This window comes from Enterococcus sp. DIV1368d, from assembly GCF_050542975.1.
GTDB lineage: Bacteria > Bacillota > Bacilli > Lactobacillales > Enterococcaceae > Enterococcus_D > Enterococcus_D casseliflavus.
In genome coordinates, this window is the sequence record NZ_CP172939.1 from 3,165,511 (window position 1) to 3,547,500 (window position 381,990).

The 381,990-nt window shown below is 43.6% G+C and carries 337 protein-coding genes, 35 tRNA genes, 3 rRNA genes, 1 other RNA gene, 1 pseudogene, 3 riboswitches and 1 other annotated feature (2 of these 381 cut by a window edge); of the genes and pseudogenes, 99 read left to right on the plus strand and 278 right to left on the minus strand.

What is annotated here, in order from left to right:
• The 7 genes in view from IGJ44_RS14875 to IGJ44_RS14905 are tightly spaced (at most 15 nt apart) and all read left to right on the plus strand, a layout consistent with a single transcriptional unit that may run on beyond the window.
• Positions 1–65 carry the 3' end of a BglG family transcription antiterminator gene (locus tag IGJ44_RS14875; protein WP_074536137.1) on the plus strand. The gene continues 1,879 nt to the left of window position 1, outside the view, so the window shows 65 of its 1,944 coding nt (coding positions 1,880–1,944); its start codon lies beyond the left edge, outside the window; its stop codon occupies positions 63–65.
• Positions 66–67: 2 nt separating this feature from the next.
• Positions 68–523, plus strand: a complete 456-nt coding sequence (locus IGJ44_RS14880; RefSeq protein ID WP_005233600.1) for a PTS sugar transporter subunit IIA — start codon at positions 68–70, stop codon at positions 521–523.
• A gap of 15 nt (positions 524–538) precedes the next feature.
• Complete coding sequence (locus tag IGJ44_RS14885) at positions 539–1,876, plus strand: PTS galactitol transporter subunit IIC (RefSeq protein ID WP_074536139.1); 1,338 nt, start codon at positions 539–541, stop codon at positions 1,874–1,876.
• 15 nt (positions 1,877–1,891) lie between these two features.
• Complete coding sequence (locus tag IGJ44_RS14890; protein ID WP_015510443.1) at positions 1,892–2,176, plus strand: PTS sugar transporter subunit IIB; 285 nt, start codon at positions 1,892–1,894, stop codon at positions 2,174–2,176.
• A 12-nt stretch (positions 2,177–2,188) separates the two neighbouring features.
• Positions 2,189–3,037, plus strand: coding sequence for a class II fructose-bisphosphate aldolase (locus tag IGJ44_RS14895; RefSeq protein WP_074536141.1), 849 nt, complete (start codon positions 2,189–2,191; stop codon positions 3,035–3,037).
• Positions 3,037–3,729, plus strand: a complete 693-nt coding sequence (locus IGJ44_RS14900; protein ID WP_015510444.1) for a triose-phosphate isomerase — start codon at positions 3,037–3,039, stop codon at positions 3,727–3,729. The genes IGJ44_RS14895 and IGJ44_RS14900 overlap by 1 nt, the downstream gene beginning before the upstream one ends.
• Before the next feature lie 4 nt (positions 3,730–3,733).
• Complete coding sequence (locus tag IGJ44_RS14905; protein WP_005227898.1) at positions 3,734–4,249, plus strand: YjbQ family protein; 516 nt, start codon at positions 3,734–3,736, stop codon at positions 4,247–4,249.
• A 102-nt stretch (positions 4,250–4,351) separates the two neighbouring features.
• On the opposite strand, the gene IGJ44_RS14910 is transcribed toward IGJ44_RS14905, so the two are convergent.
• Positions 4,352–4,424, minus strand: a tRNA-Thr gene (locus IGJ44_RS14910).
• A gap of 126 nt (positions 4,425–4,550) precedes the next feature.
• On the opposite strand from IGJ44_RS14910, the gene IGJ44_RS14915 reads away from it, so the two are divergent.
• A complete protein-coding gene (locus IGJ44_RS14915; RefSeq protein ID WP_005227896.1) occupies positions 4,551–4,787 on the plus strand; it encodes a hypothetical protein in 237 nt (78 codons plus the stop codon).
• A 174-nt stretch (positions 4,788–4,961) separates the two neighbouring features.
• Here the strand turns inward: IGJ44_RS14915 and upp are convergent, their stop codons facing one another.
• From upp to IGJ44_RS14960, 9 genes are all read right to left on the minus strand, one after another.
• Positions 4,962–5,591: a uracil phosphoribosyltransferase gene (gene upp, locus IGJ44_RS14920; RefSeq protein ID WP_005227894.1), complete on the minus strand. Its 630-nt coding sequence runs from the start codon at positions 5,589–5,591 to the stop codon at positions 4,962–4,964.
• 248 nt (positions 5,592–5,839) lie between these two features.
• Positions 5,840–7,084, minus strand: a complete 1,245-nt coding sequence (gene glyA / locus IGJ44_RS14925; protein ID WP_005227890.1) for a serine hydroxymethyltransferase — start codon at positions 7,082–7,084, stop codon at positions 5,840–5,842.
• Between the two features lie 81 nt (positions 7,085–7,165).
• Positions 7,166–8,194, minus strand: coding sequence for an L-threonylcarbamoyladenylate synthase (locus IGJ44_RS14930; RefSeq protein WP_349707984.1), 1,029 nt, complete (start codon positions 8,192–8,194; stop codon positions 7,166–7,168).
• 176 nt (positions 8,195–8,370) lie between these two features.
• On the minus strand, positions 8,371–9,228 hold the full coding sequence (prmC, locus tag IGJ44_RS14935) for a peptide chain release factor N(5)-glutamine methyltransferase (RefSeq protein ID WP_167827308.1): 858 nt from the start codon (positions 9,226–9,228) through the stop codon (positions 8,371–8,373).
• Positions 9,221–10,294, minus strand: a complete 1,074-nt coding sequence (gene prfA, locus IGJ44_RS14940) for a peptide chain release factor 1 (protein WP_005227884.1) — start codon at positions 10,292–10,294, stop codon at positions 9,221–9,223. The genes prmC and prfA overlap by 8 nt, the downstream gene beginning before the upstream one ends.
• A gap of 3 nt (positions 10,295–10,297) precedes the next feature.
• The gene (locus IGJ44_RS14945) at positions 10,298–10,882 is read right to left on the minus strand and encodes a thymidine kinase (RefSeq protein WP_005227882.1); all 585 of its coding nucleotides are present in this window, start codon (positions 10,880–10,882) and stop codon (positions 10,298–10,300) included.
• 136 nt (positions 10,883–11,018) lie between these two features.
• Positions 11,019–11,600 carry a GNAT family N-acetyltransferase gene (locus IGJ44_RS14950; RefSeq protein ID WP_430605906.1) on the minus strand — a complete coding sequence of 194 codons (582 nt, stop codon included), beginning with the start codon at positions 11,598–11,600 and terminating at the stop codon, positions 11,019–11,021.
• 100 nt (positions 11,601–11,700) lie between these two features.
• Positions 11,701–12,090 (minus strand): GNAT family N-acetyltransferase, encoded by a 390-nt coding sequence (locus IGJ44_RS14955; protein WP_254777455.1) that lies wholly within the window; start codon positions 12,088–12,090, stop codon positions 11,701–11,703.
• 2 nt (positions 12,091–12,092) lie between these two features.
• Positions 12,093–12,614 (minus strand): AAA family ATPase, encoded by a 522-nt coding sequence (locus tag IGJ44_RS14960; protein ID WP_074536147.1) that lies wholly within the window; start codon positions 12,612–12,614, stop codon positions 12,093–12,095.
• Positions 12,615–12,706: 92 nt separating this feature from the next.
• Between IGJ44_RS14960 and msrA the strand changes: the two genes are divergently transcribed.
• Positions 12,707–13,225: a peptide-methionine (S)-S-oxide reductase MsrA gene (gene msrA / locus IGJ44_RS14965; protein WP_074536149.1), complete on the plus strand. Its 519-nt coding sequence runs from the start codon at positions 12,707–12,709 to the stop codon at positions 13,223–13,225.
• A gap of 162 nt (positions 13,226–13,387) precedes the next feature.
• Positions 13,388–14,452, plus strand: a complete 1,065-nt coding sequence (locus tag IGJ44_RS14970) for an iron-containing alcohol dehydrogenase family protein (RefSeq protein WP_074536151.1) — start codon at positions 13,388–13,390, stop codon at positions 14,450–14,452.
• Positions 14,453–14,602: 150 nt separating this feature from the next.
• Here the strand turns inward: IGJ44_RS14970 and IGJ44_RS14975 are convergent, their stop codons facing one another.
• Positions 14,603–15,397, minus strand: a complete 795-nt coding sequence (locus tag IGJ44_RS14975; protein WP_325837316.1) for an HAD family hydrolase — start codon at positions 15,395–15,397, stop codon at positions 14,603–14,605.
• Between the two features lie 311 nt (positions 15,398–15,708).
• Between IGJ44_RS14975 and IGJ44_RS14980 the strand changes: the two genes are divergently transcribed.
• The 7 genes from IGJ44_RS14980 to IGJ44_RS15010 all read left to right on the plus strand — a co-directional run bounded on the left by IGJ44_RS14980 (position 15,709) and on the right by IGJ44_RS15010 (position 23,773).
• A complete protein-coding gene (locus IGJ44_RS14980) occupies positions 15,709–17,166 on the plus strand; it encodes a TrkH family potassium uptake protein (protein WP_223597487.1) in 1,458 nt (485 codons plus the stop codon).
• A gap of 198 nt (positions 17,167–17,364) precedes the next feature.
• Positions 17,365–18,714 carry a Mur ligase family protein gene (locus tag IGJ44_RS14985; protein ID WP_005227862.1) on the plus strand — a complete coding sequence of 450 codons (1,350 nt, stop codon included), beginning with the start codon at positions 17,365–17,367 and terminating at the stop codon, positions 18,712–18,714.
• Positions 18,707–19,378, plus strand: coding sequence for a type 1 glutamine amidotransferase (locus IGJ44_RS14990; RefSeq protein WP_430605909.1), 672 nt, complete (start codon positions 18,707–18,709; stop codon positions 19,376–19,378). The genes IGJ44_RS14985 and IGJ44_RS14990 overlap by 8 nt, the downstream gene beginning before the upstream one ends.
• Positions 19,379–19,565: 187 nt before the next feature.
• Positions 19,566–21,158, plus strand: a complete 1,593-nt coding sequence (locus tag IGJ44_RS14995) for an alpha-glucoside-specific PTS transporter subunit IIBC (RefSeq protein WP_074536156.1) — start codon at positions 19,566–19,568, stop codon at positions 21,156–21,158.
• A 13-nt stretch (positions 21,159–21,171) separates the two neighbouring features.
• Entirely contained in the window at positions 21,172–22,503 is a 1,332-nt protein-coding gene (locus IGJ44_RS15000) for a 6-phospho-alpha-glucosidase (protein ID WP_008379332.1), read from the plus strand.
• A 63-nt stretch (positions 22,504–22,566) separates the two neighbouring features.
• Positions 22,567–23,340 (plus strand): MurR/RpiR family transcriptional regulator, encoded by a 774-nt coding sequence (locus tag IGJ44_RS15005; RefSeq protein ID WP_005227853.1) that lies wholly within the window; start codon positions 22,567–22,569, stop codon positions 23,338–23,340.
• Positions 23,333–23,773, plus strand: a complete 441-nt coding sequence (locus IGJ44_RS15010) for a hypothetical protein (RefSeq protein WP_005227852.1) — start codon at positions 23,333–23,335, stop codon at positions 23,771–23,773. The genes IGJ44_RS15005 and IGJ44_RS15010 overlap by 8 nt, the downstream gene beginning before the upstream one ends.
• Before the next feature lie 56 nt (positions 23,774–23,829).
• On the opposite strand, the gene IGJ44_RS15015 is transcribed toward IGJ44_RS15010, so the two are convergent.
• Positions 23,830–24,660 carry an endonuclease/exonuclease/phosphatase family protein gene (locus tag IGJ44_RS15015; protein WP_167827309.1) on the minus strand — a complete coding sequence of 277 codons (831 nt, stop codon included), beginning with the start codon at positions 24,658–24,660 and terminating at the stop codon, positions 23,830–23,832.
• A gap of 93 nt (positions 24,661–24,753) precedes the next feature.
• Positions 24,754–26,928 carry a PTS transporter subunit IIBC gene (locus IGJ44_RS15020; protein ID WP_167827310.1) on the minus strand — a complete coding sequence of 725 codons (2,175 nt, stop codon included), beginning with the start codon at positions 26,926–26,928 and terminating at the stop codon, positions 24,754–24,756.
• A 251-nt stretch (positions 26,929–27,179) separates the two neighbouring features.
• On the opposite strand from IGJ44_RS15020, the gene IGJ44_RS15025 reads away from it, so the two are divergent.
• Both IGJ44_RS15025 and IGJ44_RS15030 read left to right on the plus strand, forming a co-directional pair.
• Complete coding sequence (locus IGJ44_RS15025; protein ID WP_167827311.1) at positions 27,180–29,444, plus strand: glycoside hydrolase family 65 protein; 2,265 nt, start codon at positions 27,180–27,182, stop codon at positions 29,442–29,444.
• 107 nt (positions 29,445–29,551) lie between these two features.
• Positions 29,552–30,571: a LacI family DNA-binding transcriptional regulator gene (locus IGJ44_RS15030; protein WP_005227844.1), complete on the plus strand. Its 1,020-nt coding sequence runs from the start codon at positions 29,552–29,554 to the stop codon at positions 30,569–30,571.
• 78 nt (positions 30,572–30,649) lie between these two features.
• Here the strand turns inward: IGJ44_RS15030 and IGJ44_RS15035 are convergent, their stop codons facing one another.
• Both IGJ44_RS15035 and IGJ44_RS15040 read right to left on the minus strand, forming a co-directional pair.
• Positions 30,650–31,615, minus strand: coding sequence for a ribose-phosphate diphosphokinase (locus IGJ44_RS15035; RefSeq protein WP_153883724.1), 966 nt, complete (start codon positions 31,613–31,615; stop codon positions 30,650–30,652).
• Positions 31,616–31,686: 71 nt separating this feature from the next.
• A complete protein-coding gene (locus tag IGJ44_RS15040; protein ID WP_005233534.1) occupies positions 31,687–32,226 on the minus strand; it encodes a C39 family peptidase in 540 nt (179 codons plus the stop codon).
• Between the two features lie 140 nt (positions 32,227–32,366).
• Between IGJ44_RS15040 and IGJ44_RS15045 the strand changes: the two genes are divergently transcribed.
• Positions 32,367–34,259: a M13 family metallopeptidase gene (locus IGJ44_RS15045; RefSeq protein ID WP_430605911.1), complete on the plus strand. Its 1,893-nt coding sequence runs from the start codon at positions 32,367–32,369 to the stop codon at positions 34,257–34,259.
• Between the two features lie 63 nt (positions 34,260–34,322).
• Here IGJ44_RS15045 and IGJ44_RS15050 read toward each other — a convergent pair whose 3' ends face one another.
• The 3 genes from IGJ44_RS15050 to IGJ44_RS15060 all read right to left on the minus strand — a co-directional run bounded on the left by IGJ44_RS15050 (position 34,323) and on the right by IGJ44_RS15060 (position 36,320).
• Positions 34,323–34,910 carry a hypothetical protein gene (locus IGJ44_RS15050; RefSeq protein ID WP_167827314.1) on the minus strand — a complete coding sequence of 196 codons (588 nt, stop codon included), beginning with the start codon at positions 34,908–34,910 and terminating at the stop codon, positions 34,323–34,325.
• A gap of 109 nt (positions 34,911–35,019) precedes the next feature.
• On the minus strand, positions 35,020–35,628 hold the full coding sequence (locus IGJ44_RS15055) for a hypothetical protein (RefSeq protein WP_167827315.1): 609 nt from the start codon (positions 35,626–35,628) through the stop codon (positions 35,020–35,022).
• A gap of 137 nt (positions 35,629–35,765) precedes the next feature.
• Complete coding sequence (locus IGJ44_RS15060) at positions 35,766–36,320, minus strand: hypothetical protein (protein ID WP_228077330.1); 555 nt, start codon at positions 36,318–36,320, stop codon at positions 35,766–35,768.
• Positions 36,321–37,190: 870 nt separating this feature from the next.
• On the opposite strand from IGJ44_RS15060, the gene IGJ44_RS15065 reads away from it, so the two are divergent.
• Positions 37,191–38,222: a hypothetical protein gene (locus IGJ44_RS15065; protein ID WP_240934943.1), complete on the plus strand. Its 1,032-nt coding sequence runs from the start codon at positions 37,191–37,193 to the stop codon at positions 38,220–38,222.
• 100 nt (positions 38,223–38,322) lie between these two features.
• Here the strand turns inward: IGJ44_RS15065 and IGJ44_RS15070 are convergent, their stop codons facing one another.
• From IGJ44_RS15070 to IGJ44_RS15080, 3 genes are read right to left on the minus strand one after another with little or no spacing between them, the layout of a single operon-like run.
• Positions 38,323–38,622 carry a hypothetical protein gene (locus tag IGJ44_RS15070; RefSeq protein WP_005227832.1) on the minus strand — a complete coding sequence of 100 codons (300 nt, stop codon included), beginning with the start codon at positions 38,620–38,622 and terminating at the stop codon, positions 38,323–38,325.
• The gene (locus IGJ44_RS15075; RefSeq protein WP_123834449.1) at positions 38,623–39,186 is read right to left on the minus strand and encodes a cysteine hydrolase family protein; all 564 of its coding nucleotides are present in this window, start codon (positions 39,184–39,186) and stop codon (positions 38,623–38,625) included.
• 43 nt (positions 39,187–39,229) lie between these two features.
• Positions 39,230–39,925 (minus strand): 5'-methylthioadenosine/adenosylhomocysteine nucleosidase, encoded by a 696-nt coding sequence (locus tag IGJ44_RS15080; RefSeq protein WP_081117805.1) that lies wholly within the window; start codon positions 39,923–39,925, stop codon positions 39,230–39,232.
• A gap of 151 nt (positions 39,926–40,076) precedes the next feature.
• Between IGJ44_RS15080 and IGJ44_RS15085 the strand changes: the two genes are divergently transcribed.
• Positions 40,077–40,679: a class I SAM-dependent methyltransferase gene (locus IGJ44_RS15085; protein ID WP_123834447.1), complete on the plus strand. Its 603-nt coding sequence runs from the start codon at positions 40,077–40,079 to the stop codon at positions 40,677–40,679.
• A gap of 58 nt (positions 40,680–40,737) precedes the next feature.
• Here IGJ44_RS15085 and macP read toward each other — a convergent pair whose 3' ends face one another.
• Together macP and IGJ44_RS15095 are read right to left on the minus strand one after the other, a co-directional pair.
• Positions 40,738–41,034: a cell wall synthase accessory phosphoprotein MacP gene (macP, locus tag IGJ44_RS15090; protein ID WP_005227820.1), complete on the minus strand. Its 297-nt coding sequence runs from the start codon at positions 41,032–41,034 to the stop codon at positions 40,738–40,740.
• Positions 41,027–41,605 (minus strand): NUDIX hydrolase, encoded by a 579-nt coding sequence (locus IGJ44_RS15095; RefSeq protein WP_005227818.1) that lies wholly within the window; start codon positions 41,603–41,605, stop codon positions 41,027–41,029. The genes macP and IGJ44_RS15095 overlap by 8 nt, the downstream gene beginning before the upstream one ends.
• Positions 41,606–41,823: 218 nt before the next feature.
• On the opposite strand from IGJ44_RS15095, the gene IGJ44_RS15100 reads away from it, so the two are divergent.
• Entirely contained in the window at positions 41,824–42,465 is a 642-nt protein-coding gene (locus IGJ44_RS15100) for a 5-bromo-4-chloroindolyl phosphate hydrolysis family protein (RefSeq protein ID WP_010749055.1), read from the plus strand.
• 97 nt (positions 42,466–42,562) lie between these two features.
• A complete protein-coding gene (locus IGJ44_RS15105; RefSeq protein ID WP_060792554.1) occupies positions 42,563–43,756 on the plus strand; it encodes a toxic anion resistance protein in 1,194 nt (397 codons plus the stop codon).
• A gap of 102 nt (positions 43,757–43,858) precedes the next feature.
• On the opposite strand, the gene IGJ44_RS15110 is transcribed toward IGJ44_RS15105, so the two are convergent.
• The 31 genes from IGJ44_RS15110 to IGJ44_RS15260 form a co-directional block, all read right to left on the minus strand.
• Entirely contained in the window at positions 43,859–44,776 is a 918-nt protein-coding gene (locus IGJ44_RS15110) for a D-ribose ABC transporter substrate-binding protein (RefSeq protein WP_016609995.1), read from the minus strand.
• Between the two features lie 18 nt (positions 44,777–44,794).
• Complete coding sequence (locus IGJ44_RS15115) at positions 44,795–45,748, minus strand: ABC transporter permease (protein WP_086337773.1); 954 nt, start codon at positions 45,746–45,748, stop codon at positions 44,795–44,797.
• Position 45,749: 1 nt separating this feature from the next.
• Positions 45,750–47,234, minus strand: a complete 1,485-nt coding sequence (locus IGJ44_RS15120) for a sugar ABC transporter ATP-binding protein (protein WP_060792555.1) — start codon at positions 47,232–47,234, stop codon at positions 45,750–45,752.
• Positions 47,235–47,253: 19 nt separating this feature from the next.
• Positions 47,254–47,649 carry a D-ribose pyranase gene (rbsD, locus tag IGJ44_RS15125; protein ID WP_167827316.1) on the minus strand — a complete coding sequence of 132 codons (396 nt, stop codon included), beginning with the start codon at positions 47,647–47,649 and terminating at the stop codon, positions 47,254–47,256.
• The gene (rbsK, locus tag IGJ44_RS15130; RefSeq protein ID WP_167827317.1) at positions 47,624–48,529 is read right to left on the minus strand and encodes a ribokinase; all 906 of its coding nucleotides are present in this window, start codon (positions 48,527–48,529) and stop codon (positions 47,624–47,626) included. Before rbsK ends, rbsD begins: the two co-directional genes overlap by 26 nt.
• The gene (locus IGJ44_RS15135; protein ID WP_167827318.1) at positions 48,522–49,508 is read right to left on the minus strand and encodes a LacI family DNA-binding transcriptional regulator; all 987 of its coding nucleotides are present in this window, start codon (positions 49,506–49,508) and stop codon (positions 48,522–48,524) included. Before IGJ44_RS15135 ends, rbsK begins: the two co-directional genes overlap by 8 nt.
• A 227-nt stretch (positions 49,509–49,735) precedes the next feature.
• On the minus strand, positions 49,736–51,067 hold the full coding sequence (locus IGJ44_RS15140) for a sensor histidine kinase (protein WP_167827319.1): 1,332 nt from the start codon (positions 51,065–51,067) through the stop codon (positions 49,736–49,738).
• Positions 51,061–51,747 carry a response regulator transcription factor gene (locus tag IGJ44_RS15145; protein WP_074934044.1) on the minus strand — a complete coding sequence of 229 codons (687 nt, stop codon included), beginning with the start codon at positions 51,745–51,747 and terminating at the stop codon, positions 51,061–51,063. The genes IGJ44_RS15140 and IGJ44_RS15145 overlap by 7 nt, the downstream gene beginning before the upstream one ends.
• A gap of 74 nt (positions 51,748–51,821) precedes the next feature.
• Positions 51,822–51,980, minus strand: a complete 159-nt coding sequence (locus tag IGJ44_RS15150) for a hypothetical protein (protein WP_005233508.1) — start codon at positions 51,978–51,980, stop codon at positions 51,822–51,824.
• 41 nt (positions 51,981–52,021) lie between these two features.
• On the minus strand, positions 52,022–53,335 hold the full coding sequence (locus IGJ44_RS15155; protein ID WP_430605915.1) for a PASTA domain-containing protein: 1,314 nt from the start codon (positions 53,333–53,335) through the stop codon (positions 52,022–52,024).
• Positions 53,328–54,002: an ABC transporter ATP-binding protein gene (locus tag IGJ44_RS15160; protein ID WP_016609985.1), complete on the minus strand. Its 675-nt coding sequence runs from the start codon at positions 54,000–54,002 to the stop codon at positions 53,328–53,330. Before IGJ44_RS15160 ends, IGJ44_RS15155 begins: the two co-directional genes overlap by 8 nt.
• A 12-nt stretch (positions 54,003–54,014) precedes the next feature.
• Positions 54,015–55,469: an ABC transporter permease gene (locus tag IGJ44_RS15165; protein WP_167827327.1), complete on the minus strand. Its 1,455-nt coding sequence runs from the start codon at positions 55,467–55,469 to the stop codon at positions 54,015–54,017.
• A 273-nt stretch (positions 55,470–55,742) separates the two neighbouring features.
• The gene (locus tag IGJ44_RS15170) at positions 55,743–57,128 is read right to left on the minus strand and encodes an APC family permease (RefSeq protein ID WP_081116932.1); all 1,386 of its coding nucleotides are present in this window, start codon (positions 57,126–57,128) and stop codon (positions 55,743–55,745) included.
• A 23-nt stretch (positions 57,129–57,151) separates the two neighbouring features.
• On the minus strand, positions 57,152–58,018 hold the full coding sequence (locus IGJ44_RS15175) for a GRP family sugar transporter (RefSeq protein ID WP_077452324.1): 867 nt from the start codon (positions 58,016–58,018) through the stop codon (positions 57,152–57,154).
• Between the two features lie 114 nt (positions 58,019–58,132).
• A complete protein-coding gene (sapS, locus tag IGJ44_RS15180) occupies positions 58,133–59,170 on the minus strand; it encodes a two-component system sensor histidine kinase SapS (protein WP_010749047.1) in 1,038 nt (345 codons plus the stop codon).
• Positions 59,167–59,841, minus strand: coding sequence for a two-component system response regulator SapR (gene sapR / locus IGJ44_RS15185; protein WP_005227794.1), 675 nt, complete (start codon positions 59,839–59,841; stop codon positions 59,167–59,169). The genes sapS and sapR overlap by 4 nt, the downstream gene beginning before the upstream one ends.
• Before the next feature lie 159 nt (positions 59,842–60,000).
• Positions 60,001–60,204, minus strand: a complete 204-nt coding sequence (locus tag IGJ44_RS15190) for a hypothetical protein (RefSeq protein WP_005227790.1) — start codon at positions 60,202–60,204, stop codon at positions 60,001–60,003.
• A gap of 19 nt (positions 60,205–60,223) precedes the next feature.
• On the minus strand, positions 60,224–61,729 hold the full coding sequence (locus IGJ44_RS15195; RefSeq protein ID WP_167827320.1) for a phosphomannomutase/phosphoglucomutase: 1,506 nt from the start codon (positions 61,727–61,729) through the stop codon (positions 60,224–60,226).
• Between the two features lie 103 nt (positions 61,730–61,832).
• On the minus strand, positions 61,833–62,327 hold the full coding sequence (locus IGJ44_RS15200; RefSeq protein ID WP_015510466.1) for a methylated-DNA--[protein]-cysteine S-methyltransferase: 495 nt from the start codon (positions 62,325–62,327) through the stop codon (positions 61,833–61,835).
• Between the two features lie 201 nt (positions 62,328–62,528).
• Entirely contained in the window at positions 62,529–64,451 is a 1,923-nt protein-coding gene (locus tag IGJ44_RS15205; protein ID WP_005227782.1) for an ABC transporter ATP-binding protein, read from the minus strand.
• Entirely contained in the window at positions 64,390–66,129 is a 1,740-nt protein-coding gene (locus IGJ44_RS15210; protein WP_074536174.1) for an ABC transporter ATP-binding protein, read from the minus strand. Before IGJ44_RS15210 ends, IGJ44_RS15205 begins: the two co-directional genes overlap by 62 nt.
• A 189-nt stretch (positions 66,130–66,318) precedes the next feature.
• Entirely contained in the window at positions 66,319–67,869 is a 1,551-nt protein-coding gene (locus IGJ44_RS15215; RefSeq protein WP_074536175.1) for a PASTA domain-containing protein, read from the minus strand.
• Positions 67,862–68,536, minus strand: coding sequence for an ABC transporter ATP-binding protein (locus tag IGJ44_RS15220; protein ID WP_005227776.1), 675 nt, complete (start codon positions 68,534–68,536; stop codon positions 67,862–67,864). The genes IGJ44_RS15215 and IGJ44_RS15220 overlap by 8 nt, the downstream gene beginning before the upstream one ends.
• A 12-nt stretch (positions 68,537–68,548) precedes the next feature.
• Entirely contained in the window at positions 68,549–70,090 is a 1,542-nt protein-coding gene (locus IGJ44_RS15225) for an FtsX-like permease family protein (RefSeq protein WP_081343880.1), read from the minus strand.
• A 312-nt stretch (positions 70,091–70,402) separates the two neighbouring features.
• Complete coding sequence (dtd, locus tag IGJ44_RS15230; RefSeq protein ID WP_005227772.1) at positions 70,403–70,849, minus strand: D-aminoacyl-tRNA deacylase; 447 nt, start codon at positions 70,847–70,849, stop codon at positions 70,403–70,405.
• A gap of 6 nt (positions 70,850–70,855) precedes the next feature.
• Entirely contained in the window at positions 70,856–73,066 is a 2,211-nt protein-coding gene (locus IGJ44_RS15235; protein ID WP_005227770.1) for a RelA/SpoT family protein, read from the minus strand.
• 187 nt (positions 73,067–73,253) lie between these two features.
• Positions 73,254–73,919 carry a hypothetical protein gene (locus tag IGJ44_RS15240; protein WP_005227769.1) on the minus strand — a complete coding sequence of 222 codons (666 nt, stop codon included), beginning with the start codon at positions 73,917–73,919 and terminating at the stop codon, positions 73,254–73,256.
• Positions 73,920–73,923: 4 nt separating this feature from the next.
• On the minus strand, positions 73,924–74,679 hold the full coding sequence (locus IGJ44_RS15245) for a 16S rRNA (uracil(1498)-N(3))-methyltransferase (protein WP_430605918.1): 756 nt from the start codon (positions 74,677–74,679) through the stop codon (positions 73,924–73,926).
• Between the two features lies 1 nt (position 74,680).
• A complete protein-coding gene (prmA, locus tag IGJ44_RS15250) occupies positions 74,681–75,628 on the minus strand; it encodes a 50S ribosomal protein L11 methyltransferase (RefSeq protein ID WP_074536177.1) in 948 nt (315 codons plus the stop codon).
• A gap of 11 nt (positions 75,629–75,639) precedes the next feature.
• Complete coding sequence (locus IGJ44_RS15255) at positions 75,640–76,128, minus strand: DUF3013 family protein (protein WP_005227763.1); 489 nt, start codon at positions 76,126–76,128, stop codon at positions 75,640–75,642.
• Positions 76,129–76,144: 16 nt separating this feature from the next.
• The gene (locus tag IGJ44_RS15260; RefSeq protein ID WP_010749036.1) at positions 76,145–76,765 is read right to left on the minus strand and encodes a DNA-3-methyladenine glycosylase; all 621 of its coding nucleotides are present in this window, start codon (positions 76,763–76,765) and stop codon (positions 76,145–76,147) included.
• 216 nt (positions 76,766–76,981) lie between these two features.
• Here IGJ44_RS15260 and IGJ44_RS15265 point away from each other — a divergent pair, with 216 nt between their 5' ends.
• From IGJ44_RS15265 to IGJ44_RS15280, 4 genes are all read left to right on the plus strand, one after another.
• Entirely contained in the window at positions 76,982–78,259 is a 1,278-nt protein-coding gene (locus tag IGJ44_RS15265) for a replication-associated recombination protein A (protein WP_074536179.1), read from the plus strand.
• Between the two features lie 85 nt (positions 78,260–78,344).
• Positions 78,345–78,539: non-coding RNA, 6S RNA (gene ssrS, locus IGJ44_RS15270), on the plus strand.
• 167 nt (positions 78,540–78,706) lie between these two features.
• Positions 78,707–78,997 (plus strand): hypothetical protein, encoded by a 291-nt coding sequence (locus IGJ44_RS15275; protein ID WP_010749034.1) that lies wholly within the window; start codon positions 78,707–78,709, stop codon positions 78,995–78,997.
• A gap of 64 nt (positions 78,998–79,061) precedes the next feature.
• Complete coding sequence (locus tag IGJ44_RS15280; protein ID WP_074536181.1) at positions 79,062–79,541, plus strand: universal stress protein; 480 nt, start codon at positions 79,062–79,064, stop codon at positions 79,539–79,541.
• Positions 79,542–79,826: 285 nt separating this feature from the next.
• On the opposite strand, the gene IGJ44_RS15285 is transcribed toward IGJ44_RS15280, so the two are convergent.
• Positions 79,827–81,407, minus strand: a complete 1,581-nt coding sequence (locus tag IGJ44_RS15285) for an ABC transporter (RefSeq protein WP_074536184.1) — start codon at positions 81,405–81,407, stop codon at positions 79,827–79,829.
• On the minus strand, positions 81,408–82,163 hold the full coding sequence (locus IGJ44_RS15290) for an ABC transporter ATP-binding protein (protein ID WP_074536186.1): 756 nt from the start codon (positions 82,161–82,163) through the stop codon (positions 81,408–81,410).
• Positions 82,164–82,433: 270 nt separating this feature from the next.
• Here IGJ44_RS15290 and IGJ44_RS15295 point away from each other — a divergent pair, with 270 nt between their 5' ends.
• Complete coding sequence (locus IGJ44_RS15295; protein ID WP_167827322.1) at positions 82,434–84,434, plus strand: KUP/HAK/KT family potassium transporter; 2,001 nt, start codon at positions 82,434–82,436, stop codon at positions 84,432–84,434.
• A gap of 313 nt (positions 84,435–84,747) precedes the next feature.
• Positions 84,748–86,331, plus strand: a complete 1,584-nt coding sequence (abc-f, locus tag IGJ44_RS15300; protein WP_074536188.1) for a ribosomal protection-like ABC-F family protein — start codon at positions 84,748–84,750, stop codon at positions 86,329–86,331.
• A gap of 95 nt (positions 86,332–86,426) precedes the next feature.
• Here the strand turns inward: abc-f and IGJ44_RS15305 are convergent, their stop codons facing one another.
• From IGJ44_RS15305 to IGJ44_RS15375, 15 genes are all read right to left on the minus strand, one after another.
• Positions 86,427–87,887 (minus strand): peptide MFS transporter, encoded by a 1,461-nt coding sequence (locus IGJ44_RS15305; protein ID WP_005227746.1) that lies wholly within the window; start codon positions 87,885–87,887, stop codon positions 86,427–86,429.
• A gap of 358 nt (positions 87,888–88,245) precedes the next feature.
• The gene (locus IGJ44_RS15310; protein ID WP_005233419.1) at positions 88,246–89,430 is read right to left on the minus strand and encodes an acetate/propionate family kinase; all 1,185 of its coding nucleotides are present in this window, start codon (positions 89,428–89,430) and stop codon (positions 88,246–88,248) included.
• A 24-nt stretch (positions 89,431–89,454) separates the two neighbouring features.
• Positions 89,455–90,459 carry a class I SAM-dependent methyltransferase gene (locus IGJ44_RS15315; protein WP_074536190.1) on the minus strand — a complete coding sequence of 335 codons (1,005 nt, stop codon included), beginning with the start codon at positions 90,457–90,459 and terminating at the stop codon, positions 89,455–89,457.
• 167 nt (positions 90,460–90,626) lie between these two features.
• Complete coding sequence (gene comGG / locus IGJ44_RS15320; protein ID WP_240934946.1) at positions 90,627–90,998, minus strand: competence type IV pilus minor pilin ComGG; 372 nt, start codon at positions 90,996–90,998, stop codon at positions 90,627–90,629.
• On the minus strand, positions 90,961–91,386 hold the full coding sequence (comGF, locus tag IGJ44_RS15325) for a competence type IV pilus minor pilin ComGF (RefSeq protein ID WP_005227741.1): 426 nt from the start codon (positions 91,384–91,386) through the stop codon (positions 90,961–90,963). Before comGF ends, comGG begins: the two co-directional genes overlap by 38 nt.
• A complete protein-coding gene (locus IGJ44_RS15330) occupies positions 91,376–91,690 on the minus strand; it encodes a hypothetical protein (RefSeq protein ID WP_015510481.1) in 315 nt (104 codons plus the stop codon). The genes comGF and IGJ44_RS15330 overlap by 11 nt, the downstream gene beginning before the upstream one ends.
• On the minus strand, positions 91,671–92,144 hold the full coding sequence (gene comGD / locus IGJ44_RS15335) for a competence type IV pilus minor pilin ComGD (protein WP_034857584.1): 474 nt from the start codon (positions 92,142–92,144) through the stop codon (positions 91,671–91,673). Before comGD ends, IGJ44_RS15330 begins: the two co-directional genes overlap by 20 nt.
• A complete protein-coding gene (gene comGC / locus IGJ44_RS15340; protein ID WP_074536192.1) occupies positions 92,119–92,424 on the minus strand; it encodes a competence type IV pilus major pilin ComGC in 306 nt (101 codons plus the stop codon). Before comGC ends, comGD begins: the two co-directional genes overlap by 26 nt.
• Entirely contained in the window at positions 92,421–93,449 is a 1,029-nt protein-coding gene (gene comGB, locus IGJ44_RS15345) for a competence type IV pilus assembly protein ComGB (protein WP_430605925.1), read from the minus strand. Before comGB ends, comGC begins: the two co-directional genes overlap by 4 nt.
• Positions 93,403–94,365 (minus strand): competence type IV pilus ATPase ComGA, encoded by a 963-nt coding sequence (gene comGA, locus IGJ44_RS15350; RefSeq protein ID WP_005227732.1) that lies wholly within the window; start codon positions 94,363–94,365, stop codon positions 93,403–93,405. Before comGA ends, comGB begins: the two co-directional genes overlap by 47 nt.
• A gap of 88 nt (positions 94,366–94,453) precedes the next feature.
• A complete protein-coding gene (gene trmB, locus IGJ44_RS15355; RefSeq protein ID WP_015510485.1) occupies positions 94,454–95,110 on the minus strand; it encodes a tRNA (guanosine(46)-N7)-methyltransferase TrmB in 657 nt (218 codons plus the stop codon).
• 57 nt (positions 95,111–95,167) lie between these two features.
• Positions 95,168–95,947 (minus strand): phosphotransferase family protein, encoded by a 780-nt coding sequence (locus IGJ44_RS15360; protein WP_005227730.1) that lies wholly within the window; start codon positions 95,945–95,947, stop codon positions 95,168–95,170.
• A 104-nt stretch (positions 95,948–96,051) separates the two neighbouring features.
• A complete protein-coding gene (locus IGJ44_RS15365) occupies positions 96,052–97,263 on the minus strand; it encodes an ABC transporter permease (protein WP_005227729.1) in 1,212 nt (403 codons plus the stop codon).
• Entirely contained in the window at positions 97,260–97,994 is a 735-nt protein-coding gene (locus IGJ44_RS15370) for an ABC transporter ATP-binding protein (protein ID WP_005227728.1), read from the minus strand. The genes IGJ44_RS15365 and IGJ44_RS15370 overlap by 4 nt, the downstream gene beginning before the upstream one ends.
• 78 nt (positions 97,995–98,072) lie before the next feature.
• Positions 98,073–98,552 (minus strand): hypothetical protein, encoded by a 480-nt coding sequence (locus IGJ44_RS15375; RefSeq protein WP_074536196.1) that lies wholly within the window; start codon positions 98,550–98,552, stop codon positions 98,073–98,075.
• Positions 98,553–98,764: 212 nt separating this feature from the next.
• Between IGJ44_RS15375 and IGJ44_RS15380 the strand changes: the two genes are divergently transcribed.
• From IGJ44_RS15380 to IGJ44_RS15390, 3 genes are all read left to right on the plus strand, one after another.
• Positions 98,765–99,190, plus strand: coding sequence for an HIT family protein (locus IGJ44_RS15380; RefSeq protein ID WP_005227719.1), 426 nt, complete (start codon positions 98,765–98,767; stop codon positions 99,188–99,190).
• The gene (locus IGJ44_RS15385) at positions 99,191–99,565 is read left to right on the plus strand and encodes a YtxH domain-containing protein (RefSeq protein ID WP_074536200.1); all 375 of its coding nucleotides are present in this window, start codon (positions 99,191–99,193) and stop codon (positions 99,563–99,565) included.
• Positions 99,566–99,680: 115 nt separating this feature from the next.
• On the plus strand, positions 99,681–100,715 hold the full coding sequence (locus IGJ44_RS15390) for a peptidylprolyl isomerase (protein ID WP_074536202.1): 1,035 nt from the start codon (positions 99,681–99,683) through the stop codon (positions 100,713–100,715).
• A 170-nt stretch (positions 100,716–100,885) separates the two neighbouring features.
• Here IGJ44_RS15390 and IGJ44_RS15395 read toward each other — a convergent pair whose 3' ends face one another.
• The 5 genes from IGJ44_RS15395 to IGJ44_RS15415 form a co-directional block, all read right to left on the minus strand.
• The gene (locus IGJ44_RS15395; RefSeq protein ID WP_026008117.1) at positions 100,886–101,830 is read right to left on the minus strand and encodes a 3'-5' exoribonuclease YhaM family protein; all 945 of its coding nucleotides are present in this window, start codon (positions 101,828–101,830) and stop codon (positions 100,886–100,888) included.
• A gap of 16 nt (positions 101,831–101,846) precedes the next feature.
• Positions 101,847–104,522: an AAA family ATPase gene (locus tag IGJ44_RS15400; protein WP_074536204.1), complete on the minus strand. Its 2,676-nt coding sequence runs from the start codon at positions 104,520–104,522 to the stop codon at positions 101,847–101,849.
• The gene (locus IGJ44_RS15405; protein ID WP_233619068.1) at positions 104,519–105,709 is read right to left on the minus strand and encodes a metallophosphoesterase family protein; all 1,191 of its coding nucleotides are present in this window, start codon (positions 105,707–105,709) and stop codon (positions 104,519–104,521) included. The genes IGJ44_RS15400 and IGJ44_RS15405 overlap by 4 nt, the downstream gene beginning before the upstream one ends.
• A 193-nt stretch (positions 105,710–105,902) precedes the next feature.
• Positions 105,903–106,244 (minus strand): YlbF family regulator, encoded by a 342-nt coding sequence (locus IGJ44_RS15410; RefSeq protein WP_005227708.1) that lies wholly within the window; start codon positions 106,242–106,244, stop codon positions 105,903–105,905.
• Positions 106,245–106,314: 70 nt separating this feature from the next.
• A complete protein-coding gene (locus IGJ44_RS15415) occupies positions 106,315–108,477 on the minus strand; it encodes a PBP1A family penicillin-binding protein (protein ID WP_005227705.1) in 2,163 nt (720 codons plus the stop codon).
• A 191-nt stretch (positions 108,478–108,668) separates the two neighbouring features.
• Here IGJ44_RS15415 and IGJ44_RS15420 point away from each other — a divergent pair, with 191 nt between their 5' ends.
• On the plus strand, positions 108,669–109,523 hold the full coding sequence (locus IGJ44_RS15420) for an RluA family pseudouridine synthase (RefSeq protein ID WP_167827324.1): 855 nt from the start codon (positions 108,669–108,671) through the stop codon (positions 109,521–109,523).
• 94 nt (positions 109,524–109,617) lie between these two features.
• On the opposite strand, the gene IGJ44_RS15425 is transcribed toward IGJ44_RS15420, so the two are convergent.
• The 3 genes from IGJ44_RS15425 to IGJ44_RS15435 all read right to left on the minus strand — a co-directional run bounded on the left by IGJ44_RS15425 (position 109,618) and on the right by IGJ44_RS15435 (position 113,272).
• Complete coding sequence (locus tag IGJ44_RS15425; protein WP_074536210.1) at positions 109,618–110,640, minus strand: M23 family metallopeptidase; 1,023 nt, start codon at positions 110,638–110,640, stop codon at positions 109,618–109,620.
• Between the two features lie 196 nt (positions 110,641–110,836).
• On the minus strand, positions 110,837–111,556 hold the full coding sequence (locus tag IGJ44_RS15430) for a pseudouridine synthase (RefSeq protein WP_074536212.1): 720 nt from the start codon (positions 111,554–111,556) through the stop codon (positions 110,837–110,839).
• A gap of 69 nt (positions 111,557–111,625) precedes the next feature.
• The gene (locus tag IGJ44_RS15435) at positions 111,626–113,272 is read right to left on the minus strand and encodes a putative polysaccharide biosynthesis protein (RefSeq protein WP_015510492.1); all 1,647 of its coding nucleotides are present in this window, start codon (positions 113,270–113,272) and stop codon (positions 111,626–111,628) included.
• 199 nt (positions 113,273–113,471) lie between these two features.
• Between IGJ44_RS15435 and murE the strand changes: the two genes are divergently transcribed.
• On the plus strand, positions 113,472–114,992 hold the full coding sequence (murE, locus tag IGJ44_RS15440; protein WP_005227684.1) for a UDP-N-acetylmuramyl-tripeptide synthetase: 1,521 nt from the start codon (positions 113,472–113,474) through the stop codon (positions 114,990–114,992).
• Between the two features lie 72 nt (positions 114,993–115,064).
• On the opposite strand, the gene IGJ44_RS15445 is transcribed toward murE, so the two are convergent.
• Positions 115,065–115,364, minus strand: a complete 300-nt coding sequence (locus tag IGJ44_RS15445) for a DUF5960 family protein (RefSeq protein ID WP_005227682.1) — start codon at positions 115,362–115,364, stop codon at positions 115,065–115,067.
• Positions 115,365–115,584: 220 nt separating this feature from the next.
• Here IGJ44_RS15445 and IGJ44_RS15450 point away from each other — a divergent pair, with 220 nt between their 5' ends.
• Positions 115,585–115,815 (plus strand): hypothetical protein, encoded by a 231-nt coding sequence (locus IGJ44_RS15450; protein ID WP_005227680.1) that lies wholly within the window; start codon positions 115,585–115,587, stop codon positions 115,813–115,815.
• A 105-nt stretch (positions 115,816–115,920) separates the two neighbouring features.
• Here the strand turns inward: IGJ44_RS15450 and leuS are convergent, their stop codons facing one another.
• Together leuS and IGJ44_RS15460 are read right to left on the minus strand one after the other, a co-directional pair.
• On the minus strand, positions 115,921–118,335 hold the full coding sequence (gene leuS, locus IGJ44_RS15455) for a leucine--tRNA ligase (protein WP_010749009.1): 2,415 nt from the start codon (positions 118,333–118,335) through the stop codon (positions 115,921–115,923).
• An 87-nt stretch (positions 118,336–118,422) separates the two neighbouring features.
• Positions 118,423–118,642, minus strand: a binding site (T-box leader).
• Between the two features lie 42 nt (positions 118,643–118,684).
• Positions 118,685–120,382, minus strand: a complete 1,698-nt coding sequence (locus tag IGJ44_RS15460; RefSeq protein WP_074536214.1) for a LysM peptidoglycan-binding domain-containing protein — start codon at positions 120,380–120,382, stop codon at positions 118,685–118,687.
• Positions 120,383–120,682: 300 nt separating this feature from the next.
• On the opposite strand from IGJ44_RS15460, the gene IGJ44_RS15465 reads away from it, so the two are divergent.
• The 3 genes from IGJ44_RS15465 to IGJ44_RS15475 are packed head-to-tail and all read left to right on the plus strand — an operon-like array spanning position 120,683 to position 122,884.
• Positions 120,683–121,333 carry a phosphatase PAP2 family protein gene (locus tag IGJ44_RS15465; RefSeq protein ID WP_005227675.1) on the plus strand — a complete coding sequence of 217 codons (651 nt, stop codon included), beginning with the start codon at positions 120,683–120,685 and terminating at the stop codon, positions 121,331–121,333.
• A 14-nt stretch (positions 121,334–121,347) separates the two neighbouring features.
• Positions 121,348–122,331 carry a TIGR01212 family radical SAM protein gene (locus IGJ44_RS15470; RefSeq protein WP_005227674.1) on the plus strand — a complete coding sequence of 328 codons (984 nt, stop codon included), beginning with the start codon at positions 121,348–121,350 and terminating at the stop codon, positions 122,329–122,331.
• Positions 122,306–122,884: a tRNA (mnm(5)s(2)U34)-methyltransferase gene (locus tag IGJ44_RS15475; protein ID WP_034869022.1), complete on the plus strand. Its 579-nt coding sequence runs from the start codon at positions 122,306–122,308 to the stop codon at positions 122,882–122,884. The genes IGJ44_RS15470 and IGJ44_RS15475 overlap by 26 nt, the downstream gene beginning before the upstream one ends.
• A 24-nt stretch (positions 122,885–122,908) precedes the next feature.
• On the opposite strand, the gene IGJ44_RS15480 is transcribed toward IGJ44_RS15475, so the two are convergent.
• The 44 genes from IGJ44_RS15480 to pth all read right to left on the minus strand — a co-directional run bounded on the left by IGJ44_RS15480 (position 122,909) and on the right by pth (position 149,551).
• Complete coding sequence (locus IGJ44_RS15480; protein ID WP_005227672.1) at positions 122,909–123,688, minus strand: alpha/beta hydrolase; 780 nt, start codon at positions 123,686–123,688, stop codon at positions 122,909–122,911.
• A 22-nt stretch (positions 123,689–123,710) separates the two neighbouring features.
• Positions 123,711–125,168: an MDR family MFS transporter gene (locus tag IGJ44_RS15485; protein WP_074536216.1), complete on the minus strand. Its 1,458-nt coding sequence runs from the start codon at positions 125,166–125,168 to the stop codon at positions 123,711–123,713.
• A gap of 66 nt (positions 125,169–125,234) precedes the next feature.
• Positions 125,235–126,419, minus strand: a complete 1,185-nt coding sequence (metK, locus tag IGJ44_RS15490) for a methionine adenosyltransferase (RefSeq protein WP_005233362.1) — start codon at positions 126,417–126,419, stop codon at positions 125,235–125,237.
• A riboswitch (SMK box riboswitch) is annotated at positions 126,417–126,498 on the minus strand. (Overlaps the previous gene by 3 nt.)
• 91 nt (positions 126,499–126,589) lie before the next feature.
• A tRNA-Glu gene (locus IGJ44_RS15495) sits at positions 126,590–126,661 on the minus strand.
• 15 nt (positions 126,662–126,676) lie between these two features.
• A tRNA-Ile gene (locus IGJ44_RS15500) sits at positions 126,677–126,750 on the minus strand.
• A 16-nt stretch (positions 126,751–126,766) separates the two neighbouring features.
• Positions 126,767–126,837 (minus strand) — tRNA-Gly (locus IGJ44_RS15505).
• Positions 126,838–126,844: 7 nt separating this feature from the next.
• Positions 126,845–126,917, minus strand: a tRNA-Phe gene (locus IGJ44_RS15510).
• Between the two features lie 8 nt (positions 126,918–126,925).
• Positions 126,926–126,999: transfer RNA gene (locus IGJ44_RS15515), tRNA-Asp, on the minus strand.
• A 39-nt stretch (positions 127,000–127,038) separates the two neighbouring features.
• Positions 127,039–127,112, minus strand: a tRNA-Met gene (locus IGJ44_RS15520).
• A gap of 66 nt (positions 127,113–127,178) precedes the next feature.
• Positions 127,179–127,268, minus strand: a tRNA-Ser gene (locus tag IGJ44_RS15525).
• Between the two features lie 12 nt (positions 127,269–127,280).
• Positions 127,281–127,352, minus strand: a tRNA-Glu gene (locus IGJ44_RS15530).
• Positions 127,353–127,361: 9 nt separating this feature from the next.
• Positions 127,362–127,449 (minus strand) — tRNA-Ser (locus tag IGJ44_RS15535).
• Positions 127,450–127,470: 21 nt separating this feature from the next.
• A tRNA-Ile gene (locus IGJ44_RS15540) sits at positions 127,471–127,544 on the minus strand.
• Positions 127,545–127,561: 17 nt separating this feature from the next.
• A tRNA-Gly gene (locus IGJ44_RS15545) sits at positions 127,562–127,632 on the minus strand.
• A gap of 1 nt (position 127,633) precedes the next feature.
• Positions 127,634–127,710: transfer RNA gene (locus tag IGJ44_RS15550), tRNA-Asp, on the minus strand.
• A 38-nt stretch (positions 127,711–127,748) separates the two neighbouring features.
• A tRNA-Met gene (locus IGJ44_RS15555) sits at positions 127,749–127,822 on the minus strand.
• Positions 127,823–127,888: 66 nt separating this feature from the next.
• Positions 127,889–127,978: transfer RNA gene (locus IGJ44_RS15560), tRNA-Ser, on the minus strand.
• Between the two features lie 26 nt (positions 127,979–128,004).
• A tRNA-Ile gene (locus IGJ44_RS15565) sits at positions 128,005–128,078 on the minus strand.
• Between the two features lie 13 nt (positions 128,079–128,091).
• A tRNA-Met gene (locus IGJ44_RS15570) sits at positions 128,092–128,165 on the minus strand.
• Positions 128,166–128,193: 28 nt separating this feature from the next.
• A tRNA-Ala gene (locus IGJ44_RS15575) sits at positions 128,194–128,266 on the minus strand.
• 13 nt (positions 128,267–128,279) lie between these two features.
• Positions 128,280–128,353 (minus strand) — tRNA-Pro (locus tag IGJ44_RS15580).
• Between the two features lie 11 nt (positions 128,354–128,364).
• Positions 128,365–128,438 (minus strand) — tRNA-Arg (locus IGJ44_RS15585).
• An 11-nt stretch (positions 128,439–128,449) separates the two neighbouring features.
• A tRNA-Leu gene (locus IGJ44_RS15590) sits at positions 128,450–128,535 on the minus strand.
• Between the two features lie 18 nt (positions 128,536–128,553).
• A tRNA-Gly gene (locus IGJ44_RS15595) sits at positions 128,554–128,625 on the minus strand.
• A gap of 10 nt (positions 128,626–128,635) precedes the next feature.
• Positions 128,636–128,708 (minus strand) — tRNA-Thr (locus IGJ44_RS15600).
• Positions 128,709–128,715: 7 nt separating this feature from the next.
• A tRNA-Leu gene (locus tag IGJ44_RS15605) sits at positions 128,716–128,797 on the minus strand.
• 14 nt (positions 128,798–128,811) lie between these two features.
• Positions 128,812–128,884, minus strand: a tRNA-Lys gene (locus tag IGJ44_RS15610).
• Between the two features lie 3 nt (positions 128,885–128,887).
• A tRNA-Val gene (locus IGJ44_RS15615) sits at positions 128,888–128,960 on the minus strand.
• A gap of 16 nt (positions 128,961–128,976) precedes the next feature.
• Positions 128,977–129,092, minus strand: a 5S ribosomal RNA gene (gene rrf, locus IGJ44_RS15620).
• A gap of 80 nt (positions 129,093–129,172) precedes the next feature.
• A 23S ribosomal RNA gene (locus tag IGJ44_RS15625) occupies positions 129,173–132,087 on the minus strand.
• Between the two features lie 179 nt (positions 132,088–132,266).
• Positions 132,267–132,339: transfer RNA gene (locus IGJ44_RS15630), tRNA-Ala, on the minus strand.
• Positions 132,340–132,415: 76 nt separating this feature from the next.
• A 16S ribosomal RNA gene (locus IGJ44_RS15635) occupies positions 132,416–133,974 on the minus strand.
• Together the 16S, 23S and 5S rRNA genes with 26 tRNA genes alongside form the textbook arrangement of a ribosomal RNA operon.
• Positions 133,975–134,636: 662 nt before the next feature.
• Positions 134,637–136,130 (minus strand): lysine--tRNA ligase, encoded by a 1,494-nt coding sequence (gene lysS, locus IGJ44_RS15640; protein WP_430605935.1) that lies wholly within the window; start codon positions 136,128–136,130, stop codon positions 134,637–134,639.
• A 96-nt stretch (positions 136,131–136,226) separates the two neighbouring features.
• On the minus strand, positions 136,227–137,240 hold the full coding sequence (dusB, locus tag IGJ44_RS15645; protein WP_005230757.1) for a tRNA dihydrouridine synthase DusB: 1,014 nt from the start codon (positions 137,238–137,240) through the stop codon (positions 136,227–136,229).
• Complete coding sequence (gene hslO, locus IGJ44_RS15650; protein WP_430605936.1) at positions 137,241–138,122, minus strand: Hsp33 family molecular chaperone HslO; 882 nt, start codon at positions 138,120–138,122, stop codon at positions 137,241–137,243.
• 142 nt (positions 138,123–138,264) lie between these two features.
• Positions 138,265–140,373: an ATP-dependent zinc metalloprotease FtsH gene (gene ftsH / locus IGJ44_RS15655; protein ID WP_010749000.1), complete on the minus strand. Its 2,109-nt coding sequence runs from the start codon at positions 140,371–140,373 to the stop codon at positions 138,265–138,267.
• Positions 140,374–140,446: 73 nt separating this feature from the next.
• Positions 140,447–140,992: a hypoxanthine phosphoribosyltransferase gene (gene hpt, locus IGJ44_RS15660; RefSeq protein WP_005230750.1), complete on the minus strand. Its 546-nt coding sequence runs from the start codon at positions 140,990–140,992 to the stop codon at positions 140,447–140,449.
• Between the two features lie 19 nt (positions 140,993–141,011).
• Positions 141,012–142,412 carry a tRNA lysidine(34) synthetase TilS gene (gene tilS, locus IGJ44_RS15665; protein ID WP_074536493.1) on the minus strand — a complete coding sequence of 467 codons (1,401 nt, stop codon included), beginning with the start codon at positions 142,410–142,412 and terminating at the stop codon, positions 141,012–141,014.
• A 100-nt stretch (positions 142,413–142,512) separates the two neighbouring features.
• Positions 142,513–142,956, minus strand: a complete 444-nt coding sequence (locus IGJ44_RS15670) for a S1 domain-containing RNA-binding protein (protein ID WP_010748998.1) — start codon at positions 142,954–142,956, stop codon at positions 142,513–142,515.
• Between the two features lie 74 nt (positions 142,957–143,030).
• Positions 143,031–143,477, minus strand: a complete 447-nt coding sequence (locus tag IGJ44_RS15675) for an FtsB family cell division protein (protein WP_074536492.1) — start codon at positions 143,475–143,477, stop codon at positions 143,031–143,033.
• Positions 143,478–143,560: 83 nt separating this feature from the next.
• Positions 143,561–143,827, minus strand: a complete 267-nt coding sequence (locus IGJ44_RS15680) for an RNA-binding S4 domain-containing protein (RefSeq protein ID WP_005230745.1) — start codon at positions 143,825–143,827, stop codon at positions 143,561–143,563.
• Complete coding sequence (locus IGJ44_RS15685) at positions 143,814–145,445, minus strand: polysaccharide biosynthesis protein (protein WP_074536491.1); 1,632 nt, start codon at positions 145,443–145,445, stop codon at positions 143,814–143,816. Before IGJ44_RS15685 ends, IGJ44_RS15680 begins: the two co-directional genes overlap by 14 nt.
• A 15-nt stretch (positions 145,446–145,460) precedes the next feature.
• Positions 145,461–148,979 (minus strand): transcription-repair coupling factor, encoded by a 3,519-nt coding sequence (mfd, locus tag IGJ44_RS15690; RefSeq protein ID WP_010748996.1) that lies wholly within the window; start codon positions 148,977–148,979, stop codon positions 145,461–145,463.
• An 11-nt stretch (positions 148,980–148,990) separates the two neighbouring features.
• Positions 148,991–149,551, minus strand: a complete 561-nt coding sequence (gene pth, locus IGJ44_RS15695) for an aminoacyl-tRNA hydrolase (protein WP_015510502.1) — start codon at positions 149,549–149,551, stop codon at positions 148,991–148,993.
• 355 nt (positions 149,552–149,906) lie between these two features.
• Between pth and IGJ44_RS15700 the strand changes: the two genes are divergently transcribed.
• From IGJ44_RS15700 to IGJ44_RS15710, 3 genes are all read left to right on the plus strand, one after another.
• On the plus strand, positions 149,907–150,890 hold the full coding sequence (locus IGJ44_RS15700; RefSeq protein ID WP_005230720.1) for an L-lactate dehydrogenase: 984 nt from the start codon (positions 149,907–149,909) through the stop codon (positions 150,888–150,890).
• 284 nt (positions 150,891–151,174) lie between these two features.
• Complete coding sequence (locus tag IGJ44_RS15705; RefSeq protein ID WP_074536490.1) at positions 151,175–152,572, plus strand: L,D-transpeptidase family protein; 1,398 nt, start codon at positions 151,175–151,177, stop codon at positions 152,570–152,572.
• 155 nt (positions 152,573–152,727) lie between these two features.
• Positions 152,728–153,027, plus strand: a complete 300-nt coding sequence (locus IGJ44_RS15710; protein WP_010748994.1) for a hypothetical protein — start codon at positions 152,728–152,730, stop codon at positions 153,025–153,027.
• A 62-nt stretch (positions 153,028–153,089) separates the two neighbouring features.
• Here the strand turns inward: IGJ44_RS15710 and IGJ44_RS15715 are convergent, their stop codons facing one another.
• Positions 153,090–153,458, minus strand: a complete 369-nt coding sequence (locus IGJ44_RS15715) for a winged helix-turn-helix transcriptional regulator (RefSeq protein ID WP_016608452.1) — start codon at positions 153,456–153,458, stop codon at positions 153,090–153,092.
• A 97-nt stretch (positions 153,459–153,555) separates the two neighbouring features.
• On the opposite strand from IGJ44_RS15715, the gene IGJ44_RS15720 reads away from it, so the two are divergent.
• The 3 genes from IGJ44_RS15720 to IGJ44_RS15730 all read left to right on the plus strand — a co-directional run bounded on the left by IGJ44_RS15720 (position 153,556) and on the right by IGJ44_RS15730 (position 155,446).
• Positions 153,556–154,434 (plus strand): aldo/keto reductase, encoded by an 879-nt coding sequence (locus IGJ44_RS15720; RefSeq protein ID WP_420911907.1) that lies wholly within the window; start codon positions 153,556–153,558, stop codon positions 154,432–154,434.
• Positions 154,435–154,500: 66 nt separating this feature from the next.
• Positions 154,501–154,956 (plus strand): VOC family protein, encoded by a 456-nt coding sequence (locus IGJ44_RS15725; protein ID WP_074536497.1) that lies wholly within the window; start codon positions 154,501–154,503, stop codon positions 154,954–154,956.
• Between the two features lie 160 nt (positions 154,957–155,116).
• Positions 155,117–155,446, plus strand: a complete 330-nt coding sequence (locus IGJ44_RS15730; protein WP_016608455.1) for an SdpI family protein — start codon at positions 155,117–155,119, stop codon at positions 155,444–155,446.
• A gap of 33 nt (positions 155,447–155,479) precedes the next feature.
• Here the strand turns inward: IGJ44_RS15730 and IGJ44_RS15735 are convergent, their stop codons facing one another.
• From IGJ44_RS15735 to arcA, 8 genes are all read right to left on the minus strand, one after another.
• Positions 155,480–156,175 carry a YoaK family protein gene (locus IGJ44_RS15735; RefSeq protein WP_074536488.1) on the minus strand — a complete coding sequence of 232 codons (696 nt, stop codon included), beginning with the start codon at positions 156,173–156,175 and terminating at the stop codon, positions 155,480–155,482.
• A 63-nt stretch (positions 156,176–156,238) separates the two neighbouring features.
• The gene (locus IGJ44_RS15740) at positions 156,239–156,754 is read right to left on the minus strand and encodes a VanZ family protein (RefSeq protein WP_074536487.1); all 516 of its coding nucleotides are present in this window, start codon (positions 156,752–156,754) and stop codon (positions 156,239–156,241) included.
• A 214-nt stretch (positions 156,755–156,968) separates the two neighbouring features.
• Positions 156,969–157,475, minus strand: a complete 507-nt coding sequence (locus IGJ44_RS15745; RefSeq protein WP_005230706.1) for an arginine repressor — start codon at positions 157,473–157,475, stop codon at positions 156,969–156,971.
• A 77-nt stretch (positions 157,476–157,552) separates the two neighbouring features.
• Positions 157,553–159,004, minus strand: a complete 1,452-nt coding sequence (locus IGJ44_RS15750; protein ID WP_010748979.1) for a YfcC family protein — start codon at positions 159,002–159,004, stop codon at positions 157,553–157,555.
• 63 nt (positions 159,005–159,067) lie between these two features.
• Complete coding sequence (locus tag IGJ44_RS15755) at positions 159,068–159,757, minus strand: Crp/Fnr family transcriptional regulator (protein ID WP_005230704.1); 690 nt, start codon at positions 159,755–159,757, stop codon at positions 159,068–159,070.
• A gap of 41 nt (positions 159,758–159,798) precedes the next feature.
• A complete protein-coding gene (gene arcC, locus IGJ44_RS15760) occupies positions 159,799–160,734 on the minus strand; it encodes a carbamate kinase (protein ID WP_005230702.1) in 936 nt (311 codons plus the stop codon).
• 17 nt (positions 160,735–160,751) lie between these two features.
• Positions 160,752–161,771, minus strand: a complete 1,020-nt coding sequence (gene argF, locus IGJ44_RS15765) for an ornithine carbamoyltransferase (protein ID WP_005230693.1) — start codon at positions 161,769–161,771, stop codon at positions 160,752–160,754.
• A gap of 19 nt (positions 161,772–161,790) precedes the next feature.
• The gene (arcA, locus tag IGJ44_RS15770) at positions 161,791–163,014 is read right to left on the minus strand and encodes an arginine deiminase (RefSeq protein WP_430605939.1); all 1,224 of its coding nucleotides are present in this window, start codon (positions 163,012–163,014) and stop codon (positions 161,791–161,793) included.
• A gap of 399 nt (positions 163,015–163,413) precedes the next feature.
• On the opposite strand from arcA, the gene IGJ44_RS15775 reads away from it, so the two are divergent.
• A complete protein-coding gene (locus IGJ44_RS15775; protein ID WP_074536486.1) occupies positions 163,414–165,219 on the plus strand; it encodes a M3 family oligoendopeptidase in 1,806 nt (601 codons plus the stop codon).
• 47 nt (positions 165,220–165,266) lie between these two features.
• Here IGJ44_RS15775 and IGJ44_RS15780 read toward each other — a convergent pair whose 3' ends face one another.
• The 9 genes from IGJ44_RS15780 to IGJ44_RS15820 all read right to left on the minus strand — a co-directional run bounded on the left by IGJ44_RS15780 (position 165,267) and on the right by IGJ44_RS15820 (position 173,001).
• Positions 165,267–165,734: a TspO/MBR family protein gene (locus tag IGJ44_RS15780; RefSeq protein WP_010748985.1), complete on the minus strand. Its 468-nt coding sequence runs from the start codon at positions 165,732–165,734 to the stop codon at positions 165,267–165,269.
• A 126-nt stretch (positions 165,735–165,860) separates the two neighbouring features.
• Positions 165,861–167,216, minus strand: coding sequence for a PTS cellobiose transporter subunit IIC (gene celB / locus IGJ44_RS15785; RefSeq protein WP_015510511.1), 1,356 nt, complete (start codon positions 167,214–167,216; stop codon positions 165,861–165,863).
• A 7-nt stretch (positions 167,217–167,223) separates the two neighbouring features.
• Positions 167,224–167,727, minus strand: coding sequence for a hypothetical protein (locus IGJ44_RS15790; RefSeq protein WP_074536485.1), 504 nt, complete (start codon positions 167,725–167,727; stop codon positions 167,224–167,226).
• Positions 167,728–167,742: 15 nt separating this feature from the next.
• Positions 167,743–168,057, minus strand: coding sequence for a PTS cellobiose transporter subunit IIA (locus tag IGJ44_RS15795; RefSeq protein WP_074536484.1), 315 nt, complete (start codon positions 168,055–168,057; stop codon positions 167,743–167,745).
• Positions 168,058–168,079: 22 nt separating this feature from the next.
• Positions 168,080–170,104 carry a BglG family transcription antiterminator gene (locus IGJ44_RS15800; RefSeq protein ID WP_074536483.1) on the minus strand — a complete coding sequence of 675 codons (2,025 nt, stop codon included), beginning with the start codon at positions 170,102–170,104 and terminating at the stop codon, positions 168,080–168,082.
• 64 nt (positions 170,105–170,168) lie between these two features.
• Positions 170,169–170,486, minus strand: coding sequence for a PTS cellobiose transporter subunit IIB (locus IGJ44_RS15805; RefSeq protein WP_008380187.1), 318 nt, complete (start codon positions 170,484–170,486; stop codon positions 170,169–170,171).
• Between the two features lie 287 nt (positions 170,487–170,773).
• Complete coding sequence (locus IGJ44_RS15810) at positions 170,774–171,613, minus strand: glycosyltransferase family 8 protein (protein ID WP_074536482.1); 840 nt, start codon at positions 171,611–171,613, stop codon at positions 170,774–170,776.
• A gap of 224 nt (positions 171,614–171,837) precedes the next feature.
• On the minus strand, positions 171,838–172,359 hold the full coding sequence (locus IGJ44_RS15815) for an NADPH-dependent FMN reductase (RefSeq protein ID WP_005233313.1): 522 nt from the start codon (positions 172,357–172,359) through the stop codon (positions 171,838–171,840).
• Between the two features lie 36 nt (positions 172,360–172,395).
• On the minus strand, positions 172,396–173,001 hold the full coding sequence (locus tag IGJ44_RS15820) for an NADPH-dependent FMN reductase (protein WP_074536481.1): 606 nt from the start codon (positions 172,999–173,001) through the stop codon (positions 172,396–172,398).
• Between the two features lie 201 nt (positions 173,002–173,202).
• On the opposite strand from IGJ44_RS15820, the gene IGJ44_RS15825 reads away from it, so the two are divergent.
• The gene (locus IGJ44_RS15825; RefSeq protein WP_430605943.1) at positions 173,203–174,057 is read left to right on the plus strand and encodes a MarR family transcriptional regulator; all 855 of its coding nucleotides are present in this window, start codon (positions 173,203–173,205) and stop codon (positions 174,055–174,057) included.
• Positions 174,058–174,116: 59 nt separating this feature from the next.
• Positions 174,117–175,868, plus strand: a complete 1,752-nt coding sequence (locus tag IGJ44_RS15830; RefSeq protein WP_016608470.1) for an ABC transporter ATP-binding protein — start codon at positions 174,117–174,119, stop codon at positions 175,866–175,868.
• 42 nt (positions 175,869–175,910) lie between these two features.
• Here IGJ44_RS15830 and IGJ44_RS15835 read toward each other — a convergent pair whose 3' ends face one another.
• Positions 175,911–176,276, minus strand: a complete 366-nt coding sequence (locus tag IGJ44_RS15835; protein ID WP_074536479.1) for a hypothetical protein — start codon at positions 176,274–176,276, stop codon at positions 175,911–175,913.
• A 163-nt stretch (positions 176,277–176,439) separates the two neighbouring features.
• Here IGJ44_RS15835 and IGJ44_RS15840 point away from each other — a divergent pair, with 163 nt between their 5' ends.
• Both IGJ44_RS15840 and IGJ44_RS15845 read left to right on the plus strand, forming a co-directional pair.
• Complete coding sequence (locus IGJ44_RS15840; RefSeq protein ID WP_005230670.1) at positions 176,440–176,772, plus strand: helix-turn-helix domain-containing protein; 333 nt, start codon at positions 176,440–176,442, stop codon at positions 176,770–176,772.
• A gap of 5 nt (positions 176,773–176,777) precedes the next feature.
• Positions 176,778–177,254, plus strand: coding sequence for an ImmA/IrrE family metallo-endopeptidase (locus IGJ44_RS15845; RefSeq protein WP_074536478.1), 477 nt, complete (start codon positions 176,778–176,780; stop codon positions 177,252–177,254).
• Positions 177,255–177,323: 69 nt separating this feature from the next.
• On the opposite strand, the gene IGJ44_RS15850 is transcribed toward IGJ44_RS15845, so the two are convergent.
• The 5 genes from IGJ44_RS15850 to IGJ44_RS15870 form a co-directional block, all read right to left on the minus strand.
• Positions 177,324–178,136 carry a metallophosphoesterase family protein gene (locus IGJ44_RS15850; RefSeq protein ID WP_010748973.1) on the minus strand — a complete coding sequence of 271 codons (813 nt, stop codon included), beginning with the start codon at positions 178,134–178,136 and terminating at the stop codon, positions 177,324–177,326.
• Between the two features lie 4 nt (positions 178,137–178,140).
• The gene (gene phnE, locus IGJ44_RS15855; protein WP_010748972.1) at positions 178,141–178,923 is read right to left on the minus strand and encodes a phosphonate ABC transporter, permease protein PhnE; all 783 of its coding nucleotides are present in this window, start codon (positions 178,921–178,923) and stop codon (positions 178,141–178,143) included.
• Complete coding sequence (gene phnE / locus IGJ44_RS15860; protein ID WP_010748971.1) at positions 178,920–179,699, minus strand: phosphonate ABC transporter, permease protein PhnE; 780 nt, start codon at positions 179,697–179,699, stop codon at positions 178,920–178,922. Before phnE (IGJ44_RS15860) ends, phnE (IGJ44_RS15855) begins: the two co-directional genes overlap by 4 nt.
• On the minus strand, positions 179,671–180,462 hold the full coding sequence (gene phnC / locus IGJ44_RS15865; RefSeq protein WP_010748970.1) for a phosphonate ABC transporter ATP-binding protein: 792 nt from the start codon (positions 180,460–180,462) through the stop codon (positions 179,671–179,673). Before phnC ends, phnE (IGJ44_RS15860) begins: the two co-directional genes overlap by 29 nt.
• 160 nt (positions 180,463–180,622) lie before the next feature.
• Positions 180,623–181,555 carry a phosphate/phosphite/phosphonate ABC transporter substrate-binding protein gene (locus IGJ44_RS15870; protein WP_005230658.1) on the minus strand — a complete coding sequence of 311 codons (933 nt, stop codon included), beginning with the start codon at positions 181,553–181,555 and terminating at the stop codon, positions 180,623–180,625.
• Between the two features lie 196 nt (positions 181,556–181,751).
• On the opposite strand from IGJ44_RS15870, the gene IGJ44_RS15875 reads away from it, so the two are divergent.
• A complete protein-coding gene (locus IGJ44_RS15875) occupies positions 181,752–182,423 on the plus strand; it encodes a cyclic nucleotide-binding domain-containing protein (protein ID WP_005230657.1) in 672 nt (223 codons plus the stop codon).
• A gap of 187 nt (positions 182,424–182,610) precedes the next feature.
• Here the strand turns inward: IGJ44_RS15875 and IGJ44_RS15880 are convergent, their stop codons facing one another.
• The 8 genes from IGJ44_RS15880 to IGJ44_RS15915 form a co-directional block, all read right to left on the minus strand.
• Entirely contained in the window at positions 182,611–184,482 is a 1,872-nt protein-coding gene (locus IGJ44_RS15880; RefSeq protein WP_074536477.1) for a beta-glucoside-specific PTS transporter subunit IIABC, read from the minus strand.
• Between the two features lie 137 nt (positions 184,483–184,619).
• Complete coding sequence (gene licT, locus IGJ44_RS15885; protein ID WP_074536476.1) at positions 184,620–185,462, minus strand: BglG family transcription antiterminator LicT; 843 nt, start codon at positions 185,460–185,462, stop codon at positions 184,620–184,622.
• Between the two features lie 278 nt (positions 185,463–185,740).
• Positions 185,741–186,646 carry an EamA family transporter RarD gene (gene rarD / locus IGJ44_RS15890; RefSeq protein ID WP_074536475.1) on the minus strand — a complete coding sequence of 302 codons (906 nt, stop codon included), beginning with the start codon at positions 186,644–186,646 and terminating at the stop codon, positions 185,741–185,743.
• A gap of 156 nt (positions 186,647–186,802) precedes the next feature.
• The gene (locus tag IGJ44_RS15895; protein ID WP_430605951.1) at positions 186,803–188,239 is read right to left on the minus strand and encodes an MDR family MFS transporter; all 1,437 of its coding nucleotides are present in this window, start codon (positions 188,237–188,239) and stop codon (positions 186,803–186,805) included.
• On the minus strand, positions 188,236–188,676 hold the full coding sequence (locus tag IGJ44_RS15900) for a MarR family winged helix-turn-helix transcriptional regulator (protein ID WP_005230651.1): 441 nt from the start codon (positions 188,674–188,676) through the stop codon (positions 188,236–188,238). Before IGJ44_RS15900 ends, IGJ44_RS15895 begins: the two co-directional genes overlap by 4 nt.
• A 150-nt stretch (positions 188,677–188,826) precedes the next feature.
• The gene (locus IGJ44_RS15905; RefSeq protein ID WP_005230648.1) at positions 188,827–189,813 is read right to left on the minus strand and encodes a tRNA dihydrouridine synthase; all 987 of its coding nucleotides are present in this window, start codon (positions 189,811–189,813) and stop codon (positions 188,827–188,829) included.
• A 135-nt stretch (positions 189,814–189,948) separates the two neighbouring features.
• Positions 189,949–190,473, minus strand: a complete 525-nt coding sequence (locus tag IGJ44_RS15910; protein ID WP_074536474.1) for an SWIM zinc finger family protein — start codon at positions 190,471–190,473, stop codon at positions 189,949–189,951.
• 61 nt (positions 190,474–190,534) lie between these two features.
• Complete coding sequence (locus IGJ44_RS15915) at positions 190,535–191,095, minus strand: TIGR00730 family Rossman fold protein (RefSeq protein ID WP_074536473.1); 561 nt, start codon at positions 191,093–191,095, stop codon at positions 190,535–190,537.
• Between the two features lie 86 nt (positions 191,096–191,181).
• Between IGJ44_RS15915 and IGJ44_RS15920 the strand changes: the two genes are divergently transcribed.
• On the plus strand, positions 191,182–191,523 hold the full coding sequence (locus IGJ44_RS15920) for a MazG nucleotide pyrophosphohydrolase domain-containing protein (RefSeq protein ID WP_015510530.1): 342 nt from the start codon (positions 191,182–191,184) through the stop codon (positions 191,521–191,523).
• Positions 191,524–191,672: 149 nt separating this feature from the next.
• On the opposite strand, the gene IGJ44_RS15925 is transcribed toward IGJ44_RS15920, so the two are convergent.
• The 9 genes from IGJ44_RS15925 to IGJ44_RS15965 form a co-directional block, all read right to left on the minus strand.
• On the minus strand, positions 191,673–192,686 hold the full coding sequence (locus IGJ44_RS15925) for an ABC transporter substrate-binding protein (protein ID WP_074536472.1): 1,014 nt from the start codon (positions 192,684–192,686) through the stop codon (positions 191,673–191,675).
• Entirely contained in the window at positions 192,679–193,461 is a 783-nt protein-coding gene (locus IGJ44_RS15930; RefSeq protein WP_010748955.1) for an ABC transporter ATP-binding protein, read from the minus strand. Before IGJ44_RS15930 ends, IGJ44_RS15925 begins: the two co-directional genes overlap by 8 nt.
• Before the next feature lie 4 nt (positions 193,462–193,465).
• Complete coding sequence (locus IGJ44_RS15935; protein ID WP_074536471.1) at positions 193,466–194,539, minus strand: FecCD family ABC transporter permease; 1,074 nt, start codon at positions 194,537–194,539, stop codon at positions 193,466–193,468.
• Between the two features lie 473 nt (positions 194,540–195,012).
• Complete coding sequence (gene ribH / locus IGJ44_RS15940) at positions 195,013–195,486, minus strand: 6,7-dimethyl-8-ribityllumazine synthase (protein WP_005230622.1); 474 nt, start codon at positions 195,484–195,486, stop codon at positions 195,013–195,015.
• Positions 195,487–195,507: 21 nt separating this feature from the next.
• Positions 195,508–196,683: a bifunctional 3,4-dihydroxy-2-butanone-4-phosphate synthase/GTP cyclohydrolase II gene (locus tag IGJ44_RS15945; protein WP_074536470.1), complete on the minus strand. Its 1,176-nt coding sequence runs from the start codon at positions 196,681–196,683 to the stop codon at positions 195,508–195,510.
• Between the two features lie 13 nt (positions 196,684–196,696).
• Positions 196,697–197,284, minus strand: coding sequence for a riboflavin synthase (locus IGJ44_RS15950; RefSeq protein ID WP_005230617.1), 588 nt, complete (start codon positions 197,282–197,284; stop codon positions 196,697–196,699).
• On the minus strand, positions 197,269–198,345 hold the full coding sequence (gene ribD / locus IGJ44_RS15955) for a bifunctional diaminohydroxyphosphoribosylaminopyrimidine deaminase/5-amino-6-(5-phosphoribosylamino)uracil reductase RibD (RefSeq protein ID WP_005230615.1): 1,077 nt from the start codon (positions 198,343–198,345) through the stop codon (positions 197,269–197,271). The genes IGJ44_RS15950 and ribD overlap by 16 nt, the downstream gene beginning before the upstream one ends.
• 112 nt (positions 198,346–198,457) lie before the next feature.
• A riboswitch (FMN riboswitch) is annotated at positions 198,458–198,596 on the minus strand.
• A gap of 193 nt (positions 198,597–198,789) precedes the next feature.
• The gene (locus IGJ44_RS15960) at positions 198,790–201,438 is read right to left on the minus strand and encodes an HAD-IC family P-type ATPase (protein WP_074536469.1); all 2,649 of its coding nucleotides are present in this window, start codon (positions 201,436–201,438) and stop codon (positions 198,790–198,792) included.
• A 342-nt stretch (positions 201,439–201,780) separates the two neighbouring features.
• A complete protein-coding gene (locus IGJ44_RS15965) occupies positions 201,781–202,416 on the minus strand; it encodes an NAD(P)H-binding protein (RefSeq protein ID WP_430605961.1) in 636 nt (211 codons plus the stop codon).
• Between the two features lie 599 nt (positions 202,417–203,015).
• Between IGJ44_RS15965 and IGJ44_RS15970 the strand changes: the two genes are divergently transcribed.
• The 4 genes from IGJ44_RS15970 to IGJ44_RS15985 all read left to right on the plus strand — a co-directional run bounded on the left by IGJ44_RS15970 (position 203,016) and on the right by IGJ44_RS15985 (position 208,210).
• Positions 203,016–204,017 (plus strand): bile acid:sodium symporter family protein, encoded by a 1,002-nt coding sequence (locus tag IGJ44_RS15970; RefSeq protein ID WP_074536467.1) that lies wholly within the window; start codon positions 203,016–203,018, stop codon positions 204,015–204,017.
• The gene (locus IGJ44_RS15975) at positions 203,953–205,053 is read left to right on the plus strand and encodes an iron-containing alcohol dehydrogenase family protein (protein ID WP_074536466.1); all 1,101 of its coding nucleotides are present in this window, start codon (positions 203,953–203,955) and stop codon (positions 205,051–205,053) included. The genes IGJ44_RS15970 and IGJ44_RS15975 overlap by 65 nt, the downstream gene beginning before the upstream one ends.
• A gap of 171 nt (positions 205,054–205,224) precedes the next feature.
• Positions 205,225–207,108 (plus strand): glycosyltransferase family 2 protein, encoded by a 1,884-nt coding sequence (locus IGJ44_RS15980; protein ID WP_074536495.1) that lies wholly within the window; start codon positions 205,225–205,227, stop codon positions 207,106–207,108.
• Between the two features lie 352 nt (positions 207,109–207,460).
• Positions 207,461–208,210 (plus strand): SagB/ThcOx family dehydrogenase, encoded by a 750-nt coding sequence (locus tag IGJ44_RS15985; protein WP_074536465.1) that lies wholly within the window; start codon positions 207,461–207,463, stop codon positions 208,208–208,210.
• A gap of 135 nt (positions 208,211–208,345) precedes the next feature.
• Here IGJ44_RS15985 and IGJ44_RS15990 read toward each other — a convergent pair whose 3' ends face one another.
• Positions 208,346–208,783: a MerR family transcriptional regulator gene (locus IGJ44_RS15990; protein WP_005230594.1), complete on the minus strand. Its 438-nt coding sequence runs from the start codon at positions 208,781–208,783 to the stop codon at positions 208,346–208,348.
• Between the two features lie 165 nt (positions 208,784–208,948).
• Between IGJ44_RS15990 and IGJ44_RS15995 the strand changes: the two genes are divergently transcribed.
• A complete protein-coding gene (locus tag IGJ44_RS15995) occupies positions 208,949–209,689 on the plus strand; it encodes an SDR family oxidoreductase (protein WP_074536464.1) in 741 nt (246 codons plus the stop codon).
• Between the two features lie 369 nt (positions 209,690–210,058).
• A complete protein-coding gene (locus IGJ44_RS16000; RefSeq protein WP_008380254.1) occupies positions 210,059–210,265 on the plus strand; it encodes a hypothetical protein in 207 nt (68 codons plus the stop codon).
• 65 nt (positions 210,266–210,330) lie between these two features.
• On the opposite strand, the gene IGJ44_RS16005 is transcribed toward IGJ44_RS16000, so the two are convergent.
• The 8 genes from IGJ44_RS16005 to IGJ44_RS16040 all read right to left on the minus strand — a co-directional run bounded on the left by IGJ44_RS16005 (position 210,331) and on the right by IGJ44_RS16040 (position 219,171).
• Positions 210,331–211,647 carry an MATE family efflux transporter gene (locus IGJ44_RS16005; RefSeq protein ID WP_074536462.1) on the minus strand — a complete coding sequence of 439 codons (1,317 nt, stop codon included), beginning with the start codon at positions 211,645–211,647 and terminating at the stop codon, positions 210,331–210,333.
• 495 nt (positions 211,648–212,142) lie between these two features.
• Positions 212,143–213,606 carry a glycoside hydrolase family 1 protein gene (locus IGJ44_RS16010; RefSeq protein ID WP_074536461.1) on the minus strand — a complete coding sequence of 488 codons (1,464 nt, stop codon included), beginning with the start codon at positions 213,604–213,606 and terminating at the stop codon, positions 212,143–212,145.
• A 17-nt stretch (positions 213,607–213,623) separates the two neighbouring features.
• Positions 213,624–215,492: a beta-glucoside-specific PTS transporter subunit IIABC gene (locus IGJ44_RS16015; protein WP_005230589.1), complete on the minus strand. Its 1,869-nt coding sequence runs from the start codon at positions 215,490–215,492 to the stop codon at positions 213,624–213,626.
• 5 nt (positions 215,493–215,497) lie between these two features.
• On the minus strand, positions 215,498–216,340 hold the full coding sequence (locus IGJ44_RS16020) for a PRD domain-containing protein (RefSeq protein ID WP_005230588.1): 843 nt from the start codon (positions 216,338–216,340) through the stop codon (positions 215,498–215,500).
• A 306-nt stretch (positions 216,341–216,646) separates the two neighbouring features.
• Positions 216,647–216,907: a metal-sensitive transcriptional regulator gene (locus IGJ44_RS16025; protein ID WP_005230585.1), complete on the minus strand. Its 261-nt coding sequence runs from the start codon at positions 216,905–216,907 to the stop codon at positions 216,647–216,649.
• Complete coding sequence (locus tag IGJ44_RS16030; protein WP_074536460.1) at positions 216,904–217,203, minus strand: rhodanese-like domain-containing protein; 300 nt, start codon at positions 217,201–217,203, stop codon at positions 216,904–216,906. Before IGJ44_RS16030 ends, IGJ44_RS16025 begins: the two co-directional genes overlap by 4 nt.
• On the minus strand, positions 217,196–218,854 hold the full coding sequence (locus IGJ44_RS16035; protein WP_074536459.1) for an FAD-dependent oxidoreductase: 1,659 nt from the start codon (positions 218,852–218,854) through the stop codon (positions 217,196–217,198). The genes IGJ44_RS16030 and IGJ44_RS16035 overlap by 8 nt, the downstream gene beginning before the upstream one ends.
• A 2-nt stretch (positions 218,855–218,856) precedes the next feature.
• Positions 218,857–219,171, minus strand: coding sequence for a rhodanese-like domain-containing protein (locus tag IGJ44_RS16040; protein ID WP_010748940.1), 315 nt, complete (start codon positions 219,169–219,171; stop codon positions 218,857–218,859).
• A 425-nt stretch (positions 219,172–219,596) separates the two neighbouring features.
• On the opposite strand from IGJ44_RS16040, the gene IGJ44_RS16045 reads away from it, so the two are divergent.
• The 4 genes from IGJ44_RS16045 (at position 219,597) to IGJ44_RS16060 (ending at position 223,273) form a co-directional block, all read left to right on the plus strand.
• Entirely contained in the window at positions 219,597–220,070 is a 474-nt protein-coding gene (locus tag IGJ44_RS16045) for a DUF3955 domain-containing protein (protein WP_074536458.1), read from the plus strand.
• Between the two features lie 362 nt (positions 220,071–220,432).
• A complete protein-coding gene (locus IGJ44_RS16050) occupies positions 220,433–220,798 on the plus strand; it encodes a DUF2512 family protein (RefSeq protein WP_010748938.1) in 366 nt (121 codons plus the stop codon).
• 243 nt (positions 220,799–221,041) lie between these two features.
• Positions 221,042–222,463, plus strand: coding sequence for a cryptochrome/photolyase family protein (locus IGJ44_RS16055; protein ID WP_167827240.1), 1,422 nt, complete (start codon positions 221,042–221,044; stop codon positions 222,461–222,463).
• A gap of 411 nt (positions 222,464–222,874) precedes the next feature.
• A complete protein-coding gene (locus IGJ44_RS16060; protein WP_167827241.1) occupies positions 222,875–223,273 on the plus strand; it encodes a DUF1093 domain-containing protein in 399 nt (132 codons plus the stop codon).
• Positions 223,274–223,566: 293 nt separating this feature from the next.
• Here the strand turns inward: IGJ44_RS16060 and IGJ44_RS16065 are convergent, their stop codons facing one another.
• The 5 genes from IGJ44_RS16065 to IGJ44_RS16085 all read right to left on the minus strand — a co-directional run bounded on the left by IGJ44_RS16065 (position 223,567) and on the right by IGJ44_RS16085 (position 230,699).
• Positions 223,567–225,015 carry a helix-turn-helix domain-containing protein gene (locus IGJ44_RS16065; RefSeq protein ID WP_128487656.1) on the minus strand — a complete coding sequence of 483 codons (1,449 nt, stop codon included), beginning with the start codon at positions 225,013–225,015 and terminating at the stop codon, positions 223,567–223,569.
• Between the two features lie 537 nt (positions 225,016–225,552).
• The gene (locus tag IGJ44_RS16070) at positions 225,553–226,947 is read right to left on the minus strand and encodes a glutamate decarboxylase (RefSeq protein ID WP_074934182.1); all 1,395 of its coding nucleotides are present in this window, start codon (positions 226,945–226,947) and stop codon (positions 225,553–225,555) included.
• A 29-nt stretch (positions 226,948–226,976) separates the two neighbouring features.
• Entirely contained in the window at positions 226,977–228,386 is a 1,410-nt protein-coding gene (locus IGJ44_RS16075; protein ID WP_010748933.1) for an amino acid permease, read from the minus strand.
• 25 nt (positions 228,387–228,411) lie between these two features.
• Entirely contained in the window at positions 228,412–229,053 is a 642-nt protein-coding gene (locus tag IGJ44_RS16080) for a hypothetical protein (RefSeq protein ID WP_005230557.1), read from the minus strand.
• A 1,193-nt stretch (positions 229,054–230,246) separates the two neighbouring features.
• Positions 230,247–230,699, minus strand: coding sequence for a GNAT family N-acetyltransferase (locus tag IGJ44_RS16085; RefSeq protein WP_074536453.1), 453 nt, complete (start codon positions 230,697–230,699; stop codon positions 230,247–230,249).
• Positions 230,700–231,108: 409 nt separating this feature from the next.
• Between IGJ44_RS16085 and IGJ44_RS16090 the strand changes: the two genes are divergently transcribed.
• Together IGJ44_RS16090 and IGJ44_RS16095 are read left to right on the plus strand one after the other, a co-directional pair.
• Positions 231,109–231,528 (plus strand): MerR family transcriptional regulator, encoded by a 420-nt coding sequence (locus IGJ44_RS16090; protein WP_015510553.1) that lies wholly within the window; start codon positions 231,109–231,111, stop codon positions 231,526–231,528.
• Between the two features lie 75 nt (positions 231,529–231,603).
• A complete protein-coding gene (locus IGJ44_RS16095; RefSeq protein ID WP_240934911.1) occupies positions 231,604–232,470 on the plus strand; it encodes an aldo/keto reductase in 867 nt (288 codons plus the stop codon).
• A 362-nt stretch (positions 232,471–232,832) separates the two neighbouring features.
• Here the strand turns inward: IGJ44_RS16095 and IGJ44_RS16100 are convergent, their stop codons facing one another.
• From IGJ44_RS16100 to IGJ44_RS16110, 3 genes are read right to left on the minus strand one after another with little or no spacing between them, the layout of a single operon-like run.
• Positions 232,833–233,087 carry a CPBP family glutamic-type intramembrane protease gene (locus tag IGJ44_RS16100; protein WP_240934913.1) on the minus strand — a complete coding sequence of 85 codons (255 nt, stop codon included), beginning with the start codon at positions 233,085–233,087 and terminating at the stop codon, positions 232,833–232,835.
• A gap of 3 nt (positions 233,088–233,090) precedes the next feature.
• Positions 233,091–233,447 (minus strand): hypothetical protein, encoded by a 357-nt coding sequence (locus IGJ44_RS16105; protein WP_240934915.1) that lies wholly within the window; start codon positions 233,445–233,447, stop codon positions 233,091–233,093.
• A 54-nt stretch (positions 233,448–233,501) separates the two neighbouring features.
• Complete coding sequence (locus tag IGJ44_RS16110) at positions 233,502–233,750, minus strand: hypothetical protein (RefSeq protein WP_015510558.1); 249 nt, start codon at positions 233,748–233,750, stop codon at positions 233,502–233,504.
• Positions 233,751–233,925: 175 nt separating this feature from the next.
• Here IGJ44_RS16110 and IGJ44_RS16115 point away from each other — a divergent pair, with 175 nt between their 5' ends.
• Together IGJ44_RS16115 and IGJ44_RS16120 are read left to right on the plus strand one after the other, a co-directional pair.
• Positions 233,926–234,510, plus strand: coding sequence for a TetR/AcrR family transcriptional regulator (locus tag IGJ44_RS16115; RefSeq protein WP_074536451.1), 585 nt, complete (start codon positions 233,926–233,928; stop codon positions 234,508–234,510).
• Between the two features lie 56 nt (positions 234,511–234,566).
• Positions 234,567–236,381 carry an alpha/beta fold hydrolase gene (locus tag IGJ44_RS16120; protein ID WP_074536450.1) on the plus strand — a complete coding sequence of 605 codons (1,815 nt, stop codon included), beginning with the start codon at positions 234,567–234,569 and terminating at the stop codon, positions 236,379–236,381.
• Positions 236,382–237,171: 790 nt separating this feature from the next.
• Here the strand turns inward: IGJ44_RS16120 and IGJ44_RS16125 are convergent.
• Complete coding sequence (locus IGJ44_RS16125; protein WP_139152392.1) at positions 237,172–240,036, minus strand: bacterial Ig-like domain-containing protein; 2,865 nt, start codon at positions 240,034–240,036, stop codon at positions 237,172–237,174.
• Positions 240,037–240,449: 413 nt separating this feature from the next.
• Between IGJ44_RS16125 and IGJ44_RS16130 the strand changes: the two genes are divergently transcribed.
• Positions 240,450–241,199, plus strand: coding sequence for a helix-turn-helix domain-containing protein (locus tag IGJ44_RS16130; RefSeq protein ID WP_217634956.1), 750 nt, complete (start codon positions 240,450–240,452; stop codon positions 241,197–241,199).
• A gap of 1,083 nt (positions 241,200–242,282) precedes the next feature.
• Here IGJ44_RS16130 and IGJ44_RS16135 read toward each other — a convergent pair.
• The 12 genes and pseudogenes from IGJ44_RS16135 to IGJ44_RS16190 form a co-directional block, all read right to left on the minus strand.
• On the minus strand, positions 242,283–245,507 hold the full coding sequence (locus tag IGJ44_RS16135; protein WP_275853667.1) for a bacterial Ig-like domain-containing protein: 3,225 nt from the start codon (positions 245,505–245,507) through the stop codon (positions 242,283–242,285).
• A 1,008-nt stretch (positions 245,508–246,515) separates the two neighbouring features.
• Positions 246,516–246,809 carry a hypothetical protein gene (locus IGJ44_RS16140; protein ID WP_074536226.1) on the minus strand — a complete coding sequence of 98 codons (294 nt, stop codon included), beginning with the start codon at positions 246,807–246,809 and terminating at the stop codon, positions 246,516–246,518.
• A gap of 171 nt (positions 246,810–246,980) precedes the next feature.
• On the minus strand, positions 246,981–247,187 hold the full coding sequence (locus IGJ44_RS16145; RefSeq protein ID WP_005230526.1) for a hypothetical protein: 207 nt from the start codon (positions 247,185–247,187) through the stop codon (positions 246,981–246,983).
• A 131-nt stretch (positions 247,188–247,318) separates the two neighbouring features.
• A complete protein-coding gene (locus IGJ44_RS16150; protein WP_010748922.1) occupies positions 247,319–247,780 on the minus strand; it encodes a helix-turn-helix domain-containing protein in 462 nt (153 codons plus the stop codon).
• 388 nt (positions 247,781–248,168) lie between these two features.
• The gene (locus IGJ44_RS16155) at positions 248,169–248,879 is read right to left on the minus strand and encodes a B3/B4 domain-containing protein (protein ID WP_010748921.1); all 711 of its coding nucleotides are present in this window, start codon (positions 248,877–248,879) and stop codon (positions 248,169–248,171) included.
• Between the two features lie 186 nt (positions 248,880–249,065).
• Positions 249,066–249,518 carry a MarR family winged helix-turn-helix transcriptional regulator gene (locus IGJ44_RS16160; protein ID WP_010748920.1) on the minus strand — a complete coding sequence of 151 codons (453 nt, stop codon included), beginning with the start codon at positions 249,516–249,518 and terminating at the stop codon, positions 249,066–249,068.
• 265 nt (positions 249,519–249,783) lie between these two features.
• Positions 249,784–249,915 (minus strand): annotated as a pseudogene (locus IGJ44_RS16165) (mobilization/cell filamentation-like protein); the annotation flags it as partial.
• Positions 249,916–250,096: 181 nt separating this feature from the next.
• Positions 250,097–250,780 carry an ABC transporter ATP-binding protein gene (locus tag IGJ44_RS16170; protein WP_010748918.1) on the minus strand — a complete coding sequence of 228 codons (684 nt, stop codon included), beginning with the start codon at positions 250,778–250,780 and terminating at the stop codon, positions 250,097–250,099.
• Positions 250,773–252,035 (minus strand): hypothetical protein, encoded by a 1,263-nt coding sequence (locus IGJ44_RS16175; protein ID WP_074536228.1) that lies wholly within the window; start codon positions 252,033–252,035, stop codon positions 250,773–250,775. The genes IGJ44_RS16170 and IGJ44_RS16175 overlap by 8 nt, the downstream gene beginning before the upstream one ends.
• Positions 252,025–252,993, minus strand: a complete 969-nt coding sequence (locus IGJ44_RS16180; protein WP_010748916.1) for an ABC transporter permease — start codon at positions 252,991–252,993, stop codon at positions 252,025–252,027. Before IGJ44_RS16180 ends, IGJ44_RS16175 begins: the two co-directional genes overlap by 11 nt.
• 129 nt (positions 252,994–253,122) lie before the next feature.
• Positions 253,123–253,551 (minus strand): hypothetical protein, encoded by a 429-nt coding sequence (locus IGJ44_RS16185; RefSeq protein WP_074536230.1) that lies wholly within the window; start codon positions 253,549–253,551, stop codon positions 253,123–253,125.
• A 550-nt stretch (positions 253,552–254,101) separates the two neighbouring features.
• On the minus strand, positions 254,102–254,998 hold the full coding sequence (locus IGJ44_RS16190; protein ID WP_430605970.1) for a LysR family transcriptional regulator: 897 nt from the start codon (positions 254,996–254,998) through the stop codon (positions 254,102–254,104).
• A 116-nt stretch (positions 254,999–255,114) separates the two neighbouring features.
• Here IGJ44_RS16190 and IGJ44_RS16195 point away from each other — a divergent pair, with 116 nt between their 5' ends.
• Together IGJ44_RS16195 and IGJ44_RS16200 are read left to right on the plus strand one after the other, a co-directional pair.
• On the plus strand, positions 255,115–256,776 hold the full coding sequence (locus tag IGJ44_RS16195; RefSeq protein WP_276526192.1) for a malolactic enzyme: 1,662 nt from the start codon (positions 255,115–255,117) through the stop codon (positions 256,774–256,776).
• Between the two features lie 13 nt (positions 256,777–256,789).
• On the plus strand, positions 256,790–258,070 hold the full coding sequence (locus IGJ44_RS16200) for a 2-hydroxycarboxylate transporter family protein (RefSeq protein WP_005230514.1): 1,281 nt from the start codon (positions 256,790–256,792) through the stop codon (positions 258,068–258,070).
• A gap of 179 nt (positions 258,071–258,249) precedes the next feature.
• On the opposite strand, the gene IGJ44_RS16205 is transcribed toward IGJ44_RS16200, so the two are convergent.
• Entirely contained in the window at positions 258,250–259,632 is a 1,383-nt protein-coding gene (locus IGJ44_RS16205) for a lytic polysaccharide monooxygenase (protein WP_074536235.1), read from the minus strand.
• Between the two features lie 277 nt (positions 259,633–259,909).
• Complete coding sequence (locus IGJ44_RS16210; RefSeq protein ID WP_074536237.1) at positions 259,910–261,433, minus strand: flavocytochrome c; 1,524 nt, start codon at positions 261,431–261,433, stop codon at positions 259,910–259,912.
• Positions 261,434–261,911: 478 nt separating this feature from the next.
• Here IGJ44_RS16210 and IGJ44_RS16215 point away from each other — a divergent pair, with 478 nt between their 5' ends.
• Complete coding sequence (locus tag IGJ44_RS16215) at positions 261,912–262,331, plus strand: phosphate-starvation-inducible PsiE family protein (RefSeq protein WP_008381850.1); 420 nt, start codon at positions 261,912–261,914, stop codon at positions 262,329–262,331.
• Positions 262,332–262,346: 15 nt separating this feature from the next.
• On the opposite strand, the gene IGJ44_RS16220 is transcribed toward IGJ44_RS16215, so the two are convergent.
• Positions 262,347–264,152: an ATP-binding protein gene (locus tag IGJ44_RS16220; protein WP_430605974.1), complete on the minus strand. Its 1,806-nt coding sequence runs from the start codon at positions 264,150–264,152 to the stop codon at positions 262,347–262,349.
• Positions 264,153–264,205: 53 nt separating this feature from the next.
• Between IGJ44_RS16220 and IGJ44_RS16225 the strand changes: the two genes are divergently transcribed.
• The gene (locus IGJ44_RS16225; protein ID WP_008381846.1) at positions 264,206–264,922 is read left to right on the plus strand and encodes a response regulator transcription factor; all 717 of its coding nucleotides are present in this window, start codon (positions 264,206–264,208) and stop codon (positions 264,920–264,922) included.
• On the opposite strand, the gene citG is transcribed toward IGJ44_RS16225, so the two are convergent.
• The 3 genes from citG to IGJ44_RS16240 form a co-directional block, all read right to left on the minus strand.
• A complete protein-coding gene (citG, locus tag IGJ44_RS16230; RefSeq protein ID WP_430605976.1) occupies positions 264,899–265,762 on the minus strand; it encodes a triphosphoribosyl-dephospho-CoA synthase CitG in 864 nt (287 codons plus the stop codon). The genes IGJ44_RS16225 and citG overlap by 24 nt on opposite strands.
• Positions 265,755–266,450, minus strand: a complete 696-nt coding sequence (locus IGJ44_RS16235) for a GntR family transcriptional regulator (protein ID WP_167827244.1) — start codon at positions 266,448–266,450, stop codon at positions 265,755–265,757. Before IGJ44_RS16235 ends, citG begins: the two co-directional genes overlap by 8 nt.
• Positions 266,451–266,566: 116 nt before the next feature.
• Complete coding sequence (locus IGJ44_RS16240; RefSeq protein WP_167827245.1) at positions 266,567–267,913, minus strand: CitMHS family transporter; 1,347 nt, start codon at positions 267,911–267,913, stop codon at positions 266,567–266,569.
• A gap of 431 nt (positions 267,914–268,344) precedes the next feature.
• On the opposite strand from IGJ44_RS16240, the gene IGJ44_RS16245 reads away from it, so the two are divergent.
• Genes IGJ44_RS16245 through IGJ44_RS16290 form a run of 10 tightly spaced genes read left to right on the plus strand, consistent with a single transcriptional unit; the run spans position 268,345 to position 276,067 of the window.
• Positions 268,345–268,683 carry a hypothetical protein gene (locus tag IGJ44_RS16245; protein WP_240934922.1) on the plus strand — a complete coding sequence of 113 codons (339 nt, stop codon included), beginning with the start codon at positions 268,345–268,347 and terminating at the stop codon, positions 268,681–268,683.
• A gap of 19 nt (positions 268,684–268,702) precedes the next feature.
• Positions 268,703–269,116: an acetyl-CoA carboxylase biotin carboxyl carrier protein subunit gene (locus IGJ44_RS16250; RefSeq protein ID WP_074536244.1), complete on the plus strand. Its 414-nt coding sequence runs from the start codon at positions 268,703–268,705 to the stop codon at positions 269,114–269,116.
• A 23-nt stretch (positions 269,117–269,139) separates the two neighbouring features.
• Positions 269,140–270,255 (plus strand): sodium ion-translocating decarboxylase subunit beta, encoded by a 1,116-nt coding sequence (locus IGJ44_RS16255; protein ID WP_005230469.1) that lies wholly within the window; start codon positions 269,140–269,142, stop codon positions 270,253–270,255.
• Between the two features lie 24 nt (positions 270,256–270,279).
• Complete coding sequence (locus tag IGJ44_RS16260) at positions 270,280–270,405, plus strand: OadG-related small transporter subunit (protein WP_008381833.1); 126 nt, start codon at positions 270,280–270,282, stop codon at positions 270,403–270,405.
• 12 nt (positions 270,406–270,417) lie between these two features.
• Complete coding sequence (citC, locus tag IGJ44_RS16265) at positions 270,418–271,413, plus strand: [citrate (pro-3S)-lyase] ligase (RefSeq protein WP_074536246.1); 996 nt, start codon at positions 270,418–270,420, stop codon at positions 271,411–271,413.
• A gap of 12 nt (positions 271,414–271,425) precedes the next feature.
• Entirely contained in the window at positions 271,426–271,734 is a 309-nt protein-coding gene (gene citD, locus IGJ44_RS16270; RefSeq protein ID WP_074536248.1) for a citrate lyase acyl carrier protein, read from the plus strand.
• The gene (gene citE / locus IGJ44_RS16275; protein WP_074536250.1) at positions 271,722–272,609 is read left to right on the plus strand and encodes a citrate (pro-3S)-lyase subunit beta; all 888 of its coding nucleotides are present in this window, start codon (positions 271,722–271,724) and stop codon (positions 272,607–272,609) included. The genes citD and citE overlap by 13 nt, the downstream gene beginning before the upstream one ends.
• Positions 272,610–272,611: 2 nt before the next feature.
• Positions 272,612–274,144 carry a citrate lyase subunit alpha gene (gene citF / locus IGJ44_RS16280; protein ID WP_074536251.1) on the plus strand — a complete coding sequence of 511 codons (1,533 nt, stop codon included), beginning with the start codon at positions 272,612–272,614 and terminating at the stop codon, positions 274,142–274,144.
• Entirely contained in the window at positions 274,125–274,679 is a 555-nt protein-coding gene (gene citX / locus IGJ44_RS16285) for a citrate lyase holo-[acyl-carrier protein] synthase (RefSeq protein WP_050759624.1), read from the plus strand. Before citF ends, citX begins: the two co-directional genes overlap by 20 nt.
• Entirely contained in the window at positions 274,676–276,067 is a 1,392-nt protein-coding gene (locus tag IGJ44_RS16290; RefSeq protein ID WP_074536253.1) for an oxaloacetate decarboxylase subunit alpha, read from the plus strand. Before citX ends, IGJ44_RS16290 begins: the two co-directional genes overlap by 4 nt.
• A gap of 243 nt (positions 276,068–276,310) precedes the next feature.
• Here IGJ44_RS16290 and IGJ44_RS16295 read toward each other — a convergent pair whose 3' ends face one another.
• The 3 genes from IGJ44_RS16295 to IGJ44_RS16305 form a co-directional block, all read right to left on the minus strand.
• Positions 276,311–278,818 (minus strand): YfhO family protein, encoded by a 2,508-nt coding sequence (locus IGJ44_RS16295; protein WP_167827246.1) that lies wholly within the window; start codon positions 278,816–278,818, stop codon positions 276,311–276,313.
• A gap of 97 nt (positions 278,819–278,915) precedes the next feature.
• The gene (locus IGJ44_RS16300) at positions 278,916–281,126 is read right to left on the minus strand and encodes an isopeptide-forming domain-containing fimbrial protein (RefSeq protein WP_074536264.1); all 2,211 of its coding nucleotides are present in this window, start codon (positions 281,124–281,126) and stop codon (positions 278,916–278,918) included.
• A gap of 12 nt (positions 281,127–281,138) precedes the next feature.
• On the minus strand, positions 281,139–281,351 hold the full coding sequence (locus tag IGJ44_RS16305) for a hypothetical protein (RefSeq protein ID WP_074536266.1): 213 nt from the start codon (positions 281,349–281,351) through the stop codon (positions 281,139–281,141).
• Between the two features lie 508 nt (positions 281,352–281,859).
• Between IGJ44_RS16305 and IGJ44_RS16310 the strand changes: the two genes are divergently transcribed.
• Entirely contained in the window at positions 281,860–282,399 is a 540-nt protein-coding gene (locus IGJ44_RS16310; RefSeq protein WP_074536268.1) for a DUF1697 domain-containing protein, read from the plus strand.
• Positions 282,400–282,831: 432 nt separating this feature from the next.
• Here IGJ44_RS16310 and IGJ44_RS16315 read toward each other — a convergent pair whose 3' ends face one another.
• The 11 genes from IGJ44_RS16315 to IGJ44_RS16365 all read right to left on the minus strand — a co-directional run bounded on the left by IGJ44_RS16315 (position 282,832) and on the right by IGJ44_RS16365 (position 295,927).
• On the minus strand, positions 282,832–283,701 hold the full coding sequence (locus IGJ44_RS16315) for an ROK family protein (RefSeq protein ID WP_074536269.1): 870 nt from the start codon (positions 283,699–283,701) through the stop codon (positions 282,832–282,834).
• A 51-nt stretch (positions 283,702–283,752) separates the two neighbouring features.
• Positions 283,753–284,745: a LacI family DNA-binding transcriptional regulator gene (locus IGJ44_RS16320; protein ID WP_015510589.1), complete on the minus strand. Its 993-nt coding sequence runs from the start codon at positions 284,743–284,745 to the stop codon at positions 283,753–283,755.
• A 176-nt stretch (positions 284,746–284,921) separates the two neighbouring features.
• Positions 284,922–286,406, minus strand: coding sequence for a glycoside hydrolase family 32 protein (locus tag IGJ44_RS16325; protein WP_034869507.1), 1,485 nt, complete (start codon positions 286,404–286,406; stop codon positions 284,922–284,924).
• Positions 286,407–288,014: an ABC transporter substrate-binding protein gene (locus IGJ44_RS16330; protein WP_002323465.1), complete on the minus strand. Its 1,608-nt coding sequence runs from the start codon at positions 288,012–288,014 to the stop codon at positions 286,407–286,409.
• Between the two features lie 48 nt (positions 288,015–288,062).
• Complete coding sequence (locus IGJ44_RS16335; RefSeq protein ID WP_167827247.1) at positions 288,063–288,947, minus strand: carbohydrate ABC transporter permease; 885 nt, start codon at positions 288,945–288,947, stop codon at positions 288,063–288,065.
• A gap of 15 nt (positions 288,948–288,962) precedes the next feature.
• Complete coding sequence (locus IGJ44_RS16340; protein WP_005233042.1) at positions 288,963–289,955, minus strand: ABC transporter permease; 993 nt, start codon at positions 289,953–289,955, stop codon at positions 288,963–288,965.
• Positions 289,956–290,883: 928 nt separating this feature from the next.
• A complete protein-coding gene (locus tag IGJ44_RS16345) occupies positions 290,884–292,194 on the minus strand; it encodes an alpha-glucosidase/alpha-galactosidase (protein WP_167827248.1) in 1,311 nt (436 codons plus the stop codon).
• A gap of 70 nt (positions 292,195–292,264) precedes the next feature.
• Complete coding sequence (locus IGJ44_RS16350) at positions 292,265–292,876, minus strand: DUF624 domain-containing protein (protein ID WP_142968616.1); 612 nt, start codon at positions 292,874–292,876, stop codon at positions 292,265–292,267.
• Between the two features lie 21 nt (positions 292,877–292,897).
• Positions 292,898–293,731: a carbohydrate ABC transporter permease gene (locus tag IGJ44_RS16355; protein WP_167827249.1), complete on the minus strand. Its 834-nt coding sequence runs from the start codon at positions 293,729–293,731 to the stop codon at positions 292,898–292,900.
• Positions 293,721–294,590 (minus strand): carbohydrate ABC transporter permease, encoded by an 870-nt coding sequence (locus tag IGJ44_RS16360; protein ID WP_016608577.1) that lies wholly within the window; start codon positions 294,588–294,590, stop codon positions 293,721–293,723. Before IGJ44_RS16360 ends, IGJ44_RS16355 begins: the two co-directional genes overlap by 11 nt.
• 29 nt (positions 294,591–294,619) lie before the next feature.
• Positions 294,620–295,927: an extracellular solute-binding protein gene (locus IGJ44_RS16365; protein ID WP_167827250.1), complete on the minus strand. Its 1,308-nt coding sequence runs from the start codon at positions 295,925–295,927 to the stop codon at positions 294,620–294,622.
• Between the two features lie 251 nt (positions 295,928–296,178).
• On the opposite strand from IGJ44_RS16365, the gene IGJ44_RS16370 reads away from it, so the two are divergent.
• On the plus strand, positions 296,179–296,397 hold the full coding sequence (locus IGJ44_RS16370) for a helix-turn-helix domain-containing protein (protein WP_167827251.1): 219 nt from the start codon (positions 296,179–296,181) through the stop codon (positions 296,395–296,397).
• Positions 296,398–296,474: 77 nt separating this feature from the next.
• Positions 296,475–296,702 (plus strand): helix-turn-helix domain-containing protein, encoded by a 228-nt coding sequence (locus IGJ44_RS16375; protein WP_016608579.1) that lies wholly within the window; start codon positions 296,475–296,477, stop codon positions 296,700–296,702.
• 488 nt (positions 296,703–297,190) lie between these two features.
• On the opposite strand, the gene IGJ44_RS16380 is transcribed toward IGJ44_RS16375, so the two are convergent.
• A complete protein-coding gene (locus IGJ44_RS16380; RefSeq protein WP_240934923.1) occupies positions 297,191–298,501 on the minus strand; it encodes a DNA cytosine methyltransferase in 1,311 nt (436 codons plus the stop codon).
• A 137-nt stretch (positions 298,502–298,638) separates the two neighbouring features.
• Here IGJ44_RS16380 and IGJ44_RS16385 point away from each other — a divergent pair, with 137 nt between their 5' ends.
• Complete coding sequence (locus IGJ44_RS16385) at positions 298,639–299,619, plus strand: HaeIII family restriction endonuclease (RefSeq protein WP_167827253.1); 981 nt, start codon at positions 298,639–298,641, stop codon at positions 299,617–299,619.
• A 611-nt stretch (positions 299,620–300,230) separates the two neighbouring features.
• On the opposite strand, the gene IGJ44_RS16390 is transcribed toward IGJ44_RS16385, so the two are convergent.
• Entirely contained in the window at positions 300,231–302,099 is a 1,869-nt protein-coding gene (locus IGJ44_RS16390) for a GmrSD restriction endonuclease domain-containing protein (RefSeq protein WP_016608584.1), read from the minus strand.
• Between the two features lie 850 nt (positions 302,100–302,949).
• Between IGJ44_RS16390 and IGJ44_RS16395 the strand changes: the two genes are divergently transcribed.
• Positions 302,950–303,702: a helix-turn-helix domain-containing protein gene (locus tag IGJ44_RS16395; RefSeq protein ID WP_167827254.1), complete on the plus strand. Its 753-nt coding sequence runs from the start codon at positions 302,950–302,952 to the stop codon at positions 303,700–303,702.
• A 193-nt stretch (positions 303,703–303,895) separates the two neighbouring features.
• Here IGJ44_RS16395 and rpsI read toward each other — a convergent pair whose 3' ends face one another.
• Both rpsI and rplM read right to left on the minus strand, forming a co-directional pair.
• Positions 303,896–304,288 (minus strand): 30S ribosomal protein S9, encoded by a 393-nt coding sequence (rpsI, locus tag IGJ44_RS16400; RefSeq protein WP_003128901.1) that lies wholly within the window; start codon positions 304,286–304,288, stop codon positions 303,896–303,898.
• Between the two features lie 15 nt (positions 304,289–304,303).
• Entirely contained in the window at positions 304,304–304,750 is a 447-nt protein-coding gene (rplM, locus tag IGJ44_RS16405; RefSeq protein ID WP_301280258.1) for a 50S ribosomal protein L13, read from the minus strand.
• Between the two features lie 406 nt (positions 304,751–305,156).
• Here rplM and IGJ44_RS16410 point away from each other — a divergent pair, with 406 nt between their 5' ends.
• Together IGJ44_RS16410 and argH are read left to right on the plus strand one after the other, a co-directional pair.
• Entirely contained in the window at positions 305,157–306,371 is a 1,215-nt protein-coding gene (locus IGJ44_RS16410) for an argininosuccinate synthase (protein WP_167827255.1), read from the plus strand.
• 54 nt (positions 306,372–306,425) lie between these two features.
• Positions 306,426–307,805, plus strand: coding sequence for an argininosuccinate lyase (argH, locus tag IGJ44_RS16415; protein WP_167827256.1), 1,380 nt, complete (start codon positions 306,426–306,428; stop codon positions 307,803–307,805).
• A 40-nt stretch (positions 307,806–307,845) separates the two neighbouring features.
• Here argH and IGJ44_RS16420 read toward each other — a convergent pair whose 3' ends face one another.
• On the minus strand, positions 307,846–308,334 hold the full coding sequence (locus IGJ44_RS16420) for a Dps family protein (protein WP_005230382.1): 489 nt from the start codon (positions 308,332–308,334) through the stop codon (positions 307,846–307,848).
• Between the two features lie 125 nt (positions 308,335–308,459).
• Between IGJ44_RS16420 and IGJ44_RS16425 the strand changes: the two genes are divergently transcribed.
• Positions 308,460–309,131, plus strand: a complete 672-nt coding sequence (locus IGJ44_RS16425; protein ID WP_074536293.1) for a prepilin peptidase — start codon at positions 308,460–308,462, stop codon at positions 309,129–309,131.
• 81 nt (positions 309,132–309,212) lie between these two features.
• Here the strand turns inward: IGJ44_RS16425 and IGJ44_RS16430 are convergent, their stop codons facing one another.
• Positions 309,213–315,737 (minus strand): Spy0128 family protein, encoded by a 6,525-nt coding sequence (locus IGJ44_RS16430; RefSeq protein ID WP_167827257.1) that lies wholly within the window; start codon positions 315,735–315,737, stop codon positions 309,213–309,215.
• Positions 315,738–316,032: 295 nt separating this feature from the next.
• On the opposite strand from IGJ44_RS16430, the gene IGJ44_RS16435 reads away from it, so the two are divergent.
• Positions 316,033–317,451, plus strand: a complete 1,419-nt coding sequence (locus tag IGJ44_RS16435; protein WP_074536295.1) for a helix-turn-helix domain-containing protein — start codon at positions 316,033–316,035, stop codon at positions 317,449–317,451.
• Positions 317,452–317,663: 212 nt separating this feature from the next.
• Here the strand turns inward: IGJ44_RS16435 and rpoC are convergent, their stop codons facing one another.
• Positions 317,664–321,314, minus strand: coding sequence for a DNA-directed RNA polymerase subunit beta' (gene rpoC / locus IGJ44_RS16440; RefSeq protein WP_034871965.1), 3,651 nt, complete (start codon positions 321,312–321,314; stop codon positions 317,664–317,666).
• Positions 321,315–321,401: 87 nt separating this feature from the next.
• Entirely contained in the window at positions 321,402–325,019 is a 3,618-nt protein-coding gene (gene rpoB, locus IGJ44_RS16445) for a DNA-directed RNA polymerase subunit beta (protein ID WP_008381746.1), read from the minus strand.
• A 433-nt stretch (positions 325,020–325,452) separates the two neighbouring features.
• Here rpoB and IGJ44_RS16450 point away from each other — a divergent pair, with 433 nt between their 5' ends.
• The gene (locus IGJ44_RS16450; protein WP_167827258.1) at positions 325,453–326,415 is read left to right on the plus strand and encodes a biotin--[acetyl-CoA-carboxylase] ligase; all 963 of its coding nucleotides are present in this window, start codon (positions 325,453–325,455) and stop codon (positions 326,413–326,415) included.
• A gap of 324 nt (positions 326,416–326,739) precedes the next feature.
• Here IGJ44_RS16450 and menA read toward each other — a convergent pair whose 3' ends face one another.
• The 3 genes from menA to pplA form a co-directional block, all read right to left on the minus strand.
• The gene (gene menA, locus IGJ44_RS16455) at positions 326,740–327,693 is read right to left on the minus strand and encodes a 1,4-dihydroxy-2-naphthoate polyprenyltransferase (RefSeq protein WP_015510612.1); all 954 of its coding nucleotides are present in this window, start codon (positions 327,691–327,693) and stop codon (positions 326,740–326,742) included.
• Between the two features lie 12 nt (positions 327,694–327,705).
• Positions 327,706–328,782, minus strand: a complete 1,077-nt coding sequence (locus IGJ44_RS16460) for an FAD:protein FMN transferase (protein WP_005230331.1) — start codon at positions 328,780–328,782, stop codon at positions 327,706–327,708.
• A 264-nt stretch (positions 328,783–329,046) separates the two neighbouring features.
• On the minus strand, positions 329,047–329,985 hold the full coding sequence (gene pplA / locus IGJ44_RS16465; RefSeq protein WP_016608361.1) for an extracellular electron transfer flavoprotein PplA: 939 nt from the start codon (positions 329,983–329,985) through the stop codon (positions 329,047–329,049).
• Between the two features lie 270 nt (positions 329,986–330,255).
• Here pplA and IGJ44_RS16470 point away from each other — a divergent pair, with 270 nt between their 5' ends.
• The 4 genes from IGJ44_RS16470 (at position 330,256) to IGJ44_RS16485 (ending at position 334,379) form a co-directional block, all read left to right on the plus strand.
• Complete coding sequence (locus IGJ44_RS16470) at positions 330,256–332,196, plus strand: NAD(P)/FAD-dependent oxidoreductase (RefSeq protein ID WP_005230327.1); 1,941 nt, start codon at positions 330,256–330,258, stop codon at positions 332,194–332,196.
• A 206-nt stretch (positions 332,197–332,402) separates the two neighbouring features.
• Positions 332,403–332,810 carry a NusG domain II-containing protein gene (locus IGJ44_RS16475; RefSeq protein ID WP_010748871.1) on the plus strand — a complete coding sequence of 136 codons (408 nt, stop codon included), beginning with the start codon at positions 332,403–332,405 and terminating at the stop codon, positions 332,808–332,810.
• Positions 332,811–332,820: 10 nt separating this feature from the next.
• Entirely contained in the window at positions 332,821–333,381 is a 561-nt protein-coding gene (locus tag IGJ44_RS16480) for a Gx transporter family protein (RefSeq protein ID WP_005232987.1), read from the plus strand.
• A gap of 11 nt (positions 333,382–333,392) precedes the next feature.
• On the plus strand, positions 333,393–334,379 hold the full coding sequence (locus IGJ44_RS16485; protein ID WP_010748870.1) for a polyprenyl synthetase family protein: 987 nt from the start codon (positions 333,393–333,395) through the stop codon (positions 334,377–334,379).
• A 164-nt stretch (positions 334,380–334,543) separates the two neighbouring features.
• Here IGJ44_RS16485 and gor read toward each other — a convergent pair whose 3' ends face one another.
• The 18 genes from gor to IGJ44_RS16575 all read right to left on the minus strand — a co-directional run bounded on the left by gor (position 334,544) and on the right by IGJ44_RS16575 (position 354,604).
• Complete coding sequence (gor, locus tag IGJ44_RS16490) at positions 334,544–335,890, minus strand: glutathione-disulfide reductase (RefSeq protein WP_167827260.1); 1,347 nt, start codon at positions 335,888–335,890, stop codon at positions 334,544–334,546.
• 93 nt (positions 335,891–335,983) lie between these two features.
• Positions 335,984–337,225 (minus strand): peptidase U32 family protein, encoded by a 1,242-nt coding sequence (locus IGJ44_RS16495; RefSeq protein WP_008381725.1) that lies wholly within the window; start codon positions 337,223–337,225, stop codon positions 335,984–335,986.
• 13 nt (positions 337,226–337,238) lie between these two features.
• Entirely contained in the window at positions 337,239–338,159 is a 921-nt protein-coding gene (locus IGJ44_RS16500; protein WP_167827261.1) for a peptidase U32 family protein, read from the minus strand.
• A gap of 269 nt (positions 338,160–338,428) precedes the next feature.
• Complete coding sequence (locus IGJ44_RS16505; RefSeq protein WP_010748867.1) at positions 338,429–340,909, minus strand: ATP-dependent Clp protease ATP-binding subunit; 2,481 nt, start codon at positions 340,907–340,909, stop codon at positions 338,429–338,431.
• 5 nt (positions 340,910–340,914) lie between these two features.
• Positions 340,915–341,382, minus strand: a complete 468-nt coding sequence (locus IGJ44_RS16510) for a CtsR family transcriptional regulator (protein ID WP_005230319.1) — start codon at positions 341,380–341,382, stop codon at positions 340,915–340,917.
• A 224-nt stretch (positions 341,383–341,606) separates the two neighbouring features.
• The gene (gene pknB / locus IGJ44_RS16515) at positions 341,607–343,604 is read right to left on the minus strand and encodes a Stk1 family PASTA domain-containing Ser/Thr kinase (RefSeq protein WP_074536309.1); all 1,998 of its coding nucleotides are present in this window, start codon (positions 343,602–343,604) and stop codon (positions 341,607–341,609) included.
• A complete protein-coding gene (locus tag IGJ44_RS16520) occupies positions 343,601–344,341 on the minus strand; it encodes a Stp1/IreP family PP2C-type Ser/Thr phosphatase (RefSeq protein ID WP_074536310.1) in 741 nt (246 codons plus the stop codon). The genes pknB and IGJ44_RS16520 overlap by 4 nt, the downstream gene beginning before the upstream one ends.
• A 14-nt stretch (positions 344,342–344,355) precedes the next feature.
• Positions 344,356–345,714 carry a 16S rRNA (cytosine(967)-C(5))-methyltransferase RsmB gene (gene rsmB / locus IGJ44_RS16525; RefSeq protein ID WP_015510616.1) on the minus strand — a complete coding sequence of 453 codons (1,359 nt, stop codon included), beginning with the start codon at positions 345,712–345,714 and terminating at the stop codon, positions 344,356–344,358.
• Positions 345,704–346,657, minus strand: coding sequence for a methionyl-tRNA formyltransferase (gene fmt / locus IGJ44_RS16530; protein ID WP_074536311.1), 954 nt, complete (start codon positions 346,655–346,657; stop codon positions 345,704–345,706). The genes rsmB and fmt overlap by 11 nt, the downstream gene beginning before the upstream one ends.
• Entirely contained in the window at positions 346,650–347,141 is a 492-nt protein-coding gene (gene def / locus IGJ44_RS16535) for a peptide deformylase (RefSeq protein WP_005230314.1), read from the minus strand. Before def ends, fmt begins: the two co-directional genes overlap by 8 nt.
• A 10-nt stretch (positions 347,142–347,151) precedes the next feature.
• Positions 347,152–349,554 (minus strand): primosomal protein N', encoded by a 2,403-nt coding sequence (gene priA, locus IGJ44_RS16540; protein WP_074536313.1) that lies wholly within the window; start codon positions 349,552–349,554, stop codon positions 347,152–347,154.
• A gap of 128 nt (positions 349,555–349,682) precedes the next feature.
• Positions 349,683–349,988: a DNA-directed RNA polymerase subunit omega gene (rpoZ, locus tag IGJ44_RS16545; RefSeq protein WP_005232977.1), complete on the minus strand. Its 306-nt coding sequence runs from the start codon at positions 349,986–349,988 to the stop codon at positions 349,683–349,685.
• Positions 349,989–349,993: 5 nt separating this feature from the next.
• Complete coding sequence (gmk, locus tag IGJ44_RS16550) at positions 349,994–350,608, minus strand: guanylate kinase (protein WP_005230308.1); 615 nt, start codon at positions 350,606–350,608, stop codon at positions 349,994–349,996.
• Positions 350,609–350,732: 124 nt separating this feature from the next.
• The gene (locus tag IGJ44_RS16555) at positions 350,733–351,014 is read right to left on the minus strand and encodes a hypothetical protein (protein ID WP_005230307.1); all 282 of its coding nucleotides are present in this window, start codon (positions 351,012–351,014) and stop codon (positions 350,733–350,735) included.
• A 13-nt stretch (positions 351,015–351,027) separates the two neighbouring features.
• A complete protein-coding gene (locus IGJ44_RS16560) occupies positions 351,028–351,912 on the minus strand; it encodes a YicC/YloC family endoribonuclease (protein WP_074536314.1) in 885 nt (294 codons plus the stop codon).
• 27 nt (positions 351,913–351,939) lie between these two features.
• On the minus strand, positions 351,940–352,155 hold the full coding sequence (locus tag IGJ44_RS16565; protein WP_430605982.1) for a YdbC family protein: 216 nt from the start codon (positions 352,153–352,155) through the stop codon (positions 351,940–351,942).
• On the minus strand, positions 352,148–353,812 hold the full coding sequence (locus IGJ44_RS16570; RefSeq protein WP_074536315.1) for a patatin-like phospholipase family protein: 1,665 nt from the start codon (positions 353,810–353,812) through the stop codon (positions 352,148–352,150). The genes IGJ44_RS16565 and IGJ44_RS16570 overlap by 8 nt, the downstream gene beginning before the upstream one ends.
• A gap of 75 nt (positions 353,813–353,887) precedes the next feature.
• Positions 353,888–354,604, minus strand: a complete 717-nt coding sequence (locus tag IGJ44_RS16575; protein WP_167827262.1) for a class A sortase — start codon at positions 354,602–354,604, stop codon at positions 353,888–353,890.
• Positions 354,605–354,835: 231 nt separating this feature from the next.
• Between IGJ44_RS16575 and IGJ44_RS16580 the strand changes: the two genes are divergently transcribed.
• Positions 354,836–355,624 carry a hypothetical protein gene (locus tag IGJ44_RS16580; RefSeq protein ID WP_005230281.1) on the plus strand — a complete coding sequence of 263 codons (789 nt, stop codon included), beginning with the start codon at positions 354,836–354,838 and terminating at the stop codon, positions 355,622–355,624.
• 55 nt (positions 355,625–355,679) lie between these two features.
• Here the strand turns inward: IGJ44_RS16580 and thiT are convergent, their stop codons facing one another.
• From thiT to IGJ44_RS16615, 7 genes are all read right to left on the minus strand, one after another.
• Positions 355,680–356,252 carry an energy-coupled thiamine transporter ThiT gene (gene thiT / locus IGJ44_RS16585; protein ID WP_015510621.1) on the minus strand — a complete coding sequence of 191 codons (573 nt, stop codon included), beginning with the start codon at positions 356,250–356,252 and terminating at the stop codon, positions 355,680–355,682.
• 52 nt (positions 356,253–356,304) lie between these two features.
• Positions 356,305–356,406: riboswitch (TPP riboswitch) on the minus strand.
• Between the two features lie 181 nt (positions 356,407–356,587).
• Positions 356,588–357,562: a ribose-phosphate diphosphokinase gene (locus IGJ44_RS16590; RefSeq protein ID WP_005230276.1), complete on the minus strand. Its 975-nt coding sequence runs from the start codon at positions 357,560–357,562 to the stop codon at positions 356,588–356,590.
• A gap of 115 nt (positions 357,563–357,677) precedes the next feature.
• Complete coding sequence (glmU, locus tag IGJ44_RS16595) at positions 357,678–359,051, minus strand: bifunctional UDP-N-acetylglucosamine diphosphorylase/glucosamine-1-phosphate N-acetyltransferase GlmU (RefSeq protein WP_074536319.1); 1,374 nt, start codon at positions 359,049–359,051, stop codon at positions 357,678–357,680.
• 179 nt (positions 359,052–359,230) lie between these two features.
• Positions 359,231–360,055, minus strand: a complete 825-nt coding sequence (purR, locus tag IGJ44_RS16600; RefSeq protein WP_005230273.1) for a pur operon repressor — start codon at positions 360,053–360,055, stop codon at positions 359,231–359,233.
• Positions 360,056–360,206: 151 nt separating this feature from the next.
• A complete protein-coding gene (locus IGJ44_RS16605; RefSeq protein WP_005230272.1) occupies positions 360,207–361,037 on the minus strand; it encodes a metal ABC transporter permease in 831 nt (276 codons plus the stop codon).
• On the minus strand, positions 361,010–361,690 hold the full coding sequence (locus IGJ44_RS16610; protein ID WP_005232967.1) for a metal ABC transporter ATP-binding protein: 681 nt from the start codon (positions 361,688–361,690) through the stop codon (positions 361,010–361,012). Before IGJ44_RS16610 ends, IGJ44_RS16605 begins: the two co-directional genes overlap by 28 nt.
• A 12-nt stretch (positions 361,691–361,702) precedes the next feature.
• A complete protein-coding gene (locus IGJ44_RS16615) occupies positions 361,703–362,662 on the minus strand; it encodes a metal ABC transporter substrate-binding protein (protein WP_074536321.1) in 960 nt (319 codons plus the stop codon).
• Positions 362,663–362,967: 305 nt separating this feature from the next.
• On the opposite strand from IGJ44_RS16615, the gene IGJ44_RS16620 reads away from it, so the two are divergent.
• Positions 362,968–363,147: a hypothetical protein gene (locus IGJ44_RS16620; RefSeq protein ID WP_005230269.1), complete on the plus strand. Its 180-nt coding sequence runs from the start codon at positions 362,968–362,970 to the stop codon at positions 363,145–363,147.
• Between the two features lie 181 nt (positions 363,148–363,328).
• Here the strand turns inward: IGJ44_RS16620 and ispE are convergent, their stop codons facing one another.
• A complete protein-coding gene (ispE, locus tag IGJ44_RS16625; protein WP_034858541.1) occupies positions 363,329–364,180 on the minus strand; it encodes a 4-(cytidine 5'-diphospho)-2-C-methyl-D-erythritol kinase in 852 nt (283 codons plus the stop codon).
• Positions 364,181–364,354: 174 nt separating this feature from the next.
• Here ispE and IGJ44_RS16630 point away from each other — a divergent pair, with 174 nt between their 5' ends.
• Complete coding sequence (locus IGJ44_RS16630) at positions 364,355–364,762, plus strand: Hsp20/alpha crystallin family protein (RefSeq protein ID WP_010748856.1); 408 nt, start codon at positions 364,355–364,357, stop codon at positions 364,760–364,762.
• 55 nt (positions 364,763–364,817) lie between these two features.
• Here IGJ44_RS16630 and IGJ44_RS16635 read toward each other — a convergent pair whose 3' ends face one another.
• The 3 genes from IGJ44_RS16635 to IGJ44_RS16645 form a co-directional block, all read right to left on the minus strand.
• Entirely contained in the window at positions 364,818–365,573 is a 756-nt protein-coding gene (locus IGJ44_RS16635; protein WP_005230266.1) for a DUF6681 family protein, read from the minus strand.
• An 8-nt stretch (positions 365,574–365,581) separates the two neighbouring features.
• Positions 365,582–366,016 (minus strand): hypothetical protein, encoded by a 435-nt coding sequence (locus IGJ44_RS16640; RefSeq protein WP_074536322.1) that lies wholly within the window; start codon positions 366,014–366,016, stop codon positions 365,582–365,584.
• 181 nt (positions 366,017–366,197) lie between these two features.
• Positions 366,198–366,749 (minus strand): hypothetical protein, encoded by a 552-nt coding sequence (locus IGJ44_RS16645; protein WP_074536324.1) that lies wholly within the window; start codon positions 366,747–366,749, stop codon positions 366,198–366,200.
• A 124-nt stretch (positions 366,750–366,873) separates the two neighbouring features.
• Here IGJ44_RS16645 and IGJ44_RS16650 point away from each other — a divergent pair, with 124 nt between their 5' ends.
• A complete protein-coding gene (locus IGJ44_RS16650) occupies positions 366,874–367,386 on the plus strand; it encodes a type 1 glutamine amidotransferase domain-containing protein (RefSeq protein WP_010748853.1) in 513 nt (170 codons plus the stop codon).
• 135 nt (positions 367,387–367,521) lie between these two features.
• Here IGJ44_RS16650 and IGJ44_RS16655 read toward each other — a convergent pair whose 3' ends face one another.
• From IGJ44_RS16655 to IGJ44_RS16755, 21 genes are all read right to left on the minus strand, one after another.
• Positions 367,522–367,821 carry a hypothetical protein gene (locus IGJ44_RS16655; protein WP_074536325.1) on the minus strand — a complete coding sequence of 100 codons (300 nt, stop codon included), beginning with the start codon at positions 367,819–367,821 and terminating at the stop codon, positions 367,522–367,524.
• Positions 367,822–367,996: 175 nt separating this feature from the next.
• Positions 367,997–369,145 carry a mannitol-1-phosphate 5-dehydrogenase gene (locus IGJ44_RS16660; protein ID WP_010748851.1) on the minus strand — a complete coding sequence of 383 codons (1,149 nt, stop codon included), beginning with the start codon at positions 369,143–369,145 and terminating at the stop codon, positions 367,997–367,999.
• 22 nt (positions 369,146–369,167) lie between these two features.
• On the minus strand, positions 369,168–369,605 hold the full coding sequence (locus IGJ44_RS16665; protein WP_005230254.1) for a PTS sugar transporter subunit IIA: 438 nt from the start codon (positions 369,603–369,605) through the stop codon (positions 369,168–369,170).
• A 15-nt stretch (positions 369,606–369,620) separates the two neighbouring features.
• Entirely contained in the window at positions 369,621–371,393 is a 1,773-nt protein-coding gene (locus IGJ44_RS16670; RefSeq protein ID WP_074536328.1) for a PTS mannitol transporter subunit IICBA, read from the minus strand.
• Between the two features lie 314 nt (positions 371,394–371,707).
• Positions 371,708–372,142 carry a PTS sugar transporter subunit IIA gene (locus IGJ44_RS16675; RefSeq protein WP_016612038.1) on the minus strand — a complete coding sequence of 145 codons (435 nt, stop codon included), beginning with the start codon at positions 372,140–372,142 and terminating at the stop codon, positions 371,708–371,710.
• 12 nt (positions 372,143–372,154) lie between these two features.
• A complete protein-coding gene (locus IGJ44_RS16680) occupies positions 372,155–374,185 on the minus strand; it encodes a BglG family transcription antiterminator (protein ID WP_167827264.1) in 2,031 nt (676 codons plus the stop codon).
• Positions 374,166–375,914, minus strand: a complete 1,749-nt coding sequence (locus IGJ44_RS16685; RefSeq protein WP_167827265.1) for a PTS sugar transporter — start codon at positions 375,912–375,914, stop codon at positions 374,166–374,168. The genes IGJ44_RS16680 and IGJ44_RS16685 overlap by 20 nt, the downstream gene beginning before the upstream one ends.
• 69 nt (positions 375,915–375,983) lie before the next feature.
• A complete protein-coding gene (locus IGJ44_RS16690; RefSeq protein WP_008381675.1) occupies positions 375,984–377,345 on the minus strand; it encodes an NlpC/P60 family protein in 1,362 nt (453 codons plus the stop codon).
• A gap of 185 nt (positions 377,346–377,530) precedes the next feature.
• Complete coding sequence (mreD, locus tag IGJ44_RS16695) at positions 377,531–378,040, minus strand: rod shape-determining protein MreD (RefSeq protein WP_005232950.1); 510 nt, start codon at positions 378,038–378,040, stop codon at positions 377,531–377,533.
• A 2-nt stretch (positions 378,041–378,042) separates the two neighbouring features.
• Positions 378,043–378,900, minus strand: a complete 858-nt coding sequence (gene mreC, locus IGJ44_RS16700; RefSeq protein WP_010748844.1) for a rod shape-determining protein MreC — start codon at positions 378,898–378,900, stop codon at positions 378,043–378,045.
• Positions 378,901–379,042: 142 nt separating this feature from the next.
• The gene (locus IGJ44_RS16705; RefSeq protein WP_081117068.1) at positions 379,043–379,675 is read right to left on the minus strand and encodes a thiamine diphosphokinase; all 633 of its coding nucleotides are present in this window, start codon (positions 379,673–379,675) and stop codon (positions 379,043–379,045) included.
• Entirely contained in the window at positions 379,676–380,329 is a 654-nt protein-coding gene (rpe, locus tag IGJ44_RS16710) for a ribulose-phosphate 3-epimerase (protein WP_015510634.1), read from the minus strand. It lies immediately after the preceding gene.
• Between the two features lie 9 nt (positions 380,330–380,338).
• Entirely contained in the window at positions 380,339–381,223 is an 885-nt protein-coding gene (rsgA, locus tag IGJ44_RS16715; RefSeq protein WP_016608316.1) for a ribosome small subunit-dependent GTPase A, read from the minus strand.
• A 103-nt stretch (positions 381,224–381,326) separates the two neighbouring features.
• A tRNA-Pro gene (locus IGJ44_RS16720) sits at positions 381,327–381,400 on the minus strand.
• A gap of 30 nt (positions 381,401–381,430) precedes the next feature.
• Positions 381,431–381,504: transfer RNA gene (locus IGJ44_RS16725), tRNA-Arg, on the minus strand.
• Positions 381,505–381,515: 11 nt separating this feature from the next.
• Positions 381,516–381,601, minus strand: a tRNA-Leu gene (locus IGJ44_RS16730).
• 18 nt (positions 381,602–381,619) lie between these two features.
• Positions 381,620–381,691 (minus strand) — tRNA-Gly (locus tag IGJ44_RS16735).
• Positions 381,692–381,701: 10 nt separating this feature from the next.
• Positions 381,702–381,774: transfer RNA gene (locus IGJ44_RS16740), tRNA-Thr, on the minus strand.
• 7 nt (positions 381,775–381,781) lie between these two features.
• A tRNA-Leu gene (locus IGJ44_RS16745) sits at positions 381,782–381,863 on the minus strand.
• Positions 381,864–381,877: 14 nt separating this feature from the next.
• Positions 381,878–381,950: transfer RNA gene (locus tag IGJ44_RS16750), tRNA-Lys, on the minus strand.
• 3 nt (positions 381,951–381,953) lie between these two features.
• Positions 381,954–381,990 (minus strand) — tRNA-Val (locus tag IGJ44_RS16755); it runs 36 nt beyond the window's last position.

Consider the following 381,990-nt stretch of genomic DNA (forward strand, 5'->3'; position numbering starts at 1 on the left):
AATGGATCGTTAATAGTCAAACGCAAGAAGAACTGTATCAAAGATTGTTAAGAGGAGGAAATTGATCATGTTTTTTGATCACCAAATCGTGTTACTTGAAAAAGATTCTAAAACAAAAGAGGAAGCTTTTCGACTATTAGCAGACGAACTCATCAAAACTCATTGTGTAAATGATCAGTTCTATCAAAATATCGTACAGCGAGAAGAAACCTTTCCTACAGGTTTAAAAATTAACGGCATTGGGGTAGCGATCCCACACACGGACAGCAAATTTGTTTTACGATCCCAAGTCGCTTTTATGTCACTTGCCTCTCCCCTTTCATTTATTGAAATGGGTTCACAAGAAAAGAAAATCGATGTATCCCTGTTGTTCATGCTTGCACTGAAGGAACCACATGAGCAATTGGGTATGCTGCAAAATCTTATCTCTATGTTTCAAACACCCGGGGTTTTGGAAGCCCTATCCTCAGTAACGACTAAAGAAGCGTATCTTTCGATTATTGAAAAAAATGGACTGCAATAAAAAGGAGGAACAATTATGTTAAATGCATTACAGTGGTTCGTTGATCTAGGTTCAATCGTTGTTTTGCCGATTTTAATTTTTATTTTTGGAATAATTTTGGGGACAAAACCTAGCAAAGCCTTTACTTCAGCCTTAACTGTTGGTGTTGGGTTTGTTGGATTGAATTTGGTGATTGACCTTCTAAGCAGCAGTTTGGGTCCCGCAGCACAGCATATGGTTGAACGTTTAGGATTAAATTTGACAACGATTGATGTCGGATGGCCTGCCGCAGCGGCAATTTCTTACGGGACGATTTTAGGAAGTCTTGCGATTCCGATTGGTGTGGTCCTAAATGTTCTACTCATCATTTTAGGGCTGACTAAAGTATTGAATGTAGATATTTGGAATATTTGGCACGCAGCCTTCATCTCTTCTCTGATTTATGCCCTCACTGGAGATTTTGCAATGGGAATCGCGGCGACCGTCATCTATTTGATGATGATTCTTTTAATGGGAGATATTTTAGGTCCGATCATTAATAAGTTCTACGGATTTCCTAATATTACTTTTCCTCATGGTACCGCCGCACCAGGATTCATCTTTGCACTACCGATGAATTGGCTCTTTGATCGTATTCCAGGACTAAAAGATTGGAAAGCAGATCCAGAAACCATTCAGAAAAAATTTGGTGTCTTTGGCGACTCTACTGTTATGGGCTTTTTGATTGGTCTTATCATGGGAATACTTGCCGGATATGACACAGCAGGGGTCGGCCAATTAGCCGTCCAAACAGGCGCTGTGATGGTTTTGATGCCCAAAATGGTGGCTTTACTGATGGAAGGTCTAACGCCTATTTCTGAATCTGCAAATGAATTCGTCAAAAAACGGTTTCCTGGAAGAGAGCTTTACATCGGTATGGATGCAGCATTATCGGTTGGTCATCCAGCTGTCCTTTCTTCCTCATTGCTTTTAGTTCCGATCACTATTTTGTTAGCCGTAGTTCTACCTGGCAATACGACCTTGCCTTTTGGTGATTTAGCAACTATTCCCTTTCTGATTTGCTTGATGGCTGCTGTTTTTGGAGGAAACATCATTCGAACAGTAATTGCTGGAACGATTTATATGGTAAGCATTCTATATATTACTTCGTGGGCAGCACCGCTTGTCACTACTGCTGCTCGATCCGCAAACTTTGATCTACAAGGAAACTCTATGATCACTGCTATGGCTGAAGGTGGTTTATGGACCACATTCCTTTATGTCGGCTTAACCAAAATATTAAGCTGGGGCGGTTTAGCCATAATTGGCATCTCTGTTTTGTTTGGATTGATTTATGTAAATAAAATTCGTCCCAAGAAACAAACATCGAAATAATAGGAGGAAATGATAATGAAAAAATTACTGATTATGTGTGGTACAGGTGTTGCAACTTCAACAATTGTAACAAATAAAGTAAAAGAATGGCTGAAAGAAAAAGGATTAACTGATCAAGTGAAACTGTATCAATCCAAAGTGGCAGATGAGATGAATAAAATTGATAACTATGACATCGTGGTGAGTACAACGGTTGTTCCAGACTCAATCAAAGATCGTGTAATTATGGGGCTACCGCTCTTAACAGGGATTGGTACAGAAGAGATGTACGCGGAAATCGAAAAGAAAATCAAAGAGTAAGGAGAATGCCCTATGTTGGTCACAACAAAAGAACTATTCGCACATGCAGAAAAACACAACTATGCATTACCCGCAGCAAATTTTTTCGACTTAACTAGTGCAAGAACATACGCGGAAACTGCTGAAAGTTTGAACAAACCTTTGATATTGGCCTTCGCTCAATCCCATATGAACATGTTGACTTTAGAAGAGGCTGCCATGATTGGAAAATTTTTAGCAAAAAAAAGCACTACACCTATCGCTCTGCACCTAGATCACGGTACCGATGAAGAGGTCATCAAAAGAGCCATTCATTTAGGTTTTACTTCCGTAATGATCGACGCTTCTGAGGAGTCATTCGAAGAAAATGTCCGTCGGTCAAAGGAGATCGCCGATTACGCTCATAAAAATGGTGTCGTTGTTGAAGCGGAAATCGGGCACGTTGGGTCGGAAAACAGTCTGGAATCAGCCCTAAATAGTCAATCTATTTACACAGAACCTTCTGAGGCTGTTGCATTTGCCAAATTAACCGGTGTTGATTCGTTGGCAGTTTCTATTGGCACCTCTCACGGACATTATCAAGGGATACCCAAAATAAATTTTGACGTTTTAAATGAAATACACCATGCCGTCAATGTTCCTCTTGTTCTGCATGGCGGATCCTCTTCTGGCGATGAAAACCTTGAAAAATGTGCCTTAGAAGGTATCCGTAAAATAAATATTTTTACGGACTTCGTCACTGCTGCTATGAATGAAATTCACAAAAATCAACCAAATGACTATTTCGATCTACTTCACTCAGCAAGCAATGGAATGTCCAAGACACTCGAGCACTATTTTAAAGTCTTTCATGCCAAATCTTATCGTGAAGGAGAAAGCTAATGAAAAAAAGAACTTTAAGAACGCCATTCTTTGTCGTCAATCCCAAAGCCTATCTTTATGGAAAACAAGCATTGGCATTGGCAAAAGCTGCTGATGAGTTGTCGTCTTTATATGACATCGACATTCTATTTACTGTGCAGCAAGCAGACGTTTCTCTAATTAAACAAGCAACAACACATTTATTCATCACTGTTCAACATTTAGACGGAATCGAAATCGGTCGAGGAATGGGTTATGTTTTACCCGAAGCAGTGGCAGAAGCCGGTGCTGAAGCTACCTTTTTAAACCATGCTGAACACCCCATGACATTGCAAGAACTGACTAAAGCGATGCAACGCTCAAATGAATTGGGAATTTTAACAATTGTTTGTGCGAATTCATTGACTGAAGCAAGAGCCGCAGCTTCCCTAAAACCCGATGTGATGGTTTGCGAGCCAACAGAACTAATTGGAACAGGACAAACCAGTGATCTTCAATACATGACGGAAACAAATCGTGTTGTTCGTGAAATTGATCCAGAAATCCTAATTCTGCAGGCAGCTGGTATATCTAGTGCTGTCGATGTTGAAAAAGCTTTGTCGTCAGGGGCTGATGGCACTGGTGGGACAAGCGGCATTGTGCAAGCAGAAGATCCAGTTCAAACCCTTACAGAAATGATCAAACAAGCGGTGAAGTATAAAAAGGAGGATTAACACTGTGAAATTTTTAAAAGAGCAACTGACGTTAACTTCTAACGGGAATCGAGTGTCTTACCACAACATCACAGAAGAAGTGAAAACGATGGTTGAAAAAAGTGGAATTTCAAATGGAATCTGTCTCGTACAGTCTCCTCATACGACCTGTTCGGTTATCTTTGAAGAATACATGCATGATACAGACTTTAACGGAGATGAATTTCTTCAAGTTGATTTAAACCGAATTCTCGATAAGATTATTCCTCGTGAGTTATCAGAAAATACCGATTACCGTTATCCTGGACCAAAGCATTTAGAATTTTTGATGAGTCTGGACGATCCAAACTACCCAACAGATCCAGCAACGATTTTAAACGGCGATGCACATATTCGCTCGAGTTTTTTCGGTGCAAGCGAAAGCTTTATTTTAAGTAACGGCAAGCTAGAGATCGGTTCCGTAGGCTATATCTATTTTGTTGATTTCGATCAAAATCGTGTGCGAAATAGGACATGCCATGTAATGCTAATGGGCGAATAAAAACAGTTACCGGGTAAACCAGAAAAAATTGAGATTACTTATCGCATGCAAAAGAAAAACCATGAATCCTCTAAAAGAAGATTCATGGTTTTTCATTTCTTATGCCAGCTGCAGGATTCGAACCTGTGACCTACGCGTTACGAGTGCGTTGCTCTACCAACTGAGCTAAGCTGGCGTTGTATGGCACAAAGAAAATTATATGCAAAAACGGTTGTTTTGTAAAGAGGTCTGCTGAAAAAAATCTACTTACTGAAATTTTCCGAAAATTGTGATATAATAGAAGTATCAAGGAGGTTTTTACATGGCAACATTTGGTAAATTCGAAACAACAATTGTCCCGTCACAAGAAGGTTCAACGTTTGAGGTCGCTACTCCTGTCATGTTCACGTTCCATGGGAAGAAACAAACTGGTACCATCACAAAGCAGTTGAAAAACTCTGCGGTGGTCGAGCTGAACGAAACCCCAGAAAACCAGAAATTAGTTTCGCAAAGTAATGGTGTATTGATCATCAATTACAAACAATTAACCAAACTATAACCCGTTTAATGCAAGGAGAAAATCAGTTGATTTTCTCCTTTTTTCATTGTCTGATTTTATGAAAAGCTAAAAAAAGCCATGGATAACCGATCAAACCGTTTTGGCTGTCGATCTTCTTCCATGGCATCATTGACGAGGCAAAACTTCAGTTGCCTTTGTCTTATTTGTATTGATTTATTTTGTACCGAATAGACGGTCACCGGCATCGCCCAAACCAGGAACGATATAGCCGTGTTCATTTAGGCGTTCATCAAGATTTGCAGTATAGATGTCAACATCTGGATGGGCATCTTGCAATGCTTTCACGCCTTCTGGTGCAGCAACTAAGCAGACGAATTTCATGTTTGAAGCGCCGCGTTTTTTCAGTGCGTCGATCGCCATGATCGCTGAACCGCCCGTAGCTAACATTGGGTCAACGATAAATAATTGACGTTCATCGATATCTTCAGGTAATTTTACGAAGTATTCGTGTGGTTCTAGCGTTTCTTCATCACGGTACATCCCGATATGACCAACTTTTGCGGCTGGGATCAATTCAAGGATACCATCAACCATGCCTAGACCTGCACGCAGGATCGGAATGATCGCTACCTTTTTACCAGATAGTGTTTTTTGTGTTGATTCTTCAATTGGTGTTTCAATCACTAGATCTTCAAGCGGCATGTCGCGAGACACTTCATACGCCATCAACATTGCGATTTCATTAACAACTTCACGGAAAACCTTTGTTCCACAGTTCTTGTCGCGGATCATTGTTAATTTGTGTTGGATCAGCGGGTGATCGATTACTTGAAATTTACCCATTTAAAAAAATCTCCTTTGGTTTTTCTCTTATTTTAAAGCAAATCGGCTCTTGTTACAACCATCTGCCACAGGCAATACTGCTTTTCCTCAAAAAAAGGATTGTGTTAGAAGGAAGGAGACAAGACGGCATGAAACACGCCTCTGCGTTCATTCTAGCCCCTTTTTCACTTTCGGTGATCAAAGAGCTGTAGCGCAGGAAAAACGCGTGAGACGTCTTGTCTGACCTTAACTTCTGTCACAGTCCCCTTTTATTTATTTTTATAAAGTGGATAGTTGTCCGTCAATTCTTTGACTTGCGCCGTGACTTCTGCCAAAACGGCTTCATCATTTGGTTTTTCTAAAACTTTGACGATCAATTTCGCCACTTCGACACAATCTTCTTCTTTAAAGCCGCGACTAGTGATCGCTGGTGTCCCCACGCGAATTCCACTCGTTTTGAAAGGACTTAATGATTCGAAAGGAATCGAGTTTTTATTGACGGTGATATTGACTTGATCCAGCAAAGCTTCTGCTTCTTTGCCGTTCAAATCAAAGCCGCGCACATCGATCAATAATAGGTGATTGTCTGTTGCACCAGAGACCAAGCGGGCTTGTGGTGCTTGGTTGAAGACTTTCGCCATTGCTTGTGCATTGCGGATGACTTGCTCAGAGTACTCTTTGAACGACTCATCTTGTGCTTCTTTAAAAGCAACAGCTTTCGCTGCGATCACGTGCTCTAATGGGCCGCCTTGGATACCAGGGAAAACGGCACTATTGATTTTTTTCGCTAAGTCTTCATCATTTGTTAAAATCAAGCCGCCTCGAGGGCCGCGTAATGTTTTATGGGTCGTAGAAGTCGTGATGTCCGCATAAGGAACTGGGTTTGGATGAAGACCAGCCGCCACTAAACCAGCGATATGCGCCATATCCACCATCAATTTTGCGCCGACTTCATCAGCGATTTCACGGAACTTCGCAAAATCGATCGTACGTGAGTAAGCACTGGCACCGGCAACGATCAGTTTCGGTTGATGCTTACGCGCCAAAATACGAACGACATTGTAGTCGATGACTTCTGTTGCAGGATCAACACCATAACTAACAAAATTATAGGTCTTGCCGCTGAAATTCACTGGTGAGCCATGAGTCAAATGACCGCCTGCGGAAAGATCCATCCCTAATACTGTATCGCCTGTTTCGATCAACGCTAAATAAGCTGCTGTGTTGGCTTGAGAACCAGAATGCGGTTGAACATTGGCATATGCCGCACCGAAAATACTTTTCGCCCGTTCAATTGCTAAGTTTTCTACCACATCAACAAATTCACAACCGCCATAGTAACGACGACCTGGATAACCCTCAGCGTATTTATTTGTCAAAATACTACCTTGCGCAGCCATTACACCTTCTGAAACGATATTTTCAGACGCAATCAATTCCAAATTGTTTTGTTGACGATTCGTTTCTTTTTCGATCGCTTGCCACAATTCGGGATCAAACGTTTGATAATCCATGCTTACAACACCCCTTTACCTTAATGGTAGCATTGTATCACATTTCTTCATAAGCTACCTATAATGAATTCTGGTTTTTTGCTAATTTTCTTGAAAGAAACTTTGATTTGCAGCTTTTTTCAATCGATTCATATAAGCAGCCCCTAAGCCGCTTTCTGGAAACGTGGGTGCAAATAAGACATCTAACTCAGCAATCGATTCATCTAACGCCCGTAAACCAGCAAACAGCCCTTTTGTCGCGGCTTCCACACTGTCATCAAAAAATAAATAGATGGCTGCAGCTTCAAAGCGGACTTGCTCGGCGATCGTTGGTCCAGCTAAAACCCCTACCTTAAACTGCTGTTCTTTTGCCCAAGCCATGGCTGCCGGCCAATCTTGGTCATTGACCATCAGAACGTTGGTATTCGGTGCATAGTGCTTGTATTTCATGCCCGGCGCTTTGGGCACTTCACTTTCTGTTACTAAGTGCTGATCGACGAGGACTTTTGTTTGTAAAACTGCTTCAAGCTGTTCTTTAGAGATCGCACCAGGACGTAAGATGATCGGCGGCGCCGTTGGGTCACTCAAATCTAAGACCGTTGATTCGACACCGATCTGCGTCACCCCATCATCCAAGATGCCAGCGATTTTGCCTGCCAGATCATGCTGAACATGTGCAGCTGATGTTGGGCTTGGTTTACCAGATGTATTCGCGCTAGGACCAACCAATGGCTGCTGGGCTTGTTTGATCAACGCTAACGTCTTGGTATTGTTTGGCATCCGAAAAGCCGCTGTGGATAAGCCGCCAGTAACAATGCTAGGTAAACTGTCTTTTTTGATCGAAAAGATCAAGGTTAAGGGCCCAGGCCAGAAAGTTTCCATCAATTTATCAGCAAAAGGATGCTTGTTATCCACAAACGGTTCCAACTGCTCTGGCTCGGCAATATGAACGATCAAAGGGTTGTCACTAGGTCGCCCTTTGACTTGATATACTTGCGCAACAGCCGTGGGCAAAAGCGCGCTAGCCCCTAGTCCATAGACGGTTTCCGTCGGGAACGCCACCAATCCGCCCTCAGCTAAAATAGCTGCGGCTTCGTTCAACTGTGTTTGATCAAAAATTTTTGTTTCCACAATTTATCCACATCCTTTTTTGAGAAGTTTCCACACTTATCAACATTTTCTCGTTTCTTTTCCACATTTTGTGGATAAGTCGTTTGTCAAGTGTGGATAACCCTGTTTATAACTCGGTTTATTTAGAAGTCGTTCATTTCATAAGGTTTTTGCAATTTTTCTGTAGCAAAAAAAATTTATTTATCCACATCTTGTGGATGACTGACGAACACCATCCGGTCTTGACCCGCCAGATCTTTTACTACGGTGACTTCTTTGTTGGGAAAAGCGGCTGCAAAAAGCTGTTGAACAGCTAACCCTTGCTGAAAGCCGATTTCTAGCGCCATTTGCCCGTTAGGCGCCAAACAATTCGGTGCTTGCTGTGCCAATTGCTTATAGATCGCCAATCCTTGTTCTTGAGCAAAAAGCGCCATTTTAGGCTCTTTTTCTCTTACGCTGATATCCATCAGCGGCCACTCTTCAGCGCTGATATACGGCGGGTTGGAAACGATCAGATCCCATTGCTGATCTGCCACGGGTTCTAAGGTATCTCCTTGGAAAAAGCGGATCTCTGCGTCTAAGGTTGCCGCATTTTTTTTAGCAACGGCTAATGCCTCTGCTGAAAGATCCAAGGCACTTACGGCCCACTGGGGACGTGCTAATTTCAAGGCAATGGCGATTGCTCCAGTACCTGTGCCGATGTCTACGACTCGCAGCGGCTGATCTGCTGGTAATTTTGCCAAACACTTTTCCACCAGCTCTTCGGTTTCTGGACGCGGGATCAAGGTTGCAGGGGTCACTTTTAAGCGATGCCCATAAAATTCTTCATACCCTAATAAATATTGCGGTGGTTCATGCTGCAACAGCTGTTCAAGATCTGCTGCGATCTGTGCCTCATCTTCCCTTAAGATGGGTTGGTCCATCTGCAGCAGCCAATCGAGTTGCTGCCAGTTTTTTCGCTGTAAAAACAGGTATTGGATCGCATACCCGTCCAGCCCTTTCGTTTCTAAAAAAGAAGAAGCCCGTGAAAGGACTTCTCGATAGGTTTTAGCCATTTTGCATCTCATCTAATTTTGATGTTTGATCGTAAACGATCAGTGCATCAACAATTTCATCGAGTTTTCCAGCTAAAATTTGATCCAATTTTTGAATAGTCAACCCGATACGGTGATCTGTTACGCGGTTTTGCGGGAAGTTATAGGTGCGAATCCGTTCAGAACGATCGCCGGTACCCACTGCTGATTTACGGTTTGCATCGTATTCACTTTGTGCTTCTTGCTGCATTTGGTCATAGACCCGTGCCCGCAAGACTTTCATCGCTTTCTCACGGTTTTTCAGCTGTGAACGCTCATCTTGCATCGCAACAGCGATCCCTGTTGGCAAGTGCGTCAGACGAACAGCAGAAGCTGTTTTGTTGACGTGCTGACCACCAGCACCAGAGGCATGGTAAATATCGGTCCGAATATCTTTGTCTGCGATATCGATTTCGACTTCTTCAGCTTCGGGCATAACCACGACCGTTGCCGTAGACGTATGGATTCGGCCTTGTGATTCGGTAGACGGTACCCGCTGCACTCGGTGGGCGCCGCTCTCATATTTCAATTTTGAAAAGACGTTGTCGCCAGTGATCATCATGATGACTTCTTTGTACCCACCGATCCCAGTGACGTTGGCATCCATGACTTCGACTTTCCAGCCTTGGTTTTCCGCATATTTTTGATACATATTGAAAAGATCGCCAGCAAATAAGGCTGCTTCATCGCCGCCTGCTGCACCACGGATCTCCATGATGATGTTTTTGTCATCATTCGGATCTTTTGGCAATAACAAGATTTTGATGCGTTCTTCTAAAACATCTTTTTCTTTTTTCAAGTCAGAGAGTTCTTCTTTGGCCATCTCTGCCATTTCCGCATCAAGGTTTTCCCCAAGCATTTCTTCGGTATCCTTGATTCCCTCAACAACTTCTTTGTAACGACGGTAGACTTCCACCGTTTCCCGTGTATTGGCTTCCTCTTTTGAAAGCTGCATGAAGCGTTTGGTGTCAGAGATCACGGCTGGATCACTTAGTAATTCGCCTAATTCTTCGTAGCGGTCTTCGATTGCTTGTAACTGATCGTACATTGATTATTCTCCTTCTTTTTTCATTCCCGGGTGAAAGTAATGTTTGCGGCAAACAGGATAATACGCTTCGTTACCGCCGATTTGTACTTGGTCGCCCTCGTAAACGGGTTTTCCGTCGATATAGTGCAAGTTCATGGTTGCTTTTTTATGACAGAACCAGCAGATGGTTTTCATCTCTTCGATTTTATCTGCGTAAAGCAGCAAGTATTTTGAGCCTTCAAATAATTCATTGCGGAAATCATTTTTCAAACCAAAGGCCATCACAGGGATTCCTAGCTCATCCACGATTTTGGTGAAAGCCAGCACGTGATGCTTCTTTAGGAACTGTGCTTCGTCGATCAAAATACAATAAGGTTTATAACCGAGGTCTTTGATCAAATGGAACAGATCCGTTTCATCAAAAATCGGGATCGCGTCTCGTTCTAAGCCGATGCGGCTCGAAACATTTCCCACACCGCTTCTGGTGTCCAATCCACTTGTCATGATCACGACTGGTTTGTCTTGTTCTTCATAGTTGTGAGCAACTTTCAATATCTCGATCGTTTTCCCACTATTCATTGCGCCATATTTAAAAAAAAGCTGTGCCATCTCGCCCATCCTTCCTCATACTCCTTTGGTATTATACTTGAAAAAGGAGAATTTTTACAGACTTAAATTCGACACCTGCCGCCTTTTACGCAAGAGTTTTACGAAAAATTAACGGATTTTTTGCCGCCGCCATCTCTTACTCGTTTCTGGCTTTTTGAGCAACTTCTGCCAATACTTGACAAGCCAGCGAATATTCTGGATTTTCATTCCCATTGATATCCGTTGCAATGATCACAAAACCAAGCTGCTGATACAGCGTGATTGCTGCGTGGCTCCAGGTTTGCGTATGAAGATACATCGGTTCGTTGGCTGCCTCCAAGACAGAAACGACTTGCGTGACCAAGCCGCGAGCGATCCCTTGACGTTGAGCTTGCGGCATTACTGCTACCCAATGGACTAGTGGAACCGGTGTGCCGTCTTGCTTGGCTTTTTTCCAAGCGGTAGCCGTACCGACCGGTGTACCTGATTGATCAAGGGCAAAAAACATTCGTTGGCCTAGCTGTGCTTGCTCGGGCATAAATTCCTTTTCAAAATACGCCAATGCCTCTGCCTCATTGTCAAACTCTCCGACGGATGTTTCAATCCGTGCCCAGTGCCTTTCGTCTCCTGCTTGGTAGCTGCGTAATGAATAGTTATCGGATTGAACAGGCTGGATCGGTGTCCTTTTGTGCGCTCGTTTCATCCAGATTTCTGCATATGGAATTGATTTATCTAACATTGGTTGTGCCTCTCTTTCATTGTTTTTTTCCTTGTTCAAAGGTTTATTTGAGAATCAATTTGGAGTCAATCATGTAATTTCTTTACTAGAAAAATTTCTGTTAGCTGATTTTGCGTATGGGCGATTCTCCCAATTTCATCATAGCCCAATCGCTGATAAAAATCTGGCGCTTGAAAATCAAAGGTTGCCGTCTGACAATTTTCACAGCTAATGCTTTCAACTGCTGTTCAAGAGCAGTAAGAATCTGCTTACCATACCCTTTCCCCCGCTCGGATGCTTTGACCCACAGGGTGTCAAGATAACCGATGTGATACATCGAGGCATAGGCAATGCCACCAGCAATCACCATCCCCTCTTTTTTGATTACACAACTGAAGCTCTGATAGGTTTCTGTTTGCGTAAATGGTTTTTGGTGCTTTGTATACGCTGTTAACGCTGATTCTAAAGCAGCCAATTCTTGCTCGTTTCCTTGTTCAATGACTAGCGCCACAGTCAATCCCGCCTTCTTATTTCTTCATAGTCAGCCATGATATGATTGACCGTTTCTGCTATCGTTTGCCCTTCTTTAATCAGCCTTTCCTTTAAAGACTCCTGCGGGAAAAGCAAGTCACGCTCAAGCCACCATTCACGCATGTTCTCCTCGGAAAAATGGTCTCGCTGCATTCGGGTCTGATGTCTTTTGACCGTTTCCTCAAAAGAAAGATCAAAATAATAAACGAGATTACTTTCGGGAAAGAGTTGAATCAGAAAGTCGAGAAAGTCTTGGTATTTTTCACGAGAATAAATTCCTTCAACAAGTACCAATGGCACTTTCCCCTTCGCATACAAGACGGCTTCTTTCATCAAACCGATTGCTAAATTATTGGGGCTATCTTTGACACAAAAAATTTCTCTGCGAAAAACATCTTGTGAAATCAACACTGCTTTCTCACCGAAAATGTGTTGAACAGCTCTGGCAATAGTGGTTTTGCCGCTGCCAGAATTACCTCGAAGTAAAATCAAAATACTTTCCATGCAAACTTCCTTTCTTCATTGCCCTGTTTTCTAAGCATATCTCTTGTTTTTCTCTACTAGAAGCATACCATAGAAGCAAAGGAGGAATACCTATGAAAGATACGGCAATTTTTGCTGGCGGTTGTTTTTGGTGCATGGTGAAACCTTTTGACTCGCAGCCAGGCATCCTCAAAGTGGTTTCTGGCTTTACTGGCGGCCATGTGCCTAACCCAACCTACCAACAAGTAACGACAGGAACCACCGGTCACACCGAAGCAGTTGAGATCACCTTTGATCCTGAGGTCATCTCTTATGAAGAATTGGTTGCCATCTATTGGCAGCAGACAGACCCCACGGATGCGTTTGGTCAGTTTGCCGACCGTGGTGATTCCTATCGTCCAGTGATTTTTTACAATAGTGAAGAACAAAAAGCGATTGCGGAAAAATCAAAGGCGCAGTTGCAAGCTAGCGGCCGCTTTGACCGTCCGATCGTAACGAAGATCGAACCAGCAGAACCTTTTTATCCTGCAGAAGACTATCATCAAGATTTTTACAAAAAAAATGCAGCCCATTACAATGCTTATAGCGAAGGCTCCGGTCGAGCTGGCTTTATTCGCCAAAACTGGTCCTAACATTTTTGGAGCATGCCTCCCGATTCATCATTAACAGCCGATTTGCTCTCAAGGCAGATCGGCTGTTTTCTGTTTCTTTTGCCAAAAGGAAATTGACAGTCAGGGCATTTTCGCGATACACTGATTAGAAAATTCTGACGATTATAAAGGAGTGTTTGTTTGATGTTAGCCAATGAAGTCCGTCCAGGTCCTAATCGGTATATTACTGGCGATGGGGTCTTAGCTGATTTGCCAGAGTATTTAAGTGAGTTCCAAGAAGTTGCCGTGATCACTGGGGAGCAGTCATTCGATGTGTTTTCAGCCTATTACCCCCATTCATTTGACTACCCGATCTACCGCTACGATGGATCATCGAGTTATGAAAATGCACAAGCCTTAGCTGAGGCGATCCAGCAAGCGGATGCCGTAGTGGCAATCGGCGGCGGCAAGGTCGCTGATACAGCAAAAATCACCGCCCAAATCCTTGGCGCAGAATTGATCGTGATCCCTACATTGGTTTCTAACTGTGCACCCTTTACCCCTGTGATCGTCGCCTATTACCCTGATCATACGATTTGTAAAATCGACTATGCCAAAAAAGGTGCCTACATGACGATCGTCGACACCCGTTTTTTACTAGCCACACCCGTTGATTACTTTATCGCTGGGATCGCTGATACGTTAGCCAAATATTATGAAATGGAAGCCATCGTCCGCAACATGGCAGAAGACGACAAGACTGCCTTAGTACGGCTAGGTTTCCAAAGTGCTCTTTTGATCAAAAACTTGCTGATTGCCGATGCGATCCAAGCCGTCAAAGACTTAGAAGTCGGGCAGCTGACCCCCGCCTTTGCCCGCATCACCGATGCGATCATTGCTTTGGCAGGCGAAGTTGGCGGTTTTGCAGTCGAATTTGGCCGCACATCTGGTGCGCATGCGCTGCACGACGGCTTGTCTTATTTGAGTGAGACCCATACCGTCTTGCACGGCAACAAAGTCGCCTACTGCATTTGGGTCCAGCTTGCCTATACCAATGATTTTGATGTGATTGAAGAATTACGGCCATTTTACGAAGCTTTGCACTTGCCAATGAAGCTGAAGGATCTCCACGTGACACGCCTTGATCGGGATTACTTCGCCTCGGTTCTGGCCTATGCTGTCAAAGAAGAAGAAACCTTTATTTTGATCGATCCTGCGATCACACCCGAAAAAGTCTATCAGGCGATCGAAGCGGTGGAGGCGCTGTAAACCGTACACATTGCTAAACAACTTTATATCAAAAAAACTGTTTCCCTAATACATTTCGGAAACAGTTTTTTTATTTGATCAAACAGACACGCAGTAGCGATCCTGGCTGCGCATATTCTTAGCGGGCGACAGCAACTGGCGCATTGCCCATCACTGCACGACTTCACCCAGCAGCCCGTTTTCTAAGCAGTAATGATAAATGCCTTCCTCGGCTACGTGACCGATCACTTCATCGGCGATTGCTTTTAACTCATCCGAAGCATTGGCCATTGCGAGACCCCAGCCGACTGCCTCCAGCATCTCAATGTCATTGTTGCCATCGCCAAAGGCAATGGCTTCAGATTTATCCAAGCCATAGTAAGCCAGCATTTTGGCAATGCCGCTTCCTTTCCCACTGCTGGCTGGAATAATATCGACTGCGCGATCCCACCAGGCGGTGATTTTCGCCTCCGTGGTATTTGCCATCACTTTGGCGTAGTCTTCTTTCCCTGAGCCTAGCATCACTTGAAAAATGTCTTGCTGTTGGATCACCTCATCAAAATCTTCTGCCACGATCACTTCTTGGTGGGCAAAGGAAAAATACTCAACTAAATCAGCATCTTTGCCATTGGCAACCGTTCGGTCCTTCGTAGCGATCGCTACTGGACGCTTGAGTGCCGTCGCATTTTCAATGATTTGCTGAACATCTTTTTTAGGAATGGGGTTTTGGTGGATCCCCTCGGCTTGATTAAAACAATACGATCCGTTAAAGGTCAAAAACGCATCGAAGGTTACGCCTTCAAATTGCGGCAACGCGATGGGACTTCTGCCAGTCGCAATGCACAACAGGATTCCTTGCTTCTTCAAGGCTTTTAATGTGGCTAACATTCTTTCAGAGATTTGCTTTTTGCTCATATCGATCAGTGTGCCATCAACATCGAAAAAAATAATTTTTACGTCTTTCATGATACTCCCCATTTCCGTCTCGATTGTCAAAAAATTTGATGCGCTTTTTTGTCCGCTTTCTCGCTATTGTTCCATGCGGATCGTCGCTGCTATCTTTTTCTTCTTTTATCTTCTCATAAATTGCCAGCATTTTCTTCTGAAATCGTGAAATCCTTACTGATTTGCTTCGAGTTTTTAAGTTTCTTAAGCAATCAAGCTGCCGCAAGAACCACAGCCTGATCGTGTCCTCTAACCCAACGATACTTTCCAAAAGCTTTTCCTTGCACAATTTCTGCTCCCATGAATTCTATCCTGCTTTCTTTCAAATCTACTTGGTTCTTTGGTATACTGGGGATAGTTTATTTAGTGAGGGGTTTTTTGTAATGAACTTTACCCGCTTTGCCCGCTTGACGCAGCGCAGGAGCAAGACGTTTATTTCCCAGAACGTGTCTTCAATCCAAGTGATTGTTTTTTATTATATCGTGATGACGGTGGTCTCTTTGGGGCTTTTTTCACTCCCCTTCTTTCGAGAACCCGGCTCTCATGTCGCGTTTATCGATCTGTTCTTTATGGCGGTCAGCACGGTCAGTGTCACTGGGCTGACTACTTTTCCGATCAATGACGTGTTTAACGACCACGGGGTCATCTTATTGGAAGTCCTCTTTCAAGTCGGCGGTTTAGGGATCATGATGATCTCGACCTTTTTTGCGATCGTCTCACGGCGCAAAATCAGTTTAAAGCAGCGCCAGTTGATCATGACGGATATGAATCAGCCAAAGCTTAGTGGGATCGTTCGGATGATTCGAACGACGTTTACAATCATCTTGCTTTGTCAGGTGGTAGCAGGCACGATCTTTGCTGTTTATTTTCATCTTTACGGCTATTATGACAATTGGCGAGATGCGATCTTTTATGGATTTTATCAAGCGATCTCTGCTGTGACCAACTCAGGGTTTGATGTGACGGGCAATTCCATCTTGCCGTTTTCCCATGATTATTTCTTCCTGACGTGTATCATGATTTTGATTTTTATCGGGGGGATCGGATTTCCAGTAATTATGGACTTTCGGGAATGGGTCCTTTTTAAAATGAAAAAACAACGCCGCCGCTTGCCGTTTCGCTTTTCATTATTCACAAAAATTGCTGTTTTGGCTTTCGTGATCCTCTTTGTCGGCGGTACATTAGCGATCTTTTTCCTTGAGAAAGATTATTTGTTCAAAGATTACAGCTTTAGCGGTATGTGGATGAACAGCATGTTTTATTCCATGACAACGCGGAATGCTGGCCTGCAGATCCATGACTTAGGCAACTTTCAAACCACGACGTTGATCGTTTTCTCCTTGCTGATGTTTATTGGTTGTAGTCCCAGCTCTGTTGGCGGGGGGATTCGGACGACGACCATTGCCATCATTGGGCTGTACCTCTATGCCTTCTTGAAAAGTGAGGACAATATCAATATCTTCGGTCGCCGCATCGATCAAGATGACGTCCGCAAATCAGTGGTAGTCTTCATGCTTTCGATGGGTATGTGCTTCTTTTGTGTCTTATTCTTGACCGCCATCGAGGATATCCCTTTGATCGCCATCATTGTTGAAGTTTCCTCGGCATTTGGAACCACAGGGCTTTCTTTAGGAATCACGGGCGATTTATCAACCATCGGCAAACTCGTGATTGCTCTTTTGATGTTTATCGGCCGTGTCGGTATGCTGTACACCTTGATGTTATTCGTACCAAAAGAAACACGTGACTTAGGCTACGAGTACCCAACGGAAAAAATCATTATCGGTTAAAGCAGCAGCAAACCTGGCAGAAGGTTTGCTGTTTTGCTTTTCAAGCCTTTGATCATCGCAAGTAAAAGAGCCATTTATCAGAATGGTCTTTGCAGAAATTTAAAGAATCGCAAAAGCAATTTAACCTTTTTCTTGGTATATGGTATGATAAATTGAATTTGCACAATGAAAGCATTCGCTCTAATGGAGGGTTACATTATGGGAATACGAAGTCATCTGGCTGTTTCAGTCGGTAAGACCTCTCAATGGGTATTAAAGAACTTTTTCAAAGGCGGCTCAAGCCTGCCTGGTAAATTAGCATTAAAAGTTGATCCACATATATTAGATCATTTGGCGAAAGATTACCAAGTCGTCGTGATCACAGGCACCAACGGCAAAACATTGACGACTGCCTTGACTGTCAATATTTTGCGCCAAGAATTTGATGAAGTATTGACGAACCCCACCGGCGCCAATATGGTCCAAGGGATCGTTTCAACCTTTCTATCAGCACGCCCTAAAAAAGGCAAAAAATTTGCGGTTTTAGAAATCGATGAAGCCAGTCTCAGCAAAGTAACGAAGTACATCAAACCGGAATTGTTCGTTTTCACTAATATTTTCCGCGATCAAATGGACCGTTATGGCGAGATCTATACGACCTATAAAATGATCGTTGAAGGTGCCGCAAACTCACCAGAAGCTACGATCCTCTGCAATGGGGATTCGCCACTGTTCAATTCGGTAGCAACTGTCAATCCGCGGAAATACTATGGATTTGATCATTTGCCAGATGAAGAGCAGATGGCCCATTACAATACGGATGGCGTGTTATGTCCTGAGTGTCATCACATTTTACACTATAAAATGATCACCTATGCCAATCTTGGAAAATACTACTGCCCAAATTGCGGCTTCCATCGACCAGAATTGGATTATAAACTGACGGAAATGACCGCAATGGACAACACCTCTGCTGATTTTGTGATCGATGGCAATGACTATCGCATCGAAGTTGGTGGGATGTACAATGTCTACAATGCGCTGGCGGCAACTGCGGTTGCGGAATATTATGGCGTAGCACCTGCAAAAATCAAATCTGGTTTGGCCTATGACGAAAAAGTCTTTGGTCGTCAAGAAGTGATCCGCATTGGGGACAAAGAATGTACGTTAGTCTTAGTTAAAAACCCTGTTGGTTTGAACCAAGTCATCGATATGATCGGCCTGTCGCCCTATCCTTTCTCGCTAGTCAGCTTGTTGAATGCCAACTACGCAGATGGGATCGACGTCAGCTGGATTTGGGATGGCGACCATGAAGCGTTTGCCGATATGGGGATTCCTCAAGTGATCGCTGGTGGTGATCGTCACAAAGATATGGCGTTGCGGCTAAAAGTTGCGGGGATCCCTGAAGAAAAAATCATTGAAACCCCTGAACTTGATGACGTCATCAAGCAAATTGCAGACTTACCAACAGAAAAAGTCTATATTTTAGCGACTTACACTGCAGTCTTGCAGCTACGCAAAAAGCTTGCGGAAAAAGGCTATATCAAAGGAGGAATGAGTCGTGACTAAGTATCAACTGAATGTTGCCCACTTGTATGGAAATCTTTTGAATACTTATGGCGACAACGGCAATCTCTTGATGCTGCGCTACGTGGCCGAAAAACTAGGCGTGACCTTCAACGCAGAAGTCGTCAGCATTCACGAGCCCTTCGATCCTGAAAAATATGATCTCGTCTTCTTCGGTGGCGGACAAGATTTTGAACAAGTGATCGTTTCACAAGATATCCAATCAAAAAAAGAAGCCCTGACCAGCTATATCGAAAATGATGGCGTCATGCTGGCGATCTGCGGCGGCTATCAATTACTGGGTCATTACTACATCGGTGCCAACGACGAGAAAATCAATGGGATCGGTGCCTTGGATCATTACACCTTAAGCCAAGAAAACAATCGGTTCATCGGTGACATCGTGATCCACAATGAAGAATTCGATGAGACCTATTATGGCTTTGAAAACCATAATGGCCGTACTTTCTTAGGTAAAGGGGAAAAACCATTGGGGAAAGTCATCCAAGGACAAGGAAACAATGGCGAAGACCAAACCGAAGGCGTGGTTTACCGCAATGTGTTCGGCTCTTACTTCCACGGACCGCTCCTTGCAAGAAATGAGCATTTGGCAGAGCGCTTGATCCGCACCGCCCTTGCCAATCGTTATGGCAACGTCGAAATTTAAATACACGTACGTAGCAAACAAACCTGTTTTTCGCAGGTTTGTTTTTTTATGGGAAATTTCCCCGCAGTTGCCACTTTTTCTCTTTGTTTGCTTCTACGTTCCTATGCTTCCTCGCTTTATTGTAACCGCTATCTTTCTTTTCTATACTGAGATTGTAGTAAAAATTGAAAGGAGATGTTAAGAAATTATGATGGAAAAAGTTCAGCGGTTTGGCGGTGCGATGTTTACCCCGGTCCTCTTGTTTTCCTTTTCAGGGATCATGGTCGCGCTGTGTATTATTTTTAAAAATCCGATGCTTGTGGGGAGCATCGCCACTGAAGGCTCTACTTGGTACAACATTTGGACGATCATTGAAAACGGAGCGTGGACGGTCTTCAACCAAATGGAATTATTATTTGTCATTGGATTACCGATCGGTCTCGCAAAAAAAGCCAATGCGCGAGCGGCAATGGAAGCCTTTGTCGTCTATATTACTTGTAATTATTTTATTTCTGGCATGATCGAGTACTTTGGTCACTTCTTCGGTGTCAACTTTGCAGCTGATCCCGGCGGTGAGAGTGGCTTGAAAATGATCGCTGGCATCAAAACATTAGATACTGGTATTATCGGAGCAATTTTTATTTCGGCGATCGTCGTCTATCTTCACAACAAGTTTTTCGATACGAAGCTGCCTGATTTTCTCGGAATCTTCCAAGGCTCTTCCTTTGTCGTGATCCTCGGTTTCTTTTTAATGCTGCCAGTTGCTTTTTTGATCGCATTGATTTGGCCGAAAGTCCAAGCTGGCATTGGGTCCATGCAAGGGTTTCTAGCAAGTGCTGGGGTCTTTGGGGTCTGGCTCTATACTTTCTTAGAGCGAATATTGATTCCCACAGGTCTCCATCATTTCGTGTATACCCCCTTTGTTTTTGGTCCCGCTGTCGTCGAAGAAGGAATCTCCAAATACTGGATGGCACATTTACAAGAATTTGCCCAATCCACCAGACCATTGAAAGAGCTTTTCCCTGAAGGGGGCTTTGCTTTACATGGCAATTCTAAGATCTTTGCTGCACCAGGGATCGCTGCTGCTTTTTATTTCACAGCCAAGCCTGAGAACAAAAAGAAGGTCTTAGCGATTTTGATCCCTGCCACTTTAACTGCCGTTTTAGCTGGTATCACTGAGCCATTGGAATTCACCTTCCTCTTTATCTCACCACCCCTCTTTGCGGTGCACGCTGTTTTAGCAGCGACCATGGCGGCAACGATGTTTGCCTTCGGGGTCGTTGGTGATATGGGGGGCGGCTTGATTGATCTGTTGGCGAAGGTCTGGATTCCGCTATTTCAAAATCATCGCAGTATGATCTTCACGCAGCTGGTGATCGGGTTAGCCTTTACTGCCCTTTATTTCCTTGTTTTCCGCTTCTTGATCCTCAAATTTAAGTTAGCCACACCAGGACGGGAAGAAAACAATAGCGAAGTCAAACTGTACACCAAAAAAGATTACAAAGAAAAACAAGCCAACACTGGTACGCCAGTGATTGCTGGTGCCAATCGCTACACCGAACAAGCCGCAGTCTACTTAGAAGGGTTTGGCGGTCGCGATAATATTGATAAAGTCACTAATTGTGCCACTCGCCTAAGAATCACCGTCAAAGATCAAGACCAAGTGCTGCCAGATGACATCTTTAAAGGCGCTGGTGCCCATGGTGTTGTTCGCAACGGCAACGCCTTCCAAGTGATCGTTGGTCTGGATGTGCCACAAGTGAGAGAACAATTCGAAAAATTATTAGCTGTATCAGACTAAGGAGGAAACAAAAATGAAAAAATTTTCAATCGTGATCGCCGGAGGCGGCAGTACCTTTACCCCAGGAATCGTCTTGATGCTTTTGGAACACTTGGATCGTTTCCCGATTCGCCAAATCAAGTTTTACGACAATTTGGAAGAACGACAAGAAAAAGTTGCACAAGCTTGCGAGATTTTATTAAAAGAACGCGCACCAGAAATCAGCTTTTTAGCAACCACTGATCCCGAAACCGCATTTCAGGATGTCGATTTTGTGATGGCGCATATCCGAGTTGGCTTGTATGCGATGCGCGAAAAGGATGAAAAAATCCCTTTGAAATATGGTGTGGTCGGCCAAGAAACTTGTGGTCCTGGCGGGATCGCTTATGGGATGCGTTCTATCGGCGGTGTATTGGAGTTAGTCGATTACATGGAAAAATATTCCCCTGATGCATGGATGTTGAATTATTCCAATCCTGCAGCGATCGTCGCAGAAGCGACTCGTAAATTGCGCCCTGATGCCAAGATCATTAATATTTGTGATATGCCAGTGGGAATCGAAGAACGGATGGCGCAAGCGATCGGTTTAGCTTCTCGCAAAGAGTTGGTGGTTCGCTATTATGGCTTGAATCACTTTGGCTGGTGGACAGATATACGAGACAAAGCTGGCAATGATTTGCTGCCGCAGATCCAGGCGCATGTGGCAAAATACGGCTATTCATTGCCAGAAGAAATCGAAGCGAGCCAACATGCTGATGCCAGCTGGATGCACACCTTTGCCAAAGCAAAAGAAGTGTACGAAGTTGATCCCTCCACTTTGCCAAATACCTACTTGAAATATTACTTTTTCCCTCAAGATGAAGTGGCGCACACCAACCCATCTTTTACACGGGCAAATGAAGTCATGGCTGGCCGCGAAAAACACGTCTTTGGTGAATGCCAACGCATCGTAGAAAACCAGACAGCGACTGACACCACGCTTGAAGTGGATGAACACGCCAGCTACATCGTGGACCTTGCACGAGCGATTGCTTATAACACGCAAGAACGGATGCTGTTGATCGTGCCTAACGAAGGAGCGATCGTCAACTTTGATGAGCAGGCAATGGTGGAAGTGCCTTGTATCGTCGGCAGTAACGGGGCAGAACCAATCACACAAGGCAAGATCCCTCGCTTCCAAAAAGGATTGATGGAGCAACAAGTCGCCGTAGAAAAATTAGTCGTGGAGGCTTGGGCAGAGGGTTCTTACCAGAAATTATGGCAAGCACTGATTCTTTCAAAAGTGGTTCCAAATGCCCGTGTAGCCAAAGAATTACTCGATGAATTGATTGAAGCAAATCAAGCCTTTTGGCCAGAATTACACTAGCCAGCGTTCTTCGCCTCCCCTCCTGGCTTTTCAGCTATACTTAATCAATAAGGAGGGGTTTTTGTGAAATTACAGTATTTGATTCAACAGCACCAATCAGAGTTAAGTGAACTTGATCGTGGCATTCTGAACTATATTCTTTCCAACGGCGACACCGTTCTATCTATGGGGATCGTCGAGCTATCCGAGCAGGTTCACGTCTCCAAGTCTTCTATTTTACGGTTGACGAAAAAACTTGGTTTTTCTGGCTATTCCGAGTTCAAATATTTTCTACGGCATCAGCAAGAACAGGCAACAACGATTTCGCAACAAAAAACGATTTTTGAAAAGCAACAAGAGGATATTTTCGCCACCCTCAACTATTTAAAAACGGTAGACTTAGCTGCCCTCAACCGCTTGTTTGACCGCAGCAAAACCATCTACTGCTACCCAACTGGTTTTTCCCAAAAGAAAGCACTGGAGGAGTTTTCCAAAATGATGCTTTCTATGGAAAAACGAGTGATCGTATTGCCGAACAAAACGGAATTTGATATGGTCATGCCGATGATCACTGCCGAAGACTGTGTGATCATCGCCTCACTGAGCGGCGAAACAGAAAACGTCAAAGAGAATCTGACGACGTTTGCGATTCGTCAGATTCCCGTTTTGACATTGAGTGCGCCAGGAGATAATTATTTTGCTCGCCATTCAACGTTTCACCTGACCTATTATTGCGATTTTTTTCAAATCGGTCGCAAGAAAATCCCTAGCCAGTCTTTGATTGGACTAAGCTGCTTGATTGATTATTTGATCCGTTCCTACGGACTATTCACTTTACAGGAGGGCAACCATGACTAAACGAAAATGGGCGTTTCCATTGATTTTACTGAGTTATTGGCTTTTGATCGCCGGTGCTTACTATCTTTATCTTTCCTTGACTGCCTTCAACCATGGGATGACCTTTGCCCAGTACCTCAGCTCACAACCGTTAGCCGCTTTAGGGGTCTTGTTAAGTAGTCTCCTTTTGCTGCAAGGGGCTTGCCTGTACTTTATTCAACGGTTTTCCATGAGTAAAAAAGGCCTTTTGGGTCAATATTTATTCCTGATATTCTTCCAGCAGTTGCTGACAGCGAATGTAATCGGCGCAGGACTCGTCTTTTTTACAAGAAGAAGTCTTTCAAGTCAGGAGGAAAACGCAACCTGGGGCGAAAAGAGTTTTACCTATGGGGCATTAGCATTCATTCTTTTATTGAGTTTATTCTTTTTCCTCCTTGTTCGATCAGCGATTTAACTTCCCCAAAAAGAAAAGCAGTGCCAGTTGGCACTGCTTTTTTGCTGTCGCTTCTGCTAGTTTGGATCTGTTTTTGAAGCAAAAACCACTTTGATTCCAAAGTGATCGCTGACGATCGGAGTACGCGTTCCGTCAAAAACGACTTCATATTCCGTTGCTTGCAGGTCATTGGATGCAAAAACATAATCGATCCGCAATGCTTCTCGATTGTCTTGCCAACCATCAATGGCTTTAACGACAGAGGCTTCACCGATCGTTTCGGTAGCCGTTAAAAAGCTGTCTTGCAGCTGTAAGGAGCTGTCAAGGACGAGTTGATGACCAGAACTGGCCGCATCGTTGTTGAAATCTCCTAGGATCAATAAGGTATCTGCCCGTTCTGCTAAAAATGCTTCTGTCTGTTGCCACTCGTAGGCAAATTTACCGTCTTGCCACCAAGAAAAATGACAGCTAACGACTTGTACGATCTGTCCATCGGCTTCAGTCACGCCGCTCAGGTTTTTGCGTGTGGTATGATCCCAGACATCCGTGGCTTGTGAAGCAAGGTATTCTTTGGCAATGATGGGCTGTTTGGACAATAAGGCATTGCCTTCGTGGTAAATGTCATAGCCTACGTGACTGTAGGTCCATGACCAGTAGTAATCACAGTCTAACAGTTGCAGTTCTTCCACTAGGCGTAAAGCAAAATTGTCCTCCTTGATTTCCACCAGCGTATCTGTGGGGCAATATAGCCCATCAGGAACGATGGTTTGAGCAGCGATCGTTTGGTTGACTTCTTGCAAGGCGATGATGTCATAGTCGCCTGTTGCAATCTCTTGTGCGATCATCTTGCATTTTTCGAGCTGATTTTCTTCTAACCAGCTATGGGTGTTCAATGTTAATACCTTCATTAATAAGGCTCCTTCTCTCGGTTTGCTTGTACGATTCCTTTAAAAAATAAAAGAGAGCGGGTCAACAAAAGAGTCGACCCGCTTGTCATTTTATTATAGTTTTACGATTCCAACAACTGCGGCTGCTTGTTGCTTGCCGATTTTGGTCAATTCAAAGGAATCGATTTGATCGCTGTTGGTCAACACTACAACGATGGTGGTGTCTTTGCCAGCAGCACTTACTGCAGCGAGATCCATCTCCGCTAACTTGTCACCCACCGCCACTTGTTGTCCTTCAGTGACAGCTACCGTAAAGGGGGCACCGTTTAAGTCAACGGTATCTAAGCCCATGTGAACCAATACTTCGATGCCTTCATCAGAAAGCAAGCCAATCGCATGTTTCGTTGGGAAGATGTTGGTGACTTTCCCGCTGATTGGTGCGACAACTGTCGTCTGCTCTGGACGCACGCCATAACCGTCACCCATCATTTTTTCCGCAAATACTTGGTCTTTGACAGAGGTGATCGGCATCACTTCTCCAGTGGCAACGGCAGCTAGTTCAGCTGTCACGCCTTGGCTTTGGTGGGTAGTGGTTTCTACTGGTGCTTGACTAGCCGTCGGTTCGGGAATCGTGACACCAGAATCTAAGATATCTTGAATGTCTGATTTCAAGACATCTGCTTTCGGTCCATAGACTGCTTGCACGCCGTTGTCTTTTACGATCAAGCCTAAAGCCCCTGCGGCTTTCCATGCTTTTTCATCGCCGACTGCTTCTCGATTTTTCACAGAGACCCGTAAACGGGTCATACATGCATCAACGTCGGCGATATTTTCACGGCCGCCTAATAAATGAATGATTTTCACGACTTGCGAATCTGGGTTCAAATTGCCATCCGCCGAAGCTGTTGCTGGCGCATCGCTGGCTCCTTCTGTTTCGTAGTTGCCGTTTCTACCTGGTGTTGCAAAGTTGAATTTTTTGATCAAGAAGTTGGCCAAGAAATACATCCCAACACCAAAGACGATGGTCACTAACACAAAGTTGATCAAATCTTGTCCTAAGCCGGCATTGATCGCCATTGGGGTACGGGTCAACAACTCGATATTCCCAAAAGAGTGGACCCGTAAGTTGACGATATCCGCCATCGCAAACGCAGCCCCTTGTACGACTGCATAAACGATGTAAAGCGGTACGGCAGCAAACATAAACATGAACTCCAACGGTTCCGTTACCCCTGTCAAGAAGACAGCGATAGCAGCTGATAAATACATAGAGGTATATTTGTGCCGTTTGTCCGCATCGACATTGCGATACATGGCATAAGACAAGCCCATCAAGATCCCAGATGAACCAATCATTTGTCCAACTTTAAAGCGGGCAGGAACAAAGTTTTCCAATAAAAATTGATATTGTGACGTATCGCCAGCATTGCGCATGTTCACTAGATCCGTTGCCCAAGCAAGCCATAATGGGTCTTGTCCAAAGACTTGGGTGCCGGCTTGTGCGCCAGAAAGAATCGTGTAAGTTCCACCTAATTCGGTGTAATTGATCGGGATCGTCAACATGTGATGCAGCCCGAATGGTAAGAGCAGCCGCTCCAAGGTTCCAAACAAGAACGGTGCTAAAACGGGCGCACTTTCTTGTGATTGCGCGATCCATAAACCGAAGTTGTTGATGCCTGCCTGAATGTAGGGCCAAACGATCGATAACACTAATGCGACGACTACTGAACGGGCGATCACTACGAAAGGTACGAAGCGTTTGCCGTTAAAGAAGGAAAGCGCATCCGGTAATTTGCGGAAATTATAGTATTTGTTGTAAGCTGTTGCTCCCACAAAACCGGCGATGATCCCAACAAAGACACCCATGTTCAAAGCAGGTGCTTCTAATACACTAGTAAAGAAGCCGTCGATCATGATCTTCGTCCCAAACAACGTATGGGTAAAGGCGCCTTCTTCGGTTAACATCGCGCTCGTCACGCCAAAGATCGAACCAGTGATCCGATTGATCAAAATAAAGGCGATCCCAGCAGCAAATGCCCCACCAGCTCGCTCTTTAGCCCAACTACCACCAATAGCTAATGCAAATAATAAATGCAGGTTACCAATAATTGCCCAACCAATGTTTTCAATGACGCCTCCTGTAGTGATCAAAAATGCCCAGTCGGCATTGATCATTGGGATCGTTTTCCCAATACTGATCATCAAACCAGCGGCTGGCATAACAGCGACAACCACCATTAGCGCTTTTCCGAATTTTTGCCAAAATTCGAAGCTCAATAATTTTTTCATCTTCCTTCTTCCTTCCCTGAATCGATTTACGCAATCGGTTTCTTAATGAGTTCATTCTAACGGAGAAAAAAGATTTTGTAAACCCAGAAATATCAAAAGGGATTCTATTCGCTTTTTCACCTTTATATAACTGAATCTCTCTTTCTCGATGTTTCCTTACAGGAAATTCTTTAAACGCAACAACTTTCACTTGACGATGCAATCGTTTGCGCTTATGATAGAGATATCAAAAAGATTCTGGAGGGACTTTCATGAAAAAAATCCAACGATTGTTCGAGATCGATCCATGGAAAATCGCGACATCTACCTTAGATAAAGAAAATCGTCGACTGCAAGAGTCGCTAACAAGTATCGGGAATGGCTACATGGGAATGCGCGGCAACTTTGAAGAACAATACAGCGGCGATCATCACTTAGGTACTTATATCGCTGGTGTCTGGTACCCAGACAAAACCCGTGTCGGCTGGTGGAAAAACGGCTACCCTGATTATTTTGGCAAAGTGATCAACGCGGTCAACTTTATTGCAATGGACCTATTTGTCAATGACCAATTAGTCGACTTAGCAAAAATCAGCCCAAGTGATTTCCGTTTAGAACTAGACATGGAAACCGGGATTTTACGCCGCAACTTTACCATCACTTTGGCTGGCGCCACCGTAAAATTCTCTTTTGAACGCTTCTTGAGCATCGTAAAACGTGAACTTGCCCTCATTAAGATGGACGCTGAGATCATTGAAGGCGACGCTGAGATCAAAGTCGTTTCTAAACTAGATAACAACGTCCATAACGAAGACAGCAACTACGACGAACGTTTCTGGGAAGAATTGGCTCATGGCCAAACCGAAACCTTCCATTACTTGACCACTCGGACCGTAGAAAATAATTTTGACATTGAACGCTTTACTGTCACTTCTGCTATGCGTCATAGCCAAACACCGATCGATTCCGTAAAAAGCGAGCTTTGCGTTGCTGATACCTTTGCCTTTTCTGGAACAGCCGGTGACACCTTCTCATTGATCAAAGAAGTCTTGATCGTTACGAGTCGTGATGTTCCCGCTCATGATCATCCAGCAAAAGTCACCGAATTAGGCACTTTATACAAAGCAGATTATGATGCGTTGCGTGCAGAACAAGTTGCTGCTTGGAAAGCCCGCTGGGATTTAGCTGATGTGATCATTGAAGGCGATGCTGCGGCGCAACAAGGGATTCGTTTCAACCTGTTCCAATTGTTTTCAACCTATTATGGCGAAGACGAGCGCTTGAACATTGGACCGAAAGGCTTTACTGGTGAAAAATATGGCGGTGCGACTTACTGGGATACCGAAGCCTATGCAGTTCCATTGTATTTGGCATTAGCAAAACCAGAAGTGACCCGTAACTTGTTGAAATACCGTCACAACCAATTGCCGCAAGCCCATATCAATGCGCAAAAACAAGGCTTAGCAGGTGCCCTTTACCCAATGGTGACCTTCACTGGGATCGAATGCCACAATGAGTGGGAGATCACTTTCGAAGAAATCCACCGAAACGGTGCCATCGCTTATGCCATCTACAACTATACGAATTATACTGGCGATACAAGTTACCTGAAAAAAGAAGGATTAGAAGTGTTAAGCGCGATTTCACGTTTCTGGGCAGATCGTGTCCACTATTCAAAACGCCAGCAAAAATACATGATCCATGGCGTTACAGGACCAAACGAATACGAAAACAATATCAATAACAACTGGTACACCAATAAAATGGCTACTTGGGTCTTAGCTTATACCTTAGCCAGCTATGAAACCTTCAAAGACGAAGCGACTGTCACGATCTCTGACGAAGAACAAGCCAAATGGCAAGACATCATCGACAATATGTACTTCCCAGAAGACCAAGAGCTTGGTGTGTTCGTCCAGCATGATACCTTCTTAGACAAAGACTTGATGCCCGTTTCCGATCTTGATCCAAAACATTTGCCGTTAAACCAAAATTGGTCGTGGGATCATATCTTGCGCTCTTGCTTTATCAAACAAGCCGATGTTTTGCAAGGTATCTACTTCTTCGGCGATCAATTCAGCAAAGAAGAAAAACAACGGAACTTTGATTTCTATGAGCCGATGACAGTGCATGAATCTTCCCTTTCTCCAAGTATCCATGCGATTTTAGCAGCGGAATTAGGCATGGAAGAAAAAGCGTTGGAAATGTATGAGCGGACTGCTCGTCTTGATTTGGACAATTACAACAATGATACCGATGATGGCTTGCACATCACTTCTATGACCGGCAGCTGGTTAGCGATCGTTCAAGGTTTTGCTCAAATGAAAACTGATCACGATCACTTAGGGTTTGCGCCATTCTTACCTAAAACTTGGAGCCGCTACGCCTTCCACATCAACTATCGTGGACGTCTGCTCTTTGTTTCCGTCAATGAGTCAACGGTGACTTTGAAGAAAATCAGCGGTGAGGCATTGCCAATCAAGTTGTATGGCAAAGACTATGTTTTAGAAGACGAAATCAGTACAGCGATCAACTAAACAAGCCTTCTGAAAGAAGAAATGTCTGCATTTCTTCTTTCTTTTGATTGGCTCTACCCTTGTGCCGACACTTTGTGATACTATAAGCTAAAAAAGGAGGGAAATCAGTGAGCATTACGGTCAAAGATGTCGCCAAAAAGGCTGGCGTCGCTACATCCACGGTTTCTCGTGTCGTAAACGATCATCCCAGCATTTCTGAAGATACCAAGAAGAAAGTGCGCAAAGTAATGGCAGAAATGGGCTATGTCCCCAATCTTGCGGCTCGAAATCTCGGCAAACAGATATCCAGTGCCATCGGCGTGATCTTGCCGCCTCTTGATTCGAAAGAACGACTAGGAAACCCCTTTTATTTAGAAACGATCGAAGCCATCAATGAAGAGGCCCGCCATCATCAAATGACGGTTGCCGTTGCCTCCGCCCGTGACTTTGCTACATTACTAAAAAACGTGGAACGGATGCACCTGCAAAAACAAGTAGATGGCTTTATCTTGGTCTATTCCGATGAAAAAGACCCCATCATCGACTATCTGGTCGAAAAAGAAGTCCCTTTTACCTTGATTGGTCAACCATACAGCAATGAAGACAAAATCGTTTTTGTCGATAATGACAACCAGTTGTTAGGCAAGCAAGCAACTGAGCATCTGATCGCCCAAGGGCATACGAAGATATTATTTGCTACCAATACGACCCATGAAAACCTGTATTTCGAGCGTTTCTTCGGCTACCAAAAAGCCATGATGCTGGCAAATCTCCCCTTTTATCCAGCATTGACCTTTGAAAAAGCGGAAGATTACGTCACGTTTGAAGAAACGATCAAAGAATCCCAAGCAACAGCCATCGTCGTGATCGATGATCTGTTCGCTGTGCGGATCATTCAATTAGCAACGATGTATGGCTACAAAGTCCCCGACGACTTATCCATCATCAGTTTCAACAATTCGATCTTTGCTACTTTGACCCATCCGTATTTGACTAGTATCGATATCAACGTGTTGTCCTTAGGAAAAATCGCTACCGAACGGCTGATGGCGCAATTGAATCATGAAGATTCAAACGGCGTACAGCTGGTCGTACCACATAAGCTGATCAAACGAGAAACGGTCTTAAACCGCAACCAGTTGAACTGATCCGCTGGGTCTGATCCACTTCCCCTTACATGCAAAAGCACCCGCTGTCCCTAAGGATAGCGGGTGCTTTTCATATTTTTATTTATACTCTTTGCTTTCCAGGCGGAACAATGGACTCATTGGTGTATTTTCGTGGATACGGCGAACGGCTTCCCCCATCAATTCAGCACAAGAAATGTAGTGCAGTTTTTGCGGATGGCGTTCTTCGCTAGTCCAGCAAGAATCGGTGACACAAATACTTTCAATCGCTGATTGATCCAAAATTTCTTTAGCAGGCGGTGAAAGCAAGGCGTGAGAGACACAAGCATACACTTCGCTGGCACCAGCTTCCTTCAACAAGTCTGCCGCTTTTGCCAATGTATGGCCGGTATTTAAAATGTCATCAACCAAAATACATTTTTTCCCAACGACATCACCGATCACATAGCCGCCATCGGCTTCATCTTGATCGACGATCGCGATCGCTGTATCTAAGTATTCTGCCAAACTACGGGTCCGTTGGACACCGCTGTTTTTTGGTGAAACCACGACATAGTCGTCACCCGTCATTTTTTGTTCGCGATAGTAATGGGCAAACAATGGGATCGTAAAGAGATTATCCACTGGGATGTCGAAAAATCCTTGAACTTGGACGGCATGCAGATCAAGCGTCAAGATTCGAGAAGCCCCTGCTTCCACCAGCATATTGGCAATCAATTTTGCAGTGATCGGCTCATGCGGGTTGGCGGTTCGGTCTTGCCGTGCATATGCGTAATAAGGCAAAACGACATTGATGGTCTTCGCACTAGCCCGTTTCATCGCATCGATCATGATCAATAGCTCTAAATAGTGATCATTGACGGGTTCATTCGTCGATTGAATGATATAAATATGGTCGCCCCGCACACTTTCTTCGATATTGATGGCAATCTCTCCATCACTAAACTGTGTCACTTTTGACTTCCCTAGTTCTGTACCGAAAACTTTCGCAATGTTTTCTGCTAATGGTAAATTTCCATTTAAACTAAAAATTTTCAACGAACTATCTTTATAACTTTCGCCCATGATTGCCTCCAATGAATGTGGTTGTTTTCTTCTATTCTAGCACAAAGTGACTGTTTTTTTAACCGTCTCGTTCAAGGAAGTGTGACGGTACCGTTTACCCAACTGGCGGGAATCACTTTTTTGTAGTTGCCCCAGTTGTCATGAACTTTAAAATAGCGTTCTCCGCTGGCGGTTTCAGCGTAGGCGTAAGCCACGACCCAATGATTGCCATACGTGCTGCCTAAAGGCTTCAAAATACCGATGATCACCGGTTTGCCTTCATCGATTCGTTTGCACGCTCGATGCCAGCCGCCAACAACAGTCGCACGTCCGCGGTAAGGCAATTGGAATTGATCGAAAAACCGAGTCAATCCATGACTGACTTGCCAAGCGATCGTCGGCAACCCATGAGGCTGAATCAGCACCCGCAGCATTTCCGTCACTACTGTCAGATCTCGCTGTTTTTTTCTACGAAACGCTTTCGGGATGATCGTTTCATCGATGTAATCTTGATAGTAGGCCAAAAAGACGGCTGCCGCATAGGTGCCGCATAAATACCCTGAAGGAGTGACCCACTGCTTATACGGACGAAACCGCTCTTCGGCGATCCCTTTCCACTCTACTTGTTCCATCTCGTTCACCTGCCTTTTTTCTTATTATACCTTAGATTCTCCTCCTACTTGGATCAAAACCCTTTTTCGTCTAGAAAACTTTTCTTTGCGTCCTTACAGATTTTGTTTCATAATAGTAGAAAGCGAGAGGAGCGAAAGACATGACAACCTTGTTAAAAGATGATTTTTATGACTATGTAAATGGCGAGTGGCTGGAGACCGCTGTTATTCCAGCAGATAAACCCGCTACGGGTGGATTCCAAGATCTCGTTGACGGAATCGATTCCTTAATGATCGCAGAATTTGAAAATATGGCACACGATCCCCATGCTACGCCAAAAGGCCGCATGAAGGATGCTGTGGCTTTTTACCGCTTAGCCAGCGATTTTGCCCAACGAGAGGCAGCTGGCGCTACTGAAGCAAATGCACTATTAGCAAAAATCGAAGCGTTGCGTTCTTATGAGGAATTGAATCAGCAACTGGCAAGTTTCGTTTTAGAGGGCATTGCCTTGCCTTTCCAACTAGATGTCGATGCAGACATGAAAAATGCGCAAATGAATACTTTGTCTGTCTATCCGCCTGCTACTATTTTGCCGGATAAAACCTATTACACAGAAAATCCCCAAGCAAGCAAAATGCTGCAAGTCTACTTTGAGATGGCCGTCAACGTTTTAGTTGCTTATGGAAAAGACCAAGCAGAAGCGGAATCGTTGGTAGAGCAAGCGATCGCTTTTGATAAATTGATCGCCCCTCATGTGCGCAGTGCGGAAGAAAGTGCGGATTATAGCAAAAATTACAATCCTCGCTCCTTGGAAGAATTTGCAAAGCAAGCCAGCAAGATCGATTTTAGACAACTCTTGACAGCCCTTTTACCAGGTACACCAGAAGAGCTGATCGTAACGGAACCCGCTTACTTTGAAGCCTTTGACATTATTGTTTCTGATAGCCATTTTGAACTCTTGAAAGGCTGGATGATCGTCAACCAAAGCTTGCGCTATACTAGCTATCTGAGTGAAGAATTGCGTCAGTTAGGCGGAACCTACAGTCGCTACTTATCAGGGATCGATGAAGCGGCTCCCCAACAAAAAGCGGCTTATTACTTAACGATGGGTCATTTTAGTCAAGTGATCGGTGATTATTATGGACGCAAGTACTTTGGGGAAACGGCGAAAAAAGACGTCAAACACATGGTGGAAACAATGATTGCTGTCTACCAAGATCGTTTGCGCAACAACACGTGGTTAAGTGAAGAAACTCGCCAAAAAGCGATCATCAAATTGAATCGTTTAGGCATCCATGTCGGGTACCCTGATCAAGTTCCTGCTATTTATGACCAATTGCATACCGATGAAGAGAAAAGTCTGCTGGCAAATGCCCTGCATTTCAATCGTTTGTTCCGAGAAGATGCCTTCAAAAAATGGCAGCAGCCCGTGGATCGCGAGGAATGGGAAATGTCCGCCGCTACCGTGAATGCCTACTATCACCCATTTAAAAACGTGATCGTTTTCCCAGCGGCAATCTTACAAGCGCCCTTTTATAGTTTGGAGCAATCCACCAGCGCAAATTATGGGGGGATCGGCGCGGTCATTGCTCATGAGATCTCCCACGCCTTTGACAACAACGGGGCAAAATTTGATGAATATGGTAATTTAAACAATTGGTGGACAGAAGAAGATTTGGCACACTTTGAACGCTTAGCTCAAGCGATGATCGACGAGTTTGATGGCCTGCCCTTTGCCGGCGGTACCGTAAATGGAACGTTGACTGTTTCTGAAAACATCGCCGATGCAGGCGGACTAAGCTGTGCGCTAGAAGCAGCGCAAAAAGAAAGCGATGTTTCTTTAGCAGACTTCTTCACCAATTGGGCGAAGATCTGGCGTACAAAAGCCAAAGAACAATACCAACAGCTCTTACTGTCGATCGATGTCCACGGACCAGCGAAACTACGTGCCAATATCCAAGTTCAAAACATCGATGAATTCTATACAACCTTTGATATCAAACCTGGTGACCCTATGTATCGTGCACCAGAAGATCGTGTGCAGATCTGGTAAACAATAGCGTAAGAAAAAGACAAACCATAGATAGCTAGGGTTTGTCTTTTTGCTATGGATTTTTTAGAAGTGATAGATGAACGAGACAACTAACGAAAGAACCCCCAGAAGAACACGAATGATACCTATGCCTACAAAAAAACAAACCAAGACATAGAACATCTTGCATTTTTTATCTTCGTAATAAAAGGCTTGATAATAGTTGAAAGCCAATACACACCGCAACAAAACATAGAACATCATAAAAAAATGAAGAAAGTAGAGTCGCTCCAAATGATACGCAATTTGCTCTAATGGTAATTTTCGAGAGATGCTCCTAGTCAAAGGATCAGCAGTGAAAATTAAGATTAAAAAACCAGGCAAGAAGAAAAAAAAGAATTCAATGCCGGCGATATGTTTTTTGTGTTTCGGAACCAACTTATGACAATTTGAACTGGAGGTTCTCTCAAAAGCTAGAAGAAGCACACAAAAGCTCACAGTCGATAAACCGACAGCAACGAATTCCGTTTTTCCATGAATTGTCAAAGGCCAAATTGGGGAGCTATGATATTTTTCAAAAATCATTGCGGCACCCAGAATAACATAATCAATAAGGGAATAGATCTTCCCTTTTCGCTGATAACTATCAAGGAGTTGATATCTTTTTTTCAAAACATTAAAAACCTCCTCACAATTTAAATGAAGCAATCCAGTAACAAACTTATTCAATTGAAAGACAATCTTTTAATCACCTAAAGCTTATCTTTTGCTAATGGATTTTTTAGAAGTGATAGATGAACGAGACAACTAACGAAAGAACCCCTAGAAGAACACGAGTGATAATTATGCCTACGAAAAAACAAAGCAAGACATAGTACATCCTGCATTTTCTATCTTCATAATAAAAGGCTTGATAATAATCGAATGCCAATACACACCGCAGTAAAACATAGAACATCATAAAAAAATGAAGAAAGTAGAGCCGTTCCAGATGATAGGTGATTTTCTCTACCGGTATCGTTCGCGATAGTAAACCAATCAAGGGATCGGCAGTGAAAATCAAGATAAAAAAACCAACCAAGAAGAAGAAAACGTGCTCAATTCCAGCGATATGCTTTTTGTATTCAGGAACAAGCTCATGACGGTTTAAACTTGAAGTTGTATTCCAGGCTAGCAAAAGTATCATTGCGGTTACAGCTGTCAACCCAATCGCGCGAATATCTGAATTTCCAAGAGTTCTTATAGGTCTAATCGGTAATCTACGAGGCCAAATTTGGGAGCTATGATATGCTTCAAGTAATATTGCAGTCCCCATAATTATATGATCAATGATGGAATAGATCTTCCCTTTTCGCTGATAACTATCAAGGGGTTGATATCTTTTTTTCAATACATTAAAAACCTCCTCACAATTTAAATGAAGCAATCCTGTAACAAACTTATTCAATTGAAAGACAATCTTTTAATCAGCTGAGGCTTGTCTTTTGCTAATGGATTCTTTTAGAAGGGGTGAATAAATGAGACAAATTAAGTAAGAGCTGCACGAAGAATACGAATGACACCTACGCCCACGAAAAAACAAAGCAAGACATAATACATCCTGCATTTTTTATCTTCATAATAAAAGGCTTGATAATAATCGAATGCCAATACACACCGCAACAAAACATAGAACATCATAAAAAAATGAAGAAAGTAGAGCCGTTCCAGATGGTAGGTGATTTTCTCTACCGGTATCGTTCGCGATAGTAAACCAATCAAGGGATCGGCAGTGAAAATCAAGATAAAAAAACCAACCAAGAAGAAGAAAAAGTGCTCAATTCCAGCGATATGCTTTTTGTATTCAGGAACAAGCTCATGACGGTTTAAACTTAAAGTTGTCTCCCAAGCTAGCAAAAACACCATTGCGCTCACAGCCGACAACCCAATCCCACGAATATCTGATCTCCCACGAATTATAGGTCTAATTGGGGAGCTATGATATGTTTCAAATAATATTGCAGCCCCCATAATTATATGATCAATGATGGAATAGATTTTTCCTTTTCGCTTGTATAACGTCACTTGATCCGTTTTCCCCAATACAAAGCCCCCTATGCTATTCATAACTGAGTATATTTTTGAAAAAACTTTTCCTACGGCACTGAGGTATGGACGTAAACTCCGAAGACACTATTTGCGAAATAAAAAGTTTATGGACATGATCCACATATAGAAGAGTGCACCTCCTACTAGAAATAAAAAGCTGTATACATAAATATAGCCCATGTAGCATTTTCTTTTTTTGTAATAAAAGGCTTGATAGTAATCAAAAGCGAATAAACACCGTATCAAAGCGAACAGTAACATACGTAGATTGAGAAAATACAATCGATCTAAGTGATACATAATCTGTTCCAAAGGTAATTGGTTTCGAAAAAGCAAATGATTAATTAAGCTTTCTGATCTGAATAAAAGCAAAATAAAAGAGACGAGTAAGCCGAGAAAAAAACTGATTTCTATACTATGTTTTTTTTCTTTAGGAATGTTTTTATGCGCATTCAACAAATAGGTCTTATAAAGAGAGTAGGACATTAATACGCTAAATAAGCCACCTACCATATACTCGTTCGTCCCCGGAATATGTAAATACTTAGGAATCGTAAGCGGAAAAGAATGATATGCACTAAAACAAAGGGCTGAGGTGATCACTAGATAATCAATCAAAGCATACAATTTTCCTTTAGTTGTATCATCGTCGAATATCTTGAATTTTTTCACTTCCCTCCTCTTTTAGCAAGCAAGGTTATCTACTTAGGGATACCTTCAAAAATTAAGGCGAAATAACTAATCCTACTTTTTTTAAACAAATTAATCAAATTTAAATAAAATAATTCATTTCTGTCTTTTTATATGATAAATTTAACTTGTATAACACGTGTTGTCAAACTTTAATTATGAGGAGGAATTGAAATGAAGCAAAAATTGAAGCAAAAATATTCAGTTATATTGTTACTTGTCGTTTTACTGAGTGGTTTTTTCTCACCAATCACGGCATATGCTGTCAGTGAGAGTGGCAATTTTGCAGATGTTCCTGATGACCATTACGAAAAAGCGAATCTATTGGTCGCCCTTGAAGAAGAGCTAGTAGAAATCGGTTTATCTTTGGAAATTCTTGCTAATACGAGTATCGATTTTGAAAATTTACAGTACCAGTCACTAATGCCAACAGAGGAGCGTTCAGAAAGAAATTTACCAGCTGTTACGCCGGTCGTTCCTTTTGAGTTTCCTAAAGTCAAACAATTTGCCACTAGAATTTACGGGAACAATCCCACCAATGATCAACTTATGCACACATTTATGCTTTATTATTTTGATGTGCATGATTATGAGCGCAATGCTGGGCTGGTGGGTGACAGACTTCCCCTTCGTTACTACCCTGAATATTACACCTTCAATGACACCAATGCTTACAATGCCTTTCTTAGAACCACTATGGGAACCAAGTACTTGAATTTTGCGTTATCATCTTATAATGCGGTAACTAGTCTTAAAGATTATTTTTCAAATCTAGATATCTACAACTTTAAAAATCATGTCTCTAACGTAAAAAAATCCATTGCGGGATATAAGAACGCTGATGAATTGAAGTCTATTGCCGAGGACCTCTTTGAATATTTCACTGAAGAAAAATCTTCATTAGAATCCATAAACTCCCCAGAAAAATTCATGGAAGAAATTTCCAAGATGATCGATACACAAGAAACCATTGATCAAGCTTCGAAAAAGGCTTTAAAAGGGATGTATGACACCGTTTTAGACTCTGTCTTTCTTTTACTCCTGGGTGCAAACCCAATTGGGATAGCGGGAATTGCTACCATGTATGTTACCGCTATGGCGACAATGTACGTATCTATTATTGATCTTGCTGCCATCAATACTTTAGCGGGTACACGAAACAGCCGGCTAAACTTTAGACAGCTTAATAATTGGGGTATGTGGTAGCAAATAAAAATCAATTTGTTACATAACCCACCCATTAATATATAAAGAAGGAGCCTTCGGAAATCAATTGATTTTCGAAGGCTCCTTCTTCTATCGTTGTTTATTTCTGTAAAGCTTTTTTCATCATACTGATCACAGAATCGAATTGGGAATGCTCATTGACGACTTGATCGGCTTTTTGCCGATTGGGGCGGTCTTTTAGAAAGTCGAAGATTTGGTTTTCATTCTGGATGCCTAATTTAGCCATAAACTCATCCAAGTTCTGAAAATCCGTATACTTTTGTAAGAAGTCATTGTTCAACAACGCCTTCACATCAAGATCCCCTTTTTGATACGCTTGATAAAGGCTAGTCAGTTCACTGAAACTGAAATTTGCTTTTAATTGATCCATCCATCCCATTTATGCTTCCTCCTTCGCAGAAATGATTTTCGCACCAAGGGTATTTTCAAAATGGCGTAGTGCCCATTCATGTCCGACCGCGTCAAAGCTGGCAACGGTATTTGCATCGATCACCAGTTTGTAGCCTAAATTATAGGCATCCACTGCTGTATGCAAGACACAGATGTCGGTACAAACACCGGTCAGGTACAATTCCGTGATCCCTCTTTCCCGCAGTCGGATGTCCAAGTCGGTACCGCTAAAGGCTGAGTAATGGCGCTTGTCGATCCAATAGACATTTGGCGCTTCCTGATAGTTTTCATAAAGCGGGGCTAAACGACCATAAAGATGTCGCCCCGCACTGCCCGCAAGATTGTGAGGTGGGAACAAGCGGTTTTCAGGATGATAGTTGTCTGTTTCCTCATGACGATCGATGGCAAAAACGACAAATTCACCGGCTTCGATAAAGGCTTGCGTCCGAGCCACTAAGGCAGCTTCAATCGCTTGCCCAGCAGCACCCGTGGTCAATCGTCCCTCATCTGCAACAAAATCAAACGTATAATCAATGGATAGTAATGCTCTCATGCTTCCTTCCTCCTCTTACGAATCGGCTCTCTTGTTTTTTAAGTTACTTTAATGTTTCAACGAATGCCAAGACCATTTCAGCGGAACGCTTGCCAGCTTCTAAGATAAACTCATCAAAAGAGACGGTTGCTGCGTGGTCGGCGGTGTCGCTGATCGCGCGCACGATCAAGAAAGGAATATTGAATTGCTGCGCGGTCTGTGCGATCGCGGCTCCTTCCATCTCACAAGCCAAGGCATCTGGAAAATGTCCTAAAATCTCCTGTACTTTTTGCGGGTCATTGATAAAACTATCGCCGGTAACGATAAGTCCCTTTTTCACGGTATGATGGGTCGCTTCTGCGGCTTTCGTCATCTCACTGATCAAATAGCGGCTGGCTTCATAATACAAAGGCATCCCACCAGGCAGCTGGCCATATTCATAACCAAAGCCCGTCACATCGACATCAAAATAGGCCACTTTATCTGAAATCACTAAATCCCCTACTTGTAAGCCGGCACCGATCCCACCAGCTGATCCAGTATTGATCACCATATTGACCCCGTATTGTTGGATCAATAAACTAGTGGTGATCGATGCCAGAACTTTGCCGATACCTGAACGAACGACGATCACTTCATGATTGCCGATACTTCCTGAAATAAATAGTGCGCCGCCGCGTTCCCAAGAAAGCGGTGAAATCAACTGTTCCCGCAACGCCTTGATTTCTTCCTCCATTGCACCAATAATACCAATTTTCATGTGTTTGCCTCCTGCTTCTCGTTTATTTTTCACCCTTTAAAATGAAAAACAACAGAAATTCCCACGTATCTACTGACGTGTTTTTCTCCTTTCATGATAAACTAGTTTTGACGAAACGAACAGTTTTTTGTCATTATAAAAGGAGGCACTTATGTCTGAAATTTTCAACGCCATGGCAGCAAAATACGATACCCCTGAACGGATCGCGTTAGCACAATTAGTCACCCAAACCCTTGAACCTTATTTTAAAGACAACCAGCACCACACTCTGATCGATATCGGCGGCGGTACCGGCCTAGTAAGTCTGCCCTTAGCAGCTTATATCCAGCACTTAGCCATCTGGGATACTGCCCCTAACATGATCGAGGTTTCTGAAAAAAAAATCAACCAACTGCAGCTGGCCAATGCTTCTGCAACTGTCCACGATCTGCTGCAAGAATCCTTACAAGCAAAAGCAGACGCTGTGCTGCTATCCCTCGTCTTGCTGCATATTCCTGACACAGCCGCTATGATAGAAAAACTATACGCCTTGCTGCAGCCAGGAGGAACCCTTTATCTAGTGGATTTCCTCAAAAATCCCGCCGTATCTCACCCGCTGGTTCATAATGGGTTTGATCCTTCCGCATTGACTCAACTGGCAGAGACGACTGGGTTTACTGCCACTTCCTTTACCGTTTTTCATGAAGCGGATCATTTGTTCATGAATCAGCCAGCGGCCATGTTTTTAGCTATTTTGAAAAAGCCGACCGAATAACAAAAAAAGCCGCACTTGCAGAAGATGCAGGGGCGGCTTTTTCTTAGTACTAGAAGAATCACAACAAAAAGATCGCCAAACCAACGACGACTAACAATAAAGTGACGATCACAATGGCTTTCATTAAAAAACGGTTCAGATCCCGAGATTTCTGGTTCTCACCGGCACGGGTCTTCGTGATTTCTTTGTTTTTCTTGCGCACTTTTCGGTAGTGGTTATCAATTTGTTTTTCTTTTTGTTTCCATTCTTTCTTGCTTTGCTTTTCTACGATTTGCTGATTGCGTTCAGCTGCCGCTTGTTCTTCTTCGCGTCTGCGTCGAAGCTCACTGCGGGTGATCAATGGTTCTTTAGGCAAGTCCGTTCCTCCGTTTCAATTCCAGCAACTCCCAAAATTGGATCGCAAACACGGTCTTCGCATCACAGATCGTTCCATCAGCGATAGCGGCTTGTGCTTGCTCTAAGGTCAATTCATAGACTTCCAGCACTTCATCTTCGTCTTGCGGTAAGGGATTTGTCACTTTTTCCAGCTCTTTGGCATAATAGACATGCAAGAGCTCATTAGCAAAGCCTGGTGAAAGGTACATAGAAGAAACGTGCTCCAGCGTTTTTGCACGATAGCCAGTCTCTTCTTCTAATTCCCGGGCGCCAGTCAAATCTGGACGAGCGCCTTCTCCTGGATCGATTTTTCCTGCTGGTATTTCTAAAATCACTCGCTCTAACGGTTTTCTGAATTGGCGAACAAACAGCATTTTGTTCTCACTTGTCAAGGCGATCACGGCAACACCACCAGGGTGAAAGACTAGTTCGCGTTTACTGGTCCCGCCATTTGGCAAGGAGACATCATCAACGACCACATCAATGATCTTGCCATGAAAAATTTCATTCCGTTGGATCGTTTTTTCTTCAAAATCTTTAAATTCTAACATCTATCGACACCTAACTTTCCTCATACGTCTTATCTATCAAACACTTTAGCATAATTTAGAAAAAATATCTTCTTAAGAAATAGCAAGAAAGCTTATGAATTTACTAAAAATCGGAAAATCCACCCCAAGTCTGATATTTTTCTTTTAGTGAACATGCTAAAATAAAGATGTCGAATAACCCAATCTACTTGTCCAAGAGATTTTTAGGAGGAGGAAAAATGAAAAAAAACATCTGGCTGATCGTTGGTGCGATCGTCCTCATCAGTATTATTTTTAACGTAGTAGGCGATTCATTTGCGAGCCTATTATTAATCGTCGGTGCAATTTTAGTCTACGTCGGTATTAGAGGGCGTAAAGTTCCAGCAGCCGATCCACAAGTTTTGCCTTCTTTAACGAGAGAACGAGAAGCCCATTACTTGAAAAGCGGAATGACTGCTCGTGAGATCGAATTGTTCCGTGAAACGATGAATCAGACGAAACACCAAATCGATAAATACCAAAAAAATATCACTAGCAATAACAAGTTAAAAGCCATTGACTTGCGTCACGATGCCTTGCGTGCCTCAAAAGCTCTTTTCAAAGAACTCGTGAAAGAACCGACCAAACTGCCTTTGGCAAGTCATTTCCTTTATACACACTTGCCCAACATGGTCGATTTGACCGATAAGTTCATTGAAATCAATAGCCATGAGATCAAAAGTCGTGAGACCTATGATAAAATCGAGGAAAGCACCCAAATCATCGAGCAAATGGCTTCCTTGATCGCCAAAGACTACTCCCAATTTGTAGCAGACGATCTTGATGACATGGATGTTGAGTTATCCATTGCCAAACAAAGCATAAAACGAGATAATGAATAGGGATAGATTCTGATTGGCAACAAGAAAAGAATCTAAAAAAAAATCTAGCCCAGGCTAGATTTTTTTCGAAAGCAGACAATTATTAGGAGGAGTTATTATGAGTGAAACACCAAATCAAGCAAAACCCGTAACGGATACGCTTGACGATTTATTGAACAACCCATTTTCAACCCCTGTCGACACTTTGACCACCACTCAACAAGCGGAAATCAGTCAGCTGAAAGAACAGCAAACGGCACCGCGTTTGATTGATAAATTACCGCCAGAGCGTCAAGCACAGGCCCAAGAATTAGCCAGCAAAATCGATGCGACCGACCAGCAAGCGGTCATCACCTATGGTGCAGCTGCCCAAACCAAACTTGGAGAGTTTTCCCAATCCATGTTGAACCATGTCCAAGCAGCTGATATCGGCCCTGTGGGCGACTCATTGACGGAGTTGATGTATCGCTTGCAAGAAGCCAATCCAGACGAACTGCGTGCAGGGGAAGGCAACTTATTCAAGCGGATGTTTGGTAAAGTAAAACAATCCATTTTTGAAATCACCGCTAAATACCAAAAAATCGGTGCCCAAATCGACAAGATCGCCGTCAAATTGGATAAAGAAAAAGACGGTTTGCTAAAAGACAACATGATGTTGGAACAGTTGTATCAAAAGAACAAAGATTACTTCGATGCATTGAACATCTACATTGCCGCTGGCGAGTTGAAGATGCAAGAATTGCAAACCAAAATTATTCCTGAAGCCATGAAAAAAGCAGAAGAAACGAATGATCAAATGGACGTACAGATCGCCAACGATTACACGCAATTTCTTGATCGTTTAGACAAACGAACTCATGACTTGCGCTTGGCACGTCAAATCACGATCCAACAGGCACCGCAAATTCGCCTGATCCAAAACACGAACCAAGCGTTAGCAGAAAAAATCCAAGCTTCTGTCAATACAGCGATCCCACTATGGAAAAACCAAGTGGTCATTGCCTTGACTTTATTGCGTCAAAAAGATGCAGTTACGGCACAACGCCAAGTTTCTGAGACCACCAATGATCTATTGAAGAAAAACTCAGAAATGTTGAAAGTTTCTGCTATTGAAACAGCGAAAGAAAACGAGCGCGGCATCGTCGATATCGAAACATTGCAAAAAACACAAAACGACCTTGTGGAAACGATCCAAGAAACATTACGGATCCAAAAAGAAGGAAAAGAAAAACGTCGTGCTGCCGAAGTGGAATTGGGTCATCTAGAAGAAGACTTGAAAGACCGCTTATTGGATTTAACCAGCAACAAGTAAACGAAACGCCACGTATTAAAGAAAGCCCCTCTTTGGTGACCTAAATGGTCAGCCAAAGAGGGGCTTTCTATGTTGAAAGTAGGAAATGCATTGAGCGTCTACCTATTTTTTCACCAACTCTAATGGTGAATCGATTTGTTCAGCGACTGTTTTTCCTTGGAAATGGTCAAACGCTGCCTGCAATGCAAGGCGGCCCATTTCTTCTGGTTTTTGAGCGATCGTTGCCGTCATTCTACCTTCTTCGATGGCTTTGAGTCCGTCTTCAGTACCGTCAAACCCGACAATCACTACGCCTTCTCGGTTTCCCATCGCTTCGGCTGCCCCTAAAGCCATTTCATCGTTTTGAGCAAAGACGCCTTGAATGTCATTGTTGGCTTGGAGGATATTTTCCATAACCGTTAATCCTTCTGCTCGATTGAAGTTTGCGGATTGCTTTTCAACAACATCCAGTTTGTCTTTAGCATAATCATCAAAGCCTTTTCCTCGCTCTCTGGTTGCAGAAGCGCCAGGGACGCCTTCAAGTTCTACCACTTTTGCGTTTTCCCCTAATTGTTCGAGAATAAATTCTGCTGCCATTTTTCCACCTTCTTCGTTATTGGAGGCAACCGTCGTCAAAAGCGTTCCTCCATCGCTACTACGGTCGATGGCAATAACTGGGATGTTGGCATTATTAGCGGCTTCAACAGCTGGGACGATAGCAGCAGAATCAACGGGATTGATCAAAAGCACATCCACGCCTTGTTGGATCAAATCATCAATATCATTGCTTTGCTTGGCAGTATCATCTTGGGCATCAACAAAGCGTACATCGGTGTCATTTTCCTCAGCCAGTTGATTGATCCCCTCTTGCATGGAAACAAAAAACGGGTTATTGAGGGTGGAGATCGATACACCAACTGTCAATTCTGAAGCTGCTTTTTCCTCACTTTGTGTCTCACTACTGCCGCCGTTGTCCAATGTTGCCGCTCCACATCCAGAAAGTACCAATAAGCCTGCTGCCAATAAAAACATTTTTTTCATAATAGATCCTCCTATTTTTTATTTCCTTTTCCGATCCAGTAACACTGCAATTACGATCACGATCCCTTTAACGATTTGTTGATAAAAACTTGAGACACCCAATAGATTTAGACCATTGTTCAACGTACCAATGATCAATGCCCCGATCAACGTGCCAAAAATTCTGCCTCTTCCACCAGATAAGCTCGTACCACCTAAAACGACTGCTGCAATCGCATCCATCTCATAGGCTTGCCCTGCTGTTGGTTGCGCAGAATTCAGCCTAGAAGTGATGATCATGCCACTGATTGAAGCCATCAATCCAGAGATCGAATAAATGATCAGTTTTATCTTATCGATTTTCACCCCAGCAATAAAAGCGGCCTTTTCATTGCCACCGATGGCATAGGTTTTTCGTCCGAAGGCGGTGCGATGAAGCAACAAGAACAAAAGAAAGAACACGAGAAACATCAATACGACTGGAAAAGGAATCCCGAAAAGATACCCACGACCAATAAAGCTGAATAGAAAGCTGTCACCTAGTCCAGTGATTGGATTTCCATTGGTGTACACTAAGGTAGCGCCCCGATAGATCGTCATCGTTGCTAAGGTTGCGATAAACGGTGCCATTTTTCCTTTTGAAATCAGTAGTCCATTCAACGCACCAAGGATCGCTCCACTTAGTAACCCAATCAAAATAGCGACTAAAGGTGACACCCCGTTGGCCATCATTCCTGCTGTCAAGGCACTGGAAAGTGCCAAGGTGGACCCTACAGACAAATCAATGCCCCCAGTCAAAATGACAAAGGTCATTCCGAATGCAATAAAGCCATTCGCTGCGACTTGCCGCAAAAGATTCAACAAATTACTGGGTGATAAAAAGCTTGGATTTAAGGCAGTGACAGCAGCCACTAGAGCAATCAAAGCGAGTAAAGGTCCCAATTTACTAATTGATTCCGAGAGTTGTTTTGTTTTCATACCACTTTTTTCCATATTAGTTTCCTCCTGTCGCATACGTCATGATCTTCTCTTGTGTGGCTTCTTGCCGAGAGAGTTCCCCTGATATTTTTCCTTCGTGTAAAACAATGATGCGATCGCTGACACCTAGCACTTCTGGTAGATCACTAGAAACCATCAAAATCGCAATACCACGTTCCGCTAACTCATTCATCAGCTGATAAATCTCTCGTTTGGCACCTACGTCTACTCCGCGTGTCGGTTCATCTAAAATCAATACTTTTGGTCCGACACCGATCCACTTCGCCAAAACCACTTTTTGCTGATTTCCACCAGAAAGCTCGCTGGCTAAATTCTGGGCACTCATCGTTTTGATGCGTAAGCGCTCGATCATTAACGCAACGAAACTGGCTTCAGTCTTGCTATCGACCATGCCTGTTTTGACAAAATTATCAATGCTGGGCAAACTGATATTATCGGTCAGGGAAAAGTCTAAGACCAAGCCTTCCGTTTTCCGATTTTCTGTTAGAAAGCCAAAGCCATTGGCGATTGCCTTTGAAGGCGAAGAGTTTTTCACTTCTTGCCCTTCGACGATTAAGGTACCGCTTTCAATTTCATCTAAACCAAATATTCCTCGCATGACTTCTGTGCGTCCAGCACCCATTAAACCTGAGAACCCAAGGATCTCACCTGCTCTGACTTGAAAATTGATGCCTTGGTAAACTTTAGAAGCTGCTGTTAAATTTTTTACTTCAAAAACGACTTCACCGATCTGCGCTTGTTTTTCTGGATAATAATCAGCTAACTCTCTACCGACCATTTTCTTCACGACCTCATCCATCGTTGTATCCTGCGTCTTTTTCGTATCGATCGATAGACCATCCCGCATCACAGTGATCTTGTCACTTATTTTGAAAATCTCCTCCATTCGGTGAGAGATATAAACGATCGCTACGCCGTTTTCTTTCAAGCGACGAATGATTTGAAACAAATTATTAATTTCCTTATCCGACAAGGCAGCAGTCGGTTCATCCATGATCAACACCTTGGCATCAGTCATCAGCGCTTTCGTGATCTCGATCATTTGCTGTTGCCCGACTGAAAGTTCATCCACTTCTTTTTGAAGGGGGATCTGAATCCCTAATTGTTCAAAGACTGCCTGCGCTTTGCTTGCCATTTTCTTCGTATCTAGTAGCCCAAAGGTGGTTTTCAATTCCCGATTCAAGAATAAGTTATCCAATACAGTCATCTGTTCCCAGTTATTCATTTCTTGATGGATAAAGCTCACACCGGCTTGTTCGGCTTCCTTCGGATCGGCGTAGTTCGTTTCTTTGCCATCGATCAAAATCGTCCCTGCATCTTTGGCATGTAACCCAGTTAAAATGTTCATCAACGTTGACTTGCCTGCCCCATTTTCTCCCATTAGGGCATGGATTTCTCCAGGGTACAATGTTAGTGAGACATCTCTTAACACTTGATTCTTCCCAAAGGATTTCTCAATATTGCTCATCTCGACTTGCACATGATTTCCTCCTGTCTCTTTAGAAGATAACGGCTGCTTGTAAAATAATGTTTGAATAGGGTGTCGCTTCCCCTGTTCGAATAATGGCTTTGCTTTCCTTTGTTTCTTCTTTGAATGCCTCATGTGGAACAAAACGAATCGGAACATTCGGGAACGTTTTTTGAATCAATTGCCACTGCTCCGCATTCTCCGTTTTTATTTCCTCTGCTAAAACGATCGCCTCGACTGCCATCTCTTGTTGCATTACTAATAACACCTCTTCAAAACTCGGACTACCTAGTTTTAATGCCAGATCGATTTTTTTCACCCCTGTGGGTACTGGCAACCCCAAGTCCCCGATCGTAAGCTGATCGGTGTGGCCTAAATCCGCCAATACTTTGTCGATCTCACTATTTAATGCCCCATGCTTCTTCATACAATGGACTCTCCTTCATTTCCTTTAATGTAGGCATTCCGCCTTGAGCACCATATCCTTTGACGGAGATTGCTGCTGCTAAGTTGGCAAAGGCAATGGCGTTTTCTAAGGGAACACTTGCTAAAATCCCTACTGCTAATGCACCATTGAAGGTATCACCAGCTCCCGTAGTATCGACCGCAGCAACTGGAAAGGCAGGAACTAAGACCTCCGACTTCCCATTATGGAAAATCGCTCCTTTGGCACCTAGGGTAACGATCAATCGATTAGGGTAGGCTGCTAAAACGTCAGTAAGCTTTTGGTTGGGGAAAAGCAACTTAAACTCATGTTCATTAGGGGTCAGATACCCCACCTTAGATAACATACGCGGATTGAGCTTTCTCGCAGGTGCTGGATTATATAAAACAGGGATTTTTGCTTCCCAACACCAGTCGATGATGGCTTCATTGGCTTCTTGGGGAATCTCGTTTTGCAAAATCACTAAATCAGCCTCTGTGATGTTTCCTTTTATTTCGGAAAAGCGAGCTAAATCAAGCGCATTATTGGCACCGGGTATGACAATGATGCTATTGTCATTTTCATGCAAAATGATATGCGCGGCACCAGATGGAAAATGTGTAACGGGTTCCACATTCTCCGTAGAAACGCCATTCACGTTTAAGTTTTCGACGATTTCATTTCCGAAACGATCGGTTCCTACATGGCCTAGCATTGCTACTTCTGCGCCTAAACGGCTAGCGGCGATGGCTTGGTTTGCTCCTTTGCCGCCAAAATTCGTGTCAAATTTTTCCCCAAAAACCGTTTCTCCTTGATTGGGTTTCACCTTCGTAGTGACTACAAAATCTGTTGCCATACTACCAATGACGATGATCTTATTCAATTGGCGTTCCTCCATTTCTTACTGTCTCTCTTTCTTCTAAATGAACAGGAAGGATGATTTTTTTCTGTTCAATAAATTGATCGTTGATCAATGCAAAGAGCATTTCTGCTCCTTTGTAACCTACTTGATAAGCAGGCTGATGGATCGTCGTCAAGCGTGGCACCACCAATTTACTGATGGGAATATCGTCATAGCCGATCACTTGAAGTTGTTCTGGGATCTTTACGCCATGATGATAAGCCTCTTGCATGATGGCAATCGCATGGGTATCGCTTGGGGCAATCACACTATCGACAGTGGGATGTTCTAAAAAAACTTGTTTCGCTGTCAAGGTCGCATCCTCTAAGAGAAAGGATGTGGATTTCACTAGTGCATAAGGAACTTGTGCTTTTTTCAATGTGTATTCAACACTCAATAAACGATCCCGAGCACGGGTGACAGATTCAGGCCCAGCAATCACGACTACCTTTTTGGGGTCACCTTTTAAGATCGCTTCAGCAGCAAGTTCGCCGCCTTGAAGGTCATCCGAATAAACCCCATATTCGACATCTTGATCGATCCGATCCAAGACGACCGTCGGAATATTGCTTTGGGTACGATTTTTATTTTCGACAGCGGAAAGAATCCCCGCCACATTGTTTTGCTCAAACGCACGTAAATATTCATTGGCTTTCTCATTGTCTTCTTGAATGTTGCCAAGGATGACTTGATAGCCTTTTTTTTGTAGAAAGTCTTCGACGCCTTTGGCTACTAGCGGAAAAAACGGGTTGGATATATCAGGAAGTAGCAAACCAATCAATTTTGACTTTTTCTGATACAGTGAACGTGCGACTTCATTGGGGGAATAATTCAATTCATTGATCGCCTGATGGATTTTCTCACGGGCTTTTTCGCTCACATAGCCAGTCCCATTCATGGCTCTTGAAACTGTCGCCACGGAAAGTCCAGCTAAATTGGCGACATCTTTAATTGTTGTCATGTTGCTCCCCTCCTGTGTAACCGATTACACACCTATCATAGCCGAACTTTGCGAAAATTGCAAGGAGAAATAAAAAAACTTTTTCCCTTGGTGTCCCCTTCTCCTAAAAATGCGTTTTGCTGCATAAATAGCCGCATTTCGAGAAAGCGAGACTTTCTCGAAATGCGGCAAAAGATTTGATGAGCACAGCGACATATCTTTTATTTCCTAACAGTAAAGCTCATTTTTCAATGAAATGAAACTTCAAAGTGATTGACGCCGTCTTGATCCACCGTCAAACTGATTTGTGCCTGCAGCATTTCTGTGATGGCTTTGGCGATGGCTAAACCTAACCCATAGCCACCGTCTTGATGGTTGCGAGAAGGATCCCCGCGGTAGAAGCGATCAAAGACATAGGGAATTTTTTCTTCTGGGATCGGGCAACCACGGTTGGACACTTGCAGCACCGTTTTTCGTTGGCGTTCAACGAGAGCCACTGTGACGGTTTCTCCAGTAGGTGTATATTTCAAGGCATTGTCTACCAAAATCATGGTCAATTGCCGTAAGGCTTGCTCATTGCTTTCAAGGCGCACCTGTTTAGCGATCTGTTCCTGATAGTGGATCCCTTTTTCCAGCGCAATGGCCTCCATGCTTTGATAAACACTTTGCACGACTTGGCTGGCATCGATTACCGAACGCACGACTTCTTGCTCGGCACTTTCGAATTTGGTCAACATCAATAAGCTATTCACTAGCTCATCCATCCGTTCGGAACCTAACTGGATGTTTTCCAGCCATTTCATTTGGCTTTCCAAGGTTTCTTCTGGACTGCCAGCTAATACCTCAGCATTGACTTGAATGATCGCCAATGGTGTTTTCAACTCATGGGAAGCGTTAGAAACAAACTCTTTTTGTTTGCGCCAAGCCAGCTCAACTGGTCGTAAGGCTCGATTGGCGACATAAAAGCTAGCGATATAAATACTGACTAAGGCTAAGACCCCGATGAGCAAAAGCGTGGTTCTTAAGTTGCTTAGACTAGTTTTGTAGTCGGTGACGTCAAAGAACAGCACTTGATAAAATGGCTCGTAATTATTGATACTAGTGGAATATTCCCCCGTCGAATCATGATTGATCGAATAATGACTAAAGGAAGTCACCAAAAAGAGCGCATACCGCCAATTTCGGCCATTCACCTTCACTTCGTTAGGGATCTCCCCTTGTTTCGCCGCTGCATCGACCAATGCTTCATAAAGCTCGTTTTGATCGACGCTCTCATCAATACTTTGAATCACGACATCCATTTGATCCACGTCGACTAGAGCGATTTCTCTGAACTCACTGGTACTATTCGTGATGGTCAACATCATTGGATACTCAGGTTCTGTCAGTGATTGCCGTACTTCCTCCTCATCCATAGGTACCGCAGCTAAGGTGTTGGCTTCTTGCGAGATCAATGATTGGATCTCGTTTTCAATTTGGGTGGCATTCAAAATATAGATAAAGGTAAAGGCACCTAAGACAATGATTGAAATCAACGCCATATTGAACCACAGCATTTTATTCCGTAATTTTTTTAACATGGCGGCTCCTTGCTCTGCAAAATATACCCCGCATTGCGGATCGTGCGAATGCCGATATCCGCTTCAAGCAGCGTCAGTTTTTTCCGCAGCAAAGACACATAGATCTCAACGCGGTTTTCTTCCACATCGGGATCAAAGCCCCAAATCTTATTGATGATGGTTTCTTTTGATAAAATCACTTTAGGTCTGGATAAAAATAGCTCCATCAGTTTCATTTCTTTGGGTGACAGCACCACTTGATTGGTCGTCGTAGCCAACTGCAGCTCATTACGCGCCAAGACCACATTGCCAAATGCTAACTGGTCTTCTTGATAATCCAAGTCTTTTCTTCTGCCTAGCGAACGAATCCGTGCCAGCAGCTCTTTCATTTGAAAGGGTTTCGTCAAGTAATCATCTGCCCCTGCATCCAAGCCGAGCACTTTGTCATCAACTTCGCTTTTGGCCGTCAACATAATGATCGGCGTGCGAATATTTTGCTTGCGTAACGTCTTTAGTAATGTGATCCCATCGATTTTTGGCAGCATGATATCCAAAACGAGAAGGTCATACACCCCACTTGCTGCGTAGTCCAACCCAGTCTCGCCATCATACGCCAAATCAACGGAATAATGCTGTTTTTTCAATAAGCTGGCAACCGCTTCTGCGATCGATGGCTCATCTTCTACGAATAAGATCCGCATCGGTCAGTCCCCCTTTTACACTCATCATTTCTTTTTTCAATCACTTTTCGGTCAGCACAATCATTCCTGTAGGATCATTCCAATTGTTCTCCAATAAACCGTTCTGTTGAAACGATCCGCACGTGTTCACTGGATTGATGAATCCACATGTGTAGCAACAATGCTACCATACCGCTTAACAAAAAGACAAACAGCTTTTTCCTAAGGTCTTGAAAATTCTCTTGATGACGCATGGGTTTCCTCCTTTTTGCAGGTCATCGATAAATCCGCTCGGCTATTCTGGATCAGTAGCCGCTGGGGCTGTCTGATTGCCTAAGCTGATATCGAAAGTGATCGTATCTTCTAACGGTAAAAACTGATTGAACTTGCTCATCCCCACGATTGTCCCGTAGGGTTCTGCTGAATTGACATAACGGACTTGATAGCTGATGTTCGCCCCTTTTGAACGGAATTCATCAAAGAAGAGTTTTTGCAGATCCCCTTCAAGGAGCTCGCTTCGACGGTAATCTTTGATATACGGTTGACCTGCTGAATAGACGACTTCAATGCCTTGGTCATCTTTGCTGGTTAAAACGGTCCCGGCGGTCTCACTTTGCGAGATCAATTGTCCGTAAGGCAGACTCTGAGTAAACTGCATCCGCATCCGCACAGTGACCCCCTCAACAGCGGCCTGGGCATCATCTGGTAAAATCGTTGAAAAGTCTGGTACGGTGACCCCTTTCCCTAGAGAAATCGTTACTTGAAACGCATCCCGTTTCGCGATTTTTTCTTTTGGTGCCACGCTTTGTTCAATGACTTTGCCTTCTTCCACAGTATCCGAAGCCTGTTCTTTGATTTCAAGCTCCAGCTCATGGGCTTTCCCCCATGTTTCTACCTCTGCACGGGTTTTATCACGAAAGTCTGGTACTTCAATATCTTTTTCAAAGGTTTCTTCGCCTTTGGAATAAAAGACTCGTCCGACATCTCGACGATGATAGTTTTCTTGCGAGACTTCTTTATTAGTAAATTCTACTCGAATCGGTGCTTTTTCCTCGATCTCATCGTGGTATTCATCGACGATCGTCAAATTGCTGGCTTGATTTTTTTCGATCCACTCTGCTGCCTCGTCCCTCGTCATTTCCATAAAGTCTGGCAATGCCAATTTCTCTTCTGGATCTGGGCCTTGGCTCACCGTTAGATGCAGGGTGCTTCTTTTTCTGACTCGACTTCTGGCGGCTTCTTCTTGGGCGATCACTTGATTGGCTGGGGCTTCATCATAGGCAGGCGTCACATCGATCGCAAGATCATGTTCCGCCGCCCATTCCCTGACTTCAGAGATCTCTTTGTCCACAAAGTTATCCAGTCGAACGTACGCCAATTGGAAAAATAAAAAGCCGCTGAGTAGAAGTAGTCCGAGTAGCACACCCAGCCCCATCAGTCGTTTTTTCCGCCGTTTCTTTTTGAAGGAGGGATCGTATTCGATCCCCTCTTCTAAAGAAGCTGAACCTTTTTCTTTGCGGGAAGCCCGGGAAGAAGGTGCTTTAGCTGTAGCTGATTCCTTGTCGGGCTCTTTCGGTTCTTCTTCAAACTTCGATAAAAAATCACTCATAGGCCGTCAACTCACCTTTTTTCAAATAAAATGTCTGATCCGACTGCTTGGCAATTTCAGTCGAATGGGTCACTACGATGATGCACTTGTTGTGTAAAGTAGCTAAATCTTTAAAAATATCCACGATTTCTTGCTCCATGCCTTCATCCAAATTTCCCGTCGGCTCATCAGCTAAAATGATATCAACATTGGTCGCCAAGGCACGAGCGATGGCGACCCGCTGTTGTTCCCCACCGGAGAGCTGATTGACGAAACGATCGGCTTTCGTGGAGGTGATTCCGATATAATCCAGCAAGCGATACGCAATTTGATCGTGTTGATCGGGGAGCTTGTTGTCTGAGATCGCCATCGAAACAAGGACATTTTCTAATGCCGTCAAATAAGGGATCAAGTTGTAACTTTGAAAAATCAAACTGATCTTGTTGCGGCGATACTCTTCATAGCCGATCGTTTTGATATTTTTTCCTTCAAAAAATACTTCCCCATCGGTTGGTTGATCCAATGCACTGATCAAGGAAAGAAAGGTGGTCTTTCCAGAGCCTGATTTCCCTAAAATCGTGTAAAATTTACCTTTTTCAAAGGAGATATTGGTTTTATCTAAAATCTTCCGACGATTCTCACCATCTTGGTAGTAATACGTCATCTCTTTGGTTTCTAAAATTGCCATGTTCTTCGCTCCTTACAGCATGATTTTTTTCGGATTCAAACGTAAAATATACAACAGCGGCACCACTGCCGAAAGCAAGATCGTCAAGATCCCGGTCGCTAAAAAGGCAATGATATAAGACAGGGTGTATTGAACGCGAAACGCTTCGTTGATCGTTGCTTGATCGATTTTCGGTACACCCACAAAGAATTGCTCCACCCCTGCTTGATTTGCCTCTAGCATACTGCTGGCTAACAAAGATTCAGAAACCATCTTGCCCAGCATATTCCCTGTGACCAAGGAGATCAACATTGCACTGACACCAATCAACAGGAGTTCGAGCACGATCTGTGCAAACACGTATTTCCGTCGTTCTCCTAACGAAAGGTAGATACCTAACTCATATTTACGATCGCGGGTAAACAGCACAATGATCAAGGAGATAATAATCAAGGAAGCAATCACCGCAATCACTACGACATATGATGAAATCTGTGATAAGCGATTCATGCTGGTCCCCACACGGTCATACTCATCCGTAGAGGCATTGACCTTATAGCCATTTGGCAAGAGCGGTGTCACCTCTTGTTTGAATTGCTCTGCATCTTCTGGTTGGTTCAAAATGAATTGTGGAGTGAAGAACTCCTCATCAGAACCGAAATCTGTCGCTGGAAACGCCGCTTGCTGTCCCGCACGTTCCTCTTCAACAATCGTTTTCACAGCATCATTGGGCATATAGATACGATTGAAAGGCCGATCATCAAATGCAAACGAGCTGACCATGCCATCTTGTCCTTGATCGTTCGCTTTTTCTAAGCTGGTATTTTTAAAGATCCCGATGATTTCAATTGGGTAATCATTGCCTTTTTGCTTCTCAGGGTCCATCCCTGCCGAATAATCAACAAACTGTCCATCTAAGACCATAGTGTCTCCCACGGTCAAGCCGTTTTCCTGAGCAAGCTCTTCAGAAATCAAGCCGACACGTTTTCCCGTACGCTGCTCCTCTTCGTTAAAGAAGCGACCTTGCGTTAAATTCACCGTATCCTCTTCAAAATCTAACGGCTGTAGGAGATTGGTTCCTGTTAAATAGACCGCAGAAGGCATGCCCCCAACGATCATGACATTCTCATCTTCCTCTTGTGGGCTGAAACTATAGGGTTTGAAGTTTTCAACAGCAATCACTGTTTCTCGTAAATAATCGTACTGCTTGACTTCGGAGCGTTCACCGATCTGCTTGATCAGCTCTTCTGACAGCGGCTGAATCTCCTCCATTCTTGCGCCGCTATCACTATTTGCCATCAACGCTTCATAATCGATCTCAATCGTTGCCAGTGAGCCTAATTGGTTTTTGATCTGCTTTTCGACATTTTGAGTCGATTGATTGACCGCAATTGCGCCAGCGATCACATTTCCTAATATCAGAATAACAGCAAACAATATCGCAGATTTCCCTCGCTTTCTCGTCACACTCAGCCATGCTCGTTTCATATAATTCACTTGCCAACATCCTCTCTTTTTTTCTCTAACAAAAGCATACTGGATGAACCTTTAGTGAATCTGTCATTTGCAAATTTTTTCAAAAAAAGCAGAATCGTAGGGAACGTTTGATAAAAAAGACTGTTGTTTCAATGATCGACTCAAGCAATCATCGGAATGTGAATGACAAAAGAACATACCTCCCAAAAGATTTCTTTGGGAGGCTTTGCTATAGTTAACAAAAAAAGACAAAGACCACACCTGGGTCTTTGCCTTTTCACAATCCTATTCGTCAATTTTCTCATTTAATTCGCTGTTACGATAGCCATATACAAAATAGATCGCGATTCCGATCACTAAGGAGATCCCAAAAACGATCCAGGTCGCCGTTTGCAGACGGGTCATCAAGAAGAGACAGCTGGCAACGGACAACAAAGGCAATAACGGTACCAGGGGTACTTTAAATTCACCTTTAGCAGGTGGCCCCATCATCTTCCGCAGCTTGATGATCCCTAAGGACATTAAGATCATATAAGACAATGCCGCAATGTTGGTCAATTCTGCCAAGATATTCAACGGGAAAGCTGCCGCAAAGAAGAAAGCAAAAACACCAGCGATGTAGGTCGCTTTCTTTGGTGTTTTATGCTTAGGATCTATGGCTTGCATGGCTTTTGGCAATAACCCATCTTTACTGATGGCATATAACAGACGCGCCAAAGAGTACATCATAGCGATCGTCACTGTTAATAAGGTCAAGATCGCCCCTACGGAAATGATTGATCCGACCACTCCATGACCGACATAACGCATCGCAAAAGCCACCGGATCATTGACTCCTAATTCAGCAAACGGCACGATTCCCGTCATGATCAGTGTGACAATGATATAAAGGACTGTTGCGATAGCAATGGACCCAATGATCCCCCGAGGGACATTTTTCTTTGCATCTTCAACTTCTTCCGCCGCCATTGCGACGGCATCAAAGCCAAGAAAAGCAAAGAAGACTAACGCTGCACCATTAAAGACGCCTGAAAAACCAAAGGGCATAAAGGGCTGCCAGTTGTCTGGTTCCACGAAAAAGGCACCAAAGACGATAAACAAGAGGATCACGCCGAATTTCACCCATACCATGGCATTATTCAAACGCAACGCTTTTTTCGCTTCTTGGCTGACCCATAAGGTTACAAAAATAATGACTAAACCAGCAATCAGATCAATGTAGGTCCCCTTGCTTGGATCATAACCGCCCGTCAAAGCGGTTGGTAAATGGATATCCGCACTGGCCAAGAAGCCTTGCACATAGCCTGACCAGCCAGATGCCACCGAAGAAACGGCCAATAAGAACTCGCAAATCAAAAACCAGCCTGCCAGCCACGCGGTAAATTCACCAAAAACGACATACAGATACGAATAGGCGCCCCCTAAAACAGGGATCCGAGAAGCAAATTCCGCAAAAGAAAGCCCTGATAACACAACAACGATACCAGCTACAACAAAGGAAAGAATCAATGCCGGTCCGGCATACTCAGCAGAAGCAGTCCCTGTAACAACAAAGATACCTGTGCCGATAATGGCGCCGATCCCCAACATAATCAAATCTTTTAACTTCAACTCTTTTTTTAAATTCGTCACACTTTCCCGTTGTATGACTTTTTTTCGAAATAAATCCATAACTCCTCCTCAAAAATATAAGTTTATGTTGCTTTCATATACCCCAGCAAAACACCACCGATAATCACCAGCAGACAACCAATCACCACATAACGCAGTTCTTTCTTGGTTTTCTTTTCGCCGAGAATAAAAATCCCGCCTAGCGTTGAAATGATGATCCCCATCTGCGACAATGAGAAGCCCACCGCGAGTCCGACTTGCTGAACCGTGATCAGCATGCAGACATTGCCGATGCCCCATAACAACCCTGACAAAGTATTTTTCCCTACAAAACGGTCGACCTTCGTCTTTCGTAAAGCAAATAGGCTGGCACCGATCAGCATTCCGATACTTTGCGGCAAAATGATCGCTAGCGGATCCAATCCTGCCCAAGTAATCAAAATCGTATAGGCGCCGTAACCGATCGTTGATGAGATCAATGCCCGAAATCCTTTAGGAAAATCAAGCATCTTGCTGCCAGCTTCTACCGGACTTTCGCCATCTTGACGAGCGGTCAGATACGCCCCGATCACCAACAAGATCAATGCGCTAACACCTAGTGCATAATCGCGGGTCTGTGTCCATTCTGCAAAAAACAATGCACCTGCGACTGTATTTAAAATCAGCTGCATGCCGGTTGAAAGCGGCAGTCCAACAGACACACCTAAATATTTCATGCCATGGAATTGACCGTTTTGACCGACGGACCAAAAAAGACCAGACAAAAGACCGATCAAAATCACCTTTCCATCAATCACTGGCATCGTCACAAAAAATACGACCAGCGAAAAGAAAAAGGCACCAATCGTCATTCCTAGCGTTTGCTGGTTCGCATCCCCGCCAAGTTTGGCACTTACTAAACCAATGCTGCCCCACGCAAACATTGGTACTAATGCAACGAGTATCTCCATTTCATTCATCCTTACCATTCAATTTTAAACACAGGCTTTAGTGTATCAGTGAAAACGTTCTAGGGACAAGTGATTTTTGTCAAAAAACACAAAAAGATACTCGAAAAAAACAGATTAGCGTTTTTCCTCATAATAACTCAACAACGGAAAGAACAGCGTCATCGTGGTTCCTTTTCCAACTGTCGACGAAGCCGTTAGCTCGATGCCTAATTCCTTCGCTAAACTTTTCGCTAAAAAGAGCCCCAATCCCGTCGAGTGGGTGTCCGTTTGGCGCCCATTTTCGCCCGTAAAGCCTTTATCAAAGATGCGCCGCATGTCTTCTTTAGGAATGCCGATCCCACTATCTTGCAAGTGGAGATAGGTCCCTTGGGCATCTTTTTCGATCCGAATCGTCAGCTGCCCATTTTGTGGTGTGTACTTCACGGCATTGCTGACCAGCTGTCGAAAGATAAAGCCGAGCCATTTTTCATCGGTCAACACTTGCTGATCCTCGCCTTCAACGGCATAGTGCAGGTTCTTTTGGATAAAATAATTGGCCTGACTGCGTAAAACTGGCTGGATGACGGCTTTCAATGAAATTTCTTGGACCAGATAATCTTTTGAAAAGCTGTCTAAGCGGGCGACGTATAAGACTTGCTCGACGTATTCGTTCATGCGGTTCAATTCATTTTCTAGTAAGATGAATTTTTCATCGGGAATATCAAATTCGATCGAATGCAAAAGCAATCGTGATGCAGCTAAAGGGACTTTGATCTCATGGACCCACGAATCGATGTATTCCTTTTGTTCTTCTTGATTGCTGACGACTTGCTGCATCAATTCTTGGTGCTCTCGGATCAACTGATTGATGTAGGATTCGATCCGTTCTTCTTCCGCCGAGCGTGCTCCTTGCAAGTAGTTTTGCAGCAAGCTGTCTCCAGGCTTGGGGGTGATTTTTTGCCAAAAACGCCGCTTAGATAAGTAGCTGACTGCTAAAAAGAACACCATCAAGACACTTTGCATCAAAAAGAGATAGCCGACTGTGCCCCAATCCATCGGGGAATGAGGAGTCAGCCAAAAAACTAAGACCGTCAACACGAAAAAGACTAGCCAACCGATAAACAGCAGCCAACGATCTTTCAAAAAACTGCGCAAAACTCGCCACTTTGTCATGGTACGATATACCCTTGACCAACCTTGGTCTCAATGTAGCCGTTCATCCCCGCTTGTTCGATTTTTCGTCGCAAACGATTGATATTGACCGTCAAGGTATTGTCGTCTACAAATCGCTCGTCATCCCATAAGGCCCGCAAGAGTTTTTCCCGACTTAAAATCTTGCCGTGATTTTTCATCAAAATATACAGCAGGCGGTATTCGTTTTTGCTAAGATCGATGCTTTCGCCATTGATATACATGCTGCTGTTGTCGATATTGAGGGTCAAACCGTTATGCACTAACGTTTCACTGCTACTTTCTACATAGTTGTAGGAACGGCGCAGCAGCGCATTGATTTTTGCAATCAGAACGTCGATCTCAAAAGGTTTTGTCACAAAATCGTCCGCTCCCATATTCATGGCCATGATCATATCCATATTGGTGTTGCGGCTAGAAATAAAAATGATTGGTACTTTGGAAGCTTCGCGGATTTTTTGACACCAATAGTAGCCATCAAAAACCGGCAAGTTGATATCCAGTAAAATCAGTTGGGGCTCTTGTTCTTCAAAGTCAGTCAACACTTGATGGAAATCCGTCGTGCCAAAGGTCTCAAACTGCCATTTTTCTAGTTCTTCGATAATCAGTTGGCGAATCACCGCTTCATCTTCTACTACCATTATTTTTGCCATATCCGTGAATTCCCTCACTTTGTGTAATTTTCTCCTCTTTACTTTATCAAATATCAAAAACGAATGCGAACATTAATCGCCGTTTTTAGCAAACCCTAAAAAACCTCTTCACTGTCCTGAGGAATCAGTGAAGAGGCAAACAAAAAACGGACGACTAGGTTACTCGATGATCTCAACAGTCTCAATTAGTAGTTTTCCGATAAACAATAAAATCCCATCGAAAAAAAGCACACTCATGTTGACACCTAATAGCATTGATAACCGTTCAACGACATCGATTTTTGGTCGTTTGTTCAAATAACGAAACAAGAAAAAATTCACACCATACGTCACTGCCATGATCAGCAGCATCAAGATCACCATTTTAGTTCCCTGCTTTTCTTCAAATTTTTGGTTGCTGTGCTAAAAACTGTGTCAGTTTACTTTGATCGATGGCTTCATACTGCGATAGGAAGCGACCGATTGCTTGAACGACTGCCGGTAGATGACCCGCTTCATCATTTTCGATCTGCAGCACCAGCAGTGGTTCGTGCAAGCTCATTCGCAGCAAGAACCAGCCTTGGCCATAGGGCGCTGTCAAGTTGATGCGAATGCCTTCCTCATTTTCTGGATCGATCTGCCAGCCTGGCAGCAAATGATCGGCTAAATCCGCGATCACTTGGCGACCATAGTCTTGATAGTCGGCTTTTTGGATCGCAAAGCGCAATTCTTGGGTCTCGGCGGGTTGTTGCAACGCCGCGATCAGCTCATCCAGTGTCGTGCCTTGCTGTTGCAATTGTGGCAGCATCATCAAGAGCTTGGCGATCACGTACGCCCCGTCATCTAAAAATAAATTTTCTTTAAACGCGGCATGCCCGCTGGTTTCGATGGCTAACTGTGTGTCCAGTCCTGCTTCATTCAATTCAATCGCTTTGTTGATCACATTGCGGTAGCCAGAAATATAGCGTACTTGCTGCCCTCCCAGTGCTTCGATAAAGGTTTTTAAATGATTAGAGGTTGGTGAATTAGTGACGATACGCGTGCCAGGGTGTTCCGCTAAGATGATCTTGCTTAATACAGCAATCATATTGTTGCGGTTCAAGGGCTCACCGCTTTTGGTCACGACAGCCGAGCGGTCGACATCGGTATCGAAAATAATGCCTAGATCGGCTTGTTCTCGTAAGACGGCTTCACGAATACTTGCCATCGCCTCTTTATTGTCTGGATTAGGGATATGATTGGGAAAATGCCCATCCGGTTCTAAAAATTGCGAGCCATTCGTATCTGCCCCTAGCGGCAGCAACACTTTTTCAGCAAAAAAGCCGCCGGCACCATTGCCTGCATCAACAATGATCTTTAATCCAGCCAAGGGTTTTTCCTCATTGGTTCCCATCCCTTGGCGAATTTTTTGCAGTAGATCTTGGGCATAAGGCGTCAGCAGGTCTTTTTGCTGATAGCTTCCTTTTTCCGCTGCCTCATGAACGGTAGTGTGGGTCAAAATATAGTGGATATCCATTTTTTCGGCACCGCCTTGGCGGCTGAAAATTTTTATTCCATTAAAGTAATAAGGCAAATGACTCGCTGTCAGCATCACACCAGCATCACAGTCGAAATCCGCAAACTGTGTGCTCATAAACATGGCTGGTGTCGTTGCCAAGCCACAATCGATCACTGCCACGCCTTCTTGCTGCAGCTGTGCCATCAACACTTCTTGCAGTGCTTCGCCACTCAAGCGACTGTCACGACCGACTGCCACGCGAAAAGGTCCGCTGCCCTTTGTTTCCAACCAGTTGCGCAAGCCCGAAGCAACTTGCCGAACCGCTTGCTCCGTCAGCGTCACCTGTTCTTTTTCTGTTGCGATCGCAATCCCTCGAATATCAGAACCATTTTGCAAATCAACGATGTTCATTTCCTCCACCCCTTCTTGTAACCGGAATCAATTTTATTATACCAGAGAAAAAAGGAAATGAAATTGCTTTTTAGTATTTTTTACTATAAATAGTTTACTTTCCTTATTCTTTAAACGGAATCCCTTCCAGTTGCAGTAGTCGGCGTTTGGTTGCTAACCCGCCCCGATACCCCGTCAAGCGGCCGTTTTTTCCTAACACCCGATGACAAGGAACCACGATCATCATTGGGTTACGCCCCACTGCGTTGGCGACAGCTCGGACAGCGGTCGGACGTTGAATGCGCAGCGCCAAGTCACTATACGTAGTGGTTTGCCCATAAGGAATTTGGGTCAGTGCTTGCCAAACGGTTTGTTGAAACGGTGTCCCGACAAAATCAAACGCAAAAGTAAATGTCACTGGTTCCCCTGCAAAATACGCTTGCAGCTGCGCTTCAATTACTGGGTCAAGGTCAGCTGTACTACTGATTTCAGCCAATGGAAAGAACTTGAGTAATTCATGATGATCCTGCTGCCGACCAAAATAAACTAACCCTTTTTCCGATTGGACCACTTCATACCACTCATCATCTAAAACGATCTTTGCCAATGCTAGTTTCATGTTTTCACCTCATGGAATCCATTTTTCGCAGCACAACTGCTGACGTGCTGCCGCCGTTGTGCGGATGTCTCAGTGACAGTATACCATTTTTTCGAGCTGCGCAAAAAAACCGACTGGCTTACTGCCAATCGGTCGTTGCAAACAAGGGAAAAATAGGTAGATCGCCAGTCGCTGCAGCTTCAAGCCGTAGCCATGGCAGGATCAATCCAATTCGATTTTTCCAGTATAGAGCTGATAATAGGTGCCTTTTTCCGCCAATAGCGTTTCATGAGTCCCCCGCTCAATGATACGGCCATGATCCATCACCATGATGGCATCGGAGTTTTGGATCGTAGACAATCGATGAGCAATCACAAACACGGTCCGTCCAGACATCAAACGGTCCATCCCTGATTGGACGATCCGCTCTGTACGGGTATCGATGCTTGAGGTGGCTTCGTCTAAGATCATCACTGGCGGATCAGCGATCGCTGCCCGCGCAATTGCCAACAGCTGACGTTGCCCTTGGGAAAGCCCTTCGCCATCGCCCGTGATCACGGTGTCGTATTTTTCTGGCAAGTGGTTGATAAACATGTCGGCATTGGCTAATTTCGCAGCTGCCAGCACTTCTTCATCACTAGCATCCAGTTTTCCGAAGCGAATATTCTCGCGAATCGTTCCAGTAAACAAATGGGTGTCTTGCAACACGATCCCTAAGGAGCGGCGCAGGGATTCAAGATGGATTTTTTCAATATTGATGCCATCATAACGAATCTTCCCGTCTTGGATGTTGTAGAACCGATTGATCAAATTGGTGATCGTTGTCTTACCAGCACCTGTGGCACCAACAAAAGCAACTTTTTGCCCAGGCTCTGCATACAGATTGATATCATGTAAGACCAGTTGATTGTCGACATAGCCGAAATCAACATCTTCAAATCGCACGTCTCCCGTCACTTCCGTATAGGTAATGGTCCCATCCTCGTGGGGATGTTTCCACGCCCACGTGCCTGTTCGTTCTTTGGTTTCAACTAGCTGACCTTGCGACCATTTGGCATTGACCAGTGTGACGTAGCCATGATCGATTTCTGGCGTTTCATCTAATAGATGGAAGATCCGCTCGGCACCAGCTAACGCCATGATCACAAAATTGATTTGTTGTGACACCTGGCTGATAGGACCATTTAATGAACGGCTCAGCTGCAAGAAAGAAGCGATCATCCCGACCGTTAGGCCAGAAACACCATTGATGGCAAACAGGCCCCCAATGATGGCGATCAAGACATATTGGACATTCAGTAAGTTCATCATGATCGGCATCAAGGTATTGGCATTGACATTGGCTTTAGTGGCACTTTCTTGTAGTTGGTCATTTAAGGCATCAAATTCTTCCATGACGATTTTTTCATGATTGAAGATCTTGACGACTTTTTGCCCGTGCATCATTTCTTCGATATACCCGTTGACAGCGCCTAAATCTCGTTGCTGTGCGCCAAAGAAGCGGCCGCTGCGGCGAGAAATGATGCGGATCACATTCAGCATCAAAATAATCGACAGCATCACGAACAAAGTCAATGGGACACTGATGGAGAACATAGCGATAAAGACAGAACAAAAGGTTACCGCCGCCATCATCAAGTTGGGAATACTTTGGGAGATCATTTGGCGCAACGTATCCGTATCGTTGGTAAAGTGACTCATGATGTCGCCATCTGAGCGGGCATCAAAGTAACCGACGGGTAGAGACTGCATATGCGTAAACATTTGGTCACGGATTTTTTTCTGCGTCCCCTCACTGATCTTGACCATCATAAAGTTATAGATCAGTGCGGCCAAGATCCCAATCAGGTAGATGATCGCCATTTGAACGATCGCCCGAAACAAACCGCCAAAATCAGGATTGGCTTGCCCTAAAAGCGGTGTGATATGATCGTCGATCACGACTTGTAAAAACAACGAACCGCGAACGTTGGCAAAGGCACTTAATAAGATCATAACAACGACGAATAGGAGTTGTCCTTTGTAGTCGCCAAACATCGTCCGCAATAAGCGTTTCAATGTGCGCTTGGGATTTGCTGCTTGTCTATTCTTCACCTTCACCAAATCCTTTCTGCTGCGAATGGTACACTTCTTGATAGATGGCATTGTTTGCCAATAATTCTTCATGGGTACCGATGCCGTTGATTTTGCCATCATCCATTACGATGATCCGATCTGCATCTTCGATCGAATTGATCCGTTGGGAAATAATGATCGTCGTCGTTCCAGGGATTTCTCGTTTCAAGCCTTCACGAATACTGCGGTCGGTTTTGGTATCGACGGCACTGGTAGAATCATCGAGGATCAAGATTTTCGGTTTCTTCAACAAGGCACGAGCAATCGTCAACCGTTGTTTTTGTCCACCAGAAACATTGTTTCCTCCTTGTGAGATCTGCGTTTCATATTTATCAGGAAATTCTTGAATGAAGGGATCGGCTTGTGCGATCGTTGCCACGCGCTGGATCTTTTCATCCGACGCCTCTTCATTGCCCCAACGTAAATTGTCGTTGATGGTGCCGCTGAAAAGGACATTGTTTTGCAAGACCATACTTACTTGGTCCCGCAATGCTTCTAAATCATAGTCGCGAACATCATGACCGCCGACGATGACACGCCCTTCAATCACATCATATAAGCGCGGGATCAGCTGGACGAGGGTGGATTTTCCGCTCCCGGTCCCGCCAATGACTCCAATGACTTCCCCGGATTCGATACGCAGATTTGCATCCGTCAGCGCCAGCTTGTTTTTGTCATTGGCGTAACTAAAGCCGACATTCTCAAAAACGATGGAGCCGTCTTTGATCTCTTTGACTGGATCGGCGGGATTTTTCAAGTCACTTTCTTCATCTAATACTTCTACGACCCGTTCGGCAGACGTTCGTGCGATCAAAATCTGCACGAAAGCCATCGACATCATCATCAAGCTCATCAAAATCTGCATCGTGTAGTTGAACATGCTGACTAACTCACCAGTGGTCAGGCTACTTTGTTCCACGATCAGCTGGGCACCAAACCATGACAGGAGCAGCATACACGTATAGACAGAAAATTGCATCAATGGCATGTTGAAAGAGACGATTCGTTGCGCAAGCGTGAAATTCCGATAAACATCGGTGGACACTTCGCCAAACAGTTCTTCTTGCTGTTCTTCCCGGACATACGATTTCACGACGCGAACCCCTTGTAAATTTTCTTGCACCACATTATTCAGGCGGTCATAAATGCGGAATACTTTTAAAAACAGCGGGTGGGCAAAACGTATAACTAAAGCCAGACCAATCGCTAAGATCGGTAAAACAACCAGATAGATCGTCATAAGTTCTGGACTGATGGTGCTAACCATTGCAAGTGAAAAAATCAGAACTAACGGACTACGGACCAGAATACGAATAATCATTTGGTAAGCATTTTGGACGTTGGTCACGTCAGTGGTCAAGCGGGTGATCAAACTGGAGGAAGAAAAGCGGTCAATGTTTGAAAAGGAAAAATCTTGGATTCGGCGAAACAGATTGTGCCGCAGGTTGCGGGCAAAACCAGCCGAAGCGATCGCTGCCGTTCGTCCGCCAAGCGTTCCTAAAAGTAATGCGATCAAGGAACATAAAAAAAGCAAGCCGCCATCTCTTAGAATCACACCGGCGTCTCCTTTTTCGATCCCTTGGTCGATCATCATGGCCATGATCAGGGGCATAATGACATCTAAGGCAACCTCTCCTGCTACATACACAGGGGTCAGCAAGCTGTCCTTCTTATAGCTGCCAACATTCGCGAGTAATTTTTTTATCATTTGTTTCGTCCCTTCTATAGATGGCACTGCGGAGCCATTTTTTATCGTTACCATCAAGTTTACTTTATCGACCCAGCGATTTCAAGCGGCTCGCTTGTGTTTTTTTTACAATTAGTAAGTAAAAAGCACCCTTCCAAAAAGAAGGGTGCTTGCTTTTTTGATGCGGTTTGAAAAAGCACTTAGTAAGGATTATTCGGTAGCGTTTGAACCAGCGGTACTGATCGGTTCATCGACATCGTCACCGCCATCATCTGCCGGCGGTGTTTGGGTACTGCCTTGCAGATTGCCGCGGCTGATCCCGATGGTGATCCACGTTTCTAGGGGAATAAACTCGCCGTAGCGGCTCATTTCAACAACGGTTCCTTTTGGTTCCGCCGAATCGACATAGTAGATTTCGTAATAGACGTTGGCGCCTTTTGATTTGTATTCATCAAAGAATAGTTTTGGCAAGTCGCCTTCCGTTGCTTGGAAACGGATGTCTTTTAAATATGGTCGGCCTAATGAGTAGACGACTTTGACGGTTGGCAAAGTATCGCTTTCGCTGTATTCTTTGCCTGCTTCTTCCGACTGGCTCAAGAAACTACCATACGCCACTTGATCGGAATAGACTGTGCTGACTTGCAGCGGGATTTTCGATTCTAGTCCTTGGGCTTCTTCGATCGTGTATTGTGAAAAATCTGGAACGGTCAATGCTTGGCCTTTTGAGACCTTCACCACAAATTCATCTTTTTTCGCGAGTTTGCTGCCTTTGACTGGTTCTTGTGAAACCACCAGATCCAGGGCGACACTGTCAGAAAAGACGGTTTCTTCTTTGTATTTCAAGTCATTCTTTTTCGCCCATTCAGAAGCTTCACTCTTGGCTTTGCCCGTAAAATCAGGTACTTCAATATTCTTTTCAAAGACCTCTTTCCCTTTTGAATAATAGACACTCAAACGGTCTTTGCGTTTGTATTCCGCCAAATCAAGCTCTTTGTTGACCGCCTCTTGTTTAATAAAGGCTTCTGCTGCTACGTTGTCGTCAAATTGTTCGATCAAAGAGAGGTTCTCGGCTTTATTGCTGGCGATCCATTCTTTTGCTTCGGTCACTTGCATCGCTGAAAAATCTGGCAGCTCTAAGCGTTCTTCAGGATCAGGCCCGAGACTCGCCGTCAGTGTCAATGTGGCACCCTTCTTGATCTTTTTGTCAGGGTCAACACTTTGGTCGATCACTTGGTTGACGTCTTTGTCAAAATCATATTCTTGCTCCACTTTGATAGCGACGCCTTCTTCCATGCCCCACGTCCGCGCTTCTGACAGATCTTGGGCAGTGAAATCTGGCACCTTCACATGGGTCATTTGATAGTAGACGATCCCAATCACGGCAACCGCCAAGGCGGTCAGTAGGGCAATCAGCAAGATTTTTTTCTGCTTACGCTTTTTGTAGGTCGGATCAAATTCCGTTTCTTCTTTCCCAAACCGGCTGACTGGTTCCTTTGATGCTACCTTCTCCGTCGAAGAACTCGCCGCTTTTGCTTCAGTCGTCTGTGTTTGTTGACGGGCTGCCGAACGACTCAGTGGCTCACTAGCGGTCGACTCTTCTGATTGGTGAACCGGAGTCGGCTCTGCTGGTTTGCCCGCTTGCTCCGCGCCACTTGCGTTTTGATCTACGACAGGTTCGCTGGTTTTTTTCTCGCGATCAGGCGTGGGTTTCTTTTTGCCATCATAGTTGTCCGGGCTAAAATTTGATAAAAAATCACTCATGTTTGCTCAACACACCTTTACGTAAATACAAGACTTCATCCGCTTGTTGAGCGATCTCGTTGGCGTGGGTCACGACGATCACACATTTGTTGTGGACGTGTGCCAGCTCTTTAAAGATATCGATGATTTCTTGTTCCATTTCTTCATCCAAATTCCCGGTTGGTTCGTCCGCTAAAATGATATCGACATTGGTGGCTAACGCCCGGGCGATCGCTACCCGTTGTTGTTCCCCACCAGATAATTGATTGACGAGACGATCGGCTTTTTCTTTAGTGATGCCTATATAATCCAGCAAATTGTACGCCACTTCTCGTTGATTGTCTGGTAGCTGATTTTTCGTGATCGCCATCGGCACTAAGACATTTTCGACTGCACTCAAATAGGGAATCAGATTATAGCTTTGGAAAATGATACTGATGTCGTCGCGGCGATAATTCTCATGCCCGATTTTTTCGATATCGGTGCCTTCATAAAGTACTTGACCGCTTTTCGGACTATCCAACGCACTGATCAAGGATAAAAACGTCGTTTTTCCCGAACCAGATTGTCCTAAGATGGCATAGAAAGTCCCTTTTTCAAAAGAAACAGAGGTCTCTTTCAGTATATAGCGGCGCTGATCGCCGTCTTGGTAATAGTAATCGACTGCTTTCGTTTCTAATAAAGTCATCGTTGGTTCCTCCTACATCATGATTTTCTTTGGATTCAAGCGTAAAATATACAATAGCGGTAAAATCGCTGAGAGTAAGACAGTTCCTAGACCTAACAGCAGATACGTGATGATGTAGCCGGCTGAGAAGGATACTTGATAAGCATTTTTGATATCCATGTAATCAATATTAGCTGCTATCATACTGCCATAATAAACACCGCCCATCTCATTTTGATTGCTCATCCAATCGTTTTGCATCAAGGTATTTGAAACGGCACCACCTAATAAGTTCCCGGTCACTAAGGACAATAGCAGTGCGGCTAAACTAACCAGCAAGACTTCAATCACGATCTGACCAATGACTTTCCCACGACTTTCCCCCAAGGAAAGATAGATGCCTAATTCTTGTTTCCGATCTCGTAAGAAAAGCAAGACCACTAAGGAAATGATAAAGATGGTAGCGATCGATGCAATGATCACGATGTAATTTGCGATCACTCCTAAACGAGTAAAACCACCGGCGATCTGCTCGTATTGATCCGTATTGGCAACGACGCGGTAATATTGGGGCAATAACGCACCAGCTTCTTGTTTAAAGGCTTCGACGTCATCCGTTGAATTTAGGACAAAGATCGGTTGATAAAAGTTATCTGCATCTTCATCGATTGTTTCACCCCAAACCTTCTCTGCTTGAATCTTAGTGTAATCGAGGACTAGATTATTACTAGCATAAAACGTATTGATTTGATCCATCACTTGCCATATCGTATCGGAGTTTTGACTACCACTTTGATCCGATGAATCATTTTGATTGCTCTGATCTTTTTTAACTACCGAAAAAATTCCAGCGATCGTCACAGGATAATCAAAGCTGGCACTGTTGCTGTCATCACTAGTTTCTTCTGTGCCATCGTTTTCTTCGTCATCCACGATCTCGCTTCCACCGCCCATCATGATATCTGTCCGGATATCCCAAACCAACTGATCACCAACGCTCAAGTTATTCAGTTCAGCAACTTCTTTACTGATCAATACCGCATTCGTCAGTTCATTTAAATCTTTTTCCGTTAGGCCTTCGCCTTCATCGAGACGAATCAACCCTTCTTGCATATCTATTGGCTGTGTCAAATTGCCGCCTTTCAATGTGAAATATTGACCGCCCATCTGTATTGAACCATCTTCTGGTACATACGCTTTCAGTTCTTTCGTTTCTAAACTGCCCATCATTTGATAGTCATATTGTTTGACATAGCTTAACTGACCGATTTGCTTATAAACATCCAGCGCTGGTGGTTTCGGATAAAAATCCTCTTGAGACCGTTCTTCCTCCGAAACATCCGCATGGTCTTTATCAAAACCTTCCCAATCCATTTCCACCGTAGCTACGTTCCCCATTTTGCGTTTCGTCTCTCGCTCCACGTTGGCAGTGGATTGTTGAATTGCTACAGCACCAGCGATCACATTGCCTAGAATAAATAGAACTAAAAATAAAATAAATGATTTCCCTTTTCTTCTGGTGATACTTTTTAATGCACGCTGCCAAAAGTTCATTGTTATTTCCTCCAGTGACATTATTTTTAAACAATTATTCCATACTTCTCCTTCAAGAACAATCGCAATAAAGGGTCGTTTTTCGAATTCGAAATATTAAAAAACGAATACAAACGATATTTCCATTTAAAAACCCTTATAAAAGAACAAGAAAAAGATGTTAAATAACAAATAAAAGAATGGGATTTTTGCTAACAGTTTTGTAAGATTTCCCGATTTCAACTTAAATTTTACTTAAATTCCATCAAAAATGCTTGGCGCTTTCGAGAGTATAAAAAAACGAAGGAATTCTCTCACTCTTTCCCAGCGAGAAAATCCTTCGTTTTGTATCACTTATTTTTCTTTCGTATCGATCACAATCGTCACCGGGCCATCATTGACCAAGGCGACTTGCATATCTGCACCAAATTTTCCAGTAGCAACAGTGATCCCTTCGGCTTTTAAGCCTTCATTAAAAGCTTCGTAAAGCGGGATCGCAATACTTGGCGGTGCCGCTTGAATGAAGCTGGGGCGATTGCCTTTCTTGGTCTCCCCATAGAGGGTGAACTGTGAAATACTCAAGACGGCGCCATTTATACTTTCCAGTGACCGATTCATTTTACCTTCTTCGTCTTCAAAAACCCGCAGATTTTTGATTTTTCTTACGAGATAAGCCACATCGTCGCCTGTATCCTCATGGGTGATCCCCAATAAAACCATAAACCCTTGTTGGATCGCACCGACGATATTCTCCTCAATCGACACACTTGCTTGACTGACTCGCTGGATCACTGCCCGCATTCTTTCTCATCCCTTCGTACGTCTGACGCTGTAAACATCTGGAATCTGTTTGATCTTATCAACGATCGATTTCAAATGAGTCAAATTCTGAATCGCCACCGTGATGCGGATCGTTGCCATTTTGTCTTTGTTGGTTTTGGCTTCGACACTCACTAAGCGCTTCGTGACAGTGTTGACTGTCTGTAAGACATCATTGAGCAACCCAGAACGATCATAGCCGTAGATCTCAAGATCGGCATCGTATTCTTTGTTGATGTCGGTGGCATCTTCCCACTCAACATCGATCAAACGGTTCGCGGCGTCTTTGTTTTGAACATTGGGACAATCGCTACGGTGGATCGAGATTCCTCGACCTTTGGTAATGTAGCCGACGATCGAATCTCCAGGGACCGGATTGCAGCAGCGGGAGATACGGATCAACAAGTTATCGACCCCTTCAATGACAATGCCGCCTTCGTGACGAACCTTCATTTTTTCTGGTTCTTTTTTCGTCGGTTGATTGATCATCTCTTGGACTTGCTGCTTTTGCTTCTCGATTTGTTTCTCGCGCCGTTCTTCTTCGGTCAAACGGTTGGCTAAAGTCGTGGGACTAACTTCCCCATAGCCGACAGAGGCAAATAGATCATCTTCTGTTTGGTAGTTGAACCGTTCGCAAGCTTCCGCCATTTTGCTTTTCGTCAAAAATTCTTTTGGCACAAAGCCCATATCTTGTAAGGTACGAACCACTGCCTCATGCCCTTTGATGATGTTTTCATCACGATCTTGGGCTTTAAAAAATCGTTTGATTTTGTTCTTCGCTTTGCTGGTAGCCACTAGTTTGACCCAGTCGCGGCTTGGACCAAAGGAATTTGGTGAGGTCAAGATCTCGATAATGTCCCCATTTTTTAGCTTGTAGTCCAATTGGACCATCTTGCCGTTGACCTTGGCGCCGGTGGTTTTGTTACCGATGTCGGTATGGATGCTATAGGCAAAATCCAGGGGACTGGAGCCTTGAGGCAACTCCGTCACATCACCTTTTGGCGTAAATACATAGACTTTGTCGCTGAAAATATCGCCTTTGACACCTTCCATAAATTCAGAAGCATCATAGCTTTCATCTTGTAGTTCCAAGATTTCTCGGAACCAGCCAACTTGTTGGGTCATCTTGTCGGCTCTGACTTTTTCGGTCTTGCCTTCTTTATAGGCCCAGTGCGCAGCAACCCCAAATTCAGCGATCTCATGCATTTCATGGGTCCGAATTTGGATCTCGACAGGATTGCCTTTGGGACCAATGACCGTCGTATGCAGCGATTGGTACATGTTGGCTTTTGGCATCGCGATATAATCCTTGAACCGTCCAGGCATTGGTTTCCATTTTGTATGGATCGTTCCCAAAACCGCATAACAATCTTTGATGGAGTCAACGATCACTCGGATCGCCAACAAATCATAGATTTCATTGAACTGTTTCTTTTGGTCTTTCATCTTGCGATAGATCGAGTAAATATGCTTTGGTCGGCCATAGATCTCAGCATAGATATCTAGTTCCTCGGTGGCGATCCGAATCTCTTCTACGGTTTCAGAAACGTAGGATTCCCGTTCTTCTCGCTTTGTCTGCATCAAATGCACGATTCGGTAATATTGCTGTGGATTCAAATAACGCAAAGAAATATCTTCTAATTCCCATTTGATGCGGCTGATCCCTAAACGATGAGCCAATGGGGCATAGATTTCCATCGTTTCTTGGGCGATGCGGCGCTGTTTGTCTTCCCGCAGATGTTTCAACGTGCGCATATTATGTAAACGGTCAGCCAGTTTGACCATGATGACCCGTAAATCTTGCGCCATGGCGATCAACATTTTTCGATGATTTTCTGCTAATTGTTCTTCATGAGATTTGTACTTGATCTTACCCAGCTTGGTCACGCCATCCACTAGCATCGCTACATCTGCACCGAATTCTTCTTTCAGATCGGCTAACGTCACATCGGTATCTTCGACGACATCATGCAAAAAACCAGTTGCAACGGTATGAGGATCCATCTGCAATTCTGCCAAGATCCCCGCAACTTGGATTGGATGAATAATGTAAGGCTCGCCGGATTTACGGAATTGTTCTTTATGGGCTTCTGTCGCGTAATCTAATGCTTTTTGGACAAAGGCAACATGCTCTTCACTCATATAATGAGCGACCAATTTGATGACATTGGGCCCGGTCAATATAACTTCTTTTGCCATTCATTCCGCCTCCTGCTTTTCTTTTTTGTGCTATCAAAAAGGCAGACAGAAGTCGCTGTTAACGTTTCGTCACGCACCCAAAGCCTTGCGGACAAACGTTCTAAGCATGGGACTCCTGTCTAACCTGCAGTTCTTATTTAGTAGTATTATTATACAAATTTTTCAGCTATTTTTCAATCGCTGTTGTTCAAAGCACATCGGGCGACGGCTGGTCCTTAAGCAATTCTTCAAAAACATGATACGAGAGCCCGATTTTCTCAGCGCCAGCAGCCTGTAGTGATTGCAGCGCTTGTTCATCTACTGTGTCAGGATTGATCTGGATCGACAGTTGACTGCCGCCATCTAAGGAAAACAAGCTCACGTCATGCAATGCTTCTGCTAGTGGTTGTTTTTGCCCTAACACAATCTTTGGCCAAGCTTCTTCTTTCAAGCGTTGTGCTACTTGGATCTTCGTCAATTCATTCATGATCTCGGTTTGCACAGCTAAGCGGATCTCTCCTCCTGTCAAGGTCAAGGAGCGGATCGTTTCAGTCAGCTCCGCAAAGCCACGATCATTTTCCATGAAGGAAGAAGCTGGCAGCCAGACTTCCAAAAAATCGGCGCCTTCCATAAACGCCCGACCAATTTCAAACGCCACCTTTGCCAGTGTTCCTTGGGCAAGGGGGTAATCGATCACTGCGCCGATTTGTAGGGAAGAGCCTTGTGCCAAGATTTTCGCTCGCCGAATGGCACTAGGCAAAACGACGACTTCCTTTAAGGTCGTCTTATATTGATTGATAAAATCCTTCAAGACCCAGTCGGTCAGATCGGCCGTCAACAAACGGACACTGATTGCTTCTTGGTTCTTATTCATCAACTCACATCCTCTTTAATTCCGTTAGCACACTGACAGCACTTAAAAAATAAAACGGTGCTGTTTCTGTTCGTAAAATTCGAGGGCCTAACCCGCATAATTTGGCGTTGTTTTGCTGGGCTTCTTCGATTTCGGAGGGGGTCAGACCGCCTTCTGGACCAAAGATCGCTAAAACTTTGCTGCCAACAGGCAATGCGGTGATCACTTGCAGCAGCATCGCTGCTTCTCCTTGTTTGGCTGATTCTTCATAAGCCACTAGGACCGCATCATACTGACTGAGGCTTTGCCAAAATGCTTTGGCGTTATCCAGCAGCGTGATGGCTGGTGCGATCTGCCGTTGGGATTGCTCCGCCGCTTCTTGGGCGATTTTTTGCAGCCGCTGCTGCTTTTTCTGTAATTTCTTTTGATCCCATTTCACGACCGAAGTTTGCGCAGGAAAACCGATAAAGGCTGCCGCCCCCAGTTCCGTTCCTTTTTGAACGATCAAGTCCAGCTTGTCGCCTTTCGGGTAGCCGCTAGCGATCGTGACCTGCAGCGGCAATTCCTTGTCCTGCTGTTCTTTTTCGACTTCCTCTAAGTACACCGTTTCTTCATCGGCTTCTTTGATCTTGGCAATGATCGCCAAATGATCCTCAAAGACTAAACCGACTTTTGCCCCGGGAGTCATGCGCATCACTCGGATCATATGGTGGAAGGGTTCTCCCGAAACGGCAAACACCGCTTTTGCTTCATAAGGATCCTGTAAAAAATATCGCTGCATCTTACTCTACCTCTGGTTTTTTAAAGGCGATCGCATACCAGTCTTTTTGATTGAACAATTGATCGATCTCAAAGCCTTGTGCGATCATGGCATCGATCACTAATTGTTTTTTCGTCTCAATGATCCCAGAAACGATCAAGGTCCCTTCTTGCTTCAATAGACGCCACGCATCAGGGATCATCAATAAAATGATGTCCGCTAAAATATTAGCAACGATAAGATCAGCAGGGACCGTCACTCCTTGCAAGAGATCATTGGCCTGCACGGTCACATCGTGAGCAATAGGGTTCATCGCCATATTTTCTTGGGCGGACCTCACAGCGACTTCATCTAGATCATAAGCGAACACGTCTTTGGCACCTAAATATTTACTGGCGATACTCAACACGCCTGAGCCCGTCCCGACATCTAAGACGGTTTCACCGCCTCGCAAGTAGACTTCTAGGGCTTGTAATGTCAAGCGTGTCGTAGGATGCGTGCCGGTTCCAAAAGCCATCCCCGGATCAAGGGTGATGATCTTTTCCTCTTCTTGCAGCGGTTGATAGTTTTCCCAGCTCGGCACGATCGTCAGATAGCGGGAGATACGGACTGGATGGTAATATTTTTTCCAGGCCGTCGCCCATGCTTCTTCCACGACCTCGCTCGTTGTGATGGTGTTTTTGCCGATCGCCAAACCATATTCTGGCAGACGGTCGATGGCTGCTTTGATCGTCGGCAGCACTTCTGGTAAAAAGATCGTCTCTGGGAAATAGGCACTGACTTGGGCGCCTTCATCTAAGGTCGTATAGGTTTCTTTATCCAAAATTTCGCCATACGCATCGCTTTTAAAATTTTCGATATCTAAAACGTCCTCGATCGCTACCCCACTTGCTCCGTGTTCCATTAAAATATTGGCGACTGCTTCCACTGCTTCGCTAGCTGTCGCTACGGTTACTTCATTCCATTTCATGTTCGTTCTCCTTAGTAACTAGGGTACGGGATCATGGTTTCCCCAGCTCCCGCTTGATAGTTCGTCATTTTCTCCACAAATTCTTCTTCGTTGAATCGCAATTCAAAGATCGCTTCTTCACTGTCATCGTTCAAGAAATCAAGCAGATCGCTTTGGCCTTCTTCTAAAATTTCTTGAATGTAATCAACCAATCCGTCTAACAAGGCTTTTTGGATCCCTTTTTTCCCTGCATAAGGGATCGTCGCTAAATAATCTTCTTCATCAAACGTTGATTTTTGTGGATCATACAGCAAAATCCCATCTTCAAATTCAATGATCGCTTCTTCTGATGCCACACCTTGTGCATCGTCGATCTGCACGTGGTGAGGATTTTCAGCAAACAAGCGCAGCACCAATTCGATCGTATGATTTTTGGCATCCCAATCGATCGCCACATCATAGTCGGTGATTTTTTTCGTTAATCGCTGATCTAAGTAAGTCAATATCGTTTCTTTCGCCATCACTATTCCTTCTTTCTTAACACCATCCATGGTCTTGCTGAACAGCGGTTTTTCGTATATTTGTCAAATACGGATTGCCAGCCACCGCAAAACGAAGCGGCATCTGGGTCCATTCCCCTTTATTTGGGATACCAATCCGAGGCAATGCCAAAATTTCTTTTGGGGTACGTCGGCGCTCAGGAACCAAATGCAGTGGGCTTGTAAAAATCGATTCTCCATAAAGCTCAGCGGGGATCTGCAGTGCCTGTACCAGTTTCCCGGGGCCGTTGGCTACATCCGGTCCTGTTTTTTGTCGTTGTTGCTCCATCAAAGCGATCCCATCCACCGGTTCTAGCCCGCGAATCATGATTCCTTGCGGGATGCCTTTTGGCTGCGTAATAAAGTTGACGATTCGATGCGTATGCATCGTATATAAATAAATCGTACCTGGCTCCTGATACATCGCCCGAACCCTTGGTGTGTTTCGCATGCCCACACTATGAGCCGCCAGATCATCGGGACCTAGATACGCTTCACAATCCACGATATACCCACCTACTGTTCCTTCTGGGGTCTCATGTTCCAAATACATTCCTAATAAGGCACGTGCGATGGTCGTTGTCGGCTGTGTCGCAAAAAGTGCCATTAATTCATCCATTCTCATCACCCTCTTTATTCTACACAATTCTCGGCGAACTTACTATCTTTGACTACAGAGTTACGACGATCTCAACGATTTCTTTTCAACGAAACTGATTTTTGCTGACTGAGTGGAAAATAAGCGCCCTTTTGTTTCTGCAAAGACGCAAATCAGCTTGTTTATGAGAATATACGTTCTTATGTTATACTTACAGGAAAAGGAGAGGATCGTTTTATGCAGCAGCCACTTGCTTATCGAATGCGGCCACGGAACTTAGATGAAGTCGTCGGACAGCAGCATTTGGTTGGCCCGGGGAAAATCATTCGCCGAATGGTCGAAGCCAAAATGCTTTCTTCGATGATCCTATACGGACCGCCGGGAACCGGAAAAACCAGCATTGCCAGTGCGATCGCCGGCTCGACACGCTATGCGTTTCGCATGCTGAACGCCGCCACAGATACAAAAAAAGACCTGCAGATCGTGGCAGAGGAAGCCAAAATGAGCGGTACTGTCATTTTACTGCTTGATGAAGTCCATCGACTAGACAAGACAAAACAAGACTTTTTACTGCCCCATTTAGAAAGCGGCAAGATCATTATGATCGGTGCCACGACGGAAAATCCCTACATTACGATCAATCCAGCGATTCGCAGTCGGACACAGATTTTTGAAGTCAAACCGCTCCAAGAAGAAGACATTTTGACCGCCATTGATCAAGCCTTAGCAGATGAAACTCGCGGACTTGGATCAGAAACCATCGTATTGACCGATGATGCCCGCTTGCATCTCTCGCGAGCGACCAACGGTGATTTACGAAGTGCGCTAAACGGCTTAGAGCTCGCTGCTCGTTCCACCCCAAAAGGACCAGACGGCATTATTCATTTGACCTTAGCGATCATCGAAGAGTGCGTCCAGCGTAAAGCATTGACCCACGATAAAGATGGGGATGCGCACTATGATGTGATCTCTGCTTTTCAAAAATCGATTCGCGGCAGCGATGTGGATGGTGCGCTGCATTACTTAGGTCGTTTAGTAGAGGCAGGCGATCTGGCGATCATTTGTCGGCGCTTGATGGTCATCGGCTATGAAGACATTGGTTTAGCTAACCCAGCAGCCGCTGCTCGAACCGTCAATGCTGTGTTAGCCGCTGAACGTTTGGGCTTGCCAGAAGCTCGGATTCCGTTAGCCGATACAGTGGTCGATCTATGTCTGTCACCAAAATCCAACTCTGCTTACATGGCATTGGATGCAGCGATCGCAGATATTCGCAGCGGTAAAGCTGGCGGTGTCCCAGATCATTTACGAGACAGTCATTACAAGGGTGCCCAAAGCTTGAATCGGGGTGTCGGCTATCAATACCCACATAATTTTGATGATGCCTGGGTCGATCAGCAATACTTACCTGATAAGCTGAAAAATACTCATTATTACCAACCAAAAGCCACTGGTAAATATGAGCAAGCCTTAGGTCAACGGTACCAACAGTTGCAGCAGCGAAAGAAAAAAAACTAGGTACTTAAAAAAAATAGCGACTTTTTGGTATCGTTTTCAAACAACTTTATTGCACCTTCGTCATTCCTATGCTACTATAAGGGTGGGAATTCTGTGATGTACGAGTTGTCCCTTTTGTGTGTTGACCGAACATTTTTATTGATATCTTGGGATCCGTCTTGTGTCAATGCTGGTAACATGCCTTTTCCTTTGGTAGTTCGAAGCTTAGACCGTGGAACCCACCTGCTAGAATTTGCGGGATCAATACTATGGGAAAAAGAACGGCATCAACGGATATTACCCATTCTTTTTAGAATGTGCCATCTGTTTTTAACAGATGGCTTTTTTGCGTTTTCTAACCGATAGCAACAGTGAAACGTCCTTGCCTGACATCAGAGTAAGGGTGGCTTTTGCTATTCTTTCTAGGGTTCGCTATACTAAACTTATCAACTTAGGACAGGATGGCGTATGTTTATGATTCTTCTATTATTTACGATCGTGGCACTCGTATTATTCGGCACCAGTTATTTGCTTTATGCCAAACAAGCGATTTTTTTCACTTTGATCCCTACCACCGAGGCGAATAAGGTCTTCTTAAAAACCTATAGTCTCATTCATTTCCTTTTAGGCGTGGTGGCATTGGTTGTGGGCTTTGTCGATAAGGAGCTGATTGCCTTGTTTTATTTGGCTTTATTGCTGCTCTCTTCCGCATCTTTCAGCATCTTGTTGGCACAAAAAATGAAAAAAAAGAAAGATTAGGTTTTCTTTTTCCAGAAAAAAGCATTACAATAAAAGTAGAAGATAACAGATGGGAGTGTTTCTTATGTTACAACAATATCAACGAATCATGGTAGCCGTCGATGGGTCTAGCGAGTCAGAATTAGCCTTCAAAAAAGCCGTGAACGTGGCACAGCGGAATGATTCTGAATTGGTTTTAGCACATGTGATCGACACTCGTGCCTTTCAAACCGTTTCTTCTTTTGACGGCATGCTTGCTGAACAAGCAACCGAAATGGCCAAACAAACCTTGAAAGACTATGAGGATTGTGCCCGCAAGCATCAAGTAACTGCGGTCAAAACGGTGATCGAATACGGCTCGCCAAAACCGATCATTGCCAAACAATTGCCAGAAGATCACGACATCGATTTGATTATGATCGGTGCCACTGGTTTAAATGCCGTGGAACGAATCTTTATCGGTTCCGTTTCTGAGTATGTCATTCGCCATGCCGGCTGTGATGTGTTAGTTGTACGGACAGACCTAGAAAACAAAGTCCCAGCAAAAGACCACACGAAAGCTTAATAGTGAGACGACCTGCCGCTGCTTGGCAGGTTTTTTTTGTACAAAAAAAACCGTGACAAAAGCAAAAGAGGCAACGAGCGCTCAGGTCTCATTGGTCTTTTTGACTTTGGTCACAGCTCTTTGACAAGTCGGTTATCCAAACTTGTACAGCAAAAAATGAAAGCAAAGTAATAGGTACTCCTATCTAACCATGTTTCCGCTTGATTGTAAATAGTTTTTCTGAATTTTCTGAATAAATAGTTAATTTACCCATCCTTAAATAAAAAAAGCAAAGCGTCGCTTCCCTTAGGAAAAACGACGCCAAAATCTATGGTGATAATGGGCTATCCAAAGGACGCTGGTCAAGAGGATCACAAAGAAAACCGGACCATTCAATAACCAAAAATCAACCGAAGTCGCAGCAAAGCCGTAAAGGATGATAACAATGATGGAAAGAAACAGCGTTGCGATCGTTCCAATGGCTAACCCAAGACTCCCCGCCCCTCTCGTAAACAATTGACTGATGTTGGTCCAATCCAAAAGCAGCAGCCGATAATCACGAGCAAAATATTTCAAGCACAAAAGAAAACTGCTCCAAAGTGCCCCGATTAGAAAAGAGACAGCCAAAATCAGCGGCATTTTGAACAGAAGGACTGCTGCCAGCACGATGACTGCCGTTAAGCTCAGCTGCAAAACGACCCCAAAGCGGAATTTTTCCCGCAAGTAGCGCTTCATCGATAGCGGCAAGGAGCGGACAAACAAGAAATTCTCCTGATCCAGTGAGATCAAATTACTGATAAAAGAAGTCGGGTTGACCATCAATGCTGCCAAGGCGATCCCCGCCACAAAAACGACACCGATAAACCGCTCATCCAATTCACTTAACTGAATCGCTCCTGTAAACACAAAGGACACTAAGAAAATAATGGGCATCAGCAACGAAGAAGAAAAGACTTGCATGATCAAATTCGGATCTCGGATCAACTGCGAATTGTAATTAAACAACAGCTGGCCCAAGCCTTGATTGGGTTTATGCTTCCGACGAACACTCCCTTGGTTGGGCGCCGCGGCTGCCACTTGCTCATAAAACTTCGGCAAGATCAATCGATAGAGGGCAAAAAGCAACACGCCTGCTGTGGCGATGATCCCTAGCAAGCTAAGCAAACCAGTCGTTTGAAACGGTGCCACCATCACATAATAAAAGGGCAATAAAAAGCTGATCGCTCCCCGATCTACCACGTCTGTCTCATAAGTATTCACCTGATTCATCATTAAGACCCCGATCACAACAACCAGCATCGTCACGCCTAGCAATAAACTAGTGACCAATTTTTTATGCTTCAAGAAAAACTTGGTGCGCGTCAGGCTGAAGACGATCAAGCTGCAAATGCTGAAGATCAAGACTAAAAACAAGCCGAACAGCAAGAACGCCCATAAGATCGTCAGCAAGAAAAAGACATTTGCCCGAATCCCTGTCAGGAGAAATAAGACCAACAGAGGAAAAATAAACGGCGCAACGGTGAGAAATACCACCACGATCTTTGCCAAAAAAATTTCACTCTGTCGAAAGGGCAGCGGCAAATACGCTGGCAGATCTTGACTCTCGAAAAAGACATTGTAAATGGACGAAATCCCTTGGGAAAAGCCTAAGATCCCGAACAAAGCGACATAAGCGGTAAAAAAGCCTGGCATCTGACTAAAATCCAATGTGATCATCGTCAACCCATAGACTAGCAGAAACACTACCCCAGAAAGCGCATATTGAAACAACAAATAACTGGTCAAGGTCGAACCAGCCTTGCCTTTTTTGCGGGCTTTGTCTGTCAATTGGGGATTGGCATACCGCAAATTAACGGAGGTCATCGTCAGAAATTGTTGTTTTCGCATCTACGCTTCCTCCGCTTCTGCAAGAATCGCTTCTTCTTGACTTCTCCCAGTCATTTGCAGATAGATCGTTTCCAAAGAAAGCGACGGATGCTGTGCCAGCAAATCTGCCACTGAGCCATTGTACAGCAGCTCACCTTTTTTCAAAATCGCCAATTGATCGCACAACTGCTGGGCGGTGTCCAAGACGTGGGTGGAAAAAATCACGGTCTTGCCCTTGGCAGCGTGCTGTTTCATCATTTCTTTTAAATCATACGCCGCTTGGGGATCTAAGCCTTGTAATGGTTCATCCAAGATCCAAATGTCTGGATCGGGGATCAATGCCCCAATCAGCAGCGTTTTTTGCCGCATTCCATGGGAAAAGCTGGCGATGGTCTCTTCTTCATGAGACAGCATATCAAACAAGCGCCCTAATTTTTGCAAACGCTCGGCCTTTTCCCCTGCTGGCACCTCATACGCGGCGGCAATCAAGTCCCAATACTCCCCTGCCGTTAGCTGTAAAAACAAATCTGGCGTGTCCGGTACATAAGCAATTTGTTTTTTTATCGCTTCGCGATGTTCCACGAGGGATTGGCCATCAAAATAGATTTCCCCACTCGTCGGTTGCAAAATACTCACTAAGCTTTTGATCGTGGTCGACTTCCCTGCTCCGTTGTGTCCCAGAAAGCCAAAGATCTCCCCTTGACGGATCGTCAGGGAAAGATCAGACAACGCTTTTTTTGGTCCATACTGTTTCGTCAGATTCTTGATCTCAATCATTTTCCTGCCTCCTTATTCCATACCTATTGTTATCTTACGCTGAAAAGCAGGAAATGAAAAATGTTTATTGCCATTTTTAACAAATCAATTGACAGGAGCTGCAAAAACAAAGATAATAAGAGCACTTTAGGGGAGTAGCACATGGATCGTTCCATGATCTTAGATCAACAGCAAGCGGGAATCCGCTGGTTTAAGATGTTTCTTGCAAGACCTAAGTGGCAAGGGGCCGCTTAGGTCTTTTTGCAGTTTAAAATGGAGGGAAAACAGTCAATGAGTTCAAGTAAAATGAAAAAAGTGACCGCCGGCGGACTTTTAGTCGCCATGGGGGTGGTCTACGGTGATATCGGTACGAGCCCGCTTTACGTAATGAAAGCCTTGGTGGAGGACAATGGCGGACTACGCACCTTAACACCCGATTTTATCTTAGGCAGCGTCTCGCTCGTCTTTTGGACGCTAACGCTGCTAACGACGATCAAGTACGTCTTGATCGCATTAAACGCGGATAATCATGGAGAAGGCGGGATATTCTCCCTTTATACTCTCGTTCGTAAAAACAGCCGCTATTTTATTATTCCAGCAATCATCGGGGGCGCAGCCCTGCTAGCAGATGGCGTGTTGACGCCAGCCGTGACGGTGACCACTGCCATCGAAGGATTACGGGGGATTCCAGTCTTTTTTGATCGCTTCGGCAATGATCAATCGATCATCGTCGGCATCACCTTAGCAATCTTATTGGTCCTCTTTGCCCTGCAGCGCTTTGGGACTGAGTTTGTCGGCAAAGCCTTCGGACCGATCATGCTAGGCTGGTTCACCTTCTTAGGCATCGTCGGTGTGATGAACTTTGCTGGTGACCTTTCGGTGATTCGCGCCCTTGATCCCCGTTATGCAATCAATCTGCTCTTTAGTCCCGATAACAGCGCCGGTCTCTTTATTCTCGGCAATATCTTTTTGGCAACGACTGGTGCGGAAGCCCTCTACTCAGACTTAGGTCACGTGGGCAAGAAAAACATTTATGCCAGCTGGCCCTATATCAAAATCTGCTTGATGCTGAATTACTTTGGTCAAGCTGCGTGGTTGCTGCAAGTCTATCAAAACCCGACTTATCAAGAAATCGAAAACTTGAATCCATTCTTCCAAGCATTGCCGCAAGGGTGGACAGTCTTTGGCGTCAGCTTTGCCACCCTCGCTGCCATCATTGCTTCGCAAGCCCTGCTGTCTGGCTCCTTTACCTTGGTTTCTGAAGCCATCAAGTTGAAACTATTGCCGCGGATGCAAATCATCTATCCGGGGGCGTCTATCGGGCAAATGTACATTCCTGCCTTGAACACCTTGCTGTGGATCGCCTGTTCTGGCGTGGTCTTGTTCTTCCAGACCTCTACTCGGATGGAAGCTGCTTATGGATTGGCCATTACGGTAACGATGTTGATGACCACTATTTTGCTGTATTTCTACTTGCATCAAAACAAGAAGACCCGTTTCTTGGCACCGTTCATCACGCTCTTTTTTGCAGCGATCGAGGGGATTTTCTTTATCTCCAGTGCGACCAAATTTTTCCATGGCGGTTACGTTGCCATCTTGTTAGCCAGCGTGATCATCGGCGTGATGCTGATTTGGGAATGGGGCAATCGTATTCAAGAAAATGCTGCCGAAGAAGTTGCACTTTCTACCTACATCCCTCAATTGAAACAGTTGCGGGAAGATGATTCTTTGCCGTTATCTCAGACGAACGTCGTCTTCATGGTTCCTAAGCTGCAAGACGATCAGATCGGTCAGCAGTTCATCTATTCCATTTTAGACAAACGGCCAAAACGTGCCAAAGTGTATTGGTTCGTCAATGTGGAAGTCACCGATGAACCCTATACGAAAAAATATGAAGTTTCGATGGCAGATACCGATTTTATCGTTAAACTAAAGCTTTATCTCGGCTTTCGGGTGCCGCAAGAAGTCAATCTCTACATTCGCCAAATCATTCAAGAATTAATGAAAGATGGTCGCTTGCCGCTGCAGCCGCAACGCTACTCCTTAACGCCTGGACGCAATGTGGGCGATTTCCAATTCGTGATGATCGAAGAAGAGCTGTCGAATGCAACTGCATTAAGCAAATGGCAGAAGCAAGTCATGCAGACGAAGCTTTTTATCAAACGCCATACCATTTCACCTGAACGCTGGTTCGGCTTAGAATACAGTGATGTGGTTCATGAGACCGTTCCATTGGTCATCGGTCAGATGAAAGAAAGCTCCCTGACAGAATTACGCATCGAGGAACGCTAAGAAACCGCCAGTACTGGTTGAACTTTCTGATACTTTCAGGTACACTGAAAAGACAAAGACACAAAGGAGGGAAAACTACCATGATGCGCATGACTAAAATAACAAGTAATGAAAATTACCAACGATACCATATCGCATTTAGCCATGCAATTGGTTTTACAGTTGCTGTTGACGGGACGAGTCTGTCCAAAACAGTTACATTTACGTAAAATCAATGGCCATCTCAAGGTATTTTTCTCAAGAAAATCTGAGTTTAAATAACACTGGCCATGGATATCCATGGCCTTTTTGAGTGGTCTCAAGGAGAGAGATCATGATCATACAAGCAATTGCTATTAAAAAAACCATCGGCGGGAATCCGTTATTTGAGGAGTTAGCCTGCCAAATCGAAGCTGGAGAAAAAATTGCCTTAGTCGGCATCAACGGAACGGGCAAATCAACCTTTTTACAAATCTTGACTGGCAGTGAAGGCGTCGATAGCGGCGTTATCAGCCGCCAAAAAGGCTTGAGGATCGGGACGGTCGAGCAAGAGCTGACAGTTTCTGAAGCAACCGTTACCCACTACCTGCTCCATTCTGCTGCTACCATTCAAGAACTCAAGCAGCAAATGAGCCATTACGAAGCCTTGATGGCAGAACCCGATACTGATTTAGAGAAGTGTCTGATCCGTTATGGCGAGCTGCAGCAGCGCTTTGAAGAGCTGGGCGGCTATGGATTGGAAGACCGAATTTCCGCGATCTTACAAGGCTTAGGAATTCCCCATCGACAGAACACACGCTTAACAGAGCTTAGCGGCGGTGAACGGGTCAAAGTCGCTTTAGCCAAAGTGTTAGTTGCCGATGCTGACCTGCTGTTACTGGATGAACCAACCAATCACTTGGATCTTTCAAGTATCCGCTGGTTGGAAAATTATTTGCAGAATACGAAAAAAGCGGTTCTAGTCGTTTCTCACGATCGGCACTTTCTCGATCAAGTCACCACCAAGACCTGGGAACTAGAAGAAGGCGCCTTGGTTGAGTATCCTGGGAACTACAGCCGGTTTCGTGTCTTGAAAGAAGCTCGCTTGGCGGAGCTGACCAAAAATTACGAACTGCAGCAGAAAGAAGTCCAGCGGCTGAAAGTCATGATTCGTCGGTTTCGTCAGTGGGCCCATGAAGGAGACAATGAATCCTTCTTCAAAAAAGCCAAAGAATTGGAACGCCGCCTAGCGAAACTAACGCTGGTCAAACCGCCAGCGCCCCCGAAAAATCGGCTGCAAGGCTTGGCAAATGGCGGAAAATCAGGCAAAGAGGTGTTCATCGTTCATGATTTGCACCAGCAATATGCCGATCAGCTCCTATTCAAAGACAGTAGTTTTGCAATCTACCGTGGGGAGCATCTAGCCATCATCGGCGACAATGGTACCGGAAAATCAACCTTACTCAAATTACTTCTCGGTGAGGAGCTTCCTAGCGGCGGCACCATCAAGCGCGGCAGCAGCTTACAAATCGGCTATTTGCCCCAACAGCTGCAGTTTGCCGATCCTGAGAGCCGCTTGTTGGCCTACGTACAGACGTTGACAGGAAACGAAGAGGCTGCTCGTCGGCAATTGGCCAAAAGCGGGTTTTATCAAAGTGATGTGGCCAAACGAATCAAAGATTTGTCTGGTGGTGAAAAAATCCGTTTGGCGTTACTGAAACTCTTTTTAGAAAAAATCAACGTCCTGATTTTGGATGAACCAACCAATCACCTCGACAGCTATGCCCGAGAAGAAATTGAAGAAATGCTGCAAGATTATCAAGGGACCCTGTTGGCGGTCAGCCATGACCGCTACTTTTTACAGCAGCACTTCCAAGAAGCCCTGGTCATTGCACAGCAGCAGATCACGCGCCAGTCCCTGAGCCCCTTGATTGACTAAGAGATTGATTCGCAACAAAAAAACTTGATTTTCCTACGATATGCATGGGTTGTTCAATCCATGCATAGGCGGAAAATCAAGTTTTTATTTTTTGATCAATGAATGTTGCCGATCAAGTTGCGGATCGGTTTTCTAGCTAAATACAAGATGATACCGACAACAACGGCTACTCCGCCGACGATGCCATAGTACATCCCTTCTGTTTGCGGTGTGTAGAACCGAGCGATTTGCGCATTGATGGCTTGTGAAGAAGCGTCTGCTAACAACCAAATCGCCAAGGTTTGTGCTTCGAAGGCTTTCGGCGCTAGTTTGGTCGTCACCGACAAGCCCACCGGTGAAAGACACATTTCCCCTGCAATCATAATGAAGAAGCTCAATACCAACCATAATGGGCTGACCCGTTCTTCTACTCCAAACAAGAGGCTTGGCAGCATTAGCAATAGAAAGGACAAACCGGCTAAGACTAAACCGATGGCAAACTTCACTTCTGTCCGTGGCTGACGAGAGCCTAGTTTGGTCCACAACCAGACAAAGACAGGTGTCAATAAGACGACAAAAAGTGGATTTAAGGTTTGATACAAACTTGCTGGAATATTGATGCCGAATAACGTTGATTGCGTACGGTCAGCGGCAAACAATGCCAAGATCGATGAGCCTTGTTCTTCCAATGACCAAAAGACGATCGCTGACAAAAACAGCGGAATGTAGGCCAACACTTTTTTCTTTTCATCTGGTGTGACATCTTTCGAACGGAGCATTTTGGTAAAGTAGTAGATCGGTAAGAAAATACCTAAAACACTGATAAAGTTGATGAAGAAATCCACCGTCAGATGGCCAGTTGCAGCTGCTGCGCCAAACAACACTGCCAATGCGAGAAGAACCAGAACGACTGCTCGGAAGAAGGTTTTCTTTTCGGCTGCCGATAAGGGATTCGTTGGCGCGATCGCTACACTTTTCAACGTGGTTTTTCCTTGCACATAATACTGCACCAAACCGATGAACATCCCGATGGCAGCAATCGAAAAGCCTAAGTGGTAGTTGACCTCTTGTCCTAAGATCCCGACGATGATCGGTGCTAACAAGCCGCCAATATTGATCCCCATATAGAAAATCGAGAAACCAGCATCCCGACGGATATCGTCTTTGCTGTATAAATGCCCCACCATACCCGACACGTTAGATTTCAAGAGTCCGGTTCCGATGACGATCAGCATCATGGACACAAACAACGCTGGAATCCCTAAAGGTGTTGCCAAAACGATGTGTCCTAACATGATCAAGATCCCACCATAAAAGACGGATTTATTTGATCCTAACAGACGGTCCGAGATCCAACCGCCAACAATACTTGACATATACACTAAGGAACCGTAAATCGACATGATCGCCACAGCCGTTCCTTTTGGCAACCCTAAGCCGCCGTTGGCAACTGCATCGTACATGAAGTACACCAAAATCGCCCGCATACCATAATAACTGAATCGTTCCCACATTTCCGTGAAGAATAAAGTTGACAGCCCTCGCGGCTGACCTAAGAATGTTTTTTCTTTTTCCATATGTAATGGCCCCTTATAAAAATTAATGAAAATAAAATAGCGGAATTTTTCTGAAAATTCACAAATGCCAGTTTATTCCCATTTGGCAACTTTTACAAGGGTATTTCCCTGAGAACATCTTGTAAAAAAGGTGGGAAATTTAAATTCAAATGAAAGCAAAATGAGAAGCCCTCCACCTAGGTGCAGTATGAGCCAATTTCCATATGTATAATTATTAAATTTTCTGTTTAAAAAATTAGAAAATGGTCTTCACCAATTTTTCTCTCTAGCCCCATTTTGCGGACTTTCCTACAAAAAAAACACATGCAAGCATTTCTCTTGCATGTGTTTCAGCTTCTATTCTAAGGAAGGTTTTCGCTTAGCCGCGTAAACGTTCCACATCGCGAGCGATCATTAATTCCTCATCTGTTGGGATCAAAAGTACTTTGACTTTTGACTCTTCAGTTGAGATCACTAATTCTTCGCCGCGTTTTGCATTTTGATCGGCATCTAATTCGCAACCAAACCAAGTCATGCCTTTGATAACTTCGCTGCGGACGTGGGCATCATTTTCACCGATACCAGCAGTAAAGACGATCGCATCGACACCGTTCATGGTTGTGACATAGCCACCGATGTATTTACGGATGCGGTCAGTAAAGACGTCATAAGCAACTTTGACTTCTTCTTTGTCGTAGTTTGCTTCTAGATCACGCATGTCGCTGGAAATACCAGTTAAGCCTAATAAACCAGATTTTTTGTTTAAAACATCCACCATTTCATCGATATTCAAATCTAATTTTTCCATTAAGTAAGGCAAAACAGCAGGATCGATGTCACCTGAACGTGTGCCCATCGTTACACCAGCTAATGGCGTGAAGCCCATTGATGTATCTACTGATTTTCCGCCGTCAACCGCAGTGATCGACGCACCGTTCCCTAGATGGCAAGTGATGATTTTTAATTCTTCGATTGGTTTACCTAACATTTCTGCTGCACGCTCAGAAACATAACGGTGGCTTGTACCGTGGAAGCCGTATTTACGTACTTTAAATTCGTTATAGTACTCTAATGGCAAGCTGTATAGGTAATTGTGTTTTGGCATCGTTGCATGGAAAGAAGTATCAAAAACAGCGACACTGATGATTTCTGGCAAGATTTTTTTGAAAGCAGTGATCCCCATCAAGTTTGCTGGGTTGTGTAATGGCGCAAATTCAGCCAATGCTTGGATGCGTTCCATCACTTCGTCTGTGATCACAACTGAATCAGGGAAATCTTCTCCGCCGTGAACGACGCGGTGACCGACGCCAGTGATTTCATCATAGGCACCTAAAATGTTTAATTCGATCAGTTGATCCAATAACATTTTTACAGCTACTTCGTGATCGTTGATGTCGATGATTTGTTCGAATTTTTGATCTTCCCCATATTTGATGGTAAAGATAGAATCTTTCAAACCGATTCGTTCAACGATTCCTTTAGCGACAACTGTTTCCTCTGGCATTTGATATAATTGCCATTTTAAACTTGAACTTCCAGCATTGATTGCGATTGTTTTTGACATGATGATCTCCTTATCCGAATTATATTACAGATTTGCTGCTTTCCAAGCCGCAAATTGTTCAAAAAGTTTTGTGATGTTCTTTGGTTCTTTCAGTGAGGCTAGCTTGACCAGCAAGACTTCGTCTGCTTGTTTGCTTGTCCCTCCATGGTTTTGTAAAAGCAAAATACTTTTACGTGAATGTTCATTTTTAAAGAGTTCTTCAGGAAGCTGAATCATTCCTTGCAAATAAACCTTTTCTTTCAGCCATTTTTTCAAAAATTCACTCTGTTCCGTTTCCAAGAAGTTGCTTGGTACTAAGAACAAACCGTAACCGCCAGCTTTGACATAGTTCATCGCTTGTTCCATCAACAAATGATGGGCGTAACTGTGCCCTTCTGGAGCCGCCGTAATGAAGCTGCGGGCTTTGTCATCTTGTGGGTAATAGCCCACCGGTAGATCGCTGATCGCCAGATCCATCGGTTCGATCAAAAGCTCTTGCAAGCCATCTTGATGGAACAAATGCAAGGGCGCTTTGGTCCATTCGCCAGTCGCAGCTGCGATCGCCAACAAGGTTTCGTCAATATCCACACCGGTTCCTTCTACTGGACGCTTCGCTAATTGCAGATTCAGCAAGACTGTCAATAAGAGATTCCCCATGCCTACCGATAAATCAAGAAGTTTCACTGGTTGGTCGGCACTACTCAACTGCTCGATCAAATAGACGAATAAAAACCCAAGACTATCTGGTGTCAGTTGGTGATTGGCCTGCAGGCGCTCCGTTTGGCTGCCTTTCAACAAAGCCAACTGCGCAAGCTTGCGTTTTTCTTCTGCCGATAGTTCCATTGCTCGAATTTCTTGATAGATGGTTTCTAAACGAGCAGCAGTTGCTTCATCTGGTACCCCATCGATCACGCGAACTTGGTATTGATCAACAAAATTTTCGATCGTCTCTACGTAAGCATCAAAAAAAGACGTTTCCAATGCGTTTTGAAGCAGTTGGATCGCTTCAACGGTCAAATGAAAAGACGTTTCCATTTTTTCTGCGGACATCTTGCACCTCTTTTCAAAACTATAACAACATATATACCTGTTTAATTTTAGCCGATTCATCCAAAATAATCAATCGCTTTCGTTTAGAATAATTTGTGAAGCTGTAAACATTCTTTTTCTATTTCTGTATGAAAAAGGATGGTCGAAACAACCATCCTTTTCCTGTACTATTCTTCTTGGTCATCTGTGTCTATTTCAGGCTCTTCTTCGGGTAACAAAAAGGCAAATGTAAAGCGGCGGCTTTTGACATGGCACTCGATCTGTAAGAGTTGTCCTTGCCGTTCATAGGTCAACTTTCCTACATTATAAAGTCGTGACCCTTGATCTGCCAATTCGTTTTGCAAGAATTCCGCATGAAACAGTTCGCTCATGATGCGGGCTTCATAGGTTTCAATGGTTTTTGTATAAAAAAGGGCTGTTGTGCGGCTGTTTTCTAACACTAGCAATAACATCAAGCTCAACAGCTGCACAAACAACAATGCTGTGAGTAAAATACCGCCTTTATGCCGCCTCTTGTGTGTGAATTTTCCATTGTCCAATTTTCTGCTCTCCATTCTCAAAGGAAACGGTAAAGCGGATCGCTGCGCCAATTTTCTCAAAAGACACATCCGTTACTTCTGTCAATAGTGGTTGATACCCATTGTTGTCCCGCTTTCGCAGCACGCGATTGATGCGATCGATGGTGACCGAATTGTTTTGACTACTTCGCAAATACAGTGTGGTCTCACTGACCGATAGATAGGTACAGGTACTTAATTCCCGTTCCAGCTGAAACAAAAACACATGCCATTCTTGATCTTTGCGAGCCATGATCTGCTGATTGACGGGTGCGAGGTGCTTGACGATCCCGCTGATCAGCAATAAGCAGATCGCCAATACCCATAAAGACAACAGACACTCCAACAAAGTAAAGCCTTTACTCTTCATACACGATCTCCCAGAGCTGTTCACAGCTTTGGATGCGTGCCTGTTGATGCTGCGCTGCTTGCCAAAAGCGAACTTGATAGACTGCCTGACGCTGCGTCGTGTAGGTAATGGTTGACGCATCAAAAGAGTGGTTCTGGACTTCTTCATACAGCACCCGCAGCATTTGGGCTTTTTCTTGCAATGCCGCACTTTGCGTCAGTGAAGCGGTCTGCATTGCTAAAAACAGTAACACACAAGTTGCCAACACCCCAAAGCCAATCAGGCTTTCTGCTAAGATGAACCCACTATTCAACGATTTTTTCATAACGGCCACTCCCAAATAAAAACTTATAGCTGATGGTTTGCTTTTTCTCCTGCCAATAGAAAATGATCCTTCGCAGACTGCTGTTGTTGCCGGATTGACTACTAAAAAGAATATCGGGAAACGCCTGCATCGCTAGTTGAGGAGGAACGTCGATCTTGGTGACTGGCTCAGTTGCAGCGCCGTAAAATGAAACAGTTGGTGTTGGCTCTGCTTGATAGATTGCTCGGGTTTGTGTGTTATCGATGATGGCCGATTGCTGCAAGGTATAGAGTCCTTTTTCTAAGCGAGCACAAAAGCCGAAAACTTCCGCAGATCGTTGATAGTACTCGATGGCCACGACGGGGAAAAAGAGAAAGAGACTACTGACCAAGAGTACCAAGAGACTTTCCATCAAGGTAAACCCAGAAAATCCCCTAGTGCCATTGTTCTCACTTTCCCTGCTCATAAATCGCATATTGTTCCTCAGATACATACCCTTCTGCAATCAATTCTTCTTTCGAAGGCACCCGATCTTCATTTAGACGAAAGAGTTCGATCTGGGTTTCCACTACTTTCACGATCGCCGCATTTCCTTTCTCATCAATGATTCCTCTTTGATTGGCAAGATTTGGGACAAACAACAAAACCAAAATACTGATCACTAATAAAACGACTAGCATTTCAACCAATGTAAAGCCTTTTTTGACACGCCAAATCCCCCGCTTGCGAGGAGATACTACTTTCTTTTCTATCATTCGATCACTCCTTGGATATTTCCATAGATTGGTAAAAACATAGCGGCATAGATCCCAACGATCATTAAAGCAACCAACAAAAAAATCAGAGGCTGAACCCAGTGAATGGCTTTTTCGATTCGTTGAAACAAGCGTTCCATCAATAATTGACTGTATAAAAAAAGCTCTTCTCCTAACTTTCCTCGTACTTCTCCTTGAAAGACGATCAAAGAAAATTCGGGTGTGAGAAACGAGAAATGACGAAGTTTTTCTGGGAGTTCGCCCCCAAGTGTCAAGGTCACTCGCAGTTCTCGTGCTAATTCTTGGATCAAGGTAGCTTTATTGGTGTGCTCCATACACTCGATGATCTGTTGGATATCTAACCCTTGCTGAAACAACTTGCCCCATTCCAATGCGAAAAAACTCGTGTGATAACTCGTGTACAATGCTCCGAACAATGGCAGGTGGCTGAAAAACACAGCTTTTTGCAAGGCAGTGCGGCGGGCAAACACCCAGCGGCTGATCACAAAAATCAGCACACTTAACAACAAGAAGAGGATAAGTACTGCTGGTGCCCAAGTGATGGCGCGAATGCCCCAATGACCTTCGTCGATCATGCCAGAGGCTAGCAATTGGGGCAATAAAAAGCGGTGCATCCCAAAAAGCGCAGCTAGTAAAAAGACCAGTAACAAAAGCGGATAGGCAGCTACTTTGTACAGCAGCTGTTTTTGCTTGTTGACCAATTTATGGTAGTCGACCATCCGCCGCAAGGTCGCCGTGAGATCCCCATGCCTTTCTGCTAAATGAAGCTGACTTTTTTCAGTAGCCGATAACGACAACGGCGCTACCGCTGCTGCAAAGCTTTGCCCTTGGGCGAGATGGACAATTAGCTGTTCGATCACAGGTTCAGAAAACTGGCGGCTGCGCAGCAGCACTTGGAGGCTTTCTTGTAGGGAAAAGCCACTCTCCAATAACACCGTGAAGGTGACTAAGAGGGCTTCAGTTGCACGGCGTGGTAGCTGGAGCTTCTTTTTCATAAACTTCATCGCTGATCCACCCACTTTCTTTCACTTGTTTTAATACCTGCTGCCACTGTTTTTCCACTTGCCCCTCATAAAAGTGATATGCCAGCAATCCATGAGGTTCATTCGCTTCATTTGGCAACAATCGCTGATAAATGATCCCTTGCAGCGCATGTGCCAGACGATCGTCTGTCCCGAGCAATTCCAGCAGCCGCGTCTTGGTTTCTGCTACACCTCGGGCATGGATCGTGGCAAATACTCGGTGACCTGTCAGAGCGGCTCGTACAGCGGCTTGCGCCGTTTCTTTGTTACGAATCTCGCCAATCAAAAGCAGGTCTGGACGATGCCGCAAGGACAAGCGAATCAATTCATCATAGTCTTGTTCGATCTTCAAATTGGTTTGCAGCTGTAAAAAGCGCGGCTCCTCAATCTCCACAGGATCTTCGATGGTAATGATTTGCCCCTTGGTTGCCCGAGCTAATTGATACATGAGGGTCGATTTCCCTGAGCCAGTGGGGCCAGAAAACAAATACAGCCCTCTTTGTTTGGTTGCCTGTTGGATCTGCTGGACGTCTTCTGCAAAAAAATAGCGCAGATGCTCCTGAGTCAAAGGATAAAGAAACCGCATCACGAGACTTTCACGCCCTTGGTAATCACCGACTGTGGAGATGCGCAGCCGCTGCAGCTGATCGCCTAACGGATAACTGACTGCTCCTAACTGAGCTTTGCGTCGTTCTCCCACCTCCATTCCTCCTAAAAATTTGAAGCGAGTGATCAGCTGCTGGGCTTCTTCGTTGGTCAGTACTTGATAGGTCTTTCTGAGATAGCTTTTACTGAAAATCACCTCCATCTGTGTACCGCTCGGCAAAATGGCCAGATCCTGCATGCGTTCTTGTCTGCCATAATGAATCAACTCATCTGAGAATGCTTGAATATCCACGACTTATCCCTCCTAAAAAGAAATACGCAAGCCTTTTGAGAATAGAAAAAAAAGACGAAGCAAATTTGCTTCGTCTTTCGTCACTTCTTTATTCCTGCGGGTCTTTTGCCACAAATTGGGCTTCCACCCGATAGATTCGCTGCCCGCGGCTTGAGAATTTTTCTTCATATTCCGTCATGATATTGTTCTCAAAGGTACTGTTATGCAGGTCCAACCAAACTTGTTTGATGATCATGCCATATTGAGAAAAGCTCGCTAAGGAATACTCAAACAATCCTTGGTTGTCCGTTTTGAAATGGATTTCGCCATTAGGTCGTAAAATTTGCTCGTCCACCGCTAAAAAGGCTTTAGAAGTCAAACGGCGCTTCTCATGCTTCTTCTTAGGCCATGGATCAGAAAAATTCAAATAGATCTGGTCTACTTCATTGTCTTCAAAATAGTTGGTCAAAGCCGAACCATCCACATGCAGCAGCTGCAAGTTTGGGATCTCCTGCTCGATCATTTTATCCAATGCGATCGAAACGACACTGATCTGCATCTCTACCCCAATATAATTGATTTCGGGATGAGCTTTCGCCATTTCCGTAATAAATTGACCTTTTCCCATGCCGATCTCGATGTGTAGCGGATGATCATTGCCAAAGCGTTCATGCCAACGCCCTTTCCATTCGGTAGGCTCTGCAACGACGTATTGTGGATGAGCTTCAATCAGCTCTTTTGCACCTGCACGTTTTCTTACTCTCATGTTTCTTCCTTTCCGAAAAAACAAGATGGAACCAAATTGCCTCGCTCCATCTTCTCTTCATTCACTATAAATTCGTTTTAATTGTAAAATCTCTGCATTCATGGCTTTGTAATCGCCCCGCAGATAATATTTTTTGACCTCTTGCAGCATACTCAACAATGCATACCAATAAATTTTTTCGATCACTTCGCTGCTGCTATGGATACCGTAGCGCACCAGCCAATGGGACCAGCTGGATAGCGGCACATAGTGACCTAAAATAGTCCCGATATCGATTGCTGGATCTGCAAACATCACGGAATCCCAATCGACTAAATACAAATAGTTTTGACAAACCAGCCAATTTCGATAATTGACATCGCCATGGACGACCGCGGCTTTTTGCTCGTCAAAAGCTGGAATATTGGCTTTTAAATACTCGGTGACCAAATGAATAAAACGGTTTTGAGCCACCGCAGAAGGCAGCTGATCTTGATAATCCATCAGCATTTGTTCAGGCGATCTGACTTGTCCGCCGATTTTGCTTAGCATCTGTGCCAGCGTTTTTGAATGATGCAAGTGATACAACACATCAATGACGTCATTTCTTTGGCCGATCTCATCGGGATCTAAGACCCGTCCATCCAGCCATTCTTGTGCGGAGAGCGTATCCCCATTTCCCGTCCGTTTCGTCCAGACGAGTTTGGGTGCAATGCCCTCTTTAGAGAGTGCCGCAAGCATCGGGGTCGTATTTCGTTTGATAAAGACTTTGTCGTTGTCCTTGAGCCCGATATAGGCTTTCCCGGTGTCGCCTTTGATCGGCCGCATACGCCAATCTTGATCCAAGCGAATATCCATCCTAGCTTCTCTCCTTATTTCGCAGTACCTCTTATTCTAGCTTCCTAAAGGGTTGCCGTCAAGCGCATATGCGTTCGCTTTTTGTAAGAGAGGTTTCCTGAGGATCAGGCGTGCATTTTCTTTAATCGCCCTGGCAAGTAGATGCCTAAAAAAAGACCCGCAAAGAGGAAGAAGCCCACAAAAGCGATGCCCCCTTGCCAAACAACGGGCAAGCGCCAGCAACAGATCACGCCGAAAAAAACAGTCGTCACAAGCAAAAGTGACCCGATAATTTTTTTGATTGCTGCGGCTTTTTGTTTTTCTGGCACGGGATACAAATGGGTCAAAACCATGTATTGAAATTCATTGATCAAAGGGATCAGTTGGAAACCGATCAGATAAAGAAACAAGCAGCCAATCAGCAGACTGATCCAAAGCTCATCGACAAAGAATAAGACGAAGCCACCAATCAAGGATAAACGAACATAAAGACCGCCGTATTGCCCACCACGAATCACTCGGCGCAAGTAAAGATAAAGATACGTATTGCTTTGGGCTGGTTTGATCTTTGCCAGCAACCAGTCGAGGTATTTGCGCCGTTTGGCTTCCGTCGTGATTTGGGGAACATCTGTAAACAAGTTGATAAACCGATAGATCCGTAATAAGCGTGATTGCTCAGCTTGGATCATATAGTCCCAATCCAAGAGCTGACGATTAGATTTCACGCCAAAGAGGAACCAGATTGCTTGGAGGATGCTGATCACCAACCCTAGCCAAGGTGCTACATAAATACTGGCAAGTGTGGCAGCTAACGCACTGGCGAACCAGATTCCTCGCTGCTGTTTGACTTGCTGATGTGTTTCTTGATACAACCGAATCCGCTGCAGTGAAAGATCCCCCAGTTTTAACAGCCACATCATTCCTAAAAAGAAGGGAAAGGAAGCAAATGTACTGTTTGCTGTGACCACGACTAAAGGCATCGTTGCTCCTACGGCTAAAAATAAGACCCCAAAGGGCAGCCAGAGGGAATAACGCAGGGCTTGACTGAGGTAACTTCTCATTTGCCCTTCTTTGGCTAACAGAAAAATCAAATCTGCCGGTTTCGTCAGTGTCGCTAAGCGTCCCAGCGGTAAAACGAAGAGCCAAACAGCGACCACGATGATGCCGCCTAATGGAAACGGCCGCGGCAATGTTTTTAGCAATTCTGAATAATACAGCCCCAGACCTCCCACTAAGAAGGTGCTGATCAAAGCAAAATGATCATTGAAGACATAGCGCAAATAGCGTGTCATCTGTTTTTGATGCCGCTGTAAGCGTTGCGAGAAAAACTGCTTCATGCTTGACTCTCCTTTGTCAGTGCGAGGTACAGATCATCAAGGGAGGCTTCTGGTGCTTGAAATTGGCTTCTTAGCTGCGCCAATGTCCCTTGTGCGCGGATCTCACCGTTATGCAGTAGGATGAATTTGTCACAATACTTCTCTGCGGTTGCTAAAATGTGGGTGGACATCAAAATTGATGCCCCGGTTTGTTTCATCTCATTCATCAGTTCCAATAACGCATTGATCGCTAAAGGATCTAATCCTAGAAAAGGTTCATCAATGATGTAGACGCTTGGCTCAATCAAAAAGGCACACAGCACCATGACTTTTTGTTTCATCCCTTTTGAGAAGTTTGCTGGGAACCAATCGAGTTTGTTTTCTAAGCGAAAGGTTTTTAACAAACGCTCCGCTCGCTTCATGGCTTCTTCTTGCGGAAGATCATAGGCCATCGCTGTCACTTCAATGTGCTCTCTTAAGGTCAATTCTTCATATAAAGATGGGGTTTCGGGAATATACCCGATTTGTTTGCGGTATTGCTCTGGGTTCTCCTTCAAGGTCAAGCCGTCGATCGTGATCGTCCCGCTGTGAGGTTGCAGTAACCCGATGATTTCTTTGATCGTCGTACTCTTCCCCGCCCCATTCAAGCCAATCAGACCAACGAGCTCACCATCGCCGATCGTAAAATCAATATTTTTTAAGACTGGCAGCTGGTTATAACCGCCTGTCACATTTGCTACTTGTAAAGTCATTCTTTTCCTCCGATTCGCCTAATTACGGCTTTCTGTCAACGTAGGCTCTTTTTTTCAATCCGCTAGCAAAACCGTTGCTTATTTTTCTTTATTCGTGACTTGTAAGATAAATTCGTTTTCTCCCACTGTAATGGTTTCTTGCGGCAATTCTTGGCTGCCAAAGCGTTCTTGCCACAGTTGTGCATCACTCGCTGGAAAAATGACCATTTGGATCGCACCGGCGGCAAGACGGGTGGTAAAGGCTTGAACAGCAGCAGGTTCAGCATAGGAAACCAGACTGATCCTCAACTCTTCTTTTTGATACCCTTGGTCGATCGCCCAGGTCTCAACGGCTGTCTCTAATTCACTTTGGACCGTAGGGTCCATCACTGTTTCAGTGACGATGGCGGCATTGACTACTTCTTCTTTTGGGCGCGTTAGCGAATAGGTGATCGAACCTGCGAACACCACAAAAAGCGTGATCGCAATCAACCATTCTTTATAGGCATAAGCCAAGTAGCGGAGCTTCGCTGAAGTCGTTGTTTTTTTCTGTAAGGTTTCTTTGATGATTGGTTTCATAGGTTCCTTCTTTCCAATTGATTTCTGATATTAAGTCTAGGGTTGTTGGAATCTAAATGCAAGCGTTTCTCGCTCGCTTTTCGCATTTCTTTAAAAAAGCGCCTTTGTTGAAGGAACAGTTGCCTTGTTCCGACTTTTTCAAAGAGGAAACCAGACGAAAAAAAGCAAAATATGGTAAAGTAGAGGTAATAGATCAAGGAGGTTTTTTTACAATGGAAAATTGTATTTTTTGTAAAATCAACAATCGTGAGATCCCTAGCTACAAAGTCTACGAGGATGAGCAAGTTTATGCCTTTTTAGATATTTCCCAAGTCACCCCTGGTCATACATTGGTGATTCCCAAAACCCATGTGACGGATATTTTTGAGTACGATGAAACGTTGGCAGCAGCGGTTTTTGCCCGCATCCCTAAGATTGCTCGGGCGATCGAAAAAGCATTCCCTGAGATCGAAGGCTTAAATATCATCAACAACAATAAAGAATTGGCGTACCAATCGGTCTTCCATTCCCATGTCCATTTGATTCCTCGTTACAGCAAAGACGATGATTTCAAGATCCATTTTGGCAATCACGCAGACAATTACACGGGGGAAGAACTAGCGGCAATCGCCGAAAAAATTGGAAAGCAGGTGGACTAAATGATCGGCAATTTTCTTAAAGGACTATTATTCGGGTCCATCGCCGGCGGCTTAGGCGGTTTGCTTTTTGCACCGAAAAGCGGCAATGAAACCCGTGAAGAATTGATTCGCTATTTAGATGACACGACAGAAGCGACCTTAGAATTCAATGACAGCGTCAAACAGCTAAAAGATGCCGTAATGGTGACCCGCAAAACGATCGACGAAACGATCCCTGTTGTTACGGAGTCTTTCACGAAAGATTTGGAAGCCTTCAAATTCCAAGCCCAACCGCGCCTTGCTCGGATCAAGACCCAAATGGAGCAATTGAATCAACACATCACGACGATTCAAGCCCAAAGCGCAGAGGATAACAAACAAATCGAAAATTTGTAGTTTTTATGAATTTTGTTTGAAACATCCACTGTTTTCTTCCCAACCATTTCTAGAAGTGGTATAGTAGGTGCAGTGATTATTATGAATCTTTTTAGAATTAGGAGTGCTTAAACGAATGAAGAAAAAATTACTTTTAGTAGCAGTCAGTGCAATGAGTCTTTTTGCATTAGCGGCTTGTGGAAACTCAAGTGAGGAAATCGCAACAATGAAGGGCGGTAAAATCACTGTTCAAGATTTTTATGACAAAGCAAAAACAAGTTCAGAAAACCAACAAGCGTTGCGTCAAATGATCGTCTTAAAAGTCTTTAATGAAAAATACGGCGATGACGTGACTGAAGAAATGATCGACGAACAATTCAACAACGTGGCTGAACAATACGGCGGTAGTGATTCTTTTGAATCAACCTTGACTGCTTCTGGTTATACGGTGAAATCTTACCGTGCAGAATTGAAAGAACAGCTTTCTTTAACAGAAGGGTTAAAAGCCAACATGGATATTACTGATGAAGAAATGAAAACTGCTTGGGATTCTTTCCACCCAGAAGTAGAAGCACAAATCATCAAAGTAGCAAGTGAAGATGATGCCAAAGATGTCTTAGAAGAAGCGAAAAAAGATGATGCTGACTTTGGCGAAATCGCTAAAGAAAAATCAACGGATGCGGCAACAAAAGAAGATGGCGGAACGATCAAATTTGATTCAACGTCAACTGCTGTGCCAAACGAAGTGAAAACAGCCGCTTTTGATTTAAAAGATGGTGAAATCTCTGAAGTGATCTCTGCAACCAACACGTCGACTTATACGACGGAATACTATATCGTGAAAATGGTGAAAAACCAAGACAAAGGCAACGATATGGATAAATACAAAGATGAATTGACGGAAATTGCTCAAAACACGTTGTTGAATGATTCAACCTTTGTGGCAGCAACGATCGGTCAAGAATTGCAAGCAGCCAACGTGAAAATGAAAGACTCTGACTTAGCAGACTTGCTTTCTGATTACATCACAGCTGCCGAAACAGAAGATTCAACTGCTGACTCTTCTGCAACGGATGCAACAGACAGCTCTGCAGCAGATTCTTCTGCTACTGAGGCAACCGATGATTCTACTGCAACAAGTGAAAGTGCTACAGATTCTTCTGCTGAATAAACAAAAAAAAGAAGTGCCGTCATAGCGGTGCTTCTTTTTTTGTGCCGATTAGATTTCTATCTACGATCCAACTGCTTTTCCAGCAGCTAAAAAAGCCACGCTAAGCAAGCCTAGCGTGGTTTTTATTCTTTCTATCATTCACTTTGATCGATCAAGCTGCAACATCACTGCTACACTTCTTTCGGTACATAAAAACTCCGATTGTCCATGCCAAAAATTCGGTCTGTGTATTGACCAGGTTCTGTCAGGCGGATCGAGGTCAGCATCATTTGCATGGAAGCATCCAAATTATCGATCTGATGGAGGATCTCCGCTTCCATTATGCGGGGCCGAACAGGTGACCCATATTCTAATAAACCATGGTGGGCTAAGACCATATGCCGCAAAACAACGATGTCTTCTTGTTTGTCATCAAATTTCAAAGCAATACAGGCTTGCGTGATTTCTTCATCCACTAAGACCAAATGCCCTACTAGATTCCCCGCTAAGGTATATTCTGTCGTCATGGGACCTGTCAACTCGATCACTTTTCCTAAATCATGTAAAATAATGCCCGCATACAGCAGTGACGCATTTAATTCAGGGTATTCTTTGACGATCGCTTTTCCTAAGCGCAGCATAGTTGTCGTATGATACGCCAATCCACTGGCGAAGGCATGGTGATTGCGCTTCGCAGCTGGAAAATCAAAGAATTCCTTTTTATACTTGTTCAACAAGAAACGGACGATGCGATTCCAGTGAGGATTTGTGATCTCAAACAAGGTTTGACTGATTTCTTCTTCCATCTCTTCTTTTCGCAAGGGCGCTTTTTCCATGTATTGGCTTGGTTCGTGGGGTTCTTCCGGCTTCGCTAAACGCAAATGCATGATTTTGACTTGCGGATTGCCTTGGTAAACTTCTCGTTTCCCATCTAGTAGTACCACTTTCCCGGGTTCAAAACGGGCGATTTCTTCATCTGATGCATCCCAAAACTTTCCATCGATCGTGCCAGATGTATCCTGAAACGTGAAGGCAATAAACTTTTTGCCGTTTTTCGCGATCCGTACATCGGCATTTTTGATCAGTAAGAAAAGTTGAAACGTTTCATCAACAGTTAATTCACGAATTTTTTTCATGGGCTTATTTGGCCGATCAGCCAAATCTTTCACTTCCTTTACTCAGATCCTGGATAGGCTGCTGGTACTTCTGATAATAGCTTACCATTTCTTGGTCAGAAGACAAACAAATTACTTGATAACTTTGTCCAAACTCTTTTAATAGTGCTGCGAAGCGTTCCTTACGAACACTGTCATAATGCAACCAACCATCATCAATAATGATCGGGCACAACGGGTGATTTTTTTGCAGCGCTAGATAACCGAAACGTAACGCCATGATCAACTGATCCTTCGTTCCTGTGGACAAGTCAATGATCGAAAAGGTCTCGCTGGCATTTGCCGCTACTAACAGACCATTTTCCAGAAGAATCTTTTGATAACGTCCGTTTGAAAGCTGTTCAAAATAAGTCGAAGCGGCTGACAATAGCTGCGGCAATTGCTGTTCTGACAATTCAGTCGTGACATCCGTCAAAATTGAAGCCGCCAACTGACGACTGCCCCATGCCACAGCGAGTTCTTCAATGACCGCCTTCAGCTCACTTTCTTCTTGATAAAGCTGATTCAAGGTGCCGTTTTTTTGACTGGCTGCTGCTTCTAATTCCAAGCGCTGTTTGTGCTCCGTCAACTGCTGCATTTGTGCCTGAAGCTGTGTTTGCTGCTGCTTGATCTGGTCTTTTTGCTGCAGCAATTCTGCTTGTGTGACTGGTTTGGGATAGATCGGTGTTAACATCCCCGCCAATTCTTCTGCTCGCTGCTGCGTGCGCTGCGCTGCTTCCCATTGCTTCAACCAGAGGCTGATTTCTGCAGGGTGATCTAACCCTTGCTGCTGCAAGAGCGCACTGGCTTGGGCAAACAGCTGGTCGCGTTCGTTGCGGGTACGGGTCAATTGTTGGGCCAGTAACGTGCTAGGTTGTTGCAACCGCGAAAGCTTGATCGTTTGCATCTCTTCATGAAACTTCTGCAACATCGCCGCTTTTTCTAACAAGGTTTTGTTTTGCAGCGGCAGCCACTCCGCATACGGGCGGAATTGCTCCTCAAAGGGGGCCAATTCTTCCGTGACCGCTTGCCGTTCTTGATAGGCTTGCTTGCGCTGCTGCGAGTAGGCTTGATAGCTAGCAACATCTTCATCATAGGCCAATAGATACGACTGCCAGTTTTCCACCGGCAAATCACCAAAAAAGGGTGTCAACGCTTGGTGGGCACGGCTGATCTGCTGTTGCTTTTGCTGCTGTTCATTTTCCAGCTGTGCCAACTCTTCGCCCAGTAGATCCAACTGCATGAGGACCGTCTGCCATTCTTGCTTGATGCCTTGCTGCTTGTTTGGTGCTGCTTTCATCAGCGGCAAAATACTGCCGGTGATCGCTGCGATCCCCGCACCTAATGCAAGCCAGCGCCACGGACTTGGCAAAAAGATACCGATCACTGCGACTAGCCCACCGACGATCCCTAGCGGCCATAGTGGGCGAGAAACGGGCTTGCGGCCAATCAATTGAGGATGCTGCTGTTCTAAGCGGGCCGCGGTGTCTTGCAAAGGTTGCGCTTTTTCTTCTAAATGCCTCATGCGCTTTTCGAGCTCTTCTAACTGCACACGTTCTTGCAGTAAACGTGTGGTTTGTTCATGGATCGAAGCCGTTACTAGCGGCGGCGATTCTCTGCTCCACTGGCGCTTTTCAATCAAGCGATTCAACTCTGTGATGGCGACAGTTTCTTGTTGATTGGCTGCTGCTTCACGATCTGCCAAACGCGCCATCGTCACTTGCTGCTGCAGCAAGTGATTGATCTGATGCTCGTGATCAAGGTAAAAGAAATACTTGTCTGATTCTTTTCCTTGCTCCAACTGATCTAATTCGGCTTCTTTTTTGCGAATTTCTTCCGTCAGCTGCTGATACTGCTGATAAAACTGTTTGATGGCTTGGACTTGCTGAGGATCGGCTAGCGTATCTGCTGGTGCCATTTGCTGCCACTCTTCATAAAGGCCCCAGTGACTCAGCTGTTGCTGATTTTCCTGATAAGCGTCATTCAATGCTTGATACTGGTGCCGCAAGTCTTGGATCTGTTCTTGCAGCTGGGCGATCTGCTGATACTGCTGTTGGATGCGGCTTTCTTCGCTTTCTTTTTCCGCAATCGTTTTTTGCAGTTTTTCTAATTGTTTTAACGCTTGATTCAAAGGCAGCTTTTGCCCTCGTGGCTTGTATTGCTGCTGATTGATGGTTTCATATTGCGCCACTTGCTGCAGCATTTTTTGACTGCCGCTGATCCCTAGAGAAATCAACGCTTGGTGCAGCTCATTTTCTTCTAGCTTATCGATCTGGGTCAATTGCTCTTGCTGAAAAGTAAAGACATCGAAGAACAATGCTCGATTGAGGGGCTGCAGGTGTTGTGCCAGCCATTGCTCATCGACCGTCTGGCCAGCGACATGGACTTTGGCACGACCACGGTCCACTTGCCGATAGCGTTCCACGATCACTTCGCCGAAGGGTTCCAGCGCCAACCATAACTTGCCACCGTAAGCAGCACCGTTTTTGGGGGTATAGTCTTTTTTCTTGGCTGTCTTTTTCGGAAAGCCAAACAAAATGGCGGCAATAAATTGATACAACGTCGATTTTCCGATCTCGTTGTGCCCAAAGAGCAGCTGATTTTGCGGATGAAAGGCAAAGCTTTGTTCATGGTATTTCCCAAAACCGGTAATCTCTGCTTTTAAAATTCTCATGACTGCTCCTCCCATTGAAAGTCGTCTTTCAACAATTGCTTGGCTTGCTGCAAGACTTCTTCTTGAAATGATTCATGGGTGATCCCCCGCTGGATCAGCGGATGCTGCAATAGATCCGACAGTCGGTCCGCAAACATCTCTGGTGACTCATACATCGCTAAAAACTGCAGCATATAATCTTCTGATACCGCCAATGCGATCTTGTCTTCATTGGCTTGCTCGACTTCAAGGGCATAGATCACTTGCAGCGGCTCTGTTTGTGCCAACCGTTCATTGAGGTAGGTCAGCCATTCATTTTTTTCCGCAGCTGGAAACCAATCTGGCGGCAGCTGCTGCACATCGGTCAACACCAGATGCAGCAAGCGCGAACGAGGGCTTTTTAAGCGCTCAATGATCGCTGGCAATACGGCATTCGAGGCAGTCACATCCGCTAAGGAGACCACTTGCTTTTGCCAAGCGATCTCTGCGATCTCCAAGCGCTCGATCGTTGGTCCCTGCGGTGATAAGTCTGCCAAAATCACCCCAGTCGCCTGTTCTTTCTTGGTCTTTCCTTGAGGTGTGCCGGGATAGAGAATCGGTGGCTGCTCTGAGAGCGTCTTAGGTACATGGATGTGCCCCAAGCCCCAATAATCATAGCCTTTTTGCTTCATTTCACTGATTGAAAAGGGGGCATACCGTTCACCAGCTTGGTCCCCGTGGTAAAGCCCAATATGGTAATCCACCGCTGCTCTTGCAGGAAATTCTGTTACTTTATTTTCAGTGATCCAAGGATGTTGGTAGCTAAATCCACTGATTGCATAGGTTTCACCGTTTTTCGTTGTTCCTTGAACCGTTTGAACTTCTTCTGATGAAAAGAGAATGACGTTTTCTGGAAAAGCAAACCAATACCGTTGCGGATCATAATAATCATGGTTGCCGAAAATCATATAGACAGGGATCTGTGCTTCCCCTAGTCGTTGCAGTTGGGCAAAAAAGTCATGCTGCACTTTTAGACTCGGCCGTGCTTGATGGAATGTATCCCCAGCCAGCAAAACAAAATCGACCGCTTTTTCTAAGGCAACATCCACCAAATTACGGATGATTTTTTGATTGATGGCAGGGAGTTGGGTCTTCACTTTTTCAGATAACAAATGAACCCCTTCAAATGACCGGTCGATATGCAGGTCTGCACTATGTAAAAATCGCATTTCTTTCTCCCTCCTTAATGCTTCTATCATAACATTTCTCAGGCATTTCGTCAGCAAAATACGAAAATTTGTTCGCCTTTCTCATAAAAAAAACCAAAGAAGCGATTTTGAAACTTCTTTGGAAAAGGCTCTTGCAGTTGCAGCCGATTGCTCTGAAGATTCACTTGCTTCTTTGGTCTTTGTTTGTTGGCGATTACGCTTCGTATAGATCTCTTACAGGACCCATGATGATGCGGTTCAAGTCATTGGCTACTAAGCTGAAGGCTTGCTCTTTTTGCATCAAGTCAGAAACAATGCCGTCTTGTTGAATTTTTTGCGATAATTCTTGGGCTTTTTGCGCTTCTTCTTCTGTCATTTCTTCGCCAGCCATCATTTTTTGTTGCAGGCTTTGTTGCAACTCTTGAAACTCTTTGAATAACGCATACGCTTCTTCATTTGCTTTCAAGCGGTCGAAAGAACCTTTCAAATCTTGAAACTGTTCTGACTCGCGTAATTCACGTTCTAATTGGTTTGCTGTATCATAAATATTTGCCATTTTGACGCCTCCTCTTTTTTTCTAGTATACCATTCTTCTCAGGTTCTAGACTAGCAGTTGCCTAATTCCTTTAATTTCCGCTGATGGAATTCCATAAGCCGCCAAACAGTTCTTTCGTTCCTTCTTTGATCTTGCTGCCGAATTCCTTCATGCCTTCTTTGGCGCTTTCGGCAAAGTCATCGATGGTTTTCTGCCAATCATTGCCATTTTGTGACGTACTGCTCTCAGGATCTGGTACTTCATCGGCCGCCATCAGTTTTCCGCCTGTCCAATAAGCGTCTGCAACTTGGAATTGGGTGCCTTGACTATAAGGCAGTAAGCTTTCGGCCTCTGCTTTGAATATTTTCCCAACGACTTGCCCACTGGTTCCTGTTAAGTAATGATCTTCACTCACATGCTCAAATCCTAACCAAGTTGAAAGAACCATATCAGGAGTATAGCCGACGATCCATTGGTCATTGACCTTAGAAGCATCAAAGTTGGTCTCTGTCGTACCCGTCTTACCGGCGATCGTAAAGCCGTACGGACTGGCACTAACACCCGTCCCGTTAGAGAAGGTGCCCAGCATCATGCTCGTCATTTTATCAGCGGTCTCTTTAGAAATCACCCGTTTGCCTTGCACAGACGTATTGTCAACGATCACGGCACCAGTAGAATCAACGATTTTGGTGATCAAATGCGGTTTGTAGTAATACCCGCCATTTGCGAAAACGCCATACGCTGCTGCCATCGTCATTGGAGATTCCCCTTTTTCCAAACCACCTAATGCTAAGCCATAATATTTGTCGGATTCGGTCAAGGAAAGTCCAAACTCTTGTGCTTTGCTGTACCCACGATCTAAGCCGATCTCATGCAACAGCCAAACTGCTGGCAGATTCAGGCTTTGGGCGAGGGCTTGATACATGACTGCTTCGCCAGCATAGGTCCCATCAAAGTTTTGAGCATCATAAAAATCGAGGGGCTCGTCTTTCAGGATACTATCGGGTTCAAACCCAGCTTCTAGGGCAGGGGCGAAGACGCTGATCGGTTTGATCGTGGAGCCTGGTGAACGTTTCATTTGCGTGGCAAAATTAAAGCCTCTAAAGACGTGCTCGCCACGACGACCCACCACCGCTTGCACCCCACCGGTATTCGGATCAAGTGCGACAGAGCCTGATTGCACCATCGTGCCATCAGCGGCATTTTCAGGGAACAAGGCATCGTTTTTATAGGCAGCTTCCATTTGCGCTTGGTAGTTTTGATCCAGTGCTGTATAGATCTTGTAGCCGCGATTCATGACATCATCGGCGTCCAACCCATAGGATTCAGCTTCATCGATGACCGCATCGAAATAATAAGGATACTTATAGCCAGATTCTGAATTGCCAAATCCATCATACAGTAAATTGGCTAAGGCAACTTGTGATTCTTGGTCAGCAACGGACTGGTCCAACTTGCCGTTATCCACCATCAAACTCAAGACGGTATCGCGACGGTTCGTGGCGTTTTCCAGATTGTCGATCGGGTTATAGATCGAAGGACCTTTGAGCATCCCCACCAACGTCGCAGCTTCTCCCACGCTTAGTTCAGAAGCATTGACACCGAAATATTTTAGCGAGGCATCTTGAATGCCCCAAACCCCGTTACCGAAATAGGAACTGTTCAAATACATTTCCAAAATCTCATCTTTGGAATATTTCTTCTCGATCTCGATCGCTAAGAAAAGCTCCTTGGCTTTTCGACTAAAGGTTTGATCCAAGGACAGATAGGCATTTTTGGCAAGCTGCTGGGTGATGGTACTTCCCCCACCGCCTTCGGCACTGCGGTTGACCAGCATGCGCAGGGCTGCCCGAGCGATCCCCTTGATATCAAACCCGTGGTGATTATAGAAGTTGCGGTCTTCGGTTGAGATCAAGGCGTTGACCACATCACTGGAGATGGCATCAAGAGAAACGTACGTGCCTTTTTGCGAGTACAACTGCCCTGCTTCATCACCATTGGCATCAAAAATCACCGTCGATTCTTTCAGACCTGACTCTAATTCACTGACTTTCGTATTTTTGGCAATATAAAATAAATACCCGCTCATGATTAAGATAGCAACTAAACTAAGTAAAATAAAAATTTTATTTACGTGGTATTTTTTCCAAACCCGCTTGCGCCATTGATGAAATTGCTGCAAATACGGTTTTAACCAGCGCCAAAAGGTCAGCCAACCGGTCTTTATTTTGTGAAGGATGTGTTTCCAATCCATTACTTCACGCTCCTTTGGTTAAGTGTAGCATAAATGACTTTCTTTGTTATACGGCTCTAGACGTAATTTCATTCGAAAAGAATGCTTTATTATTCTAGCATTGAATGCTCTGTTTTTTATTGTTTTTTTTATAAGAAAAGCTTAAAGATGCTATAATAGTCGATAGCGAACAGCAAAGAAAGGACGTTTTTATGGAATACACCATGACTTTACCCGAAAATCACCCGCCCATGCCGCTTCGCGAGTTGTTGGAACAAGAGTGGCTCGTCCCACGAAAAGTGCGCCATTTTCTGCGCACACGGAAAAATGTTACCGTCAATCAGCAGCCCGCGATGTTTCATCAAGAAGTTCGTGGCGGCGATCAAATCACTTTGATCATTGAAGACAGTGATTACAGCTATCAGCCGATCCAGTTAGGCCAAGCAGACAAAGTCGACGTACTTTTTGAAGATGAGCACTTATTGGTGCTGAACAAGCCTGCGGGGGTCAAGACGCACCCCAATCAGCCATTAGAAGCAGATACCCTATTGAATGATGCAGCTGCTTACCTTGCGCCGAAACAGCAGCAGCCTTATGTGGTCCATCGTCTAGACAAAGAAACCAGCGGTGTCGTTTTATTCGCAAAAAATCCTTTGGTGTTGCCGATCTTGGGTCGAATGTTGGAAAACAAACAGATTTTCCGCCGCTATCAAGCCACAGTTTGGGGTAAACTTACGCAAGATCAAACGATCGCCAAAAAAATCGGTCGTGACCGTCACGATCGTCGCAAGCGAATCATTGACCCCCGCAACGGTCAGTCAGCCGTCACCCATGTAACCATCGCCCACACCCAACAAAAGACGACCGATGTGTATTGTGTGTTAGATACGGGGAGGACCCACCAAATTCGCGTCCACCTTGCCAGTATCTGTCATCCAGTCGTCGGTGACACGCTTTACCAAAACAAACCAGCGCCGCGTTTGCTGCTGCATGGCTATGAATTGCATCTGGAGCATCCCTTTACCAAAGAACAGTTAGTGATCATCGCTCAACCGGGCTTGTGGTAAACAAAAAAAGCATGACGACTTGAGGAACCCCTCTTGTCAGTCATGCTTTTTGGTTTCAGATGTTTTTTTCAATGTTTCTACTCGGTGCTTCGGCTTATAGCGGTAAGTAAGCTGCTGGATCAACGAAATCTGACCACAACGTCTTACTCAATCCAAAGTGCAAATGGACGCCAGTCGAGTTTCCAGTCGTCCCCATCGTACCGACTTGCTCGCCGACTGCAACGGTTGCCCCCTTCGAGACACTGATAGTTGTTAAGTGAAAATAATACGAGTAAAAGCCGTTATCATGAGCCAAAATCACGTAATTCCCCGTGCTTGGACCATAACCAGCATCTTCTACCTGTCCATCACGAGCGGCGACGATCTTCTCCCCCGCTTGACCTGTGAAGTCGATCCCGTCATGCTGCGTCCCTGAAAAACCAGTCGGGTCTGCTCGAGTACCAAAACCGCTGGAGATCGACACGGAGCCAGTGATTGGCAGTGAAAATTCACTGGCTGCCGCTTTCTCCGCTGCTTCTTTGGCTTTTTGTTTCGCTTCTTCAGCTGCTTTTGCTTCTTGCTCCACTTTTTCTTGTAGGTCTTGCACTTGGGCTTGCGTCTGCTGCAGCTGCTCTTGTTGGGACTGCAATTCTTTTTTGGCTGTTGCTAATTGTTCTTCGCTATGTACTAATTGGGCTTGCGTCAAGGTTTGGTACGAAGTGATTCGTTGTTGTTCGGCTTCTTTTTCCGCCAATTGTTGGTTCACTTCCCGTAAAGCCGCTTGTTGTTCACTAAACTTGCGTAGTTGTTGGATCGTGGCTTGTGGTCCGTCGACTACCAGGCTGCTTGGCGCTTGGCTTTCTTGATGCTGGGCTTTTTGGTCATTCAGAGCAGCGATCTGCGTTTGAACTTCCTGGCTTTCTTGTGCTAATTGGGTTAATTCTTCCTGATAATCCGCTAATTGACTTTCCAGCGCTGTGACTTTCTGTTGGCTAGTGGTGACTTCCTCTTCATACGTGGCAAGTTCTGCAGTCAAAACCGTCAGTTCCTCAGTGCTCTTCGTTTCAGCAGCATAACTGACAGCTGGCTGGAAAAGCGGCAACGTAAGGGCGAGCAATAAAAAAATCTTTTTCTTCAATGAGGCAACTCCTTCTTTTTTTTAGTAGCTTGGCTACTTTAACATGCTTATTCATGAAAAAAAAGAGGGTTTTTCCAACAGTTTAAAGTCTATTGTTGCAAATTTTCATGTAAATTACCTATAAAACGGGCTTTTTTTACAAATATTGCAGCCAAATAACAACTTTCATAAGAATTTCTTTAGCTCGCCAACCGCCTTATCCTCGCTCTTGCAGCTTCGCCAATTCCTCAGACGTTAATTCCCGATACTCGCCTAATGCCAAATCATCTGGCAGGGACAGGCCTCCCATGCGAATCCGTTTCAAATAAACGACTTCTTTTCCTACTGCATGGACCATCCGTTTGACTTGATGAAACTTGCCTTCATGGAGGATCAGTTTGATTTCGCTGCGCGTTTCTTCTTCATCGACGTTGAGGATCTGCAGTTCAGCCGGCAAGGTCCACTCGCCGTCTAATTTGATGCCTTTGGCAAAGGTTTTTTGATCCTCCGCTGTCATGATTCCCTCGACTTGGGCATAATATTCTTTTTCCACATGCTTCTTAGGCGACAATAATTGATGCGCCAATCCGCCATCGTTCGTAATCAGCAAAAAGCCTTCGGTGTCTTTATCCAACCGTCCTACTGGAAACAAATCTTCGCGAAACGCTTCTTCAGAAAACAAATCTAAGACCGTCTCTTCATAGGAATCGACAGTTGCCGAAATCACGCCGGCGGGTTTATTCAGCAAATAATAAAACTGGCTTTGATAGACGATGGGTTCCCCCTCAAAACAAACGGTATCTTGTGTTTCTAGTACTTGCGCTTTGTCACTCTTGATGACTTGTCCATTGACGGTCACGAGACCTTTTTTGATCAACTGTTTCACTTCTTTGCGGGAGCCATAACCCATATCCGCTAAAAACTTGTCTAAACGCATCGGTTTCTTCCTTTCATATAAAACAGCCGCCAAGGTCTCGCAAAGGAGGCTCAGCGGCTGCTTCTAGTTTTATTTGATGTGTAATTTCTGGCGTAAACGAACCATTGATGAGCCGAGTAATTTTTCAGCTAAACGCAATTTCAGCGCAATGTAGATGTATACACTGCCGCCGACTCCTGCTACTAGCAAGCTCAAGATAAAGGCTTGGACTTTTCTTTCAGAGCTCAAGACAAGCCCAAAGAGTTGGCGAGCGATCAACGCTGCGATCACCATAATGATCGTCATCGCCCCAATCAATAATGTCCGTCGCAACGTTAAGTTTACATTGAAATGGCCTTTGCGAATCATTTTGCGAATATTTAACCAGCAGACGATCCCTAAGGCAATCGTGGTAGAAACCAATGGACCGTAGACTTGGAACAAACGAATCGCTGGATACTGCAAGATCACTTTCACCAGTAATCCTACAAAGAAGAAAACAACCGCTTCTTTGTTGTGGTACATCCCTTGCAGCATACTCGAACTAAGCATAAACAAGCCCAAGACCAGACCAGACAGACAGGCAGCGACTAAGACGCTCGCCCCTAACGCATCTGGACGATAAAACAAGGTGTATAGAGGATAAGACAGTACGATCATCCCAAAAGTCGCTGGAAACATTACAAAGGAATACAATTGCAAGTTGTTGCTGATCAATTTGGCTAAGTTCTTTTTGTCTTTTTTGGCGACTGCTTCACTGATCAAAGGCAGTCCCGTTGAAGCCATGGAAGTAGCTAATCCGATAACCACCATCGTCAGCTTATCAGGGTTGCTGCCGAAAATCGCCATTAGTTCTAAGAGCTGATCATTTGAAAATTCGGTAAAACTGCTCATCATTCGAACAAAGGTGTACTGATCCACCAATTTTAAAATCGTGATCCCTGAGCCTACGATAATAAAAGGGATCGCTTCTTTGATGGTCGCTAAAACCAATTCTTTGGTTTGCAGCACCGTTTCTTCTTTGCTCATATCGACTAAAACATCCATTCGCACCCGCTGCTTTTGGAAGTAATAGCCTAATACCAAAATGCTGGCTAAGACACCGATAAAGGCGGCAAAGGTCGATTGCGTCACGGCTGCCGTGTATTCGCCTTCGATGACCCGCATAATGATGAAGGTCGCCAAAAGCATATAACAGACACGAGCGATTTGTTCAACGACTTGCGAGATCGCAAAAGGTTTCATGTCTTGGTTTCCTTGGAAATACCCTCGCATGACACTCATACAAGGAAAAACCAATAAAGCAATACTCAATGAGCGCATCGCAGGAATCAATTCTGCGCCTCCGCCTGAAGCCGTTGCCAACCATGGGGCTGCCAAATACATGATTCCAGCGGTCACCACGCCAAAACCTGCCATCAATTGAAACGCTCTTAAAAAGAGCTTCTGGCTCGTGCGGTATTCTTGGCGAGAATTGTAAAAAGAAATCTGTTTGGCAATTGCTGAAGGGATCCCCGCAGTGGAGATCATTAAAAATAAGGCGTAAACATTATAGCCCATTCCAAACAACGCATTTGCTTTATCCGCATTTGCGCCCATCCAATAATACCAGGGTAAAATGTAAATGGCGCCAAGCAAACGTGAGCCGATATTTCCCATCGTCATCCAAGCAGATCCTTGAGCCATTTTTTCTTGTGTAGTTAATTCTTTTGACACTGAACGCATGTGTTTATCCATCGCCATTATCTCCAACTTTCTACAAACATATCCCTTCCATTTTAATTCGAAAAAGGGTTGGTCGCAATCTATTTTTGCAACATCTTAAAGTTTCTTCAAAATAAGGAGAAAAAAAAGAAAACTTTTCCCTCCCAAACGGCGGTTTTTAGGAGTTATGCTATAATAAGAGAAATCTTTAGAGGAATGAAGGAGAACAACGATGCAAAAGGAACTCATTACCGTGCCACAGATCCGCAAGCTCTTATTGCAGGAAAACCTATTGAAAGAAATCATCACCCCCACTGATTGGGTTTATACCGTGCCGCAAGAAATGACTGATCTTGCCTTTACCTCATTAAGCTACGACTCGCGAACAGCCGATGCGGCGACGCTTTTTTTCTGTAAAGGGGCTTCTTTTAAAGAAAGCTACCTGGCTGCCGCCATTGACCAAGGGATTCAGTGCTACATTTCAGAAACGCCCTATGACAACTTTGCAACTTATGGAATCATCGTCACCGACATTCGAGAAACGATGGCAGTGATCGCTCAAGCGTTTTATGGCCATCCTCAAGAACAGTTGGTGACCATCGGCATCACGGGAACAAAAGGCAAAACCAGCTGCGCCTATTTTGCTCGGGCGATTTTAGCAGAATCGACGGGTCAAAAAGTAGCATTCTTTTCATCTGAGGAAAACTCAGTCGACGGAAAAACCTTTAATGAAGCAGTGTTGACGACCCCCGAAACACTGGATCTTTATAAGATGATGGCCGAGGCTGTCGCAAACGGCATGACCCATCTTGTGATGGAGGTTTCTTCCCAAGCCTATAAAACCAAACGGGTCGCCGGTATTACCTTTGATATTGGCGCGTTCTTGAATATTTCGCCTGATCACATTGGACCAGTGGAACATCCAACTTATGATGATTACCTTTACTGCAAACGGGAACTGATCCGCAACAGCAAACAGATGATTTTAAATCGCCAAAGCGATCACTACCACTTGCTGCGAGAAACTTGTGAAGTCCATCAAGTTCCTTATATCACCTACGGACGTTCAGACGCCGATTATGTCGTCCAAGAAGGGGCAGATCTAAAAGGCTTTGCGCTGTCAGCTGCTTCTGATGTCTTGCAAGTCTCTGGTGAATATCAACTGGGGATCTTAGGTTCTTTCAACCATGAGAACGCCGCAGCGGCGATTTTAGCTGCCTGCTTAGCGGGTGCCTCTCGTGAAGACGCTCAGAAAGTCCTGCCGACAGTGATCATCCCTGGACGAATGATCGTTTTAGAAAAAGAAAATGGCGCAGTCATGATCGTTGACTATGCCCACAATTACCTTAGCTTCCAATCATTAAGTGAACTTGCCCGCCAATTGCGCCCAGAAGGCCGCCTGCTTTTTGTCACTGGCAGTGCTGGCGGCAAAGCCCAATCTCGCCGAGCAGATATGGGACGAGCGCTAGGAGAATATGCGGACAAAGTCTACCTGACCAGCGATGATCCTGATTTTGAAGAAGCATCCGCAATCGCAAAAGAAATCGCAGCTGCGATCACCAATCCTGAAGTTGCCATCATTCATGAGATGGATCGGGCTCAAGCCGTCAAATCAGCGATTGCTGATGCAGACAGTAAGGATATCGTGATTATTGCGGGCAAAGGCGCCGAACAATACTTGAAAGTCGCTGGAAAAAAAGTCCCTTACATCGGTGACTTGACCTTAGCGCAGCAGCAAGCCAAACACCAATAGCAACAAGTTGCCTCAACAAAAAAACTTTCAGATGATTTAACAGATCATCTGAAAGTTTTTTTTTCTGCGTGACTAAGGTTGTTCGTCTTCGTAAGTCTCATAGACATAGGGTGCGCCATCATAACGGAATTCTGTTGAAATGGCGGCGTCAAGGTCTTCGGTAAACATTCGTTTGCTGAAAGGAAACAAAAAGACTTGCCCTTCTTTGGCATCTTCGGCTGCTAAACGGTAAAACAGCTCTTCTTCTGTTAATTGTTGATTCAACTGTTCCAAGACATCGGCAGTGACTGCCTCTTCCTCATAGCCAGGTTTGGCAATCCGTGCATAATCTTCAAAAAAAGCCGACTGGCCTTCAAATGATTGATACTCCATGTAAGTCCCCTCTTTCTTTTCTCTTACTTTATTATACGAGAGTCCGTGAGGATCAGCGAATAATATGATCGGTCTTCAGGGGAATTTTTACTCTTCTGGTGCTTAAATATGTCAGAAACATTTCAAGTGTATTACGAATCAATTATTTGACAAAATCAGATTGAACACGCATCCAAATTTTGTATAATGATACATAGAGACTATAAAAGGGGCAAATGTAATGAACAACGCAAAGAAAAAAATTTTCGTCGGTACTGGTGCTGCAATTGGTTTTGTCGCAATCGTTGCTATGATGGCTCAGTTCATGATTTCCAATCATCTATTTGGCGGAAGTGATGCTTCATCAGAAATTTTCACTCGCGCTACGTATCCAAACGGCTTTCTACTAGTGATCTTGATTCCATTGGTCGCAACAGCCGCTTTGTTCTATGGGATCATTCGCAAAAAATAACAAAAAAGTGTTGCTGAGAACCACTCAGTAACACTTTTTTTCTTTGTCGTCACCAAAAAGCTGCCTAACAGACCCTCGATCTGCTAGGCAGCTATTTTTTAGCGTTTAGTTTGCAACGATATTGACCAATTTGTTCGGTACGACGATCACTTTACGGATCGTTTTTCCTTGGAGCTGTTCTTGGACAAGTTCGTTTTCTTGCGCCAATTGTTCAAGCACTGCTTTTTCGGCATCCGCTGGCACCATTGCTTTGGCGCGAACTTTGCCGTTGACTTGAAAGACGACTTCGATCTCGTCTTCCACTAGGGCACTTTCGTCATAGGTTGGCCATGGCACATAAGAGATCCCATGGTCATTCCCGAGGATCGACCATAGCTCTTCCCCGATATGCGGTGCGATCGGAGCCAATAGCTGCACAAATCCTTCGACATATTCGTAAGGCAAAGCATCGGCTTTGTACGCTTCATTGACAAAGACCATCAATTGGGAAATCGCCGTATTGAAGTGCAGCTGCTCAAAATCTTCCGTCACTTTCTTAACGGTTTGATGGTAAACTTTCGACAATTTGCCATCGTTGAATGTCGTGATGCGGTCACGCATTTTGCCATTTTCATCGACGATCAAGCGCCACACACGATCCAAGAATTTACGACTGCCTTCAAGACCATTCTCATTCCAAGCGATCGATGCATCCAATGGTCCCATAAACATTTCATATAGACGCAAAGTATCCGCACCGTATTGATTGATGACATCATCTGGATTAACGACGTTGCCGCGGGATTTTGACATTTTTTCATTGTTTTCCCCAAGGATCATCCCTTGGTTGAACAATTTTTCAAATGGTTCTTTCGTTGGCACGACACCGATATCATACAAGAATTTATGCCAGAAGCGAGCATAAAGCAAGTGCAAGACAGCGTGCTCTGCGCCACCGATATAAATATCGACTGGCATCCAGCGTTTCAATTTGTCGTAGTCTGCCAAAACAGACTTATTATGAGGATCGATAAAGCGCAAGAAATACCATGAGCTTCCAGCCCATTGCGGCATCGTATTGGTTTCACGACGTCCTTTTTTCCCGGTTTCAGGGTCGGTGACATTGACCCAATCTGTGACATTGGCTAATGGCGATTCACCAGTACCGCTTGGTTTGATATTGTCGGTTTTTGGCAAACGCAACGGCAGCTGATCTTCAGGAAGCGTCGTAGTCGTACCATCTTCCCAATGGATGATTGGGATTGGCTCTCCCCAATACCGTTGGCGAGAGAACAACCAATCGCGAAGACGATAGCTGACTTCTTTTTTCCCAACGTGGTTTTCTTCCAACCATGCGACCATTTTTTCGATGGCTGTCTCTTTGTCTAGCCCATCCAAAAAGTCTGAATTGATATGCAGTCCATCTTCGGTATAGGCAGATTCTTCCACGTTGCCCCCTGCCAATACAGGAATGATCTCTAAGCCAAATGTTTTGGCAAATTCGTGGTCACGTTCGTCATGGGCAGGAACCGCCATGATCGCACCTGTTCCATAAGAAGCCAAAACATAATCGGCGATCCAAATCGGGATCTCTTTACCATTCACGGGATTGATGGCATAGGCACCTGTGAAGACACCAGTTTTTTCTTTGGCCAAATCTGTTCGGTTCAAATCAGATTTTTTCGACGCTTCTTCTACATAGGCATCAATGGCTGCTTTTTGTTCTGGTGTAGTGATTTGGGCCACTAGCTCATGTTCTGGCGCCAATACGGCGTAGGTCGCACCAAACAAGGTATCTGGGCGAGTCGTAAAGACGGTAAAGTCTTTTTCCATCCCTGCCACTTTAAACGTAACGTTGGCTCCGACCGAACGTCCGATCCAATTGCGCTGCATTTCTTTGATGCTTTCTGGCCAATCAACTTCTTCTAAATCGTCCAACAAACGATCAGCATACGCTGTGATTTTCAGCATCCATTGGCGCATCGGTTTGCGGATCACATCGTAGCCGCCCCGTTCGCTTTTGCCGTCAATGACTTCTTCATTGGCGATCACGGTCCCAAGCTCTGGTACCCAGTTTACTGGAACTTCGGCTTCATAAGCTAACCCTTTTTCATAAAGCTTGGTAAAGATCCATTGCGTCCACTTGTAGTACTCGGGATCTGTCGTATTGATTTCACGATTCCAGTCATAGCTGAATCCTAGCGCATTGATTTGACGGCGGAAGGTCTCAATATTTTTCTTCGTGAATTCCGCTGGATCATTTCCAGTGTCTAATGCATATTGTTCGGCAGGCAGACCAAAGGCATCCCAGCCCATTGGGTGCAGTACATTGTACCCTTGGCTGCGTTTGAAGCGGCTCAAGATATCCGTAGCTGTATAGCCTTCTGGATGTCCGACATGTAATCCTTGTCCAGATGGATATGGGAACATATCTAGCGCATAAAATTTTGGTTTGTCCGGCTCATCATGGGTGTTGAATTCATTTTTCTTTGCCCAATATTTTTGCCATTTTTTTTCGATTTCTTTGTGATTGTAATTCACGATGGACTCCTCCTAAAAAATTGGTGTTTTGCTCGTCAAATCAACCAGCAAAACTTAAAAAAAGTCCTATAAAAATCGCTATGATTTTTATAGGACGTTATCAACGTGGTACCACCTAAGTTTATCTGCTCCTCAAAAAAGCAGACCTCGATGTTTTAACGGCCATCGCCGTATCTGCCTAGCCAAATCAGGTTCAGTCAGATATCACTCGAAGACGAGTTCGAAAGGTGTGCTGTGCATTTCCACCAACCATGCACTCTCTAAAAGTCCCACCGTACTTCTACTATTCCTTCTCAAACGTGAAAGTTTCTTTGCACTTATCCTAACAAAAATCATTAGGAATAGCAATCTATTTTACCCTAACTGTTTGTCCTGGGTAAATAAAGTTATTTTGAATATTGTTCCATTGGATAAATTGATCCGTCGTGATGCCGAACTTATCTGCGATCCCCCAAACAGAATCCCCCGATGCGACCTTGTAGGTACCATTTGTCGCTGAAGTGCTGGTAGTAGCTGCCGTGCCGCCTTGCTTGACGACCACCTTTTGTCCTGGATAGATAAAATCATTTTTGATGTTGTTCCAGCTGCGGAATTGGTCCATCGAAATCCCGTGTTTATTGGCAACTGACCAGACTGAATCACCAGAAGCCACCGTATAGGTGTTGCCTGCAGCACTGCTGCTGGTTTGGCTGCTGACGGTCGTGCTCGTCGTTGTACTTGTACGGGTAGAACTACCGCTGACAACCACCTTTTGACCTGGATAAACATAGTCATTTTTAATATTGTTCAAGCTGCGGAACTGATCCATCGAGATGCCATGCTTGTTAGCGATCGACCAGACTGAATCGCCAGCTGCCACCGTGTAGGTGCCGCCACTGCTTTGGCTAGCCGTTGATGCCGTGCTGACGGTCGTAGTACTGCTGGTATTCGTAGACGAACCACCGCTAACGACAACTTTTTGCCCTGGATAGACAAAATCATTTTTGATGTTGTTCAAACTGCGAAATTGATCCATCGAAATGCCATGCTTATTGGCGATCGACCAAACGGAATCACCAGAAACTACGGTGTAGGTATTGCCTGATGTAGTTGCTGAAGCATTGCGATTGACGATCGATACCGTTGAAGTTGCCGAAGTACTTTGGGCGCTGCCGTTGACTTTCAAGGTTTGTCCTGGATAAACAAAATCGTTTTTGATATTGTTCAAACTGCGCAACTGATCCATGGAGATGCCATGTTTGTTGGCGATCGACCAGACCGAATCGCCCGAAGTGACTGTATAGGTTTGACTGCCGCTCGTGCTGACAGCTGATGTCGTGGTCGTCGTACTCGTTGAAGCACTGGCTGTGGCGCCTCCACCGGCATTGCCAGAAGCTGGCGTGTCATATTTCGTTAACCCAAATTGCTGGATCACGGCATTCAGTGAAGAGGCATAGTTTGGTGCAGTCGCATAACGGCCTGCTAGCCATGCGGTTGCATCAAGATATGAAGTCGTATTGCTTTTCCAAGCGCCAGAATAATACGCGACACCGCTTTGTAAAGAAGTTGAGCGTAAAGTACGTGCGTTATCTTCAAATGATTGCGTGTAAGATGGGTAACGCTTAAAGGGTTCATTCATAGTCAACCATTGGTTGTTCAAATATTCTAAGGTACTCATATAAACGGTTTGACCGTTATAGCTGCCTTTGATTCCGAATAGATTGTAATTCGGTGCTTTTGATAAGCTGCTTCGGCCCCAACCACTTTCTAAAATGGCTTGCGCGATCATCACAGAAGCATATAGATCGTTGGCGTTTGCCACAGGTTGGGCGTACGTAGCGATTTCAGCAATAAACGCGGAAGTATTCGGCGCGGCAAAATTGCTAGTAGAAACTTGGGCGATCGAGGTCTCTACGGCTTCTGCTTGAACCGATGACACCAATGGAGCTACAACAGAGCAAGCAGTCAGTGTTGTTCCTAAAACAACTGCACTTTTTTTGATCACTCGATACTTATCGCCCGATTGGTCTGCTTGACGATGTACTTTTCTTGATTGACTCGTGTTCATGTCCGTTATTCCTCCGTTTTTTCCTTATAGTGAACGTAGGTTTAGTATACAATTTCTTAAGAATTTATAAAAGGTATTTGAGCCGATTTCAGAAACTGTAAACTCTTTGTAATCAAACGAACATTTATTGCAATGAAGCAATTGGCCTGCTCCCGATAAACGTATCGCTTGCTCAGACGAGTAACACCTTGCTCGTTCCGCGCTTTTTCCGACTTGTGATAAATGCTATAATACCTTCTAGATGTCTCTTTGACTTAATGACAATAATTGACAGAAATTCTCTAGAAACGAGGCTTATCCATGCATAAAAAACTTTATTTTCAATTTGCGGGCAGTTGCTTTTTACTGCTGTTCGTTTTTCTCGGCTATGTCGTGAAATTTTACCCTACTTGGTTGGTCTCCTTTGACGAAACCTTGACTCGCATCATCCGCAGCGGCTACCCGTTTTGGACACCGTTTTTTCTATGGGTCACAAAATTTGCGAATCCTACCACGATCATCTTGCTCTTTCTCGCTGTTTTAGCTGTCTTAGTGATCAACAAGTATTATGCTGAAGCTATATGGCTCAGTATTGGTACCATCGGGATTGCTGGGCTCTTTAATCCATTGATCAAACTGGTCTTTTTACGGGAGCGCCCAACTCTTGAACACTTAGTCACGGAATCAAGTTTCAGTTTCCCCAGTGGACACTCGACGGGCAGTATGATTTTTTATGGAACCTTGCTCTTCTTGGTCCCAGTTTTCTTCAAGCAGCCTTTTTGGCAATGGGGCATCCGCCTTTTGCTGGGCCTTTTGATTGGCTGCATCGGCATCAGCCGTATTTATGTTGGTGTGCATTTTCCCAGTGATGTGTTAGGCGGTTTTTGTGTTGGCCTGTCTTGGCTGCTGTTGACCTATCCGTACTACTTGCAAAAACGCTTTGTCTGGCGCTTCACGCGTAAACAATTATAAAAGAAGGTAAAAAAATGAATCCATTTCCTTATGCAGAAGATAAAAACAAACGATACCATTCGTGGAACTTTGCTTTGCGGCAAGAATTTGGCGAAAAAATCTTTAAAGTCCCCATCGATGCGGGCTTCGACTGCCCCAATCGTGACGGCACCGTTGCCAAAGGCGGCTGTACATTTTGCAGTGTGTCCGGTTCTGGCGATATGATCGTAGCTCCTGAAGCCCCACTGCCAGAGCAGTTTGAAAAAGAGATCGCCATGATGCACAAAAAGTGGCCGCAAGTGGACAAATACATTGTCTATTTTCAAAACTTTACGAACACCCACGCACCGGTGGCAGTGATCCGCGAACGCTTCGAGCAAGTGCTGACACTACCTGGTGTTGTCGGGATCTCCGTTGGGACCCGACCAGACTGCTTACCAGAAGATGTCGTTGACTATCTAGCAGAGCTCAATCAACGCTTTTATTTATGGGTCGAATTAGGACTGCAAACGACGTTTGAAACCACGAGCAATGCCATCAACCGCGCCCATGATTATCAAACTTACTTAGACGGCGTCGCCAGCCTGCGCAAACACAATATTCGTGTCTGTACCCATTTGATCAATGGCCTGCCAGGCGAGACGATCGAGATGATGCAAGAAAATGTCCGCCGCACCATTCAAGATTCTGATATCCAAGGCATCAAACTGCACCTGCTGCATTTGATGCGCAATACTCGGATGCTGCGGGATTATCATGAAGGACGTTTGCAATTGATGCGGCGCGATACCTATGTGTCATTGATCTGCGATCAGTTAGAAATGATCCCCCCAGAGATCATCATTCATCGCCTGACAGGCGATGCACCATGGGATTCTCTGGTAGGTCCAATGTGGAGTTTGAAAAAATGGGAAGTCTTGAATGAGATCGATCAAGAAATGCTGCGCCGCAACTCCTATCAAGGAAAATTCAACGTGCGAAAGGAGCCTGTCAATGCTGCCGACCGCCATGCGCTATAGCCACACCCTTTTAAAAGAAGTTCTGCAGCCGGGACAAACCGCTGTTGATGCCACGATGGGCAACGGCTTCGACACGGAATTATTGGCTTCCTTAGTTGGCCCGACTGGTCAGGTGTTTGCTTTTGATATTCAAGAACAAGCCCTGCAAGCTACCAAAAAGCGTTTGGCTGAAAAAGAGCTGTTGGCACAAGTCCAGCTGATCCATCAAGGCCATGAGACGTTGGCAGAGGTTGTGAGTGGTCCGGTTCACGCCGCCATTTTCAATTTAGGCTACTTGCCGCAAGGGGACAAAGCGATCATCACGCTGCCTGATACAACGAAAACGGCTTTAGAAGCTTTACTGACACGTTTAGCCCCGAAAGGTAGAATCATCCTCGTCTGCTATTATGGACACGCTGGCGGCGAAGCAGAGCTGAAAGAAGTACACTCCTTTTGTCAGCAGCTGCCGCAAGAGAAGTTCAATGTCCTTTCCTATCAATTTATCAATCAGCGCAACCAACCGCCGATCTTATTTTGTATCGAACGAAAAAACCATCAGTCCTCGGCACGTTAAGGTGTCGATCGACTGATGGTTTTTTTATTCACTAAAAAGCCATTGCAGGACTCGTTGGATCCATTGATCCCAGAAATTCCAATCATGATCCCCAGTTCCCGATTCAAACGTTACGGCTAGTTTGCGCTTTTGCAGCTTATCCACCGCATATTCACTTGCCGGATACAGCTGATCCTCGGTTCCGCAGCTAATAAAAAAGCGCGGCGCTGTGCTTGGATCGATGGTCTCAATCAGATGGATCAAATCATTTTCTGACCCTTTGAATTGCTCTAATGGTCCAAAAATTCCTTCCCAATAAGCTTGGCTTCGCAGCTGCAGCAAGGAATCCATGCTTTCAGCCAGCGCTAATGCCCCAGACAAAGACGCTACCGCCGCAAACTGGTCAGGCTTTCTCAGCCCGAGTTTTACTGCCCCATAGCCCCCCATCGAAAGCCCAGCCGCAAAAGTTTTTTCTCGTTTTTGCGTCAGCTGAGGAAACAGCTCATGGCAAATCTGTGGTAATTCTTCGGCGATAAAAGTCCAATACTTCATCTCATAGGTCGTATCGGTATACCAACCCAGATCAGTAGACGGCATGATGACCGCTAGTTGATACTCTGCGGCATACCGCTCGATCGACGTCCGTCGCTGCCAGACACTATGATTTCCGTTCATCCCATGCAACAAATAAAGCACCGGGAGATCTGTGCCCGTTGATTGGCTTTGCGTGCCGATTTTTTTCTTGGTACTTTGAGGCAAGATCACATCGATCATTACCTCCATTTCAAGAACATTTGAATAGATATTTGCTTGTAAAAAAGCCATACAATCACCTGCGATCCTTTTTTTATATTGTACCAGATTCTCGCGAAATCGTGCGGGTCAAACCAATCGCTAGCACAATAAGTAGAACACCGATCCCAAAAACCCAGTGTAGACCGCTATAAAGAATCTCCCGTAATTGCTCTAATAATGCGGTTGGCAGCTGGCGCGCAGCGGCTGGATCTACTAGCTGATTCATGACACTGCTATCATTGACTTGTGCCTGTGCTAAGCCTACGCTATTACTGGTGTTTAAAACGATACCGAAGACCGCTACCATGATGGTTTGCCCGATCGTTCGCAACAGGGTATTGAAAGAAGTCGCCACGCCGACTTGTGTGGGGCCAACGCTGGTTTGGGCAGTAACCGTACAAACCACCATCGTTGCCCCTAACCCGACGCCCGTAATAGAAGAAATCACCAAGAACAACCAGAATGAGGTCTGTGCCGGTGTCAAAAACAGCCACAAAGCACCGGTAGCCGTGATCAACAAGCTAACCGTCAAGACCCAGCTGACACTGTGCTGTGTCAACCAACGGCTGGCTAAGAAGGAACCAATCATCCATAAAATCGACAACGGTGCCAACACAAGCCCGCCAATCCCCGCACTCATGCCTAAGACCCCTTGCATCCACATTGGGATATAAACATCGATCCCCATCAAGAAGCCGCTAGCCAAAGCTGCTACGATATTGACCACCACAAATAATTTTGAGTGAAACAGCTTCAGATCAATAATCGGATCTGCTGCTTTTTTCTCCACCCGAATGAAGCCGATAAACGTAAGGACAGAAAAAACGAATAGCCCGATGACAGGCAGACTCACACCATAATCTCCCAGCAACTGGAAGCCTAGCAAGAGGCCTACTAGCGTCAACATCAACAAGAGACTGCCTGCATAATCAATGTTGACTGCAGCAAAGGCCTTTTTTTCTTCATGAAAATAAAACCAAATCAAAGCAATCAGCCCTAATCCGATGGGCACGTTGATAAAAAAGATCCAATGCCACCCAATCGTATCTACGATCAATCCACCAGCTAAAGGACCAACAACACTGGCGATCCCCCAAGCCGTACTATTGAGCCCTAAGACTTTCGCCCGCTTTTCAACGGGATACAGGTCCGCAATGATCGTTAGGGCAACGGGCATCATGGCCCCTGCGCCTAATCCTTGCAACGCTCTGGCAATGATCAACGTCAACATCGTGTTGGCCATCCCACAAAACGCCGACCCGATAATAAACAGCAACGTCCCAAATAAAAAGACTGGTTTGCGGCCGATATTATCGGCAAACTTGCCGTAGATCGGGGTCAACATCGCACTGGTCAAAAGATAGATCGAGAAGACCCAGTTCATGATCTCGATCCCTTTCAATGAACTGACGATGGTAGGCATCGCTGTCGTAATGATCGTTCCTTCGATCGCGGTCATAAACGTTGCGACAAAGACCGCAATGGTGACTAATTTTACATTGGTTCGCATATAACTCCTCCTTTTACTCCAAAAAAAAGAACCTCTATTGATAGTCATCAATAGAGGTCGCCTCTTTTAATCCTTCACACTTGCCAAAAGTGCCGCCACCTTGTCGGTGCGTTCCCATGGCAAATCGATATCTGTACGACCGAAATGTCCGTAAGCGGCAGTCTGACGATAAATCGGACGGCGCAAATCTAACATTTCAATAATTCCTGCTGGTCGCAAATCAAAGTTTTCCCGTACCGCTTGGATCAAGCGCTCGTTGCTGACGGTTCCTGTACCAAAAGTGTTGATGCTGATCGAAACGGGCTGTGCCACACCGATCGCATAGGCTAATTGTACTTCCACTTTTTTGGCTAGCTTTGCTGCTACGATGTTTTTGGCAATGTAGCGAGCCGCATAGCTGGCTGAACGGTCAACTTTGGTTGCGTCTTTTCCAGAAAACGCACCGCCGCCATGACGTGCATAGCCGCCATAAGTATCAACGATGATTTTTCTGCCAGTCAAACCGGCATCCCCTTGAGGACCGCCGATCACAAAACGACCAGTAGGATTGATATAATATTTTGTCTGCTCGTCTAAAAGATCGGCAGGGATCACTTCTTTGATCACTTTTTCGATGACATCACGGTGGATCGTTTCATTATCAGCCGCATCATCATGCTGGGTACTAATAACGACGGTGTCCACTCTTTGTGGTTGATCGTTATCATCATATTCAACGGTTACTTGTGATTTTGCATCTGGACGCAAGTAGCTTAGTTCGTTGTTTTTACGCAACTCTGCTAAGCGACGTACCAGCCGATGGCTCAACGCGATCGGTAAAGGCATCAATTCAGGTGTTTCATCAACAGCAAAACCAAACATCAAGCCTTGGTCGCCGGCACCGATATCTTCTTTATCCGTTTCTCCACGACTTTCTAAAGCATCGTCAACGCCTTGAGCGATATCTGGTGATTGCTCATCGATCGCTACCAAAACAGCAACCGTATCGCCGTCAAAGCCGAATTTTGCTCGTGTATAGCCGATTTCTTTGATGGTTTCTCGGACGACTTTTTGAATATCTACATAAGCAGAAGTAGAAATTTCTCCAAAGACTAAAACCAATCCGGTAGTAACTGACGTTTCGCAAGCGACCCGTGCCATTGGATCTTCGGCAAGCAACGCATCTAAGATGGCATCACTGATTTGGTCGGCTACTTTGTCTGGGTGTCCTTCTGAAACGGACTCTGATGTAAATAAGTGTTTCTCTGTCATTTTTGTATTCCCCCTAATATATGTTTCGGTTACAAGGCATCTTCGCAGCTGCGAATCCTTTCGGGAACTTGCAACGGACTGATTATAACAAATTTTGACTGCTCATGCTTGAGAAAATGATAAAAAGATCATTTTTGGGCAATAAAAAAACACTCTCAAGAGTGTTTGCATGATCCGTACGGGATTCGAACCCGTGTTACCGCCGTGAAAGGGCGGTGTCTTAACCGCTTGACCAACGGACCAGTTTAAAAATGTAATGGGCCTAAATGGACTCGAACCATCGACCTCACGCTTATCAGGCGTGCGCTCTAACCAGCTGAGCTATAGGCCCCAAATAAAAAATGCAAAGCGGGTGACGAGAATCGAACTCGCGACAACAGCTTGGAAGGCTGTAGTTTTACCACTAAACTACACCCGCATTCCTATGGCGCGGGACAGAATCGAACTGCCGACACATGGAGCTTCAATCCATTGCTCTACCAACTGAGCTACCGAGCCAAAAACAACGGTCTGGACGGGACTCGAACCCGCGACCTCCTGCGTGACAGGCAGGCATTCTAACCAACTGAACTACCAAACCAGAAGCTTTGTATTGCTGCTTTGCCGTTAAACAAAGCAATTGCGGGAGCAGGATTTGAACCTACGACCTTCGGGTTATGAGCCCGACGAGCTACCAGACTGCTCCATCCCGCGATAAGTAATTACTTTTCAGTAATTAAAAGACTGTGATTCTTTTGCTCGCAACAAAAGAGACAGTTAAGGAGGATAAGGGATTCGAACCCTTGCACGGTTTTACCCGCCTGACGGTTTTCAAGACCGTTCCCTTCAGCCGGACTTGGGTAATCCTCCAAAAGTAACAAATGATCCGTACGGGATTCGAACCCGTGTTACCGCCGTGAAAGGGCGGTGTCTTAACCACTTGACCAACGGACCAATAAAAAACGGAGAAGGAGGGATTTGAACCCTCGCGCCGGTTTCCCGACCTACACCCTTAGCAGGGGCGCCTCTTCAGCCACTTGAGTACTTCCCCAAATGTATGACTACATTTTGATGGGCCTAAATGGACTCGAACCATCGACCTCACGCTTATCAGGCGTGCGCTCTAACCAGCTGAGCTATAGGCCCCAAAAAATAAAAGCTAAAGCGGGTGACGAGAATCGAACTCGCGACAACAGCTTGGAAGGCTGTGGTTTTACCACTAAACTACACCCGCATGGCGGTCTGGACGGGACTCGAACCCGCGACCTCCTGCGTGACAGGCAGGCATTCTAACCAACTGAACTACCAAACCATATTTAGCTTTTATTGCGCTTTTGAAAACAAAAGCAATTGCGGGAGCAGGATTTGAACCTACGACCTTCGGGTTATGAGCCCGACGAGCTACCAGACTGCTCCATCCCGCGATAAGTAATTACTTTACAGTAATTAAAAGACTGTGATTCTTTTGCTCGCAACAAAAGAGACAGTTAAGGAGGATAAGGGATTCGAACCCTTGCACGGTTTTACCCGCCTGACGGTTTTCAAGACCGTTCCCTTCAGCCGGACTTGGGTAATCCTCCATAATAAAACAGATACAATGCCACAATGGACCTTGTAGGACTCGAACCTACGACCGGACGGTTATGAGCCGTCTGCTCTAACCAACTGAGCTAAAGGTCCAGGCTCTTAAAAATCGCGGCGGAGGGGATCGAACCCCCGACCTCCCGGGTATGAACCGGACGCTCTAGCCAGCTGAGCTACACCGCGTAAAAAAGAATCATTTATTCAAATGATATGGAGCCTAGCGGGATCGAACCGCTGACCTCCTGCGTGCAAAGCAGGCGCTCTCCCAGCTGAGCTAAGGCCCCTTTTGAAAAAGTATCGGGAAGACAGGATTCGAACCTGCGACCCCTTGGTCCCAAACCAAGTGCTCTACCAAGCTGAGCTACTTCCCGTTATTAAAAAGCGCGCCCAAGAGGAGTCGAACCCCTAACCTTTTGATCCGTAGTCAAACACTCTATCCAATTGAGCTATGGGCGCATATTATGAAATGCCGAGGACCGGAATCGAACCGGTACGGTGATCACTCACCGCAGGATTTTAAGTCCTGTGCGTCTGCCAGTTCCGCCACCCCGGCTGAAAATTGCTAAGGCAAAGCGGAAAACGGGGTTCGAACCCGCGACCCCCACCTTGGCAAGGTGGTGCTCTACCACTGAGCTATTTCCGCGTATTCCTGATGCCGGCTAAAGGACTTGAACCCTCGACCCTCTGATTACAAATCAGATGCTCTACCAACTGAGCTAAGCCGGCAATGAAGTGCGGGTGAAGGGACTTGAACCCCCACGCCCGAAGGCGCTAGATCCTAAATCTAGTGCGTCTGCCAATTCCGCCACACCCGCATAGGTTATTACTATGAGTCGTACAGGGCTCGAACCTGTGACCCTCTGATTAAAAGTCAGATGCTCTACCAACTGAGCTAACGACTCATATGGGGGTTAACGGGATCGAACCGCTGACCCTCTGCTTGTAAGGCAGATGCTCTCCCAGCTGAGCTAAACCCCCATAAGGTAAAAAAAACGCGTGGCGACGTCCTACTCTCACAAAGGGAAACCCTTCACTACAATCGGCGCTAAGAAGCTTAACTTCTGTGTTCGGCATGGTTACAGGTGTATCCTTCTTGCTATCGCCACCACACTATTCAATTGAGTAAGTTTTGCTCACTCAAAACTGGATCGAAGAATCAAAACTCTACGAGTTTACGTGCTTTTTTCTTTTTGGTTAAGTCCTCGATCGATTAGTATCAGTCCGCTCCAACCATCACTGGCCTTCCACTTCTGACCTATCTACCTGATCATCTCTCAGGGATCTTACTTTCTTAAAGAAATGGGAAATCTCATCTTGAGGTGGGCTTCACACTTAGATGCTTTCAGCGTTTATCCCTTCCCTACATAGCTACCCAGCGATGCCTCTGGCGAGACAACTGGTACACCAGCGGTAAGTCCATCCCGGTCCTCTCGTACTAAGGACAGCTCCTCTCAAATTTCCAACGCCCGCGACGGATAGGGACCGAACTGTCTCACGACGTTCTGAACCCAGCTCGCGTGCCGCTTTAATGGGCGAACAGCCCAACCCTTGGGACCGACTACAGCCCCAGGATGCGACGAGCCGACATCGAGGTGCCAAACCTCCCCGTCGATGTGGACTCTTGGGGGAGATAAGCCTGTTATCCCCAGGGTAGCTTTTATCCGTTGAGCGATGGCCCTTCCATGCGGAACCACCGGATCACTAAGCCCGACTTTCGTCCCTGCTCGAGTTGTAGCTCTCGCAGTCAAGCTCCCTTCTGCCTTTACACTCTTCGAATGATTTCCAACCATTCTGAGGGAACCTTTGGGCGCCTCCGTTACCTTTTAGGAGGCGACCGCCCCAGTCAAACTGCCCATCTGACACTGTCTCCCAGCCCGATAAGGGCTGCGGGTTAGAGTGGCCATAACGCAAGGGTAGTATCCCACCATTGCCTCCATCGAAACTGGCGTCCCGATCTCTACGGCTCCTACCTATCCTGTACATGCGGTACAGACACTCAATATCAAACTACAGTAAAGCTCCATGGGGTCTTTCCGTCCTGTCGCGGGTAACCTGCATCTTCACAGGTACTAAAATTTCACCGAGTCTCTCGTTGAGACAGTGCCCAAATCGTTACGCCTTTCGTGCGGGTCGGAACTTACCCGACAAGGAATTTCGCTACCTTAGGACCGTTATAGTTACGGCCGCCGTTTACTGGGGCTTCAATTCGTACCTTCGCTTACGCTAAGCACTCCTCTTAACCTTCCAGCACCGGGCAGGCGTCAGCCCCTATACGTCATCTTTCGATTTTGCAGAGACCTGTGTTTTTGATAAACAGTCGCTTGGGCCTATTCACTGCGGCTGCTCGTTAGAGCAGCACCCCTTCTCCCGAAGTTACGGGGTCATTTTGCCGAGTTCCTTAACGAGAGTTCTCTCGCTCACCTTAGGATTCTCTCCTCGACTACCTGTGTCGGTTTGCGGTACGGGCCGTTGTTTTCTCACTAGAAGCTTTTCTTGGCAGTGTGACATCAGAAGCTTCGGTACTATTATTTCCCTCCTCATCACAGCTTGTCCGTATAGGTAGAAGCATTTGACTCCTACCAAGACTTACTGCTTGAACAGACATATCCATCAGTCTGCACTTCTTAGCCTCCTGCGTCCCTCCATTGCTCAAACAAAAACAACGGGTACAGGAATATCAACCTGTTGTCCATCGCCTACGCCTGTCGGCCTCGGCTTAGGTCCCGACTAACCCTGGGCGGACGAGCCTTCCCCAGGAAACCTTAGTCATTCGGTGGACAGGATTCTCACCTGTCTTTCGCTACTCATACCGGCATTCTCACTTCTAAGCGCTCCAGCAGTCCTCACGATCTGCCTTCAACGCCCTTAGAACGCTCTCCTACCAATGCACCTAATGGTGCACTCCACAGCTTCGGTAAACTATTTAGCCCCGGTACATTTTCGGCGCAGGGTCACTCGACTAGTGAGCTATTACGCACTCTTTAAATGGTGGCTGCTTCTAAGCCAACATCCTAGTTGTCTGTGCAACCCCACATCCTTTTCCACTTAATAGTTATTTGGGGACCTTAGCTGGTGGTCTGGGCTGTTTCCCTTTCGACTATGGATCTTATCACTCACAGTCTGACTCCCGGATATGAATGAATGGCATTCGGAGTTTATCTGAATTCGGTAACCCGAGATGGGCCCCTAGTCCAAACAGTGCTCTACCTCCATCATTCTCAATTCCGAGGCTAGCCCTAAAGCTATTTCGGAGAGAACCAGCTATCTCCAAGTTCGTTTGGAATTTCTCCGCTACCCACACCTCATCCCCGCACTTTTCAACGTACGTGGGTTCGGTCCTCCAGTGCGTTTTACCGCACCTTCAACCTGGACATGGGTAGATCACATGGTTTCGGGTCTACGACAACATACTCATTCGCCCTATTCAGACTCGCTTTCGCTACGGCTCCGTCTCTTCAACTTAACCTCGCATGCTATCGTAACTCGCCGGTTCATTCTACAAAAGGCACGCTATCACCCATTAACGGGCTCTAACTTGTTGTAGGCACACGGTTTCAGGATCTATTTCACTCCCCTTCCGGGGTGCTTTTCACCTTTCCCTCACGGTACTGGTTCACTATCGGTCACTAGGGAGTATTTAGCCTTGGGAGATGGTCCTCCCGGATTCCGACGGAATTCCTCGTGTTCCGCCGTACTCAGGATCCTCCTAGGTGTTATCCAAATTTCGCCTACGGGGTTTTTACCCTCTTTGACATACTTTTCCAAGTATTTCGACTATCTGAATAGACTACCATATCGGAGTCCTACAACCCCAACAAGCAAGCTTGTTGGTTTGGGCTTTTCCCGTTTCGCTCGCCGCTACTCAGGGAATCGAATTTTCTTTCTCTTCCTGCAGGTACTTAGATGTTTCAGTTCTCTGCGTCTACCTCGACTGCGCTATGTATTCACGCAGACGTAACATCCTATAAAAGATGCTGGGTTCCCCCATTCGGAAATCTCTGGATCATAGCTTACTTACAGCTCCCCAAAGCATATCGGTGTTAGTCCCGTCCTTCATCGGCTCCTAGTGCCAAGGCATCCACCGTGCGCCCTTATTCACTTAACCTTTGACCTTACGGTCGGTTTTGAGTACTTCTTCTAGCGATAGAAGGTTGCTCAAGAAAATAAGCGTTGAACTTATTAAAAAACTCTTTTAACATTTCAACTCGGTGTGTGTTACTTGTTTTGATTATTTCTTCGATATCCAGTTTTCAATGAACAAAGTTTAACGACCATTGTCGTTAATGGAGCCTAGCGGGATCGAACCGCTGACCTCCTGCGTGCAAAGCAGGCGCTCTCCCAGCTGAGCTAAGGCCCCGGGTATTTACTTGAGAGTAGACCTCTCAAAACTGAACAAAGGCAAACGATGTGTAGTCTTCCGAAATATTCCTTAGAAAGGAGGTGATCCAGCCGCACCTTCCGATACGGCTACCTTGTTACGACTTCACCCCAATCATCTATCCCACCTTAGGCGGCTGGCTCCAAAAGGTTACCTCACCGACTTCGGGTGTTACAAACTCTCGTGGTGTGACGGGCGGTGTGTACAAGGCCCGGGAACGTATTCACCGCGGCGTGCTGATCCGCGATTACTAGCGATTCCGGCTTCATGTAGGCGAGTTGCAGCCTACAATCCGAACTGAGAGAAGCTTTAAGAGATTAGCTTAGCCTCGCGACTTCGCAACTCGTTGTACTTCCCATTGTAGCACGTGTGTAGCCCAGGTCATAAGGGGCATGATGATTTGACGTCATCCCCACCTTCCTCCGGTTTGTCACCGGCAGTCTCGCTAGAGTGCCCAACTTAATGATGGCAACTAACAATAAGGGTTGCGCTCGTTGCGGGACTTAACCCAACATCTCACGACACGAGCTGACGACAACCATGCACCACCTGTCACTTTGCCCCCGAAGGGGAAGCTCTATCTCTAGAGTGGTCAAAGGATGTCAAGACCTGGTAAGGTTCTTCGCGTTGCTTCGAATTAAACCACATGCTCCACCGCTTGTGCGGGCCCCCGTCAATTCCTTTGAGTTTCAACCTTGCGGTCGTACTCCCCAGGCGGAGTGCTTAATGCGTTTGCTGCAGCACTGAAGGGCGGAAACCCTCCAACACTTAGCACTCATCGTTTACGGCGTGGACTACCAGGGTATCTAATCCTGTTCGCTCCCCACGCTTTCGAGCCTCAGCGTCAGTTACAGACCAGAGAGCCGCCTTCGCCACTGGTGTTCCTCCATATATCTACGCATTTCACCGCTACACATGGAATTCCACTCTCCTCTTCTGCACTCAAGTCTCCCAGTTTCCAATGACCCTCCCCGGTTGAGCCGGGGGCTTTCACATCAGACTTAAGAAACCGCCTGCGCTCGCTTTACGCCCAATAAATCCGGACAACGCTTGCCACCTACGTATTACCGCGGCTGCTGGCACGTAGTTAGCCGTGGCTTTCTGGTTAGATACCGTCAAGGGATGAACATTTTACTCTCATCCTTGTTCTTCTCTAACAACAGAGTTTTACGATCCGAAAACCTTCTTCACTCACGCGGCGTTGCTCGGTCAGACTTTCGTCCATTGCCGAAGATTCCCTACTGCTGCCTCCCGTAGGAGTCTGGGCCGTGTCTCAGTCCCAGTGTGGCCGATCACCCTCTCAGGTCGGCTATGCATCGTTGCCTTGGTGAGCCGTTACCTCACCAACTAGCTAATGCACCGCGGGTCCATCCATCAGTGACGCAAAAGCGCCTTTCAACTTTCTTCCATGCGGAAAATAGTGTTATACGGTATTAGCACCTGTTTCCAAGTGTTATCCCCTTCTGATGGGCAGGTTACCCACGTGTTACTCACCCGTTCGCCACTCTTTTTCTTTCGGTGGAGCAAGCTCCGGTGAAAGAAAAAGCGTTCGACTTGCATGTATTAGGCACGCCGCCAGCGTTCGTCCTGAGCCAGGATCAAACTCTCATAATGATTTGTTTGAATGACCATACGGTCATTAAGCTCATAAAAATTAACTTTGCTAGCTATTGCTTGCATGTATTTGTTTCAATAAATTGAAACGTCCTACACATTGGTTCGTTTGCTTGCTTTGTTCAGTTTTCAAAGGTCTACCGTGCTGTGTTAGCAACTTTTATATCATATCAGAGCGACATTTGATTGTCAACTCTTTTTTAAAAGTTTTTTTTCGCTCGTTGTTTTTCAACTTCGTAGCGGCTGTCTCAGCGACTTTATTAGATTAACAAATGATTTGTTATTTGTCAACAACTTTTTTTAATTAATTTTGTTGATGTATCAACATCAATTAACTGTTTTAAAATTGCGACTTCGTTATAATATCATCTGTCGAGCTATGCGTCAACTACTTTTTTCAATTCTTTTTAGGAATTCATTTAGTCATTTGGCACATGTAATAATATACCAACTAAATCCCTTGCGGTCAATCATTTTCTATGGCTTTTTTCAATTTTTAAAAACCCGTCTAATCGCATTGGATCCAGCTTTTATCGTTCGCATTTAATCCGTTTTCTGGCAACTATCGTGGCGTTTTCCCCTCTAATTCCTCGCTGTTTTTCTCCCTGATCCAGCAGACAAGAAAAAAAGCCGCCCATCTCTTGCGAGTGGACGGAGTTTTTTTATCTCATTGTCGGGAATAATAAAACGTCGCGAATCGATTGCGCATCTGTCAACAGCATCACTAAGCGATCGATCCCGATCCCTAATCCACCAGTTGGCGGCATACCGTATTCAAGTGCTTCTAAGAAATCTTCATCCACCCCATGGGCTTCATCATTTCCTGCTTCGCGCTCTTTTTCTTGCCCTTCAAAACGTTCTCTTTGATCGATTGGATCATTTAGTTCCGTGAAGGCATTCGCAAATTCACGACCAACGATAAATAATTCAAAGCGGTCGGTAAAGCGTTCATCTTCTGGATTCTTTTTCGCTAATGGCGAAACTTCCACTGGATGACCGAAGACAAAGGTTGGCTGCTGTAACGTTTCTTCAACAAATGTCTCAAAGAATTCATTGATGATATGACCAACAGTCATGGCATCATTGATTTCAACATGATGTTCTTTCGCTAAGCTGCGGGCTTCTTCAACGGACATTGGTTGCCAGAAATCAACACCTGTTTGATTTTTGATTGCATCGACCATATGGATTCGTGCAAAGTCGCTAGCTAGATCGACTTCTTGCCCATCGTATTGGATCGTTGCCGTGTGCAAGACTTTTTCAGCAGCATTACGGATAATGCCTTCGGTCAGATCCATCACATCTTTGAAATCTGTATATGCAGTATACGCTTCTAACATCGTAAACTCAGGATTATGGGTCGTATCGATCCCTTCATTTCGGAAAACGCGGCCGATCTCATAGACTTTTTCCATGCCACCCACGATCAATCGTTTTAAGTGAAGCTCAAGAGCGATCCGTAAATACAGATCCATGTCTAAGGCATTGTGGTGGGTAATGAAGGGACGAGCCGCTGCACCACCTGCTTGATTATGCAATACTGGCGTTTCGACTTCGATATACCCATGACCGTCAAGGTAACGACGAATTTCGCTGATGATTTGGCTTCGTTTCATGAAACGATCAAAGCTTTCTTTATTACTGATCAAATCCAAGTAACGTTGACGGTAGCGTTGTTCTACGTTCGTCAAGCCATGGTATTTGTCAGGCAATGGACGCAATGCTTTTGATAAGATCACGATTTCTTTGGCTTTGATGGTCACTTCACCGGTATCGGTCTTCATGATTTCACCAGATACGCCGAAGAAATCACCTAAGTCTGCGTGTTTGAATACTTCGTAAGGTTCATCCCCTACTTGGTCTTTACGTACATATATTTGAATACGGCCTTCGCGGTCTTGTAAATGCGCAAAACCAGCCTTACCTTTTCCACGTTTTGTAACGATTCTTCCTGCAATGCTTGCTGAAAGATTCATTTCGGCTAATTCTTCTTTGATTCTTTGATCAAATAACTCATGTAACTCGGCAGAATTATGGGTGCGTTCGAATCGCTTGCCAAAAGGATCAATGCCTTCTTCCCGTAGTTTTTCCATCTTTTCACGGCGAACCAACATTTGATCATTCAATTCTTCTTGTGTTTGTCGTTCCTCTGTCACGAGTTTTCCTCCATTCTTAACTTGGGTTTCCTTCTTATAATGCCAATGATGACACAAAAAATCAAGCCGAACTTTCGAATCGACTTGATTTGTTTCTTATTCCTTAAGAGTTGCTAGCGGCTGTTTTTCGGTCTTTTCCACAAATGCATCTAATAAATCAAAAATCGTCTGCTTATCTTCCGCTTGGTTGATAGCTGCCTTCACTTTGGCTGCCCGCGAAATACCTTTTAAGTAGTACGCAGCATGTTGACGAAATTCTCGCGAAGCGATTTTTTCCCCTTTTAGATCAGCCAAACGTTCTAAATGAAGTTTCGCTGTCGAAATTTTTTCTCGCGGTGTTGGTTCTGGCAATAACTCGCCTGTCTCCAAGTATTGCTTGGTGCGGTGGATCATCCATGGATTGCCTAACGCTGCCCGTCCGATCATCACTGCATCTGCACCGACTTCTTCCAACATTCGCTTGGCATCTTCAGGGGTTTTGACATCACCGTTGCCCATAAAGGGAATCGTGATACTTTGCTTCACTTGTTTCAACACGTCCCAATCTGCCGATCCTTCATACATCTGTACACGGGTTCTGCCATGCATACCGATCGCTGCGGCACCCGCTGCTTCTGCGGCTTGGGCATTTTCAACCGCAAAGACGTGCTGCTCATCCCAACCGATCCGCATTTTGACGGTAACGGGCTTGTCGATCGCACTGGAAACAGCATGGACCATTTCATAAACCTTGTCGGGATCTAAAAGCCACTTCGCACCAGCTTCTGCTTTGATGATTTTGTTTACAGGACACCCCATGTTGATATCAATGATATCGGCAGTTGTGTTTTCTGCGACAAATTGCGCTGCTTCTACTAAGGATGCTTTATTCCCACCAAAAATCTGAATACTAAGAGGATGCTCGGTCTCGTCAATAAATAGCATCTCAAGGGTCTTCTTGTTCCGCAGTTGAATCCCTCGATCGCTGATCATCTCACAGACGACTAAACCCGCACCAAATTCTTTGACTGTCACACGAAACGCAGAATTGGTGATCCCTGCCATTGGCGCAACGACGACGCGGTTAGGAATCTCAACCGAGCCGATCTGCCATGTCTGTCTATCTTTCACTTACGCTTCCGCCTCTTTCTTCAATGTCGCCAATTCCGTTTCATCAAAATGATACTTGTTGCCACAAAACGAGCAGACTGCCTCTGCCCCGTGGTCTTCATCGATCATCGCTTGGATCTCATCAGCCCCCAAGGTAATGATCGCCGTCGCAAATTTTTCTTTCGTGCAATCACAATGGAACTGGACGGGCATTTTTTCTAGTACTTCGATCGTCGTATCTGGCAACAATGTCGCTAAGATCTCTTCTGGTGATTGTCCTTCATCGATCAAGGTTGATACTCGAGGCAATTCTCCCAAACGTTTTTCGATGGCATCAATGATCTCTTCATTAGCACCAGGCATGATCTGCAGCATAAACCCACCGGCTGCCCGAATCGAATCATCGGTTTCTACTAATACACTCAGACCAACAGCAGAAGGAATCTGTTCTGACACTGCTAAATAATAAGTAAAGTCTTCCCCAAGCTCCCCAGAGACGATCGGTATTTGTCCAGAGAAGGGTTCTTTTAGCCCTAAGTCTTTGATCACGGTAAAAATCCCTTGGTCACCCACTGCGCCCCGAACATCCAATTTTCCTTGAGGGTTCAACGGCAGACTGATCTGCGGATTTTTTATGTATCCTTTTACGTCCCCACGGCCATTGCTGTCTACGACGATTGCCCCAGCAGGACCATTTCCTTGAATTTTGACGGTCAATTTGTCTTCCCCTTTTAAGGTACTGCCTAATAACAAACTTCCCACCATCGCTCGCCCTAAAGCAGCGGATGCAGTATTCCATGTTTCATGGCGTCGTTGTGCTTCGGCGATCGTTTCTGTTGCCGATACGGCGTATGCTCGGACGAAGCCGTCATATGCTAGTGCTTTTACTAAATAATCCTTCATCTTGATTCTCCTTTTTATTCATTAATGAATCATACTAGGAAGCGCCGCTTTTTTCAACTGAATGTGTTTGAATTTAAGGAAAGTCTTCTTAAATAGAAACAAAAAGGCACCGAGTTTCCTCGGTGCCTTGATACGTCTTATTTTAGGCGTTATCATCTTTGTTTTCTTGATCAGTCGGTTGGCTTTCGCTATTGCGGCGAACATCTTCCAATTGTTGATCAAAATCGTTTGATGGTGCATCTTCGCTGTGTTTTTCTGCAGCTTGCTTCTCTGCATCTTTTTCTTCCAGCGCACGTTTCGCTTCTTCAAACGTTTGGGCTTTTTCGCTAGGATACTCAGAGCTTTCGGTTCCTTCAGGCATTTTGCCTTCTTCAAACAAGGATTTGATTGCTTTGGCATCTAATGTTTCATGTTCAAGCAGTTTTTCAGCGATCAATTTGTGCTGCGCACGGTGTTCTTCAATGATTTCATGGGCTTTTTGATGGGCATCCATTAAAATCTTGCGAACTTCTTGATCGATTTCAAAGGCAACTTGTTCAGAGTAAGCTTTTGTTTGACCATAATCACGACCGACAAAGACTTGATGGTTTCCTTCATATTGAACTGGACCTAATTTGTCGCTCATTCCATATTCTGTCACCATGCTTCTTGCAAGCGCAGTTGCTTGTTCAAAGTCATTAGAAGCACCCGTTGATTGTACCCCGAAGATGATTTCTTCAGCCGTACGTCCACCAAGCAACCCAACGATTTGCTCAAACATATCTTCTTTGGTCATCAAGAATTGATCTTCTTTCGGCAAGGCGATCATGTAACCACCCGCACGTCCCCGAGGAATGATCGTTACTTTGTGTACCACACGGGCACGACTCAAGACTAAACCAACAATGGTATGTCCTGCTTCATGGTAAGCAACCATTTCACGTTCGCGTTTGTTGATGACCCGATCTTTCTTCGCAGGACCAGCGATCACGCGGTCTTCTGCTTCATCGATATCTGAAGCATCGATTTTTTTCTTGTTACGACGAGCAGCAACTAAGGCCGCTTCGTTCAAGACGTTTTCCAGATCCGCACCGGCAAAGCCTGGTGTTTGTTGGGCAACGACTTTCAAATCAACATCATCTGATAATGGTTTGTTGCGGGCATGGACACGGAGGATCGCTTCACGACCTTTCACGTCTGGACGACCAACCAAAATCTGACGGTCAAAACGACCTGGACGCAGCAACGCTGGATCTAGAACATCCGAACGGTTCGTTGCGGCAATGACGATCACGCCTTCATTCCCATCAAAACCATCCATCTCAACCAATAATTGGTTCAATGTTTGTTCCCGTTCATCATGCCCGCCACCCATACCGGCACCACGTTGGCGACCGACGGCATCGATTTCATCGATAAAGATGATGGCTGGTGCATTTTTCTTCGCTGTTTCAAATAAGTCACGCACCCGGCTTGCACCGACACCGACAAACATTTCAACGAAATCTGAACCAGAGATCGAGTAAAACGGTACGCCAGCTTCACCAGCAACGGCTTTGGCTAGTAATGTTTTCCCGGTTCCTGGAGGCCCCTCAAGTAAGACACCTGCTGGGATACGAGCACCTAATTCAACGAAACGTCGAGGATCTTTCAAGAATTCCACGACTTCGACAAGCTCTTGTTTTTCTTCTTCTGCACCGGCTACGTCTGAAAAACGTACGCGATTGGCTTTTTTATCCGCTTCTTTGGCTTTTGATTTGCCAAAGTTCATCACACGGCCGCCACCGCCACCGCCGCCACCTTGTTGGCTCATCATCATGTAGAAGAAGAAAATGATGATCACAAGTGGTAAGAAGCTAACCAAAAGCGATAACCAAATGCCGCTGTTGGATTCTTCTTCGATCGTGGTTTTGACCCCTTCTGCCGAGGCCAAACTGGTGACTTCGCTTAGTGTGGAATCATTCGGTAAAATGATCGTTGAAAAGCGGGTCGAACTCGCCTGTGTATTACCTAAAACAGACAAGCTGTTGTCATTGCTGACGGTTTGTTCTTCATTGTATTCACCCACGATTCGATACACACCGTTAGCGGGTTGAACAGTAAACTGTTTGATCTTCCCGTCTTTCAGCTGCTCTGTAAACGTGGAGTACTCGATCGTTGGGGTCTGCTGATTGCCATTTCCAAAAATGAAATATACGACCATGACCATCGCCAACAAGACAAGTACATAATATAAGGTATTTTTTACCATACCGTTATTTTTCTTATTCATGCGTACCTCCCTGGCTATTTTGTTTTATCAATCCTGACCATTTAATTGTATCACAATTGATTTAGAACAGTCACTAATTTGACTGATAAACACTAGGTTTTAAGACGCCAACGTAAGGTAAGTTTCGATATTGCTCTGCATAGTCCAGTCCATATCCAACAACAAACTCATTTGGCACATCGAAGCCGACATAATCTGCATCGATCTCAACGACACGACCTTCTGGCTTATCTAATAACGTTACGATTTTCACTGATTTCGCTTTACGGTATTTGAATAGATCCACCAGATAAGCCAATGTGCGACCGCTGTCAATGATGTCTTCAACGATCAAGAGATCACGGCCCTCAACATTTGTATCTAAATCTTTGATGATCTTGACTTCCCCAGATGAAATCATGGCATTGCCATAACTTGAGACATCCATGAAGTCTAACTCCAAGTAACAATCCATCTCACGAACGATGTCTGCCATGAAAGGAACGGCACCTTTCAGCACACCTACGACTAGAGGATTTTTATCCGCATAAGCCGCCGTTAATTCTTGACCAAGTTCCACACAACGATTTTTGATTTCGTCACGGGAAATCAAAATTTTCTCAATATCTTTATCTAGCATAAAGTTCTCCTTCCAACTCTTACTCCTGGTATTTATAAAGAAGTATGTAGTGTATTTTATCAGTTTCTGGCGCAATACTCAAATAGGAAAATGTATGAGGTAGTAAGGCAATCACCTCTTTTTCAAGGTTTGTGACGACCCAACTTTTTTCTCGCACTTCATTAGGAATTTTTGAATCGATAAAAAAACGACTGATCTTTTTGGTCAGACCACGCGCCAAGCGGATTCGGTCTCCCGGCTGGCGCTTACGCACCACCAGCTCAGAGGAATAGTTTAGCGGTAAATCTTGGGAAAACTCTGACCAATTTGTGATTTTTTTGGGAATATGCTGTTCATTTATCGGGAAATACCCAATCCATTCCTTTTCAGAAAGATAGATCCCCTCCCCTAAAACCAGTCGCTGACTGACTTCTGTCAACGGCGCTGCAGGCTTTTGGGGAACAGTAACAGGTTCCAATAACAATTGGTCATAACTGCGCCGCAGCTGCCACTGTTTGTGCAACGCCAATTGCCATTGCCCTTTCTTTTCATCCAGCAAACGCAATACCTGCGGCAGCTGTTTTTGATTGAGGGGCTGCTTCGTAAAAGCCTCTGCTTGCTGTAAAAAACCCGCATAGAAAAAATAGCGTTGCGCTGGCGAAAATGTCGGCAGCTGCTGCAGATCGATCACTAAGCGAGCAGCTTGCTGTTGAACGAACGCAGACAACCATTGCTGCTGCTCTTGTTGGATCAGCTGATTGGCGAACTGTACTTCTTCAGAAAGCTGTTGAAAATGCGGCAGCAGCTGCGGATTTTCCACTTTTAAGGCTGGCACTACTTGCTGGCGTAGTCGGTTTCGCAAATACAGCGGTTCGTGATTGCTTTCGTCTTCAAAGTAGGGAATCTGCTGTGCTTGCGCATAGTCGTAAATCGCTGCCTTGCTGACAGTAAGCAGTGGACGCAACAAGATCCCTGTGTGAAAAGGCTGCTGCTGTTTCATCCCGCCAGCCGATCGCAAGCGACCTTCTCGCATCATCTTCATCAACATCGTTTCTACTTGGTCATCACTGTGGTGAGCAGTCAGCAAAACATCATAGCCTTCTTGAGACATGACGTCGGCAAAAAATGTATAGCGAAAGTTTCGAGCGCTAGCTTCTACGCCGGTTTCTGGCGGATTTTCCCAGCACCGTTCATAAAAAGGAATACCGCGTTCTTGGCAGTACTGCCGTAAAAAAGCCGCTTCCTTGGCAGATGCTGGACGCAATTGATGGTTCACATGTGCCACACCAAAACATGGCTCTTTTTGCATTTCAGGAAACAACTGACAAAAGCTCTGCAACAAGACCATCGAATCGACGCCCGTCGATACCGCCAGCAAAAAGCGGCGTTTTTTTTCAGGATCGATGGCAGTGAGTTGCCCTCGAACGGTTTGAATGACCATCGTTTGACCTCCTTCTCATTTGGTAATCCCACAAGAAAGAAAGCTGAAACAAAACGAACCAACAGTTTTGTTCCAGCTTTTTCCAACTTGCTATTCATGTTTAGTTACGGCGTCCGCCGCGGCCACCGCGTTTTCCTTCTGTATTTCGACGTAATGACGAAAGACGATCATCACTATCTTTTAGAAAAGAACTCATCAATGAATCGAAGTCTTGTTTATTTACATTCGTATTTTGATTGCGTGAAAAAGATTTTTTCGGATTTGGTCGATTGAATTCTTTTTTCGGGTATTCACGTTTTTCTTCCGGTTTATCTTCTGCTTTGCGGATCGATAGGCCGATTTTTCCATCGTTGCCGATTGCCGTAACAAGTACTGTCACTTCATCCCCAACAGACAACACGTCGTGAATGTCTTTGACGAATCCGTTTGATACTTCACTGATATGCACCAAACCAGTTTTCCCTTCACCAAGATCAATGAACGCACCAAAATTTGTAATACCAGACACTTTGCCCTTTAGTTTCGCTCCAACTTCGATTGACATATAAAAAATGTTCCTCCTAATTTTTACCCATTTAAAATAATTCAAACTACTGCGCTGAGTAGGTATGACATTGCTTAATCTTGTGACTCTGTGGATGATGATTCTTGTCCGCTTTGCGAAGAACGCTCATTGGTGTTTTGAGAATCCGTCCCGTCTGGCAAGACTGGATAGATTTTTTCGCCATCTTTTGAGTAGAAGAATCGGCTGCGGGCCAATTTTGCCACATACTCATCGTCTTGCAACAAGGCAACGTCTCGCTCCAGTGAAGCCACCTTTTGTTCTGCCTCTTTTTGTTCGGCGACTGTTTCCGTCTTATATTCCTTTAGCTTTTGCAGGCGCATTTGATCGTTGAACATTTGAATCCCTACGATCGCAAATATCGCTAATGCCGCCACGAAAAACGCCACCAGCCGACGTCGGCGAAACACGACTTGCCGCCGCTCTTTTTCAAACTTGGCAAATTGCTCTTTCGCATAATCGGTCTGCAATAGTTCTATTTTTTTATTTGATTCTTTTGCCACCTGAACTCGCTCCCGTCGCTGTCTTTGTTTTTTACATTATACCAACATCCGCAAAGCTTGTCTAACTGAAAATGCCGTAAAAATCAAGCATTTTCTGAGATTCTTTCCTCTGAAACGATCTCATACATTTTTGCAGCGTCTTCTTTTTTCGTCGATTCATGCAATTCATTGACTTTTACTTCCAAGACCTTATTCCCGAATTGAATGCGCATGGTATCGCCTACTTTGACGTCACTGCTTGACTTGGCTAATTTGCCGTTGATCTGAATGCGTCCCTTGTCTGCCACTTCTTTGGCCACAGAGCGACGCTTGATGATGCGGGAGATTTTAAGAAATTTATCTAATCTCATGTTTTTCACCTCTTCTTAATAGTTTCTTTCCAAATGGAACTAACAGCCATTCGCGAATCGTTAACAATTTGATTTTGATCGCTGCCCCGATAAAGGCTGCGCCTCCCAGACCGACACCGCCTAGGCAAAAAAGCAGTGCCTGTAGTCGATGGGTCAAAGGACCATTCAATAAGATCGCAACGAAGCTATAATATAAGAATAGCACGCTTGCCATGATCCCTAAACAAATAAATAGTTTTTTTCCATAATTTCCTTCATGCCAAAAGTGATTGATGCTGCTTTGTGCTCGACGCTGTTCGGAAACCACAAAACAGTATAAGGTCGCGCCCAACCCCAACAGTGTACTGATACTCGCTCCTGCAGTCCCATACGAAGCAGTCAGCGGCCACATCGATAGACATTTGATCAAAAGACCGATCCCCGCAGCCAGCAAGCCGAAGGTATAGGTATTGCGACTTTGTTGAATGCTTTGATAGGCTTGGATCGTCGCCATCAGAGCGATAGAAAAGACAAACAATACCAGCGCCGCATTGCCAGAACCGTCTTTGAATAAGGCAAAGTTAATATAAGGCAGCAAAATCGCTAAGCCCACGGCGGAAGCCGAAGCAATCCCGATCGTCAGGCGCAAATACATTTTTGCCGACTTTTCAAACAGCTGCTGATTTTTTACCGTCAAATACTTGGTCAACGTTGGCAAAAACGTCGAGCTTAACGCCATCGCCACCACAAGACCTAGTTGGACGAGGGGTTGTCCGCGATCATAGATCCCTTTTGAAATTCGGGCTGCTTGTGCCGTCAGCCCCCCCGCTTCTAGCGCATTGGTCAATAAAAACGAATCCGCTAACTGGAACAAGATCAAATAGCCGCTATAAATCGTCAACAGACCGCCTTCTAAGAAGAACCGTTTCTTCAACGAGGCGGATAAACCAGCGGGATTTTCTCCTGTACTGGTGACTGGTTTATGCCATAGCGATAGGCGTTTGCCGTTGATTTGTCGGCTATAATAACTTAAGATCCACCACGCCGCAAGGCCCCCGACTAAGGCACCCATCATGGCGACAGTCCCCGTTTGATAAATCGTCCAGCCCAATTGCTGGAAAGCTGCCGCAGCACCTAAAATCACACCAACTCTAAGCAGCTGCTCTACGACTTGGGAAACTGCTGTCGGCACCATTTGCAAATTTCCCTGAAACATTCCTCGATAAAAGGTCAAAGGCGGGACAAATAAGAAGGTAAAAGAAACGACTCGAATCAAGCCCGCCAGTTGGTGGTCCCCCATCACTTGTGCGATCGGACCAGCAAATAAAAAGGTCACCGCCCATAAACCGATCGCAGACCAAAGCACGAAAGGCGTCAACGCTTGCAGCCGTTCCTTGCTTTTCAAAGGATCGGGTTCTTCAGCGACGATGCGGGAGATAAACTGTGGCAACCCTGACAACGCTAACGTCATCGCCAATCCATAAATCGGATAGACTTGTTGATACACATAAAACCCTTCGTCCCCTACCAGGTTCTGAAAAGGGACCCGATAAACGGCACTTAAGATTTTTGCGATAAAGGAAGCGATCGTTAAAATAAACGCCCCTTCCATCGTACGCTTCAATTGTGATTTCGGCATCCCTCTGGTTCCTTTCTAGCCTTGGCTGGCGTATTTTTGTTCCCGTAACGCTTTGACAAAATCTTGGATTTCTAATAGCCAGGTGCTTTCCTTCATCACTGGCGGAATCTGTAATTTGATGGTCATTTGCTCATGATCAACACCCATCGTGGCTTTTAATTTAGTAGCTTTCAATGCTTCAAACAGCTGCTCCACCGAATAATTTTTCGTGCCGACTTTACTCAAAATAAACGACACCGTCTGCTGCTGCTTACGGATAGTTTCTAACAAGGCACGATCGCCGTTCATCTTGATCTCGCCCACCGTTAAGAGATGCGCCACTTCTACAGGGTATTCACCGAAACGGTCTAACAGATCATCTTGAAGTTCATCAACTGCTTCTTGGGATTCCAGCTCACGAATTCGTTTGTAGATCTCGATTTTTTGCCGTTCGTCTTCAATATACGAAGTCGGTAAGTAGGCATCGATCCCCAGATCGATCTCGACGGTCGTTTTTTCTGTTTGGGTATTTTTCCCTTGTTTCCGAGTGACTGCTTCAGACAGCATTTGCGAGTACATGTCAAACCCGACTGCATCGATAAAGCCGTGCTGCTGCGCCCCCAATAGATTACCCGCTCCACGAATCGAAAGATCTCGCATCGCGATTTTGAAACCTGACCCCAACTCGGTAAAGTCCTTAATGGCTTGCAGCCGTTTTTCACTGACTTCATTCAACACTTTTTGCTGTTCGTACATGAAATACGCATAGGCGACCCGATTGCTCCGACCGACACGGCCGCGCAGCTGATACAACGTCGAAAGCCCCATGTAATCGGCATTTTCCACAAACAACGTATTGGCATTGGGAATATCCACACCGGTTTCAATGATCGTCGTCGTCACCAACACATCGTATTGCCCTTCAATAAAGTCAAACAGGGTATTTTCCAATTGAATCTCGGTCATTTGCCCGTGGGCATACGCGATTCGTGCGTCTGGCACTAACGCCTGCAGTTCTTCGACTTTTCGCTCGATCGTATCGACACGATTATAGAGATAAAACACTTGACCTCCCCGTGCCATCTCCCGTTGGATCGCTTCTCGCACTGCTCCTGGATTCATCTCCATCACATAGGTTTGGATCGGGTAACGATTTTCTGGTGGTGTTTCGATCACAGATAGGTCCCGTACCCCCAGCATCGACATATGCAATGTTCGTGGGATCGGCGTTGCCGTCAACGTCAACACATCGACTTGCGAACGCAGTTGTTTCAAGCGCTCTTTGTGTTTGACCCCAAACCGTTGTTCTTCATCGATCACCAACAAGCCCAAATCAGCAAACTCGACATCTTTTGACAATAATCGGTGGGTCCCCACCAAAATATCGACTTGCCCTTTGCGCACTTGCTCGATCGTTTCATTCTGCTGTTTTTTCGTCCGAAAACGACTCAGTACCCCAACATTGACGGGGAATCCTTCAAAACGATCGACCATCGTTTCATAGTGCTGCTGCGCCAAGATCGTTGTCGGTACTAAGAAAGCCACTTGTTTGCTTTCTTTGATCGCTTTAAAAGCAGCCCGCAGCGCCACTTCTGTTTTCCCAAAACCAACATCCCCGACTAACAAACGGTCCATCGGCTTTTCTTTTTCCATATCCCGCTTGATCTCTGCCGTGCTGCGCAGCTGATCATCGGTTTCCGAATACGGAAAGGCATCTTCAAACTCTTTTTGATAGGCATCGTCTGGTTGAAAGGCATAGCCTTTTTCTGATTCGCGTTTGGCATACAATAAAATCAAATCATCTGCAATGTCTTCAATTTTAGCCGTCACTTTGCGCTTGGTCTTCGCCCACTCGCTGCCACCTAATTTATTGATTTTCGGTGTTTTCGATTCGGAAGCCACATATTTTTGAATCAAATTCAATTGGGTGACTGGAATAAAGAGCTTGTCTTCGTTTTGGTACAAGATCGTCATGTAATCTTGGTGGACGCCATCGACTTCTAAGGTTTCCATGCCGATGTACTTCCCAATCCCATGATTCGCATGGACGACATAATCGCCCGCTTTTAACTCATTGTAGCTTTTGAGCCGTTCCGCATTGGTGACATTTTGCCTGCGGGCTCTTTTTTTGTTCATCTTTTGGAAAATTTCTTTTTCCGTAACCACCACTAGCTTGTCTTGCGGCATTTCAAAGCCGCTTTGCAAACGTTCCACCACGATTTGGGTGCGTCCTGTAAACAGGCGGTCTTGTTGCGTCTGCACGGCATAGATATCATGATCTCGCAGATCTTGCTCTAACTTCTTGGCCCGCTCTTGGTCACTGACCAGAAAAATCACCGTCTGCTGCTGCTTCTCCCAGCGATCGATTTCAACTTTCAAGAGACCCATTTGGCTGAAAAACTGCTGCATCGGCCGGTATTGGAATTGATGGATCGCTTGGAAGCGAATGTTCCCCATTCCTTTTTGGAATAAAGAAAAGAAGCTGGTCACAAAGGTTTCTTTTTGCAGCAGCTGATGGACATCGATCCCGAATTGCTGTTCAGAAAAGACCCGCAGCTCCGCTAATTTTTGGGTATGCCACTCCGCCTCTTCCCGTTCGATCTCACGATTGGTCTCCATGATCCGAGCATAATCATCGATCATCAAAAAGGCATCTTCAGAAAAATAATCTAAGACACTCGTTTGCTGACGATACAGTAAATCCGTGTAATAACGGGCACTTTCACCAGGAATCCCCGCTTGCCATTGAGAAGCCAACTGGCCAAAATAATCTTCTAAAAAGGCGCGATCGGTTGCTTCTTTGGTGACTGCCAACCGTTTGTTCAATAATTCTTGCAGCTGCTTTTGCCCCGCAGCTAAATCTTCCGCTGAGAAAACCAATTCGGTAGTGGGTAAAATAGCCACTTGCTGCAGCGTTTCCACTGAGCGTTGCGTTTCCACGTTGAAAGAACGCATCGAGTCGATTTCTACATCGAATAACTCGATCCGTACGGGATATTCGGCGTTTAATGGATAAATATCGAGGATGCTCCCACGAATACTGAATTCGCCAGGTTTGCCAATCATTGACTGACGTTCGTAACCCATCAAGATCAATTGTTGCGGCAAACGCTCTAAATCGATCTCATCGCCGATCTGCCATTGAAATTGATTGGCTAACCAGGTTTTCTTTTCAGGCAAATACTTTCGCAAAGCCGCCACCGGCAACACATAGATCCCCGTTTTCCCTTGAGAAACAGCATTCAGCGCTGCCACGCGTTCTTCTCTGGCTTCTGGTGAAGAAAAAGCCATTTCGGCTGACAACACTTCATCCACTGGAAAAACGTAGACATCTTCCGTCACATTGCGCAGATCTTCGGCTAGTTGATTTGTATAATAGAGATTAGGTGTCACGACGATCACTTGTTTTTGAAATGCCTGATACACACCAGTGATCGCTAATGTTTTTGCCGATCCAGCTAGACCGGTCAGTAATTGCCGGGGGGCTTGTTCACGTAAACCTGTATGCCAAGCCGCCACTGTCGGCACTTTATTTATTAATTCAATTAAATCCATCTCGGCCCTCCTTAGTTAAATCGATTCATTGTGGCAAGAAAGTCGCCGTTGGTCAAGTAATCACTACTTGCCTCGACCGCTTTATCAATACTTTGTAAAACGATGGGCAGATCGTCTTTTGCAAAAGGACTCAGGACATGATTGACCACGGTTTGTCCTGGACGTGGACGATCGATCCCGATTTTGATACGGTCAAAGACTGTTGAATCCAAATGAGCGATCAAACTCTTGATTCCATTGTGGCCACCTGCACTGCCTTTTTGGCGCAAACGAATTTTCCCTAACGCTAAATCGAGGTCATCATAGACCACCACTAGTTCTTCTTGGTAGATGCCAAAATAGGTCATCAACGGGCCTACCGCACGACCGGATTCATTCATGAAGGTTTGTGGTTTGACCAAAAGGATTTTTTCACCCTTCAAGAAAAACTCTGCCACCTCTGCTTCAAAAGCCGACTTTTTAAAGGTTGCTTGGTACTTTTGTGCCAACGCATCCACTACCATAAAGCCAACATTATGTTTGGTTTTTTCATATTTTTTGCCAGGATTTCCCAAGCCTACAATCATTTTCATTTTTTATTTACGCTCCATTATTTCTAGTTTCAAGCTGATTCTTCATCTATTTTATCGGTTTTCTTATCCAAACACAAAATACTGGGCACACAAATGCGCCCAGTTCTTTTGCTTAGGTAATTATAACACGAAATGGACTGTTATGGTGGCACCCTCTTGCTCAGTTTTTATCTTTCTTAACGAATCTTAATAAAACCTTGATATATCTCCTTTTTGACGTAATAACAAAGAAAGCATTTACAATTGAAACAGCGATATTTTGTGTAATATTGTTGTGCAAATCACATGACAAACATACTTGAAAATGGTAGGATGATAGCGAGTAAAACAATTATGCGGAAGGAATGATACACAGATGACTGCAAAAACGAACAAAAAAGATCACCAAAAGGTAATTCTTGTTGGAGACGGTGCGGTTGGTTCTAGTTACGCGTTTGCGCTGGTGACCCAAAACATTGCGCAAGAAGTCGGAATCATTGATATAAATACAGCAAAAACAGAAGGCGACGCAATTGACTTGTCCCATGCTTTGGCATTTACTTCCCCTAAAAAAATCTATGCCGCTTCTTATGAAGATGCACATGATGCTGATTTAGTCGTTATTACTGCTGGTGCGCCTCAAAAACCAGGCGAAACCCGTTTAGACTTAGTTCATAAAAACTTGAAAATCAACCGTGAAGTAGTTACCCAAATCGTTGATTCAGGCTTTAACGGAATTTTCTTAGTTGCAGCAAACCCAGTCGATATTTTGACTTATTCTACTTGGAAATTCTCAGGCTTCCCGAAAGAACGCGTTATCGGTTCAGGTACCTCATTAGACTCTGCCCGTTTCCGTCAAGCATTGGCTGAATTGGTCGATGTCGATGCCCGTAACGTCCATGCCTATATCTTAGGGGAACACGGCGATTCAGAATTCCCTGTTTGGTCTCATGCCAACGTAGCTGGCCTACAAATCTATGAATGGGTCAAAAACAACCCAGACATCGATGAAGAAGCAATGGTCAACATTTTCTTCAGTGTTCGTGATGCAGCCTACACCATCATCGAGAAAAAAGGTGCGACCTTCTACGGGATCGCGGTAGCCTTAGCACGGATCACTCGTGCGATCTTAGACGATGAAAATGCTGTTCTCCCATTATCTGTGTACATGAACGGCGAATACGGCTTAAACGACTTGTACATCGGTGCGCCTGCAGTCATCAATGCCCAAGGGATTCAAAAAGTAATTGAGATCCCATTAACAGATGGTGAAAAAGACCGGATGGCCGCTTCGGCAAAACAATTAAAAGATATTCTTGATGAAGCTTTTGCAAAATTAGATGCGGAAGACAATCAATAATTTCTTTTCCCTCGTGTTAAATAGTCAATTTTAGTTAGTCAATTATGCGACTGAACGAATCCTCCAGCTCACTCTTTTTCAGAATCCTTTGATCAAGATGGCTTGCTGCCGATTCGTTCAGTTTTTTTATCGTAAGAAATGCGTTTCTACAGCTTGCCTAAAGATAGTTTAAGAATTTTCTATTTTTCATGGAAGTTTCATTTGCCATATTCGCTTTCCCGTGGGAATATGGTATGATTTAAGCGTTATTATCTATTATGCCATTAGAAAAAAGGAGTAGTTGAATGACTCGTTCAAACAAACATACTGACGCCAAGAATAATACGAAGAAAATTGTTCTGATCGTTGTGGCTGCTTTACTCGTCGTGATCGCTGGCGGCTATACCTACCGAAGTACATATTATGCAAACCGTTTTCTACCAAAGACTGAAATCGATGGGATCGACATCAGCAACAAAACCGTTGCCGAGGCCAACGACCTGCTGCATGATCGCTATTCACAAGAAGACTTTACCATCAAAGATGGTGATAGCGAATGGAAAACAGTCAACCTTGCTCAATTTGGTTTGCAGACGGATTTCACCGATGAGCTGCAATCTTTAAAAGATGAACAAAATCAGTGGAGCTGGGGAATGGCTTACGTTTCGGCTGCCGAAGAAAAGAAGCTAGACAATCTCTCAGTAGACCAAGACACCTTGACTAGCGAGACCAACACGATCCAAAAAGAACTCGAAACCTTAAATGAAGATCGTACCAAATCGGCTGATGCCACGTTGGAAAAAGGCGAAGACGGCTTTTCTATCAAACCAGAAGTTGACGGCGATGCCATCGATGTTGACAAAGCAGTGGCAGACTTGCAAGAAGCCATCGTCAGCGGCGAAAAGGAATTGAATCTCGTTGATTATGTCACAAAACCAAGTGTGACCGCCGATGATCCAGACTTAACGAAAGAAATGGATTCGTTGAATAAAATCGCCAAAGTAACCGGCAATTATACGATCAACGGAAATACGTTTCAAATCCCAAGAGAAACGATCATGGATTGGCTCTCTTATAAAGACGGCAACACAACGATCGACGAAGACAAAGTACGAAGCTATGTCACATCGATCGGCGAACAATACAATACTAGCACCAATTCTTCGACCTTCCAAAGTACCAAGCAAGGTGAAGTGACAGTCCCAGCTGGTACTCTTAGCTGGACGATCCAAACCGATGCGGAAACAGAAGCATTGATCGAGGCGTTAAAAGCAGGCGAAGACTTCACCCGCACACCGATCGCTCAAGGAAGCACCGATGCAGGCAGCCCGCTGTTTGGCAACACCTATATCGAAGTTGATCTAAAAAACCAACATATGTGGTATTACAAAGATGGCGAGTTAGTGTTGGATACGAAAATTATCTCTGGGAAACCAGCCACACCAACACCAACTGGCGTCTTCTATGTCTGGAACAAAGAAGAAGATGCAACCTTGACTGGTGAAGATTATGCGTCCCCTGTTGATTACTGGATGCCCATCGATTGGACCGGTGTCGGTATCCATGATTCTGATTGGCAGACGGAATACGGTGGCGATCTTTGGAAAACCCGTGGTTCTCACGGCTGTATCAATACTCCGCCAGGCGTGATGAAAGAATTGTACAGCAAAGCCGAAGTCGGTACACCCGTGATCGTGATTTAATCAAAAAAAGAATCAAACCTTTTTATAGACGAACCAAAAGCTGCAAAAGAAAGATCTTTTGCGGCTTTTTTGTTGTCTCCCAAATGTTCCTATTTACAAAGATCTCTTTAATTAATATACTTAATTAATCACTTCAATTAATAAGGAGAATCATTTTGGAAAAAGTCGTTTTTATTGATCGTTCTACTTTGGCTGGAAGTCTGATCAAAATTTTCGCCCGCAACATCCAATTGTTGTCCGAGGATCAAATCAGCGTAACTGTTGTGACACCAGAACGTCTGGCGAATTATCGTTTTGCGCAAGAAAAACTCGTTTTGGTCGATCCCTTGCTTTCTTTAACAGATCCGATGATCAAGCAGGCCATCCCACCACGCATCAAGCGCCTTTCGTTTCCCGTCAATCATTACAGCGGGATGAATACTGAAGCCATTCTAGAATTGATCCAACAAGCATAACCTAAAAAGGCGGACGGAAACCAATGGTTTCTGCCGCCTTTTCTCATGCCACTTCCCCTTTGTTAGACAATCGCTTCTTCTTGTTCTAACAAAGTAACTTGCTCTCCTTTGTCTTGCAGTGCAGCAACGTGCATCGTGCCCCACTGGCAAAGAGTATCCAATAAGCCGCCTAAGGTTTCTCCATATTCACTCAAGGAATACTCAACTTTAGGTGGTACTTGATTATAGGACTTGCGAGTAACGATGTCAGATTCTTCTAATTCCCGCAATTGCTGGGTCAACATTTTTTGACTGATGCCAGGGATCTTCCGCCGTAAATCACTGGGACGTAATGCCCCATGGCGCAAATTACAAAGAATGATTGGTTTCCACTTCCCGCCGATGACATCCATGGTTGCTTCAACACCGATATTATAAATTTTTTCTGCCATTTTTTTCACCTCATTACGCTTGATATCACACAAAGGTTACCAAAAGGTGGGTATCAAACAAAAAAGTACGTACTATACAGTATTACCACCTCATTATATGATAATACCAGAAAAAAATAAAGGAGATGTTTTTATGATCGAAAAATTATCAGATACCGTCACCCTGAACAACGGCAGCGAAATCCCCGGGTTGGGGTTAGGTGTCTTTCAAATCCCTGAAGCTGACACAGCAGAGGTCGTGAAGCAAGCGATTATCAATGGCTATCGCTTGATTGATACAGCAGCGATTTACGGCAATGAAACAGGAACAGGGGCAGGAATCAAACAAGGCTTACAAGAAACGGGGTTGGCTCGTGAAGAACTCTTTGTCACTTCCAAACTTTGGAACGATCATTTAACTTATGATGAAACGATCCACGCCTTCAATGAAAGTCTGGCCCGCTTAAACCTCGAGTATCTCGACTTGTACTTGATCCATTGGCCAGGAAATCAAGCATTTCAAGAGTCCTGGCGTGCCTTGGAAGACCTCTATGCGGCAGGAAAAATCAAAGCGATCGGGGTCAGCAACTTCCAGATCCATCATCTGGAGCAATTATTGGCCATTGCTAAGGTCGTTCCTGTTATCAATCAGATCGAGCTGCACCCCAAACTGACGCAACAAGACCTGCGGGCTTTTTGTGGCGAAAAAGCAATTGCGATCCAAGCTTGGTCGCCATTGATGCAAGGCAAACTGCTGAAAGATGACACCGTCTTGGCGATCGCCGACGCGCAGCAAAAATCAGCGGCACAAGTGCTTTTACGCTGGGCTATTCAACAAGGGATCTTAGTCAATGTCAAATCGACACACCCCGAGCGAATGATCGCTAATGCAGCGATTTTTGATTTCCATTTATCAGAAGCTGACATAGCCCGCTTGAACGCATTAAATGAAGACTTGCGAGTGGGTCCAGATCCAGACACATTCGATTTTCATTAACCAAACGATATACTAAACAAAACCTTAGGAGGAAGTATAGTGACAAACACAAACACAGGCTTTTCAATGGTTAACCACGTGGGAATCACCGTCAGCAATCTCGAACGTTCCATCCAATTTTATGAAGCATTAACGGGAAAGAAAATCGCCAATCAAGATACGATTGGCGGCAAACGCATGGCGCAAACGCAAGGATTAGCAGATACACTGATCAAATATGCCAATCTTCATTTAGACAATCTCAACATTGATCTTTTAGAATACGTCGAACCAAGATCCAACAAAGCTAGCTATTCCAATGAGCAAATCAGCGCGATGCATCTTTGTTTTGAAGTCGAAAATATTGATGAAGCCGTTGCTCGTCTAAAAGCCATTGGCGTTGAGCCTGACGGCACCCCCATCGTTTTTGAAGCACAAGACGGTTTGAAAAGCGGCTTTGGGACAGGCGTCGCCTACTTTACAGATCCAGACGGCACCAATCTTGAATTGATTGCACCAAAAGGCCCTTTTCAACGGGGATAAAAAAATGGATGGCGCTGCAAATCGCCATCCGTTTTTTTTGCTAGAAGCACGTATTTTTCGATTGTTCCCCTTCATAGAAGCGTTCATAGCGGATACAATAAGTATGTACTCATCTTTAGCAGCTTCACTTACTTATCCAACAAATCGCACGTGAAAGGTAGTGATCTCGATCGATATTGGACTTTTGTTGTTGATTTTTACGGGTATTTTTTTCATCGTCTTCTGGTGCTTTTACCGAGAAGAACCCAATTATGTATTCGGCTTTCGCACCAAGCGCAGTACAGCCAGTGTCAGCAATTGGCGTTTTGCCCAGCAGTGGTTCTCCTTGTTAGCGATGCTCTTTCTAGGCGGGGTCGTTTTATTGCAGCGCAACGAGCTGATCGCAGAGGCTTTTTACCAAGTAGCCGTTTTTGGCAGCTATCTTCTAGCAGCGTTACTCGTAGAAACGGCACTGTATCTCAAAGATTCACGCACAAGCACCAAAAAGTAAGACAAAAAAGACATTCCAGCGAATGTCTTTTTTCTATTGTTTATTTTGATGATGGATCGTGATCCCCAACACCAAGGCTAAAATCCCTGAAACCACCCAGATAGTGCGGTGGAATAAGAAAATCCCTAGCAAGCTGCTTAAGACTGCACCAAAAAAGAAGCCGCCGATGATCAAGGAAATAGAAATAATCTTAGGTGTCACTGATCGGTCCTTTTTAAACCAGCGCATGTACACATAATCAGCCAGTGAACGTAAGTTGCCGGTGGTCATCGTGGTGGCATAGGGCATCCCTGCCAATCGACGATAGGCGGCATATTGAATCGCTGCAAAAAAAGATAACCCCGAATCGATCATGACATTGGGTAATGATCGAGCAAAAAAGCCCAGAACCAAAATACCGATCGCTTCAAAGATTAATGCGGCATTTTGCCAAACGATCCAGCCCCCTGTCGGAAAATGATGCTGCAGATAATTCGTCACTACGATCCCCACTAAAAACATGAAGATTGGTGGCAGATATCGAAAGGCTTGTTCAAACTGCCCCGTTGAAAGATTGATCCCTAACAAAATGACATTCCCCGACTGCATACTTGCAAACACTTCCCCGTGAAACAAGTAGGTATACGCATCTAAAAAACCGCCCGCCATAGCAAGAAGAATCCCCACCGGTAAACTTTCATGCACGACAAACTCCGATTTGCTTTTGACACTGCTCAAACTTTTTTCCATTGGTTTCGCCTCTTGTTTTTATACTTTCTGACAGCTTACTGCTTAAAAAACGCCGACAACTCATTATGTTTTGCGGCGTTTAGGTGACTTTTTCGATAGCTGACAAATCAACCACCCCAAAAGAACGGCGGTCAGTGCTCCCGCTGAATCCAGCATGACATCTTGAAAAAGCGGCGTCCGTCCTCCCGTCAGCATTTGATGGTATTCATCGATCCCAGCGTAGCCGGTGGCTGCCAACCAAGCAAAAAAAGCGGCTAGCCAATACGGCTGTTTTCGAAAAACAAGCGTTAAGAACAAACTGCCACCTAGGACAAAATAGGTAAAGAAATGCGCACCTTTGCGAATGAAAAATTCCACAAATGAGAAATAGCCTTTTTCCGCAATACTGATCTCCGACCCAGCATAGGAAAAAGAGATCGTCTCCAACCAATCTTTCAATGGTTCGTTTTTTAAGATACGTGAAAGCAACCCGATTTGAGATTGCTGCTCATAGGTTTGTGAAGAGCTGATAAAGAGGATGACCATTACCGCAATTGCGATACAAAAGTAAAAGTTCGGTTCTTTCAGTAATTTTTTCATAGTTTTCACTCCTCATTTTCCTATCTTACCATTTTCATTTGGTGATGCAACTGTTTTTCCAGCAAACCGTGGAGACATTGCACACACAAAAAGAGTGCTTCCGTCAAGTTTAGAAGCACTCTTTCTTTTTAAAAATAGCCATCGGTATGAAAAGCCGTCACCCGTTTGGTTGTGAGATCTTTGGGCTTGTGACGTTCAGCTTCCTCAACGATTCTCAGGGCTGTTTTGCGTTTTTTTCTCCAGTAAATAATGACGAACCCATCTCGTAGCCTTCTACATAATGATTCAACCGCTCGACGACCTCTGCTGCCGCTTCTTGTGACGGCGTGATGATCAATAAAATATCAAACCCTGCAATGGTGCCGACAATTTCTGGCAGCTCCATTTCATCAAGATAATTAGCGATCACATCGGCGCCATTTTCAGCCGTATGAACGACAACTAAAAAGTCAATCTGCGTAATCTTTTTTAGATACTCATACATCGAAAACGCAATTCTGTCTTCTAGATCCTGCTCTTTGGATTCAAAGATTGAATAATACGGTCGCCCATTTTTGGCATACGTTTTAGCGATGTTCATTTCCCGCATGTCTCTAGAAATCGTGGCTTGGGTAGCTGAAACATTTTCTTTTTTTAATAAATTCATCAATTCTTCTTGAGACTCAATCCGATGTAGGACAAAAAGTTTTTTGATAATTGCTTGTCGCTCTTTTTTTTTCATTTACTTGATCCGCTCCTCTCAAGTCGCCTCGCTTACTGAAATAGTTGATCCGTCTCGTTCACTTCTTGAAACGCAGCTTACAAGAACAACATCGAGAAGATTAGAATGGCAAGATTGGAAATTCCGATAACCAGTAACGGTTTGCGCATAAAGCGAGTCCAAGTAGAATAGTTGACCCGAGCCAGCTCCAATCCGCCCATCACGACGCCAGAAGTTGGTGTGATCAAATTCACTAATCCGCAACCAGCAGTAAAGATCATGACCATGACGTTCGGATTGAGTCCGATGCTTTGCGCCAAGGCACCCATGATAGGGATCGATACATATGCCAGTCCTGAAGTCGATGGAATCAAGAACGATAAGAGCAGATACAAAATATAGGCGCCAATTACGAACAGGACAGGTGATAACCCTTCTAAAAGATGGGAAGCCCGATCCAAAATAAACAGATCCAAGTACGTCGTTTGCATAATGTAGGAAGCCCCCCGTGCCACAACGATGATCAAGACAACGGATAAAATGTCTTTGACCCCATCGATAAAGTTGGTCACGATTTCTTTTTCTGAGAATCCTTGAATCAACGCAATGATGATACTGACGTAGAAGAACCACATAGCCAAATCACCAAAATACCATTCACCAAAGCTGTTGCCGGTCAAAAAGGCGGTCCAACCGTCAAACACATGGATATCAAAGTCGCCCCAAGGAATCAAAGAAACCACCATGATCACAAAGGATAAGCCAAAAATCGTCAAAATCAGGCGATGCTTTTGCGTAAACGCCAAGGCTTCGTTCGTGTCTTTGACAAAATGCTCTTCCATTTCTTTTTGCTCTTGCAGCGATAAGATCGTGGAGCCTTTGTCGGCTTTAACTTTTTTGGCATAAGACATCACCACAAAGATACAATACGCGGTCGTGACTAGCCAAAGCAATGCGCCAACTACTAGGATCGTGCCATTATTCGGAGCAATATCGATGCTTCGTAAGGCATCCATTGCCACTCCCGTAGCAAAGGGGTTAACGGTGGAGCCGATCACACCAGCACCCGCCCCCAACATGACGGTTCCTGCTGCGACGATCGTATCAAAGCCCGATGCCACCATTGTGATTGCTAATAAGGAATAGAACGGAATCGTTTCTTCCGCCATTCCATAAGTTGAGCCACCAATTGAAAACAACACCATCAAAATCGGGATCAAAATCAACTCGTTGCCTTTGAGTTTTTTGACCAAATGCTGAATACCAGCTTCTAAAGCGCCTGTTCGTGTGACAATATTCAAAAAGCCACCCAAACAAAGAATAAACACACAGATCTCGATCGCATCACGAAATCCGTTAAAAGGCGCCATAAAGAAATCAGAAAACTTGGCACCGACGACTTGGCTGACCATCTCTTCTTGGCCTGCTGGTAATGAAGGTGCAAAGGGCTGACCGGCTAGTAGCCAAGAAGCGACCGTCAACGCAATAATGATCAGAAATAAGATACTGAAAGATGTCAGCGACTTTTTTTCTTTTTGCTTTTTTTTCATCTTCGTTCCTCCTCTATTGAATCAGTCTTAGGTGCAAATTGCCAACAGCTAGTCTGTCTGTGGTCAATTCGCAACATGGGAAAAATAATCTTTGTCATAAATAATGAGTTCTTTGTAACGATAATAAATCTTTCTTTTATGCACGAGCGCCTTGATGGTTTGACTGACCGTCTCTCGGGTCGTTCCACTGTATTTAGCAATATCATTGATAAAAACTGGAAAAGGAATGCGAATCTGCTCTCCTTGTGACTGTCCGTGCTCGATCATCAAGAGACCGATCGTATTGACGACTCTTGTCTGCGCGCTAGAGGTGACACAGTACTCCACTCGGCGTCTTTGCTTCTCCAACTGCTGGCTCATTTGCTGATTCAGCCACAGCAACTGACTTGTAGATGAAACAACCAGCGGTTCAAACAGCGACATCGCTGCAAACTGCACGACAATGTCTGTTGCAGCGAATGCCGATACATCATAGTTGTCTCTTTCAAACAAGCCAATCAAAGGAAATAACTGATCAGGCCCAACAAAATCTACATAACAATAGGAATCAGTTCCGTCGGTTTTTTCGATCCGTACGAGACCTTCGATCACGTGGAATATCCGATCTCTTACGTCGCCTTCATAAAAAAGCACTTGGCCTTTTTTGTACGTACGGCAGTAAATATGCTCCTTCAATCGCTGTTGATTTTCTTCTTCCAGCCATTGAAAGCTATTCGCTCTTGTTGACGGATCTTTTATTTGGTAGTCGATCATTTCTCTCACTCCAATGTTTTGGACTTGCTTTGCTACTTCGCTTATTTCCAGGTGATCTGTGTACCAGCGTCTTCAATTTCTGCCAGCTTATCTAAGGAAGTAATCACTGCCCGTTTCTCTGTGCCCATTTTGACAAAATTCAAAGCTGCTTGTACTTTCGGTAACATGCTTCCCGGTGAAAAATGCCCTTCATCGACATAGGTTTCCAATTCAGCGGCGGTCACATGATCCAACCACTGCTCATTTTCCTTGCCAAAGTTCAAAGCGATTTTTTCCACGCCCGTCAAAATGATCAGCTGATCCGCATCGACTAAACGAGCCAATTTTTCAGAAGCAAAATCTTTATCGATCACGGCTTCAACCCCCAGCCCATTATCTAACACGGGAATGCCCCCACCGCCTGCGCAAATAACGATCGTGTTTTGTTCAATCAGCGCCTTGATGCTGGCAACTTCTTGAATCGCTTGTGGTGCAGGACTGGCAACGACTTTCCGCCAACCACGACCAGCATCTTCCCGATAGATGGCATCTGTTGCCGCCATGGCTTCTTTGGCAGCTGTTTCCGTTAAGAAAGGACCGATCGGTTTGGTCGGATGGGCAAATGCTGGATCTTGCGCATCGACTGTAATTTCCGTAACCACTGTTACCACCGGCTTAGCCATTTGGGCTTCTTTCAACTGGATTCTCAGCTCATTTTGCAGCCAATAGCCAATACTGCCTTGCGTCATTGCCACGCAAGTATCTAAAGGCATCGCTGGGTTTTTGCTAGAATCACTGGCTTGTTGCTGCAAAACCAAATTTCCCACTTGAGGCCCATTCCCATGGGTAATGATCAAATGAACGTCTTTTTGGATCAGGGGAATTAAATACTCGACGGTCTGTTTAAGCCGTTCTTTTTGCCCTTTGGCACTAGCATCATCTGCTAGGATAGCGTTGCCGCCAAGGGCGACAACGATCGTTGGTTTCTTTTCACTCATCTGCTCACTGCTCCTTCTTACACTCTAGGAATAAAGAGATCGCCTAAGGTTACTGCCATGATTGCTTTGATCGAGTGCATTCGGTTTTCAGCCTCTTCAAATTGACGGCCCCAGTGACTGCGGAAAATGTCGTCTGTGATCTCCATTTCAGAAATGCCGAATTTTTCTTCGATCATTTTTCCATACGTCGTATTCGTATCATGGAACGCTGGCAAGCAGTGAAGCACGATCAAGCCATCGTCTTGTTTTCCAGTCGCCATTACCATTTCGCGGTTGATTTGGTAATCTTTCAACAGCTTCACCCGTTCTTCAAACTGGTCTTCTTCCCCCATTGAAACCCAAACATCGGTATACAGAACATCGGCATCTTTGACGCCTTTTTGAATATCGTCTGTTACCATCAGCTGACTGCCAGATTCTTTGGCAAATTTGTTGGCATAGTCTGTCACTTCTTCAGCTGGGAAAAGTTCTTTTGGTGCACAGATGCGAACATTGACACCTAAAATCGCCCCCGTCACTAACAAACTATTCGCCATATTGTTTCGGCCATCGCCCACATAGACTAACGTAATGTTTTCTAATGTACCGAAGTTTTCTTTGATCGTCATGAAGTCAGCGATCATTTGGGTTGGATGCCATTCATCGGTCAAGCCATTCCAAACAGGAACGCCAGAGAATTTGGCTAAATCTTCAACGACTTGTTGGCTGAACCCGCGGAACTCAATGCCATCAAACATACTGCCTAAAACTCTGGCGGTATCTTCAACGGATTCTTTTTTGCCCAGCTGGATATCATTCGCACCTAAAAATTCTGGATGGGCACCAAGATCGATGGCAGCCGTCGTAAATGCCGCCCGTGTCCGAGTCGACGTTTTTTCAAATAAGAGGGCGATGTTCTTGCCTTCCAAATAGCGATGAGAAATATTTTGCTTTTTCAACTGTTTCAAATAGATGGAAAAATCAATAAGGTATTCTAACTCGGCTTTCGTAAAATCTTTTTCTGCTAAGAAGCTTCTTCCTTTAAATACTTGTTTCATTAGTAATTCCTCCTCTAGATTAAATATCTTCTCTGATAAATGGCATGCTCATGCAGCGAGGGCCGCCACGGCCGCGAACCAATTCACTGCCGGAGATTTTATGCAATTTGATGCCGGCTTCAGTTAATTTTTGATTGGTGATCGTGTTACGGTCATAGACCACGACTTCGCCAGGTGCGATCGTCAAGGTATTGGAACCGTCATTCCATTGTTCCCGAGCTGCAGCGACCAAATCGTTCCCCCCACAGCGAATCAATTCCACTGCATCTAATTCTAAGTAGCGGCACAAAATGTTTTCTAACGTATCTTTTTCTTCTTTGATGGTTACGCCATCCCCGTCACGTGAGATTGAATAAACGGTCAGTTCTCCTTCAATTTCTGGATGGATCGTAAATTTGTCATAATCAACCATTGTAAATACCGTATCTAAATGCATGAATTTGCGTTCTTGACCAATATCAAAAGCTAAGACGTACTCAAAACTTGGTTCATGTTGGAACACATTACGAGCCAACTGTTCAATGGAAGTGGCATCTGTTCGTTGGGAGATCCCGATCGCTAACACTCGTTTTGACAGAACCAATTCATCGCCACCTTCAATTCGTGTTGGCTGATCACGGTCATAAAGCAAGTGCGGTGGCTGTTGTTGGAACATTGGATGATGAGCAAAAATGTATTTGCCATACAACGTTTCACGACGTCTTGTTTCTGAATACATGCGATTCAAGGAAACCCCGTTACCGATCGTCGCAAACGGATCGCGAGTGAAATACAAATTCGGCATTGGATCGATCAAAAACGGATACTGGTCATCCACAGCACCAGCTAGGCTTTGACTATGGGGCAATTTCAATTCATTTTTCGCTAGACCTGCCATCGTTTTATCGATGAATTGACGGTTATCTTCAAAAGATAAGAAATAATCGGTAATTTCAGCAATGATTTCTGGGCTTTGTAACGTTGTTTCTTCTAAATATTCCTTGATAAACTGCTCTTTGATTTCTTGACTAGTTAACACTTCTGCTGCTAAATCTTCTAAATACAACACCTCCACATTATTATTACGCAATACATCGGCAAATTGATCATGTTCAGCCCTTGCTTGTTCCAAAAAGGGAATATCATCAAATAACAAGCGATTTAAATGATCCGGAACGAGGTTTTCTAATTCTCGACCAGGGCGATGGAGCATGACTTGCTTCAAGCGGCCGATTTCTGAAAAAACATGAATAGCATTTGACATTTCTTTACATCCTCCTTTGTTTTGATTACGCCTACATAGTACAAGAATGTATGCGCTTACCAAGCGACGTATTTCGCCTTCATTATGCAAAGAATTTGTCATTATGCAATAAAGAGTGAATATCTTCTTGCGAGCGTTTTTTTACTCGTTGTTATTTTTTTTTATGTAATATTTATTCAGCAATTTTTAAATAAGAATTTGATGAGAATGAAAAAATGATCGATTTTGTTCTTTTCTTTAATTTTGACGTCCCCGACCAATGCAGGAAAAGTTTACGAAAGAAAAGAACTTTTTCAACCAACAGCTTTCCTTTTTGATTAAAAAAATCCGATGGTTGCGACTAAATGTGGCTATGCTATACTTAATAAGATCGTAGGAAAAGAAAGGGGTTTGATAGGAATGACCTATTCAATCAATTGGGATCTAGAAACAATTTTTCCAGGAGGCAGTGATTCTGTTCAATTAAAAGAACGCATGAGCCAGCTGGAAGAAGAAATCAAAACTTACCGTGAAAAAGTTGACGCTTGGGTACCAAACGCTACAGACAATGCGACAAAATTAGAGGAATTAATCGAACTTTCTGGCACAATCAATCAAGGATTTTCACAATGTGGCAGCTTTATCAATGCCTTGCTTTCAGCGAATGTCAACGACAGCAAAGCCAAAATCCTGACTGGCGACCTCTACGCAAAACTGCCAGCACTGCAAGCAGCACAAACCGTTTTCTCGAAAAAATTGACAGAAATTTCTGAGGATGATTGGACTGCGTTACTTACAGCGGAAAACTTAGCACCAATCGCCTTTCGTCTAAGCGAAATTCGTCGCGACGGCAAAGAATTGTTATCTGAAGCAGAAGAAACCATCATCAACACGTTAAATTTAGATGGCTTAAATGCTTGGAGCCAACATTATGATACGATCGTTGCCTCGATCGAAATTCCTTTCCTTCAAGAAGACGGCACGACGATCAACTTGTCCGCTGGTCAAGCCTTCAATAAAATGATGGGTGATCCAGATCCAGAAGTTCGTGCACGTTTATTTGACACTTGGGAAAAGACTTGGGCAGAAAAAGAAGACCTCTTTGCAGATACCTTGAACCATTTAGACGGCTTCCGCCTTTCTACCTTCAAGCTTCACGGGGTCACTGATTACTTGAAAGAACCATTAGAATACAATCGTCTGCAAAAAGCGACATTGGATGCTATGTGGGGCACGATCCAAAAGAACAAACAGCCGATCGTTGATTTCTTGACCCGCAAAGCCCAGCTTTTCGGCAAAGAAAAAATGGAATGGCAAGATCAAGATGCGCCGATCATCCTTGGGGACATGGAAGAAAGAACCTACACCTTTGATGAAGCAGCTGACTTTATTTTGACCAACTTCCGTAAGTTCAGTCCGAAAATGGCTGACTTTGCCCAAGTTGCTTTTGAAAAAAGCTGGATCGAAGCAGAAGATCGTCCTGGCAAACGTCCTGGCGGCTATTGCACCAGCTTGCCAGAAACCAAAGAGTCACGTATTTTCATGACCTACAGCAATTCAGTCAACGAAGTAGCGACGCTTGCCCATGAGTTAGGTCACGCGTTTCACAGCAGCGTTCTTTGGGAGCTACCAGAATTAAACCGCAACTATGCCATGAATGTTGCCGAAACAGCAAGTACCTTTGCTGAATTGATCGTTGCTGATGCAACCCTCAAAGAAGCGACAACGAAGGAAGAAAAAATCAATCTATTGGATGCCAAAATGCAAAATGCGATCGCGATGTTCATGAACATCCACGCACGCTTTATTTTTGAAAACAGCTTCTATCAAGCTCGTCAAAAGGGCTTGGTTTCAGCGGAACAAATTACGGAAATGATGACAGCGGCGCAAAAAGAAAGCTATGCGGATGGGTTAGCGACTTATCACCCGCATTTCTGGGCAGCCAAATTGCACTTCTTTATTGATGATGTGCCATTCTACAACTTCCCTTACACCTTTGGTTACCTCTTTAGCATGGGGATCTACGCGTATGCCAATGAAAAAGGGTCTAGCTTTGAAGAAGAATACATTGCTTTATTGCAAGATACTGCTTCAATGACGACGGAAGAACTGGCGCAAAAGCACCTTGGTGTTGATTTAACAAAACCAGACTTCTGGCAAGCAGGGATCGACATGGTCCTAAAAGATGTTGCCAGCTTTATGGAATTGACTGAAGACTATATCTAAAAGAAAAAACCCTCTTCCAACACGACGTTTGGAAGAGGGTTTTTCTATCAGGCATTCAATAAAGTTAAGCCAATCGTTAAGTAGCCTGCGTACAGACACCAAATCAAATAAGGAATAAACAAGTACATTGCTTTTTTGTCGATGCGAGCAAAGAGGATCATACAAATAATCACTGATAGGACTAACAAGACAATAATGACCGTTCCTGCCCAGTAAGCATTCCAGCCAAAGAAAACGATACTCCACAAGAAGTTTAGTACTTGCTGGATCGCAAAGAAGATATAGGCATTCTTTTTAAGCGCTGGATTGACTTTGGCTACGATCAACAGATACAACGCTGTTCCCATAAAGGCATACAAAATCGTCCAAACGATCCCAATGATCCCACCAGGAGGGGCTAAAAAGGGTTTTTCCATTTGCGCATACGTTCCAGCGATGTCTCCTGCAAACAAACTCGAGATGATTCCTGTTGCTTCGATGCCGATCACACAGACCAGCCAAATCAAAAATTTCATGTTCTCCACTCCTTCTTTTTTTCATGACTCTCTCATTTAATCGTACCATCGAATCGAAAAAAAGCAGAATAGAACGCTTAAAAAAAGAAACGCCCGTGTGGACGTTTCTTTCTTGTTCCTTTCAATTTATGCTGCTTGCTCCCCTTCTTGGGCTTCTTGCTTGACTAGGCCTGCATCATAAGAACGAGCGAATGGGAAGTAGATCAAAAAGGCAACCCCTGCACATAAGAACGCACAAACTGCGGCTTTCCAATCGCCTCCACTTCCAATGAATGCGCCGATGCCGATTGGAGAAGGCCATGGCATTTGGGCGATCATCGGTCGAATGATCTCCAATTCGATCGCAAAATAGGCAATCGATGCGGATGCCATCGGTGCTAAGAAAAAGGGAATCGCTAAGAAAGGATTATAAATCAAAGGAATCCCGAAAATCAACGGCTCGTTAATATTGAATAATGCTGGAATGATCGAAGCTTTTCCTAACACTCTCAATTGTTTTGATTTTGCCAGATAAACCAAGAATAAAGCAAGTCCTAATGTTGCCCCAGAACCGCCAACAGTCACATACGCATTGTTAAACTCGCCTGCTAATGCAAAGTTGGCGCCTTCGGCATTCGCTGTCAAATTTCCTAAGGTGATCGGTGTCAAGACAGAGAAAATGATATTTGCACCATGAATCCCTACTAACCATAATGCACTGACTAAAAAGTAAATCACCATCAACCCTAACCAACTGTTGGTCAAATTGGTAACAAACCCAAAAGGTACCGCAATGATTTGGAAAATATCCGTTCCTGCTGCAACTAATGCGCCATTGATGATAAGGACCGTGAAGGCCACAACAAAAGCGGGAATCAATGCTGTAAAGGCACGGGCAACACCTAATGGGACTTCTTCAGGCATTTTGATGACCCATTTTTTCGTTACACACAAGCGGTACAACTGAACAGCCAACACCGCCATGATAATACCGGTAAATATCCCGGTCGTTCCTAAACGCTCCACCCCGTCGCCACCGATCGCCCAGCCATTGATGATGGCATTTTCTTGATCGGTGATTCGTGACATGCTGCCATCCACGATCATCAATTGTGGGATCGACATGAAAAAGGCAAACATCGATAGTAACGCCCCACTCATAGGGGCAAGATCCAGCTCTTCTTCTTCCGCATAGATCTTGGTGTATTCATAGCCGAGGACGATACAAAAATATAAGGCCAAAAGTCCCATTGTCGTGCTGTTTGCCAGCATATACAAATCACTGACTCTGAAAAAAGTATTATTGAAGAAATCTTCTAAAAAGGTAAAGGTCTGCGGCAGCACATTGATAACTAAAAACATCGAGCCAACGATCGTAAAAGGAATCGAAGCCATCCCAGCAGCCATGATGGCACGTACGATTTTGAACTGTGCCACTTTTCCTAACGGACCCATGACAGCCGTTTCTAAGAGACTGAACAACTTGCTATTTGATTGTTCCATATTGTAACTACTTCCCTTCAATGAGTTTTTTGTATTCTTTGATATATCCGTAATACGTATCTTTTTTGCGGCGGATCTTATTGACACGTTGCAAACATAACGCAGCTAATGTCAATCCCACACCCAGCCAGAGCGCAAGAACCCCTCGATTGATCAGTGTATTATCAAGAAAAGGAAAAACGAATGAAAACAGAGGAGAAAAGAAACAAACGACGTATAAAAGGAGATTCATCGTCAGTTGACAAAGATAAAACAAGCACGTCCATCGTAGGTTTTCTGCTATTTGCTCTGAGTGGTTGCCATAAAGACGCACGTATTCTCCAATTGCCAAAATAGCCAAAACCAACAGCGACAGCGGAAGAATCAAGAGTAGGGCATTGCTGGCAATCGCAGCCAATAACCAATAAAGATTTGCAAAGAAAAACACTGCTAATACATACCTTAGAAATAAAAAGCGATTAAACCGAAAATTTTTTTCTGCCATTTTTTTCTGTTGTTCTTGATTGGTCATTTGTTCCCTTCCTTTCTACCGCTCTCGCTGGTATAACGCCAGCATTTCAATCGCCACTTCTCGTAAAGTCATCGTTGTCATCAAGTGATCTTGTGCATGGACCATGATGATCTCCATGTCGATTTTTTCACCGCTGGCGTATTCTTGTAATAAGCCAGTCTGTGCCTTATGGGCCTCTACTAACGCTTCATTTGCTTGATCCAGTTTTGCTTGTGCTGTATCAAAAGTCCCTTGGCGCATCGCTTGAAAGGCTTCATGAACGATCGTCCGGGCATCCCCGCTGCTAAGAATGATTTGAAAAGCGGTCTCTTGTAATTTTTCTGATTCCATTGTTCTTTCTCCCTTACATGTGCTATATATGTGCTTCTAGGTGATACCCAATAAAACATTTCATAAAATGTTCAAAATCACCACTTGCTATGAGTGCATCTCTAAATGACTCATTTTCAATAATGGGTACTAACAGTTGACTGATTTTATTCAATTCCACTTGCCCCAATCGATCTGGAGAAAGCAAGAAAATCAGCTGGATCTGGTCATGCTCGTCATCCCATTTTATGCCATTTTTCACAATAGCAACGGCGGCATACGCATCATTGGTAATTGGTTCAATGGGGTGTGCCACCGCCAAATGATCAGAAAAAGCGACTGAACTATAGGCTTCCCGCAAAGCAAGCTGCTTACCTAGCGCTTCTTTCACTGAGCGTTTTTCCAAGTCTTCAATTTTTGTCAGCAACTGATCCATAACAGTCGCTTTGTCAGTCTCTTCCTCTATCCGCAGAAAAAGTTCTGAGTGAAAGCTGGTCTCAATCAATTCCCGCTCTTTGTCAGATAAAGATTTCGGCTGTTGTTTCAGTATGCTGCCATACTGTTTTTTGATTTTATATTGCTGCAACTGGCGATTGATTTTTTGGATATCTTTTTTATCTAAAAAGACACTGACGGTGACGATGGGGATATTTAAAACCACATCTGGTACTTTGATGGACGAGATGATCAAATCGATCCCTGCTAGTTTTTGTTCACTGATTTCGTAATAACTGATCATATCTTCAATCACGATTTTTGAACCAAGTTCGTGTTCCAAACGATTTTTTAACATTTGCGAACTACCGATTCCTGTTGCACAGATCACTAAGACCTTGGCTTTTTGTTGATTCGCTAAGCGTTCCATCGCAGCAGTTAAATGGATCGTCAAGTAGGCGAGCTCTCCTTCGGTCACTTTATAGGAGGCAAAGAAGGGAACATCAGAAAAATGCCGAATCGTTAGCTGAAAAAAGTCACTGTAATCTTTTTTGATGGTCTCTAACAAAGGATTTTCCATACTCGTACCGTTATTCAATCGTTGCAATAAGGGGGTGATATGCATCATCAGCCCTTCTATCAACAATGGATCTTCGGCTAAGCAAAAGCCGGTTTCTTGATCGATTTTATGCAAAACAGCTAAGAGCTGCTGTTTGACCTCGTTGTCATCTAAATCGATTTGTTCACGGATAGTTTCGGAAACTAGTTTGTTTTTTAAGTGAATGGCGATATAAAAAGCCTCTTCTGGCGGCAAAGCAATGCCCATCTGTTGGCGGATCTTCTCAACGATCTCTATAGCCGACTGGTATTCTGCTTCTTGTTCCAATTCAGGATCCTGCGGATGCAGCTGGATCTCAAAGCCCGCCTGCAGCCGTTTTATCGCTAAGCCTATATGCAGGACGATCGTATAGATCATAAAATCAGAGAGTTTCAAAAAGTATTTACGACAGGTGTCCAAAACGATGATCACGATTTCCTCGATCGCTATCCCCTCTAATAGATGTTTGTACATTGAGAATGCATACAGATTGTCTTGCAGGCGATTCATGAAAAAGTAATTCATGATGAAATGCCGCAGACTGTTTTCAGATCCTTCAACATAAATGCCTTGACTGGTTCGATGTTTCAACTCGATCGTATAAGGCTTTAATAATTGCTTGATTTCAACGATGTCGTTGGAAATCGTTGAACGAGAAACACATAGATCCGCCGCCAAGTCATCAACAAAAACAGGCTTTTGCCCAAATAACAATTGATTTAACACAAAATATTGGCGGTCATTGGCTTCATTGATCGTCGTAAGGTCGGCAGCTGTTGGTCTGGTGTTGGTTTTCTCTGTATAAAAACGATCAAAGGAACGCTGGTCGGTGATGTTCAGCCGATAGCCCTGCCCTTGCTTGGCACAAATTTGACCAACCTTATGGTTCTTCAGGATAAGGCCCAGACCTTGAACGTACTTACGAGCAGTCCGATCCGAGACCCCCAGTTGCTTTGCGATCTGTTTGCTGCTAGTGTATGTGTTGCGGTTTTGATAGAGCATCTTTAGCATGATGATTTCTTTTTTACTCAACATTATTCATCAACCTTTTTCATCAACCTATTTTCATCTAGCTACTTATTTGAACTGCTTTGAACTGCTATTTGATATTTTGTTCTACTACAGCAGCTAATTTTTCAATGCCCATTGGTATCGGTACATAGGCTTGGGGCGGAATATTTACGATGGGTCGCTGGTACTTGATGGCAGCTTTTTCAAGATTCGCAAAGTACATTTTGGTTTGCGGGCTGACTAAGTATAAGTCGTATTCATCTTTGGCGATCGTGGCTGCTCCTTGAGAGGCAGACGTTGCATCTAGTTCAATTTCTTTTCCTCGCTCTTTAAAATATTCCGTCGTTTTTTTGGCAATGACCGATGAAGACATACCGCCTGCACAGATGATTAATGCTTTTTTCATATAGTTTTCCTCCTTAACGATTACACTCAATTTCACTATCTATGTTCAGTAGCTGCTAAATGTTGGTGTAGAACTGATTTGAATAAAACAGTTGCTAACCTGATTTAGCATGGCAATGGGTTGATAATGCCATCATAATAGATAGCGCTTTCTTTTTGAACACAAGGTGTTTCCTTATCGATGCGGAAACAAACTAGATGCGTCTACTTGATTTTACAAGAATTCCCTTCAAAAAATGATCGAAAAAAAAGCTTTACTTGTCTTTTGTCCAAGTAAAGCTTTTTTAATCATACGCTCTTTGATTGTTCCTCTTCAAACTTCCGGCGTTCATTTTCTACATATTTGTATAGCGCCCCGTAGCGGCTGCGATAGCCTTTTTTCCATGGTTTCTCTTTGCCGCAAAAATGCAGCAGAACGGTATGTTCGATGACCCAATCCAAACTCCATTCCCCTAGGCTAATCGTCTCATACGTACGGTTTTTCCGTACATCATAGTTATAGAGCTGATCAGGAATCGCCAGCACCCGATCGCCATATAACCCATTCAAAATGTCTTGATCTGGCAAAAAGAGGTTCAAATGATTTTTCTCAATGAACGCAGCGATCTCTGTTTCTTTGACCTCTTGCCGCAGCTGTTGCACGTTCATCAGCAAAACGCCTGAATTATAGTAGCCTTCCGACTCATAATTGCGCAACCGGACTTTATTGATGACCGTCGTCACTTCTGTCAGCTTAGAATGGCTGGCGGCGGCATACAGAAAATTCCCTAACGTCAGCTCATACAAGGGGCGCAAATCATTGATGCACAAAATATCCGCATCCAGATACAGGATTTTTTCCACTTGCTGCGGCAAGTAATTTTGTGCCAATAATCGATAGTAGATCGACTCTGGATAGCGGTCACTGACTGGCGCCGTTTTAAAAATCGAGCCAGAACCGATGATGACGGGATGATAGGTCATCGCCAATTTTTGACAAAAGGCCTCCAGCTCTACACCTTGTTTCAATTCTTTTTCTTGTAAGACATAGACATCGAAAGATGCTGCTGTCGTATGACGTTTGATTGAATATAACGTTGTTTTTAATTGTTCGCTGAATCGATCATCAATCGCAAAAAGTAGATTCATGCTCTTGTTCACTCCTCTGTTACTGGTTGCGTGCTCGTTTTTGGAAAAATCGAACGCAGTTGCCCGCATCTTCTGTTCTTCTAGTATACCCGATTTTTGGTCTTTCTTTCAGTGAAACACCCTTGCCAATCGAACCCTTGATTGGCAGACGCCAAAAAAGCTGTTCCATCCATGGGATGAAACAGCAAAGGATCGCTTATAAATGATTGTGTCTTGAAAACAGATCAGCGAATCGTGGCAAAAGCTTTTGACCACAACAACAATTCATCTAGCATATCATTGACACCCGCAGCCATGTGCGCACCGGGTTTGAAGGTACTGAAATTTTCAAAATCAGTAAATAAGTTGAAGGCTGGGTTGGTCCGCACGGTGGCAACTTTTTGTTCAGCTAATACGTTGCGCAATTGTTCAGCGGCCCGAATCCCACCGCCAGAACCGTAGCTGACGATCCCAGCAGCTTTATCAAACCATTCTTCCCGGGCAGAATCTACGGCATTTTTCAAGGAAGCCGCAAAACCGTGGTTGTATTCTTGTACGATGAAGATATAGCCATCTAACTCAGCGATTTTTTTGTTCCACGCCATGTTTGGCTCAGCCGTTCCCATAAACGGTAAATCAAATGCCTTTACATCAACGATCTCAAACTGATGCTCTGACCGTTGAGTAGCAATTTCTTGAATATATGCTCCGACTTGCGGACTTACGCGTCCTTCTCTTGTACTGCCTAAAATAATACCAAATTTCATGATAGGTTCCTCCTAAGATTGTTTTCGTTTGTTTTTTTAACGATTGGCAAATGTGTCTGCCCAGTCCAATAATTCCGTCAACATGTCGTTCATTCCTGCAGTCATATGCTCGCCAGGGGTAAAGGTGGTAAAGTTTTCAAAATCAGTAAATAAGTTGAAGGCAGGATTGGTGCGCACCGTGGCTACTTTTTGTTCCGCCAAAATCAAGCGAACTTGCTCAGCGGCACGAATCCCTCCTGCCGAACCATAGCTGACGATCGCTGCTGCTTTGTTGAACCATTCCTCTCGAGCGCTGTCCAACGCATTTTTCAAGGAAGCTGATATGCCATGATTGTATTCTTGTACGATGAAGAGGTAGCCGTCTAACTCAGCGATTTTTTCGTTCCACGCTTGGTTCACTTCACCTGTACCCATAAATGGCAAGTCATAGTCTTTGATATCAATGATTTCAAACGAGCGGTCGCTATGCGCGCGTGCTGTTTGTAAAACATAATTGGCTACTTGCGGACTCACGCGGCCTTCTCTCGTACTGCCAACGATGATCCCGATTTTTTGCGCTTTTTTCTTTTCAGGGGTGCGATACACCTCTTTAATTACTTCTTTTTCAATTATTTGTTCTTTTTTCCCAAATCCAAAGACCATTCTTTTGTACTCCTTTTGTTGTGGTTTCTTTAACGATGGACTCAGCATACCAAACTTACTTTTAGTAAGTCAATCATTCTGCTTACTTTTTGTTAGAAAAAAATCTCAGCTGCTTCTTATTGACATTCGTTCGGTACCGAACTATAATCAACTCATCGATATCGTTAGGTACCGAACGATGAACCAAAAGGAGTGTACACCATGAGTACAATGACCGACCACTTAATGAAACAGCTTCGTTTTATCAGCGAAGCCAGCAATGCCTTTATGAGTCAAAACAACCAGCGCCTTTCTGGACAGCAACGTGTCCTGGCCGTTTTAAATTTAGAAGACGGCTTGGTGCAAAGTTATCTTGCAGAAGTCTTAGACCTGCGGCCAAGCTCTCTAGCGGAACTATTGAAGAAAATGGAAAATAGTGGCGATATTCAGCGCAAAGAAGATGCTGCTGACAAACGGATCAAACGAATCTACCTGACAGAAACTGGAAGAAAAAAAGCGGAAAAATTACTAGCACAAAAAGAAGCCACCAGCAGTCAGTCGTTTTTTGCTGGGCTCTCAGAGGAGGATCAAACCGAGTTTGCTCGTCTGCTTGAAAACATCGCCGCTGGGTGGGAGACGGACTTCCAACAGCAGGCACAACGCTTTATTGACCCAATGGATCGTTTGCAAGCCATGCAAGAGATTCGGGAAGAAATGATGAAGCAATGGGGCGGAAATTGGCAGGAAATGACGAATGACGAGCGTCGAAAAATGAGGCAACAAATGAAAGATACTTGGCAAGAAATGGGCGTTGACGAGCGGCGCCAAATGAAAAAACAGATCAAGGAAGCCATGCGGCAAATGCCGTTTACTGGACATCGCGGCATGTTTGGCAATCGACCATTTGAGCCGTTTGGGCCGTTTGGGCCGTTTGATAGTAGCGAGGCGAATGATCTACGGTACACATGGGTAAAAGGCAATTTTTTTGATGCCTACGGGTTTGGACAAGGCCGCAAAGCAAGACCGACTTCCACTTCTAAAGACGAAGCAGCCGAAGATGATTGGCAGGATTTCTAATAGCACCCAATTAAAAAGAAAAAGCGGTGAGTAATCTTGCTTGCTGCGGAGGAAAACGAATGGAAACAACGACACCAACAGTGAACAAAAACAAATTTAAAATGAAAGACTTTATCCACCTGATCGTCAGTGTCAATCCTAAGAAAGGCTTGTTTCTTTTAGGGATGCTCTTTAGCCTGATCACAAGTGCCGCCAGTTTGGTCGTGCCGCAGCTGACGAAAACACTGGTCGATGCCAGCGGCACCCCCACGTTCAGCACCTCCATGCTGGTCGTTTTGATTCTAGCCTTTGTGCTGCAATTAGGCGTAGGGACTTTAGGCGGCTTTCTCTTGCGCTATGTGGGAGAAAGTGCAGTGAAAACGTTGCGGGAACGTCTTTGGAAACATCTGCTGCATTTGCCAGTCAGCTATTTTGATGACCACAAGTCGGGGGAAAGCAGTTCGCGACTCGTCAATGATACTTCCGTGATCAAAGAACTAGTCACCTCGCAATTTCCCAGCTTTGTCACTGGCTTGATCCAATTGATCGGTTCGATGATCATCTTGTTTTTGATGGACTGGAAGATGGCTGCGATCATGTTCAGTGCGGTGCCTTTGATCACCTTGATCATGTGGCCAATCGGCAAGATCATGTCGAAACTAGGACGCCAGTTGCAAGCAGCGACCGCCGATTTCAATGCGGATGCCAGCGAAAAACTCTCAGAGATCCGTTTGATCAAAGCCAGCAACGGAGAAGCCAGTGAACAAGAAAACGGTCGGCGCAACATTGGGGCAATTTTTACCCTCGGGGTCAAGGATGCGAAAGTCAGTGCGATTTTGCAGCCAATCATGACGACGGCCATGCTGGGCTTACTCGTAGGAATCCTCGGTTATGGCGCGATCCGTGTGCAAGCCGGCACCTTGACGAGTGGCGCATTGATCGCTTTTCTACTGTATCTCTTTAATATTATTGCGCCTGTGACGACGTTTGCGATGTTCTTTTCGCAAGTCCAAAAAGCGATGGGTGCTACGGAACGGATCCAAGAAATTTTGGATACGCCGCTAGAACCAATTCAAGCAGCACCCAAAGCCGCCATCGATGGAGCAGTCTTACGGGCAGAACAGATCGATTTCAGTTACGATCCCAAACGGCCGATTTTGCAAAACATTTCTTTTGAAGCCAAACCTAACACCGTGATTGCTTTTGCGGGACCAAGCGGCGGCGGAAAATCCACGATTTTTGCTTTACTGGAACGCTTTTATGAACCCACCAGCGGGCGCTTGCTGATTGGAGATCAGCCGATAGCTGATATTGATCTGCAAAACTGGCGGGCACAGATCGGCTATGTTTCCCAAGACAGTGCGGTCTTTGCTGGTACGATTCGGGAAAACTTGCAATACGGATTGGGCCGAACACTGTCAGAGGAGGAATTGTGGCAAGGACTGGCATTGGCTTATGCCGATCAGTTCGTCCAAGAGTTCCCCGAAAAACTAGAAACACAAATCGGCGAACGCGGCGTCAAACTATCTGGCGGGCAAAAACAACGGATCGCCATCGCTCGAGCATTCTTGCGAGACCCCAAGCTGCTGATGCTAGATGAAGCGACCGCCAGCCTAGATTCTCAGTCAGAAGAAAAAGTCCAGCGGGCGTTGGATCATTTAATGGAAGGGCGCACGACATTAGTGATCGCTCATCGCTTATCGACCATCGTGGATGCTGACCAAATCTACTTTATAGAAAAAGGCACCATTACTGGTCAAGGTACCCATGCACAATTAATCAACAACCACCCGCTTTATGCCGCCTATGTCAATGAACAAATGATCAATTAAAGAATAAAAACTGCTTATTGACGGATAAGCAGTTTTTTTCTATTAGCCAACGGCTGAATGTTGCTTTTCTTCACGCGTTACAGGCACTTGATTTACTCGCTGTAATTCTTTCAGCACCTGATTTTCTGCCCGCAAAAAATCCCGCTCGCTTTGGGCAGTAGCAAGCTTTCCTTGATAGACTAAGACTTCTTCTTGGTAGGTTTTGGCGGTCTTTTGGACTTCTTCTTCTAACTGGTCGATTTTATGGGTCAATTCTTGATTGATCTGTTCATATTTTAGGTAAAGCTTTTGGGCATTTTCGATATTCGTTTGTTCCAAATTCGCTTTGCTGGATACTCGGGTAGCCAAATAAGTAAGTACACCAGTAATGAGTGACGGCAAGACAACTGTTACGATCGATGTATCCATGATCCTCCCCCATTCTTTTTGATACGATTCATATCATCTGTTTCCAGTATAAAAGATACGATTCGTATCGTCAACTGATGTGATATTTTTTATATCAAATAATACAAAAATAGATACAAATTATATCTAACGTGCTATACTACAAAAAAGGAGGCGATCACTCATGCTTGGCGAACGGCTAAGAACACTCAGACTACGAACCAACCAAACACAACAGCAGATCGCAGATCAGCTAGGGATCACCCGCGCAGCGTATTCGCATTTCGAAAATGATCGTAACGAACCCGATGGCGAGACCATCGTCAAACTCGCGGAGATTTTTCAAGTATCCACCGATTTTTTATTAGGCAGACAAGTCCCGGCAGGCTTCACGCCGCCCTCTGCAAAAGTTCAAACCGTTGCGGCCCATATTGATGATGACGTCACCGATGAGCAGATGGAAGACATCCTCAGCTATATTGAATTTATAAAACAGCGGCACGCCCAAAAGGAATGATGGAAATGGATAAAGTAGAAGAACTGATGGCCGCCTACCCAGACTTGCACTTTATTTTCGATAAAAATATGCCTGATGGTCAGCAAGGATTGTACATCGATCACCATATTTACTTGAACCCTGACCAATCACAAGAAGACCTCTTGAGCACCATCGGTGAAGAAATCGGTCATTATCTGACCAGTGCTGGCGACATTACCGCCCAAGACACCAACGAAAAACGCAAACAAGAACGCAAAGCCCGCGACATTGGTTCTGCGATCGTGGTCACGCCCTATGATATCATCGCTTGTTTTGAAGAAGGCTGCAAAACATTGGCGGCATGCGCTGATTATTTAGGGGTTCCCCCACAAACCTTCAAAGACGCGGTCACGTATTATGCTCGCCGCTTTGACGGTATCAAAACCGAAGAGAACTATACCTTGTTTTTCCATATCGACGGCACGATTGAAGTTGTCAAAACCTTTGGCAATCAAAGTTAAGCCTTTTTCACACAAAAACAGACGTTCCTTTCCTGCTGCTAAGTGCAGCGTTGACGGAACGTCTGTTTTTTATCCTTGCATGTTGACCCGCATCAATACACGGTTCGGTCGATAGTTTTCTGAGGATTGATGAACCAGCGCACCTTCCTCGAAACGATACAAATTGTATCCATAGCGTTCTTCAAAACGGACCATTCCATCACCTTCATCTTCCCCGACAAACGACATACTTGCCACAGTATAGTAAGGAATCCCTGCGATCGTTCCCGTAAACGCATGATGGGTATGTCCACTGAGAATACAAGAGATTTGATACTGCTGCAATAATGCCACCAAACGATTGGCACCGGCCCATGCCGGCGTGCTTGCTTGGTCGGGCAACAAATGATGGTGCGTCACAAAAACGATCTTTTTCTCTTTGAGCTGCGCCAGCGTGGCTTGCAGCCATTCAAACTGTCGCTCATCTACGATACCGTCGGCATAGCCATAGCAGGAATTATCGAAAGTCACGATCGCCAATGTCTCCGTTTCATAGACTTGATTAAAAGGCGTATCACTGGCGGTTTCTACTGACTTGCCTTGCCAGCCTTGGCGAAAATGCCGTTTGATATCATGATTACCTAGCGTTACTACGATGGGCACTGAGCCAAAGGCTTTTTCTAAATATTGCTTCAAAGAGGCATAATCGGCAGGCGCGCCATCTTCGGTCAAATCGCCGCTGATCACCACCAAATCGATCGCTGCTCGCGCCTTGGCATCTTGGATACACTCTTCAAGAGGAATCAAGGGATTTTGCATGGCTGCCAGCATTCCTTGATACCCTTCTTCACAAGGCAGGTAACTTTCTCGAAAATGGATATCTGATATATGCAATACATTCATAGGTTTATCTCAATTTCTTTCTGATGATTCCAGTCAACTGGTCTAATAAGAAGACGGTCACAACGACGCCCAACAAAATAATACTTACCTTGCTCCAGGTTCTGGTTTGAATAGCAAAAATCAATGGTGCACCGATCCCACCAGCACCGACTAACCCTAACGTTGCCGCACTGCGGACCGCAATTTCAAAATGATTCAATGCAAAAGAACTATAGATGGGTGCTAAGTAAGGGACTCGCACGAAAAACATCGTCTGCCAAAAGTTGGCACCGACTGCTTGCATCTCTTCCGTCAAGCGCTCATCCATGGCTTCCATTTCTTCGGTAAACAACTTGCCCAGCATACCGATCTGGTGGACACCGATCGCCATAACTCCAGCAAAAGGTCCTGGACCTACCACACGGACAAAAATAATCGCATAAACCAGCTCGGGAAATGCCCGCAAGATATTGCAGATCATTTTGCCGATTTTTGCGACCCAGGGTGTCGAGGTCCATAGGTTGGCGGCACTCAGCAAGGTCACTGGAATCGCGCAGACTGTTGCGATCATCGTTCCTAGACAAGCGATCCCGATCGTCAGTAACAACAAGCTCCACAGATCTTCCCCACTGCCGTCATAAAAGAAGGACCAGTCTGGCTGACTCAGCCCTTGCAAGACATCTCTTCCCATTGCTAAGGAAAAAGTACTCAATCCGGAATAATCCAGCGTCGCAGCGGATAAAACTAGTAAAACAGCAAAGAGTCCCCATAACAGCCAAGTCGTTTTCTTCACTTCTCTGATCATCATAGGAAAGACCTCCTTACCCGCTCACTGAGAAAATCAACGATCGCTACCGTCAGCAAAATCGTCAAGATAATGATCGAGACCCGCTCATAATTCAACAATGCCAATGAGGCGTTCAAGATGACCCCGATCCCGCCGGCACCCACATACCCTAACACCGTCGAAGCTCGAACATTGACTTCAAAGGCATAAAAAGTATAGCTGGCAAACTGGCTGATGACTTGGGGAATGATCGCCCAAACGGTCACTTGAAATTTATTCGCTCCTACCGCTGCTGCTGCTTCGATCGGCGCAAAATCAATGGTTTCGATCGCTTGGAACATCAACTGTGAAACCATACCAAAGGTAAAGACCGCAATGGTCAAAACACCAGTGGCTTCACCGATCCCAAAAATCGCTACGAACAATGCCGCCAACAATAGATTGGGGATCGTCCGCACCAGCCCTAAGAGAAAACGCATCGGCACCGAGACCCAACGGCTTTCTGTCACGACTGTTGTCGCCAACAGACTCACCGGTATCGCTGCGACTACTCCTAAAACGGTGCCTAAAAAGGACATCTGCAATGTCTTGATCAAGGGCATCATCAGTTGCGGTAGATAACTAAAGTCTGGGTGCAAAAAGCGAGCCATGAAAGCCGTCATCTGGCTGCGATTCGACCACACTTGTGCAAAATCAGCCCCTGTGATCCAGGCACTACTTTGAAAAAAGAGCAGCAATAAAAGAACCAGCAGCAGGTGTTTGTACCAATTAAAATGAACTGTTTCTTTCAGTTTCATCGATTTCTCCTGCCTTTTCTTCAAAAATTGCTTTGCCATAGATTTGTTCTAAACGCTGATCTGTCAAAGCGGCTGCGTTGCCGTCAAAAACGATCGCACCTGCTTTTAAGGCAATGATCCTTGTCGCATACTGACGAGCCAAGGGAATCGAATGCAGATTGATGACAATCGTTTTGCCCATTTCTTGATTGATCTTCTTCAGATCCTCCATCACTTTCTCTGTCGTGATGGGATCTAGTGATGCCACAGGTTCATCTGCTAAAATCACCGGCGCTTGTTGGACCAAGGCACGGGCGATGGATACCCGCTGCTGTTGCCCCCCACTCAACTGGTCACTTCTCGTTTGCAGTTTGTCTGACAAGCCGACAGTCGCTAGCGCTTCTTTCGTTCTTTCGTAGTCTTCTTTCGTAAACAACCCTAAAATACTTTTCCAGGTCCCGTAATACCCCAAGCGCCCAGACAAAACATTTTTTTGAACGGTACTGCGTTTGACCAAATTGAAGCTTTGCGAGATCAATCCGATTTGTCGACGAATCAAGCGCAATTCTTTTTTATTGGCTTTCGTGACTGATTTGCCGTCTATCCGGATATCTCCTTCAGTGATTGGCACTAAGCGATTGATCGAGCGCAAAAAGGTACTCTTACCAGCACCGCTCAAGCCAATGATGGCCACAAATTCACCTTGCTCAATCGTTACATCTATGTTCTGTAATCCTTTGACCCCATTTGGGTAGACTTTGGATACATTCTCAAAAGTTATCATCTGTTTTCTCCATTATGTAGGGACCGCGGCAAAGTTTCCCCAATCGGTCACGGTCTATTTCACTAAAAAATGCACTGGTACTGCGTATTCCACCTATTCCCCTAGTAAATCGCTGCACATCTCCGTGTCCTGTTATCCTTCTACCGCAATCCCTGATTTTTTACTCTGCTGCTCGTTGTGTATAATCGCGAATGGTATCGTAAGCAGAATCAGCTGCTTCTTCATACCCTTGGTGTCCCCACAAGCTCATTGCTTCGGCGCCTTCTTCATCATCTGCCATGTTCAAGAACACTTCTTTGATCTGCTCTTTTAGTTCAGCATCCATTGATGGTTGAACGGCAATGGCGTCATTTGGAATATCCCCTTCAGTCAAGTAAAGGACTTTTAGGTCTTTGAATAAGTCGTTGTCTGGAAAGCTTGACGCAAAGACATTTCGTGCCCCTTGGAACACAAAGGCGGCGTCCATCTGACCATTCAAGACTGCAGTGATCTCACTTGGAATATCATTCACCGTCGTTAATGTAGCATCCGTCGTTGGATCAACTCCTGCATCTTTCAACTCGGCAACTGGATAAATATAGCCGCTGGCAGAGTTTGGACTCAATGTGGCGATTTTTTTCCCTTTTAAGTCCGTCAATTCTGTCATGTCGCTATCCGCACGGACCAAGATTTCCCCTTTGAAGGTATTGGTTTTTTCCCCTTCTAATGGCAAACCCGTCTCTGGATCATAAGCACCTAATTGAGAAGTCAAAATCGCTTCAGCTGCATCCATGTCTTTGGCTTGAACATAAGCGGCTGGCGGCATGATCCCTAAATCAACTTGTCCAGAAGCCATCGCTTCTACGATCGTCGAATAATCCGTTGCTAACGTTACTTCTACTTCACGGTCTAATTTTTTTGATAAATACTCAGCAAACGGTTTTGCTTTGGCTTGCATCGAGCCGTCATTATTGGTCGGTACGAATTGTACCACCAGCTTTTCTTTTTCGGCTGCGGCACTGCTGTCGCTGCTGCTGCTCCCATTCCCACAGCCGGTCAATGCGGCAACTAACGCAATTCCTAACATTCCTTTAACAATTCGTTTCAATGGCATTTTTTCTCCTCCTAATGGTTTGAAGCTTTCTTACATTCAAATCATACCAAGTATCCCGTCAAAATGAAGTGACACATGTCCTATTTTACCTTATTTTTACATACAATTTACATTAGATTTTATTTATCGTTCGTGTTGAGTCAAAAGGGGAACTAAGCTATACTTAAAGAAAACCATTCAGGAGTGGCTGATTTCCATGAAAAAAATCGATGATACCGCACGCCTCAGTAATTACATTGACACATACGATCTGCAATCTTATATGGACAATGATTTGTTAGCGATGGCCACTTTGCATTCCTTTGAAAAAGAAGAGCACCTGATTCGAACAGGCACGCCTTCTGAATACTTGTATTTTCTCGTAGAAGGAACGGTGATGGTCTATTCCTTCTCTTCGGATACCCAAACGATTTGTATTGATTACGCCAAGCCAGCTGCACCATTAGGAGAAGCTTCCTCTTTATGGGAACTCTTGCCGAAAAGCAGTGTCAAAGCCGCTTCTGCTTGCGTCTGTGTCTGCATCCCTTTGAATCGCTACCGCAACACCTTGCAACAAGACGTCCGCTTTTTGCAAACCATCTGTCAGTTGCTCAGTTCCCGCTTGAATTCGGGGATCAACTTAGCGAATTCATTGACGGAACCTGTAGAGACACGGTTGGCCAAATTCATTCTTGCGCATCAAGAAAATCAACACTTCTCCTTTCAGTTGACCACCTGTGCGGCGATCTTGAATGTCAGCTATCGCCACCTGCTGCGAACCTTTACCAGCTTTCGGGAAGACAAGCTGATTGAAAAACAAAAACAGGGCTATGCGATTCTCGATTTCCCCGCTTTAGAGTCGCTTGCCGAAAATTTAAGCCATGTGTAAGGAGCAGTCCCCAAGAATGTTCGGGTTTTCCCTGAGTAAGCGTTCCTGATGTTGGTCTTGCTCTTAACTCGCGCTGTGACAAGCATTTTCTACCGTGTCAGGCAAGCGAGAAGGGCAACTGCGCCTTATTTTCTTACAAAAAACCCGATCCTTGCTGATATTCAGTCGAGGATCGGGTTTCTTTTGCTTATTTTACGATGGCTAAGAAGTCTTCTCCTTGCAAGACATCGGTTTGGTTCATATCCATCACATCTAAATATTGCGGGGTGTTCGTCACAACGATCGGTGTGATCGTGGATAAGCCAGCTGCTTTGATCGTATCTAGATCAAACTTCACTAACAAATCACCGCGTTTGACTTGATCGTCTTGTTTAACAAAGACCTCAAAGCCTTTGCCCTCTAGTTCCACAGTATCCATACCAATATGCATCAGAACTTCTGCTCCATCCGTGGTGGTCAAACCAACGGCATGGCCAGTAGGAAAGAGCGTCGTGATGGTGCCATCTGCTGGCGCATATAAAGCCCCGACAGTTGGTTCGATAGCGATACCTTTTCCTAATGCACCAGAAGAAAAGACTTGGTCTTTGACTTCTGCTAAGGGAACCACTTTGCCTTCTAACGGACTGCTGAGGATCACTCGTTCTTTAGACGAACTCTCTGTGGGTGCTGCTGGCTCTTTTGCTGGTGCTGCACTGGCATCAGTTGCTGGCTGATCTTCAAAACGTAAGAAGAAGGTCAAGACAAACGCTGCGCCAAAAGCGATAGCCGTGCCGATCGAAGCTGCGATCAGACCACTTAAATCTTTCGTATCTTGTGGGATAAAGGACGGCAGACTTAGTAAGCTGACTAACCCAAAGGTATAGTTTTCGACTTGGCTGAAGCCAATAAAGGCACCACCGAGGGCACCACTGATACACGCGGCGATAAATGGTTTTTTCAATGGCAAAGTCACCCCGTACACCGTCGGTTCTGTGATCCCAAAAATTGAGGTGATCGTTGAAGAAAGGGCCAAGCCTTTCAATTTCACATTTTTTGTCATAAAGAACACTGCTAGCGCTGCACCCCCTTGAGAAAGGACAGCTGGCAATAGCATTGGTACCATGGTATCGACACCGGTTTGGCTGAGATTCAACATGATGATCGGTACAAAGCCCCAGTGCATGCCAAACATCACAAAGACTTGCCATAAACCACCCATGACAGCGCCAGCGATCAGTGGGCTGAAGTGGTAAATGCTGTCATAGGCACTACCTAACAAGTTTCCTAAAATCGTTCCTAGTGGACCGACGACAATAAAGGTCAATGGCGCCATGATCAAGAAGACCGCTAAAGGCACACAGATGATCTGTAAGAAGCTAGGAATGACTTTTTTAAAGAAACGCTCCACATAGCTTTGTAAAAAGACCGCTAATATAATCGGAATGACGGAAGACGTATAAGCACTCGCACCAATAATGACCGGAAGGCCTAAGAAACTCAACGTTTGCCCAGCCAAAGCGGTAATGTCTGGATGAACCAACGCCATCGCTAAGGAAACCGCTAGAAATTCATTGGTACGAAACTTCTTCGCTGCAGTAAAAGCCAACATCACTGGTAAATAAGTAAACAGCCCATCAGCAATCGCATACAATACGGTGTAGACCCCAGAATCAGCTGCTAACCAATTCAAGGTGACTGCCAGCGTCAAGAATCCTTTTAAGACCCCAGCACCTGCCATTGCGCCTAAAAATGGCGTAAAAATCGACGAAATAATATCCACCAGTTGATTCAAGAGGTTGCCTTTGTCGCCTTTGCTGTCTGCTTCGCCGTCGAAGTTCGCTACCCCATTCAATTCACGATAGACATCGCTGACATGACTGCCGATCACCACTTGGTATTGTCCGCCGCTTTGAACGACTTGGATCACGTCGTCGTCTTGATTCAAGCGTGCCGTATCCGCTTTGTTCTCATCTTTTAATTTGAAACGCAAGCGGGTCGCACAATGCACCACGCTGTTGACATTTTCTTTGCCGCCCACCGCATCGAGGACGCGAACTGCAATTTCTTTATTTGAACTCATTTTTTCAACACTCCTTTTTTAATAAAAAAACCCAGATTGAAAAAACGACCGTCCAACGAGTCTTTTCCTCGCTGACTGTTGTCTTTTCAATCTGGGTATTGCCTGCCTGACAGTAACAATCCGTTAATGATTGAATGTTAATTGGTTTGATCATTGACGACACGTTCGATATGGATCGTTAAGTAGATCATTTCTGATTCACCGATCGATTTGTCGTAGGTTTTGATCAAGTACTCGTTGATCCGTTGGACCGTTTGAAACGCTTTAGGGTACTTCGATTGCACAAGGGCAAATAAAAACTCATCTTTTTCCCCTGAAAGTTCATCGCTTAAATAACGCTGCGCAAAATACTGCAAATGCGTGGTAATCCGTTGATAATTCAAGGAATCTGGGTTAAAGACCCGTCCATAAAAGCGACTGATGATCGCCAGTACGTCACGTACGATTTCTACCGCTTGCATCGTGGTTTCCATCGTGCCATTGGCTTGTTCGCTATTGACGATATGAAAGGCGATAAAGCCGATCTCCGATTCTGGCAATGTAATCCCGAAGACTTTTTCAAAATAAGCAACGGCATCTGCTGCAACCGCATACTCTTTCGGATAAAACTTGCGGGTCTCAAACAACAATGGATTCGGCAGCTCAATGCCTTCATGTGCCCGAACCAGCGCATAATGGATATGGTCGGTCAGGGTCAAATAAATATTTGGCGACAGCTCGATCCCCAAGGATGCTTCCGCATCATCCACCACTTGCTTGACGGCTTCGACTTCTTCCACAGGAATGTCTGAAAACAATTGCTGAAACTGATTTGCAGTAAAGGTATCCTTTAACACAAATTCTTTTTCGACAAAGGCTTCATCCACTGGATCGCCGACTTTTTTCTTAAACGCAATGCCGCGACCCATATAGATCACTTCCTGACCGGCATCATTGGTCGAGATGACGACATTATTATTTAAAATTTTTCCAATAACCATCGCTTTCCCTCACTCCAAAATAAAAAAACCTAGAATCTCCCCGTTAGCGCGCTACGGTCAATTCTGGTTTTGCCTGCCGAACAGTAACAATCCTTGTAACTGAAAGAATAATAACACACCCCTGTGGCAGATGCAACCCTTTTCAAATAAAATTTCTGCAACGGGTTTTTCCTTTGTTATACCATTGAAGGGTTCTCCTTGCAACATCCTTCACTACCTAAAATGCTTTGTTTTTTAATAAAAAAAGGAACGGCCCAGCTGCAGCCATTCCTGATGTATCAGAGTTGCTTTCTTTGCTGTCCCATGCGCCGCTCTTTCATCGCCGTCCCTAACGTACCATAGGTGAAGACAGCGATCCCTAGCCAAATAAACGCAAAGGCGGAAAATTGGGCCAGTGAATAGGTTTCGTGAAACAAAAAGATGGCTAACAAAAGCATGATCGTCGGGTTGACGTATTGAATAAACCCAAGCGTAATGTAAGAAACATTTTTCGCCGCTTCCGCAAACAGTAACAGCGGAATAGCCGTCACGATCCCAGCACCCATCAATAAGAGATTGGTTTGCAAGGGATAGTTCATAAAGCCGACGGTTGAAAATCCTAAAATATACACGAGGGCAAAGGGGAAAATCACCATCGTTTCGATCGTTAACCCAGTAACCGAACTAATGGGGATTCTTTTTTTGATCAAGCCATACGTACTAAAGGAAAAGGCCATGATCAGTGAGGCATAAGGAATCGTTCCTGTTTGGATCGATAATAAGATCACCCCGATACTTGCCAGCAGACACGCCAGCATGCCAGTACGACTAAGACGTTCCTTCAAAAAAACGGTCGCTAACAAGACATTGACTAGCGGATTGATGTAATAGCCTAAGCTGGCTTGCATCACGTGGCCCGCACTCACCGCGAAGATAAAGGTGAACCAGTTGATGGAGATCAGCACAGACGCTAAAACGATCAGTCCAGCAAACACTTTGTTCTTCCACAGCAGACGCGCTTCTTGTAAAAATTGCGTTTTCTTCCCGGAAAGCAAAATAAACAGCACCATAAAAACAAAGGACCACACGATTCGGTAGCACATCGTTGCTAATGGCGAAACCCCAACGATTATTTTCCAATATAGTGTGACCAAGCCCCACAAGACATAGGCAGACAACCCAAAATAAACGCCTTTATTCTTCATTTTCTCCCTGATTTTTTTCCATTAAAACAAGTCTTTCCTGAAAAAAAATACTCCTCCTAAACCATAAGTTATCTTATTATATCGAATTTTTTGGCTTTTCATAGAGTTTCATGAAATAAATCAAGAAAAGCACCCTTCAAAGAAAGGTGCCCCTCTTTATTCCAGCGGTTCTTCCGCACCTTCCAGCCACACGGCTTCTGGTTTCTGATCACGAATCAAAAATAGCCCCGTTGCAAACAGCAGACCAGAAGCGATCGTCATCAATAAGAAAGAAACATTCATCCCATGAAGCAGTGCACTCGTCCCCGTTAAGGTCGTGCTGTTTTGCGCCACACTATTCATGATCCCGACAAATAATGCTGTCCCGATGGCGCCTGCCACCGTTCGCAAAGAAGTCAATAATGCTGTTCCATGCGCCGTCAACTGCGGCGGAATATTTTTATTTCCCCACGTCACGAAGGGCATCAACAAACAGCCTGTGGCGGCACAGCGCAGCATGTTCAAAACCACTGCTACCCAAATACCCGTGTGCATATGGATGAAATACATGCCGATGTTGCTCAAGACCAGTGAGCCGCCGCCGAAAATCGTCAACAGACGGATGCCGACTTTGTCATAGATTCGTCCAGCCACCGGACTTAAAAAAGCCGAGACCAAGGAACCTGGCAAAACGACTAACCCTGAGATCGTCGCTGATTTGCCTAAAATCGACTGCACGTAAAGTGGCATCAGCATCGCCGAACCCATCAAGACCAAGTAAAGCATGATACTGCCAAAGACACTGATGGCATATTCTTTTGTTTTTAAGACCCGCAGATCCAAAAATGGGGTTTTCGCTCTTAACTGACGGAAGACAAAGAAGATCCCTGCTACCAAACCGAGCCCTAAGGTTCCTAAAACGGGTAAGCTGAAAAAGCCATAGCTGCCGATATTGCCAAAGCCTAAAGTAATCCCACCAAAAGCGAAGGCACTCAAAACAAAAGAGGTCTGATCAAATTTGCTGTTGCTTACTGGCAACACATCATCAAAAACCTTTATGGCCCAAATCAGTGAAATCAAAACAATCACGGCAACGATATAAAAAATCGCATGCCAGTTCAAGCGGTCCACGATCACCCCAGCAAGAGTCGGTGCGATCACGGGTGCCGCGGTGATCGATAGTCCATACCAGCCCATCACGGCACCGATACGATTGATCGGATAGATCGATAAGAGGATCACTTGTGCCATCGCGGTCAAGATCCCGTTACCCACAGCCTGCAAAATACGAGCAAGCATCATGACTAGAAAATTGGGCGCTGTAGCACAAAGCAGCAAGCCCACCAACGCAATTCCTAAGGCAGCGAGATACAGCTTTTTGGTTGGCACACGATTCATAAGATATGCCGTCAATGGCATAACGATCGCCATCGCCAAGGAATAACCGCTAGTCAGCCATTGTCCCGTAGTGACGGAAATCTGCAGGTCAGTGACGATGGCGGGTAAAGCCGTCGTCAAGGCGGTCGCCAACATGGATACGGCAACACATGTAATCATTAAATTAATAAAAATCAGCGTCCGCTGACGTTCCGTTCGTTGGACTGTTTCACTCAATCAACGTCCGCCTCCTTCTCAAGATAAAACTGTTCGATTTTTGCTAAGGCTTGACCAAAGGCTTGTTTTTCTTCTGCCGTCAAATAGGTCAGCATTTCTTGGTGCGCCTTGCTGCGTTTTTCTTTCATTCGCTGTGCCTCTTCCTTGCCTGCTTCCGTCAGCGAAATCAGATGGCTGCGTTTATCTTTCGGATCGACTTCTTTTTGGATCAGCCCTTTTTCAGCCAGTTTTTTTAGTAGTTCGCCAGTGGATGTCGAGCGAATCGCTAAATACGCGGCGAGATCTTTTTGGGTCAACGTCCCTTTTTCGTCCAATACCAGTAGGCAATTGAACTGTCCCCGACCTGGCATAAAACGCCCATATTTTTGTTCCGCATACCGCCGATTTAATTTATACACTTCAAACAATCGTTCCACGATTTCTTGTTCGGAAACCATCGACCTTCAGCTCCTTTCGCCTCTTCACTATTTAGATAGGTACCTAATTAAAAGTCTGTTCTCCATTTTACATAGGTACCTACCTATTGTCAAGGAAGGATTGACAATGAGAGCGGGTACAGCAACCAAAAACGAAAAAAGCATTGAAACTTACGCTTCAATACTTTCCTCGTGGTTCTTTTTCTCCGCAAACTCTGCCAGCAGTTGCCGGACTTCATCCGTTGATTTGGTATTCATCAATTTTGCCCGCAAATCACTGGCTCCAGGGAAGCCTTTGACATAGATTTTAAAGAAACGATGCAATCCTGCGATCGAGCGTGGCACCATTTTGGCGTAATGGTCCTGCAGATCTAATTGCAGCTGCAACAAGCCTAATAGCTCTTCTGAGGTATGCTCTTTCGGTTCTTTTTCAAAGGCATAGGGATTCTTGAAAATACCCCGGCCGATCATGATTCCGTCTACGCCATATTTTTCTGCTAGCTCCAAACCTTTGGTACGATCAGGGATATCGCCGTTGATCGTCAGCTTCGTTTGTGGGGCGATTCTATCCCGCAAGGCAACCACTTCAGGAATCAATTCCCAATGGGCATCGACCTTGCTCATTTCTTTGCGGGTTCGCAAATGGATCGAAAGGTTGGCGATATCCTGTTGCAGGACATGGGTCAACCAAGCTTCCATTTCTCCTAGTTCGGTATAGCCCAGGCGGGTCTTGACACTGACCGGCAGACCGCCAGCTTTGGCTGCTTGGATCAGCTCTGCAGCAACTTCTGGTCGCAAGATCAAGCCGCTGCCTTTGCCTCGTCCAGCAACGTTTGGCACTGGGCAGCCCATATTTAAGTCGATCCCTTTAAAGCCCATCTCCGCTAAGCCGATACTCATCTCACGGAAATACTCTGGCTTGTCGCCCCAAATGTGGGCTACCATCGGTTGCTCATCTTCGGTGAAGACTAAACGTCCCCGCACACTGTCGCGTCCTTCTGGATGGCAATAACTATCGGAGTTGGTAAATTCCGTAAAGAAAACATCTGGTGCGCCGGCAGCTTGAACGACATGCCGAAAAACGACATCGGTGACATCTTCCATTGGTGCTAGGATAAAAAAAGGCTTCGGCAATTCAGCCCAAAAATTTGTTGTCATGATTTACGCTCCATTTCTTTGTCCAAGGATCTTATTTTATGACCCCACTTGCAAAACAAACCCCATTATACTAAGAATGCGTCAAAGAAGCAAAAGAGCAAGATACGCGTATCAGACCTAGTACGAAATTTCCTTTTAAGCTTCCCAGTCATCCTCCCATTCTTCTTCCCAATCTTCCTCTTCTTCATCCCAGTCATCCCAAGCTTCTACTTCTTCCTCCTCAGCGAAATCATCTTCGCTATCCGATACAACGTTCTTCACAAAAAGGGCTACAGAAGTATCCTCAACCATCAAACTGAGTAAAATCTGCCGCATATCTGCTTCATCTAGCTGATCCACCAGCTTCTGATAGACCTCACGGCGTCCTTTACGTTTTGGGGGAGTCAGCGGCTTATTCTTTTCTTTCGCTCTCGTATAGGCGAATAAAACAGCCGCAAGATGTTTGCAATTAAAACCAGCCGCAAAGTGAGGACAATTACAAAATTCCTCCACGACCTTGCCCTGTTTTAGCGCAATTTCTACTTCATAAAGCTCTGTGCCGAATACTTCGGCCAGAATAAGCTGATCATCCGCTCTCAGTCGCGCCACACAACCGCTTAAATAATATTCTTTTCCTCTTTCCAAAATATGGGATTCAAAATAATCTTGCCATTCAAGCATTGCTTCTCTCCTCCTCATTCATTAAACTAGAGAACTATGATAGGATTTAACCGATTGCTCATTAATACTGCCGCATAACTGGTGGTTCGTAGGCTTGAATAAAAGCTTCAAGCTCCTTCGTTGTTTGTGCAAAGCCGATTTTTTCGCGATCGGCTTGTGTCAAGAACTCGTTTTCCACCATATTGTCATACAAAGCTCTCGTTGCGCGGTAAAAATTGTTCACATCATAAAAAGCACACGGATTCGGGTTCTGACCGATTCTTGACCACGAGATCATCTCCGTGATTTCTTCCAGCGTCCCGGGACCACCTGGCAGTGCGACAAACGCCTGCGACAATTCGAACATTTTTCGTTTTCTTTCTGACATCGTCTCGACGACATGGAGTTCGGTCAATCCAGGATGTGCTAGTTCCCGATCTTTTAAAAAGGTTGGGATCACCCCGATCACCTGACCGCCATTTTCTAAGACAGCATCTGCCAGCACGCCCATCAAGCCCGCTTTTCCGCCGCCATAGACCAGCGTATTTTGCCGTGAAGCGATCCACTGCCCCAATTCTTGGGCGGCTGTTGCAAAACTAGGTTCATTACCGACACTGGCACCACAATAGACTGCAATTTTCATAAAACTCTCCATCATCCTTCTCAATCATTTTGAAATAGTATATCATGATTCTGATAAAGGTTCTGGGAAAGGATGGAAAAAAATTTATGAACATTGAGGAGTATCAACGATTTATCAGTGACTTCTACAAAGCCCGCAACTGGTATCAGTACGATCCGTTTATTCGGGCGAATTTTTTAGCAGAGGAAGTCGGGGAAGTGAGCCGTGCCATTCGGACATTGGAGATCGGTCGTGACCGTCCCGATGAACAAGAAGGCTTGCCAGAAGAAAAACTGGCAAACCTGACGGAAGAATTGGGCGATGTACTGGATAACTTATTTATTCTCGCCGATAAATACGATATTTCTTTAGAGACGATCATGCAAAAACACAAAGAGAAGCTATTGTCTCGCTATCAAATGGACCACGTGACAGAAAAAAACAGCTAACGGGCTACTTGTTGTGGAACGGGCAGCGGCAAAGGTTGCTTTTCCCCAATACAAAAAACCAACGTTTCTGTGGTCAATTGGCCAGTGAAACGTTGGTTTTCTTCTATTATATAAAAAGTTGGTTCTCCTTTTTATGCAATAGGAGGTGCTTATTGTGCCATTTGCTCTACCAGTTCTTCCAATCCAGTCAAGGCTTGGTAGCCGTAGCCAAAGAGATAATTGTAGTCCATGCTGTAGACTTGTTTGTTTTTGATGGCTTTCATGCTGGAGAGTTTGTCATTTTTGTACAAGCCTTCAATGATTTCTTGACCAGAAACACTGCCTTCGATCGTTGACCAGTCGCCGACGATCAAGACATCGGGATCCGTTTCGATCAAGGTTTCGACACTGACTTCTCCTGAATAGTCTTGAAACACATTGTTCAGTTTGATCATATCAAAGTTGCTGTTGAAAAAAGACTCGTCTTGAGCGGCATAGACACTGACCACACTTGGATCAGACATAAAGAGATGGGCAAAGGTTTGCTCTTCTTTGTCTGCCACTTTTTCTTCCAAGGCACTCTGGCGATCCTTTAATTCTTTTTCAAAAGCAGCGGCTGCCTCAGGGACATTGAAGAGCTTACCAAGGTTTTCAATGTCTTGATAAACGGAATCAAATGTCGCCCCAGTGACAGAGGTTTCTTGGACGTAAGTCGGAATGCCCATCTCGTTCAAGGAATCAACGGTGCCGACGCCCCAATCTTGATTATCGAAAAGTCCCCCGCGGCCAAAAATCAAATCCGGATCCACACTGAGCGCCGTTTCTTTACTGATATAGTCGCTGCCCAGGTCGTTTAGTTCTGCATAATCAGCAGCAACTTCCTCATCGGCGGCACCAAAGGTTGCACCGACACCCGCAATCTGATCCTTGAGGCCGAGATGCAGCAGCAATTCCGCTGCTGGTCGTGTGTTGGCTACGACTTTTTTTGGTGCCTCATTAAAGGTTTGGTCCTTGACGGTCCATTGCGTGCCGCCTTCTGCTTTGGTGTAGTTGCTGATGGTTAAGGGATACGTACTTTCTGCCTGCGAGGAAGAAGCCGAAGTTCCTTCATCCTTCGTATTGCCGCAAGCGCTTAATGTAAAGACTGCCAATCCTACCCCAATCATTTTTCCCCATTTATTCATCTGTTTGCTCCTTTTCAAAATAATAATGAAACCCTAATCCGCCTGTGATCGGATGATGGTAAATACTGCATTTCACGCCATAGATCTCTTCGATCAGTTCTTCTGTCAGCAGCGTTTCTGGTTCGCCATACCCTACGACCCGACCATCTTTTAAGGCATAGATGATGTCGCAATAGTTGGCTGCTTGTTCCAAATTGTGCAGCGCCGCCAACAAGCCAATCTTCAGATGCTTGACGGTCTCTAAGATTTCCAGTTGATATCGGATATCCAAATGATTGGTCGGCTCATCGAGAATCATAAATTTCGGTTCTTGGGTGATGGCACGAGCAAGGACGACCCGCTGTTTTTCGCCTCCTGATAATGAGAGGTAGCTGCGTTTTCTGTAGGCACTTAACCCTGTTTTGGCTAAGGCTTCGGTGACCAGCTCATGATCGGCTTTGGTGTCTTGTTCCAACAAACCCTTGTGGGGCGTGCGGCCTAAAAGCACCATCTGTTCTACTGTTAAATCAAAGCTCAACTCATTGAACTGACTGACGACGCTGACTTGCTGGGCGACTTTTTTTTCGGAACTTTTCAAAATATTCATCTCACCCAAATAAATGTCGCCGCTGTCAGGTTTCAACGTTTTGTAGATAGCTTTTAACAATGTAGATTTGCCGCTGCCGTTGGAACCAATCAAGCCGACAAATTGCCCCTGTGCGGTTTGGACGGAGATGTCTTTTAGTATCTGCTGATCCCCGATCGTCAGATTGAGCTTTTCAACTGCTAATTTCATTCCGTCACCCCCCAAAGTTGTATTGCCGTTTGACAATGATATAGATAAAGATCGGTGCACCGATCAGCGCTGTAATGATCCCGATCGGCAGTTCGACTCCTTGCAGGGTCGAGCGGGCGATCACATCCGCCCAAATCAAAAACAACGCGCCTGTCAAAGCGGTCAAAGGCATCAACAGGCGATGATCCGCCCCGCTGACTCCACGTACGATATGAGGAATGATCAAGCCGACAAAGCCGATCATACCAGAATTCGCAACGATGATACTGGTTAATAGCGCTGCTAGCAGCATGTAAAAACGACGATAGAAGGTCAGCTTGACCCCTAAGGTGGAGGCAACTTCATCTCCCAGCAAAAGCGTATTCAAAACACGGTATTGCGTCAGGAAGAACAGCGTGATCAAAGAAACCAGAACCACGATAAAGCCCAATTTGTTCCAAGAAGCCGAGGCTAAGCTGCCCATCGACCAAAACGCCACAGTCTTCATCCCTTCTGCATTGCTAGCCAGATAGATGATCAAGTTTGAAACAGAGCTGCATAAGGCACTGACGATCGTCCCCGACAGCACAAGTTTTGTGGAAGTCATTTTCCCACCGATACTGGCAAGCAGCAGCACCAAAATAGTGGCAATCCCCGCTCCTGCAAAGGCACCAAACGATAAGCCCAGTTGTAAGACTAGCGCCGAGCCGCCAAAACCGACTAAGATGGCGAAGGTCGCCCCTAAGGATGCGCCAGAAGAGATTCCTAAGATATAGGGATCTGCCAGCGGATTTTGGACCACCGCTTGCATCACTGCCCCGCTGATCGCTAACCCCATGCCTACAAAAATAGAGAGCAAGACCCGCGGTGCCCGAACAAACCAGACGATATTGATGTTTGCGTCTGAAATGCCTGAAAGATCACCAACCAATCCATGGCTGATTTTATAGAAGAGAATTTGGTAAACTTCGCCAAGGGTGATATTGGCTTGACCGTTTGCCAAAGCAACTCCTGCAGATAAGAGAATGGCGACAACTAAAACACAGCAAATGATTGTCGAAACCATCCAACGATTTGATTTAATCAACCCTACCGACATGTGATTCTCCTTTATTCAGCACGACTCCCTCCTGATTTCACAGCAAAAACAACCTTGACTGTTGCCTCGCCGTCATCATAAAAGAAGCATCTGTGCGTTTTTTCGCTTATAACAGTTCTTCTCATGAAAAGCGCCAAAGCCATGTGCTGCTTTGACATCTATTTGCAAATGAGAATCACTCTCAATGAATAGAGTCATTATAAGGAACCTTTTGTGAAATGTAAATAATTTTCTGAAAATTTCCTTAAATAAGAGTTATTCTAATGTTCGTGATTGATTGGGCGTTTTCCTCTCCATTAACCTATCGAAAATACGGTACCCGTGAAGAAGCGAATCCTTTGGCATAATAATCAAGTGTTTTTTTTATGATGAAAAAAAGACAGACTTCATTTTGTACGAAGTCTGTCTCCAGTCTGATGCCTATGCTCAGGCAGGCTTGTTCTTGCTAGCTTCCCTTTGTTCGAACGTGAAACCTATGCGTTGCCAAGGATTTGCTGATTCAACGAAATCATCTCCAAAAGACCTTGAGCGGCTTCGCTGCCTTTGTTGCCAGCTTTGGTTCCCGCCCGTTCAATGGCTTGTTCAATCGTTTCAGTCGTCAACACACCAAACATGATCGGAATGTCGGCATTCAGACCAATTTGGGCTACGCCTTTCGCCACTTCATTTGAGATCAATTCATAGTGGGTCGTTGCTCCGCGAATCAAGGCACCTAATGTCACGATCCCATCGTATTGCTTGTGGTCAACGATTTTTTTGGTAATATACGGAATCTCATAAGCCCCTGGAACCCAATACACATCGATGTTTTCTGCTTTGACTCCATGACGCAACAAATTGTCTTTGGCGCCTTCCACTAACTTGGAAGTGATAAACTCGTTGAATCGTGAGACTACGATCCCTACTTTGACTGCCTCTCCCTGAAACGTTCCTTCAAATACTGTCATCGTTCATTCTCCTTTGGCTGATTAAATAGATAGGTAATGGTGAAACTTTTCTTTCTTCGTTTTCAAATAGCTGCTGTTTTCTTTATGCGCAGGCATCTCCAGCGGTACTCGTTCTGCTACCTTAATTCCTAAGCTTTCTAATTCCTTCACTTTGTCAGGGTTGTTGGTCATCAGTTGAATCTCCTGCACTTCTAAGGAACGTAAAACATCGGCGGCAAACGTGTAATGACGAGCATCTGCTGCAAACCCTAATGCAATATTTGCTTCATAAGTATCCATGCCTTGTTCCTGCAGCTGATAGGCACGGAGCTTGTTCCGCAAGCCAATACCGCGGCCTTCTTGGCGTAGATACAAAATCGCACCGCGGCCTTTTGCTTCGATCTGCCGCATCGCTTCTTGCAGCTGTTCGCCGCAATCACAGCGATGAGAGCCGAAGACGTCGCCTGTTAAACACTCTGAATGGATCCGTAGTAACAGCGGCTCGGTAGTATGTTGAATCTCGCCTTTGGCTAGTAAAAGGTGTTCATTGCCGAACTCATCTTCAAATAAGGACAATTGGAACGCCCCATAAGCCGTTGGCAGATCCACCGTGATAGGCGTGGTTCCTCGTAGATATTCCGCCAACTCATCAATGGTCAAAAACGGCAGCTGCCATTTTTCTGCTAATTTTTTCAATTCTGGGACCCGAGCCATCGTGCCATCTTCCTTTAAAATCTCACAAATGTAGGCTGCTTCCACGCTGCCAGCAAGCTTTGCTAAATCCACCGCCGCTTCTGTATGTCCTCTGCGTTCCAACACGCCGCCAGGTTGAGCGGTCAATGGGAAGATATGGCCAGGGCGATAAAAATCCGCAGCCTGTGACGCAGGATCAGCCAACTTTTCAATCGTCACTGCCCGGTCTTTCGCAGAAATTCCCGTACTCGTCGTCACGTGATCGACACTGATGGTAAACGCGGTGCCAAAGGCATCCGTATTATTGGCGGTCATCTCAGGCAATGCCAGCTTTTCAGCGATCGCTTGTGAGATGGGTGCACAGATCAAGCCGCGGCCATAAGTCGCCATAAAATTGACAGATTCTGGCGTTGCGTATTCAGCGATCCCAATCAAATCTCCTTCTGATTCTCGATTTTCATCATCGGCGACAATCACTAAGCCGCCTTTTTTTAACCATTCCACTGCTTGTTCTACTTTATGCATCGTCTGCCTTCTTTCATTTTCGTTGGTATTTGACATATTTCCCGATCATATCCGTCTCGATATTGACCCACTCCCCTTGTTTCAACTGCCCCAGCGTCGTCTGGTCTTTGGAATGGGGGATCAAGCTAACGGAAAATGCCTGTGCCGTCGTCTGGGTAACCGTCAAACTGACGCCATTGATCGCAATCGACCCTTGCGGAATGATTTCCCCTTGCACACTGACAGGATAAGCAAACGTCAAGATCAAGGCATTTTCCAACTGCTTTTTCTGGATCAAACGGGTCGTTACATCAATGTGGCCTGCGACAAAGTGGCCTTCAAAACGCTGCGTCGCTGCCATCGCTCGCTCCAAATTGACTTCGGCACCCACCGAGAGTTGTTTAAAGGTGGTTCGTTGAAAGGTTTCTGGCATGATATCCACCGTAAACGTCGTCGCTTGTTTGGCGATCGCCGTCAAACACGTCCCGTTGATCGCCATACTGTCTCCGATCTGGTAATCCGCCAGTAATCCTTCGGACGCACTGCAAGTTAGCTGGATCGTGCGGCTTTGCTTGCGGATCTCTTTGATGCGGCCTTTTTCCTGAATCAATCCTGTGAACATTCCTCTGGTCTCCTTCCTCGGATGCAAACATCTTCCCCAACTGCAGTCACCGTCACTTCTGTTAGCTGCTGCAGCTGTTTCGGGGTACGCTCACTGGTAAAACTTGCGAGACTATTGCCCCCAAGAAACTTTGGCGCCACATAGGTAATGCTTTCTTGCCACAGTCCGCTGGCTAAAAAGGCATCATGGATCGCAGCGCCTCCTTCTACGTAAAGCGATTGGACCTGTCGTGCGGCAAGCTCCTTCAGCAATGAAACAATTGTCAACTCTTCCAGCTGGATCACTGACACATGAGCTGGCAAATCACTGACAGTTGTCTGCTGCGTAAAAATCCACACAGGTGCCGAATCATCGACAAACAGTGCCAAATGGGGTTGCGACAGCGTTCGCCCCCGACGGTCTAACACGATGCGAATCGGCGGAAAGCTGGTTTCAACCGTGGTCAATAAGGTGGGATCATCCGTCAACACCGTCTGACTGCCCACTAAGATTCCTTGATAGTCCCCACGTTCTTGATGGACGTTTTGCCAAACCGCTGAACCAGTGATCGCACTGCGGGTCAACGCATCATGAGCGATCCGGCCATCTAAAGTGATCGCTTGCTTCAACGCCACGTAAGGTCGCTGATGCTGATGGTAAAAATTATAGTGTGGATTCAAACGGCGCACCGCTGTTTCTTCGATGCCCACCAACACGTCGATGCCCTGTTCTTCTAAAAAGCGCTTGCCTTGTCCAGCCACGATTGGGTTAGGGTCTAACTGGCCGACGACTACCTTTTTGATGCCACTGTCGATGATCAGCTGGGTGCAAGGCGGCTGTTTTCCTTGATGGTTGCAAGGTTCTAATGTCACGTATAAAGTCGAATTGATTAGGTCTTCGGAGGAATGGCATTGTTCGATGGCGTTTCGTTCCGCATGGGGCTGCCCATAGACTAAGTGAGCCCCTTTGGCAATGACCCGTTGCTCTTTGACGATCACAGCGCCCACTAGCGGATTGGTAAAGGTTTGGTAGCGCCCTTTTTTGGCTTCTGCGATCGCCAAACGCATGTATTCGTTATGCATCTTCCTTCCTCCTTTCAATAAAAAAATGCCTCGTGAGAATCTCACGAGGCATAGACAAACAAGACCGGCAAAAAATCAATTTTAGACGCACTGCGCCCCTTGAAATTTTGTGGTTTTTCTTCTCCCATCCAGACTTTCACTGTCGGTGCCAGATTCACACTGGCTCCACCGCATAGCTATGCGGGTCACGGACTTCAAGCATTGCGCTTGTCACCGTCGGTCGGGAATTACACCCTGCCCCGAAGAATACTATTCAATTCATGTGCATTTTAGCCCGACCATTTTTGTTTGTCAATAGGCCTGATTACAAGCCGATAGGAATTCCTCTTGGCTTTTTCTTTTGGCAACCCCAAAGCAGCGACAGCAGAAATCTCTTGTCGTTCCGCCATTTTCCTAAGCTGCAGCAAGGCGGTTTTGCCTGTGAAAAACACGAGAAAACCTAGGTTAAATATTTTTTCTCGAACGAAGCCATTTATCAAACTCCGTCACGAGTAAGACGACCATCCCAGAAGCTGCTGAGATGACCCAGCCGATCAAGGACATGTCCTCAGTATGAAAGGCGCTTTGCATAAATGGAACATAGGTCAATAACAGTTGCAGAACCAGCATCACACCAATGATCACGAATGCTTTTGGATTGGTGAAGGAAGCTTTAGAAAACGCTGGTGCACTTGTACGGATGTTGAACAAATAGAAAATCTTACTCAAGACCACGATATTGACCATCATGGTACTGGCAACGGCTTCGCTGACGCCTTGCAGCAAGAGCCAGTCATGAGCGATCAAACTGATGACTGCCATCAAGATCGATACATACGCCATCTGCCAAATATCGTGGCGATTCAACAATTTATTGCCTGTCTTTCGCGGTGTGCGGTTCATGATCCCAGACTCTGCTGGTTCAAAGATAAACGCAAACTGGATCGTAATAGCAGAAACCATGTTGATCCACAGCAGTTGCGTCGCCTGCAGCGGCAATTCTTTTTGCATCATGATCGTAAAGGCAATGATCAGCCCTTCGGCAAAAGATGTCGGCAACAGAAACAGAATGCTCTTTTTGATGTTGTCATAGATCCTGCGTCCTTCGCGAATCGCTAAGGACATGGTACCGAAATTGTCATCGGTCAAGATCATATCAGCAGAGTCTTTGGCTACATCCGTGCCGCTGATCCCCATCGCTACACCGATATCCGCCCGCTTCAACGCAGGGGCATCGTTGACTCCGTCCCCTGTCATCGCCGTGACTTTGCCTTTGGCTTGTAGCGCTCTGATAATGTCCAATTTATTTTTCGGCGTGGTTCGTGCAAAGACTTGATTCGTCAAGGCAGCATCTTGAAATTCAGCTTCACTCATCTGATCCAACTCGGCACCAGTCACGACGTGAATCTCATCCGCTAAGCCAAGCTTTTCCCCAATCGCTTTGGCGGTCAGAGGGTGATCGCCAGTGATCATTTTCACTTGAACACCGGCTTGGTTCATTTCCTTCAGGGAGGCAATCACTTCTTCTCGCGGCGGATCGATGATCCCAGCGATCCCTAGTAATTGCAGCCCTTGCTCAAAAATCGTTTCATCAATGTGATCAATCGAAACTTTCTGATAGCCCACCGCTACCACTCGTTTGCCTTCTGCCGACAAGCGGCGGACATGGTCTGTCCAATAGGCTTCATCAAAAGGCGCCGCTTGTTTTTGCACCATTTCAAACAATTTATCTGGGGAGCCTTTAACAAATAGCAAGCGTTCCCCCGCAGGGTTTGCCACTAGTTTCGCCATGTAGCGGTTGTCCGAATCAAAGGGCAGCATATCCAGCTCTTGGTAAGCAGGTGCTTGCGGATAGGCAAATTGCTTATGATACAGCGTCAAGAAGGAGCCATCTGTTGGTTCCCCATTGATCGTCCAGTGATTTCCTTCTGGGACCAGTACCGTATCGTTGGCTTCGTAACCAGCTTCCAAAAACAACTGCAAGGTGTCTTGCGCGTGGACGTCCTCCTGCTTTAAACGAATTTCTCCCACCGGCGCATAGCCGTCACCCGTCACTTCATATTCCTGCTCAGCCAATACGATGTCTTTGACCGTCATTTCATTTTTGGTCAGGGTACCTGTTTTATCCGTCGCGATCACATCCACTGAGCCTAGCGTTTCAACCGCTGGCAGCGTTTTGATGATGGTGTGCTTGTTTTTTGCCATGTCGCTGACACCCATCGCCAAAACCACCGAGGTCGTTGCTGGCAATCCTTCTGGGATCGAGCCGACGATCATGGTGACAACGGCTAAGGATAAGACAGAGATCGCATAGGTCTGCTGGAACAAGCTGACGACAAATAGCAAGACCGCCACGCCCATAATCACATAGGTGATGCCTTTCCCCAGTCCATCGATCTCTTTCATCAACGGCGTTTTTCGTTCTTCCGTTTGATTGACTTCAGCTGAGATTTTCCCGATCTCAGTCTTGACGCCAGTAGCGATCACGATCCCTTTCCCGCTTCCTGACGTCACGGAAGTCGAAGCAAACGCCAAATTCCGTTGTTCCGCTAATGGAGTTGCTTCATCCATTAAGGCATCTGTTATTTTTTCCACCGAATCGGCTTCACCAGTCAAGGCGGATTCTTGGATACGCAAGTTGTCGGCTTCGATGATCCGCAGATCTGCGGGCACATTGTCACCAGCTTCTAGGAATACGACATCCCCTGGAACGACTTCGGCAGCTGGAATATCTTGACGAATCCCATTCCGATAGACCGTGGCTTCTGCTGATAGCATCTCTTTGATCCGTTCTAATGCATCGGAAGCATTCGCTTCTTGGTAATAACCGATCAACGCATTGACCAGCACGACGATGCCAATGATCACGGCATCAGAGAAATGCCCCATCAGCAGCGTTAAGATGGCGGAGAAAATCAAAATGTAGATGATCGTGTTATGGAATTGTCGCAGCAGCAAACGCCACTTGGCGGTTTTTTTAACCGCTAATTGGTTCAATCCGTAGGTTTCTAACCGCTCGGTTACTTGCGCCTCATCTATTCCTTGATCGATAGAGGGGACCTGATACTGTTCGATTGTTTCTGACACTGATAACTGAAACTCTTTTTTATTCATTTTTTTTCTTCTTCCTTTTCTTTTTCATTGATGGATAACACAAATAAGCCCCTTATTTAGAAACTGCTCCTAAATAACGCGCTGTTGTTTGTCTCCTATTCAATTAAAAAGTAAGGCAAGTCAAAATAGTGTTTCTGCTCACCGTCACTCGAGTCGCTTGACATTCGTTTACCACCCCCTCTAAAGTTAGCAATAAGCGTAACAAACTATTTTTCCAAAGTCAAGAGTCACCGCTTTCAAAAATGAAAAGTGGCTGGCTTCTTCACAAAAAAAAGCCGCACGCCAACGATTCATCGCCGTGCAGCTCCTTCAGTACATTCTCTTCAAGCCCAAAGGCTCGCCTTAAAGCTGATCCAGTGCCTCGCTGATGGGGGTTTCCCCAGCTTGGACTTTGATGACTTTTTGATAAGTTGCTGGACGTTCCAGCATTTCACCTAACAAGATGGCGACATCCTCGATGGGGATCGCACCAGAGGTCGTTTCACTGATCTCGATCAAACTAGAACTTGGTGTTTCTTTCAACGCACCCGGCTGCAAAATCGTATAGTCTAGTGCGGTGTTGTCGATCAGCCAGCGATCAGAGAAAAATTTGGCGATCGTGTAATCCATCAATGACGCCATGCCTTCCCTTTGCCACTGTTCAGGTTCTAAGGCATAGGCTGAGCTAAGGTGGATGTAGCGCTTGATTCCTTTTGCTTCAGCGGCTTGCATCACTTTGACCGCACCATACAGATCGGATTGCAGCAAGTCTTTGCCTCGGGAACCCGCCACGAAGTATACCGCTTCCGCATCTGCGAATTTCGCTGCCATCTCTTCCGGTTCTGTGTGTAAATCAAAGAACACGGGCTTGATCGTCTCCGTTTCTGTGATTTTCTCACTGCTGCGCGCACCAGCATAAACGATGTGTCCTTGTTTTTCTAGAAAGGTGATCAATTTTTGACCTACTCGTCCAGTAGCACCAACGACAAAAATTTTCATTTTCTTTGCTCCTCTCGTTTCTTTTTCCAACTCTTGCTAGTATCATCGTAGGACAAAAACCAAGATCCAACAACTATTCTGTTTCTAAACGAAGGGGAAAAAAGCACAGCACAAACCAATTCTTGCTGTTTTTCCCCATAGAAACCCATGTTTTTTAAAAAACACCCAAAAAAATGAAAAAAATTTTCTCAAACGATTGACAAAGCGTTGACTCTTTTGTAGACTAGGTAGAAATAATTTAAATATTTAGAAAATTCAAAATAAAGAAAAGGACGGTGGCGTATATGACCCGCACCAATGTTAGCAAACGAATTATTTTATTATTATAGTCGGGACTGTTTGATTTTATACATTCAAAGAGTCCCTATTCACATTGCATCCAAAAAGAAGAACAGCTTCTTTAGATGGAGTGTTTTTTTATACCCATTTTCAAGAAAGCTGCCTTTTGCAAGCTGACACCTTGATGTCAGATAGATCCAAAACGCTCGTTGACCAACTGCTGCCGATTCCCCGCGGTTATGCACTGCACTTATTCTAAAGACCCCTTCTGTTTGGACACTTGATTGGTCAAGCAGAAAAAGGAAGGATGATTTTTTATTATGAAAACCGTCAACACGATCGCTGCTTTTGTAAACAAGTATTTGATCTACATCATGATTTTATTGATGATCGTCTCTTATTTTTTCCCGCAACCCTTCTTATGGATTCCACCTCGTACAACGATTCTTTTGAGCATCATCATGTTTTGTATGGGGATGACTCTAAACGTTGCTGCGTTTAAAATGGTCGTCTTACAGCCCAAAGCATTCATCTTAGGGGTGCTTTTCCAGTTCACCATCAGCCCTTTGGTGGCTTACGGCTTAGCGCAGCTGTTTGGTCTTTCTTCCGGTTTGATTATCGGTTTTGTCTTACTAGGCTGCGTTTCTGGTGGAACCGCCAGCAATGTCATGACCTTCATCGGCAAAGGCGATGTCGCCCTCACCGTTTCCATGACCACGGTATCGACCTTGTTAGCGACCGTCGTTACACCCTTTTTGGTTTATGTCTTGGCTGGTCAGTACACCGAGATCTCCTTCTGGGAAATGCTCTTGTCTGTCTTGCAGATGGTGCTCTTGCCGATCATTTTAGGGGTGACCGTCCACAAACTCATTGCCAAGCACATCGAGCGATTTCTGCAATCATTTGTGTTGATTTCTTCCGTCAGTATCTTATTGATCGTTGCAGGAACTGTCGCTCGCAACGGCGCCGTCATCGTCCAATCTGGCTTGATCGTGATTTTCTTAGTCTTGCTCCATAACTTGATCGGCTACGGCGCAGGCTATGGTCTGAGCCGTGTGATGGGCGTCAGTGCCACCCAAGCCAAATCCATCATGTTTCAATTAGGAATGAAAAATACTGGCCTAGCAATCTCGCTAGCCAATGCCCACTTTGCCGCCATTGCGGCAGCCGTTACCCCTGCCGCAGTCGGCATGGTGATCCATCAAATTACCGGACCAATTTTAGCCAATCTCGTGGCCAAGAAAGAAGGAGAAAAGTATGAGTCAAAGTATCTTTTTGCCAAACTACACAATCGGGGCGGACGCCTACGAAAAAGTAAATGACATCGTAAAACCATACGGCACCAATGCCGTGATCATCGGCGGAAAAACCGCCCTTGAAAAAGCCGAAGACAAGATTAAAGCCGCTTTAACGTCAGCAGTCCAAGTGACGGATACCTTGTGGTACGGCGGCAACTCGACCTATGAAAACGTCGATCAGCTGTTCGCTACTCCAAGTGTCCAAGCCGCCGATGTTCTATTCGCCGTTGGTGGCGGCCGCGTCTGCGATACCGTCAAAGTGGTTGGGGAAAAAGCTGGCAAACCAGTCTTCACCTTCCCAACGATCGGCTCCAACTGCTCACCAGTCACCGCGGTTTGTGTCATCTATAAAGAAAACGGCGAGATGCAAGGGTTGTTTTTCCCTTCGCAACCGCCGACCCATGCCTTTATCGACAGTGAGATCATCGCCCAAGCCCCCGACAAGTACTTATGGGCAGGAATCGGCGATGCCCTCTCCAAAGAGATCGAATCAACATTTTCAGCGCGGGGCGATCAGCTAGATTACACCGATGGGTTAGGCATCCAAATCGGCAAAATGTGCACAGAACGCTTATTGCAATACGGCACACAAGCCTTGAAAGACAGTGCCGCCAATCAGCCGTCTTATGCCATTGAGCAAGTCGTCTTGGATATCATCGTAACCACCGGCTTAGTTTCCGTCTTAGTCATCAATGATTACAACTCCGCCCTTGCTCATTCCTTTTACTACGGAACGACCGTTTTGGAAAAAATGGAAGACTATTTACACGGCGCATCCGTTAGTTACGGCGTTTTGGCCTTGTTGCAGCTTGATCAGCAAGATGCCCTCTTCCAGCGCATCTACGCCTTTATGAAGGAAAACAAACTGCCGGTTTGCCTAGTGGATATGGGCCTTAACGACACCAGCGATCTTGAGGCAATCTTAGACAAAGCAATGACCACCAATGACATCGTCCACGTGCCTTATGAGATCACGCGAGAAATGTTCAAACAAGCCATCCTAGACGTGGAAGCCTATCATGCCAAACAAAACCAAGCAGCATTGGCAGCTGCCAATTAAATGAAACCCTCCAGCAACGAATTGCTGGAGGGTTTTTGTATGGCCTTTTTTTCGCTTCTTCGTACTTTTCCTCCTTCTTCTTTCTTACATGTTAAAAAACATGCAATCGTTTACTTTGATTTATTTTTAAAAACTTATTACTATTTTAGTATAACAAAGGAGGAGATTGGTTTGGAATTGGTTTATTTATCTGGGTTGTTTTTGGTCATTTTCTTGTTGTATTTTCTGGCAAAGAAAAATAATCGCATCAAACAGTTATTTTCGAAGATCACGATTGCTTTTCTGCTTATTTACTTGGTTTGGCGTTTGTTTTTCACGATCCCTATGGATAGTTCTGCTTCACTAGTATTTGGGATCATTCTCTATATTGCGGAAGTCATTGGTTTGTTTGTCTATGGCTTTTTTGTTTACCTTTTTTCCAACAAGCTCTCAAAAGAATACCGCTACGAGGGGGATGAAGCAGAAGAATTCTTGCCAAGTGTCGCCGCTTTTATTTGTACTTACAATGAAGACATCAAGCTGGTGATCGCCACGGCACTGGCTGTCAAAGCCTTGAAATACCCCAACAAAAAAATCTATATCTGCGATGATGGCCATCGAGAGGAACTAAAAGAAATGGCCGAGCGAATGAACCTCGGCTATTTGACCCGCGAAGGAAATGCCAATGCTAAAGCTGGGAATATCAACTATGCCTTGTCCCAAACCAGCAGTGACTTGATTTTGCTTCTGGATGCTGACTTTATCGTCAAAAAGAACATTATTTTTGAAGCTGTCGACTATTTCCGCAATCCTAAAGTTGCATTGGTGCAATATCCACAAACATTTTATAACAAAGATCCTTTTCAATTACTGCGCAAATCCATGTACAACGAACAGGAATTATTCATGCGCTTTCTAGAACCCGCACTTTCTCGTGAGAATGCTTTGATCCATATCGGTACCAATGCCATCATTCGTCGCAGTGCCCTTGAAGAGATCGGCGGCGTTCCTACCAGCAGTATCACCGAAGATATGGCGACCGGGATGCTTTTACAAGACGCCGGCTATGAAACGATTTTTATCAATAAAGCCTATGCCTTGGGGATCACTCCTTACACTGCCAAAGAGCTGACCTCACAACGGACTCGGTGGGCGCAAGGAACGAAACAAATTTTTGACCACTTCAAACCACGCCGCTTAAAAGGATTGTCGTTCATGCAAAAACTTTGTTATTACAACTCCTATTTGTATTGGTTTACCTCTTTCCAAAAAATCATCTTTTTATTGGCACCAACCTTATTTATGGTTTTTGATATCTTTATCGTCAGAAGCAACAATCACCAATTGTTGCTGTTCTTTTTACCGCCTTTCATTATGATTTCCCTGTCGTTTCGGCTGTATGTCCCTAAGATCAGGAACCTGACAAGCTCCCACATCTATGATTGCTTTGTCGCTCCTATCCACACTGGGGCATTGATCAAAGAATTTATGAAATCACAGAAAAAATTCAACGTGACCAAAAAAGAGATCGTCGGCAGCAACGCCTTTGATTGGCGAACCGTCTTGCCCCACATCATCCTCTTTACTTGGATTTCCTTTGCCTGTCTGGTGGCTGGGTATCGTTTGTACCGAGGAGAAGGCTATGAATTCGGCTATATCGTGACCTTGATTTGGTCGCTCTATAACCTCTATGGCTTGTTTTATGCCATTTTGATCGGGAAAAACCGTTTTATCGAAAGTGATAGTGAAGCCTTGAGTATCGCCATCAATCGTCAGCTTTCTTATGATGCGAAGACGTTCGAAATGTATCAAATGAGTTTCAACGGCTTCCGTATCCGTACTCATCCCGAGCAACTATTCGTACCAGGTGAAAGTTATACCTTTTACGATGATAAACACCGCTTCACCATCAATTCGATCTGTCTGGAGGATCATGGCACCTATGTGACTTTTGCCTTCAACAATCTAACACCGCAATCTGCTGAAGAGCTTGCCAGCTACTATAGCGACCAGCTCAATGCTGCCAAACAGTTGGAATTTGATATGGAGGAAGAAGTCGCAGAAATGAATAGTTAGCCCCGCCCCCTTTGTCGCAAGAGACAAAGGGGCTTTATTGATTCCAGAAAGCTCCTTAAAGGGCAGTTCTCCATCTTCTGATGATTCTCTTCCTTTAGATAACACTCTGGCCTTTGCTGCATCCTTCTCCAATGATCATTGATTGAAAGAGCCATAACAGAATCTTGATGATGTCTCGATGGCAAATACTTTTTAAGCCTTTAGAAAATATTAAAAAGTCTGCTTTTCCTATGACCTGATTGAGCTGATACGCTTGTCACTGCTCACCCGTTTGTGAATAAAAGCGCATGGAAAAGCAATCCTTGTTATACTTATAAATAACACGAATTCCTTAGAAAAAGGAGGAACCCTCATGACCCGTTACAAACGATTTCGCTTTGTTCATTTAGGCGCTCTTTTGGTGTTGGGCTTACTCCTCACTGGCTGCAGTGCGGATACGGCACCAATTGAAGAACAACCGACTACCAACACCGCCACTTCTTCTGAACCAGCGGTTTCCTATGAAACCTTTCCATTGCCGCAACCAATCTTAGACGGGGAAACCAGTGTGTCGGAAGCTCTCTTCGAGCGGCGCTCGCAACGGGATTTTCAAGACACTGAGCTAACACAAGAACAGCTGGCACAGCTTTTATGGGCCGCTGCCGGTGTCACTACAGAAGATGGTCGCCGGACAGCGCCTTCGGCTGGTGCCTTGTATCCCTTAGACCTCTATGTCGTGGTCACACAGGTAACGGGGCTTGAGCCAGGGCTTTATCTGTATCAACCTGAGCAACATGTCTTAGCAAAAGTTCTTGCCGGCGATTTTCGGACCGCACTGGCGGAAGGTTCGTTGGATCAGCAAGCGATTCAACAAGCACCTGCCACATTGCTTTATACAGTGGTTTATGAACGACTGATCGAGCGCTATGGGGACCGAGGAATCGAACGCTATGCCTATATCGAAGTCGGTCATTCCGCCCAAAACGTCCTTTTGCAAGCCCAAGCGTTAGGCTTAGGTGCTGTGCCGATCGGCGCCTTCACGGATCATGAACTCAAAGAATTATTAGAACTGCCAACGGAAAATGAACCCCGCTATTTGATTCCTGTAGGGGTTATTGAGTAGCGCTACTGAGTAACAGGTCTCATTTTTCGTGGGGTTGTCAGTCTTTCATTAGAAACTGGCAAGGTTGATTTTCCCAGCAAAACTAGTACAATCGAAAAACCACCTGCAAAAACAGCAGGTGGTTTTTCGATGGACTTACAGTTTGTATGCTCGGACTTCTTCTGGTATTTCTTCTAGTGGCAACTCTTTTACCACCGCTTCGGTGCCTGCTGCCATCGCGGTATCGTAGTACCAGCATTTGTATTTGATCGTATTCATGGTTTCTTGTAAGGCTGCCATTTGCTTTGTGACTTCTTCCAGACGTTCATGAAACAGCTGCTGCCGTTTCTGCAAAGACGCATCGCCTTCCTCGCCCCAATCCAAGAAATTCTTGATGTCTTTGATGGGCATGCCAGTATTCTTCAAACAATCGATCACTTTGATCGTCGCTACTTCTTTTTCGGAAAACACCCGAATGCCGCCATTACTACGGGCCAGCTTCGGAAACATCCCTTCTCGATCGTAATAACGCAGAGTCGAGATGGGGATATTGGTCGTTTGTGATACTTCGCCAATCGAGTAACTCACTTGCATCGCTCCTAAAAAAAATTTTGTTTATTACTTGACCTAAACCTAACTTCAGGTTCTACAATTAAAATACACCGCAAGCACTGTACTGTCAATCACCTATCGTCTCACAGGTTCACCATTGGCAGTAGCAGGATTCGCTGAAAAAGTCATTCATTGGAGGAAATACAAATGACAGAAATCAAAGAAAAAGTTATCGTAATTATGGGAGCATCTTCAGGAATTGGGGAAGCAACCGCCGTTAAACTAGCCGAACAAGGGGCAAAAGTAGTGATCGCTGCCCGCCGTGAAGAGCGCATCAAAGCACTGGCTGAAAAATTAGGAGAAAATGTCTTGTATCAAACAGCCGATGTCACCAATCGCGAACAAGTCCAACAAGTCATTGATTTAGCCATGACCTCCTTTGGTCGGATTGATGTCCCTTTCAATAATGCTGGCATCATGCCTCAAGGAAACTTGGCAGAGTTGAACTATGACAGCTGGCAAAAAATGCTGGATATCAATATCATGGGGGTATTGAACGGAATCGGCGCTGTGCTGCCCATCATGCAAAAACAACAAGACGGTTTGATCATCGCCACTGACTCAGTTGCCGGACATGTCATTTACCCAGGTTCTGCCGTGTACAACGGGACAAAGTTTGCAGTTCGTGCAATCATGGAAGGCTTGCGCCAAGAAGAACGTGAACATGGCATTCGCTCCACCATCGTCTCTCCAGGAATGGTCTCCACGGAATTGTTTGAAACCGTCGGCAATGCTCAACTAGAAGCAGCCTTGAAAGAAACCTCTCGCGTAGAAGGCAACAGCCTAACGCCAGAAGATGTAGCAAATGCAGTGGTTTATGCCATTCAACAGCCCAAACATGTGGCGATCAGCGAAGTCTTGCTGCGCCCAGCAAAACAAACCGTTTAATCTATTTCTACTTATCTACGAAACCTGCGACCGCTTCAGGCTGGTCGCAGGTTTTTTTTGTCGTCAAATCCCACCGTTTTCTTGGAAAAATTACTTGATTTTCTTGTAATACCCAATTGTCCGAGGGATGTAAACCAATGGTTGCTTTATGTAAACGACTAGGTTCTGTTGCTTCGGGGGAAATTTTTTTATACTTAGTACAAAGCTTCCGTATAAAAACGTCCAATCAGAAACAAACCGGACGTTCTCCTCATGAGCGATGAATAGCCGAGCAAGCGCCGCAGCCCTACCTTCACCGTTGACTTGCAAGTACTGCCTTAGCTGTCCTCTTTTTAGTACTTGCTTTTTATAAAAGAATGGAGTGTGTATATGAATGTAAAACAGCTACTCGTCATTGCCGAGCAACGAAGAAACATTACGAATCAAAAATTGACCTATGCCGAAAATTTCTTGGCTGCCGGCTACTCTGCTGCCGAATTGCTGGCAGATGAAACCTTTCTTGAATTAGAGCGAAGGGAAACCCAACTGATTGCAGAACGCAACGCCATTTTTTACGAAGAAGTCAGCCACAATTAATCCCCCTGTCCAATTGTAGGCGACGAAAAAGCGAAGGCTCAGCAGCACCTTCGCTTTTTTAACCCTCAAAGGCGTTCTTTGCCCTGAGGATCACGCTGCTTGATCGTCCAATAAAACAGTCCTGCAAAGAAACCACCGAGAATCAGGAAATTCATGCCGTATAGACAGTAGAGGAAGAAAAAGTTCAGCTGCCCACTGCGCCAAAAGCCCATGATTCCCACTAAAACCAGAGTGTTGACGCATCCTGTCAACACACAAACCGTGCGACTGCACTCCAAGCTTTGTAATAGGTATTTTGTGATCTCATATAACGGACTGACGAGCATTATCCCCAGCATGATTGGTAGAATAGCTGGCAACAAGTCTAAAACAGCGACATCTGTAGTAAACAACTGAAAAAAAGCAGGACGAAAGAGCCAGATCAGACTGGCGATTCCAACATAAGCCACAAAAGAAGAAACGAAGGCACTTTTCCCCACTGCTAAAATCTTCTGACGATTGTTCTGACCATTCGCCTCACTCGCAAAGACGGTCACTGCGTTGCCATACATCAAAGCAGGCAAACGTGCGATCATCAATCCTTGGCTGCCGATCGCATAGGCTGCCAACGTACTGACACCCAATCGTGAGACGAAAGCCTCAAATGCAATAATAAAGACTAAACCCTCAAAGCATTCCTGAATCATTAAGGGGACCGATTTTTTCAATAAGAAGGTGCGTTTTCGTGGTCTTTGTTTCAGCCCCCTGGCTAGACTTTCTCTTAAAAGAACCCCATAAATCCCCAGCAAGAACAAAGTCGCAAGCATATTTGCGATGCCACTGCCTAAGACCCCCATTGCGGGAAAACCGAGATTGCCGTTGATCAATAGATAGCTAAGCAGCACCTGTACCAACGCACTAATAATGGAAACACCGAGGATGTAATTCGTTTTCTTTTCAATTTTTAAAAGACTAGTAAAAACAAACGTGACTAACGTAAGTAAAATATAGGGAGACATGATTGCAAGATACAATGTCGCAGTTCCTAGCAGCTCCCCGCTAAATCCGTAGACAATTTGCAAAATGCCGCGTCCAAAAAGCAGGAAAATCAAGAAAAAGCTCACGCCGATCGCGACTACTAGAAAAAGAATCGACGACAGATAATCATTTAACTGCGTCTCTTCTCTTTGCCCGACTGCCTTTGCGCCATAAATATTAAAAGCCAGCCCAATCGCACCTAAAATACCCGCAAAAGCATAGAGAAACCCGTCGATCAGTGCGATCGCCGCCAGCGCTTCCGTGGATCTTCTTGAAATAATCGCTAAGGAAACTTGCGCAATAATGATTTGAAACAAATTGGAAGCAATTAAAGGCAATGTAAAAGACTGTATTTTTTTGTTCAAAAAGCTCTCCTCTCTCATTCGTCATAACTACGCAACATCCACTCGCTTATTGTGATTTTAGTCACAAGAAAAGCGATCGTTGGTCGCTATAAATACTCAACGACCCATCGGGCGTTTTGACGTTTCTCCCTCCATTTAACCATACAGCCTTCTCGGTGTATATTCCTTCGTAATTAAAAAACAAAACATACCGACAATCTCCGCTTATTTCCTCTATTGGTGTCGACAAGCAATCACTGATGAAGAGTAAAAAGGTTCAGAATAACATGGCGCTCTTCTGAACCTTTTCCATGGGCCACTGCCGAATTGCTGGTAGACGAAACCTTTCTTGAATTAGAGAGGAGGGAAACCCAACTGTTTGCAGAACGTAACGCTATTTTTTACGAAGAAGTCAGCCACACTTAATCCCCCTTTCCAATTGTAGGCGACGAAAAAGCGAAGGATCAGCAGCACCTTCGCTTTTTTCTGTAATAACTTGAGCTTGCAGTTTTCTATTTAATTTCCTTCACCATTTGATTGAATCACTTTTTTATACCAATAAAAGGACTTTTTCTTATAGCGAGCCAACGAGCCAGTCCCATCGTCATGCTTGTCTACATAAATAAACCCGTAGCGTTTTGCCATTTGTCCAGTTCCTGCTGAAACAAGATCGATGGGCCCCCAAGAAGTATAGCCAATAAGATCAACACCATCTGCAATAGCATCAGCCATTGCCTTAATATGTCTTCGTAAATAGTCGATACGATAATCATCCTCGACTGTATATTCACCATTTTTTTCAATCAGGGTATCCATTGCACCTAACCCATTTTCGACCACCATCAAGGGAATTTCATAGCGTTCATAAATTTGATTTAACGCAATGCGCAATCCTAATGGATCGATTTCCCAGCCCCATTCACTCGCTGTAAGATGCGGATTTTTAACCCCATTGAAAAAATTCCCCGTTTGCTTTTCGGCTTGATCATTTACTTTAGTCACAGTAGAAGATTGGTAGTAAGAAAACGTATAGAAATCAACAGTGCCCTCTTTCAGTACTTCTAAATCTCCTGCTTCGATAGTAAGGTCTATCCTTCTATCTTGCCAAAACTTTTTAGCAAAATATGGATAGCGACCTTTCACTTGAACATCACCACAGTAAAAATTACTGATATTAGTCATCTCTTGTGCGAAACGAATATCCTCTGGATGAGAAGACAACGGATAAATCATTCGATAGGCAATCATACAGCCCATTTGCAAATTTTTGTGTAGACTTTTTGCGTACTTGATCACTCGAGCACTTGCAACGAATTGGTGGTGGAGCGCCTGAAACCGTTGCTGACTGTTATCGATATTTTGTGTATTCAAAAAATCATCAATATCTTTTGGATACATTCCTCCTCCTAAATACGTACCCACCCCTACATCTCTGGATAAAATATTGATTTCATTGAATGTTAGCCAATATTTCACATCATCCTGATAACGATCAATGACCGTCTTGGCGAATCTTTCATACGATTCAATCATTCCTCTGCTTTCCCAGCCATTGAACTGTTTTGTCATTTCTATCGGTGATTCATAATGAGACAATGAGACCATCGGTTCTATCTCGTACTTCTTTAATTCTGCGATCAGATCATCGTAAAACTTTAACCCTTCTTCATTTGGTACTTTCTCTAAACCGGTCGGAAAAATACGAGTCCATGCGATAGAAAAGCGATACAGCTTAAATCCCATTTCTGCAAATAAAGCAATATCCTCTTTGTATCGATGAAAATGATCAATCGCCTCATGACTTGGATAAAAAGCACCTTCTTCAATTTCTGTGGTGATTCGCCGAGGCGTGTTCACATCGCCTCCCAGAAGCAGATCACTGATTGACATTCCTTTGCCGCCCACTTGATACGCTCCTTCTAATTGATTGGCAGCTGTCGCCCCACCCCAATAAAATCCATCTGGAAATTTTGTTTTCATTTTTCCCCTTCTTTCTTCTAAATAATTGTTACTAATTTATTCGAGTAATCAATCAATTCATCGTGCTCAAAAAATACCGGTTCATTCTGATTGTTCATAAAAATCAAAACAGAAGTTGGATCGTAGCCTTTAGACTTGATAAAATCAATATCAACACGGGCTAGCAACTCACCCGCCTTTACTCGCTGACCTTCCTCAATAAAAAGTTCAAATCCTTCTCCATCCAGTTTCACTGTATCTAATCCAATATGCAGTAACATTTCTAATCCATTATCATGTCGCAACCCGATGGCATGTTTTGTTGGAAAGACAGTCGTTATCGTGCCTTCAATCGGTGAATGGAATTCTCCTGACGCAGGATCGATCGCTAGCCCTGGTCCCATTTGTTCGGTAGCAAAAACCTCGTCAGCTACTTCACTCAGCGGCAAAACGCTGCCACGGACGAAGCCTTGAATCAATGCTTCTTCAGCCGCTGTCCGTTTTTCTGAAGCAATCGGTGAAGGATTCTCCAACGTTTTCATATCTTCTTCAATACTCTCTTCAAAACCAAAAATGACTGTCAAAACAAACGATATCGAAAAAGCTAACGCCAATGTTATGGCTGCTTTTACAATATTAGAGGCATCCTCTCCGAAAAATACCGGCAAGGTCAAAAGCCCCGGCGATCCGAATGAATAGCGGACTAGTCCGCTGATCCCCGCATAAAAACCAGCAATTCCACCTGAAATCATCACATAAATCAGTGGTTTTTTCAGTTTCAAGTTAACCCCGTACAGTGCAGGTTCCGTGATACCAGAAAGCGCCGTGATACCGCTGGAAAAAGCAATTTGTTTCATCTGTTTATCTTTGGTTTTAACAAATACCCCAAAGGCGGCCCCCGCTTGCGAAATGTTGCTTGCTAACATACCTGGTCCTTGGACGATCTCAAAGCCTACGGTTGAAAAGGAGACTTGCGCAATCGGAGTCAAAGCCGTATGCATACCAACCATTACTAATAAAGGCGTGAAGATGCCCATCAGTGTCGGCACGAGCCATGGAACAGTCACTCGCAGATAATCCACAACAAAGAACAATCCATCTCCAAAAATCGCGCCGATAGGTCCTAAGATCATCAGTGCTAGCGGGGCCATGATGATCACGATGAAAAGCGGTTTCAACATGGTTTTTAGTACACTCGGAATGATCTTTTCAGATAAACGATCAACATAACTCATAACCCAGACGATCAAGATGATTGGGATAACCGTTCCTGAATAAGCGGCTTCACGTATCGGAAGCCCAAATAGCTGCATAGAAACATCCGAGGCAACCAGACTCTGAAATGTTGGATGTAGTAAGACGCCTGTGATCCCCAATGCTAAATAAAGATTGGTTTTGAATTGTCTTGCCGCACTAGCCGCAATTAAAAAAGGCAAAAAGTAAAAGGCGGCGTCTCCAATCATATTGATGATTTGATAATTTAAACTTTCTCTACTCAATCCCAAAAGGACCAGTAAAGCTAAAACCGCCCGAATTAAACCAAATCCGATCAATGCTGTAATGATTGGCGCCATTACACCAACAATGTTTTCGACGATTCGTTTCACAAGTCCGTTTTTAGGTGTATCTACAGCTTCAGCACTGTTTTTTTCCGTGATTTTATACTGATTGATTACAGTCGAATAGTAATTTCCTACTTCTCCACCAATCACAAATTGTACTTCATCTCCGGTCAATTTGGTCCCTAGTACTCCTGGAATTTCCTTCGCCTGTGCTTGATTGAATTGCGTGGTATCTTTTAACTGGAAGCGAAGGCGAGTTGCACAATGATAGACCGCGTTAATATTTTTCTCTCCACCGATCGATTGAATGATTTTGTCTACTGATTCTTTCTTTTTATCAACCATTTGGTTCACTCCTCGTTTTGTGATAGTAATAGTCTATTAATATGAATAGCTAAATATGCAATTTCTTCTTCAGTGATTGGTTTCTCATAGATTTCTTCTAAAGTCCGTTTTATTCGCTGACTATAGGCCATCGGTTCTTGATACAGCGTAGAGACTGTCTTTATTAAAACTGCATCATTGTTTAACATCGTGTTCGTTAAATAGCGTTCTGCAAAAAATTTGGCATGTGTAACCAGACGCTCATAGTGCAGACTGTGGCTATCCAATTTTTTCTTCACCAACATTTGTACAGACTTTAAAATATTTGTCACGATTTTTGTGATTTGGATAGCATTAGCATGAATTGCTGAGCGACTATTACCGTTAATGATATGGAAAGTAATGTTCGCTGCTTCTTGTTCGTTCAAAGAAATACCAAGTGCTTTTTCAATAATGGCAACACCTTTTTGAGCAGCCTGAAATTCTTCAGGATAAAATCGTTTGAACTCCCAATACATTGAAGAAGTCATAATGACATTGTCTCTGATCCTCTCGACAGTAAAATAAATATGATCAGTCAGTGAAAAGAGTGTATTAGCAGATAACTCCGTATCTAGATATTTCTCCGCTTCTTGAATGACTTCATACGCTAGCTCGATATACTTTACAGGTACATTGTTCATAAACGTAATCAAGGACTCCATTCGATTATCTTCAATCGGAAGATAGAATTTAGAGATTTTCTCTTCCGAAATCAATTGACCTTTCTTTTGCCGATAACCGATACCCTTGCCAAAAGCAATAACATCTTTGTTGTCTTTCTCAACAATAATAACGTTTACATTCAAAACCTTCTTAATCAAATACATGTATTCTTCTCCTTCCTCCTTTCTAAGCGTAAAAAAAGGCATAATAAAATCAAATCTGCGAATCCTCGCAAAATTGATTTTATTATGCCTTGCCTGCCGTACAGTCACATACACATAAAAAAAATCATTATTTATTTCTTAAATTAATCATAGCATCCAAAAAAAGAAAACGCAATCATTTTTTTAATGTACAAAAAACCGCAAAATAGGTATTTCCCTTCTTTTGCGGTCAGCTTCGAATCTTCAAACTGGTTGACAATAAACTCTTTCAAATGAAAAAACGCGACAAACCTTTCAAAAATCCCGTTATTTCTTCACGATCAGCTGAACGGCTTGATCGATTTTCTGCTTTTGGGTTTCCGTGTCGCTGTCTGGATTTTCCAAACAATTTTTCAAATTTTCAGCGACAATGATCCCCATAATACGGTTGACGCTGGAACTGACAGCGGACAATTGCGTAATGACATCGACGCATTCTTTCTCGTCTTCGATCATTTTTTGAATCCCCCGCAACTGGCCTTCGGTTCGTTTTAACCGATTCAAAATATCTTTGTTGCATGCGGTCATCGTTTGATTTCTCCTCTCCATGCTGACATGCCGCCGAGGACATTGGTCACTTGAAACCCTTGCTGGCTCAAAAACTCAGATGCCATTTGCGAACGAGCCCCTGAATGACAGATGACATAGTAGTTTTTATCCTTCTCTAAGTCGCTGATTTGTTCTGTCAGCTCGCTCAACGGTAAGTTTTGTGCTGTTTTGATGTGTCCTTGTGCAAACTCATCGACTTCTCTGACATCAAGGATCTCAAGCGCCTCACGTTTTTCTTTTTGGGCAAATTCCTCCATAGATATTGCTTTAATCATGAATAATCATCTCCGGCTTAATAGTATTATACAACGAAAAGGCACCATCGAGGTTTTGACAATTGATGCCCGCTTGTTTTAAGATGCGTTCGGCAATGTAGCTTCTCAATCCGCTATGACACGTAACGACATACGAAACGCTTGGATCCAATTCAGACAACCGATCTCTCAATTCATCCAACGGAATATGGAGTGCCTGTTGAAAACGCCCATTATTGGTTAATTCCATCTCTGAACGAACATCCAACAACTGCTTACCGTTTTCTAAGGCATCCGTCAATTCGTGCCACTGAATATTCTCACTGATTCCTTCCGCCAGATTGATCGCTGCATAGCCAATCATATTCACTGGATCTTTGGCTGAGCCAAAAGGCGGTGCATAGGTGAATTCCAGTTCAGGCAAGTCAAAGATCGTTAAGCCGCCTTTGATCGCCGTTGCCAAAATATCGATCCGTTTATCGCCCCCTTTGGCACCGATGCCTTGCGCACCGTAGATTTTTCCAGTATCCGCATCAAAAATCAGCTTCAAATAAATATCCGTCGCATCAGGATAATACCCAGCATGGTCTTTGCCTGAAAGATGAACCACCTGGGGATTTAGCCCCGCCAGTTTGGCGCTGCGCTCACTTAACCCTGTGGACGCTGCCGCAAGATCGAATACGCGCACGATCGCCGTCCCAATACTGCCTTTGTTTTTGCGAGTCAGTCCACCCAATACATCAGCAACTTGCCGACCTTGGCGATTGGCTGGTGACGCCAAGGAGATCAGCGTGTCTTCGTTGGTGATTTGTTGTTTCACAACGATGGCATCACCCACCGCGTAAATATCTTTCTTACTGGTTTGGTATTGGCCATCTACCAATATACCCCCCCGGTGTCCCAGTTCAATACCGGCACGTTTCGCCAAATCCGTTTCTGGTTGGACACCCACCGAAAGAATCGTGATATCTGAAGCCAGGACCGTGCCATCTTCCAGAACGATTTCTTGCCCTGCTTTTTCAAAAGCAGTCGCTGACTGCGAGGTCAAAACATTGACCCCTTGCTTGATCAATTCATTTTTGATATACGCCGCCATTTCTTCATCCAAAGGTGGCAATACGTGGGGTGCTTTTTCCACAATCGTTACTTCTAGGCCCTTTTTATGTAAATTTTCAGCGACTTCTAAACCAATAAACCCAGCGCCAATGATCGTCGCTTTTTGAGGCTTTTTGTCTTCAAGATGCGCCATGATTTGGTCCAAGTCAGGAACATTGCGCAAAGAAAAGGCGTTGGTTGCTTCTTCTAGCCCTTTGATTGCCGGTACTAGCGGTTTTGCCCCCGGCGATAAAATCAACGCATCATAAGATTCTGTGAAGACGTGTTCACCATGTTTGACCGTCACCGTTTTCTCCTCTGGCTCGATCGCCAGTACCTCATGAAAAGGTCGCACATCTAAGTTGAACCGTTTCTTTAATGCTTCAGGTGTTTGGACCAATAGGGCGTCCCGCTCTTCGATCTCACCAGAAATAGCATACGGCAGCCCACAATTCGCAAAAGAGACAAAAGGACCTTTTTCAAAAACAATGATCTCCGCTGCTTCTTTAAGCCGACGTAAGCGCGTGGCTGCCGACATTCCCCCTGCTACCCCACCGACAATAACTATTTTTTCCATCCTTACTTTCCTCCTTTGGTTGTTCCGCGCCATTGATTCATGCCGCCACGAACGTTGACCACATCAAAACCTTTTTTACTTAGGATTTTGGCTGCTTGTTTGCTTCGCATCCCCGATTGGCAAATGACTGCCAGTTTCTTGTCGCCTTTTTGAGTAAATCCAGCAACCTTATTTAACGGTACATTTTTCGCATAGGCAATGTGCCCGCTGCGGTACTCCGCCGGCGTGCGTACATCCAGAACCGTCCATTCTTTGGCTCCTTCTTTTTGTAAATCTGCTGTTGACATACTTGGTATGCGCTTAAATAGTGAAAACATTTCTTGCTCCTTTCGTATACCCCTTGGGGTATATTAAACAAGATGTTTCCCTTTTTGTCAACTAAGTGATTTTCTTTAAGAAAAGAAACTTGCTGTTGCGCTACCCCCCACTCGATACTCTCGACAGCTGTTAGACATCTACCAATCAAGTAGCGAAAGACCCGTATCACACATTTCCCTCCCCTCGATCACAATGCTATAATAAAAGAAAAGATACATTGTAAAAATAACACGTATCAAATCGTTTACTTAGCAGCTGATCGCTTCGATTGTTAAAGAAGATTGGCTCCCGCCCTAAACAATAGCGGACAATAAAGCGACGCAAGCACCACTTTCCCTTGATTTATCAAGCAGCAAGCCCTGCTTTCTTGGAATCAGCGTGGGTTTCGACTATGCTTATGTCACATCAGCGAAAGGAAGAAAAGATGGAATTTGGCGAAAAAATCAAAGAAGTACGTACGAGAAATAACTTGACCCAAGAACAATTTGCCACTCAACTACACGTGACAAGACAAGCCGTTTCGAACTGGGAAAACAATCGCAATCTACCAGATTTAGAAATGCTGATTGCCATCGCCACGATTTTTGAACTCTCGCTTGATGAATTGATTTTAGGAGGAACTCAAGTGAACAAGATCACTGAAAAACTAATCAAAGACGGCAGCGAGACCCGACGCGCCAAACTCAATTTGATCACGACCTTGATCGGAACATTTTTACTACTTTTCGGCTTTGCCTGCTTCTTCATCAAAGCTAGCTCCGTGGAATACATCGATCAATCCGGCATTTTACATGAAAATTTCTATCTAATCCCCGTAGGATTTTTGTTCCTATTGGCTAGTTTCGTAGTATTTGCAGGAACCGGGCTCAATTATTTTCGAGCTGTTAGGAGAAAATAAATAAGAAGAAGGCATAAAGCGACCCTCGAAAAACAGATCAAAACCTGACTTTTGCGGGTCGCTTCATTTAAATTGCCTTGTTAAATTGTTTGATTCCAATAAATACTGTACCGATACTTTATCTCCTTACAAAATCCCCTCTATTCTTCTTTCGTTTCACAAATTAATCCCACTGATCATTCCTTAAAGTGTTTAAACTATTTACGACTATTCGTCAAGCAATTATGCTTAAAATAGTATAAAAAACCATTCCAATCATTTTTTTTGACACAAAAAATGTCAGATGATAGCCTTGAAATAGAAGGTTATCACTAAGATGACCTTCTTGCTTTTGGAATAAATAATAAAAAGGAGTGTATGAAATGAAACATCTAAAAGCGTTGGTTGTTAAAGCACTAATGATTTGGGCGATTTTGTGGATTGTGTTGTCAGGGATTTACGATGTCAGTTTTATGGACTCGACGATCGTCGGTGTGATCATTGTGGTGATGATCTATGTGCTAGGCGACTTGGTCATTTTGCGCAAGATCGGTAACATTGCGGCAACGATCGCAGATGCCGGCGCAGCAGCCCTTATCCTATGGCTGTATCTGACTTATATGGACTATACAAATGACATCTGGATGTTAGTATTGATCCCAGCAGTATTGATCGGTGTGGCAGAATGGTTCTTCCACATCTGGTTGTTAAAAGCAGACATCGTGCCAGATGAACGGAAAATGAAATAATTTTGTTGATTGCTAGAATCGAACGCAGACTCTTGTTCTGTGTTCGATTTTTTTTGTTTACAAGATCGGCTATTGAAAAGCGACACATCTCCTTGTTCCATACACTTTCTATAAACACGGACGATTGCCAAGATTTCTGGTTAGCTGACGCAATCGCCAAATTTGAATAAATCCCATCTTTCCATTACTATAAACGAAATCCGATCGTTTTTTTTGCACGGTTGTACTATCAAGGAGGTTTGTATGGCAATTCATGTGATGTGGTTTAGAAAGGATCTGCGCTTAGAGGACAACACGGCACTTACTGAGGCGCTTGCGTCTCTTCAAGCAAACGACCAATTGTTGTGTGTGTTTCATCTCAATGACAAGCAGTTTCTCCCCGATGCACCAAGCCATGATTACTTTTTTAGCGCGGTTGCTCACTTTATCGAGGCTGCCAAAAAGCAAAATCTGACGATCCACCTCTTGACGGGGACTTTGACAGAAGCCTTTGATCAGTTGTTCGCTTGCTATCCAGAATGGAGCCAGCTTTACTTCAACTTTGATAACCGTGGATTTGGTCGTAAACGTGATCTCTACATAAAAGAATTGGTCGAGAAAAAAGGCATCACTGTCCATTCTTTTGAAGACCATCATCTGCATCAACCAACAGAAGTCACCAAAGAGGATGGGACGTACTACAAAAAATTTACCCCCTACTATAAGAAATGGATTCAATTGCCCAAACCGGTGTATCAAAAGCAGGACCTCGATTTTGAAAAAGCCGTTCATTTTGATGATGCCCCTCACTTCAAAGCAGGGACAGCACTGCTTACTAAGCTGCTAGAAAATAGAAAGACCGATTTTTCAACGATCGTTGGGGAAGACTATGCGCATAAGCAATTGCAGGCATTTGTGCAAAAGCGTTTGGCCGCCTATGAAAAAGACCGTGATATCCCTTCGATCAAAGGAACCAGCCGCCTGTCCCCTTTCTTGTCTTTTGGACAAATCTCCATTCGGAAGGTTTGGGCCGCTTGCCAAGGAATGCCATCAAGCACTGGCAAAGCGACCTTTTTAAAAGAACTGGCTTGGCGAGATTTTTATCATATGATCTACTTCAGCCATCCTGAACAAAAAAACTATGAACTCATTGAGAAATATCGAAACATGGATTGGCGAAAGAATGAAGAGGAGTTAACCAAATGGCAAGCAGGGCAAACCGGCTATCCGATCATTGATGCCGCGATGCGGCAGCTGAATCAAACCGGTTGGATGCATAACCGTCTACGGATGATCGTCGCTTCCTTTCTAACCAAAGACCTATTAATCGACTGGCGGCAAGGAGAAGCCTATTTTGCTCGACAATTGATCGACTACGACGCTGCCAGCAATATCGGCGGCTGGCAGTGGGCAGCTTCGACTGGCACCGATGCGGTTCCTTACTTTCGAATTTTCAACCCCATTACACAAGGGAAAAAATTCGACAAGGATGGGACGTTTATCAAACAATTTGTTCCCGAACTCGCCCAGTTGCCGCTAAAATTCATCCATGAACCCTACTTGATGACTGACGAAGAACAAGCCGACCTAAAGGTAGTTTTAGGCACCGACTATCCGTTGCCTATAGTCGACCACAACGAAGCCAGAAAAAGAGCCCTCGATTTGTATAGTAAAATCGAACCATAAAAAGCTGCCATGGACTGCTCTCAAGCATTTTCGGTAGAAAAAACCAGCAAAGACGGTCTCTTACGGAGCGCCTTTGCTGGTTTTTTATGAAACTGGTGCGCCCTCTTTCGCCTTTCTATAGTGAAAAAACAAACGGCACGTCACATCAAGCAGTCTGCTGCTAGGGATATAAAAAAGAAGCATTTTCCATACTGTGTTTTTTAATTAAGGTCTTACCGTCTGCTTCCCCTCTTATTTCTAGTCGCTCTAAGCACCAATCCCCTGACGATTCATAGATCGAACCCTTTACTAGCGACGTTCCCTGCTTTTCCACGACTGGCTAGCAACGTTTCTCCTTGCAAAACTGTTCGTCTGATGAAAGGTCATCTATAGAACCATTCTGTTATAATAGCTCCATATTTGAGGATAAGGATGGTTTATATGAAAAAAATAATCGGATTCATCTTAGTCGTACTTTTAGGGTTTGTTGGATACAAAGGATATGAATATTATCAATCCACCTACTCAGGACAAACAGCTTACGCGTATGTCCCGTCTGAGATTCCGCCTAAAGTCCAACACGAAAGTAAGAGCGGCATCGGTGACCAGTCTCCTTGGTATTCTTACGATTACACATTAAACTTTGTAAAAGAAGATGGCAGTACCCGAACCCTTGAGGTTTCATTATCAGAAGATAACGCAAAACCCTTAACACCAAATTCTTATGTAAAAGCGGTGATCAGTGAAAAGCGTACAATAAAAGGCCCGAATGGCGTTGAAAAAGACGAAATTCCCAAAAAGGTTCTAGAGAAATTAGAAAATCAGAACTAATGATTGCAGACTCACATCTCTATGTGGGTCTTTTTTTACCTCCTTCCAAAATCAGCATTTTGAATCTCTTCTGTTAGTTTCATTGATGTCTTTTGCTCTGTTGCGATACGTTATACAAGGATACTGGGCACATTTATTTAGCAGAAAGCTGCTTGACTGATCCCTGTTTTCATTCCGTCATCAATGATAAGAGCAATTCAAGCTCCTTTTCCTTTCCCTCCTTCGCAGATAATTGAAAAAGCAGCGAATCACCTATCCGTTGACTCACTGCTTTTTAACTAACAAGTAATGGCTCACACCACAAAAGAATGGTACTTAGAGTAAGCAATTTGATCGACGATCGCAGAAACCTGATTGACATCTAAATCGGCACCGATGGCAGTCACTTGATAAAATTGACCATAATTGTTGCCAAGTTGAGGGACACGGGCGTTTGAAATCAGCAAATCATATTCTTCCTCATTGTTGTAAGGAGAAATAGTCACATTTTGTTTCCCTTTTAGTTCATTTTTTAACAAGTAAATGGAAGCATCTGCCAAAAGACTGGAGCCCATATTTAGGACCCCGATCCGTACTCGATATTCCTCTTTCGGTGATAACAGATAGATTAAAAAGACCAGACGTTTCTTGAGGTAGTTGAGTTTCGTGGGCGTAAACAAGTTAGTTGGTGCAATAATGTGTTGCAGGATGTCTGTAATCACTTGATCTCGCAAGGAATTGTGAAATAGCTTGTGGTAATAATTCAAGGTGACTCTGTCAATGGAGTAATTTACCCCATGAAAGTAATAGACTTGTGCGATCAAGGAGAAGACACTGGCTTTAATATCGATCGTCGTATGGGAGGCTTCAAGACAATAAATGGACTGGATCGCTGCCATGACTTCATCGGTGATCTCAAAGACAGGATTTTTATTGGTATACAACCCTAAGCGAAGCTCCTCGTAAGGAATTCCTCCTACCGTAACGAGAAAAAGACAGATAAAGAAGGGGACGATCTTGGCTTCGTCTACTGAACAGATGCTTTTTTTCGACACATAGGCCTGTCGAATAAAGCGACAAATCGGCATTTCTTGGCAGCGGTTGATTTTGATTTGTTCCTCCGGACTTAAGCTTCCCAAGGTTGTGTGAGGTGTGACTTTTTTCATGATCACAAATAGCCAGATCTTCAACTGCTTTTGTTGCGCAATCGAGAGGGTTATTTTTTTCGCTAACTCCGCCACCAGCTCATCGATCAAAACAGAATCGATCGCTGTTTCCCCCATTTTTAAAAAATTATAGTAAAAATAAATGCGTTGCGTCATCGTTCCCGCTAGCTTTTTGTTCTTTATCTTTAATTCAAAATGCTGCAGCAGCTGATTGCACTCTGCAATCACACGATTCAGTGTCCCGACGCTTATTTTTAATTCATCGGCTAATACAAAAGCATCATAGCCTGCATGTTGAAACAAATAATGGATGATTTGATATTTTACAGATTTTTTCAATAACGTGTCGGTCAAATCATCCAATGAGACGCTGTCGTTTACTTGCAGATCAAGGGTATAACGGTTGATTGCAAAAGAGACCTTCTCATTTTTTAGTTGTTGCTGAAGATTTTCTGATAGTTTCGTCAAGGTTGGCATCGTAATCTCTAATTCCCGACACGCATCACTTTTTTTGATATGACCCGTCGATAAATACAAGAATTTGAGCAAGATATACTCCAATTTCAAGTCTTTATCCAGTAAGTCTTCTTTATACATGACTGTTTTTCCTCCTGTGTAAATCCTTATTCTTTTCGAATAGTTACAACCAATTTACAGAAAAAGATAGCAGTACATTCCCTATGAAACAAACAAATGTAGTAAAAACATGCCCTTTCTACACATACTTTTCCTTCACTTACTCCCCAAATAAACCAAAACGAACGAACAAAAATGCGCCCTGCCAGACGAACTTTCCTCAGAGTTTCCTCGCGACAACGTTCTCGGATTTTCTTTTTGTTTATGTAAAACATTCTTCTCTAAAAAAATATATTTAGACCATAATAATTAATACTATCACAAGCTAGAAATGTCAATAAATGAAATTATCAAGCGCCATTTTTTTACTTTCTCTTAAAAAATAATACTATCAAGTGCTTACCCGTTCGTATAAACAAAAAAATCAAAGGCAGTCGATGCAACCGCCTTTGATTTTTCTATAAACCATTGTTCATTCAGAATTGCAAAAAACGTTTCATAAAGGGTCTTTTTATTCATTGAAAAAAGCAATGAACGGGTTTCTAGCGATACCGTTTCTTAATGTGAAAAGCCATAGGTTTGGTCGGATGAAACATGACGGCTTGGTCGCTTGTTCAAGCGCTCGATTCCTTCTTTCATGTCTTGCACCAGATCCATTGCCATTTGCATACTTAAATCTGCCCGACAGACAAAGCGTTGGATATTGATATGTGATAGATTATCAGGTAATGGATAGGTAGGGACTTGCCAGCCTTTCATGGCAAATTCATCCGTCAAATCATACAGATTCCAAGAAATGTCGGCATCTTCTTTTAATTTGTAGCAGACGATCGGCAACCGTGACCCATCATTATAAATATCGAAGTAACCCATGTTTTCAATTTCTTTTGCCAAATATTGGGCAACATCACTGGTCTTTTTGTGGATCAAGCGGTAGCCTTCAAACCCATTGCGGATAAAGGTGTAATATTGTCCGATGATTTGGCTGGCGCTTCTTGAAAAGTTGATGGCCATCGTTGGCATTTCACCGCCAAGATAACTTACTTTGAAGACCAATTCTTCTGGAAGGAAATCTTTTTCTTTCCAAAGCACCCAACCGATACCAGGATAGACTAACCCATATTTATGTCCAGACGTACTGATGGAACGAACATTTTTCAAACGGAAATCCCATTCAAGCTCTGGTTCCATAAATGGTGTGTACAATCCACCACTAGCCGCATCCACGTGGATGTAGACTTTGTAGTCGGTGTGTTTGTTGTATTCCTCTAATTTCTTATCTAGTGCTTTGATGTCATCGTATCGTCCAGTGTAAGTGATCCCTAAGATGCCGACGACCCCGATCGTATATTCATCTAAATAGTCTGTGACCTTTTCAACATTGATGCTGCCATGTTCTTCATCGATAGGGATCGTCCGCATTTCAATGTCCCAGTAGACACAGAATTTTTCCCAAACGACTTGATAGGCAGAAGAAATCACTAAGTTTGGTTTTTGTTTATTGATATCTAAACCAAGTTTTTTTGCCCGATTGCGCCAAGCAAATTTTAAGGCCAATCCACCCAGCATACACGCTTCACTTGAGCCTACCGTTGATGTACCGATAAAATCAGACGCTTCTGGTGCATGCCATAAATCAGCGATCATGTTGACACAGCGGTTTTCAATTTCTGCTGTCCGTGGGTACTCGGTTTTATCGATGGCGTTTTTATCAAGGGTTTCACTCATGATTTTGACTGCTTCTGGTTCCATGTAGGTTTGACAAAACGTCGCCAAATTTTGTCTTGAGACCCCTTCATCGATCAATTGATCTTTGACTAATTCGTAGGCATCCCGCGGTACCAAGGACTCTTTTGGCAATTTGTACATAGGGATCGCCCGATCCATTGCCTCATTCCCATAGATAGGTTCCAAATATTGGGCTTCTTTTCGATTTTTTTTACTAAATAACATGCAGCTCTCCTCCTCATAGGTTGTGCTTTTTATTTTTTATCGCTTGCTTTTTCACCTACGTATTTATAGATGACAAACGGTATCACAACAATTATCAGCCAGCTGATGATCAAGATGGCTAAATAGGTTCCGCCTTTTCCCGATCCGATATCGCTCGGTGGAAAGAAGGAAATAAAGAAAGAAAAAATAGAAACAAGCAAACCAACCATCGCAACACCAATTTTCACATTTTTCCCACCAGGAATATGATACGTTCTTGTTAAGTCGTCTTTTTCCTTGACTAACTTAATATACGAAAGAAACAAGAGGACATAAGCAACCAGATAGATGCAGACCGTCAAAGCCATCGCAACGAAGAAGGATAGATTGGCGCCCCCGCCGCCTAATGTCAAGACAACCGCCCAAATAGAAACAATGATGCCTTGCACCAAAACGATATTGATTGGGACATTGTGTTGATTGACTTTGGCCATTTGTTTTGGCAGCAAGCCATTTTCAGCTGCTTCAAGCATCGCCGTCGATGGGCCGACTACCCAAGCGGCAATTTCTGCAATGACACCTAAACAGATGACCACGGCAATCAAACGAACCAGCCATTCCCCGCCGCCAAAATGATGGATCAAATAAGAATAGGCTTGGATCACACCAGTATCAAGAGACAATTGATTTTGGGGAATCGTGGCAGCCACCGTTGCTCCGCCGAGCGTATCCAAAAGAATCGTCGCTACGACTAAAATCAAAATGGCTTTCGGGTAATTCTTTCCAGGATTGTCCATATCTTTTACGTGACTGGCAGAAGATTCAACCCCTGCATAGGCCAAAATAAAGGAAACAAAAACGACCAGCGTATTGATTTTCGTAAAATCAGGAATCCAAGCGCCTGAGCCAAAGGAAACTTTGATGGGATTTCCTTGAGCAATGTAGACAATTCCTAGGATAAAAAGTATGATCCCAGTTGCGACGATCCCCACAAAGAACCCTACTTTGGCAATCTTCGCGGTATTTTTTGTTCCGCCAAATTGCGAGATCGTAATCAACCAAAAGATCACTAAAGTGGCAATCAGCTTCAGCCAAACATTGGTATTAAGAGCCGGCCAATTTAGGGCATAGGAAAGCGCCCCGACAATAAAGTAAATCATCGTAATAAAGCCTACCGTGATTTGGAACCATTGGAAGAAAATGGCAGCAAAGCCCCATTTTCTCCCTAATGTTTTTGAGACCCAGGTATAGAGTCCCCCTTTTTCCCATCCTTTTACAGTAGCCATCTCCGCAGAGCAAAGGGCTACAGGGATAAACCAGAGGAAACCGCCGACGAGTAAATAAAAAACTAGATTCATCTTCGATGTCGCAAAGGTTGGATACTCATATACCGTCATCACCATTGAAGCAGTTATTGCAAAAAAACTCAACAATGATAGTTTTTTCTTGCTAGTATCCATTTTTTTTACCTCCTATCGTTAGATACTATTTTTCAGCAGCGGAAGATAGATCAATATGGTACGTATGTGTCAAATCTCCATCTGCTTTAAATTCGATTTCGACCGCTTTGATCGCTGGCAAACTTTGTTCTTGCGCCACTTTAAAATGAATAAAGCCATCTTTATGTTTGTCATGGGTCAAAATCTCATCATCTAAGTAGTCCACAAACACTTCCGCTTCTACTTTTTTGCCATCATTCAACACCAAATAGGCTTTGTCAGGTTTGATTTTTTTGTCTTTCGAATCTTCATTAAACAATTGATATTTCAGTGAAAGCAATGTTTTGTATTCTTTGTCTTTGTCTTTGAATTCTTCTACATTCACGATTTTTACATGATTCACTAAAAAGCGAATGTGGTCCCAACCAGCATTTTCATAATTCGTTTCATACCAAACGACGTCTTTGATTTTCGGATCGATTCCCTTAGTTACGATTTCTTCAAAATACCCGTCATCACTCAATTTTTCACTTCCCACAACTACTTCATCTGACGAATCGCTGATCAACGTTTCCGTTCCAGACCCAGAGACCACTTCCCCTGATTCTTCCACTGTTGAGCATGCACCTAGAGTAAACAAAACGCCTACACCTAAAACGAAACCTGCAACTAATGATGTTTTCTTCATTGTAAATCCTGTCCTTTCTTTTATTATTTTTATTCCATCTCAGGTATACCATTTAACCCAAAAAAGCGAATACCTAATTTTTTATTTTAAAAACAAAAAAACGCGAAAAATAATTCGCGTTTCGGTGCTATCATGAAGTGCAGATAAGAACAATGACCATTGAAAAGAAAGGACTGAGTTTTTTTGAGAGCGCTTGTGGTCGTCCTAACTGCCGTTTTGTTAAGTATCAGCCCTCTTTCAGCTGACTTTTATCTGGAAAGGACGGACAGACATACTTCTAACGCAACGATTTCTCGGATAGAAGTTGCCCAAAATGAGTGGGCACCTGCTGGATCACAAAGGTTTGTTGGAACGCTGATGTTTCCTGATGGAAAAGACAACCTGATGACAGCTGACGGGCATTTTCTGAGAAAGCCTTCCAAGCTTGCGACGAATAGACGAGGAGCAACAGCAGCTTGCAGGGTTCAAAAAACCCCAAAAACCGCACGGGGCAGCCAACTTACTCAGCGTTGCAGCGCTTCAGCCCTTACGACTTTGCGGTTAGAAAAAACTTGTCAGGCACGGGCAATCAACCGTCCTTAGTTCTCATCCGAGTATCTGGTGTCGTACACGACGCCTTCATCCACAGGGTTTTCGCAGTGATGGCACATAGGTAAGTCAAAAACAAATGATCCTCAAACGTTTGTCCTCACGTGTATCCTAGACAAATCTACTTCCCCATCCTGAACACAAAAAATAGCCACTACCTACTTTCCACTTACTTGTGCCATCCTCTGCTTGATAAAACGATCAACATTTTTTGATTGAAAACAAAAAATTGCCTATTCTGTTTTGATCATTTTTTAGTGATCGAGCATTGCTTAGCTAGCTAAGCCCCCCAAACCCCAAGCAGCCCCCGAAAAACAGTTTCGGAGGCTGCTTGGGGTGAGCTTTTCATTCAAATCGGAAAGTTTTTTGGAGGCATAGCAAATGAAGCTGGCTTGATTGAATAGTAGCCTTTCACATTACCAGCGTAATCTAAATGATGACGACCTATAAAATGATGAATGATAGACAGTCGTATATAACGACTGCTGAAAATAAAAAGCTTGTGACGCTTATCTTGTTTCTAAAATCGTCTTCAATCAACCTAATTTTAGGTCTTCTAGGCATACAGCCCAGCAATCCTCAAAAATAAAGAATGAAAAAAACAGCTACTTTTTATCAACTTTCTTCATATAAAGAATCGGATAAGCATTTCCTTGTTCGTCCAACTCGCTTCTTTTGTATACCTCAAATCCCATATGCTCATAAAATCCTTTCGCCTGAGGATTCTGTTCATTTACTCCCAGTTCATTTACAGCATAGTTTTCCATCCCGTAAGCCAAGAGTTTTTTCCCTAGTCCCTTACCTCTTTGTTCATTTGCTATAAAAAGCATTTCAAGATTTCGATCCGAGATCCCCATGAAACCAGCTGGCTCTCCATGCTCACTTTCTACGACAATCAAATGCGGCACATGATGCAATGCCTCTGGAATGTATTGCTTAATGGCTTGGATTTCAGACTCTGACAAAAAGGTGTGCGTCGCCTTAACAGAACTCTCCCAAACTTCAATTAATTGTTGCTCTAACTTTTGATTCATACTACTTACTTCTTTTATATTCATGGATAGTCACACTCTCATCAGCTTATTTTCGTTTTTCATAACAAGAACCGATTGTTTCCTTGATCCAAGTTAAGAATTTTCATCATCATCATACCATGAGATGGATTTATTTAAAATCTATGGAAAAAAATGCCTTGCTCATATAGATAGCAAAACAATCATCTAGGTATGTATTTCTGAATTCCAAGAGAGTAGGATATGCTTTGAAACACACTAAAAAAGGAGCTTTCAATACTGATGATTGCTCAAATCATTCTGTTGAAATAAAAATGCTTGAAGCTTTTTCTTCCCGAATAGTCGCCATAACGAACAAAATATACTCTTTTAAATAAACGAGTTTAAACCACTTGCCTTAGAGTCCACTTCAGGGTTTATGATTACTTATAGAAAAAGGTAAGGAGAACCAACGATGAATATAAAAAAAGCAGCGGAAATGTTTGATTTGAGCGTAGACACATTGCGCTATTATGAACGAGTCGGTGTGATCCCACCTGTTCAACGCAATGAGAGTGGCTATCGGGTGTACACAACGAATGATCTAAACTGGATCTATTTAGCAAAACATTTACGAAATGCAGGATTGTCCATCGAATCGCTAATTGAATTTGCTCAATTGGCACAAGTACGTGAAAGTCAAAATGTCGAAAAAGCTCAAAAACAGATTTTATCCGATCAACTCGAAGAATTAGAGAAAAAGTTAGCAGAAATGCAGGAAGTACGAGACCTGCTTATTTATAAGATAGAAACGTATGATGAGCATATCGCAAAATTCAAAGCAGGAAATATGACTCCTGATAAAGTGGAAAAATTATGGGAACGAAAGAAATAAAATCTTTTACTTGCTATGGACTTAACTCCAAGGTTTAGGATAGAACATGTAATGAAAATTAGAGGAGGAAACACTATGCAAACAATCACACTCAATAATGGTGTCACCATGCCGCAACTAGGATTTGGCGTTTATCAAATTCCTTTGGAAGAAACAGCTGAGGCTGTTTACCAAGCAATCAAAGCTGGTTATCGCCTGATCGACACTGCTTCTATTTATGGAAATGAAAAAGAAACAGGCGAGGGAATCAAGCGCGCCATCACTGAAGGTCTAGTCACTCGAGAAGAACTTTTTGTTACCTCTAAATTATTTATTCTCCAAGCTTCCGAAGGTAAAGCTAAAGAAACGATTGAACATTCGCTTAAAATAATGGGATTAACTTACCTTGATCTCTACCTTATTCACCAACCATATGGAGATATTTATGGTGCTTGGCGCTCAATGGTTGCCGCTCAAAAAACAGGGAAATTACGTGCAATTGGCGTTTCAAATTTCAAATCAGCTAAGATGATCGAGTTTGTCGGCTTGAATGAGGTGAAACCTCAAATCAATCAAATCGAAGTGAACCCTTGGAATCAACGAGTGGAAGATCAGGAATGGCATGAAAAATACGACGTTCAAGTTGAAGCTTGGGCACCTTTTGCAGAAGGACGCCATGACCTATTTACCAATCCGACATTAGCAGAAATTGGCAAGCAATATGGCAAAACGGTTGGTCAAGTTGTGCTTCGCTGGTTGATGCAAAGAGGGATCGTCGCTTTAGCAAAAACAGTTCGTCCAGAACGGATGGCTGAAAATATTGCTATTTTTGACTTTGAGCTTTCCCAGGAAGACATTGAAAAAATAGCCGCTTTAGATAAAAAAGAGTCCGCATTCTTTGACCACGATGCCCCCGAACAAGTGGAATGGTTTATGAATCGGATGTTAGATACTGAAAGCTAATAAGGAAAACAATATAAGTCCGCTCCCCTTGCAAAAGGAGACGGACTTATATTGTTTCTTACTGAATGGTAGGTCGTCACTTTTCTTTGTAAAAATGAAACTGTTTTTGGAACTCCGGCTAGTGAATCTGCACTGATCAAGTAACTGCCTTTCATATTAATAGTGGGACCTAAATGATGACCTACAAAATGACGAAGGACAGTCATTCGTAGATAAGAACTGTGCAAAACAACAAGCCTAAAACGTTTATCTGGCCTCTCAAATTTACTTTAACCAAATATGTTTTAGAGATTCTATACATACATATAGATAAATTGCCCCCAATTCTTCTACTCTTAAGGGGAAACAATAAAAAGAAATCTTTAGATCAAGATAGCTGCTGCCATCACAACGAAATTATAGAAGCTATGTGCAAAAATGGATTCCCAAATATTTCCCCTACGTAAATAGGTGCTCGTCAAATAAAACCCTATGACAAAGTATGGAAAAAGAGCAAAAAGATTCCCGTTAGCATTTACGATATGACTTTCAGTAAAAAGCAAGAGGCTTCCGGCAGCAGTGATGATTCTCAACCATCGTTTTTCTCCAACATAAATCAGTGTATAGCGATAAAGCATTTCCTAGAAAACAGGTGCTAGCAAAAGGGCATCAAATACAAAGGGAAGGGTTCTTTGATTGTTGGGATAAACAAAAATCAACGCATTGAGATCACGAAATAAAAGAATATTAATTAACCCGATGGTAAGGATGATACTAGTTGGTACGATGAGACCGATTTTTATTAATTTAACTTTATTTAGCTTTTGATAACTCTCTACTAAATAGTTATGGAAAAGGAGGATACCAAGTAAAACGAACAATAGTTTTACTCCGAAATGATTATAGCTCATCAAATATCTTGCATAAGAAGAAGGAATGCCACGTATTGCTAGCCCCTTCCATAAGACATAAAACAATAAAAATAGCCCTCTTTTCAACTTATCCCTCCTAATGAACGAAAGCTTTATACTCCAGATATTTTTACTCTTCTTTCAGTTCTTCCTATCTCTAAAATAACAAAAAACCAAATAACCACTCGAGCATACTAACAAAGGAAGCCCGACATAGAGCATACCAGTTCCTAATGGATAATTAATAGCAAGATCAAGTTGGATATTCTTAAGTTCTTCTTTGCTGATTGTGTCAAAATCTTGAATAGGGATCAAAATCGTCTGTAAAAAAAGGCCAACGATCGTCATAAAAAGGCTGATCCCAAAACAGCCAATTGCAAATTTTTTCATAAGGGTCCTCTTTTCAACATACACTTTCTTACTGTATGTTCTTATTATACATATCAACCATTAAAAAAGAACCTTAAATTATTTTTTAACATTTATTTTACAACAATAAAAAGAAAATGAATCAATCGGTAAACAAAAAATTGACAAGACTCAATTAGTACTATATAGTTCTATTATGACAAATTATAAACGTTCAAATAAAAACCGAGTGATCGAAACAGCCGCCAGCCTTTTTCTCAAAGTCGGCTACACGTATACCAGTATGGATGAGGTCGTGCAGCAAAGCGGTGTGTCAAAATCAAATGTCTATTACCACTTCTCAAGTAAGGAGGAATTATTACTAGCAGTGATTGATTTTTGGATCACTATATACCGAGAAAAACTAGCAGACATTTTGAAACAGACCAATCTAACTTTGGAAGAAAAAATACTGACCTTTCTAGAAAGTTTGGCTGAAGAAATTGAAGAGCGGGACTATCAAGGCAGCTGTCCCTTCATTACTTTCATTATGCAAGCGCCGAAAAATGATCGGCAGGTCCAAGAAAAAATCAATCATTTTTTTGATTATTTAACGCGTATCTGCGAAGGATTGATTCAAGAAGGAATAAATACTAAAGCATTTCGTGAAGACATCAACGTCAAAGAAACGGCGGAGATTTTTGTGAACAACCTTGAAGGGGCACTTTTTTTAGCAGAAGTAAAAAAAGAGAGTCAGTATCTCACTACTACAGCCAAAAATTTATTTAAATTACTCGTTTAAGAGTAATTTTTTTATATAAAAATTAGGACTAAATAGTTCTAAAAAAGGAGAAAATAATGAATATTTTAATTATCGGGGCAACTGGGTTTATTGGCAAAGAAGTCGTCAAACAACTCGCAAGGGAAGATGTTTTTTTAACATTACTTGTCAGAAATCCAGCGAAAGCAAGACCATTACAAGCACTAGCCCTTGAAAAAATAGCATTGGTAACAGGCGATTTAACAAAAGAGAACTTAGGCCTAAATGCGATCGACCACGAACGAGCAATGCACTGCAACATGATTCTTCACTGCGGCGGTCCGATGGATATCACTTTATCAGAAGCAGCCGCGAAGAACTCCTTTTTAGAAGGCAGCAAAAACCTCATGACCCTTGCAACAGAAATCAACAAGAGAAACAAATTGAAAAAGATCATCCACGTAGCTGGGTACATGAGCCCATTCACGGATGATGCTTCTGTCTGGGAAACGACGGATGTGTTCAAAGAGGTGCATCCAGCGTTACTTGGAACCCCGCCCTATGAGCAGATGAAGTTTTTATCTGATATTTATATTCGACAAGAAGCGAAAAAGCACCATATTCCTTTAGCAGTAATCAATCCGCCAACCGTCATCGGTGATGAGCAAACAGGCAGCACCGAACAACTCGAAGGCTTTGGCTTATTTATAAAAATAATCCGAAGTGGAGCCTTACCTGTTATCCCCGGAGGAAGTGACTATCGACTACCGTTGATCAATAAAAATGTACTCGCTCAATTTATTGTCAAAACCATATTCAATGAGACAAAAGACGAAATGACGTATCCCCTTGTTGCCGATAAACACGCCGACAAAGAGATCGTTCAACTGATGGGGCTGATTTCTGAAAGTCTTAATCGAAACAAACCTCGGCTGACTGTTCCTTTTGGTTTACTCAAGTTCGTTATGGCAGCTGGCGGAAGCAAATTAACGGGTATTCCTGAAAGTAGTTTAAACTTTTTAACCAATAGAACGTTTGACAATCGGCTGACAAAACGCGATTTTGAATCGGAACTGATAAAAAAAATAGCAGCATCAAACATCCCATTAGCAGTAGCTGACATTGATTTTCGCTTGACCTATGGGGAAGAAAGCCTAACACCCTACACACGCATAGCTGTCAACGAAGCGACGGTCTATCAATTGGAGGGCTCTGCTACTCCTCTCGTGCTTTTGCATGGCTTATTTAGCGATGGCACCGATCTCTTTCAACTGGGACTAGCATTGAATAAACAAACAGGTAGAAAAATTATCATTGCAGACTTACCAGGATTCGGAAGATCTCCGTTTATTAAAAAGCAACAGCTGGTGACACCATATCTTGAGTTGATACGCTCACTAAAGAATATCCTGCCTGACGGCTCTGTCTTTATCGGCCATTCTTTTGGTGCCGCCTTGTTATTAACAGCCGCTGAACAGCGCTTCTTTTCAGAGAACGATCAACTGATTCTTTTACAACCACCTATTCATAAAACCGATTCGGTCCCTGCAACATGGCTCAGTAAACTAGCTTTAAGACATGCCTCTGAACGACAATTACTCGCCTATTTCACAAAAAAAGGACTGCTGATAGACGAAGCAGCCTCTTCTAGTGAATATTTAAAAAGAGTGAAGAAGAGTGCTCGTTCTTCACGGATAGTCAACACAACACTTCAACTAAATTGGTTGTTAAAAGAAATGTCCCTTCACCAAAGAATAGATCCTTCGATTCCAATCGTATGGGGAACCGAGGATAAAAGCTATTTACCGCCAAGAGAAACGACTAAAATAGTCGATCTGCCATTGGGTCATCATTTTCCAATCAGCCATCCGCAAGAAACAGCTGATGTGCTGGTAGAGTTGATCAAAGGTTGATTTTAGGGAGATATAATTTTCTCAAGAACGCTAATCTACTTACGAAAATTCCTACTTAGTATAATTAGTAATTGAAAGGTGACCCTCTCTTTGATGAGAATGGTGTCAGTACCTTCTTACCATCCTTCATGTAAGAAGATATGATTCTCTGTGAAATAAATTTCCATTAAAAATCTATCCATAGCTCTCCTGGCGGCACGGGTATCCAGATTCCAATTGTTAGCTTTCCAGAAGAAACGATTCTATCAGGAGCCTACTATACTATTTTTGATGAAAATAGAATCGGAGTCAAAATTGATATTTTGCTAAAAAGACTCTTGGTTATCGTTATAAGAAAATCAGACAAACAAAAAGTTATGATAAGAAAACTATCTAGGAATAAGTAAATAAAATGGTAACATGATATCTCTCCACAATAGCTAAGTAATAAAAAAGAAGCTAATTATAAGAAACGATTCTTTGATTAGCTTCTTTCTATGTTAGAGAGAATAATAAAACGAATAAATTATACAAGAAATGTAACAAAATCCAGGGTATTATAGTCCCTTACACTATATCGGATGATTTGCAAAAATTGCATAAAGAAATTCGTAAAAGTCATTTCTGAACAGTAAATTTAATAGATTCATCATCTATTTTCTGTTGTTCGGGAGTTGATTTTATGTAATCTACATGGCCTCTGTGAAGGTTTCTCTCTCTAACCTAGTAAGAAAGAGAAACTTGGCTGAAGTCTTTTTCAAATAAAATAAAGTACCCAGAAATAAATCCTGCATACTTTATTTTTTAGCCATTATGCTTTATTCGCTTTTCTTTTTTTCCAAAAGACAATTACACCTGTCAGAAGCACAATTATGACACCTGCTACTAATTCAGCTACTGAATTATTTTCATTTGTTTTAGGAAGTGTTACCTGTTTCTTACTATCAGAAGTTGTTTTTTTCTGATTCTCTTTCTTTTGTTCTGGTGTCGTATGCGTTGAATCATCTGCAGGTTTTTCTTGGCTAGGTTTTTCTTTTACTGTGACTGTAGCCGTTACCGTAATTCCATCATAACTATACGATACTTCATAGCTACCTGCTTTGCTCGTATCAACTTGACTGGCGTTTACTGTCAAGTCTTCGTACACGACTTTCTTTCCTGCTTTGTCTAATGCATTGTCAAAATTTTCTTTTGCCGTCCATTTATCTCCCACATAAATCGTAGAATCATGGACATTGATGGCTGTCATTTTCTCTTTAACCGTAATGATCGCTGTACTCGTTACACCATCATACGTATACGTGACGTCAAAGCTCCCTGCTTTGCTCGTGTCGGCTTTACTGGGATCAACTGTCAAATCTTGGAAATCTATTAAATTACCATTTTTATCTAACGCACTATCGAAGTTATCTTCTGCTTGCCAGTTATCCCCCACGTAGATCGTTGAGTCATGAACATTAACGGCAGTCATTTTTTCTTTAACTGTGACAATTGCTGTACTCGTTATACCATCATACGTATATGTGACTTCAAAAGTACCTGCTTTATTTGTTTCTGCTTTACTAGCATCGACCGTCAGTTCTTGGAAATCTATCGAATTACCATCTTTATCCAACGCACTGTTGAAGTTATCCTCTGCTTCCCATTTATCTCCCACATAAATCGTGGAATCGTGGACATTGACGGTGGTCATTTTTTCTTTGACTGTAACAATCGCTGTACTCGTTACACCATCGTACGTATACGCGACTTCAAAGGTACCTGCTTTACTCGTATCTGCCTTACTGTCATCCACCATCAGGGCTGAAAAGTCAACATCGTTGCCATCTTTATCCAAAGCACCGTCGAAGTTATTCTCTGCTTCCCAATTATCTCCCACATAAATCGTAGAATCATGGACATTGACGGCTGTCATTTTTTCTTTGACCGTAATGACCGCTGTACTCGTTACACCATCGTACGTATAGGTGACGTCAAAGCTGCCTGCTTTACTCGTATCGGCTTCACTATCATTGACTGCAAGATCTTGGAAATCTACTGAATTACCATCTTTATCTAATGCACTGTCAAAGTTATCCTCTGCTTGCCAGTTATCCCCCACGTAGATCGTTGAGTCATGGACATTGACGGATGTCATTTTTTCTTTGACCGTAATGATCGCTGTACTGGTTATACCGTCGTACGTATAGGCAACTTCGAAGCTACCTACCTTACTCGTGTCGGCTTTACTAGCATCGACAGTTAAAGCTGAAAAATCAACATCGTTGCCATCTTTATCCAACGCACTATCGAAGTTATCCTCTGCTTGCCAGTTATCCCCCACGTAGATCGTGGAATCATGAACATTGACTGTCGTTTGTTTTTCTTTGACTGTCACGGTTGCTATACTGGTTACACCATCATACGTGTACTTGACTTCAAAGGTCCCTGCTTTACTCGTATCGGCGTTACTCTCATCAACCACAAGGTCTTGGAAATATATCGAATTGCCCTCTTTGTCTAATGCACTATCAAAGTTGTCCTCAGCTTGCCAGCTATCTCCTGCATAGATCGTGGAATCATGAACATTGACTGTCGTTTTATTATCTTTTACTGTCACTTTAGAGATACCGCTGACAGAATTAGTAGTATTGGCACTATTATAATAGTACCGATATTCTACTTCATAAACGCCTGGGTAACTTAAGTCTACTTGATCACCAAGGATCTTAATATCATTAGTCAGAGAATATAGTTCATCTCCCAAATCGTCTGAGGCAGAAATAAAACCATCTTGTGGGTTCCAGCTTTCCCCTGTATATAAGGTAATGTTCCTTACATTTAATTTAGGAACTTTCGCCCACATATAGTCGCCAGCCATCGTATCACCATCATAGGTTTTAGTTAGTTTTTCTCTATCATACCTAGCTTTAGTTTCAACATTTATCCAAACACCACCGTAAACTCCGTCATTCGGTGGCGCATTTAAATAATAGCCGCCAAGTACTGTTTTTTTACCTAAAGTTATATAATTCAAGTTAGGAGGAAATGCGCTAGTGTCATACTTCCACGTATCAATATTAGACATATCCCAACTTGAAATATCTAAAGTCGTAAGTGCACTTGAACCAAAAAACATAGAATCCATTGAAACTAAACTAGCCGTATTAAGACCGGATACGTCTATTTGTTTAAGTGCAGGCAGATGTTGAAAAGTACCTATCATAGTTGTTGTGGCATTCGTATTCAAGAAATTTAAATTATCAATTTGAGTTACATTTGTAAGGTACGCAAAAAAATAGTCAAGGTGAGTGCCTGCAATCACCTCTCCCTCCAACACAACTTTTTTAATTGACTGTCTGTAGTCAAACCACGATGGCTTATCACCTCCCGCTGGAAATTCAGGAAGCTTCCCTGAGTAAATATGTAAAATCCCATTTTCATCAATTACCCAAGCACTCGTTCCATTTGTTCCCGTAGCTATGTCGCCAACAGCGGAACTATTTGCTTGCTTCTCCTTGTCATTGCCCCCCTCCTTACTACTTAATTTTTGGTCGCTCGAAACTGTCTTACTTTCCGTTGGTTCAGTATGTTCAACGCTCTCCTTAGTTGCAACGGTTTCACTGACAAAATCAGCCCCATCGGTCTGCGATCCACTTTTTAAAGTATTATTGTTAATAACGGTCTCTTTACTCATTGTATTGCTTTCACAAGTTTTTTCTCCACTATCATCGATGCTTGTTTCATTTGGAGTAAGATCTTCTTCATTTTGTGTTAGCCGATTTTCAATAACATCAGCTACGACTTGGCTGGAATTTATCACAGAAGGGATTGTCAATATAAACATACTAAAAAGTATTACTAATCTTTTTTTCATTTTTAGCGCTGCCTTTCTTTCTTACATTTATCACATATTCAATTTATTAATGAAAATTATTTTCGCACAACATTTATTTGTAATTAATAAATTTATTAGCAATAAAAAAACGTTAGATTATTTTGCGTTTTTTAAATCATGGTGGTATGATAGCACACAGAAAAAGCGCTCGCTATCTACAATTCTGGTATACCAATGTACGGAAATTGTGTTGGAGAAAAGGGGAGGATTATGTGATACCTGATTACTTAAGAAGGGAAATATCTGTTTTATTTTTTATCATAAACAAAGAACAAACAACCACAAAAGAAATTGCCGAAAGCCTGCAGATCACTCCTCGAAAAGTACGTGATACCTTAACCATCATCAACAAGCATTTTGAGGAATTTCATAGCATCAGCAGTTTTATTCTCATAAAAAACTCTGGGATGATAAAAATCAACTCTGAATTTAAAGAACATTCAGTCTCTTCGGCATACTCGCTGAAACTGCAACTATTAAAAAATAATGCAACCTTCAATTATACAGTGTTATTGCTCACTAGAAGCTCACTGAATAAAGATCATATATTAAATGAGCTCTTTATCTCCCCTAGTTACCTAAACATACTAACCCAAAAATTAAATGAGTTTTTCTCAAGTTTTGATTTCCGCATTACAGTTAGGGAAGGCTACTATACTTTAGTTGGAGATGAAATGAATATTCGCTTGTTCTCTTATCTATACTTGCAAGATTCTTTTCATGATTTAGAGTGGCCATTTCAAGATATCTCCCTTCACAGTATTCGCGCATCAGTTCCCGAAGAAATCCTGGAAGAATCTTACAAACGTTCTTTTACAAAAAATAGATCACTTTATATTTTATATGCTATTTTGCAAACAAGAATCCATAGTAATCATCGTTTGGTTCAACCAGAATCCTTATTGACTCGAACTTTGTTTACAATTATTTTTGAAAGTTTTGATGCAGCAGTAATCTTTTAAAAAAACAGCTTCGGATCCCTTGATGATAGTACGAAAAATAACGAGATTCTCTATTTTAATTTTCTTTCCCATCTTTTCATTTCAGACATTATCCCTATAGAAGAAAAGATAAAACTAGGAAAAACTTTTTTCGAATCAGATCATTCTTATTGCACTTTCTCTCGCGACGTTTTGGCAGCTAGTTCTGTTCTAATAAACGACAAACTCTCTGATCAGAACAGGCATCTTGTTCTCTACTATTTAACCTTATTCAACGCTTTTTATTTTTTGATAGGAGATACGATTGACTGCTTCGCCCAACTATTTATTCCACCTTTATTTTTTCGATCAAATGTTCAAAATGACTATATGAATGTCATAAAAAAAACTGTTTCTATCTACACCAAAGATGAAAATCACACCAAATATTTATCAAGTCTGCTCTATACGCTCCACACCGCTAATATAAAGACAGAAGTTACAATCTACTTACAACTAGTAAAAGACTATTCCGCCAGTTTTTATATTGAAAATAGTCTTATGAACTTCTTTAATAAAGAACACATCAATATTACCGATAATTACGAGATAGCCGATATCGTCGTTACTGATACATTAGTGCGATCCGATCCTAAGAAAAAAGTGTTTTATTTGAACTCGATAGAAAATGACGGACGATGGGCTGAGTTACTTTTTCTGATTCAACGTGTTTATTTGGAAAAACAGCACATCCAAAAGGAAAAATTCAGTTTGTAAAGGTTATAGATGTGCATTTTTCTCGGGTACAAATACTCAACATCCAATCTATTCATTCATTGTTAGGAAGAAATTCCTTTTTCAATAAAGCATATGAATTATCTATTGAAGTGATACATCTATAATAGAACGGCTTAGTTCATGCTCATACACTGCTCGTTTTCTTGGTACGATTTTTTCAATATTCTCTTTAAAATTGATACTAATTTCTGAGAGTCTTATGCCAATCATTTTCGATAAATAATAATTTGCGACTATTAGGTTACATTTGTACCTTTAGTTCTGATAAAAATTTATCATACACAAATAAAGTACTTGGGATCCATTCCCAAGTACTTTATTTAATCATTACGATTTATTCGCTTTTCTTTTTTTCCAAAAGAAAATTACACCTACCAATAACACAATTATGAACCCTGTTGCTAATTCAACCATTGATTTACTTTCGTTTGTTTTCGGAAGTGCTTCATGTTTCTTACTATCAGAGTTTATCTTTTTCTGATTCTCTTTCTCTTGTTCTTGTGATGTATGCTCTGAATCATCTGCAGGTTCTTCTGGGCTAGGTTTTTCTTTTACTGTGATGGTGGCCGTTACTGTAATTCCATCATAACTATACGTTACTTTGTAACTACCTGCTTTGCTCGGATCAACTTGACTAGTATCTACTGTCAGGGCTGAAAATGCGACGTCGTTGCCTGCTTTATCTAACGCACCATCGAAATTATCTTCTGCTTCCCAGTTATCTCCCACATAGATCGTAGAATCATGGACATTGACGGCTGTCATTTTTTCTTTGACCGTAATAATCGCTGTACTGGTTATACCATTATACGTGTAGGTAACTTCGAAAGTTCCTGCTTTACTCATATCTGCTTGACTCGCATCAACCGTTAGGGCTGAAAACGCCACGTCATTCCCATCTTTGTCTAACGCACTGTCGAAGTTATCCTCTGCTTCCCAATTATCTCCCACATAAATCGTAGAATCATGAACGTTGACTGCGGTCATTTTTTCTTTGACCGTAATAATCGCTGTACTGGTTATACCATCATACGTGTAGGTAACTTCGAAAGTTCCTACTTTACTTGTATCTGCTTGACTCGCATCAACCGTAAGATCTGAAAGTGCAACGTCGTTGCCATCTTTATCTAACGCACTATCAAAATTATCTTTTGCTTCCCAGTTATCTCCCACATAGATCGTGGAATCGTGGACATTGACGGCGGTCATTTTTTCTTTGACTGTAACAATCGCTGTACTCGTTACACCATCATACGTATACGTGACTTCAAAGCTGCCTGCTTTACTTGTATCTGCTTGACTCGCATCAACCGTAAGATCTGAAAGTGCAACGTTGTTGCCATCTTTATCTAACGCACTATCAAAATTATCTTTTGCTTCCCAGTTATCTCCCACATAGATCGTGGAATCGTGGACATTGACGGCGGTCATTTTTTCTTTGACTGTAACAATCGCTGTACTCGTTACACCATCATACGTATACGTGACTTCAAAACTCCCTGCTTTGCTCGTGTCGGCTTTACTAGCATCGACCGTCAGATCTGAAAGTGCAACGTCGTTGCCGTCTTTATCTAACGCATTGTCGAAGTTATCTTCTGCTTCCCAATTGTCTCCCACATAAATCGTAGAATTGTGGACATTGACGGCGGTCATTTTTTCTTTGACCGTAATAATCGCTGTACTGGTTATACCATCATACGTGTAGGTAACTTCGAAAGTTCCTGCTTTACTCATATCTGCTTGACTCGCATCAACCGTAAGATCTGAAAGTGCAACGTCGTTGCCATCTTTATCTAACGCACTGTCGAAGTTATCTTCTGCTTCCCAGGTTTCGCCCACATAAATCGTGGAGTCATGTACATTGACTGCGGTTTGATTCGCTTTGACAATAATCGTAGCCGTACTAGTCACGCCGTCATAGCGATAATTCACTTGATATGTCCCCGGAGTGTTGGTATTTACGCTGCCTTCTACCGTTATATCTTGAAAGTCTAACGAATTACCATCTTTATCCAAGGCACTATCGAAATTATCTTCTGCTTGCCAGCTATCTCCCACGTAGATCGTAGAATCATGGACGTTCACCGCAGTTTGTTTTTCTTTGACTGTAACAACCGCTGTATTCGTCACACCGTCATACGTATAAGTGACTTTAAAGCTACCTGCTTTACTTGTATCTGCTTGACTAGCATCGACCGTTAGGGCTGAAAAATCAACATCGTGGCCATCTTTGTCTAATGCACTCTCAAAATTATCCTCTGCTTGCCATGGATCACCCACATAGATTATTGAATCAGAGACATTTATAGCGGTCAGCCGAGGCTTGACAACTATTGTTGCATCCTTGGTTAGATTATTGAGAGTATAACTAACCGTATAAGTACCCGCTGTCTGTGTGTCTACTGTACCAGAAACAATCCCGCCATTTGCCAAAAATTCCTCATAGGTTAGCTGTTTTCCTTCTTTTGATGAAGCTTCGATAAAGTTATCTACTGGTGACCATGTTTCCTGTGTATAAATAGTACTATCTTTAATCAAAATATCGGTATAATCAATTTGTGCTTTCTGATAAACATAGGTAACGGTAAACTCACCACGTTTAAATTTTCCAATAGCATCGACAGGTAACTTACTTGTATCTAGCTCATATCCAGGAATTTCTGGAATATAGTCACTAGTTGAAACGTCATAGGGCTGATTTGTACTATCATCAATTCGACGTGAAGGGTAGATTTCATTACCTGATTCATCTACATACTTAATGGTTAAGTGACTGTTTGTAAAACGGATATTGTACGTACCTGTAAATAGGTCATTCCCGTTAGCATCCTTATAAGGAATAACTACAGTAAAACCGAGAAAATTAAAACCCTCAAGCCCCCATCCCTGGAGGAAACTATCCCATGATATATGCAATGGATTTACACCTATTACTGGATTATTATGTGATGATCCTAGGACAAGAAATTTTTCATTTGATTTATACTCGTAAAAATTACCATAATCGCCACCCAATGTAAGACGAAAATATAGCTCATCCTGCTTATACTCTTCAGGGATTGGTAAATCTACATCCAATGAAATATATTTTAAAGGATCATATTCGACTGTTAAATCATAAGTGAACGTCTCTGAAGCTTCCGTTGGAGTCATAAGCATCTTCGAGTCTTTTTTATGTATTTGATTCTGGTCAGCATTATCTGTCATACTTTCGCTCGTATCGGATTCAGATGACTGGCTATCGGATAGTTCTTTACTATTATTCGCTTGCTCCTCATTACTAGCAGCATTATCTTCTTGACTGCTTGACGTTTCATTCTCCAAAAGGTTTTCCTTTGTTTCACTTTCAGAAAGTACATCTTTGTTATCAGGCGTCTGTTCCTGATTTTCACTTTTTTCAAAGCTATTCAAAGATTCCGATAAAAGATTGCCAGCTTCTTGTTCTTGAGCGGGTGCTATTCCAAGCGTATCTGTCAATGCTTGTACTGGATTCATTACAATTGACCCAAACAATAATCCAACTAAAAAAAGGTGCATATGTTTATTTTTCATTTTTTTCTCCTCGTTTCGATTTAACAAACGGCATCTTAGCATTAAATTACGCATTTTAATTTATTAAAAAAACCACCTAACTATGGTTATTACATAAAATTATTTGCTAAATGCTATGGTTTATAATGTGTATCTTAAAAGTGCGTAACCTACAATTCAAAGGGCCTTACTATCGATTATTTCTTCATCTTAAACCTCTCATCCATATAATTATTTAATCAAAAACAATAATCGTACTTTTTCTATTATCCTTTTTTTGTGTGTATAGGAATTTCTATTTTTTTCATGGGATTAAAATATTAGAACGGCAGACTTTGGATGCTTCTCACTAGAGAACTGACATTTTGGTATAACAGTGCACGAGAATGGTGTTTTAGAACCATGTATATTGTTTACTTTTTTCATAGGTTCTTGACTGACTGTGTGGTTATCCGACACTATATTGATATCGATTTACTCACACCTAAGGAACGGAGTGAAAAACTGGTATATATTCTTTGATAAAGAAAATATCTATAAACTCCATTAAATTCTCGTTTTTAAAAATGACGGATACAATCGATTTATAACTTCCAATATTATCTTAATTGTGGTGACAGCTCGGAGAATAGCGGTTGTTGGTAAAGAATAGAGAATGTTGTACATTTCTATAAAAAGCGTTTCAAAATAAAAAAAGCACGGTGCGGATTGCCGTGATCTAATTTATTTCTTTACGCTAAAGGAAGATACGTAAATGGGTTGTTACAACATTCGTAAGAATACGCAACGTGACCAACCGCTGTTCAGTTTTTGATTCGTGATTGTTTTTTGTCTCGCTAAAAAAACCTCTCAAATGGATGAGAGGTTTTCGATCTATTGAATACAAATCAATTTACCGATTTATAAATGGCACTTCGTAAAGAATACATAATGCTCTATTCAACTTTTTTCTACATCAACTAAAGTAAATAAAGATCTACAAACACTAACAGTTACTTCTTTTTCATATTCTCTATAGGCACACCCCCTCTAGACAATATTTAAATAAATAACCAGAAAAATGACAAAACAAGTGACGGTCAGTTCGATTATATTTTCTGTACGTCGCGTACGGTTCTTTAAAAAAATACCCGGAGCAGTCGAAGAAAATTGTGAGCGATATTTTTTGGGGATAAAAAATCCTCCTAATATTCCTACTAGGACCAAGTAGAAGGGCCAGTTCGGTGAGATCCCACGATTGAGAAAAGCCATGGCTAATGCAATCACGTAAATCACTACCTGAATAATCGTAATACTGTAAACCTTTTTTAAATCTTTTGACATCGTTGTGCCCCTCCATTTGAAGAAAAATTGATTGTAATAGAAGTGCTATGGCGTAACCGAATTTTGTAATACTGACTGACCAGAAGACGTATCCTTTTCAACCGCATAAACTGTCAATGAAGCGAATCTGCCTCGCATTTGAAAGGCTGTTGTTGGCTGATTCCCTATCCGCTATCTCTCGGTTAACTCATCCCTGAATTTCAGGAATAGCTCTTTCGCTTGTCCTGTACTCATGTTTGTCAGGTCTTTGATTTTCTTGACCATACCAATATCATTTTCGTTTTTTGAAAGCATTTGTCGTGCCATTTCTTCTTTGATTTCTGCTTCTTCTTCCTTCGTTAAATTTCTGACTTCTTTCTTTTTACCAAATAATCCCATCCTGCTCTCTCCTTCTTGTAAAATTTACACGCTTTTTACACTAGTCGTACTGAACCTAAAATGCCGTTTTTCTGTCCATGACTTGATTCCTATACCCTAATCTACCATTTCCGTCGAAATCGAGGAAATGGTTAGTTCTCCTTTTTATTTTTTGGGAAGATATAAAAATAAAACGCGGAGCCAATGATGATCGCTGGCGGCACAGAGATGCTCAATAATTTTAAAGCGGTGGTTAAAAATACTCCTAACTTTTCTTGAATAGAAAGATTCATAATCGTGCTGAAGTCTTGATTGAATGAAGTTACGATCATCGTGACAAAAAAGATCAAGCAAAAACTAATCACCCCATACTTGATGCTTACTTTTAGATCCTCATTGTCTTTCTTAGTTTCTTCCAAAAGTAATGTTTCTAATGAAATATCCAATTCTTCGGCTATTTTGATCATATTTTTTTTGCTAGGGTACGTAGCACCTAACTCCCATTTTGAGATCGTCTTGTCACTTACTTCTAATAATTCTGCTAGCCTACTTTGCGTTAGCTTGTTTTTTTCTCTATATTCTTTCAGCTTCATTGCTAATATCGTTTCTTTCATATCAACCACTCCTCATTCATTTCTACCTTTCATTTTGACATAAAACCTACCATTTAACAGGAATTCTTGAAAAAGAGAGTAGAATAGAGTGGCTTTTTAGCTATTTCTGGCGATTTGCCTGAAACATACTACCGAATCCTTCCTTACAACAATAGTTGCTGTGCATTATAGGAAACCTATTCTGATTACCTTCTAAATATTGTCCAATGAGACACAGTTAAATCAGAAATTAGAAACATGTGCAAATGACTAAAAGAGGGACAAAAACTTCTCAGTTTTGTCCCTCTCTCGTTTTTCAAGAAAATTTGATAATAGTAGATTTTCTCTCTATTAGAATTTTTCAAGCATTCAGTAAATCAATCTTATCCTATAGACAACAAGCTCATCCCTACAAAATGATTTCAGGACTTTCTTTACTTAGCACATAATCATCACCTGTTACGTTAAAATACTCTTGAATCAACAGACTTAATTCTTTGATTGCTTCATTCGCCCGAGCCCGTTGCGTTTCATTGATCGACTCAATGAATAAAACAGCATGGGTGGTCTCTTCTGTTAGCATCGTACGTTGGGCTTCCCGCCAATTCAAGCATCGGCAAATCGCACCTTTCTCATCATAATAAATGACTTCATTTGCCAAGGCTGGGGAGTCAATTTCTGCACCTAAAGGGAAAAAGGATTCGCCGCCTTTTGCAACGCCTAAATGAAGGTCGCCAACGATTGTATCGAGATCTTCTCCACCTAAAGGGACACCATATTTCAAGGAAATACTATTATAGATATCTACTAGGGGATTGATGGGAGAAAATTCTCTGTCTTGATTCACCCGTTTCAACAGTGCTTCGATGGAAGAGCGTACCCCTTTTTTCGTTTTAAATTGCTGAAAAGCACTTCGCCATTCTTGGATCACCTGATTTTCACTGAAGGTATCGGTCGTTAAGTAGCGCTTTGCTTGTTCTTTACTACTTTTTAGCAAGTCAGTAAAAAACGTTTCTTGTGCAGCATCGGCAACATTGTTTATATTTTTTACAACAAGGCAGTTGATTTGTGCTTCTGGAAACAGCGCCCAAAATTCTTGATCGATCATTATTTTCTTCACTTTCTCTACACTCCTACTAAGTTTATTTGAACAACTTCCTGTCCTTTATTTTTCAGGCTCTTTGTTTTTTCAGCAGACATCCTCGTTATATCCTTTTTAACAAAATATCAGCTACCTGTGCTTCCTTTCCTAGGTAACATGAATGTACATTCAATCAGAGCCAATCTCCCTAGCGGCGCTATTCGTTCAATAGTCTCTTTTGATCCCATTCTTGACGTTGACCCAATCAACTTCTACCGAAGATTTTATTTTTGCCAGCATTTCCGCAAGATTTTTTCTTTCTAAAGCAGATAACTGTTGAATCGCTACTTTATTTGAATAGTTATTTTCTCTTATGATTAATTGAACCGCCTGTTTTCCTTTGATGGTTGTGTATAAGTGTTTGATTTTTTTATTTTCTTTGTCTGACTCTTTTAGAATGAACCCATTTTCCTCTAACTTTTTTACTGCCCTGGACAAAGTCGTGCGATCAACTTTGATGAGTTCGGCTAATCGTTCAGGAATAATTCCTTCATTTTCAAATATACGAACTAAGTAAATGTATTGTCCTTTACTGAGTTGAACCTCTTTAAATTCAATATTAGCAATGGATTCCAACATTCTACTGATCGAACCTATCTCACGAAGTATATCCTCCACGAACTATCCCCTCCCTATCTAGCACTATAATAGCTCATTATTGTTGCATATGCAACAATAATGAGCTTGGTTTACTTTTTTACTCACTCTTAGAAAATGGGTGCATGGCATAAGCTTGTTGTTTCTGTTCTCAAAAAAAGCAGGAGAATACCGAGAAAAACTTCTCTGTACTCTCCTTTTACAATCATTCCAAGTAGAAATACTATCCGAATTTCTCCTAATTTCAAAATCAAATTCATAAAGACTGATTGCTTAGTACAACAGGGAATGAACCTACTTCGCTTTCATTTATTTTCCCAGAATCATATAATTCCTTCGCTTTTTGTTTGCTGAGTTTTTCTTCAGCCTTGTCTAACGTAGCTTGATTGGTTAAACCCAAATTGTTATCTAAAATCATGCAAAATCCCCTTAACTTTATGAAATAAATTTATGGAACGATCTCAAGCCTATTATACCGAGAGTTTACCCGCGTATCAAAAACTAAAAAGTTTCTGACCCCTTCCATTATGAATTAAATCAATTTCAAAATTCGCTGGTAATATCTCTTGCTACGGCTGATAGTAGAATTCAAAATTATTTTAGATATTTCTAAAGTCTTGAAAATTCTCTAGTTTTCTATCTTTTAACATGTATAGCTCATCGCAAATATTTGCTACGGAAGCGTCATGTGTCACCATTACAAAGCTCGTATTATTCCATTCAATTCTTTGAAAAATATCTAATACCATTAATTCTGTCTCTGAATCTAGTGAACCAGTTGGTTCATCTGCCAAAATAAGTTTTGGATCAGTAATCAGTGCTCGAGCAATTCCTACTCTTTGTTTTTCACCGCCAGATAAATAGCTAGGGTTCTCAGATAGTAAGTGTGAAATATCTAAGCGCTTTGACATAACATGAACTTTTTTCTCCACATTTTTTTTCTCCACACCTAAATATTTTAGTGGTAAAGCAATATTTTCAAAAACATTCTTACTTTCAATCATCGGATTATCTTGAAATATAAATCCAATATTCCTTAAACGATTGAAGCTTCGCTCATTCGCATTCATACTGCTTAAATTCTTTCCATCAAAAATGATAGCTCCTGTTTCTGCTTTAATCAATCCCGCAATTAGTTTTAACAATGTTGTTTTGCCACTGCCGCTTTTTCCCATGATTGCGACTTTTTGGCCTTCATTTAAAGTTAAGTTAAGATTTTCAAAAAGTTCTTTTTTATTCCGACCATCTTTTATTTGAAGTGCAACGTTTTGAATACTAATCATTTGTAATTCTCCATTTCTTAAGAATTATGGTTACTGAGAGATAAAATAATAAAAATAGTAATAACGCCAGGCATAGTAATGATATCAGAAAGCTACTGGTAACTACCCCTAAGTAATTGGTTATAATCACACTGATAATTACAACACTAGATAAAAGTAATATTTTTTCTCCAAGGAAGTACTGGCGAATTTCTTTTTTTGTAGCACCTAAAAACAAATGTAAATGGTAAACCTTTTTATCACGAAACATTTCTAAGTAAGAAAATACTATCGTTACCGCTATTAATACAACAATTGAAAAATAAGCAACTAGTTTTAGTAACCTATTGTTTTTAGTGATCGTATATAGAATAGAAGATAGATGAAATCCTGATTCTCCTATCAAATCAATTGTACCAACTTGGTAAGGCTGAGAAAGTTCATTCACGAATTTATACATTTGTTCTTGCGATAAAGAATCAGGCACCTGATAGTATCCATTAATTCCGTTTAAAAAATGTTTTTGAAAAAATGAAAAATCTTCTTTATTTAGTTGTTGGGGAGCCTTTTCGATGAAAGGAAGAATAATACGATCATCTAATACATAATCATCATACTCATTAAAAACAATTCTTTCCCCTTTTTCAACAAAACCGATTACTTTAGCTTCGAAATTCTTAAATAAATAAGAAATTTGAATTTTGTCTCCAACAGAAAAGTATTCTGAATAATTGTCTCCTAATATCACCGAAATTTTATTGTCATTGTATTGATAATCCTCTTGTGAGAACAAATTTCCTTGTGATAACCTAAGTTTAAAACGTTGAAGCACCTTATTGTTTATTTGCAGTGATTTATATGGAATTTCATCACTACTCATATTATCAATAACATTAACAATATGTTCATAGTTATCAATAAACTGAGTATCCAAATTGTTTTCCTCTAAATAGTTTATACCTTGGCTTCCAATCACTTGGTATTCTCCTATTGTGCTTCCCAATAATTCGTTATACATAGACGAGAGGTAATTTACACTCTGAAGATTTTTTAAAAAGTTCTCTTCGTCTTCTCCAATTAGATTATCAACTAACTTGAACGTTTTAGTATCTCCAGTGGAGATCCTTTTCTCTTCATTACTATTTTCTTGTGACATAACATTAGAAACTGAAAGTGTTAGAAATGAAAACAACAAAAACAAACTGTAGAAAAATAACAAATGTTTTTTTCGTTTAACAGATTCAAAAATCTCTGACAGATAATTACTAAATTTCATCAAGCTTCCTCCAATTTCTCAAGAAAAGAAGAATAAATAGGGTAGCTGCACTACATATGATAAGAAACTGAGAAGATATATAATTAGTTGTAAATGAATGTATCGAATCATAAATATATTTTTTAAAAGGAAAATATAGAATAGTTAAAACTAGAACACTCTCAACCAACCATACAGCTAATAACTGTTTTATCTCTTCTATAAGAACCGTATTTCTAGATATCCCTATAATTTTTTTTAAATAATTTGTAGATTGAGATAAAGTAAGGTAGAAAAATATACAAATTCCTACCCCTAACAAGCAGAGTATTTGAAAAGAATAGCGCAACAAATTATTATTGCCTTCTGTATTTTTCGCATTATATATTTTGGTATCATCGGAATACGTAATGGCGGAAATATCATTGATCAAATGTTTTTTTACTTTTTCCATCGCTGATTCATTTGAGTTAATTTGATAAACACCTTGAGTTTGAGTTCCTTCCAGTGAATCAATGTTAATTAAAGCCGTTTTGTTTAAATTTTTTGAATAGGATCCGTCTAATACGCCAATGACTTCGTAATTTTTTCCTTCAATATTTACATTGTTTTTATTTTTAGAAGCCAATTCTTTTCCGACAATCGCTCTGTTCTTCCCATCATAGAAATCTTCTTTAACAAAGTTTCTCCCCTCAGAAAGTGGAAGATACCAGTCGTAGTTAGTATAGATTGCTTTATAGTAAAAATTACTTTCTAAATTTTTTACAACAAGCATTTTCTTTTGATCACCTAGCAAATTTCCCCATGTTTCGGAAGATAGATTATTATTAACAATAAGACGTACTGACTCTTTAGACGTAAAATTATTGGAAACAAAGTCTAAATTACTTTGATAAAAAAAATAAAAAAAGGAAAAAGCATTTATGAGTGTTGCAATCAGAAAAATTAGATTTGTTACGAAAAAAAGTGTTCTTTTCAAAAAATTCCCTCTTTTCTCTTTCCTAATGTTAGCATAACCTTTGGCGCTTATTGAATTAATCGGCCTAAATAAATATACCCAACTTCAAGAGTTGGGTATCCTAATTCGAACATTAGATTTTTTTAGCAATCAGCTTCCCCAGTAAGTATAAGTTACTAGATCTCGAACCCCTGTTGCTTCAGCATATGAATAAGCTTGCCCGTATTTTCTTCCCGAATCTACACGTACATCTTTAAGTATAGGGGCTTTTAGCTGCACACGAGAATAGTGGTAAACATTACGCCAGTAAGTCTCAGCCCATCCAGTTTTTTGTCGGGTAGTAACATTCTTGTTCCCACTATTATGATAGAAATCTTTTGCTCTTGCTGAAATTAAAGAGTTTGCATTTGTTGGTTTGTTTCCAAACTCCCCTTCTCCTTCTATCCAGCCACCAGAAAACTCAGACGTAGCTTCTGACGCTACAGCGGAATTGGGTTGATACGCAATAATACCTAATGATACAACACCAACTAAAAATAATCCTTTGATACTTTTTTTAGCAACACTAATCATTTCCATTATTTCCTCCTTGCACATTATATTTTATTCATTATTTCATAATAAAACGATATCATATAAAAACATTAAAAGTCAATAACAAAATACAAATAAGTTTATTCAATAAATTTATAAAACACACTATTTATGAAACGATTCGGTTTAAAAATAGCATTATATATAAATTCAGCTAAATTCTATAGTTTCTTTCAGTGCTTAACTTTATGATATGTCTAACAGCTGAAATTATGGTATCTTGAGCAAAAATTGTTTTCAGGGTTTCTATTTTTTTATCTGTCGTATTTGTAGACAAGACGATCATTTTTTCTAAAAAAGAAAAATTCCTTCTGTTTGCAATAGAAGGAATAAAGTAGTATTAGATTTCTTACCAAACTCTGTAACTCCATGTATAATAATAAGTGTCAAACCAAAGTCCTCTTTTGATACTGGTAGTAGTTCTCCCTGATTCTGAAACACCATTAGTGAACCAAATACTTCTCCAAGTTAGGACGGTTACCCCTCCCCAAACGTCCATTTTTTCTCTGCCCTTACATCAAGAAATCCCCATTCCTCACCCTTCCTCCTCCCAAGACAGCTCATCCAAGATCCTAATCAACTTCTGGACTTCTTGATTCAACATCGCACTCTTTAAATAGGCATATTGAATATAAAAGATTTCCTTATCTTCAGGGACCAATGGTATTTTCACTATGCCTTCCATTTCTTGAAACACGGGAAATTCCGTCATCAAGGTAATGCCGATATTGGAACTGACCAGCTGGCCAATCGTCTGGACGTCTGAAAAATAAAAGGGGACTTCTGGCTTCTTCTTTGATTTCTCACTTAAATTCTGAAAGGCCCGCATATGGGTATAGCCTTTTTCCAATAGGATAAAGGGATATTCGGCAGCTTCTTCGAATGAGATTTCCTTTTTTTCTGCCAATGGGTTTTCTTTTGACACAAAGATAAAAAACTCTTGTTGATGCAGCAACTTCACCTGCAGATTCGGGTGGACGAGGGGATTGACACTGCCCAGCAAGCTAAAATCGATTTTTCCTGATAATAGTTTCGAAAGCAATTCATTGGATCCCCCAGATACTAAGTGGAAATTCGAAATAAAGCGGATGATCTCTTTTTCATCTAAGAGTTTTGAAAAGACTTTGGAACGAATGATTGGCGGCAAACCGATGTGGGTCCGATTGTTTTTAGCATGGTCGATGGCTCGGTCCAAGGTCACAAATTCATCTAAGATATATTGCGCATGAGCCTTCAAAATTTCCCCCTCTGTCGTCAATGAGATGGAGCGATGAGAGGCTTCTCGAGCGATCAAATCACAGCCATAATGCTCTTCCAAGCGTTTGATAGCGTAGCTGACGGTTGGTTGACTGACAGCAAATTTATGCGCCACTTGCGTAAAAGAAAGCATCTCTGCCAAAGCGTTAAAGTATTCTAAATCTCGTATGTTCATCGTCTGATTTCTCCCTTAGCCGATTCAAGCTCGCATCGGTTTTGTTATAAATAATTTTTATTATACCACCGATAGTTGACTATAATTCTGTCCGAGGATTAAAGTAGCTAATGGAAATGAACGAGTACTCAAAATATATCCATTGGAGGAACATAATGAAAGCACATGACATTTTAAATAACCCATTTTTAAACAAAGGAACCGCGTTTACGCAAGAAGAACGAAAAGAACTAGGGTTGATCGGTTTATTGCCCCCTCACGTGCAAACGATCGAAGAACAAGCAGAACAAGCCTATTTGCAATATGTCACCAAAGAATCCGACATTGAAAAACGTCACTTTTTAATGGAGATCTTTAATACCAATCGGACATTGTTCTACTATTTGTTCAACCAACATATCGTTGAATTCAATCCGATCGTCTACGATCCAACGATTGCTGATACCATTGAAAATTACAGCCGCCTATTCGTTGATCCTCAATATGCAGCATACTTAGATATCAATCATCCAGAAAACATCGAAGAAACGTTGAAAAACGCCGCTGGCGATCGGGACATTCGCTTGATCGTAGCCACAGATGCTGAAGGAATTCTTGGGATTGGTGACTGGGGTGTCCAAGGTGTCGATATTTCTGTCGGTAAATTGATGATTTATACAGCAGCTGCTGGGATCGACCCTGCTTCTGTTTTACCAATCGTGATCGATGCTGGGACCAACCGTAAAGAATTGTTAGAGGATCATTTGTATCTAGGCAATCGTCAAGAACGTGTCTACGGTGATGCTTACTACCAATTCATCGATCAATTTGTTCAAACGGCAGAATCATTGTTCCCTAAACTTTACTTGCATTGGGAAGACTTTGGCCGTTCAAATGCTGCAACGATTTTGGACAAATACAAACAATCGATTCCAACTTTCAATGATGATATCCAAGGAACGGGAATCGTTGTACTGGGCGGTATCTTCGGCGCATTAGATATTACAGGTGAAAAATTAACGGATCAAGTCTACTTATGTTATGGCGGTGGTTCCGCTGGTGCTGGGATTGCCAGTCGAGTCCATGCCGAAATGGTCAGCGAAGGTCTTTCAGAAGAAGAAGCCTACAATCATTTCTTTATGGTTGACAAACAAGGGCTTTTGTTCGATGATATGTCCGATTTGACTCCTGCACAAAAACCATTTGCCAAAAAACGGGCTGACTTTGCCAATGTTGGCGATATGACGCAATTGATCAATGTCATTAAAGTCGCAAAACCAACGATTTTGGTCGGTACTTCAACCAATGCCGGTGCCTTTACCAAAGAAGTTGTGGAAGCGATGTGTGAAAACACAGCTCGTCCAGTGATTTTCCCTATCTCTAATCCAACCAAAAAATTAGAAGCAACGGCTGAACAAGTAATCGAATGGTCTGATGGAAAAGCCTTTGTGGCAACCGGTGTCCCTTCAGGAACGATCCAATACAAAGGAGTCGACTACCAAATCGGTCAAGCAAACAACGCCTTGATCTATCCTGGTCTAGGGTTAGGTATGTTGGCTTCAGAAGCCTCTCTCTTGACCGACGAAATGATTGGTGCCGCTGCTCACTCATTAAGTGGTTTGGTTGATTTGAGCCAACCCGGTGCACCTGTTCTCCCACCATTTGAATACGTTGCGGACGTTTCTATCAAAGTGGCTGAAGCAGTTGCCAATAAAGCCAAAGAACAAGGACTAGCCCAAGCGCAAGAAACCGATATGGCAAAAGCTGTCCAAAATCTTAAATGGTATCCAACATACTAGGAAGGTCTGAAAAATGAATAAATTAAAAACGATGACGATTTCGGGAATTAGTCTTCCCTTGTATCTCTTTTTCATGGTTGTCATATTCAGTGCGATTGCCTTAGACAAGTTGCCATTAAATATGGTTGGGATCACCATTTTACTGGTTGCCTTAGGACACCTGCTGTATTTCATTGGGGAAAAACTCCCGATCATGAATTCTTATCTTGGCGGCGGGTCAGTTTTTACCCTGCTTGGTGCCACCCTTTTAGCCTCCTTCCATCTCGTACCCACGAAAGTCATTGACGCGGTCAGTGACTTCATGGGGGGCGGTTTTGGCTTTCTTGATTTCTATATTGCCGCTTTGATTTGCGGCTCGATTTTAGGGATGAACCGTAATTTGTTGGTGAAAGCTTCTACGAAATTCATTCCCGTTGCTTTGATCACTATGGTAGTAGGCTTTTTCTCCGTCGGCCTTGTCGGTATGCTGCTAGGCAATGGCTTTGCTGATTCGGTGATGTATGTATCTCTACCAATGATGTCTGGCGGGATGGGAGCGGGAATCACCCCACTTTCACAAATTTATGCCGATGGCTTGGCAAACGGCAATCAAGCTGCCATCTTTTCTCAATTAGCGCCAGCAGTTACTTTCGGGAATATTCTTGCCATTATTGGTGCTTTATTTATCGCCAAAGCTTTTGCTAAAACCAAATACAATGGCCATGGCACCTTGATTAATGCCACGAAAGAAGAATTAGAAAAACCAAAAATTACGCTTGATGCCCAACAAATCGGGGTCGGGATGCTCTTTTCCTTCTCACTGTTGGTCGTTGGTGCGATTTTAAGTGACTTTTTCCCTAAAATTCACGAGTATGCCTTTATGATCGTGATTGTCTTTATTCTGAAAGCCTTGAACATTGTCCCTAAGAAACTTGAAGATTCTGTGGTGATGTTCAACAATGTTGTGATGACGAATTTGACCCATGCGGTCTTGGCGGGGATTGGTTTGGCATTGATTGATCTGTCAACATTGGCATCTGCCTTTACTTGGCAATTTGTCGTGCTTTGCCTAACCAGTGTCGTATCTATGGGGGCTGCCAGCTGGTTCTTCGGGATGGTATTGGGGATGTACCCCGTTGAAACCGCAATTGGCGCCGGTATGATCAACAACTCCATGGGGGGAACAGGCAATATCGCTGTATTGTCTGCCTCTGATAGAATGGAAATGATTGCTTTTGCCCAAATGGCCAACCGTTTATGTGGTGCGATCGTGCTGATTTTAGGTGGGATCTTGATCCGTTTCTTCTATTCTTGATCTAAAACAAAAAAACAGGTGCTGCTGTGCATGACGCATAGCAGCACTTTTTTGCATTTATCAAACGAATTCGGCCAATTGGTTGCACGAATCAAACAAAGGTCCAATCATTTCCTCATAAAAGAGTCAAAAAGAGCAGTGCCTCCGCACTGCTCTTGCTTTACTGATTCATTCAAGGGTTACAGCTTCTTAAACAAGGTTGGTGCTTGATCAGGAGACCATGTTGTGTCCCCGTAATTTGAGTGGGTGTTGATCACGACATAGTTGCTGCCTTTATGGCTCACGTTTTCACCGCTTGTATACACTTCTGGTGAAGAGAAAGTACCTAGTTTCCACACACGGTATTCTGACTCCCCGCCTCCAGGTGTTTCCGTTTCTTCTTTGGTATTGGTTTTCACGCTCAGCTGGTTACTAAAGGCGGATTGTTCGCCCGTTTTGCTGATTGCTTTGATTTGGTAATTGTAGGTTGTATCCGCTGCTAGATTCGTGTCTTCATAGGTTGTTCCTGTGGCTGTAGCGATTTTGACGCCATTGCGGTAAACATCATATCCAGCGATCCCATTTGTATGAGTGGATGCTTGCCACATTAAGGACACGCTGCTGTCTGTCACACTCATTTGGTGTAGGTTTCCTGGTGTCGAAGGGGTTTCGACTTGATTGTCTGCTGAGGTAGTCACTTTCACTGCAGCACTTTTTTCTGAAACTAACGCCGTAAAGCCGACTGCTTCTACTTGATAGCTATAGGTCGTGTTGGCTTTTAATTGCGTGTCGGTAAAGGTTGGCTCAGTAGTCGTTGCCACTAAGGCACCATCACGATACACGTTGTATTCTTTCGCATCGGTTTGACCGTTCCATGCTAAAGCCACCGTGCTGCTAGTCACTCGTTCTGATCGGACATTTGCCGGTGCTGCTGGTTTTTCAGGAATGACTGTTGAACCAGAAACGTTAACGTCGATCACGTTATAAAAGGCATTTGGCGTATCGGCAACATCCCAGACCGCTAAAATGACATGGTAACCGAGACGATTTTCTGGAATGGTAATGGTATGGCTTGGGCTATTGCTGGCAGCCGATCCATCGTGATTCACAGTAGCGATCAATTCCAAGCTATCTCTTGAAAGTGGCGCGTTTTGATCCCATCCTGGTTTCGTGATATAGTAATGCCATTTTGTGGTCTTGTGAGGCGCTGTATAATGCCAGTTGACCCGCAATGGTCCTTGATTGATGTCTTGTTTGGTCCAACGATTGGTTCCTTGTTCATCAAGAACAAAGTCCCCGATTTGTCCGAGTCCACCATCTGCCGAAGCGATGCGACCATCTACTGGTCCTGCTTCTGGAAAGCCTTTTTTGGTTTCCAATGATTGTGGGTTTGAAATGACATTGCCATATTTTTCAAACGCAGCGCTCCACCCTAACGTATTGCGATCCAAAGACCCTTGATAGCCCCGACTGATCGGTGATTCCACATAACCATGAGCAAATACTTGTTTCCCCGTGAAGAACAAGGTCCCTCCAAGTAAGATTGCCACCCCGACCGACCATTTTACCAATGCGTTTTTCATACTCTGCCTCCTAAAATTTTTTATCATCGAATAAACCAAACTTATCAGTTTATTCCTTGATTCCGATTCAGTGAAAAGCAAACCCTCTATTTAAAAATAGTTTATTTATATATGTATGATAAACGACTAAATCATTATAAGATTATAATGACTAGTTTTCCGTCCTTTCAGTGAGAAATACAAAAAAACTTGAAACGATTCTCCTCCTAATCGCTTAAGAGGATTCGTTCCAAGTTTCTTTCTTTATATACGGTCTTTTTTAGGAAAAAACAGCCGCTTATTTCCCGTTTTCTTTCACATAGTCAGAGGATTGCGCGCCTGCTTGGCGACCAAAGACCATAATGTCGGCTACAGCATTGCCGCCGATTCGATTTTGTCCGTGGATACCGCCGGTCACTTCACCTGCTGCATACAAGCCAGTGATTGGTGTGCCATCTTCTTTCAATACTTGGGTCTTCGTATTGATTTTGACGCCGCCCATTGTGTGGTGGATCCCAGGTGCGATTTGAATCGTATAGAATGGCCCTTCCGTCAGATCATAGTCCATCGCCGTTTCACGACCGAAATCTTTGTCGGCTTTGTCTGCCACTGCTTGGTTCCATGTATCTAAGGTTTTCTTCAAGGTTGCTGGATCGACATCGATTTTTTCAGCTAAGGCTTCGATGGTGTCGGCTTCTACCACTACACCTTGTTCTTTGTAGTAATCGACTTGTTTGGCTCTGCCTGCTAACGCATTGTCAAAAATCAAGTAGGCATAGCTTTCTGGCAGATCTGTGATAGCAGCAGAAACATTGTCGCGGGTTTCTAATTCATTGTAGAAACGTTCTCCTTGTTGGTTCACCAAAATGGCGCCTTCTCCACGAACGGTTTCACTGATCAACATACCTGTATCTTGAACCACTGTTGGATGGACTTGGATTTGATCCATATCAACCGTTGCGCCGCCTAATTCTTCGATCATCTTGATGCCATCGCCTGTACTTCCTTCAGAAGTCGTGCTGACATAGCCTTTCAGATCTGGACGATATTTTTCGATCAGTTCTTTGTTGGAGCCAAAACCACCAGTAGTAACAACCACTGCATCACCAGCGATTTCTTTTTCTTCGCCATTGATTTTCACGTTGACGCCAGTGACTTTGCCGTCTGTTTCATTGATTTTTGTCACATCAGCATTTACAAATAAAGGAATTTCTTGCTCATGAATGTTTCTCAACAGGCCATCCACCAAATACGTACCGACTGCTGAACCGTCGTGAGGACGATGGATCCGTTTTACACTGGCACCGCCGCTGTAACTGATATTGTCTAAAGTGATCCCCATTGAATCCAACCAATCAATCGCTGAAGCAGAGTTGTCTACTAAATAATGCAGCAATTCTTGATCGTTGGTTCCTTTACCACCTTTAAGGGTATCTTCAAAAAATTGTTCATTCGAATCTTCAATGCCTTGGGCTTCTTGGAATTTGGTTTCTGATGCGTTCATTCCGCCAGAAGATTTCAAGGTATTTCCGCCTGCGATCGGCATTTTTTCTAAAATGACTGGATTCATTCCAGCATCTTTAGCCGACAAGGCTGCTGCCATCCCTGCACCGCCAGCACCAACGATGACGATATCATATTGATCTTTTAACTCTGCTGGATCGGTATACTCTTGTTGGGAAGCACCTGAAGTGACTTCACTTTCTGAAGAAGAGCTTGCCGCACTGCTGCTGGCTTTTGTACCGCCATCGGCACCACATGCACTAAGCAACAATAATGAGGCTGCCCCAATCACCCATTTTGACCATCCACTTTTTTTCATTTGTTTCCCTCCGTTTTTCTTGCTCTTTTCTCCTCACTGATCCCCGTCATATATGATAAGAAAAGAAGCATTTTTCTTGCGAACCCTGCTTAACTTGTTACTTTATTAACAATGGTAAACATCTTGCGATCGGACTATTTTTCTATTCGATAGCGATAAAAACATTGTTTAAGCAACGTTTCAACAGAGTTCTATTTTATTTAACCATTGTAACAAAAAAAGAAACTAAGTGTCTCGTAATAATTTGTGTATATTTTAACTATCCATTCTCATCTTTTTCTAATTTTATTGGAAAAAGATACTATATTTTCCTCGCTACTTTCTTCTATTCAAAGCTGCCACAAAGGTCCCGCTCATAGAATGACCGTTAAGTTCGCGGTCAAAAAGATATTGCCGCGATTGTTCTTTCACTGTTCTTTTCTCTTTGTCCTGCGCCTTCTTTTGTATAATAAAAGAAAAAGCAGAAATGGAGTGGCAAATGGAAAAATTGACCCGGATGTTCGAGCGAGTGATCAGTATCTGTATTGATAGCATGTTAGCGATCTTAGTCGTTGTCGTCTTGATTTTTATGGGAAAAGCGATTTTTATGATCAGCACGACGCTCTTTCCTTTAAGTGAAGCGCCCCACCTGTCCTTTTTGATTGAAGAAATTGCCACGTTATTCATTTTGTTAGAAATCATTTTGATGTTGCTGCGGTATATGAAGGACGGACACCATATTCCCGTCCGTTACTTGATTTTGATCAGTATTACTGCGATTTTGCGCGAGCTATTGTTGACGCAAGGCATGGCGAACGATGCCCTATTTTTTGCTCTAGCGATTTTTGTCTTGGTACTGGTCTTGCTAGTCCTGCAAAAAATCAATGCCTTCCAGCATGCCCAAGAAAAAGACCACTGAAACTAGCCCGTCGGATCAGTTGAGTTCAGTGGCTTTTTCGGGATCAGTTAGAGGAATACCAATATAAAAGGTGGTTCCTTTAGGCGTACTTGTAACATCGATCAACCAGTCGTTTTTTTCCACGATCGAAGAGACAGTAAAGAGTCCTAGACCAGTACCGCCAGTGGCACTCTTGGTCGTGAAGAAGCGGGTAAAGATTTTTTCTTGGATCGCTTCTGGTATGCCGGGACCGTTGTCGACGATTTCGATCAAAGCAAACTCCTGTTGTGCGGAGAAAGCTTGCTTACGAAACGGAAAGGTGGCGCTTTCTGTCGAAGTGCGACTCAATCGAATGCTGCAATCGGCATTTGCTTGGTACACATTCATCAACAAATTGTAAATAATGACTTGCAGATCGATCTTCTCGTAGACGGCATATCCTACTTCTTGGATATCATACGTAAGGGAAAAGGCTTTTGGCAACAGTGCGCGCATAGTATCGATGGCTTCTGTCAAGGTAGTAGTGATCGACTGCACAGTTTTATCGGCACTTTCGAGTTTCGAAAAACGTAGCACATTGCTGGATAACTCTTTGCCTTTTTCCGCCGCTTTGCAGACTTCTTGCAAGTCCTCCACTAAGACTTCATCGTGTTGGTTTTCCTCGATCAGCAATTGCAGATGACCAATCATTGGCGTCAAAAAGTTGTTAAGGTCATGGACGATTGAGGTCGTTAGCAAGCCAATGGTTTCCAGTTTTGATTCTTGCAAAATGTTTTTTTCGATTTCGTGCTTTTCTTTTAACAGCCGTTGTCGTTCTTTCAATGCTTGGTTTTCGACATAGGCTTGATTGCGTTTCATGTAGTTTTTGATCAGGACGGTCAATAAAATCATAATGACAAACAACAAACCCAGTAGGCCGATCAAAATCAAGTTGTCTTGTAAGAAGAGACCGCTTTGCTCCAAAAAATCGGCATTGCTAGCGACGATCAGCCGACTGTCGCCGATGGTGATCCATTGATAAGCAGCCAATTTCAGCACTTTTTGCAGTGTTTCTTCGTTCCACCAATAAGAATAATAGACGGAGGTGCCTTCTTCATTGTCGATTTGTTCTTGCTCCAAGCGCTCAAGATCGGTGAAATCCAGCTCTGGAAATTCTTTTTTGCGGCTCTCAACGATGGAAAAACCAATTTGTTCGTCCGATGGGTGCATAACGATCCGCATATCGGCGTTTTTGACCATCGTATAGCCGGAAACATTGCGATCGGTGGTAAATTCATGATGATACATGCGCTGCAGATTCAAAGGCATCACAAGAACCGCTTCTTTGTCGTCAAGGGTTAAGGACTGATACACATTTAAATAGGCCTGCTTGCCATCAAAATAGACTTGCCCATTTTGTACTTGTCGTCCTGCCAATACTTTGTCTAAGGATGGGTCTTTGAATAACAATTCTTGCACCGGCGGGTCTTCTGGTTTATTGACCGCCGTTACGGTATTTTGGGCGATGACCTGCCCCGTTTGGTCGATCAAAAACAATCCGACCATGGCATTGTTCGCGGAATTGATTACTGGTAACGTTAAGGGGCGCTGCAAATCAGCCAAGGCGGCACCTTCGAGGTGGTCATCGGCATAATTGGCAAGAGCCATGTGGTACGATTCGATACTACGGCTGATCAGCTTGATCGCCGCTTGGTTGACCGTTTCTAACTGCCGCAACCCGACGGTTTCAGCTTGTCTTTGTGCGCTTTTATAACTTGTAAAGGTAAAAATAAGTCCAATCAGTGTAATGAATAAGGTAGCGACCACACTTAAATACAGCCAAAACTTTGATGGCGGTTTCATTGTAAACCCCTTTCATATTTACTATAATACTATTGATACAGGAGGCGGATATTTTGCGAGATGAAAAAATTTTAATCGTTGATGATGACCCTGCCATTCGGCGGCTGATTTGGAAATCTTTACAGTCGACGGGTATTTTGATCTACCAGACCGATTCCGTTGAAAAAACGATTGCGATCAACTCTCGTGTCAGCTTTGATCTTTTTTTACTGGATATAAGTTTAGAGCATGAAAATGACGGCTATCATTTGGCACAACTGATTCGAGAAGAAAACCCCACGGTGCCGATCGTCTTTTTGAGCGGTAAAAGTGACGAAAAAGATATGATCAACGGCTATGAGATTGGCGCTGATCACTACATTACGAAGCCTTTTTCACCGGCACTCTTAAAAGCACAAATCGTTTCGATTCTTGATCGCCGCAACGTGCTGCGAGAAAAAGGGATCGCCAAACCGGAAGGAGATCTGTGCAGCGGCATGTTTCGTTTTGACCAAAAACGCTATCAGTTTTTCAAAAATGATCAGCCCATCAAGTTGTCTTCAAAAGAAATCATGCTGATGCGCTTTTTCATGGAAAATCCGGATCAAGTGTTCTCGAAAGAACAGATTTACAGCAATGTTTGGCAAGATGGCCAATTCGATGCCAATACCGTGATGGTTTTTATCAATCATCTGCGAAACAAAATTGAAGATGAGCCGAAGCAAGCCCGTTTTTTGAAAACCGTTTGGGGGATCGGCTATACCTTTTTACCAGAAGGAGACGCCTTCTAGCTGCAAGAAATAAAGCGCCAATGCTAAAAGATCCGCCGAGCCGCCGGGACTCAAATGGCGTGCGATCAATACTTGATCATAGATCGTTAATTCACGAAGCAAGTCTGTCTCTGACAGATTGGCTTGGTGAATTTTTTGCATCTCCTGCTGTACCGTCTTCATCGCCTCGTAACCTCCTCGATGGACGAGATTGCTGTCTTCGGTTTCACTCATTAGATAGACCAACCCGCGCAACAAGGAAACGGAGGTTTTTTGCGGTTGCTGCCGTAAGTACTCCAGCAGTTTTTTGACCGTTGGATACCCAGCTGCAGCTTCTCCACGAATCCCCATAGTGCCGTAGGTCAAATAACTTTTTTCCCCGTAAGACAATTGGTCTTTGTGAGTGATTTGCTGCAGGTCTTGCTTGACCAAATGCTGGCAGATATCAGCGGCAAGCTGCAGGATCTGATTGGTATCTTCAGCCGTCAGCTCCGCCTTGCCATTTTGTTGATAATAGACTCCTGTCGCCCCCAACAAAACTGCAAAGGAAAAATTTGCCCCTTTGTGGGTATTGATGCCTTTGGTTGCCCGAAGCATCGCTTCTTCTGCTTCTTGACCGATCCCTCGTAACTGGTCAAATAGCTGGATCAGCGAGCCTGTATGGGCAAAGCCCGCTTGGCTATAGCGCTGAAAAAACGGTGCCAAACATGTGATACTGTTGATAAAGGTAAACACATTCATGTCCTGATGCGCACCAGAGGAGCAAGGATCTACTAAACCAGGCTTGGGTGCTAACGCTACCTCATAATGCAGCGCATTGACTGCATAGCTGCTGGCGGTAAAAAGACGGGAATCAGTCAATTTTTCTTCGCTCCATTTCAGCAAGAATAAATTGCAGGGAGTGATCCAAATGTTCATGGGTCAACAACGTGATCTGTTCCGTGTCATTGGTTCTCATGCCGCGATAAATCAGCCAATGTTCCGCCAATGCCGCATCCCTTCTTCTAGAAGAGCGAATCGCAATGTCACGAAAATACACGAGGTACGCTTGCAGATCCAGCACGATACTTTTTAACCGCAGCATTTGACTTTTTTCGTAAATAAACGCATTGAAGTCAGAAAAGTTTTTCAAGACCCCATCCACATCATCCTCACGATTCAGCTGTTCGCCATGTTCTAACAAGCAGCGCATCTCCTGGAAATCTTCCTCAGTCATCAAGTCCATCGCTTTGATGGTCGCTAACGTATCCAATGATTTGCGGATATCGTAAATCTCATAAGCATCTTTGATACTGATCCCTTTTACGACGATGCCGATTTTGGGCACATGCTCCACGAGTTTTTCAGCCACCAGCTGAGTCATGGCGTAACGAATCGGGGTACGGCTGATATTTAGCGTATCGGAAAATTCTTTCTCATTGATGCGAGAGCCTGCGGGAATGTCTCCTAAAATGATGGTTTTTTTGAACGCTTCATAGATCAAATCTTTTAATGGTTTATTTTTGGTCAGATCCAGATTTCTATTTACTGCATCAATAATTGGATTCATGATTTACTCCTATCATACTAAAAACAAATGAGATTTTTGGGAAAAAAAAGATATATCGATAAACAAGGAAAACTACCGAGCAAAATGGCAGCCTGCTCGATAGTTTTTTTATGAAGTTACTGTGGAATATAAAACGGCATATGACCTAATAGTACGATCGTAACGACAAAGATCACGAAAATCCCCAGTGCATATTTCGCCGCTTCTTTTTGCCATTGCCCCATATCTAAGCCAGTCAAGCGCAATAGCAAGTAGATGAAGGCAACCAATGGACTTAACAAGTGGAACGCTTGGCCCATTAAGGACGCCAAGGCCATCTGCATATTGGTGAAGCCATACGAACGACCCGCTTCTGCTAAGACCGGTAGAACCCCAAAGTAAAACCCATCATTGGAAATAAAGAAGGTCCCAGGTGCAGAGATCAGGGCGATAACTATGCCCCAGAAACCAGCCAATTGTTTAGGGATGATTTGCGTGAAGCTATTCGCCAAAGCCGTTGCCATCCCTGAGCCTTGGAACAAGCCCATGAAGACGCCTGCTGCAAAAACTAAAATTACGACTTGCACAGCGTCGCCGCCGTTGGCACCGATTCGTGACGATTGATCTTTCAAAATTGGGTAGTTGACCATCAATGCGATACAAGTACCTACAAGGAATAACAAGATTGGTGGTAAAGCGATACTAGAGATAAAGGAACTTGCTACTAACCAGCCAATCAAGACGATTGTTAAGATACCGTTGAAGACAAAGTTTTTCGGACGGCGGATCGCTAATGTATCAGGATCAGTCACAGTTGTCATTTCTAAAATCTCATCATTCGTCAGCTCGGTAACCCCTAAACGTTTCCGTTCTTGGATCCCCATTCTGCGAGCTACAAAGAAAACCACATAGAGCAGAGACAAGATCATTCCTGGCAGCAGATAAGAAAGAATATCCGCATCGACTTCCAGCACGGCCATTGCCCGAGCAGTTGGTCCGCCCCATGGCAACAAGTTCATGATGGTATTTTGCAAAATGATCAAGACACCAAGGTTCATCATTTTCATATTCAACTTCTTATAGATGGGAATAAACGCAGAACAACAGATCAAGGTCGTGGTCGTTCCATCACCGTTCAAAGAGACTGCAGCGGCAACGACTGCCGTTGCCATCAAGACTTTCATCGGATCGCCTTTAGCAAAATAAATCATTTTTTTCGTGATTGGATCAAACAATCCCGCATCCAACATAATGGAAAAGTACAAAATTGCAAACAGCAACATGATCCCTGTGTTGGCTGTGGTGGAGATTCCTTCAAGGACAAAATCACCGATATTGCCTTTTTCTGAAACACCAGCAACCATCGCAACGAGGGTAAATAGTAATGGGATAATTACTAAGGATGTAAAGGGTGACATTTTTTTCTTCATGATGACGAACATGAAGACAATAATCATAGCATAGGATAAAATCGTTAAGAACATTTTCTTCTTCCTTTCATGCATCGAAATGTGTAAGCGTTATCAAAAAACATTTTAAAAAAATTACAGGCCCGTAATTTGTTAGCGACAAGCGTCACTAGTTTGTGAATCTTTTTCTTTTCTTAAAGGAAATAATGTTATTGAATGCTTTACACGTCTAAGAATAAACAATCAAGAAATAGAAAAAAAGACCCGTTTAAAAAAAGAACAGCAAAAAAACAATTTCTCTTTTCAAATCTTATTTTTCGTTTAAAAAGTTCTTAACAGAATATTAACGCAAGGAAAACATTGATAAATCAACGTTTATCGATGTTTTTTGCTCTTTTTTAAAAAAAGGAACACTGAAAAAACAATTTTTAGCCGAAATAAATCTCGCTGATTGAACGGGAGTTTCTATAATGAAAGGGAACGAATCATTGAGAAAGGAGAAACCCATGAATCTTATTAAAAGATTGTTCAAAAAAACGCATGATGAACCTGATGCGCCTGTCAGCTCCCCTTTGAAGCCACAGGAAATGATAACGGATCCACCCGCGTCTGATTGGCAAGAAGTGTCAAGCTATCAGCCAGCGCCTGCAGAAGATTATCCATTAGTCAGTCTGATAGCCGCCGCACTAGGGGCTGAATGTTACCCTGAAAGTCAGTTTGTCATTCGAAGAATTGAGAAACGCAATCCTGAATTTAAGCGAGTCGCCCTGATTGCTGCCAGTATTGCCGCAGGAGAGCTGCCTGATTCTCAGTTCACAATCAAAAAAATAGCCAAAAAAAAATGAAAACAAGTGAGGGAAAAACATGTTACGTAAATTTAAAATAGCGATCGATGGGCAAGAATACCTTGTCGAAATGGAAGAAATCGGTGCGCCGCAACCTACCGCTCCTGCCCCAGCAGTGCCAACACCGGCTCCTGCAGCGGTACCTGCTCAACCAGAGGCAGTCAGCACACCAGAACAAGAAGTAGCACCGCAGCCAGCGCCAGCTACGCTTCCTGCTGATGGCGAGCCGATTCATTCTCCGATGCCGGGAACGATTTTACGTCTCTTGGTCAATGTAGGTGATACTGTACAAGAAAATCAGTCGTTGATGATTTTAGAAGCCATGAAGATGGAAAATGAGATCGTGGCACCAAAAGCAGGAACCGTGGTTGCGATTGCAGTCAATGCGGGCGACATGGTCAACCCAGGAGAACTGCTGATTACGATCGGCTAATTTATTGAAAAGGAAGTGACGTAGTGGAAACGTTAATTGAAGGTGTAGTCGGGTTAGGATCGGAGCCGGGACGGATCGTTATGATGTTCATCGGTGGTCTATTAATGTATTTGGGGATCAAGAAAGAATATGAACCGACCTTATTAGTACCCATGGGATTGGGCACGTTGTTAGTGAACTTCCCGAACTCAGGTGTGTTAAGTGCTGGCGGAGAAGCTGGCCCGTTCCAAGTATTATTTGATATGGGGATCTCAACTGAATTGTTCCCCTTGCTTTTGTTTATCGGGATTGGCGCCATGATCGATTTTGGTCCCTTGCTGCAAAATCCATTTCTTTTGTTGTTTGGCGCTGCTGCGCAATTCGGGATCTTCTTTACGATCATCGTTGCCGTGTTGCTTGGTTTTGATTTAAACGACGCAGCTTCCATCGGGATCATCGGCGCTGCTGACGGTCCGACTTCGATTTTTGTCGCAAATACGCTGAACTCGAAATATATGGGTGCGATCATGGTAGCAGCTTACTCTTACATGGCGCTAGTACCGATCATTCAACCGGTTGCCATCAAAGCAGTGACGACCAAGCATGAACGAAAAATTCGTATGTCGTATCGTGCCGGCGAAGTTTCGCAAACGGCCAAAATTTTGTTCCCGATCGTGATCTCGATCGTAGCAGGGTTGATTGCGCCTGTTTCATTGCCATTGGTCGGATTTTTGATGTTCGGGAATCTCTTGCGGGAATGTGGTGTCTTGGATCGTTTGTCCATCACTGCTCAAAACGAACTAGTGAATATCATTAGTATCCTCCTAGGTTTATCAATTTCTGTGAAAATGCAATATGAAGAATTCTTACAAGTCGATACATTGATGGTTATTGGTTTAGGGCTGGTTGCCTTCATTATGGACTCCGTCGGCGGCGTGTTGTTTGCGAAAGTGCTGAACTTGTTCCGTAAAGAAAAAATCAATCCAATGATCGGTGCCGCTGGTATCTCTGCGTTTCCAATGTCTAGTCGGGTCATCCAAAAAATGGCGACAGATGAAGATCCGCAAAACTTTATTTTGATGCATGCAGCCGGTGCCAACGTTTCAGGACAGATTGCTTCGGTCATCGCCGGTGGCTTACTGCTGGCACTGATTGCTTAGGTCACTAGAAAGGAGAGGAAAACTATGAGTCAAGATTTACTGACTTCATTTGAATTGTTGTTATTCGGTTGGGGCGGCGTCTTTGTCGTGATCCTGATCATCTACTTCGCATCCTTGCTTTTGTCGAAGCTCTTCCCAGTAAAAAAATAAAGAAGGCATTGTATGTATACCCTAAAAAGAATCTGGCTGCAAAAAGATCCAGAAGTCTTTTTGCAATGGCAAAAATTGATCACCCTTGCTGGCTTAGCCGTCGGTGAAGAAGTAGCCTATACCGTTGGCATTTTTGACCAGCAAACCTTGATTGCTACTGCTTCTTGCTATGCCAATATCATCAAGTATGTGGTGGTCTGTGAAAAAAGACGCTCCGAACAGCTGTTGACGCAATTGATTTCACACCTTAGCGATCATATCAAAGACGAAGGCTTCACCAAGTCCTTCGTCTATACAGCACCGAAAAACCGCCTGTTTTTTGAATCCCTCGGGTTTCGTGAAGTGCTGGCAGCACAAGACATCTTGTTCATGGAACAAGGCGTTCCTTCTTTTGAAAGCTATGCCCAACAGCTGCAACGGCAGCGAATTGGACAAAACAACGGCGCGATCGTCATGAACGCTAATCCTTTTACTAAAGGACATTTGTACTTAGTCGAAACGGCTGCGAGTCAAAAAGAACAGGTTTATGTGTTCGTTTTATCAGAAGACCGCTCGCAATTTTCTGCCAGCGAACGGCTGCAGATGGTGACGGATGGTGTGGCTCATCTGCCAAATGTAACGGTGCTGACGACCAACAACTATCTCGTCTCTTCGGCGGTCTTTCCCAGTTATTTCTTGAAAGAGCAAGCACCTGAGGCGATCGCCAAAAAACAAGCCGCCTTTGATGCAACCCTCTTCAAAGAAAAAATTGCCCCGCTGTTGGCGATCACTACGCGTTTTGTAGGCTCAGAGCCTTACTCGCCCGTGACCCAACTCTACAACGAGGCAATGGCTGCCGTTTTTTCACCCGAGCTTGAACTGATCGTGATCGACCGTCTGAAGATCAACCAATCAACCGTTTCGGCTACAAACGTTCGGAAAGCGATTGCAGAAAAAGATTTACTTTCTTTGCAGCAATTTTTACCAGAAACAACGTTCTCATTTTTAATGCAGCATAACTATATTTAGAGGTGATAATAAGTGGAAATCAAAAAAAGTGCGGTTGCTGGCTCTGTTGAATCCAGTGATATCTTGATCGCGATCGAGCCTACCACAACCCAAACCATCGAGCTGACCCTCGATAGCAGTGTCGAAAAACAATTCGGCAAACAAATTCGCGCCGTCATCCTTGAGACGCTGAACCATCTAGGCGTGACACAGACCAAAATCACCGCCACCGATAAAGGCGCATTGGACTGTACCATCAAAGCCCGAACTCTGACCGCCGTTCATCGGGCCGCCGAACAAGAACAGTATGCTTGGAAGGAGATCGACACATGGAACGTTTAAGAAGAACGATGATGTTTGTACCAGGAGCCAATGCTGCCATGCTACGAGATGCACCATTGTATGGCGCCGATTCCGTTATGTTTGATTTAGAAGATGCGGTCTCCTTGAATGAAAAAGACTCCGCTCGGACACTGGTGCATTTTGCCTTAAAAACCTTTGACTATTCTGCCATCGAAACCGTCGTACGCATCAACGGCCTCGACACGGTGGGTGCCCTTGATATCGAAGCGATGGTCCTAGCGGGGGTCAACGTCATTCGTCTACCGAAAACCGAAACCGCCCAAGACATCATTGACGTTGCCGCTGTGATCACACAAGTAGAAGAAGAAAACGATCTGCCTGTAGGAACCACCAAAATGATGGCTGCCATCGAGTCTGCCGAAGGCGTTTTAAATGCCCGAGACATCGCTAAAGCTTCCGACCGTTTGATCGGGATCGCTTTAGGGGCAGAAGATTATGTCACCAATATGAAGACTCGTCGCTACCCAGATGGGCAAGAATTGTTGTTTGCCCGCAGTATGATTTTGCATGCAGCTAGAGCTGCAGGGATCGCCGCCATCGATACCGTCTTTTCTGATATCAATGACACCGATGGCTTTATTGCTGAAACGACTCGCATCAAGCAGCTTGGTTTTGACGGAAAATCAGTGATCAATCCACGGCAGATTCCCCTAGTCAATGGGATCTATGCGCCTTCAAAAGCCGAGATCCAACAGGCCAAAGAAGTGATCTGGGCCATTCGCGAAGCCGAAAGCAAAGGCTCTGGTGTGATCTCCTTGAATGGCAAAATGGTCGATAAGCCAATCGTTGAGCGAGCGGAACGCGTGATCGCCCTTGCCAAAGCAGCGAAATTGATTACCGAGGAGGAAGTGTAATTATGGTGTTAAACAAAGCAGGAAAAGACATCCCTGAATGCTATGCCAACCAATACGGGGTCTTTGAAAATGAAACGGCCAATATCCATGCCTACAAAGAAGCGAGTCGCAAGATCGAGCCAGTCCTGCCAGGCAAAAGTAAGGTCTTAGGCAGTATCCGTGAAGCCATTGAAAAAACAGGGCTAACGGACGGCATGACGATCTCCTTCCACCATCATTTTCGCGAAGGGGACTTTATCATGAATCTCGTTTTGGACGAGATCGCAAAAATGGGTATCAAGAATCTTGCGATTGCCCCTAGTTCCATCGCCAATGTCCATGAACCATTGATCGGACATATCAAATCTGGGGTCGTGACCAATATCACCTCCAGCGGTCTGCGGGACAAAGTCGGTGCCGCAATCTCCGAAGGCATTATGGATGCCCCAGTCATTATCCGTTCTCATGGCGGTCGGGCTCGTGCGATTGCCGCCGGCGATATCCACATCGATGTCGCTTTCTTAGGAGCGCCTAGCTCAGATGCGTATGGCAATGCCAATGGTACCGTCGGAAAAGCAACTTGCGGCTCATTGGGCTATGCGATGGTCGATGCAAAATACGCCGACCAAGTCGTGATCATCACCGACACCCTTGTGCCGTTTCCAAATACCCCAATCAGCATTCCCCAAACGGATGTCGATTATGTCGTGGAAGTCGATGCCATCGGTGATCCTGCAGGGATCGCAAAAGGTGCGACCCGCTTTACCAAAAATCCAAAAGAATTGCTGATTGCTGAGTATGCAGCCAAGGTCATTACCAGCTCGCCTTACTACCAACAAGGCTTCTCCTTCCAAACTGGAACTGGCGGTGCCGCATTAGCCGTTTCTCGTTTTTTACGCGAAGCAATGATCAAAGATGAGATCAAAGCCAGCTTTGCCCTCGGCGGCATTACCAATGCCATGGTGGAACTGTTAGAAGAAGGATTAGTGGAAAAACTGATCGATGTCCAAGACTTCGATCACCCTTCCGCACAATCGCTAGGAAAAAACGCCAATCATTACGAGATCGATGCCAATATGTATGCCTCACCATTAAGCAAAGGGGCGTTTATCAATCAATTGGATACCGCCATTCTTTCCGCACTGGAAGTTGATACGAATTTCAACATCAATGTCATCACCGGTTCTGACGGTGTGATCCGCGGTGCTTCTGGCGGCCACTCAGATACTAGTATGGCGTGCAAAATGAGTTTAGTGATCGCTCCTCTCGTGCGGGGACGGATCCCAACGATCGTCGATACCGTCAACACGATCGTCACGCCAGGCGCCAGCATTGATGTCGTCGTCACAGAAATCGGGATCGCCATCAATCCTGCTCGCGAAGACCTGATCAGCCATTTTGAAGCATTGGATATTCCCCAATACACCATTGAAGAATTAAAAGAAAAAGCCTACAGTATCGTGGGTCAACCCGAACCCATCAAGTACGGGGAAAAAACCGTCGCTTTGATCGAATACCGCGATGGCACGATCATTGATGTGGTCAAAAATGTCTGATGCCCTATTTTCAGGAACCCCTGTGACGCTAACCGACATGCTGCAGGCGCGAGAAAATAGAAGCTCCCTTCAACGGGAGCTTCTCGCTGCGGATGAAAAAGCGGCATTGCTTGTTGCCACCATGAATATTCCTGGTCCCGTGAAAAATTCTGCCTCATTGACCGCCGTTTTTGAAGAACTCATTACGGAAATCGAAGAGGTCGTCAAGGAACTGATTCCACTGGCAAACCTCTACCGCAGTTTGGAGACCGGACCAGAATATTATCTCGTACTGCCCACAGATCCTTATGAACTAAAACGAATGATGGTTCAAATTGAGACCAATCATCCTTACGGCCGGTTGGTGGATCTGGATGTCTTAACCAAAACTCAAGACCAGCTTTTACCTATCAGCCGCACCGAAATTGGACTGCCTGCAAGAAGCTGCTACGTCTGTGAACAAGACGCCAAAGTTTGTGGCCGTTCTAGAACTCATAGCGTGGCAGACATGCAGCGGCAGATCCGTAAAATCATTCAGGAAAGAGTGAAAGAATGAAAAAAATCCAATTTACCGAAACCGTCTTGCGGGACGGCCAACAAAGTCTGATCGCTACACGAATGCCTACCAGCGATATGCTGCCGATTTTAAAAACCATGGATCAAGCAGGCTATCATGCCCTTGAAATGTGGGGCGGCGCAACCTTCGATGCTTGTTTGCGTTTTTTAAATGAAGACCCATGGGAAAGATTGCGGGCGATCCGCAAAGAAGTGAAAAAGACCAAACTGCAAATGCTCTTACGGGGACAAAATCTCTTAGGCTACAAAAACTATGCCGATGACGTCGTTGCTGACTTTGTGACCAAATCGGTCGAAAACGGCATCGACATTCTTCGTTTGTTTGATGCCTTAAATGATGTCCGCAATTTGGAAACTGCCATCCGTGCCACAAAAGCAGCGGGTGGACACTGTCAAACGGCGATCTCTTATACTACTAGCCAGATCCATACCGTGGATTACTTCGTTGACCTTGCCAACAAAATGGCAGACCTCGGCGCAGATTCTATCTGTATCAAAGATATGGCAGGCGTTTTGACGCCGCAGACCGGCTACGAGTTGGTCAGCCGAATCAAAGACGCGGTCGATCTGCCGCTGGAAGTCCATACCCATGCCACCAGCGGCATTGCTGAGATGACTTACTTGAAAGTTGCGGAAGCTGGCGCAGACATCATTGATACTGCCATCTCCTCTTTTGCTGGCGGCACCAGTCAGCCAGCGACCGAATCTGTGGCGATCGCCTTAGAAGATTGCGGCTTTGCTACGGGACTTGATTTGCAGAAAGTCGCTGAGATTGCAGAACATTTCAATCCCGTTCGTGATCGCTTCCGTGAAGAAGGGCTGCTGAATCCGAAAGTCAAAGACATCGAACCCAAAACCTTGATCTATCAAGTACCTGGCGGCATGTTGTCGAACCTACTCAGCCAATTGACGGAACAAGGATTGCAAGACAAGTATGAAGAAGTCCTAGCAGAGGTACCAAAAGTCAGAGCGGACTTGGGTTATCCACCGCTAGTGACCCCATTGTCGCAAATGGTCGGCACTCAAGCCTTGATGAATGTAATTTCAGGAGAACGCTACAAACTTGTCCCAAGTGAGATCAAAGATTACGTCAAAGGACTTTATGGACAATCGCCAGCACCCATCAGCGACGAAATCAAAGAAACAATTATCGGAGATGCTGAAGTGATCACTGCCAGACCAGCTGATCTACTGGCACCGCAATTGCCAGCCTTCAAGGAAGAAATCGCTGAGTATGCCAAAAGCGAAGAAGACGTGCTGATGTACGCCCTCTTCCCTCAGCAAGCCCAAGACTTTTTAGGCCGACGAGAAGATCCCTTTTATGATGTCCCCGTACAGACCGTGTCTGTGAGGATTGCGGTGGATTAAGGTACCGTTCCAGCTTCCGACTGCCTTTAACTAAAAATCTAAAAAAGAGGAACAGCGAAAAACTGTTCCTCTTTTTTAGGCAATTAATGTTATTTTTTATTAATCCTATCTGCTTATCATTAACAAGCTTTGGCTGGTTGCTTTGTAGTGTGTGGCACCCTTTCCGCATACCTAACTTTTTTACTAGCGCTAGCTGCTTTGTTGGCTGCAATCGGATCGTCCTTTTTCAAAGAACCGCTTTGTTTAGTTACGGTTTTGTCTTTTCCACCAATCAAGGAAAACAATGATCAAAAAAATACTTGTGGCAAAGAGTGAAATTATCAATCCGACGGTATAGCCAGGAGCGTTGAAATTCCCAGTGATCGTTAGTGTGCTGTCTGCTGGCAAATTTGCCAATTGGATTAAACCGCCAAAAGCTGCTTGATAAGGATATGCTTCTCCATTTATCTTGAAGCTCCACCCTGCCTCATAAGGGATTGGTAAGACCAGATTGGTTCGCTCTCCTACATGAATTTCTCCTGTAAAACTTGTCTGATCGATCGTATCGATTCTCACCCCGTCATTGGTCTGCTGTTGCATCAGTGTCGTTAATTTTTCCTGATTGATCATCATAAAATACAGCGAAAAATCACGAACCACTTGATTCTCTTCCCACACCAAAACGAACTCATTGCTTTCTGGATCTATTTGATGCCACCCAGGCTCGACCTGACGGCTTTCTAAGTGAGTCACATAGCGTAAGTTATTGGCTAATTGATGAGGAAAATAGACATATAGCAACTCTTCCTTTGTTCCTTTCGGCACATCAAATGAAAAAGAGGCCGCATCAGCAATTTGGTTCACTTCATTTGCTTCAATTTTTACGCCAGCTGTTAGTTTGTGAGAAACCTTCTCATACCGAATATATTCAGCTGGATCCCCTCCAAGACTTGTAATAATTCGCTGCTGCAAATTCCGAGGAACCTCGGCTGTTACTTGCGCATCATCAAAAAAAAGACCCGTTGGATTCTCATATACAGTTTGAAATAATGTACTCTGATCCGCAAAAGCTATCGGCTGATAGTTTGCCGATACTTCAGACGTTTGGTCATTCTTGATCACTTGATATTGATTTCCTAGTAGAATATCAGTAATCGCTGTTCCGCCGCCTCGCTTGGCTCGTACAGCACTCGTTGAATACCCTAACTCCGTTAGCATAAGCAAATATTGCTTATTATTCATTGAACTAAAACCTGATACAGAAGGAAAATGATAATACAAATTATCCGTATCAAACGTCATGTAATTAGAAACTACTTTTTTTAACGGCTGCCACTTTTCTCGATACGCAATAAATTCGGTTTCTGCCTGAGTAATTGTTTGATCATACAAAGTGAAAGGAGTTACCTGATCCATTTTTTTTACTGTCGTTAGCTGATGAACTGTAACTTCTGCAAACGTCAGAGCGACGAAAAGCAGGCCAATGAAGGTTCGCCATTTCTCCCCTTCAGTAAACAAGGCAATCAAAACAAGCAGGGTCAGCAATACTTGATTCCAAAACCACGATGTAAAGTTAATTTCTTGTATCACTAACAAAAATCCTAAAACCAAGGACCAAATCAGACAGCTAAATGTCACAGGTTTCACTCTCCATACTCCTTGTTCTAATGCTCTTGCAGTGAGATAAATACTTAGAAAACTAAAAAGAAACGCAAAACGATAAGGAAACCCCGTTGGATAAACGAATGCATGCCAGATATTTCCCACTATTGGTACGCAAAAACTGATAATGAGGAATAAGTAAAGGACACCATAAATCAATCGTTCTCGGCGAGAAATCTGTTTTGAAAAAAAGAGCGGCGTAATAACTAGCGTTAAGATTCCGCTGTAAATATGTGGATATACTGATTTTGATGTATTGACAAAGGAACGCTGATAATAGATTCCATTAAAAAGTTTTGCTAACAATTTAGTAAAAGAGAACTTTGATTCTGTTATATGTATTGTATTTCTGATCCCCTCGGTTAAATAAAACAAAGTCGGTAAGATGATTACTGCTGCCATCAGCAATGCCAAAAGTGCATAACCCGATAGCCGAAGCAGTAATTTGCCGAGCTTTGCCAGTCGTATTTTTCTACGAGAACCTTCAGCAAAAAAATAAAGCACTGAAAAGAGCGCAACCATATAAGCAATATAAAAATTTGCCAATAATAGAAGAAATACTAGTACAACAAATCGTTTCCGCAAAACATAGTTTCCGAGAAAAAAATGAATCTCTCCAATAATCAATGGCAAGAAAATAAACGCATCTAGCCAAATAATATTAAAGAAATAGCCTACGAGCATGCCCGAAAAAGTATAGTTCAGGGCTAGTAGCAACGCAATTTCTGGCTTGTTTTTAAATGTATGGATCAAAAAGTAATACATTGCAGTAGAAATGCTAGCAAATTTCAAAGCAATCACTAGAACGATCCCAAAATAAAAATAGCTGTCTGGAATAAAAAGAAACAGCAGATTATACAAACTTCCCATATAATAGGCAAAATTTCCCATCATATTACTCCCACCAAAAAAATCCCAGCTATATTGCAATGATTCATTTCCTAAAAAAACTTGTTTTGCATACATGATAAAGCCACGATATTGAGCGAATAAATCAGAAATATAAAGACTTTTTTCGCCAAAAGGATAAAAGCCCATCATCTGATACACGATCAACAAACTAAGTAATGGCAAAAGAAATGCAGCTAAAAATGCATAATTTTTTTTCAATGTCTTCTCCTTATGTACGTGATTTCAACAAAGAAAAAATCAGCTATCCTTCAGCTGATTTCTTCTTTGTTCCTCACTTATCTCCTTGGTTACTCACTTATTTCCATTTGAGCTTTATAGCTAATCCCAAAATAACAATACCTGCAATCGTTAGAACAGGTGTCAATCTTTCTCCAGTAGCTGGTAGCTTTTTAGCATCTGAGGAAGAATCCCTCGTTTGTGTCGTGTCTTTTGTCTCATTTTTTGAACTGCTTAATGCCGTATCTTCCGTCGTAGAACTACTAGATTCTGAAGTACTCGTTTCTGTTTCTGATGTACTAGGTTCTGTCGTGTTGGTTTCTGTCTCAGACGTACCGGTTTCTGTCGTGCTCGTTTCTGTTTCTGATGTGTTAGTTTCTGTCGTGCTCGTCTCTGTTTCAGACGTACTGGTTTCTGTCGGACGTTCACGGTAAACAACGGTAAATTCTAAATCTTCATCACCAAACCTGACAACCTGGTCCTGTAACACTTCTTCTGGAAGGTCTTTTACTTCCCAATTTGCAAGCTTAGGTAATGGATCATGCCCTAAACTAGCACTTTCTGGTTCATAACTAACAGCGCCCGTTACATCATCCACGATTTTTTTAAGCTCATCGCTATTGAGTACTGTCGCTGGTGCCAGTTCATTGCCTTCTTCATCAACATAGCGAACGATTTTTTTGACGCTATCCGTGGAAATAGTCTTATGATGCATATAAACTACCTTATAATGCAAGTCATCGTCTCCAAATTTGACTGTTTGTTCTTCAAAAACTTCTTGCGGTAATTCCTTTATTTCCCAATTAGGAATATCTGCTACTGGTACAGCTCCCAGCGTTCCCGTTTCAGGTTCATAGGTAATGGTGCCGGTTGGTCCATTTTCAATTTTCTTTAGCTCCCCACTGGATACCTCAGCTGGCGCAACTAATTCATTGCCCTCTTCATCGACAAAATGGACGATTTTCTTCACTTCATCCGTCGAAACAGTATCTTCAGCATCCGGAATCAATGACAAGTAATCAGAAGCTGTTGGCACATCTTTATTTTCCGTTCCATCAACCTGCGTTAAAATTTCAGAAATTGTTCCTTGTGCCGTATCAAAAATGTAATCGGCAGAAGTATAGCCACCCACAAGTCCCTTACCATCGACATAGGCTGTATTTTCAACCGTTTCTCCCACTGCACCATCGTTGATTGTTGTTTCGAAAGAAACAACAACAGAATCGCCGCCGACCAATCTCTTAGTAATCGGTACATTCAGTTCATGCGTCGATTGGTCATACACTTCTTCTACTGCCACATGCTCTACCGTGCCATCGCTATAGGTTAATTTGATATCAGTAGGGCTAGTGAGGTATTGATCCAATTGATCCGTCATTACACCTGACACCAGCATTGAACGTTCAACAGTGTTCGTCACTTTGATTTGATATTCTAAACGGTCTCCGACATAAAAACCCTTACCCGTCAAATTGGTCACTGACTTTTCGACAGACAACTCAGGCTCTGCTGATTTGATAAAGTACGAAGCATTTTGCTGCTCACTATCTACCAGTTCTGCATTGATGAAGCCTGTTGCGTCAACTGAGAAAGTGCCATCCTTAAAAGAATACGCATAGACCTCATAGTTATTGCTTAGAGAACTCACCCCACCCCGCCAATTGTCGATCCCGGTTGGTGAGATAATTTCGTATTTTTGAACGAGAGTGATCGTATCTCCAGGCAATAATTTAAAGTCACGCGCGTTATCATAGTTATTTTGATTGACCTCTTCTGATCCAGATAACGAAGTCAGCGTTTCCACCCCGATCTCTTTAACTGTTGGGACGCTACTTTGTTGACTTTTAGCACTTTCAATACTACTTCGCACATTGATCCCCATCACAGATGCAGAATGATTACTCATAGTGATCGTACGGACAATAATATCCCCTACAGCTGTATCCGCCAGATCGCCACTTGTTTCATTCGTAAATATCGAAGCGAAATCAAAGCCGATAGCATTGTCTTTCACGGATGAAGTGGTTTTACCATCACTCATATTGCTTGTGCTCGTTTTAGATTGCTTTTTCTCTATATGTATAGAATCGTGGGTTCCTTCTTCTGACGTCTGTACATTTTCCGACTCCGTAGAGACACTTGAATCCATCACAGACTGACTCGTTTCACTTTGAGAAGATTGCATCGTACTCAAAGTCTCATCACTTACCGATACTTCTTGTGCAAGAGCACTCTCGGAAAAAATCATCCCAGCAAATAAGCAACTCAATAATTTTACCCTTTTTTTCATTTTCTACTCCTCTTACTTTCCGTCTCTTTTTGGTTTAATGTCTGAGATTACTACCTCATTGCTCTTCTCATAAACTTTTTCTACATTTGGACTATCAGTATCTTCTGTATAACTGGTCACACCAAAGTAATTCACTAATGCGTAGCCCGTTCCAATTCCTAACATAAACAGGATCAATACCCCCGCAACCACACTACGAACGGAAATCTTTAGTTTTTTCTTCATGTTTTCCCTCCATTTCTCTCCCAAGTGGATCAACCATTTACTCGCCCTTTTTAACGTTCGTGAAATGATGCACAGGAATATTTTCTAGGACCTTTTAATGATTATTATTTATAACACTAGTACTCTAATTATAATTTATATTCAAAGGAGCAACACGACAGACTCGGTCGTTCTCCTTACTTCTTTTGTCGCCATCCTTCGATAAAAAAAGCGAAAAATTTCTGCCTTCTCCACTTCGTAAAGGAAGAATCTATCTTCAACTCCTCTTCAATCAAATGCGATTGATTGGTCCTTTAAGATTGAATCATTCTAGCTAAACCAAGTAATGAAACAGATACCCACAAACGAATATTGTAGGTATCTGATAAACAATATAAAACTTTTTACGAGGTACATTGCGAAGCGTTTAACGATGAGCGCTTATTTGTTTCTGAGAAGCCAGGATTGTGCTTCCGCTCCATCCATTCTATAATCAGCTATAAGAAGCGTTTTAAAGGAGGGTCTAGCCATGCAACGATATATCGCTTTATTAAGAGGCATCAATGTCGGTGGAAAAAATAAAATTTCTATGAAAGAATTGAAAGCCGGTTTTGAAGAACTGGGGTTTAGCAATGTGGTCACTTATTTGAATAGCGGCAATGTGATTTTTTCCAGTGAAGGGGATGATCCACAAGCCCTTGCCGAAATGATTAAAGCAATGATCAAACGGTACTTTTCCTTTGATATCGCTATTTATATCATTCGCCAAAGAGACCTGCAGGAACGCTTGACCCATATACCTGACTGGTCAGGAACGGAAGATAAAACCATCTATGACAACCTGATCTTTTTGATGCCTTCACTGACCTACGAGGTGTTATCTGAAAAACTCGGGGCTCCAAATGCCGACCTTGAACAGGTTTTCCCTTACAAAGACGTCGTTTTCTGGTCCTACATCCGCAAAGACTATCAAAAAACCAATTGGTGGAAAAAAACAGCCAGCACCAGCGTCGGCAAGCAGATTACGATCCGGACCATCAATACCGTAAGGAAGATTGCGGAGATGTGAGGAATAGCAAGCCTTCTAATAATTATAAAACCCGTCAGGCAGACTCTTCTGACGGGTTTCTTATAACATTCTAATGTCTCATTAGTTCTCGTTACTACTATTCGTGACGCGCTTTAACTGACGTTAAGTTTCTACGCAATCATCCCAACTAGAAGCAATAAACTACCGAGAAGAATAATAGATTTTCACATCGTGTATTTCTATACTGAATATCTATGATAAAACAAAACCCAAGCATTAAGAAGCAATTTGAGGCAACTAGACAATAGTATAGAACGAAAGAAAAAATTCTTATTTGCGACATTCGATTACGCAAAAAATATATATGAACATCTATTATTAGCCATCCTTTTTACTAGCTCTCATTTTAGTTAACCTTTTTATCTATCCTAACTGCTATAAAAACTCTCTCACACGTTCTTTAACATGCTGCTATTGTTCGAACTTCTTTATTGCTAAAGCTAAGCAGCCGATCAAACCTGCATCGTCAGCAAGCATTGGAGTTAGTAGGTATTCTTCAAGAGCAGGGATATCCACATAGGAACCCATTTTTTCTTTAAACGCTTGGCGAATCAACTCGAGTAGTTGCGGCTGTTTCATTACACCCCCACCTAAAATTATTACTTCCGGTGCATATAGTAAAGTTGTGTTATACACACACTGAGCAAGATAATCTGCCTCAATCGCCCAATAAGGATGATCAAATGAAATGGTCTGGGCTTTTCTTCCAAAGCGTTTTTCAATCGCGGGGCCTGAGGCTAACCCTTCCAAACAATCATGATGAAAAGGACAGATTCCTTCAAATTGATCTTCATTATGACGTTGTAAGAGCATATGTCCCATTTCAGGATGACTGAAACCTGTGACTATTTTTCCATCGACTACAGCACCACCACCAACACCAGTACCAACGGTGTAATAAAGAACACTATTTTTACCTTTTCCATACCCTGCCATATATTCTCCATAACAAGCAGCATTTACATCGGTAGTCCAATAGATGGGAACCGACAAGGCGTTTTCCAAAGCTCCTACAAAATGATAATTTTGCCAAGCTAACTTCGGGGTATTGGTGATATATCCGTAAGTTCTTGATTCGATTTGAATATCAATAGGCCCAAATGATCCTACACCAATTGATGCGATATTTCCTTTGTACTTATCAAAGAAATCAAACACTTGCTTCATCGTTTCTTCTGGTGTTGTGGTAGGAAAACTTTTCCGTTCTATCACTTGTAATTGTTCGTTACCAATCCCACAGACAAACTTTGTTCCACCAGCTTCTATCCCGCCATATAACATTTTATCTACACCTTTCATTCACTCATTTTCAAAAAAAGAAACGTATTTGCACTAAGCAAAATCGTTTCTCACTAAAGGTTTCGTTGTGCCACCTTCGCCAAATTCAATCGGCAATACGGTACGTTTTTCTACTGTCTCTCCATTAATGACAGCAATTAATTTTGCCACTGCCACTTCCGCCATTTGCTTTGTAGGTTGGGCAATCGTTGAGACTAGATAAGGATCTCCTTCTGTCATCTTTTGACCATCAAATCCGATAACTTGGACATCCTCTGGTACGTTTTTCCCTATTTTTTCAAGCATATCAATGACAGCTAATGCCATTGGATCGTTGATCGTAAAAATACCATCGATATCGGGATTCTCTAACAAAAAATTTGTTACACGTTCTGAGAGATGGTCTAAAGGTTCTAACATATCTAACGCTTTATAGGAAATCCCCAATTGACGGCACTCAATCTCAAAATATTTTCGACGACTCTTCGTTTCATTCGGTGTTTCTTGGTACCCACCGATATATGCTACATTCTGACATCCTCGGCGATAAAGTTCATTTGCAGCCAAACGTCCACCGGCCGCATTGTCAGCGGTCACATAAATCACCTCTTCAGTGAAATAACGGTCAATACTAACAAAAGGCAGATTACTCGAAATGTATTCATCGATATCTGAATAAGTAATTCCAATGATGCCATCTACTTTATTTTGGCTGACCATCTGGATATATTCTTGTTCTTTTTCACTATTCCCACTGGAGTTACACAAATAAAGCTTGTAGTTTTGTCTTTCTAATGCTGTTTCTACATGGTAGGCAAATTCGCCAAAAAATGGATGCCATACAGTGGGTAGAATCAAAGCAACCGTGTTCGTATGCTTCATCTTTAACCCCCGGGCGTAAAAATCTGGTTGATAGTTTAACTCTGTCATTGCTGCTTCAACTTTTTCTCTAGTAGAAGCTTTAACAGAGCCGTTATTCAATACCCGGGAAACAGTTCCTACTCCGACACCTGCTAATTTTGCGACATCTTTCATTGTTGCTTTCATAGTTGATCCCTCACATTTCTGCACAAGTTTAGTATAATGAATTTTGTCATAAATTACTAATTTTTTCAAAATACTAATAGCAAAGCCATGGGAAATCTAGCTATCTGTTCTTTTCTAAAAATATTATCCTTCAAAACCTATTAAATAATTGATACACCGCCTAAGCAATCAAACATTTATTTCACACTCGCTGTTTCAAAAGCTTGAATACGACTTTCTCCAATCGAATGAAACAAGATATCTCGAGCTTTTTCCAGCTCATAAAAAGTAGCCGTCATAACTTCTAAACCATTAATAAAGACTTCAACTGATGAGGTATCTCTAAAAATCTCAAGAACGAGCTGATTATCAATCAAAGGTACTTCAACTTTTCGGACATTCAGAGATTCTTCTTCCGCCCCTGTAAGCTCTCTTCCTAGTTTCTGACGATCCAATTCAAAAACCTGTTTAGCAGTGTCATAAGTTAGTTTGAGACAATCCGTCTTAGACCGCAGTAATTCAATTGTAAAAACTTCTGCTTTCTCCAAATCTGCGACTAGATGTAAATATGAAGAATCCGACAGTGCGTTTCGAAATACGACTGATGTGTCAGTCACTGCGATATTTTCACTGCCTTGTTGATAAACTAAATGACTATATACAGTTGAGATGGGCTTTTGTACCAATCGATTTTTTTTCACTCTTAACTCTCGGGGCAAACTCATAGAGCCTGCCCAAAGATGGCCTAACTCATGTGTAGGCAATGTACGATCCCACATCTGCATCCAAGCAATCATCACCCGTCCACCATTAGGATCTGTTGTTGTTTGTGGTGCATAAAAATCCATTCCAAAATCCATTTCATGGAAATTATCAACTATCATCTGACCTGTTTCCCAGTTTACCTCACCAATACAAGCCATGGTAGAACTGATATTATGATATTCCAGTCCGTTCTTCTTGATTTGTATCGGAGACATGATTAAGACATCTCGTCCGTCTAAATGGAATAAATCAGGACATTCCCACATTATTCCTTGCTCTGAAGTCCCTTCTAGCAACACAGAGTAAAAGTGCCAAGTATACAAATCTGACGATTGAAACATCACTATTCTACCAGTAGACTGTGTAGATTTAGTAGCTACTACCATATAGTAAGCATCGTTGTGAACAATTACTTTAGGATCACGAAATTCTTGTATCAGCCCATTTTCACCTAGCTGTTTTTCTGCTACCACAGGATTACCACTGTATTTGCTAAAATGAATACCATCTTCAGAGACCGCCAAACATTGATGCTGATGGCTAATACCATCAATTTCTTGACAGCCTGTATAAAATAAATATAGTTTTCCGTCTCTTTCAATTGCACTTCCTGAGAAACACCCGCCGCTGTCATAAGGTTGATCTGGGGCTAACGCTACTGGTAGATCTTCCCAATGGACCAAATCACTACTGCGCGCATGCCCCCAATGCATGGGCCCCCATCGACTATCGTAAGGATAGTATTGATAGAAGAGATGGTAATGCCCTTTGTAATATATAAACCCATTGGGGTCATTTATCCACCCGATGGGTGCGGAAAAATGATAGTTTTGTCGATACTGAGGGTTAACTTTTCCTCGCATCATTTCAATAAATCGATTTGCTTTATCCAAAATCGCCGTTTCTTCTACTAACACTTATTGTGCTCCCTTCAAAAAATTATCATAGCCAGTTTGTTTTATTTGAATCCATTCTTCCAAACCTACACGTTCCAATTCAGCAAGGTATTCTTCCCATTCTTCATCGATTTTACCGCCGGTGATCCACTCTGCTCTTTTGCGATAGATGTAATCCCACATATCTGTTTCAATTTTTGCTAATCGATCTGTTTCTTCTTTTTCTAAAAAGACACGTGGATAGATATTGTCTTCTGTAATATATGGCAAATACGTGTCATGCATCAAATCTAAACGCCACTTCGCATCATCTGGCATAGTAGTGACTGTGCCGTAATAAGAATCAAGAACCGCTAATGGTCCTCCAGCTTCGGTTTTTTGTCTTAGTTCCCCCGGTGCTGTCCCCTCTAAAGGCAAATGTTTTAACATACCATCCTTTAATTCAAAAATATTCGCCTGTGCTTCATCACCGTAGGTTCCCCAGTTATTTTGGACAGACTGTAACGGTTCATACATTTTATCTATCCACCTAGCTGTAAGTTCCAAGTTTTTATTCGCACTAGTAATTACGAAACGATCTCTTGAGAAACCCATGCCATTCGTACGAGTAACGTGTTTCGTTCCATCTGGTCCCGCTAAGACTGGCAAGACGTCATAACTATCATCTGCACCCGTGATATTTGCTTTATCCCAAGTAAAGTACACGCCATACTTATGTTCTTTCCCTTTGGCAACATACGTATTCCAATCTTGTTCGAAAGCCTCTTTATCAATAAGACCTTTATTATTCATTTCGTTGAAATATTTGATGGCTTCTTTATACCCTTCTTTGTTAGCAGTAAATTGTACTTGGCCATCGTTATCAACGACTAAGTGGTCATCATTATCACCTAGACCGAATGCCCCCATTAAAAATTTTAAGTCTTCATTTCCTCCATTGTTAATAAAGCTAAAAGGAATTTCATCTGCTTCACCATTACCATTTGGATCTTGCGTCTTGAAAGCCTCCAACACAGTCATCAACTGATCAGTGGTTTGCGGCATTTCAAGACCCAAATTATCCAACCACTCCTTGTTGATCCAAGCCATCCCATTTACTGTATGAATCGACTCTTTTCCTTCGCCTAATTCTTCAATCCAAGGCATAGAGTAAATGTGACCATCAGGTGCAGTAGACATTTGTCGGTATTCGGGGTTTTCATCAAAAATTTTCTTCAGATTTGGCATATAATCTTCGATCAAATCTTCAATCGGTACAATAACGCCACTTTCCGCCCAGTTTAATAAATCATAGTCACCTGCAGCGGCGTTGAAGATGGCATCTGGTAAATCCCCACTAGCGATATCCAAATTTCTTTTTTCGGCAAAATCACTACTGTAGTTTGTCCAATCAATATGGAGATTGGTCTCTTCTTCTAACCGTTGGAAAATCAATTTGTCATTAGGATCATTGGGAGCCAAAGGGGCACTTTGAGACATCATTTTTAAAGATACTTTTTCTTTCAATGGAAAAGAGACATTTTCTAGTTCATAATCAGGGCTTGATGTACTCTTTTCTTTTGAGCCTCCACAAGCCCCCAAAATTAGTACGGAAGTAAAAACGATTGGCAGCATCCATTTTGCTTTCATCTTAAAATCTCCTTTATAATTTTTATTCATACAAATAGTGAACAATACTTATCCTTTAACAGAACCAACTAAAACACCTTTATCAAAATATTTTTGGAAGAAAGGATACATTATGATTAATGGCAGACTAGAAATGACAATCGTTGCGTATTTGATCAACTCAGCAATTTGTTTCATTTCTGCCATGGCTGTATTGGCTCCCACCATGTCTTGTGAGGGTTGGTTTTGGATCAAAATATTTCTTAATACGAGTTGCAACGGCTGTAAGTCGGGATCTTTGATATAGATCATGGCATCAAAATATGAGTTCCATTGCCCAACAAAGGCATATAAAAACAATACGAACATAATTGGTTTAGCTAATGGAAGCATGACTTTGAACAGTATTTGCAAGTCATTGGCGCCATCGATAGTAGCAGCTTCAGAAAGTTCTTTTGGCAAAGCACTAAAATAGGTACGCGCTAAGATAATATTCCACACATTTATAGCACCTGGTATGATAATCGCCCATACACTATCTAACATGCCCAAGTTCTTTACCAATAAATAGGTAGGTATCAAGCCGCCACCAACGAACATTGTAATGACAAAAAAAGTCATAATAATCTTTTTCCCAGCCAAGTTAGGTCGAGATAAAGGATACGCAGTGATCATCGTAATAAATACAGTCAATAAGCTGAAGCTAAAAGAGTAAAACAACGAATTTACGAAACCGCGTAAAATGGAATCATCTGCAAATACCCGTTGATATCCTTGTATTGTCCAATCTTTCGGATTGAAGCTTATACCTTTATTGATCAAAGTAGCTGGGTCCATAAAAGAAGCTACCAGTACATAAATCAGCGGAACAATGGTGATGACGATTAAAAAAGTTACAATCACTCGATTCAACCATAAGATTTGACGGTCGATTTTTGATAAAGCACTATTCATAATTTTCTCCTTTCATTACAAGCCTTGACCATCGTTTAGCCGCTTGGTTATATTGTTGACAATCAGTAATAAAACGACATTAATAATCATATTGAACAGACCAACAGCAGCAGAGTAGGCATAATCACCTGATTGCAAGCCGACTTTGTATACATAAGTGGAAATGATTTCTGAGGCAGGGATGTTCATTGAAGTTTGCATCAAGTAGGCTTTTTCATATCCTACATTCATAATACCGCCGGCGGCCAAGATGAAGCTGATCACCATCACAGGCCTCAATGCAGGCAAATCGATATGCCAAATCTTTTGTAAAATATTTGCCCCATCGATATTTGCTGCCTCATATAAATCGGTACTGACTCCCGCCAGCGTCGCGGTGTAAAGAATGGATGACCAGCCGATTCCTTGCCAAATTCCCGATAAAATATAAATCGTTCTGAAATAAGCTGGATTAGACATGAACATAATTGGTTGCCCCGTAACCTTTTCTACTAACCCATTAATAGGTCCATTTGCGGATAGGAACAAAAACAGCATCCCCACGATAATAACTACTGAGATAAAATTCGGCGCATATAGAATCAACTGGATTTTCTGTTTTATTTTTTTATTGATAATTTGATTCAAACTCAGTGCTAAAATAATTGGTGGAAAAAAACCTAACAATAAACCATAAATGCTAATTTTTAATGTGTTGCTCAGCAAAAGCGTAAAATTTGGTGAACTGATAAATTCCCTAAAGTGATCTAGCCCTACCCAAGGACTTTCCAAAATTCCTAGCATAGGATTATAGTCTTTAAATGCAATCACAGCACCGTACATTGGCACATACTTAAAGATAAACGTCATGATGATACCTGGTAAGAGCAACAAGTACATCCACTTATCACGCCGCAACTGTTTCTTTAATTTTTCCCACTTCGAGATATTTTTTTTATCCCGTTGTACCGCCCTTATCTCACCACCTGGTCCCAATGTCTTTTCCAATTCAATCTCCTCCCAATACATTTTAGAAACGTTTCCATTTTCGTCTAAAAAAATAAAAATTTAACGAAGATGCATTTTGGAAACGTTCCCACTATTTTCGTTTATAGATTACCATAGCCATTTTTTTAAGTCAATATTTTTTTGTAATTATTCTTTCACCCACACTAAGCTTCCTTCAATTCATTTATGGTTTACGAAAATTGTTAAAAATTAAGGATCTCGATTATTTCATTAATCCTATTTTTTCTCTACTTTTCTAGCATTCTTCTTTTATGAGTTTACTTATCACAACTTGCATTCCCTATTCTCTTTTCTAACAATCATGCACTATTTAACCGTTCCAATCGGAAGATTATCTGGTTAATTATTTAAAAATAGTTCGGATTCACATTTATTTTTTGCGTTTTAACTAACTAAAAGCGAAAAGATAAGAGTTAGATATGTAAATGTATATAAGGTTAAGAGCTGTTAGATGAGCTTTTTAGGGGAATCTCGGAAAACTAAAGATATTCAAAAAATTGTGAATTTACTCCAAATCAATACAAAGCTTTTCTTTCAAGTAATCAAGTTTCTTTAGAGACGCTTGCGCTTTCCTCCTATAGCAGCCCCATACTTAGTCAATCTCAATATTCAGCCACATAATACTTTTGCATATGAATGATCTGTGATTAGATAACGAAGTACTTGTTTTCGTATCATTTCAGATTAGTATTAAAAGAAAGATTCGGTCTAAAATTTCTCAGGTTTTCTATTGAACGAACTTTTTGTGTTGGACCATTTTCTACGCAAGGACAAAAAAATTTCATCAACAAAGTGAACATCTTTGTGACATAACTCCTAATATAACAATAAAAAAGAAGTGAAACCCAAAAATTATTTTACAATTTTTGAGTTCGCTTCTTTTTATAAACTTCCAGCAACATAACAATAGACTAAAGCCGAACTTTCTCTATTTGTACTCTGGTAAATAACCTGCATGGGCTTCAATTAATTCGTCTACTAGGCAAGTAATTGCTTCTAGCGAGAGTTCCGAAGAAAGATGCGGATCTAGGTAAGCTGCTTGATAGATTTTCGACCGGTTCAATGTCAATGCAGCTTCGACTGTTAATTCTTGTACGTTGATGTTTGTTCGATTTAACGCTGCTAACTGGGTAGGTAGTTGACCTACATAGGTTGGTTGAACGCCGTTCTTGTCCACTAAACAGGGAACTTCGACACAGCAGTCTTCAGGAAGATTGGTTATGAGGCCTTTATTCAAAACATTCCCTGCGATAACAGAAGGAGTACCAGTTACAATTGAATCCATAATATATGACGCATATTCATTACTGCGAGTATGGGTTAATTCCCCATTCATAACAATACTTTCCCTCATCTGATTCCAGTCACTAATTTGATTTTCACAGCGGCGCAAATACTCATCTAGTGGAATATCGAAACTATCGATTAATTCCGGGTACAATTTTTTAATAAAGTAAGGATGATACTCCGCATTGTGCTCACTAGATTCAGTAATATAATAGCCAAAACGTTTCATCAATTCAAAACGCACCGAATCTTGATGAGGATGTGGTTTTGCTGCTGCTAGTTCTCTGATTGTTGGATAAAAATCTTTCCCATCTTTTGTCAATTCCAGTAAAAAAGCCATATGGTTGATCCCGGCGATCTTCCACTGAAATTCATTAGCATTATATTGTTCTGAAATCCCAAGTTGCTTAAACAACTCTGACACACAAACTTGCACACTATGACAGAGTCCAACAGTTTTAATTTTCGTTCCTTTCAAAATCCCCATCGTCAACATCGCCATTGGATTGGTGTAATTTAATAACCAAGCTTGAGGGCAGACTTCCTCCATTTCTCTTGCAAACTCTAGCATCACTGGCAATGTCCGTAGGGTGCGGAAAATCCCACCGATCCCCATGGTATCACCAATGGTTTGTCTTAGACCGTATTTTTTGGGAATCTCAAAATCAATCACTGTAGATGGCTGGTAGCCGCCTACTTGGATTGCATTGATGACAAAATCTGCGTCGGTTAAAGCTTCTTTGCGATTCTGATAGGTTCGGATTTTTGCCCGATCATGATTGGCATTTTTATTGATCGTTCTCAACATTAGCTCCGATTCTCTAAGCCGCTGTTCATTGATATCGTATAATGCAATATCAGCCTCAGATAAACTTGGGGTCAGCATCGCATCCCCCAACACATTTTTTGCAAATATCGTACTTCCTGCACCAATAAATGTAATTTTAACCATATACTTGCTCCTCTCAATCTCTTTCATATTTCCTCGCAAAATCAATCTTCTATTTTCCTATTGGCAACATTTACTCCATCGATTGTTTGTCTATTTTCATCTGTAGCAAGACATAATTTTTCAACACTAGATACATTGATACACTTCCAGAAAAAAACAACAGAAACATCGGAAAAAGAAACCCTATACACGCTATGAGAATAAGCAAAGCCAAGACCTTAGCTGTTTGAACTGGAAATGCCAGTGCAAAGCATCCTGCCGAAAAAAAGGTCTGATACATCGATCTTTCCCAATAAACACTGATAGGAAACACATAGACAAGCATGGATAAAGTACCAATAATCGCTAATAGTATGGGAATGCGTAGACCGATAAACAGCGGCTCTTCGGAGGTTAAAACTATGTGAGAATTGATCCCTAAGCTACCGAGAATCAACCAACAGATGCATCCTAACTTATTACTACGAAAAAATACTTTTTTATAGCAAATAAAGAAGTCCTGCGCTGTCCATTCGGTTTCACCATCAATGACGAAGCGCTTTAACAGAATGAAGCTAGTCATCGTAGCTGGAAAAAATCCAAAGAGACCACCCCCTAAAAGGGTAAACCCTAGCCAGAGAATGTTGAGGTACGCAAATTTCATTATCCACTCTAAATACTGTGCCAGTTGATTGATTTTCATTTACTAATCATCCTTTTTTATCTATCCCTTAATCCCTGTCAATGTGATTCCTTCGATAATATAGCGTTGGGCAAACAAATAGACCAGAATAATTGGAATCACCGAAATCGTGGCACCTACCATCATGTACGACCAATTTGTCACATAGAGTCCTTTAAAGTTATTTAGCAACAAAGGAACCGTGAATTTTTCAGGCGTTGAAAGATAAATCAATGCATCCATGAAGTTATTGTACGTGCCCATAAAGATAAAGATCGTCATGGCTGCAAGCGCCGGTTTGATCAATGGTAATATGACACTCCAATAAATACGCGGGATGCTCGCACCATCCATCACTGCCGCCTCTTCTAATTCTTTGGGGATTCCTCGAATAAATTGTCTCAATAAAAAAACTGCAAAGGCGTTAAATAAAGCACCAGGAATGATCAATGGCAAATGCGTGTTTAACCAGCCGAGCTTGTCCATAATCAAATACAATGGAATCATGGTGACTTGCTTAGGAATCATCATTGTCGCTAAAAATAGCAGAAACAGAGCCTCGGAGCCTTTAAATTTCAACTTTGCAAAAGCATAAGCAGCCATCGATCCAGTGAAAAGCTGACTAACAACGACGATGATCGTAATGTAGAAGCTGTTCCAATAGGCGCGACCAAAAGGCATCGCTTGCAATGAATCAAGGTAATTTTGCCAAACAATCGGATTCGGGAACCAAACAGGTGGTATTGCAAAAATCTGTGTCATGTTTTTTAAGGAACTGCCGATCGTCCAGAGAAAAGGAAAGACCATCAAAAAAGAACCAATTGCTAGTAATCCGTGTAAGCACAATTTGCCTACGCTAATTTTCTTATTCTTCATAATGAACCCACCTTTTTTGCGCATAAAATTGAATCAATGTAAGAACCAAAATCGCTACAAACAGGATAACCGCGCCTGCTGCACTTGACCCAAAGCGAAAATCAATAAAGGCCTGCTGATAAATGTGATAAACAAGTGTATAACTGGCTTTCCCCGGACCACCTCGAGTAAGAACAAACGCTTGGTCAAACACTTGAAACGAACTAATAATCGCCATAATGGATAGAAAGAATGTGGTTGGTGAAAGCATCGGTAAAGTGATTTTAAAAAATTGTTGCAACTTACTGGCACCATCCATTTCTGCTGCTTCATAATAGGATTTGGAGATATTTTGAATACCTGCTAAAAAAATCACCATATTGTAACCTAGCTGCCACCAGATACTTAACATAGCGATAGACAGCATCACGATCCGAGTATCCGTCAACCAATTAGGTCCTTGGATACCGATCATCCCTAATACCTGATTCAATATCCCAATATCACCATTTAAAATCCACATCCACATGACGGACACAGAGACTGAGCTTGTCACAACCGGCATGAAGAAGAACAATCGATACACATTTTTTCCAGTACGTTTATTCAAAACGACCGCTAAAACCAGCGCCAAACTCAGACCGATCGGAACAGTGAATAAGGTATAGAGAAATGTATTGTATGTTGCTGTCCAAAAATCAGGATTGGCAAATTGATTGACATAATTCTGAATCCCTACAAACGTCCGAGCACCAAATCCATCCCATGACATGAAGCTCAAGCCAATTGCTATTGCCACAGGAATCAGAGAAAAAATGATGAGCCCCACTAATTGTGGCGTTAGAAATAACCAGGCCCATTTTGTTGTGCTTTTCCTCATCCTACCACCTCCTCATATAATAAGTATTGCTACGGTTGATTGGCTTCGATCAATTCATTGGCTGTGTTTTCCAAGCGTACTACAGCTTCATCAAGATCTAACTGCCCTAAGAAGAGTAGATCCAGAATACTTTCTAATTGATCACTTAGTCCTGGAACCAATGCCTGTTTATCTTCTACTTTACCGATATCTCTGGCATCGATTAAATAGTTGGCATGCTCAGGTATCGTGGCATTTTCAATGATGTCATCTGCTGTCGTCACAGAAGGAACAGCATTCCCCTCATCTTCTAATCGATCCCGTTGTCCTTGCTCCGAAGTATAATAGGATAGAAAGCGCAACGCTTCTTCCTTATTTTTTGAATGATCACCTACTGCTAAATACGCGGTTGCAATAAAGCTAGGCTCGATTTGTTCACCTGTATTAGTAGGATAGGGAATGTAATCAAATTCTAATGCCTCATTTTCGCTGAACATTGGTGTAAACCACCGTCCCGCTGACACAAAGGCTGTTTGGTTGGACATAAACATGGCATCCCCACCTTGCCCCTCTGGCAAAGCCCCTGCATAGGTAAAATTCCCGTCAACTACATTTTTCGTCAAATAAGCAAAGGTTTCTATTCCTCGTTCATTTTCAGGTAAAATAAACGAACCATCTTCCCCATACATTTCTCCACCATTTGACCACAGCCAACTGAAGTAGTGATGTGCACCATTTTCTAGGACATGACCATATTTTCCATTAGCAGTGACCGTCTCATTTATCCTTTGGAAATTATCCCAGGTCCAATTTCCAGATTCATATAACTTTTGCGGTTCGTTAGGATCAAGTCCTGCTTCTTCTAGCACTTTTTTGTTGTAATACAACAACATCGGATTCGAATCGACAGAAACACCGTAGATTTGCTCCCCTCTTCGAGCAGGTCCCCAGATTCCTGAGGCAAAGTCATCAACTTTGACATAGCTATCCTCTGATTCCAAGAAATCTGTTAATTCAATCAATCGTCCAGTCGCAATCAGTTGCGCCATTTGTACCTCCCCTACATAAAATAAGTCAGGAGCTTGACTTCCTTGCAACTGCGTGAGTAATTGCTGCGCATACGTATCACCAGGAGCAGGAATAAGTTCGATGGATACGTTTTCATTTTGTTTCATATAGGCATCAATCGCTCGCTGATATACTTCTTGTTCTGCGGGATTTCCCCAGGCTGTCATGGTTAGCGAAACTTTTCCTTCGTTACTGCCAGACTCCCCTTGATTTGATTCATTGGAACAAGCCGATAGAAACAGGATACTGACAAAACAAACTACCCCTAGCAAACACAATCTTTTTCTCACATAAATTCCTCCTTATAATTGTTTGGTTGAAAATCAACTAAAATCTAAAACTTTTTAATACACTTGGTCTGAAAATAAAGTAGTAAACTCGTAGTAATTTTCCCCCTTTCGTTTACTACGATTGTAGTTTTATTATTGGTTCTTTTAGGAAAGTCTAAGGTGTGTTGTTAAAAGCAAATTATTTTATGCGCTTATCGCATATAATGTCACAACATAAATCTCCTCCCCTAAAATATAAGTGAGGTGATTTTATGTATTATAGAATTCGTGATTTACGAGAAGATAAAGACTTGAATCAAGCACAACTTTCTAAATTATTAAACATTAGCCAAACTACTTACTCTAGATATGAATCAGGAAAGCTAGACATACCGACACAATCCTTGATAAAACTAGCAGACTTTTACTCTACTAGCGTTGATTATTTACTCAATCTAACAGATTACAAAAAGCCTTATCCTCGTAACTAATCTTATTTTATGCGAAAAACGCATAGAAGTCAATATGCATTTTTCGCATAAAGTAGAATGTTATCGAGGTGATAACTATGTTTCAGAGAATCCGTGATTTGCGAGAAGACAACGATTTAACCCAACGCCAAATTGCTACTCTTTTAAATGTTTCACAGTCAACGTATTCTCGGTACGAGAACGGTGCGCTGGATATCCCTATTCAAACGTTGATAAAGTTAGCAAGTCATTATGACACTAGTATTGATTATTTGGTAAATATGACTGATGTAAGAACTTCTTATGGAGAGATTTTAAGCAAGTAATCTAACCGCTTATTGAATTTTTCTCTTAAATTATTTTAATATAATGCGTAAAATTCGAAGTTACAGAGCAAAATGAACTAATTATTATCTACTGAAATTTCAATACATCTAACAAGTTCTTAATATCTTTCCATGTTCATTCTTTGCTCACAATTGAAGTTAAAAAATTTTTATAGAATTTTTTACTAACATTGAAACAAGACGAGTTTTAAAACAGCAAATCTGCACTGATCGTTAAAATTTGTTCTGATAACAAAAAGCATATTCACTAATGCAATCATTCTAAGGTTCAACCTGATCTAAAAAATAATATCATTAGTTCTCACTATCAATTTATATTACGATTCTTCAACGTTTTTTTAGCCATAACATTATAACATACGTAAAAATAAAAAACTGCTTACCAAATCTCGGTAAACAGTTCATAATCAGCATAATTACTAGAAAAAATTGAATCTTTTTTAGATAATCCATTTTTTAAAATACATTTATTGCTTTAGCAGTTCTGGGTGATTGTGGAAAAATTCAATAATAGGACGTACCATTTTCTCACCTAAATACACAGGTACCGCATTACCAATTTGTTTATACTGTTGATTCAATCTGTGGTTTTGAGTAGCATTTCCATTATTACCATCAGAAAAATTGTACCAATCAGGGAATGTTTGAATTCTCGCAACTTCTCTTACGGATAGTCTTCTGTTTTGTGAACCTCTAAATTCCCATAAATCTTTGCCTACATGCTCCATTGGCTCGCCGGCAGGATGCTGTGGTGCCTGTCTACCAGAAGCTTGTATTGTAAATGATTGGTCGTTCCATGTCTTCTTCCTATTCCTTGACATATACATTGAACTATAATCACCCCTGTAATAATCATCAGTTTCATAAGGTAGATCTCCGATAGCATCATATAAGTTAACCCAAGGTTTTTCGGAGGTTCCATGTGTAGCACTTGGACAAGCATACTCAAAATTGTATGTATCAACTATATCTTTTCTAACACCAACAATAAAAACTCGTTCACGGGATTGAGGTACACCATAATCACGCGCGTTGACTAACTGTGTGGAGACTTTATAACCTGCTGCACTAAAGTCTTGTTCAATTTGATTCAAAACTTGACCATTCGCCATTGTCATCAGACCTTTGACGTTCTCTGCTACAAAGAACGCTGGATTTGATTGCATTAAGGCTCGAATATAATGAATATACAAAAAATTCCTAGGATCATCTAATAGTCTGGGTCCTGCTGCGCTAAAGCCTGGACATGGAAACCCGCCCAACATCAAGTTGCTTTTTGGAAAATTAGCTACCTTTCTTATGTCCCTATTATCGCTCACAACAGTATTCATAAAGTTTGCTCGATAAGATTGATTTGCTTCAACAAAAATATCATTTGTATAAATCACATTTAGTCTTGTATTTTGTTTAAGTAAACTTTTTTCAAACTTTCTTTTATCTTTAAAAATTTGGTAAGCTTTTTTTTCCCCATATTCAACAACAAGGTTTGCTAATTCCACCCCTAAGTCAAGACCACCAGCACCACTAAATAGTGACACAACATTTATAGCTCCATTTATATGATTAATATTACTAAACAACTCTTTTTCAAACTTAATGTTTTCATTAGTTGTGTTTTTTAACACTATTGAATTTTCTTCATCTATCTTTTCTTTTAGTACTGACTGAACGGTTGCTTCGTCAAGTGTTAAAGAGGATATAAATTTCTTTTCTATCTCAATATCAGTAATGATATCCGTAACTTCTGGAGTTATTTTAGACTCTTTAATGTTATTCATGTAACTTACCTCTTTTCGCTTTATTAGTGCTGTTCTTACTAATATGAAACATTTTAACATACAATGATTTGTTTGGCCACTTATTTATTTTATGAGACAATAACCTTAAAGAATTAGTAATAGGAGGGTACTTGATAATGCCAGGGATACAAACTAGTAACGGAAAAGCATTTGAATATGCTGTTCTAACAAATTTTTTTAAAGTTTTAACAAATGAAGGATTTAATGTTACTTTAAATCCTTCTCCAGCTTTTCGAACTGCTGAAAATAAATTCAATTCGCTGTCTCATGAAGTAAAGCTGACTATGAGACGTGCAGCTTTAGCAAGTATTGAAACGATTCGTGGCTTTGAACCTAATTTAAAATATGGAGATGAAGAAATTAGATTATCTATTTTAGAAGATAATAAGGGTACAGCTGGAGATGTCAGTGATATCGTTATTGAGAAATTGTCTTTAAATTGGAGAATCGGAATTTCTTGCAAGCATAATCATGCGGCACTTAAACATTCCAGATTATCTCCCACAATCGATTTTGGTAAGTCCTGGTTAGGATACTCTTGCTCTGACAATTATTGGAATGTTGTAAGACCTCAATTCAATTATTTCAGCAGCTTCATTTCCGATCTTCCTAAAGACCGACGACCTACATGGAGCTCTATTGCTGCTACACCTCAAGAAAAAGCTGAACTAATTTATATACCTATACTTAATGCCTTCAGTGATGAATTAATTCGTTTAGCTGATCTTTATCCTGATGTTCCTAGCAAATTAGTTGAATATCTTCTGGGAAGAAAAGACTTTTATAAAGTGATTGCTAACGAACGTGAAAAAAGAACAACTATACAAGCTTTCAATATACATGATTCTCTTTCACAAAATTATGGACCTCATAAAGCTAGTCCTAGAGCTCTATCATTAAGCCGTAAATTACCTACTAAAATTTTCGATATTTCTCTTAAACCAAACGGAAATACGATTAAAGTAACTATGGATGAAGGTTGGGCCCTATCATTAAGGCTACACAATGCAAGTTCAAAAATTGAACCTTCATTGAAATTTGATATACAACTAATTGGTTCACCTAGTTCCTTGACATCCATATCGACATATTGGTAAACCGTATTTTTCACTTACTGTTTTCAGTAAGTGTTTTTTTGTTAGTATATTTACTTTTTTATTTTCCCAAATAATTGTTTAATAAGTTCATTTGATATTTATCAATAAATAACTTTTTACGCCTTTCCTTTCTCATTCAACCATATATAATTCTTTTTTATACATTTATTTCATTTAATTCATAGTTAGCTCTCTTACTTTTTATATACGCTTTTTTTCTTTATACGATTTATTAAACAGGAGATTTTTATCGCTAGATCTATTTTAACCATTTAAAGAAACCCGTTTTTTTATTTCTTATGCTGAGTGACTTAAATTGGCTAAAGTTCATTAATAAAAGGACACTCCCAAAAATAAATTTAGAAGTGCCCAAACATATCGATATATAATGTATAAAGATTAACATTTTAGAGATGTGAAGTTCTACAAACTATATTAAGATCTAGTTAGACAATTCTGAACATTACGTATTTTAAAAGTCATCTTTATTATGGATGTTTGTAGAAAACTTTTAAGGCAAATAGTTTCATCAGAATTCATCAAATTTTAGATGCTTGTTAGTAAAAATTGCTAGCCAAAACAAATTTATTGCACATCATAAAATACTATTGTTAATTATTGTTTTTGCAACATTCATGTACTAAATCTTCATCCTTTGGACCATCAATATAACCCTGACAAACAGTACAACGTGGAATTTCGGAAAGAAATACTTTGTATTTTCTATCGATCTCCATCTGTCTCGGAGTTAATTTGGACTTATTTTTGGATAAGTATGGAAATTTTTCAAAAATATAATTTTCGTTATTCAAAGTAATTGCTTCTAGCACCGTTTTGTAATAGTCCGATATCTCACTATATGCTTTTGAAGACTGGCGTCTCTTTCTAGCAATTGCTTGAACAAATCTTTCATTCTCAACCAAAAATTCTTCAAATGGTTTTCGATGTTTTAAATACTTATTTAATAGTACATTATCGGACATTAGCTCTTTAGTGAACAAAGTAAATCCAAACAAAGAAGAAGTTTTGTAATGCTGATTTGCTCCATAAAAATATACTTTGTTACTGATTTGGAGAAAATTTTGAGAGAAATTACTAAATTTTAAAATAACTGATTCTAAATCTGCAACACTCTCACTTTGATCTTCATCAATTATTTTTAAAACATTATAAACCTTTGAAATTACAAAATCTTCATCAACAGCTCCAAGCATTGGGTAGACGAGGTTTTCTTTTATTAAAGTAGGTAAAAAGAACAACTCAAATATTCTAAAATTACTTTCTGTTTTATATTTTGAATTTTGTCCTGTTCCATGAGATAAAATCGCTCTAGCTAATTTTGAGGTAGGTAACTTATCTTTCTGAATTAGTTCTTTTTCATCATTGGACAAAGTTACCCCTTGCTCGTTTATTCTAATAAATGAATCCTTTACTTTATCGTAGTCGCCCGCAACCCATTGGAGAGGTATTGATTTTTTGGCAATGACTTGCTTAATTGTCTTATATTTTTCATCTTGGCTGGCTTTTATAGTACTATAATTCCCTATTCTTTGATTAAAGTATTCTGATAAGGCATGATGATTATTAGATGAGGATACATTAATATCCCCATAATCATCGTTAACCCATGCAATAAGTGAACTTACCCTGTGTGCGCCATCAATAATCAGCGTATCGCCATCATTTGTCTCCCATAAAATTATGGCTGGTATCAATCCATCTTCTAAAAACGTATCTATCAATTTTTCAACTCTGTCCACACTCCACTCATTTGTATCTCGCTGGAAATATGGCTTTTTTAATTGTTGGTAAAAGAATTGTCCCTTTTCTAAATCTGTTAAAGTAAAGCTAGATCTTCTATCTGCTTGAGCAATACTAGCGGATTCTGTTTCTTCATCTATTTCAACTCGCGGAATTAGATGCTCTAATTGACACTTTGTATTTTTCTTAATCACTTTTCTTTTCACCTCATTTAAAATAATCTGTTTAAATATATCTTTCGATATTTCATTTGTCAGATAGTAGATTTGTCCATCTTGTATTTTCAAGACATCTTTTATATAGAATTTTGTATACTTGTACATTAAATCTAAAAAATAATTTAGTGCACTTCGTTTATTCCCGTCCATAAAAGCATGGACATTGTGATGTGCAATAAACAATTCAACTATAAATTCTAGTTCAGAACTATAGTAACACTTTTTTGAAAAAGTCGCTTCATAACTATGTTTATCTGCGTATTCTCCGGGTTTAAAATTAGAATGTCTTGAATTAATAATCTTCCCATACAATAGATATTTATTTAACAAATCATCATCTAAAAACAACTCTTCCTCTAAAGAAAAGTCACTGTATTCGAGAACCTCTTCTGTTTTAAAATAATTTCGAGGAACATACTCACCATTATCATAATTCTTTAAATTTTGATATGCGTTTTTTTCATTGACAGAGACTACTCTTTCAATATTTATATTTTCCATCTTTCTTTCTCCTATTTTATTTTTTAAATAATAAAAGTATTATACTATTTTTTTCTTTCTTTTCAGCAAACAGATACAAGTATGAAAGAATAATCAGCTACATTAATTAATATCTTGTATGTAAGCTGCTTTAACCAGTTTCATACTGGAAATAAGTATTTTGAAAAATACTTATTAGATAATCAACAAGAGATAATAGAAATGTCCTTCTATTAGGTTTATTCAAAATTAACAAAGACCAATGGGAAGAGATTTTAGCATTTAGTACATTAGTCAATTAGCATTATCACCTATTAGTTTGCAGTAGCAAATGGCGCAATATATCCCTTATTTAGATTAACAACGATTTGAATGAAAAATTCTCCATTTTAAATTTGTTACTATGAATAACAAGAAACTTTTCAATATTTATCAAAGATTAACATTTTAAAAAGAATACTCAATATCAATTAAGAATCTAAAGTCACGGAAATTCCTTAATATCGATCACTCATGCATGGATTTATTAGATAAAATTAGATGTTCGCCGAGAGTCCTTGAACCAATTTTAATCAATAAAGACGCGATTACAGTGCATTTATTCAATTTTACAATAATTTTATAATAAATAATTTTAAAAAACAATAAAGATAAACAAAATAATTGCCTTAATACCAATAATTTTATTGTTAATCATATCACAAAAGAGGGTATCATACATTAATCATTTTTACTTATCATCTTTCCTATGACAAATTACCACATTACTAATAAGTATAAGCTTATTTTATCAAGCATCAACCACTAGTTGATTGATAAAAATCAGAAAAAATAATACTCTAACAATGAAAAGAGAAAGGACGGGATTGAAATGTTACTACAAGATATTTTGAAAACCTTAAGAAACACAAATGGATATACTCAAGAACAAATTGCAAACAAACTTTTTATTTCAACACAAGCTGTTTCTAAGTGGGAAAAGGGATCTTCTGTTCCATCGATAGATAATTTATTAGCATTATCTGATTTGTATGATATTTCACTAGATGAATTGGTTCAAGGCAGTCCATATTTTAAAAAGCCTTATCTTGTTGGAAACAAATATAATGAAAAAAAAGGTTTACTCTTTTTGACTGTTTGGTTATTTATTAGTTTGCTATTCACAGGCTTTGGATATCAGCCATTCTGGATATTTCTTATTATTTTTTCTATAGGAATATTTGTAGTTTTGCCCACAATTTTTAATGATTATTGGGTTATCGAAAGTGATGGTATTTCAATCAAAAAATACTCAAATAATGATTTGCGTAAGCTAATAGATTTATTAACAAATAAAAAAACTAGCAAAAAAATCAACTATGATGGTCTCTTATCAGCAGAAATTATTTACGAAAAAAAAGTACGGCTATCACCCTTTGATTTTGGTTTCGATATGTTCTATCTGCAAATATCATCTGAAGATGGCCAATATAATCTTGATTTCGATGCTTCATTTAAAAATTTTTTACCCCAATTTGTGATGTTTTTAAATAGACATGGTATTGAAGTCATAGATGATCATAATGTCATAGAGTTATTGATTTCAGGAAGATCATTGTATGATTTTTTTAATGATCCTGCGTAATAAGTTTACATATATTCTGTAGAATTTAGTATTAATAATTTTAATCTACTCAGCTATGAATATCATATATTCATACTATTTATCCCAACTAGATAGTATCCATCCATTGCATTATTTGGATATTCTTCACACCAACAAAAAAACGCTCCACAATCTAAATTGCGAAGCGTCTGAAAATATCGATATAAAAAGATTAACGTTTTGAAAACTGTGAAGCTTTACGAGCTTTCTTAAGACCTGGTTTTTTACGTTCAACCATACGTGCGTCACGAGTAAGTAAGCCAGCACGTTTAAGAGCTAAACGGAAATCAGGATCAACTTGTAACAATGCGCGTGCGATACCGTGACGGATTGCACCTGATTGTCCAGCGTATCCACCACCATTTACGTTTACAAAAACATCGTATGAACCTTTAGTTTCTGTAACGCCGAATGGTTGGTTGATTACTTCACGCAAGTCTGCGTGTGGGATGTATTCTTCAACATCTTTTTTGTTAACAGTAATTTTACCAGTACCTGGTACTAAACGTACGCGGGCTACTGCATTTTTACGACGGCCAGTGCCGATATATTGAGCTTGTGCCAATGAAATTCCCTCCTATTAGATTAAGTTTGTGATGTCCAATACTTCTGGTTGTTGTGCAGCATGTGGGTGTTCAGCGCCAGCATAAACATGAAGTTTCATTCCTTGTTTACGGCCTAAAGTGTTTTTAGGAAGCATGCCTTTTACAGAAGTTTCGATCAAACGACGAGAATTTTTAGCACGTAATTCTCCAGCAGAGACTGATTTCAATCCTCCTGGGAAGTTTGAGTGACGGTAATAAATTTTATCGCTTGCTTTGTTACCTGTTAATTTGATTTTTTCTGCATTAATGACGATTACGAAATCGCCTGTATCCACATGAGGTGTGAATGTTGGTTTATTTTTACCACGTAAGACAGATGCTACTACTGCTGAAAGACGACCCATAGGAACATCTGTTGCATCTACTACGTACCATTTACGTTCTACTTCGCCTGGTTTGGCCATATATGTTGTACGCACAATTTTTTCCTCCAATTCAATTTCACGAATGTTTGACATACACTTGAGTTTCCGGGGCTCTTGTGGGGCAAACAATACCATATAACATAATACCTTCTATAAAGCCTAATGTCAACGTAATTCCGCCTCTTTTTGAAAATTTTCTCCATTCATTTTCTGCCATTTTCTCTGAAAAACGAAACTTGTTGTTGCAGACTGCTAAAACTGAATAGATTTATGAATATTATGTATAAACTTTCATCAACAAAGTGAGCATCCACTTCTTTTCCTCAATCACCGATAATAGTATAAAAACCTGATAATCACCAATTTTATGTATAAATATTTAATTTTACCCTTGATTTATTATTTTTATTCTGATAAGATAGCTTCAATCACTTGAAAACACGCGGAAAAGGAGTTAATAAGTATGAAAGAAAAAGTAATATTGGCCTATTCTGGAGGATTAGATACCTCCGTTTCAATTAAATGGTTAACGGACCAAGGATATGATGTGGTGGCTTGCTGCCTAGATATCGGTGAAGGTCGCGACACCCAATCCATTAAAGACAAAGCTTTGGCAGTTGGTGCGATTGAATCTTATGCCATCGATGCTCGCGAAGAATTCGCCCAAGATTTTGTTTTGATCGCTTTACAAGGCAATACTTTTTATGAAAATTCTTATCCTCTTGTTTCCGCTTTGTCTCGTCCATTGATCGCCAAGAAATTGGTGGAGTTGGCATTAGCGACTGGCGCAACGACCGTCGCCCACGGCTGTACCGGCAAAGGCAACGACCAAGTTCGGTTTGAAGTAGCGATCGCTGCTTTAGCGCCTCACTTGAAAGTCATCGCGCCGGTTCGGGAATGGAAATGGTCCCGAGAAGAAGAAATTGCCTATGCAGCGGAAAAAGGAGTGCCGATTCCCGCTGACTTGGACAATCCGTATTCCATCGATCAAAACTTGTGGGGACGTGCCTGTGAGTGCGGCGTCTTAGAAGATCCTTGGGCAACACCGCCAAAAGGAGCCTACGCCATCACGCAAGAATTAGAAGATACTCCTGACGTACCAACGATCGTTGAGATCACCTTTGATCAAGGGGTACCGACCGCCATTGATGGCGAAACGATGAATCTAGCAGAATTGATCATGAAACTGAACCGGATGGCTGGCGAGCATGGCGTTGGTCGGATCGACCATATCGAAAATCGTCTGGTGGGGATCAAATCACGGGAAGTTTATGAATGTCCGGGAGCGATCGCTTTGATGACGGCTCATAAAGAGTTGGAAGATTTGGTCTTTGTACGGGAATTGGCGCATTTCAAACCAATCATCGAGCAGCAATTAGCCCAAGTCATCTATGACGGCTTATGGTTCAATCCATTGACGGAAGCCTTGATTACCTTCCTGAAAAGCACGCAAGTCTACGTCAACGGAATCGTACGTTTGAAATTGTTCAAAGGCAACGTCATTTGTGAAGGACGGAAATCTGAAAACAGCCTGTACGATGAAAACTTAGCAACGTATACTTCTGCAGATACCTTTGATCAGCATGCGGCCATCGGCTTCATCAAATTATGGGGGCTGCCAAGCAAAGTGCACGCTGAGATCCAAGCACAACAGCAACTAACAGAAACATTGATTTAAGTATGCACGGCTGAAGCTGCCGCTTCAGCCGTAATCTTTTTTTGAGGTGAGAATATGGCAAAATTATGGGGCGGACGTTTCGATGGGAAAAACGAAGCATGGATCGATGCTTTTGGGGCTTCCATCACGTTTGATCAAAAGTTAGCAAAGCAAGACATTCTTGGCAGTTTGGCACATGTCAAAATGCTAATCCATACGGGCATCATCAGTCAAACCGATGGCGAAGCGATCATTGGCGGCTTGACCACGATTCAGCAGCAATTAGCCGCTGGCGAATTGACCTTCACGATTGAAAATGAGGACATCCATTTAAACATCGAGACATTCTTGCATAAATTGATTGGACCAGTGGCAGGCAAATTGCATACTGCCCGTAGTCGTAATGACCAAGTGGCGACCGATATGCATTTGTATTTGAAAGAAGTCGTGCAAGACGTGATCACTTTGATCGCTGAGTTGCGAGAAGCGCTTGTTTTACAAGCCGAAGCCAACATCTACACCATCATGCCCGGTTATACCCATCTGCAGCATGCACAGCCGATTTCTTTTGCCCATCACCTCTTAGCCTATTACAGTATGCTGACGCGTGACCAGGAGCGTTTCAGTGAGAGTTTGAGCCGCATCGATGTGATGCCTTTAGGCAGTGCTGCTTTGGCAGGCACCACCTTCCCTATCGATCGTGCCTTCACCGCTCAAGAATTGGGGTTCAGCAATATTTACAGCAACAGCCTAGATGCGGTCAGCGATCGTGATTTTATCTTGGAATTTTTAAGCAACGCCTCTTTATTGATGATGCATCTGTCTCGTTTTTGTGAAGAGCTGATTCTTTGGTGCAGCCACGAATACCAATTCGTGGAACTGACCGATACCTTCTCCACCGGCAGCTCCATCATGCCTCAAAAGAAAAACCCTGACATGGCGGAGCTGATCCGTGGAAAAACAGGACGTGTCTATGGGAATCTCTTTGGTCTTTTGACGGTCATGAAGGGCTTGCCGCTGGCGTACAACAAAGATTTCCAAGAAGACAAAGAAGGCATGTTTGACAGTGCCGAAACCCTCACGAAAAGCTTGCAGATCATGACGGGCATGATCGCAACGATGAAGGTCAATCAAGCACGGATGCAAGAATCCACTGAAAAGGATTTTTCCAACGCAACAGAATTAGCAGATTACTTAGCTGGCAAAGGCGTGCCTTTCAGACAAGCACATGAGATTGTCGGCAAGCTCGTCAGCGAGTGCTTGACCAAAGGCATCTATCTGCAAGATGTTTCCTTGGAAGACTACCAAGCGATCCATCCTGCCATCGACAGCGATATTTTTGAAAAACTTGACTCCTATACCGCCGTCAAAAATCGTCATTCCTATGGCGGCACCGGTTTTAATCAAGTGGCACAGCAAATTGAAGCCGCCAAAGCATTATTGGTAGGCAAGTAAAAAAACCAGCGAAGAAAATTCTTCGCTGGTTTTTTGTTGATTAATGACGTACGCGAGATTTCGCTGGATCGATCAATGGCGCTTCGCCTAAGTGCGCTTGGATCATCCAAATACGTTTTTCGATGGCTGTTTTGAAGCCGATGAAGATATCTTGGGTTGGATCGTCGCCTTCTTCACCAGATACTTCGATCCCTTTTTGGTATAAGTCCGCTAAGTAACGGTAACCTTCCACCAATGTAGCTAAGCGTTCTGGAATCGTGCGGTCCCAGTTACCGACTTCATCAGGGATTTGAGTGTGTTCTGCCATTTCACGCAAAGTTGAATATGGTGAACCGTCTAATGTAATCAAGCGTTCAGAAACTTCATCCAATTGCTCATTTAAATCATCCATGAATTCGTCCATCATTGGATGCAATGTCAAAAAGCCAGGTCCACGCATGTACCAGTGTGTTTGGTGAACGACCATAGCCATTTGGCTTAAATCAGCAACAAGTTGGTTTAATACTTCTTTTGTTTGTTCAAATTTCATAACGATTCCTCCTCTAAATTATCTATTTTAAGGATAATACGAAACAAATAAAAAGTACAACAAAATCATCTATTTGAGAAAATTTCTCACTCTCTTACGTATTTCTTTATAAGGAGGATCGAAAAATGACGATTTTCGTGTTTTTTTTAGGCGCTTTACTCGGCTTCTTTTGGCTTTTGCTCTTGCAAACCCTGTTTTGGAATCCGCTAAAAAGTGATTCTCGTTCTCATTACCAGAAGGTGAACAAAGTTTCGGATAACCATTGGTTTTTTCTCCTTCCTACAAGATGGCTTTCACCCCTACTTTATTGGGCCTTCACCTGCTTGTGCTATGGCGGACTTTGTGGGGTTGCCTTTCATGATTCCGAAAGCTTCCTGGCTTTTGTCTGGCTGACCAGTGCCTTTTTACTCAGTTTGACCGACTTGATAGACTATAGCGTCTACCCGCAACTGCTGTACCCCGCCCACCTACTTCTCGCGCTAGCACAGCTTAGAAGCGGCGCTTCTTTTCAATGGCTGTCTTTAGGCTTGCTGGTTCCACTGGTCTTTTTTGTCTGGCAGGAAAAAATGGGCGGCGGCGATCTCTTAGTGCTGGCAGGTTGGAGCATTTGGCTAGCGCCAACGACCCTTTTGGCCCTCTTATTGGTAGCCAGTAGTCTTGGGCTCCTCGCTTTTCTTAGCTATCAAGGCATCTGGAAGAAACGATTGGCGCAGTTGCCCTTCGTCCCCTGCTTGAGTCTGGGTTTGCTGATTGTTCGCTTTCTAGCGTTTCATACTTTTGACGGTTTTTTTCTTTGAAGTGAAGAAAAACGGGACAGGAAAAAACGGGACAAGTTGGCCTCATCCCGCTTTCTCTTTCTGCTTTGTTGCTTCCCCTGCCTATGATAACGGCGTCCGTTTTTTGCGATCAAGGTAGATGCCTACTGCGATCACTACTAACAACAGTCCCAAGACGACCCAACCAGCGGTCGTAGTGTCATTGGTTTTCGGTAAGTTGTCAGTTCCCGGCTTCGGTGTTTTGCCTTCTTTGACATGGTTGTTGAATACCATCTCTGCCGTTTGTTCCGCTTCAGCTACTAATTTTCCTGCTTGTTCTTTGACGGTGACCGTTACTTGATAGGTGGTTTCATCATAGATGATCGTGGCGTCGTTGCCAGCTTTTTCACGAATCGTGTAACGATGTTCCCCAGCATCGTCATACGTCAATGCATCAAAGGTAATCGTTCCATTTGCGTCATTGCGTTGGGTTTGCAGAACCTTTCCAGCTTCATCCACTAATTCAAATGCGAATTCGTTGGCTTGCAAGTCTCTACCCGTCAAGACTTTCTCGGCACTTAGTACGACACTGCCTGCTTGTGGTTGGTAGCTGTTTTCAAAGACTTGATCGCCTTCGTATTCGGCAACTGCGGTCAACTGTCCATCTTCATCCGTCACGGTCACAACTACCGCCAGCTCTTTTGTATCGTAGGTGATGGTACCGTCAGTTCCTGTTTTCTCACGAATGGTGTAGTGATACTCACCTGCTTTGTCATATGCAAGAGCATCGAAACTGATTTGTCCGGTTGCGTCATTGGCTTTTGTTTGAAGTACGTTGCCTTCTTCATTGACTAGTTCAAAGGCGAATTCATTTGCTTGTAGTGTACGACCAGTTAAGACTTTCTCGGCATTCAATACGACACTACCAGCCTTTGGTTGATAGCTGTTTTCAAAGACTTGGTTGCCTTCGTATTCGGCAACTGCGGTCAACTGTCCATCTTCATCCGTCACGGTCACGACTACTGCAAGCTCTTTTGTATCGTACGTGATGGTACCGTCAGTTCCTGTTTTCTCACGAATGGTGTAGTGGTACTTACCTGTTTCTTCGTAAGGGAGCGCGTCAAAGTAGATCTTGCCAGTGGCATCATTGGCTTTTGTTTGAAGTACAGTTCCGTCTTCATCGACTAGTTCAAAATCGAATTCATTTGCTTGTAACGTACGACCAGTTAAGACTTTCTCGGCACTTAGCACGACACTGCCAACTTGCGGTTGGTAGCTGTTTTCAAAGACCTGGTTGCCTTCATATTCGGCAACTGCGGTCAACTGTCCGTCTTCATCCGTCACAGTAACGACTACCGCTAGTTCTCTCGTATCGTAAGTGATGGTGCCATCGTTTCCTGCTTGCTCACGGATGGTATAGCGGTATTCGCCAGCTTCCTCATAGGCGAGAGCGTCAAAGTAGATTTGTCCGGTTGCATCATTGGCTTTTGTTTGAAGTACAGTTCCGTCTTCATCCACTAGTTCAAAGGCAAATTCGTCTGCTTGTAACGTGCGGCCGATCAAGACTTTTTCGGCACTCAGTACGACACTGCCAGCTTTTGGTTGGTAGCTGTTTTCAAAGACTTGGTTGCCTTCGTATTCCGCCACTGCGGTCAACTGTCCGTCTTCATCAGTGACGGTTACAACTACCGCCAGTTCTTTTGCATCGTAAGTGATGGTGCCGTCAGTTCCTGTTTTCTCACGAATGGTGTAGTGATACTCACCGGCTTCCTCGTAAGGGAGCGCGTCAAAGTAGATCTTGCCAGTTGCATCATTGGCTTTTGTTTGAAGAACAGTTCCTTCTTCATCTACCAGTTCAAAGGCAAATTCGTCAGCTTGTAAGGTGCGTCCGGTCAATACTTTCTCGGCACTCAGTACGACACTACCAGCTTGTGGCGTATAGTCGTTTTCAAAGATCGCATTGCCATCATACGTTGCTTTTGCCACCAGTTGCCCGTCTTCATCGGTGACTTTCACGACAACGCCAATTTCTTTCATGTCATAGGTAATGGTACTATCTGCGTCAGCTTTTTCTCGAATCGTGTAGCGGTATTCGCCGATTTCGTCATACGTCAATTCATCGAAATAGATTTGGCCAGTTGCGTCATTGGTTTTCGTCTGTACTACATCGCCTGCTTCATCGACTAGTTCAAAGGCAAACTCGTTGGCTTTCAGTGTGCGGCCTGTCAATACTTTCTCAGCATTCAGCACCACACCGCCAGCTTTTGGCGTATAGTCATTTTCAAAGACTTGATTGCCTTCGTATTCCGCCACTGCAGTCAACTGTCCGTCTTCATCCGTCACGGTCACAACTACCGCAAGTTCTTTTGCATCGTAGGTGATGGTACCGTCAGTTCCTGCTTTCTCACGGATGGTGTAGCGGTATTCACCTGCTTTATCATATGCAAGAGCATCGAAACTGATTTGTCCGGTTGCATCATTGGCTTTTGTTTGAAGAACGTTCCCTTCTTCATCCACTAGTTCAAAATCGAATTCATTTGCTTGTAGCGTACGACCAGTTAAGACTTTCTCGGCACTTAGTACGACACTGCCAGCTTGTGGTTGGTAGCTGTTTTCAAAAACTTGATCGCCTTCGTATTCGGCAACTGCGGTCAACTGTCCGTCTTCATCCGTCACGGTCACAACTACTGCAAGTTCTTTTGTATCGTAGGTGATGGTGCTGTCAGTTCCTGCTTTCTCACGGATGGTGTAACGGTATTCACCTGCTTTATCGTAAGGAAGAGCGTCAAAGTAGATCTTGCCCGTGGCATCATTGGCTTTTGTCTGAAGCACAGTTCCTGCTTCATCAACTAGTTCAAAGTCAAATTCTTCTGCCTGCAAGCTTCGACCCGTCAAAATTTTCTCAGCATTCAAAACGACACTGCCAGCTTTTGGTGTATAGTCATTTTCAAAGACTTGATTGCCTTCATAGACTGCTGTCGCAATCAACTGGCTGTCTTCTTCCGTGACGGTCACAGTTACCTTTAGTTCTTTGTCAGTATAGGTGATGGTTGGATCATCGCCGGCTTTTTCCCGAATCGTGTAATGGTACTCGCCGGGCTCATTGTAAGTGATGTCGTCAAAGGTGACTTGTCCGTTACCGTCATTGGTTTGGGTTAGAATCACAGAGCCAGCTTCATCCACCAGGTAGAAAGTAAATTCGCCGTCTTTCAGCTCGCGTCCATGAAGCAGCTTCTGGACATTCAAAGCATGGGTCGTTTCTTTGATTTCTCGCTTGTTGGCTAGCTCAAAGACATAATTGACTTCTTTATCAGAGATAGTGAAGGTGTACTGAGTCGCATCTCGTTCGTATCCTTCTGGTGCGGTGATTTCTTGGATCATATAATCGCCGTAACGCAGATTGTCGATCCGATCAATGGCGTTGCCGTTTTCCATGATCTGATTGTTTTTGACCACCAGATTCGACAAGATGACTTCATAGGCATTTTGCGCATTTTTGCGGCTTAATTGGAAAACTGCTTCTTCATCGATCCCTCGTTCTTTGGTGCCATCGGCATCGTATTTCACGATCGTCAAGGAGCCGTTCGTCCCAGAAGAGGTTCCGCTGCCGTCTGTCGATTTGATGGTGATTTCTTTGGTCACTGTGTGAATCTCGATCTCACTACCCGTTAAATTGACACTATTGGCCACCCGTTCATTGTTCAAAATCCCAGGATCAAGCTGTGTTTGATAAACGATAAAGTACGGTTTATCAATCATTTCTTCAAAAGCGATCACTAACGATTGCGTACCTGCTACCACATCCGAGGTGATTTTCGGATTGTCTTCGTTGATGAAGGTGACTTTTTCCCCTTTTTCCCAAGTGCCATTGTTTAAGACCGCTTCATACACATCTACGATCACGTTATCGTTGGCATCGCGTAAAAAGGTGTGCTGATTGTAGTTGATGGTATCGGTGACCACCGCATTGTGGATTTTGCGACTGTCAGCGTTGATCATGATTTCCCAATCGATCAACCGATTGTTGTCGGCATTCTGGCTACCATTTTTCATCAACCAATCCGTTTTCGCAGACTTGTCGACTTGGCCATCGGCAGTCAACGTTGTGTCATTGTCCGTCAATGTAATAGTATTTTTGTAGGTAAATACTTCTTCCGCTGCTTCCGTTGCCAAGAAGACCGCCAGTGTTTCTGACGTTTCTTTCAGCAAGGTGATCGTAACTGTCTTCGAGTCAGGGTCATAAGTGTAACTGTAATCCTCGTTTAGCACCAATTGCTCTTTCAGCGCTCTGACTTGCGTCGTATACCCAGTTACTGTGACCGTATAAAGCGCCAAGTCTTTTAAGGTTTGGCCTTCTTGCAGCTGGTCCGTGATGGTTGCATCTTTGTTGATTTTTTCTTTGTACGTATTGAATAGCCCCATCCAATAGACTTGATCGCTAGAGGCGGTCTGCTCATCAAAAATAGTTCCTAAGTTCCGACCTAATACGGCAGTAATCGCTTTGGCGACATCTTCCCCTTCACCAATAAATAGGCCGTATTTCAAGGCATTTTTTAACCAGTTGGTATCCATCCAAGTATTGGATTCAGAGGCTTCCGTGAACGTATTGCCGGCTTCATCTTTATAATGGACAAACGCTGCATTACTAAAACGACTGCTAGAACTTCCTAATGCGATCTGCTGTGAAACATCGAAGCTAGTTTTGAAATTAACCGTGATCGTTGCCGAGGTCGTTTGGTACGCCCCTTGCAGCTTGATCCGAAAACCAGTCTCAAGTTCCTTCGTTGAGCCATCGGCTAGTGTTTTCGTTTCTGTGATTAGCTCTAGCGTATAATCGGTATTGAGCTCTAAAGGCACAGTCACGCCGCTGGCTGTCACTACTAGCGTATCCGCCAATAAAGCTAACGCACTACTGTTTGCGCCAGAGATCAATTGATAGCGGTCTTCTATAATCAGGTCGCTAACTTTTTGCTGATTGGTATTGGCATCAATTTTCCATGCGACAGTCTTCGTTTCATAGTCTTTGGTGCCAGCTGTCTTCACGACACCGATCGTTTTGGTTGGCGTCACTGTCCCACTGCCCGTCAATGAGGTATTTTGATTGTCGCGGATCGAAGCGTAGTTGTAAATACGAGTATCAGCTAGAACAGATTCATACAACTGGGTATCGTATTGGATCTTGTAGTAACCAGCTTTGGCAAACGTGATGCCAAAGCGGACGATTTCCCCCTCTTTATCCAGCTGGTACGTCCCATCAAAGGACCAATCTTCTGCTGGGATCGAGTTACCATCTTTGTCCGTGATCACCAAAGTCTCTGGAACAAAAAAGTGTAGGGCTTTTTCAGGATCCGTTCCTGAATAGGTCTGATCCAAAACTCTGGCTTGGTCTTTGTCCAATGTGACGGAAATTTCCCATGATGCTCGTTTCGTTTCTTGATCATAGCCTTTGAACCGTTTGTATTCCGATTGCTCATCGTAAGTAACCGTTGCTTCTGCAGTTTTTTCTGTAAAATCGCTACCGTTGATTGTTGCCGTGTTTTTGAAAGAAGAAGCCGTTGGATCGGTGACTGCACTATTGATCACGATTCGAACCGGTTGATTAACCGTTTGATTGAAGGTAAACGTGTTGTTAACACTGTTAAACGTATATAAGCCATCAGTACGAATCCATTCATCGGTGGATTCATCGTACAAGTAGCCTGTCGAGGTACTATAAGCTAATCCTTGTGGCATCTTATCGGTGATCACAACATCATGCAATTCACGACTGGCTTGGTTAAAAATAATTTCCCAAACCACTGAACCGCTGGAAGTCACGTTCCCCGTCTTAATGATATCGACCTCATAAATAGGTAATGTAATGATGATCTCATGGCCATCTTCATCGTAAATCCCGGTAGGAATGGTCACTTCCTCAGTAACGGTGCTTACACTTAATTCAGTGATCAGATCAATAGTCCCTGAGCGGTTGGAAAGTGTTTGTGCTGCCTCATTAAAAGTAACGGTCAATGTACCATCGAGTGCTAAGGTAAAGCTTCCGATCGATTGTCCGCCAGAACGAGTCAATTCACCACTGACGGTGTTATGAATGGCAAAATAATTCGGCAATTGATACGTATAATAATCACCAGCACGAATTTCTTCCGTATCTGCTAACGACCAGTCAAAATGAATTTTGATATTGTCATTATACATCGGTGGATTTTCGGCAGTGAAAGGCTGATCGTTTAAGTCAGTGATTCGGACATTGTCAAAAAGCTGCACGCCCCGTTCATTCAGGTTGGCACTAAGATTTTCAGCGGTAGCAGAAGCTTCCGTTTCCGTCTCAGCATCTGGTGCTCGGGGTTGAATGCTGTTTTGATTCAGTGTCGAAGATGCTTGGGTTGCTTGACTTTCACTAGGAACGGTTGCTTGTTCTTCTTCTGCTTGACTCGTTGCTGACTGAACTGCTCCCGCTGTCGATGAATCCGTAGGTGCTTTTTCCGTATCGATCGTTCCGGTCACAGGTTCGCTACTTTCTAACGTTTCGGTCGTTCTTTCGGTGCTTTCGGTTGCGTTGATTGCTTCTGCCAGTATGATCGTTGGTTCACAAAAAATGGAGCCAAGCAAGACTAGCAAACATATATAGATAGAAAATTGTTTTTTCATAATTGTTCATTCCTTTTTTATTTAAATTTTTTCAATTGATCTCGGAAACGCTCGACGAATAACATTGTTCAACAGTGAGCAAGATATCCCAACAAACAACTGCTTTTTGCCTCCTCCCCATGATTCAAAAATTTTGGTCTTTGCTACTTGTATCAAACGTATTACTACTATTCCACACTTCTATTTTCCCAAAATTTTGGGGTGGGATGTATTCAAAAAAAATACAACACGCAATTTTTTTGAATACATGTAAAAACGTGATACTATTTACTTAAAAGGGGGCTCAGGGGCAATCATGTTACGGAAATTGTTATCATCTACGACACAAAAGAAACTACAGCTGATTGAGTATTTATTAGACGATCAGGGAACGAGTCTTCACGATTTGGCAGTAAAATTTTCCATTTCAATGTCTGCAGCAAAAACCTATATCGCGGAAATCGACAATGAATTTTCGTTTCTGGACTTACAATTTGACGATTATTCAGCTGTTCGCCTCCACTTGCATCCCTTTGCTACTCGGCTAGACGTATACAGCCAGTTTTTGACACGCTCTTCTGCATTTCAATTATTGGAACTACTCTTCTCATCGAGTTTCACTAGTTATGACATGCTGGCACTAGAATTAAATTTAAGCAAGTCATCGATCATTCGTTTGATCAAGAGGATCAATTTGGTTCTGGCACCGTATGATTTCTTCATCGCAACCAAACCCATCCAGTTAAAAGGAAATGAAAACAATATTCGCCAATTTTTTCTGATTTTCTTCTTAGAGAAGTACCAGTATGAATTTGTGGATGCCAACATTAACCAAGAGCAGGATTTCTTGAAGATCGCCCGTATCATGGCGGCTGCGACACCCTTAAAACTTTATTTTTCCGACATCAAAAAAATTGCCTTTGTAATCTATATCAACACGAAGCGCGATCGCTTATACGCTTCCAATCCCAATGGGAACCACATCGAATATTTCTTAGAAAAAATCGATTTAAGCGAATTTACTGGCTACAGTCGTGCTTACGTCGAGAAAATGGTCGGCTATATCACAACCCATATCGGTCAAGACCCCGCTGTATTTCGCGAGACCAAACAAGAGTTTTATCAAATGACCAAGCGTATATTTAAAAAATACAACTATCATGAAGCCAATTTTGAAGAGAAGTTGGATGCCGTCGTCTTTTCCTATTTTCTTGGAATCAACTTGCAGGTTCCTTACTGCATCTTGGATGATCGCTTTGCTCGTTTTGTTGATAATTGTGATTTGGTCCAACAGGCAGTTAATCGAGACATCGTTCACCTTTTGACCCATTCAAATTTACCGATCATTCGACCAAGTACGATCAATTACCTGATTTATATTTTCCATATATCTTTCCCAAATTTCGCTAAAGAAATCATCGATGCCAATGCTGGCTTTCGCTTAGCTTTGTTTTATGATACGAATAGTTATCATACGGAATTTATCCAAACGAAAATCCAACAGTTTATTCCTTATCAGCTAACCATCACGATTTTAAATCCTCTGGACTCGTTTTCTCTGACCAGACTGGACGAGACTTATGATTTGATCATCGGCAATCTGACCCCCTCCTGCAAAAAAAATCTGTTTCATTATGCAGACATCAATCTGACTTCGAATGACTTGGCTTTTATTGCGCAGCAGATTCAGGAAAAAGGGATTCGGATGCTGCAAGAACGGCAAGAGGAAAACTAATAAACCAAAAAAATCACCTTCGAAAGAGTTGAATGACGTACGCCAAAGAACAATTTGAACGCATGTCGGGATTCATCATACTTTCGAAGGTGATTTCTTTTGCACATATGACCTAACAACATGAATTTCTATAATATAAACAAAAAAAGCTTGCCATTCCGAAGAATGACAAGCTTTTCCGTCACACTGAGTCAATCAGGTGCTGGCATTGATTAGTTTTGGCTGTTCAATGCGTCTTCAGCAGCCATTTGTGCTTCGATGTCTGAGATGCTGTAGACATTTTCGCTGGCAACTGTTACTTCTTTTGGTTCCATTTCACGGTAACGAGGCATACCAGTACCAGCTGGGATGATCTTACCGATGATAACATTTTCTTTCAATCCAAGAAGTGGATCTTTCTTGCCGCGGATCGCTGCATCGGTCAACACACGAGTGGTTTCTTGGAAGGACGCAGCAGATAAGAAGCTGTTGGTTTCCAAGGATGCTTTCGTGATCCCTAATAGGACTGGACGGCTAGTTGCAGGAACGCCGCCGGCTACCAATGTGTCGTAGTTGCGGTCTTTAAAGTCGGCGATATCCAACAATGTTCCTGGCAAGATGCCTGAATCACCTGGATCCATGACGCGGACTTTACGCAGCATTTGACGAACCATTACTTCGATATGTTTGTCGCCGATTTCTACCCCTTGCATCCGGTAAACGCGTTGAACTTCCCGTAATAGGTAGTTTTCAACAGACAAGACATCGCGAACTTGTAACAGTTGTTTTGGATCGATCGATCCTTCCGTCAATGGCGCACCACGATGGATAAAGTCGCCTTCTGCTACTTTCATCCGGGCAGTATAAGGAACGGTATACGTACGCGTATCGGTTTCCCCTTTGATGGTCACTTCTTTGGTCCGAGTTGAAGGGTCTTCTGAGATATCGATGACTTCTCCGGTAACTTCGGTAATGACCGCTTGTCCTTTCGGATTACGGGCTTCAAAGATTTCTTGGACACGAGGGAGACCTTGCGTGATATCGTCTCCGGCAACCCCGCCGGTATGGAAGGTACGCATGGTCAACTGAGTACCAGGTTCACCGATTGATTGGGCAGCGATGGTACCGACTGCTTCCCCAACTTCAACTTCAGAACCAGTGGCTAAGTTGCGGCCATAACAATGTTTACATACACCATGTTTGGTGTTACATGTAAAGACAGAGCGAATGGATACTGTTTCGATACCAGCGTCCACGATGGCTTTAGCTAAATCTTCAGTGATCAATTCATTGACCCCTAGAAGGACTTCGCCAGTTTCAGGATGGATCACTGATTTACGTGTGTAACGTCCAATCAAACGTTCTTCTAAGGATTCGATGATCTCGTTTCCTTCGCGAATTGCTTGAATGTCTAAACCACGGTCAGTACCACAATCGTCTTCACGGATGATGACATCTTGGGCAACGTCAACTAAACGACGTGTCAAGTAACCGGAATCGGCTGTTTTCAAGGCGGTATCGGTCATCCCTTTACGGGCACCATGGGTCGAGATAAACATTTCCAAGACAGATAGACCTTCACGGAAGTTTGAGATGATCGGCAATTCCATGATTCGTCCGTTAGGCGCGGCCATCAATCCACGCATACCAGCAAGCTGAGTAAAGTTGGAGATGTTACCACGGGCACCGGAATCAGACATCATGAAGATTGGGTTTTTCGCTTCCAATGATTCCATCAGTTTTAACTGGATTTCATCTTTGGCTGCATTCCAAACACCAATAACTCGTTCATAACGCTCGTCATCGGTAATCAATCCACGACGGAATTGTTTCGTGATCGTTTCAACTTGTTTGTGGGCATTGTCGATGATTTCATGTTTTTCGTGCAAGTTCATGATATCAGCGATACCAACGGTGATACCTGCCATTGTTGAATGGCTGTATCCTAAGTCTTTCATGCGGTCAAGCATGCGTGACGTTTCAGTGATGCGGAAACGTTTGAAGACTTCTGAAATGATGTTTCCTAAGTTTTTCTTCTTGAATGGGCCAACAAGCTCTTGTTCTTTGATGAAGGCAGGCACATCTGTACCAGCTTCAATAAAGTACTTATCTGGTGTTTGAACCGTCAAGTTGTAGTCTGTCGGTTCGTTCAAGAATGGGAATTCTGGTGGCATGATCGAGTTAAAGATCACTTTACCCACCGTTGTTACCATCAAGCGTTGTTTTTGCTCAGACGTGAATGGTTTGTCCCCTAAAGTGTTTGGATTGATGGCGATCCGTGTGTGTAAATGCACGTAGCCATTGCGCCATGCCGTAACTGCTTCGTCCATGTCACGGAAGATCATGCCTTCCCCTTCACGGCCTTCTTCTTCCATCGTCAAGTAGTAGTTCCCTAGGACCATATCCTGAGATGGTGTTACAACTGGTTTTCCGTCTTTTGGATTCAAAATGTTTTGGGCTGCTAACATCAGCATACGTGCTTCTGCTTGCGCTTCTTCGTTCAATGGTACGTGAACGGCCATTTGGTCTCCATCGAAATCGGCATTGTAGGCTTCACAAACAAGTGGGTGCAAACGAATGGCACGGCCTTCAACTAAGACTGGTTCAAATGCTTGGATACCTAATCTGTGAAGCGTAGGTGCCCGGTTCAATAGCACTGGATGTTCTCTGATAACATCTTCTAAGACATCCCAAACTTCGTCTTCTTGACGTTCGATTTTGCGTTTGGCATTTTTGATGTTTGACGCGATTTCACGAGAAACAAGTTCCCGCATCACGAATGGTTTGAATAATTCGATCGCCATTTCTTTTGGCAGACCACATTGGTACATTTTAAGGAATGGACCAACGACGATAACTGAACGACCTGAGTAGTCGACCCGTTTTCCTAGCAAGTTTTGACGGAAACGACCTTGTTTCCCTTTCAACATGTGAGAAAGAGATTTCAATGGGCGGTTCCCTGGCCCTGCAACTGGACGGCCGCGACGACCGTTATCGATCAAGGCATCGACTGCTTCTTGCAGCATCCGTTTTTCATTTTGAACGATGATGTTTGGTGCATTCAAGTCTAACAAGCGTTTCAAACGGTTGTTACGGTTGATTACACGACGATACAAGTCGTTCAAGTCACTTGTGGCAAAACGTCCACCTTCTAATTGCACCATTGGACGCAAATCAGGCGGGATAACTGGGATAACGTCCATGACCATCCAGCTTGGTTTGTTTCCTGAAGCACGGAATGCTTCTAAGATGTCCAAACGGCGGATCGCACGGGTCCGTTTTTGACCAGTTGCGTTTTTCAATTCTTCTTTTAATTCAGCAACTTCGCCTTCAAGATCAACGCCATCTAATAATTGTTTGATGGCTTCGGCACCCATCGCTGCTGAAAATTCTTGACCGTATTGGTCACGTTTTTCACGGTATTCCCGTTCAGTCAATAGTTGTTTTTTCTCAAGGCTGGTGTTTCCTGGTTCAATCACTACGTAAGAAGCAAAGTAGATGATTTCTTCCAATGCACGTGGGCTCATGTCTAAAACAAGACCCATCCGTGAAGGAATGCCTTTGAAGTACCAAATGTGTGATACTGGTGCTGCTAGTTCAATGTGTCCCATGCGTTCACGACGCACTTTTGAACGTGTTACTTCCACGCCGCAACGGTCACAAACGATGCCTTTATAGCGGATCCGTTTGTATTTGCCGCAAGCACATTCCCAGTCTTTGGTTGGACCGAAAATACGCTCGTCAAACAACCCTTCGCGTTCAGGTTTTAACGTACGGTAGTTAATGGTTTCTGGTTTTTTTACTTCACCATAAGACCAGCTTCTGATTTTTTCAGGAGAAGCCAAACCGATTTGCATACTTTCGAATTTATTTACATCGATCAAAAAAGGTTCCCTCCATTTCATTTCATGGACATATCCGATAGAACGGGGGCTATTTCCGCTGGTGGCGGAAATAGCGAGGGCCGTCTATTATTGCAAGCGATCTTCTGCTGTCTCGATTTGTTGGTTCAACGCGTCGGCGGCATTTTTAGCTTCTGTTTGTGCTTTTTGTTCTAATTCACGGGCTGTTTGTTGCTCCGCAAATTTTGTTAAGGCATCAACGGTGATCAAATCATCATCGTCATCATCCATATCACGTAGTTCGATCTCTGCATCATCGATATCTAGGACACGCATGTCTAGACCCAGTGATTGCAATTCTTTTACTAATACGCGGAATGATTCTGGTACACCTGGTTTTGGAATTGGTTCCCCTTTGACGATCGCTTCGTATGTTTTCACACGACCAACCACGTCATCTGATTTGTAGGTCAAGATTTCTTGCAAGGTGTAAGCAGCACCGTATGCTTCCAGTGCCCAAACTTCCATCTCTCCGAAACGTTGTCCACCAAATTGGGCTTTTCCTCCCAATGGTTGTTGAGTAACCAATGAGTAAGGTCCAATGGAACGGGCATGCAATTTATCATCGACCATGTGGGCCAATTTGATCATGTACATGACACCAACGGAGATACGGCCATCAAATGGTTCGCCGGTACGTCCGTCGTAAAGCACTGTTTTGGCATCGCTGGCCATTCCTGCTTCAGCAACCGTTGCCCAAACATCTTCATCGCTGGCACCATCAAAGACTGGTGTTGCCACGTGAATGCCTAGTTGACGCGCAGCCATTCCTAAGTGTAACTCTAATACTTGTCCAATGTTCATCCGAGAAGGTACCCCTAATGGGTTCAGCATGATATCGACTGGTGTGCCATCTGGTAAGAAAGGCATGTCTTCTTCTGGCATGATGCGAGAAACGACCCCTTTGTTTCCGTGACGTCCGGCCATTTTATCCCCTTCATGGATTTTCCGTTTTTGAACGATATAAACGCGAACTAGCATGTTCACACCTGGTGACAATTCATCGCCAGCTTCGCGGGTAAAGATTTTGACATCGTGTACGATTCCGCCGCCGCCGTGAGGCACGCGTAGAGAAGTGTCACGCACTTCGCGGGCTTTTTCACCAAAGATTGCGTGCAATAAACGCTCTTCTGCTGAAAGTTCCGTTACCCCTTTTGGCGTGACTTTCCCAACAAGCAGATCGCCATCTTTGACTTCCGCACCAATGCGGATAATCCCCATTTCGTCTAGGTCTTTCAATGCGTCTTCCCCGACGTTCGGGATTTCGCGAGTGATTTCTTCAGGTCCTAATTTTGTGTCGCGGGCTTCTGATTCATATTCTTCAATATGGACAGAAGTGTAAACATCATCTTTCACCAAACGACGGCTCATGATGATGGCATCTTCATAGTTGTACCCTTCCCAAGTCATGAATGCGACTAAGACGTTTTGTCCTAGTGCCATTTCGCCTTGTTCCATAGATGGGCCATCTGCTAAGATGTCGCCTTTTTCGACTTTTTCACCAAGTGCTACTAATGGACGTTGGTTGTAGCTGGTTCCTGAGTTTGAACGACGGAATTTGGTAACAGAATAAACGTCCAATGCGCCATTGTCACGACGAACGCGCACTTCGGCTGCATCCACGTATTCTACGATCCCATCATGTTTACATAACAAAGCAGCTCCTGAGTCATGTGCTGATTTGTATTCCATACCAGTACCAACCCAAGGTGCTTTCGGATTGATCAATGGTACTGCTTGCCGCTGCATGTTGGCACCCATCAAGGCACGGTTGGAGTCATCGTTTTCCAAGAAAGGAATACATGCGGTTGCGACTGCGACTACTTGTTTTGGTGATACGTCCATGTAGTCGACTTTATCGATCGAAACTTCCAAGTTTTCAGAAGTAGCACGCGCCATAACAACGTCGTTTACGAAAGAGCCGTCTTCATTTAACAAGCTGTTTGCTTGGGCCACAACGTAGTGGTCTTCGGTATCGGCAGTCAAGTAATCGATCTTGTCAGTAACACGGCCTGTTTCGCGGTCAACTCGACGGTATGGTGTTTCAATGAAGCCATACTTGTTGACTTTGGCATAAGAGGCCAAGCTGTTGATCAACCCGATGTTTGGTCCCTCAGGCGTTTCGATCGGACACATACGGCCATAGTGGGAATAGTGAACGTCTCGGACTTCATAGCCGGCACGGTCACGGGTCAAACCACCAGGTCCTAAGGCAGATAGACGACGTTTATGGGTCAACTCACCCAGTGGGTTTGTTTGGTCCATGAACTGTGACAACTGAGAAGAACCAAAGAATTCTTTGATACTTGCGACAACCGGACGAATATTGATCAATTGTTGCGGTGTCAAGGTTTCGGTGTCTTGGATCGACATCCGTTCACGCACGACACGCTCCATCCGAGCAAGCCCGATCCGGAATTGGTTTTGCAATAATTCACCAACAGAACGAATCCGACGGTTTCCTAAGTGGTCGATGTCATCGACATTGCCAATGCCTTCCATCAAGTTGAAGAAGTAGCTCATTGAAGCAATGATGTCTGCTGGACGAACCGTACGTGTAGCAGTATCTGGATAGCCATTACCGATCACGTTGACTTCTTGTTCTGGATCTTTTGGTGAAAAGACTTTGATGACTTGGACGGTCATTGGTTCGGTCACGACCCCATCTTCTGATGGATAGTACGTTACACTGTTTAGGCCATTATCGATAAATGCGCCTAGTGTTTCCATGACTTGGTGAGTCAAAACAGTGCCTTTTTCAACAATGATCTCGCCTGTTTCAGGGTCAACCAAGGTTTCTGCTAAGGTCAAGTTCAATAGACGTGTTTTCAAGTCTAATTTTTTGTTTACTTTGTAACGACCAACATTTGCTAAGTCGTAACGTTTTGGATCGAAGAAACGTGCGTTCAGCAAGCTGCGTGAGCTGTCTGCTGTTTTTGGCTCGCCTGGACGAAGACGTTCGTAAACATCTTTCAATCCTTCTTCGGTACGAGAATCGCTTGCGTTTTTATGCAAGTCTTTTTCGATCGTGTTGCGCAATGATTCACTGTCGCCGAAAATTTCAAAGATCGTATCATCAGAACCAAACCCTAGGGCACGGACTAAGACCGTCAAAGGAATTTTACGGGTACGGTCAATCCGTACGTAAGAGATATCTTTGGCATCAGTTTCCATTTCTAACCACGCACCGCGGTTAGGGATAACAGTTGAACCAAAGCCTTCTTTGCCGTTTTTATCGACTTTGCCATGGAAATATACACCTGGAGAGCGGACCAACTGAGAAACGATAACCCGTTCTGCCCCGTTGATGATAAAGGTTCCTTGTTCAGTCATTAATGGGAAATCACCAAAGAATACTTCTTGGGATTTGATTTCCCCGGTTTCACGGTTCGTTAAACGCAAAGTAACATGTAATGGTGCCGAATAGTTTGCATCATGGGCACGGGCTTCTTCTACTGTATACTTTGGTTCTTTCAATTCATAATCCACAAATTCTAGGGACAAGTTACCGTTGAATCCTTCGATTGGCAAAATATCTTCAAACATTTCTCTTAGGCCCTCATCTAGGAACCATTGGTAAGAGTCGGTTTGAATTTCAATCAAATTCGGTAATTCTAATACTTCACTGATCCGTGCGAAACTTCTACGTTCGCGATGCTTTCCGTATTTTACTACGTGTCCAGCCAAGCTCTTCACCTCTTCATAAAGTCTTTCAAAAAGGCTATCCGATTATTTACAAAACTGTAACAAATATTAAATATAGGTTACAGAAAGCATTTTTTGCGGCTTTTAGGCAAAAAAAAACCAAAAATAGAACGGATGCATTGGGCATTTTCTACTTTTGTTTCCTTATTCCTAAGCCGAAACGGACAATATTTCGTTTCTGCCTTTTTCGTTCAGATAGTTTTTGCAACTCCTTATTATACAGATGAAGTACTTTTCTGTCAAGCTTTCATTGGAAGTTCCAATGCTTTTCTGACGCACCCATTTCCTAAGATTTTCTAAAGAAAAAAACAAGGCTGGTAAGGACTGTTTTTCGTAAGAAACTACTTTGCTTTTTGCCGATTTCTTGCTATGCTAACGAAAACGTTACACGTGAAACATTAGGAAGGATATCCTTATGACGACAAAAGAAAAAATACTGACCTTATTACAAAAAGAAGATACTGTACTGTCCGGAGAAAAACTAGCCCAAGCCTTGTCGATCTCTCGTACAGCAGTCTGGAAAGCCATTAAAGAACTTGAGAAAGAAGGCTATCATTTCGAACACTTGGCCAACGGCTATCGCTTTGTCTCCGCTGACCGCTACGATCAAGCAGCACTTGCAGCCGCCTTGCCGATGATCCCCACGATTCAAATCAAGGATGCTGTTGAGTCCACCATGAAAGAAGCCAAGATCGCCGCTTTGGACAGTGGACTGGCAACCCCCGCCCTTTTTTTGACCGAAACACAAACAGGCGGCCATGGCCGCTTCGAACGACCGTTTTTCTCACCGAAAAAACAAGGGATCTACATGAGCTTGCTCTTAAAACCAAACCAAGCGTTTCAAGAATTGCCGCAATATACCGTTTTGGCGGCGGTGGCAGTCGCAGAAGCCATCGATGCCCTTCTAATGAAGGAAACGGCCATTAAGTGGGTCAACGATCTGTACTTAGATGGAAAAAAAATCTGCGGTATTTTGTCTGAAGCAACCAGTGACTTTGAAACAGGCCGCATTACCTCGGTTGTAATCGGTATCGGCATCAGTTTTTCGATTCCGCAACAGCAGTTTCCAGCAGAGATTCGGGAAAAAGCGACCTCACTCTTTCCTGGTGAAGAGTATCCAACCTTTTCTCGAGCCGCGTTGATTCAAGAAATTTGGCGTCGGTTCTTCCAATTATTGGCAAAGCTGCCTGACATGGATTATATGGCCCGCTATCGGCAGAAATCCTTCGTTTTGGGCCGCACCGTTCAGTTTACACAACAAGGTGTGACCTATGAAGGAATCGCCAAAGACATTACTAACACCGGTGAATTAGTGGTGGAAACAGCAACGGAGCGCAAGGTGCTTTCTTCTGGAGAAATCAGTTTGGAACGGTATTGATGCTGCAAAAAGTCGCAAATCCGCTTGCTGATTCGCTGCTTTCGTAAGGAATCAGTCAAGCATAAATGCTCTATAAACAGACCTGCTTATTCCGAGGGGTCATACAAAAGAACAACCTAGGCAGCTCCCCTTTCTATCGGGTTTAGCCACTGTCACTAAAACTTTACTGTTGCAATCAGGATCGCAGAGAAAGCGAACCTCATCTTTTCATAATAAGTAGGATGCTCGTTCTTTTATCATGTCTTTTCTACAGTTTTTATGCGCTCTTTCATTCCCACATAAAAAGATCGACCTGCTCTTTCAAGAGCAGGTCGATCTTTTCTTTTACAGCAATTGCCACAGCAGACACAAAAGTAAGCCCAAGGCATAGCTGCTGTTGAATAAAATCATGTTCTTAATCGAATAGCCGAAGCTACGTGGGTGCGGCAGGCTGGCTTGATGCTCCTTCAAGTTTTGGCGGATTTTCGGTAGTGTCAGAAACACGAGCAAAATCGGCCATTGAAAGAGTCCAAACAAGAGGCCCAATAAAATAGCGGCATAAGACGCCAACATCATGCCTTGAAACAGACGGATACCTGCTTCGCGACCGATGTAGTACACCAGCGTGTAGCGATGGTTTTCGATATCAGCTTCCAGATCCCGTAAGTTATTGGCTAACATGATGTCAGCAATCGTGAAAATCAATGGCAAGGATGCCAACACGATGGCACACACAGCCCAGAGATTCCCCACTAAGCCAAAGGTTCCGTTCGCAAAATCCAGTGCCAGATAAAACACTTTTTGATCAATGGTATTGATATAGATCGTGATGGCAAAAATCCCTAATCCCATCGTTACACCGCTGAATACCTCGCCTAAAGGCATCCGCGATAACGGAATGGGGCCAAAGGTATAAAAGACCCCGATAAAACAAACCACCAGCCCCATCACTAGCAGCAGCCAGCCGGTAACAAAGGTCAAGTAAAGACCGATCAGTAAGGTTCCTGCCAGCATCGCAAAAATCAGATTGCGAACAGTAGCTTCTGAGATGTTTTCGCGCCCGATCACATTGTGCTGGTATTTGTAGGTCTCTGATTTGGCTTTTTTGAAATCCATATAATTGTTGATGGACGTCGTCGTCAAATCAAACAGCAGCATCCCCAGAAAAAAAATTACAGTATTCAACGGATGAAATTCATGAAAATACACCAACGAGAACAACACACCCATAATGAAGGGGAAGACACTCGCCACCTTGGTGCGGATCTCCACCACTTCTAAAAACACTGAAAGAGACATCTTTCACTCCTCCTATTCTAAATCCGCACGATCACCCATCGTGTAGCCTGATTCCTCTGAAAGCTCAAAGGTATCTTTGATGCCGTCTGTTACGTACACTTTATCTTCTTTTGTGATAAAGATCGCATCGGTTCCCTTTTCGGTATGCTGTTCGATATAAGCCAAGCCTTCTTTGACTCCTTTATCAAACGCCACCGTAGTCAACCCGTCACCATCGATGGATTTGTCAGTGATCACAGTCACACTTGCTACATCGCTATCGTAAGGATAGCCAGTCTCAGAATCAAAAATATGGTGATACGTTTTGCCGTCTACTTCTAAGTAGCGTTCGTAGATCCCTGAAGTAACTACTGTTTTATTGGTTTCTTTGATACTGCCGATAATCGAGCCGCGAGATTTGTTTGGATCTTGGATTCCGACATTCCATGGCTCATCTGCACCGCGGTTGCTATGACCTAACACATAGACATTCCCGCCCAAATCGACGATCGCGGAAGTCACGCCATTGTCCTTCAGCACTTTGACGACTTCATCCGTGATGTAGCCTTTGGCGATCGCCCCAAGGTCAAGGATCATGTCCTTGTCTTTTAAATACACCGTGTGGTCTTCGTCGTTAAACTCGACTTGTTCATAATTGATATGTTTCAACGCTTCATCGATCTCAGATTGCTCTGGCTTGCGGGCATCATCAAAGCCGATTCGCCATAATTGGGTGATCGCACCGATGGCCATATTAAAGCCGCCTTCTGATTTCACACTATAATCATAGGCTTCTTTCAACAAATAATAGATATCATCTGAGACCTTCACTGGCTTGATGCCAGCTTGCGCATTGATTTCATCGATCTCTGACCCTGCTTGGTTGATGGTGATTTTATCGCCTAACTCTCTGATGCGGTCAAAGGCAGGCTTCATAGCGTCCTCTTTGCCTTCATCATAAATGCGAATCCGAGTATACGTACCTAATAAAAATTCTTCTTGAAAATATGGTTCTTCTCGCAGCGTCGTTGCTTCCTGATCACTGCCACAGGCTGCCAACATTGTGCCTAAAAAAACAAACATCAGAAAAAACGTTACTTTCTTTTTCATGATTTTCCTCTTTTCTATTGTCTTCAACCTTCATATAATAGCCTTTTTTTGGCAGAATGAAAAGGGGCATTCCGTGATTCCTCAACGTATTTTAGGAATCCTTAATCGAACCTTTTCTTCTTTGTAAAAAACAGTTCTTTTTTAAAAAAACCTTCCCACCAGATTGCTTCCTTTTGCACGAACTTGCTTTTGTGACCTTGTTGTCCACGAAAAAAAGACAGCACTCAAAACGAATGCTGTCCTCTTAATGGAAAGAAGTTGTGATTATTCAGTAACGAAGTTATCCACTTCGATTGTTGTTTGGTCGCCTTTTTCAGCGGCATTCAACAATTGTTGTGCATAGATAACAAAGCTGTGGAAGCTGTGGGTTGCACCAGAAACTACATCCATGTCTGCCACAGAACCATCTTCAGCATTGACTGCAGAAACAAAGGCTTCATTGAAGTTTGGAATGAACTCTTCTGGACTTGTACCAGATTTTGCTTCCATGTTTTCGTTGTATGATGCATCATCTTTTTTCGACTCGCCTGCTTCGTTTAGGTAGTCGTAGTTTGATTCAGAGATTTTGCCGTCAGCTACAGTCATTGAGAAGACTACGCGGTAACCGTTTGAGTAGTTCTTTTCTTCTAATGTATAGGTTCCGTCTTTCAAGTCTGCACCATTGTCGATTTCAATGGTTTCCGTGTTGCCTGCTTGCGCCGCTTGAATCAATTGTTGTGCATAGTTTTGGAAGGAATCAAAGGAATGAGTCGCGCCAGAAACTACTTCGATTGAAGAAGGGCTTTGTGCGGCAACTAACTCTTCATTGAATTTAGGAATAAATTCTTCTGGGCTGATGCCTGCTTTTTCTTTCATTGTTTCATTGTATTCAGTGTTTTCTGTTTTTGATTCGCCATCCGCATTGACGTTGTCATATTTTGATTCAACGATTTTGCCGTCTTTGACTGTGATCTCAAATGTGACACGGTAGTCGTTTTTATAGTTCTTTTCTTCTAAACGATACGTACCATCTTGCATTGGCTCGCCTGCAACGACGGTTGCTTCTGAGCTTTCTGTAGTTGCAGAATCGCTTGCAGAAGTTTGTGATGTACTTTCACTAGTTGACGAAGAACCTGTATTGTTGTCGTCTGCTCCGCATCCCCCTAACAATAATGCTGCGAATGAAAATACCGCCATACCTACAATCAATTTCTTTGCTTTCATAATTATCCACCTTTTACTTGTTTATTTTCCCCACAAAAAAGTTTGTGATACATCTAACATTGTAAAGTAAATTTACGAGATGTCAACCGCTTCCTTTCCGCTTTTTCAATAAAAAATGACTTATTTTTTGATTTTCGCAAGTTTTCACGAATTTCAGGAAATATGCGTTTTTTTCATCAGAATCGTTAGACAAATGAACCATTTGTCTATATAATAGGAACGATTGTGTAATTATTATCATAGATTATTTTTATTAAGGAGAGATTTGCAATGGCAAAGAAAAACATTGTCGTTGTCGGTGCCGGTTATGCAGGCGTTTCTGCTACGAAGTACATGGCAAAGAAATTGAAAAAAGACAATGATGTTGAGATAACATTGATCGACCGTCACTCTTATCATACGATGATGACTGAACTGCATGAAGTCGCTGGAGGACGTGTAGAACCTACCGCAATTCAATATGACTTGCAGCGCTTGTTCTCACGCAAGAAAAATGTTCGTTTAGTAACCGATACAGTAACTGGGATCGATAAAGAAAATAAAACCGTCCAAACAAAATTAGGCAGCTATTCATTTGACTACTTGATCTTAGGGATGGGTGGCGAACCGAATGACTTCGGTACACCTGGTGTCAAAGAAAATGGCTTTACTCTATGGTCATTTGACGATGCTGTCCGCATTCGCGAACACATTGAAAAAACTGTCGCAAAAGCAGCGATCGAACCAGATGCAGCATTACGTAAAGCAATGTTGACGTTTGTCGTTTGTGGTTCTGGATTTACTGGGATCGAAATGATCGGTGAACTGATCGATTGGAAAGATCGTTTAGCTTCCGATTATAAATTGGACCCAAGTGAAATCAGCTTGAAAGTCGTTGAAGCAATGCCAACGATCTTAAACATGCTTGATCGTAACGATGCAGCCAAAGCAGAACGTTACTTGAAGAAAAACAATGTTGATCTTGTCTTGAATGCACCTATCGTTGAAGTGGCACCTGACCACATCAAACTAAAAGATGGTTCAACGATCCCAACCCACACATTGATCTGGACTGCCGGCGTCAAAGGAACTAGCGATGCTGCTGATTTCGGTTTAGAAACCGCGCGTGGGTTCCGTCTAGTTGCCAATGAGTACATGGAAGCAAAAGGCTACGAAGACAAAAACATCTATATTATTGGTGACTTGGTTTACTTCGAAGAATTCCCGAACACACCAACACCACAAATCGTGCAAGCAGCTGAACAAACTGGGCACACTGCAGCAACGAATATCGTTTCAGCCATCAAAGGCGGCGAAAAACATAAATTCAAAGGAAACTACCAAGGATTTATGGTTTCCATCGGTGCCAAATGGGGCGTGGCGAACTTATTCAATAAGATTCACCTGAGCGGTTTCTTAGCGATCATTATGAAACATATCGTTAACTTGAAATACTTCTTTGATATTCGTTCTGGTTACTACATGTTCCAATACTTGATGCATGAAATCTTCCACATCAAAGATGACCGGACAGTAGCCCGTGGTCACACGTCTCGTTACGGAAACGTCTTGTGGAGTGTTCCGCTTCGTATTTTCTATGGTCTTGTCTGGTTCGTTGAAGCCTTCAAGAAAATTTTGGGTACGAATGGGGAAGTCTTCAAACCTGGTACTTGGTTCGGTGAAGGTTCTTGGTTCCAAGGCAACAGCGTATTCCCTTGGACTTGGGAATACCAAACAGTCGCTGATGCAGCAAGTGGTGCTAGTGAAGCAGCCGATGCAGCAAGTGCCGCTAGTGGTGCCGGTGAAGCAGCCGATGCAGCGACACAAGCCGCACACTTCGGTTTGAGCTATGCTTACGGTGAGCAACCAATGATCGTGATTGAAAAATCACCTGACTGGTTCACAAAAGTTATGCAATTTATCATGCCAAACAACGACGTTGCAATGTTCTTCCAAAAATTCATGGTCTTCTTTGAAATTGCTTTAGCTCTTGCATTGATGGCTGGTCTCTTCACTTGGTTAGTTAACGCAACGACTATCGTTTTAGTGTTGACTTTCTGTATGTCTGGTATGTTCTACTGGGTAAACATCTGGTTCATTCCAGTTGCATTTGCCTTGATGAACGGTTCAGGACGCGCAGTCGGTTTAGACCGTTGGGTAATCCCATGGTTGCAACGTACCCTTGGAAAATGGTGGTACGGTACCCCTCGCTCCTTATACGGCAATAAATAAGCCAGCAAAATAGAATACCTGTACGACTTCATGAGACTAAGACATTCTGATTTTCAATCAGTGTCTTGGTCTCTTTCCAAGTACAGAACTTTTTCTTGATCGTCCTTGCACAGAAATCGGTGGATTATTGAGGATTCAGCTAGTAGAATCTTGTCTTCTTATGCTAGAATGAGACACATCACATGAAAGAACAGGAGTCTTTTTTGATGAAATTAAAAGAATTTATCCGCGATGCCCATTTAAAACCATGGGATGGCGTCATCATACTTGTTTTGATCCTCAGCTCTTTTTTACCGATTTTTATTTTTGGCCAGACGCAAACAGCGGACAAAGAAGCCGTCTTGCGGGTCGATGGGACAGAAATCAAGCGTTTTGACTTAGTTGAAGGTCAAAAAACGTACACCTATCTTTATGAAGATGAAGATGGCGATACCAATTTACTGGAGATCGAAGGGGATCGGATCCGAATCAAGGAAGCCGATTGCGGCGACCAGATTTGTGTCCGCCGTGGCTGGGCTAGTAAAAATGGGGAAACCATCGTCTGTCTGCCTCATAAATTAGTGATCGAAATCCAAGCCGCAGATGGGAGTGAGACCGACGATCTAATCTATTGATCGTTTGCTTATGAGTCGATTACAACGAATAATTTTCATCTCACTGCTGGTCGCCCAAGGGGTCGTGATTGGTTTAGTTGAAAATATGATCCCTTATCCATTTGCCTTTGCGCCTGGTGCGAAACTAGGTTTGGCAAATTTAATTACCATTATTGCTTTGTTCACCATGCCAAAAAAAGACAGCTTTCTCTTGATTTGGCTAAGACTGATCTTAACGACGTTACTAGGAGGAACGGTTTCGACCTTCTTATATAGTATGAGCGGTTCCTTATTGAGCTACTTTGGGATGTCTTTGGTGAAACAGTTGGGGCCTAAGCGTGTCAGTATCATCGGCATTAGTGCGGCCGGCGGGTTCTTACACAACGTCGGACAGTTGATCACTGCCTCATGGATCGCTCAATCCTGGAGCGTGATGCTCTACTTGCCGGTCCTGTCTTTCTTTGGGATCTTGTCCGGGATCGCTATCGGAATCGCCGCCAACTACTTGCTGCGCCGTGTCGAAACACTGCGCCGTTTTCAAATTGATTATGAACGCCAGACCAAAGTCAAATGGCGCTCGGATTCAGAATAAAGGAGTTAATTATGAAACTTCATTCCATGTGGCAAGAGTATCCAGCACTGCAAGCTGACTTATCTGCCTCCTTGCAATTGATGGAAAAATCATTAAAACTAAAAAACAAAGAGGTCGAACAAGCGATCCTGTCCATGATCCATTCAGGTGGGAAACTGCTGCGTCCTGCTTATCAGCTGCTCTTTTCTGCTTATGGCAGCGACAAAGATCGTGAAAAAGCCGTCGCATTGGCGGCCTCGATCGAAATGCTCCACACTGCCTCGTTGATCCACGACGATATCGTCGATCATGCGGACACCCGCCGCAAGCTGCCGACCATTCGTTCCGAATTTGGCAACGATGTCGCTGTCTATGCTGGTGATTACCTCTTTGTCTGCTGCTTTAAATTGATGGCGGATTATGCCAGCTCCATGAAAAGCTTGCAGATGAATTCCCGTAGTATGGAAAAAATCCTGGCCGGCGAATTAGGACAAATGAGCAAACGATACGATTTGTCCGTCACTGTCGAGGATTACTTAGAAAACATTCGCGGCAAAACCGCTGAGTTGTTTGCTTTAAGCTGCTTCATAGGGGCTTACGAAAGCGGCACCTCCTTGCGCTTTGCCAATCAAGCCCGTGAGATCGGTGAAGCCATTGGCCTTGCCTTTCAAATCATGGATGACGTCTTAGATTACAGCCAAGATGCGGCTGCTTTAGGAAAACCAGTATTGGAAGATGTTCGGCAAGGCGTCTATTCCCTGCCGCTGTTGATGGCATTGAAAAGTGACCGCCAACAGCTGCTCCCATTGCTGGAAAAACAAGACGCCATGACGGACACCGACACCCACGAAGTCTATCGGATCGTCCAAGAAAGTGCTGGGATCGAGGAAGCCAAGAAACTCGCAGCCGACTATACGAAAAAAGCTTTGCAGGCGATCCAGAAATTACCTGAGACCAAAGATGAAACCAAAACGTATCTTTACCAGATCACTGCTCAGATCCTTGGGCGTCAGAACTGATCAAGGATCTAGCAAAAGCCTAGCAGCTGGAATCATACTGAAATAAGTCCCCAAGATTAGATTTTTGATCTACCTTTGGGGGCTTTTTAGTTGATAGATAGAATTTTATACGCAAAAAAAGCCTCAACTGACAAATCATCTGTCAGTTGAGGTTTTTTTTTCTTTTAACGCATCGTCACAAATTCTTCTGACCCCGTCGGATGAATGGCAACGGTTTGATCAAAGTCTGCTTTTGTAGCACCCATTTTGATGGCTACAGCGAAGCCTTGCAGCATTTCATCGATACCGATCCCGATGCCGTGCAGACCGATGATTTTTTCTTCTTTTCCTAAGCACACCAATTTCATCTCACATTTTTGGCGATACTCATTTAAAGCAAAGTACATCGGTGTAAAGCGCGAGCGATACACCGTTATCTGCTCTTGGCCGTATTTTGCCAAGGCTGCTTCTTCGGATAAACCAATCGTGGCAATCGGTGGATGAGTAAAGATGACCGTCGGCACTAAGTGATAATCCAAGTACGCATCGCTTTGACCGTTGAACAAGCGTTCAGACAAGCGTCGACCGGCGGCGATCGCAACCGGGGTCAAATCCAATTTTCCGATGACATCGCCCACCGCAAAAATCGAGTCAGCTGTGGTATTTTGATATTTGTCCACAATGATAAACCCTTTTTCATCCAATTGGACATCGGTGTTTTCCAGACCTAACTTATCCGTATTCGGCACACGACCACCAGCAAAAAGGACGCAATCGCCGGTCAAGGTTTCGCCATTTTCAAAGTGAACGAGATACTCGTCACCTTCTTTAATGATACGAGAGGCAACGTAGCCTGCATAAGTTTCGATTCCTGATTCTTGGTACATCTCCACGAGATTATCCGCAAGCATCTTGTCAAAGGTTCGTAATGGCCGCTCTTTGCGGTACGCCCAAGCCACTTGGCTGCCCAGCTGTTGGCTGACACCGCTGATTTCGGCTGCGATGTAGCCTGCCCCTAAGACGACCATACGCTTTGGTGCTTCTCGCAACGCAAAAAAACCATTCGAGTCAATGGCGTACTCACCGCCGGGAATATTCATCGCGCTAGGTTTTCCACCGGTGGCAATCAAAATGTTTGTTGCATGGTAGTTTTCCCCATTGACGGTAACCGTGTGGTTATCCACAAACTGTGCATAACCGTGGATAACTTCTACATTGTTACTGTCTAAGCCTTTTTGATAGGCTGTGTGTAAAAAATCAATGTATTTTTCACGGTTATCCACAAGATCAGTAAAATTAAATTTATCCACATGTGGATAAATTCCGTAGCTAGTTGCGTCCCGTTTGATCATTTCTAACATCTCACTAGCTTGCCACATGACTTTTTTCGGTACACAACCGACATTGACACAGGTGCCGCCTAATTCATTGCCTTCGATCAACAATACTTTGGCGCCGTGCATCCCTGCCCGATTGGCTGAGGCGATTCCGCCGCTACCGCCACCAATTACTATGTAGTCGTATGTTTCCATATTTGTTGTTTCCTCCTTAAGATTGTCTATGTTCTCATCGATCCTTTTTGGCTGGATTGATTCAACAAAAAAAGCCGAGAGAAACTCTCGACCTTATTTTTTCTTCCGAATCATGTCTCCGACTTCCACCGGTTCTTTGACCGGCATCGTCAACAGCATCATAGGATTTGGTGCACGATCGATGGATTCACCGTCTTCATTATACATGACTTCGACGGTTTGGTGAAAGTGATGGAATCCGGGACCGTAAAATTCGATTTCATCGCCAACGGAAAAGTGGTTCCGTTGCCGAATCGTAGCTGTTTTCGTTGCCGGATCATACGCCATGACTTCCCCAATAAATTTGTATTGCGGAATTTTCCGACGCGGACCAAACAACTGCTCATTTTCACTTGGGGTATCGTAGTAAAAGCCTGAGGCAAGCTCTCGCTGCGCAACTTTCCACAGTTCATCGATCCATTCTTGTTTACAGACATAGTTCTCTGGATCGGCCATGTAACTGTCCACGGCTGCTTTATAAACGTTCGCCACGGTTGAAACATAGTGGATCGATTTCATGCGGCCTTCGATTTTGAAACTATCCACGCCGTTTTCAATCAAATCAGGGATATGTTCGATCATCGACATATCCACAGCACTCATGGAAAACTCTTCTTCCACTGTCCCGTTTTTAGTCAAACTGTTTCGTTCCGTTGCAAAGGGCATGTCAAACAGATCATATTTCCAGCGGCAAGATTGCGAACAGCCGCCGCGATTGGCGTCTCGCATCGACATATGATTGGACAAAGTACAACGGCCAGAATAAGAAATACACATGGCGCCATGAATAAAGGCTTCGATCTCCACGCTAGTATTTTTGCGGATCTCAGCGACTTCCTCCATGGACACTTCTCGGGCGAGAACGACCCGTTCTAGACCTTCTTCCCGCCAAAATTCCAATGTTTCATAGTTCGTGGCACTGGCTTGGGTGGACAAATGGATCGGTAGACCTGGCGCTTCTGTTGCGCAGATCTGGATCAAAGCGGGATCAGAAACGATCACTGCCGAAATACCGACATCTCGCAATTCCCGAAAGAATTCCCCTGCACCTTCTTGATTGCCCTCATGGGTCACCATGTTGGCTGCTACATAGACTTTTGCGTTGTGGGCTTTGGCAAAAGCCACCCCTTCCGCCATTTCTTCATAGGTAAAGTTTCCCGCGCGACTCCGTAGACCATAGGCATTGCCGCCGATATAGACAGCGTCAGCGCCATAGTGGATCGCTGTTTTTAATTTTTCTAACGTACCAGCTGGTGCTAACACTTCTGGTCGTTTCAATGCTTGTTTAACGGTCATTTGTTCTTGCTCCTTACTTGATATCGTCAGGATCGATGGCATAAAATCCAGTGTCTAACCCACGTTCTGCTGGATGAAGTTGGGCAACTTGTTCACTGAGCACAGCTGCTTGCTCTGCTTGCCACTTCCCACTTTCTACAAGGGTCTTGGCTTGGGCAAACAGCTTAGCAATTGCCACAAAGGCAGCCCCTCGTGTATAGATTCCGTCCAGCTTCCAAGTTTGAAAGCCTGTTGCGGCTAATTCCGCCAGTTGCAGCAGCAGATTGATGTCGTTATTGGCAAAAATGTGCGTGCCGTGGCTATCTTCATAAATGGAATAGTGAGTTTCTTCTTTTTTCGGTTCGGATAAAAACAACCCACGGTCGTGGTTCTTTTCTTCCGATTGTTGGGTATAGTTATAATAATTTTGTAAAAGCGGACGCTTCGATTGGTGAATGCAGGTCGCACCATAAACCAATACTTCCACAGGAATATTTAGTTGTGGTGCCATGATTTTCATTTCCTCGAAAGGAACTTCTCGCGCTAAAACAGCTGCCTTTGCTCCTTTTTGTCCCCAAAAATTGATTTGACGAGCGCTCGTTACTAAGGTTTCCCCTGCATAAATAAATGGCACGGCACATTCTGGATTTTGCTTCATGCGGTAAATGATCCCAGGATCTCCGAGAGCGATTTGATCGGCTTGATTGGTCTTCAGAAATGCTAGGTATTCTGGAATCCGCTTCATTTTTTCTGGATGCATGATGCCATTGACTGCGATCGTCACTTTCTTTCCAGCTTCGTGGGCCATGTCGATCAGTCTGATTTGCTCTTCACGAGAAAAAGAGGCCGGTAGGCGCAGCCCGAATGTCTCTTCTCCAAAAAACAATGTATCAACATAAGGGATGAGCTGCTGTGCTTGCTCGATCGATTCCACCGTGGCGATAATCTCAACCATAATACTCCTCCTTTTTTCAACTCATTCATAGTATCACACAGCAGGATTCTTTCCAAGAGGTCTCGTTACTCTTTTTTTCACGAATATCGCTTTTTCCGTTAATCAACCGTTGTCATAAAGCTATTTAGAAGGATATTTTTTTGTGAATCATCAATCATAATTAATAGAGATCACTTGATCACTACTAGACATAGCAAGACAAAAAAGCGACGTTTCTATGGGTGCCGATTGCTCGACCATAGAAACGCCGCTGCCGTTATTGGCTCGACTTAAACTTGTTGCAAGACCCGTGCTTGTCCCTCTTTGACATTGAGAGTGATCGATCCTTTGGAAGCACCAATCGTCACTTTGTCACCTAAATGAATTTGTCCTGATAGGAGCGCTTCACTTAAACGGTCTTCGACTTCTTTTTGCAATGCTCGACGAATCGGCCGTGCCCCATATTCTGGATCAAAACCAGCTTTACCGATCACATCGATGGCAGATGGCGTGATCTTCAATTGGATGTCTTGGTTGCTTAACCGTTTGATGATCGCTTTGCTCATAATCTTCACGATTTCGTGGATCTCCCCTTCACCTAAGGATTGGAAGACCACTGTTTCATCCACACGGTTCAAGAACTCTGGACGGAAGGCTTTTTTCAGCTCTTCTAAGATCCGTTTTTGCATCGCTTGGTGATCTTTCGTTAAATCAGTGACATTGAATCCAACGCTTTTTTCTTCGCGGATTTGTTGGGCACCGATATTAGAAGTCATGATCAAAATCGTGTTGCGGAAATCGACCTTCCGACCTTTGGCATCCGTCAAATGTCCATCATCTAGCACTTGCAAGAGGATATTGAAGACATCGGGATGGGCTTTTTCCACCTCGTCCAATAAGATGACGGAGTAAGGTTTTGAACGGATTTTTTCCGTCAATTGCCCACCTTCATCGTAGCCGACATAGCCTGGCGGTGAACCGATCAAACGGCTCGTGCTGTATTTTTCCATAAATTCGGACATATCGACACGAACCAAGGCATCTTCACTACCAAACATCGCTTCCGCTAAGGCTTTGGCAAGCTCGGTTTTCCCGACACCAGTCGGGCCTAAGAACATGAAGGAACCAATTGGGCGGTTGGGGTCTTTCAACCCACTGCGGGCACGACGGATCGAACGAGCGACTGCTTTGACCGCTTCTTCTTGGCCAACTACCCGTTGATGCAAGATCTTTTCAAGATCCAACAAGCGTTCGCTTTCTTTTTTCTCCATCTGTTGCAAAGGTACACCAGTCCATTGGGAAACGACCGTGGCAACATCTTCTGCAGTAACACTATCGGCATAGCCTGACGCTTCTTTGACTTCCATAAACGCCACTTCCGTCAGTTGTTGGGTCAATTTCTTTTCCTTGATTCGCAGACGAGCTGCTGCTTCAAAATCTTGCTGGCGAATGGCTGCTTCTTTTTCTTCGATCAAGTTAGCGATCTCGTTTTGTAGATCTGCCAATTCCGAACTTTCATCGGTTTTGTCTAGACGCACTTTGGCTGCTGATTCATCCATCAAATCGATGGCTTTATCTGGTAATTGGCGCGAATTGATGTAACGCACGGACAATTGCACAGCGGCGTGTAACGCATCATCAGAAATTTCCACCCCATGATGTTCTTCATAACGAGGACGCAAGCCGCGCAAAATTTCTTCCGCTTCTTCTGGTGTTGGTTCGTCGACTTGCACTCGGGCAAAACGGCGTTCTAACGCAGAATCTTTTTCAATGTATTTTTGGTACTCATCTAATGTCGTGGCACCGATGGTTTGCAATTCTCCACGGGCTAAGGCTGGTTTCAGAATATTCGAGGCATCAATCGCCCCTTCGGCTCCGCCGGCCCCAATCAGTGTATGCAATTCATCAATGAATAAGATGATTTGACCATCTTGATAGATCTCATCGATGATTTTTTTCATTCGGTCCTCAAATTCTCCACGGTATTTCGTTCCAGCAACTAAAGCCCCCATGTCCAGCATCATCAAACGTTTGTTTTGCATGTCTTCTGGGACTTCCCCATTGATGATTTTTTGGGCTAAGCCTTCGGCGATCGCGGTTTTCCCAACACCAGGTTCCCCAACGAGAACAGGGTTGTTTTTGGTCCGACGGCTAAGGATCTGGATCAGCCGTTTGACTTCTTTGGCACGACCGACAACAGGATCTAGCCGTTTTTCACGGGCTAATTTGGTCAAATCACGGGCTAAGGAATCCAAGGTTGGTGTTCCTTGCTGCGCTTTGGCTTGGGCTGGACGACGACGACCAGCACTTCCGTTGGTTTTGCTTTCATTGAAGCCCATTTTTTTCTTCAAAAGCTGACGCATTTTCGCGAGACTCAAGCCGAGATTCAGCATGATTCGTGAAGCCAAAATGTCTTCGTCTCTTAATAAGCCTAATAATAGATGTTCGGTACCGATCTGTGGTGCCCCTAAACGCTTGGCCTCATCCCCTGCATAAGCAAATGTATGTTTTGCTCGTGGTGAATACGCGAGATAGGCGTTTTCTGGGTATTGACGAACGGTGCCGTACCCTGTTAAATGCTCGATTTCTTCACGAATATCGTTTTCTGTGATATTCATTTCCCGTAACGTTTTGCCAGCGATCCCGTTTTGTTCAATGACCAGTGCCAATAGAATATGTTCAGAACCTACTGCTTGGTGCTTAAAGTATTTTGCTTCTTCTTGGGCGATAGCCAAAACGGCTTTCGCGCGTTGGGTGAATAATTCATCCATCTCTTTCACTTCCTGTCTTCGTAACTTAATCGTTCTAGAATTGCATGGAGCAAATCAGCTCGTGTTCTATTTTCATAAGGAGAACGTCCTAGAACTGCTTTCGCGATGACGGTCAACAATAAATTGCCTTCTCGCTTGGACAGGATTCCTTCCTCATAAAGTTTCTGGATTATTGCATATGCATCTTTTTCCGAGATGGTTTCATCGAATAATTGATTCATTTCTTTTAAGTAGTGGTGGCTATCAGTAATTTTGACTTTCTCGATCCGAATATAGCCGCCCCCGCCGCGTTTGCTTTCAACCGCATAGCCTCTTTGAACGGTAAAGCGGGTATTGATCACGTAATTTATTTGTGAGGGCACGCAGTTGAACAAATTTGCCATTTCTGCGCGACGAATCTCAATGGTTTCACTGTCTTCAAGAATTTTCTTCAAATATGCTTCAATCAAATCGGAAGTGTTGTGATGACTCAATTCATTCCCTCCCTTGACTAATTCTGACCTTCATTATACCCAATTTTTGAATCCTTGGAAAGATGTACGCTTGCACAAAAGGAAGGTCTAAAGGAAATTTTAAAGACACTTATCCCTCGCTTCAGCTTTTTAGCTACAAAAAGAAACAAGCAGCTCGTCGGGGAACAAAAAGAAAATTCTTTGGTCCCCGTAGGCTGCTTGTTCTTCTAACATAAACGTTCATCTTATTGCGTACTTTCTGAACTACTTTCACTCGTTGACGAGCTGCTGCTTGAGGAGGATGAGCTGCTTGACGAAGAAGAATCCTGTGGTCGAGGACCTCTGGAAACCGTCACGGTGACAGAACTTCCTACTGCTACAGAAGTACCTGCTCCCGGCGTAACGCGCACTACTTCTCCAGCAGGCACAGAGTCATTATAATCAGATTCTTGTTCTATCGTATACTGCAATCCTGCTTCATTCAAATCTGCTTCTGCATCGGCTTGGCTTTTGCCAACGATTCTTGGTACATTGACCATTTCTTGCCCGCTGCTGACAGTTAATGTAATGATGGTTCTGGAAGTCACAACGGACTCGCCACTCGCTGGTGCTTGACCAATGATCGTACCTTCCGGTTGGCTACTGGATTCGTAAGTGACATTGATTTGTGAAAGGCTTACCCCGCGAGAAGTTAATGCTGCTCGTGCATCTGCCTCTGTCATACCATAATAGTTGTCCATTGCGAAGCTATCTGGTCCGGAGCTGACCTTAAAGGTGATTTCGTCTTCTGCTGGGGAAACTTCCCGCCCTGCTGCTGGTGATTGACTGATAATATCCCCTTCGTCGACATCATCTGACGACTCTAACTCTTCTTTGATTCTGTCTTCATCAAAGCCCAAATCGATCAATTCTTTTTTGACATCATCGAAGGAACGACCTTCATAGTCATCAAGGGTGATTTTCTTCGTTCCGCTACTGATGTAGAGAGTGACGACGGAATTCTTTTTGACTTCATTGCCTTCTGGGGGATCGGTTTTGACGACATTGCCTGCTTCGACTTCATCGTCTTCGATTTCTTCCACCTCATCTGCTACTTTCAAGCCGGCGGCTTCTAGCTCGGCACGGGCAGCTGCTTCCGTCTGACCACTGACTTCAGGAATCGCCACATCTCCTCGACCACCGCCGAATAGGAAGTAACTGCCTATCCCTAACAGTGCGATCACCATAATGATGGGCAGCAACAGCCAGCGTTTGCGTTTTTTCTTTTTCGGTTGCGCTGGTTCTTCGGCTTGATCCGCAACCTCATCTTCTACGGGTTCCTCCACTGGCGGCGTTTCGACTTGGGCTGCTTCCACTGGAGTCAGCACTCTCGTTTCATCCATCAGGGCATGAGGTTCCCATCTCGGTTCATTGAGGCGGTCAGGAGACAACACGGTATCGAGATCTGCCCGCATTTCATCGGCGGTCTTGTAACGATCCGCCGGTTCTTTGGCGGTCGCCTTCAATACGACGTTTTCCAGCGATTGCGGAACATTTTTGTCATAGATCCGAATCGAAGGGATCTCATCTTGGAAGTGTTTCAAGGCGATCGTTACGGCTGATTCGCCATCAAAGGGTACTTTGCCGGTTAAAATTTCATAGAGGATAATTCCAATCGCATAAATATCTGATTGATTGGTGGCCATACTGCCTCGTGCTTGTTCTGGTGAAAGATAATGCACCGAGCCTAGCATCGAGTTGGTTTGGGTGATCGATGTTTCTGATAAGGCGATCGCGATCCCAAAATCGGTGATTTTCACCACGCCGTCTTCATTGATCAGCACATTTTGGGGCTTTAGGTCCCGGTGAATGATGCGGTGCTGATGGGCCAATGCCACCGCTGATAAGATTTGTTGGATGATATCAACGATCTGCAAATAAGGTACGGGATAGTGCGTTTGGATATAGCGCTTGAGATCCATCCCTTTGACATATTCCATCACCAAAAACTGCATGCCGTCTTCTTCGCCGACATCATAAACGGTTACGATGTTTGGATGAACCAGCTCAGTCGCCGCCAAGGCTTCTCGTTGAAAGCGCCGAATCGCACTTTGGTCGTTTTGGAAGTCAAAACGAAGCACTTTGATTGCCACTTCACGGTCTAAGATCAAGTCATGCGCCAAAAACACATTTGCCATTCCGCCGCTGCCGATATTGCCGATGATTTTGTATCGGCCGTTTATCTTCTTCCCAATTTCGATCATGGGCGCTCTCCTCCAACTTTAATCAATAATACCGTGATATTGTCGACACCACCGCGTTCGTTGGCTTGATCGATCAATGATTGCACTGCTTCTTCCAGCACAGGGTTTTCTTGGATCGTTGCTGTGATCTCTTCATCTGAGACCATGTTGGTCAATCCATCTGAACACAGCAGCAAATAATCCCCGTCTGCAATAAAGTGGATCGCCACATCGACTTCGACTTCGCTTGGCATACCGATCGAGCGGGTCAAAACGTTTTTGCGAGGATGATTCAAGGCCATTTCTGCCGTGATTTGTCCCGACTTCACCAATTCATTGACCAGTGAATGGTCCTCTGTGATTTGAGTCAGCACTTGATTGCGTAAAAGATAGGCACGGCTGTCCCCGACATTGGCGATCGTAAACTGGTCGCCTAATAAGGCCACAGCAATGATCGTGGTGCCCATGCCGCTAAGTTCTTCTTGTTCTTGTCCTTTTTGGAAAATCACTTGGCTTTCCGCTTGGATTTTTTGGATCAGCCATTGGGCAGTTTTTTCACTGTCTGTCAGCTCTGTCTGTTCCCAAGCGGTGCCGATCTCACTGACTGCTTGACGGCTAGCGACATCTCCGGCCCGGTGGCCCCCCATGCCATCGGCAAGCAAGGCCAATGTCACATTGGCTTTATTTACATAGGTTGCTGCAAAATCTTGGTTTGTGTTGCGACGTTTGCCGACATCTGTTTGAAAACGAATCTCCAATTTCTTTCACCTCGTTACTTTTTGCGTAGACAACTGATAAAAAAGCCATCTGTCATAAAATCTTGCGGATAGATCGTCAACATATCCTCTTGAACCGCTTCGGCTGCCAGCGGTCCTACCGCAAGAGGCATTTGCTCAAATTCAGGATGGTCAGCGAGAAACGCTGCCACGACTTGTTGATTTTCTTCCGCTAGAATCGTGCATGTGCTGTAGACCATTATACCCGATTTTTTCAAGGTTGGGGCGGCACTTTCCAAAATCTCTCGCTGAATCTGCGGCAAGCGTTGGAAATCGGCTTCCGTCTTGCTGTATTTGATATCCGGCTTACGGCGCATCAATCCTAATCCAGAACAAGGGGCATCCACTAAGATGCGATCAAATTGTTCGGGTGCAAAGGTTTGAGCCGTCTCCCGCGCATCCATCACGCGGGTCTCCACAACTGCTTCGACGCCTAACCGTTGGGCATTTTGCTGAATCAGCTTAACCTTATGGGCATGGATATCCAGTGCTGTCACTTTGCCGCCCTCTGCGGCAGACAAGAAGGCAGCGATATGGGTCGTTTTGCCTCCTGGTGCGGCGCAGGCATCCAGTACTTGATGGTCTCGGGCTACTTGTAAAACGGGGGCAACCAGCATCGAACTTTCATCTTGGATCGTCAGTAAACCTTCTTTGTAGAGGGACGAGCCCGCCATAAAGCCTTTGTCAGCCACAACCCCATAGGGGGAAAGCTCACTTGGTCGTGCGTCGATGCCTTCTTCTTGTAGCCGTTCGATCGCTGCTGCTTGCGAGATGCGCTGCAGATCGATACGACCACTGGCATGATTGGGTTCAAATAGGGCATAACCCAGCTCGCTAGTTTCTTCGATCCCAATTTGTTTGACTAGTTTCTTCGTTAGCCACAGGGGCAAACTGATTTCCGTTGCTAAACGTTCCATTGGGTCTTTGATCAATGCCAAGTCTGGCACTCCTTGTCGTTGGATCGTGCGCAGCACGCCATTGACGAACTTACCAGTCCCCGGATTGCCTTTGGCTTTCGCAATATCCACGGCTTCATGAATGATGGCATGGGCGGGTACTTTATCGAGATACAGCATCTGATACAAGGAAAGCCGCAGCAGCGTTTTGACCCACGGGTCGACTTTGCGGGCATTTTTAATAAACCGGTCCAAATAATAATCCAATAAAAGCTGACGACTGATGGTGCCGTACACCAATTCAGTCAATAAGCGACCGTCTTTGTCATTTAAGCGCCCTTGATTCATCAATTCCCGCAGCAGTAGATTGGAATAAGCGCCGCCTTTTTCGATTCGCAACAACGCTTCTAGTGCCACAAAGCGCACTGTATATTGTATGTCTCCAAGATTACGCTTCATAGGTACCTACCTGATCCCCTTTTTGAATCTGTTGTCCACTGCCGTTTAAGAATGCGGCAATGTCTTGTCGGCCTTTTCCAGCTGGCTGCAATTCATCGATAGCCAATACCGTGCCTTCCCCACAAGCGATCAGCAACGTTTTTTTCGTCCGTTCAATGATCGTTCCTGGTTGGGCTGTCGTCGTTTGCTCCAGCGGTGTCACTTGCCAAAGTTTCCAGCGGTTGCCATTTTGTGTCGTAAAGGCGATCGGCCATGGTCGCATGCCTCGGACTTGGGCATCGATTTGCACCGCCGTTTTCTGCCAGTCGATGGCTTCTTGTTCACGGCTGATATTTGGTGAAAAGGTGACTTTTGCTTCTTCTTGCGGGACAGGCTGCAGCTCTCCTGACAAGATTTTCGGCACAGTTTCCAGCAGCAAGTCTTTGCCTAATAGGCTCAACTTATCAAACATCGTCCCCACATCATCTTGTGCCGTGATCGGCAAATGAGCTTGAGCAAAAATACCGCCAGCATCCATTTTTTTGATCATTTCCATGATGGTTACACCCGTTTCTTGCTCCCCTTCCATAATGGCATAATGCACAGGTGCTCCGCCACGGTATTTCGGCAGTAGGGACGCATGAACGTTGATAGCGCCATGCTTTGGTACTTCTAGTAACGCACTAGGTAAAAATTGGCCGAAAGCTGCCGTGATCAGCAGGTCAGGTGCTAAAGCTTGAATCTGCTCCATTTCTGGCGACCCACTGATTTTTTCTGGTTGTAAAACCAACAAGCCATGCTTCATCGCCGCTTCTTTAACGGGGGTCGGAGTGATGGTTTTTTTGCGACCGACGGGACGATCCGGCTGGGTCACGACTGCTGCCACTTCATAGCCAGCTTCAAGCAAGCCTTCTAAAATTGGGACGGAAAACGCCGGGGTACCCATAAAGACGATTTTAGTCATTTTCATGTTCCTCCATATACTTTTCTAAGTCTTCTTCAGGAATGCGTTCGACGAGCTTGTCGACAAACAGCACGCCATTTAAATGATCGATCTCATGCTGCATCGCACGCGCCAAGTAGCCGAATGCTTCCACTTCCATTTCCTCTCCTTCTCGGTCGAAATAGCGGACAGTGATCTCGTCTGCTCGTTTGACGGTCCCAAAGGTGTGGGGAATACTCAAGCAGCCTTCCACATCAAGGGATTCACCAGAAGAAGCGATGATCTCAGGGTTGATCATTTCAAAGCGGTCGTCTTCTTCGACTTCCACGATCGCCACTTGCAGGTTTTTGCCGACTTGCGGTGCGGCAATACCGATCCCGTCGTGGGCGACCATCGTTTCATAAAGGTCGTCTAGTAGCTGAACGAGCTCATCGGTAATAACTTTGACGGGTTTTGCTTGCCGACGAAGACGTTCATCGGGGGTGATAATAATAGGATAACGCATATTTTCTCCTCTAAATAAAATTCAACGGCTCTTGGTCAATCGACACGTACAATCCTTTGCGCTGATCGATTTGACTTTGATCCAACAGACGGGTCAACAAAGCAGGTAGCTGCGGTTCATTTTTGTATTTAATGATCAATTGGTAGTAATAACGGTTTTTCACCCGCAAAATCGCACTGGGTGCCGGACCCAACAAAATACTTTGCGGTGACAGCTCCTGCTGCAGATTCCGCGCGATCGCAAACATCTTCTGAGCTGCGACTTGCTCTTCGGGATGACTGCAGGTGATTTTGACGGTGAAATAATACGGTGGATAGCCGCTTTGGTGCCGCATCCACATTTCTTTTTGATAGAAATCTTCGTAGTCTTGCGACTGCGCCAATTGGATGGCGTAGTGCTCAGGGTTGAATGTTTGGATCACCACTTCGCCGGTTTTTTCTGCCCGACCTGCCCGACCACTGACCTGAGTCAACAGCTGGAACGTCCGTTCACTCGAACGAAAATCTGGCAAATTCAAGGCGGTATCGGCATTCAAGACCCCTACCAGTGTGATATCAGGGAAATCCAAGCCTTTGGCGATCATTTGAGTCCCTAACAAAATATTCGCTTTTTTCTCCCCAAACAAGGTCAAGATTTTTTCATGGGCGCCTTTTTTGCGGGTGGTATCGACATCCATCCGTAAAACCCGCGCTTCGGGAAACAGTTCCTTCAACTCTTCTTCCACTTTTTGCGTGCCCGTTCCGTAATAACGAATCTTGTCTGCATTGCAGTTGGGGCAACGATGGGGGATGTGTTCTTCATGTCCGCAATAATGACAGCGCATCGTTTTGGTATCCATATGCAGCGTCAAGGAGATGTCGCAATTTGGACAGGGCAAAACATACCCGCAATCGCGGCACATCACGAAGGAAGAGTAGCCGCGCCGATTCAGCAGCAAGACGATCTGTTCTTTGCGGGCCAAGCGGTCTGTAATTTTTTCCTGTAACGGACGAGAAAAGGTTTGATACTTTTTATTGGCAAATTCGGTACGCATATCCACGACTTCGATCTGCGGTAATTGCGCACTGGTTTTTGCCCGTTGATTCAATTTCAATAAGCGGTAGACTTCTTTTTGCGCCCGGGCACGAGATTCCAATGACGGCGTCGCACTGCCTAACACCACTGGACAGTGATGGTACTGGCTGCGCCAAATCGCTAAATCTCTCGCATGGTAACGAGGGGCTTCATCTTGCTTGTAGGAGGCTTCGTGCTCCTCATCGACGATGATGACCCCGATGTTTTTCAACGGAGCAAAAATCGCCGAGCGGGCGCCAACCACCACCTGCGCCTCCCCACGTTCGATCTTACGCCATTCATCGTATTTTTCACCTTGGGACAAGCCGCTGTGTAAAACAGCCACTGCGTCGCCTAGACGGCTTTTAAAGCGTTCGACCATTTGCGGAGTCAACGCGATCTCTGGCACGAGCATGATCGCGGTTTTGCCTTGTTTCAGCAATTGGGCGATCGCTTGCAGATAGACTTCTGTTTTTCCACTGCCGGTGATCCCTTCCAGTAAAAAAGTCTGTGCCTCTTGGTTATCCGCACAAGCAGTGATTTGCGCTACTGCAGCTGCCTGTTCTTCATTTAATTCAAGCGGGACCGTTTTTTGAAATTGACGGTCTTTGTAAGGATCACGGTAGGCTTCAACTTCCGTAAAGGTCAGCCAACCAGCTTCTTGCGCTTGGTTCAAAGCCGCGGTGGAAATCCCTTGTTCGGTAAAAAAGGAAACCGGCAAGCGGGCTTCCTCTGTCAAAATCTGTAAGATTTCCAGCTTGCGTTTGGCCCCTTTGCGCAGCTGTTGCTGGACGGCGGGGATTTCTGCTGGATCGATCTTGCGTTCAATGTAACGGGTCATTTTCGCTTTGTTTTTATTTTTCACGAGATACTGCAATTCAACTACTGCGGCTTCCCGCAAAGGCTTCAACTGCGGCAACAGCCCTGCACTTTCGGCGTCTTGCCAGCTGAGGATGCCGTTTTCGGGAAAATATTCTTTGATGGGATGATTTCCTTCCAGCAAAACGATCTGCTTTTGGTACTCGGCTTTCATCACACTAGGCAGCATCGTCTGCAAGCAAGTGATCTTAAAGGCAAAGGTCGTTTCCTTCATGTAGTCGGCTAATTGGAGAAGTTCTTCATTGACGACAGGCGACAAATCCAACAAACGAACGATTGGTTTTAAGGTCTGCTGCGGTTCGGCAACTTCTGAAAGGCCGACGACGAACCCTTGGATATGGCGGTCGCCCTTGCCAAATGGCACTTCGACCCGCATCCCTGTCTCAATGGCGGCTTGTAATTCTGATGGGATCAGATAGGTAAAAGGCTGATCGGTCTGCATCGTGGGAACATCCACGATCACTTCTGCTATGTACGCCATTTCTTCTCCTCCTTTTAGGTTCTATTTTACTAAATGGGTGGGGGTTTGTCTGTACCCCTTACAAAAATTTAACCATCATCATTCAAAAGAAAAAGCCAGAACACAGGCGTGCTCTAGCTTGCTTTTGTCTATAGCTTTTGTTCGTCGCGGATACGCGCTTCTAATTCTTTTTGTTCTTGGTCTTTTTGCGCTTTGCGCTCTTCTTGTTCCATTTTCAAGCGGGCACGCTTGATTTCTGGATGCGGATCATTAACGACTAATTCCGCTTCGATTTCTTCAAGTGCTTGACCCACGCTTTTCACTGAATCAAAGTTTTCTAGTGTTGCTTGCGCACCGGCATCAAGTTCATGCGCCCGTTTGCTTGCTAAGATCACTAATGAATATTTTGAATTGACACGATCCAACAAAGAATCGATTGAAGGTTTTAACATCATATTTCTTACAGCTCCTCTAACATTTTGATATAGGTTCCGATCACTCGGTCAACGCGAAAATGTTCACTCGAAATAATTTCGCGAATTCGTTGGACTGCCTTAGGTACTTCATCATTGACAACGGCATAATCATACAAAGCCATCATTTCGATTTCTTCACGGGCGACACGCATCCGTTCATCGATCACTTCGGCAGAGTCGGTTCCTCTTCCTGTAATACGAGAGCGTAATTCTGCCAGATCAGGTGGCGTCAGAAAAATAAACACACCATCGGGAACTTTGTCTTTTACTTGTTTTGCCCCTTGCACTTCGATCTCTAAAAACACATCTTTTCCTTGATCCAGTGTCTGTTGGACATAAGATAATGGGGTTCCATAATAATTGCCGACATATTCGGCGTATTCCAGCATTTCACCGGCTTCGATCAAGGCTTCAAATTCTTCACGCGTGCGGAAATAGTAATCGACCCCTTCCACTTCCCCCTCGCGTTTTTGACGAGTGGTCATTGAAACGGAATATTGAAAATCGTTGTCGTCACTCTCAAAAATTGCTTTGCGCACGGTCCCTTTCCCTACTCCGGAAGGTCCTGATAAAACTATAAGTAATCCTCGCTCTGACATAATGACGTCCTTTCACTGACATTTGCTTAACGTCTATTTTGCACTTTTTTTCAGCAACTTTCAAGAACTACTTTATTATAATGGGAATTTCATGAAATTGCTAGTCTACACTTTGGCCGCTTTCTTAAAAGCCCATGTTGCTTAAGGTATTGATGACCCCTGCCAATTCGTCTTTAGCGGTGATCGCTTTTTCAGTAGGATCCGTCACTTCTTGGCAATCGATACGTACGATGTACCGACGATTTAAAGAAACAGCTACGCCATCAACTAATAGATGGAGAAAATCTGGCTCGATGGCTACGCAAGCATCTTCCCACGCAGAGAAATTCTCTTTGTCAGAAGGAATACTGCGCTTGATGACATTTTTTCCGCTTAGTTCGTGAAAGGTGATATCGTAATATTTCATTGGTTCATTCCTCCTACTCGATGTTTTGAACTTGTTCTCTGATTTTTTCAATGATCGTCTTCATTTGGACGACACTGTTTTTGATTTGGATCGGACTTGATTTTGAGCCAATCGTATTGACTTCTCGGTTCATCTCTTGGATCAAGAAATCCAGCTCTCGACCTATCGGTGTCTCAGCTGCCAGCAGCTCCGTCATCGTCGTTAAATGGATACTTAAACGATCCAGTTCTTCGTGGATATCGCCGCGTTCTAATAAAATCGCTAACTCTGTCAGTAAACGATCGCGATCGACTTCTTCCCCTAAATAAGCAGTCAGTTTCTTTTCAAAGCGTTCTTGGTAGTCCGCCTCATAGAGGGCCACGAATTGTTTGAGTTCTGTCAGCTTTTCCTGCAGCTGTCGCTGGTTTTCTTGCAAGATCAGCAAAATACCTTGCCCTTCCACCCAGCGGCTTTGATCGATCGCTGCCAGCGCTTGATCTAATGCTTCCATCACGCCATCGGCCAAGGTGCTTTCTTCTGGCTCTTGATCCGAGATCGTTAGAAAGGCCTCATGGAGCAGGAATTGTTCTAGCAATGCTGCTTTTGGCAGCTCTGCTAGGTCAAAACGGTCTTTGGCTTCGGTATCGATTTCCTGCATGAAACGTTCCAGCAAGTCCCATTGGATCTCGATCTGTTTCGTATTTGCGGTTTTTTCTTTTAACGTCACATACAATTCGATTCGTCCTCGCTGGAGGGTCTGCTTGATCGACTGCCGTAAAGCACCTTCTAGAGGATTCAATTGTTTGGGCATTCGCAGCTGCAGGTCCAAAAAGCGCTGATTGACACTTTTGATCTCAATTTCGATCTGCACATCTGGCGTTTCTGCACTGCCTTTGCCAAAACCAGTCATACTTTTCATTTGATCACTCCTCACCGCTTTGCTTTCTTACATGGAAAGCAGGGCTTTTTTAAGTTCTGCAAATTCTTCATTGGATAAGGTCACGCCTTTGCCCATCTTCTCGTGCTCTGGGCCCCAATCTCTCAGATCAAATTTTGGCGGATGCCCATTCCAGCTCACCAAATTTAATTCTTTGCGCCAGCCTCTTTGATTTTCCGAAAGCACGGCGATCTCTTCAACGATTTCATACGAAAATTTATCCATTTTCTGCTCCTTTCAAAAGATAGTGACTATACGCTGCCATTAAAGCAGTCAGTGGGTAACGCCGACGAATCTGCTGAAGGGCGGGCAGATTCAATTGCTGCGTCCGATAAAAAAAGAAAAAGCGATTTTGCTCGGACAAGACAAAAAAACGGTCGCGATAATAGCTCAGCCACTCGGTGATCGACCAGGCATCGGCTTCTTCCACTGCCTTTAGCGCAATTTTTTCAGCTAAAGCCGTTAGAATCGTTTCCTGCTCATAAATCACTGTAGGCGCTAGATACAATACTTTCGCGGTACACTCTATCAGTATACGCCCCCACTGCTCAAATGGCACATCCTGTTGATAGAATTTACGCATTTTTTTCCAAAATTCTTTTTTCTTTAGTTCCTGATAAAGCAGCGGGTCTGTCTGGCGCAGCTCTTTCAAAAAGCCCCGCCATAACGGCTGAAAATCAACCGTCCTTTCAAAGGTATACCAATGGCCTTGGTATTTGCCGAACACTTTCAAGGTTTCCAAATAGCCTAAGGTCATATTATCCAGCGAACGCTGGGCATCAAAAACCAAAAAGCTGCCTAAGGACCAAGGAGACCCCAACGAAAGCTGCGCGGTTTCTTCCGTCACAACCGTCCTTTTATTGATGCCAGGTCCTTGGACATCCACGGTGATACATTCCGTTGCCCCTTGCTGGACAGCGACATCGATGGGCAGGTTGTTGCGATAGCCGCCATCGATGTAATAAGCGTCGTTAATTTTTTGCGCCTGCATCGCTGGATAAAATGAAGCGGATGCCAACAACCAATGCAGATTTTCCTCTACTGCGGATGGATCAAAGGCATAAACCGTCTCCTTGAAATCGGGCAGACGAGTCGTACAGATCAGCAAGCGACAAGCAGTTTGGCTGAATTTTTCTTGATCAAAGGTCTTTTGCAAAAGCTTTGCCAACGGTTCGGTACTGGCACCGTTGCTTTTGACCGCTTCGCGGACCAGCGAATTGGCTTGATTCATCAAATCTCGCAATGTTTGGGCACGTACCGAAGCAAGCGGATAGTGCAATACTTGCTCGTTAGAGATATTTGCCCATAAATCGACGGCCGCTTCCACATCGTTCATTAAAATCAAGGCGCCATTCAAGGCACCGACGGAAGTTCCCGTGATCCATTCAAAGGTGATGCCCCGTTCTTGCAGCGCTTGCCAAACACCAATTTGATACGCCCCGTGAGCACCGCCACCGCCTAAAACCAGCGCCGTCTGATAAGCTAGCGCTCTTTGATACCCTTGAGGGACCACCTGATACCCTTGCTGGATAAACCACTCAGCCAAGGGGGTTCGATGAGGAAGTTGCCACGAGACAGCTGCTACAAAACGACTGCGGGCAAAGCTTTCTGTCACGGCTAGCAGTTGTTTCCAAGTAAAATCGGCGGCTGCTTCCACCAGCAGATTGGTGATAGTCAGTGTCTTTTGGTCAAAATCAAACTGCCCAGCAAGGTAAAAACGTCCGTAACGGCTGTCGATCTGCCAGCCCTGCTGAGCTATATCGGCTAGAAAGGCTCGTCGCGCTTTTGAATGCGACTCAAAAAAGGAAAAGACGAGTCGGCTTTCTTGAAATCCTGCCCTTTGTGCAAGAAAATCGATCGAAGTCAGTTTTTTCACTTTCATCAAGACGCCTCCTCAAGCAAAAAAGAATAGACGAATGACACGCCAGCTGCCGTACCACTCGAGCTATTCTTTTGATTAAAATGTTCGTTGTGCCATGTTGAATGCCGCCAGCATCTCATCCGTTGCTTCGTCGACAGGCGTTACAGATTCCAGATCACCTTGGATCACACGACGGGTGACACCGCCCATTTCCCCACAGGTGATCAGCGTGATCATTTTACGGTCTTCCACTTCGTCAAGCAAATAGACATCGGTCGGGTCGACCCGCACAGAAGAAGTCGCGGTATACGTGTAAATATTTTCCAGATCGGTCACATAGATAGCCGCTCCGATGGCGACATCATCCAATGGCGTAAACAAAAGCTCTGGCGATTGAGCGCGATGGCTGGCTAGTGCGTAATTGCCTTCCCCCATTTTTTGGGTGGGACTTAACGTACCAGCACCATACAGCAAGGCCTCGTTGGCCAAGCCTTTAAAAATCGGCAGATTGATCCCCACACTAGGAACCGCCACGCCGCCGATCACTGGCAAGGCTTTGTTGCTCAGCTGCGCCCGTAAGACTGCTTCTGAACTCGCCGGCTCCACGGCATCAAAATCAAAGGTCGCTTCCGCTTCCATATTTTTTTCCACATCACTGCGATCAATGGTGCCGACTGCGTAAGCTTCACCCGTTTGTTTAATAAAATAATTTTTGATTTGATTATTAAAAATCAATGCTAAACCAATCAATAACAGCAAAAGCAAAAAGAGATTGCTCAGCCAATTCGAAAGTCTGCGTTTCTTTTTTCTCATAGGTTTTCGTCTCCATTAGTTTCTTCTTTTATCATACCAAAATCCTCATAAAGACGCCAATTTTGGCCATTTTTTTTACGAAAAGACAAGATTTGCCTTTTTTTGTCGAAAAAGGGAACTTAAAAATTGTTTTTTCTGTTATTTTGTAATATAACTTTAAACGAAAAGATACAAGCAATTTTCAGCGCTTTGTTGTAGAATGAACTTAGTATATAGGAGGGATCGATCGGCATGTCTAACACGATTTACGTACATATTGATACAACCAGCAATGCCGTCTTGACCCGCGGGCTTGCCCCCCAAGATTTTAACAAGAGCATCGTCCATCAGCCCAAGAATTTGCTCTTGCTTGATCCTTCCAGTGATTTCGGCGAATTCGACGGTCATACGGGCTTAAAAGTGATACGCGGAATGGAAGACGTCCAACTGTTTTTTCAGCAGATCAACAAAGGTCGTGTTGCCGAAGAAATGAAGTGGATCGATTTTAATGATTACGAGATGGTCAAAGAATTGACGCCTTTAGAGATCTCCGAGTTGTTATATTTTGGCCACATGAAGACACACCTCCACTCCCCTTTCTTTTACAAACTGCAAAATAACTTTGTTTTCTTTGACTTAAAAGATGCACGTTCCCGCGTTTATTATCGCTATTTAGATGAATATTATCGGATCTTGGCGGATCGGATCACCCGCATCGTCTTAGAAAAAATCAATGATCGCCTCTCCTTTTTTAAAAAAGCAACACCGGTGGAAAAGCTCGATTTTAATTTGCTGAAAGAATTGCGGGGAATCATGCAAGAAGGCATCGTCTTTTGTCTAACACAAGAACAATTGATCGACAGAACCTATACGATCCCGATCTATCTGTCAGAAGATGCTGGCTTAAAAAACACGCTGGTCAATCAAAAAGAGCTGGATCAAATCGCTGTTTTACGCTATTCAGCCAGCAAAAAAAGCTGGTCGTTGGAAATCGACCAAGAAGATCTAGCGTTTGGCTTTATCGACAAAAAAATGTCTTGATGCTTCTCTTTCTCAAAGAGCATCAAGACATTTTTTGATGGTTCCATTTCTAAAACTAAGCTTTCGGGACAAATAATTTCGGGGCTGCCTTGACTAAGAGACCTAGGACGACCCCTACATAAACGATATTGATAATGACCGATGATCCATTAAAGATCAAGGAATACAGATACGGACTTTGTCCTGGCGGTGCGTACATTCCCCAGACAAAGACCCCAGCCCAATAATGCCAAAACCAACGGCTGATCACCGCCACGATGCCCCCTAAGACGACATACCACGTAACGGTTTTGCTGTTTTGACGGATCGCTTGCTGGATTTTATTAGCAAACAAGCCGCCCATCCCGCCAAAAGCAAAGGCAAAGGGGTATTCAAAGATAATCTGTGGAACGGTTATAAAGTTACGCATGGCGCTACCAATCAAAATATTCAGCAAGCCCCACATAAATCCAGCCGTCATTCCCGGCAGCACCCCGCGACGATACGAATACAAGACCAAGGGCACGAGACCTAGAGACAAGTCGATACTGGAATTGGCTGTCTGGATCGGGATATACGACAAGACGACCCCAATCGCAGCGATCATCGTTCCTTCCGTCCAGACCTGCAGCGACATTTTTCGTTTCAAAAAAAACTCCTCCTTTAGAATCATCACAATTCACAAAGGAGAAGTGTTGGACACTTCAACTCGTCACAATTCCTACGTTCGCATGATCGAAACAGGTACGAAGGGTTTAGAGTACTCTCATTCTCAGCCTTTGCAGACTCCCCTTTGTGATTAGATTCTATTTTATTTTTTGCTTGCATTTCGCAAGTCACTTTCAAGAATACCATAAATTGGTGAAAAGAAACATGACTGCGATCGTTTTTTCTAAAAACATCCTGAAACTCCTCAGAAAAAAACAGCCAATGAGCGACTAAAGACCGACCATTGGCTGTTGTTCTCATGCTTATGAGACACGATTAAATTGATAATTTTGATTCAAACAGTGGACTGACTGGTTTGTTCTCATGGATTCGTTTGATCGCTTCGCCCATCAAGGCACCGACACTGATCTCATCGATTTTTTTCGACTTGCGGTCTTCTGGCAAGTGAATCGAATCTGTCACAACTAGATGCTCAATGGCAGAATCTTCGATCCGTTCCAAGGCAGGTCCTGACAAGACAGGGTGGGTACATGAGGCGTAAACACTTTTAGCACCTGCTTGTTTCAACGCATTCGCAGCCAATGTGATGGTACCAGCAGTATCAATCATATCGTCGATCAAGACACAAGTTTTGCCTTCAACATGACCAATGATATTCATGACTTCTGCTACGTTGGCTTTCGGACGACGTTTGTCGATGATCGCGATTGGTGACTTAAGAAACTCAGCTAATTTACGGGCACGAGTCACGCCCCCGTGGTCTGGTGAAACGACGACGACGTCATCGCCTTGAATGCCTCTTTCCAAGAAGTAGTTGGCGATCAATGGTGCACCCATCAAGTGGTCAACTGGGATATCAAAGAACCCTTGAATCTGTGAGGCATGCAAATCCAGTGTAACCATGCGGTTCGCACCGGCTTTTTCGATCATGTTTGCTACAAGTTTTGCGGTGATTGGTTCTCTTGATCGCGCTTTGCGGTCTTGTCTTGCATAACCATAATAAGGCATTACTACATTGATCGTCTTCGCACTGGCGCGCTTCAAAGCATCGATCATGATCAGCAATTCCATTAAGTTATCGTTTACAGGGCTGCTGGTTGATTGAATCACGTAGACGTGGGCACCACGAATACTTTCTTCAATATTCACTTGGATTTCACCATCGCTAAATTGTTTGACTGAACACTTACCTAATTCAACACCTACTGCAGCTGCGATTTTTTCCGCCAAAGGACGATTTGAGTTCAGAGAAAAAATCTTCAATCTTGGATCAAAATAATGATTTGACATGAGAACCTCCACTTTCTTTGCGTTCATCTAGAAAAAAATGACTCCTTTTACTAGAATCTTCTTCCTAATAAATAGTAGTCATTTTTCCTTAAGAAATCAAGTCATTTCGCTATTTCTAATTTAGATAAGGCAACTTTTTCGCGTAATCCGCTTTATTTTCCTGACGGGCGCGGGCAATCGCCATACTGTGTTTAGGAATATCTTTGGTGATCGTTGAGCCAGCAGCGATCATCGTTTCCTCTTCGATGGTCAATGGCGCAACTAGATTGGAGCCAGAGCCGATAAAGCAATTGTCGCCGACAGTCGTTTTGAATTTGCTCTTGCCGTCATAATTAACAAAGACTACGCCGCAACCGACATTGATGTTTTTGCCTAAGGTCGCATCGCCAACATAAGACAAGTGTCCGACTTTGGTGCCTTCACCAATCGTCGCATTTTTGACCTCCACAAAGTTCCCGATATGGGCATGGGCCAAAATTTCCGCATGGGGACGAAGATGGGCATTGGGACCGACATCGGCGCCATCATGAATGATGCTCTCCTCGATCGTCGATGCCTTGATCGTCACTTGGTTGCCGATCTTGCTGTCTTCTATTTCAGAAGCTGCCGTAATGACACAGTCTTCTCCGATCGTCGTCTTCCCTTTGATGGTGACACCGGCTTCGATCAGAGTATCTGAGCCGATCACAACACCTTCGTCGATATAAGTCGTTGCCGGATCGATCAAGGTCACGCCATTTTGCATGTGCTGACGATTGATCCGCTGACGCATCAAGCGATTAGCTTCGGCTAAGGCGATGCGGTCATTGACTCCTAATGATTCATGAAAATCTTCGGTTTGATAAGCAGCGATGATTTTGCCGTCTTCCTTTAAGATCTCGATGATATCAGTCAAGTAGTACTCCCCTTGGGCATTGTCCGTATCTAATTTTGCCAAGGCGTCAAATAACAATTCATTATCGAAGCAATACGTCCCTGTATTGATTTCTTGGATCAGCGCTTCTTCGATCGACGCATCTTTTTGCTCAACGATTTTCTCCACGATACCGACACGATCCCGCACGATTCGGCCATAGCCTGTTGGGTCTGCCGCTTGCGCCGTTAAGATCGTCGCCGACGCATTTTTCCCTTGGTGGTAATCGAACAAGTTATTCAAGGTTTCCGTCGTCAATAACGGTGTATCCCCACTGATCACTAAGGTCGTCCCTTTTTTGCCTTTTAAAAACGATTCGGCTTGAACGACGGCATGGCCAGTACCCAATTGTTCGGCTTGTAAGGCATAGTTGGTGCGATCCCCCAGCTGCTCTTTGACCATTTCTGCCCCGTGACCGACGATCGTCACGATCTCTTCAGGATTTGTTTCCACCACTCGATTCATGATGTGCTCCACCATTGGTTTGCCACAAACAGGATGTAACACTTTATATAACTTCGATTTCATGCGCGTGCCTTTTCCAGCCGCTAAAATTATTGCAAAACGTGTGTCCACGTATTCCACTCCTATCAATCTGAACGATTTTTGTTCATTGAATTTCCTATAAACAGTTTAGCCCAAGTACTTGTAAATTTCAACGATTTAAGGAATCCCCACCTAGACCAATCAAAAAAAAGACTGGCGGCCGCCGTTTAAAAAACAGCTGCTTGCGCCAGTCTAAGAGCCACAAAAAATCAGGCTTTTTTCTCAAAGTAATTTCCCGGTACTACCGAGATCGTTTTGGTCTGGGTATCGACATCTTCAACATACAGCAGAGAACTGTAATCGCTGATGGCCCGCTTGCCTTTGAATTTCGTTTCGGCAAAAACCGTAATACCGACTAATTCGGCTTCAAATTCTTCAATCAAGCTCTTCATCCCATTGACCGTGCCGCCGCCTTTCATAAAGTCATCGACCACCAATACTCTAGAGCCGCGCTTTAAGCTGCGCTTGGATAATTCCATTTTTTCGATGCGCTCTGAAGAACCAGAGACATAATTGACACTCACGGTCGAGCCTTCAGTGATCTTGGAATCACGACGCACGATCACGAAGGGAACATTCAAGTAGTAAGAGACTGCTTGAGCGATCGGCACTCCTTTAGTAGCAACGGTCATCACCGCATCGATTTGTTCGCCTAAATATTTGGAAGCGATGATGCGGCCGACTTGGCGCAGCAATTCCGGTTCGCCTAATAAGTCAGATAGATAGACATAGCCGCCAGGCAACAAACGGTCTTGCTCAGACAAGCGTTCTGCCAGCCCTTCGACGTACGCATACGCTTCTTCTTCAGAAATTTCAGGCACAAAAAAAACACCGCCAGCAGCGCCTGGCACGGTATCAAGAATGCCTGTTCCTCGTTCTTTAAAGGTCTTTTTGATAATAGATAAATCTTCGCTAATCGATGATTTTGCAGAGGCATATCGTTTAGAAAAGAAGGACAATGAAATCAATTCATGGGGATGATTCAACAAGTAATGTGTCATATCGATCAGTCGTTCACTTCGACGTATTTTCACACCGGACAACTCCTTTAGTTTATTCGCCTTATTATAAGGCTTTTTCGGGATAAAAGCGAGCATTATCTAAAATATTGCTTATATTGTTCGGTTTTGATTAGAGTTTAAAAAAAAGAAACGAAAATTCTTCGTTTCTTTTTCATAAAGCCCTTTATTTTAGGCGTTGTTTTCGTTGGACGAGGATCACGATGCGTTTGATCAAATTGATCACTAAGAAAAGAGCGATAAAAACCAGCGTGATCGTCGCTCCCGGTGGTGTGTCCAAATAAAAGGAACTGGTCAAACCAGACATCATCCCAATCATGCCGATCACGACACTGATCAAAATCACGGCATTGAAGCTCTTGCCTAAACGCATACTGATGGCAGCTGGTAAAACCATGATCGCAGAGATCAACAATGCACCCGCAATCGGGATCATCATGGCGATTGCCACCCCCGTCAAGACATTAAAGAGCATCGACATCACTCGCACAGGCAAGCCATCGACATGAGCGGTATCTTCATCAAAGGTCAAAATGTACATGGGCCGTTTGAATAAGAAGAATAAAGCAAAAACGACTAAAAACAAAAAGCCTAAGATCCAGACTTGTTCTTGTGTGATCGTAACGATCGACCCAAACAAATACGATTGGATACTCGTTGCGGAGTTCCCCCCGCTAAGGTTCATCAAGACGAGGGCTAACGCTAAGCCGCCAGACATCAAAATGGCGATCGAGATCTCTGAATAACTGCGGTACAGTGTTCGCAAGTATTCCAAAATGATTGCGGCAATGACTACGATCAATAGCGTCGTCAAACTCGGATTTAGATTTAGAAAGAAGCCCAGTGCCACCCCTGCTAAAGAGACATGGGACAGCGTATCAGCCATCAATGACTGTCGCCGAATCACTAGAAAGACCCCCAGCATCGGTGCGATACCAGCAATAAAAATCGCCGCAAGAAAAGCTCTTCTCATGAATTCATATGAAAGCAACGCCATGGTGAATCCTCCTTCCGCACTAAACGGATCTGACGGTCCGCGTATTCTTTGATATCTTCGTGATCATGGGTGATCATCAAAATCGACTTGCCGTGGTCATGAGCATTGTGCCGTAGCAGTTCATAAAACAGATTGCGGGATTGTTCATCCATCCCCGTAGTCGGTTCATCTAAAATAAATAAATCAGGGTCCGTGGCAAAGACCCGTGCCAAGCTGATCCGCTGCTTTTGGCCACCGGACAACTCGCCGATCCGTTTATGACGCACGTCCCACATCCCGACGGCATCTAATGCACGGCGGACATGTTCATGGTCTCGTTTCGTCAAGCGCTTGAACCAGCGATCTCTTGGGTAGCGGCCCGATTGGACCAATTCCAAAACGGTGCTGGGGAACCCGACGTTAAAGGAAGCAATCTGCTGAGGAATGTAGCCGATGCTTAATTTTTCACCAGCAGCATTTTTGGTCGCCAAGGTGACTGCTCCTTTAGAAGGTTTCAACAAACCAAGGGTTGCTTTGATCAAAGTAGATTTTGCCGCCCCATTTTCGCCAGTCAAAATCACGAATTCGCCGTCTTCGACAAAGTAGGAAATGTCTTCCAAGACGGGCTCATCATCATAATAAAAGGTCAAATCTTTTACATCGATATAACGCACGCCGGCGCCTCCTTAGTGAATACTTTTTTGTAATGCTGCCAAATTGTCTTCCATTACAGACAGGTATGTTTCGCCGTTATCCATCTGCTCTTGCGTCAAGCTTTCTAATGGATTCAAGACCGCCAGCTCCACTCCTGTTTCAGACGCTAAGGTCTCAGCCACCTTCGATGACGCGTTTTCTTCAAAATAGATAACTTTGACTTGTTTTTCTTCTACATATTCTTTCAGCTCAGCCAACCGACTTGGCGTTGGTTCTTGATCGGGTGAAATGCCCGAAATCGATTCTTCGACTAAATCATACTGCCGTGCCAAATAGCCAAAGGCTGCGTGCTGCGTAACGAAGGTTCGTTGGGTCGCATCCTTTAACGCCGCTTGGTAGGCTTCATCTAGAGCAGAAAGCTTTTCGATATAGGCAGCTGCATTTTCCGTGAAAGTTGCCTTTTGCTCAGGAAACTTCGCAATCAAGTCATCGCGGATCGTTTCTACTTCTTGGATCGCTAAGACTGGGTCGGTCCAAACATGAGGATCGTACGTATGATCATGGCCTTCATGGGTGTCTTCGCTTTCGTGATCGTGCGCGTCATGATCCTCTTCCTCTGTGCCTTCCACCAACTGAATGTTTTTGGCCGCTTCGATCACGGCTGTTTGCTCAGGATCGACGGAATCCGTCAAACTAGCGACCCAAGTTTCTAGCTCAGGACTATTGTAGACAAAGGCATCTGCATCCATGATTTTGGTCATATCTTTGGCACTTGGCTCATAGTCATGGGGTTCGGTTCCTGCAGGGATCAACAAGGAGACCTCTGCTGCGTCGCCTACGACTTCTTTCGTAAATTCGTACATTGGATAAAACGTCGTGACGATCGACAGCTTCTCTGTGTCACTCGATTGGCTTGTCGCTTCTTGCTGCCCACAAGCGCCAAGAAGCACGCCCCCTAAAAGGAGTGCTGTAGTAAGTAAGATTTTTTTCATCGGGATTTCCCTTCCATTTGCTGGCTCTTCTTTTTATTTTAAAACGGAACAACTCCGTTTTGTTAGCAAAAGTTACTCTATCAAATGATTTCCGGTTCGTCAAGACAAATCGTACGTTTTACGATTTAAAACTTTTATTTCGAGATAAATCGGAAAACATAGGAGAAAACGTTCATTTGAAGCGGATTCTTCACTCAGGAACTTAGCCATATTTTACACCATTCGCCATGCGCCCCTGCTGTAACAGCTTGAAAAATTAGAGAGTATGTAGGATAATAACCTAAAAGCACTTGGAGGAAACGAAGATGAACGAATTTGTAACTGTGCCGCCAACTGTAAACAACAGCGACTTGTTGACTCGAATCGTCTTACCAGAAGATCCTGCATCGCAGCAAACCGAAGAAATCCGCAAAACGATCGACAAACCATTGTATGAAGAAGACAAAAAGAAAAAATCCGCAAAGAAGCAGCACCAAAAAGAATAGCCTTTGCTTTACGTTAAGAATCAGACCCCGACGCCTTATTTGCGTCGGGGTTTTTCTGTAGGGCAGCTTCTAAATTCTTCCTTCCCCACTTCAGCTGCCTTTTTCTTTACTATTGAACTGGTTTTTCATAGAAAAAAATGCAAAAAAACACAGGCACTTCCTGCCTGTGTCCTTGACTCATTCATTTCAATGTACGTACAAGATAAACCTCATCGCAGAATCCTTTTAAGGCATTATAGACCCGCTGTGCCCGCGAATATTTTTGACAAAGAGCAAAGACAGTCGGTCCGCTGCCGGTCATCAAGGCAACATCTGCGCCGTATTTCATCATGCGATCTTTGATCTGTTGGACGATCGGATACTTCGGGATCGTGATGGCTTCTAGGCTATTGCCCATGGCAGCGATCATTGCTGGATAATCTTCGGCTAAGACGGCGGCCGACAATGCTGCGATATCTGGATGGTGCAGTTGATCCAGCTCAACTTCTTGAAAGATTTTCCCCGTTGAAACACTCAGACGAGGTTTGACTAAGATGACCCAACATTGCGGCATCGGCCGCAGCGGCGTCACCAGCTCCCCTTTTCCTGCAATATGGGAAGTGGTCCCATACAGACAATAGGGAACATCAGTGCCAACTTCCATACCAATATCGATCAGCTCTGCCATGGAAAGGTCTAAATGCCAGAGGCGAACCATCCCCCGCAGCGCTGCCGCACAATCCGTACTGCCACCACCTAACCCAGCTGCCACCGGGATATTCTTGGTGATGCGGATACGGATGCCTTTTTTTATGCCGTAGCGTTTTTTTAAGATACTGGCGGCTTGATAGACATTATTGCGTTTGTCGATCGGCAAAAAGGCTTTGTTGGTTTCTATAATGATCTTATCTTCTGCTATCTCTTCCATTATCAGACGGTCGGCTAGATCAACACTAGACATCACCATTTCCAACTCATGGTAGCCGTCTGTTCTTTTCTCTAACACATCGAGACCGAGGTTGATCTTAGCTGGCGCTTTTTCAATAATCTCCATCTTCATTCATCCAATCATCTGATAGTTATTTAGTTCTATCATAGCAGATTCTTATAAGATAGTTGAGTGATTTCTCTTGTTTTTATGATTGTTGCCATTTTGGTTGCCCTTTGGCTTGGTTCCTCGTAAAATAGAAGTACCAACTCAATAGATAAAAGAAAGCGGGGGAACCACATGGCAAATTTGATTCCAAGAGATTTCGCAGGCGGCGAAGAACTATTAGGCAAATTAATGAACAGTTTTTGGCAAGAACGGCAAATGAATACGGACATTAAAGAGTACGAAGACAAGTATCTCGTTCAAGCAGATTTACCCGGCATCAAGAAAGAAAACATCCGCGTCAGTTACGTCAACAACACCCTGACGATTTCAGCGGCTCAAACAGAGACCACGGAAACCGAGGATGATTTCGGACATTATTTGCGCAAAGAACGCTCTAGCAGTGCCTATCAACGGACCTTCACCATCACAGACATTGATGACGAGTCCATTAAAGCAGTGTTTGAAGACGGCGTTTTGACCCTGACGTTACCAAAAGCCAGCTACAAAGATGCACCCGCAAAAAACATCCCGATCGAATAACCGAGATACCAAAAAGGCAGTCCCTTCAGAGAACGCTCTGAGAGGACTGCTTTTCTTATTTGCGTGCTTGTCGTCGATACGCCTGTCTTGAGGTCTGTGGTTCTTCTTCAGAAATCTCTTTTTTGACGTACAATTTCAAACTGTATGGTTCATGGTATTTCACATCATTTTTGATAAAATCACCGCCAGTGATAAATAAACCCACTGGCTCTAAAGGTTGTTTGCCTGTCCATTGGATCGTGCCGACTTTCGTCATCTCCGTGTAGCTAGTACCGATCTGCAATGCGTACTCATTTTCCCCTTGCTGTTTAACAAAATAGTAAGGATACAAGGTGTTTTTCGGGATCGTAAAGCCGTTGGATGACGGTTTGATCGCCAATTCTTCTTGAGCGATCAAGGTCTGCAAATGATTCGCCAATACCAGCTGATAGTCTTCTTCAAAATGGATCACCGCTTTTTCAGTCGTCAAACGATCAATGTCGGTGGTGCTGATGGTTTCTCCTTCAATATTGAAGACTTCGTCTGGTAAAACTTTGACAAAGGCCTGAGTGACATCGAACTTCATATTTTTGTTTAAGAAATAATAGAAGATATTCAGTACCCAGAAGTAGACTAAGACCAAAAAGCCGACCGTATAAAGGATCGCTTGAAAATAGTTTTGGTTCGCAAACATCCCGTAGACGATCCGCAAAATATACGCCGTTGGAATGATACTGAGGATGGTATAGGCACGGTTCAAATATTTAGGACTGATATCGAGATAGCCCAAAAATTTATGGATGCCGTTGATTAAATCTAAAATAAGCGTCATTTTCTCACCTACTCATTTCCTTGATTCTCATCCATGATCCCTTGTGGATCTGGCGTGGTCTCTTCACTTGAAGAAGGTGTTTCCTGATTGTTTTCCGATGGTGCTGGTGAAACATTGGCATCGCTTGATGGCGTCGTTTCTGCAGGCACCGAAGAAGACGGAGTCGTTGCTGGTGTTGCTGGTTCACTGCTGGATGACGGTGTTGTCTGCTGGTCATCGTTCGTCGGTTGTGAGTCCGTGCTAGCAGGTGTCTGATTTTGACTGTCTTCAGTCATCGAAGAGGGTGTGCTTTCACTTGGTGCTTGTTCGGTCGTTTCTGTCGTTTCCGTCGCACGACTTGGTTGGCGGTAGCTGCCTGAATTCACCACGCCGGTGGCAGTGGCAATGATCGTTGATATCGTTAAAAGTGCAATTGGTTTTAAAATAGGCGGGACTTTTCGCATGATTCTCATCCTTTTCTTACCCGATGTTGCCCATTGGCAACCTCGGTTCCTTCAGCCTCTTCTTACCTTTATAATCGTTTCTGACAAAAGGGTCAAGATTCCAGAGGCTTCTGTCGCAGGATTTAAAAAAATCTAAACATGTAACTGTTTTCACAAAAAACAACGACGGCAGTTGCCGCCGCTACACAAGGTATTCATAAAACTTTTCAAAGGTCAACCGCAACGTGCCATGGTAATCCCGTAAAAGGGTAGGCAAGGCGATCACTTCTTCATGTTGGATCGGGGCATCGATTTGGATCACCGCTTCTTCTTCATCCAGATAATAAGAACTAAACAGTTCATCATCAGCGACTTCTTCTAGCTGATTGGTCAGCTCCTCATAAAACTTTTCTACGATCGGTTCTGCCAACTCATCAAAGACCGGCTGCAAGGCTGCTTCTACAGCTGGAAACGGCTGCGCGAGTAATTGCTGTCCGCTGAGGGAATGGCAGGTATTCTCATAGGTCAAATAAAGCAGGTCGAAATAATCCTCTTCTTCCCCGATCGCTTCTAGCGTCAAAAGGGCTTTTTCTACCAATGAAACCAAGGCCGAGGATACCTCCTGATGCATCACCGCATCAACTTTTTCAAATAATTGCTGTTTCTCGATGACAAATCTTTCTTCCATAAAAGTGAATTCCGCTTTTTCAAAGCAAAGGGGGGTATCAGAGATAAATAGTTGGATCGTTGCCATGGCGTTGCCTTCTTTCTTTTTCAAGCTGCGGACAAACAGATGATTTGTCAACAGCGAAAATCTTCGTTAGCATAAATAATAGCAGGTGAACAAATTGTTCATCAAGTAATAAGGAGGAGATCGAATGAGTAAAGTTGCTGTTATTGTCACTGATCTAGTCGAAGATGTTGAGTTGACGTCACCAAAAGAAGCACTGGAAGCGGCTGGACACGAAGTAGTCGTTATTAGTAATGAAGGCGCCGAGACCGTCGAAGGCAAACAAGGTGGAACATTTACCGTCGATGCGACCATTGATACGATCGATCCTGCAAGTTTTGATGCTTTGTTGATCCCAGGCGGTTTCTCCCCTGACCAATTACGGACCGATGAGCGCTATGTGTCATTGACGAAAGACTTTTTGACATCTGATCGTCCCGTCTTTGCCATTTGCCACGGCCCACAACTGTTTATCCAAACAGGACTGACGAAAGATTTGACCTTGACGGCTTATGATTCTGTGCGACCAGATTTAGCCTACGCAGGGGCCACCGTCAAAGATGAGCCCGTCGTGATCGACGAAACCTATCGGTTGATCACCAGCCGAAACCCAGATGACCTAGATGCCTTCAATCAAGCCATTACCGAGGCATTGAACTAACCACGAATAAGACTTGGTTTCTTAGAGAAAAAAAGCCGCCAGTTGCAGCGTTCGATCCTTCGTATCGATCGAGCTGCAGCTGAGCGGTTTTTTCTTGCGTAGCTTTTCAGTTTTCAGTGAATGGCTCTTTCCCCGTTACTCGTCAGAGGGCAGCTCAAAACCATCGAAAGTCTCGCCATCATAGTAGCGCAATAATTCTTCCGTCGATAATAAGGAAGACGTCATTTCTTCCTGTGTCTCATTGGCCTCTCGAAGTTGGGCAAGGTAAGCCGCGTAGGCTTCTGCCAACTGCCGATAAACAGCTTGCCGCGAAGTTCCTTCTGCTTGGATCGTCGGCAATTCACGGATAAAGGCCCGATAGACGGGGCGGTTTTCCAGCCATTCGATCGGCAACTCAATTACTTGAAGCTGAGCTTCTTCAAACCATCGTTCCATCGCTCTCCCTCATTTCTTTTCTTATTATCGTCAAGTTAGCAACAAAGGTCAATCAGTGAGCAAAAAAATACAGAACAAGCGTTGAAAGAAATTGCCACATCCGCAAAAGCTCGCTTGTCGGGCTCGCTTTTACGGATGCGGCAATTTATCTGCTTGTTCTGTGTGTTACTCGTTTTTATGCGGCAACATACGCATATTTTTCAATGTTTTGTCGGATCGTTTCAATCATGTCTTCATCTTGTAAGCCAGTGATTTCTGCAATGACTTCCGGTAGTGATTTTTCATCCAAAAGTGCTTGCAACTGTTGGCTTTGCTCATCTTCAGGGTCTTTGTAGTTGAAGATCATGCCGATCGTTTCATAGAGATGATCTGGCTGCATGTTGCGTTTTTCTAACTCAAGGACTGGTCGGATAAAACGTTCTTCGGTCCCTAATTTGCGGACAGGTGTCCGTGCCACCCGAGTGATAGCATCGGAAATGTGTTTGTTTTTAAAGCGTTGGATGATTTTTTCGATATACCGTTCATGTTCTTCGGGATCAAAGGCCCACTTCTCAATTAAAAGCCGCCCAGTTTCTTCGAGAACGGATTTTAATTGGATCACCACTAAATGGTCCTGCATCGCTTCATCGATCGTCTGATAGCCTTGGAGGGCGCCCGTGTACGCTACCGTAGCATGACCCGTATTGACACTGAATAATTTCCGTTCAATATACGGTTCCAGGTCCGCCACATAATGGACCCCTTGCAGATGGATCGAGGATTTCATCCCTGATTCTTGGATCACCCATTCGCAAAAAGGTTCTACTTGAACGAATAAAGGATCTTCATGGTGCTGCAGCGGTACGATGCGGTCCACCGCTGCATCTGGAAAACCAACCGTCGCTTCTAACGCGGACCAATCCGCAACGTATTTTTGCACTTCGCTTTTTAAAAAGGTCGATCCGCCGATCATGTTCTCACAGGCGATCACATCAATGGCTGGCTTGTCTGGGTGTTGCTGACGTGCTTCTAAGCCTTTGGCGATCAGCTCAGCGATATGCGGCAAAATGTTGGGACCAATGGCGGTCGTAAGGATGTCTGCCTCGGCGATCGCTTGGATCACCGCTTCTGGTTCTTTGGCATTGTTCAATCCCGTCACATGCTCGATGTGGATCTGTTCTTGGGTCTCATCGGCTAATTCGATGGTATACCCTTGTCTTGCTTTTAAGGCGTCAATGATCGTTTCATTGACATCAATAAATGTGATTTCAAAGTTGTTGGCAGCCAATATCTCGCCGATAAAGCCGCGACCAATATTACCTGCACCAAAGTGAACTGCCTTCATGTCTTGTCTCCTCCTTAAATCCTTATGCTACGGTCAAACTTTGGGCGATTTCTTCTTTATCTAAGGCATCCGCCAATTCGACAACGTTATCGATATCGCTGCAAAAGAGGGCGATTTGTTGGACCAATTGCAGGTGATCTTCCCCTTTGCCCGCGATGCCGAAAAGGACGGTGACGATTTTTTCTTCGTCCGCGGTACCGAAATTCACGCCATCAGGTACTTGCACGATACAGATACCAGATTTTTTGACGTATTTTTTGGCTTCATCCGTGCCGTGAGGAATCGCAATAAAGTTCCCCATATAGACTGAGAGCATCTCGTCACGCTCAAGCATGGCTTCGACGTATTCTTTTTCCACACAGCCTGCCGCCAGCAATTTTTCGCCGCAGTAACGAATGGCTTCTTCTTTGGTCGCAAATTGTTTGTTCAATTCAATCATGTCTTTTTCTAATACTTGCATTCGGCTCATCCTTTCTTAATTCGCTGCTTTGATCGATGCTACGATCCGTTGATAGTTCGTCGTTCCCATCAAATTATTGACAGATAGGTGGATCGCTTCTGGCGCTGACGTTTGCGCTTGCGGCGTTAGGGCTTCTTTTGTGATCACCAGTGAAGAGGCGTTGGCATGGAGATCATTGATATGGCTTTTTCTGATTGGCATCGTCAGAGCTTCTTTGGCTAAAAGATCTTGGAAAACTTTCTGTGCCATCGTTGCCGAACCTTTGCGATCATCGTGGGCCAAAATGATTTCACTGACTTGCTTAAGGTCATTGGCGGAAGGAACATCTATCTGGTTGCCTGCTTCAGACTTTTTTGCTGTCTCCCCCGCTGTCTTAGTCCCTGACAATGTGGCTACGATTTCATCGTACCGTGGAGAGTTCAGGAAATTTTCAACCGCGACAAAGGTCGCATTTGGCGCTTTTTGTTTGGCACGTTCTTGCAATTCTTCTTGAGTGACGATCAGCGTATTGGCATCGTCCGTCAAATTGTTGATGGCGGAATTAGAAACATTTTGTGGAAGACCCGCTTCTTTGACTTTTTTCCGTAAGATCGATGCCCCCATAGCACTGGAGCCCATGCCTGCATCACATGCGAAGATGATACGATTGATGCCAGTCATTGGTTGAGCCGCCAAGCCTTTTGAGCTGAGTTTTGCTGCTTGCGTTTGTTGTACTTTTTCTTCAAAATTATCCACCGTATCCTTCGCATCCGCTTTCAAGATCGCGGCAGCGACGATAAAGGACACGCCTGCTCCTACGGCAATTCCGGCTAAGACAGAAACGACACTCATCACTGAGTTGAATGGCGTCATTGCTAAGATCGCAATGATCGAACCTGGTGAAGCAGGTGCCCGTAAGCCTGCACCTAGCAATTGGAAGGTAAAGCTTCCTGATACACCGCCGGCAATCACTGCTAAGAACATCAATGGTTTCATCATGACGTATGGGAAGTAGATCTCATGGATCCCACCGATAAAGTGAATGATGATCGCTCCAGGTGCCGAAGATTTCGCTGCTCCTTTTCCGAAGAAAGTGAAGGCTAGCAAGACTCCTAAACCAGGTCCAGGATTGGCTTCTAATAAGTAAAGGATCGATTTCCCAAATTCGCTGACCTGCTCAGTGCCTAGTGGTGTCAAAATTCCATGGTTGATAGCATTGTTTAAGAATAAGATTTTTGCTGGTTCAATAAAGATATTGGCTAATGGAATCAAGTGGGCATTGACGATTACTTCGACCCCTGCTGCCATTGCTTCTGTCAAGGTGTTCACAACTGGCCCGATTGCTACAAAGCCCAGTAATGCTAAGGCAAAACCGATCAAACCTGATGAAAAGTTGTTGACCAACATTTCAAAGCCAGCGCGAACTTTGTCTTGGAAGATCTCGTCAAATTTCTTGATGACCCAACCGCCTAAAGGACCCATGATCATCGCACCCAATAGCATTGGGATATCCGTTCCGACGATGACCCCCATCGTTGCGATCGCCCCAACCACGGCTCCGCGGTCACCAGCAATCACTTTCCCGCCAGTATACCCGATCAAGATTGGGATCAAATACGTTAGCATTGGACCGACCATCGTTGCAAAGGCTTCATTTGGTAAATACCCATCTGGAATAAATAATGCCGTTAATACACCCCATGCAATCAATGCGCCGATATTTGGCATCACCATACTCGACAACGTACTGCCTAATTTTTGAACTTTTGCTTTTACTGATGATTTGGCTGCTTTTTGTGTCTGTTCCATTTTTTTCTCTCCTCTCGTCTGCTTACACCCTTATTGTAGGCGCTTCCCAAAACGGTCGAAAGTCGTACTTTGGCACAAAAAACTGTGCCAAAACTTGTAGCCAAACAGACTGAACAAAAAAACACGAGTAGCCCCTACACTCGCTTATTTTTGTTATGTTTCACGTGAAGCATTTTTTTGGATTTTGCCAAAACGCAAAAAAAAAAAGTGTACCCGCTCCTTCTACACAAGGTAGAAAGAGCGAGCACACGGAGGCAGCTCATTCACTCATTTCGTTCGCTTCTCTTGTTACAAGCCCGTCTGCTGCTGACCGCTTATTCTTCTGCCAGCAAAATCTGTTGGATCTCTTCAACCGATTCGGCATCACTCAGCGCCCGAACATTTTGCATATCGGAACAAAAAAAGGCGATTTCTTGCAAAACAGCTAATTGCTGCTCTTTTAGGACGACTACGAAAAGGATCGTAGCGATTTTGGGTTGTTCCTTCGTGCCGAAGTCGACGCCATCCGGCACTTGGATCAAAAAGAGCCCTTCTTCCTTGATCCATTGCTGGGCTTCTTCTTCCCCATGGGGCAGTGCAACAAAGTTACCGATGTAAACACCTGTTTTTTGATGACGCCGCAAAAGGCTTTTGACATAAGGTAAAGAGACGATCTCCTGGTTGACTAAGTACTCGCCAATTTTTGTCAGAGCCTCTGTGGCATCGGTAAAGTGTTGATCCAACAAAATCCGCTCCTGTGGAATATACATCGCTGATCCCTCCTATTGTTTTACTTCTTCAATCAAGAGCGAAGAGAGTAACTGATAAATAATCGAATCATTGCCGGAATTAAAAATCTCCGTATTTAGATCATTCATAATGATCGAACCACTGATCTTCCCTAACATCTGAGAGCTTGTTTCATTGATAGGATAGGGCGCCAGCATGACTAATAAACGGGTAACAGCGATTTCTTTTTTATCCATCGCTAGAAGTGGCAGCGGCTGTTTCAAATCGAAAATACGAAAAACAGGTTGCAGGATCGCCGAACTCGCCGCGTGAAACAAGGCAAAGTGGGTGTCAGGAATGCCCACTGGCGCTTGGAAGTAGCGCCTTAAGAGACGATCAACAACTTTCTCACGATCCAAAACAACATGTGTATCAAAAGACGTCAGCACCAGCTGCAACGTTTCTTCCAAGTCCGCTGGGTTATCAATCGCCTGCACTTGAAACAGCGCCAATAGCTGGTTAATAGCTTCGATAAAAGCCAAGACCGCTTCATAGGATTCCTCTTTGACTAAAGCAGAGGGCGCTTTTTTGGCGGAACGTTTTTTCTGACTAATGGCTTGGAAGGCCTTCTTCAACTCTTGAATATCTTCTTCCAGCAGGATCGGTGAAACGAGTTTGTACTCTCCTTGATACCCTGGCAGCAATGAAGTCGAGATCACCAAGTCATAGGTCTCCTCGATATTTTCCCGTTTGACATCCCCCACTCGAAAGAAGGTGATTTGATTGATAAAGGGAAAATGTTTCCGCAGCTGCATCTCTAACAAACTGATGGAGGCTAATCCGCTAGGAGAGATTCCTGCAATATTGACTTCTAACACTTTCGGATTTTTTTCCAACGAATTGGCAAAATGTAGGACCATATAGGCGATTTCTTCTTCCGAGAACTGCTGCTGCGGAAAGACCTGCGGCAGATGATTACGAATCCCGCTGGCGATTTCGACATACTGGTTCATGATTTTTTCTAGGATAGGGTTGTTCAAATGATCTTCTTCTAAAATAGCCCGCGTCATTACTCCTGAGATATGGGTCAGCAGCATTTTATACAAGTTCGTGTCTTCATAAAACGCCACTTCTGTTTGCTCACTGACCAATTCGATCAAGCGTTTTACACGATAAGCCAAGTCGGTATCAAAATTGTCATCAAAAAAATCACGGTCAAAGGAATTGGCAAAATCACCTAGTAACACGGCAAAAAAGACGATTTCGTTGATGGAATAAAGCAGTTTCGTCTTTTCGGCGATCTGAGCAAAAATCTTTTTCGCCACCTTCAGCAAGTCTTTGTTGATCTGACTCGGGTACGTCTCTTCTTCCACCGTATAGCCCAAAGCTACCCGATCCATGGCTAGCGCCAGCATCAAGACGATAAAGGCTAATTTGCGGTCACTAAGTTCCTTGAACTGCGGCTCGATGGTTTCCCGAATCAGCCGCTGGGCTAGCAATAGATGGTCGCGGGACAGAAATTGAAAAATAAACGGGGCTTCATCATCGGTTTCCAGTAAATGGAAAAATTGGTATTCATTGATCTCCATCACTAGTGTATTGGCTGTGATCAACCGCCGATACTTTTCGGAGCCTTCGATCTCATACCCTTGATTGCGCACGATCCTTAACGGCAGCCGTGCGAGACTCTCTTCAAGCTGTTTGATGTCTGAAAAAAACGTCGTATTGCTGATTTGGTAACGCTCCAAGAAAAAATGACTGGATACAGACTTCGTGGCGGTAGTCAGTTGCAACAAAATACGGTGTTGCCGCTCACTAGCCGCGAATTCTTGATCGGTATCTGCCATAATGGCTTCTTGCAATTGGCGAATACTCGTTTCTGATGCAAAAATTTGGAAATGACCACGACCGACCTTCTCTAAGGTAGCTCCTACTGTTTCCAGGGATTTTTCTAGATTAGCCAGTTCACGGTACACCGTTCGTTTACTGACTTTTAAGACTTGCATCATGCGATCTAAAGAAACCGGACCGGTACTATTCATCAATTCCGTTAATAAAAGTGTTTCACGATTGGTCAAAAACATAGTCGACTCCTTCTGTCAGTAACTGACGATACGCATCTGTCGTCAATAAATCATCCACCACCAGTAAAGGAACATCTGGGATCGAGCACTTTTCTGCAAGTTCTTTCGGGAGGATATAGATTGCCGTAGGATCAAGAGCTTGTCCTTCATATGCCATTTTTTTGATGGTCAAAGGAAGCGCTTGTTGGCGGGCCATTTTTCTTAGTATCTCCACTGCCATCGTTTGTGAACCGCGTTTTTTTCCAGTATACAAAAAGATGATCGTTGAAAACCCTAGCGAACTTGCTGCCTCGGTTTGTAGCGATTTTTGCGGATCCTGTTCTCTTCTTTGTAATTCTTGGATCAGCGGGGTATACTCATCTGCCGCCAAAAAATTATCTAACACATAATGCTGTGCGTGAGGTGTCTGCTTTTGGGCAATAGCTGCTAATTCCCGTTGGGTGATCACTAACAGCTTGGGATCATCCGTCACACGATAAATCGACTGATAGCGGACAGGAAACGTTAGCTGGGCTTCTTCTAACTCTTTCTTTAGTATGCTGGCACCGATTGCACTGGACCCCATCCCTGCGTCACAAGCCACGACGATCTCCGTCACTTTCTTCATTTTCGGCATCTTACGCTCCTCATTTTCTGTATTGGTCTTCCGTTTTAATAGCACACTAGCAATTGCAAACGATACGACCGTACTGACGACAATCCCAGCTAAGACACCTAGGATCATAGAAGCCGGTGTATTGAGCAAAATCGCCAAAATCGAGCCCGGGGACGCCGGTGCTCTCAAGCCTACTCCTAAAAATTGGAAGATCAGTGTACCGCTGAAACCACCAACGATCGGACCGAGCAACACCCAAGGATCGAGCAGAACAAACGGGAAATACACTTCATGAATCCCGCCAATGGCCTGCACAAAAATGGATGCTGCGGCATTCGTTCGGTTTCGCTTTGAACCAAAGAAAAGATACGCCGCTAAGACCCCTAATCCCGGACCGGGGTTGGCCTCGATCAAAAATAAAACCGACTGACCGTTAACTGCCGCGGCTTCGATTCCTAGCGGCGTAAATAGTCCATGGTTGACAATATTATTAAAAAACAAAACTTTCAATGGTTCTACAATGATATGAATAAAGGGCAAGACATTTTGCCGAACGAAATAATCCACGAGCTGATAGCTGCCGAGACTGAACCAATTAAAAAGCGGCGCCAATAGGAAATAACTACCTAAAAAAAGGAGTCCGCCAAGCGCACCTGCAATAAAATTGCGCACCAGCATCTCATAGCCACTTTTGACCTTACTCACGAACGAATCACTGCGATACAACAGCCAGCCTGCCAGTGGACCCAGTAGCATCGCCCCAAAGACTTGGGGAATATCCGTTGCGAGAATAGCCCCTAAGACCGCCACTGCTCCTACGACCCCACCTCGCTCAGGTGCCAACATTTGCCCACCTGTATAAGCAATCATGAGGGGCAGCAACACAGTCAAGACCCCTTGTTCCATTTGCTGGATCACTTGTTGATCGACTGAAAACAAAGGCAGCAGGAATGAAATCAGCATCCATGCAATAAAAATACTTAGATTCGGCATCATCATGCGAGAAAGATAATTCGTATAAAACTTAACCGTTATCATTTTTTCTCTGGAAGACGAGGTCTTGTTCATTTTATCCGCTTCCTTTCTCTTTTCTATTATAAGATGTTCTGGCAAGACTGAAAACAAAAAAAGCATACGTTTTTTAAAACAGAAATCAAAAAAAGCTGACGTAAAACGCCAGCTTTTGAAATAGCTTCAATTGATTTAGTTTACGCGCACCGCGAAATCTGGTGAGTAATAAGAGTAACTGCTGACAGAAACATTTTGACCAGGTGTTGGTGCATGAACGTATTGTCCGTTACCCATAGCGATCGCCACGTGGTGTGTGCTTCCGCGGCTACCCCAGAATAACAAATCACCGGCTTTTGCTTCGTTGATCGAAATTACCGTACCGGAAAATTCTTGTGCGTACGTTACCCGTGGTAATGAGATCCCAACTTTAGCAAATACATATTGTGTAAAGCCAGAACAGTCAAAGCCGTCTGGTGTCGTACCACCCCAAACATAAGGAGTACCAATGTATTTCATTGCTTCTGCTACGATTGCTGAACCATTGACCGTTTGTGCGGGTGCAGGAGTACTGCTTGAACCGTTGCTGCTATTATTTGATCCTTGGTTGTTATTGCTATTGTTATTATTGGCAGGTGTCGATGGTGTCGTATTTGCTGAACCGCTGCCTTGTGATGAACTGCCTTGCGTAGTATCAGTCGTCGTACTAGAATTTGTTGTGGCGCTTGATGTCGTTGAATTCGACGTTGAAGATTCGCTTGGTGCTGCTTCCTGAGTAGCTGCTTCAGCTGCTGCCGCTTCTTGAGCCGCTGCTTCTTGTGCTGCTTGTTCACGAGCTGCTGCTGCCGCCGCTTCTTCCGCAGCGATGCGAGCTTGTTCTGCTTCGTATTCTTCTTTTTGTTTTTCTAAATCAGCTTTTTCATCTTCTTTAGATGCTTGTTGAACAGCCAATTCCGCTTGCAAAACATTCAAATCGGCTTGTTTGGCTTGTAGATCCCCTAATTGTGTTTCTAATTCAAATTGGTTCGCTGCGATCTCTGCCAATTTATCGTCGTTTTCCGCTTTTTTCGCTTCAACTGCTTCTTGGTCTGCTTTTTGTTGATCCACAAGATCTTTGTTAGCATTGACGATCGTCGTCATTGCTTGCACACGGCCAATAGCATCTGTTAAAGAGTCAGCTTCTAATACTGCATCAATAAAGTTCGTGCTTTGTCCATTGACTTGAACATCACGAGCTTGTTTTTGGATCGCTTCTTCACGCTTTTCGATTCTGACTTTCAAATCGGCAATTTCTTGCTTCAACTTTTCAGAATCCGCACGCAAATCCCCTTGTTGTTGCAACAAAGTTTGGGCTTTTTCATTGATTGCAGTCACGTCGCTTTCAAGTGCTGCTACTTGTGACTGGATGCTCGCTTGCTGGTTTTGCAAGTCAGAGATCTCTTGATTTTTTTCTTCAATTTTATTGTCAAAATCTGATGCAAAGACAAGTGTCGGTGCTGCTGCAGAAGTAAGAACAATTGAACTTACTAACAATAAAGATAAAATTCGCTTTTTCACTCTTCATTCCTCCGGCTGTTGCTTCCCCTAATATGGTTTTTTTATGTATAAATGCTTAAGAATACCTAAAGTCCTTCACGATAGTGTGATTGTAACACAGCCGTATGTCAGAGAGATAAAAGGAATATTACAAAAACATTTCAATCGCTGTTATTTTTATACAGTCAAACGCAAAAAAAATGAAGCTATTCGTCTTTGAATAGCTTCATGAATGGAATGACTAAAAGGATAAACAAAAGGATGTTCAATAAAAGCGTTGGTGCTAGAAAGCGGGAAACAAAGAATGACGTGCTAACTGATGCGATCTTAAACAGCAATTGAACCCCCAATGTCACAACTTCTAAGCTTGTAACAAAGATGATCATTCCGAAAAACATGGTAAATACATTTTGATAAAGCGTATTTTTCAAAATATACATGATCCATACGATCAAGGGAAACGCCACCGTGTAGATGCCGATCACACCGACATAATACACGTCATAGAGACAGCCGATCACCAGCGCCGTGGTGATCAAAAAGTTTTTCGGCAAATACTTTGCGCCACATAAAAGGGCGATCAATAAAAGATGCGCACTGGCGATATAATTGTCTTGGGTCCATTTTTCCAAAAAACGCGTCAGTTGTCCATCTGCCAACATCATCAAAAAGAAGACGCCCGCTGCCAGGTATTTGATGTAGTCATGCTTTTTCATGGCTATTCCTCACCTGCCAAGCGTTTGATAATCGTTACTGCTTGAATATCATACATTTGGGCATACGGTTTTACAAATACTTGGGTATCAAGACCAAACTCATCTTTGGTGGTACGGATCACTGTTCCGATCGCTAAGTCGGCGGGCGAGTTTCCTCCTAATCCAGAGGTCTGCACGACATCGCCTTCCTTCAGCTCATTGTCCCCCGTCAATTGGGTAATGACTAAGGAACGTTCTTTTTGATCGTAACTACTTAGGATCCCAAAGTTTGACCCATCTTCGCCGCTGATCCGAACCGGATAATGGTTGGAATTCTGGTTTTCAGAAGTCAAAAGTTCAATTTTAGAAGAAGCTGCATTGACCTCTATCACACGACCAATCAAGCCTTTTTGCGACATGACCGCCATGTTGACCTCAACGCCGTCTCTTGAGCCTCGATCCACGATCAGCATATCTTGCCAAGTATCAGGTGACCGATTGATGACATTGGCGGAGATCCGTTCATAATTCGTCAAGGTCGCATTCAGCTCTAGCTCTTCTTTCAAGGCATCGATTTCTCTTTGCGCATTGTCCTTCGCTTGTTCCAATTCATCAAAACTGTCCAATTTCTCTTTTAAACGTTCATTTTCTTCATACGTCACAAACAAGTTTTTGACTGAATTCGCACCATTTTCGATCCAACGAAAAGGCGCCGTAATCACTTTATCGATAAAGCCAACGGAGTCATTGACCGTTGATTGCACAACATTGGTGGAGTTTCCCGCAGCTCTGCGGGCGATCGTCACGCTTAATACGGTGACAACTAAAATCACAATAATCAATGTGATGATAATATTTTTATTAGGATTAAACTTTTTCACAAAGACACCTCAAATAATTCCAAACTGTAGTTCCAATTTTACCATTAATACCCTGCAAACAAAAGCTAAGTTGACCGTCTTAATGTTTTTTTTGTAATTAAGTTTCTGAAATTTTCAACAAAAAAAAGAGACGTTTCGTCTCTTAATCACAACTTTGAATGACTGCTATCATCCCGCTGCTAAAGGAAAAACCTGCTGTTTGTGTCAGAAATTCATTGCTGGCATAAGAAGTTGGGTACGGCACTTGGACATTTTCTAATAAATACTTGCTACCTATCAACGTCAAATCTGTTACCGGCGTCAAACAGCAATACGCCAAATACTGCATCTCGGGTTCTTTTTCTAATTGATAGGTGCCTGGTAAAAAGAACTGAACGACATTTTGACGATCTAAAAAACGCAGATTTGGGGCAAATGGACGAAACCGATCTTCTAAAGGCAGCCATAGATTGGCTAAAAGATGGTCGAGACGTCCTCCTGTTGCACCAATCAAGTCGATTTGCGCTTTTGGATAGCGACGCAACGTCTCCACCAATGCCAATTGGGTATCTGTATCATCTTTTTCAGCAGGAGCTTGGATCACTGTGTTGACTTGTTGTTTGACTGCTTGCAGTTCGCCTGCGGTCAAAGAGTCGAAATCACCAATCGCTAGATCGACTGGCCGTTGGTGCTGAAGCAAAAACAATGCCCCGCGATCAATCCCAATGTATTTGTCATAGGTCATCAGCGGTGGCCAATTTTCAGGGCGCCCCCCTGCTGCTAACAAAATCTTCATTTATTGCAAAGCTTCTTTCAAGGCTCTGATTTGTGCTGCAGGTTCATCGGCATCGTAAATATAGCTTCCTGCTACGAAGACATTTGCACCTGCTTCCAGGCAACGTTTGGCTGTCTCAGGAACGATCCCGCCATCTACCTCGATATCATAATGGTAGCCTTTTTCTTCTTTTAAAGCAGCCAGTACCGCAATTTTTTCTAGTGATTCTTCAATAAAGGATTGCCCACCAAACCCTGGATTGACCGTCATGACTAACACTTGATCACACATGGATAAAACATGTTCAATGGCTGATACTGGTGTGCCTGGGTTGATGACGATTTCTGCTTTGACATTTTCTGCCACGATCATTTGGATCGCACGATGGATATGAGGTGTTGCTTCCGCGTGGATCCCAATGATATCTGCCCCAGCTTCTGCGAAGGCATGGATATACTTTTCTGGTTCGGTGATCATTAGGTGAACATCCAACGGCAGTTTGGTAACTGGGCGAATCGCTTTAACGATGTTTGGGCCTAAGGTAATATTAGGGACGAAATGACCGTCCATCACGTCTACGTGAATATAATCTGCGCCATGGCGCTCTACCAGCTCAATGTCTCTTTGAAGATTTGCAAAATCGGCACTTAAAATAGATGGTGCTAGTTTTATCATGCTTTTCCCTCACTTTTTCTTCTTTTTATAAACCGGACGTCGGTTTTCAATCTCTTCTAAAAATTGCACGTAATTCTTATAACGAGTCTCGGCAATCTCATCTGCTGCAACCCCCTGCTTAACTGCACAATCAGGTTCATTAAGGTGCCTACATTCCCTAAAACGACAGTTGGCAGCTACCGCTAAAAAGTCAGGAAATAGTTTGGGTAACTCCACCGCTTCGATTTCCAAAAAGTCGATCGAACTAAATCCTGGTGTATCGGCAACCAATCCATCACAAATCGGCAAGAGCTCCACATGACGGGTCGTATGTTTCCCCCGCCCGAGAGATTCTGAGATCACTCCTGTTTCCAATGCCAATTCTGGGACGATCCGATTCAGCAATGTCGACTTTCCAGCACCGGATTGCCCCATAAAGACGGTGATCCGCTCAGGAAAGTACCGTTGAAGTTCCAATAGATCTTCGCCTTCTGCTTTTGACGTGATCACGTGGTAGCCAATTGCTTGATAGGTCTCCTCAATTGCTTTCATTGCGGCAAGATCTTTCACAAGATCCGCTTTTGTCAAAAAGATGATCGGTTCGATCCCCTCATACTCTAACGTCACTAAAAAGCGGTCCAATAGGTTATAGGAGAAGTTCGGCTCAACTAGACTTGTCACGACCACCCCTTGATCCACATTTGCGACTGGCGGTCGAACTAGCTCATTTTTTCGCGGCAAGATCTCTAAAAGATAACCGTCTGTTTGATTGCTGCTTTCAAAGATCACTTCATCCCCCACCAAAGGAGTGATTTTTCGATTCCGAAAATTTCCTCGAGCGCGGGTTTGAAAGATTTCATCTTCTGATGCCACATAATAAAATCCGCTTAGCGCTTTGATGATTTTTCCCTTCAAACAATTTCCTCCTCGTTTTTTACTATTGTATCATATTTTCAGGGCTTCTCACTGGCTGAAAACACAAAAAAAGCCTGAAGCGAATGCTTCAGGCATCAAAAAATCGGGAAGACAGGATTCGAACCTGCGACCCCTTGGTCCCAAACCAAGTGCTCTACCAAGCTGAGCTACTTCCCGATAATAAAAATGAAACAAATAAAAAGACTACGCGCCCAAGAGGAGTCGAACCCCTAACCTTTTGATCCGTAGTCAAACACTCTATCCAATTGAGCTATGGGCGCATATTATGAAATGCCGAGGACCGGAATCGAACCGGTACGGTGATCACTCACCGCAGGATTTTAAGTCCTGTGCGTCTGCCAGTTCCGCCACCCCGGCTGAAAATTGCTAAGGCAAAGCGGAAAACGGGGTTCGAACCCGCGACCCCCACCTTGGCAAGGTGGTGCTCTACCACTGAGCTATTTCCGCATATTCCTGATGCCGGCTAAAGGACTTGAACCCTCGACCCTCTGATTACAAATCAGATGCTCTACCAACTGAGCTAAGCCGGCAATGAAGTGCGGGTGAAGGGACTTGAACCCCCACGCCCGAAGGCGCTAGATCCTAAATCTAGTGCGTCTGCCAATTCCGCCACACCCGCATAGGTTATTACTATGAGTCGTACAGGGCTCGAACCTGTGACCCTCTGATTAAAAGTCAGATGCTCTACCAACTGAGCTAACGACTCATATGGGGGTTAACGGGATCGAACCGCTGACCCTCTGCTT

Bases quoted from the DNA above. Each gene is read 5' to 3' on its own strand.
- IGJ44_RS14880 (WP_005233600.1), top strand. From the start codon at position 68: ATGTTTTTTGATCACCAAATCGTGTTACTTGAAAAAGATTCTAAAACA.
- IGJ44_RS14885 (WP_074536139.1), top strand. From the start codon at position 539: ATGTTAAATGCATTACAGTGGTTCGTTGATCTAGGTTCAATCGTTGTT.
- IGJ44_RS14890 (WP_015510443.1), top strand. From the start codon at position 1,892: ATGAAAAAATTACTGATTATGTGTGGTACAGGTGTTGCAACTTCAACA.
- IGJ44_RS14895 (WP_074536141.1), top strand. From the start codon at position 2,189: ATGTTGGTCACAACAAAAGAACTATTCGCACATGCAGAAAAACACAAC.
- IGJ44_RS14900 (WP_015510444.1), top strand. From the start codon at position 3,037: ATGAAAAAAAGAACTTTAAGAACGCCATTCTTTGTCGTCAATCCCAAA.
- IGJ44_RS14915 (WP_005227896.1), top strand. From the start codon at position 4,551: ATGGCAACATTTGGTAAATTCGAAACAACAATTGTCCCGTCACAAGAA.
- upp (WP_005227894.1), bottom strand. From the start codon at position 5,591: ATGGGTAAATTTCAAGTAATCGATCACCCGCTGATCCAACACAAATTA.
- glyA (WP_005227890.1), bottom strand. From the start codon at position 7,084: ATGGATTATCAAACGTTTGATCCCGAATTGTGGCAAGCGATCGAAAAA.
- prmC (WP_167827308.1), bottom strand. From the start codon at position 9,228: ATGGCTAAAACCTATCGAGAAGTCCTTTCACGGGCTTCTTCTTTTTTA.
- prfA (WP_005227884.1), bottom strand. From the start codon at position 10,294: ATGTACGATCAGTTACAAGCAATCGAAGACCGCTACGAAGAATTAGGC.
- IGJ44_RS14945 (WP_005227882.1), bottom strand. From the start codon at position 10,882: ATGGCACAGCTTTTTTTTAAATATGGCGCAATGAATAGTGGGAAAACG.
- IGJ44_RS14950 (WP_430605906.1), bottom strand. From the start codon at position 11,600: ATGTTAGATAAATCAATTCCATATGCAGAAATCTGGATGAAACGAGCG.
- IGJ44_RS14960 (WP_074536147.1), bottom strand. From the start codon at position 12,614: ATGGAAAGTATTTTGATTTTACTTCGAGGTAATTCTGGCAGCGGCAAA.
- msrA (WP_074536149.1), top strand. From the start codon at position 12,707: ATGAAAGATACGGCAATTTTTGCTGGCGGTTGTTTTTGGTGCATGGTG.
- IGJ44_RS14970 (WP_074536151.1), top strand. From the start codon at position 13,388: ATGTTAGCCAATGAAGTCCGTCCAGGTCCTAATCGGTATATTACTGGC.
- IGJ44_RS14975 (WP_325837316.1), bottom strand. From the start codon at position 15,397: ATGAAAGACGTAAAAATTATTTTTTTCGATGTTGATGGCACACTGATC.
- IGJ44_RS14985 (WP_005227862.1), top strand. From the start codon at position 17,365: ATGGGAATACGAAGTCATCTGGCTGTTTCAGTCGGTAAGACCTCTCAA.
- IGJ44_RS14995 (WP_074536156.1), top strand. From the start codon at position 19,566: ATGATGGAAAAAGTTCAGCGGTTTGGCGGTGCGATGTTTACCCCGGTC.
- IGJ44_RS15000 (WP_008379332.1), top strand. From the start codon at position 21,172: ATGAAAAAATTTTCAATCGTGATCGCCGGAGGCGGCAGTACCTTTACC.
- IGJ44_RS15010 (WP_005227852.1), top strand. From the start codon at position 23,333: ATGACTAAACGAAAATGGGCGTTTCCATTGATTTTACTGAGTTATTGG.
- IGJ44_RS15015 (WP_167827309.1), bottom strand. From the start codon at position 24,660: ATGAAGGTATTAACATTGAACACCCATAGCTGGTTAGAAGAAAATCAG.
- IGJ44_RS15020 (WP_167827310.1), bottom strand. From the start codon at position 26,928: ATGAAAAAATTATTGAGCTTCGAATTTTGGCAAAAATTCGGAAAAGCG.
- IGJ44_RS15025 (WP_167827311.1), top strand. From the start codon at position 27,180: ATGAAAAAAATCCAACGATTGTTCGAGATCGATCCATGGAAAATCGCG.
- IGJ44_RS15035 (WP_153883724.1), bottom strand. From the start codon at position 31,615: ATGGGCGAAAGTTATAAAGATAGTTCGTTGAAAATTTTTAGTTTAAAT.
- IGJ44_RS15040 (WP_005233534.1), bottom strand. From the start codon at position 32,226: ATGGAACAAGTAGAGTGGAAAGGGATCGCCGAAGAGCGGTTTCGTCCG.
- IGJ44_RS15045 (WP_430605911.1), top strand. From the start codon at position 32,367: ATGACAACCTTGTTAAAAGATGATTTTTATGACTATGTAAATGGCGAG.
- IGJ44_RS15065 (WP_240934943.1), top strand. From the start codon at position 37,191: ATGAAGCAAAAATTGAAGCAAAAATATTCAGTTATATTGTTACTTGTC.
- IGJ44_RS15070 (WP_005227832.1), bottom strand. From the start codon at position 38,622: ATGGGATGGATGGATCAATTAAAAGCAAATTTCAGTTTCAGTGAACTG.
- IGJ44_RS15075 (WP_123834449.1), bottom strand. From the start codon at position 39,186: ATGAGAGCATTACTATCCATTGATTATACGTTTGATTTTGTTGCAGAT.
- IGJ44_RS15080 (WP_081117805.1), bottom strand. From the start codon at position 39,925: ATGAAAATTGGTATTATTGGTGCAATGGAGGAAGAAATCAAGGCGTTG.
- IGJ44_RS15085 (WP_123834447.1), top strand. From the start codon at position 40,077: ATGTCTGAAATTTTCAACGCCATGGCAGCAAAATACGATACCCCTGAA.
- IGJ44_RS15095 (WP_005227818.1), bottom strand. From the start codon at position 41,605: ATGTTAGAATTTAAAGATTTTGAAGAAAAAACGATCCAACGGAATGAA.
- IGJ44_RS15100 (WP_010749055.1), top strand. From the start codon at position 41,824: ATGAAAAAAAACATCTGGCTGATCGTTGGTGCGATCGTCCTCATCAGT.
- IGJ44_RS15105 (WP_060792554.1), top strand. From the start codon at position 42,563: ATGAGTGAAACACCAAATCAAGCAAAACCCGTAACGGATACGCTTGAC.
- IGJ44_RS15110 (WP_016609995.1), bottom strand. From the start codon at position 44,776: ATGAAAAAAATGTTTTTATTGGCAGCAGGCTTATTGGTACTTTCTGGA.
- IGJ44_RS15115 (WP_086337773.1), bottom strand. From the start codon at position 45,748: ATGGAAAAAAGTGGTATGAAAACAAAACAACTCTCGGAATCAATTAGT.
- rbsD (WP_167827316.1), bottom strand. From the start codon at position 47,649: ATGAAGAAGCATGGGGCATTAAATAGTGAGATCGACAAAGTATTGGCG.
- IGJ44_RS15135 (WP_167827318.1), bottom strand. From the start codon at position 49,508: ATGACAACAATTAAAGATGTCGCCAATTTAGCTGGACTTTCCGTGGCG.
- IGJ44_RS15140 (WP_167827319.1), bottom strand. From the start codon at position 51,067: ATGTTAAAAAAATTACGGAATAAAATGCTGTGGTTCAATATGGCGTTG.
- IGJ44_RS15145 (WP_074934044.1), bottom strand. From the start codon at position 51,747: ATGCGGATCTTATTCGTAGAAGATGAGCCATCGATCGCAGAAGCGGTT.
- IGJ44_RS15150 (WP_005233508.1), bottom strand. From the start codon at position 51,980: ATGCGTCATCAAGAGAATTTTCAAGACCTTAGGAAAAAGCTGTTTGTC.
- IGJ44_RS15155 (WP_430605915.1), bottom strand. From the start codon at position 53,335: ATGAGTGATTTTTTATCGAAGTTTGAAGAAGAACCGAAAGAGCCCGAC.
- IGJ44_RS15160 (WP_016609985.1), bottom strand. From the start codon at position 54,002: ATGGCAATTTTAGAAACCAAAGAGATGACGTATTACTACCAAGATGGT.
- IGJ44_RS15165 (WP_167827327.1), bottom strand. From the start codon at position 55,469: ATGAAACGAGCATGGCTGAGTGTGACGAGAAAGCGAGGGAAATCTGCG.
- IGJ44_RS15170 (WP_081116932.1), bottom strand. From the start codon at position 57,128: ATGGATTTATTTCGAAAAAAAGTCATACAACGGGAAAGTGTGACGAAT.
- IGJ44_RS15175 (WP_077452324.1), bottom strand. From the start codon at position 58,018: ATGGAGATACTCGTTGCATTAGTACCAATGTTTGCGTGGGGCAGCATT.
- sapS (WP_010749047.1), bottom strand. From the start codon at position 59,170: ATGACAAAGTGGCGAGTTTTGCGCAGTTTTTTGAAAGATCGTTGGCTG.
- sapR (WP_005227794.1), bottom strand. From the start codon at position 59,841: ATGGCAAAAATAATGGTAGTAGAAGATGAAGCGGTGATTCGCCAACTG.
- IGJ44_RS15190 (WP_005227790.1), bottom strand. From the start codon at position 60,204: ATGGTGATCTTGATGCTGCTGATCATGGCAGTGACGTATGGTGTGAAT.
- IGJ44_RS15195 (WP_167827320.1), bottom strand. From the start codon at position 61,729: ATGAACATCGTTGATTTGCAAAATGGTTCTGATATTCGAGGGATTGCG.
- IGJ44_RS15200 (WP_015510466.1), bottom strand. From the start codon at position 62,327: ATGAAACTAGCATTGGCAAAGATCGTTTTAGATGATGAGTGGTATGAA.
- IGJ44_RS15205 (WP_005227782.1), bottom strand. From the start codon at position 64,451: ATGCCATCTATCAAGAAGTGTACCATTCGCAGCAGAAAGGATTTGGTG.
- IGJ44_RS15210 (WP_074536174.1), bottom strand. From the start codon at position 66,129: ATGATAAAAAAATTACTCGCGAATGTTGGCAGCTATAAGAAGGACAGC.
- IGJ44_RS15215 (WP_074536175.1), bottom strand. From the start codon at position 67,869: ATGAGTGATTTTTTATCAAATTTTAGCCCGGACAACTATGATGGCAAA.
- IGJ44_RS15220 (WP_005227776.1), bottom strand. From the start codon at position 68,536: ATGACTTTATTAGAAACGAAAGCAGTCGATTACTATTACCAAGACGGC.
- IGJ44_RS15225 (WP_081343880.1), bottom strand. From the start codon at position 70,090: ATGTCACTGGAGGAAATAACAATGAACTTTTGGCAGCGTGCATTAAAA.
- dtd (WP_005227772.1), bottom strand. From the start codon at position 70,849: ATGCGGGCAGTGATCCAGCGAGTCAGTCAAGCAAGTGTGTCGATTGAG.
- IGJ44_RS15235 (WP_005227770.1), bottom strand. From the start codon at position 73,066: ATGGCAAAAGAAGTTATATTGACCGGGCCCAATGTCATCAAATTGGTC.
- IGJ44_RS15240 (WP_005227769.1), bottom strand. From the start codon at position 73,919: ATGAATAAGAACCAAGAAGCAATCAGTGTCCGTTTGTTGACGGCCGAT.
- IGJ44_RS15245 (WP_430605918.1), bottom strand. From the start codon at position 74,679: ATGCAGCGATATTTTTTACAGGATCCTTATGAAGCAAAAGCGGTGTTT.
- prmA (WP_074536177.1), bottom strand. From the start codon at position 75,628: ATGAAATGGAATGAAGTAACCGTAGCGACAGCTAGCGAAGCAGTGGAA.
- IGJ44_RS15255 (WP_005227763.1), bottom strand. From the start codon at position 76,128: ATGGCGAAAGAAACGATATTGACTTACTTAGATCAGCGATTAACGAAA.
- IGJ44_RS15260 (WP_010749036.1), bottom strand. From the start codon at position 76,765: ATGGATGAATTAATGGCACTTTTTGCGACACAGCCGACAACGACCATC.
- IGJ44_RS15265 (WP_074536179.1), top strand. From the start codon at position 76,982: ATGCAGCAGCCACTTGCTTATCGAATGCGGCCACGGAACTTAGATGAA.
- IGJ44_RS15275 (WP_010749034.1), top strand. From the start codon at position 78,707: ATGTTTATGATTCTTCTATTATTTACGATCGTGGCACTCGTATTATTC.
- IGJ44_RS15280 (WP_074536181.1), top strand. From the start codon at position 79,062: ATGTTACAACAATATCAACGAATCATGGTAGCCGTCGATGGGTCTAGC.
- IGJ44_RS15285 (WP_074536184.1), bottom strand. From the start codon at position 81,407: ATGCGAAAACAACAATTTCTGACGATGACCTCCGTTAATTTGCGGTAT.
- IGJ44_RS15290 (WP_074536186.1), bottom strand. From the start codon at position 82,163: ATGATTGAGATCAAGAATCTGACGAAACAGTATGGACCAAAAAAAGCG.
- IGJ44_RS15295 (WP_167827322.1), top strand. From the start codon at position 82,434: ATGAGTTCAAGTAAAATGAAAAAAGTGACCGCCGGCGGACTTTTAGTC.
- abc-f (WP_074536188.1), top strand. From the start codon at position 84,748: ATGATCATACAAGCAATTGCTATTAAAAAAACCATCGGCGGGAATCCG.
- IGJ44_RS15305 (WP_005227746.1), bottom strand. From the start codon at position 87,887: ATGGAAAAAGAAAAAACATTCTTAGGTCAGCCGCGAGGGCTGTCAACT.
- IGJ44_RS15310 (WP_005233419.1), bottom strand. From the start codon at position 89,430: ATGTCAAAAACAATCGCAATCAATGCTGGAAGTTCAAGTTTAAAATGG.
- IGJ44_RS15315 (WP_074536190.1), bottom strand. From the start codon at position 90,459: ATGTCCGCAGAAAAAATGGAAACGTCTTTTCATTTGACCGTTGAAGCG.
- comGF (WP_005227741.1), bottom strand. From the start codon at position 91,386: ATGAAGAGTAAAGGCTTTACTTTGTTGGAGTGTCTGTTGTCTTTATGG.
- IGJ44_RS15330 (WP_015510481.1), bottom strand. From the start codon at position 91,690: ATGAAAAAATCGTTGAATAGTGGGTTCATCTTAGCAGAAAGCCTGATT.
- comGD (WP_034857584.1), bottom strand. From the start codon at position 92,144: ATGCGATTTATGAGCAGGGAAAGTGAGAACAATGGCACTAGGGGATTT.
- comGC (WP_074536192.1), bottom strand. From the start codon at position 92,424: ATGATAGAAAAGAAAGTAGTATCTCCTCGCAAGCGGGGGATTTGGCGT.
- comGB (WP_430605925.1), bottom strand. From the start codon at position 93,449: ATGAAGTTTATGAAAAAGAAGCTCCAGCTACCACGCCGTGCAACTGAA.
- trmB (WP_015510485.1), bottom strand. From the start codon at position 95,110: ATGAGAGTAAGAAAACGTGCAGGTGCAAAAGAGCTGATTGAAGCTCAT.
- IGJ44_RS15360 (WP_005227730.1), bottom strand. From the start codon at position 95,947: ATGGATATTCGCTTGGATCAAGATTGGCGTATGCGGCCGATCAAAGGC.
- IGJ44_RS15365 (WP_005227729.1), bottom strand. From the start codon at position 97,263: ATGAAGCAGTTTTTCTCGCAACGCTTACAGCGGCATCAAAAACAGATG.
- IGJ44_RS15370 (WP_005227728.1), bottom strand. From the start codon at position 97,994: ATGACTTTACAAGTAGCAAATGTGACAGGCGGTTATAACCAGCTGCCA.
- IGJ44_RS15375 (WP_074536196.1), bottom strand. From the start codon at position 98,552: ATGAAACCAATCATCAAAGAAACCTTACAGAAAAAAACAACGACTTCA.
- IGJ44_RS15380 (WP_005227719.1), top strand. From the start codon at position 98,765: ATGGAAAATTGTATTTTTTGTAAAATCAACAATCGTGAGATCCCTAGC.
- IGJ44_RS15385 (WP_074536200.1), top strand. From the start codon at position 99,191: ATGATCGGCAATTTTCTTAAAGGACTATTATTCGGGTCCATCGCCGGC.
- IGJ44_RS15390 (WP_074536202.1), top strand. From the start codon at position 99,681: ATGAAGAAAAAATTACTTTTAGTAGCAGTCAGTGCAATGAGTCTTTTT.
- IGJ44_RS15395 (WP_026008117.1), bottom strand. From the start codon at position 101,830: ATGAAAAAAATTCGTGAATTAACTGTTGATGAAACGTTTCAACTTTTC.
- IGJ44_RS15400 (WP_074536204.1), bottom strand. From the start codon at position 104,522: ATGAGAATTTTAAAAGCAGAGATTACCGGTTTTGGGAAATACCATGAA.
- IGJ44_RS15405 (WP_233619068.1), bottom strand. From the start codon at position 105,709: ATGCGATTTTTACATAGTGCAGACCTGCATATCGACCGGTCATTTGAA.
- IGJ44_RS15410 (WP_005227708.1), bottom strand. From the start codon at position 106,244: ATGGCAAATATTTATGATACAGCAAACCAATTAGAACGTGAATTACGC.
- IGJ44_RS15415 (WP_005227705.1), bottom strand. From the start codon at position 108,477: ATGGATTGGAAACACATCCTTCACAAAATAAAGACCGGTTGGCTGACC.
- IGJ44_RS15420 (WP_167827324.1), top strand. From the start codon at position 108,669: ATGGAATACACCATGACTTTACCCGAAAATCACCCGCCCATGCCGCTT.
- IGJ44_RS15430 (WP_074536212.1), bottom strand. From the start codon at position 111,556: ATGCGTTTAGACAAGTTTTTAGCGGATATGGGTTATGGCTCCCGCAAA.
- IGJ44_RS15435 (WP_015510492.1), bottom strand. From the start codon at position 113,272: ATGGATAAACACATGCGTTCAGTGTCAAAAGAATTAACTACACAAGAA.
- murE (WP_005227684.1), top strand. From the start codon at position 113,472: ATGCAAAAGGAACTCATTACCGTGCCACAGATCCGCAAGCTCTTATTG.
- IGJ44_RS15445 (WP_005227682.1), bottom strand. From the start codon at position 115,364: ATGGAGTATCAATCATTTGAAGGCCAGTCGGCTTTTTTTGAAGATTAT.
- IGJ44_RS15450 (WP_005227680.1), top strand. From the start codon at position 115,585: ATGAACAACGCAAAGAAAAAAATTTTCGTCGGTACTGGTGCTGCAATT.
- IGJ44_RS15460 (WP_074536214.1), bottom strand. From the start codon at position 120,382: ATGAACACGAGTCAATCAAGAAAAGTACATCGTCAAGCAGACCAATCG.
- IGJ44_RS15465 (WP_005227675.1), top strand. From the start codon at position 120,683: ATGCATAAAAAACTTTATTTTCAATTTGCGGGCAGTTGCTTTTTACTG.
- IGJ44_RS15470 (WP_005227674.1), top strand. From the start codon at position 121,348: ATGAATCCATTTCCTTATGCAGAAGATAAAAACAAACGATACCATTCG.
- IGJ44_RS15475 (WP_034869022.1), top strand. From the start codon at position 122,306: ATGCTGCCGACCGCCATGCGCTATAGCCACACCCTTTTAAAAGAAGTT.
- IGJ44_RS15480 (WP_005227672.1), bottom strand. From the start codon at position 123,688: ATGGCTTTTTTACAAGCAAATATCTATTCAAATGTTCTTGAAATGGAG.
- IGJ44_RS15485 (WP_074536216.1), bottom strand. From the start codon at position 125,168: ATGCGAACCAATGTAAAATTAGTCACCATTGCGGTCTTTGTCGCAACG.
- metK (WP_005233362.1), bottom strand. From the start codon at position 126,419: ATGACAGAGAAACACTTATTTACATCAGAGTCCGTTTCAGAAGGACAC.
- hslO (WP_430605936.1), bottom strand. From the start codon at position 138,122: ATGAAGGATTATTTAGTAAAAGCACTAGCATATGACGGCTTCGTCCGA.
- ftsH (WP_010749000.1), bottom strand. From the start codon at position 140,373: ATGAATAAGAAAAATAACGGTATGGTAAAAAATACCTTATATTATGTA.
- hpt (WP_005230750.1), bottom strand. From the start codon at position 140,992: ATGCTAGATAAAGATATTGAGAAAATTTTGATTTCCCGTGACGAAATC.
- tilS (WP_074536493.1), bottom strand. From the start codon at position 142,412: ATGGTCATTCAAACCGTTCGAGGGCAACTCACTGCCATCGATCCTGAA.
- IGJ44_RS15670 (WP_010748998.1), bottom strand. From the start codon at position 142,956: ATGTCAATCGAAGTTGGAGCGAAACTAAAGGGCAAAGTGTCTGGTATT.
- IGJ44_RS15680 (WP_005230745.1), bottom strand. From the start codon at position 143,827: ATGAGATTAGATAAATTTCTTAAAATCTCCCGCATCATCAAGCGTCGC.
- IGJ44_RS15685 (WP_074536491.1), bottom strand. From the start codon at position 145,445: ATGCCGAAATCACAATTGAAGCGTACGATGGAAGGGGCGTTTATTTTA.
- mfd (WP_010748996.1), bottom strand. From the start codon at position 148,979: ATGGATTTAATTGAATTAATAAATAAAGTGCCGACAGTGGCGGCTTGG.
- pth (WP_015510502.1), bottom strand. From the start codon at position 149,551: ATGAAAATGATTGTAGGCTTGGGAAATCCTGGCAAAAAATATGAAAAA.
- IGJ44_RS15700 (WP_005230720.1), top strand. From the start codon at position 149,907: ATGACTGCAAAAACGAACAAAAAAGATCACCAAAAGGTAATTCTTGTT.
- IGJ44_RS15705 (WP_074536490.1), top strand. From the start codon at position 151,175: ATGACTCGTTCAAACAAACATACTGACGCCAAGAATAATACGAAGAAA.
- IGJ44_RS15715 (WP_016608452.1), bottom strand. From the start codon at position 153,458: ATGGCAGAAAAAATTTATAATATCGGTGTTGAAGCAACCATGGATGTC.
- IGJ44_RS15720 (WP_420911907.1), top strand. From the start codon at position 153,556: ATGATAATACCAGAAAAAAATAAAGGAGATGTTTTTATGATCGAAAAA.
- IGJ44_RS15725 (WP_074536497.1), top strand. From the start codon at position 154,501: ATGGTTAACCACGTGGGAATCACCGTCAGCAATCTCGAACGTTCCATC.
- IGJ44_RS15735 (WP_074536488.1), bottom strand. From the start codon at position 156,175: ATGGAAAAAAGTTTGAGCAGTGTCAAAAGCAAATCGGAGTTTGTCGTG.
- IGJ44_RS15740 (WP_074536487.1), bottom strand. From the start codon at position 156,754: ATGAAAAAATTACTGAAAGAACCGAACTTTTACTTTTGTATCGCAATT.
- IGJ44_RS15745 (WP_005230706.1), bottom strand. From the start codon at position 157,475: ATGAAAAAAAAAGAGCGACAAGCAATTATCAAAAAACTTTTTGTCCTA.
- IGJ44_RS15750 (WP_010748979.1), bottom strand. From the start codon at position 159,004: ATGAAAAAAAAGCAAAAAGAAAAAAAGTCGCTGACATCTTTCAGTATC.
- IGJ44_RS15755 (WP_005230704.1), bottom strand. From the start codon at position 159,757: ATGATCGACTACCAAATAAAAGATCCGTCAACAAGAGCGAATAGCTTT.
- arcC (WP_005230702.1), bottom strand. From the start codon at position 160,734: ATGAGTGAAAAGAAACCAACGATCGTTGTCGCCCTTGGCGGCAACGCT.
- argF (WP_005230693.1), bottom strand. From the start codon at position 161,771: ATGAAACAAGTATTTAAAGGAAGAAGCTTCTTAGCAGAAAAAGATTTT.
- arcA (WP_430605939.1), bottom strand. From the start codon at position 163,014: ATGTCAAATGCTATTCATGTTTTTTCAGAAATCGGCCGCTTGAAGCAA.
- IGJ44_RS15775 (WP_074536486.1), top strand. From the start codon at position 163,414: ATGACCTATTCAATCAATTGGGATCTAGAAACAATTTTTCCAGGAGGC.
- IGJ44_RS15780 (WP_010748985.1), bottom strand. From the start codon at position 165,734: ATGAAATTTTTGATTTGGCTGGTCTGTGTGATCGGCATCGAAGCAACA.
- celB (WP_015510511.1), bottom strand. From the start codon at position 167,216: ATGGAACAATCAAATAGCAAGTTGTTCAGTCTCTTAGAAACGGCTGTC.
- IGJ44_RS15790 (WP_074536485.1), bottom strand. From the start codon at position 167,727: ATGACCAATCAAGAACAACAGAAAAAAATGGCAGAAAAAAATTTTCGG.
- IGJ44_RS15795 (WP_074536484.1), bottom strand. From the start codon at position 168,057: ATGGAATCAGAAAAATTACAAGAGACCGCTTTTCAAATCATTCTTAGC.
- IGJ44_RS15800 (WP_074536483.1), bottom strand. From the start codon at position 170,104: ATGTTGAGTAAAAAAGAAATCATCATGCTAAAGATGCTCTATCAAAAC.
- IGJ44_RS15805 (WP_008380187.1), bottom strand. From the start codon at position 170,486: ATGAAAAAAGCATTAATCATCTGTGCAGGCGGTATGTCTTCATCGGTC.
- IGJ44_RS15810 (WP_074536482.1), bottom strand. From the start codon at position 171,613: ATGAATCTACTTTTTGCGATTGATGATCGATTCAGCGAACAATTAAAA.
- IGJ44_RS15815 (WP_005233313.1), bottom strand. From the start codon at position 172,359: ATGAAATTTGGTATTATTTTAGGCAGTACAAGAGAAGGACGCGTAAGT.
- IGJ44_RS15820 (WP_074536481.1), bottom strand. From the start codon at position 173,001: ATGGTCTTTGGATTTGGGAAAAAAGAACAAATAATTGAAAAAGAAGTA.
- IGJ44_RS15825 (WP_430605943.1), top strand. From the start codon at position 173,203: ATGAGTACAATGACCGACCACTTAATGAAACAGCTTCGTTTTATCAGC.
- IGJ44_RS15830 (WP_016608470.1), top strand. From the start codon at position 174,117: ATGGAAACAACGACACCAACAGTGAACAAAAACAAATTTAAAATGAAA.
- IGJ44_RS15835 (WP_074536479.1), bottom strand. From the start codon at position 176,276: ATGGATACATCGATCGTAACAGTTGTCTTGCCGTCACTCATTACTGGT.
- IGJ44_RS15840 (WP_005230670.1), top strand. From the start codon at position 176,440: ATGCTTGGCGAACGGCTAAGAACACTCAGACTACGAACCAACCAAACA.
- IGJ44_RS15845 (WP_074536478.1), top strand. From the start codon at position 176,778: ATGGATAAAGTAGAAGAACTGATGGCCGCCTACCCAGACTTGCACTTT.
- IGJ44_RS15850 (WP_010748973.1), bottom strand. From the start codon at position 178,136: ATGAATGTATTGCATATATCAGATATCCATTTTCGAGAAAGTTACCTG.
- phnE (WP_010748972.1), bottom strand. From the start codon at position 178,923: ATGATGATCAGAGAAGTGAAGAAAACGACTTGGCTGTTATGGGGACTC.
- phnE (WP_010748971.1), bottom strand. From the start codon at position 179,699: ATGAAACTGAAAGAAACAGTTCATTTTAATTGGTACAAACACCTGCTG.
- phnC (WP_010748970.1), bottom strand. From the start codon at position 180,462: ATGATAACTTTTGAGAATGTATCCAAAGTCTACCCAAATGGGGTCAAA.
- IGJ44_RS15870 (WP_005230658.1), bottom strand. From the start codon at position 181,555: ATGCCATTGAAACGAATTGTTAAAGGAATGTTAGGAATTGCGTTAGTT.
- IGJ44_RS15875 (WP_005230657.1), top strand. From the start codon at position 181,752: ATGAAAAAAATCGATGATACCGCACGCCTCAGTAATTACATTGACACA.
- IGJ44_RS15880 (WP_074536477.1), bottom strand. From the start codon at position 184,482: ATGAGTTCAAATAAAGAAATTGCAGTTCGCGTCCTCGATGCGGTGGGC.
- licT (WP_074536476.1), bottom strand. From the start codon at position 185,462: ATGGTTATTGGAAAAATTTTAAATAATAATGTCGTCATCTCGACCAAT.
- rarD (WP_074536475.1), bottom strand. From the start codon at position 186,646: ATGAAGAATAAAGGCGTTTATTTTGGGTTGTCTGCCTATGTCTTGTGG.
- IGJ44_RS15900 (WP_005230651.1), bottom strand. From the start codon at position 188,676: ATGGTTTCCGAACAAGAAATCGTGGAACGATTGTTTGAAGTGTATAAA.
- IGJ44_RS15905 (WP_005230648.1), bottom strand. From the start codon at position 189,813: ATGACAACAAATTTTTGGGCTGAATTGCCGAAGCCTTTTTTTATCCTA.
- IGJ44_RS15910 (WP_074536474.1), bottom strand. From the start codon at position 190,473: ATGCTTGAATGGCAAGATTATTTTGAATCCCATATTTTGGAAAGAGGA.
- IGJ44_RS15915 (WP_074536473.1), bottom strand. From the start codon at position 191,095: ATGAAAATTGCAGTCTATTGTGGTGCCAGTGTCGGTAATGAACCTAGT.
- IGJ44_RS15920 (WP_015510530.1), top strand. From the start codon at position 191,182: ATGAACATTGAGGAGTATCAACGATTTATCAGTGACTTCTACAAAGCC.
- IGJ44_RS15925 (WP_074536472.1), bottom strand. From the start codon at position 192,686: ATGAATAAATGGGGAAAAATGATTGGGGTAGGATTGGCAGTCTTTACA.
- IGJ44_RS15930 (WP_010748955.1), bottom strand. From the start codon at position 193,461: ATGAAATTAGCAGTTGAAAAGCTCAATCTGACGATCGGGGATCAGCAG.
- IGJ44_RS15935 (WP_074536471.1), bottom strand. From the start codon at position 194,539: ATGTCGGTAGGGTTGATTAAATCAAATCGTTGGATGGTTTCGACAATC.
- ribH (WP_005230622.1), bottom strand. From the start codon at position 195,486: ATGACAGTATTTGAAGGAACGTTTCAGGGAGAGGCAGTCAAAGTAGGG.
- IGJ44_RS15945 (WP_074536470.1), bottom strand. From the start codon at position 196,683: ATGCATAAAGTAGAACAAGCAGTGGAATGGTTAAAAAAAGGCGGCTTA.
- IGJ44_RS15950 (WP_005230617.1), bottom strand. From the start codon at position 197,284: ATGTTCACAGGATTGATTCAGGAAAAAGGCCGCATCAAAGAGATCCGC.
- ribD (WP_005230615.1), bottom strand. From the start codon at position 198,345: ATGCATAACGAATACATGCGTTTGGCGATCGCAGAAGCCAAAAAAGGG.
- IGJ44_RS15960 (WP_074536469.1), bottom strand. From the start codon at position 201,438: ATGAATAAAAAAGAGTTTCAGTTATCAGTGTCAGAAACAATCGAACAG.
- IGJ44_RS15965 (WP_430605961.1), bottom strand. From the start codon at position 202,416: ATGAAAATTTTTGTCGTTGGTGCTACTGGACGAGTAGGTCAAAAATTG.
- IGJ44_RS15970 (WP_074536467.1), top strand. From the start codon at position 203,016: ATGAAAACCGTCAACACGATCGCTGCTTTTGTAAACAAGTATTTGATC.
- IGJ44_RS15975 (WP_074536466.1), top strand. From the start codon at position 203,953: ATGAGTCAAAGTATCTTTTTGCCAAACTACACAATCGGGGCGGACGCC.
- IGJ44_RS15985 (WP_074536465.1), top strand. From the start codon at position 207,461: ATGACCCGTTACAAACGATTTCGCTTTGTTCATTTAGGCGCTCTTTTG.
- IGJ44_RS15990 (WP_005230594.1), bottom strand. From the start codon at position 208,783: ATGCAAGTGAGTTACTCGATTGGCGAAGTATCACAAACGACCAATATC.
- IGJ44_RS15995 (WP_074536464.1), top strand. From the start codon at position 208,949: ATGACAGAAATCAAAGAAAAAGTTATCGTAATTATGGGAGCATCTTCA.
- IGJ44_RS16000 (WP_008380254.1), top strand. From the start codon at position 210,059: ATGAATGTAAAACAGCTACTCGTCATTGCCGAGCAACGAAGAAACATT.
- IGJ44_RS16010 (WP_074536461.1), bottom strand. From the start codon at position 213,606: ATGAAAACAAAATTTCCAGATGGATTTTATTGGGGTGGGGCGACAGCT.
- IGJ44_RS16015 (WP_005230589.1), bottom strand. From the start codon at position 215,492: ATGGTTGATAAAAAGAAAGAATCAGTAGACAAAATCATTCAATCGATC.
- IGJ44_RS16020 (WP_005230588.1), bottom strand. From the start codon at position 216,340: ATGTATTTGATTAAGAAGGTTTTGAATGTAAACGTTATTATTGTTGAG.
- IGJ44_RS16025 (WP_005230585.1), bottom strand. From the start codon at position 216,907: ATGACCGCATGCAACAAAGATATTTTGAATCGGTTAAAACGAACCGAA.
- IGJ44_RS16030 (WP_074536460.1), bottom strand. From the start codon at position 217,203: ATGATTAAAGCAATATCTATGGAGGAATTTGCCCAAAAAGAAAAACGT.
- IGJ44_RS16035 (WP_074536459.1), bottom strand. From the start codon at position 218,854: ATGGAAAAAATAGTTATTGTCGGTGGGGTAGCAGGGGGAATGTCGGCA.
- IGJ44_RS16040 (WP_010748940.1), bottom strand. From the start codon at position 219,171: ATGTTTTCACTATTTAAGCGCATACCAAGTATGTCAACAGCAGATTTA.
- IGJ44_RS16045 (WP_074536458.1), top strand. From the start codon at position 219,597: ATGGAATTTGGCGAAAAAATCAAAGAAGTACGTACGAGAAATAACTTG.
- IGJ44_RS16050 (WP_010748938.1), top strand. From the start codon at position 220,433: ATGAAACATCTAAAAGCGTTGGTTGTTAAAGCACTAATGATTTGGGCG.
- IGJ44_RS16055 (WP_167827240.1), top strand. From the start codon at position 221,042: ATGGCAATTCATGTGATGTGGTTTAGAAAGGATCTGCGCTTAGAGGAC.
- IGJ44_RS16060 (WP_167827241.1), top strand. From the start codon at position 222,875: ATGGTTTATATGAAAAAAATAATCGGATTCATCTTAGTCGTACTTTTA.
- IGJ44_RS16065 (WP_128487656.1), bottom strand. From the start codon at position 225,015: ATGTATAAAGAAGACTTACTGGATAAAGACTTGAAATTGGAGTATATC.
- IGJ44_RS16070 (WP_074934182.1), bottom strand. From the start codon at position 226,947: ATGTTATTTAGTAAAAAAAATCGAAAAGAAGCCCAATATTTGGAACCT.
- IGJ44_RS16075 (WP_010748933.1), bottom strand. From the start codon at position 228,386: ATGGATACTAGCAAGAAAAAACTATCATTGTTGAGTTTTTTTGCAATA.
- IGJ44_RS16080 (WP_005230557.1), bottom strand. From the start codon at position 229,053: ATGAAGAAAACATCATTAGTTGCAGGTTTCGTTTTAGGTGTAGGCGTT.
- IGJ44_RS16085 (WP_074536453.1), bottom strand. From the start codon at position 230,699: ATGAATATAAAAGAAGTAAGTAGTATGAATCAAAAGTTAGAGCAACAA.
- IGJ44_RS16090 (WP_015510553.1), top strand. From the start codon at position 231,109: ATGAATATAAAAAAAGCAGCGGAAATGTTTGATTTGAGCGTAGACACA.
- IGJ44_RS16095 (WP_240934911.1), top strand. From the start codon at position 231,604: ATGCAAACAATCACACTCAATAATGGTGTCACCATGCCGCAACTAGGA.
- IGJ44_RS16100 (WP_240934913.1), bottom strand. From the start codon at position 233,087: ATGCTTTATCGCTATACACTGATTTATGTTGGAGAAAAACGATGGTTG.
- IGJ44_RS16110 (WP_015510558.1), bottom strand. From the start codon at position 233,750: ATGAAAAAATTTGCAATTGGCTGTTTTGGGATCAGCCTTTTTATGACG.
- IGJ44_RS16115 (WP_074536451.1), top strand. From the start codon at position 233,926: ATGACAAATTATAAACGTTCAAATAAAAACCGAGTGATCGAAACAGCC.
- IGJ44_RS16120 (WP_074536450.1), top strand. From the start codon at position 234,567: ATGAATATTTTAATTATCGGGGCAACTGGGTTTATTGGCAAAGAAGTC.
- IGJ44_RS16125 (WP_139152392.1), bottom strand. From the start codon at position 240,036: ATGAGTAAAGAGACCGTTATTAACAATAATACTTTAAAAAGTGGATCG.
- IGJ44_RS16135 (WP_275853667.1), bottom strand. From the start codon at position 245,507: ATGAAAAATAAACATATGCACCTTTTTTTAGTTGGATTATTGTTTGGG.
- IGJ44_RS16140 (WP_074536226.1), bottom strand. From the start codon at position 246,809: ATGTCAAAAGATTTAAAAAAGGTTTACAGTATTACGATTATTCAGGTA.
- IGJ44_RS16145 (WP_005230526.1), bottom strand. From the start codon at position 247,187: ATGGGATTATTTGGTAAAAAGAAAGAAGTCAGAAATTTAACGAAGGAA.
- IGJ44_RS16150 (WP_010748922.1), bottom strand. From the start codon at position 247,780: ATGAAAGAAACGATATTAGCAATGAAGCTGAAAGAATATAGAGAAAAA.
- IGJ44_RS16170 (WP_010748918.1), bottom strand. From the start codon at position 250,780: ATGATTAGTATTCAAAACGTTGCACTTCAAATAAAAGATGGTCGGAAT.
- IGJ44_RS16175 (WP_074536228.1), bottom strand. From the start codon at position 252,035: ATGAAATTTAGTAATTATCTGTCAGAGATTTTTGAATCTGTTAAACGA.
- IGJ44_RS16185 (WP_074536230.1), bottom strand. From the start codon at position 253,551: ATGGAAATGATTAGTGTTGCTAAAAAAAGTATCAAAGGATTATTTTTA.
- IGJ44_RS16190 (WP_430605970.1), bottom strand. From the start codon at position 254,998: ATGAACATACGAGATTTAGAATACTTTAACGCTTTGGCAGAGATGCTT.
- IGJ44_RS16195 (WP_276526192.1), top strand. From the start codon at position 255,115: ATGAACGAGTACTCAAAATATATCCATTGGAGGAACATAATGAAAGCA.
- IGJ44_RS16200 (WP_005230514.1), top strand. From the start codon at position 256,790: ATGAATAAATTAAAAACGATGACGATTTCGGGAATTAGTCTTCCCTTG.
- IGJ44_RS16205 (WP_074536235.1), bottom strand. From the start codon at position 259,632: ATGAAAAACGCATTGGTAAAATGGTCGGTCGGGGTGGCAATCTTACTT.
- IGJ44_RS16210 (WP_074536237.1), bottom strand. From the start codon at position 261,433: ATGAAAAAAAGTGGATGGTCAAAATGGGTGATTGGGGCAGCCTCATTA.
- IGJ44_RS16215 (WP_008381850.1), top strand. From the start codon at position 261,912: ATGGAAAAATTGACCCGGATGTTCGAGCGAGTGATCAGTATCTGTATT.
- IGJ44_RS16220 (WP_430605974.1), bottom strand. From the start codon at position 264,152: ATGAAACCGCCATCAAAGTTTTGGCTGTATTTAAGTGTGGTCGCTACC.
- IGJ44_RS16235 (WP_167827244.1), bottom strand. From the start codon at position 266,450: ATGAATCCAATTATTGATGCAGTAAATAGAAATCTGGATCTGACCAAA.
- IGJ44_RS16240 (WP_167827245.1), bottom strand. From the start codon at position 267,913: ATGTTCTTAACGATTTTATCCTATGCTATGATTATTGTCTTCATGTTC.
- IGJ44_RS16245 (WP_240934922.1), top strand. From the start codon at position 268,345: ATGAATCTTATTAAAAGATTGTTCAAAAAAACGCATGATGAACCTGAT.
- IGJ44_RS16250 (WP_074536244.1), top strand. From the start codon at position 268,703: ATGTTACGTAAATTTAAAATAGCGATCGATGGGCAAGAATACCTTGTC.
- IGJ44_RS16260 (WP_008381833.1), top strand. From the start codon at position 270,280: ATGAGTCAAGATTTACTGACTTCATTTGAATTGTTGTTATTCGGTTGG.
- citC (WP_074536246.1), top strand. From the start codon at position 270,418: ATGTATACCCTAAAAAGAATCTGGCTGCAAAAAGATCCAGAAGTCTTT.
- citE (WP_074536250.1), top strand. From the start codon at position 271,722: ATGGAACGTTTAAGAAGAACGATGATGTTTGTACCAGGAGCCAATGCT.
- citF (WP_074536251.1), top strand. From the start codon at position 272,612: ATGGTGTTAAACAAAGCAGGAAAAGACATCCCTGAATGCTATGCCAAC.
- citX (WP_050759624.1), top strand. From the start codon at position 274,125: ATGTGGTCAAAAATGTCTGATGCCCTATTTTCAGGAACCCCTGTGACG.
- IGJ44_RS16290 (WP_074536253.1), top strand. From the start codon at position 274,676: ATGAAAAAAATCCAATTTACCGAAACCGTCTTGCGGGACGGCCAACAA.
- IGJ44_RS16300 (WP_074536264.1), bottom strand. From the start codon at position 281,126: ATGAAAAAAAGGGTAAAATTATTGAGTTGCTTATTTGCTGGGATGATT.
- IGJ44_RS16305 (WP_074536266.1), bottom strand. From the start codon at position 281,351: ATGAAGAAAAAACTAAAGATTTCCGTTCGTAGTGTGGTTGCGGGGGTA.
- IGJ44_RS16310 (WP_074536268.1), top strand. From the start codon at position 281,860: ATGCAACGATATATCGCTTTATTAAGAGGCATCAATGTCGGTGGAAAA.
- IGJ44_RS16315 (WP_074536269.1), bottom strand. From the start codon at position 283,701: ATGTTATATGGCGGGATAGAAGCTGGTGGAACAAAGTTTGTCTGTGGG.
- IGJ44_RS16320 (WP_015510589.1), bottom strand. From the start codon at position 284,745: ATGAAAGCAACAATGAAAGATGTCGCAAAATTAGCAGGTGTCGGAGTA.
- IGJ44_RS16330 (WP_002323465.1), bottom strand. From the start codon at position 288,014: ATGAAAGCAAAATGGATGCTGCCAATCGTTTTTACTTCCGTACTAATT.
- IGJ44_RS16335 (WP_167827247.1), bottom strand. From the start codon at position 288,947: ATGAATAGTGCTTTATCAAAAATCGACCGTCAAATCTTATGGTTGAAT.
- IGJ44_RS16340 (WP_005233042.1), bottom strand. From the start codon at position 289,955: ATGTATTGGGAGGAGATTGAATTGGAAAAGACATTGGGACCAGGTGGT.
- IGJ44_RS16345 (WP_167827248.1), bottom strand. From the start codon at position 292,194: ATGGTTAAAATTACATTTATTGGTGCAGGAAGTACGATATTTGCAAAA.
- IGJ44_RS16350 (WP_142968616.1), bottom strand. From the start codon at position 292,876: ATGAAAATCAATCAACTGGCACAGTATTTAGAGTGGATAATGAAATTT.
- IGJ44_RS16355 (WP_167827249.1), bottom strand. From the start codon at position 293,731: ATGAAGAATAAGAAAATTAGCGTAGGCAAATTGTGCTTACACGGATTA.
- IGJ44_RS16360 (WP_016608577.1), bottom strand. From the start codon at position 294,590: ATGAGGAAAAGCACAACAAAATGGGCCTGGTTATTTCTAACGCCACAA.
- IGJ44_RS16370 (WP_167827251.1), top strand. From the start codon at position 296,179: ATGTATTATAGAATTCGTGATTTACGAGAAGATAAAGACTTGAATCAA.
- IGJ44_RS16375 (WP_016608579.1), top strand. From the start codon at position 296,475: ATGTTTCAGAGAATCCGTGATTTGCGAGAAGACAACGATTTAACCCAA.
- IGJ44_RS16380 (WP_240934923.1), bottom strand. From the start codon at position 298,501: ATGAATAACATTAAAGAGTCTAAAATAACTCCAGAAGTTACGGATATC.
- IGJ44_RS16385 (WP_167827253.1), top strand. From the start codon at position 298,639: ATGCCAGGGATACAAACTAGTAACGGAAAAGCATTTGAATATGCTGTT.
- IGJ44_RS16390 (WP_016608584.1), bottom strand. From the start codon at position 302,099: ATGGAAAATATAAATATTGAAAGAGTAGTCTCTGTCAATGAAAAAAAC.
- IGJ44_RS16395 (WP_167827254.1), top strand. From the start codon at position 302,950: ATGTTACTACAAGATATTTTGAAAACCTTAAGAAACACAAATGGATAT.
- IGJ44_RS16410 (WP_167827255.1), top strand. From the start codon at position 305,157: ATGAAAGAAAAAGTAATATTGGCCTATTCTGGAGGATTAGATACCTCC.
- argH (WP_167827256.1), top strand. From the start codon at position 306,426: ATGGCAAAATTATGGGGCGGACGTTTCGATGGGAAAAACGAAGCATGG.
- IGJ44_RS16420 (WP_005230382.1), bottom strand. From the start codon at position 308,334: ATGAAATTTGAACAAACAAAAGAAGTATTAAACCAACTTGTTGCTGAT.
- IGJ44_RS16425 (WP_074536293.1), top strand. From the start codon at position 308,460: ATGACGATTTTCGTGTTTTTTTTAGGCGCTTTACTCGGCTTCTTTTGG.
- IGJ44_RS16430 (WP_167827257.1), bottom strand. From the start codon at position 315,737: ATGAAAAAACAATTTTCTATCTATATATGTTTGCTAGTCTTGCTTGGC.
- IGJ44_RS16435 (WP_074536295.1), top strand. From the start codon at position 316,033: ATGTTACGGAAATTGTTATCATCTACGACACAAAAGAAACTACAGCTG.
- IGJ44_RS16450 (WP_167827258.1), top strand. From the start codon at position 325,453: ATGACGACAAAAGAAAAAATACTGACCTTATTACAAAAAGAAGATACT.
- menA (WP_015510612.1), bottom strand. From the start codon at position 327,693: ATGTCTCTTTCAGTGTTTTTAGAAGTGGTGGAGATCCGCACCAAGGTG.
- IGJ44_RS16460 (WP_005230331.1), bottom strand. From the start codon at position 328,782: ATGAAAAAGAAAGTAACGTTTTTTCTGATGTTTGTTTTTTTAGGCACA.
- pplA (WP_016608361.1), bottom strand. From the start codon at position 329,985: ATGAAAGCAAAGAAATTGATTGTAGGTATGGCGGTATTTTCATTCGCA.
- IGJ44_RS16470 (WP_005230327.1), top strand. From the start codon at position 330,256: ATGGCAAAGAAAAACATTGTCGTTGTCGGTGCCGGTTATGCAGGCGTT.
- IGJ44_RS16475 (WP_010748871.1), top strand. From the start codon at position 332,403: ATGAAATTAAAAGAATTTATCCGCGATGCCCATTTAAAACCATGGGAT.
- IGJ44_RS16480 (WP_005232987.1), top strand. From the start codon at position 332,821: ATGAGTCGATTACAACGAATAATTTTCATCTCACTGCTGGTCGCCCAA.
- IGJ44_RS16485 (WP_010748870.1), top strand. From the start codon at position 333,393: ATGAAACTTCATTCCATGTGGCAAGAGTATCCAGCACTGCAAGCTGAC.
- gor (WP_167827260.1), bottom strand. From the start codon at position 335,890: ATGGAAACATACGACTACATAGTAATTGGTGGCGGTAGCGGCGGAATC.
- IGJ44_RS16495 (WP_008381725.1), bottom strand. From the start codon at position 337,225: ATGACCGTTAAACAAGCATTGAAACGACCAGAAGTGTTAGCACCAGCT.
- IGJ44_RS16500 (WP_167827261.1), bottom strand. From the start codon at position 338,159: ATGGTTGAGATTATCGCCACGGTGGAATCGATCGAGCAAGCACAGCAG.
- IGJ44_RS16505 (WP_010748867.1), bottom strand. From the start codon at position 340,909: ATGGATGAATTATTCACCCAACGCGCGAAAGCCGTTTTGGCTATCGCC.
- pknB (WP_074536309.1), bottom strand. From the start codon at position 343,604: ATGATCGAAATTGGGAAGAAGATAAACGGCCGATACAAAATCATCGGC.
- rsmB (WP_015510616.1), bottom strand. From the start codon at position 345,714: ATGAAGCGTAATCTTGGAGACATACAATATACAGTGCGCTTTGTGGCA.
- fmt (WP_074536311.1), bottom strand. From the start codon at position 346,657: ATGACTAAAATCGTCTTTATGGGTACCCCGGCGTTTTCCGTCCCAATT.
- def (WP_005230314.1), bottom strand. From the start codon at position 347,141: ATGCGTTATCCTATTATTATCACCCCCGATGAACGTCTTCGTCGGCAA.
- priA (WP_074536313.1), bottom strand. From the start codon at position 349,554: ATGGCGTACATAGCAGAAGTGATCGTGGATGTTCCCACGATGCAGACC.
- rpoZ (WP_005232977.1), bottom strand. From the start codon at position 349,988: ATGATGTTAAAACCTTCAATCGATTCTTTGTTGGATCGTGTCAATTCA.
- gmk (WP_005230308.1), bottom strand. From the start codon at position 350,608: ATGTCAGAGCGAGGATTACTTATAGTTTTATCAGGACCTTCCGGAGTA.
- IGJ44_RS16555 (WP_005230307.1), bottom strand. From the start codon at position 351,014: ATGAAATATTACGATATCACCTTTCACGAACTAAGCGGAAAAAATGTC.
- IGJ44_RS16560 (WP_074536314.1), bottom strand. From the start codon at position 351,912: ATGAAAAGTATGACTGGTTTTGGCAAAGGCAGTGCAGAAACGCCAGAT.
- IGJ44_RS16565 (WP_430605982.1), bottom strand. From the start codon at position 352,155: ATGGATAAATTTTCGTATGAAATCGTTGAAGAGATCGCCGTGCTTTCG.
- IGJ44_RS16570 (WP_074536315.1), bottom strand. From the start codon at position 353,812: ATGAAAGTGAAAAAACTGACTTCGATCGATTTTCTTGCACAAAGGGCA.
- IGJ44_RS16575 (WP_167827262.1), bottom strand. From the start codon at position 354,604: ATGAGAAAAAAGAAACGCAGACTTTCGAATTGGCTGAGCAATCTCTTT.
- IGJ44_RS16580 (WP_005230281.1), top strand. From the start codon at position 354,836: ATGTCTAACACGATTTACGTACATATTGATACAACCAGCAATGCCGTC.
- IGJ44_RS16590 (WP_005230276.1), bottom strand. From the start codon at position 357,562: ATGTCAAATCATTATTTTGATCCAAGATTGAAGATTTTTTCTCTGAAC.
- IGJ44_RS16605 (WP_005230272.1), bottom strand. From the start codon at position 361,037: ATGGCGTTGCTTTCATATGAATTCATGAGAAGAGCTTTTCTTGCGGCG.
- IGJ44_RS16615 (WP_074536321.1), bottom strand. From the start codon at position 362,662: ATGAAAAAAATCTTACTTACTACAGCACTCCTTTTAGGGGGCGTGCTT.
- IGJ44_RS16620 (WP_005230269.1), top strand. From the start codon at position 362,968: ATGAACGAATTTGTAACTGTGCCGCCAACTGTAAACAACAGCGACTTG.
- ispE (WP_034858541.1), bottom strand. From the start codon at position 364,180: ATGGAGATTATTGAAAAAGCGCCAGCTAAGATCAACCTCGGTCTCGAT.
- IGJ44_RS16630 (WP_010748856.1), top strand. From the start codon at position 364,355: ATGGCAAATTTGATTCCAAGAGATTTCGCAGGCGGCGAAGAACTATTA.
- IGJ44_RS16635 (WP_005230266.1), bottom strand. From the start codon at position 365,573: ATGACGCTTATTTTAGATTTAATCAACGGCATCCATAAATTTTTGGGC.
- IGJ44_RS16640 (WP_074536322.1), bottom strand. From the start codon at position 366,016: ATGCGAAAAGTCCCGCCTATTTTAAAACCAATTGCACTTTTAACGATA.
- IGJ44_RS16645 (WP_074536324.1), bottom strand. From the start codon at position 366,749: ATGGCAACGATCCAACTATTTATCTCTGATACCCCCCTTTGCTTTGAA.
- IGJ44_RS16650 (WP_010748853.1), top strand. From the start codon at position 366,874: ATGAGTAAAGTTGCTGTTATTGTCACTGATCTAGTCGAAGATGTTGAG.
- IGJ44_RS16655 (WP_074536325.1), bottom strand. From the start codon at position 367,821: ATGGAACGATGGTTTGAAGAAGCTCAGCTTCAAGTAATTGAGTTGCCG.
- IGJ44_RS16660 (WP_010748851.1), bottom strand. From the start codon at position 369,145: ATGAAGGCAGTTCACTTTGGTGCAGGTAATATTGGTCGCGGCTTTATC.
- IGJ44_RS16665 (WP_005230254.1), bottom strand. From the start codon at position 369,605: ATGCAAGTATTAGAAAAAGACATGATTGAATTGAACAAACAATTTGCG.
- IGJ44_RS16670 (WP_074536328.1), bottom strand. From the start codon at position 371,393: ATGGAACAGACACAAAAAGCAGCCAAATCATCAGTAAAAGCAAAAGTT.
- IGJ44_RS16675 (WP_016612038.1), bottom strand. From the start codon at position 372,142: ATGTATATTCCACAGGAGCGGATTTTGTTGGATCAACACTTTACCGAT.
- IGJ44_RS16680 (WP_167827264.1), bottom strand. From the start codon at position 374,185: ATGTTTTTGACCAATCGTGAAACACTTTTATTAACGGAATTGATGAAT.
- IGJ44_RS16685 (WP_167827265.1), bottom strand. From the start codon at position 375,914: ATGCTTTTTTTGTTTTCAGTCTTGCCAGAACATCTTATAATAGAAAAG.
- mreD (WP_005232950.1), bottom strand. From the start codon at position 378,040: ATGAAAAAGCATGACTACATCAAATACCTGGCAGCGGGCGTCTTCTTT.
- IGJ44_RS16705 (WP_081117068.1), bottom strand. From the start codon at position 379,675: ATGAAGATTTTGTTAGCAGCAGGGGGGCGCCCTGAAAATTGGCCACCG.
- rpe (WP_015510634.1), bottom strand. From the start codon at position 380,329: ATGATAAAACTAGCACCATCTATTTTAAGTGCCGATTTTGCAAATCTT.